The 417,652-nt window shown below is 68.6% G+C and carries 359 protein-coding genes, 2 tRNA genes, 1 other RNA gene, 1 pseudogene and 1 riboswitch; of the genes and pseudogenes, 196 read left to right on the forward strand and 167 right to left on the reverse strand.

The features are described from left to right. Window positions 1–109: 109 nt before the first annotated feature. Window positions 110–895: an exodeoxyribonuclease III gene (locus AC07PR_RS24180; RefSeq protein WP_483108201.1), complete on the reverse strand. Its 786-nt coding sequence runs from the start codon at window positions 893–895 to the stop codon at window positions 110–112. A gap of 351 nt (window positions 896–1,246) precedes the next feature. On the opposite strand from AC07PR_RS24180, the gene AC07PR_RS24185 reads away from it, so the two are divergent. The 3 genes from AC07PR_RS24185 (at window position 1,247) to AC07PR_RS24195 (ending at window position 5,181) form a co-directional block, all read left to right on the forward strand. Continuing rightward, window positions 1,247–3,508 carry a TonB-dependent receptor gene (locus tag AC07PR_RS24185; protein WP_377159142.1) on the forward strand — a complete coding sequence of 754 codons (2,262 nt, stop codon included), beginning with the start codon at window positions 1,247–1,249 and terminating at the stop codon, window positions 3,506–3,508. A gap of 210 nt (window positions 3,509–3,718) precedes the next feature. Continuing rightward, window positions 3,719–4,420, forward strand: a complete 702-nt coding sequence (gene pyrE / locus AC07PR_RS24190; protein ID WP_483108200.1) for an orotate phosphoribosyltransferase — start codon at window positions 3,719–3,721, stop codon at window positions 4,418–4,420. Continuing rightward, window positions 4,420–5,181 (forward strand): hypothetical protein, encoded by a 762-nt coding sequence (locus AC07PR_RS24195; protein ID WP_495136830.1) that lies wholly within the window; start codon window positions 4,420–4,422, stop codon window positions 5,179–5,181. The genes pyrE and AC07PR_RS24195 overlap by 1 nt, the downstream gene beginning before the upstream one ends. A gap of 51 nt (window positions 5,182–5,232) precedes the next feature. On the opposite strand, the gene gatB is transcribed toward AC07PR_RS24195, so the two are convergent. The 3 genes from gatB to gatC are packed head-to-tail and all read right to left on the reverse strand — an operon-like array spanning window position 5,233 to window position 8,479. Next, entirely contained in the window at window positions 5,233–6,687 is a 1,455-nt protein-coding gene (gatB, locus tag AC07PR_RS24200; protein WP_495136831.1) for an Asp-tRNA(Asn)/Glu-tRNA(Gln) amidotransferase subunit GatB, read from the reverse strand. Between the two features lie 5 nt (window positions 6,688–6,692). Continuing rightward, window positions 6,693–8,183, reverse strand: coding sequence for an Asp-tRNA(Asn)/Glu-tRNA(Gln) amidotransferase subunit GatA (gene gatA, locus AC07PR_RS24205; RefSeq protein WP_495136832.1), 1,491 nt, complete (start codon window positions 8,181–8,183; stop codon window positions 6,693–6,695). Next, window positions 8,180–8,479 (reverse strand): Asp-tRNA(Asn)/Glu-tRNA(Gln) amidotransferase subunit GatC, encoded by a 300-nt coding sequence (gatC, locus tag AC07PR_RS24210; RefSeq protein WP_377159145.1) that lies wholly within the window; start codon window positions 8,477–8,479, stop codon window positions 8,180–8,182. The genes gatA and gatC overlap by 4 nt, the downstream gene beginning before the upstream one ends. A 308-nt stretch (window positions 8,480–8,787) precedes the next feature. Here gatC and AC07PR_RS24215 point away from each other — a divergent pair, with 308 nt between their 5' ends. Genes AC07PR_RS24215 through rodA form a run of 5 tightly spaced genes read left to right on the forward strand, consistent with a single transcriptional unit; the run spans window position 8,788 to window position 14,646 of the window. After that, window positions 8,788–9,831, forward strand: a complete 1,044-nt coding sequence (locus tag AC07PR_RS24215; RefSeq protein ID WP_067280645.1) for a rod shape-determining protein — start codon at window positions 8,788–8,790, stop codon at window positions 9,829–9,831. A 55-nt stretch (window positions 9,832–9,886) separates the two neighbouring features. Further along, window positions 9,887–10,867, forward strand: coding sequence for a rod shape-determining protein MreC (gene mreC / locus AC07PR_RS24220; protein WP_431100728.1), 981 nt, complete (start codon window positions 9,887–9,889; stop codon window positions 10,865–10,867). Further along, window positions 10,864–11,385 (forward strand): rod shape-determining protein MreD, encoded by a 522-nt coding sequence (gene mreD / locus AC07PR_RS24225; protein ID WP_377159147.1) that lies wholly within the window; start codon window positions 10,864–10,866, stop codon window positions 11,383–11,385. The genes mreC and mreD overlap by 4 nt, the downstream gene beginning before the upstream one ends. 22 nt (window positions 11,386–11,407) lie before the next feature. Then, a complete protein-coding gene (mrdA, locus tag AC07PR_RS24230; protein WP_483108198.1) occupies window positions 11,408–13,495 on the forward strand; it encodes a penicillin-binding protein 2 in 2,088 nt (695 codons plus the stop codon). Then, the gene (gene rodA, locus AC07PR_RS24235; RefSeq protein ID WP_377159149.1) at window positions 13,492–14,646 is read left to right on the forward strand and encodes a rod shape-determining protein RodA; all 1,155 of its coding nucleotides are present in this window, start codon (window positions 13,492–13,494) and stop codon (window positions 14,644–14,646) included. The genes mrdA and rodA overlap by 4 nt, the downstream gene beginning before the upstream one ends. A gap of 30 nt (window positions 14,647–14,676) precedes the next feature. Here the strand turns inward: rodA and AC07PR_RS24240 are convergent, their stop codons facing one another. Beyond that, window positions 14,677–16,182, reverse strand: coding sequence for a sensor histidine kinase (locus AC07PR_RS24240; protein WP_483108197.1), 1,506 nt, complete (start codon window positions 16,180–16,182; stop codon window positions 14,677–14,679). A 71-nt stretch (window positions 16,183–16,253) separates the two neighbouring features. Further along, window positions 16,254–16,925, reverse strand: coding sequence for a response regulator (locus AC07PR_RS24245; protein ID WP_091730277.1), 672 nt, complete (start codon window positions 16,923–16,925; stop codon window positions 16,254–16,256). 318 nt (window positions 16,926–17,243) lie between these two features. On the opposite strand from AC07PR_RS24245, the gene recA reads away from it, so the two are divergent. The 12 genes from recA (at window position 17,244) to AC07PR_RS24305 (ending at window position 29,380) form a co-directional block, all read left to right on the forward strand. Then, window positions 17,244–18,290 (forward strand): recombinase RecA, encoded by a 1,047-nt coding sequence (gene recA / locus AC07PR_RS24250; RefSeq protein ID WP_431100723.1) that lies wholly within the window; start codon window positions 17,244–17,246, stop codon window positions 18,288–18,290. 15 nt (window positions 18,291–18,305) lie between these two features. After that, a complete protein-coding gene (locus AC07PR_RS24255; protein WP_495136833.1) occupies window positions 18,306–18,869 on the forward strand; it encodes a regulatory protein RecX in 564 nt (187 codons plus the stop codon). A 438-nt stretch (window positions 18,870–19,307) separates the two neighbouring features. Next, a complete protein-coding gene (gene sucC / locus AC07PR_RS24260; protein ID WP_483108195.1) occupies window positions 19,308–20,468 on the forward strand; it encodes an ADP-forming succinate--CoA ligase subunit beta in 1,161 nt (386 codons plus the stop codon). 27 nt (window positions 20,469–20,495) lie between these two features. Then, the gene (sucD, locus tag AC07PR_RS24265; protein ID WP_297524421.1) at window positions 20,496–21,389 is read left to right on the forward strand and encodes a succinate--CoA ligase subunit alpha; all 894 of its coding nucleotides are present in this window, start codon (window positions 20,496–20,498) and stop codon (window positions 21,387–21,389) included. Between the two features lie 192 nt (window positions 21,390–21,581). After that, complete coding sequence (locus AC07PR_RS24270) at window positions 21,582–22,313, forward strand: TerC family protein (protein WP_483109314.1); 732 nt, start codon at window positions 21,582–21,584, stop codon at window positions 22,311–22,313. 84 nt (window positions 22,314–22,397) lie between these two features. Continuing rightward, the gene (locus tag AC07PR_RS24275; protein WP_483108194.1) at window positions 22,398–23,402 is read left to right on the forward strand and encodes a serine/threonine-protein kinase; all 1,005 of its coding nucleotides are present in this window, start codon (window positions 22,398–22,400) and stop codon (window positions 23,400–23,402) included. Continuing rightward, window positions 23,399–24,193 carry a Stp1/IreP family PP2C-type Ser/Thr phosphatase gene (locus AC07PR_RS24280; RefSeq protein ID WP_377159154.1) on the forward strand — a complete coding sequence of 265 codons (795 nt, stop codon included), beginning with the start codon at window positions 23,399–23,401 and terminating at the stop codon, window positions 24,191–24,193. The genes AC07PR_RS24275 and AC07PR_RS24280 overlap by 4 nt, the downstream gene beginning before the upstream one ends. Window positions 24,194–24,233: 40 nt before the next feature. Further along, on the forward strand, window positions 24,234–24,890 hold the full coding sequence (locus AC07PR_RS24285; protein WP_377159155.1) for an FHA domain-containing protein: 657 nt from the start codon (window positions 24,234–24,236) through the stop codon (window positions 24,888–24,890). 240 nt (window positions 24,891–25,130) lie between these two features. After that, window positions 25,131–25,913, forward strand: coding sequence for an MBL fold metallo-hydrolase (locus tag AC07PR_RS24290; protein ID WP_495136834.1), 783 nt, complete (start codon window positions 25,131–25,133; stop codon window positions 25,911–25,913). Window positions 25,914–26,200: 287 nt separating this feature from the next. Then, complete coding sequence (locus AC07PR_RS24295) at window positions 26,201–26,620, forward strand: pilin (protein ID WP_495136835.1); 420 nt, start codon at window positions 26,201–26,203, stop codon at window positions 26,618–26,620. A gap of 124 nt (window positions 26,621–26,744) precedes the next feature. Continuing rightward, window positions 26,745–27,509, forward strand: a complete 765-nt coding sequence (gene tfpZ / locus AC07PR_RS24300; protein WP_495136836.1) for a TfpX/TfpZ family type IV pilin accessory protein — start codon at window positions 26,745–26,747, stop codon at window positions 27,507–27,509. Between the two features lie 80 nt (window positions 27,510–27,589). Continuing rightward, on the forward strand, window positions 27,590–29,380 hold the full coding sequence (locus AC07PR_RS24305) for a PglL family O-oligosaccharyltransferase (protein WP_495136837.1): 1,791 nt from the start codon (window positions 27,590–27,592) through the stop codon (window positions 29,378–29,380). A 41-nt stretch (window positions 29,381–29,421) separates the two neighbouring features. Here the strand turns inward: AC07PR_RS24305 and moaC are convergent, their stop codons facing one another. After that, on the reverse strand, window positions 29,422–29,904 hold the full coding sequence (gene moaC, locus AC07PR_RS24310) for a cyclic pyranopterin monophosphate synthase MoaC (RefSeq protein WP_495136838.1): 483 nt from the start codon (window positions 29,902–29,904) through the stop codon (window positions 29,422–29,424). Window positions 29,905–29,965: 61 nt separating this feature from the next. Between moaC and AC07PR_RS24315 the strand changes: the two genes are divergently transcribed. Further along, window positions 29,966–31,537, forward strand: a complete 1,572-nt coding sequence (locus AC07PR_RS24315; protein ID WP_495136839.1) for a M48 family metalloprotease — start codon at window positions 29,966–29,968, stop codon at window positions 31,535–31,537. Between the two features lie 7 nt (window positions 31,538–31,544). Here the strand turns inward: AC07PR_RS24315 and AC07PR_RS24320 are convergent, their stop codons facing one another. Beyond that, window positions 31,545–31,901, reverse strand: coding sequence for a phage holin family protein (locus tag AC07PR_RS24320; RefSeq protein WP_495136840.1), 357 nt, complete (start codon window positions 31,899–31,901; stop codon window positions 31,545–31,547). Window positions 31,902–32,204: 303 nt separating this feature from the next. Between AC07PR_RS24320 and AC07PR_RS24325 the strand changes: the two genes are divergently transcribed. From AC07PR_RS24325 to AC07PR_RS24365, 9 genes are all read left to right on the forward strand, one after another. Continuing rightward, on the forward strand, window positions 32,205–33,194 hold the full coding sequence (locus AC07PR_RS24325) for a TerC family protein (RefSeq protein ID WP_495136841.1): 990 nt from the start codon (window positions 32,205–32,207) through the stop codon (window positions 33,192–33,194). Window positions 33,195–33,547: 353 nt separating this feature from the next. Further along, window positions 33,548–35,806, forward strand: coding sequence for a catecholate siderophore receptor Fiu (locus AC07PR_RS24330; protein ID WP_377159165.1), 2,259 nt, complete (start codon window positions 33,548–33,550; stop codon window positions 35,804–35,806). 102 nt (window positions 35,807–35,908) lie between these two features. Then, window positions 35,909–36,589 carry a Fe2+-dependent dioxygenase gene (locus AC07PR_RS24335; RefSeq protein ID WP_431100711.1) on the forward strand — a complete coding sequence of 227 codons (681 nt, stop codon included), beginning with the start codon at window positions 35,909–35,911 and terminating at the stop codon, window positions 36,587–36,589. Beyond that, a complete protein-coding gene (locus AC07PR_RS24340) occupies window positions 36,586–37,236 on the forward strand; it encodes a PepSY-associated TM helix domain-containing protein (RefSeq protein ID WP_483108185.1) in 651 nt (216 codons plus the stop codon). Before AC07PR_RS24335 ends, AC07PR_RS24340 begins: the two co-directional genes overlap by 4 nt. A 127-nt stretch (window positions 37,237–37,363) precedes the next feature. Continuing rightward, window positions 37,364–37,909 (forward strand): DUF2271 domain-containing protein, encoded by a 546-nt coding sequence (locus AC07PR_RS24345; RefSeq protein WP_431100710.1) that lies wholly within the window; start codon window positions 37,364–37,366, stop codon window positions 37,907–37,909. A gap of 44 nt (window positions 37,910–37,953) precedes the next feature. Beyond that, window positions 37,954–38,814, forward strand: a complete 861-nt coding sequence (locus tag AC07PR_RS24350) for a DUF4198 domain-containing protein (RefSeq protein ID WP_495136842.1) — start codon at window positions 37,954–37,956, stop codon at window positions 38,812–38,814. Then, on the forward strand, window positions 38,811–39,896 hold the full coding sequence (locus AC07PR_RS24355) for an FAD:protein FMN transferase (protein ID WP_495136843.1): 1,086 nt from the start codon (window positions 38,811–38,813) through the stop codon (window positions 39,894–39,896). Before AC07PR_RS24350 ends, AC07PR_RS24355 begins: the two co-directional genes overlap by 4 nt. Further along, complete coding sequence (locus AC07PR_RS24360) at window positions 39,896–41,350, forward strand: sulfite reductase subunit alpha (RefSeq protein ID WP_495136844.1); 1,455 nt, start codon at window positions 39,896–39,898, stop codon at window positions 41,348–41,350. The genes AC07PR_RS24355 and AC07PR_RS24360 overlap by 1 nt, the downstream gene beginning before the upstream one ends. 284 nt (window positions 41,351–41,634) lie before the next feature. After that, window positions 41,635–42,057 carry an SWIB/MDM2 domain-containing protein gene (locus AC07PR_RS24365; RefSeq protein WP_377159173.1) on the forward strand — a complete coding sequence of 141 codons (423 nt, stop codon included), beginning with the start codon at window positions 41,635–41,637 and terminating at the stop codon, window positions 42,055–42,057. Between the two features lie 92 nt (window positions 42,058–42,149). Here AC07PR_RS24365 and AC07PR_RS24370 read toward each other — a convergent pair whose 3' ends face one another. Beyond that, window positions 42,150–42,527, reverse strand: a complete 378-nt coding sequence (locus tag AC07PR_RS24370) for a response regulator (protein WP_495136845.1) — start codon at window positions 42,525–42,527, stop codon at window positions 42,150–42,152. A 308-nt stretch (window positions 42,528–42,835) separates the two neighbouring features. Here AC07PR_RS24370 and AC07PR_RS24375 point away from each other — a divergent pair, with 308 nt between their 5' ends. Continuing rightward, complete coding sequence (locus AC07PR_RS24375; protein WP_495136846.1) at window positions 42,836–43,627, forward strand: MHFG family PEP-CTERM protein; 792 nt, start codon at window positions 42,836–42,838, stop codon at window positions 43,625–43,627. Between the two features lie 166 nt (window positions 43,628–43,793). On the opposite strand, the gene uvrA is transcribed toward AC07PR_RS24375, so the two are convergent. Beyond that, window positions 43,794–46,802, reverse strand: a complete 3,009-nt coding sequence (gene uvrA / locus AC07PR_RS24380) for an excinuclease ABC subunit UvrA (RefSeq protein ID WP_495136847.1) — start codon at window positions 46,800–46,802, stop codon at window positions 43,794–43,796. Window positions 46,803–46,992: 190 nt separating this feature from the next. On the opposite strand from uvrA, the gene AC07PR_RS24385 reads away from it, so the two are divergent. From AC07PR_RS24385 to AC07PR_RS24395, 3 genes are all read left to right on the forward strand, one after another. Further along, window positions 46,993–49,002, forward strand: a complete 2,010-nt coding sequence (locus AC07PR_RS24385; protein ID WP_495136848.1) for a putative bifunctional diguanylate cyclase/phosphodiesterase — start codon at window positions 46,993–46,995, stop codon at window positions 49,000–49,002. A 155-nt stretch (window positions 49,003–49,157) separates the two neighbouring features. Then, window positions 49,158–49,340, forward strand: coding sequence for a hypothetical protein (locus AC07PR_RS24390; protein ID WP_377159177.1), 183 nt, complete (start codon window positions 49,158–49,160; stop codon window positions 49,338–49,340). A 317-nt stretch (window positions 49,341–49,657) separates the two neighbouring features. Beyond that, window positions 49,658–49,960: a hypothetical protein gene (locus AC07PR_RS24395; protein WP_483108179.1), complete on the forward strand. Its 303-nt coding sequence runs from the start codon at window positions 49,658–49,660 to the stop codon at window positions 49,958–49,960. 166 nt (window positions 49,961–50,126) lie between these two features. Here AC07PR_RS24395 and recQ read toward each other — a convergent pair whose 3' ends face one another. Continuing rightward, a complete protein-coding gene (gene recQ, locus AC07PR_RS24400) occupies window positions 50,127–51,995 on the reverse strand; it encodes a DNA helicase RecQ (RefSeq protein ID WP_495136849.1) in 1,869 nt (622 codons plus the stop codon). Between the two features lie 126 nt (window positions 51,996–52,121). Between recQ and AC07PR_RS24405 the strand changes: the two genes are divergently transcribed. The 7 genes from AC07PR_RS24405 to AC07PR_RS24435 all read left to right on the forward strand — a co-directional run bounded on the left by AC07PR_RS24405 (window position 52,122) and on the right by AC07PR_RS24435 (window position 61,586). Next, window positions 52,122–53,090 carry a GGDEF domain-containing protein gene (locus AC07PR_RS24405; RefSeq protein ID WP_495136850.1) on the forward strand — a complete coding sequence of 323 codons (969 nt, stop codon included), beginning with the start codon at window positions 52,122–52,124 and terminating at the stop codon, window positions 53,088–53,090. Window positions 53,091–53,327: 237 nt separating this feature from the next. Beyond that, complete coding sequence (locus AC07PR_RS24410) at window positions 53,328–53,885, forward strand: single-stranded DNA-binding protein (protein WP_088408626.1); 558 nt, start codon at window positions 53,328–53,330, stop codon at window positions 53,883–53,885. A 142-nt stretch (window positions 53,886–54,027) separates the two neighbouring features. Continuing rightward, on the forward strand, window positions 54,028–54,909 hold the full coding sequence (locus tag AC07PR_RS24415) for an SMI1/KNR4 family protein (protein WP_495136851.1): 882 nt from the start codon (window positions 54,028–54,030) through the stop codon (window positions 54,907–54,909). A 726-nt stretch (window positions 54,910–55,635) separates the two neighbouring features. Next, window positions 55,636–57,651 carry a hypothetical protein gene (locus AC07PR_RS24420; protein ID WP_495136852.1) on the forward strand — a complete coding sequence of 672 codons (2,016 nt, stop codon included), beginning with the start codon at window positions 55,636–55,638 and terminating at the stop codon, window positions 57,649–57,651. Window positions 57,652–57,676: 25 nt separating this feature from the next. Further along, window positions 57,677–60,046: an Ig-like domain repeat protein gene (locus AC07PR_RS24425; protein WP_495136853.1), complete on the forward strand. Its 2,370-nt coding sequence runs from the start codon at window positions 57,677–57,679 to the stop codon at window positions 60,044–60,046. Window positions 60,047–60,060: 14 nt separating this feature from the next. After that, window positions 60,061–61,092 carry an RHS repeat domain-containing protein gene (locus AC07PR_RS24430; protein WP_495136854.1) on the forward strand — a complete coding sequence of 344 codons (1,032 nt, stop codon included), beginning with the start codon at window positions 60,061–60,063 and terminating at the stop codon, window positions 61,090–61,092. Further along, a complete protein-coding gene (locus AC07PR_RS24435; RefSeq protein WP_495136855.1) occupies window positions 61,089–61,586 on the forward strand; it encodes an ankyrin repeat domain-containing protein in 498 nt (165 codons plus the stop codon). Before AC07PR_RS24430 ends, AC07PR_RS24435 begins: the two co-directional genes overlap by 4 nt. 24 nt (window positions 61,587–61,610) lie before the next feature. On the opposite strand, the gene AC07PR_RS24440 is transcribed toward AC07PR_RS24435, so the two are convergent. The 8 genes from AC07PR_RS24440 to AC07PR_RS24475 form a co-directional block, all read right to left on the reverse strand. Beyond that, window positions 61,611–62,078 (reverse strand): RidA family protein, encoded by a 468-nt coding sequence (locus tag AC07PR_RS24440; protein WP_495136856.1) that lies wholly within the window; start codon window positions 62,076–62,078, stop codon window positions 61,611–61,613. 39 nt (window positions 62,079–62,117) lie between these two features. Next, the gene (locus AC07PR_RS24445) at window positions 62,118–62,804 is read right to left on the reverse strand and encodes a YoaK family protein (protein WP_431100698.1); all 687 of its coding nucleotides are present in this window, start codon (window positions 62,802–62,804) and stop codon (window positions 62,118–62,120) included. After that, entirely contained in the window at window positions 62,801–63,253 is a 453-nt protein-coding gene (locus tag AC07PR_RS24450) for a DoxX family protein (protein WP_495136857.1), read from the reverse strand. The genes AC07PR_RS24445 and AC07PR_RS24450 overlap by 4 nt, the downstream gene beginning before the upstream one ends. Before the next feature lie 93 nt (window positions 63,254–63,346). After that, the gene (locus tag AC07PR_RS24455; RefSeq protein ID WP_495136858.1) at window positions 63,347–65,284 is read right to left on the reverse strand and encodes an amidohydrolase; all 1,938 of its coding nucleotides are present in this window, start codon (window positions 65,282–65,284) and stop codon (window positions 63,347–63,349) included. Next, a complete protein-coding gene (locus AC07PR_RS24460; RefSeq protein ID WP_377159185.1) occupies window positions 65,277–65,567 on the reverse strand; it encodes a XapX domain-containing protein in 291 nt (96 codons plus the stop codon). The genes AC07PR_RS24455 and AC07PR_RS24460 overlap by 8 nt, the downstream gene beginning before the upstream one ends. Before the next feature lie 31 nt (window positions 65,568–65,598). Beyond that, window positions 65,599–66,252: a hydrolase gene (locus AC07PR_RS24465; protein ID WP_377159186.1), complete on the reverse strand. Its 654-nt coding sequence runs from the start codon at window positions 66,250–66,252 to the stop codon at window positions 65,599–65,601. 80 nt (window positions 66,253–66,332) lie between these two features. Then, the gene (locus AC07PR_RS24470) at window positions 66,333–67,325 is read right to left on the reverse strand and encodes an alpha/beta fold hydrolase (protein ID WP_483108173.1); all 993 of its coding nucleotides are present in this window, start codon (window positions 67,323–67,325) and stop codon (window positions 66,333–66,335) included. Between the two features lie 132 nt (window positions 67,326–67,457). Beyond that, a complete protein-coding gene (locus AC07PR_RS24475) occupies window positions 67,458–68,090 on the reverse strand; it encodes a response regulator (protein WP_377159188.1) in 633 nt (210 codons plus the stop codon). Between the two features lie 217 nt (window positions 68,091–68,307). Here AC07PR_RS24475 and AC07PR_RS24480 point away from each other — a divergent pair, with 217 nt between their 5' ends. The 4 genes from AC07PR_RS24480 to AC07PR_RS24495 all read left to right on the forward strand — a co-directional run bounded on the left by AC07PR_RS24480 (window position 68,308) and on the right by AC07PR_RS24495 (window position 73,172). Then, window positions 68,308–69,120, forward strand: a complete 813-nt coding sequence (locus AC07PR_RS24480; RefSeq protein WP_483108172.1) for a helix-turn-helix transcriptional regulator — start codon at window positions 68,308–68,310, stop codon at window positions 69,118–69,120. Between the two features lie 82 nt (window positions 69,121–69,202). Then, entirely contained in the window at window positions 69,203–72,499 is a 3,297-nt protein-coding gene (locus tag AC07PR_RS24485) for a sensor histidine kinase (RefSeq protein WP_495136859.1), read from the forward strand. An 80-nt stretch (window positions 72,500–72,579) separates the two neighbouring features. Continuing rightward, window positions 72,580–73,041, forward strand: coding sequence for a hypothetical protein (locus tag AC07PR_RS24490; protein WP_377159191.1), 462 nt, complete (start codon window positions 72,580–72,582; stop codon window positions 73,039–73,041). A gap of 56 nt (window positions 73,042–73,097) precedes the next feature. After that, window positions 73,098–73,172, forward strand: a non-coding RNA gene (locus tag AC07PR_RS24495) — sX9 sRNA. Between the two features lie 10 nt (window positions 73,173–73,182). On the opposite strand, the gene AC07PR_RS24500 is transcribed toward AC07PR_RS24495, so the two are convergent. The 3 genes from AC07PR_RS24500 to mnmA all read right to left on the reverse strand — a co-directional run bounded on the left by AC07PR_RS24500 (window position 73,183) and on the right by mnmA (window position 76,470). Beyond that, window positions 73,183–73,830: a response regulator gene (locus AC07PR_RS24500; RefSeq protein ID WP_067280760.1), complete on the reverse strand. Its 648-nt coding sequence runs from the start codon at window positions 73,828–73,830 to the stop codon at window positions 73,183–73,185. 33 nt (window positions 73,831–73,863) lie between these two features. Further along, a complete protein-coding gene (locus AC07PR_RS24505; RefSeq protein WP_377159192.1) occupies window positions 73,864–75,192 on the reverse strand; it encodes a sensor histidine kinase in 1,329 nt (442 codons plus the stop codon). Between the two features lie 153 nt (window positions 75,193–75,345). Further along, window positions 75,346–76,470, reverse strand: coding sequence for a tRNA 2-thiouridine(34) synthase MnmA (gene mnmA / locus AC07PR_RS24510; RefSeq protein ID WP_483108170.1), 1,125 nt, complete (start codon window positions 76,468–76,470; stop codon window positions 75,346–75,348). A 236-nt stretch (window positions 76,471–76,706) separates the two neighbouring features. On the opposite strand from mnmA, the gene AC07PR_RS24515 reads away from it, so the two are divergent. After that, window positions 76,707–77,585, forward strand: a complete 879-nt coding sequence (locus AC07PR_RS24515) for a response regulator (protein ID WP_377159196.1) — start codon at window positions 76,707–76,709, stop codon at window positions 77,583–77,585. Window positions 77,586–77,655: 70 nt separating this feature from the next. On the opposite strand, the gene AC07PR_RS24520 is transcribed toward AC07PR_RS24515, so the two are convergent. Together AC07PR_RS24520 and AC07PR_RS24525 are read right to left on the reverse strand one after the other, a co-directional pair. After that, the gene (locus tag AC07PR_RS24520; protein ID WP_377159198.1) at window positions 77,656–78,150 is read right to left on the reverse strand and encodes an NUDIX hydrolase; all 495 of its coding nucleotides are present in this window, start codon (window positions 78,148–78,150) and stop codon (window positions 77,656–77,658) included. Window positions 78,151–78,285: 135 nt separating this feature from the next. Continuing rightward, the gene (locus AC07PR_RS24525) at window positions 78,286–78,807 is read right to left on the reverse strand and encodes a hypothetical protein (RefSeq protein WP_377159200.1); all 522 of its coding nucleotides are present in this window, start codon (window positions 78,805–78,807) and stop codon (window positions 78,286–78,288) included. A 208-nt stretch (window positions 78,808–79,015) separates the two neighbouring features. On the opposite strand from AC07PR_RS24525, the gene AC07PR_RS24530 reads away from it, so the two are divergent. From AC07PR_RS24530 to AC07PR_RS24570, 9 genes are all read left to right on the forward strand, one after another. After that, a complete protein-coding gene (locus AC07PR_RS24530; protein WP_377159202.1) occupies window positions 79,016–80,134 on the forward strand; it encodes a Re/Si-specific NAD(P)(+) transhydrogenase subunit alpha in 1,119 nt (372 codons plus the stop codon). 65 nt (window positions 80,135–80,199) lie between these two features. After that, the gene (locus AC07PR_RS24535; RefSeq protein WP_377159204.1) at window positions 80,200–80,496 is read left to right on the forward strand and encodes an NAD(P) transhydrogenase subunit alpha part 2; all 297 of its coding nucleotides are present in this window, start codon (window positions 80,200–80,202) and stop codon (window positions 80,494–80,496) included. Between the two features lie 106 nt (window positions 80,497–80,602). After that, a complete protein-coding gene (locus AC07PR_RS24540; protein WP_495136860.1) occupies window positions 80,603–82,024 on the forward strand; it encodes an NAD(P)(+) transhydrogenase (Re/Si-specific) subunit beta in 1,422 nt (473 codons plus the stop codon). Window positions 82,025–82,191: 167 nt separating this feature from the next. After that, on the forward strand, window positions 82,192–84,816 hold the full coding sequence (locus AC07PR_RS24545; RefSeq protein ID WP_495136861.1) for a hypothetical protein: 2,625 nt from the start codon (window positions 82,192–82,194) through the stop codon (window positions 84,814–84,816). Window positions 84,817–84,952: 136 nt separating this feature from the next. After that, window positions 84,953–87,043 carry a sensor histidine kinase gene (locus AC07PR_RS24550; RefSeq protein ID WP_483108166.1) on the forward strand — a complete coding sequence of 697 codons (2,091 nt, stop codon included), beginning with the start codon at window positions 84,953–84,955 and terminating at the stop codon, window positions 87,041–87,043. A 168-nt stretch (window positions 87,044–87,211) separates the two neighbouring features. Further along, window positions 87,212–88,885 carry a long-chain-fatty-acid--CoA ligase gene (locus AC07PR_RS24555; protein ID WP_377159211.1) on the forward strand — a complete coding sequence of 558 codons (1,674 nt, stop codon included), beginning with the start codon at window positions 87,212–87,214 and terminating at the stop codon, window positions 88,883–88,885. Between the two features lie 87 nt (window positions 88,886–88,972). Beyond that, a complete protein-coding gene (locus AC07PR_RS24560) occupies window positions 88,973–89,521 on the forward strand; it encodes a hypothetical protein (RefSeq protein ID WP_483108164.1) in 549 nt (182 codons plus the stop codon). Window positions 89,522–89,574: 53 nt separating this feature from the next. Further along, window positions 89,575–90,132, forward strand: coding sequence for an NADPH-dependent FMN reductase (locus AC07PR_RS24565; protein ID WP_377159215.1), 558 nt, complete (start codon window positions 89,575–89,577; stop codon window positions 90,130–90,132). 15 nt (window positions 90,133–90,147) lie between these two features. After that, window positions 90,148–90,879 (forward strand): 16S rRNA (uracil(1498)-N(3))-methyltransferase, encoded by a 732-nt coding sequence (locus tag AC07PR_RS24570; protein WP_495136862.1) that lies wholly within the window; start codon window positions 90,148–90,150, stop codon window positions 90,877–90,879. A 261-nt stretch (window positions 90,880–91,140) separates the two neighbouring features. On the opposite strand, the gene AC07PR_RS24575 is transcribed toward AC07PR_RS24570, so the two are convergent. The 9 genes from AC07PR_RS24575 to AC07PR_RS24615 all read right to left on the reverse strand — a co-directional run bounded on the left by AC07PR_RS24575 (window position 91,141) and on the right by AC07PR_RS24615 (window position 100,153). Continuing rightward, a complete protein-coding gene (locus tag AC07PR_RS24575; RefSeq protein ID WP_495136863.1) occupies window positions 91,141–91,446 on the reverse strand; it encodes a type II toxin-antitoxin system RelE/ParE family toxin in 306 nt (101 codons plus the stop codon). A 5-nt stretch (window positions 91,447–91,451) separates the two neighbouring features. Next, a complete protein-coding gene (locus AC07PR_RS24580; RefSeq protein ID WP_495136864.1) occupies window positions 91,452–91,706 on the reverse strand; it encodes a ribbon-helix-helix domain-containing protein in 255 nt (84 codons plus the stop codon). A 68-nt stretch (window positions 91,707–91,774) separates the two neighbouring features. Then, window positions 91,775–93,061, reverse strand: a complete 1,287-nt coding sequence (locus tag AC07PR_RS24585) for a THUMP domain-containing class I SAM-dependent RNA methyltransferase (RefSeq protein WP_495136865.1) — start codon at window positions 93,059–93,061, stop codon at window positions 91,775–91,777. A gap of 144 nt (window positions 93,062–93,205) precedes the next feature. After that, window positions 93,206–94,729, reverse strand: a complete 1,524-nt coding sequence (locus tag AC07PR_RS24590) for an RNA polymerase factor sigma-54 (RefSeq protein WP_377159227.1) — start codon at window positions 94,727–94,729, stop codon at window positions 93,206–93,208. A 15-nt stretch (window positions 94,730–94,744) separates the two neighbouring features. Then, a complete protein-coding gene (lptB, locus tag AC07PR_RS24595) occupies window positions 94,745–95,512 on the reverse strand; it encodes an LPS export ABC transporter ATP-binding protein (protein WP_377159229.1) in 768 nt (255 codons plus the stop codon). Continuing rightward, a complete protein-coding gene (gene lptA / locus AC07PR_RS24600; protein ID WP_377159231.1) occupies window positions 95,509–96,132 on the reverse strand; it encodes a lipopolysaccharide transport periplasmic protein LptA in 624 nt (207 codons plus the stop codon). The genes lptB and lptA overlap by 4 nt, the downstream gene beginning before the upstream one ends. 334 nt (window positions 96,133–96,466) lie before the next feature. Continuing rightward, window positions 96,467–98,161: an ABC transporter ATP-binding protein gene (locus AC07PR_RS24605; RefSeq protein ID WP_483108160.1), complete on the reverse strand. Its 1,695-nt coding sequence runs from the start codon at window positions 98,159–98,161 to the stop codon at window positions 96,467–96,469. 4 nt (window positions 98,162–98,165) lie between these two features. Then, entirely contained in the window at window positions 98,166–99,218 is a 1,053-nt protein-coding gene (locus tag AC07PR_RS24610) for an ABC transporter permease (RefSeq protein WP_377159235.1), read from the reverse strand. Then, window positions 99,215–100,153 (reverse strand): ABC transporter permease, encoded by a 939-nt coding sequence (locus AC07PR_RS24615; RefSeq protein ID WP_377159237.1) that lies wholly within the window; start codon window positions 100,151–100,153, stop codon window positions 99,215–99,217. Before AC07PR_RS24615 ends, AC07PR_RS24610 begins: the two co-directional genes overlap by 4 nt. Before the next feature lie 452 nt (window positions 100,154–100,605). On the opposite strand from AC07PR_RS24615, the gene AC07PR_RS24620 reads away from it, so the two are divergent. From AC07PR_RS24620 to AC07PR_RS24635, 4 genes are all read left to right on the forward strand, one after another. Beyond that, on the forward strand, window positions 100,606–102,372 hold the full coding sequence (locus tag AC07PR_RS24620; protein ID WP_483108159.1) for an ABC transporter substrate-binding protein: 1,767 nt from the start codon (window positions 100,606–100,608) through the stop codon (window positions 102,370–102,372). Between the two features lie 16 nt (window positions 102,373–102,388). Then, window positions 102,389–104,269, forward strand: a complete 1,881-nt coding sequence (locus tag AC07PR_RS24625) for an ABC transporter substrate-binding protein (RefSeq protein WP_495136866.1) — start codon at window positions 102,389–102,391, stop codon at window positions 104,267–104,269. Window positions 104,270–104,302: 33 nt separating this feature from the next. Further along, the gene (locus AC07PR_RS24630) at window positions 104,303–106,225 is read left to right on the forward strand and encodes an ABC transporter substrate-binding protein (RefSeq protein WP_495136867.1); all 1,923 of its coding nucleotides are present in this window, start codon (window positions 104,303–104,305) and stop codon (window positions 106,223–106,225) included. Window positions 106,226–106,303: 78 nt separating this feature from the next. After that, window positions 106,304–108,400: an acetoacetate--CoA ligase gene (locus AC07PR_RS24635; protein ID WP_495136868.1), complete on the forward strand. Its 2,097-nt coding sequence runs from the start codon at window positions 106,304–106,306 to the stop codon at window positions 108,398–108,400. Between the two features lie 130 nt (window positions 108,401–108,530). Here the strand turns inward: AC07PR_RS24635 and AC07PR_RS24640 are convergent, their stop codons facing one another. Then, window positions 108,531–109,019, reverse strand: coding sequence for a hypothetical protein (locus AC07PR_RS24640; RefSeq protein ID WP_495136869.1), 489 nt, complete (start codon window positions 109,017–109,019; stop codon window positions 108,531–108,533). Window positions 109,020–109,409: 390 nt separating this feature from the next. On the opposite strand from AC07PR_RS24640, the gene AC07PR_RS24645 reads away from it, so the two are divergent. The 3 genes from AC07PR_RS24645 (at window position 109,410) to AC07PR_RS24655 (ending at window position 113,378) form a co-directional block, all read left to right on the forward strand. Beyond that, window positions 109,410–110,060 (forward strand): PEP-CTERM sorting domain-containing protein, encoded by a 651-nt coding sequence (locus AC07PR_RS24645; protein WP_495136870.1) that lies wholly within the window; start codon window positions 109,410–109,412, stop codon window positions 110,058–110,060. Window positions 110,061–110,070: 10 nt separating this feature from the next. Next, the gene (locus AC07PR_RS24650) at window positions 110,071–112,263 is read left to right on the forward strand and encodes a phosphocholine-specific phospholipase C (protein WP_495136871.1); all 2,193 of its coding nucleotides are present in this window, start codon (window positions 110,071–110,073) and stop codon (window positions 112,261–112,263) included. Between the two features lie 212 nt (window positions 112,264–112,475). Further along, on the forward strand, window positions 112,476–113,378 hold the full coding sequence (locus AC07PR_RS24655) for a DUF1444 domain-containing protein (RefSeq protein ID WP_495136872.1): 903 nt from the start codon (window positions 112,476–112,478) through the stop codon (window positions 113,376–113,378). A gap of 27 nt (window positions 113,379–113,405) precedes the next feature. Here the strand turns inward: AC07PR_RS24655 and AC07PR_RS24660 are convergent, their stop codons facing one another. From AC07PR_RS24660 to AC07PR_RS24675, 4 genes are all read right to left on the reverse strand, one after another. After that, the gene (locus tag AC07PR_RS24660) at window positions 113,406–115,229 is read right to left on the reverse strand and encodes a hypothetical protein (RefSeq protein WP_495136873.1); all 1,824 of its coding nucleotides are present in this window, start codon (window positions 115,227–115,229) and stop codon (window positions 113,406–113,408) included. Window positions 115,230–115,243: 14 nt separating this feature from the next. Then, window positions 115,244–116,947 carry an Hsp70 family protein gene (locus AC07PR_RS24665; RefSeq protein WP_495136874.1) on the reverse strand — a complete coding sequence of 568 codons (1,704 nt, stop codon included), beginning with the start codon at window positions 116,945–116,947 and terminating at the stop codon, window positions 115,244–115,246. Between the two features lie 156 nt (window positions 116,948–117,103). Then, on the reverse strand, window positions 117,104–118,033 hold the full coding sequence (locus tag AC07PR_RS24670) for an SDR family NAD(P)-dependent oxidoreductase (protein WP_495136875.1): 930 nt from the start codon (window positions 118,031–118,033) through the stop codon (window positions 117,104–117,106). Between the two features lie 17 nt (window positions 118,034–118,050). Next, the gene (locus AC07PR_RS24675) at window positions 118,051–118,821 is read right to left on the reverse strand and encodes an SDR family oxidoreductase (RefSeq protein ID WP_495136876.1); all 771 of its coding nucleotides are present in this window, start codon (window positions 118,819–118,821) and stop codon (window positions 118,051–118,053) included. A 168-nt stretch (window positions 118,822–118,989) separates the two neighbouring features. Between AC07PR_RS24675 and AC07PR_RS24680 the strand changes: the two genes are divergently transcribed. Then, window positions 118,990–119,907, forward strand: a complete 918-nt coding sequence (locus tag AC07PR_RS24680; RefSeq protein WP_495136877.1) for a LysR family transcriptional regulator — start codon at window positions 118,990–118,992, stop codon at window positions 119,905–119,907. A gap of 86 nt (window positions 119,908–119,993) precedes the next feature. Here AC07PR_RS24680 and AC07PR_RS24685 read toward each other — a convergent pair whose 3' ends face one another. Next, window positions 119,994–120,893 (reverse strand): MBL fold metallo-hydrolase, encoded by a 900-nt coding sequence (locus tag AC07PR_RS24685; protein ID WP_377159263.1) that lies wholly within the window; start codon window positions 120,891–120,893, stop codon window positions 119,994–119,996. 99 nt (window positions 120,894–120,992) lie between these two features. On the opposite strand from AC07PR_RS24685, the gene AC07PR_RS24690 reads away from it, so the two are divergent. Next, window positions 120,993–121,949, forward strand: coding sequence for a LysR family transcriptional regulator (locus AC07PR_RS24690; RefSeq protein ID WP_495136878.1), 957 nt, complete (start codon window positions 120,993–120,995; stop codon window positions 121,947–121,949). Here the strand turns inward: AC07PR_RS24690 and AC07PR_RS24695 are convergent. Next, window positions 121,930–122,754, reverse strand: a complete 825-nt coding sequence (locus AC07PR_RS24695; RefSeq protein ID WP_495136879.1) for a molybdate ABC transporter substrate-binding protein — start codon at window positions 122,752–122,754, stop codon at window positions 121,930–121,932. The two genes, AC07PR_RS24690 and AC07PR_RS24695, sit on opposite strands and share 20 nt — an antisense overlap. Window positions 122,755–122,860: 106 nt before the next feature. After that, window positions 122,861–123,814: a LysR family transcriptional regulator gene (locus AC07PR_RS24700; protein ID WP_495136880.1), complete on the reverse strand. Its 954-nt coding sequence runs from the start codon at window positions 123,812–123,814 to the stop codon at window positions 122,861–122,863. Between the two features lie 125 nt (window positions 123,815–123,939). Between AC07PR_RS24700 and AC07PR_RS24705 the strand changes: the two genes are divergently transcribed. The 4 genes from AC07PR_RS24705 to AC07PR_RS24720 all read left to right on the forward strand — a co-directional run bounded on the left by AC07PR_RS24705 (window position 123,940) and on the right by AC07PR_RS24720 (window position 128,217). After that, window positions 123,940–125,214: an MFS transporter gene (locus AC07PR_RS24705; RefSeq protein ID WP_495137008.1), complete on the forward strand. Its 1,275-nt coding sequence runs from the start codon at window positions 123,940–123,942 to the stop codon at window positions 125,212–125,214. A 152-nt stretch (window positions 125,215–125,366) separates the two neighbouring features. Then, complete coding sequence (locus tag AC07PR_RS24710) at window positions 125,367–125,768, forward strand: GntR family transcriptional regulator (protein ID WP_377159271.1); 402 nt, start codon at window positions 125,367–125,369, stop codon at window positions 125,766–125,768. After that, a complete protein-coding gene (locus AC07PR_RS24715; protein ID WP_495136881.1) occupies window positions 125,765–126,727 on the forward strand; it encodes an ABC transporter ATP-binding protein in 963 nt (320 codons plus the stop codon). Before AC07PR_RS24710 ends, AC07PR_RS24715 begins: the two co-directional genes overlap by 4 nt. Further along, window positions 126,724–128,217, forward strand: coding sequence for a hypothetical protein (locus tag AC07PR_RS24720; RefSeq protein ID WP_495136882.1), 1,494 nt, complete (start codon window positions 126,724–126,726; stop codon window positions 128,215–128,217). The genes AC07PR_RS24715 and AC07PR_RS24720 overlap by 4 nt, the downstream gene beginning before the upstream one ends. Window positions 128,218–128,260: 43 nt before the next feature. Here the strand turns inward: AC07PR_RS24720 and AC07PR_RS24725 are convergent, their stop codons facing one another. Next, on the reverse strand, window positions 128,261–128,788 hold the full coding sequence (locus tag AC07PR_RS24725) for a flavin reductase family protein (protein ID WP_495136883.1): 528 nt from the start codon (window positions 128,786–128,788) through the stop codon (window positions 128,261–128,263). 35 nt (window positions 128,789–128,823) lie between these two features. Here AC07PR_RS24725 and AC07PR_RS24730 point away from each other — a divergent pair, with 35 nt between their 5' ends. Beyond that, complete coding sequence (locus AC07PR_RS24730; RefSeq protein WP_483108139.1) at window positions 128,824–129,786, forward strand: M48 family metallopeptidase; 963 nt, start codon at window positions 128,824–128,826, stop codon at window positions 129,784–129,786. Window positions 129,787–129,958: 172 nt separating this feature from the next. Continuing rightward, window positions 129,959–131,563 (forward strand): hybrid sensor histidine kinase/response regulator, encoded by a 1,605-nt coding sequence (locus AC07PR_RS24735; protein WP_483108138.1) that lies wholly within the window; start codon window positions 129,959–129,961, stop codon window positions 131,561–131,563. 46 nt (window positions 131,564–131,609) lie between these two features. On the opposite strand, the gene AC07PR_RS24740 is transcribed toward AC07PR_RS24735, so the two are convergent. The 4 genes from AC07PR_RS24740 to AC07PR_RS24755 form a co-directional block, all read right to left on the reverse strand. Beyond that, entirely contained in the window at window positions 131,610–132,257 is a 648-nt protein-coding gene (locus tag AC07PR_RS24740; RefSeq protein ID WP_377159280.1) for an MBL fold metallo-hydrolase, read from the reverse strand. 103 nt (window positions 132,258–132,360) lie between these two features. Then, the gene (locus AC07PR_RS24745; protein ID WP_495136884.1) at window positions 132,361–132,900 is read right to left on the reverse strand and encodes a hypothetical protein; all 540 of its coding nucleotides are present in this window, start codon (window positions 132,898–132,900) and stop codon (window positions 132,361–132,363) included. A 101-nt stretch (window positions 132,901–133,001) separates the two neighbouring features. After that, entirely contained in the window at window positions 133,002–133,655 is a 654-nt protein-coding gene (locus AC07PR_RS24750; RefSeq protein ID WP_495136885.1) for a glutathione S-transferase family protein, read from the reverse strand. A gap of 95 nt (window positions 133,656–133,750) precedes the next feature. Continuing rightward, window positions 133,751–134,059 (reverse strand): hypothetical protein, encoded by a 309-nt coding sequence (locus tag AC07PR_RS24755; RefSeq protein WP_495136886.1) that lies wholly within the window; start codon window positions 134,057–134,059, stop codon window positions 133,751–133,753. Window positions 134,060–134,242: 183 nt separating this feature from the next. Here AC07PR_RS24755 and AC07PR_RS24760 point away from each other — a divergent pair, with 183 nt between their 5' ends. Then, complete coding sequence (locus AC07PR_RS24760; protein WP_483108133.1) at window positions 134,243–134,710, forward strand: VOC family protein; 468 nt, start codon at window positions 134,243–134,245, stop codon at window positions 134,708–134,710. 128 nt (window positions 134,711–134,838) lie between these two features. Here AC07PR_RS24760 and AC07PR_RS24765 read toward each other — a convergent pair whose 3' ends face one another. The 3 genes from AC07PR_RS24765 to AC07PR_RS24775 all read right to left on the reverse strand — a co-directional run bounded on the left by AC07PR_RS24765 (window position 134,839) and on the right by AC07PR_RS24775 (window position 139,330). Continuing rightward, window positions 134,839–137,847: a di-heme oxidoredictase family protein gene (locus AC07PR_RS24765; RefSeq protein ID WP_495136887.1), complete on the reverse strand. Its 3,009-nt coding sequence runs from the start codon at window positions 137,845–137,847 to the stop codon at window positions 134,839–134,841. A gap of 245 nt (window positions 137,848–138,092) precedes the next feature. Next, window positions 138,093–138,578 (reverse strand): DUF4148 domain-containing protein, encoded by a 486-nt coding sequence (locus tag AC07PR_RS24770; protein WP_483108131.1) that lies wholly within the window; start codon window positions 138,576–138,578, stop codon window positions 138,093–138,095. Window positions 138,579–138,736: 158 nt separating this feature from the next. Then, the gene (locus AC07PR_RS24775) at window positions 138,737–139,330 is read right to left on the reverse strand and encodes a LuxR C-terminal-related transcriptional regulator (RefSeq protein WP_495136888.1); all 594 of its coding nucleotides are present in this window, start codon (window positions 139,328–139,330) and stop codon (window positions 138,737–138,739) included. A 281-nt stretch (window positions 139,331–139,611) separates the two neighbouring features. Here AC07PR_RS24775 and AC07PR_RS24780 point away from each other — a divergent pair, with 281 nt between their 5' ends. Next, entirely contained in the window at window positions 139,612–140,505 is an 894-nt protein-coding gene (locus AC07PR_RS24780; RefSeq protein ID WP_495136889.1) for a LysR family transcriptional regulator, read from the forward strand. 114 nt (window positions 140,506–140,619) lie between these two features. Beyond that, the gene (locus AC07PR_RS24785; protein ID WP_495136890.1) at window positions 140,620–141,924 is read left to right on the forward strand and encodes an epoxide hydrolase family protein; all 1,305 of its coding nucleotides are present in this window, start codon (window positions 140,620–140,622) and stop codon (window positions 141,922–141,924) included. Between the two features lie 58 nt (window positions 141,925–141,982). Here AC07PR_RS24785 and AC07PR_RS24790 read toward each other — a convergent pair whose 3' ends face one another. Continuing rightward, window positions 141,983–142,717, reverse strand: coding sequence for a response regulator (locus AC07PR_RS24790; RefSeq protein WP_377159300.1), 735 nt, complete (start codon window positions 142,715–142,717; stop codon window positions 141,983–141,985). 234 nt (window positions 142,718–142,951) lie between these two features. Between AC07PR_RS24790 and AC07PR_RS24795 the strand changes: the two genes are divergently transcribed. Together AC07PR_RS24795 and AC07PR_RS24800 are read left to right on the forward strand one after the other, a co-directional pair. After that, window positions 142,952–143,395, forward strand: a complete 444-nt coding sequence (locus AC07PR_RS24795; protein WP_495136891.1) for a hypothetical protein — start codon at window positions 142,952–142,954, stop codon at window positions 143,393–143,395. 70 nt (window positions 143,396–143,465) lie between these two features. Then, window positions 143,466–144,224 carry a sulfite exporter TauE/SafE family protein gene (locus AC07PR_RS24800; protein WP_431100622.1) on the forward strand — a complete coding sequence of 253 codons (759 nt, stop codon included), beginning with the start codon at window positions 143,466–143,468 and terminating at the stop codon, window positions 144,222–144,224. Between the two features lie 21 nt (window positions 144,225–144,245). Here the strand turns inward: AC07PR_RS24800 and AC07PR_RS24805 are convergent, their stop codons facing one another. Together AC07PR_RS24805 and AC07PR_RS24810 are read right to left on the reverse strand one after the other, a co-directional pair. Further along, complete coding sequence (locus tag AC07PR_RS24805) at window positions 144,246–144,680, reverse strand: DoxX family protein (protein ID WP_483108129.1); 435 nt, start codon at window positions 144,678–144,680, stop codon at window positions 144,246–144,248. A gap of 59 nt (window positions 144,681–144,739) precedes the next feature. After that, window positions 144,740–145,639, reverse strand: a complete 900-nt coding sequence (locus tag AC07PR_RS24810) for a pirin family protein (RefSeq protein ID WP_483108128.1) — start codon at window positions 145,637–145,639, stop codon at window positions 144,740–144,742. Window positions 145,640–145,740: 101 nt separating this feature from the next. Here AC07PR_RS24810 and AC07PR_RS24815 point away from each other — a divergent pair, with 101 nt between their 5' ends. After that, window positions 145,741–146,649: a LysR family transcriptional regulator gene (locus tag AC07PR_RS24815; RefSeq protein ID WP_483108127.1), complete on the forward strand. Its 909-nt coding sequence runs from the start codon at window positions 145,741–145,743 to the stop codon at window positions 146,647–146,649. A 104-nt stretch (window positions 146,650–146,753) separates the two neighbouring features. Then, a complete protein-coding gene (locus AC07PR_RS24820) occupies window positions 146,754–147,761 on the forward strand; it encodes a quinone oxidoreductase family protein (RefSeq protein WP_495136892.1) in 1,008 nt (335 codons plus the stop codon). A 98-nt stretch (window positions 147,762–147,859) separates the two neighbouring features. Here the strand turns inward: AC07PR_RS24820 and trhA are convergent, their stop codons facing one another. From trhA to AC07PR_RS24845, 5 genes are all read right to left on the reverse strand, one after another. Then, a complete protein-coding gene (gene trhA / locus AC07PR_RS24825; protein WP_483108125.1) occupies window positions 147,860–148,492 on the reverse strand; it encodes a PAQR family membrane homeostasis protein TrhA in 633 nt (210 codons plus the stop codon). Window positions 148,493–148,546: 54 nt separating this feature from the next. After that, a complete protein-coding gene (locus AC07PR_RS24830; protein ID WP_377159308.1) occupies window positions 148,547–148,978 on the reverse strand; it encodes a hypothetical protein in 432 nt (143 codons plus the stop codon). Between the two features lie 101 nt (window positions 148,979–149,079). Beyond that, window positions 149,080–150,552 (reverse strand): S8 family peptidase, encoded by a 1,473-nt coding sequence (locus AC07PR_RS24835; protein ID WP_495136893.1) that lies wholly within the window; start codon window positions 150,550–150,552, stop codon window positions 149,080–149,082. Window positions 150,553–150,555: 3 nt separating this feature from the next. Beyond that, window positions 150,556–151,317 (reverse strand): zf-HC2 domain-containing protein, encoded by a 762-nt coding sequence (locus AC07PR_RS24840; RefSeq protein WP_495136894.1) that lies wholly within the window; start codon window positions 151,315–151,317, stop codon window positions 150,556–150,558. Continuing rightward, window positions 151,314–151,937: an RNA polymerase sigma factor gene (locus AC07PR_RS24845; RefSeq protein WP_377159314.1), complete on the reverse strand. Its 624-nt coding sequence runs from the start codon at window positions 151,935–151,937 to the stop codon at window positions 151,314–151,316. The genes AC07PR_RS24840 and AC07PR_RS24845 overlap by 4 nt, the downstream gene beginning before the upstream one ends. Window positions 151,938–151,998: 61 nt before the next feature. On the opposite strand from AC07PR_RS24845, the gene AC07PR_RS24850 reads away from it, so the two are divergent. After that, on the forward strand, window positions 151,999–152,715 hold the full coding sequence (locus AC07PR_RS24850) for a hypothetical protein (protein WP_483108123.1): 717 nt from the start codon (window positions 151,999–152,001) through the stop codon (window positions 152,713–152,715). Window positions 152,716–152,719: 4 nt separating this feature from the next. Here the strand turns inward: AC07PR_RS24850 and trxB are convergent, their stop codons facing one another. The 11 genes from trxB to ribA all read right to left on the reverse strand — a co-directional run bounded on the left by trxB (window position 152,720) and on the right by ribA (window position 164,610). Further along, window positions 152,720–153,679, reverse strand: a complete 960-nt coding sequence (gene trxB / locus AC07PR_RS24855; RefSeq protein ID WP_495136895.1) for a thioredoxin-disulfide reductase — start codon at window positions 153,677–153,679, stop codon at window positions 152,720–152,722. Window positions 153,680–153,762: 83 nt separating this feature from the next. Continuing rightward, window positions 153,763–155,733, reverse strand: coding sequence for a protein-disulfide reductase DsbD (gene dsbD / locus AC07PR_RS24860; protein ID WP_495136896.1), 1,971 nt, complete (start codon window positions 155,731–155,733; stop codon window positions 153,763–153,765). Then, window positions 155,730–156,656 (reverse strand): FAD:protein FMN transferase, encoded by a 927-nt coding sequence (locus AC07PR_RS24865; RefSeq protein ID WP_495136897.1) that lies wholly within the window; start codon window positions 156,654–156,656, stop codon window positions 155,730–155,732. Before AC07PR_RS24865 ends, dsbD begins: the two co-directional genes overlap by 4 nt. 74 nt (window positions 156,657–156,730) lie before the next feature. Continuing rightward, window positions 156,731–157,930 carry a DUF3570 domain-containing protein gene (locus tag AC07PR_RS24870; protein WP_495136898.1) on the reverse strand — a complete coding sequence of 400 codons (1,200 nt, stop codon included), beginning with the start codon at window positions 157,928–157,930 and terminating at the stop codon, window positions 156,731–156,733. Further along, window positions 157,917–158,159 (reverse strand): DUF4266 domain-containing protein, encoded by a 243-nt coding sequence (locus AC07PR_RS24875; protein ID WP_377159325.1) that lies wholly within the window; start codon window positions 158,157–158,159, stop codon window positions 157,917–157,919. Before AC07PR_RS24875 ends, AC07PR_RS24870 begins: the two co-directional genes overlap by 14 nt. 47 nt (window positions 158,160–158,206) lie before the next feature. Next, on the reverse strand, window positions 158,207–160,915 hold the full coding sequence (locus AC07PR_RS24880; RefSeq protein ID WP_495136899.1) for a choice-of-anchor D domain-containing protein: 2,709 nt from the start codon (window positions 160,913–160,915) through the stop codon (window positions 158,207–158,209). Window positions 160,916–160,928: 13 nt separating this feature from the next. Further along, a complete protein-coding gene (locus AC07PR_RS24885) occupies window positions 160,929–161,417 on the reverse strand; it encodes a CPBP family glutamic-type intramembrane protease (protein WP_495136900.1) in 489 nt (162 codons plus the stop codon). Between the two features lie 136 nt (window positions 161,418–161,553). Continuing rightward, window positions 161,554–162,078: a PIN domain-containing protein gene (locus AC07PR_RS24890; RefSeq protein WP_495136901.1), complete on the reverse strand. Its 525-nt coding sequence runs from the start codon at window positions 162,076–162,078 to the stop codon at window positions 161,554–161,556. A 7-nt stretch (window positions 162,079–162,085) separates the two neighbouring features. Further along, the gene (locus AC07PR_RS24895) at window positions 162,086–163,276 is read right to left on the reverse strand and encodes a helix-turn-helix domain-containing protein (RefSeq protein ID WP_495136902.1); all 1,191 of its coding nucleotides are present in this window, start codon (window positions 163,274–163,276) and stop codon (window positions 162,086–162,088) included. 139 nt (window positions 163,277–163,415) lie between these two features. Next, on the reverse strand, window positions 163,416–163,937 hold the full coding sequence (locus tag AC07PR_RS24900) for a hemerythrin domain-containing protein (protein WP_483108114.1): 522 nt from the start codon (window positions 163,935–163,937) through the stop codon (window positions 163,416–163,418). A 49-nt stretch (window positions 163,938–163,986) separates the two neighbouring features. Next, the gene (ribA, locus tag AC07PR_RS24905; protein ID WP_377159335.1) at window positions 163,987–164,610 is read right to left on the reverse strand and encodes a GTP cyclohydrolase II; all 624 of its coding nucleotides are present in this window, start codon (window positions 164,608–164,610) and stop codon (window positions 163,987–163,989) included. 217 nt (window positions 164,611–164,827) lie between these two features. On the opposite strand from ribA, the gene AC07PR_RS24910 reads away from it, so the two are divergent. Beyond that, on the forward strand, window positions 164,828–166,564 hold the full coding sequence (locus AC07PR_RS24910; protein WP_495136903.1) for a M14 family metallopeptidase: 1,737 nt from the start codon (window positions 164,828–164,830) through the stop codon (window positions 166,562–166,564). 18 nt (window positions 166,565–166,582) lie between these two features. Here AC07PR_RS24910 and ypfH read toward each other — a convergent pair whose 3' ends face one another. Genes ypfH through AC07PR_RS24930 form a run of 4 tightly spaced genes read right to left on the reverse strand, consistent with a single transcriptional unit; the run spans window position 166,583 to window position 170,707 of the window. Further along, window positions 166,583–167,284 (reverse strand): esterase, encoded by a 702-nt coding sequence (ypfH, locus tag AC07PR_RS24915; RefSeq protein WP_431100607.1) that lies wholly within the window; start codon window positions 167,282–167,284, stop codon window positions 166,583–166,585. Window positions 167,285–167,299: 15 nt separating this feature from the next. Further along, window positions 167,300–167,638 carry a thioredoxin family protein gene (locus AC07PR_RS24920; RefSeq protein WP_377159341.1) on the reverse strand — a complete coding sequence of 113 codons (339 nt, stop codon included), beginning with the start codon at window positions 167,636–167,638 and terminating at the stop codon, window positions 167,300–167,302. 32 nt (window positions 167,639–167,670) lie between these two features. Continuing rightward, window positions 167,671–169,977 carry an ATP-binding protein gene (locus AC07PR_RS24925; protein ID WP_495136904.1) on the reverse strand — a complete coding sequence of 769 codons (2,307 nt, stop codon included), beginning with the start codon at window positions 169,975–169,977 and terminating at the stop codon, window positions 167,671–167,673. 19 nt (window positions 169,978–169,996) lie between these two features. Next, entirely contained in the window at window positions 169,997–170,707 is a 711-nt protein-coding gene (locus tag AC07PR_RS24930; protein WP_483108111.1) for a response regulator, read from the reverse strand. A gap of 166 nt (window positions 170,708–170,873) precedes the next feature. Between AC07PR_RS24930 and AC07PR_RS24935 the strand changes: the two genes are divergently transcribed. Together AC07PR_RS24935 and AC07PR_RS24940 are read left to right on the forward strand one after the other, a co-directional pair. Then, complete coding sequence (locus AC07PR_RS24935; RefSeq protein WP_377159347.1) at window positions 170,874–172,223, forward strand: SPFH domain-containing protein; 1,350 nt, start codon at window positions 170,874–170,876, stop codon at window positions 172,221–172,223. Window positions 172,224–172,285: 62 nt separating this feature from the next. Beyond that, window positions 172,286–173,968: an SH3 domain-containing protein gene (locus AC07PR_RS24940; protein WP_495136905.1), complete on the forward strand. Its 1,683-nt coding sequence runs from the start codon at window positions 172,286–172,288 to the stop codon at window positions 173,966–173,968. On the opposite strand, the gene AC07PR_RS24945 is transcribed toward AC07PR_RS24940, so the two are convergent. Both AC07PR_RS24945 and pyrF read right to left on the reverse strand, forming a co-directional pair. Further along, the gene (locus AC07PR_RS24945) at window positions 173,955–177,239 is read right to left on the reverse strand and encodes a PAS domain-containing hybrid sensor histidine kinase/response regulator (protein ID WP_495136906.1); all 3,285 of its coding nucleotides are present in this window, start codon (window positions 177,237–177,239) and stop codon (window positions 173,955–173,957) included. The two genes, AC07PR_RS24940 and AC07PR_RS24945, sit on opposite strands and share 14 nt — an antisense overlap. A gap of 195 nt (window positions 177,240–177,434) precedes the next feature. After that, complete coding sequence (gene pyrF / locus AC07PR_RS24950; protein ID WP_495136907.1) at window positions 177,435–178,265, reverse strand: orotidine-5'-phosphate decarboxylase; 831 nt, start codon at window positions 178,263–178,265, stop codon at window positions 177,435–177,437. A 117-nt stretch (window positions 178,266–178,382) separates the two neighbouring features. Between pyrF and AC07PR_RS24955 the strand changes: the two genes are divergently transcribed. The 6 genes from AC07PR_RS24955 (at window position 178,383) to AC07PR_RS24980 (ending at window position 183,249) form a co-directional block, all read left to right on the forward strand. Further along, window positions 178,383–179,150, forward strand: coding sequence for a GNAT family N-acetyltransferase (locus AC07PR_RS24955; RefSeq protein WP_483108107.1), 768 nt, complete (start codon window positions 178,383–178,385; stop codon window positions 179,148–179,150). Between the two features lie 132 nt (window positions 179,151–179,282). Next, on the forward strand, window positions 179,283–179,990 hold the full coding sequence (locus AC07PR_RS24960) for a winged helix-turn-helix domain-containing protein (RefSeq protein ID WP_377159357.1): 708 nt from the start codon (window positions 179,283–179,285) through the stop codon (window positions 179,988–179,990). Beyond that, window positions 179,990–181,306, forward strand: a complete 1,317-nt coding sequence (locus tag AC07PR_RS24965) for an ATP-binding protein (protein WP_377159359.1) — start codon at window positions 179,990–179,992, stop codon at window positions 181,304–181,306. Before AC07PR_RS24960 ends, AC07PR_RS24965 begins: the two co-directional genes overlap by 1 nt. A 350-nt stretch (window positions 181,307–181,656) precedes the next feature. After that, window positions 181,657–182,229, forward strand: coding sequence for an outer membrane beta-barrel protein (locus AC07PR_RS24970; protein ID WP_377159361.1), 573 nt, complete (start codon window positions 181,657–181,659; stop codon window positions 182,227–182,229). A 307-nt stretch (window positions 182,230–182,536) separates the two neighbouring features. Next, on the forward strand, window positions 182,537–182,818 hold the full coding sequence (locus AC07PR_RS24975; protein ID WP_495136908.1) for a hypothetical protein: 282 nt from the start codon (window positions 182,537–182,539) through the stop codon (window positions 182,816–182,818). Then, window positions 182,800–183,249 carry a hypothetical protein gene (locus tag AC07PR_RS24980; RefSeq protein ID WP_495136909.1) on the forward strand — a complete coding sequence of 150 codons (450 nt, stop codon included), beginning with the start codon at window positions 182,800–182,802 and terminating at the stop codon, window positions 183,247–183,249. Before AC07PR_RS24975 ends, AC07PR_RS24980 begins: the two co-directional genes overlap by 19 nt. 105 nt (window positions 183,250–183,354) lie before the next feature. Here the strand turns inward: AC07PR_RS24980 and purB are convergent, their stop codons facing one another. Continuing rightward, on the reverse strand, window positions 183,355–184,722 hold the full coding sequence (purB, locus tag AC07PR_RS24985) for an adenylosuccinate lyase (protein ID WP_377159367.1): 1,368 nt from the start codon (window positions 184,720–184,722) through the stop codon (window positions 183,355–183,357). Between the two features lie 158 nt (window positions 184,723–184,880). Between purB and AC07PR_RS24990 the strand changes: the two genes are divergently transcribed. Both AC07PR_RS24990 and AC07PR_RS24995 read left to right on the forward strand, forming a co-directional pair. Then, complete coding sequence (locus AC07PR_RS24990) at window positions 184,881–187,787, forward strand: polysaccharide deacetylase family protein (protein WP_495136910.1); 2,907 nt, start codon at window positions 184,881–184,883, stop codon at window positions 187,785–187,787. 218 nt (window positions 187,788–188,005) lie between these two features. Further along, window positions 188,006–188,515, forward strand: coding sequence for a GNAT family N-acetyltransferase (locus AC07PR_RS24995; protein ID WP_495136911.1), 510 nt, complete (start codon window positions 188,006–188,008; stop codon window positions 188,513–188,515). A gap of 164 nt (window positions 188,516–188,679) precedes the next feature. Here the strand turns inward: AC07PR_RS24995 and AC07PR_RS25000 are convergent, their stop codons facing one another. The 3 genes from AC07PR_RS25000 to AC07PR_RS25010 all read right to left on the reverse strand — a co-directional run bounded on the left by AC07PR_RS25000 (window position 188,680) and on the right by AC07PR_RS25010 (window position 191,803). Next, window positions 188,680–189,372, reverse strand: coding sequence for a glutathione S-transferase family protein (locus tag AC07PR_RS25000; protein WP_495136912.1), 693 nt, complete (start codon window positions 189,370–189,372; stop codon window positions 188,680–188,682). 65 nt (window positions 189,373–189,437) lie between these two features. Beyond that, entirely contained in the window at window positions 189,438–190,610 is a 1,173-nt protein-coding gene (locus tag AC07PR_RS25005; protein ID WP_495136913.1) for a M48 family metallopeptidase, read from the reverse strand. Then, on the reverse strand, window positions 190,610–191,803 hold the full coding sequence (locus AC07PR_RS25010; protein WP_377159377.1) for a YjgN family protein: 1,194 nt from the start codon (window positions 191,801–191,803) through the stop codon (window positions 190,610–190,612). Before AC07PR_RS25010 ends, AC07PR_RS25005 begins: the two co-directional genes overlap by 1 nt. 241 nt (window positions 191,804–192,044) lie before the next feature. On the opposite strand from AC07PR_RS25010, the gene AC07PR_RS25015 reads away from it, so the two are divergent. From AC07PR_RS25015 to metW, 4 genes are all read left to right on the forward strand, one after another. Beyond that, window positions 192,045–192,677 carry a glutathione S-transferase family protein gene (locus AC07PR_RS25015; RefSeq protein WP_483108099.1) on the forward strand — a complete coding sequence of 211 codons (633 nt, stop codon included), beginning with the start codon at window positions 192,045–192,047 and terminating at the stop codon, window positions 192,675–192,677. Between the two features lie 108 nt (window positions 192,678–192,785). Beyond that, window positions 192,786–194,657: a signal peptide peptidase SppA gene (gene sppA, locus AC07PR_RS25020; protein ID WP_495136914.1), complete on the forward strand. Its 1,872-nt coding sequence runs from the start codon at window positions 192,786–192,788 to the stop codon at window positions 194,655–194,657. Window positions 194,658–194,673: 16 nt separating this feature from the next. After that, window positions 194,674–194,723, forward strand: a riboswitch (SAM riboswitch). Between the two features lie 76 nt (window positions 194,724–194,799). Beyond that, the gene (metX, locus tag AC07PR_RS25025) at window positions 194,800–195,990 is read left to right on the forward strand and encodes a homoserine O-succinyltransferase MetX (protein ID WP_495136915.1); all 1,191 of its coding nucleotides are present in this window, start codon (window positions 194,800–194,802) and stop codon (window positions 195,988–195,990) included. Window positions 195,991–196,071: 81 nt separating this feature from the next. Further along, entirely contained in the window at window positions 196,072–196,656 is a 585-nt protein-coding gene (gene metW / locus AC07PR_RS25030) for a methionine biosynthesis protein MetW (RefSeq protein WP_377159383.1), read from the forward strand. A gap of 24 nt (window positions 196,657–196,680) precedes the next feature. On the opposite strand, the gene AC07PR_RS25035 is transcribed toward metW, so the two are convergent. Beyond that, window positions 196,681–197,706: a M14 family metallopeptidase gene (locus AC07PR_RS25035; protein ID WP_495136916.1), complete on the reverse strand. Its 1,026-nt coding sequence runs from the start codon at window positions 197,704–197,706 to the stop codon at window positions 196,681–196,683. 26 nt (window positions 197,707–197,732) lie between these two features. Here AC07PR_RS25035 and AC07PR_RS25040 point away from each other — a divergent pair, with 26 nt between their 5' ends. From AC07PR_RS25040 to AC07PR_RS25050, 3 genes are all read left to right on the forward strand, one after another. Beyond that, a complete protein-coding gene (locus tag AC07PR_RS25040; protein WP_377159387.1) occupies window positions 197,733–198,581 on the forward strand; it encodes an alpha/beta hydrolase in 849 nt (282 codons plus the stop codon). Between the two features lie 119 nt (window positions 198,582–198,700). Continuing rightward, window positions 198,701–200,176, forward strand: coding sequence for a M20 family metallopeptidase (locus tag AC07PR_RS25045; protein ID WP_377159389.1), 1,476 nt, complete (start codon window positions 198,701–198,703; stop codon window positions 200,174–200,176). Window positions 200,177–200,290: 114 nt separating this feature from the next. Next, window positions 200,291–201,307 (forward strand): LysR family transcriptional regulator, encoded by a 1,017-nt coding sequence (locus AC07PR_RS25050; protein WP_377159391.1) that lies wholly within the window; start codon window positions 200,291–200,293, stop codon window positions 201,305–201,307. 36 nt (window positions 201,308–201,343) lie between these two features. On the opposite strand, the gene AC07PR_RS25055 is transcribed toward AC07PR_RS25050, so the two are convergent. Beyond that, window positions 201,344–202,507 (reverse strand): aminoglycoside phosphotransferase family protein, encoded by a 1,164-nt coding sequence (locus tag AC07PR_RS25055; RefSeq protein WP_495136917.1) that lies wholly within the window; start codon window positions 202,505–202,507, stop codon window positions 201,344–201,346. 170 nt (window positions 202,508–202,677) lie between these two features. Between AC07PR_RS25055 and AC07PR_RS25060 the strand changes: the two genes are divergently transcribed. Genes AC07PR_RS25060 through rsmA form a run of 3 tightly spaced genes read left to right on the forward strand, consistent with a single transcriptional unit; the run spans window position 202,678 to window position 207,295 of the window. Further along, the gene (locus AC07PR_RS25060) at window positions 202,678–205,089 is read left to right on the forward strand and encodes an LPS-assembly protein LptD (protein WP_495136918.1); all 2,412 of its coding nucleotides are present in this window, start codon (window positions 202,678–202,680) and stop codon (window positions 205,087–205,089) included. A gap of 10 nt (window positions 205,090–205,099) precedes the next feature. Beyond that, window positions 205,100–206,503: a peptidylprolyl isomerase gene (locus tag AC07PR_RS25065; protein ID WP_377159394.1), complete on the forward strand. Its 1,404-nt coding sequence runs from the start codon at window positions 205,100–205,102 to the stop codon at window positions 206,501–206,503. Window positions 206,504–206,521: 18 nt separating this feature from the next. Continuing rightward, window positions 206,522–207,295, forward strand: a complete 774-nt coding sequence (gene rsmA, locus AC07PR_RS25070; RefSeq protein WP_495136919.1) for a 16S rRNA (adenine(1518)-N(6)/adenine(1519)-N(6))-dimethyltransferase RsmA — start codon at window positions 206,522–206,524, stop codon at window positions 207,293–207,295. A gap of 121 nt (window positions 207,296–207,416) precedes the next feature. Here rsmA and AC07PR_RS25075 read toward each other — a convergent pair whose 3' ends face one another. From AC07PR_RS25075 to AC07PR_RS25085, 3 genes are all read right to left on the reverse strand, one after another. After that, the gene (locus tag AC07PR_RS25075) at window positions 207,417–207,539 is read right to left on the reverse strand and encodes a hypothetical protein (protein WP_377159398.1); all 123 of its coding nucleotides are present in this window, start codon (window positions 207,537–207,539) and stop codon (window positions 207,417–207,419) included. 41 nt (window positions 207,540–207,580) lie between these two features. Further along, window positions 207,581–207,976, reverse strand: a complete 396-nt coding sequence (locus AC07PR_RS25080) for a barstar family protein (RefSeq protein WP_377159400.1) — start codon at window positions 207,974–207,976, stop codon at window positions 207,581–207,583. A 452-nt stretch (window positions 207,977–208,428) separates the two neighbouring features. Next, complete coding sequence (locus tag AC07PR_RS25085) at window positions 208,429–210,726, reverse strand: NADP-dependent malic enzyme (protein ID WP_483108090.1); 2,298 nt, start codon at window positions 210,724–210,726, stop codon at window positions 208,429–208,431. 299 nt (window positions 210,727–211,025) lie between these two features. On the opposite strand from AC07PR_RS25085, the gene AC07PR_RS25090 reads away from it, so the two are divergent. Genes AC07PR_RS25090 through AC07PR_RS25110 form a run of 5 tightly spaced genes read left to right on the forward strand, consistent with a single transcriptional unit; the run spans window position 211,026 to window position 215,849 of the window. Then, entirely contained in the window at window positions 211,026–213,146 is a 2,121-nt protein-coding gene (locus tag AC07PR_RS25090; RefSeq protein ID WP_483108089.1) for a two-component system sensor histidine kinase NtrB, read from the forward strand. Next, window positions 213,143–213,799 carry a response regulator transcription factor gene (locus tag AC07PR_RS25095; protein WP_377159404.1) on the forward strand — a complete coding sequence of 219 codons (657 nt, stop codon included), beginning with the start codon at window positions 213,143–213,145 and terminating at the stop codon, window positions 213,797–213,799. Before AC07PR_RS25090 ends, AC07PR_RS25095 begins: the two co-directional genes overlap by 4 nt. A gap of 46 nt (window positions 213,800–213,845) precedes the next feature. Then, window positions 213,846–214,820: a thiamine-phosphate kinase gene (gene thiL / locus AC07PR_RS25100; protein ID WP_495137009.1), complete on the forward strand. Its 975-nt coding sequence runs from the start codon at window positions 213,846–213,848 to the stop codon at window positions 214,818–214,820. Continuing rightward, window positions 214,817–215,338, forward strand: coding sequence for a phosphatidylglycerophosphatase A family protein (locus tag AC07PR_RS25105; protein ID WP_377159406.1), 522 nt, complete (start codon window positions 214,817–214,819; stop codon window positions 215,336–215,338). Before thiL ends, AC07PR_RS25105 begins: the two co-directional genes overlap by 4 nt. Before the next feature lie 10 nt (window positions 215,339–215,348). Further along, window positions 215,349–215,849, forward strand: coding sequence for a CinA family protein (locus AC07PR_RS25110; RefSeq protein WP_067281115.1), 501 nt, complete (start codon window positions 215,349–215,351; stop codon window positions 215,847–215,849). Window positions 215,850–215,865: 16 nt separating this feature from the next. Here the strand turns inward: AC07PR_RS25110 and AC07PR_RS25115 are convergent, their stop codons facing one another. From AC07PR_RS25115 to AC07PR_RS25165, 11 genes are all read right to left on the reverse strand, one after another. After that, window positions 215,866–216,165: a type II toxin-antitoxin system RelE/ParE family toxin gene (locus AC07PR_RS25115; RefSeq protein ID WP_495136920.1), complete on the reverse strand. Its 300-nt coding sequence runs from the start codon at window positions 216,163–216,165 to the stop codon at window positions 215,866–215,868. After that, entirely contained in the window at window positions 216,162–216,467 is a 306-nt protein-coding gene (locus AC07PR_RS25120) for a ribbon-helix-helix domain-containing protein (protein WP_495136921.1), read from the reverse strand. Before AC07PR_RS25120 ends, AC07PR_RS25115 begins: the two co-directional genes overlap by 4 nt. A 93-nt stretch (window positions 216,468–216,560) precedes the next feature. Next, window positions 216,561–218,975 (reverse strand): putative bifunctional diguanylate cyclase/phosphodiesterase, encoded by a 2,415-nt coding sequence (locus AC07PR_RS25125; protein ID WP_483108086.1) that lies wholly within the window; start codon window positions 218,973–218,975, stop codon window positions 216,561–216,563. Between the two features lie 7 nt (window positions 218,976–218,982). After that, window positions 218,983–219,597, reverse strand: a complete 615-nt coding sequence (locus AC07PR_RS25130; RefSeq protein ID WP_495136922.1) for a methylamine utilization protein — start codon at window positions 219,595–219,597, stop codon at window positions 218,983–218,985. Window positions 219,598–219,623: 26 nt separating this feature from the next. Next, on the reverse strand, window positions 219,624–220,691 hold the full coding sequence (holA, locus tag AC07PR_RS25135) for a DNA polymerase III subunit delta (RefSeq protein WP_495136923.1): 1,068 nt from the start codon (window positions 220,689–220,691) through the stop codon (window positions 219,624–219,626). Between the two features lie 19 nt (window positions 220,692–220,710). Then, a complete protein-coding gene (locus tag AC07PR_RS25140; RefSeq protein ID WP_377159415.1) occupies window positions 220,711–221,211 on the reverse strand; it encodes an LPS-assembly lipoprotein LptE in 501 nt (166 codons plus the stop codon). Between the two features lie 2 nt (window positions 221,212–221,213). Further along, the gene (leuS, locus tag AC07PR_RS25145) at window positions 221,214–223,847 is read right to left on the reverse strand and encodes a leucine--tRNA ligase (RefSeq protein WP_483108083.1); all 2,634 of its coding nucleotides are present in this window, start codon (window positions 223,845–223,847) and stop codon (window positions 221,214–221,216) included. Window positions 223,848–223,936: 89 nt separating this feature from the next. Further along, window positions 223,937–224,407 (reverse strand): ExbD/TolR family protein, encoded by a 471-nt coding sequence (locus AC07PR_RS25150; RefSeq protein ID WP_495136924.1) that lies wholly within the window; start codon window positions 224,405–224,407, stop codon window positions 223,937–223,939. A gap of 25 nt (window positions 224,408–224,432) precedes the next feature. After that, window positions 224,433–225,077 carry a MotA/TolQ/ExbB proton channel family protein gene (locus tag AC07PR_RS25155; RefSeq protein ID WP_483108081.1) on the reverse strand — a complete coding sequence of 215 codons (645 nt, stop codon included), beginning with the start codon at window positions 225,075–225,077 and terminating at the stop codon, window positions 224,433–224,435. A gap of 40 nt (window positions 225,078–225,117) precedes the next feature. Then, entirely contained in the window at window positions 225,118–225,924 is an 807-nt protein-coding gene (dapB, locus tag AC07PR_RS25160) for a 4-hydroxy-tetrahydrodipicolinate reductase (protein WP_377159421.1), read from the reverse strand. Further along, window positions 225,921–226,514: an outer membrane protein assembly factor BamE gene (locus AC07PR_RS25165; RefSeq protein WP_495136925.1), complete on the reverse strand. Its 594-nt coding sequence runs from the start codon at window positions 226,512–226,514 to the stop codon at window positions 225,921–225,923. The genes dapB and AC07PR_RS25165 overlap by 4 nt, the downstream gene beginning before the upstream one ends. 83 nt (window positions 226,515–226,597) lie before the next feature. Between AC07PR_RS25165 and fur the strand changes: the two genes are divergently transcribed. Next, window positions 226,598–227,029, forward strand: a complete 432-nt coding sequence (gene fur, locus AC07PR_RS25170; RefSeq protein WP_377159425.1) for a ferric iron uptake transcriptional regulator — start codon at window positions 226,598–226,600, stop codon at window positions 227,027–227,029. A gap of 109 nt (window positions 227,030–227,138) precedes the next feature. On the opposite strand, the gene hprK is transcribed toward fur, so the two are convergent. The 3 genes from hprK to hpf form a co-directional block, all read right to left on the reverse strand. Then, window positions 227,139–228,101 (reverse strand): HPr(Ser) kinase/phosphatase, encoded by a 963-nt coding sequence (gene hprK, locus AC07PR_RS25175; RefSeq protein ID WP_377159427.1) that lies wholly within the window; start codon window positions 228,099–228,101, stop codon window positions 227,139–227,141. Window positions 228,102–228,150: 49 nt separating this feature from the next. Next, a complete protein-coding gene (gene ptsN / locus AC07PR_RS25180; protein WP_067281138.1) occupies window positions 228,151–228,621 on the reverse strand; it encodes a PTS IIA-like nitrogen regulatory protein PtsN in 471 nt (156 codons plus the stop codon). A gap of 288 nt (window positions 228,622–228,909) precedes the next feature. Beyond that, on the reverse strand, window positions 228,910–229,251 hold the full coding sequence (hpf, locus tag AC07PR_RS25185) for a ribosome hibernation-promoting factor, HPF/YfiA family (RefSeq protein WP_067281141.1): 342 nt from the start codon (window positions 229,249–229,251) through the stop codon (window positions 228,910–228,912). A gap of 741 nt (window positions 229,252–229,992) precedes the next feature. Here hpf and corA point away from each other — a divergent pair. Beyond that, window positions 229,993–230,982 carry a magnesium/cobalt transporter CorA gene (gene corA / locus AC07PR_RS25190; protein ID WP_067281145.1) on the forward strand — a complete coding sequence of 330 codons (990 nt, stop codon included), beginning with the start codon at window positions 229,993–229,995 and terminating at the stop codon, window positions 230,980–230,982. A gap of 578 nt (window positions 230,983–231,560) precedes the next feature. On the opposite strand, the gene AC07PR_RS25195 is transcribed toward corA, so the two are convergent. After that, the gene (locus tag AC07PR_RS25195) at window positions 231,561–232,175 is read right to left on the reverse strand and encodes a glutathione peroxidase (protein WP_495136926.1); all 615 of its coding nucleotides are present in this window, start codon (window positions 232,173–232,175) and stop codon (window positions 231,561–231,563) included. A 183-nt stretch (window positions 232,176–232,358) separates the two neighbouring features. Between AC07PR_RS25195 and AC07PR_RS25200 the strand changes: the two genes are divergently transcribed. The 4 genes from AC07PR_RS25200 (at window position 232,359) to AC07PR_RS25215 (ending at window position 235,204) form a co-directional block, all read left to right on the forward strand. Continuing rightward, window positions 232,359–233,240, forward strand: a complete 882-nt coding sequence (locus AC07PR_RS25200; RefSeq protein ID WP_377159433.1) for a ferritin family protein — start codon at window positions 232,359–232,361, stop codon at window positions 233,238–233,240. A 171-nt stretch (window positions 233,241–233,411) separates the two neighbouring features. Further along, window positions 233,412–233,831, forward strand: a complete 420-nt coding sequence (locus AC07PR_RS25205; RefSeq protein WP_483108078.1) for a VOC family protein — start codon at window positions 233,412–233,414, stop codon at window positions 233,829–233,831. Then, window positions 233,831–234,715, forward strand: a complete 885-nt coding sequence (locus tag AC07PR_RS25210; RefSeq protein WP_495136927.1) for a DUF3034 family protein — start codon at window positions 233,831–233,833, stop codon at window positions 234,713–234,715. The genes AC07PR_RS25205 and AC07PR_RS25210 overlap by 1 nt, the downstream gene beginning before the upstream one ends. A 54-nt stretch (window positions 234,716–234,769) precedes the next feature. After that, window positions 234,770–235,204, forward strand: a complete 435-nt coding sequence (locus tag AC07PR_RS25215) for a group I truncated hemoglobin (protein WP_483108076.1) — start codon at window positions 234,770–234,772, stop codon at window positions 235,202–235,204. An 88-nt stretch (window positions 235,205–235,292) separates the two neighbouring features. Here AC07PR_RS25215 and AC07PR_RS25220 read toward each other — a convergent pair. The 5 genes from AC07PR_RS25220 to rsmB all read right to left on the reverse strand — a co-directional run bounded on the left by AC07PR_RS25220 (window position 235,293) and on the right by rsmB (window position 240,557). Further along, window positions 235,293–235,368, reverse strand: a tRNA-Phe gene (locus AC07PR_RS25220). Window positions 235,369–235,443: 75 nt separating this feature from the next. Beyond that, window positions 235,444–236,172, reverse strand: coding sequence for a response regulator (locus AC07PR_RS25225; RefSeq protein WP_377159443.1), 729 nt, complete (start codon window positions 236,170–236,172; stop codon window positions 235,444–235,446). A 6-nt stretch (window positions 236,173–236,178) separates the two neighbouring features. Then, entirely contained in the window at window positions 236,179–238,431 is a 2,253-nt protein-coding gene (locus tag AC07PR_RS25230) for a sensor histidine kinase (RefSeq protein ID WP_483108075.1), read from the reverse strand. A gap of 71 nt (window positions 238,432–238,502) precedes the next feature. Further along, window positions 238,503–239,117 carry a DUF4390 domain-containing protein gene (locus tag AC07PR_RS25235; protein WP_495136928.1) on the reverse strand — a complete coding sequence of 205 codons (615 nt, stop codon included), beginning with the start codon at window positions 239,115–239,117 and terminating at the stop codon, window positions 238,503–238,505. 30 nt (window positions 239,118–239,147) lie between these two features. Beyond that, entirely contained in the window at window positions 239,148–240,557 is a 1,410-nt protein-coding gene (gene rsmB / locus AC07PR_RS25240; RefSeq protein ID WP_495136929.1) for a 16S rRNA (cytosine(967)-C(5))-methyltransferase RsmB, read from the reverse strand. A gap of 270 nt (window positions 240,558–240,827) precedes the next feature. Here rsmB and folE point away from each other — a divergent pair, with 270 nt between their 5' ends. After that, window positions 240,828–241,547 (forward strand): GTP cyclohydrolase I, encoded by a 720-nt coding sequence (folE, locus tag AC07PR_RS25245; RefSeq protein ID WP_377159449.1) that lies wholly within the window; start codon window positions 240,828–240,830, stop codon window positions 241,545–241,547. A gap of 54 nt (window positions 241,548–241,601) precedes the next feature. Here the strand turns inward: folE and AC07PR_RS25250 are convergent, their stop codons facing one another. Both AC07PR_RS25250 and queC read right to left on the reverse strand, forming a co-directional pair. Then, window positions 241,602–242,189 carry a LemA family protein gene (locus AC07PR_RS25250; RefSeq protein ID WP_431100549.1) on the reverse strand — a complete coding sequence of 196 codons (588 nt, stop codon included), beginning with the start codon at window positions 242,187–242,189 and terminating at the stop codon, window positions 241,602–241,604. Next, on the reverse strand, window positions 242,186–242,953 hold the full coding sequence (gene queC / locus AC07PR_RS25255; RefSeq protein ID WP_495136930.1) for a 7-cyano-7-deazaguanine synthase QueC: 768 nt from the start codon (window positions 242,951–242,953) through the stop codon (window positions 242,186–242,188). The genes AC07PR_RS25250 and queC overlap by 4 nt, the downstream gene beginning before the upstream one ends. Window positions 242,954–243,054: 101 nt before the next feature. On the opposite strand from queC, the gene AC07PR_RS25260 reads away from it, so the two are divergent. Next, entirely contained in the window at window positions 243,055–244,662 is a 1,608-nt protein-coding gene (locus AC07PR_RS25260) for a DUF4139 domain-containing protein (RefSeq protein WP_495136931.1), read from the forward strand. Window positions 244,663–244,794: 132 nt separating this feature from the next. Here the strand turns inward: AC07PR_RS25260 and AC07PR_RS25265 are convergent, their stop codons facing one another. Beyond that, complete coding sequence (locus AC07PR_RS25265; protein WP_483108071.1) at window positions 244,795–246,069, reverse strand: glutamate-5-semialdehyde dehydrogenase; 1,275 nt, start codon at window positions 246,067–246,069, stop codon at window positions 244,795–244,797. A 218-nt stretch (window positions 246,070–246,287) separates the two neighbouring features. Between AC07PR_RS25265 and AC07PR_RS25270 the strand changes: the two genes are divergently transcribed. The 3 genes from AC07PR_RS25270 to AC07PR_RS25280 are packed head-to-tail and all read left to right on the forward strand — an operon-like array spanning window position 246,288 to window position 249,692. Beyond that, window positions 246,288–246,698 carry a BlaI/MecI/CopY family transcriptional regulator gene (locus AC07PR_RS25270; RefSeq protein ID WP_377159459.1) on the forward strand — a complete coding sequence of 137 codons (411 nt, stop codon included), beginning with the start codon at window positions 246,288–246,290 and terminating at the stop codon, window positions 246,696–246,698. Further along, window positions 246,691–249,057, forward strand: coding sequence for a M56 family metallopeptidase (locus AC07PR_RS25275; RefSeq protein WP_495136932.1), 2,367 nt, complete (start codon window positions 246,691–246,693; stop codon window positions 249,055–249,057). The genes AC07PR_RS25270 and AC07PR_RS25275 overlap by 8 nt, the downstream gene beginning before the upstream one ends. 17 nt (window positions 249,058–249,074) lie before the next feature. Further along, on the forward strand, window positions 249,075–249,692 hold the full coding sequence (locus AC07PR_RS25280) for a LysE family translocator (RefSeq protein WP_495136933.1): 618 nt from the start codon (window positions 249,075–249,077) through the stop codon (window positions 249,690–249,692). Between the two features lie 191 nt (window positions 249,693–249,883). On the opposite strand, the gene AC07PR_RS25285 is transcribed toward AC07PR_RS25280, so the two are convergent. From AC07PR_RS25285 to AC07PR_RS25320, 8 genes are all read right to left on the reverse strand, one after another. After that, window positions 249,884–252,772, reverse strand: a complete 2,889-nt coding sequence (locus AC07PR_RS25285) for a M16 family metallopeptidase (RefSeq protein WP_495136934.1) — start codon at window positions 252,770–252,772, stop codon at window positions 249,884–249,886. 167 nt (window positions 252,773–252,939) lie between these two features. Continuing rightward, complete coding sequence (locus tag AC07PR_RS25290; protein WP_495136935.1) at window positions 252,940–253,806, reverse strand: GNAT family N-acetyltransferase; 867 nt, start codon at window positions 253,804–253,806, stop codon at window positions 252,940–252,942. Beyond that, window positions 253,803–254,513 carry an MAE_28990/MAE_18760 family HEPN-like nuclease gene (locus AC07PR_RS25295; RefSeq protein ID WP_495136936.1) on the reverse strand — a complete coding sequence of 237 codons (711 nt, stop codon included), beginning with the start codon at window positions 254,511–254,513 and terminating at the stop codon, window positions 253,803–253,805. The genes AC07PR_RS25290 and AC07PR_RS25295 overlap by 4 nt, the downstream gene beginning before the upstream one ends. A 52-nt stretch (window positions 254,514–254,565) precedes the next feature. Continuing rightward, window positions 254,566–255,195, reverse strand: coding sequence for a DUF262 domain-containing protein (locus AC07PR_RS25300; RefSeq protein WP_495136937.1), 630 nt, complete (start codon window positions 255,193–255,195; stop codon window positions 254,566–254,568). A 120-nt stretch (window positions 255,196–255,315) separates the two neighbouring features. Beyond that, on the reverse strand, window positions 255,316–256,296 hold the full coding sequence (locus tag AC07PR_RS25305; protein WP_495136938.1) for an AEC family transporter: 981 nt from the start codon (window positions 256,294–256,296) through the stop codon (window positions 255,316–255,318). Between the two features lie 180 nt (window positions 256,297–256,476). Continuing rightward, complete coding sequence (locus tag AC07PR_RS25310; RefSeq protein ID WP_377159471.1) at window positions 256,477–258,306, reverse strand: ATP-binding protein; 1,830 nt, start codon at window positions 258,304–258,306, stop codon at window positions 256,477–256,479. 257 nt (window positions 258,307–258,563) lie between these two features. Beyond that, a complete protein-coding gene (locus AC07PR_RS25315) occupies window positions 258,564–259,508 on the reverse strand; it encodes a flavin-nucleotide-binding protein (RefSeq protein ID WP_495136939.1) in 945 nt (314 codons plus the stop codon). Window positions 259,509–259,516: 8 nt separating this feature from the next. Then, a complete protein-coding gene (locus AC07PR_RS25320) occupies window positions 259,517–260,146 on the reverse strand; it encodes a glutathione S-transferase family protein (protein WP_483108064.1) in 630 nt (209 codons plus the stop codon). Between the two features lie 138 nt (window positions 260,147–260,284). Between AC07PR_RS25320 and AC07PR_RS25325 the strand changes: the two genes are divergently transcribed. Next, a complete protein-coding gene (locus AC07PR_RS25325) occupies window positions 260,285–261,199 on the forward strand; it encodes a LysR substrate-binding domain-containing protein (protein ID WP_495136940.1) in 915 nt (304 codons plus the stop codon). Window positions 261,200–261,219: 20 nt separating this feature from the next. On the opposite strand, the gene AC07PR_RS25330 is transcribed toward AC07PR_RS25325, so the two are convergent. Next, window positions 261,220–263,892, reverse strand: coding sequence for a DNA topoisomerase III (locus tag AC07PR_RS25330; RefSeq protein ID WP_495136941.1), 2,673 nt, complete (start codon window positions 263,890–263,892; stop codon window positions 261,220–261,222). A 132-nt stretch (window positions 263,893–264,024) separates the two neighbouring features. Between AC07PR_RS25330 and AC07PR_RS25335 the strand changes: the two genes are divergently transcribed. The 3 genes from AC07PR_RS25335 to AC07PR_RS25345 all read left to right on the forward strand — a co-directional run bounded on the left by AC07PR_RS25335 (window position 264,025) and on the right by AC07PR_RS25345 (window position 266,288). Further along, window positions 264,025–264,552 carry an SET domain-containing protein gene (locus tag AC07PR_RS25335; RefSeq protein ID WP_483108061.1) on the forward strand — a complete coding sequence of 176 codons (528 nt, stop codon included), beginning with the start codon at window positions 264,025–264,027 and terminating at the stop codon, window positions 264,550–264,552. Window positions 264,553–264,737: 185 nt separating this feature from the next. Then, the gene (locus AC07PR_RS25340; RefSeq protein ID WP_483108060.1) at window positions 264,738–265,589 is read left to right on the forward strand and encodes a biotin--[acetyl-CoA-carboxylase] ligase; all 852 of its coding nucleotides are present in this window, start codon (window positions 264,738–264,740) and stop codon (window positions 265,587–265,589) included. Window positions 265,590–265,595: 6 nt separating this feature from the next. Then, on the forward strand, window positions 265,596–266,288 hold the full coding sequence (locus AC07PR_RS25345; RefSeq protein ID WP_377159483.1) for a hypothetical protein: 693 nt from the start codon (window positions 265,596–265,598) through the stop codon (window positions 266,286–266,288). A 387-nt stretch (window positions 266,289–266,675) separates the two neighbouring features. On the opposite strand, the gene AC07PR_RS25350 is transcribed toward AC07PR_RS25345, so the two are convergent. From AC07PR_RS25350 to tkt, 3 genes are all read right to left on the reverse strand, one after another. Next, entirely contained in the window at window positions 266,676–268,454 is a 1,779-nt protein-coding gene (locus AC07PR_RS25350; protein WP_495136942.1) for a S8 family peptidase, read from the reverse strand. A 300-nt stretch (window positions 268,455–268,754) separates the two neighbouring features. Further along, window positions 268,755–269,753 carry a type I glyceraldehyde-3-phosphate dehydrogenase gene (gene gap / locus AC07PR_RS25355; RefSeq protein WP_067281231.1) on the reverse strand — a complete coding sequence of 333 codons (999 nt, stop codon included), beginning with the start codon at window positions 269,751–269,753 and terminating at the stop codon, window positions 268,755–268,757. Between the two features lie 310 nt (window positions 269,754–270,063). After that, the gene (gene tkt / locus AC07PR_RS25360; RefSeq protein ID WP_495136943.1) at window positions 270,064–272,160 is read right to left on the reverse strand and encodes a transketolase; all 2,097 of its coding nucleotides are present in this window, start codon (window positions 272,158–272,160) and stop codon (window positions 270,064–270,066) included. A 180-nt stretch (window positions 272,161–272,340) separates the two neighbouring features. Between tkt and murU the strand changes: the two genes are divergently transcribed. Further along, window positions 272,341–273,033, forward strand: a complete 693-nt coding sequence (murU, locus tag AC07PR_RS25365; RefSeq protein WP_495136944.1) for an N-acetylmuramate alpha-1-phosphate uridylyltransferase MurU — start codon at window positions 272,341–272,343, stop codon at window positions 273,031–273,033. Window positions 273,034–273,084: 51 nt separating this feature from the next. On the opposite strand, the gene AC07PR_RS25370 is transcribed toward murU, so the two are convergent. Then, complete coding sequence (locus tag AC07PR_RS25370) at window positions 273,085–273,405, reverse strand: hypothetical protein (protein WP_377159491.1); 321 nt, start codon at window positions 273,403–273,405, stop codon at window positions 273,085–273,087. A gap of 821 nt (window positions 273,406–274,226) precedes the next feature. On the opposite strand from AC07PR_RS25370, the gene AC07PR_RS25375 reads away from it, so the two are divergent. Next, entirely contained in the window at window positions 274,227–274,421 is a 195-nt protein-coding gene (locus AC07PR_RS25375) for a hypothetical protein (protein WP_495136945.1), read from the forward strand. A 374-nt stretch (window positions 274,422–274,795) separates the two neighbouring features. Beyond that, window positions 274,796–275,401, forward strand: coding sequence for a hypothetical protein (locus tag AC07PR_RS25380; protein ID WP_495136946.1), 606 nt, complete (start codon window positions 274,796–274,798; stop codon window positions 275,399–275,401). 290 nt (window positions 275,402–275,691) lie between these two features. On the opposite strand, the gene AC07PR_RS25385 is transcribed toward AC07PR_RS25380, so the two are convergent. From AC07PR_RS25385 to AC07PR_RS25400, 4 genes are all read right to left on the reverse strand, one after another. After that, a complete protein-coding gene (locus AC07PR_RS25385; protein WP_377159497.1) occupies window positions 275,692–276,828 on the reverse strand; it encodes a YbdK family carboxylate-amine ligase in 1,137 nt (378 codons plus the stop codon). Between the two features lie 73 nt (window positions 276,829–276,901). Next, on the reverse strand, window positions 276,902–278,146 hold the full coding sequence (locus AC07PR_RS25390; RefSeq protein ID WP_377159499.1) for a cation:proton antiporter: 1,245 nt from the start codon (window positions 278,144–278,146) through the stop codon (window positions 276,902–276,904). 318 nt (window positions 278,147–278,464) lie between these two features. Beyond that, window positions 278,465–281,788 carry a ligand-binding sensor domain-containing diguanylate cyclase gene (locus AC07PR_RS25395; protein WP_495136947.1) on the reverse strand — a complete coding sequence of 1,108 codons (3,324 nt, stop codon included), beginning with the start codon at window positions 281,786–281,788 and terminating at the stop codon, window positions 278,465–278,467. Between the two features lie 255 nt (window positions 281,789–282,043). After that, window positions 282,044–283,024 (reverse strand): potassium channel beta subunit family protein, encoded by a 981-nt coding sequence (locus tag AC07PR_RS25400; protein WP_495136948.1) that lies wholly within the window; start codon window positions 283,022–283,024, stop codon window positions 282,044–282,046. 257 nt (window positions 283,025–283,281) lie between these two features. Between AC07PR_RS25400 and AC07PR_RS25405 the strand changes: the two genes are divergently transcribed. The 3 genes from AC07PR_RS25405 (at window position 283,282) to AC07PR_RS25415 (ending at window position 287,736) form a co-directional block, all read left to right on the forward strand. Further along, on the forward strand, window positions 283,282–285,057 hold the full coding sequence (locus AC07PR_RS25405; protein WP_495136949.1) for an alkaline phosphatase D family protein: 1,776 nt from the start codon (window positions 283,282–283,284) through the stop codon (window positions 285,055–285,057). Window positions 285,058–285,137: 80 nt separating this feature from the next. Next, entirely contained in the window at window positions 285,138–286,421 is a 1,284-nt protein-coding gene (locus tag AC07PR_RS25410) for an FAD-dependent monooxygenase (protein ID WP_495136950.1), read from the forward strand. A 76-nt stretch (window positions 286,422–286,497) separates the two neighbouring features. Then, entirely contained in the window at window positions 286,498–287,736 is a 1,239-nt protein-coding gene (locus AC07PR_RS25415) for an MFS transporter (RefSeq protein WP_495136951.1), read from the forward strand. Between the two features lie 8 nt (window positions 287,737–287,744). On the opposite strand, the gene AC07PR_RS25420 is transcribed toward AC07PR_RS25415, so the two are convergent. Next, entirely contained in the window at window positions 287,745–287,954 is a 210-nt protein-coding gene (locus AC07PR_RS25420) for a hypothetical protein (RefSeq protein ID WP_483108048.1), read from the reverse strand. A 374-nt stretch (window positions 287,955–288,328) separates the two neighbouring features. On the opposite strand from AC07PR_RS25420, the gene AC07PR_RS25425 reads away from it, so the two are divergent. The 6 genes from AC07PR_RS25425 (at window position 288,329) to AC07PR_RS25450 (ending at window position 295,450) form a co-directional block, all read left to right on the forward strand. Further along, on the forward strand, window positions 288,329–289,561 hold the full coding sequence (locus AC07PR_RS25425; protein WP_377159514.1) for an ABC transporter substrate-binding protein: 1,233 nt from the start codon (window positions 288,329–288,331) through the stop codon (window positions 289,559–289,561). Between the two features lie 89 nt (window positions 289,562–289,650). After that, window positions 289,651–290,526, forward strand: a complete 876-nt coding sequence (locus AC07PR_RS25430) for a branched-chain amino acid ABC transporter permease (protein ID WP_377159516.1) — start codon at window positions 289,651–289,653, stop codon at window positions 290,524–290,526. Window positions 290,527–290,531: 5 nt separating this feature from the next. Then, on the forward strand, window positions 290,532–292,478 hold the full coding sequence (locus tag AC07PR_RS25435; RefSeq protein WP_377159518.1) for a branched-chain amino acid ABC transporter ATP-binding protein/permease: 1,947 nt from the start codon (window positions 290,532–290,534) through the stop codon (window positions 292,476–292,478). 16 nt (window positions 292,479–292,494) lie between these two features. After that, window positions 292,495–293,217 (forward strand): ABC transporter ATP-binding protein, encoded by a 723-nt coding sequence (locus tag AC07PR_RS25440; protein WP_297523854.1) that lies wholly within the window; start codon window positions 292,495–292,497, stop codon window positions 293,215–293,217. A gap of 156 nt (window positions 293,218–293,373) precedes the next feature. Next, window positions 293,374–294,249 carry a DUF707 domain-containing protein gene (locus AC07PR_RS25445; RefSeq protein ID WP_495136952.1) on the forward strand — a complete coding sequence of 292 codons (876 nt, stop codon included), beginning with the start codon at window positions 293,374–293,376 and terminating at the stop codon, window positions 294,247–294,249. Between the two features lie 88 nt (window positions 294,250–294,337). After that, the gene (locus AC07PR_RS25450; RefSeq protein WP_377159523.1) at window positions 294,338–295,450 is read left to right on the forward strand and encodes a histidine kinase; all 1,113 of its coding nucleotides are present in this window, start codon (window positions 294,338–294,340) and stop codon (window positions 295,448–295,450) included. 44 nt (window positions 295,451–295,494) lie between these two features. On the opposite strand, the gene AC07PR_RS25455 is transcribed toward AC07PR_RS25450, so the two are convergent. Then, the gene (locus tag AC07PR_RS25455; protein WP_377159525.1) at window positions 295,495–296,265 is read right to left on the reverse strand and encodes an SDR family NAD(P)-dependent oxidoreductase; all 771 of its coding nucleotides are present in this window, start codon (window positions 296,263–296,265) and stop codon (window positions 295,495–295,497) included. Between the two features lie 107 nt (window positions 296,266–296,372). Here AC07PR_RS25455 and AC07PR_RS25460 point away from each other — a divergent pair, with 107 nt between their 5' ends. The 4 genes from AC07PR_RS25460 to AC07PR_RS25475 all read left to right on the forward strand — a co-directional run bounded on the left by AC07PR_RS25460 (window position 296,373) and on the right by AC07PR_RS25475 (window position 299,968). Continuing rightward, window positions 296,373–297,419: a LysR family transcriptional regulator gene (locus AC07PR_RS25460; RefSeq protein ID WP_495136953.1), complete on the forward strand. Its 1,047-nt coding sequence runs from the start codon at window positions 296,373–296,375 to the stop codon at window positions 297,417–297,419. 31 nt (window positions 297,420–297,450) lie between these two features. Beyond that, window positions 297,451–299,064, forward strand: coding sequence for a diguanylate cyclase (locus AC07PR_RS25465; protein WP_495136954.1), 1,614 nt, complete (start codon window positions 297,451–297,453; stop codon window positions 299,062–299,064). 147 nt (window positions 299,065–299,211) lie between these two features. After that, window positions 299,212–299,565 (forward strand): hypothetical protein, encoded by a 354-nt coding sequence (locus AC07PR_RS25470; protein ID WP_495136955.1) that lies wholly within the window; start codon window positions 299,212–299,214, stop codon window positions 299,563–299,565. A 25-nt stretch (window positions 299,566–299,590) separates the two neighbouring features. Beyond that, a complete protein-coding gene (locus tag AC07PR_RS25475; RefSeq protein ID WP_495136956.1) occupies window positions 299,591–299,968 on the forward strand; it encodes a type II toxin-antitoxin system VapC family toxin in 378 nt (125 codons plus the stop codon). A gap of 12 nt (window positions 299,969–299,980) precedes the next feature. Here the strand turns inward: AC07PR_RS25475 and AC07PR_RS25480 are convergent, their stop codons facing one another. From AC07PR_RS25480 to AC07PR_RS25490, 3 genes are all read right to left on the reverse strand, one after another. Further along, entirely contained in the window at window positions 299,981–301,273 is a 1,293-nt protein-coding gene (locus AC07PR_RS25480) for an RNA polymerase sigma factor (protein ID WP_495136957.1), read from the reverse strand. Window positions 301,274–301,303: 30 nt separating this feature from the next. Continuing rightward, a complete protein-coding gene (locus AC07PR_RS25485) occupies window positions 301,304–301,714 on the reverse strand; it encodes a VOC family protein (RefSeq protein ID WP_377159538.1) in 411 nt (136 codons plus the stop codon). A 190-nt stretch (window positions 301,715–301,904) separates the two neighbouring features. Beyond that, a complete protein-coding gene (locus tag AC07PR_RS25490; protein WP_377159540.1) occupies window positions 301,905–302,270 on the reverse strand; it encodes a YciI family protein in 366 nt (121 codons plus the stop codon). Between the two features lie 242 nt (window positions 302,271–302,512). Here AC07PR_RS25490 and AC07PR_RS25495 point away from each other — a divergent pair, with 242 nt between their 5' ends. The 3 genes from AC07PR_RS25495 to AC07PR_RS25505 all read left to right on the forward strand — a co-directional run bounded on the left by AC07PR_RS25495 (window position 302,513) and on the right by AC07PR_RS25505 (window position 305,768). After that, complete coding sequence (locus AC07PR_RS25495; protein WP_377159542.1) at window positions 302,513–303,652, forward strand: sensor histidine kinase; 1,140 nt, start codon at window positions 302,513–302,515, stop codon at window positions 303,650–303,652. 65 nt (window positions 303,653–303,717) lie between these two features. Continuing rightward, complete coding sequence (locus AC07PR_RS25500; RefSeq protein ID WP_495136958.1) at window positions 303,718–304,536, forward strand: LytR/AlgR family response regulator transcription factor; 819 nt, start codon at window positions 303,718–303,720, stop codon at window positions 304,534–304,536. A 98-nt stretch (window positions 304,537–304,634) separates the two neighbouring features. After that, window positions 304,635–305,768 (forward strand): GGDEF domain-containing protein, encoded by a 1,134-nt coding sequence (locus tag AC07PR_RS25505; protein ID WP_483108039.1) that lies wholly within the window; start codon window positions 304,635–304,637, stop codon window positions 305,766–305,768. 13 nt (window positions 305,769–305,781) lie between these two features. Here AC07PR_RS25505 and AC07PR_RS25510 read toward each other — a convergent pair whose 3' ends face one another. Further along, on the reverse strand, window positions 305,782–307,029 hold the full coding sequence (locus AC07PR_RS25510) for a nucleoside recognition domain-containing protein (protein ID WP_495136959.1): 1,248 nt from the start codon (window positions 307,027–307,029) through the stop codon (window positions 305,782–305,784). Window positions 307,030–307,406: 377 nt separating this feature from the next. Between AC07PR_RS25510 and AC07PR_RS25515 the strand changes: the two genes are divergently transcribed. Both AC07PR_RS25515 and AC07PR_RS25520 read left to right on the forward strand, forming a co-directional pair. Further along, the gene (locus AC07PR_RS25515; RefSeq protein ID WP_495136960.1) at window positions 307,407–308,702 is read left to right on the forward strand and encodes a hypothetical protein; all 1,296 of its coding nucleotides are present in this window, start codon (window positions 307,407–307,409) and stop codon (window positions 308,700–308,702) included. Between the two features lie 130 nt (window positions 308,703–308,832). After that, window positions 308,833–310,215 carry a hypothetical protein gene (locus tag AC07PR_RS25520; RefSeq protein ID WP_495136961.1) on the forward strand — a complete coding sequence of 461 codons (1,383 nt, stop codon included), beginning with the start codon at window positions 308,833–308,835 and terminating at the stop codon, window positions 310,213–310,215. Window positions 310,216–310,286: 71 nt separating this feature from the next. On the opposite strand, the gene AC07PR_RS25525 is transcribed toward AC07PR_RS25520, so the two are convergent. The 8 genes from AC07PR_RS25525 to AC07PR_RS25560 form a co-directional block, all read right to left on the reverse strand. Beyond that, window positions 310,287–311,276, reverse strand: a complete 990-nt coding sequence (locus AC07PR_RS25525; RefSeq protein WP_377159554.1) for an HD domain-containing phosphohydrolase — start codon at window positions 311,274–311,276, stop codon at window positions 310,287–310,289. Between the two features lie 4 nt (window positions 311,277–311,280). Further along, the gene (locus AC07PR_RS25530; RefSeq protein ID WP_495136962.1) at window positions 311,281–314,364 is read right to left on the reverse strand and encodes an MHYT domain-containing protein; all 3,084 of its coding nucleotides are present in this window, start codon (window positions 314,362–314,364) and stop codon (window positions 311,281–311,283) included. Window positions 314,365–314,528: 164 nt separating this feature from the next. Continuing rightward, window positions 314,529–315,311: a MetQ/NlpA family ABC transporter substrate-binding protein gene (locus AC07PR_RS25535; RefSeq protein ID WP_495136963.1), complete on the reverse strand. Its 783-nt coding sequence runs from the start codon at window positions 315,309–315,311 to the stop codon at window positions 314,529–314,531. An 88-nt stretch (window positions 315,312–315,399) separates the two neighbouring features. After that, window positions 315,400–316,089, reverse strand: coding sequence for a methionine ABC transporter permease (locus AC07PR_RS25540; RefSeq protein WP_495136964.1), 690 nt, complete (start codon window positions 316,087–316,089; stop codon window positions 315,400–315,402). Further along, on the reverse strand, window positions 316,086–317,093 hold the full coding sequence (locus tag AC07PR_RS25545) for a methionine ABC transporter ATP-binding protein (RefSeq protein ID WP_377159560.1): 1,008 nt from the start codon (window positions 317,091–317,093) through the stop codon (window positions 316,086–316,088). The genes AC07PR_RS25540 and AC07PR_RS25545 overlap by 4 nt, the downstream gene beginning before the upstream one ends. Window positions 317,094–317,427: 334 nt before the next feature. Then, window positions 317,428–318,015 carry a hypothetical protein gene (locus AC07PR_RS25550; protein ID WP_495136965.1) on the reverse strand — a complete coding sequence of 196 codons (588 nt, stop codon included), beginning with the start codon at window positions 318,013–318,015 and terminating at the stop codon, window positions 317,428–317,430. 89 nt (window positions 318,016–318,104) lie between these two features. Beyond that, window positions 318,105–319,001 (reverse strand): carbon-nitrogen hydrolase family protein, encoded by an 897-nt coding sequence (locus AC07PR_RS25555; RefSeq protein ID WP_495136966.1) that lies wholly within the window; start codon window positions 318,999–319,001, stop codon window positions 318,105–318,107. After that, on the reverse strand, window positions 318,998–323,266 hold the full coding sequence (locus AC07PR_RS25560; protein ID WP_495136967.1) for a YhdP family protein: 4,269 nt from the start codon (window positions 323,264–323,266) through the stop codon (window positions 318,998–319,000). The genes AC07PR_RS25555 and AC07PR_RS25560 overlap by 4 nt, the downstream gene beginning before the upstream one ends. Window positions 323,267–323,291: 25 nt before the next feature. Here AC07PR_RS25560 and glnE point away from each other — a divergent pair, with 25 nt between their 5' ends. Genes glnE through AC07PR_RS25575 form a run of 3 tightly spaced genes read left to right on the forward strand, consistent with a single transcriptional unit; the run spans window position 323,292 to window position 327,584 of the window. Then, window positions 323,292–326,060 carry a bifunctional [glutamate--ammonia ligase]-adenylyl-L-tyrosine phosphorylase/[glutamate--ammonia-ligase] adenylyltransferase gene (gene glnE, locus AC07PR_RS25565; protein ID WP_483108030.1) on the forward strand — a complete coding sequence of 923 codons (2,769 nt, stop codon included), beginning with the start codon at window positions 323,292–323,294 and terminating at the stop codon, window positions 326,058–326,060. Between the two features lie 18 nt (window positions 326,061–326,078). Further along, on the forward strand, window positions 326,079–326,690 hold the full coding sequence (gene rrtA / locus AC07PR_RS25570; protein WP_495136968.1) for a rhombosortase: 612 nt from the start codon (window positions 326,079–326,081) through the stop codon (window positions 326,688–326,690). A gap of 9 nt (window positions 326,691–326,699) precedes the next feature. Then, on the forward strand, window positions 326,700–327,584 hold the full coding sequence (locus AC07PR_RS25575) for a DMT family transporter (protein ID WP_377159570.1): 885 nt from the start codon (window positions 326,700–326,702) through the stop codon (window positions 327,582–327,584). A 6-nt stretch (window positions 327,585–327,590) separates the two neighbouring features. Here the strand turns inward: AC07PR_RS25575 and AC07PR_RS25580 are convergent, their stop codons facing one another. The 3 genes from AC07PR_RS25580 to AC07PR_RS25590 all read right to left on the reverse strand — a co-directional run bounded on the left by AC07PR_RS25580 (window position 327,591) and on the right by AC07PR_RS25590 (window position 330,185). After that, entirely contained in the window at window positions 327,591–327,836 is a 246-nt protein-coding gene (locus AC07PR_RS25580; RefSeq protein ID WP_377159572.1) for a hypothetical protein, read from the reverse strand. A gap of 10 nt (window positions 327,837–327,846) precedes the next feature. Next, a complete protein-coding gene (locus tag AC07PR_RS25585) occupies window positions 327,847–329,232 on the reverse strand; it encodes a hypothetical protein (RefSeq protein ID WP_495136969.1) in 1,386 nt (461 codons plus the stop codon). Between the two features lie 311 nt (window positions 329,233–329,543). Further along, entirely contained in the window at window positions 329,544–330,185 is a 642-nt protein-coding gene (locus AC07PR_RS25590; RefSeq protein WP_431100497.1) for a response regulator, read from the reverse strand. A gap of 228 nt (window positions 330,186–330,413) precedes the next feature. On the opposite strand from AC07PR_RS25590, the gene AC07PR_RS25595 reads away from it, so the two are divergent. The 5 genes from AC07PR_RS25595 (at window position 330,414) to AC07PR_RS25615 (ending at window position 335,807) form a co-directional block, all read left to right on the forward strand. Beyond that, window positions 330,414–333,473, forward strand: coding sequence for a sensor histidine kinase (locus AC07PR_RS25595; protein ID WP_495136970.1), 3,060 nt, complete (start codon window positions 330,414–330,416; stop codon window positions 333,471–333,473). Window positions 333,474–333,499: 26 nt separating this feature from the next. Then, window positions 333,500–333,787 carry a hypothetical protein gene (locus AC07PR_RS25600; protein WP_495136971.1) on the forward strand — a complete coding sequence of 96 codons (288 nt, stop codon included), beginning with the start codon at window positions 333,500–333,502 and terminating at the stop codon, window positions 333,785–333,787. 75 nt (window positions 333,788–333,862) lie between these two features. Further along, complete coding sequence (locus AC07PR_RS25605; RefSeq protein WP_495136972.1) at window positions 333,863–334,195, forward strand: hypothetical protein; 333 nt, start codon at window positions 333,863–333,865, stop codon at window positions 334,193–334,195. Between the two features lie 205 nt (window positions 334,196–334,400). Beyond that, a complete protein-coding gene (locus tag AC07PR_RS25610) occupies window positions 334,401–334,682 on the forward strand; it encodes a hypothetical protein (RefSeq protein ID WP_495136973.1) in 282 nt (93 codons plus the stop codon). A gap of 351 nt (window positions 334,683–335,033) precedes the next feature. Beyond that, a complete protein-coding gene (locus AC07PR_RS25615) occupies window positions 335,034–335,807 on the forward strand; it encodes a class I SAM-dependent methyltransferase (RefSeq protein WP_495136974.1) in 774 nt (257 codons plus the stop codon). Window positions 335,808–335,809: 2 nt separating this feature from the next. On the opposite strand, the gene AC07PR_RS25620 is transcribed toward AC07PR_RS25615, so the two are convergent. Together AC07PR_RS25620 and AC07PR_RS25625 are read right to left on the reverse strand one after the other, a co-directional pair. Beyond that, window positions 335,810–336,769 carry a quinone oxidoreductase family protein gene (locus AC07PR_RS25620; RefSeq protein ID WP_495136975.1) on the reverse strand — a complete coding sequence of 320 codons (960 nt, stop codon included), beginning with the start codon at window positions 336,767–336,769 and terminating at the stop codon, window positions 335,810–335,812. A 9-nt stretch (window positions 336,770–336,778) separates the two neighbouring features. After that, complete coding sequence (locus AC07PR_RS25625; RefSeq protein ID WP_495136976.1) at window positions 336,779–337,495, reverse strand: SDR family oxidoreductase; 717 nt, start codon at window positions 337,493–337,495, stop codon at window positions 336,779–336,781. Between the two features lie 129 nt (window positions 337,496–337,624). Here AC07PR_RS25625 and AC07PR_RS25630 point away from each other — a divergent pair, with 129 nt between their 5' ends. The 12 genes from AC07PR_RS25630 to AC07PR_RS25685 all read left to right on the forward strand — a co-directional run bounded on the left by AC07PR_RS25630 (window position 337,625) and on the right by AC07PR_RS25685 (window position 347,814). Continuing rightward, a complete protein-coding gene (locus AC07PR_RS25630; RefSeq protein ID WP_495136977.1) occupies window positions 337,625–338,542 on the forward strand; it encodes a LysR substrate-binding domain-containing protein in 918 nt (305 codons plus the stop codon). Between the two features lie 209 nt (window positions 338,543–338,751). After that, complete coding sequence (locus AC07PR_RS25635; RefSeq protein ID WP_495136978.1) at window positions 338,752–339,543, forward strand: hypothetical protein; 792 nt, start codon at window positions 338,752–338,754, stop codon at window positions 339,541–339,543. Between the two features lie 11 nt (window positions 339,544–339,554). Then, complete coding sequence (locus AC07PR_RS25640; RefSeq protein WP_495136979.1) at window positions 339,555–340,232, forward strand: zinc metalloprotease; 678 nt, start codon at window positions 339,555–339,557, stop codon at window positions 340,230–340,232. Further along, window positions 340,229–340,672, forward strand: coding sequence for a hypothetical protein (locus AC07PR_RS25645; protein ID WP_495136980.1), 444 nt, complete (start codon window positions 340,229–340,231; stop codon window positions 340,670–340,672). The genes AC07PR_RS25640 and AC07PR_RS25645 overlap by 4 nt, the downstream gene beginning before the upstream one ends. 18 nt (window positions 340,673–340,690) lie before the next feature. Next, window positions 340,691–341,653 (forward strand): hypothetical protein, encoded by a 963-nt coding sequence (locus AC07PR_RS25650; RefSeq protein WP_495136981.1) that lies wholly within the window; start codon window positions 340,691–340,693, stop codon window positions 341,651–341,653. Window positions 341,654–341,756: 103 nt separating this feature from the next. Then, window positions 341,757–342,803 (forward strand): hypothetical protein, encoded by a 1,047-nt coding sequence (locus AC07PR_RS25655; protein WP_495136982.1) that lies wholly within the window; start codon window positions 341,757–341,759, stop codon window positions 342,801–342,803. Further along, window positions 342,800–343,618: a nucleotidyltransferase domain-containing protein gene (locus AC07PR_RS25660; protein ID WP_495136983.1), complete on the forward strand. Its 819-nt coding sequence runs from the start codon at window positions 342,800–342,802 to the stop codon at window positions 343,616–343,618. Before AC07PR_RS25655 ends, AC07PR_RS25660 begins: the two co-directional genes overlap by 4 nt. Then, window positions 343,605–344,618, forward strand: a complete 1,014-nt coding sequence (locus AC07PR_RS25665) for a hypothetical protein (RefSeq protein WP_495136984.1) — start codon at window positions 343,605–343,607, stop codon at window positions 344,616–344,618. Before AC07PR_RS25660 ends, AC07PR_RS25665 begins: the two co-directional genes overlap by 14 nt. Then, entirely contained in the window at window positions 344,618–345,406 is a 789-nt protein-coding gene (locus AC07PR_RS25670) for a hypothetical protein (RefSeq protein ID WP_495136985.1), read from the forward strand. Before AC07PR_RS25665 ends, AC07PR_RS25670 begins: the two co-directional genes overlap by 1 nt. A 263-nt stretch (window positions 345,407–345,669) precedes the next feature. After that, entirely contained in the window at window positions 345,670–346,020 is a 351-nt protein-coding gene (locus tag AC07PR_RS25675) for a GntR family transcriptional regulator (RefSeq protein ID WP_377159628.1), read from the forward strand. Continuing rightward, complete coding sequence (locus tag AC07PR_RS25680; protein WP_377159630.1) at window positions 346,017–346,889, forward strand: ABC transporter ATP-binding protein; 873 nt, start codon at window positions 346,017–346,019, stop codon at window positions 346,887–346,889. The genes AC07PR_RS25675 and AC07PR_RS25680 overlap by 4 nt, the downstream gene beginning before the upstream one ends. Before the next feature lie 25 nt (window positions 346,890–346,914). Further along, window positions 346,915–347,814, forward strand: coding sequence for a hypothetical protein (locus AC07PR_RS25685; protein ID WP_377159632.1), 900 nt, complete (start codon window positions 346,915–346,917; stop codon window positions 347,812–347,814). Between the two features lie 33 nt (window positions 347,815–347,847). Here AC07PR_RS25685 and AC07PR_RS25690 read toward each other — a convergent pair whose 3' ends face one another. The 4 genes from AC07PR_RS25690 to AC07PR_RS25705 form a co-directional block, all read right to left on the reverse strand. Next, complete coding sequence (locus AC07PR_RS25690) at window positions 347,848–348,426, reverse strand: NnrU family protein (RefSeq protein ID WP_483108018.1); 579 nt, start codon at window positions 348,424–348,426, stop codon at window positions 347,848–347,850. A gap of 67 nt (window positions 348,427–348,493) precedes the next feature. Next, window positions 348,494–348,748, reverse strand: a complete 255-nt coding sequence (locus AC07PR_RS25695; RefSeq protein WP_495136986.1) for a hypothetical protein — start codon at window positions 348,746–348,748, stop codon at window positions 348,494–348,496. 37 nt (window positions 348,749–348,785) lie between these two features. Continuing rightward, on the reverse strand, window positions 348,786–348,920 hold the full coding sequence (locus AC07PR_RS25700) for a hypothetical protein (protein ID WP_483108016.1): 135 nt from the start codon (window positions 348,918–348,920) through the stop codon (window positions 348,786–348,788). A gap of 169 nt (window positions 348,921–349,089) precedes the next feature. Next, window positions 349,090–349,587, reverse strand: a complete 498-nt coding sequence (locus AC07PR_RS25705; protein ID WP_495136987.1) for an Lrp/AsnC family transcriptional regulator — start codon at window positions 349,585–349,587, stop codon at window positions 349,090–349,092. Window positions 349,588–349,784: 197 nt separating this feature from the next. On the opposite strand from AC07PR_RS25705, the gene AC07PR_RS25710 reads away from it, so the two are divergent. The 6 genes from AC07PR_RS25710 to AC07PR_RS25735 all read left to right on the forward strand — a co-directional run bounded on the left by AC07PR_RS25710 (window position 349,785) and on the right by AC07PR_RS25735 (window position 356,417). After that, window positions 349,785–350,879: a saccharopine dehydrogenase family protein gene (locus AC07PR_RS25710; RefSeq protein ID WP_495136988.1), complete on the forward strand. Its 1,095-nt coding sequence runs from the start codon at window positions 349,785–349,787 to the stop codon at window positions 350,877–350,879. A 60-nt stretch (window positions 350,880–350,939) separates the two neighbouring features. Continuing rightward, window positions 350,940–352,445: an L-piperidine-6-carboxylate dehydrogenase gene (gene amaB, locus AC07PR_RS25715; protein ID WP_495136989.1), complete on the forward strand. Its 1,506-nt coding sequence runs from the start codon at window positions 350,940–350,942 to the stop codon at window positions 352,443–352,445. Next, window positions 352,438–353,523: a 2-oxoadipate dioxygenase/decarboxylase family protein gene (locus tag AC07PR_RS25720; protein ID WP_377159644.1), complete on the forward strand. Its 1,086-nt coding sequence runs from the start codon at window positions 352,438–352,440 to the stop codon at window positions 353,521–353,523. The genes amaB and AC07PR_RS25720 overlap by 8 nt, the downstream gene beginning before the upstream one ends. Beyond that, window positions 353,517–354,938 (forward strand): FAD-binding oxidoreductase, encoded by a 1,422-nt coding sequence (locus AC07PR_RS25725; RefSeq protein WP_495136990.1) that lies wholly within the window; start codon window positions 353,517–353,519, stop codon window positions 354,936–354,938. The genes AC07PR_RS25720 and AC07PR_RS25725 overlap by 7 nt, the downstream gene beginning before the upstream one ends. An 81-nt stretch (window positions 354,939–355,019) precedes the next feature. Further along, a tRNA-Leu gene (locus AC07PR_RS25730) sits at window positions 355,020–355,104 on the forward strand. Between the two features lie 236 nt (window positions 355,105–355,340). Further along, the gene (locus AC07PR_RS25735; RefSeq protein WP_377159648.1) at window positions 355,341–356,417 is read left to right on the forward strand and encodes a LacI family DNA-binding transcriptional regulator; all 1,077 of its coding nucleotides are present in this window, start codon (window positions 355,341–355,343) and stop codon (window positions 356,415–356,417) included. 39 nt (window positions 356,418–356,456) lie between these two features. On the opposite strand, the gene AC07PR_RS25740 is transcribed toward AC07PR_RS25735, so the two are convergent. Further along, the gene (locus tag AC07PR_RS25740; protein WP_495136991.1) at window positions 356,457–358,010 is read right to left on the reverse strand and encodes a tryptophan halogenase family protein; all 1,554 of its coding nucleotides are present in this window, start codon (window positions 358,008–358,010) and stop codon (window positions 356,457–356,459) included. Window positions 358,011–358,190: 180 nt separating this feature from the next. Here AC07PR_RS25740 and AC07PR_RS25745 point away from each other — a divergent pair, with 180 nt between their 5' ends. The 6 genes from AC07PR_RS25745 to glk all read left to right on the forward strand — a co-directional run bounded on the left by AC07PR_RS25745 (window position 358,191) and on the right by glk (window position 366,427). Then, complete coding sequence (locus AC07PR_RS25745; RefSeq protein ID WP_495136992.1) at window positions 358,191–360,635, forward strand: TonB-dependent receptor; 2,445 nt, start codon at window positions 358,191–358,193, stop codon at window positions 360,633–360,635. Window positions 360,636–360,697: 62 nt separating this feature from the next. Then, complete coding sequence (locus AC07PR_RS25750) at window positions 360,698–361,942, forward strand: ABC transporter substrate-binding protein (protein ID WP_495136993.1); 1,245 nt, start codon at window positions 360,698–360,700, stop codon at window positions 361,940–361,942. Window positions 361,943–361,952: 10 nt separating this feature from the next. Continuing rightward, window positions 361,953–362,960 carry a carbohydrate ABC transporter permease gene (locus AC07PR_RS25755; protein WP_377159654.1) on the forward strand — a complete coding sequence of 336 codons (1,008 nt, stop codon included), beginning with the start codon at window positions 361,953–361,955 and terminating at the stop codon, window positions 362,958–362,960. After that, a complete protein-coding gene (locus AC07PR_RS25760) occupies window positions 362,947–363,771 on the forward strand; it encodes a carbohydrate ABC transporter permease (RefSeq protein ID WP_377159657.1) in 825 nt (274 codons plus the stop codon). The genes AC07PR_RS25755 and AC07PR_RS25760 overlap by 14 nt, the downstream gene beginning before the upstream one ends. Window positions 363,772–363,878: 107 nt before the next feature. Continuing rightward, window positions 363,879–365,255: a GH1 family beta-glucosidase gene (locus AC07PR_RS25765; protein WP_495136994.1), complete on the forward strand. Its 1,377-nt coding sequence runs from the start codon at window positions 363,879–363,881 to the stop codon at window positions 365,253–365,255. Between the two features lie 176 nt (window positions 365,256–365,431). Continuing rightward, window positions 365,432–366,427, forward strand: coding sequence for a glucokinase (gene glk, locus AC07PR_RS25770; RefSeq protein WP_377159661.1), 996 nt, complete (start codon window positions 365,432–365,434; stop codon window positions 366,425–366,427). Between the two features lie 208 nt (window positions 366,428–366,635). On the opposite strand, the gene AC07PR_RS25775 is transcribed toward glk, so the two are convergent. Beyond that, entirely contained in the window at window positions 366,636–368,657 is a 2,022-nt protein-coding gene (locus AC07PR_RS25775; RefSeq protein ID WP_377159663.1) for a M13 family metallopeptidase, read from the reverse strand. 135 nt (window positions 368,658–368,792) lie between these two features. Further along, window positions 368,793–369,815 (reverse strand): DMT family transporter, encoded by a 1,023-nt coding sequence (locus AC07PR_RS25780; RefSeq protein WP_495136995.1) that lies wholly within the window; start codon window positions 369,813–369,815, stop codon window positions 368,793–368,795. 138 nt (window positions 369,816–369,953) lie between these two features. Here AC07PR_RS25780 and AC07PR_RS25785 point away from each other — a divergent pair, with 138 nt between their 5' ends. The 3 genes from AC07PR_RS25785 to AC07PR_RS25795 all read left to right on the forward strand — a co-directional run bounded on the left by AC07PR_RS25785 (window position 369,954) and on the right by AC07PR_RS25795 (window position 373,323). Beyond that, complete coding sequence (locus AC07PR_RS25785; protein ID WP_495136996.1) at window positions 369,954–370,832, forward strand: LysR family transcriptional regulator; 879 nt, start codon at window positions 369,954–369,956, stop codon at window positions 370,830–370,832. 74 nt (window positions 370,833–370,906) lie between these two features. Beyond that, window positions 370,907–371,716: an enoyl-CoA hydratase-related protein gene (locus AC07PR_RS25790; protein ID WP_483108006.1), complete on the forward strand. Its 810-nt coding sequence runs from the start codon at window positions 370,907–370,909 to the stop codon at window positions 371,714–371,716. A gap of 83 nt (window positions 371,717–371,799) precedes the next feature. After that, window positions 371,800–373,323: a 3-hydroxyacyl-CoA dehydrogenase gene (locus AC07PR_RS25795; RefSeq protein ID WP_495136997.1), complete on the forward strand. Its 1,524-nt coding sequence runs from the start codon at window positions 371,800–371,802 to the stop codon at window positions 373,321–373,323. Between the two features lie 97 nt (window positions 373,324–373,420). Here the strand turns inward: AC07PR_RS25795 and AC07PR_RS25800 are convergent, their stop codons facing one another. After that, window positions 373,421–374,257 (reverse strand): IclR family transcriptional regulator domain-containing protein, encoded by an 837-nt coding sequence (locus AC07PR_RS25800; protein WP_377159673.1) that lies wholly within the window; start codon window positions 374,255–374,257, stop codon window positions 373,421–373,423. Window positions 374,258–374,826: 569 nt separating this feature from the next. Further along, entirely contained in the window at window positions 374,827–376,026 is a 1,200-nt protein-coding gene (pcaF, locus tag AC07PR_RS25805; RefSeq protein ID WP_377159675.1) for a 3-oxoadipyl-CoA thiolase, read from the reverse strand. Between the two features lie 200 nt (window positions 376,027–376,226). On the opposite strand from pcaF, the gene AC07PR_RS25810 reads away from it, so the two are divergent. The 6 genes from AC07PR_RS25810 to AC07PR_RS25835 all read left to right on the forward strand — a co-directional run bounded on the left by AC07PR_RS25810 (window position 376,227) and on the right by AC07PR_RS25835 (window position 383,061). Continuing rightward, entirely contained in the window at window positions 376,227–377,525 is a 1,299-nt protein-coding gene (locus AC07PR_RS25810; protein ID WP_377159677.1) for an HD-GYP domain-containing protein, read from the forward strand. Further along, the gene (locus AC07PR_RS25815) at window positions 377,522–379,684 is read left to right on the forward strand and encodes a putative bifunctional diguanylate cyclase/phosphodiesterase (protein ID WP_483108003.1); all 2,163 of its coding nucleotides are present in this window, start codon (window positions 377,522–377,524) and stop codon (window positions 379,682–379,684) included. Before AC07PR_RS25810 ends, AC07PR_RS25815 begins: the two co-directional genes overlap by 4 nt. A 105-nt stretch (window positions 379,685–379,789) precedes the next feature. Beyond that, entirely contained in the window at window positions 379,790–380,143 is a 354-nt protein-coding gene (locus AC07PR_RS25820; RefSeq protein WP_483108002.1) for a DUF1840 domain-containing protein, read from the forward strand. Continuing rightward, a complete protein-coding gene (locus tag AC07PR_RS25825) occupies window positions 380,144–380,821 on the forward strand; it encodes a histidine phosphatase family protein (RefSeq protein WP_377159685.1) in 678 nt (225 codons plus the stop codon). 83 nt (window positions 380,822–380,904) lie between these two features. Next, complete coding sequence (locus AC07PR_RS25830; RefSeq protein ID WP_495136998.1) at window positions 380,905–381,981, forward strand: sterol desaturase family protein; 1,077 nt, start codon at window positions 380,905–380,907, stop codon at window positions 381,979–381,981. Between the two features lie 126 nt (window positions 381,982–382,107). Further along, window positions 382,108–383,061 (forward strand): porin, encoded by a 954-nt coding sequence (locus AC07PR_RS25835; protein ID WP_483108000.1) that lies wholly within the window; start codon window positions 382,108–382,110, stop codon window positions 383,059–383,061. Window positions 383,062–383,152: 91 nt separating this feature from the next. Here the strand turns inward: AC07PR_RS25835 and ruvB are convergent, their stop codons facing one another. The 4 genes from ruvB to AC07PR_RS25855 all read right to left on the reverse strand — a co-directional run bounded on the left by ruvB (window position 383,153) and on the right by AC07PR_RS25855 (window position 387,207). Next, window positions 383,153–384,217, reverse strand: a complete 1,065-nt coding sequence (ruvB, locus tag AC07PR_RS25840; RefSeq protein ID WP_377159691.1) for a Holliday junction branch migration DNA helicase RuvB — start codon at window positions 384,215–384,217, stop codon at window positions 383,153–383,155. 28 nt (window positions 384,218–384,245) lie between these two features. Next, window positions 384,246–384,815, reverse strand: coding sequence for a Holliday junction branch migration protein RuvA (gene ruvA, locus AC07PR_RS25845; protein ID WP_377159693.1), 570 nt, complete (start codon window positions 384,813–384,815; stop codon window positions 384,246–384,248). A 121-nt stretch (window positions 384,816–384,936) separates the two neighbouring features. Further along, window positions 384,937–385,590, reverse strand: a complete 654-nt coding sequence (locus AC07PR_RS25850; protein WP_067069232.1) for a response regulator — start codon at window positions 385,588–385,590, stop codon at window positions 384,937–384,939. 141 nt (window positions 385,591–385,731) lie between these two features. Beyond that, complete coding sequence (locus AC07PR_RS25855; protein ID WP_495136999.1) at window positions 385,732–387,207, reverse strand: sensor histidine kinase; 1,476 nt, start codon at window positions 387,205–387,207, stop codon at window positions 385,732–385,734. Window positions 387,208–387,299: 92 nt separating this feature from the next. On the opposite strand from AC07PR_RS25855, the pseudogene AC07PR_RS25860 reads away from it, so the two are divergent. Together AC07PR_RS25860 and ybeY are read left to right on the forward strand one after the other, a co-directional pair. After that, window positions 387,300–388,253: pseudogene (locus AC07PR_RS25860) on the forward strand (PhoH family protein); the annotation flags it as partial. A gap of 356 nt (window positions 388,254–388,609) precedes the next feature. Next, on the forward strand, window positions 388,610–389,056 hold the full coding sequence (ybeY, locus tag AC07PR_RS25865) for an rRNA maturation RNase YbeY (RefSeq protein WP_377159698.1): 447 nt from the start codon (window positions 388,610–388,612) through the stop codon (window positions 389,054–389,056). Between the two features lie 3 nt (window positions 389,057–389,059). Here the strand turns inward: ybeY and AC07PR_RS25870 are convergent, their stop codons facing one another. Further along, window positions 389,060–390,154: a magnesium transporter CorA family protein gene (locus tag AC07PR_RS25870; RefSeq protein WP_377159700.1), complete on the reverse strand. Its 1,095-nt coding sequence runs from the start codon at window positions 390,152–390,154 to the stop codon at window positions 389,060–389,062. A gap of 41 nt (window positions 390,155–390,195) precedes the next feature. After that, a complete protein-coding gene (gene hemB / locus AC07PR_RS25875) occupies window positions 390,196–391,203 on the reverse strand; it encodes a porphobilinogen synthase (protein WP_377159702.1) in 1,008 nt (335 codons plus the stop codon). 220 nt (window positions 391,204–391,423) lie between these two features. On the opposite strand from hemB, the gene AC07PR_RS25880 reads away from it, so the two are divergent. The 7 genes from AC07PR_RS25880 to AC07PR_RS25910 all read left to right on the forward strand — a co-directional run bounded on the left by AC07PR_RS25880 (window position 391,424) and on the right by AC07PR_RS25910 (window position 396,577). Beyond that, window positions 391,424–391,852, forward strand: coding sequence for a CopD family protein (locus AC07PR_RS25880; protein WP_377159704.1), 429 nt, complete (start codon window positions 391,424–391,426; stop codon window positions 391,850–391,852). A 7-nt stretch (window positions 391,853–391,859) separates the two neighbouring features. After that, window positions 391,860–393,056, forward strand: a complete 1,197-nt coding sequence (locus AC07PR_RS25885) for a VanZ family protein (RefSeq protein WP_377159706.1) — start codon at window positions 391,860–391,862, stop codon at window positions 393,054–393,056. Continuing rightward, window positions 393,053–393,385: a (2Fe-2S) ferredoxin domain-containing protein gene (locus AC07PR_RS25890; protein WP_377159708.1), complete on the forward strand. Its 333-nt coding sequence runs from the start codon at window positions 393,053–393,055 to the stop codon at window positions 393,383–393,385. The genes AC07PR_RS25885 and AC07PR_RS25890 overlap by 4 nt, the downstream gene beginning before the upstream one ends. A 16-nt stretch (window positions 393,386–393,401) precedes the next feature. Beyond that, complete coding sequence (locus AC07PR_RS25895) at window positions 393,402–394,037, forward strand: alpha/beta hydrolase (protein WP_483107999.1); 636 nt, start codon at window positions 393,402–393,404, stop codon at window positions 394,035–394,037. 13 nt (window positions 394,038–394,050) lie between these two features. After that, complete coding sequence (locus AC07PR_RS25900; protein ID WP_377159713.1) at window positions 394,051–395,220, forward strand: D-alanyl-D-alanine carboxypeptidase family protein; 1,170 nt, start codon at window positions 394,051–394,053, stop codon at window positions 395,218–395,220. A 160-nt stretch (window positions 395,221–395,380) separates the two neighbouring features. After that, window positions 395,381–396,262, forward strand: a complete 882-nt coding sequence (locus AC07PR_RS25905; protein ID WP_377159715.1) for a D-amino acid aminotransferase — start codon at window positions 395,381–395,383, stop codon at window positions 396,260–396,262. Window positions 396,263–396,286: 24 nt separating this feature from the next. After that, window positions 396,287–396,577: a DUF493 family protein gene (locus AC07PR_RS25910; protein ID WP_377159717.1), complete on the forward strand. Its 291-nt coding sequence runs from the start codon at window positions 396,287–396,289 to the stop codon at window positions 396,575–396,577. A 3-nt stretch (window positions 396,578–396,580) separates the two neighbouring features. Here AC07PR_RS25910 and AC07PR_RS25915 read toward each other — a convergent pair whose 3' ends face one another. Next, window positions 396,581–397,249 carry a tetratricopeptide repeat protein gene (locus tag AC07PR_RS25915; protein WP_495137000.1) on the reverse strand — a complete coding sequence of 223 codons (669 nt, stop codon included), beginning with the start codon at window positions 397,247–397,249 and terminating at the stop codon, window positions 396,581–396,583. A gap of 62 nt (window positions 397,250–397,311) precedes the next feature. Between AC07PR_RS25915 and lipB the strand changes: the two genes are divergently transcribed. Together lipB and lipA are read left to right on the forward strand one after the other, a co-directional pair. Continuing rightward, window positions 397,312–397,980, forward strand: a complete 669-nt coding sequence (gene lipB, locus AC07PR_RS25920) for a lipoyl(octanoyl) transferase LipB (protein ID WP_495137001.1) — start codon at window positions 397,312–397,314, stop codon at window positions 397,978–397,980. Window positions 397,981–398,012: 32 nt separating this feature from the next. Continuing rightward, a complete protein-coding gene (lipA, locus tag AC07PR_RS25925) occupies window positions 398,013–399,023 on the forward strand; it encodes a lipoyl synthase (protein ID WP_421036719.1) in 1,011 nt (336 codons plus the stop codon). A gap of 102 nt (window positions 399,024–399,125) precedes the next feature. Here the strand turns inward: lipA and AC07PR_RS25930 are convergent, their stop codons facing one another. From AC07PR_RS25930 to AC07PR_RS25965, 8 genes are all read right to left on the reverse strand, one after another. Continuing rightward, window positions 399,126–400,592 (reverse strand): efflux transporter outer membrane subunit, encoded by a 1,467-nt coding sequence (locus tag AC07PR_RS25930; RefSeq protein WP_495137002.1) that lies wholly within the window; start codon window positions 400,590–400,592, stop codon window positions 399,126–399,128. Window positions 400,593–400,595: 3 nt separating this feature from the next. Beyond that, a complete protein-coding gene (locus AC07PR_RS25935; protein ID WP_495137003.1) occupies window positions 400,596–403,772 on the reverse strand; it encodes a multidrug efflux RND transporter permease subunit in 3,177 nt (1,058 codons plus the stop codon). Then, window positions 403,769–407,026 (reverse strand): MdtB/MuxB family multidrug efflux RND transporter permease subunit, encoded by a 3,258-nt coding sequence (locus AC07PR_RS25940; protein ID WP_495137010.1) that lies wholly within the window; start codon window positions 407,024–407,026, stop codon window positions 403,769–403,771. Before AC07PR_RS25940 ends, AC07PR_RS25935 begins: the two co-directional genes overlap by 4 nt. 19 nt (window positions 407,027–407,045) lie before the next feature. Next, window positions 407,046–408,671 (reverse strand): MdtA/MuxA family multidrug efflux RND transporter periplasmic adaptor subunit, encoded by a 1,626-nt coding sequence (locus tag AC07PR_RS25945; protein ID WP_495137004.1) that lies wholly within the window; start codon window positions 408,669–408,671, stop codon window positions 407,046–407,048. 238 nt (window positions 408,672–408,909) lie between these two features. Further along, complete coding sequence (locus AC07PR_RS25950; protein WP_483107994.1) at window positions 408,910–409,419, reverse strand: TlpA disulfide reductase family protein; 510 nt, start codon at window positions 409,417–409,419, stop codon at window positions 408,910–408,912. A gap of 124 nt (window positions 409,420–409,543) precedes the next feature. Beyond that, on the reverse strand, window positions 409,544–410,713 hold the full coding sequence (locus AC07PR_RS25955) for an ATP-binding protein (RefSeq protein WP_495137005.1): 1,170 nt from the start codon (window positions 410,711–410,713) through the stop codon (window positions 409,544–409,546). A gap of 294 nt (window positions 410,714–411,007) precedes the next feature. Then, the gene (locus AC07PR_RS25960) at window positions 411,008–411,778 is read right to left on the reverse strand and encodes an alpha/beta fold hydrolase (RefSeq protein ID WP_377159731.1); all 771 of its coding nucleotides are present in this window, start codon (window positions 411,776–411,778) and stop codon (window positions 411,008–411,010) included. Then, window positions 411,775–413,040, reverse strand: coding sequence for a CaiB/BaiF CoA transferase family protein (locus AC07PR_RS25965; RefSeq protein WP_495137006.1), 1,266 nt, complete (start codon window positions 413,038–413,040; stop codon window positions 411,775–411,777). The genes AC07PR_RS25960 and AC07PR_RS25965 overlap by 4 nt, the downstream gene beginning before the upstream one ends. Window positions 413,041–413,117: 77 nt before the next feature. On the opposite strand from AC07PR_RS25965, the gene AC07PR_RS25970 reads away from it, so the two are divergent. From AC07PR_RS25970 to AC07PR_RS25980, 3 genes are all read left to right on the forward strand, one after another. After that, on the forward strand, window positions 413,118–413,636 hold the full coding sequence (locus AC07PR_RS25970) for a hypothetical protein (protein WP_495137007.1): 519 nt from the start codon (window positions 413,118–413,120) through the stop codon (window positions 413,634–413,636). An 84-nt stretch (window positions 413,637–413,720) separates the two neighbouring features. Next, entirely contained in the window at window positions 413,721–414,146 is a 426-nt protein-coding gene (locus AC07PR_RS25975; RefSeq protein ID WP_377159735.1) for a PTS sugar transporter subunit IIA, read from the forward strand. Further along, window positions 414,143–414,412 (forward strand): HPr family phosphocarrier protein, encoded by a 270-nt coding sequence (locus tag AC07PR_RS25980; protein WP_067281479.1) that lies wholly within the window; start codon window positions 414,143–414,145, stop codon window positions 414,410–414,412. The genes AC07PR_RS25975 and AC07PR_RS25980 overlap by 4 nt, the downstream gene beginning before the upstream one ends. A gap of 156 nt (window positions 414,413–414,568) precedes the next feature. Here AC07PR_RS25980 and AC07PR_RS25985 read toward each other — a convergent pair whose 3' ends face one another. Next, on the reverse strand, window positions 414,569–415,414 hold the full coding sequence (locus tag AC07PR_RS25985; RefSeq protein ID WP_483107989.1) for a GNAT family N-acetyltransferase: 846 nt from the start codon (window positions 415,412–415,414) through the stop codon (window positions 414,569–414,571). Window positions 415,415–415,613: 199 nt separating this feature from the next. Here AC07PR_RS25985 and ptsP point away from each other — a divergent pair, with 199 nt between their 5' ends. Then, the gene (ptsP, locus tag AC07PR_RS25990; protein ID WP_377159737.1) at window positions 415,614–417,392 is read left to right on the forward strand and encodes a phosphoenolpyruvate--protein phosphotransferase; all 1,779 of its coding nucleotides are present in this window, start codon (window positions 415,614–415,616) and stop codon (window positions 417,390–417,392) included. Window positions 417,393–417,652: the final 260 nt, after the last annotated feature.

The raw sequence follows: 417,652 nt of genomic DNA on the forward strand, positions 1-417,652 counted from the left end.
CCCCCCCCCCCCCCCCCCCCCCCCCCCCCCCCCCCCCCCCCCCCCCCCCCCCCCCCCCCCCCCCCCCCCCCCCCCCGGCTGGCGCAGTCAGAGAACGTCTTCAAAAGACTCAGAACTTGAAGTCGTAATCGATCGTCAACGGCGCATGGTCGCTGAAGCGCTGGTCGAGGTAGATCGCTTCGCGCGTGGCCAGGTGGGCCATGCCGGGGGTTGCCAAGTGGTAGTCCAGGCGCCAGCCCACGTTCTTCGCCCAGGCCTGGCCGCGGTTGCTCCACCAGGTGTATTGATCGGGCTTGTCGTTGAGGAGACGGAAGACGTCCACCAGACCGACGTCCTTCTCGAGCAGGCGCGTCATCCAGTCGCGTTCCTCGGGCAGGAAGCCGCTGTTCTTCTGGTTGCTCTTCCAGTTCCGGAGGTCGATCTCCTTGTGGGCGATGTTGACGTCGGCCACGAGGATGAACTCGCGCTCCGCGCGCAGGGCCATCAGGTAGGGGTACATCTCCGCCAGGAAGCGGAACTTCGCGGCCTGGCGCTCCTCGCCGCTGGAGCCGCTGGGGAAGTAGCAGCTGATGAGGCTGAGCTTGCGTCCCGGCTTGTCGAAGCGCTTCTCGATCCACCGGCCTTCGTTGTCGAACTCGCTGCTGCCGAAGCCGACGATCACGTCGCTGGGTGTCTCCTTCGTGTAGAGGCCGACGCCGGAGTAGCCCTTCTTCTGCGCGTAGTGGAAGTGGCCGCTCAGGGTGTCGTAACCCGCGAACTGCGATTCGACGACGTCGGCTTGCGCCTTGAGTTCCTGGACGCCGACCACGTCGGCCTGCTGCGGCGGCAGCCAGTCGAAGACGCCCTTGGTGGCGGCCGAGCGGATGCCGTTGAGGTTGAGGGTGATGAAGCGCATGGGCGGTGGACGGGTGACCCTGGAAGAGGGCGGCAGTATCGCAAAGCCTCGTTCCGAAGTTGGCAGCAGCGGGGGGAATGCGGCCCGCCGTCGAGGGATCACGCTGCACCACGTAGCGCCCGCTTCATGCGCCGTCCACGCTCATTCGGGCGACACGCGATCAGGTGCAGTGTTTGGGCAACAGAAAGCGCACCGCCGTGGTGCGGAGGGTGACGTCTTTATGACGAACTTGCTAGATTCGCGTCCACCGCGCCAACCGGCGCCCACATTTTTGCCGTCTGTGAACCCGGTTTACCCGTCGGTGTCCCGGTCGGCCTCCCCGGTTTTCCATCCTTCCCCCGGAGTCCATCCATGAATCGATTCGCCACCCAGCGCGCCGCCGTCCCGGCGCTGCGCGAGGCCGCCGCGGCCGTGTCGCTGGCCCTGCTCGCCTGGCCCGCACTGGCGCAGGACGCCCAGACCGATGCCGCAACCAAGGAGAAGGGTCAGCTCGAGACGGTGACCATCACCGCGGAGCGTCGGGTCGAGAACATCAAGGAAGTGCCGAACGCGGTCACGAAGATCTCCGGCGAAAAGCTGGACGTGCTGAATTCCGCCGGCCAGGACGTGCGCTTCCTGTCGGGCCGCGTGCCCAGCCTGAACATCGAATCGTCGTTCGGCCGCGCCTTCCCGCGCTTCTACATCCGCGGCTACGGCAACACCGACTTCCGCCTGAACGCGTCGCAGCCGGTCTCTCTGGTGTATGACGACGTGGTCCAGGAGAACCCGATCCTGAAGGGCTTCCCGGCCTTCGACCTGGCCGCCGTCGAAGTGGTCGCCGGCCCGCAGGGCACGCTCTACGGTCGCAACACGCCGGCCGGCGTCGTGAAGTTCGATTCGGTCAAGCCGTCGCAGCGCCAGGAGGGCTACCTGAACGTCTCCTACGGCACCTACGGCACGATGAACCTGGAAGGCGCCGCCAACGTGCCGCTGACCGGCGACTGGGCCGCCCGCATCTCCGCGCAGATCCAGCACCGTGACGACTGGGTCAAGAACCAGGTGCCCACCGGCAAGACCGGCGAGCTCGAGGGTTACGACGACCGCGCCCTGCGTCTGCAGGCGCTGTACCAGCCGCACAAGGATTTCAGCGCGCTGTTCAACTTCCACGGCCGCGACCTGAAGGGCAGCGCGCGCGTGTTCCGTTCCTCGATCATCAAGACCGGCACCAACGATCTGGTCGACGGCTTCGATCCCGAGAAGTCCTACACCGACGGCGTCAACGAGCAGACCCTGCACGCCACCGGCGGCAGCGCCCGTCTGCGCTGGGGCCTGGGCGCGATCAACCTGTACTCGATCACCGGCTACGAGTCGGTGCGCCCCTTCAGCCGCGGCGACGTGGATGGCGGCTTCGTGTACTTCGGCCCCAAGCCGTACACGCAGGAAGGTCAGGCGACCTTCCCGGCCGAGTCGTCGAGCTCGATGAGCGGCCATCGCCAGATCACGCAGGAGTTCCGCGTCGAGTCCGCCGCGGCCGGCCCGCTGCGTTGGCAAGGCGGTCTGTACTTCTTCGACGAGCGCTACACCGCGCGCAGCACCGACTACACGACCGCGACCGGCCTGGCCGCCGGTTATGTCGACACGTACCAGAAGAACACCGCGTGGGCGGCCTTCGGCTCGGTGAACTACGCGGTCACGCAGGACTTCCAGCTGCGCGGCGGCCTGCGCTTCACGCACGACAAGAAGGACGTCAAGGTCAGCAGCGACTACACCGACCTGAACACCTCCACCGGTGTCACCGCCAACACCGGCGACTCCAAGTGGAACTGGGACGTGTCGGGCACCTACAAGGTCACGAAGGACACCAACCTGTATGCGCGCGTGGCCACCGGCTTCCGCGCCTCGTCCGTCCAGGGCGCGTCGCGCTTCGCCGGCCAGTCGCAGGCGACGCCGGAGAACGTCACCTCCTATGAAGTGGGCGTCAAGTCGGACTTCTGGGATCGCCGCGCGCGACTGTCGGCCAGCGCCTTCACCTACACCGTGAAGGACCTGCAGCTGACCGCCGTCGGCGGCCAGAACAACGCCAACCGTCTGCTGAACGCCAAGAAGGCCGAAGGCAACGGCGTCGAACTGAACCTGGAAGTGCTGCCGGTCGATCAACTGCTGATCACCCTGGGCGGCAGCCTGAACAACACCAAGATCCGCGACAACACGCTGTCGCTGCCGGCTTGCGGCGGCGGTTGCACGATGACGGATCCGCTGGTGGCGGGCTCGACGACCAACTACAGCATCGACGGCAATCCGCTGCCGAACGCGCCGAAGTGGGTCGCCAACCTGACCGCGCGTTACTCGATCCCGACCGCGGCCGGCAACGAGTTCTACATCTACACCGACTGGGCCTACCGCTCGAAGGTCAACTTCTTCCTGTACGAGGCCAAGGAGTTCACCGGCAAGTCGCTGACCGAAGGCGGCCTGCGCGTGGGCTACATCTGGAGCAACGGCAAGTACGAAGTCGCTGGCTTCGTCCGCAACATCACGGACCAGATCCGCGTCACCGGCGCGATCGACTTCAACAACAACACCGGCTTCATCAACGACCCGCGCACCTACGGCGTCCAGTTCAAGGCGATCTTCTGATCGGCTGAACCACACCGCGTCGCGCAGCACAGTGGCCCGCGGGCCACCCTGCAAAAAGTGGGCCTGCTTCCGGCGACGGAGCAGGCCTTCTTCTTGCTTCAACTGCTGAATTCAGGCGACATGACGCGCTGCGTCACCCGTGGGGTGGCCAAGACCGCCGCCCTACAATTCCGGCCCAATTTCAATCTCACGTCTCGACGTCCCGCTGCCATGACCACCGCCGCCAATCGCCAGGCCCAGAGCCCGGATTCCCAGGACGCCCTGGCCCAGGAATTCGTCGCCTTCGCCGTCGACACCGGCGTGCTGCGCTTCGGCGAGTTCAAGACCAAGGCGGGTCGTCTCAGCCCGTACTTCTTCAATGCCGGCCTGTTCGACGACGGCCTCAAGATCGGCCGGCTGGCGCAGTTCTACGCGCAGCGGCTGCTGGCCTCGGGCGTCGAGTTCGACATGATCTTCGGCCCCGCCTACAAGGGCATCACGCTGGCCGCGGCGGTCGCGATCGAACTGGCGCGGCTGGGCCACAACAAGCCGTTCGCCTACAACCGCAAGGAAGCCAAGGATCACGGCGAAGGCGGCACGCTGGTCGGCGCCAAGGTCCAGGGGCGCGTGCTGATCATCGACGACGTCATCTCCGCCGGCACATCCGTGCGCGAATCGATCGCGATGATCCAGGCCGCCGGCGCCACACCCTGCGGCGTGGCCATCGCGCTGGATCGCCAGGAGAAGGCCGCCGAGAACGGTCAGGATCTCCCCTGGTCGGCGGTACAGTACGTGCGCGACCAGTTGAAGCTGCCGGTTGTCGCCATTGCGGGCTTGTCGGACCTGCTCCAGTATCTGCAGACCACCAGCAGCACCGCCGTGTCCGCCCATGCGACGGCGGTCCATGCCTACAGAGATCGCTACGGAGTCTGATGCGCGCTTCCCTCTCACGCCGTCTGCTGTCCCGCCTGATCATGAGGTCGACGCTGTCCGGTCTGCTGCTGACCGGCGCGCTCGCGGGCGCCGCCTGGGCGCAGACGAAGGCGCCGCCGCCGTCCAACATCTATACGTGCACGACGCCCGATGGGCGCCGGCTCACGTCGGATCGCCCGATCCCGGAATGCCAGTCGCGTGAGCAGCGGGTGCTGAACTCCGACGGCTCGGTCCGCAGGATGCAGCCGCCGGCGATGTCGCCCGAGGAGCAGGCGGCCTTCGATCAGCGCAAGCGCATGGAGGAAGTCCAGCGCGCTGCCCAGCAGGATGCGATCCGACGCGACCGCAACCTGTTGCAGCGTTATGCCGATCAGGCCGCGCATCAGCGCGCACGTGAGGCGGCGCTCGACGACATCCGTGAAGCGATGCAGCAGTCCGAGAAACGCCTGCAGGTGCTCGCGGCCGAGCGCAAACCGATGCTCGACGACGCGGAGTTCTACAAGGGCAAGCGGATGCCGATGAAGCTGCAGCACCAGCTCGACATGAACGACGCTTCGGCCGCCGCGCAGCGCGAGTCGATCGACAACCAGAAGGCCGAGATCGTGCGCGTCAACAAGCTCTATGACGATGAGCTGGCGCGTCTCAAGCGGCTGTGGGCCGGCGCGGCGCCGGGCTCGCTGGAGAAGTCCGCGACGTCCTCCCCGTCGCAGCCCGCGCCGGCGAAGCCGCCGGTGCAGGCCTCCCCGGCCAGCGGGCGCTGACGCGCACCGCGGAGGCCGGTGGGTCGGCCTTCGCCGCCAGCCAGCCGGTCGTCAGGCGCCGAGCTTCTTCTTCAGCAGCTCGTTGACGGTGGCCGGATTGGCCTTGCCCTTGGCCGCCTTCATCGCCTGGCCGACCAGCGCGTTGAACGCCTTCTCCTTGCCGGCGCGGAATTCCTCGACCGACTTGGCGTTGGCGGCGAGCACCTCGTCCAGGATGCGCTCGATCTCGCCGGTGTCGTTGGACTGCTTCAGGTCCTTGGCGTCGATGATCGCGTCGACATCGGCGCCTTCGCCCGTCCACAACGCCTCGAACACCTGCTTGGCGGAGTTGTTGTTGATCGTGCCGTCATGGATGCGCTTGATCAGCGCGCCCAGTTGCGCGGGCGTCACCGGCGCGCTGTCGATGCTGCGTTCCTCGCTGTTGAGCCGGCGCGAGACCTCGCCCATCACCCAGTTCGCGACCAGCTTCGGCGCGCCGCAGAGGTCGCGCGCGGCCTCATAGAAACGCGCCGTCGCCAGGCTCTGCGTCATCATCGTCGCGTCGTAGGCGGGCAGGCCGTCGGCCTCCTGGAAACGCGCGGCCATCACGGTCGGCAGCTCGGGCATCTCGCCGCGCACGCGATCGACCCACTCGGCCGAGATCATCAGCGGCGGCAGGTCCGGGTCAGGGAAGTAGCGGTAGTCGGCCGCGTCTTCCTTCGTGCGCATCGAGCGGGTCTCGCCGGTGTCCGGGTTGTAGAGCACCGTCGCCTGCTGGATCTCCAGGCCGTCCTCGATCTGGTCGATCTGCCAGTTGACCTCGTAGTTCACCGCGTCGACCAAGTAGCGGAAACTGTTGAGGTTCTTGATCTCGCGACGCGTGCCGAAGGGCGCGCCGGGCTTGCGCACCGAGACGTTGACGTCGCAGCGGAACGAGCCCTCCTGCATGTTGCCGTCGCAGATGCCCAGCCACATCACCAGCGCGTGCAGCGTCTTCGCGTATTCGACGGCCTCGGCGCCGGAGCGCATCTCGGGCTCCGAGACGATCTCCAGCAGCGGCGTGCCGGCTCGGTTCAGGTCGATGCCCGACTGGCCGTGATAGTCCTCGTGCAGGCTCTTGCCGGCGTCCTCTTCCAGGTGGGCGCGAGTGAGCTTCACGACCTTCTTCTCGTCGCCGACGAAGAACTCGATGTGGCCACCCTGCACGACGGGAATCTCGTACTGGCTGATCTGGTAGCCCTTGGGCAGGTCCGGATAGAAGTAGTTCTTCCGCGCGAAGATCGACAGCGGCGCCACTTTCGCGCCGACGGACAGGCCGAAGCGGATGGCACGCTCGACGGCGCCGCGGTTCAGCACCGGCAGCGTGCCGGGCAAGGCCAGGTCGACGGCGCTGGCCTGCGTGTTGGGGGCCGCGCCGAACGCGGTCGACGAGCCGCTGAAGATCTTCGATTCGGTCGAGAGTTGGACGTGGTTCTCCAGGCCGATGACGACCTCGTAGCCCCGCACCAGTTGACTGTTCTTGCTCATGACGTTCACGCCCCCGCCGGATGCTGGCGATGCCAGTCGGTGGCCTGCTGCAGCGCGTGCGCGGCGTGGAGCAGGGTGCCTTCCTTGAAGTAGTTGCCCAGCAGCTGCAGGCCCACGGGCATGCCGCCCTCGCCGCTGCCCACCGGCACGCTCATGCCGGGCAGGCCGGCCAGCGAGCCGGGCAGCGTGAAGATGTCGGCGAGGTAGGCCTTCACCGGATCGTCCGCGCCCTCGCCCTGCTTCCATGCGACCGTCGGCGCCACCGGGCCGGCGATCAGGTCACAGTGCTGGAAGGCCTGCTGGAAGTCGTCCGCGATCATGCGGCGCAGCTTCTGCGCCTGCAGGTAGTAGGCGTCGTAGTAGCCGTGCGAGAGCACGTAGCTGCCGATCATGATCCGGCGCTTGACCTCGGCGCCGAAGCCTTCGGCGCGGGTCTTCTCGTACATGTCGATCAGGTTGCCGTAGTCCTTGGCGCGGTGCCCGAACTTCACGCCGTCGAAGCGCGACAGGTTCGAGCTCGCCTCGGCCGGGGCGATGATGTAGTAGACCGGGATCGCGAGCTCGGTGCGCGGCAGCGACACGTCCACCAGCGTCGCGCCCAGCTTCTCCAGCTCCGCCAGACCGGCGCGCACGGCACCGTCCACGTCGGCGGACAGCGCCGCCGGGAAGAACTCCTTGGGCAGGCCGATGCGCAGGCCCTTGAGCGGCTGCGTGGCGGTCGCGCCTTCACGCGGCGTCAGCATCTGCGCGCTGAAGTCCTGCGGCGGCTGCTGGACGCTGGTGGCGTCGCGTTCGTCGAAGCCGCTCATCGTCGACAGCAGCAGCGCGCAGTCCTCGGCCGAGCGCGCGAACACGCCGGCCTGGTCCAGGCTGGACGCGAACGCGATCATCCCGTAGCGCGAGCACACGCCGTAGGTCGGCTTGATGCCCGTGATGCCCGAGAAGCTGGCCGGCTGGCGGATCGAGCCGCCGGTGTCGGTGCCTGTCGTCGCGGGAACGAGGCAGGCGGCCACGGCGACGGCCGAGCCGCCCGACGAGCCGCCCGGCACGCGCGTGCGGTCCCAGGGGTTCAGCGCCTTGAAGTAGGCGCTGTTCTCGTTGGCCGAGCCCATCGCGAACTCGTCGCAGTTCAGCTTGCCCAGCGAGACCGTGCCAGCGGCGTTCAAGCGCTCGACGACGGTGGCGTCGAAGGGGCTGAGGTAGCCCTCGAGCATCTTCGAGCCGGCCGTGGTCGGCATGTCGCGGGTGACGAAGATGTCCTTGTGCGCGAGCGGCACGCCGATCAGCGCGCCCGCTTCACCGCTGGCCAGCCGCGCGTCCGCGTCCTTGGCCCGGGCGAGCGCGTAGTCCGCGTTCACGTGCAGGAAGGCGCCGAGATCCTTCGCCGCGGCAACACGCGCAAGCAGATGTTGCGTCAGTTCGGTGCTGGAGACCGTCTTGGCGCGCAAGGCGCGGCCGAGCTCGGCCACGCCGAGGTGGTGGAGAGGCGTGGTCATTCGATGACTTTCGGGACCAGGAACAGGCCATCCTCGACGGCGGGGGCGCTGCGTTGGTTGAGTTCGCGCTGGTCGGTTTCGGTGACGCGGTCCTCGCGCAGCCGCAGGGCCACTTCCTGGACCGCCGACAGCGGCGTGTAGAGGGGGTCGACACCGCTGGTGTCGACCGCGCTCATCTGCTCGACGATCGAGAAGAAGCCATTGAGCTGCGGCAGCAGCGCGGCCTGCTCGTCGCCGGAAAGTTCCAGCCGGGCCAGTTTGGCGATCCGGCTGACGTCGTCGTGGGTGAGTGCCATGGAGATTGAAACGCTTACGGATGGCTTGCAGACGGGCCAAACCAGGGGGTGATCAGTTATTATCCCCGCTTATCTCCATGAGCCGAGGCTGCCAGTGCAGCCTCGTTCCTTATGGCAAGGAATCTCGCTCGCGCGGACGCCGCCGGTCCGCGCGGTTACCCGACCCGAACCGCCCCGAATCGCAGCCGCCCGGACAGAACGCAGACGAACGCCGCTTGATGCCGTCGAATGCCGCCGATTGCGTGTAGTTCGACGTTGACCAGCGGCTCCAGGTGCCGAAGCGTCTTGTCCAGGTCTTGCCTACACACATGTTCGCCTCCCTGCGCCGCTATTTCTCCACCGACCTCGCCATCGACCTGGGCACCGCCAACACGCTGATCTACGTCCGCGGAAAAGGCGTGGTGCTGGACGAACCGTCCGTCGTCGCCATCCGCCACGAAGGTGGCCCGAACGGCAAGAAAACCATCCAGGCCGTCGGCCACGAAGCCAAGGCCATGCTGGGCAAGGTGCCCGGCAACATCGAGGCGATCCGCCCGATGAAGGACGGCGTGATCGCCGACTTCGTGGTGACGGAGCAGATGATCAAGCAGTTCATCAAGATGGTGCACGACACCAAGCTGCTGCGTCCGTCGCCCCGCATCATCATCTGCGTTCCCTGCGGCTCCACGCAGGTCGAGAAGCGCGCGATCCGCGACGCCGCGCTGGGCGCGGGCGCCTCGGAGGTCTACCTGATCGAGGAGCCGATGGCGGCCGCGATCGGCGCGGGCCTGCCGGTATCGGAAGCATCGGGCTCGATGGTCATCGACATCGGCGGGGGAACGACCGAGGTCGGCGTGATCTCGCTGGGCGGCATGGTCTACAAGGGCTCGGTCCGCGTCGGCGGCGACAAGTTCGACGAGGCCATCATCAACTACATCCGCCGCAACTACGGCATGCTGATCGGCGAGCCGACCGCGGAGTCCATCAAGAAGAACATCGGCTCGGCCTTCCCCGGCTCCGAGGTCAAGGAGATGGAAGTCAAGGGCCGCAACCTCAGCGAAGGCGTGCCGCGCAGCTTCACGATCTCGTCCAACGAGATCCTGGAAGCGCTGACCGACCCGCTGAACCAGATCGTCTCGGCCGTGAAGAACGCGCTGGAGCAGACCCCGCCGGAGCTGGGCGCCGACATCGCCGAGCGCGGCATGATGCTGACGGGCGGCGGCGCGCTGCTGCGCGACCTGGACCGGTTGCTGGCCGAGGAAACCGGCCTGCCGGTGCTCGTGGCCGAAGACCCGCTGACCTGCGTCGTGCGGGGTTGCGGCATGGCCCTGGAGCGCATGGAACGCCTGGGTTCGATCTTCACGAACGAATAAGTGGATGCGGCCTCAGATGGCCGCTTTGCGTTGAATCTCCTTCGCTGAGATCTTCATGCCTCTCGGCACCCTCGACCGCAATCCACCGCCGCTGTTCCGCGAAGGCCCGTCAGCACTGACGAAGCTGGCCTTCTGCGCGGCATTGGCGGTCTTCCTGATGGTGGCGGACTCCCGCTTCCAGGTCACGGCGCCCGCACGCGCGGGGCTGGCGCTCGCGCTGCATCCGCTGCAGCGCGCGCTGCTGGCGCCCGTCGATGCCTGGGAGCAGGCCGGCGACTACGCCCGCGGCATGGAGAAGGCCACGGAGGCCGAGAACCAGGCCCGGCAGCAGCTCGCCTCGCAGGCGGTGATCCTGAGCCGCGCGGCGCAGCTGCAGGCCGAGAACACGCGCCTGCGCGCGCTGCTCGAGCTGCGCGAGGCACTGCCGGTGAAGGGCCTCGCCGCCGAGGTGCTCTACGAGGCGCCGGATCCCTTCTCGCGTCGCATCATCATCGACCGCGGCGGCCATGGCGGCGTGCGGCTCGGCGCGCCGGTGGTCAACGATGCCGGCGTGCTCGGCCAGGTGACGCGGGTCTATCCGCTGTCCGCCGAGGTGACCCTGCTGACCGACCGCGACGCCACCATCCCCGTGCTCAATACGCGTACCCAGCAGCGCGGCGTCGCCTATGGCGGCGAGCGCGGCGTGATGGAACTGCGCTTCATCGCCGCCAACGCCGACATCAAGCCCGGCGACGCGCTCGCGACGTCGGGCCTGGACGGGCTCTATCCGCCGGGCCTGCCGGTGGCGAAGGTCGCCGAGGTCGAACGCCGCGGCGACACCAGCTTCGCTCGCGTCGGATTGGCGCCGATCGCGCAGCCCGACAGTGCGCGCCACGTGCTGGTGCTGGAGCCGCTGGAAGGTCAGGAGTCCGCCCGCACCGAAGCCGCGCAGGAAGCGGCCAGCGCCGCGATTGCCGCCGCCGCTGAAGCCGCCAGCAGACCGGCGCGCGGCCGCGCGGCATCGGCCGCGTCCGCGCCGAAAGGAGGCACACGATGATCATGCCCCGTGGCGCAAGCCAGCTGCTGTTGCCCGCCAACCCCCTGTTCATCGCGTTCAGCCTCATCGTCGGGCTGCTGATCGACATGGTCCCCGTCGGCCGGCAACCCTGGATGCCGGACGTGCTGGCGCTGGTGCTGGTGTTCTGGAACGTCCATCAGCCGCGCCGCGTCGGCGTCGGCTGGGCCTTCGTCTTCGGCCTGATGATCGACGTCCACCACGGCGCGCTGCTCGGCCAGCATGCGCTGGCCTACAGCCTGCTCGCCTTCGGTGCCGTCGCGCTGCACCGCCGGCTGTTGTGGTTCACGCTGGGCGCGCAGGCACTGCACGTGCTGCCGCTGTTCGTGCTTGCGACAGCGATCGCCGTCATCGTCCGGCTGATCGTCGGTGGCATGTGGCCGGGTTGGAGCCTCTTGCTGGCGCCGCTGCTGCAGGCGGCCTTGTGGCCGATCGCCGCGGCGCTCCTGCTCGCGCCTCAGCGCCGCGCGCCGGATCCCGACGCGCACCGCCCGCTCTGAGGGTGCCGGGAACAAGCCCGCGATGACGGTCATCAAGAACCTCCAGGCGGAGCTGAGCCGCTTCCGGCTGCGGCTGTTCGCGGCGGCGGCGTTCGTGCTGTTCTGCTTCGGCCTGCTCGTCGCACGCCTCGTCTACCTGCAGATCACGCAGCACGATACGCTGCTCGAGCGCGCCGAGACCAACCGCGTTTCTGTCGTCCCCATCGTGCCCAACCGCGGCCTGATCGTCGACCGCAACGGCGTGGTGCTGGCGAGCAACTACTCGGCCTATACGCTGGAGATCACGCCGTCGAAGGTGCCGGACCTTGAACGCACGATCGACGCGTTGTCCGCCGTCATCGACATCCAGCAGCGCGACCGCCGGCGGTTCAAGCGGCTGATGGAGGAAAGCAAGAACTTCGAGTCGCTGCCCATCCGCACCAAGCTGACCGACACCGAGGTGGCCCGTTTCGCCGCGCAGCGCTTCCGCTTCCCCGGCGTGGACATCAAGGCCCGGCTGTTCCGCAGCTATCCGATGGGCGACATCGGCGCGCACCTGCTGGGCTACATCGGCCGCATCAACCAGGCCGAGAAGAAGGCGATGGACGACTGGTCGGAAGAGGACGTCGCCAACTACCGTGGCACCGAGTACATCGGCAAGCTCGGGTTGGAGCAGGCCTATGAGCGCGAACTGCACGGCCAGACCGGGTTCGAGGAGATGGAGACCAGCGCGGGCGGCCGCGCGGTGCGCCGCCTGCGCAACCGCCCGCCGACGCCTGGCAACACGCTGCACCTGTCGGTCGACATCAAGCTGCAGGCACTGGTGGAGCGGCTCTTCGGCGACCGACGCGGCGCGCTCGTCGCGATGGATCCGCGCAACGGCGAGGTGCTGGCCTTCGTCTCCAAGCCGACCTTCGATCCCAACCTGTTCGTCGACGGCATCGACGCGGACAGCTGGCGCGAGCTCAACGAGGACATCGACAAGCCGCTGCTGAACCGTGCGTTGCGCGGCACCTATCCGCCGGGCTCGACCTTCAAGCCGTACATGGCGATGGCGGCTTTGAACACGGGCAAGCGGGCCGCCAACGTGGTGATCCAGGACAACCTGAACTTCAGCTTCGGCGGCCGTGTCTTCGGCAGCGCCACCGGCGACCGCGCGGGGCCGAAGGACATGCGGCTGGCGATCGTGACGTCGTCGAACGTCTACTTCTATTCGCTGGCCAACGAGATGGGTGTGGACATGATCCATGACCAGCTCGAACCTTTCGGCTTCGGCCGCAAGACCGAGATCGACCTCCAGGGCGAGGTCACCGGCCTGCTGCCCAGCACCGAATGGAAGCGCCGGGCATTCAAGCGGCCCGACCAGCAGAAGTGGTACGCCGGCGAGACGATCTCGCTGGGCATCGGCCAGGGCCAGAACAACTTCACGATGCTGCAGCTGGCGACTGCGATGTCGACGCTGTCCAGCGGCGGCGAGCGTTACCGGCCCAGGCTGGTGCGGGAGATCGAGGACGTCGTCAAGCACGCGCAACGGCGCGTGGCGAGCGATGCCTTGGCGCCGCTGGCGCTGCGCAAGGCGGACGTCGACGTGATCCGCAACGCGATGCACGACGTGACGCTGGAAGGCACGTCGCGCGCGGTGTTCGCGGGCGCGCAGTACCAGAGCGCCGGCAAGACCGGGACGGCGCAGGCGGTGGGCCTGCGTGCCGGCCAGACCTACAGCAGCATCAAGGCGGACGAGCGCAAGCGCGATCACTCGTTGTACATCTCGTTCGCGCCTTACCAGGCGCCGACCATTGCGCTGGCCTTGATCGTCGAGAACGCGGGCTTCGGCTCCGAGTCGGCCGCGCCGATCGCACGCCGCGTGTTCGACTACGTGCTCACCGGGACTTACCCGAGCGAAGAGGACATCGCCAAGGTGCGGGTCGGCCAGGTCGGCGCGCCGATCGGCACGCCGCGCCGCGTCGAAGACATTCCGCTGCCCAACGCCGCCGCCAGCGCGCCGGAGGCGGCGGCCTCGGCGGTCGCCTCGCCTGCCTCTGCCCCTTCGCGGGCCTCCGCGCCTTCGGCGCCGGCCGCGCCCGTCGCGCGGGCCGCCGCGTCGCGTCCCACCCAGGGAGCCTCACGATGAGCGCCGTCTTCAGCAAACCCAGCCTGCTGCAACGGGTGAAGCCGCTGTTCCAGGGCTTCGACATCCCGCTGCTGCTTGCGATGGCCTGGCTCATGGGGCTGGGCCTGATGTGCATGTACTCGGCGGGCTACGACCACGGCACCCGCTTCGTCGATCACGCCCGCAACATGGTGCTGGCCATGGGCGTGCTGTTCGTCACTGCGCAGGTGCCGCCTCAACGGCTGATGCAACTCGCGTTGCCGCTCTACGCCGTCGGCGTGACCCTGCTGGTGGCGGTGGCGCTGTTCGGCATCACGAAGAAGGGCGCGACCCGCTGGCTGTACGTCGGCACGCAGATCCAGCCGTCGGAACTGCTGAAGATCGCGGTGCCGCTGATGCTGGCCTGGTGGTTCCAGAAGCGCGAAGGCCAGTTGCGGCTGCCCGACTTCGTCGCCGCCTTCATCCTGCTGGTGGTGCCGGTCGGGCTGATCGCGAAGCAGCCGGATCTGGGCACGTCGCTGCTGGTGCTGGGCGCGGGCCTGTACGTGATCTTCTTCGCCGGGCTGTCGTGGAAGCTGATCATCCCGGCCCTGGTGCTGGCCGGCGCGGGCATCACGGCGCTGGTCTTCAGCGAGGACCAGATCTGCCAGCCCGACGTGAAATGGGTCGTGCTGAAGGACTACCAGAAGGACCGTGTCTGCACCTTGCTGGACCCGACGAAGGACCCGCTGGGCAAGGGCTTCCACATCATCCAGGGCGAGATCGCGATCGGCTCCGGCGGCGTGACCGGCAAGGGCTTCATGAAGGGCACGCAGACGCACCTGGAGTTCATTCCGGAACGGACGACCGACTTCATCTTCGCGGCCTACGGCGAGGAGTTCGGACTGATCGGAGCGGCGGGACTGCTGATCGGCTTCACCGCGCTGATCCTGCGCGGACTGGCGATCGCGCACGAGGCGCCGACCTTGTTCTCGAGACTGCTCGCGGGGGCGATCACGTTGAGCTTCTTCACCTACGTGTTCGTGAACATGGGCATGGTCACCGGCATCCTCCCTGTGGTGGGTGTGCCACTGCCGTTCATCTCCTATGGGGGAACGGCGATGGTGACGCTGGGCTTGTCGCTCGGGATGCTGATGTCGATCGCCAAGAGCCGGGGCGGGACGCAGCGCTGAGCGGGCGGCGGCTTCCGGTGGCGGAAGCGGTCAGGAGCCGGCGTTCTGCAGCGGGTGCGCGGCGAACCGGACCGTGAATCGCGCGCCCGGCCCTGCGCCTTCCGATTCCGCCTGTCGACGCGCTCGCGTGTCATCGACCGCAATCTCCGCTTCATGCTGCTGGACGATCTCGCGCACGATCGCCAGCCCCAGTCCGGAGCCGTCGACGTTGGTGCCCAGCGCCCGGTAGAACGGCTGGAAGATCTGCTCGCGTTCCGACTCGGCGATGCCCGGTCCGGAGTCTTCCACCTGCAGCACGCAGACCTGTCCGAACGGGTCCTCGACCACGCGCACCGTGACCGTTCCGTCACTCGGCGTGTAGAGCAGCGCGTTGTCGACAAGGTTGCGGATCAGCTCGCGGATCAGCAGCGGATGCCCGCTGATGCGCAGCCCGGCCTGGCTCGCTTCCGGTCCCTCGTAGCCAAGGTCCAGCCGCTTCTCCATGGCCCGCGGCACGAAGTCGCGCACGGTCTCGATCGCCAGCACGGCGAGGTTCACTTCGCTGCGCCGGGCGGCGTGCTCCTGGTCCTCGGCGCGGGCCATCGCCAGCAGCTGGTTGACCATGTGTGCGGCGCGCTGGCTCGACACCGCGATCTGCTTCAGCGATCGGCGCAGCTCCGCGGGCGAGCTGCGTCCCTCGTCGATCTCGCGCTGCGCCAGCTCGGCTTGCGTGCGCAGCCCCGCGAGCGGCGTCTTCAGCTGATGCGCGGCGTCGGCCAGGAAATGCTTCTGCGACCGGATGGACTGGTCGAGCCGCTCCAGCAGATCGTTGATCGCCTGCACCAGCGGCGCGACTTCGTCGGGGATGCGCTGTTCATCGATGGGGCTCAGGTCCGAGCTGTCGCGGGAGCGGATGCGCCGCTGCAGGTCGTTCAACGGCGCGATCCCGCGCGCCAGTGCCAGCCACACCAGCAGCACCGCCAGCGGCAGGATCACGAACTGCGGCAGGATGACGCCCTTGATGATCTCGTTGGTCAGCCGCGAGCGCTTGCCCAGCGTCTCCGCGACCTGCACCAGCATCATCCGGTCGCTGCCCGCCATCCCCTCTGGCACCACCCACAGGTAGGACACGCGCACCGCCTCGTTGTTGATCTCGTCGAACCGGCGATTCACCTCCCAGGGAACGATCGGCGGCTCGACCTCGGGCACCGGCAGCAGCGCATCGCCGCTCAGCAGCTCGCCGCGCAGGCCCAGTACCTGGTAGTAGACGGTGTCGGATTCGTCCGCGCGCAGCAGGGCGGCGGCCTCGGGCGCGAGCGCGTAGCGCGACCGGCCGCGCCGCGCCGCCGCATCGCCGGGCCCGGGCTCGGTCACGACCTGCAGGCCGAGCGTGCGCGCCATCTCGTCGAGCTCACGGTCATAGGGCTTGTTGGCGATGCCCTGGGCCACCAGCCAGGTCAGGGCGACGCTGATCGGCCAGATGACCAGCAGCGGCGCGAGCATCCAGTCGAGGATCTCGCCGAACAGCGAGCGATGGCCGGTGGAATCAGTCGCCATGACGCGCACCGTGGGTCAGGCGTCCGCGCGGAGCTGTCCCGCGCCTCGCGCGGCCAGGCCCACGCGACCGCTCAGCCGGGAATCTTCTCAAGGCAGTAGCCCAGTCCGCGCACCGTCGCGATGCGGATCGGGCCCTGCTCGATCTTCTTGCGCAACCGATGGATGTAGACCTCGATCGCGTTGTTGCTGACCTCTTCGCCCCACTCGCACAGGCGCTCGACCAACTGGTCCTTGCTGACGAGGCGGCCGGCGCGCTGCAGCAGCACTTCCAGCAGCGACAGCTCGCGCGCCGAGAGTTCCACCATCTGGTCGTTGATGTAGGCGACGCGTCCCGTCGCGTCGAAGGTCAGCGGACCGTGGCGGATGACGCTCGAGGCGGTGCCCAGGCCGCGGCGCGTGAGTGCGCGCACGCGGGCTTCGAGCTCCTGCAGCGAGAACGGCTTGGCCATGTAGTCGTCGGCGCCCAGGTCCAGGCCCTTGACGCGTTCCTCGATGCTGTCGGCCGCGGTCAGGATCAGCACCGGCACGGAGGATCCTCGTGCGCGCAGCCGCCTCAGCACCTCCAGGCCGTGCAGCTTGGGCAGGCCCAGATCGAGGATCAGGAGATCGAATTCATGCGAGGCCAGCGCGGCATCCGCCTCGCTGCCGCTGCCGACCTGATCGACGGCGCAGCCCGACGCCCGCAACGAGCGCAGCAGGCCGTCGGCCAGGACCTGGTCGTCTTCGGCGATCAAGATGCGCATGTGTCGTCCCCTCTGGTTATGGAGACATTCTAGGGAGCGGCCTGCTGGTGTTCCCTAGGCGTTTCCGAGGCGTTCGCTCGACATGCGTCGGGCGTGGCGACTCACACCGACGACAGCGCGGCGTGGGGATGACTCCCACCGAAGGCGGAAAAAGGTGGGAACTGCGACGGCTGGCTCATCCAGTGAGCCATCTGGTGCTTAGGATGCCTACATCGACCCGTTGCCGGCACCGCAAAGCGCATCCGGCCGCTTCGACAAAGTACTGTACAGATATACAGATTGCGCCATAATCCGCCGCAGCCAACAGGAGAAGATTGCATGGACGCCCCCGTGAAGAACGCCAACACCGAAAAAGCCAAGGCCCTGCAGGCCGCCCTCGCCCAGATCGAAAAGCAGTTCGGCAAGGGCTCCATCATGCGGCTGGCCGAAGGCGAGAAGATCGAGGACATCCAGGTCGTCTCCACCGGCTCCCTGGGTCTGGACATCGCGCTGGGCGTCGGCGGTCTGCCGCGCGGCCGCGTGGTCGAGATCTACGGTCCTGAATCCTCGGGCAAGACCACGCTGACGCTGCAGGTCATCGCCCAGATGCAGAAGCTGGACGGCGTGTGCGCCTTCATCGACGCCGAGCACGCGCTGGACGTCCAGTACGCGCAGAAGCTGGGCGTCAACCTGCAGGAACTGCTGATCAGCCAGCCCGACACCGGCGAACAGGCCCTGGAGATCGTGGATTCGCTGGTGCGCTCGGGGTCGGTGGACCTGATCGTCATCGACTCGGTCGCCGCGCTGACGCCGAAGGCGGAACTCGAAGGCGAGATGGGCGACTCGCTGCCCGGCCTGCAGGCCCGACTGATGAGCCAGGCGCTGCGCAAGCTGACCGCCACCATCAAGAAGACCAACTGCACCGTCGTCTTCATCAACCAGATCCGGATGAAGATCGGTGTGATGTTCGGCAGCCCGGAAACGACCACCGGCGGCAACGCGCTGAAGTTCTACGCTTCGGTGCGCCTGGACATCCGCCGCATCGGCTCGATCAAGAAGGGCGAGGAAGTCATCGGTTCCGAGACCAAGGTCAAGGTCGTCAAGAACAAGGTGGCACCTCCGTTCAAGACGGCGGAGTTCGACATCCTCTACGGCGAAGGCATCAGCCGCGAGGGCGAGATCATCGACATGGGCGTGGCCGCCAAGATCGTCGAGAAGGCCGGCTCCTGGTACGCCTACAGCGGCGAGAAGATCGGCCAGGGCAAGGACAACGCGCGTGAGTTCCTGCGCGAGAACGCGGACCTGGCGGTCGAGATCGAGAACAAGATCCGCGAATCCCTGGGCATCCCCTTGTTGGGTGCAACGCCCGGCGGCGACGCCGAGTAAGCGCGGGGCTTTCACATGACCCCGCCCGACGGTCGGCGGGGCCGGGCCTCGCAGCCGCTGTCGCTGAAGGCTCGTGCGATTGCGCTGCTCGCGCAGCGCGAGCACAGCGCGATGGAGCTGCGACGCAAGCTGCTGCGCATCGCGCGTGATCGGCAAGCCGAAGCCAGGGAGGCTTCGGAATCGAGGGGCGATGAATTCGCGGATGAAGCCGGATCGAAGGACCTGGACGACGAAGTCGACGCGGTACTCGATTGGCTCAAGGCCAACGCATATCTCGACGAGTCGCGGTTTGTCGAATCCCGCATCCACGTACGCTCTCAGCGCTTCGGTCAGCGGCGTATCGAGCAGGAGCTCGCCCAGCATGGGCTCGCTTTGGACGCGGAACAGCGCTCGACACTTGTGGCCGGCGAATTGGATCGCGCCTGCGAATTGCTTCGGCGCAAGTTCGGTGATGGCCCCGCCCTCGATGCAGCGGCGCTAGCCAAACGCCTGCGTTTCCTCATCGGACGGGGATTCGGTTCGGATCTCGCGCGCCGGGCAGTCCGACGCGTCGCCGAGGGCAGCGATGCCGATGCGTGAAGCGCGTGTCGAACCGGTCACCGGTCTTGCCGCCTGAATGAGCGACAGGGGCTGAAACTCGCCGAAACTTCGTGCGTCATGAGCACCTTGCGGCGCGCTGACAAGCCCACGCCAGTGCGCGTCTCAACCGCGCCAAGGGCTTGATGCAACGCAGCATGCTACATTTTCGGCTTCGCAAAACAGCCCGCCGGCGTTCGTCCGCGGGCGTGTTTTCGCGTGTTTGCATCGGTTTTATGTCTTCCTCCGCCTCCCCCGAGCGCCATCCACCGCATCATCGTCGCGCCGTCGACGTGCGGTCCTATGGTCGCGACGACGGGTTCCTTGTCGCGGAGACCCGGTTGAATCCGGCGTTGCAAACCTCCTCTCCACGCCGGCACCGCGGAGCGCCCGCGGCACTGGCAGCCTCTTCCTGATTCATCCATCAAGCGAGACCTCCCTATGAAGATTCACGAGTACCAGGGCAAGGAAATCCTGCGCCAGTTCGGCGTGCCGGTGCCGCGCGGCATTCCCGCGTTCACGGTGCAAGAGGCGGTCGAAGCCGCGCAGAAGCTGGGCGGCCCGGTCTGGGTGGTCAAGGCGCAGATCCACGCCGGCGGCCGCGGCAAGGGCGGCGGCGTCAAGCTGGGCAAGAGCCTGGACGACGTGAAGGCGCTCTCCGAGCAGATCCTGGGCATGCAGCTGGTCACGCACCAGACCGGCCCGGTCGGCCAGAAGGTCCGCCGCCTGTACATCGAAGAAGGCGCGGACATCAAGAACGAGCTGTACATCTCGCTGGTGACCGACCGCGGCACGCAAAAGGTCGCCTTCATCGCGTCGAGCGAAGGCGGCATGGACATCGAGGAAGTCGCCCACTCGACTCCCGAGAAGATCATCACCGAGTACATCGATCCGCTGACCGGCATCACGGCCGAGCAATCGAAGAAGATCGCCGCGGCCATCGGCCTGAGCGGCGCTTCGGTGGATCAGGCTGTCGACCTGTTCGCGAAGCTGTACAAGTGCTACATGGACACGGATGCGTCGCTGGTTGAAATCAACCCGCTGAACTGCGATTCGAAGGGCAACCTGATCGCGCTGGACGCGAAGTTCAACTTCGACGCCAACGCCCTGTTCCGTCACCCGGAAATCGTCGCCTACCGTGACCTGGACGAAGAAGACGCGGCTGAAATCGAAGCCTCGAAGTTCGACCTGGCCTACATCTCGCTGGACGGCAACATCGGCTGCCTGGTGAACGGCGCCGGTCTGGCGATGGCCACCATGGACACCATCAAGCTGTTCGGCGGCGAGCCGGCCAACTTCCTGGACGTGGGCGGCGGCGCCACCGCCGAGAAGGTCACCGAAGCCTTCAAGATCATGCTGAAGAACCCCGAGGTGAAGGGCATCCTCGTGAACATCTTCGGCGGCATCATGAAGTGCGACACCATCGCCGAAGGCGTGATCACGGCCTGCAAGGCCGTCAACCTGAACGTCCCGCTGGTCGTCCGCATGAAGGGCACCAACGAGGAGCTGGGCAAGAAGATGCTGGCCGAGTCCGGCCTGCCCATCATCGCCGCCGACACCATGGCCGAAGCCGCGACCAAGATCGTCGCCGCCGTCAAGTAAGCCGAAGACCCAGCCAAGGAATACGACATGAGCATCTACATCAACAAGGACACCAAGGTCATCACCCAGGGCATCACGGGCAAGACCGGTCAGTTCCACACCCTGGGCTGCCAAGCCTACGCCAACGGCAAGAACGCGTTCGTCGCGGGCGTGAACCCGAAGAAGGCGGGCGAGAAGTTCTCGGACATCCCCATCTACGGCACCGTGAAGGAAGCCGCTGCCCAGACCGGCGCCACCGTGTCGGTGATCTATGTGCCGCCGGCCGGCGCCGCCGCCGCGATCTGGGAAGCCGTCGAGGCCGATCTGGACCTGGCGATCTGCATCACGGAAGGCATCCCCGTCCGTGACATGCTGGAAGTGCGCAACAAGATGAAGGCCAAGGAACTGGCTGGCGGCAAGAAGACGCTGCTGCTGGGCCCGAACTGCCCCGGCCTGATCACGCCCGACGAGATCAAGATCGGCATCATGCCCGGCCACATCCATCGCAAGGGTCGCATCGGCGTGGTCTCGCGCTCGGGCACGCTGACCTATGAAGCGGTGGCGCAGCTGACTGAAATCGGCTTGGGCCAATCCTCGGCAGTCGGTATCGGCGGCGACCCGATCAACGGTCTGAAGCACATCGACGTGATGCAGGCCTTCAACGACGATCCGGACACCGACGCCGTCATCATGATCGGTGAGATCGGTGGCCCGGACGAGGCGGAAGCCGCCCGTTGGTGCAAGGCCAACATGAAGAAGCCGGTAGTCGGTTTCATCGCGGGTGTGACCGCGCCTCCCGGAAAGCGCATGGGCCACGCTGGCGCGCTGATCTCCGGCGGTGCCGACACGGCCGATGCCAAGCTCGCCATCATGGAAGAGTGCGGTTTCACCGTGACGCGCAACCCGTCGGAAATGGGCAAGCTGCTGAAAGGCCTGCTGTAAGTAGCAGGAAAAACCTGATGCCAGGAGCTGTTGCTGCGTAATTTCACGCACTGCGGTTCCTGGGGGCGGGCGCGGACAATCCAGCCGTACCCCCCAAACGAATGAAGGGGCCCATGGGGCCCCTTCATTCGTTTGCCCTCCAACGCTTTAGACTGGGCTCTCGTTGCGCGAGGCCCGGCGCGGGTTCCCTACATGGACATGCTCACCAGCCCCGAGTTCTGGCTCGCCGTCGGCCAGATCATCCTGATCGACATCTTGCTGGGTGGCGACAATGCCGTCGTCATCGCGCTTGCCTGCCGCAAGCTGCCACCGAATCTGCGCACCAAAGGCATCCTTTGGGGCACCGCAGGTGCCATCGTGCTGCGCGTTGTGCTGATCTTCTTCGCGCTGACCCTCCTCAAGCTCCCGTTCCTCAAGCTGGTCGGCGGCGTGTTGCTGCTGTGGATCGGCATCAAGCTCCTGATCCCGGAAGGCGAGGACGACCACTCGAAGATGGAAGCGAGCGACAAGCTCTGGGGCGCGGTGAAGACCGTCATCATCGCGGACTTCGTGATGAGCCTGGACAACGTCATCGCGATCGCCGGAGCTGCCGAAGGCGCGGGCGGTCAACATCAGATGCCGCTGGTGATCTTCGGCCTGTTGGTGTCGATCCCCATCATCGTCTGGGGTAGCCAACTGGTGATCAAGCTGATGGACAAGTTCCCGATCGTGATCACGCTGGGCGCGATGCTGCTGGGTTGGATTGCCGGCACGATGGTGGTGACCGATCCCGCGCTCAATGCCTGGGTGCCGATGCAAGCGGGCAGCAAGCCCGGTACGACGGAAGTGCTGCCGCAGGTGTATTACGCCCTGGGTGTCGGCGGCGCGCTGTTCGTCCTGCTCGTCGGCAAGCTGCTGGCCGCGCGCCGTCCGGCTCAAGCCTGACGAAAGGCCTGTCATGTCATGAGCGCCTCCGGCTTCCTGAAGAGACTTCTGGGCCGAGGCGCATCTGACGATGGGAGTCTGGGTGTGTCCGACACCTTGCCGACGACGCAGCCGATGCCGCGATCGGCGGCTGTGGCGCTGGACGACTACGACATCGGCGAGGAAGTTGGCCGGGGTGCGATGGCCGTCGTTCATCGGGCTGTCGACCGCCGTAGCGGCCGAACCGTCGCCATCAAGCGCCTGGCGCTGCAACGTGAGTTTGCGGCGGAGGACCTGATCGACGTTCGCGACCGCTTCATGCGTGAAGCGAGCGCGGCCCGGCATCTGGATCATCCCGACATCCTGCGCGTGCTTGACGCTGGCGAATGCGCTGGCGAGACCTGGATCGCGATGGAATACGTCGTGGGGCAGGATCTCAGCCACCACACGCGGCCTGGCCAACTGCTGCCCTTGCGCGAGGTACTGCTGCTCGCCGCGCGCCTGGCGCGGGCGCTCCAGTACGCCCATGGTCACGGGGTCGTACATCGCGATATCAAGCCCGCCAACGTCATGCTGGAACGGGAATCCGGCAGCGTGAAGATCATGGACTTCGGCATTGCTCGTGTCGCCGATGGCAGTCGGACGCGGACGGGATTGGTCCTGGGTACGCCGTCCTACATGTCGCCGGAACAACTGGCCGGCCTGCAAGTGGATGGTCGCAGCGACCTCTACTCGTTGGGCGCGATGCTGTTCCAGCTGTTGACCGGCCACCTTCCGCATCAGACGGAGTCGATGGCGACGCTGATGCACCAGATCATGAATCAGCCGGCAGCGGATGTCCGTCGTCTTCGGCCTGAGTTGCCCGAGTCGCTGGCCATGGTCGTGGCGTTGGCGCTGGAAAAGCGTCCCGAATTGCGCTACCAGCGCGGCGACACGCTGGCCCAGGATCTGGAGGCGGTGCTGGCTCAGATTCCAGTGGAACTGGCCAATAGCACGGGTGCCACACCCCCCCCACCGGCGGGACAGGCATTCGAGCAAACTTTGCGGCTACAGTCCCAGGGCGCAGTGCACAATCCCCTTCCCCCAGCCGATCCCGCCAGCAAGACATGACCCTGGAGTTCTTCAGCGCCACCGATACCGGTCGTGTGCGCGACAACAATGAAGACTCGGTCGCCCTGGAACCGGGCGTCGGGCTCGCGGTGCTTGCCGACGGTATGGGGGGGTATAACGCGGGGGAGGTCGCCAGCCAGATGCTGACGACGTTCATCAAATCGGAGTTGGGTCGATGGCTGGCCGAGTCTGGCCAGCATGCGACAGACATCGATGTGCGACGGGCGATGGACATTTGCGTGGACAACGCCAACCGCGCGATCTTCAACGCCGCCAACACCAATCCGCGCTATGCGGGGATGGGGACGACGCTGGTGCTGGCGGTCTTCCGGGAACAGAGCCTGTTGCTCGGGCATGTGGGCGATTCGCGGGCCTATCGCTATCGGGAAGGCCAACTTGTCCAGCTGACGCGTGACCATTCGTTGCTGCAGGAACAGATCGATGCAGGTCTACTGACGCCAGAGGAAGCCGTCTTCAGCAGCAACAAGAATCTGGTCACGCGAGCCGTTGGCGTCGAGGATACGGTGATGCTGGAGGTGCATCAGCACGAGCTGCTGCCCGGGGACCAGATCCTGCTGTGCAGCGATGGCCTGTCCGACATGGTCGATGACGCCAGCGTGGCACAGGTGCTGCAAAGCCACAATGATCTGCCTGAAGCAGCGCAGGCGCTGGTGGACACGGCCAATGATCTCGGTGGCAAGGATAATATTGCGATCGTTCTGGTTCGCGCGGAAAGTCGCACCAAGCCATGGGCGTGGTGGCCATTCAGTCGCAACAATGGGCGCCGTTGAGGCGGCCCTCTACAAATAAAGACAGGACTCGAGGTCAAGCATGGGCAAGCTGGTGGTGTCGCTCGACGGCGTGGTGATCAAGGAAGTGCAGATCACCAAGGACAAGACCACGCTCGGCCGGCGGCCGTACAACGACATCGTCATCGACAACCTAGCGGTGAGCGGCGAACACGCCGTGCTGCAGATGGTCGGGGCGGATGTGTTCATCGAGGACTTGAACTCGACGAACGGCACGTACATCAACGGCAAGGCGATCAAGAAGCAATTGCTGTCGCACAGCGACGTGATTGAGGTCGGCAAGTACAAGATCAAGTTCCTGCTCGAGGACAACGGCGACTACGAGAAGACGATGATCCTGCGGCCCGGCACTGCGCCGAGCAGCGGTTTCGGTCTGCCTTCCTCGTTCGGTGGGCTGGGCCCGGCGCCGGTGTCGACCGCGCCAGCGGCGATCAAGGTGCTGAACGGACCCGCGGCGGGCCGCGAGGTGTCGCTCACCAAGGTCGTGACGACGGTAGGCAAGCCGGGCGTGCAGGTAGCGTCGATCACCAAGAGACCGAGCGGCTATGTGTTCGCGCACGTCGAGGGTGGCGCCCGGCCAGTGGTGAATGGCGCGCCGTTGACGGCCGAATCGGTCCCCCTGAAGAACGGTGATGTGATCGAACTGGCTGGTACGCAGATGCAGTTCGTGCAGGCCTGATCGGTCCGTCTCGATACGAAGGGGGCCCGCAGGGCCCCTTTTTGCTGCCGGTCGGTGATCCAGCGGCGTGGTTTAGGCGCACCATCCTGTATCGAGATGATTCGGTGCTGTCGGGCGAACACCTACACGCGTGCAGGTTTTCACGGCATGGCGGCGGGGTCGCGTAAGCGACGGCAATAAACCTTCGAATCGAGGATTCGGCGCTTAGCGCCACACGAGGGTGCCTCTACAGTCTTCCGCATGAAGATTCGCGTGCTTGGTTGCGCTGGCGCCCTGGCGGCCGGCTACAGGACCACTTCCTTTCTGCTCGACGACGATGTGCTCATCGACGCCGGCAGCGGCGTGGCCGAGCTCACCGTGGACGCGATGGCCAAGGTGGACCACATCCTGGTGACGCATTCGCATCTCGATCATGTTCTGGCGATCGGCCTGCTGGCAGATACGGTCCAGCGTCGACGCGCCCAGGCTGGTCGTCCCCCGGTCAAGGTACACGCGCTGCCCGAGACTCTGCAGGCACTGCGTGCACATGTCTTCAACGGCGTGATCTGGCCCGACTTCACGCGCCTCCCGTCGCTGGAGCGGCCGGCTCTGACCTTCCATGAATTCGCTGTTGGTGATCATCTCGATCTGGGCGGTGGCCGTCGAATCGAGGTCATCAGCGCCGCGCACACCGTGCCAGCTGTGGGATTTGCAGTCGATGGCGGCGCACCGGGTCACTGGGTCTTCACTGGCGACACCGGCCCGAACCCGGCGCTCTGGCAGCGACTGTCTGAAATCAAAGTGGCGCATCTGATCATCGAGTGCGCTTTCGGCGACGACGAGTGCGGTCTGGCTGGCATCAGCAAGCACCTGTGCCCGACGACGCTTCGGGATGAACTCGCAAAACTTGGCGGCGCAATCGACGTGCACATCACGCACATCAAGCCTGGAGAACGCGCAGCGGTGATGGACGCGGTCATGGGCCTGCGTACGACGCACAGGATTTCGGCGTTGGAGAACTTCCAGGAGTTCACGTTGGCTTGATACCTTCTTGCCGCGTTCTCGCCACTTGCAGCCCGTGCCGGACCTCCGCCGCGGGCTGCGTCGTTTCTGGATCGCCGGATCTTTGCGTCATCGTGATCTGACAAACCTTGTCAGCGTCTGGAGAGGTGACAAATCTGGGCAGGCCGTCTGACAAAAAACGTCACTTGAAGCGATGCCTGATGCTGCCAGTCCGTGATGTCGTGCACTAATCAAGGAAAGAAGCGGCTGGCACGAGCCCTGCGTACATACGCTTCGTCTCTACCCCACTTCCTCTCTTTGGAGTTTTTATGAAGCGCGTTCAACAAGGTTTCACCCTGATCGAACTGATGATCGTCGTGGCGATCATCGGTATTCTGGCTGCCGTGGCTCTGCCGGCGTACTCGGATTACATCAAGAAGACGAAGGTCGCGGAAGTGATGGCTGCCGCTACCCAGCCGAAGGCCCAGATTCAGGAGTACTACACCGTCAAGGGTGCGATTCCTCCGGACGACCAGATCACCGTTGACAAGATCAAGAGCAAGTACGTCAGCGGCGTGACCTACACCGGCGGCGCCGTTAAGGCCACTGCTTCCACCGAATTCAACGACGCCACGATCCAAGGCAAGGGCATCACCGTGACGGCGACGGTCAACGGCACCAACGAGTCGCTGGACTGGGTTTGCACCTCCGACATCGACAAGAAGTTCGTTGCTTCCAGCTGCAAGTAATCGATCCTTCACTGAATGATCGACGGGGCTTCGGCCCCGTTTGCTATTTCTGGACGCAAATGCATCGGCTGACTGCGCGCATCCGCCAAAATGGCGCAAGTTCCGGGTCCGATCTCCTTTCCATATGACGCCAAGCCTTCGCGGACGCCTGCGTGCGTCCGGCCTGCACTTCATTTCGACTCTCATCGTCGCGACGACAGTGGCGGCGATGGTGTTCTTCCTCTGGTATCCCTGGCCGTACAGCGAAGTGTCCGGAGGACTCGGCTTGTTCGGGATAGTCGTAGGTGTGGACGTGGTACTCGGCCCAATGATCACGTTGGTCGTCTTCGACAATCGCAAACCACGCACCGAGTTATGGCGAGACATGACAGTCGTAGTTGCGCTGCAACTTGCTGGTTTGGCCTATGGCGTGCATACCGTCTTCGAGGCGCGTCCGGTGGTCTTGGCTTTGGAAGGGGATCGCTTTCGCGTGGCCATCGCGGCCAGCGTGGTCGAGGACGAGCTGCCGATGGCACCGGAATCGCTTCGGCGTCTGTCGATAACTGGCCCGCTACTCGTGAATACGCGCCCGGCTGAAGGCGGAAGCGAAAAATTCGACGCGATCATGTCCGCGCTTGCTGGTGCGGACCTTGGCGCGCGGCCGCAATTCTGGAAGGTCTGGGATGCGCAGGCCCGAGTTGCGGCTTTCAAAGTCGGAAAGCCTGTGGCCGAGCTGCTTGCCCGTCGGCCGAAACAGGCTGATGCCCTCAAAGCCGCCATTGTCAAGACCGGCAAGCCCATCGAGCAACTGATCTACATCCCGATGCTCGCACGCCGCACCGACTGGTCTGTGCTGCTCGACAAGACGACCGGTGATCCGGTCGGCTTCGCTCCGGTCGACGGCTTCTGAGCCCAACGTTGCAATGCGTTCCAGGTGGAAGGTCCAGCGAGCGTTAGAGTTCCGCCCTGTCCCCACGACCCGGACCGTTCATGACGCTCGCCGCGACAGAGCCCGCCGCCGATCTCCCTGCCTCGTCCACCGCGCCGCAATTCCAGGTCTTGACGCTGATCGGCTTGCTGCTGGGCGTAACGCTGGCGCCCCTGGTCGCCTATAACCAAACCCCCTCGGCCACGCTCTACAACCAGTTGGCGGCATTCGCAGGGCTGGGCCTGCTGGTCGCTGGCTTGGCGTGGGGACGATCGTTGCTGGCCGGCTGGCGCATCGATGGCGTTTCCCTTGGGCTGCTGCTGATGACGGTGGTGGCTGTCGCCGCACCTTTCACCCACGAACTGCCTTGGTCGATGGCGCTGACCAGCACCGCCATGCTGCTCGGCGTTCTGCTGGCGGTACAGATCGGTCGAGCAGTGACACCCGGCCAGCGTGACGACGTGCTCACGCTCTTCTGCGTCGCGCTCGTGCTTGCAGGGCTGCTGAGCGTGATGGTCAGCTTCGTCCAGATGTTCTTCCCGTCGCTGGCCGACGGCACCGTCATCGCGCGCTCGGGCTTGGCGGGTCGTGCCGTCGGCAACATGCGCCAACCGAATCACCTCGCCAGCCTGCTGATGTGGGCCTGCGTAGCGTCTGTCTGGCTGGCACAGAGCGGCTGGCTCGCGCGGCGGCTCCGCGGCGCGCTGCGAGGCACGATCGCGCTGTACCTGCTGCTGTTCCTGTTCGTGTTCTGCGTCCTGCTGAGCGCGTCCCGCACCGGGATGATCGGCATCGGCATGCTGGCGATCTGGGGCGCGATCGATGGTCGTCTCTCGCGCCGCGTGCGCATTGCCTTGGGGTCGACGCTGATCATGTTCGCGATCGGCTGGGGCCTGCTCGAGTGGTACACCGCCGTCAGCCATCACGCCTTCGGCGCGCAGTCGCGCGTATCGGAAGAAGGCGCCGGCTCCCCGTCCCGCATTGCGATCGTGAAGAACGCCATCGGCCTGCTGCAGCGTTACCCGCTCACCGGCTCGGGGTGGGGTGATTTCAATTTCGCCTGGACGATGACGCCGTTCCCGGATCGCCCGGTGGCCTTCTTCGATCACACCCACAACCTCGAGCTGCAACTCCTCGTCGAGATGGGTCTGCCGCTGGGTCTGCTCACGTTGGGTTTGCTGGCCTGGGGGTTCTGGACCGGTCTGAAGCGGTCGATCGCAGGCAGTGCCGCTACTCGCTGTGCAGGGATGCTGGTCGCGATGATCGGTCTGCACAGCCAGTTCGAATACCCGCTCTGGTATGCCTATTTCCTGCTGCCTGCGGGGCTGGCATACGGCCTGTGCATGGTCGAGGACACGAAGGCCTCGGGCTCGAAGACCGAACCGGGACAGCGCCGTACTGCGCTGGCTGCGCTTGGTCTCTTGACGGCGGCACTGGTGCCGCTCGTCGTGGCGGACTACCTGCGCATCGTTCATATTTACGCGCCGCCGGCGGGCGCCGCGTCGCTCGACGATCGCATCGCTGCGGGCCAGCGTTCCCCACTGTTCGCGCTGCAGGCCGACTACGCCGAAGCGACGGTTCAGCCGCCCGGCGCGGTGGCGCTCGAGGCCTCGCGGCTGACCGGTCATCACCTCATCGACACGCGGCTGCTGATGTCCTGGGCGAAGTCGCTCAACGCGGTGGGAGAGACCGACAAGGCCCGCTACCTGGTGCAGCGGCTACGCGAATTCCGCAACGCAGCGAGCGAGGAATGGCTGGCCGAATGCGATGAAGTGGCGGCGCTCGGCGCGGCGGCGAAGCCGTTCCAATGCGAGGCTCCGCAGCGCGAGTACAGCTTCCGCGAGCTGCGCTGAGGGCGTCGATGAAGGCGAGATCGGTCGGGTGACCGACGCGCTCAGACCTCAGCGTGCCAGTCGCCCGACTTTCCGCCCTGCTTCTCCAGCACGCGGATCTGCTCCATCACCATGCCTCTGTCGGCGGCCTTGCACATGTCGTAAACGGTGAGCAGACCGACCTGAACGGCTGTCAGCGCCTCCATCTCCACGCCGGTGCGTCCGAGCGTCTCCACCTGCGCCGTGCAGATCACCGCGCTCGATGGCTCATCCAGCTCGAACTCGACCGTGACTCGTGTAATCGGCAGCGGATGGCAGAGCGGGATCAGATCCGAAGTTCGCTTGGCGGCCTGGATGGCCGCGATGCGTGCGACACCGATCACATCGCCCTTCCTGGCATTTCCATTGCGGATCAGCGCCAGTGTCTCAGCCTTCATCCGGATGCGACCGGCGGCCCGGGCCACACGGTGCGTGACATCCTTGCCGGAGACGTCCACCATGTGGGCTTGTCCGTTGGCGTCAAAATGGGTCAGAGGCGAGCTCATGAGCGCGGCAACAATCGCGAAACCGAAGAGGCGTCATCATAGTTCCCGCCCTGGAGATCCCTTGAAGCGAACGAACCCCATTCCCTTCACCCGGCGTTGCCTGGCGGCGCTGCTCAGCGCGTCGCTGCTTGGCCAGGGCGCCATCGCGCAGGTGAACCTGCCGGCCTTGGGCGACTCGGTGTCGGCCGACGTCAGCATCAGCGCAGAGAAGAAGCTCGGCGATCAGGTCATGCGGCAGATCCGTCCGGACCCGGACTACCTCGACGATCCGCTGCTGCTCGAGTACGCGCAGAACACCTGGCAGCCGCTGGTGGATGCCGCGCGTCGGCTCGGCAACATCAGCGATGACACCAGCGATCGCTTCGCCTGGGAGCTCTTCCTGGTCCGCGACCGGTCGGTGAACGCGTTCGCGCTGCCGGGCGGCTACGTGGGGATCCACCTGGGCCTGATCGCGATGACCGGGGCGCGCGACGAGATGGCGTCGGTGATGGGCCATGAGTTGTCGCACATCACTCAACGCCACATCGCGCGCAGCATCGTCGGAGACTCCCGCACCAGCGCGCTCGCCACGGTGGGTCTGCTTCTCGGCATCCTGGCTGCGGCGAAGGCTCGCAGCATGGACGGCGCTCAGGCGGTGATCGTCGGCAGCCAGGCGGCCGCTGCACAGGCGCAATTGAACTTCTCGCGCGACATGGAGCGCGAGGCTGACCGCGTCGGCTTCCAGGTCATGACGCAGGCCGGCTACCAGCCGGCCGGCATGGCTAGCATGTTCGAGCGCATGGAGCAGGCTTATCACCTGATGGATTCGGGGCAGTACCCCTACCTGCGCAGCCACCCGTTGACCAGCGAACGCATTGGCGAAGCGAAGGCCCGACTCGGCACGAGCACTCAAGCCAAGCTGGTCGGAACTCCGGAGCACGCCTTGATGGCGGCACGTGCGAAGGTGTTGATGGACCAGCGGACCGACCCTTGGCGGGTGCTCCAGGGCCTGGACGCCGGATCGAGAGCCGGAGAGAAGAACATCGACCAGTTGGCCGCCCGATACACGAGCGCGCTCGCGTCGATCAAGCTGCGTGACTTCTCGCGCGCCGAAGCCACCTTGAAGACGGCCGATGCCTTGGCTGGTCTGCTCGGCGCAGACCCGGGCGCGAAGCGCCTGCTCGTGTACGCGCATGCCGAGCTGGAAGTGGCACGAGGCAAGCCCGAAGCCGGCTTCGCGGCACTGGAGCCATTGAAGAACGAACGCTCGCGTCCGATGCTGATGATCCGTGCAGACCTCGCGCAGGCGGATCCGCGGCCGGAGGTGAAGCGCGAAGCCGCCGAGGCCCTCCAGACCCACCTCGCCCTGCATGCCCAGGACGCTCTGGCCTGGCAGGAAAGCGGGACCTTGTGGCAGCAACTCGGCCAACCGCTGCGCTCGTTGCGGGCGCAGGGGGAGACGCGGGCGGCGCTTGGGGACATCACTGGCGCGATCGACCGGCTCGCCTCCGCGGAACGGCAAGGTCGGGCGAGATCGGCCGACCAGTTCGAAGCCTCGGTGATCGACTCGCGCCTGCGGGACCTGCGCTACGAACGTCGCCAGATGCTCATGGAGATGTATCCGCGCGGCGTTCCGCCAGGCGCTGAGCCCTGATCGGGCGTTACTCGCTGTCCGGGAACAGGCGTTCGATCAGCACGTCGATGGCCATCCCGCACAGCGAGTAGATCAGCGAGCCGATCAAGGCTGCGCGGAAGCCCGCGACGGTGAAGCCGTCCAGCACGCTGGCCGTTGCCCAGAACAGCAGCGCGTTGATGACGAACAGGAACAACCCCAGCGTCAACAGCGTGACCGGGAGCGTGAGCAGCACCAGCACCGGCCGCAGGACGGTGTTGAACAGGCCCAGCACGAAGGCCGCGATCAGCGCGGTGACGAAGCCCTTCACCTGGACGCCAGGATAAAGGTGCGCCACCAGCAGCAGTGCGGCGGCCAGCAGCAACCAGCGGGTCAGCGTTTTCATATGCTCAGCATACCGGTATCGATCATCAGGAAAATACGAAGTTGAAGTTTTAAAAGTGAAGGATAATCCGAACCTTCCGAAGGGGGAGTAGCCGCGCGGCGCAGGCCGCGGCAGACGCCCGTCAAGACGTTGCCGTGAAGGCAGCCGGGCCCTGCACCTGATGCTGGATTCGAGAGGTCGTCAGACCCCGAGCCGCATCAGCCTTGCAAGACCCTTCGGCCTCAACGTGCCCCCCCTGGCGGCATGTTGTCGTTGAAACCGGGACGGCGCTTGCCCGCCGTCCGCTTCTTGCAAGGAGCTCTCATGAGCACGATCGTCCCCATGTGGCTGTGGGTGGTATTCGTCGGCATCGTCGTGGTGTCCCTGATCCTGGACTTCGTCGTCCTGCGCAAGCAGGGCGCGCACGACGTGGGCGTCAAGGAGGCGATCAACTGGTCGCTGGTGTGGGTGGCGCTGAGCGTCGCCTTCATGGGCCTGCTCTGGTGGGCCGTACGCGACGGCACCGGCAGCACGGAACTCGCCAACACGAAGGCGCTGGAGTTCATCACCGGCTACCTCATCGAGAAGTCGCTGGCGGTCGACAACATCTTCGTCTTCCTGATGATCTTCACCTACTTCGCGGTGCCCTCGGCCTACCAGAAGCGGGTGCTCATGATGGGCATCATCGGCGCCATCGTGCTGCGCACGGTGATGATCCTCGTGGGTGGCTGGCTGATCGCGCAGTTCCACTGGATCCTCTATCTCTTCGGCGCCTTCCTGCTGATCACCGGCATCAAGATGTGGTGGGCGGCCGGCAAGGAGCCCGACCTCGAGGACAACCCCGCGCTGAAGCTGCTGCGACGTGTGCTGCCGGTCAGCAAGAACTTCGACGGGGAACGCTTCTTCACGCTCGAGAACGGCAAACGGATCGCCACGCCGATGCTGCTGGTGATCGCGCTGGTGGGCATGACTGACGTGATCTTCGCGGTGGACTCGATCCCGGCGATCTTCGCGATCACCGACGATCCGTTCATTGTGCTGAGCTCCAACATCTTCGCGATCCTGGGTCTGCGCGCGATGTACTTCCTGCTGGCGGCGATGGCGTCCAAGTTCCACCTGCTCAGCTATGGCCTGGCGGTGGTGCTGGTGTTCATCGGCGCGAAGATGATGCTGATCGACGTGATCAAGATCCCCGTGCTGCTGTCACTGGGCGTGGTGGTGGCGATCCTGGCCATCACCATGGTCTGGAGCCTGCGCACCGCGCCCAAGCTGCCGGCACGCCATTCGGACGAGCCCCAGAAGGCGGCCGACTGACGCCGGGCTGACCGGATCCGGGCGAATGCCGGGTCCAGCGTTCATTGCCCCTTGAAACCCGCGCGACGCGCCAGCGTCCCGCGGGTTTTTGCTTTACAGAACAGAAACAGGGGCGTCGCGCGTTCGCCACGCGGAATGACCGCGGAACAGCAATTCTTTGACACAGTCAAATGAGAATGCTTAGCATTTGCGGCTTTTGAGCCCAACCGCTCTCAATCACTCGCCACCGCCAGCCAGACGCGATCAGGGAGGAGGCCCGCCACGTGCGCCGTGAAGCGCCGGGACGACGCCGCCAGCACGCGCAGCCAGCCGAGCCGATTCCTACAAGAACTTTTCCCTCGGAGCTCGATTCCATGTCCCGCTACATCAAGAGCCGCAAGCACGCGGTGGCCCCGCTGGCCGCGCTGGCAGCCTCCCTGACCCTCCCGCTGGCCCACGCTGCTGACACCCCGGCTCCCGCCGACGCCTCGACCGCCTCCGCCGCTGCCGCGCCCTACCTGCCGCAGGTGAAGGTCGAGGGCACCGCGCAGTCCGACTACAAGGCCGACAAGAGCGCGTCCTCGAAGCTGACCCAGCCGCTGCTGGAAACGCCCAAGACCATCTCGGTGATCAAGAAGGAAGTGCTGCGCGAACAAGGCGCCGTCTCCCTGATCGAGGCGCTGCAGAACACCCCGGGCATCACGATGCAGCTGGGTGAGAACGGCAACACCTCCGCCGGCGACACCTTCCAGATGCGCGGCTTCTCGGCCAGCACCTCGACCTTCGTCGACGGCATCCGCGACCTCGGCGCGGTGACCCGCGACGTGTTCAACATCGAACAGATCGAAGTCGTGAAGGGCCCGGCGGGCGCCGACACCGGCCGTGCCGCGAGCGCCGGCTACATCAACCTGATCAGCAAGCTGCCGCAAGTCGAGAACTCGATCGACGGGTCGGTGACCATCGGCGACGCGAGCCGCAAGCGCGCCTCGGTCGACGTCAACCAGAAGATCTTCGACAACAGCGCCGTGCGCCTGAACGCGGTGTGGCAGGACTACGGCGTCCCGGGTCGCGACGAGGTCAAGCGCAAGAACTACGGCATCGCCCCCTCGATCGCCTTCGGCCTGAACACGCCGACCCGCTTCTTCCTGTACTCGCAGCATCTGCGTCAGAACAATCGCCCGGACGGCGGCATCCCCACGATCGGCTGGCCCGGTTATACGGCGGTGTCCTCCGCGACGGTGACCCCCGCCCAGGCGGCCGCGTTGATGGCGGCCCCGAAGATCGACAGCAAGAATTTCTACGGCAGCGTCCACGACTATGAGGACGTCAAGGCGGACATGGTCACCGCCAAGCTGGAGATGGACATCGGCAACCAGATGACGGTGCGCAACATCTCGCGCTACGGCCGCACGTACATGGACCGCATGGTCACCGGCATCAACACGATCGTCGCGGTGAACCCGGCCGACCGCAGCACGTGGACGCTGAGCCGTTCACGTCAGCGCGTCAACCAGACGAACGAGATCCTCGCCAACCAGACCAGCATCAACACGACGCTGTCGACCGGGGGCATCAAGCATGACCTGTCGACCGGCATCGAGCTGATGTACGAGAGCCAGGACAACCGCGCCTTCACCGCCGCCGCCGCGACGCCCGCCAACCTGTACAACCCGAACCCGAACGTCGACCTCGGCGGCTCCACCCGCAACGTGGCCGGCGACACCTCGGGCAGCACGACCACCACCGCGATCTACGCGCTGGACACGATCTCGGTGACCGACGCGCTGAAGCTGACCGCGGGCCTGCGCACCGAGCACTACAAGGTGAAGTACGCCAGCGTCGCCACCGGCGCCCTGGACACCGGCAAGTGGGTCACCAGCTGGAACGTTGCCGCGCTGTACAAGCTGGCCGAGAACGGCACGGTCTATGCCGCCGCCGCCAATTCGCTGACCCCTCCGGGCGGTGCCAACTCGACGCTCGCCGCCTCGGGTCAGAACTCGACGGCCGCCGATGCGCAGGAAGCGAAGAACTACGAGATCGGCACGAAGTGGGACCTGCTGAACAAGCGTCTGAACCTGACTGCCGCGCTGTACCGCAGCGAGAACGACGGCCAGGTCAGCGTGGACTCGGTGACCAACGTCGCGACGCAGGGGGGCAAGACCCGCGTGCAGGGGATCGAGCTGGCCGCGGTCGGCCAGATCACCAACTTCTGGCAGATCACCGCCGGCGTCCAGACCATGGATGCCAAGGCGCTGAATCAGCGCAGCGTCAACGCGACCACCGGCGTGCAGACCGTCACCGACGGCGTGCGTTGGACGCCGAAGTGGTCCGCCACGCTGTGGAACTCGTACCAGTGGAACGACTTCACCATCGGCGGCGGTGTGCGCCACACGGCGGACCAGAAGCGTGTCGTGACCGTGGCCGCGACGCCGTCGAACGGCCTGTCGACGCTGCCGGCCTACACCGTGGTGGACGTGATGGGCGCCTACCGCGTCAACAAGAACCTCAGCCTGCAGCTGAACGTCACCAACCTGTTCGACAAGGAATACATGTCCTCGCTGAACAACGGCGGCAGCCGCCTGGTGCTGGGCGCTCCGCGTGCCGTGACGCTGATGGCCAACATCGGCTTCTGAGCCGGGCCTGACCGTTTGAGGTAGCGTACGACCGGCCCGTCCCTGTCCTGGCAGGGGCGGGCCGCCGTCCGTCCCGGCCTCCTGAATTGATTCGATCCGGACATGCTTCTTCACATCCCCGAAGTGCTCAGCAAGCAGGACGTGCGCGAGATGCGCAAGCTCCTGGACGCCGCGGACTGGACCGACGGCCGCGCCACCGTCGGCGAGCAGGGCGCGAAGGTCAAGCAGAACCGGCAGTTGCCGGTCGAGCATCCGGCCGCGCGCGAGATCGGCGCGCACATCCGGGAGGTGCTGGCGCGGCATCCGCTGTTCATCTCGGCGGCGCTGCCGCTGCGCACGCTGTCGCCGCTGTTCAACCGCTACGAGGGCGGCGAGCATTACGGCTTCCACGTCGACGGCGCGATCATGCGCCAGCAGGGCACCGACCAGCCGCTGCGCAGCGACGTGTCCTCGACCCTCTTCCTGAGCGAGCCCGACGAGTACGACGGCGGCGAGCTCGAGGTCGTCGACACCTACGGCACGCACGAGGTGAAGCTGCCCGCGGGCGACCTCATCGTCTACGCGAGCACCAGCCTGCATCGCGTGACGCCGGTGACGCGCGGCGCGCGCATCTGCTCGTTCTTCTGGACGCAGAGCCTGATCCGCCAGGACTGGCAGCGCGCGATGCTGTTCGAACTCGACCAGACCATCCAGAAGCTGCGCGGCCGACTCGGCGACGATGCCGAGACCACCGCGCTCACCGGCCACTATCACAACCTGCTGCGCCTCTGGGCCGAGACATGAACGGACCCAAGAGTGCGAATCCCGGCAGCCACGCGAAGCGGTCCGGCTGGCTGAAGCAGCTGCACCAGTGGCACTGGATCAGCTCCGCGATCTGCCTGATCGGCATGATCCTGTTCGCCGTCACCGGCATCACGCTGAACCACGCCGCCGACATCGAGTCCAAGCCGGCCATCGTCAGCAAGACCGCGCAATTGCCGGTCGAGCTGGCCGCGCCACTGAAACCGAAGTCCGCCGACGAAGCCGACAGCAAGGCCCCGGTGCCCGCCTCGGTGCGCACGTGGCTGGCCAAGGAACTGGGCCGCGCGATCGACGGCCGCGAGGCCGAGTGGAACCGCGATGAGATCTACCTCGCGATGCCGCGCCCCGGGGGCGATGCCTGGGTCCGCATCGCGCGCGACAGCGGCGAGGTCGAGTTCGAGGACACCGACCGCGGCTGGATCTCCTACCTCAACGACCTGCACAAGGGCCGCCACACCGGTGTGGCCTGGAGCTGGTTCATCGACATCTTTGCCGTCGCCTGCCTGCTGTTCTCGATCACCGGGCTGCTGATCCTGAAGTTCCACGCGGTCAGCCGACCCAGCACCTGGCCCCTCGTCGGCCTGGGGCTCGTGATTCCCGCGCTGCTGGCGCTGTTGCTGATCCATTGACCGTCCGACGACCGACACGCGCCGCTCCGACGGCGCGGTGGTCGTCTTCCAGTTTTCTCGCCGCTTCCTCTTCTTCTCCGCTCCGAGCCGCCGCCAGGACCTCCCCACCTTCAACCGAGACTCGACCATGAATCGCTCCGCAAGTCGTACCCTCCTCCAGATCGGTGCCCTCGGCACGCTGGGCACCCTGGCCGTCGGCTCGTCCGCCTGGGCCGCCACCGTCCAGCTCAAGCTGGAAGTGCCGCGCCTGAACGTCGCCGAATACCACCGCCCCTACATCGCCGTGTGGGTCGAGAAGGCCGGCGAGTCCGGCCCGGCGGTCGCGCAGCTGGCGGTCTGGTACGACACCAAGAAGCAGAACAACGCCGGCACCAAGTGGCTCAAGGACATGCGCCAGTGGTGGCGCCAGGGCGGCCGCAATCTCACGGTGCCTGCCGACGGCGTCACCGCCGCCACGCGCGCGCCGGGCGAGCACGCGATCTCGCTGGACACGAGTGCCGCGCTCGCCGCGCTGCCTCCGGGCAAGTACGAAGTCGTCGTCGAATCGAGCCGCGAAGCCGGTGGTCGTGAAGTGCAGCGCCTGCCGCTGACCTGGCCGGTCAAGGCCGCCGCGACGGCCAAGGCGCAGGGCGAGCACGAGCTCGGCGCGCTGGAACTGACGGTCAAGCCCTGATCACGCCGCGACAGGCTCCACGACAAGACACGGAGGAACTCACCATGATGAAGACTTCGATCGCTTCGCTGATCGGTACCCGCATGGCGACACGCGTCGCTCCCGTCGCGCTGGCCATCGCCGCGCTGCTCCCGCTGACCGCGCACGCGCACATGACCTGGCTGCTGCCCAACAAGGCGGCCTTCGACGGCAAGGAGCCGGTGGCATCGTTCGACGCCGCCGTCTCGGAAGACCTCTTCAACTTCGAGCGCGCGCTCAAGCTGGAGACCGTGCGCGTCACCGCGCCCGATGGCAAGACCGTCGAGGCCGAGAACCGCAGCGCCGCCCGCCATCGCGAGAGCTTCGACGTGAAGCTGACGCAGGACGGCACCTGGCGCATCAGCAACGTCAGCCAGTCGCTGATGGGCGCGTACAAGCAGGGCGGCGAGACCAGGCGCTTCCGGGGCACCAAGGAAAGCTTCGCCAAGGACGTGCCGGCCGATGCCGAGGTCACCGCGCTGACGGTGATGAGCAATCGCCAGCAGACCTTCGTCAGCAAGGAAGAGGCCGGCAAGGTCGACTTCAAGCCCGAGGGCGACGGCCTGGAGCTGCTGCCGCTGGGCCCGGTCACCGACCTGAGCCACGGCGACAAGACGAAGTTCCGTCTGGTGCTGGACGGCAAGCCGGCCGCCGACGTGCAGCTCAAGCTGATCCGCGAAGGCAACCGCTATCGCTACAAGTTCGGCGAGGTCGAACTCAAGTCCGATGCGAAGGGCGAGTTCACCGTTGAATGGACGGAGCCGGGCCGCTACTTCATCGGCGCCAGCACTGGTCCGGCGCGCGGCCCGAACGCGCCCACCGGCACGCGCGAAGCGCCGGTGCAGCGCGCCAGCGTGAGCGCCACCTTCGAGGTGTTGCCGAAGTGAGCGCGACCAGCGGGACGATGGCGACGCGCGGCGCGGGCATCGCGCCCGAGCCCCGCGTTCTCGTCCCGCTGCGCATCGATGGCGAGCCGCCGGCGCTCGGCCAGGCCGTGCATGCGCTCGCCGGCGAGACGATGGGGACGACCTGGTCCGTGCGATTCATCGGTCCGTCGGGACTTCGCCTCGCCGCGATCGAGGCGGCGGTCGTCCACGCCTGCGACGAGGTCATCGCGCAGATGAGCAGTTGGGACGCGAGCTCGGACCTCAGCCGTTTCAATGGCGCCGCAGCGGGCACCGCGTTCCCCTTGCCCGAAGGTTTCGCCACCGTCGTCGACGCGGCGCTGCGCATCGCGGCCGAGAGCGACGGCGCCTATGACCCGACCGCCGGCGCGCTCGTCGCGCTGTGGGGCTTCGGCCCCTCGGGCGAGACCGCGCGCGCGCCGCGCCACGATGCGCCCGACTTCCATGCGCCGACGCCCGAGGCCTGCGAACGCGTCCATTGCGGCTGGCAATCGCTGCCATGGGACGGCACGCGGCACGTGCTCATCCAACCGGGCGAGGCGACGCTGGACCTGTCGGCGATCGCCAAGGGCTTCGCGGTCGACCGCGTGTCCGCAGTCCTGACGGCACTCGGCATGCCGGACCACCTCGTCGAGATCGGCGGTGAACTCCGCGGGGCCGGGCTCAAGCCCGAGGGGCAGCCCTGGTGGGTCGACCTGGAGCCGCCGTCCGCCGATTGCGGCCTGGCGCCGGTGCGCATCGCGCTGCACGGACTGTCGGTCGCGACGTCCGGCGACTACCGGAAGTTCTTCGAGGAGGCCGGCGGACCGCGACGTTCCCACACCATCGATCCGCGCACCCGGCGGCCGATCGAGCACGGCCTGGCATCGGTCACGGTCCTGCACGACAGCGCGATGTGGGCCGACGGCTGGTCGACGGCGCTGATGGTGCTCGGGCCGGATGACGGCCTCGCCTTGGCGGAGCGACTCGGACTGGCTGCGCTGCTGGTGCGGCGTCGCGCGTCGGCTGAAGGCGGCGGCTTCGAGGAGCGCTTCTCCACCGCGATGCGCGCGCTGATGCTCTGATGGCTCCGATCCTGTCCCGACCCGCGGTGGCGCTGCTGCTGATCGCGCTCTATCTGCCGATGTGCGCCGCGGTCTGGTGGCGTCATCGCCGCCGACTGCGCCAGGCCGCCGACGCCGCCGCCGCGCTGCTGCCCGCCGCCGACGCGGGACCGCCGGTGCTGGTGCTGCACGCGAGCCAGACCGGTCAGGCCGAGGAGATCGCCTGGCAGACCGCCAAGGCGCTGCACCTGGCTGGCATGCCGGTGCGCGTGGCAGCGCTCGGCGAGATCGATCAGGAGGCCTTGCGCGGCGCGCGACATGCGCTGTTCATCGCCAGCACCTACGGCGAAGGCGACGCGCCGGACAGCGCGGCGCCATTCGCGCGCGACCTGATGGCGGCGGAGGGGAGCGGCCTGGATCTGTCCTCGCTGGAAGTCGGCGTGCTGGCGTTGGGCGACTCGACCTACGCGCATTTCTGCGGCTTCGGCCGCGCGCTCGATGCCTGGTTGCACGAGCGCGGCGCGCGTCCGATGTTCGATCGCATCGAGGCCGACCGCGCCAACGAACACGCGCTCGCCTCTTGGCGCCAACGGCTCAGTCACTTCGCCGGCACCGCCGATCTCGCCGAATGGGAGATGCCGGTCTTCACGCCGTGGCGTCTGCGCGCGCGGCGACATCTGAATCCGGGCAGCCTGGGCGGCCCGGTGTTCCATCTGGAACTGACACCGGCGGACGGCTCGCCGCTGCCGGGCTGGGAGGCGGGCGATCTCGTGCAGGTGAGCGTCGTGGCCGATGGCACCGACGACGCCGACCACGACGCGCAGCGGCCGCGCGAGTACACGATCTCCTCGCTCCCCTCGGACGGGCGCGTCGAGCTGATGGTCCGACGCACCGCGCGCGAGGACGGCACGCCCGGACTCGCGTCGGGGTGGCTGACCGGAGGGCTGCCGCTCGAAGGCACCGTGGCGATGCGCCTGCGCTCGCACGCGAGCTTCCGCATCGGTGCGAACGCCGATCGCAAGTTGATCCTCGTCGGCAACGGCACCGGACTGGCGGGACTGCGCGCGCACCTGAAGGCGCGCGCGGCGACCCGCATGGACACGACGAACCCCGCCGGCCGGCCCGTCGATCACGACAAGGCGCACGCACCGGTCTGGCTGCTCTTCGGTGAACGCCAGTCGGCGCACGACGCGCACTACCGCGATGAGATCGAGGCCTGGCAGCGCGACCGCCTGATCGCGCAGGCGGACTGGGCCTTCTCGCGCGACCAGACCGAGCGCGTGCATGTGCAGCATCTGCTCGCGCGGCACGCGCAGCAGCTGCGCGAATGGGTCGCCGACGGCGCCGCGTTCTACGTCTGCGGCAGCCTGCAAGGCATGGCCGGCGCGGTCGACGCGGTGTTGCGCGAGACGCTCGGCGAGGCCGATGTCGACGCCCTCATCCGCGATGGCCGCTACCGTCGCGACGTCTACTGAGCGCGCCGACCTGGATGCGGACGCCGATGCGCGCGGCGCGATGACCACGGGGAACCCCGTAGGTGAAGACGTGCGGCGCGCGTAGGACACGCGGAGATTGATGCGCGGCTGCGACAAACACAGGCCGCGACGTTGACTTCGAGGCCGTTTCCCCCCCCGGTAAAGCCTTCTCAATGACAGAGGTGCGCAGTACCATTGCCCGCGCAGGGTGCCATCGAGTACCGAAGGCGTCAGACCTTCACCAGGGCCCGGCACATCAACAACCCTTGATGGAGAGAATCGAAATGGCAACTGCGAAGAAGGCTGCGCCCGCCAAGAAGGCGGCACCGGCCAAGAAGGCGGCTCCGGCGAAGAAGGCCGCCGCTCCCGCGAAGAAGGCGGCTCCGGCGAAGAAGGCCGCGCCCGCGACGAAGGCGGCAGCCCCTGCGAAGAAGGCTGCTGCTCCCGCGAAGAAGCGCACCCCCAACGCCGCCTTCATGAAGGCCCTGACCCCCAGCCCCGCGCTGGCCGCGATCGTCGGCGACAAGCCGCTGCCGCGAACCGACGTGGTGAAGAAGGTCTGGGAATACATCAAGAAGCACAACCTGCAGGACGCTGCGCAGAAGCGCGTCATCAACGCCGATGCCAAGCTGAAGGAAATCTTCGGCAAGGCCAAGGCCGACATGTTCGAGATGACCCGACTGATCAACAGCCACCTGAAGGATTGAGCGGAGGGGTCGCGAGACCCCGCCGCATTCCGGACAAGGCCCGCCTCGCGCGGGCTTTTTTACGTCCGCCGGTCGGCCGCGCTCAGCGCGGCTCAGAGCCGTTCAAGGGCCGCGCGCAACTGGCGCACGTCGATCGGCTTGAGCCAGTAATCCTGGAAGCCCGCGGCACGCGCGCGCTGGCGTTGGTCGTCCATCACGTCGGCGGAGAGCGCGATGCAGCGCAGCTGAGCAAGTTGCGGCTGGGCCCGGACCAGGGCCATCAACTCCAGGCCGTTCATGTCGGGCAGGTTCATGTCCATCAGCACCAGCGAGGGCGTGACGCGCGACAGCGCGTCCATCGCCTGCGCGCCGGTCTCGGCGATGTCCAGGGTCCAGCCGGGCATCAGACGGAACACCTCTTCCATCAGCACGATGTTGATGCGGTCGTCCTCGACGTAGAGGACGTGACGGGCGGCGGTGGGGGACGACATGGCGGTGGCTGGCAGGGGACACGGCACGATAACAGCGAATCTCCGAGAGGGCAGCGTTGTCCATGCCGCCGGTGCTTTTACCCTGGGTGTGCGAACTGCGAGAGCAGTGTGACAAAAACCACGCGCGACCACACCCCCGGCTGAGGGGGACGGCCCGTAGCGACGGGGTTTCGCTCCCTACACTCCCGACCAATTCCTGTCACATCCCGTGATTCAAGCGCACGGATGGATACAGGAAAGACTGCCGGCAAGGCCTGACCCCGACGAGGTGTTCTCACGGAGGCGGCCGCCGAATAAAGAGATCAGTCATGTCGTTGGTGGCCGCATTCGCGTTGGCCGCGTCCACGGTGACGCTGCCGAACTGTTCCTGGGATCGACCCGGCGTGAACCCGTTCATGGGGGATCTCGTCGCGGCCGTGGACCGGTACAAGGACATCCCGGCGGCCACGCGCGCCAAGCTGAAGACCCGCATGGCGGCGCGTCAGTACGACGAGATCGTCGACATCCATCGCGACAGCATCGTCGGCCGCTACGACTACGGTGCGGAGATCCGCGACATGCACTTCGGCGCCGGATCGGTCTGCAAGACCGTCACGCGCGGCAAGTGGACCGAGCAGACGCTGGAACGCGGCCTCGTGTATTGCGAGGACGGTCAGTGCATCCTGGTGCCGACGGTCTGCCGCAATGTGAGCCGCATCTCGCGCGGCCAGCTCAAGCCCGCCGCGGGCGGCGCGCAGACGGCGAAGAACGAGGAAGGGCCGCTGATGTTCGAACCGCCGGCGGCCGGTGCCGCCGAAGGCGCGGGCGATCCGGGCAGCTTCTCGCGGACGGCAGCGCTGCCGCCAACAGCGACGTCCGATACCAGCCTGCTCGCGCCCACCACGCCGGGCAGCAGCAGCGGCGGACTGAGCGGCGGCGCAGCGCCCCCTGCGGGTGGCAGCCCCGGCATCATCACGTTGCCGCAGATCCCGCAGAACAGCGGTGGCAATGGCGGCACGCTGCCCGTGGTGCCCGGTGTGCCGGAGCCGCAGACGTGGCTGCTCTTCGCGTTGGGACTGGGCGCGCTGGCATTCGCGGTGAAGCGCAAGACCGTCGCTTGACTGCACCGGTCGGCGCGCGATCAAGCCGACCTCAGCCCCTCTTCTCCATCTCCCTCCTTCACTTGCCTACCGGCAAGTGAATTCCCTCCTTAAGTTCCGAAGAGGGGCTGAGGTCGTCTCGATCCGAACGATCGAGTGGGGCGAGGAGCGAGGTGCGGGGGGTTGATCAGCCGCGGGCGAGGAGCGGCTTCAGATAACGACCCGTGTGGCTGGCCTCGCAGGCGGCAACGTCCTCGGGCGTTCCTGCGACGAGCAGGCGGCCGCCGCCCGATCCTCCTTCGGGACCCATGTCGATCAGCCAGTCGGCCGTCTTGATGACGTCGAGGTTGTGCTCAATGATCACGATGGTGTTGCCCGCGTCGCGCAGTTGGTGCACGACCTTCAGCAGCAGCGCAATGTCCGCGAAGTGCAGGCCGGTCGTCGGCTCGTCCAGGATGTAGAGCGTGCGGCCGGTGTCGCGCTTGGACAGCTCCAGCGCCAGCTTGACCCGCTGCGCCTCGCCACCCGACAGCGTCGTCGCACTCTGCCCCAGCTTCACGTAACCCAGACCGACATCCATCAGCGTCTGCAGCTTGCGCGCCAGCGTCGGCACCGCGCTGAAGAAGGGCAGCGCGTCCTCCACCGTCAGGCCCAGCACCTCGGAGATGTTCCGGCCCTTGTAGAGGACCTCCAGCGTCTCGCGGTTGTAGCGCTTGCCGAAGCAGGTGTCGCACGGGACGTAGACGTCAGGCAGGAAGTGCATCTCCACCTTCAGCACGCCGTCGCCCTGGCAGGCCTCGCAGCGGCCGCCGGCCACGTTGAAGCTGAAGCGGCCCGCGCCGTAGCCGCGCTCGCGCGCGGTGGGCATCTCGGCGAACAGCTCGCGGATCGGCGTGAAGAGGCCGGTGTAGGTCGCCGGGTTCGAACGCGGCGTGCGGCCGATCGGGGACTGGTCGACGTTGATGACCTTGTCGAAGGCCTCCATGCCCTCGATCTCGTCGTGCTCGGCCGGCTCGGCGTGGCTCTGGTAGAGCTTGCGCGAGACCGCCGCGTACAGCGTGTCGTTGACCAGCGTGCTCTTGCCCGAACCGGACACCCCCGTCACGCAGGTCAGCAGCCCGACCGGGAACTCCGCGGTCACGCCCTTGAGGTTGTTGCCGCGTGCGTTGACGATCTTCAGCGTGCGCGGGTCGGGGCTGTCCGCCAGCGCATGGCGCTTCTTCGGAACCTCGATGCGGTCGAGACCGCTCAGGTAGCGACCCGTGGAGGACTCATGATTCGCCGCGACTTCCTCGGGCGTGCCCTGCGCCATGATCCGGCCGCCGTGGACGCCCGCGCCCGGACCGAGGTCCAGCACGTGGTCCGCCGCGCGGATCGCGTCCTCGTCGTGCTCGACGACGAGCACCGAGTTGCCCAGGTCGCGCAGTCGCCGCAGCGTGGCGATCAGGCGGTCGTTGTCGCGCTGGTGCAGGCCGATGCTGGGCTCGTCCAGCACGTACATCACGCCCGTCAGGCCCGAGCCGATCTGCGACGCGAGCCGGATCCGCTGCGCCTCGCCGCCCGACAGCGTGTCGGCGCTGCGGTCCAGGCTCAGGTAGTTGAGGCCGACGTCGTTGAGGAAGTGCAGCCGCGAGGCGATCTCGCGGATCACCTTGTCGGCGATCTCGGCCTTGGCGCCCTTGAGCTTCAGCCCCTCGAAGTAATGCAGCGCCTCGCGCAGCGTCGCGTGCTCGACCTCATAGATCGGCTTGCCGCGTTCGCCCTCGGCGGCTTCGGCCGGTTGCAGCAGCACGTTGCGGGCTTCGCGGCGCAGCCGCGAGCCCTCGCACTGCGGGCAGGGCTTGGCGCTCTGGTAGCGCGCGAGCTCCTCGCGCACCGCGGCCGAGTCGGTCTCGCGATAACGCCGCGTGAGGTTGGGCAGGATGCCTTCGAACGGGTGGGCGCGCTTGACGCTGCGCTTTTTCCCGTTCGCACCCTCGGCCTCGTAGGTGAAGCTGATCTCGTCCTCGCCGGAGCCCTGCAGCAAGACCTGGCGCGCCTGCTCGGGCAGGTCCTCGAACGGCAGCTCGATGTCGAAGCCGTAGTGCTTGGCGACCGTCTCCAGCATCGAGAAGGTGTAGGCGTTGCGCCGGTCCCAGCCCTTCACCGCGCCGCTGGCCAGACTCAGGGTGGGGAAGGCGACGACGCGCTCCGGATCGAAGACGGTGACCTGGCCGAGGCCCTCGCAGGACGGGCACGCGCCCACCGGGGAGTTGAACGAGAACAGCCGCGGCTCGAGTTCCGGCAGCGAGTAGCTGCAGATCGGGCACGCGAACTTGCTGGAGTAGATCGCCTCCGTGCCGCTGTCCATGTTCAACACCAGCGCGCGGCCGTCGGCCAGGCGCAGCGCGGCCTCGAAGCTCTCGGCCAGGCGCTGGCGCAGCGTGTCGGCGCTGTCGTGGCGCAGCTTGATGCGGTCGACGACGACGTCGATGTCGTGCTTCTCGGCCTTCTTCAGCGCGGGCAGCTCGGTCACCTCGACGGTCTGGCCGTCGACGCGGAAGCGGACGTAGCCCTGCGCCTGCAGGTCCTGGAACAGCTCGACGAACTCGCCCTTGCGATCGCGCACGACCGGCGCCAGCACCATCAGGCGCGACTCGTCCGGCATCGCCAGCACCGCGTCGACCATCTGGCCGACGCTCGACGCCTCCAGCGGCAGGTGATGGTCGGGGCAGAACGGCGTGCCGGCGCGCGCATAGAGCAGGCGCAGGTAGTCGTGGATCTCGGTGACCGTGCCCACGGTCGAGCGCGGGTTGTGGCTGGTGGCCTTCTGCTCGATCGAGATGGCCGGCGACAGGCCCTCGATGACGTCGACATCGGGCTTGTCCATCAGCTGCAGGAACTGCCGCGCGTAGGCCGACAGGCTCTCGACGTAGCGGCGCTGTCCCTCGGCGTACAGCGTGTCGAAGGCCAGCGAGGACTTGCCCGAGCCGGACAGGCCGGTGATGACGACCAGCTGGTTGCGCGGCAGGTCGACGTCGATGTTCTTGAGGTTGTGGGTGCGGGCGCCCCGGACGCGGATCATCGGCGTCTCGCCGACCGGTCGCAGCGCCTGTCCCAGGTATCGGCCGGCGCCCGACTGCAGCTCTGCGCCCGCCTTCGGCTCGGCGCTCGGCTCGGACGGGGCGGGGACGGCGGGCGGGACTTTCGTGGACATGGGGGCCGGGAGACAGCTGGAGTCGAACTCGCCATGATAGGGCCAGGGCTGGTTCCGCGCCGGGCCCTGCTGACACCGCGTGGCAGCGGGAGGAATGCCTAAATCCTTCCCGGTGACCCCGTCTTTGCGGGGGGGCTCCCACATTTCGGACGTGCAGAATCAGCCATCCCCCTCTGCCCCACCCTCCTTGATGAAGCTCAAAGCGCCGTCGCTGTCGCTGCGCAGCGTGATCCTGCTTGCGGTGGTGATCGGAATCGCCGTGCCGGCGCTGGCGCTGGTGGCGTTCAGCGATGCCTTCATCCGGCGCAGCCTGGAGCCGGTGCTGGAAGGCCAGCGCGCGGCCGTGCTGACGCTCGCCGCGAACGGTCTGGCCGAGCCGCTGTGGACGGTGGACAGTCCGGCGGTGCAGCGGGCGCTGGATCAGCTGCTGTCGGACGTGAACGTCTGCGCGGTCGAGCTCAGCGAGGAACGCGCCGACACCCGCGATGTCGTCCGCACCAAGTGCAGCCCTGGCTGGCCGACGGTCACGCTGGCGGCGACCATCCAGCGCGACGCGCAGGTGCTGGGCAGCCTGCGTGTGCAGTTCGACGACGCCGCGCAGGAGCGCATGCTGGAAGAAGGCCGTCAGCAGACGGCGCTGATCGTGGCGTTCCAGGTGGCGGCGGGTGTCGTCATCGTGCTGCTGGTCTTCTATCTGCGTCTGGTGCGACCGATCGACCGCCTGAAGCAGCTGGCCAGCGCGATCGCCGAACGCCAGCCGGTCCCGCGCCTGCGCTGGAACCGCAAGGACGAGCTGGGCCAGCTGGGCGTCCACCTGGACCAGATGGGCCAGCAGATCGCCGGCCTGCTGGCGGACATGGAAAGCAAGAACGCGCAGCTGCATCAGCTGGCGATGTACGACCACCTGACCGGACTGCCCAACCGGACGCTGTTCCGCGAGGTGTTCCTGCACGAGGCCGCCGTGGCGCGCCGCGAGCAGACGCATCTGGCGCTGCTGTTCGTCGACCTGGACCGCTTCAAGGCGATCAACGACTCGCTCGGCCACGCGGCCGGCGATCGCATGCTGCTGCAGGCCAGCGAGCGCCTGCGCCAGGCGGTGCGTGAATCTGACCTGGCCTGCCGCGTCAGCGGCGACGAGTTCCTGCTGCTGATGCGCGATTCGAGCGAGCACGTCGGGCATGCGGCGCAGCGGCTGATCGAGGCGCTGAACGCGCCGCTGCAGCTCGAAGGCGGCGTGGCGAGCGTGTCGGCCAGCGTCGGCATCGCGCTGTTCCCGCGCGACGGCGAGGACTTCGACACGCTGGTCCGGCACGCCGACCTGGCCATGTACCGCGCCAAGCAGATGGGCCGGTCGCGCTACAGCTTCTTCCAGCAGGACATGGACGCGGCGGCGGTGGAGCGGATGGAACTCGAGCGCGAGCTGAAGCTGGCGCTCGAACGCGACGAGCTGCTGCTCCATTACCAGGCCGTCGTGGACGCCCGCACCGGCGAGTGGTCGGGGCTGGAGGCGCTGATGCGCTGGCAGCATCCGCAGCGGGGTCTGGTCATGCCGGGCCAGTTCATCGAGCTGGCGGAAGAGACGGGGCAGATCCTGGCGCTCGGCTGGAGCACGATCGAGCAGGCCTGCGCTCAGCTGGCGCGCTGGAAGACGGCGGGGCGGCACCCGGGGCCGATCTCGATCAACCTGTCGGCGCTGCAGTTCCGGGAACCCCGGCTGGCCGAGCGCATCGCCGAGTCGATGCGCCGCCACGCCGTCGCTCCCGGCGAACTGGCGATCGAGCTGACCGAGAGCTCGCTGCTGACCGACACCGACACCGTCCTGCAGACGCTGGCGCGTCTGTCGGAACTGGGCCTGAGCCTGTCGGTGGACGACTTCGGGACGGGGTATTCCTCGCTCGCCTATCTGAAGCTGCTGCGCCCGGCGCGCCTGAAGATCGACCGCGCCTTCGTCCGCGACCTGCCCACCAGCGCCGACGACCGGGCGCTGGTCCGCGCCATGATGGGCATGGCCGAGGCGCTCAGCATCGACGTCGTCGCCGAGGGCGTCGAGACCGAGGCGCAGCGCGACGCGCTGCTGGCGCTCGGCTGCTGGCAGCAGCAGGGCTATCTCTACTGCCGGCCGCAGCCCGCCGTGGCGCTGGCGGACCGGCTGGCCGCCTGGCCGCCCCAGGCTGGGGCATCGCTCGCCGCGAGCGTCTGAGACCACCCCCCTAACTTCCGTTCAGCCGGCTGGCCGGCATTTCGGCGCGCGATTGCGGCAATTCGTCGCGTCCGGATGGCCTTGTCATGGACGGCGGCGCACAGTCCAACCTCGTTGAACCTTCCAGGACAGGAAAGACACCGCAGGGGACCACCATGAACGACGCCGCAAAGACCTTCCTCACCGCCCTGGCCGCCGTGGCCAGTGCCGCCGTCATCGCCTTGTGGCTGGCGGACACGAACGAGGCCGCGCGTCCGTCCAACACCCTGCCCCTGCACTGGGCCGAGCAGACCATGCCGGGACCTCAGGCCGATGAGGCCAGCAAGCCGCGCGGATGACCGTGCGGCCTGCGCTCCGATAGACGCCACGCTTCCCCCCGGCATTTCGAAGCCCGCCTGACCAGCGGGCTTCTTTTTTTTGACCGCTCCGGGTGTCCTCAGTGTCCGATGTGTCCGCGGACACAGGAAGCCAGATCGCTCAGAACACCGATGGAATGGGCGATCCCGGCGATCGAGGTCTTCCACTCATCCATTCGTCGCGATTCCGCGCAGTTCACTCCGCTGCCGCGCGCATTCGTCGCTTGTGGCTCGCGAAGCAGGGTCGCAATGACGACACTGACTTCACTGACACACGCAACCCCTTCAAGGAGATCGACATGAGCACCACCACTTCCAAGACCCGTTCCACCCGCAGCCCGCGCATCGGCATGACCGGCGCCGCGAGCTTCAAGGCCTTCGCCTTCGGCATCGGCGCCACGCTGGCGATCGCATTCAGCCTGCTCCACGTGCAGGAACAGCGCGAGCAACGCGCCGCCGTCATCACGCTGGATCCGGTGGTCATCACCGCCAAGCGCACGCAGCTGCCCACGGTCTACATCACCGGCCGCCGCGACACGTCGGCCGACGGCCGGCAACTGGCTTCGGCCGCGCAGGTCGGTTGCACCACCCAGCTCTGCTGAGCTCCCGCGGTTGCGCTGTCAGAGCGGCGACCGCGGCAGATCAGCTGTAGCGCTCGCCAACGAAAACGCCCGGCATTGCCGGGCGTTTTCCTTTTCATCAGGGCGATCGCATGACGACCGCATGGCGATCGCATGACGCGACGAAGGGCCCGACGGGGCCTGGGGGTCAGTCCTCGCTCAGCACGCGCAGCAGCGCGTCGCCGTAGGCCTCGAGCTTCTTCGCGCCGATGCCGCTGATGCCGGACATCTCGTCGAGGGACTTCGGCTGCACGCGCGCGAGCTCCGCGAGCGTGACGTTCTGGAAGATCACGTAGGCCGGCAACCCGTGTTCGCGCGCCACCTCGGCGCGCCAGGTCTTGAGCGCGTCGAAGCGCCCCTGCGCCGCCGCGTCCAGATCGGCTTCCGCTTCCGAGCGCCGGGCCGACGACGCGCCCGTGCGGCTGGACTTGCTCCGCTTGGTCGGCGTGGCGGGCTGACGCAGCAGCATCCGCACTTCGCCGCGCAGCACGGCCTTGGCCTCGCCGCCGAGGGAGAGCGTGTTGTATTCGCCCTCCGTCACCGCGTAGCCCAGCGCGATCAGCTGGCGGATCACCGCGCGCCACTGCTGCTCGCTGAGCGATGCGCCGACGCTCCAGGTGCTCAGCTCGTGGTGCCGGTACTGCTTGACCTTGTCGGTCTCCTTGCCGCGCAGCACGTCGATCAGGTGACCGGAGCCGAAGCTGAATCCCGTCACCTGATGGAAGCGGTAGATGCACGACAGCGCCATCCGCGCCGCCTCGGTCGCATCCCAGGTCGCGGGCGGGTTCAGGCAGTTGTCGCAGTTGCCGCAGGGCTGGCTGTCTTCGCCGAAGTAGGCCAGCAGCCGCACTCGCCGGCAGTCGATGGCCTCGGCCAGCGCGAGCAGCGCGTCGAGCTTGCCGCGCTGCACCTGCTTGAATTCGTCGGTGGACGGGCTCTCGTCGATCATGCGCCGCTGCTGGACGACGTCTGCAAGCCCATAGGCCATCCACGCCTCGGCCGGCGCGCCGTCGCGACCGGCGCGGCCGGTCTCCTGGTAATAGCCCTCGATGTTCTTGGGCAGGTCCAGGTGGGCGACGAAGCGCACGTCGGGCTTGTCGATGCCCATGCCGAAGGCGATGGTCGCGACCATGACGATGCCGTCCTCGCGCAGGAAGCGGTCCTGGTGGCGCTTGCGCTGGTCCTGCTCCATGCCCGCGTGGTACGGCAGCGCGTTGATGCCCTTGGACCGCAGCCAGTCGGCGGTCTCGTCGACCTTCTTGCGGCTCTGGCAGTAGACGACGCCGGCCGCGTCCTCGTGCTCGTCCTGGATGAAGCGCAGCAGCTGCTCGCGCGGGCTGTCCTTCTCGACGATCAGGTAGCGGATGTTGGGCCGGTCGAAGGACGCGACGAAGACCCGCGCCTCTTCGAGCTGCAGCCGCTCGATGATGTCGGCGCGGGTGATGTCGTCGGCGGTGGCCGTCAGCGCGATGCGCGGGATGTCGGGGAAGCGCTCGTGGAGCAGGCTCAGCGACAGGTACTCGCTGCGGAAGTCGTGGCCCCACTGGCTGACGCAATGCGCCTCGTCGATCGCGAACAGGCTGAGCAGGCCGCGCTCGTACAGCGACTGCATCTGCGCGATGAAGCGCGGCGTGTTGACGCGTTCCGGCGCGGCGTACAGCAGCGTGATGCGGCCGGCGAGCATCTCGCGCTCGATGCGCTGCGTTTCCTCGGACGTCTGCGTGGAGTTGAGGAACGCGGCCTCGACGCCGGCCTCCTCGAGCGCGCCGACCTGGTCGTGCATCAGGGCGATCAGCGGACTGACGACCACGGTGACGCCATGGCCGGCGCGCTGACGCGCGATCGCGGGGATCTGGTAGCAGAGCGACTTGCCGCCGCCGGTGGGCATGAGGACCAGCGCGTCGCTGCCGGCGGTCACGTGATCGACGATCGAGGCCTGCTGGCCGCGAAAGGCGCTGTAACCGAACACCTCTTGCAGGATGTCGAGCGGGACGGGATGATGGCTGGACGAACTCATGGAGCTCTCGATTGTCCCGCACATCGACGGGTCCGCCGTTGACCCGATCCCGATCGGGCCGAGATCCGGGCCGCGGTCGGCGCAGAGCGGCATCGAACCTCCACAGCACAGGCAGACACGTCGACCATGATCGCTGCGCCGTTGCCCGATGACGAGAACGCCCGCCTGTCCACGCTGCGCGTGCTGCAGGTGCTGGACACGGATCCCGAGGAACGCTTCGACCGCCTGACGCGGATGGCCAGACGGCTGTTCCAGGTGCCGATCGCGCTGGTCAGCCTGATCGACGCGGACCGGCAATGGTTCAAGTCCGCGCAGGGCCTCGACGTGCGCGAAACACCGCGCGACCTCAGCTTCTGCGGCCACGCCATCCTGTCGGAAGACATCCTGCTGATCCCCGACGCGCATGCGGATCCGCGCTTCGCCGACAACCCGCTGGTGACCGGCCCGCCGCACATCCGCTTCTACGCGGGCTGCCCGGTGCGTGCGCCGAGCGGTCACCGGCTCGGCACGCTGTGCCTGATCGACCGCGTGCCGCGCGGCTTCGACGCGGACGACCAGGCGACGCTGCGCGATCTGGCCTTCATGGTCGAACAGCAGTTCGCGGCGATGTACATGGCGATGGTCGACGAACTCACGGGTCTCGCGAACCGGCGTGGCTTCGAATCGCAGGCGGGCCACGTGCTGGCGCTCTGCCGGCGCCAGCAGTGGCCGGCGACGATGCTGTACTTCGATCTGGATCACTTCAAGCACGTCAACGATCGCTACGGCCACGCGGAGGGCGACTGGGCGCTGAAGTCCTTCGCGGACATCCTGCGCTTCTGCCTGCGGGCGTCGGACGTGGTGGCCCGCACCGGCGGGGACGAGTTCGTGGCGCTGCTCAGCGGCACGGCCACCGAGCAGATGGCCCCGGCGCTGGAGCGGGTGCGGACGCAGGTCGGCGCGCTCAATCTGCGCGCGCAGCGAGGCTACCAACTGGCCTTCAGCGTGGGTGACGCGGCGATGTCCGCAGAGCAGCCGCTGGCCCTGGACGAACTGATGCAGCAGGCGGACGCGGCGATGTACGCGCACAAGCAGTCGAGGCGGCGGCTGGACTGAGCCGCGGGCTCCCGATCCAGGTCGTTCAGCGACTTGGAGATGCCATCGGATTGGTGTTTGCTTGGAAGTGTCCTGGGAAAGGGCAGGCGGCATAATCCGACGCCTGCGCCGCGTTTCGGGAAGCCGAACCGGTCCGAAACAGCTCAATGCAACCCGAAACGCCTGTTCCGGGCGATTGGCGGCGCAAAAGCATCCTTTTCAGAACACCCCAACCATACGCAAGCGAAGGCAACCACCATGGCCTCGGTCAACAAAGTCATCATCCTCGGCAACCTGGGCCGTGATCCCGAACTGCGCTACACGCCGAGCGGCAGCGCGGTGTGCAACGTGAGCATCGCGACGACGCGCAACTGGAAGAGCCGCGAAGGCGGCGAGCGCCAGGAAGAGACCGAATGGCACCGTGTGGTGTTCTACGACCGCCTGGCCGAGATCGCCGGCGAGTACCTGAAGAAGGGCCGCCCGGTCTACGTCGAAGGCCGCCTGAAGACCCGCAAGTGGCAGGACAAGGAAGGCAAGGACAACTACACCACCGAGATCATTGCCGAGCAGATGCAACTGCTGGGCGGCCGTGACGGCGGCGATGAGATGGGCGGTGGCGGTGGTGGCGGCTACAGCCGCGAGCAGCGCGGCGGCGGTCAAGGCGGTGGCCAGGGTGGCGGCGGCAGCGGTCGCGACAGCGGCGACTTCGACGCGCCGCGCGCGCCGGCTCCCCGCGCGGCAGCCCCTCGCGCCCCGGCCCCCGCGCCGAAGGCCGCGACCGGCTTCGACGACATGGATGACGATATTCCGTTCTGATCGACCTGGTTCCCGACGAACCGATGTCTGAACGAACGAGGCCCGCCGGCATCACTGCCGCGGGCCTTTTTCATCGCCGATGACCACTGAATCCCGTCCATCGCCCGAGGTGCGCCTCGCGCAGTCCTTCGAAGTCTTCGACGTGTCGCCGATCAAGTGGGGATCGTCGTCGATGGTGGTCAGCGTCCGCGTCGACGGGCGCGCCCACTACGCACTGCCACTCGTCGGCAAACCTCAGGCGTTGAGAGGCGTACCAGCGGTCGTCGCATTCGACAGTCCGAAGGAAAGGCGCGTCCTGGGATGGTGTCTGCCGACCACGGGCGAAGTCCAGATCGTCCAGGGATGGAATCCGTGGCTGGGCCTGGTGCCCGCGGGTCTCGTCACGGCCTGCTCGATCTTCCTCGCCACCAGGATCATGCCGTCATGGGCCGCCGTGATGATCGGCTTGACGATGCTCCGACTGTCCGTATGGAGGATCCAGGACGTCGTTCGAAAACGGCAAGGCTTGAAGGACGCGCTCGCTCACCTTGCTGCCGCGAATGCCGTGCCGCCACCCGATGGCGCGCAAGGGTCAGGCATGAACGAGCGCTTCTCCGCCACTTTGAAGCCCCTGTTGAAGCACTGGGGCCGGCAGTCGACCATGCGGCTGGCCCCCGGCCTGTCCGATGCGGAGATCACCGACTTCGAACGCCGCCATGCCATCCGTCTGCCGGAGGACTTCGCGGCCTACCTGCGCCTCGCGAACGGTTTCAAGGCGGAAGGCACCTGGGATGACTGCGACGACCAGACGTTCGAGTTCTTCCCCCTGCGAGAGGAGTACCTCGTGCAGCCCGGATATCTCAAGTTCTGCGAATGGGTCGTCGGCATGAACGACTACGGCATTTGCGTCGACCCCGACGGACCATTGGGAACGGTCGTGGCCCTCTACGGAGAAGGCCGGGTCAGGGTGATCGCCCCGAGCTTCTCCGCCTTCGCTACGCTGTACATCGCGGATGACAGCGCGCTCTATGGTGGCGCCTCGTGAGGCGTTGGAACCGCGCTTGCCCGATCGCTACTGAGCCCATGCTTCCTGCCCGTCGCCAACGAAGATGACGGGTGTCAGGTCGTCGAGGCGGCTGTAACGGGCGTGCACTTTCCATCCGTTCGTGCACGGGACAAACCTACGTCGGCGCGGCGTCTCCCGCAAATGCCGATCAGCAACACGATGACGTGACGGGTGGGAGGCACCTTCCCTCTTCTCGTTCGGTTTGCAGCGCAAGTCTGGATGCGTGCGCTACTCGCCCACGACTTAACGAACAAATAACGAGTTCGTGGCACCCGAGAAACATCCTTGATTCAATTGCTTGAGGCCAACGCGAACGGAGGTCAGCGTTGGGCTTCCTTTGATACTCTGCGCCGGTCCCGCACGGGGCTCGCCCACGCCGCGATACAGCGGCGGAGCCAGAAGATTCAAGAGGGAGCTTCCATGATCGAACCATCGATCCGCGTCTTGCTGCGCGATCCGACGCCTGTCGCAAGACCCCCGACGGACCTGCCGCCCGGCAGTTGATCGCGTGTGCGATCCCTTCGCGATCGCACCGTCCTCTCGACCCGCCCGACCACACAGTTGCGCCTTTGCGCGCACGGCCGTGGTTCGACGTCCTCGATTTCCTCTACCTAGCCAACTCGCCACATGCACTCCAGCTTGCCGAGCCGTCCTCTTGCATCTTCTTCGGACAGGACGCCCTCCCTGCCTGCGCGAAGCCGCGCGATGTTCCTTGCTGTGGCGATGGCGGCCATCGGATGCTTCGGCATGCGTTCGGCCTCCGCCGAGGACATCTCCAAGAACAACGTGAATGCGGACGCCCGTCCCGTCACGAAATCGCGCGTGGATCCTTATACGGGACAGCTCACGCTGTCCTACACGGATGTTGTGATTCCCGGAAAGTTGCCGATTGAGATCAGTCGGGTGTTCCGGACCGATACCGCGACCACCGACGGCCATTCATCTTCCAGCACTCAGATGTTCCCGACTGTGGACATCTACACCGGTGTCATCGTGTCGCAGACGTCCCCATTCTTTTGGCAATTCGCTGGCGGCGGCGGCGTCGCCTCTCAGGAGTGGGTTGGATTGGGCTATGGCTGGCGCCACTTCATCGGGCCACGCATTACGTTCTCGATCCCGATGGACGCGTCGATCGAGGACTACTACTGCCCGACCAGAACAAATACCCCTTACGTTGCGAACCTCTATCTCATGCCCCGTCTCGAGCTCGGCGATGGGACCGTCATGTCACTGGAATGGTCGTCGGAATACCCGAACGCGGACACCATGCGTACGGCCTCGGGGTGGAAGGTCAAGTGCACCCAGCCGGCGACGGGAAGCTCTCTTGTGGCGACCGATCCGTCAGGGGTGCGCTACGAAATGGGAATGCGCGAGTGGGGTGTCCAGATGGCAAACACCTTGGTGCGTGCAACCAGGATCACGGACCTTGACGGCAATCGGATCGACATCAAGTACGAGCCCCGTGGCCGAGCCGACGGCAAGTTCGCTTTCGGGACCACGCACGACGCTCCGATCGGAAACGCACGCTACCTGAACGTCCCTGTTCAGATCAGCCGCAACGATGGCGTGGTGGTCGACCTTTCCTATGACGACGGTCTGCCTGCGCTCGCCAGCACCCAGGATGGTCGCCAACCGCAAATCCAGGTGATCTCCATGGCAGGCAAGCGGCTCGCGGAATTCGCCTTCGACGAGACCACGGTCTTCTATTCCTTCCTGAAACGCGTGACCTACGCGGACGGGCGCAGCTATGAATACTCGCACTATCCACTCAATGGCGGAGACAACTCGAAGTCCTATTCGCTGAAGTCGATCCGGCATCCTTCAGGCCTGACGGAGGAGATCGACTACGTGAGCAATACGCCTCAACCGGCGATGACCTGGAATGAATGCTGGAGGATGTTGTCTCGGCCTCAGGATAAGGATCCCTTTCTCAACGATGCGCCATCTGATCCGACAGGCATTCGCACTCAAGACGATGGATTCGCGGCGCCGCTCTTCGTGATGCAACCGCGCCGACTCCAGCGAGTTCGCTCGATCGAACGCAGCAATGGCGGATTCGAGCGATACACATATACGCGCGGACAAAAGCAGGACGAATATGACGTCGTGACGCTGGACGAGCCGGCCGCCAGGACTGTGTTCTATTTTGCCGGTGGCGGATCCTTCGCGCCGAAGGACAACGCGCCCACCAAGCTCTACACCAAAAAGGCCTGGGGTCCGGATAAAGGCTTCAAGGACGAGGATCGGGGAGAACGCTACTGCCTGAATACCGTCGCTGAGTCGGCGTGGAAGAACGGCGCCCTGATGAAGAAGACCATCGGCAATTCCTATGAGGAATCCTACGAGTACATGGGGTATCCGACGGTCTCCGGATTGCGGAGCACCGTCGACGGAGAAGGTTTCGTCCGAAGCGAATTTGCCGTCTTGCGCAACCCCGGTGGTCTTCCTCACCGCCGCGTGATGACCTCCCGGACGATCAAGAGCGACGGCGTTCAATACAAGGAGAACTACGGGGTGTTCGATTGGTTCGGTCGTCCTTCGGTGAAGACCGAGGAGGGGCCAGGAGGCACCACGCGCGCGACGCAGACCGTCTTCCACAACGACATGGACCTGAACATCCTCGACCAGATCGAGAAGGTCACTGTCGGTCCGGACATTCCCAAGGACGTGCCGCCCACGAAGCCGCCGAAGTGCGAAACCAATCCGGCGCTCTGCTCCTAACGGTCGTCGACAGCAAGAGAATCGAATGAGCAAGTTCAATCAACGACGAGTCGCCGGCGTTGCCGGCGCGATCGCCTTGTCGTCGGTCTGTGCCATTGCGCAGGCTCAGACCTATTCGACGACCACTGTGACCTTTGTGCCCGGCAAGCGGCAGATCGCTACCGAAACGCGCGACGGCGTCACGACAAGCTATACCTACTTGTCCAGTGGCGAGGTAGAGACCGTGACCGACGCCCGCGGCTATGTGACGCGCTTCGGCAGCTACAAGAGAGGTGTGCCTCAAACCGAGGTCCACGCGGAGGGGATGCCCGAGCAGTTCACGATCAGCCGCAGCGTCGATAATTTCGGCTGCGTCGTATCGGAGACCGACGGCGAGGGAAAGACGACGCAGTACACACGCGATGTCTATTGCCGTCCGACGTCGATCACGTATGCAAAGTCGGATGTCAATGCAGCGACGATCACCTATGCGCCGTTCAGCGATTCCGCCCCGGAGACGCACACGTTGATTCGTGGGCCCCTGACGGATATCAAGAAGTTCGACTCGGGAGGGCGTCTGGTCGAACGCATCACCGGAGGCGTGAAGCAGGTCTGGACCTACGACACCATGGGACGACTCACGTTCAAGTCCTATCCCGTGGAAGCCTCCGCCTCTGCAACGGCGGGTACCAGCTACGCGTATGACGCACTGGGACGCAAGACCCGCGTCACGCATGTGGATGGCACGTTCGCGACGTACGACTATCTAGCCAGCCCCGGCGGTCAGCCACAGATCAAGCTGACCGACGAACGTGGCTACGTCGTCACCCATACCTACCGGGCCTTCGGCAGCCCGGACATGTCGGACCTGATCGCGATGAACACGTCGACGCCGACTTCCGACCTGTCCCTGAAGCGCAACATCATGGGACAGGTCACCGAGGTCACCCAGGGCGGTTTCACTCGCAGCTACGTCTACGACAGTCGCTTCTTCCTCGTGTCGGCCAAGAATCCGGAGACCGGAACGACCGTCTACGGCCGTGACCCGTTCGACAACATTTCGTCCATCCAGATCGGCGGCGGCGGAATGACCTATTTCGACCGGGACGGTCACGGCCGCCTGACCGCGATCCGATATCCCGACGCGTCCAGAAACGTTACCCAGACCTGGTTCAAGAACGGCCTGCCAAAGACCGCGACCAACGGCGCGGGCACCCGGAGCTGGAGCTACGACGACGACAAAAACCTGATCGAGGGAAAGCTGGACGTCGGCGCGCACAGCTTCGCGACGAGCTACGGTTACGACGTGAACGATCGGTTGAAGAGCATCGGCTATCCCAAGAAGGGGGTCGTTCTGGACCTCGCGCCCGACGCCTTGGGTCGGGCGACGAGGATCGGTTCCTATGCGACCCAGGTCGACTACTACCCGTCCGGCGGCGTCAAGTCGGTCACTTACGGCAACGGCGTGGTCGCGCAGCTCGGGTTGGATGACCGTCGACGGCCGTCGACGGTGTCCGTCGGCAAAGGCGGCCGTACCTTCGTCGGCATCACAGCGGATTACGACGCCTCAGACAACGTCAAGTCGATCGTGGACACGGCCAACGCCGCCAACGACCGCGGCTTCGGTTACGACGGCATCAGTCGCATGACCGAGGTCAGGCTGGGTTCCGCGTCTTTCCCGATCACCTACGACGGCGCCGGCAACATCACGCAGCAGACCTTCGGCGGTCAACTCGACTACGTCTACGACCCGGCCTCCAACCTGTTGAAGTCGACGTCGGGTACCAAGGTCGGTCAGTACACGCACGATCCCCGCGGCAATGTCACTTCCAATGGCGCCATCTCGTTCGAGTACGACGACAACTCGCGACTGACCTGCGCGCGGTGCGGGACGGCCGATCGTGTCGACTATGCCTACGATGCGCTCGGCATGCGCCAGAGCCGGACCAAGGGTGGGCAGACCACCTACCAGGTGTACGCTGGCAACGGCGACCTGCTGATGGAGTTCAGTCCCGAAGCCAATCAGCGGCAGGAGCACGTCTACCTGGGTGGTCAGAAGATCGCCACGACGACGCAGCCCGCGTACTTCTCGACCGCATTGATGCTGACGAGTTCGGCGGCCGCGATCCAGCCGGGACAGGCGGTCACGCTGCGTGCTGCCGTCACGGGAGGACGCACGCCGGATGGTGTCGTGAACTTCTATGACAACGGCACCTTCATCGGCTCGGGATCGCTCAGCGGTGGCGTCGCCACCTTGACGACGGCGGCACTGCCCTTCGGCTTCCACAACTTCACTGCGGCGTACGCGGGTGATGGCACGAACGCCCAGAGCAGCACGCTGTTGGCCACGAGCGTCGATTCTGGAGGCGCCGGAGCGGCGCTGTCGGCCATCCTCTCGATCCTGCTGGACGATTGAAGCGAGACAAGCACATGAGACTCCACACATCCTTCATCACGGCAGGCATGGATGCCGCCCGACGGCGTGTCGGCCATTGGACGGCGACGCTTGCGCAGCTGGCCCTTGTCGTCGGACTTTCCGCGTCCGGCGGCGCGCAGGCGCAGACCGTCTATTACCACCAGGACACGTCCGGATCGACCGTCGCGGCGACGGACGATTCCGGCAACCTGCTGTGGCAGGAGAGCTATCGCCCTTATGGCGATCGCATGCTGAAGCCGGCCTCGACGAACAAGCAGTGGTTCCACGGCAAGCCCCTGGACCCGGACACGGGGATGGAGGACTTCGGCGCGCGCAACTACGACCCGGTCCTCGGACGTTTCCTGTCCGTCGACCCGGTCGACTTCAGCGTCACCAACATCCACTCGTTCAATCGGTTCGCATACGGGAACAACAACCCGCTGAAGTTCGTCGATCCGGACGGACGAGACCCGGAGATGAAACGCTGGGCCGATCCCGTCGGCATGTCTCATGCCCAGGCACGGGAGGGATCGCGTCGCGCCGGCGCCATCGCGATCTCGATGATCCCCGGCACCAGTTCCATCGAAAGCATCGGCGAAGGAAAGTACGGCCTGGCGATCGCCATGCTCGTCGTGGACTTCACGCCGATGAAATTCGCCAAGGTCGCAGAGGCTGGCGTCGACGTGATGAAGGCCGCCGAGCACTCGGCCGGAGCGGAGGCGGTACAGCTATTTCGCGGCGGTTCGAGCCTGGAGGCGAGACTGGGCATCGACGTCAATGCTGCAGCCGATGGCCTGATTCATACAATTGGCGGCGGAAAGACGCCCAAGCCTCAGGGCCTGTCCATTAATGTGGATCCGCTGGATAAATTCGTTCAGAAGCACGGCGGCGCTTTCCCTCTGAATGGCGTGCCTGAAGGGCTTTTGATCATGCAGTCCGGGAAACCTGGGCACTTTGTTATCGCCCCTGGCACACCAATGACGCTTGAGGCCTATCAGCAACTGTTGAATCGTGTTCAGCTGGGCAACTTCAACCTATTGCCATGAGCGATGAAACAAGCATAGAGCAGGTGATCCGAAACATCTCTGCCGGGGCTCCAGTTGCTCAATTGGAGATTGAACTCAGTCATGTCGATCTGAATCAGGCCGGCGTGCATGGTCGTACACCGCTCATGGTCGCTGCTGCGCAGGGATTACTTCCGATTGCCGATTTGCTGGTACGGCGCGGCGCATCGGTGCAGACCAGTGGCATTCGCCAAATGACGCCACTCCACGAAGCGGCCGCGAACGGACAGGCCGCAATGGCGGAATATTTGCTGCACAGGGGTGCACAAATCGATGCCTTGACGACAGATGGCGTCACCCCGCTCATGTGTGCCGCAGCGTGGGGAAGCATCGACGTCCTGCAGCTCCTCTTGGAGAGTGGCGCAGACAGGACGAAGACTGATCGGACCGGATCGACCGCGAGCGAGATTGCGCGTGAGAAAGGGGAGGACCAGTCCGCTGAATTGATCGACTCTTACGGAGTTGGCCGCCCTTGACGATTGCGAGCGGGAGACTCGAACCTAAGCCGACACGGTCAGGTCCAACTCCACGCTCGCATTCTTCGGCAGCGCGTAAACGCCAACCGACGTCCGCACGTGGGTGCCTGCCAGGCCGAGCACCTGCACCAGCAGCTCCGACGCGCCGTCAGCCACTTCGCTGAGCTGAGTGAAGTTCTCGGCGCACTGCGTGAAGACGTTCAAGCGCAGGATCTGCTTCACCGCGTCCAGCGAGCCGAGCGAGCGCTGCAGCAGCACGAGCGCGCGCATCGCGCAGATCTTGGCGGCGTGCTGCGCGCGGGCCAGGTCCACCTCGGCACCGACGCGGCCGGTGACCACGACGGTGTCCTTCACGCGCGGCACCTGTCCGCTCACGTAGACGGTATTGCCGTCGCGCATCAGCGGCTGGTAGTTGCCGCCGGCCTTGATCTCGCCGTCGAAGTCGTAGCCCAGTTGCTGGGCGGCCTGGGTGAGGGCCTGGTCTCTGCTCATGGTGTTCTCGTCGAAAGGGAGTGACCCATTCTGACGCGATCACCCCTTGTGATCCGTCCTCACATCCATCACGACCAGACCGACGAGCATCACCAGCGGTAATAGCAGGGACCAGAACTTCCACCCTGCATACGCAAACGCCCCCGACAGCGCACCGACCGCGAACGCCAGCACGGGCCAGATGAACCGCTTCAACCGGTCCCGCACCTCGGGGCCAGCCGCGCCGCGCAGCAGGTCGACGCTGTCGATCACCACCTGCGTGACGTTGCCGGTCATCACCGTCGTCGGCGTCAGCGCCGGCCACGCCAGCCGTCCCGCCGCGTTCTGCACGCCCATCGCGGCCGTCATGAACAGCCCCGTCGCCATCGCCCACGGCGCATCCGGCGCGAGCACCGCGCCCGCCGGCACGCTGCAGACCAGCGCCACCAGCAGCAGCACCGTCTGCATCACCAGCAGCGGCCGGCTCGCCACCGTCTTCGTCCGCTCGCAGCGCAGCGCCACCAAGCGCGCAAGCGCCACCGCCGCGATGAAGGTCGGGAATACCAGCAGCTTCAGCAGCACGCTGTTGGCGCTCGCGCGGCTCAGCTCCGCGCCGATCAGCACGAAGTTGCCCGTCACATGCGCCGTGAACAGGCCGAACAACGCCACGAAACCCACCGTGTCCACGTACCCGCCGATGAAGCCCAGCGCGAGGCTTGCCAGCAGCAGCTTCTTCGCGCCGGTCATGCCGCCCCCTTGCGCTCGAGCACGGCGATCCTCGCCGCCATCGCCAGCGCACAGATCAGGCCGAGGTGCTCAAGGAACGCGTTCTTCGCCATGAAGCGCGCCTGACCGCTCAGGTCCCAGAAGTTGTTGGCGACGAGCATCGCCACCAGCGTCAACACGCCCAGCGCGCCGGCCGCCAGCCACACCTGGCGGTTGACGATCAGCAGGACCGCGCCGATCAGCTCCACCGCGATCGCCAGCACCGCCCACAGCGCCGCCGGCTGCAGGCCGAAGTGCGCCTGCTCCGCGACCGCGCCGGGGAAGTCCATCGCCTTGTCGATCCCGCCGATGAGGTAGGCCGAGGCCAACCCCACCCGAAGCAGGAACCCGAAGGTGGGCCATTGCAGGATCCTCTCGACCCACCGCGGCGCCGCGGGGGGTAAGGTCTTCAAGGTTCGGAACTCGCTCATCACACTGCTTTCATCACGCGTCGCCCATCACAGCGCCCATCACACAGGGCCCATCACAGCGCCCATTACACGGCGCTCCTTGCACGTCGCTCTTCACACGGCCCAGCAGGCGCAGCCCAGCGCGCCCCAGAAGCCGCGCAGATCCGAGGCCGGAATCTCCGACGCCCAAGCGTTCGCGTGCGCATGCCCGTGGACACCGCACGCGGTGTCGCAGCACGCGACGCGCTGCATCGCCGCCTGCAGCGGCTTGCCCTCACTGCCGTGGGCGCCCCACGCGCCATAGCCGCCGAAGCGCCGCACCGGCGACCAGTCCGGCATCGCCGGCGGCGGTGCCGAGTCGTCGAGCTCCGCGAACTCGCCCGCGCCCCACACGACCTTGCCGCCGACCATCGTCAGCAGCGCGCTCGTGTCCGCGATGTCCGATTCCGGGCAGCCGAAGAAGTCGCGGTCCGGCACGACCAGGTCGGCGAGCTGGCCCGCCGCGATCTGGCCCTTGTTGCCCTGCTCGTTCGAGAACCAGGTGACGTTCTCCGTCCACATGCGCAGCGCCGCCTCGCGGTCCAGGCAGTTGCGCTGCGGCGTGATCTGCAGCCCGCCCACGGTGCGTCCCGTCACCATCCACGACAGCGACACCCACGGGTTGTACGAGGCCACCCGCGTCGCGTCCGTCCCCGCCGAGACCTTCATGCCCCGGCGCAGCATCTCGGCCACCGGCGGCGTCGCCTCGGCGGCTCGCGCGCCGTAGCGCTCGACGAAGTACTCGCCCTGGTAGGCCATGCGGTGCTGCACCGCGACGCCGCCGCCCATCGCGGCGATCCGGTCCATCGACCGCGTCGAGATCGTCTCCGCATGGTCGAAGAACCAGTTCAGCCCGTTGATCGGCGTGTCGCGATGGACCTTCTCGAAGACATCGAGCGCGCGCGAGATCGTCTCGTCGTAGGTCGCATGCATGCGCCACGGCCAGCGGTTCTGGACCAGGATGCGCACCACCTCCTCGAGCTCGCCTTCCATCTGGTCGGGCATGTCCGGCCGCGGCTGGCGGAAGTCCTCGAAGTCGGCGGCGGAGAAGACCAGCATCTCGCCCGCGCCGTTGTGGCGGAAGTAGTCGTCCCCCTGCTTGTAGGTGACCGACTGCGCCCAATGGAGGAAGTCCTCCTTCTCCTGTCCCGCCTTCTGGGTGAAGAGGTTGTAGGCCAGCCGGATCGTCAGCTGTCCGGCGTCGGACAGCTTCTGGATGATCTGGTAATCCTCGGGATAGTTCTGGAAACCGCCGCCGGCATCGATCGCGCCGGTGACGCCGAGCCGGTTGAGCTCGCGCATGAAGTGGCGCGTGCTGTTGAGCTGGTACTCGGGCGGCAGCTTGGGGCCCTTGGCCAGCGTCGCGTAGAGGATCGATGCGTTCGGCTTGGCCAGCAGCAAGCCAGTGGGATTCCCGGCGGCGTCGCGCAGGATCTGGCCGCCCGGAGGCTCGGGCGTCTCGCGCGTGTAGCCGACGGCCCGCAGCGCGGCGCCGTTCAGCAACGCGCGGTCGTAGAGGTGCAGCAGGAAGACCGGCGTGTCCGGCGCGACGGCGTTCAGCTCGTCGATCGTCGGCAGCCGCTTCTCGGCGAACTGGTGCTCGGTGAAGCCGCCCACCACGCGCACCCACTGCGGCGCGGGCGTGATGTCGACCTGCGCCTTGAGCATCGCCATCGCGTCGGCCAGGCTGCGCACGCCGTCCCAGCGCAGCTCCATGTTGAAGTTGAGCCCGCCGCGGATGATGTGCAGGTGGTTGTCGATCAGGCCCGGCAGCACGCCGCGGCCCTTCAGGTCGATGCGGCGCGTCGCGGGGCCGGCGAGCGCCAGGATCTCCTGGTTGGCGCCGACGCTCTGGAAGCGGCCGTCCTTGATCGCGACCGCCTCGGCGCGCGGCCGCGCGCGGTCCAGCGTCGTGAAGCGGCCGTTGAACAGCACCAGGTCGGGCCAGGCCGCCGCAGCGGAAGAAGCCGCCGAAGCGGCCGTCGATGAGGAGGTGGATCCTGTCTCAGACATCATGGGTCTCCGCCTTGGCCGGGGTCCCGGCCTGTGCCTTCGCCTGATCGCACCCGGGCATCTGCCCGAACATGTGCGGGCGCACCTTCTGCTCGATCCAGCTGGCCTGGTGCGTATCGCGCTGCAGCCATTGCCGCACCAGCGGCGGGATCTGCTCGCCGGCGAGGATGCCCAGCAGGCCCACCAGCGCGATCACCGGCGGCGCCGGCGATCGCACGTTGAGCACGCCATAGATCACCCCGACGAGCAGCCCCACGGCGGCCGACAAAACATATGCATTCATGAGGGCCGCCTTTCCGCGGGAACGAGGGCCATCAGCCCTCGTGGGCGTTGAACATCGTCTTGGCGTAGTTGATGCCGATGCCGTACGAGCCGCCGACCTTGCGCGCGATGCCGGTCGTCAGGTCGTAGGTCTCGCCGCGCGCCCAGTCGCGCTGCAGCTCCAGCAGGTACTGCAGCGAGGTCATCGGCTGCGCGCCGGCCTGCACCATGCGTTCGACCGCGCGCTCATGCGCCTCGGCCGAGACGTCGCCGCAGGCGTCGGTGATCACGTAGACCTCGAAGCCCTGGTCGATCGCCGACAGCGCCGGACCCACGATGCACACGCTGGTCCACAGGCCGGCCAGCACGATGCGCGGCTTGCCGATGCGGTTGATCTCCTCGATCACCGCCGCGTCCTCCCAGGTGTTCATCGAGGTGCGGTCCAGCAGCTTCTGGCCGGGGAAGGGCGCGGTGATCTCCTCGAACATCGGGCCGGAGAAGCTCTTCTCGGCGACCGTGGTCAGGATCGTCGACACGCCGAAACCGGCCGCCGCCTGCGCCACCAGCGACGCGTTGGTGCGCAGCTCGTTGGCGGAGATCGAATGCGTGGCGAAGGCCATCTGCGATTGGAAGTCGATCAGGACCAGCGTGTGGTCCTTCGGGTTCAGCAACTTGGCGCCGGGGGCGGCCTTGGCGGTCGGGGTCATGGGAATCTCCTTCGGGGAATGAGGGGCCGATCGATGCCCGTCGGCGCGGGGGCCGGCGGCGGGCGATCGACCCGGGACGATCAGGACTTGGCGAAGGCCAGCAGGTCGGCGTTGAGCTGGTCCTTGGCGGTGACCGCCAGGCCGTGGGCGCCGCCCTTGTAGACCTTCAGCGTGGCCTTGGGCGCGAGCTTCACCGACAGCTCGCCGGCATTGCCGATCGGCACGATCTGGTCGTCGTCGCCGTGGATGATCAGCGTGGGCACGGTGATCTTCTTGAGGTCTTCGGTGAAGTCGGTTTCCGAGAACTGCTTGATGCAGTCGTACTGCGACTTCAGCGAGCCCTGCATGCCCTGCAGCCAGAAGCTGTCGCGCGCGCCTTGCGACACGACGGCGCCGGGGCGGTTGGCGCCGAAGAACGGCGTGGTCAGGTCCTTGTAGAACTGCGAGCGGTCCTTCTGGACGCCGGCGCGGATGCCGTCGAAGACCTCCTTGGGCAGGCCGTTCGGATACGCGGCGGACTTCATCATCGTCGGCGGCACGGCGCCGACCAGCACGACCTTGGCCACGCGCTTCGTGCCGTGGCGGCCCACGTAGCGGGTGACTTCGCCGCCGCCGGTCGAGTGGCCGACCAGCACCGCGTTCTTGACGTCCAGCTTGTCGAGCACCGCGGCCAGGTCGTCGGCGTAGGTGTCCATGTCGTTGCCGTTCCAGCTCTGGCTGGAGCGGCCGTGGCCGCGGCGGTCGTGCGCGATGACGCGGAAGCCGTTCTGGCCGAGGAACAGCATCTGGTCTTCCCAGGCGTCGCTGCTCAGCGGCCAGCCGTGCGAGAAGACGACCGGTTGGCCGCTGCCCCAGTCCTTGTAGAAGATCTGGGTACCGTCCTTGGTGGTGACGTAGCTCATGGGGGCTCCTGGCAGGGTGTGATCGGATGAAGAAGAGGAAGAGGCCGCCGGGGTCGCGGCCGCGGCGCCGTCGGCCAGCGCGAGCGGCAGTGCCGCGGCGAGCGCGAACTGGCCGCCCAGCGCGAGCACGTCGCGGCGGGTGGGATCCGTGGGGATCGAGGGAGTGGTCATCGAGGGTCTCCGGGGAATGCCACCATCGTAGGAACGGCTCCCCGGTGGAACCAGCCGCCGATGGCGCACCCGATGCTCTCCCGTCGGAGGCAGGCCGGCGTGACGCCCCGTTGCAGTCGGGGCCCGGACGGATTACAGACGCAACAGACCGCGCTTGAGCGCGAGCACGACGGCATGCGTGCGGTCGCGCGCGTCGAGCTTGGACAGGATGGTCTTGACCCGCGCCTTGATGGTGTCCTCGGACAGCGAGAGCAGGCCGCCGATCTCCCGGTTGCTCCGGCCCTGCGCGATGTGCTCCAGCACGTCGATCTCGCGGCCGGAGAGCTGCTCCTGGCCGGCGTGGGCGGCGATCTCCTGCGCCACCTCGTTGGGGATCCAGCGGTTGCCGCGGTGCACGGCGCGGATCGCGTCCAGCAGCTCGGTGCGCAGCTGCGTCTTGAGCAGGTAGCCGCTGGCGCCCAGCTTCAGCGCCTGCCAGGCCTGGCCGTCCGACTTGAAGGTCGTCAGCACGATGACGCGCGCCGCCGGGCTCAGCGCCCGCAGCCGCGCCAGCGCCTCCAGCCCGTCCATGCCCGGCATCTGGATGTCCATCAGCGTGACGTCGGGACGCAGCCGCTCGAAGGCCTGCAGGCCCTGCCAGCCGTTGTCCGCCTCGCCCACCGGCGTCATGTCCGGCTGCTCGCCCAGCACCGCGGCGATGCCCTCCCGCATCAGCGGGTGGTCGTCGACCGTCAGGACGCGGATGGGATCGGACGCGGGCACCATGGCGGCGATCATAGGGGTGCCCCCTCGCCACCGTCCCCGTTCCAGGGGGCCGATACCCTTTCGGGTAGGCGTTGTCGACTCGACCGGGGCTATCGCAGTGCAGCATCGCTTCCGATGATCGGCGCAGTCCTTCGAGAGAGCGCTTTCAGCGTCTCCCAGCGGCCCTCCTCCGGTCCGCCTTCGCCATCACCGCCCTTCAACGCCCTGGGAGCCGTCCATGTCCCTGATCGAGCGCCTTCATGCCGTCCCGGATGCCGTCCTCGACGCGATCGTCCTCCACCGCAATCCGCTGCTGCGCGCCGGCATCGCCGCCGCGTTGTCGCCGTTCTTCCGCGCCCATGACGCGGGGGATGACGCCGGCCTGATCGCCGAGTCCGGCGTGCTGCCGACACTCGCCGCCGGACCGTCCGGCCGCGCCGAGCCGATCCGGCTCGTCGTCGCCGACCACGACGGCGCGCTGCAGGCGCTGGCCGGCGAGCCACGCCGGGCCCCGGTCGGCGGCGCCGGCGCACTCGGGCGTCATGCCGGCGCCGGACTGCCCGGGCCGCATTGGCTCGTTGTCAGTCCCGTGGTGCACGGCGGCCGGGTCCGCCAGGCCATGGCCGCGGGGGTGCTCGGCTACGTGCATGCCGCCTGCGCGCTGGAGGAATTGCGCGACGCCGCGCGCGCGGTCGCGGCCGGCCGTCGCCACCTCTGCCGCACGGCGGCCGCCGCGGTCGCCGAAGGCTGGCTCGGCGACGACCTCACCCCGCGTGAGCGCGACGTGCTGCGCATGCTGTGCCTCGGCCTGGACAACAAGTCCATCGGCCTGCGGCTGGGCGTCGCGGCCGGCACGGTCAAGACGCATGTGAAGACGCTGCTGCAGAAGCTTGGCGCGCGCAGCCGCACGCAGGCCGCCACCGAGGCGCTGCGCCGCGGGCTGCTCGACGACGAGCCGCTGATCGACGACCCCTTCCCGCATCCGGTGCGCGTCGCCGTGCGCGGGGCGGCTCACGGCCTGTACGGGCTCCGTCCGCTGCCGGCCGCATGAACGGTCCAGCGCGCGCTTGACCCCGGGCGGCGCACAGGGTCACAGTCGGTGCCGGACCGGCATCGGAACAGGGAGGACGCGTGTGGCGAGGTGGTGGGCGGGACTGATCCTGGCGGCGGCGAGTCTCGTCGGCGCGGACCATGCGCCGGTGCGCGCGGCCGAGGGCGGCCTGGCCGATTTCTCCCACCGCTCGTGGAGCGTCCGCGAAGGCGCGCCGCCGGACGTCTGGACGATGGGCGGCGGGCGCGAGGGCGAGCTCTGGCTCGGCACCGGCATGGGCCTGTACCGCTTCGACGGCCTGCGTTTCGAGCGCTACCGGCCCGGCGATCCGTCGTTGCCGGCGGTCAACATCAACGCGCTGCTGGTCGACGACGACGGCACGCTGTGGCTGGGCCTCTTCGAAGGCGGCGTGCTGCAACTGCGTGAAGGGTCCGGCGCGCGCGAGGGTCAGGTCGTGCGTCACGGCGCGGCCCAGGGACTGCCGGGCGGCCGCGTGCTGCGCCTGGTGCGGGCGTCGGGCGCGCTGTGGGCCGCGACGGGCAAGGGGCTCGCGCGTTTCGACGGCCGGCGCTGGTCCCGCATCGGCGAGCAGGAGGGCTATCCGGAGCCCGCCGCCGAATACCTGTTCCGCGATCGGCAAGGCACGCTCTGGGTCAGCTCCGGCGAGCGGCTCTACCGCCTGGCCGTCGGCGCCGAGCGTTTCGAGTTCACCGGCGTGCGGACGGGGCGCTCCGCCGTGATGACGCAGGACGTCCAGGACCGGCTCTGGCTGGCGGACGGGCGCGGCGGCGTGCGGCCGCTCGGACTGCCGGGCTCGTGGCGTGCGTGGACGGCGCTGCCGGGCACGGCGCCGGCGCCGGGACCGCTGCGGGCCGACGATCTCGCCGCGGCGCCCTTTTCCCCCAGCGTGGTGTCCTCACGCGACGGCCAGCCGGTCACGCTGGTCAAGCAGATGCTGTTCGCCAGCGACGGCGGGCTGTGGGTCACGGTGAATGGCCGTGGCGTGTTCCGGACCGATGCCGCGGCCACGGCGCGGCTGCTGGCGGGCGAGCAGCTCGACTGGACGCGCGGACGCTGGTTCACCGTGGCGGACGGGCTGGGATCGTCGATCACCGTGCCCTTGCTGGAGAGCGATGACGGCGAGATCTGGGTCGGCACCAACGTCGGCGTGAGCAGCCTGCGCCAGCACCGCATCCAGCGCGTCACGCGCCTGGAGGACGCGGCCGCCACCGGCTTCAGCGTGCAGCCGGACGGCAGCGGCGTGCTGCTGTCGAGTTCCTCCGCCAGCTGGCGTGTCGACCCGCCCGGCGGCCCGGTGCGCGACAACGGCGTCGATCCCCGACCCTTGTCGCGGCGGCCGGCCACGCAGGCGATCCGCGCCACCGACGGCGCCCTCTGGCTGTGGGACAACGAGACCCTCTGGCGCTCGTTGCCCGGCGGGCGCTGGGACCGCTGGGACCTGTCGCTGCCCGCCGGCGCGATGGCGGCCGCGAATGCCATGGCGGCCGATCCCACCGGCGGGCTGTGGCTGTCGCTGCAGGACGTCGGCGTGTTCCACGCGACCCGCGCCGGCGTCGAACGGGTGAAGGACGCGGAACTGGACGGCGCTCCGCCGGCGGCCTTGGCGGTCGATGCGGACGGTGCGGTCTGGTTCGGACACGACGGCGTGCTCACCGGCATCGACGACCGCGGCCGACGCCTGCGCTTCGGTCCGGAGCAAGGGCTGCGGACCGGCCGCATCCACACGATGATCAACACCCGCCACGGGCTGGTCGTCGCCGGCGAGAACGGCGTGGCCCTGGGCAGGAACGGCGGCTTCGCCACGATCACGCTCGCCCGCGATCCCGCCTTCGCGCGGGTGTCCGGCGTCGTCGAGTCCCTGGACGGCGACCTCTGGCTCAACGGCGCGCGCGGGCTGGTGCGGCTGGCCGCGGCGGAGGTGCCGTCGCTGTTCGACGAGTCCGCCCATCCGCTGAGCTACCAGCTGCTCGACGCCGCCGACGGGCTGCCGGGCATCGCGCGGCAGGCCTCGGCGACGCCCACCGCCGTGCGCGACGCTCGCGGCCGGTTGTGGTTCGTGACCAACCTCGGCGTGGTCTGGCTCGATCCGGCGCGGACGCCGCGCAGCTCGCGCGAGGTCCGTGTCGACGTGCAGGCGCTGATGGCTGGCGGGCAGAACTATCCGGCCGCGCAGGGCCAGCAGCTGCCCAGGGGAACCAACGCGCTGACCTTGCGCTACGCCGCGCGCGTGCTGAGCAAGGCCGAGCAGGTCCGCTACCGCTTCCGGCTGGTCGGCGTCGACGCCGACTGGCGCGACGCCGGCACGCAGCGCGAGGCGACCTACGCCAACCTCGGTCCCGGCGACTACCGCTTCGAGGTGCTCGCCTCGAATCCGGACGGCCTCTGGAGCCGCCAGCCGACGGTGCTGGCCTTCCGCATCGCGCCGATGCTCCATCAGCAGCCGGCCTTCCGCTGGGCGGTGGCGCTGGCGCTGATCGTGGCCGTCTGGGGCGGCTACCGGCTGCGCGTCCGGTCGCTGCAGGCCCGGCTGCGTCTGCGCCTGGCCGACCGCCACCGCGAGCGGGAACGTATCGCCCGTGACCTGCACGACACCCTGTTGCAGGGTTTCCAGGGCTTGTTGCTGGGCCTGGATGCGAGCGTGCGGCGCGTTGCCGACGCGGCGTTGCGCCACAAGATGGAACGCGATCTGACCCGCGCGGAGGCGCTGCTCGCGGAGGGCCGCGATCGCGTCGGACAACTGCGGCAGCGCATCGACGACGAGGATGCCGCCGAGCGGCAGGAGCGGCGAGGTCGTGACCGCGATGACCGCGATGACCGCGATGACGGTGGGAGCGATGACGGCGCCGATCGCCACGGCGGCGGCGGTCATGGGGGCGGCGATGGCGACGGCGATGGCAGGCGTGATGGCCGTGCCTTGGCCGACGGTCTGGCGCGCGCCGGGCAGGATCTGATCCGCCCGCCAGGCCAGTTCCGGATCCGGGTGAGCGGAACGCCGCGCGCACTGCCGGCGCCGGTGGAGGACGAGCTGCTGCTGATCGCGCGCGAAGGCCTGACCAATGCCGATCGCCACGCCCGGGCGACCGAGGTGACGCTGGCGCTCGACTACCGGGCCGACGTGGTGCTGCTGACCGTGCGCGACAACGGCATCGGCCTGGCGCCGGACTGGGAATCGCGCCAGGCGCGAGGCGTGCGTTACGGCATGTGCGGGATGCGCGAGCGGGCGCGGCTCATGGATGCGAGCTTTACCGTGCACAGCGTGCCCGGTGCGGGCACTGAGCTGGTCCTGCGCGTGGCCGATCCGCGACACGCGGGCTGGCTCGAGCGCTGGCGGCAGGTGCGCGCGCCTGTCTCCCCGTGAAGTCCCGAAGGGTCAGGGCAAAACCCGCTCCCTAGAATCGGCCGCGCAGTCGAAGTCCGACGCATGACGAGGGAAGAGAGATGAAGAAGTTCGCCGCGCTGTCCGCGCTATGCCTGTCCTTGACCGCCGCGCTGCCGGCCTTCGCCGATCCGGCGCCGGTGCCCGACACCGCGCAGGCCCAGTCGCTGCGCGACGCCGTCCGTGCCGACCGCAAGGGCGTCGTGCTGAAGGCGCTGGCCCTGGACGAGGCCCAGACCAAGAAGTTCGTGCCGGTCTATGAGGCTTACGAGCGCGAACTCGCCGCGCTGAACCGCCAGTTCACCCGCATGTCGGTGGAGTACGTGCAGATCGGCGACAAGCCGACCAATGCGCAGTCGAAGTACTTCTCGCGCGGCTACCTCGGTTACGTCGACGCCGAGCAGAAGCTCTACAAGAAGTACCACCCGCGCGTCGTCAAGGCGATCGGCGAAGTGGGCGCCGCCCGCTTCCTCTCGGTCGAGCGCCGCATCCGCGCCCTCCAGGATTACGACCTCTGGATCTGAGAGCGGGGGCTGCTGCGCGAACGTCATGCGTCGTTGGTCGGATGCTCGGAATCCTCACGTACAGGAAGTACGTTCCGGTTCCTCCGCTCCGCCCGCCTAGCCTGACGTCCGCTCGCGACGCCCCGAGAGACCGAGCCGGATTCAAATCCAACCGAGGTCGATGGCTCTGAGGACCGCCTGGGTGCGGTCTCTCACACCCATCTTCGCGAACACTGCCGAGCAGTGGTTCTTGATCACGCCCTCGCTGTTGCCCAGCAACGCGGCGATCTCGGTGTTGCTGCGGCCGCTGGCCACCAGACGCAGCACCTGAAGCTCCTTGGGGCTGAGCGTCTCGGGCTCGGGCGTCGCGGCGAAGGCGCGCTCGACCGGCGCGCGCTCCATGCGCTCGGTCAGCAGCGGCCGCAGCGCGGTCGATCCGCCGACCACGTCGCGCAGCGCCTGCACCAGCGTATCCGGGCTGATCGCCTTCAGCAGGAAGCCGCGCGCCCCCGCCCGCACCGCCTCGTCGAAGGCGGCCGTGTCGTCGAAGGTCGTCAGCAGCACCACCGGGATCTTCAGCGCCCGCGCCGCCAGCGCGCGGATCAACCCGATCCCGTCCAGCCGCGGCATGCGCATGTCCGACAGGATCACGTCCGGCTGCTCGCGCGCCAGCAGCTCCAGCGCCTCCGCCCCGTCGGACGCCTCGCCGATCAGGCGGATGTCGTCGTGCAGCGCCAGCAGGCCCTTCAGGCCCTCGCGCACCAGTTGCTGGTCTTCCACCAGCAGCAGCTTGATCGTGTTCTCGCTCATGTCGTCTCCTTCCCTGGATGGCGCCGGCCCGCTTCAGGCGCGCCGCGGGCAGTTCAGTTCGATCAGGAATCCGGGGTGATGCCGCAGCACCTGCATCGTCCCGCCCAGTTCGGCCATGCGCTCCTGCATGCCCTTCAGACCGTTGCCCTCGCGCAGCTTGCGCGTGCCCCGGCCATTGTCGTCAACCCGCACGCGCACCTGTGATCCCGCGGACAGCAAGGCGGCCGGGCCAGGATGACCGCCGACGAAGGCCGTCTCGCCGGCCCTGACCGGCGCGACCGGCGCGGCCGACTCCACCGCTTCCAGCGTCACCCGCACATGCGTCGCGCCGGCATGGCGCACCGCGTTGGTCACCGCCTCCTGCACGCAGCGCAGCAGCGCGTGCGCGCAGCGCGGGGTCAGGTCCTGCGCGACCGGATCCAGCGCCAGCTCGATCTGCGTGCTGGCGATGCCGTCCGCCAGCGTGCGCAGCGCCGCCTCGAGGTTGATGCGCTGGCTTTCGCGCTCGCGCGACACGGCGGCGCGGACTTCCGCCAGCAAGCCCGCCGCGCCGAGCCTGGCCTTCTCCACCGCCTGCGCCGCGCCCGGCTCGTCGTGGCGCTTGAGCAGCGCCTCGCTGAGCTGCAGGTGCAGGTTGAGCGCGGTCAGGTGGTGGCCCATCACGTCGTGCAGCTCGCGCGCCATGTGCAGGCGCTCGGCATAGCGCAGCTGCTCGATCTGCAGGCGCTCGCCGGATTCCTTCTCGGCCAGCATCGCCTGGAACCAGCGCCGGCGTTCGCCTTCAGCCGCGGCCAGCCGCCCCAGCCCGAAGGCCATGCCGTGCAGCGCCACCATTGACATCGACAAGCCCACGCTGTTCAGCCACCAGGGCATGTCGGGCTGGATCTGTTCCAGCCGCTGCGCCTCGCTGGGCAGCAGCCAGTACAGCGCGACGTTGATGACGACCTGCGCCAGCGCGAAATTGAAGGCGCGCCGCACGTTGAGCAGCAGCGCCGCCAGCACCGTGACCAGGAAGGGGAGCCCCGGCGTCACCAGCAGCGCCAGCAGGTTGAGCAGCACCACGCGGGAGAGCGCGTTGCGCGGCGGCAGGTCCAGGTGTTGCTGGCGCGCCAGGCGCCAGAAGTGCCACGCGAACACCATGACCAGCGCCAGGCAGGTGAGGACGAAGGGCGCGTCGTGCGTGGTGCCGCCGGTGCGGCGGTAGAGGCTGGCCAGGACGCCGTCGTACGGCTCCGTCTGGTTGCCCATCAGGCCCCAGATCGCCGAGCCCAGCTCCAGCAGGCAGATCGCCAGGGCGGCGATGCGCAGCACGAAGGCGGGCTGGGCGATGCGGGCGAGGAGACGATCGAGGGGGCGATCCACAGGGCGATCCAGACGAAGCAGACACGGAGCGACAAGCCGCCAGCGTGCCACAGGCGACGTCCGGCAGGGAAGGTGCGCATTGTCATGGGACACCCGCGGGGCGGTTCCGCCCATGCGACGAGTGCCCCGAATCGCTGGATGAGTTGCGGAGGCCTACGCGATCGCTTCCGCGATCACGCCGCCGCCCAGGCAGACGTCGCCGTCATAGAGCACGGCGCTCTGGCCCGGCGTGACCGCCCATTGCGCCTGCGGGAAGTCGAGCCGGATGCTGCCTTCAGCCGGACCACCCGGTTCACCCGGCGTCATCGCGCAGGCGGCGTCGGCCTGCCGGTAGCGGGTCTTGGCGCCGAAGCCGCCGAAGGCCGGCGCTTCGTCGGTCCAGCTCAGGTCCTGCGCGACCAGACCGCGGCTCTGCAGCAGCGGGTGATCGTGGCCCTGGACGACGACCAGCGTGTTGGTCTCCAGATCCTTGCGGGCGACGAACCAGGGCGCGTGCTCGCCGCCGCCGCGCGGGGCGCCCTTCTCCTTGATGCCGCCGATGCCCAGTCCCTGACGCTGGCCCAGCGTGTAGAACGACAGGCCGACGTGCTCACCCACCTTGCGGCCGCGGTCGTCCTTGATCGGACCGGGCTTCTGGGAGAGATAGCGGTTGAGGAACTCGCGGAACGGGCGCTCGCCGATGAAGCAGATGCCGGTCGAATCCTTCTTCTTCGCGTTCGGCAGGCCGATCTCCTCGGCGATGCGGCGCACCTCGGTCTTGGGCAGGTCGCCGACCGGGAACATCGTCTTGCGCAGCTGCGCCTGGTTGAGCCGGTGCAGGAAATAGCTCTGGTCCTTCAACGGATCGAGCCCCTTGAGCAGTTGCACGCGGCCGTCGACCTCGCGCACCCGGGCGTAGTGGCCGGTGGCGATCTTCTCCGCGCCCAGGCGCATCGCGTGGTCGAGGAAGGCCTTGAACTTGATCTCGGCGTTGCACAGCACGTCCGGGTTGGGCGTGCGGCCGGCCTGGTACTCGCGCAGGAACTCGGCGAAGACGCGGTCCTTGTATTCGGCGGCGAAGTTGACGTGCTCGATCTCGATACCGATGACGTCCGCGACGGCGGCCGCGTCGACGAAGTCGATGTTGGAGGAGCAGTACTCGCTGTCGTCGTCGTCTTCCCAGTTCTTCATGAAGATGCCGACGACCTCGTGGCCCGCCTGCTTCAGCAGCCAGGCCGTCACGGCGGAATCAACGCCGCCGGACAGCCCGACGACGACGCGTTGCTTCTTGGGATTCATGGGGCGGCATTGTCCCAAAGGTGGACATCACCCGTCCCCCGCGGGGTTGACCCGGGGCCGAGGCGCGGTGGTCTCCGATCCGTGACGCAGTCCTCGCCACGAGGGGCGACCCCCGATTCGCGTGTCAGGGATGGCTGACAAGCGATTGCGCCAACGCTGACAGGGGCTCGCGGCAACGCCGGCTCCACCGCCACGCGGGGCGGGAAGAAACTGGATGAAACAGGGAGCACAAGGTCATGAACATCGTCATCGTCGATGGATCCATCACGGCACGGGCGCAATGGCAGGCGCTGCTGGCACGGGAGCGCCAGATCCACGTGGTGGGAGAGGCCGGGTGCGAGCGCTCCGCCATCGAGGTGATCGCCCGGGCGCAGCCGGACGTGGTGCTGATGGACCTGGCCTTGCAGCCGGGCAGCGGGCTGCGGGTGCTGCGGGCGATCCGGCAACTGGGCGTCGGCGCGCGGGTGATCGTGATGACCCACAGTTACTACGAGGAGATGCGGCGGGCCTGCGCGGAGCACGGCATCTCGGGCTTCTTCGACAAGGGCCGCCAGACCGACGAGGCGCTGGCGATGCTGCGAGGCTGGCGCGCGCCGCTGCCGGTCGACGAGGACGAACGCCAGGCCGCCGTGGACGGGCTGGACCTGCAGTCGCGGGTGCACGTCGCCTTCGACGAACTGGCCGATCTGGCCTGCGACATCAGCGGCGGCGCCATGGCGGCCGTGGGCCTGGTCGACGGCGACCAGTTGCGGCTGATCGGCACCTCGGGCCTTCACCTGCGGCTGATGCCGCGGGCCCGGGGCCTGTGCACGCACGTGATGCACCACGGCAGCCTGCAGGAAGTGCCGGACACCTGGCATGACCAGCGATTCCTCGATCACCCGCTGGTCCAGGGCGCGCCCTACGTGCGCTTCTATGCGTCGGTGCCGCTGTCGCTGTCGACCGGCGAGGTGGTCGGCAGCCTGTGCGTGATGGACCGGCTGCCGCGCCGCCTGCGGGACCGGCAGCGCGAGTCGCTGACGACGCTGGCGCGCTGCGCGGTCAACGAGCTGGAAGCCTGCCGGCGCGAACCCCGCCACAGCCAGCAGGCCATCAGCGCCGCGATGACGCTCTGAAGCCGGCGCCGATCGCTCCGACCGCGCGTGACGACAGGCCCTCCGGGGCCTGTCGGCGTTCCGGGGCCGCTCAGTGCGGCCAGGCCCGGGGCGCGTAGAGCGACGGGTGGCCGCTCACCGCCTCGATCGGCAGGCGGCGACCGGCGGCGTGATCCTCGATGCACTGCAGGATCAGCGGGCTGCGGTGGCGGTCCTGGCTGGCGCGGATCTCGTCCAGCGTCAGCCACAGCGTGCGCTGGATGGGCTCGTCGAACGGGCGGCCCGGGATCTGTTCCCCGACCCGGCCGGTGAAGGCGAGCCGGACATAGGTGACATCGTCGTTGCGGTCGGGCCGCAGGAAGCGCGACATGTAGACGCCGAGGAAGGCGTCCGGCGTGAACGGCCGGGCGGTTTCCTCGAGGACTTCGCGCACGACGGCGTCGATCGCCGATTCCGCCTGCTCCAGGTGGCCGGCGGGGTTGTTCAGCAGCAGTCCGTCGCGGGTGAGTTCCTCGACCAGCAGGTAACGGCCCTCCTGTTCGATCACGGCGGCGACGGTGACGCTGGGCTTGAATCGTTCGGTCATTGGTCCTTCCTGAAAGGGCGGCTCGAGCCGCGGCGCCAATGCCGGGAACGGCCACCTCGATGGGTGCGGGCCGCATTGTGAACGCCGAAAATGAAAAACCCCGGCAAGCCGGGGCCTTGTCATCGGGACAGGGGATCAGCGACGGCCGCGGTCGTGGTCATCGCGGTCGCGATCGGGACCGCGTCCGTGATCCCGGTCGGGGCCCCGGCCATTGTCCCGGTCCGGGCCGCGGTCATGGTCGCGGTCATGGCCACGGCCATGACCGTGGTCGTCGCGCCAGTCGCGGCGGCCGTCCGGGCGCCAGCGGTACTCGGTGTGTTCGCGACGATATTGCGGCGCGTAGACGTCGCGATACCAGGTGTCGCGGACGAAGTACACCGGGCGGCCGCAGGCGTTGTAGCGCGCGCAATGACGCGCCCAGTTCTTCTGGTGGCCCGGGGGCACCAGCAGGTAGACGGCGGGCTGCGGCGCCGGGACGCGCTCGACCAGCACCGGCCGCTCGTACACCACCTGCGGGCGGACGTTGCCGATGTCGATCTGGCCATAGAAGCCCGGCTCGCCGATGCTGACCGACACGCCGACATCGGCCGCCCGGGAAGTCATCGGCACCAGGGCCGCGATTGCCAACGCACTGCTGAAAACCATCTTCTTGATCATGGGTGACTCCTTTCGGGGGTCATTGGACGCCCCAATTTAACGCTGCTTTCACCCCTGCGGACGACAGCGGTTCACCTTTCGAAACAGCATTGCCCCCACGTTGCGGGGTGGCGTCTCCCTGGTGAAAACCCCTGTCGCGGGCGAGGCTCGCCCAGGGCGGTCGCCCGTTAAGCTCGCCTCGACCCGGATTCGGACGGAGGGACTCCAGATGCTGATCGGTGTGCCGCAGGAAACCGCGGCGGGAGAGACGCGCGTCGCCGCGACGCCGGAAACCGTCAAGAAGCTCGTCGCGCAGGGCCATGTGCTGCGCGTGGAGCAAGGCGCGGGCCTGAACGCCAGCGCCACCGACGAGGCCTATGCCGCCGCCGGGGCGGAGATCGTCGCCCGGGAGGCCGCCTTCGGCGCCGACCTGGTGCTCAAGGTGCGGTCTCCGGACCCCGGCGAACTGCCGCTGTTCAAGCCCGGCGCGGTGCTGGTCGGCATGCTGAACCCGTTCGACCGGGACGGCCTGGAGCGTCTGGCCGGGGCCCGCCTCACCGCCTTCGCGCTGGAGGCCGCCCCGCGGACGTCCCGCGCGCAGAGCATGGACGTGCTGTCCAGCCAGGCCAACATCGCCGGCTACAAGGCCGTGATGCTGGGCGCCTTCCACTACCAGCGCCTGTTCCCGATGCTGATGACCGCCGCCGGCACGATCAAGGCCGCGCGGGTGGTGGTGCTCGGCGTGGGCGTCGCCGGTCTGCAGGCGATCGCGACGGCCAAGCGGCTGGGCGCGGTGATCGAGGCCTCGGACGTCCGGCCCGCCGTCAAGGAGCAGGTCGAATCGCTGGGCGCCAAGTTCATCGAGGTGCCCTACGAGACCGACGAGGAACGCGAGGCGGCCGTCGGCGTCGGCGGCTACGCCCGCCCGATGCCGCCGGGCTGGCTGCAGCGCCAGCAGGTGGAGGTCGCCAAGCGCGTCGCGCAGGCCGACGTCGTCATCACGACCGCGCTGATTCCCGGCCGCCCGGCGCCGGTGCTGGTCACCGAGGAGATGGTCCGCGCGATGAAGCCCGGCTCCGTGATCGTCGACATCGCCGCGCCCGCCGGCGGCAACTGTCCGCTGACCGAGCCCGGCCAGACCGTCCGCAAGCACGGCGTCACGCTGGTCGGCGAGACCAACCTGCCCGCGCTGGTCGCGGCGGACTCGTCCTCGCTGTACGCGCGCAACCTGCTGGACTTCCTGAAGCTGGTGCTGACGAAGGAGGGCGGCTTCGCGCTGCCCGCCGACGACGACATCGTGACCGCCTGCCTCGTCGCGCATGAAGGCCAGGTGCTGCGCAAGGCCTGACCCCGGATCCGCGCCCCGTTCCCGCCGTTCCCGCCGTTCCCGTTTCCCCGGAAGGAGCTCTCCGCATGGACGCCGTCTCCCCCACCCTGATCAACCTGACGATCTTCGTGCTGGCCATCTACGTCGGCTACCACGTCGTCTGGACCGTCACGCCCGCGCTGCACACGCCGCTGATGGCCGTGACCAACGCGATCTCCGCGATCGTCATCGTCGGCGCGATGCTTGCCGCCGCGCTCACCGAGACCACGCTCGGCAAGGGCCTGGGCACCTTCGCCGTCGCGCTGGCGGCGGTCAACGTCTTTGGCGGCTTCCTCGTCACGCGACGGATGCTGGAGATGTTCAAGAAGAAGGAGCGCAAGTGACCCACCGCCGCATCGACGTGGACCGGGCCGAGCGCCGGGCCGCTCCCAAGCCGGCCCGAATCCCCTCGTGGGATCGGGCGACGTACCCATCGACCGGGGGGGCCACATGACGATGAATCTCGTCACCCTGCTGTATCTGATCGCCAGCGTCTGCTTCATCCAGGCGCTGAAGGGCCTGTCGCATCCGACGACCTCGATCCGCGGCAACCTCTTCGGCATGGTCGGCATGACCATCGCCGTGCTGACGACCGGCGCGCTGATCCTCAAGCTCGCCGGCGGACAGACGCTCGGCCTGGGCTACGTGCTGGGCGGCCTGGTGATTGGCGGCGGCATCGGCACGGTCATGGCGCAGCGCGTCGAGATGACCAAGATGCCGGAGCTGGTCGCCTTCATGCACAGCATGATCGGCCTGGCCGCCGTGTGCATCGCCGGCGCCGCGGTCGTGGAGCCGCATGCCTTCGCCATCGCGCCGCGCGGCGAGCCCATCCCCGGCGGCAACCGCATCGAGCTCGCGCTCGGCTGCTTCATCGGCGCGGTGACCTTCTCCGGTTCGGTGATCGCCTTCGGCAAGCTCAGCGGCAAGTACAAGTTCCGGCTGTTCCAGGGCGCGCCCGTCACCTTCCCCGGCCAGCACTGGCTGAACGCGCTCCTCGGCCTGGCCGCCGCGTTCTTCATCTTCGGCTTCTGGCATTCGCAGAGCTCGATGGATTTCATCCTCGTGGCGCTGCTGGGCTTCGCGCTCGGCGTGCTGCTGATCATCCCGATCGGCGGCGCCGACATGCCGGTGGTCGTGTCCATGCTCAACAGCTACTCCGGCTGGGCGGCGGCGGGCATCGGCTTCTCGCTCAACAACAGCATGCTGATCATCGCGGGATCGCTGGTGGGCAGCTCGGGCGCGATCCTGAGCTACATCATGTGCAAGGCGATGAACCGCTCGTTCTTCAACGTGATCCTGGGCGGCTTCGGCGCCGAGGCCGGCGCGGCGGCCGCCACGACGCAGCAGCGCAACGTCAAGAGCGGCAGCGCCGACGATGCCGCCTTCATCCTCGGCAATGCCGAGAGCGTCATCATCGTCCCCGGCTACGGCCTGGCGGTGGCGCGCGCGCAGCACGCGGTGAAGGAGCTCGCGCAGAAGCTGATCGACAAGGGCGTGACGGTCCGCTACGCGATCCATCCGGTCGCCGGCCGCATGCCCGGCCACATGAACGTGCTGCTCGCCGAAGCCGAGGTCCCCTACGACCAAGTGCACGAGATGGAGGACATCAACGCCGAGTTCGGCCAGACCGACGTCGCGATCATCCTCGGCGCGAACGACGTGGTGAACCCCGCCGCGCTGCAGAAGGGCAGCCCGATCTTCGGCATGCCCATCCTCGAGGCCTACAAGGCGCGAACCATCATCGTCAACAAGCGCTCGATGGCCGCGGGCTACGCCGGCCTGGACAACGAGCTGTTCTACATGGACAAGACCATGATGGTCTTCGGTGACGCGAAGAAGGTTGTCGAGGACATGCTCAAGGCCATCGAGTAGCACATCTGCGGGGCGGAGCTCGCGCGGCTCCGGTCATCTTCCAGCCTTATTGGTAGCTGGCCTACTGACTTGGGTGGGAGCTGTCGCCATTTGCTGCAAATCGAGGCTGGTGCGGGCGGGCGCTGACCTGAAGAGACTGCAGGGTCCTTTCTTCTGCTGTGTCCATGATGTCCGCCAACCTAGATCTGTTGCCCGGCGCGCCTGCGCCATTGACCTCGAAGGGCAATCCTGCGCCACGCGCGCACGACCGCCGTGTCCGACCTGACGAGGACGAACGTCTGGACGAGGCAGCCACCGAGTCCGGCAGCGCCCCGCCGGACTCGCCCGCCGCCAGCACGCTGGAAACCGCGGCCACTCCGGACGCCCCTGCGGTGCCGGGCGTCCCTGCGTTGCCGGACGCCGCCGCGATGCCGGATGGCGACGCCGGTGCTACCGAAGCACTCCCCGCCGCCGCTGCCTCGGCCAGCGGCGAACGCCATGACGACCGCTCCTCGGCGCTGCTGGCCGCGGGCCTCGGCCTGCTGGGCATCGGCGGCGCGGCGGGCCTCGCGGGCTCGTCGTCCGCAGGGGACTCGAAGCCGATCGGCGCCATCGATCCTCCGAAGTCCGATCCTCCGAAATCCGATCAACCGAAGTCGGATCCGCCCGTGTCGGAACAGAAGCCGGACCCCGGAACGTCGACGCCGGGCACGGATCAACCTTCAGCGGACCATCCGCCGGCAGATCAGTCCCACGCGGGTCAGTCTCAACAGCCGGACCCTGGCAAGTCGGATCCCGACCCCTCGCCGCCGGCCGATCCCGCTCAACAGCCACCCGCGCCCGTGCCGGTCGCACCGACGCTGTCGCTCGCGGTCGACACCGGTCGCAGCGGGCAGGATCACATCACGTCCTCGGGCGCGGTGAACGTGTCGGGGCTGGCGCCGGGGGCCACGCTCTCGGTCAGCCTGGACGAGGGCAAGACCTGGACCTCGCACAGCGGCGACGAGCAGTTGCCGGAAGCGCTGTTCGGCGCGGACGGGATGAAGCATCTGGAGGTCAGGCAGATCGACGCGAAGGGCAACGCGGGCGAGGTGGCTGAACTGTCCTTCACGCTCGACCGGACGGCGCCGGACGCGTTGCATTGGTCGATGCCGACCGACAAGACCGCGCTGGGCCTCGCTGACACGATCGCCGTCCAGGGCGTCGAAACGGACGCGATCGTCCAGTACCGCCCCGACGCGCAGACGCCGTGGCTCGCCGCCGCGGGCGGCCTGATCCCGGTCTCGATGTTCCAGCACGACGGCGCCGGGCAGGTCGAAGTGCGCCAGATCGATGTGGCCGGCAACGAGAGCGCAAGCACCACGCTGGTCGCCCGTGTCGATGTGACCGCGCCTGCGACTCCGACGCTGTCGCTCGCGGTCGACACCGGTCTCGATCGTCACGATCGCGTCACTGCTGCCGGCCCGGTGAACATCGAAGGACTGGAGCCGAACGCCACCCTCGCCATCAGTCTCGACGGCGGCCAGACCTGGACCCCGCGCAGCGGCGACGCGCAGCTGCCGGAGGCGCTGTTCGGTGCCGACGGATTGAAGCAACTGCTCGTCAAGCAGATCGACGCGAGCGGCAACGAGAGCGACGCCGCCCAGCTGTCCTTCCAACTCGACCGGACGGCGCCGGGCGAGTTGCAATGGACGATGCCGGCCGGCAAGCCCGCACTGGGGATTGACGATGCCATCCAGGTCCACGGCGCCGAAACCAATGCGCTGGTGGAATACCGGCTTGATCCGGCGGCACAGTGGTTCCCCGCCAACAACGGCCGCATGCCGGTCTCGGAGTTCCACCAGGACGGGACGCAGCAACTCCAGGTGCGCCAGTCCGATCTGGCGGGCAACGACGGCCCGGTGACGACGTTCAACGTCCCTGTCGACGTCACCCCACCCACCATGCCCACGCTGAAGCTGCTCAACGACACGGGTGTCAGCAGCACCGACGGGATCACGTCGTCGGGCAAGGTTCATGTCGACGGTCTGGAAGGCGGCGCGACGCTGCTGGTCAGCACGAATGGGGGCGACTGGCAGGCGTTTGCCGAGGGCACGACCGTGGTGGATTCGGATTGGCTCTTCCCCTTCGGCGGCGGCAAACCGAGCTTGCTGGTCAAGCAGGTGGACGCCGCTGGCAACGCCAGTGACGCGGCCAGCTTGAGCTTCACACTGGACAACCAGGCGCTGAATCCCAGCTGGATGTCCTCCGGCAAGGACCACGGCGGGGGAGAAGGGCCGGCGCAGGTCACCCTCGGTGCGCAGGACTTCTTCCAGGTCAATCGCTACAGCGGCTGGGACGCCCGCCAGGACGTCGTGTCCTACCGCGTCGATGGCAGCACCTGGAAAGAGGTGCCCGCCGACGGTCGTCTGCCATTGAGCGCCTTCGGCGCCGACGGCAAGCACCAGCTGGAGATGCGCGAGACGGATCTGGCAGGCAATGTCGCCATCAGGCCGGTCGAGATCACCCTCGACACGTCGCCGCCGAGTGCACCGAAGCTCTCGCTGGAGCACGACGACGGCGCGAGTTCGACGGACTTGATCACTTCCAATCCGATCGTCCTCGTCGGCGGCCTGCAACTGGGTGACACCTTCCGGTCTCGAACGAACGGAGGCGAATGGGGGCCCAGCGAGCCATGGGTCCCGGGTGTCGGAACGGGTGGATGGGTCATCGGTTCCAACACGGTCGAGGTCTACGCGATCGATGCCGCCGGCAACGCGGGTCCGAGCAGCCAACTGACCTACCAGTACCAGTTCGCCGGCGCCGTGATCTGACCTGAGACGCCCCCTAGGTCCGAGGTGTCGCCCAGACCCGTGATGACCTAGCATCTCCCGCGGCCGGTTCCTCGCGGAGCCGGCCGTTCCCTTTCATGTGCGGCGTGGGGGTGATTTGGCGGTATTCACGCGATCGATGGAGGTCCGTCCGGCAGCGGCGATGGTGTCGATCCGGCGGCTGGCGCTGCTGGTGGCGCTGCCGTTGCTGATGCTCGGCGTCGTCCATCTGTTCTCCCAGCAGTACGGCACGGCGACGCCGCCGCAGGTGCTGCGACTGACCGAAGCCCGCCTGCTGCCAGGCGATGCGCTCGATCCCGCGCAGATTCCCGGAGCATTGCCCGATGCGCGGTCGGGCGCGCGACTGCGGACCGGGCCGGCCTCCGCGGACTCGGCCGCGTCGTCCGTCGTGTCCCGGCCGTTGAGTCCGACGGCCACCCCGACGCCGATGCCCTCGACGATGCCGACCACGCCCGCCGTGCCCCTCGCACCGGGCCACGTGGTCGCGCTGCCGGTCCAGATCCACGACACCGACGCGCCGGGCCCGCTCTGGCTCGCGCTCGATTTCCACCTGGACCGGTCCGCCGAGGCGCCGTACTGGCTCGTGATCCAGCACCGGCCCGCGGCGACGGTCTATCTGGACGGGCAGTTGATCGCGACTTCGAGCCCGGGCAGCGGTTATGCGTCCGAGGACGAGGACGATCTCGCGCAACGCGGCCTGCTGCTCGCAGGTCGCCGGCTGCAGGTCAGCATCCCGCCCGCGATGCTGCCGGCCGGCGAGCATCGGCTCAGCCTGCGGCTCGCACGTCCGGGCTTCGAAGGCGCGGGGCTGTCAGCGCCGCTGCTGGGCCCGTCCGCGCAGATCCGCGCCTTGCAGGAGGGGCGCCGCTTCTGGCAGGTGATCCGCGTCACCACGGCGTTGGCCGGCATCGTCATCGGTGCGTTCATGCTGATGGTGTGGCTCGCGCTCCGCCAGGAATGGCTGTATGGCGTCACCGGCCTGTTCTGCCTGTGCACCGCGCTGCTGCTGTCGCCCTACCTGCTCAACGGCGCGCTGTTCCCCGCGCCGTGGTGGCGCGTGACGCTGGACCTGGCCGACGTGCTCTCGAAGGCGGGCCTGCTCTTCCTGGTCGCGCGGCTCTCGGGCATCGGGGCGCGCTGGCCCGAGAAGATGGCCATGGCCTACCTGGTGCTCGGCACCGTGATCGACGGCGCCGCCGCCTTCCTGGGCTGGAGCTGGACCGACTTCCATCACCCCTGGCCATGGTGGGCGCTCGGCAGTCGTGCCGTCGTGCTGGGCGCCGCGGCGGTCCTGGCGGCCCGGGCCGCGCTCGCGACGCCGCGTTACGCCCACCTGGTCGGCGCCTGCGCCGTGGCGCTGTCGGCCTGGGTCTGGCTCTATGTGAGCTGGTTCGCGCTGGTGTTGTCGAAGCAGATGAGCGTCGTCGACATCAACGTCGTCGGTCACGCCGTGCTGATCGCGATCGCTGGTGTGGCGCTACAGCGGCGCTTCGTCGGGTCGCTGCGCGACGAGGCGATGGCGCGCATCCGGCTCGAGCAGGCGCTCGATGCGCGCACCCGCGAACTGCAGGATCGCTGGGAAGACCTGCAGGACAGCGAGCGTCAGCGCACGGCCGCGCAGGAACGCGAGCGCCTGCTGCAGGAGATGCATGACGGTCTGGGCTCGCAGCTCGTGACCGCGCGGCTGTGCGCCGAGCGCGGCGTGACTTCGCAGTCGCTGGTCGGGCTGCTCGACGAGTGCATCCGCGAGATGCGCCTGACCGTCGACGCGCTCGCCGTCACGGACGGGGATCTCACGCTGCTGCTCGCCAACCTGCGGCACCGGATGGCGCCGCGGCTGCAGGACGCGGGACTCGAGCTCGACTGGCAACTGACCGACATCCCGCTGCTGCCGACCTTGCGCGGCACCGGCGGCCGCGAGTTGATCCGCATCGTGCAGGAGGCGCTCAGCAACGTCATCCACCATGCCGGCGCGACGCGGGTCCGCTTCTCGACGCGCGTGGACGAGGCGCGGGGACAGGTCTTGCTGTCCATCGTCGACAACGGACGCGGCATGGCGGCCGACCTGCGCCAGGGCAACGGCCTGCGCGGCATGCGCCGCCGCGCCGAGCGGATCTCCGCCGACATCGACTGGCGCGCGCCGGAAGAGGCGCCGGTCGAGGGCGGCACCGAACTGCTGCTGTGGCTGCCGCTGCACGTCGACCCGTGAGCGCAACGCGCGTGCGCGGGCACGCCGCGGGCCCGCAATCGCGTGGCATTCAAGCCGTTCCCGATGCGTTCTGGAGTCATCTCTCCACTTTGTGCGGTCTATCGAATCCCCTGATGGGGCCCCGATGGCGATCGGCGAGAATCCGCGCCGTACCTTGGAGACAGAACAATGGAGAAGAACTGGCTGAAGCACTATCCGGCGGGAGTGCCTGCCGAGATCGATGCGGACGTCTATCCCTCGCTCGTCGAGCTGATGGAAGCGGCGTTCAAGCAGTTCCCGGAGCGCGCCGCCTACAAGATGCTGGGGCGCTCGATCAGCTTCGAGCAGATCGACGAGGCCTCGCGCGCGTTCGCCGCGTACCTGCAGGGCCTGGGCCTGGAGAAGGGCGATCGCGTCGCGATCATGATGCCCAACGTGCCGCAGTACCCGGTCGCCGTCGCGGCGGTGCTGCGCGCCGGTTTCGTCGTGGTCAACGTCAACCCGCTGTACACGCCGCGCGAGCTGGAACACCAGCTCAAGGACGCCGGCGCGAAGGCGATCGTCATCATCGAGAACTTCGCCGCCACGCTGCAGCAGGTGCTCGCGAACGTGCCGACGAAGCACATCGTCCTGGCCGCGATGGGCGACATGCTGGGCTTCGCCAAGGGCATGGTCGTCAACTACGTCGTGCGCAAGGTCAAGAAGCTGGTGCCGGCGTTCGAGCTGCCTTCGGCCGTGCGCTTCAACGACGCGGTCTCGAAGGGCCGCGGTCAGACCTACAAGCGTCCGACGGTCGGCCCCAACGACATCGCGGTGCTGCAGTACACCGGCGGCACGACCGGTGTCTCCAAGGGCGCGGTGCTGCTGCATCGCAACCTGGTCGCCAACACGCTGCAGTGCGAGGCCTGGTACCAGCCCGCGCTGAAGAAGAAGCCCGCCGATGAACAGCTGATGAGCGTCTGCGCGCTGCCGCTGTATCACATCTTCGGATTCACCACCAACCTGATGCTGTCGATGCGCGTCGGCGGCTGCAACGTGCTGATCCCCAATCCGCGGGACCTGCCCGCGGTGTTCAAGGAACTCAGCCACCACAAGATCCACAGCCTGCCCGCGGTCAACACGCTCTTCATGGCGATGGCCAACCACGCGCAGTTCAACACGGTGGACTGGAGCGGGCTGGTGATCTCCGTCGGCGGCGGCATGGCCGTGCAGCAGGCGACGGCGCGGCTGTGGCTGGAGAAGACCGGCTGCCCGATCGTCGAAGGCTACGGCCTGTCGGAAACGTCCCCGGTCGCGTGCTGCAACCCGACGGACAGCACGGCCTATACCGGCTCGATCGGTCTGCCGCTGTCCGGCACCGAGGTGACGCTGCTCGACGACGACGGCAACGAAGTGCCGACCGGCAGCAGCGGCGAGATCGCGATCCGCGGTCCGCAGGTAATGGCGGGCTACTGGCAGCGGCCCGACGAGACCGCCAAGGTCATGACGGCCGACGGCTACTTCCGCACCGGCGACATCGGCACGGTGGACGAGCGCGGCTTCTTCCGCATCGTCGACCGCAAGAAGGACATGATCCTGGTGAGCGGCTTCAACGTCTATCCGAACGAGATCGAGGACGTGCTGACGCAGATGCCGGGCGTGGCCGAGTGCGCCGCCGTGGGCGTGCCCGACGAGAAGGCCGGCGAGGCGGTGAAGGTCGTGATCGTGCGCCGCAATCCGGCGCTGACCGAGGCCGACGTCAAGGCCTTCTGCGAAGCGAACCTGACCGGCTACAAGCGCCCCCGGGTCATCGAGTTCCGGACCGAACTGCCAAAAACTCCGGTCGGCAAGGTGTTGCGCCGTGAATTGCGCGACAAGAAGTAGCAGTCGGTAGCAGTTTTAGGGATTGCACTTGGGCGAAACCCGCCCTTGACACCCTAAAGTTCGCCCTCCTGAGGAGGAGGCAAGGCCGTGCTCGAAGAACGTTACGAAAAGACCGAGGCCGGGCGTGCGGAAATCAAGTCGCGCGCGCTGGTGCAAGCGCGCGTGGCGCGCAACCTGCTGCTGGTGATCGACGCCAGCAAGACCGGAGGCGACTGGGTGGGGGTGGTGCAAGGCGCCACGTCCGCCGATCTCGAACTGCTGGTGCAGCATCAGCTCGTGAAGGTGACCGCCGGTGCGCCGCTGTCGCGGCCCATGGGCCCGGCATCGATCGCGACCCCGCTGGGATCGGGCGGGCCGTCGTCGCGCATGAGTGGCGCCTCGGCGTCGCGACCCGTGCCGTCGCGGCTGGCGGGCGCGCCCACCTCGTCGCTGCCCTACCAGGAGCTGTACACGGCGCTGAGCACTTTCGCCAAGCAGCAGGGGCTGCTGAAGGGCTACAAGATCGCGCTGGAGGTCGAGCAGTGCGCCGACATGAGCCAGCTGCAGACCCTGGCGCTGGACATCATCGACCGCGTGCGCGCCGCCAAGGGCGACGCCGCGGCGCACGAACTGCGTGCGACACTGGGGTTCAACTGAACCGGACCGCCTGACATCCTGGAGGCGGTCCTTCCATTGTTGGGAGCCCCTCCATGTCCACGTCCTACCGCGTCGCGGTACTGGTCGGCAGCCTGCGCAAGGCGTCGTTCAACCGCAAGCTGGCCCTCGCGCTGGCAAACCTGGCCCCCGCTGAGCTGAAGCTCGAGATCGTCGAGATCGGCGCGCTGCCTTTCTACAACGAAGACGAGGCGGCCGAGCCGCCGGCGGCGTGGGTCGACTTCCGCAAGGCGGTGAAGTCCGCGGACGCGCTGCTGTTCGTGAGCCCCGAATACAACCGCTCGATCCCCGGCGTGCTGAAGAACGCGCTGGACGTGGGATCGCGGCCCTACGGTCAGAGTGCCTTCGACGGCAAGCCGGCCGCGGTGATCACGCTGTCGCCGGGCGCGCTGGGCGGCTTCGGTGCGAACCACCATTTGCGCCAGGTGCTGGCCTGCCTGAACACGCCGCTGTTGCCGTCGCCGGAGGTCTACCTCGGCGGCGCGGCCGACATGTTCAAGGATGACGGCAGCATCGCGAAGCCGGAGACGGAAGCCTTCCTGCGCAAGGTCCTGACGGCTTTCGCCGCCTGGGTGGGCAAGAACAAGGGGTGAGCGTTGGCGGCGAGGTTGTTTGTCGAGCAGCCGCTGGGTGCGGTGGGGCTCGACGCTGAACTGGCGCTGCCCCCCGGGGCGGCGCGTCATGTGCAGGTGCTGCGGCTGCAGCCGGGGGACGAGGTCACGCTGTTCGATGGCAGCGGCGACGAGTGGACCGCGGCGGTCACGGCGATGGGGCGCAGCGAAGTCCGCGTCGCGCTGAAGGCGCGTCAGGCGGTCGATCGTGAGCTCAAGCGCGCGGTCACGCTGGCTGTCGTGATGCCGGCCAACGACCGGATGGACGGCATCGTCGAGAAGGCCTGCGAGCTCGGCGCGGTAGCGATCCAGCCGCTGATGAGCGAGCGTTCCGTGCTTCGCCTCAACGGCGATCGCGCGGACAAGAAGCGCGCGCACTGGCAGGGCGTCGCGATTGCGGCCGCCGAGCAGTGTGGTCGCTCGAAGCCCTTGCAGGTCGCGCCGGTGAAGACGCTGGTAGCGTGGCTCGCCGAGCTTCCCGCCGATGCCGACGAGCAACGCTGGCTGCTGAGCCCTGTGGCCGCGCAGCCGCTGTCGGCGCTGACGTCGTCATCGAGCGATGCGCAGCGCATCACGGTCCTCAGCGGCCCCGAAGGTGGTCTCAGCGAAGCTGAGGAGCAGTCCGCCCGATCACGCGGGTTCAGCGCTGCGAAGCTCGGTCCCAGGATCCTGCGGGCCGACACTGCGCCGCTCGCCGTACTCGGCTGGATAGCCCTGCAAGAAGCTTGAGCTTTTCTTCTTCGAGCACCTGGCCGGAGGCGAGCAGAGGTTCAAAGACTTCATCGACCGTGTAGCCTTCATCTGCATCCGTGCTGGTCTTGCGCACGGTTGGAAACTCTAGACGGAGCACGCGCAGACGGGCGAGGGTCCATGCTCGCCAAGCCTTCTTCTCTCGGACCTTGTGGCGATGCGAAGGGTACGGGCGTCTGGTGACCAGAGCCAGCTTCAGTTCTGTCAACGCTGAATCGAGAGTGGTCGTCAGATCGGAATTCATTCGAAGTGAGCCAGCAGGGGAGCGAAGTCGCGAGAGGAGTGCAATATCCGAGCGACGTGAACAATGCCGTGGACGACGTCGGCGATATAGAAGATCTGATACGAGCGATGCACGCGCCGCCGCAGCCCACTGGCTGCGTATCGCGGGATCACGCGGAATGACTCCGCCATCGAGGCAAGACCGAAGATCTTCCGCTGCAGCTCGTGGGTGAAGCTGCGCGCACGCCTTCGGTCATGCCGCCCGATGTACTCAGCGATGCTGTCTAGATCTGCCAACGCCTCCGTCAAGAGGCGTACTCGCATGTTTGCTAGCGCAGATGTGGGTACTTCTGGAACAGGCGCTCGAACGCGTCTTGGGCTGAGATTCCTCCGCCAGACTTGATCTCGGCAAGTCCACGTTCGATGGATGCGTCGAATGCGCGCAGCTGCGCTTCCCGCCAGCCCTTCAGGTCCTCACTCTCGCGCAGCACCTGCGTGCGCGACGAATACTTTCCGCTCTCGATCAGATTCAGCACGATGGCCTCCAGTTCGGGTCCCAGATCTGCGTGAATCATCTCGGTCATTCCCTCGAAAAGAAATCGCATCGTCGGGGGAGGCGCATCCCCACCAAGGGGGCCTACCTTGGGCGGAGTTACTCGTCGGAGTCAGTGTTGGCGGCGTTCTGCTTGCGGGCCGATCCTGCGACAAGATCGAACTTGAAGAGCCGGCATTCGATCGGTCCGTTCCACATCGGGATGCGGCGCGACTCCTTGAGTCGCATCTTGCTGGGCAACTTCATTTCCGGGCACAGCAGCCACGCGGTCCATCCCGCCGGATGCTGCGTGTACGCGCGCTTCCAATGCGCGGAGAGACGCGGGAAGAAGTCGTCGCCCGCATCACGCTCCTCCGACAGCGCGCCGCCGTCCATGCGCTGCGTGCCGGCCTTGCCGCGCACCTCGATCCGTTCGCCGTAGGGCGGGTTCAGCATCAGCGTGCCGGGCATGTCGTCCGGCAGCGCCGGCGCCGGACGTTCGAGCGCGTCTCCGCCGTTGAACTGGATGTACTGCGCGACGCCGGCGCGCTCCGCGTTGCGACGCGCGAAGTCGACCATCCGGAACGACACGTCGCTCGCGAAGATCGGCACTGCGGACGGACGCTCTGCCGCACGTGCCTGTTCCTTGATCGCGCGCCAGGTCGGCAGCAGCGTCTGGAACGGCTTCAGCTTCTCGAACGCGAAACGACGCTGGATGCCCGGCGCGATGTTGCAGGCGATGGTCGCGGCCTCGACCGGGATCGTGCCCGAGCCGCAGCACGGGTCGTGCAGCGCGCCGCCGGCCTCCCGCGTGCCCTTCCAGCCCGCCGCGGCCAGCATCGCGGCCGCCAGCGTCTCCTTCAGCGGCGCGTCGCCCTTGTCCTCACGCCAGCCGCGCTTGAACAGCGATTCGCCCGAGCTGTCGACATAGACCGTCGCCAGGTCCTCGGTCAGATGCAGCTGCAGCGGCAGGTCCGGCCAGCGCGTGTCGACGCTGGGCCGCTCGCCGGTCGCGTCGCGCAGGATGTCGCAGACGGCATCCTTCACCCGCAGCGTCGCGAAGTTCAAGCTGTGCAGCGGCGAGCGCTGCGCCGTCGTGTCCACACGCAACGTCTGCTGCGGCGTGATCCAGCGCGTCCAGTCGACGGTGCGCGCGATCGCGTAGATGTCGTCCTCGTGGCGGTACTCCTCGCGCGCGACCTCGATCAGCACGCGCTGCGTGAGCCGGCTGTGCAGGTTGAGCCGCATCACCGCCGCGAGCGTGCCGTACAGGCCGACGCCGCCGCGGAAGGCCTTCGGGCCCTGCAGACACTCGTCCGGACCGAGGATGTCGCGCACCTCCGCCTCCAGCCAGTCTTCGACGCCGGCGGCGCAGGGCAGGAACAGGTGATAGGCGGAATCGGACATCGTGCGTGCAGCGTGAATCGGGCGCCGCGGCGCCCGGGAGGATCAAGCAACCGATTGTCCCACCGACGTCGACCGTGGCTTGACTCCCTCTCCCGCTCGGGGGAGAGGGCAGGGGTGAGGGCCAGCGGCGGTGGCAGTGCGACGTCAGCGCGACTTGCGCAGATTGGCCGGCGCGAGCTTGAGCGCCTCGCGGTACTTCGCGACGGTGCGTCGCGCCACGGTGATGCCCTGCTCGCCGAGCATCGTCGACAGCTGGCTGTCGGACAGCGGGCTGGTGGTGTCCTCGGCCGCGATGAACTGCTTGATCAGCGCGCGCACCGCCGTGCTGGACGCATTGCCGCCGGCCTCGGTCGACAGGCTCGACCCGAAGAAGTACTTCAGCTCGAAGGTGCCCCACGGCGTCGCCATGTACTTGGCGGTCGTGACGCGAGAGATCGTCGATTCATGCAAGCCCAGCTCGTCCGCGATCTCGCGCAGCACCAGCGGCTTCATCGCCAGCTCGCCGTGCGTGAAGAAACCGCGCTGGCGCTCGACGATCGCCTCGCTGACACGCTGGATCGTGTCGAAGCGCTGCTGGATGTTCTTGATGAACCAGCGCGCCTCCTGCAGCTGCCCGCCCAGCGGCGAGTTGCTCACGCCGCCGCGCGTCGCGCGCAGCGCCTGCGCGTAGAGATCGTTGATGCGCAGCTTGGGCAGCACGTCCGGGTTGATGGAGACGCGGAAATTGCGCCCCGCCTTCTGCACGATCACGTCGGGGATGACGGGCCGGTTCTCGCTGCGCGCGTAGCGACGGCCCGGCTTGGGCTCCAGGCCGGCGATCAGCGATTGCCCGTCGCGCAGCAGCTCCTCGTCGGCGCCGGTCAGCGACATCAGCCGGCGCCAGTCGCGCTTGGCGAGCAGGTCCAGGTGCCGGCGGCAGATCACGATCGCCAGCGCCTGCTCGGGCGAGCGCGGCAGCGTGCGCAGCTGCAGCTCCAGGCACTCGCCGAGGTCGCGCGCGCCGACACCGGCGGGCTCCATCGACTGCAGCCACTTGAGCGCGACCTTGAAGCGGTCCAGCAGCTCCTCGCGCTGCTCCAGATCGGCGTCCTCGCCGAGGATCGCGGCGACCAGCTCCTCGAGCGGGTCCTCGAGATAACCGTCCTCGTTGAGCGATTCGATCAGCGCCAGCAGCGCCGCGCGATCCACCGCGCTCAGGTTCATGCCGGGGATCTGTCCGCGCAGCACGTCCTGCAGCGATTCGTCGGGCGCTTCGGTCTCGGGCCGCTCGTCGTCGTCCCCGGACGAGGAGGACGCGCTGCCCGGCGTTTCGCGGATGCCGTCGAAGTCGTCACGCTCGGTGCCGTTCTCCCAGTCGTCGCGTTCGGTGGTGCCGAACTCCTCGGCACGCATCTCGTCGCCGGCGGGCGTGTCCCCGGCGGGCGCGTCCGATTCCGTCTGCGCGACGCGCTCCTCGCGTTCCTCGCGCTCGGTCAGACGCTCCTGCGTGGCGGTCGGCAGCGGGGCGTCGAATTCCTCGTCGGTCTCCAGCAGCGGGTTGCTCGCGAGCATCTGCTCCACCTCCTGATGGAGCTCCAGCGTCGACAACTGCAACAGACGGATGGACTGCTGCAGCTGAGGCGTCAGCGCAAGATGCTGGGACAGGCGAACCTGTAGCGTCGGCCTCATGTCGACTCCCGGCCCTTACATCTTGAAGTGTTCGCCGAGGTAGACCCTGCGCACGTCCTGATGCTCGACGATGTGCTGGGGCGTGCCTTCGGCGAGCACCGCCCCTTCGCTGATGATGTAGGCGCGGTCGCAGATGCCCAGCGTCTCGCGCACGTTGTGGTCGGTGATCAGCACGCCGATGCCACGCTGCTTCAGGAAGCGGATGATCCGCTGGATCTCCAGCACCGCGATCGGGTCGACGCCGGCGAAGGGCTCGTCCAGCAGGATGAAGCGCGGCTGCGTGGCCAGCGCGCGGGCGATCTCGACGCGGCGGCGCTCGCCGCCGGACAGCGCCGGCGCGGGCGTGTCGCGCAGCTTTTCGATCGACAGTTCGTTGAGCAGCTTGTCCAGCTCCGCGTCGATGCGCGACGAGGGCCAGGCCTTGCCCTTCTCGTCGAGCTGCAGCTCCAGCACGGCGCGGATGTTCTCCTCGACGTTGAGCTTGCGGAAAATCGACGCCTCCTGCGGCAGGTAGCTCAGCCCCATGCGCGCGCGCTGGTGGATGGGCATCGTCTGCACCGGCTGGCCGTCGATCTGGATCTCGCCGGCATCGGCGCGGACCAGGCCCACGATCATGTAGAAACTGGTCGTCTTGCCGGCGCCGTTCGGGCCGAGCAGGCCGATCACCTCGCCGCTGTGCAGGTCGATGTGGACGTCCTTGACCACCTTCCTGACGCCGTAAGACTTCTGCAGCCCCCAGGCCTGGAGGCGGCTCCGGGGAGCGTTCGTGCGGGCTTCCGTCATTGCTGGGGGGACTGGCGAGGCGTCAGGTTGATGCTGGGGCGCAACGGCAGCGGGGCGCTGCTGGCGGGCGGCGGTTCGCTCGCGGCGTTGCGCGGCATCAGCACGACACGGCCGCGGCCGCTCGGATGCGGCGAACCGGCGCCGGTCTCGACGATCAGGCGTTCGGTGCGGTTGTCGTAATTCAGCGTGGCGCCGGAGAGCGCCTGCTTCAGCTGGTCGCCCTGCATCACCCGCGCTTCGGCGTTGCCGACCAGGCGGATGGTCTCGGTGCGGGTGTCGTATTCGATCTGGTCGGCGCGGCCTTCGATGCGCTCGCCGGGGGTGTCACGGTCCTGGCGAAAATGCACCTGCTTGGCGGAGGTGCCGTTGGCGTAGGCCTGGTAGTAGCCGTCGCTGGTCTCCTGGACATCCATCCGGTCGGCGCGCAGCTCCATCGAGCCCTTGGTCATGATCACGTTGCCGTTGAACTCGGACCGCTGCTTGACCTTGTCGATCGCGCCTTCACGATCGAAGACCAGGTTCAGGGGCTTGGCGCGGTCGTCCTTCGCGGCCTGCGACAAAGGCGCGGCCAAGGCCAGCGCGAGCGCGGTCGACAACAGCAAAGGGCGGCGAAGCGACATGGGGGGATCCTGACGGCACAAAACTTGCTGGCCATTCTAGCCATCGCTGGAGGAGCGAGCAGGGGTCGTCCCGCGTGAGCGAGGGGCTAGTCTTCGCGCTTGTGGAAAGTTCGGTTTTGGTGCATTCGGGGGCGGGCGGGGGCAAGGGGTTGAGGGACCGAGCGGGAGCCGACCGAACAGGGGCCCCTTTTCTCCATGCCTGGGGCCAGAGGCCCCAGGCCTTCGCTAGGCACAAACAGTCCTCAGGACTGTTTGTGTCCGAGCGAAGTCCCTCCGCCGGCGGAGCCGGCAATTCCCTCCTTGACCTCCGAAAAGGGGCCCCTGTCCGGTCGGCTCAGGCGACGCTCGCTGTGGGCTCCGTGCCTTGATAGCCGCGTGGGACGGCACCCAACAGACGCTTGGTGTACTCCTGCTTGGGTGCTGCCAGCAGCGCGCGCGCATCGGCCTGCTCGACGACGTCGCCGTGCTGCATGACCAGAACCTCGTCGGAGATGAACTTCACCACCGCCAGGTCATGGCTGATGAAGATGTAGCTCAGGCCGAATTCGTCCTGCAGATCCTTCAGCAGGTTCAGCACCTGGGCCTGGACCGAGACGTCCAGCGCCGAGACGGCCTCGTCCAGCACCAGCACTTCCGGCTGCAGCGTCAGGCAGCGCGCGATGGCGATGCGCTGGCGCTGGCCGCCGGAGAACTCGTGCGGATACTTGTGCAGCGCCGACTCGTCCAGCCCGACCTTCTTCAGCAACGCGCTGGCCGTGGCCACGCGCTCGTCGTGGCTCTTGCCGATGCCGTGGATCTCCATCGGCTCCAGCAGCGTCTGCGCGATCGTGAAGCGCGGGTTCAGCGAGGCATACGGGTTCTGGAAGACGACCTGGATCCGGCGACGCATCTTCTGCCAGTCCGGCCCGTTCATCTTCAGCAGGTCCTTGCCCTCGAAGAGCACCTCGCCGCCGGTGGGCTCGTGCAGCCGCAGCAGCGTCAGGCCCATCGTGGTCTTGCCCGAGCCGGACTCGCCCACCACGCCCAGCGTGTGACCCTTGCGCAGCTGGAAGTCGACACCCTTGACCGCCTTGAACTCGGTCTTGCTGAACAGGCCCGACTTGAAGAAGAAGCTCTTCCTCAGACCCTTGACCTCGAGGATCACCGGCGCATTCGGATCCTTCGCCTTGCCCGTGCCCTCGGACACCAGGCGGCCGGCGATGTGGTCGTCGATGACCATCAGCCGCGCCGGGTTCTCCGTCAGCGACGGCCGGCAGGCCAGCAGCGCCTTCGTGTAGGCGTCCTGCGGGTGGTGGAAGATGTCCGCCACCGGCGCCTGCTCTCGGACCTCGCCATGACGCATGACGACGACGTGGTCGGCGATCTCGCCCACCACGCCCAGGTCGTGCGAGATGAACAGCATGCTCATCCGGTGCGATTCCTTCAGGCGCGCGAGCAGCTCCATCACCTGGCGCTGGATGGTCACGTCCAGCGCGGTGGTCGGCTCGTCGGCGATCAGCAGCTTGGGGCTGCAGGCCAGCGCCACTGCGATCATCACGCGCTGCTGCTGGCCGCCGGACATCTCGTGCGGATAGCTCTTCAGGCGCCGCTTGGGGTCGGGGATGCCGACCTCGTTGAGCAGCTCCTCGGCGCGCACCAGCGCCTGGCGCCGGCTCATGCCCAGGTGCTTGATCAGCGGCTCCATGATCTGGTCCGCGACCGGGAACACCGGGTTCAAGGAACTCATCGGATCCTGGAACACGCAGGCGATCTCGCGCCCGCGCACCGACTGCAGTTCGCGCAGCGAGGTCTTCAGCAGGTCGCGGCCCTGGAACAGGATCGCGCCGGTGCGCTCGGCGTTGTCGGGCAGCAGGTTGAGGATGGACATCGCCGTGACGCTCTTGCCCGAGCCCGACTCGCCCACCAGCGCCACCGTGCGGTTCTCCGGGATGTCGAAGCTGACGCCCTTGACGGCCAGCTGGCGCTGCATGGCGCCGTCGACCTTGCCCATGCGGAAGGCGACCTTCAGGTCTTGAATGCTCAACAGCATGGCGTTACTCCAGACCGCGCAGTTTGGGATCGAGCGCGTCGCGCAGCGCATCCGTGAAGAGGGCGAACGCCGTGACGAACACCGCCATGAAGCCGGTCACCGCGGCCAGCTGCCACCAGTAGCCCAGGATCAGCTCGCTCTGCGCCTCGGCCAGCATCGTGCCCCAGGACACCTGGTCCACGCTGACGCCCAGGCCCAGGTAGGACAGGATGACCTCGCTCTTGATGAAGCCCACCACGTGCAGCGAGAGCTGCACCAGCGCGACGTGCGAGACGTTGGGCAGGATGTGCTTGAACATGCGCGAGCTCTTGCTCGCGCCGATGGCCTCGGCGCTGCGGACGTATTCGCGCACCGAGTGCTTCATGAACTCGGCGCGCACCAGTCGGTAGATGCCGGTCCAGCCCGCCAGGCCCAGGATCATCACCACCGGCAGCACGCCGCGGCCGAAGACCACCGCGAAGGCGAAGATCAGCAGGATGTTGGGCATCGCCGTGAAGACGTTGTAGACCCACTCCAGGAAGTCGCCGACCTTGCCGCCGTAGAAGCCCGACAGCGCGCCCAGCACGGTGCCGATGAGCGTGGCCACCAGCGCGGCCAGGACGCCGACCATGATGGAGATCTCGGCGCCCTTGATGGCCTTGGCCAGCACGTCGCGGCCCAGGCGGTCGCCGCCGAAGGGCAGCGTCTCGGCGCGCGGCGCCTCGTCGGTCTTGTACTGCTTGGCCTTCTCGGTCCACTCGGCGTACTTGGGCGCGAGCGGGTCGATGTCGCTCAGGTCGACGTTCGGGCCCTTGGGCTGCGCGATCGCGCCGGCGCTCTCGGCCGGCGCGGGACCGACGAAGGTCGGCGGCGCGTTGGGCACGCCGGTTTCCTTCTGCCAGTCGCGGGCCACCAGGCCCAGGCCGGCGGCCAGCACCAGCAGCAGCGACAACGCGACGACGACCATCGCGAACATGCCGAGCTTGTCGGACTTCAGACGCCGCCACGAGGCGTACCACACGCCGCGCGAGCGCTGGGGCTTCACGCCCACGGGTTGGTTGGACAGCACTGCGCTCATTTGAGGACCACCCGCGGGTCAACCAGCTTGTAGAGAAGGTCGGTGATCAGGTTGACCACCATCGTCAGCGCCGCGATGTAGATCGCGAAGGCCTGGATCACCGGATAGTCGTTGCGGTTGACCGCCAGCAGGATCTCGCGGCCCAGGCCGGGGATCGAGAAGAACACTTCCAGCAGGAAGGAGCCGACGAACACCCCCGGCAGCGCCACCGAGATGTTGGTCATGATCGGGATCATCGCGTTGCGCAGCACGTGCTTGAGCAGGATGGTCTTCTCGGTCATGCCCTTGGCGCGCGCGGTGCGGACGTACTCGTGGCCGATCTCGTCAAGGAAGAAGGTGCGGTACAGCCGCGTGTACGGCGACAGCGCGACGGCCACCGCGACCAGCACCGGCAGCGGCGCGTAGGTCGTCAGATTGGTCCACAGCGAATCGCTCCAGCCCTGCACCGGGAACCAGCCCAGGCGGAAGGCGAAGAAGTACTGCGCGACGATCACGTAGACCAGCAGCGAGATGGACACCGCGACCGTCGTGAGGATCATCACCGCGCGGTCCGTGAGGCTGCCGCGCATGTAGGCGACGGCCAGCGCAAACGGGATCGCCAGGATCACCTCGAGCACCAGGATCGGCAGCATCACCGTCAGCGTGGCCGGCATGCGCGTGGCGAAGAGGTTGGCCACGGACTCGTTGGTCGCCCAGCTCTTGCCCCAGTCGAAGGTGACGATCTGCTGCAGGAAGATCCACAGCTGTTCCCACACCGGCTTGTTCAGCCCGAGCTGATCGCGGATGGCCTCGATCTGGTCCTGGCTGGCGTTCAGGCCGCCCAGCACTTCGGCGGGATCACCGCCAAACCATTTGAAGAGGAAGAACACCAGCAGCACGACACCCAGCAAGGTGGGGATCATTTGCCACAGGCGCCTGATGAGATAGGCCGCCATACGCGCGGAACTCCAAGCAAGCGCCGCCGAGCCCGTCTTCGAACGCGGCGACCGATAAAGACAAACCCCGGACGCTTGTGACGGCCGGGGCCTGAGGGTCGAAAACCACGCGCGAGTCTACGTGAGCGCCTGCAAGCCCCGCACCGGCATTTGCCCTGAATCCATCGAAGAAAACTGATGATGGACCCTCGTGGAAACAGGTGTGTTCATCCGCAATGCGCCCCCGCTCGCCCTTGCGTTCAAGCTCTCGGGGTTGTTGGCATGGCGGGCGCGGACATCGCCCACTAGACTGGCGCGCTTTCGAATTCAAGGACGGCATCCAGATGCGACGCGGCACGGCCGGGACACAATCCCAGGCGCTCTTACTTTCGGCATCCCTCGCGTCATCCCTGGCGATCCTGGCGACCCTGACGGCGATCCCGTCGAGTGCGCAGGCCGCCGGCGATGCGCCCGTGAACACGGCCGCGACGGCCCCCGCGCCCAAGGTGCTGCGCTACGCGATCCGCGTCGCGGAGACCGGCTTCGATCCGGTGCAGGTCACGGACCTGTACTCGCGCAACATCACGGCGGCGATCTTCGACGCGCCGCTGCGCTACAGCTACCTGGGTCGCCCGTATCGCCTCGAGCCCAACATCACCGACGGCATGCCCGAGGTCTCCGACGACTTCAAGCGCTTTGTCTTCAAGATCAAGCCCGGCATCTACTTCAACGACGATCCGGCGTTCAAGGGCCAGAAGCGCGAGCTGGTCGCCGACGACCTGGTGTACACGGTCAAGCGCCACTACGACCCGCGCAACAAGAGCGGTCACCTGTATCGCCTCGAAGGCGCGAAGATCCTCGGCCTGTCCGAGGTGCGCGCCGAGGCGCTGAAGAACAAGACGCCGTTCGACTACGCGCGGCCGGTCGACGGCGTGCGCGCGCTGGACCGCTACACGGTCGAGATCCGCGTCGCCAACAGCGATCCGCGCTTCCTCATGCACTTCGCGGATCCGATGGTGGGCCTGATGGCGCGCGAGGTCGTCGAGTTCTACGGCGACCGCATCATGGAACACCCGGTCGGCACCGGCGCGTGGCGCCTCGCCGAGTGGCGCCGTTCGTCGCGCATGGTGCTGGAGAAGAATCCCAACTTCCGCGATGTGCGTTATCACGAGGAAGTCGGCGCGGACCGTCCGCCCGCGCTGGTCGAGGCGGTCAAGCGCCTGCAGGGCCGCAAGCTGCCGATGGTCGACCGCGTCGAGATCTCGGTGATCGAGGAAAGCCAGCCGCGCTGGCTCGCGTTCCTGCGCAAGGAATTCGACTTCATGGACGAGCTGCCGGAGGACTTCGCGCCGGTGGCGATTCCGCAGAACAAGCTCGCGCCCAACCTGGTCAAGGACGGCATGCGGGCGGTCCGCTACGAGCGCGCCGACATCTCGGCCTCCTACTTCAACATGGAGGATCCGGTCGTCGGCGGCTACACGCCGGAGAAGATCGCGCTGCGCCGCGCAATCGCACTGGGCGTCGACGTCGAACGCCAGGTGCGCCTGCCCCGCAAGGGCCAGGCGATCCCCGCGCAGGGGATCATCTCGCCGGGCGTCACCGGCTACGACAAGGCCTTCAAGACCGAGATGAGCCAGTACGACCCGGCGCGCGCGAAGGCGCTGCTGGACCTCTACGGCTATGTCGACAAGGACGGCGACGGCTGGCGCGACCTGCCCGACGGCAGCCCGCTGGTGCTCGAGTACGCGACGCAGCCGGACGGCCGCAACCGGCAACTGGTCGAGCTCTGGCAGAAGGACATGGACGCGCTGAAGGTCCGCATCAAGTTCAAGATCGCCAAGTGGCCGGAGAACCTGAAGGCCGCCAACGCCGGCAAGCTCCAGATGTGGGGCATGGGCTGGAGCGCCGACATCCCCGACGGCGAGAACTTCCTCGGCCTGGCCTACGGCGGCAGCAAGGGCCAGTCGAACAAGGCCCGCTTCGACCTGCCCGAATTCAACGCGCTGTTCCGCAAGCAGCACTCGATGGCCGACGGCCCCGAACGCGTCGCGGTCATGCAGGACGCGCAGCGGCTGCTGACGGCCTACATGCCCTACAAGGTCGAAGTGCATCGCATCTACACCGACATCACCCAGCCCTGGGTGATCGGCTACGACAAGAACCTCTACCAGCGCGACTTCTATACGTTCGTCGACATCGACCCGGATGCGTTGGCCAAGGCTCACGCGAAGAAGCACTGACGCCACGCCGCCACCCATGACGATGCTCCGCGCCCGACGCTTCCCTTCGATCCTGCGCGGGGCACTCCTCGCGTCAGCGCTGGCGATGGCCGGCGCGAATGCCGGTCATGCGGCGGACGGCGCCAGCGCGCCGGCAGGCGCGGCCGCTTCGGCCTCCGCGCCCAAGGTCCTGCGCTACGCCTTCCGCGTCGCGGAGACGGGCTTCGATCCCGCGAAGATCTCCGACATCTACTCGCGGACGATCACGCCCCACATCTTCGAGGGGCTCTACACCTACGACCAGCTCGCGCGCCCCGCACGCATGAAGCCGCTGACCGCGGCGGCGATGCCGGAGACCTCTGACGACTACAAGGTCTGGACGGTGAAGCTGCGCCCGGGCATCCGTTTCGCGGACGACCCGGCCTTCAAGGGCAAGTCGCGCGAACTGACTGCCGAGGACTATGTGTATTCGATCAAGCGCTTCGCCGACCCGGCGGTGGCGTCGCCGGCCTGGAGCGAAGTCGAGGAACTCCTGCTCGTCGGCCTCAACGAGTACCACGAGCAGGTCCGCAAGTCCGGCAAGCCCTTCGACTACGACAAGCCCATCGAGGGCCTGCGCGCGCTGGACCGCTACACGCTGCAGTTCAAGTCGAAGGAGACGCGGCCGCGCCTGATGGAGGTCTTCGCGCAGGGCGACCTGTACGGCGCCGTCGCGCGAGAGGTGATCGAGGCCTATCCGGGCGATTCGATGGCGCATCCGGTGGGCACGGGGCCGTTCGTGCTCAAGCAGTGGCGGCGCAGTTCGCTGATGGTGCTGGAACGCAACCCCGTCTACCGCGAGCGTTTCTACGACCAGGAAGTGGATCCCGCGCCCGACGACGCGGAGGGCCAGACGTTGAAGGCGCGCTTCAAGGGCCGGCGCCTGCCCATGGTCGATCGCGTCGAGATCGGCGTCATCGAGGAGAACCAGCCGCGCTGGTTGTCCTTCCTGAACGGCGAGTACGACTTCATCGAGCGCACGCCCGAGGACTTCATCACCCAGGCGATGCCCAACGGCAGGATCGCGCCCAACCTCGAGAAGCAGGGCAAGCACGCGTACCGGACCGTCGCGTCGGACGTGCTGTTCACCGTGTTCAACATGGAGGACCCGGTCATCGGCGGCTACACGCCGGAGAAGATCGCGCTGCGCCGTGCGATCGGGCTGGCGATCGACGTCTCGCGCGAACTGCGCCTGGTGCGTCGCGGACAGGCCATGCTGGCGCAGTCGTTGTACATGCCGGGCACGACCGGCTACGACCCGGACTTCCGCAGCGACATGAGCAGCTTCGACCCGGCGCGCGCGAAGGCGCTGCTCGACCTCTACGGCTACGTCGACAAGGACGGCGACGGTTGGCGCGAGAGGCCCGACGGCAGCCCGCTGCTGCTGGAGAGCCTGACCACGCCCGAGCAGTTCCAGCGCCAGATCGACGAGATCGTCCAGAAGAACCTGAACGCGATCGGCCTGCGCATCGCATTCAAGCCGGCGAAGTGGCCGGAGAACCTCAAGTCGCTGCGCGCCGGCAAGTACCAGATCTGGTCGCTGGCGACGTCCGCGTCCAAGCCCGACGGGCAGGACTCGCTGGCGCGCATGTACAGCGGTCAGATCGGGGCGCAGAACTACGCGCGATTCCGGCTGCCGGCGGTCGACAAGCTCTACGACGAAGCCTCTCATCTGCCCGACGGGCCGCAACGCATGAAGATCTTCGAGGAGACCAAGCGCTATGCGGTCGCCTACATGCCGTACAAGTACCGCGGCCACCGCTTCATCACCGACATCGCCCAGCCGCAGATGAACGGCTACCGTCGTCCGCAGTTCTGGCTGAACTGGTGGGAGTACGTGGACATCGATCCCGACGCCGCCGCGAAGTTCAAGCACTAGGCCCGACGTTCAAGTTCCGAGGTTCCGACTCCCATGCGCGCACGCTGCCCCGTTCCGTTCCATCGCGCGGTCGCCGCGCTCGCCGCGCTCGCCGCGTTGACACGGAGCGCCGCGGCGCTCGCCGTCGCGGTCGTCGCGGCGTCCGCCACCGTGGCGACGATGGCCCTCGCCGCGCCGCCTCCGGTGGCGAAAGCCTCCGAGGCGCCGCCGCCGGCGAAGCAGGAGGGGCAGGAGAAGGTGCTGCGCTACGCCTTCCTCGTCGCCGAGACCGGCTTCGATCCCGCGCAGTTGAGCGACCTGTACTCGCGCATCGTCACGGCCCACATCTTCGAGTCGCTCTACAACTACGACTACCTCGCGCGGCCGTTCAAGCTCAAGCCCAACACGGCGGCGGAGATGCCGGAGGTCTCGGAGGACTTCCGCACCTGGACGATCAGGATCCGTCCCGGGATCTACTTCGCCGACGATCCGGCCTTCAAGGGCAAGCGGCGCGAGCTGACGGCCGAGGACTACGTCTACAGCCTCAAGCGCTTCTACGACCCGGCGACGAAGGGGCCGCTGTACTCGAGCTTCAAGCAGGAGGGCATCCTCGGCCTGGAGGAACTGCGCGTGGCGACGCTGAAGACGAAGAAGCCCTTCGACTACGACAAGCCCGTCGAGGGCGTGCGCGCGCTGGACCGCTACACGCTGCAGTTCAAGCTGGCGGAGCCGCGGCCGCGTTTCATCTACAACCTGGCGGGCGGCGACACCTACGGCGCGGTGGCGCGCGAGGTCATCGAGGCCTACGCCGGCAAGACGATGGAGCATCCGGTCGGTACCGGGCCGTTCATGCTGGAGCGCTGGCGGCGCGGTTCGCTGATCCGGCTGGTGAAGAACCCCGGCTACCGCGACGTCTTCTACGACGCGCAACCCAATCCCGGCGACACCGAGGGCGAGCAGATGCTCGCGCGCTTCAAGGGCCGCAAGCTGCCGATGGTGGACGCCGTCGAGGTCAGCATCATCGAAGCCGGTCAGCCGCGTTGGCTGTCCTTCCTGAACCGCGAGTTCGACCTGCTCTACCTGCTGCCCGAGGAATACGCGGACATCGCGATCCCGCACGGCAAACTCGCGCCCAACCTCGACAAGCAGGGGGTGAAGCTGTACCGCGTGCTGGCCAGCGACCGCACGATGTACTACTTCAACATGGAGGATCCGACGGTCGGCGGCTACACGCCGGACAAGGTCGCGCTGCGCCGCGCGATCGGCCTGGCCACCGACGTGCCGACCGAGATCGCCACCACGCGCCGCCACCAGGCGGTGCCCGCGCAATCGGTCATCGCGCCGGCGACCTGGGGCTACCGGGACGACTACAAGAGCGAGAACAGCGACTTCGACCTGGCGCGCGCCAAGGCGCTGCTCGACACCTACGGCTACGTCGACAAGGATGGCGACGGCTGGCGCGACAAGCCGGACGGGAGCCCGCTCGTGCTGGAGGTGGCGTCGACGCCGGACTCGCGCTCCAAGCCCTATGACGAGCTGTGGAAACGCGACATGGACAAGCTCGGTGTCCAGATCAAGATCCGCATGGCGCAGTGGCCGGAGAACCTGAAGTCGGCGCGCGCCGGGCAGCTGATGATCTGGCAGTTGGGCTTCAACAGCTCGACGCCGGATGCGCAGCTCGGTCTCGAGCTGCTGTATGGGCCGGCGTCCGGCGGGCAGAACCTGGGCCGTTTCAAGCTCGATCGATACGACGAGATCTACCGCCGCATGATGGTGCTGCCCGACGGCCCGGAACGCGCCGAGCTGCTGCGCGAGGCGCAGAAGCTGCTCACCGCCTACATGCCGCAGAAGTTCCGCGTGCACCGCATCGTCACGGACCTCGCGCAGCCGTGGCTGGTCGGCTACCGGCGTCCATTCTTCAACCAGATCTTCTGGCCCTACGTCGACATCGAGACGGACAAGCTGCCGAAGCGCTGAGCGTTTCGCGTCGGTCACGCGCGTGACGGCAAGCCGAAGGGATCTCGGCTACCGTCAGGACTCGACAAGGAGTCCCGCATGCCCCCGACGCCGCAGATCGATCACTACCGCCGTTTCCTGCACGAGCAGCGAGGCCTGGTCTTCGACGACTACGCGTCGCTCTGGGGCTGGTCGGTGACGGAGCTGGACGCGTTCTGGCGCAGCATCTGGGACCACTTCGACCTGCGCTCGGAGACGCCGTTCGAGGCGGCGCTCTGCGAGGAGCGCATGCCCGGCGCGGTCTGGTTCCGCGGCGCGACCCTGAACGTCGCGGCGCAGGCGCTGCGGCATGTCGACGCGGCGGAAGCCGCCGGCCATCCGGCGATCGTGCATGCCAACGAGGCGATGCTCGCGCGCGGCGAGCTCGGCGAGATGCGCTGGTCGGAATTGCGTCGTCAGGTCGGCGCGCTCGCGGCCTCGATGCATGAACTCGGCGTGCGGCGCGGCGACCGCGTCGCTGCCTACCTGCCCAACGTGCCGGCGACGGCGGTCGCTTTCCTTGCCGTCGCGAGCCTCGGCGCGGTGTGGTCGGTGTGCTCGCCCGACATGGGGCCGGTGGCGGTGCTGGACCGCTTCCGCCAGATCGAACCCAAGCTGCTCATCGCCGCCGACGGCGTGCGCTACGCCGGGCAGGACATCGATCGGATGGCGATGCTCGGTCAGCTGCTCGACGAGTTGCCGACGGTGACGGACGTGGTGCTGCTCGGCAACCTCGATCCCGAGGCGGACCCGGCGCCGTTGGCCACATCCTCGGGCGCTGCGGGCGCTGCGGGCGCTGCGGGCGCTGCGGGTGCAACGGGTGCAGCGGGTGTGACGAAGACGGCACGCGGCGCGCATCGATGGGACACGCTGATCGCCAACACGCGATCGCACGCGCCGGAGGCGGTGCCCTTCGACCATCCGCTGTGGATCGTCTATTCGAGCGGCACGACCGGTCTGCCCAAGCCGATCGTGCACGGTCACGGCGGCGTGCTGCTGGAGATGCTCAAGGGCTCGATCCACAACAACGTCGGCGCGACGGTGGAGACGGGCGATCGCTTCCACTGGTACAGCTCGACCGGCTGGATCATGTGGAACTGCCAGGTCGGTGCGCTGATGGGCGGCACGACGATCTGCCTGTTCGACGGCAGCCCGGCCGGACCGAAGGACGCGCTGGACTGGAGCACCTTGTGGCGCTTCGTGGCGCTGTCGGGCGCGACATTCTTCGGCGCCGGCGCGGCGTTCTACGCGAGCTGCCTGAAGGCCGGCGTCGAGCCGCTGAAACACGGCGACCTGAGCCGCCTGCGCGCGATCGGCAGCACGGGCAGTCCGCTGGCGGACGAAAGCTACGACTGGATCTGGGCGAACTGTCCGAAGCCCGACGGCCAGCCGATCTGGATCTGCATCATCAGTGGCGGGACGGACTTCGCCGGCGCGTTCCTGACGGGGCTGATCACGGAGCCGCTGGTGCGCGGCCAGATGCAGGTGCGCAGCCTGGGCGCGGCGGTGCATGCGTTCTCGGAGGTGGATGCGGACGGTGAGGGCAAGCCGCTGATCGATGAAGTCGGCGAGCTCGTCTGCACGCGGCCGATGCCGTCGATGCCGCTGTACTTCTGGGGCGACAAGGACCACGAGCGCTACCTGTCGAGCTACTTCGACATGTACCGCGGCCCCAACGGCGAGGGCATCTGGCGCCACGGCGACTGGCTGCGCGTCACGCCCTCGGGCGGCGGGGTCATCTACGGACGTTCGGACGCGACGATCAATCGCCACGGCATCCGGATGGGCACGTCGGAGCTGTACCGCGCGGTGGAGACGCATCCGGAGGTGCTGGACAGCCTGGTCGTGGACCTGGAGTACCTGGGCCGGCCGAGTTGCCTGCTGCTGTTCGTCCAGCTCCGGGACGGCCTTCCGCTGGACGAGGCGCTGCAGCTGCGCTTGAAGACATCGATCAAGAAGGCGCTGTCGGCGCGCCACGTGCCGGACGAGATCCATCAGGTCGAGGCGATCCCGCGCACGCTGTCAGGCAAGAAGATGGAGCTGCCGATCAAGAAGCTGCTGCTCGGCGCGGCGGCGGAGCAGGTGATGAAGCGCGATGCGATGGCGAACGCCGATGCGGTGGCCTGGTATCAGCGGTTTGCCAAGGACCGCGCGTAGTCCGCGCCCCGACGCCACCTTTCAACGTGTGAGACGTTGGGGGGTCAGAGATGGAGTTCACGTGCGAGCCTGTGCCAAGCGCTGGGTTTGTTGGACATGACGAGCTCCAGGAATCTGCGTGGACAAGCTATCAGCAGGGGCCACCATCGGTCAGACGAAGGTAGAACGAATCGCGATCCAGGCGGCGACTTCGGAGGACGTCGTCGAGTCGTTTGTCCCAGGTGTTCGCATCCTCGTAGTCCAGCGAGGTATGCACGTCATATCGCGCCCAAGATCCTTCCTCGGTTTGGAAGGTGCAGAGCCAGGGCTCGCCGTCGAGGCGAATCCGATGGCGCCTCAGGAACTCTCCGGTCAGGTGCAGCATGGCCAATGCATCCGAAGCTGAAATCCTGTGGTGCTTCAGGACTTCCTTCAATGCCTGCGCGGAGGCGTCCCAGTCTTCCATTGCACATCGGGCGATGAGGTCGGCGTCGGCTGCAGCGCCAAAGGCGACATGGGGGTGTCGCAACGCGTGAATCAGCGCGTCGAAATCTGCCTCGCTCGAATGGGTTCGTTGAACAAGCAGTGACGTCGTCGCGATCTCGGCATCAGTACGATCGTTCTTGAATTTCACGCTCATTGTTCGCTCACTTTCGTCGGTGGGTTCTGTGATCCGATACCTGCAGTTTCGGCAAGTGGGGACCTCGCGTCTTTCCTCCAAATTGCGGTCTCGACGGGGGAACTGGTCCGGGTAGGTCATTCCCCCTCCCGATACTGATCAAAGCCATTGCGCCTCAGCGTTACATGACGCCTTCGCGTCGCTCCCGCGACGCGCCCCTGCTTCCAGGGACGACCGCCCCGCGGGCAAGTTCCGGGCCCGTCGCTGACACCGACCGGTCACCGCTCTGTCACCCCGCCCTCTGAACATCCGCCCCGTCCAACCGCGACCGCAGCGTCAAGACCTGACCCCAAGGGCAGATCGACGCGCGGGCGCGGCGCTTCCCGTCCGCCCGACCTCCCTGGAGTTCCCATGCGCAAGCCCTTCGCCCGCTTCCTCTCCCATGCGTTCACGCACGCCATCCCCCGCGCCTGCCTGCCGCTGGTGCTGGCCATCGCCGCGCCGTTCGCGTCCGCCACCGTCGTCACCTTCGACGACCTGACCGACGACGGCCTCGTCCCCGCCAACTACGCCGGGCTCGACTGGTCCGCCAGCTCCTGGTTCCAGTACGGCGGCGAGCAGGCGCCGTACACGCCGCATTCCGGCGACCGCCGCGCCACGCTCGGCTTCGATGGCGGCAGCGCCACCAGCGCCATCGGCTTCCTCACGCCCAGCACCTTCCAGGGCGCCTGGTTCGCCGGCTTCGACGGCGTCAACGTCGCGATCGACCTGTACTTCGGCGGCTCGCTCGTCGCGTCGACCTCGCTGCTCGACCTGAGCGACAGCCCCACGTTCCTCGGCAGCGGCTACGCCGGGCTCGTCGACCGCCTCGTGTTCCGCAGCAACGATCCGGCCTTCTTCGTCATGGACGACCTGACCTTCGCGGCCGTGCCGGAACCCGCCTCGGGCGCGCTCGCGCTGGGCGGCCTGGCCGTTGCGGCGCTGGTGATCCGCCGCCGCAAGACCTCGGGACACGCCGACGTCAATGCCAACGTCAACGCCACCGCCACCGCCACCGCCTGAGGAGCCCGCCATGACGCAACAGCAACCGCCCCGCCGCCAGTTCCTCCGCGCCGTCGCGGGCGCCGCCGGCGCCACCGCCGCGATGACCAGCTTCCCGCCGGCCATCGCCCGCGCGCTGTCCATCAAGGCGGCCGTGCGCACCGGCACGATCCAGGACGTCGAGCACATCGTCATCCTGACCCAGGAGAACCGCTCCTTCGACCACTACTTCGGCACTCTGAACGGCGTTCGCGGCTTCGGCGATCCGTTCCCGGCGCCGGTGGCCGACTCGGCCAACGTGAAGGGCCGCTCGGTCTGGATCCAGCCCACCGTCAACAACGCCGCCCCCGGCGCGATCGCGCCCTTCCACCTGAACACCGCGCAGAACTTCGCCTTCATGCGCGTCAGCGGCACGCCGCACTCGTGGACCGACGCGCAGGCCGCATGGGACCACGGCCGCATGAACAACTGGCCCAAGGCCAAGCAGAACCATTCGATGGGCCACTTCAAGGAGCAGGAGCTGCCCTTCCAGTTCGCCCTGGCCAACGCGTTCACGCTGTGCGACGCGTACCACTGCGCGACGCAGACCGGCACCAACACCAACCGCCTGTTCATCTGGACCGGCACCAACGATCCGCTGCGCCTGGGCAACGGCCCGTCCACCGACAACAGCCACGACTGGTTCAACCCGAATCCGCTCGACGACTACACCTGGACGACCTACCCCGAGCGGCTGCAGTCGGCCGGCATCAGCTGGCAGGTCTACCAGAACATGGCGGACAACTTCACCGACAACTCGCTGGCCGGCTTCAAGGTCTTCCGCGACGGCTGGTACAACCGGCCGGGCTTCTCGCAGGTGCTCAAGGACCGCGGCATCTCCACGCGCGACCTCGACCTGCTGCGCGACGACGTGATCAACAACCGCCTGCCGCAGGTGTCGTGGGTCGTCGCGACCGCGGAAGGTTCCGAGCATCCCGGTCCCTCCAGCCCCGCGCAGGGCGCGGACTACACCGCCAAGGTGCTGGACGCGTTGACCTCGAATCCCGACGTGTGGGCCAAGACCGTCCTGTTCATCAACTTCGACGAGAACGACGGCTTCTTCGACCACGTGCCGCCGCCGGCCGCGCCGTCGTACGTGACCTGGAACGCGAACCCGGCGCAGGCCGTGATCGCCGGCGCGTCGACCGTCGACACGACGGGCGAGTACTGCGAGATCCTCAACGGCGCGTCGGCCACCTACCTGCACCGTCCCTACGGCATGGGCCCGCGCGTGCCGCTGTACATCGTGTCGCCGTGGAGCAAGGGAGGCTGGGTCAACTCGCAGGTGTCGGACCACACGTCGGTGCTGCGCTTCATCGAGGCGCGCTTCGGCGTGAAGGAGACCAACATCGGCCCGTGGCGCCGCGCGGTCGCGGGGGACCTGACCTCGTGCTTCAACTTCGCGGATCCGGAGGACAGCGAGTTCTTCTCGAAGCTGCCCGACACGGTCGCGCTGGCCAACAAGGCGCGCGCGCTACCCGGCACGACGACGCCGGCGATTCCCGGCGCGTTGCAGCTGCCGTCGCAGAACGCCGGCGTGCGTCCGGCACGTGCGCTCCCGTATGACCTGCAAGCCACCAGCGCGCTGACGCCGGGCGCGGGCCCGAATGCGACGTCGATCGCGGTCACGTTCCAGAACACCGGCAGCGCCGCCGCCGTGTTCCATGTCTACGACCGCACGCGGCTGGGCGAGATCCCACGACGCTACACGGTCGAAGCCGGCAAGCAGCTCACCGGCAGCTTCGCGCCGCAGGCTGCGGGCGCCTACGACCTGTGGATCCTCGGCCCCAACGGCTTCCACCGCCATCTCGCCGGCAATGCACGGCGCGCGGCCGCGGCGGGGCAGCCCAATCCGGATGTCATCGCGAAGTCCGCGCCGGCCACCGGCGAGCTGGTGCTGACGCTGGTGAACACGGGGCCTGTTGCCGCGACCTTTACCGTCGCGCACAACAAGTACCAGGGCACGGCGCCGCGCACGGTGAACGTGCCGGCGCGCAGCAGCAGCGAGTTGCGGATCGGTGTCGCCGTCGCGGCGCATTGGTACGACGTGTCGGTGCGCGTGAACGGCCAGGCCGATTTCCTGCGCCGCTTCGCCGGCCACATCGAGACCGGCGCGCCGTCGGTCAGCGATCCCGCGATGGAAGGCCTGGCGAAGGCGGATCAGTACCGCGTGCAGGGCGCGTGAAGGCGCGTTTGAGCGCTTCCGTACTTCCACCGTCGCTGGCCCTCACCCCTACCCTCTCCCGCAAGCGGGAGAGGGAGTAATAAGGGCGCGGTGTGGCTCCCTCTCCCGCTTGCGGGAGAGGGCAGGGGTGAGGGCCAGCAGCCGTCGCAGTGCAGCCGGCGGGAGCGATGCTTGCCCAACCCGGGCCTCCCCATGAAAACACGGAGGTCCTCATGTCCGTCATGCGTCTTCGTCTCCAACGACAACCGCGTTCCGTTCTCCGATCCACCCTGACCGCGGTCGCGGCCACGGCTGCGTTCTGCGGTGCAGCAGCCGGCGCGTTTGCGCAGTCCGCAGGCGTCCCTCAGGACGCGATCGGCTTCACCGAGTACGTCGCCTCGCAACTGCGTCAGCAACTGGGCGATGGCACCGTCGTCGTCCGCGAGCCGCTGACGCTCGGCGTCGCGGACCAGCGCACGCGGCTCGACAAGCTCTATGCGGGCTGCCAGACGAATCGCGGCAACTGCGCCGACGACGTGAACGTGTTCGTGAAGACGACGACGCAGCAGTTCCGCGCGTCGACCATCCCCGCGACGCGCGAGTCGCTGCGGCTGGCGGTGCGCACGGCCGCGTCGGTGCAGCAGGCGCAGCGCGAGGCCGGCGGCGACGCGACGACCTTCCGGCCGCGGCCCTTCATCGGTCCGCTGGTGACAGTGCCGGTCTTCGACACGATGCGCGCCTCGCGGCTGGTCAGCGAGAAGGACTACAAGACGCTGAACCTGTCGGTCGACCAGGTGCGCGAGACCGCGCGCAAGAACACCTATGACGCGATGCCGCAGGTGCTGCAGCAGGCCAAGCCGGTGCCCGCGGGCGAGGTGGGCAAGCTCGACGGCGCGGTGCCGCAGCCGAGCCGGCTGGTCTTCATCGACGACTGGAAGCCGCTGGCCGATGCGCAGAAGGGCAAGCTGATCGTCGCCGCGCCGGCCAACGACACGGTGCTCTACGTCAGCGACGACGATGCGTCGACGCTCGATGCGCTGCGGGCGCAGGTGCGCGAGCTGATGGGCAAGTCGCCCAATCCGTTGACGGATGTGCTGCTGCGGTGGTCGCCGTCCGGGTGGGTGCCGGTGCAGTGAGCGCGTCGGCGGTGTCCATGGCGGCGCTCAGGCCCGGCTCATGTGCGGACGGACCAGCCGCCAGCCCAGCGCCCAGCCGACGCGCTGCAGCGCGAGCAGCCATCCGCCGCTGAGCCACAAGGCGCCGAGGGCCGCCAGCGCGAGCACCGTCGGCGGACTGCCCGCGGGCAGCAGCGGCGGCAGCACGCTGGCGAGCAGCAGGGCGCCCAGCGTCATGCGCAGCCCCGCGATGCCGGACAGCCAACTCGTGAGCACCGGCAGGCCGACCGTCATCAACACGGGGATGGCCGGCCAGCCGCCGTGCGGCCGCGCGGGCTGCAGGCGCCAGACCGGATTCGGCGTATACAGCCCGGCGCGCAGCACCATCGGACCCGCCAGGACCCACGCGGCGAGCAGACCCGCCGGCAGCGGCGCGACGGCGCCCGGCAGCGTCAGCAGATAGAGGTAGAGCCCCGTCTGCGTCATGCCGGTGGCGAGGTCGTCCGGCATGGACAGCATCACGCCGAGCAGGGCGGCGAGGATGGCCAGCGGCACCAGCCACGCGTGGATGGTGTCCCTGATGGGGACCAGGCTGTCGAGGTAGCCGGCCACGCCGCTCGCCGCCAGCAATCCCACGCCGATCCAGGACCACAGGTGCGGCAGACCTCGAACGCGCAGGCGTCCGAACGGCGACTCGGCGACCCGCTTCCGGCCCTCGCGCAGCGAGCCCATCAGCGTGTCGAAGACGACGATGCCCAGCGGCACCGAAATGCCCAGGACCACCGCGTGGCTCACCGCGCGCGGCCAGTCGTGGCCGATCGCGAGGTGCAGGCCGAAGAGCAGGATCAGCAGGAGCAGGAAGTGCCAGCCTTGCACGCGCTTGATCAGCGTGAGCGCCGCCTGCTGGTCGCCACGATCGGCGCCGAGCCGGCGCAGCAGGAAGCCGCCGGCCTGATGCAGGTGCAGGTGGAAGGCGTAGCCCATCATCGCCGCGGCCAGCGAGGCGATCGAGCGGTCCCGGTCGCGCACCGATCCGGCCAGCCGCGCGACGGCGGCCGTCGGGCCGAACTCGCGCAGTACCGCCGGATCGGTCACCGGGCGCGGGAACTCGCGCAGCAGTTCCATCAATCCCGCCATGCGCTCGGGGCCGAGGCGGCGCTCGGTGCGGAAGTCCTGCTCCCACGCGAAGTGGTCGCGCAGCAGGTCGATCATCGCCACGGGCAGTTCGGCGTGGGTCTCGAGGATCAGGTGCGCGAAGCAGATCGACGCGTGGTCGCGCGCCTCCAGCGGCATCGCGAGCAGTTCGTCGCGCAGCGCCGGGACGGCAGCGGCCAGGCGCGGCTGGCCTTGGCGGCGCAGCTGCATCAGTTCCTCGCAGATCACCTCGGGCGGCCGCCATGCCGGCAGCGTCGGGGTGTCGGCTGCCGGATCCGCGTGGTGGAGAGGTCTGTCGCGCTGCAGCACGTCGTCGTCGCGCGGCAGCGGCAGCGGCGGCAACTTCGCCAGAGCCGCCTCGCGCGTTGCCGCGTCCTGGTCGGACGACGTCGGAGGCTTCGCGACCGGCTCGTCGGTCGCGATGGCGGTCGTCAGGGCGTCGGCCGCGTCGGCCGCGTCGGCCACGTCGACCACGGCGGGGGGCGGGGCCGCCGCTTCAGCTTCGGCGCGCTCCACGGACTGCTGATGCCACCGCGCATGCCCGACGACCCGGTCATACGCCTCGCGCAGCGCCTGGTAGGCCTGCGCGTCATCGTCGGGTCGCGTCTTGCGCAGCGTCTTCGCGTAGGCGCGCTTGATCTCGCCGAGGTCGGTGCTCGGCGCTGCAAGCCCCACCGTCTCGCAGTCCTGACGCCAGGCCGCCTGCCAGTCTTCCATCGCGACGCTCTCCGTCAGAAGCGGAAACCGCCGTCGATGCTGTCCAGCGCCTCGCGCATCTGCTGGCGGGCGTGGCGGATGGCGCGCGGATCCTGCGTGTCGAGCGCCTGCTCGAACTCGCCCAGCCACGACTGGATCGCGCTGCGCTGCTCGCCGAGCCGGTCCTCGTAGAGCCGCTTCGCGCGCTCGACCAGATAGCGGTTCTCTTCCTCGTCGCGCGGATGCCGCTTGAGCGCGCGCAGCTGCTTGAGCGCCTCGGTCATCTGCGCCTCGCTCATCTCGGTCGCGGTGTTGCGGATCAGCGTGCTGGCGGTGTGGCCGCCCAGCACGTCGCGCACGTCCGCCTCCAGCAACCCGTTGGCGTCGTAGGTGAAGCGCACTTCGATCGAGGCCTCGCCGGCCGGCGCCGGCGTCAGCGCGATCTCCAGCTTGCCCAGGTGCAGGTTCTCGCTGCCGATCGGGGACTCGCCCTGGCGGATGTCCAGCTCCACGGACTTCTGCTGGTCGCTCACGCTGAAGTAGCGCTGCATCCGCGACACTGGCACCGGCGTGTTGCGCTCGATGATGGGACTGAAGCGGTCGTCCACCCGCTGCTGGCCGACGCGCTGCGACGTGATCACGCCCAGCGAGAACGGCATCACGTCCGTCAGCACGACCTCGTCCAGCGCCGCGTCGCGGGCCTTCAGGCCGGCCTGCACGGCCGCGCCCTGCGCGATCGCCTGATCGGGATCGATGGTCCGCAGCGGCAGGCGCTGGAACAGCCGCGTGATCATCTGGCGGATCATCGGCATGCGCGTCGCGCCGCCGACCAGCACCACCTCGTTCAAGGCGCCCGGCGACAGCTGCGCGTCCTGCAGCGCGCGCTCGATCGGACGGCGCAGGCGTTGCAGCAGCTCGGCGGTGGCGGACTCGAAGTCGGCGCGGGTGATCTCCAGTTCGGCGCGGCGCCCGTCCAGCATCAGGCCCATGACGGCGCTCTCGCGCTCGCTGAGGTCGCGCTTGGCCTGCTCGGCGGCGCGCCACCACAGCGCGGGATCCTTCTGCAGCCGCTCGCGCTCGGCCAGCGACAGCGCGCCGCAGCGTTCGATGAACAGCTTGCCCATGGCATGCGCGAAGTCCTCGCCGCCCAGGCGTGTGTCGCCGGCGCTGGCGCGTACCTCGACGACGCCGTCGAAGTACTCCAGCACCGACACGTCGAACGTGCCGCCGCCCAGGTCGAAGACCAGGAAGGTGCTGTTGTCGGGCCGGTCCTGCAGGCCGTAGGCCAGGCCGGCGGCGGTCGGCTCGTTGAGCAGCCGCTCGACCTTGAGTCCGGCGAGCTCGCCCGCGGCGCGCGTGGCGCGGCGCTGGGCCTCGTTGAAGTAGGCGGGGACGGTGATGACGGCCTCGGTGACCGGCTCGCCGAGGAAGGCCTCGGCATCGGCCTTCAGCGACTGCAGCACCAGCGCGGACAGCTCTTCCGCGCGCAGGTTCCGGTCGCCGAGCCGCACCGTGCGGTCGGTGCCCATCAGCCGCTTGAAGGCCTGCGCGGTGCGGGCCGGATCGGTGGCGGCGCGCTCGCGGGCGGCCAGGCCCGTGATCAGCTTGCCCGCGTCGTCGATCGCGACCGCCGAGGGGGTCGCGAAGTCGCTCAGGGCGTTGGGGATCAGCTGGGGACGGCCGTCGCGGAAGACCGCGATGAGGCTGTTGGTCGTGCCGAGGTCGATGCCGACGATCATGGAATTCGGAGGGGTCGGGTGTTGCGCGGCGGAGGGCCGCAGGCGCGCCTGAGCGCGAGGCGGCGGCAGGATATCAGCGCCCCGCCGCCGCGGGCCCCTCGTCCACCCGGAGGCCCCCCCACGGGGGAGGCCTTCCGTGGCGAATCCGGCGACCTGTCACACCGCGGTGGCGCCGGCGTTGCGCACCGTCAACAGGTCGCCGAGCTGGACACGGCGCAGGAACTCCGACCGGATGCGGTCGGCGACCGCGCTGACGACGTTGCTGCCGTCCTCCGACGGGTCGATGTGGACGCGGAACGGCCGCTTGCCGAAGGGCGTGCCGACGACGTCCACGACGGCGCGGGCCACCTCGGTCGGATCCGCGTCCGCCGGCTCGGCGGCGGCGAGCTTGGTCATGATCTCCTGGGCCAGGCCTTGCGTTGGTCCCTGGTCGTAGGCGGCGACACGCTCGACGTCATCCGGCGAGCCCGAATGCACGAAGTGGTTGGTGCCCTTGGTGAAGGCGCCCGGAACGACGATCGCGGTCTCGATGCCCCAGCGCGCCAGTTCGCCCGCATAGCTGACGGCGACCGCGTCCATCGCCGCCTTGGCCGCGAAGTAGGGCGCGAGGTACGGTGGCGTCCCGCCGCGCGTGCTGCTGCTGCCGATCCACAGCAGCAGGCCGCGACCCTGGCGGCGCAGCTGCGGCAGCGCCGCGCGGTTGACGCGCTGCGCGCCGATCACGTTGACGTCGTAGAGCTGCGCGTACTGCTCCGGCAGGAAGGCCTCCGCCGGGCCGAAGGCCATGTGGCCGGCGTTGTGCATGACGACGTCGAGCCGGCCCTGCTCGGCCACGATGCGCGCGATGGCGGCGTCTGCGGACTCCTGCGACTGGACGTCGAGCTCCAGCGCATGGAGCTTCACGCCGTGCTCGCGGGCATAGGCGTCGACGGCCGCGACCTGCGGCGCGTTGCGGCCCTGCGTGGCGCGCATGCTGGCGTAGACGATGTGGCCGGCATCGGCCAGCGCGCGGGCGCTCATGGCGCCGAAGCCGCTCGAGGCGCCGGTGACGAGGATGACCTGGGAAGAAGAGGTTGAAGTGCTCATGACAGTGCTCCCATTTCTCAGGCGAAGCCGCCGTTGGCGCGCAGGACCTGGCTGTTGATCCATCCGCCGTCCGGGCCGACGAGGAAGGACACGGCGTTGGCGATGTCCTCGGGCGTGCCGAGGCGTTCCAGCGGAGCGACCTTGGCGACGCTGTCGATCTGCTCCTGCGACTTGCCCTTGAAGAACAGCTCGGTGCCGACCGGCCCCGGAGCGACCGCGTTGACGGTGATCGAGCGGCCGCGCAGCTCGTTGGCCAGCACGTGCACCAGGCCTTCGACGCCGGCCTTGGACGCGATGTACGGGCCGTAGTTGGGGAAGGACTTGGCGATCACGCTGGTCGACAGCGCCACGATGCGGCCGCCGGCGGCGACCTTCTCCGCGGCGTGCGCCAGCACCAGGAAGGCGCCGCGCAGGTTGGTGTCGATGACCTGGTCGAAGGTCTCCAGGCTGGACGGCTTGATCGCGGCCATCGGCATCACGCCGGCGCTGTGCACGACGGCGTCGAGGCGGCCGTAGCGACGCAGCGTCTCCTCGAACAGCGCGGCCACCTGGCCGGCGTCGGACACATCAGCCTGCACGGCGGTGGCACGACCACCGGCGGCCTCGATGGCGGCAACGGTCTCCTGGGCTGCTGCGGCGTTGCCGGCGTAGTTGACGACGACCGAGTAGCCGTCGGCGGCCAGCCGCCTGGCGATGGCCTGGCCGATGCCGCGTGAGGCGCCGGTGACGAGGGCGGTGCGCAGTCCGTGGTCGGTGGAGATCGAGGTCGGGATGGAAGTGGCGGTCATGGTTCGCTCCAAGGGTTGAGGGAAGCGCCTGAGAGGGGGAGGCGGGAGGGGGAAGGGCTTCCGGGTTGCGATGGAACGAATTCTGGTTGTTGATCTGATCCGGAAAAAGGCGTGACAATTGACTTGTCAGTTCAACCTGACTCAACAAACGCCTGCGAGGATGCTGGCATGGACCGATTCGAGACCCTTCAGCTGTTCACCCGGATCGTGGAGCTGCGCAGCTTCACGCAGGCCGCTGCCCACCTGGACATCCCCCGGGCGACGGCCACGCACGCCATCAAGGCGCTGGAGGCCCGTTTGGGCACGCGACTGCTGGACCGCACCACGCGGGACGTGCGGCCGACGCTCGACGGCCAGGCGTATTACGAGCGCTGCGTGCTCGTGCTCAACGAGCTCGACGACGCGGAAGCCTCGTTGAAGCAGGTGGCGGCGAACCCGCGCGGCGTGCTGCGCGCGGACATGCACGGGGTGCATGCGTCGCACATCGTGTTGCCGCGCATCGACGAGTTCCGCGCGCGCTTCCCGCAGATCGAGCTGGTGGTCAGCGGCGGTGACCGGCTGGTGGACCTCGTGCGCGAGGGCGTCGACTGCGTGTTGCGCGCGGGCACGCCGCGCGACTCGACGCTGATCGCGCGCAAGCTGGCCGCGATGCCGCAGGTCGTGTGCGCGAGTCCCGAGTACCTCGCCCGCGTCGGCACGCCGCGGCATCCCGACGATCTGCCGTGGCACCAGACGGTGCGCTTCTTCGCCAGCGGCGGCGGCGCGGACTATCCGCTCGAACTCACGGTGGATGGACAGTTGCGGCGTTATCCGCTGCCGGGATGGATCTCGGTCAACGACGCGCAGAACTACGTCGCCTCCGCGCTGCGCGGCTGCGGGCTGATCCAGGTACCGCGCTTCCACATCGAGCAGGAGCTGGCCGACGGGCGACTCGTCGAAGTGCTGTCGGACTGGGAGAGTCCGGCGATGACGTTGTCAGCGCTCTATCCGCAGCATCGGCAGCTGTCGCCTCGCGTGCGGGTGTTCGTCGACTGGCTGGCGCAGCTCTACGCGGAGAAGTTCCCGGCGCCGCCGGCTGCGGCCTGACCGAGCGCCCACGGCGTCCTCTGCCGCCGTGATCGCAAGGGCCAGGCAACCCAGGCCGATGCGCGACGTCCCGGAGCGCCGCGGCCTCACCCCCACTTCATCTCGCCCTTGGCGACCTTGGCGCCAATCTGCAGCGCCACGCCCATGCCCGCATTCGGATAGCGCCGGGTCATGGCGGCGATCAGTGCGGCGCTGTCGGCGGCCTTGGCCAGCTCTTCCTCGAACGCCACGAGATAGTCGCGCGTGTATCGGATCGCCGAGATGTCTGTCGCCGCGCCGGGTGCCAGGTGGCCGGGGACCACCACGGCCGGCTTGCGCGCGGCCATGGCATCGAGCGTCCTGATCCACGCCGCACGCGCCTGCGCACCCTGCGTGTCGGCCGTCCAGACGTGAACGCCGGAGAACACCAGCACCCCGCCGACAACGGCGTTGAGCGAGGGCACCCAGAGGTAGCGACGGTTCTCGAGACCCTCGGCATCCACGATCTCCAGCGGCTGGCCCTCCACCGTGAGGGTCCGGCCGTCGAAGGGCTCGGGCATGACGACGTCCGCCAGGACCTGCGGACCGTTTTCCTTGAGCTGCGGCCCCCAGGTCGCCAGCTTCTTGGCCACATTGCCCTGGATGGCCGCGATCGTCGCCGGCGCGGCGATCACCTTGGCGGCGGGAAACGCCGCCTGGATGGGCGCGAGGCTGAAGTAGTAGTCGGGGTCGCTCTGGCTGATGTAGACGGTCGTGAGCGTCTTGCCGCTGGCCTTGATGGCCTCGGCCAGCGCCCTGCCGTCGGGGAGCGTGAAGCCGCCGTCGATCAGGATGGCGTCGTTGGCGCCGGAGATCAGCACGGGAGCACGGAAGAAGCCGTTCTCGCCGGCAGGGAAGTGCTTCCAGGTCAGTCGTGTCGTTGCAGCCAAGGCGTTCTTCACGCCCAGCATGGCCGTCGCGACACCGGCGGCGCCTGCCGTCTTGATCACATCTCTGCGCGTCGTCATGGGGGTCGTGCCTTCTTCAAAAAGTGGAGGGGGAGGGTCTGGACCCCATCGTAGGCACCGAGAATTGATCATCAAATACACACGTGATAAACACAATGTATGTTCAAGGCAAACAATCTGGCTGAGAACCGCACGGGAAGCCACGGCAACCTGAGGCGGCTGACCTACTTCGTGGCCGTGGTGGAAACCGGCTCGTTCACGGCGGCGGCAGAGCGCCTGGGCATCACCAAGGCCGTGGTCAGCCAGCAGGTGGCGCGGTTGGAAAGCGAGTTCCGGACCTCACTGCTGGTGCGGACCACGCGCCGGGTGCAGCCGACCGAAACCGGGCGCGCCTTCTACCTGCGTTGCGCCATGATCCTGCGCGAAGCCGAGGAGGCCTTCGACGAACTGGCCGAGGGATCGACCGAGCCGTCGGGCGTCCTGCGCTTGACGGCGCCGTTCGACTACGGCGTCGGGATCGTCGTACCGGTCATCGCCGCCTTCATGCAGCGGTACCCCGCCTGCAAGGTCGACGCCATCCTGAGCGACCAGACGCTCAACATCATGGACGGCAACATTGAACTGGCGATCCGTGTCGGCTGGCTGGCGGAAACCGGGCTGCAGGCGCGCAAGATCGGCTCGTTCAGACAAGTGCTTGTCGCTGCTCCCGCGATGGCGCCGCAGCTCGCGCCGCTCACCGGACCGGAAGACATCGCCCGGCTTCCTTTCGTCGCCAACACCGCGTTGCGCGATCACCTCCACTGGGACTTCTCCCTCGGCGAGACCGAACGCCGGGACGTGACCGTGCAAGCGTCCGTCCGTCTCGATGCGACGCTGGCCGTGCGCGAGGCCGTGCGCCATGGCATGGGACTCTCCGTCCTCCCGGATTTCGCCGTCGAAGAAGACCTGGCCGCAGGACGTCTCATCGAGGTCCTGCCGCAATGGCGCCTGCCTTCCGGCGGCATTCACGCGGTGTTTCCGTCGGCGCGCTTCCGCCCCGTGAAGGTGAGAGCCTTCGTTGATCTGTTGGCGGACAGCGAGCAGCGGCGACGGGCCCTCAACGGGTCACAGACATAGGCGCGATGGTCGATGCCGGATGCAGCCCACTGCGCTTCAGGGCGTCCGCATTCGCTGTCGCGGCCAGATAGCGGATGAATGCCTGTGCTGGCCCGTGATTCCGACTGGAGCTCACCACGCCGGCCGCATAGGGCGTGACCTTCTGAATCTCCTCCGGCAGCTCGCCGACGATGCGGATGCCCTTCACGGCCTGGAGTTCGCTGCGCTGCTGGCATCCGAAGGCTGCCTGGCGTGAGGCCACGATCTCGCCCACAGGCGTCGCCGGGATCTGGCGGCCCTTCGCCTTCACCTCTTCCTCGATGCCGAGCCGCTTCAGCAGCACGTTCTGGATGTACTCACCGCTCGCGCTGTCCGACCAGGCGATGGAGGCGGCGCCCAGGAACGCTGCCTTGACCTTCTCGACCGTGTCCAGCTCAGGCGCCGGCTCCCCGGCCGGCACGGCGCAGGCGATGTACGAATCGGCGAGGACGACCTTCGTCGCCCCGTCGACCAATCCTTGTGCGATCAGCTTGTCCAAGGCCGGGCCCACCATGATCACGACGTCCAGCGGTTCGCCGCGGGCGAGCCGCGCCGGAATCGCCTGCTTCGTCTCTCCCATGGAAGGTCCGAACTGCCGATCGACGATCGCGCCGGGCACGTCCTTCTCATAGCGGACGGCCAGCTCCTTGAACGCCTCGGCGAAGCCGCCCGAGGACACCGCGACGATGCGGTCCGCGGCTTGCGCCAGCGGCGCGGCGGAGAGTGCCGCCATCAGGACGGCAGGGAGAACGAGACGGCGGCGGCTGGACGAGGTCGGGCGTTGCATGGGGAGGTCCGGAATCAAGATGCCTGGAATCTTGAGGACCCCCTGCCGATGCGTCCAGTGCAACGTTCAGCACATTCATTGCGTGGCATGCATCACGCCCACCGCGTCAAGCCGCTGAAGCGCCCTTTCGGCTGTCCTTCGGCGTCGCGTCCGGCGCCACGCCCGCCTTCTTCAGCGCCTGCACGAGCAGCTTCGCCAGCACTTCGGCCTGGGTCGAGAGCCGATGCCCCTTGCGCGTGATCAGGCCCAGCGTCCGGCTCACCAGCGGCCGCGTCAGCGGCACGCCCACCAGGTCCTTCGACGAGGTCCCGGTCAGCGCGAGCCGGGGAATCGCGCTGACGCCCAGCCCCGCCCGCACGAGCGCCAGCGCCCCTTCCACGTGATTCACCTCGACATGCGTCGTCGGCCGAGCCTTGGCCTGCGCCACCGCGTTGTCCAGCAGCATCCGGTTGCCGCTGTCCGCCGCCAGCGAGATGAAGCGCTCGCCGACGAACTCCTCCCACCCGACCGACCGCAGCGTCGCCAGCCTGTGCCGCGCTGGCACCGCCAGCACGTAGCGCTCCTTCACGATGGCGGCGAAGTCGATCGACGGCTCCTGCGCGCCGAGGAAGTTGACGCCGAAGTCGGCCTGCTTCTCCACCACGGCCTTGAGCACCTGCGGCGCGCTGTGGTCCAGCATCTTGATCCGCGTGTCTGGCTGCAGCTTCGCGAATTGCGCCAGCACCTCCGGCAGCAGGTGATTCGCCACCGACGGGATGCAGGCCACGGTCACCAGCCCCGCCCGGCGCTCCGCCCGGTCGCCCACGTCGGAGATCGCGTTCTGCAGCGCGGCCAGCGCCTCGCCCGCATGGGTCAGGAACTGCTCCCCGTCCTCGGTCAGGCTCACCCGCCGCGTCGTGCGGTCGAAGAGCCGCACGCCCAGCGCCTCCTCGATGCGGTCGATGCGCCGACTCAGCGCCGACGGCGAGATGAACAGCGCCTCCGACGCTGCCCGGAAGTTCATCCGCTCCGCCACCGCGACGAAGGCCGCGAGCTCACCCAGGTCGAAATTGATTCTCATGGCGCATCAATCGTTCCGTTCTTTGCACTTCCCGCAACTTTGAAGGAAAAGCATGATGTCCCACAAGAGAAAAACCGATTCCGGAGACTGCCATGACCTCTCTGACCGCGTCGGCGACGACCGCGATGCCGCCCAGGATGCCCCGTCGCGCTGCCCTCGGCGCGGTGCTCCGCGTGACCAGCGGCAACTTCCTGGAGATGTTCGACTTCTTCCTGTACGGCTTCTACGCGACCTACATCGCGCAGACCTTCTTCCCCAGCGACAGCGAATACCTCTCGCTGATGCTCACCTTCGTGACCTTCGGCGCGGGCTTCCTGATGCGGCCGCTGGGCGCGATCATCCTCGGCGCCTACATCGACAAGATCGGCCGCCGCAAAGGCCTGATCCTGACGCTGGCCATCATGGCCTGCGGCACGGTGTTGATCGCCTTCACGCCGGCCTACGCGACCATCGGCGTGCTGGCGCCGGTCCTCGTGCTGACCGGCCGCCTGCTGCAGGGTTTCTCCGCCGGGGTGGAACTGGGCGGCGTGTCGGTCTATCTCGCGGAGATGGCCACGCCGGGCCGCAAGGGCTTCTACGTCAGCTGGCAGTCCGCCAGCCAGCAGGCCGCCATCATGGTCGCCGCCGCGCTGGGCTACGGCATCAGCCAGTGGTTCTCCACCGCCCAGATCAGCGAGTGGGCCTGGCGCATCCCCTTCCTGATCGGCTCGCTGATCCTGCCCTTCGTGTTCCAGATCCGCCGATCGCTCGCGGAGACGGAAGCCTTCCTCGCCCGCAAACACCACCCGTCGATCGGGGAGATCGTCGCCTCCATGCTGCGCAACTGGGCCCTGGTGGGCGCGGGGATGATGCTGGTCGTCATGACGACGGTGTCCTTCTACCTGATCACCGTGTACACGCCGACCTTCGGCAAGTCCGTCCTGCACCTGTCCGCCACCAGCGCCTTGCTGGTGACTTTCTGCGTCGGCCTGTCCAACTTCGTGTGGCTGCCGGTGATGGGCGCGGTGTCCGATCGCATCGGCCGCTGGCCGCTGCTCGTCGTCTTCAGCCTGCTCACGCTGCTGACCGCCTACCCGGCGATGTCCTGGCTGGTCCAGGCGCCCAGCTTCGAGCGCATGCTCGCGGTCGAGCTCTGGCTGTCCTTCCTCTACGCCAGCTACAACGCCGCCACCATCGTCGCGCTCACGGAGATCATGCCGGTGGAAGTGCGGACGACGGGGTTCTCGCTGGCCTACAGCCTGGCCACCGCCATCTTCGGCGGCTTCACGCCGCTGGTCTCCACCTGGCTGATCCAGACCACCGGCAACAAGGCCTCGCCCGGTCTCTGGATGAGCGGCGCCGCGGCCGTCGGCCTGGCCGCCACCGCGCTGCTCTATCGCGGGATCGTCAAGGCGCGATGAACGCACGGCCATCCACTTGACGTCTCCCGGAAGAAGTCCGGTCCCCGAGTGAAGTCCTCCGCCGCCTGCGGGATTGACGCATCGTCCTGTTGTGTATTACTGTACTGATACACGCTGACGATGCCGTCGGCGCCGCCAATCGCCACTTGCCGATGGACGCCGACCTCCTCTTCAGCATCAACCCGGGCTCCCCCGAGCCGATCTACCGCCAGCTGGTGGAGCAGCTGCGCCGCCGCGTGGCCAGCGGGCAGCTGGTGGCGGGGCAGGAGATCCCGTCCGTGCGCGAGCTGGCGCAGGCGCTGGCGGTGAATCCGATGACGGTCTCCAAGGCCTTCGGGCTGATGGAGGCCGAGGGGCTGGTGGAGCGTCGCCGCGGCTTGCCGATGGTGGTGGCGGCGCAGCATCAGAAGGCGATGAAGACGCGCGGCCGCGTGGAGCTGCTGCGCCCCACGCTGGAGAAGGCCGCCGCGGAGGCGCGCCAGCTGGAGCTGCCGGCGGATCAGGTGCTGGCGCTGTTCAAGGCGCTGCTCGAGGACCAGGGAGAGACGCGATGACTCACACGCTGAAGCAGACACTGCACGAGACGCTCGATCACTCGATGACGATCAGCCCGGCGCAGAGCCGGGCGCTGGCCGATGACGCCCTCGCCGCACCGCCGGTGAGCGCGAGCGGCCTGCGGGTCGACTTCAAGGGCCAGCCGGGCGTGCTGGCGGGCCTCGACTGGACGCTGGCGCCGGGGCAGGTGGTCGGGCTGCTGGGCCGCAACGGCGCCGGCAAGACCACGCTGCTGGAGACGCTGCTGGGCCTGCGCGAGCCGCAGGCCGGCGAGGTGCGTCTCTTCGGCCAGCCGGCGCTGACCCCGGACGACGCGCTGCGCGCACGGCTGGGCTACGTGCCGCAGCAGGCGGCGCTGTTCGAGGACTTCTCGGCCGGCGACCTGTTGCGCTACTTCCGCAGCTTCTACACGCGCTGGAACGACGCGAAGGTCGACGGCCTGATGTCGCGCTGGGAGATCCCGCGAGATCGCCGTGTCGGTCAGTTGTCGCAGGGGCAGCAGCAGCGGCTGTCGATCATCCGCGCGCTGGCGCACGAGCCCGACCTGCTGGTGCTCGATGAACCGGTCGCCAGCCTCGACGCCGCCGGACGGCGCGACTTCCTGCGTGAGCTCGTCGATCAGGTGCTGGACCGCGGCACGACGGTACTGTTCTCGACGCACATCCTGTCGGACCTGGAGCGCGTGGCCTTCAACGTCGCGTTCCTCAGCCGCGGTCGCATCGCGCTGCAGGCGCCGCAGGACGCGCTGGCGGATGAGGTGCGCTTGCTGGCCGGACCGCTGGGGCGGCTGCAGGCGGCGGTCGACGCGCACGGGGGGCAGGTGTTGAGCCGACGCGACCTCGGCGAACAGCCGCGCTGGCTGGTGCGTTTCCCCGAGGGGAAGCTACCGCAAGGCGATGCCGCGCTGCGCTGCGAGGCGCTCAGCCTTGAGGACCTCTTCCTGGAGCTGACGCAATGAACGCGGCGATGAACGCGGCGCTCCCGCTGCCCGGCGTCGGCGGGCACGTCGCGGTGCTGCGCGCGACGACGCGGCCCTTGCGCCGGCTGTGGTGGCTGCTGCTGCCGGTGGCCGGGATCACGGGCCTGACTTCGATGAAGTCCGCGTCCGCAGCGGGCGTCGCGTTCTGCATCATGGTCGCGATCGGACTGCAGTTCGTGTGGTGGCTGTGCGCAGGTGCCTTGAGCATGCAGAACCACCCGATCACCGCGCGTCTCGTCCCCGGCCACCTGCGTCTGTTGCGCGAGGTCGGGGTCGCGCTGTTCCTGTTGATCGCCACGGCGACCGGGTTGCTGCTGCATGCCGTGTTCGGCCACTTCCTGCTGTTCACGATGCTGGCGGGGGCTGTGCTCGTCAGCTTCTCGGTCGCGCTGCGCTGGCCGATCGCCTGGTTCGTGATCTGGGTCTTTCCGTGGATCCCGAGCGCGCTGCTCAAGGACACCGTCGTCTGGCGCGAGACCGCGGCGGTGCTGCGCGGCTGGCATGAGCAGCAGCCCGTGACGCAGGCCGCGCTGGCGATGATCGCGCTGAGCGTGATCCTCTGGCGCCTGTTCCAGGACGGCGGCCCCGGGCACTTGCGCTCCTGGCAATCGGCCAAGATGTTCAGCGACCTGATGTCGATGAAGGCGACCTGCGCGACGCGCGCCGCGCGGCCGCCTGCCCACCCGGTCCTGCGCCTCCTCGGCAAGCCATTCACCTGGGGCCTGCCGACCTGGACCCGCCACCTGATCCGTACCGCCACGCCGACGGCCGACAGCGTGGCGGCGCGTGCCGAGATCGCCGCCATGCGGAACCTGCACTGGTCGGCGACCGTGGGCGTGGCCGCCGTCATCTTCCTGGCGCTGCTGCTTGCGGAACTCGCGGTGCTGTACTGGCTGCCCGCACCGCGCGCGGCGACGGTGCTGCACAACGCGCTGCCGGGCGCCTCGTTCGGCGTGATGTGCGCGCTGTTCGGGCCGACGCTCAGCCTCTCCGCGATGCTGCGACGGACCCGGATGGAGCAGTCCTTGCTGACCCTCGTGCCGGGCATGCCGCGCGGCGAGGCGATGAACCGCGTGTTCGCGCGCCGCATGCTGACCCAGTTCCTGCTGGTGCTGGGCTTCGGGGCGGCGGTGTTGATGCTGATGGTGGCGCTCGTGCCCGGCGACTGGCCGCGCGACCAGCCGCTGATGGGCCTGCATTTCGCCGCCATCGCGCTGCCCGCGGGGCTGCTGTTGTGGCAGGACTGGTCGCGCAAGCGTCAACCGGGAGCGACGCAGGCCGTGCTGCTCATGCTCGGAGGGATGCTGGTGGCCGGACTGAGCATCGGCGCGAACCGGTTCTTCGAGATCATGCCCTGGCATGTCGTGGCGATCACGGCACCACTGACCGTCGTGCTGGCCGCGTGGCGGTGGCGCGCGGTGCGGCGCATGGCGCCGTTCTGGCCGGTCGGGCGGCACGCAGGCGATTGAGCGGTCGAAACCGCCGCTCAGGTCGTCCGTTCAGGTTGTCTGCTCAGATCGGCAGCTCGGTGCAGTACCGCCCGCCGTGGAAGATCAGCGGCTGTGCCTGTTCGGCGCGGGTGCAGGCCTCCACCTCGCCGACGAAGATGACGTGGTCGCCTTCCTCGTACTGGCTGCGGTTGGCGCATTCGAAGACGGCGGCGCAGCCCTCCAGCACCGGCGCGCCGCCGCAGCCTTCCCGGAATCTCACGCCCGCGAAGCGGTCGATGTCGCGCGTGGCGAAGCGCTGCGCGAGTTCCTTCTGATCCGCCGCCAGGATGTTGATCGCGTAGTGCGAGCCGCGGCTGAACACCGGCATCGATCCGGCCCGGCGCGCCAGGCTCCACAGCACCAGCGGCGGGGACAGCGAGACGGAGTTGAACGAGTTGGCCGTCAGGCCGACCAGGGTGCCGTCCTCGGCGCGCGCGGTCACGATGGTGACGCCGGTGGCGAACATCCCGAGCGCCGCGCGGAACTCCTGCGGGTCGAGCGGCGAGGTGGCGCAGGTCGGAGACGGCGTGATCAGGGGCGACTGGGACATGATGACCGGGATTGTCGCCTGCCTAGAATCTCGCCATGGTTGATGCTGACTTCTCTCCCGATGCCGAGGTTCACCTGCCGTCGGCCCCCGCCTACGGCTTCGGTCGTTGCGATTGCCGCCGCTGCGGCGCCGACGGCGCGCCGCGCCAGCCCGCGCGGCGCCTGTTCACCGGCCTGATCGCGGCCGGCGGCGCCATGGCGCTGTCGCCCGCCTGGGCCCAGGACGGGGTCGATGTCGGCAAGCAGAGCCGCTTCACGAAACTGATCTCGGCCGAACAGGTCGAGGCCGCCGCCCAGCAGCAGTACGTGCAGATGATGCGGCAGGCGCAATCGCAGAAGGCGCTGGCGCCGCCCAACAACGCGCAGCTGATCCGCCTGCGGGCCATCGCGCAGCGGATCATCCCGTTCGCGGCGGCGTGGAACCCGCGCGCGCAGCAGTGGCGCTGGGAGGTGAACCTGATCGGCAGCAAGGAACTCAACGCGTTCTGCATGCCGGGCGGGAAGATCGCGTTCTACTACGGCATCCTGCAGCAGCTGCAACTGAGCGACGACGAGGTCGCGATGATCATGGGCCACGAGATGGCCCACGCGCTGCGGGAACACGCCCGCGAGCGCATGGGCAAGAACATGGCCACCAGCGGCGCGATCCAGCTGGGCGCGGCGATCTTCGGCCTGGGCGACTTCGGCCGCGGCGTGGCCAACATCGGCGGGCAGTTGCTGTCGCTGACCTTCAGCCGCGAGGACGAGAGCGAGGCCGACCTGGTCGGCATGGAGCTCGCGGCGCGCGCCGGTTACAACCCGCACGCGGGCATCACGCTGTGGGAAAAGATGGGACAGGCGAGCAAGGGCGCGCCGCCGCAGTTCCTGTCCACGCACCCGTCGGGGCCGACGCGGATCCGCGACATGGAGCGCACCCTGCCTCGGGTGCAGGGCCTCTACGCCCGCGCCGCCAAGCCCGAGCAGCGCTACCAGCCGCCCGCGCCGGCGGCCAGGTCCTGACGGAGGTCGGCGGGGGACCTCGGGCAAGCACGGGGAGACACGCCCGGCCTTTCGGGGCCTGATGGCTCGAAAGGCCGATGCCATCGGGCTTCCCTACGGTTAGGTGCTGGCACAGCGATTGCCCACGCGGCCCACGGGGTCCACACTGGCACCTCGTCCAGAAGGGGTCCACATGCCGGGTCAGGAGCCGTCGTCGCACGGGTCGGGTGCATCCACCGCACCCGAGGAAGGCGCCGCGCACGTCGGGGCCGCGCTCGACTACGTCACCGACGCCGTCATCCTGCTGGAACACGACTGGACCATCGAGTTCGTCAATGTCGCCTTCGAACGCGCGAGCGGCCGGCAGCGCGAGGCGCTGATCGGCAGGAATTACTGGACCTGTCTGGCCGGCGCGATGGGCGACCGATTCGACGTCGAGGCCCGGTCCGCGATGCAGACGCGCGCCGCGCACATCTACGAGGAATTCAACGCCCGCCTCAGCAAGTGGTTCGAGTGCCGGGCCTTCCCGTGCGAACACGGCCTGGTGGTGCTGTTCATCGACGTCACGATGCGCAAGGCCGATGAGCTGACGCGCGTGGACTTCGAGGAGAAGCTGATGCGCATCCAGCGGATGGAATCGCTGGGCACGCTCGCGGGCGGCGTGGCGCACGACTTCAACAACATCCTGGCGGCGATCCTCGGACACGCGGGGATGATGCTCGACGAGCTGCCGGCGGCGTCGCCGCTGCGCGCGCACATGCAGCAGATCAAGCGGGCCGGCGACCGGGCACGCGACATCGTGCAGCGCATCCTGGCCTACGCGCGCGGCGGCGGACATGAGTTGTCCAAGCACCGCCTGCGTCCGCTGGTCGAGGACAGCATCGGTCTGCTGCGCTCGACGCTGCCGGCGTCGGTGCGGCTGACGGTGGACCTGCACGGGGACGACTGCGTGGCGACGGTCGATCCGGCGGAGGTCCAGCAGGTGGTGCTGAACCTCTGCACGAACGCCTGGCAGGCGATGCCGGGCGGCCATGGGCGGCTGCATGTCGGGCTGCGCGCGGTGCAGTTCGACGTGCCGCACGCGTTCGCGATCGGCCGCGTGGCGCCGACGCACTACGCGGAGCTCAGCGTGCGCGACGACGGGCACGGCATGGAGGAGGACGTGGCGAAGCGGCTGTTCGAGCCCTTCTTCACGACCAAGCCGCGGGGTCAGGGCACGGGGCTGGGGCTGCACATCGTGCACGGCATCGTGCATGCGCACGGCGGCGCGATCGACGTGCAGTCGCGGCCGGGGAAGGGGACCGTGTTCTCGGTCTATCTGCCGGTGGTGGGCAGCGAGGCGGCGCCGCTGGACACGGCGGCGCTGGCGCGGGTCGCTGACCCCGGCACGGGCGAGCATGTGCTCTATGTCGACGACGATCCGATCGTGCTGATGATGGTCGAGGCGCTGCTGAAGAAGGCGGGCTACGACGTCCGCACCTACGCCGAGCCGGCCGACTGCCTGGCGGACATCGAGCAGGGCCGCGTGCCGGTGCAGCTGCTGATCACCGACTTCAACATGCCGGGCATGAACGGCCTGGAACTGGCGGTGGCGGTGCGCGCGACCCTGCCGGCGGTGCCGGTGATCATCACGACGGGCTACATCGGGGACGAGCTCACCGACTCGGCCGACCGCATGGGCGGCGTGGCGGTGCTGCAGAAGGAGCGCAGCTTCGAGGAGCTCGTGGAGCTCGCCGCGTTGGCGCTGCGGGGCTTCCCGGAGTCGCGGTTCCTCGATACGGGGTTGTCGCCGCTCTGAGCGCGCCCCCGGGCCGCTGCAAACGCTGTCGGGAGACGGCGAGGCCTCAGCCCCAGCGCCCGCCGACGAAGGGGTTGGTGCGGCGTTCCTCGCCGAAGCTGCTTTCCGGCCCGTGGCCGGGCACGAAGACGGTGTCCTCGCCCATCGGCCAGAGGCGCTCGTTGATGGAGCGGATCAGCGTGTCGTGGTCGCCGCCGGGGAAGTCGGTGCGGCCGATGCTGCCGGCGAAGAGCACGTCGCCGACGAAGCAGCGCTTCGCGCTCGCGGAGTGGAAGACGACGTGGCCGGGCGTGTGCCCGGGGCAGTGGCGCACGGTCAGGGTCTCGTGGCCGATCTGGACGGTGTCGCCGTCCTCGAGCCAGCGCGTGGGCGTGAACATCTCGGCCGGCGGGAAGCCGAACATCGCGGACTGCTGAGGCAGTCCGTCGATCCAGAACTGGTCGCCCTGATGCGGTCCGATGATGGGCAGGCCGCGCAGGCGCGCGAGCTCGCCGGTGCCGCCGGCGTGGTCGATGTGGGCGTGGGTCAGCCAGATCGCCTTCAGCGTCAGGCCCAGGCGCTCGACTTCGGCAAGCAGGCGCGGGATCTCGCCGCCCGGATCGACGATCGCGGCTTCCTGCGTGACGTCGCACCAGACGATCGAGCAGTTCTGGCGGAAGGGGGTGACGGGGACGGTCTGGTCGCGGAGGGGCATGGGGGGCGGAGGTTCTGCTGGGATGCAGACTGAAGGATGCCATGACCCTCCAAGCAGGACGCGGCGCCGACGAGGGGTCGATGACATCCTGGCGGTAAAGGAGTCAAGTCCGCAGCCGCGCCACCGCCCAGCCCAATGCCGGCCACGCGACCCGACGGACGAGGAACGAGCTCAGCGCCAGCACCGAGCCAACGAGGATCGGCAGGATCGGACCGAAGGTCCACGCCATGCCGAGCACGAAGCCGAGCAGGTACTCCGCGCGATACGTTGGCAACGCGACGCCGCTGAGCAGGATCGCGAGGAGCACGACCGCCGCGTGATCGGACGTTCCGAGGCTGAAGGCCAGCGACAGTCCGATGCCCGCGCAGGCGGCGCCCAGCGCGGCGATCAGGATGGCGCGTGTCGCCGGGCCGGAGGTCGCTCGGCGCAGGAAGCGGCCGGAGAGGATCCACGCCAATGCCGGCAGGGCCACGATGCCCCAGCCGTTGGACACGGACGGCAGGTCGGGATTCGCGAGCAGGTGATGGCTGACGATGCCGCCGTGCGTCCACTGCCACGCGAGATGCGCGAGCTCGAGCACCGCGACCAGGATCGTGATCAGCGCGCGGGTGCGGCGCGTGCCCGTGGCGGTGGTGAGGGACATCGCTCGCTCCTTGAATGGAAGAAGCGGCGATGGTCCGTGAGGGGGCCAGGCGTTGCGCGGCGAAAGCGATGAGACGTCGAATGCGTCGGATGGGACGGCGATCAGCGCGGCTGCGGTGCTCGCGTGTTCACCGCCAACTGGTCGGCGAACGCCCGTTGGTAAGCCGGCCGCGACTCGCCGCGCGCGACATAGGCGGCCAGTCGCGGGACCTCGTCGAGGAGACCGGTCGATCGCAATCGCAGCAGCACGTGCACCATCATCAGGTCCGCGGCGCTGAAGGCGCCGTCGAGCCAGTCGGCATCGCCCAGCCGCGCCGACAGCTGTTGCAATCGCGTGCGCACACGCGCTTCCAGCGTGGGGAGTCGGGCGGCGTACCAAGGCTGGTCGCGCTCGAACAACCGGGCCATCGTCAGCTCGAGGATCGGCGGCTCCAGGGTGTTCACCGCGGCGAAGACCCAGGCGACGGCGCGCGCTCGCGCATCGGCGTCGTCAGGCAAGAGGCCGGGATGCTGGTGACCGATGTGCAGGACGATCGCACCCGTCTCGAAGAGCGCCAGCCCGCCTTCCTCGTAGGTTGGAATCTGGCCGAAGGGGTTGAGCGCCAGGTGCGCCGGCTCCTTCATGGCCTGGAAGGGGACGAGGCGGACGTCGTAGTCCAGCCCCGCCTCCTCCAGCGCCCAGCGGACGCGCGTGTCGCGTGCCAGCCCTTTGCCCCCGTCGGGTGAGCGTTCGAAAGCGGTGATGGTGATGGTCATGGCGTCGATCCTTGCACGAGGCGTGTAGAGGAACGACGAATGACCCTCGCCGCGATCGACAGTTCAGCGCGAGAAAGCGTGCGCTGGGAGTGTCCTTACCGACCGGCGCGGAAGCCCCGAGCTGCCAGTCGCGCGAGGATGGCAACGACCACGAGCGCAACGCCGTCAAGGACGAACAGCTCGACGCCCGGACCTGCCCGCTTGGCCATGTCGGTCGATTGACCGAAGTGGCTCGCGCCGATGCCATAGGCTTCGACGAAGCTCATGGCGGTGATCCACGCCGCCGTCGCGGCAATCGCGATGGCGGCTACGGTGGCCACGTTGGCCTTCAGGTAACTCGTCTTCTTCCGGGTGGTGGCCGGCGCATAGTCGGCGCTCGTCGCCACGTCGAGATCTGCCTGCATGTTCATTCCTCCGTCTGTCCGAGGAGGCGTTGTATGAGGAGAGCCCTTTTGAATGGCCCGGCGTGTCGTGAACTGCGGAATGGGGCGTTGAATGGGGCCGAGCCGAGGCCAGACGGAGGCGCACCTGGGGCGCGTGAGCGACGATGGTTGCGGGGCGAAACGCTCGCATGCTTCAATCACCGCATGCCCCAAGACGCCGCCTTCCTGTCCGGCACCGAGAACCTCTCGATGTCCTCGGCCACGGTCATTCCGGTGCTGCACTACCCCGACGTGGCGGCCGCGGCGGCGTGGTTGGTCCGTGTCTTCGGTTTCACCGAGCGCCTGCGCATCGGTGGCCATCGCGTACAGCTCGATATCGGCGCCGGCGCGATGGTGGTGGCGCAAGGCGATGCGCCAGCGGAGCCCGTCTTCTCCATCATGGTCCGTGTCGCGAGCGCGGACCGGCACGCCGCGCGAGCTGCGGCCGAGGGCGCCAAGGTCCTGTCCCAGCCGCACTCGTTCCCGTACGGAGAGCGCCAGTACACCGTGTCGGACCTGGCGGGCTACGTGTGGACGTTCTCGCAGTCCGAGCGCGATGTGCATCCGGGCGATTGGGGCGGGGAGCTCGTCGCCGCGTGTTCGGATGTGACGCGGCCTGCCGGCGGCGGCTGAAGCGCTCAAGAGCACAAAAAAATCGGCCTGGTGCGCCCCCGAGCTCGAAGACGCCATGAGCGTCTCCCCGCTGCGAGTTGCGCACCAGGCCGTCGCCTGGGCGGGGGAGTCGCCTCCCCGTCCGAACCTTAGAGCGAGTTGAGGAACGCCAGCAGCGCCTCCCGGTCCGCCGTGCTCAGCTTGACGAAGCGCTGGCGGCTGGCGTCGCCTTCGCCGCCGTGCCACAGCACCGCCTCGGTCAGCGTGCGGGCGCGGCCGTCGTGCAGATAACCGACCTTCACGCCGGTGCCCGCCACGCGCTCGGTGTACCCGATGCCCCACAGGGCCGACGTGCGCCACTGGCTGCCGCTCGCCTGCGATTCGGCGAAGTTGTCGGCCAGCTCGCTGCCCATGTCATGCAGCAGCAGGTCGGTGTAGGGCTTGATGGTCTGGTTGCGCATCTCGGCCAGCTCGGTGCCCGCGCCCGTCTTCATCTCCGCGATGTGGCAGGCCGTGCAACGGATGGTGGAGAACACCTTCGATCCCGCCGCGACCTTCACCGGATCCACGTCCAGATAGGACAGCGGCGTCACGCCCTTCGGGAAGCCGCTGACCACGCTGCGCTGCGCCGGCACACCCAGCTGGGCCACGTAGCGCGAGAGCAGCTGCAGCTCGGCCTCGGACACGCCCTTTTCCACCTTCTTGTTGTTGCACTGGGCCGGGCCGGCCAGGCAGTCGCGGTTCGGGTAGACCGGGGACGTGACCGACATGTCCAGCAGCAGCGCATTGGCCGTCTGGTGACGCAGGCTCACCTTGGCCGCCTTCCAGCCGTAGCGACCCACGCGCACGGCGCCGGTCTCCGGGTCGTAGACCAGGTTGGCCTGACCCTTCACACCGTCCTCGTCCGGCGTGCTGCGCACCCGCGACAGGATGTCCGCGTCGGTGATCGCCTCCAGCAGACCCATGCCGATCACGGGCTGCGCGCTGCGCAGCGAGTACACCGTCGGCGTCGGGCCGTCGAAGCTGACCTTGGGCTTGCTCAAGGTCACGACGGTGCCGTCGGCCAGCGTGACGTTCTTCGTGTCGAAGCCGGCGACGCGCACGCCGTTGCCCCAGTCCTGCGCCGCACCGGTGCTGAGCGAGCGGGCGTTCATCTGCACGGCCTCGCCGTAGACCGGGTGGGGCAGCTGCTTGCCGTTGCCGTCCAGCGCGGCCACGCGCACGGCCATGGTGTCCAGGCGCTGGTTGAGCACCTGCGGCGCCAGGCTGCGGCCGTTGTTGATGTGGCAGCCGAAGCAGTTGGTCTGGTTGAAGCGCGGACCCTGCAGCTTCACCGCGTCGGTGTTGCGATCGTTGCCCTGCTCGTTGTGATCGCCGGTCCACATGTTGGTGTGGAACCAGCGCCGACCTTCGACGAAGGTCTGCATGTTCTTCATGCCGATCTGCGTATTCGGCTGCTGGAACATGAAGGTCGAGTTGTCCGCGTAGTCGTAGGAGATCGACCCCGTGCCGCCCGACAGCGTCTCGACCGGCAGCGGTGCGTTGTTCAGCCGCGGCTGGATGCCGTACTGCGGACGCAGGCCGCTGCCCACCACATAGGTCACCTCGTTGGTGTAGTAGCGGAAGTTGCCGTTGTCCTGGATCGCGTCCATCGCCGCGCGGCTGGAGAAGAACGAGCCGGTGAACTCGATCGCGTCGCCCACCTTGAGGTTGCGCGACGGGATGTTGACGCCGTTGGGCACCATCACGCCGTTGGCATTGGGCGCCAGGTCCGAGTGGCCGGGCACGTTGTCCAGCACCACGGAGCAGCCGTCGTTCGCGCCGACGATGCCGCCGTAGCCCGTGGTGGGCCGGGCCAGTGCGCCTTCGGGCGGCTTGGGCACCACCGGGCAGGAGGTCTTGTCGACGAATCCGTCCGTGTAGGTGGTGTTGTCCAGCAGCCGGCCTGGCGACATCCAGCCGTAGCCGGTGACGTTGGGATCATCGATGCGGCGGAAGAAGGAATGACCGCCGCCGCGCTGCGCCTGCTGGTAGTACTGGTTGACGATGATGCTCGGCTTGGTGACGCCGGCCACGCGGCTGTTGTCGATGAACTCGACGCCCCAGGTGCGGTTCTTGAAGTAGTTGGCGATGAAGTTGAGGTACGCGCCCGGGCCCTTGTCCTGCGGCTTGCCGTTGGCATCCACGGTGTCGTTGGGGCCGAAGCCGATCTCGTTCCAGTCCTCGCCGCGCTCGCGTCCATGGCGCGAGCGGCCCACGAAGCCGAAGCGCGTCACCAGCGTGCCGTCGGGCAGCGTGAACTGCACCTGCTCCAGCGTGGGCGGCGTCGCCGGCGTGACCACGGTGCTGTTCGCGGGCGGCGTCGGCACGGCCGAGGCGGTGAGCATCGGCAGCGTGTTGTCGCTGCCGGGCGAACTGAAGCTGACCTCGAGCAGCGAGTAGCCGTACTGCGTGCCGCGGGCCACGCCCTGCAGGCGCACGTAGCGCGCGTTGGCGTTCAGGTTGAAGAACTCTTCCGTCCCGCCCTTGCCGCCGGCCACGTAGCGCAGCTGGTACCAGGTCTGGCCGTCATCGGAGACCTGGATCGCGTACTCCTTGCCATACGCGTTCTGCCACACCAGCTTCATGTAGCCGACCGGCGTCTTGGTGCCGAAGTCGAACTGGATCCAGGCCTTGTCGTCGAAGGCGCTGGCCCAGCGCGTGTTCAGGTCGCCGTCGAGTGTCTTCTGGGCGGTGTCGCCGTTGTTCTCCAGCGCGCTGGACGTCGCCGTGATGCCGGTGATGGCCTTGCCGGGCTTGCTGATGTCCAGGCCGGTGGGCGATTGCAGCGACGGGGGCAGCGCGGGCGTCGTGGGGCTGCCGCTGTCGCCGCCGGTGGGCAGGCTTGGCGGCGCGGGCGCGGGCGGGGGCAGCTCGGGCTCGTCGCCGACGGGCGCGGACGCCGGAGGCGCGGGGGCCGGACCGGGCGCCGGCGCGGGTGCCGGCGCGCCGGACACCGGCGGGCTGCCGCCTGCGTCCGAGCCGCCGCCACCACCACCACACCCTGCCAGCGTGCCGACGGCGCTCAGGGCGACGACGGCGCTGAAGACGATTCCCCAGGGGTTTCGCGGGGAAGGGCATGCCGACGTCGGGTCAGCCTCTGAAATGTTGTGGCGCATGGCGCTCCTGCAGGTCCGTAGAACGAGACACCCGGGGAGCGCGCACGAACGCCTGACCCGGGTGGACTTTCACCCCGTTCAAGCAGAGAGCGTGCCGGTTGCGGTTGGTCACAGAGTGCGGTCAGCGTCGCAAAACGCGAGCGCGCGACGCCTGACCCTAATCCCAAAGAGGTATTTGCGCGATGTGCGGATCGAGGGGCAGGGTCAGGTTTTGTCACGTCTGACATCAGACGCGACAAATAGTGTCACTTCGACAGGCTGGCGCTGGCCGTGGTCACGAGGAGCGCGCGTTGGCCGGCCGCCTCGACGCGGGCGAGCTGCTCGGGTGTCGCGATCACGAGGCCGTCATTCCCCTGGGTGTCCAGCAGACCCAGGCGACGCGCTTCGGACGTCTCCGCCCGGACCTGCTGCCGGGTCTTGGGCGTGCCGGTCAGCGCGGGTTCGTAGTTGTCGCGCTGCGAGCGCTGGAGCTCGCCGCTCGCTTGCGCGGCGGCCAGTTCGGCCAGCACCTCGGCGCGCGTGCGCGGCGTGCCCACGTCGCTGGTCCGCGAGAACGGCGCGTCCTCTTTCCAGTCGCCGTTGTCGCCGGCCGCGTGGGCGCGGATCAGGTCGGCCTGGACTTGCACGCGGGGGAGCGCGGCGGTCTGCGCGGCGGCGGGTTGCGCGATGGCGGCGAGCGTCGCGGCGATGAGGGTGGCGGCGAACAAGGTGCGGGACGTGGCGGTGGTCATGTCGGACTCCAGTGAAGGGTTGGGGTTGGCGTGGGATGGATTTCATCCGTCGCAGGTATCTGGGGTTTGTCCCCGCCCCGTGCTTTCAGCAAGAGCCTGTATGCGCGCCGACGCGCGATACATGGCGGTACAAGCGCGATCCGCCGATGCCCGCCGCGCTACGCGATGGGCGCGAAATCGTTCGCCAGGCCGCGTGCCAGCGCGATGGCCGCCGCATGGGTGCGCGAGTTGGCGCCGAGCTTGCTCATGATGGCGCCCACGTGCGACTTGACCGTGCCGAGCTCGATGTCCAGGGAGCGCGCGATCGTCTTGTTCGACTCGCCGGCGACCACGAGACGCAGCACCTCCGTTTCGCGCGAGGTCAGCGCCGTGCGCGTCAGGCTGTCGGCCATGCGCTGCGCCACGGTCAGTCCCAGATAACGCTGACCGCGCGCCGCCGCGGTCACGCCTTCGACCAGCTCGCTGAGCGGGCCGCCGAGCAGCAGGTAGCCATGCACGCCCGCCTCGATCGCACCGCGGATGTCGGCCTCGCGCCCGTGGCTGGTCAGGGCGACGACCCGTGCGCCGTCCAGGCGCTGCAGGGCGCGCTGTCCCGGCGCCGCGAGCCGCAGGGCGTCCTGCAGGTCCGAGACCACGACGTCGATGGGCGGATCCTGCCGCCGCTCGTCGACGCCGTCCTTGAACACGTCGATGCCGCCGTGCTCCCCGAGCGCGGCGGTGATGCCCACGCAGAGCAGGGGATCCGGATGCATGACCAGGACGCGGATCCGGGGCGTCGTGGAACGGGGCGTCGTGACATGGGGCGGTTGGGACGGGAACATCATGGACTTGCCTGGCGAAGTGGTCGGAATGCTTGGCGCCGCCGGCATCGGCCGACGGGGTGTCATGGCGCCGACTCTAGAAGTGGAGCCCCCCGCGCAGCAAGACGCTGACCGCCAAAGTGCTTTTGTGATCTCGACAAAGATCGCCGCGGCGATCTAATCGAGTTCGCGCACATGAGAGTCCGGAGGTCCCCATGGATCGGATCGCTGCAATGAACGCCTTCGTCCGTGTCGTCGAGGCCGGCAACTTCACCAAGGCCGCGGAGTCGCTCTCCCTGCCCAACGCGAGCGTGACGCGCCAGATCCAGAGCCTGGAGCAGGACCTGAAGGTGCTCCTGCTGCACCGGACGACCCGCGCCGTCACCGTGACGGCCGAGGGCGCGACCTACTACGAACGTGTCGTGCGGCTGTTGTCGGATCTGGCCGACATCGAGTCCTCGACCCGCCAGTCGAGCGCGAAACCGGTCGGCACCGTGCGTGTCGACGTGCCCGCGGCGATCGCGACGATGGTGCTCGTGCCGGCGCTCGGCGATTTCCGGCGTGCCTATCCGGACGTGAAGATCGAGCTGGGGGTGGGCAACCGCCACACGGACCTGGTCGCGGAAGGTGTCGACTGCGTGATCCGCGCGGGGGAGGTCAGCGATCAGTTCCTCGTCGCGAGGCGCATCGGCGGCTTCCGCTTCGCCACCTGCGCGACGCCGGCCTTCCTCGACGAGCACGGCACGCCGACGTCTCCGGAAGAGGTCCCCTTCTATCCCACCGTCGGGCTGGCGGGCGGATCGGGCGGGCGCGTGCAGCCATTCCGCTTCACGCGGGGCGAGGTCCAGCACCGCTTCACGCTCGAGCACACGCTCGTCGTCAACGACACGAATGCCTACCTGGCGGCGGGGCTCGCCGGATTGGGACTGATCCAGGCGCCGTGCTACACGATCGATGCGGCGGTCCTGGACGGACGGCTGGTGTCGCTGCTCGACGAGTGGCATCCCGACGAGAGCCCTGTCCACGTGCTCTACGCGCCGAACCGCTATCTCAGCGCCAAGGTGCGGGTCTTCATCGACTGGACCGTGGACCTGTTCGAGCGCCACGAGCACCTGCGGCGCGGCTGAGGGTTCAGTTCCGCCTACGACTTCAGTCGCAGCGGCGGACGGCGTCAGGTCGGATGTGGTCTCCCTCGGGATCCGCGAGCCTAGCGGCTCCGAACTCCCGAGGACCCACCGAGCATGAACACATACCCGAGCCGACGTCGCCTGCTTGCGGCGGCCGCCGTCGTCGGCGCTTCCAACATGGCCTTGCCCTGGCTGCCCGCCAGCGCCCATGCGGCTGCGCTGAAGGACGCCGCCATCGGCGACAGCACGGCGATCCGCCCGTTCCGCGCCAGCTTTGCGCGCGCGGATCTGGCCGACCTGCGCCGGCGCATCGCATCGATGCGCTGGCCCACGCCGGAGACCGTCACCGACGCGTCTCAGGGTGTCCGGCTGAGGACCATGCAGCAGTTGGCCCGCTACTGGACGCACGGCTACGACTGGCGGCGTCTCGAAGCGCGCCTCAACCGTCATCCCCAGTTCGTCACGACCATCGACGGCGTGGAGATCCACTTCATCCATGTGCGCTCGAAACATGCGAACGCGCTGCCGGTGATCGTGACGCACGGCTGGCCGGGCTCGGTCGTCGAGCAGCTCAAGCTCATCGAGCCGCTGACCGATCCGACGGCGCATGGCGGCCGCGCGGAAGACGCGTTCGACGTGGTGATCCCGTCCCTGCCGGGCCACGGCTTCTCAGGCAAACCGCGGACGACCGGCTGGGATCCCGTGCGCATCGCCCGCGCCTGGGTCGAGCTGATGCGCCGCCTCGGCTACACCCGCTACGTGGCCCAGGGCGGCGACTGGGGCGACGCGGTCACGGAGCAGATGGCCTTGCTCACGCCGCCCGGGCTGATCGGCATCCACGTCAACATGCCGGCGACGCTGCCGCCCGACGTGGCCCGCGCGCTGAAGCTCGGCGAGCCCGCGCCGGCGGGACTGTCGACCGACGAGCAGCAGGCCTTCGACCAGCTCGACGACTTCTTCAAGCACGGCCTGGGTTACGCGCTCGAGATGTCCAACCGGCCTCAGACGCTCTATGCGCTGGAGGACTCGCCGATCGGCCTGGCAGCCTGGATGCTCGACCACGATGCCCGCAGCCAGGCGCTGATCGCCCGCGTGTTCGACGGCCAGGCCGAGGGACTCACGCGCGACGACATCCTCGACAACGTGATGCTGTACTGGCTCACGAAGACGGCGGTGTCCTCGGCCCGGCTCTACTGGGAGAACAAGCTGGAGTTCTTCGCGATCAAGCAGGTCGCGATCCCCGTCGCGGTCAGCGTGTTCCCCGACGAGATCTACGCCGCGCCGCGCAGCTGGGCGGAGCGCGCCTACAAGCAGCTCATCCACTTCAACCGCCTGGACAAGGGCGGGCACTTCGCGGCGTGGGAGCAGACCGAGGTCTTCGTCCGCGAGCTGCGCACGGGCTTCGCCAGCCTGCGCTGAGCGCTGTCTGAGCGCCCGACAAGGCGTCGCCCTCGTGCGGCGCCTTGTCATTGCGCGTTCAGGCGCAGGGCGCCACCGCCATCGAGAGCACGTACCCCGCGCTGCGCACCGTCTTGATGTAGCGGGGTTCGCGCGCGTCGTCCCGCAGGCGCAGGCGCAGGCGGCTGACCAGCAGGTCGATCGAGCGCTCGAAGGGCTCCGTCGGGCGACCCTGCGTGAGGCCGAGCAACTGGTCGCGGCTGAGCACGCGCTGTGGATGGTCGAGGAACACGCGCAGCAGCCGGTACTCGGCGCCGCTCAGATCCACCATCGACTCCTGGTCGTCGAGCAGGTGGCGCTCGACGGTGTCGAGCTTCCAGGTGCCGAACGCCAGGCGCGGGACCGTGTCGGTCGACCGCATGTTGGGCGGCAGCATGCGGGTGCGTCGCAGGACGGCGCGGACGCGCGCCAGCAGCTCGCGTTGCGCGACCGGCTTGACCAGGTAGTCGTCGGCGCCCATCTCCAGCCCGAGGATCCGGTCCACTTCGTCGCCGCGCGCGGAGAGCATGAGGATGGGCATCGTCCGGTGCTTGCCGCCGCGCAGCTCGCGGCAGAGGTTCAGCCCGTCGTCGCCGGGCAGTTCGAGGTCGAGCACGATCAGGTCGAACGGGCCCGACTGCTCGAGCGCCGCGCGCAGATGACGTCCGGTCGCGACCGCCGTCACGTGCATCCCGTGTTGCTCGAAGTAGGCCTTCAGCTGCTCGCGCTGCGCGCGATCGCCGTGGACGAGGAGGAGGTGGTCGCTGGTGTTCATCGTCATGCTCGTCGGAACTCGACGCCCATTCTTCGCAAGGAACGGGCGCGCGCCATCCGACCTTCGTCGAAGTGCCGGCTGCATCGAACGGTCGGCCGGCGGCAGGCCGGGACCGTCTGCGACTTTGGAACGAGGCGTCGATGCCGAACCAGTCGGATGGCAGGCGGCGGCGGCCTCCGTAGTCTTCGATGCATGGACGTTATCAGGACGTTCTCGCGACAAGGAGCGCCGACGATGGCAACACTGAAATTCCAATTCGACACCACGCTGACGCCGGAGCAGTTCATCGCCGGGCTCACGGATTTCGGTCCGGGTCGGTCGAAGATCTTCCGCTTCAGCACCGACGACTTCCTGCGGGTGCATCGTCAGGGGCGCACGCAGGCGGTCGTCACCGAGGGCTCGCCCGCCATCTGGGAGCGGCTGCACTACGACTGGTCCGTCCCCCACCGCGTGGTGTTGACGACGATGGATTCGAACGTCTGGGGCGGCCGGTCGGGACATAGCTACACCTTCCATCCGTTGGCGGGCGGCAGGACACGGCTGGAGGCGGTCGTCGTCCGCGAAGGCCGCAACCTCAAGGGCCGGCTGCTGGGTCTTCTGCTTGGCAGCGTGGGCCGTGGCACCTTGAGGAACGCCTTGGCCGCGGCGATCGCGGCCATGGAGGCGCGGTACGCCTGATGTCGCCGCGCCCCCGACGCACCCATGACAATTTCTTCAATGCAATGAACGAGCGATCCAGGACGACCCCATGGAACTGACCGCCACCACCATCCTGGTCGCCTTCGCCGGCGTCTTCCTGATCTGCTTCATGAAGGGCGCCTTCGGCGGCGGCTTCGCCATCGTCGGCATCCCGCTGCTGTCGATCGTGATGGACCCGGTGACCGCGGGCGGCCTGCTCGCGCCGCTGTTCATCGCGATGGACCTCTTCAGCCTGCGCTACTGGAAGCCGTCGACCTGGTCCAGGCCGGACCTTCAGCTGCTCGTTCCCGGTCTGGTGGTGGGCATCGGGGCGGGTTATCTGCTGTTCCGCGTGCTGGACCATCGCGCGATCGCCATCCTGATGGCGGTGATCACGCTGGTGTTCGTCGGCCTGTGGTTCGTGCGAGGCGGCGAGGTGGTGGTGCAGCCGCGGTCGCCGCGCAAGGCCGTCGCCGCGGGGCTGACCTCGGGGATCACCACCATGGTCGCGCACTCGGGCGGACCGCCCCTGGCGATCTATCTGCTGCCGCTCGGCTTGAGCAAGCAGGTCTATGCGGGCACGACCAGCCTGTTCTTCACGGTCGGCAACCTGCTCAAGGCGGCCCCGTGGCTGATGCTGGCCAAGCCGGCGGGCGCCGTCTGGAGCCTGATGGCGATCTGCCTGCTGGCCATCCCCTCGGGCGTCTGGCTGGGGTGGCGCCTGCATGCCAGGCTGGATCAGCGCCAGATGTACAGGGCCTGCTACGCCTTGCTGGTGGTCACCGCCATCAAGTTGCTGTGGGATGGCGTCTCGGGTTACCTGCGCTGAGCAGCGCGGCGGCCGATCGTTTCAGCGTGCCGCGTTCAACGCCGTCCGCGCTTGCCGGCGGCGGCCATCCAGGCTCCACGAGCCCGCACCGAACGCGACGATCTGCAGCAGGCCGCCGGCCATCGCGATGTTCTTCAGGAAATGGAACATCTGGTTCTGGTCGCCCAGCGCGCTGTGGAAGAACACGGCGGAGACGACCGAGAACGCGGCCAGCGCCGCGGCCACGAGACGGGTGCGATAGCCCAGCACGAGCAGCAGGCCGCCGCCCAGTTCGGCGACCAGCGCCGCGCCGTAGGCGAGCGTCGGCGCAGGCAGCCCCACGGAGGCGATGTAGCCGATGGTGCCGGCCGGGGCGGCGAGCTTGCCGAAGGCGCTGATGAGGAAGATGGCGGCCATCATCACGCGGCCGGCAAACGGCAGCGCGGAGGTCGAAGCGGAGGAGTTCTGGAAGGTCATGATGGATTCCTTTGACGATGAAGTGGAGGGCGGAAACGGAAGACTCGGTCCTGGCGCCGTCAGCGCACTCGGCCGCGGGCGCGGAGTTGCTCGCCGAGCAGAGCAATTTCCTGTTCACCGCGCCTCAGCGCGGCCTGGCTGGTGTGGACGGAGTAGCGACCCAGCACGAGATCGTGACGATGCGGAACAGCCGTGCCGACGATGAATTCGGTGTCGCCTTCGGCGATCACATCGATGGGGGCGTCGCTGCTGTTCAGGATGGCCAGCTCGTTCTCGAGGCGGTGGCCGTCGAAGCGCAGGGCGCCTTGCGACACATGGAACCAGCCCACGCGGTGACCTGTCGGCGGGGTCAGTTGCCAGCGCTCGCCGTCGCGCAGCTGGACGTGCACCAGCTGCAGTCCGGCCGGGGCATCGACCTGGCTCGCGCCGCCGCCGTGACGCCCGAGGATCACGCGCGCCGGGCCGTGCCGCGGCACGGCTTCCGGGCCGAGGTACTGGCTGCGGGCCTCCGCGCCTTCCAGCGCTTCCGGCAACGCCACCCAGAGCTGGTAGCCCCGGAACCGGGTCGAATCGACCGGCACGCCGTCGTGCCAGATGCCGCGCCCGGCCCGCATCCATTCGACGCTGCCGCCTTGCAGCTCGCCGTGCGCGCCGGTGGTGTCCTCGTAGCGCATGCGGCCCGAGAGCAGGACGGTGGTGGTAGCGATGCCCGAGTGCGGATGCATCGGGAACAGGGGGCCGCCCGTCGGGATGAAGTCGAAGTGGTCCAGGAACACGAACGGCTTGATGAGCTCGCCGATGTCGCCTGGGCTGAACACGCGCGTGACGGGGCCGTGGCGTCGACCGGCGGCGCGGAACTCGAGCGTTCGCGAGAAGAGGGACTCGCGGCCGCCCTCAGGCATTGGCGCTTCCGTCGACGACGTGTCGGCGCGACGCGCACTCTGGAGATCAACTGACATCGGGGTGGCCTTCGTTCGATGGGATGGATCGAAGCTTAGGAACTGGACAGCCAGCTGGGTAGCCTATATGTTTGGATGGATACCATCTGCTGGAGCGATAGATGCTGGACGGCGTATCCATGGACCAGCTGCGGACCTTCATCGCGGCGGTCGAGGAAGGCAGCTTTTCCGCGGCGGGGCGCAAGCTGCGGCGTGCTCAATCCGTGGTCAGCCAGACCATGGCGAATCTCGAAGCGCAATTGCGCGTGAGCCTGTTCGATCGCAGCGGCCGTTATCCGGTGCTGACCGATCAGGGTCAGGCCTTGCTCGGTGAGGCCAAGACGGTCGTGAACGGGATGGACGCGTTCAAGGCGCGCGCCCGCACGCTGTCGGAGGGCCTGGAGCCGGAGCTGTCCGTCGCCATCGACGTGATGTACCCGATGGCCTCCTTGACCGAGACGGTCGGCGCTTTCCGCCTGGCCTTTCCCTCGACACCGCTGCGCATGTACGTCGAGGCGCTGGGGGCCGTCGTGCAACCCGTCCTGGACGGCGCCTGCCGCATCGGCGTCATCGGCTCCCTGCCCGTGGTGCCGGACGGGCTGCAGGCCGAGCCGCTGGCCGAAGTGCCGATGGTCACCGTGGTTGCGCCGGGTCATCCGCTGGCGCAGCAGCGGGGATTGCTGCGCTCCGCCGAGCTGGAGCGGCACGTGCAATTGATCCTCACGGACCGGACGACGCTCAGCACGGGACGCAACTACGGCGTGATGTCGCCGCAGGTCTGGCGCCTGGCCGACCTGGGCGCCAAGCACGCCTTCCTCAAAGCCGGATTCGGCTGGGGGCACATGCCGCTGGCGATGGTGCAAGCCGATCTTGACGCGGGGCAACTGGTGCGACTCCGGCTGGAGGCGCATCAACCGGCGACGCCCGGCATCGTGATGTACGCGGCCTATCGGAACGACGCCCCGCCGGGGCCTGCGGGGCGATGGTTCATCGACAGATTGCGCCAGCCGACCGTCGATCAATCTGTTTGAAAGATGGATGCCATCGAAACAAATAGGCTACCGCGATAGAGGGACGGTTCCTACTCTTCGAGGCATGCAACTCGCCGAGTTGCTCCCACTCGAAGGAGTAGACGATGTCTCAGAAGAAGTTCAGCGACGCCGCCGCGTCCGTCATCGCGGCCAAGGCGCACAACACCACCATCCGCTTCCATCACTACGGCAGTCCCGCGGTCCTGCAGGTCGAGGAGGACGTCATCCCCGCGCCCGGTGCCGGCCAGGTGCGGCTGCGCCACGAAGCCATCGGCGTGAACTTCATCGACACGCTGTTCCGCCAGGGCGCCTTCCCCGTGCCGCTGCCGTCGGTGCCCGGCGTCGAGGGCGTGGGCATCGTCGAGGCGCTGGGCGCCGGGGTCGCCGGCATCGCGGTGGGCCAGCGCATGGCCTACTACCTGGCGCCCGGCAGCTACGCGCAGGAACGCCTGATCAACGCGGACCAGCTGGTGCCGGTGCCCGACGACCTCTCCGCGGAACAGGTCGCCGCCATGTTGACCAAGGGCCTGACGGCCTGGGCCGGTCTGAACGGCTATCACCAGCTTCGTGCCGGCGAGACGATCCTGGTCCAGGGCGCTTCCAGCGGCGTGGGTAGCCTGCTCGCCCGCTGGGCCAAGGCCCGAGGCGCCATCGTGATCGGCACGGCTGGCTCGGCGGAGAAGCGCGCGGCGCTGGCTTCCGTGATCGACCATGTCCTGCCGTCGGACGCGGCCGACCTCGCGCAGCAGATCCGGCGCGTGGCGCCGCAGGGCGTCGACGTGGTCTACGAGTTCGTCGGCAAGGCCACGTTCGCGACCACGCAGGCGGTGGTGCGCGACGGCGGTGTCATCGTGTCGATCGGCGCCGCATCGGGCGCTCCCGAGGTCGACAAGGTCGAACTGGCGCGACGCAACGTGTTGATGGTGGGCGGGCCGATGGCGAGTCATCTGCAAGGGCGCGTCGACGAAGCCGCGGCCGCCGTGTTCGACGCCTATCGGCGAGGCCTCTTCGGCGCCGTTCCCGTCACGCGCTACGTGCTCACGGACGCTGCCCAAGCGCACGTCGACATCGCGGAGCGTCGCAAGTCCGGATCGCTGGTGCTGATTCCGTAAGCGCCTTGGTCAGTGTCGCCTCATGGTTGTGCCGGCATCGCCGTGACGCCGGCCTGGACGGGGGTCCCGCCTTGATCCGCGCCGCGCCACTGACGCCGCTAGACGAGCACGCAGTGCGCCACCGCGCCGAAGTGACAGCCGCTGCCCACCACGACGAACAGGTGCCAGATGCCGTGGGCGTGACGACTGCAGCCCGGGTTGGCGAAGAAGTAGGTGCCGGCGGTGTAGGCGCCGGCACCGGCGACGAACAGCGTGACGCAGGCCACCGGCAGTTCCTGCAGGGCGGGGATGCACACCATCGTGGCCAGCCAGCCCATCGCCAGGTAGACCTTGAGCATCGGCCGTTCGACATCGCCCCACACCGTGCGCCGGATGCCCCACAGCGACACGATCCAGACGCTCGCCAGGGCCACCCACCGCCACCAGCCGTCGCCGGTCAGGACCGCGAACGGCGTCATCGTCCCGGCGATCAGCAGGAAGATCGCGCAATGGTCCAGACGGACCCACAGGCGTTGCCGCCGACCCCGGGTGCTGTGGCAGAGCGTGGAGGCCGCGAACAGCGCGATCAGGGCCGCACCGAAGATGCAGGCGACGGCGAAGCGCCGGCCGCTGCCCGTGCCCAGCGCCTGATGCGCCAGCCACGCGACGGCGGGAAGGGCCGCCAGCAGCCCCAGGAGATGGGTGCCGGCGTTCAAGCGCTCGCCTGGGTACATCGCCGCCTTCACGGTCATGGGATCCCCCAGCGTAGCCCGATCATGTGACGCCACGTCGGGCGTCCGTCCGGTTCAGTCCCGCAGCGCGTGCGCCAGTGTCTTCCGGACGCGTTCGAAGCGATCGGGATCGGTGGCCCGCAAGGTCTTCAGATCCTGCGCGACCCGTTCCAGCCGGTCCTCCGCCCCGTCGGCCTTGAGCGCCTCGATGTCCTCGCGCAATTGCTCGAAGCGCGCGAGGGGCCCGTTCGGGCCATCGGGCGCGCCCTCCGGATACAGCACGTCCATCAAGGCCTGCACCGCGTCGGACAGCCGGCCGAGCTGCCGCCCGTAGCTGTGCTGCGAGACGATGCGGGCCTCGGTCTGCGGCGCGCTCGAATTGAACGCGTTGATGTTGTAGGTGATGGGCAGGATGGGCTGGGTCAGCTGGCTCGGCGCCAGCGTCAACGCCCGGAAGGGCCAGCCGATCAGCTGCGAGACATCGAAGGACGGCGACGACGTGGTCATGCGGGGCTCCCTGGGTGCGTGTGGCACGCCGAAGCCTACGGAGATCGCCGCGCAAGCGAATCCCTCATCGAGGGGACGCACGCTCAGGCCGGGATCACGGATCAGGGCAGGCTGCGCGCCGGTGCGTCGCAACGCAGGCCCGCCACGCCGAGCGCCCGCGCCGCCGCGCAGGCATTGATCGAGCCGGACACGCCCATCGAGCCCAGCAATGCGCGTTTCAGCCGCTCCGCGTCCGCGCCCGGCGCCGCCGCGCGCAGCAGCGCGATCACGCCGGTCGCGTGCGCCGCGGCCAGCGAGCTGCCGGCATCGATGTCGTAGCCGCCGCCCGGCACCGTCGTCAGGACCGATCGGCCGGGCGCGGCGAGCCAGCCTTCGGAGCCCGCGGCCTCGCCCGTGCTGGCCACGACCAGCGCGCCGGGCACCTCGCTCGGAAAGCCCTTGCCGAGCCGCCCCGGCGGCGCTGCCGCCACCAGCACCGCGCCGCGCGACAACGCGTGCTGCGCGAGCTTCGTCAGCAGCGGATCGCTCGGACCGCCCAGGCTGAGGTTGATCACCTCGGCGCCGTCCGCGATCGCCGCGCCGAGCGCCTGCGCCAGCGTGAAGGAGTTGCAGCGCGCCGGCGCCGGGCCCGCTGCCGGGCCGGCGCCCGCCCGCGCGGCGTCCGTCCAGCACGCGCGATAGCTCGTCACCACGGCGCCCGGCGCGACGCCGACGATGCCCTGGTGGTTGTTCACCTTCGCCACGATGAGGCCCATCACTTCGGTGCCGTGGCGCTCCGGCACGGCATCGACCAGCGCGCCGCCGCCGGCGACGTAGTCCCGCTGACCCGACACCTGGCCGAGCAGATCCGGATGCCGCGCGTCGACGCCGGTGTCGATCACCGCGACCTTCACCCGCGCGCCGACGCTCACCTGCTGCAGCGCCGCCGCGGACATCTGCTGGAAGCCCTTCTGCAGGCCGAAGTAGGGATCGTTGTAGAGCGAGATCGGCGCGGATGCTCCCAACGCAGAGGCAGGCGGGGACGCCGGTGCGGACGGCGAAGTCGGCGACGACAGTGAAGACGGCGAGGGCACCGGCGCTTCCGGCGCGGGGTCGTTCAGCGTCTCGAATTCGTTGAGCGGCTGCGCCAGCTTGACGCGGGCGTCCTGGCGCAGCCGCGCCAGCACCGCGTCAGCGTCATCGCCCGCGCCGAGCGCATAAAGCATGCAGCGCAGGTTCAGCGGCGCGATGGTCCATGCGGACTGCTCGCGCAGTCCGTACTCGCGCGCGAGCGCCTCCGACATCGCCAGGGCCCGCGCGCTGCCGGCGTAGCCCGCCATCCGGCGATAGTCGCCGCGGGCCGACCCGCCGGCGCCGGGCAGCGGCTCGCCGCGGTCCTCGACGGCCAGGATGATCAGACGGGCGTCAGAGGGCGCCTTCGCCAGCGAAGGTGCCGCAGCGGTGATGGCAGCGGCGGACGCGTCGCCGCCGCCCTCGGCCGCACGAGTCGGACCCGCGGACGCCAGCGCGGCGACCAGGATGGCCAGCGCGATGGGGCCGACGGTCCGCAGGCGGCGCGCGATCGCCGATGGCATCGCTCAGCGTCCCGGCGCCGCGGCGCCGACCGGCTCCGCGAGCAGCACGCCCGGCTCCGCGCGCAGGCGTTCCACCATCGCGGGCACGGCCGCCACCGGCGCCGGCTGCAGCGGCGCCAGCAGCAGGCTGCTCGCGTCCTCGTCCGCGCCGACGATCCTCAGGCCGTGGTGCGTCAGCACCTGCCGCAGCCGGCCCATGTCCACACGCTCCTCCGGCACCAGCCTCACGACCGCGCCGGCGGGCAGCGCGGCCGGCTGGCTCAGCGTCACATAGTCGGCCGGCGGATGGCCGTCGCTCCACAGGCGCAGTCCGAGCACGCACATCGCCACCGCCTGCACCGCCACCGCCGCCGTCAGCCAGCGCGTCGTGCGCGATCCGCCGTCGTTGGCCGAGGCGCCGCGTCGTCCTTCCACCGGCGTCGCCGGACCCGCGTCGCGGTCGCGCGCCCAGAGGCGGTCGAGGCCGGCCTGGATCGAGGCCTCCTCGGCCTCGCTGGCCGCCGCGCCCACTTCACCCGCGGCGTTCGCCGAACGCGCGTCCTGCATGCCGCGATGGATGTTGCGCTGGAGTTCCAGCTCATCGCGGCAATGCGCGCAGTGCGGCAGATGCGCCTGCACCAGGCGGCGCTGCTCGGGCGTCGCCGTGCCGGCCACGACCCACGCGATCGCGTCCCACACCTGACGGTGCTCGTTCGGCTGACCCATCGCCGGATCGCCGGCAGGCAGTCCCGTGGGGTCGGAGGGGGCGTCGTCGTGGGAAGTCATCGGGTCGGTCCTTCGGTGCCGCTGGCCGGGCGGTCTTCGCCGCCCAGCTCGGGCAGCACGTTGCGCAGCCGGACGCGCGCATGGAACATGCGGGCCTTCACGGTGCCGGTGGCGCAATTCATGATGCGGGCGATGTCCTCGCAGGTCTCGCCCAGGTAGTACGCCAGTTCCAGCGTCACCCGCTGTTCCACCGGCAAGGCGGCCAGCCCCCGCATCACCCAGTCGCGCAACTCGCGGTCGGCGGACTCGTTGACCGAGGGCTCGGCCATCGCCAGCTCCGCCTCGCTCACCGAGGAGGCGTTGATCTCCTGCGCCGTCACGCCGTCGCGCAGCGCCTTCAGCATGCAGCGGTAGGCGATGCCGTGGATCCAGGTCGAGACCCGCGACTCGCCGCGGAAATTGCCCGCGGTCCGCCACACGATCCACAAGGTGTCGTTGACGACCTCCTCGGCCAGGTCCGGCCGCCCGCAACTGCGCAGCACGAAACGCGACAGCCGCGGTTGGCAGTGCCGGTACAGCTGCTCGAAAGCCGACCGGTCGCCGGCCGAGGCGGCCTGCAACCAGGCACGCAGACGCGACTCGGCGGCCGTGTCCGCTTCATTCGGAACAGGTTGAAACATGGGCGACTGATTTCTGCAGAAGTGTCCCTCATGGGTGCCAGAATCGCCGCCGATGGTTGCCATGCCCCGAAAAAATCCTGCTCGAGCCCTCGCCCTCCTGGCGGCGGGCCTCATCGCGTCGGGGGCAGCCGCCGCACAGAACTGGGGCGGCACGCTGTCGGCCGTGACGGAACGCGTCTCGCGCGGCAACAGCCTCAGCGGCGACCATCCGGGCGCCACCGCCGACCTCTACTACCGCGACGACCGCAACTGGAGCCTCGGCCTCGGTCTCGGCACGATGCACATGTCCAACGGGGCGAAGGCGGAAGCCGTCGTCTCCGCGACCCGCTGGTGGCAGATCGACGACCGCCGCGTCGTCACGCTGTCCGGCGCCCACTACGCCTACGCCGGCGGCGTCAACGCGAACCGGCTGCGCTACAGCGAGCTGTCGCTCGGCGGGCTCTGGGACACCCCCGCGTGGGGGCAATGGGGGGCGACGGTGTCGGTGTCGCCGGACCTGGCCGCGTACTCGTCGTGGGGCTACCTGGGCCATCGCGGCGCGACCATCGCCGAGCTGACCTGGCACCGCCGGCTCGTCGATGCGCTGGCCGCGGACGTGGGCTGGGGCATGGTCTCCAATTGGGGGCATGGCAGCGGCTCGTACCGCTTCGCCAATGCCGGGCTGGCCTACACCGTCGGGGACTGGCGCTTCAGCGCCGCGCGGCTCTACAGCTCGCTGCCGCAACGCGGCGACCCGTCGCTGCAGCGCTGGGTCGCCGGCGTGGCGTGGTCGTTCTGAAGGCTCAGCCCGACTGCTGCTCCAGGAAGCGCTGCGCGTCGAGCGCCGCCATGCAGCCGGTGCCCGCGCTGGTGATGGCCTGGCGATAGACGTGGTCCTGCACGTCGCCGGCGGCGAACACGCCCGGCACGCTCGTCATCGTGAAGAAGCCCTCCGAGCCGCTGCGCGTCAGCACGTAGCCGTCGCGCAGCTCGACCTGTCCGCGAAAGATCTCGGTGTTGGGCTTGTGGCCGATGGCGATGAAACAACCCTGCAGCTTCACGTCCGTCGTCGTGTCGTCCTGCGTGCTCCTGATGCGCACGCCGGTCACGCCGCTCGCGTCGCCCAGCACCTCGTCCAGCGTGTGGAACACGTGCAGTTCGATCTTGCCGGCCCTGACCTTGTCCATCAGCTTGTCGACCAGGATCGGCTCGGCGCGGAACTTGTCGCGACGATGGATCAGATGGACCTTGCTGGCGATGTTGGACAGGTACAGCGCTTCCTCGACCGCGGTATTGCCGCCGCCGACGACGCAGACTTCCTGCTCGCGATAGAAGAAGCCGTCGCAGGTCGCGCAGGCGCTGACGCCGCGGCCCATGAACGATGCTTCCGACGGCAGTCCCAGGTATTGCGCGGAGGCGCCGGTGGCCAGGATCACCGCGTCGGCCGTGTAGACCGCGCTGTCGCCGGTGAGCGTGAACGGACGCTTGGAGAAGTCGACGCTGTTGATGTGGTCGAAGACGATCTCGGTCTGGAAGCGTTCCGCGTGCTGCTGGAATCGCTGCATCAGCTCGGGACCTTGCACGCCCATCACGTCGGCGGGCCAGTTGTCCACTTCGGTCGTGGTCATCAACTGACCCCCTTGGGCCATGCCGGTGACGAGCAGCGGCTTCAGGTTCGCGCGGGCGGCGTAGAGCGCCGCGGTGTAGCCCGCGGGGCCGGAGCCGAGGATCAGCAGGGCGGTGTGTCGTTGTACGAGGCTCATGTCGGTTCTGCTCGGTGCTGGGTGGTACCGGTCGGTGCAGGTCGGTGCTGCCGGTTTCGTCCCTGGGGTCAGGTCTGCGAGGGTCACAGCCTGGCGTGATCCAGGCGCTGGGCGAATTCGTCGGCGGGCAGGAAGCCGATCGTGCGGGCGGCGGCCAGCTCCTTCCCCTGCGCGTCGAAGAACAGGATCCCCGGCGGGCCGAACAGCTGGAAGCGCTTGAGCAACGCCTTCGCCTCGGCGCTGTTCGCGGTCACGTCGGCCTGCAGCAGGCGCGCATTGCGCAGCCGCGTGGCGATCGCGGGGTCGGAGAAGGTGAGGTGTTCCATCTCCTTGCAGGCGACGCACCAGTCCGCGTAGAAGTCCAGCATCACGGGACGGTCCGTCGACGCGAGGGCCGCGTCGAGTTGCGCCACCGTCGTGATGCGCTCGAAGGCCGGCGCCGGCGTGCCGCGCGACGCGGCTTCGGCGCTGGCGAGCGGCAGGGCACCCGCGGAGCTCCGCGCCAGATGGCGCAGCGGCATCAGCACGCTGTCGCCGCCGGAGAGCGCGCCGCCGATCATCGCGGCGGACCACAGCGCCACCAGCGCGCCGCCCGCCTTGAGGGCGCGCGGCCGGCCGGACTCGAACGCGCCCAGGCAGATCGCCGCGACCAGTGCGACCGCGCCGATCAGGAACATCAGCGCGCCCGTCGGCAGCACCGGCGACACCAGCCACAGCGCGACCGCGATCAGCAGCAGGCCGAAGAAGGTCTTCACGTGTTCCATCCAGCGGCCCGCGCGCGGCAGCAGCGTGCCGGCGGACAGCCCCAGCAGCAGCAGCGGCACGCTCATGCCGCAGGCCAGCGCGAACAGCGCGGAGCCGCCCAGCACCACGTCGCGGGTCTGGCTGATGTAGACCAGCGCGCCGGCGAGCGGCGCCGCGACGCAGGGGCCCACCAGCAGCGCCGACAGCCCGCCCATCAGGAACACGCCGACGTGGCGACCGCCCTTGATGCGGTTGGAGGCGTTGTTGACGCGGTCCTGGATGAAGCCTGGCATCTGGAATTCCCAGACCCCGAACATCGACAGCGCCAGCACCGAGAGCAGCAGCGCGAAGCTGCCCAGCACCCAGGGGTTCTGCAGCGCGGCGGCGAAGCCCGAGCCGAGCAGGCCGGCGACGACGCCGGCGCTCGTGTAGACCATCGCCATGCCCAGCGAGTACGCGACGGCCAGCGAGAAGCCGCGCGCCCGCGAGACCGGCGCGCCCTGGCCGACGATGATCGACGACAGGATCGGGAGCATCGGCAGCACGCAGGGCGTGAAGGACAGCAGCAGGCCGCCGAGCAGGAACATGCCGACCACGCGCAGCAGGCTGCCCGACTGGAGCGCGGCGGCGCTGCTGTCGACGGGCGCCCGGTCGGCGGCGGCGGAGGTCGACGCCGTCGAGGCCGAGGCCGAGGCCGAGGCCGATGTCGCGGTGGCCGTCGAGGACGTCGAAACAGCCGGCGTGGCCGAGCTTCCGGTCCCCGTCGAGGCGGTGTCCTCGAGGGGCGCGGACAACGCGTCCGGCTGCGCCTCCCAGCGCGCCTTCAGCACGCCGTCGCCGCCTCGCTCCAGATGCACCAGCGCCTGCTGCGGCGGGTAGCAGAGCCCGCGATCCGCGCAGCCTTGATAGCGCACCGTCAGCGCCTTCGGCGCGACGCCCTGCGGCAACGGCTGCACGACGCGGATGGCATCGGCCCACAGCGTCATCGTCTTGTTGAAGTTGGGATCGAAGACCGCCTTGCCGGCCGGCAGGCCCGGCGCGGGCAGCGTCGCGCCTTCCGCCTCGATGGCGAAGCGCTCGCGGTACAGGTGATAGCCGGCGGCGACGTTGAATTCGACGATCACCGCGGCCGCGCCTTGGCCTGCGGCCCCGCCGTCCGGGGGCAGCTCGACGCGGGCCCGGCCCGGGAAGGCCTGGGCCGGCTCGAGGAACGCGGGCTCTTCGGCCGCCGCATGCGCGGAAGGGGGAACGGTGACGGCCAGCGCGAACGCGGCCGCCGCACCGGCGAGGAAGGTGGCGAGGAGTCTCATGGCGAAGTCAGAGGTTGAAGCAGTTGTTCGGGGTCGTGCGTGCGAACGTGACCGTCGGCGTCGACGAGCAGGAATCCGACGCCCGGCGTGCTCAGCCGCGAGGGCGCCTGGGTGCCGATCAGCATGGCCATCGTGGCCAGCGCGCCGGCCGCGACGCACAACGGCGCGATGACGCTGACGGCCTGCCAGTGGCGCACCGGCTGGCCGCTGCGCGGATCGAGGATGTGGCAGCAGCGCCGGCCGTCGGGGGTGATGAAGAAGCGCTCGTAGTCGCCGCTGGTGGCGAGCGCGCCGTCGCTGAGCGGGATGCGGGCGCAGACCTCGTCCTCGCGGCGGGGATGCCGGATCGCGAAGACCCAGGGCTGGTCGTCGGGGCGCGGACCGATGACCCGGATGTCGCCGCCGAGGTTGACGAAGCCGTGCCGCAGCCCGAGTCCGCGCAAGGCGGCGACCGCGCGGTCGGCGGCGTACTCCTTGCCGATGCCGCCGAAGTCGATCTCCATGCCCGGCTGCGGCAGCGCGATCGCACGGCCGTCCCACTGCACGCGGTGCCAGCCGATGCGTTGAAGCTGCAGCGCCAGGGCATCGGGCGTGGGCTCGCGCGCGGCCTTGAAGTCCCAGGCACGGCGCAGGCAGCCGCTGGTGATGTCGAAGAGACCGTCGCTCTGCCGATGCAGCTCGGCGGCGAAGTTCAGCAGCTGCGCCGTCTCCTCGTCGACGGCGACCGCGTTGCGGCCGGCGCGCGCATTGATCGCGGAGATCACGCTGTCCTCGCGGTAGCGCGAGTACTTGCGCTCGATGCGGCGCACCTCGGCCTCGGCGGCCTCGCAGGCGTCGGCGGCCCGGTCCGCCGCCACGCCGCCGAGCACGATCTCGTTGGGCGAGGCCATCGCGGTGAAGGCATGGCGGTGCAGGGACCACATGGCGCGTTCGTCACTTCCGTTCGTTGTTGCGGGGTCGTCGTTGCGGGTTCGTCGTTCCGGGGCGTCGATGCCGGTCAGAACTTGTGCGAGAGACCGACCTGCAGCCAGTCGGCCTGGAAGCGCGCCAGTCCCGGCGAGCCGCTGCCGCCCAGGCGCCAGGCGGCGCGCTGTTCGTAGTGCTCGAGGCTCAGGTCGGCGGTCCAGCTGGGCGCGATCTCGTAGGCGACCTTCATCCCGACGGTGATCGCGCCGAAGGCGGACAGGCGCTGGTCCGGGGACAGGTATTGCGGCGAGGTCGCGGTGTAGCCGGGCGGCAGCGGCGCGCCGAGCGCGGTGTCGTAGACCGGGTCGTAATAGAACTTCGCGGCGCGCTGCGTCGTGTAGCGCAGCGTCGGCGTGACCGTCCAGCCGCCGGACAAGGGCTGCACCCAGGCCGTCTCCAGCGTGTTGGCGCGCACGCCGAAGCTGTCGGCGTAATAGCGCCAGCTGCTGCGCAGCGTGGCCTTCCAATCGCTGAAATGATGGTTCCAGCGCGTCATCAGCGTGTACTGCTCGCGCCGGTCTGGGCGGCGGTCCGGGAACTTGTACGGGTCCGAGTACATGCCGTGGCCCCAGCTCGCGCCGAGGCTGACCTGCACCAGGTCCACCGCCGTCCAGGCCTGCGTCACGCCCGCGGTCAGCTGCGTCGTGTTGCGGCCGCGGCTGAGGGTCGGATCGTCGGAGGAACCGATCCAGTCGTCGCTGTACGCGGCGCCGATGTTCCAGGTGGTGTTGTTGTCCTCGCTGGAACGGCGATAGCCCGCGGAGACGGTGCGGGAGCGGTAGTCGTGTTCGGTCGAATACGCCGCGCCGAGGGACCACGCGTCGCGGTCGTTGTAGCGCGTCACCTGGATGTCGCCGGCCTTGCGGGTCTCGTCGAGCCGCGAAGCGCCGGAGACCGCGCTGTGATAGCGCGGCGAGGCGCCGGAGACGCTGTCGTTCACCAGCGATCCCTCGACGGACCAGCGGCCGGCAACCGGCACCATCAGGTAGACCGACGGAGCGGTGACCTTGATGCGGTCGAAGCCCGGCTGGCGGTCGCGGTAGTGCAGCAGCTTGACGGACATCTCGGCCTGTTCGGGCGGGGTCTCGGCCAGGGCGGGGGCCTGCAGCCCCGGGAGGAGCAGTGCGGCGGCGAGCACGCCGCCCCACGCGTTGCGCCCGCCGGCGCCCGCGTCGACGGCATCGGCGGGCATCGCGGTACCGGCGCGAAGGTCGTGCTCAGTTGCAGCCACAGCCACCCCCTCCCACGCCGTTGCCGCCGGATGCGTTTTCCTTGCTCGTGTAGATGTGCTGCGCGAAGCGGTCGCCAAGGACGTCGCCGCCCATCGTCATCTCGGGACGGGCGAGCGCGCCCTTCTCCCAGGGCTGGGGCGGCTGCAGGGCGCAGCCGGTGGCGGCAAGCGCGATCAACGCGAGGATCGCGGCGCGCGCGAGGCGCCGTGGCATTGGACGTGGGGACATGGGGAACTCCTCGAAAGAAAAGTCGGGTCGAAGAAGAGCGCAGCGACTCACGACGCCTTCAGCGCGGCGACGATGCGCGCCTCGAGCTCGGCCTCGTCCTCGGCACGGAAACCGCTGTGCTGCATCAGCACGCGACCATCCGGACCCAGCAGCACGGAGCTCGGCATCGTCCGCACCCCGACGCGACGGGCAGAGTCACCCTTGGGGTCGAAGCCGAGCGAGACGCTGGCGGGCACTTCCTTGAGGAAAGCCTGCGCATCGGCGCGGCTCGCGTCGAGATTCACCGCGACGATGCGCAGACCCTGCGCGCCGTACTTCGCCTGCATGCGGTTCATCCACGGGAAGGACTGGCGGCAGGGGCCGCACCACGACGCCCAGAAATCGACGTAGGTCAGCTTCGCCTTGCCGTCGTGCAGCGGAACCGGCGCGCCGTCGGCGCCCGGGACGCTCGCGATCGGGAGAGGCTGGCCGATGTCGGCTGCTTGCGCGTCTTTGGGGGCCGAGGAGAAGGCCGTCGTCAGCGCGATCGCCGTTATCGCGAGGGGGGCTGCCTTTCGGAAGACCGCCTGGACTGCTCGGCGCCAAGCGCGGGCTCTCCACGGTGCAGGGGGCATCCCTCCGGGAACCCCCAGCACCATTCCGGCCCCAGCATCACTCGCTGCCTTCGCGTTAGTCGCGATGCTCGCGTTGGTCGCGTTGGTCGCGGTCCTCGTCGCACGGCGGCGCCACAGGATCAGCGCGGAGAGGCCGGCCATCAGCAGCAGCAGCGGGTCGGCAGCGCCGGTGCCCGAGCCGATCGTGCATCCACCACCACCGCTGTTCGAGGGCTCGGTGTTGCCCGGCGTGCCGCGCAGCGCGACCGTCGTCGTGGCCGGCGTCATGTCGCCCTGCAGGGTGAGCGTGCCGGTGTCCGTGCCGGCCGGTGCCGAGGCCGCGCCGGCACCCAGCCAGCGCAGCGTGACCTGGCAGTTCGCGCCGGGCTGGACGGTGAAGGGCGCGGCTCCGCAGGTGTTGGTGCCCGTGATGTCGATCGAGAAGCGGGCGCTGTCGACGCTGATCGCGCTGATGTGCAGGACGCCGGCGCCGCTGTTGCTCAGCGTCAGCGGGCGACCCGTCGTGTCTGCGGGACCGAAGTCGAGCGAGGTCGCCGACAGCTGCAGCGCCGGCTGCGGCGGGGCAACACCGACACCGGTGAGGGTCAGCGGCGCGGGCAGCGAGGCGTTGTCCGCGACGACCGCGGCCGTGGCCGCGCGTGCGCCGACGCCGCGCGGGCTGAAGCCGATCGCGAGGTCGCAGTTGGCACCGACCGCCAGCGCGGCACCGGCGGTGCAGGTGGAGCTCGTGTCGACACGGTAGTCGGCGGCGGCATCGCCGGCGAAGGCGAAGCTGCCCAAGGTGGCGGCGACGTCGCCGGTGTTGCTCAGCGTGAAGTGCTTGAGGCCGCCGTCGGCACCCATCGTGACGGAGCCGAAATCGGCGCCCGTGGCGGCGGTCCAGACCAGGATCGGCGTGTTGGCAAGGACGCCGTTGCCGCTGAGCGCGACTGACTGCGGCGAGGCGGCCGCGTTGCTGGTGAGGCTCAGCGTGCCGGTGGCGGCGCCGGCGCCGGCGGGTGCGAAGCTGACGTTGACGGCGCAGCTGCCGCCGGCGGGAACGCCGCCGCTGCAGTTGTCCGTCGTCGTGAACGGTCCGGTGGCGGCGATGGCGCTGAAGCTCAGCGCGGCGTTGCCGGTGTTGGAGACGGTGACCGTCTGCGCGGCGCTGGTCCGTCCGACGGTCAGCGCGCCGAAGCTGAGTTGCGTGGTCGACAGCGAGGAGACCGGCGTGGGCTGCGCCTGGCCGGTGCCGCTCATCGCGATGTTGACGTTGGCGGTGGCGTTGTTGGCCGTGGGCGCGGTCGCCGCGACCGCCAGCGTGGCGGCGCGCGCGCCGGTCGCAGCGGGGGTGAAGGTGGCGGTGACGGTGCAGGTCGCGCCGACGGCGAGCGGTGTGCCGACGGCGCAGCTGCCGCCGCGGGTGAAGTCGCCGGCGTTGGCGCCGGTGACGCCGATGCTGCTGAAGTCCAGGGACGCGGTGCCGGTGTTGCTCAGCGTGACGGTGCGCGCGGCGGAGGCGGTGGCCAGCGGCTGGTTGCCGAAGGCCAGCGTGGTGGCGTCCGCGGAGAGCACGGCCGTGAGCGCGACGTTGGCGGTGCCACTCAACGTGATCGGGATGGGCGTGGAGATGCCGTTGTGGCTGATCGTCAGCGCGCCGCTGCGCGCGCCGGCGGCGGTGGGGCGGAAGACGACGCCGACGGTGCAGCTGGTGCCCGCGGGCACGGTGGTGCCGCAGGAGCCGCCCTGCACGGCGAAGTCGCCGCCGGCAACCGCGGAGAGGCTGCCGAGCGCGGCGAGCCGGCTGGCGCTGATGGTGATCGTGGAGACCGCGCTGGACTGGCCGACGGCGGTCTGCGCGAAGCTGATCGACGAGGGCGAGTTGCCGAGGTAGGCCGCGATGTCGGCGAGGTCGGTGGCGGAGACCGCGCCACCCACGCCGCTCATCTGCGGGATCGTGTTGATGGCGTTCTGGATCATCGCGGGGTTGTTGCGGCCGCGGTCGACGACGGCCGTCGAGGCCACCGTGTGGCAGGCGGCGCAGACCTGCGAGAAGCGGGCCTGGCCGGCGACCGGGTCGGCGGCGAAGGCAGGACCCGCGAGGACCGCGGCCGTGATCGCGACGATTGCGCCGGGGAGGGCGGCGCGCAAGGGAAGGGTCATGTCGGGAGCCTCGTCAGGATGAGGAGAGGGAAGTGGGGAAGGCCGATGAAATCGAGGTGTGGCGCGGGGCATCGAGCGGAGCGTCGAGCGGGGACGCGAGCACCGAAGCGAGTACCGAAGCGAGTACCGGCAGCAGCGTGGGGGCGACGAGCAGCCAGCAGGCGTTGAAGCCTGCGTGCCAGGCGATGCAGCGGGGCAGGGAGCGATGTCGTCGGTAGCTGCGGCCGATCCACCAGGCGGGCACGGCGGTGGCGAGCGCGAGCAGCAGCGCTGGGCTGGCGGGCGTCAAGCCGGGCGTGACGATGGCGAGCACGAGAGCATGCGTCGCGCCGAAGGCGATCGCGGTGAGCGCGACGGCATGACGCCGCGCGGCGGCGGCGCGCGCGGTCGACAGCCGCTCCTGGAGGCCAAGCCGGAAGAGGATCTCTTCGAAGCAGGGCGCGAGCAGGAGCTGCCGGAGAACGACGTCCCAGGGGATCGGGACGGAGAAGAAGGGCAGCATGGGCGCGGCGGAAATTCACGCAGGGGTTCTGCGTAGGTGCCGGCGCGCGGGAGAAAGGTTGCGAAGGGGCGGGGGCGTTACGAGTTGGTCACAAACGGATTCGCGAGGGATTGCTCCCCCGGGGTGCAGCCCCGAGTCAGGCTGGCTCCATGTCGGCGAACGAAGAGAAGTCCATGACGTAGCGCAGTGCCGCCAGGCGCGCCTTGAATGCGTCTGCCTCGGGAATGGTGATCAGTCCTTCCTCGACGCATCGCCAGATCACATCCTCCGTGCGAAGCAAACGCCTCTCACCAAGCATCTCGATGGCAATTCGCTTGGCGTGCTTCTTCTCATCGGTCGCCACCAGGTGCCCGCGCATGAACGCAATCGCGATGCAAGCTGCTTCGCCGATCTCAATCCGTGTGCAGAGGTCCGCGAACAGATCCCTCGTTGCGGAATCGTCGGTGTCGCAGCGATCGATGTGGCGGCATTCGAAGGATGCAGCCAGGGCCAGGGCTTGCGACTCCCGTGTGATTTCGTCGACCACTTGATTCGGAACGGCGCATCGGTAGGAGCACATGCTTCCGAGCAGTGGCAATTGCGCCAGATGAAGGAAGTTGATCAGAACGTTGGTGTCCGTGACCACGACCTCGGGCGCCGGGTGATTCGTCGCAAATGTCATCGGTTGATCACTCCATGCCAAGCGCTTCGACCATCCGCGTGATGGCACCCCGTTCGAAGCCGGCCAGCTGGCCGATCTCATTCAGTTTTCCCCGCGATATCTTCTCCAGTCGATAGGCCTCGCATGCCAGCCCCAGGAGACGGCCGCGACTCTCCCTTCGGCTGTCTGCCTCTGGTGGATTGAACAGACCGAGCAGCGTCGAATACGGTTGGCCGACGCCCCGCGCTTCCTCGGACCTCAGCGCCTCGAACTCCTCCATCGAGACGAGCTGAAGATTGCGAAGGCGCCGGAGGGCCGATCGGCGGCTGACGCCGAACGCTTGCGCTACAGCCGCCACGTGCAGCATGCCCACGGTCGAAGGCTGCAAGATCTCGCGATCGACGGCCATCGCAGGCTGCCGGGCGTGCGACCGCCTGGCGGCGATGCGTCGGACGCCGTCGGCTGGCATGAGGAATGCCGCAGCGAAGGCGTCGGCCCGACGTTCAATCAGATCATCGCGAGCATCGATCCTGCTGAGACAGCCGAGTCGATGCCGATCCATCAGGACATGGCCGTACTCATGAGCAATCGAGAAGCGGCGGCGGGTGAGAGGCTGGGCCGAGTTGAAGAGGACGAAGGCCCCGATGCGGGCTTCAAAAAGCATCACGCCAGAAACGCTGTCCGGCAAGGGCGCTGCCATGCTTCCGACACCCTGCATTTCCAGCAAGTGCTGGATGCGATCGATGGACTGCTCACCCAATCGGAGTCGTAGGCGCTCCGTTGCCGCGATGTGCTCACCTTGCTGAACCGCCTCGTCGCAGTTGCCGGGATCCGCAAGGCCGGCGGCGGTGGGCAGCAACGCTTCCCGGCGGATGCCGAGCATGGCCTCCAGCGAAGTGAACTGCAGAGCATGGGCCATGCCTTCCTGTAGCGCCCTCGTCAGACGGTGTCGATCCCGGATCTCGACATCGGCGCGAAACAGGGCGGACAGGGCGCCGCTGTCCGCAAAGCTGTCCTCGAAGAACTCTCGGAGATTGCGCCCCAAGGCGTAGGCAATGCGCATCAGCGCCCCGGTGCCGAAGTCCTGGGTACCTCGCTCCAGGGCGTCGATATCGGCCGTCGACAGGCCGACGAACTCCCCCAGCTCCTGCTGAGTCAAATGGAATCGTTCCCGGGCGACGCGGATGCGCTCGCCAAACTGCTCGTCCGTCACCGTCATCGCGGCTCCCCGATCGAAGTGGAAAGCAGCAGATAGTGAATCGCGGCGCACTCATTGACGATGACTCAGTCTCATCGTCTTTCGTGCAGCTCCCACTTGTTTGAGGAGTCCCCATCGCGGCGATGAGTGGGCGACGGATTCAGGCGCGTCGCCGCCCGGCCATTTCCTCGCCCATCACACGCAGCACGGTGCCAGGCGTTGCCGCACTCGCCGACGGATACGCGTCGTGGTCTTCGGCATCGATATGACGCCGGTACAGCGTGGCGAAGGTCTGCCAGCGTTCCCGCGCGGCGTTGAGCGTCTCGGTCGGCATCGATCCGTCACGGATCGCCTCGAGGTCCGGCACGATCTCGGCCCAGCGCGCTTCCATCTCCCGATGGTCGGCCAGCAATCGATCGGCGAGCTCGTCGTTGCCCAACTCGCGCAGTCGAGGCAGGACGTGCAGCTCCTCGTCCTCGTGATGCAGCGGCGCAGCGATCGTGAAGTAGCGCAGCACGTCCTTCGCCGCGTCCCGCGCCTGCTCGTCGCAGCCGTGCGTCGCCACATGCGCGCCGATGCGTTCGAGCAGGGTCAGGGTCCGCGCCATCCGCTCGTGGCACGCGGCCATCAGCGCGAAGGGCTCGTCGAAGCCCGCGGCCGGCGCGGTGTGCAGGAGGCTCATGGATGGCTCGCCGGCGTCAGTCCGGGATGACTCCGGGCTCGTGCCCGGATCACTCCAGGTAGTGCCCCATCCGCTTGCGCTTGGTCTCGAGGTAGCGCTCGTTGTGCGGGTTCGCCGCGATGCGCAGCGGCACCAGCGCCTCGACCTCGACACCGCCCGCCACCAGCGCGTCGCGCTTCTGCGGGTTGTTGGTGATCAGCCGGACGCTCTTCACGCCCAGCAGGCACAGGATGTCGATGGCGTCGGCGTAGTCGCGCTCGTCCTCGGCGTGGCCCAGGCGCAGGTTGGCGTCGATGGTGTCCACGCCGGCTTCCTGCAGCGCGTAGGCGCGCAGCTTCTCGACCAGGCCGATGCCGCGCCCTTCATGACCGCGCATGTAGATGACGATGCCGCCCTCGTCCTTGAGCAGGTCCAGCGCGCTCTGCAGCTGCGGACCGCAGTCGCAGCGCAGCGACTGGAAGACGTCGCCCGTCAGGCACTCGCTGTGCACGCGCAGCAGGCCGCCGCGCGCCTGCAGCGGACCGACCGACAGCACCAGGTGCTCCGATCCCGTCGCGGGGCTGCGGAAGGCCCGCGCCTGGAAATCGCCCAGCGTCGACGGCAGGTGCACCACTTCCCACTCGGTCGCCCCTTGCGTCCCCAACGGGATCTTCTCGCAGTGATTCACAGCCATCTCTCCAGCTTCGCCTCGGCGCCCTCGCGGACGTCCCGGTCATGTCGTTCGTTCATGTCGTGCGATGCGCGCCCGTCTGAGCGGCGGCGCGCACGTGCAAGTCCAGCAATTTAACCCGTCTCAGGGAAAACGCGCTGTCGCGAGGTGGAGAGCCCTCTCGGTCGCCGGGGCCTGGGCATGCAAAATCGGCCGCACCGACACCGCCCCTGGGACGCCCATGACCGCTCTCCCGCCCGCCGCCGCGCCCGCGTCGACGCCATCGCTGCCGACGCCGCGCTTCGACGAATTCCCCCGCTACGACGCGCTGACGCAGCTGCTGTTCAGCTACGCCGAGGCCTGTCCCAACCTGGTGTCGGTGCGGTCCATCGGCAAGAGCTTCGAGGGCCGCGAGATCTGGGTCGTCATCCTGACCAACACCGCGACCGGCAGCGATGTCGAGAAGCCCGCCTTCTGGCTGGACGGCAACATCCACGCCGCCGAGCTCACCGCCTGCACGACCTGCCTTTACTACCTGCACGATCTGTTGAGCAAGTACGGCACCGACCCGCAGGCCACCCACCTGCTGGACACGCGCACGATCTACATGGTGCCGCGCCTGAACCCGGACGGTGCCGAGCTCGCGCTGGCGGACCGGCCGCGCCACATCCGCTCGTCGACGCGCCCGTATCCGTTCGACGAGGAGCCGGTCGAAGGCCTCAGCGTCGAGGACATCGACGGCGACGGCCGCATCCTGACGATGCGCATCGGCGATCCGCACGGCGGCTACAAGAAGCACCCGGACGATCCGCGCCTGATGGTCGCGCGCCAGCCCGGCGAATTCGGCGGGGAGTACTACCGCCTGATGCCCGAGGGCCTGGTCATCAACCACGACGGCTTCAGCATCAAGGTCAACCGCGACAGCGAAGGCCTGGACCTGAACCGCAACTTCCCCGCGGGCTGGCGGCAGGAGTTCGAGCAGGTCGGCGCCGGTCCCTACCCGACCAGCGAGCCCGAAGTGCGCGCGATGGTGGACTTCATGGTGAGCCATCCCAACATCGGCGCGGCGATCAGCTTCCACACGCACAGCGGCGTGATCCTGCGTCCCTGCGGCACGCGCGGCGACGACGACATGGCGCCCGAGGACCTCTGGGCCTTCCAGCGTTTCTCCAAGCTCGGCGAGCAGCACACCGGCTACCCGGCCGTGAGCATCTGGCACGAGTTCAAATACCACCCCAAGGAAGTCATCACCGGCACGCAGGACTGGGTCTACGAGCACCTGGGCGCGCTGTTCTGGGTGGTGGAGCTGTGGTCGCCCAACAAGGAGGCCGGCATCACCGGCTACAAGTGGATCGACTGGTTCCGCGACCATCCGGTCGAGGACGACCTCAAGCTGCTGAAGTGGAGCGACGAGCACTGCGGCGGCAAGGCGCATGTCGAGTGGACCTCGTTCATGCATCCGCAGCTGGGGCCGGTGGAGATCGGCGGCTGGGACAAGATGAACTTCTGGCGCAACCCGCCGCCGCACTTGCGCGAGCGGGAGGCGGCGCGCTTCCCCGCGTGGATGAACCAGATCGCGCTCAGCCTGCCGAAGTTGGAGCTGCTGCGCACGGAGGTCCGCGCGCTGGGCCCGGACACCTGGCGCGTGCGCATGGCCGTGGGCAACAGCGGCTGGCTGCCGGCCTACGTGACCAAGCAGGCGCTGGCGCGCAAGCAGACGCGCGGCGTGATGTTCGAGATCTTCCTCCCGGTCGATCCCGAGGTCGGGCTGGTCAGCGGCAAGCCGCGCATGGAAGGCCCGCAGCTCGAAGGCCACGCGCCGAAGCAGACGCAGCTCGCGTTCCTGCCGGAGCGGGAAATCACCGGCGATCGCGCCTACGGCGAATGGACGGTGAGAGCGCCGAAGGGCACGCGGCTGAGCCTGGTGGCGTGGGCTGATCGCGCGGGCACCGTGAGGACCGAAGTGACGCTGGATTGAGACCCGAACGGGCCGCGCTCAATGGCGCGGCTCGTTCTTGTCCTGCTCCGCAGCCGTGAGAACGGCTTCGCGCCAGAGGCGCGCAGGAATGAACGTCCGCAGCTGCTCCATCGCGCGCTCGATGAGCGCCGGATGCAGTTCATGGCCCACATGCGGGAGCACATCCGCCGTGATGTCCGCGCCGAGCGACATCAGCTCGCGCGCGGCGTTCAGCAGCGCCGGGTAGGGCAGCTCGCCGTCGTCCTTGCCATGCAGCAGATGGATGGACACATCCTTCGGCGCATGCTGCGGCCAGTAGGCAAACGCACCGCCGAAGGCGAGCACGCGACCGGCCAACTGCTCTTCCTGCTGCAGCGCCTCGAGCGCCAGGATCGCGCCCTGCGAGAACCCCGCCAGCGCGACGCGCCCCCACTCCAGATCGAGCTTCTCCGCCCAGCCGCGCACCAGCGCGACCAGCGTCGGCACCGCCGCGCTCAGGCGCAGCGCCCGGAGCGTGTCGTCTCCGTCCTCGGAGTACCACTGGAAGCCCGCGCCGCCGCCCGGGATCGCATCGAAGGGCTCGAAGCCGTCGAGCAGCACCAGCGCGGCGCGCGGGTACTGGCGGTGCAGCGCCTCGGCGAGCGGGCGCATCTGTTCGGCATCGGCGCCGGCGCCGTGCAGCAGCACGAACAGCAGTTCAGGAGCTCCGTCCTTGGGGAGCAGCACATGGGCTTGGGTCATGGCCCCGATTCTCCGTCACGTGCCGTCGATGCGCTCCAGCGCGGCCCGGATATCCGCGGCGTTCGTGGGCCTGACCAGGCGCTCCACCTCCTGCCCGTCGCGCATGAAGATCAGCGTCGGCCAGAGCTTGACCTTGAACGAGCGCCCCAGCGGCTGGCCCTTGCCGTCCTCGACCTTGATGTGCTGGACCATCGCGTGCCGGCCTTCGAAAGCCTGTTCCAGCAGCGGCTGCGCCGCCTCGCAGATGGGGCACCACGAGGCGCCGAACTCGACCAGCAGCGGATGTTCCTTCGACAGCGTGTCGACGGCGTCGCGGATCGGCTCGGTCAGCGCGTAATGGGGATTCATCGGCATGAAGACCTCCTTGTCGATTGAGGCGGCGCGGCTCAGGCCGCGGCGCGGCGCAGGCTCATCTCGAACACCACGCCTTCCGGCACATTGAATGCCCGGATGCTGCCATCCATCTTCGCCAGGTAGGTCTTCGCGACGAAGAGTCCCTGGCCGCGGCGTTCCCCGTTGACCTGCGGGGCGGTGTCGGAGACGCCGTATTCGAAGATCTGGTCGAGCATCGCCGCGTCGATGTGCGGCCCCTGGTTGCGGATGCGCAGCAGGACGAAACCGGGCTCGCCCGCCTCCAGGGTGATGGCAATGGGCGTGCCTTCGGGCCGGTAGCGGTCGGCATTGCGCAGCACGTGGGTGACGGCGTCCTCCAGCGCGTAGGCCTCCGCGTGCACGGGCTGCGGCTCGGGCAGCTCGGTGGCGAAGGTCACGTCGTCGATGCCGGCGTAGTGCGCGTTCGCGGCCACCTCGCGGCAGAAGGCGGCCAGGTCCAGCGCCTCCGTGTGCAGGTCGGCGGACGCCAGCGCCTCGCTCGGCGGCGCGCTGCCGTAGAGCACCTTCACGGCCTGCTGCATCCGCTGCACGTAGCGATGGCTGGGATCGTCGCCCGCGCCGTGCAACACCATCAGCGACTGCAGCGGCGACATGATCTCGTGTCCGACCGCATGCCACATCTCGCGCTCGCGTTCGGCGCGCAGCTGCTCGCGGCGCAGGCCGTCCTTCACGCGGGTCAGCGCGTCGGCCAGGCTGCCGGCCAGGATGCCCAGCTCGTCGCGGCCGCGCAGGTCGGCCACGTCGAGCTCGCCGATGCGCTGGTCCGCGCGCGCGTCCTGCATGTTGTAGGAGACGGCGGCCGCGCGCTTCGTCAGCACCGCGATGCCGCGGATCAGCCCCAGCTCCACCATCAGCCACGCGAGCGCGACGGCCGCCAGCATCGCCGCCGCCAGCCAGGCCAGCGGGCGTGCCTCCAGCGCCAACTGGCGGTCGAGGCTGCGCAGGTCGCCGCGCAGGTCGAGCCGGTAACGGCCGCTCGGCGTCGCCACGTCGTCGGACGCCGTCAGCCAGCGGATCTCGGTGGCATCGGTGTCGGCGCCGACGCCCAGGACCTCGCCCTGCACCGGCAGGCGGCGCATCACGTGGATCAGCCACGGCAGCGCGCGTTCCGACAGCTCCGGGCCGCGGCGCTCGGCGATCGTCGTCGCCTGCTTGCCCAGTCGCTCGATGCGCAGCGTCTCGCCCGGCTGCAGCGATGCGCCGATCCGGTCCAGCGACAGCGCGAGCGACGCGCCCGGCTTGGCGCTGTCGAAGAGGATTGGAGCCGAAGCCGAAGCCGAAGCCGAAGCCGAAGCCGAAGCCGAAGCCGAAGCCGAAGCCGGAGCCGGAGCCGGAGCCGGCGTGGGAGCCTGTGTCGGCGGGGCGATCACGCTGGCGTGCATCGACTCAGAGGCCGCAGCAGGCAGCTCGGTGGGCGCTATGGGTTCGGAAGGCCCGAGCAGCTCCACCCGCACCCGCATCTGGTCGAGGTCCGCCGGCGGCCATACCGGCCGGGCGCGATGGCCCGCGTCGTCGAAGAGCGCGTCCTGGAACGCTTCCACCGGGAGCCGGATCGAATAGAAGGTGCGCCTGGCGCAGTCCGGACCGCTGCTGCCTTCGGCGCAAGGCCCCTCGCGCCAGAGCCAGCCGCGGAACTCGCGCACCGGGCGCGCCTTGCCGGGCAGTTGCGGTCCCGCGCCCAGGAAGCCGGTCAGCCGGCCGCGCTGCGTGCCGTCGGCCGCGGCGGTGCCTTCGAACGGCGCGATCCAGGTCTGCGTGCCGCCGCGCAGCTTCAGCGTCACGCGCGCGCGGTGCACGCCGCTCAGGTCCAGCGCGCCGTGCTCGCGGCCGGCGAGCGGGCCGCTCTCCAGGCTGCCGACCAGGTAGAGAAATCCGCCCGCGTAGGCGTTCGCGCCGACGGCGGCGCACAGGCTCGCGCCGTCGGGCCAGCGCAGGCCGCAGCCGGCCATCTCGACGGCGCGCTGCGCCTTGTTCTGGTCGTCGAAGTCGATCGCCGAGAACGGCAGCAGCACCGGTGCCTGGCCGTCGCGGTCGCCCACGCCCATCGTCGGATTCAGCAGCGCCAGCTGGCCGCTCGGATGGCGCAGCTGCAGCACGATCTCGGCCAGCGACTGCCGGAAGCCCTGCGCATACCGCTGGTAGGCGCGCTGCTTCTGATCGATCAGCACGGTCAGCACCAGGCCGACCGTCGCCAGCGCCAGCAGCAGGAAGGCCAGGTGAACGACCGCGCGGCGGCGGAACGCCGCCAGGCCCAGTCGCGGCACGGCCAGCGCGGGCAACTCGACCGGTCCCAGCTTCATGCGACGTCCATGCCGACGGTCATCGCGGGCCCGACCACCGGAACCCCCGCATCGGCACGTTCTCGATCGCGTCGAACGACGGATCGACTTCCTTCAGCGCCTCGCGCAGCGTCGACACGTGCTTGCGCACGTTGTCGCGCGTGCGGCCGCTCTTGACGACGTCGTAGAGCTCCTCGTACGACACCACCTGCGGCGCGCGCTGGTACAGCGTGGCGAGGATGCGCTGCGCCGTCAGCGGCAGGTTGATGCGCTGGCCCTTCCACAGCGGGCTGCGCTGCCAGAGCGGGTCCAGCTGCAGCGCCTCCGGCGCGGCCGGCACCGGCTCGGTGGCTTCGCGGGCGCGGGCGGCGCGCAGGATGTCGAGGAAGGTGTCGATGAATTCGGCCTCGTCGAAGCTGGTCTTCTGCAGGTAGTCCCAGGCGTCGAGCGCCTTCATGATCCCGCGGTAGATGGCGGCCGGCATCGCCGACACGACCAGCACCGGCGTGCCGGCGTTCAGCTTGTTGATCTCGTTGATCAGCGCGATGCCGGCGTTGCGCTCGCGGCCGAGCTCGATGTCGAGCACGACCATCTCGTAGCGCTCGCGCGCCAGCGCGGCCTCGGCGGCGTCGCGGTCGAACCATTGATCCACCTGCAGCTCGGGCCGCGCGGCGCGGATCCAGCCGGTGAGCTGCTCGCTGGTGGGGCGGTCGTCCTCGATGACGGCGACCTTGTTCCTGGGGATGGCCATGGCGCCGGATTATCGACATCGCCGCGCCCGGCGGCGCGACCCGCCCGTGAAGGTTTCTTCCGGACCGTGAAGGGACCCGCCGACGCCCGCATTGAGGCTTCCGGGGCGTCTGCGGACCATGAGCGTCATCCCAACACCCGAATCAACGGGAACCCCGGAGGACCTCATGAACGACCGCCTGCAATCGATCCGCAACGCCGCCGCGCGGCTCAAGGCTCGGCTGCCCGGTTTCTCCCGCCGCCACCGCGGTGACGAGCTCGGCGACGAGTTCGGCGGCGAAGGCGCCGGCGCTGGTGCCGGTGCCGGCGGCCTTGGCCTGCCGCTGAAGCGCGCCGGCGCCGGCCTGGTCCGCTGCCTGCCCTGGCTGGCCGGCCTGACCGCCGTGGCCGGCGCGGTGGCCCTGCTGGTGATGCATCCGCCGGTGCACGAGGTGCCGCGCGGCGCCGTCAGCCTGCGCACGAACATGCTGACCGGCGGCGTGACGGAGGCCCGCTCGGGCTCCATGCTCCAGCTGCCCGGGCTGCATGACGTCCGCGACCTGCCGGTGCGTGATCGCAGCTACCACCCGCAGCGTTTCGCCCGCGCCGACGGCGAGGCGCCGCTCCAGTCGCTCGAAGGGCTGTCGCTGGGCCTGGACCTGACGGTGCGCTGGACCGTCGACACGACGCGGCTGGCGCAGCTGGCGACCTCGCTGCCCGACGACATCGAAGGCGACGTGATCGCGCCGGCGCTGCAGGGCATCGTCTACCGCCAGATCGCGACGCACACGGTGCGCGAGATCTTCTCGACGCAGCGCGGTCCCATCCAGGCCGCGCTGGAGTCCGAGCTGCGCCGCAAGCTGGCGGTGGACGGCATCGTGCTGCGCGGCCTGGAGATCGGCAACGTCGACCTGCCGCAGGAGTACCGCGCCGGCCTGGAGAACCTGCTGTCGGAAGGACTGGCCAGCGAGAAGATGCGCTACACGCTGGAGCTCAAGGAGAAGCAGGTCAAGCAGACCGAGCTGGAGGCGGCCGCCGAGAAGGTCCGCCGCGAGACCGCCGCCGAAGCCTCGGCGCGCGAGCAGATCATCGCCGCCAAGGGCCAGGAGGAGGCGATGAAGCACGTGCTGCCGTTCAAGCAGCGCCAGGTCGAGCAGCGCCAGCTGGAAGCCGAGGCCGAGCGCGTCGCGCGGGTCCGCATGGCCGAAGGCAACGCGCAGGCGCGCGGCATCGAGGCCGAGGGCGAGGCCAAGGCGCGCGAGAAGCTGGCCGACGCCGAGGCTTATCGCCAGACGCGCATCGGCAAGGTCGCCGTCGACCAGATGGCCGCCGAGGGCGCACTGCTGAGCCGCCATCCGTTGCTGATCCAGAAGGCGATGGCCGACAAGCTGTCCGACAAGGTGCAGGTGATCATCGCGCCGCCGCCGTCGGACGGTGGATTCATCGGCAAGACGCTGCTCGGGACGAAGCAGGACGGGCGTCCGGAAGGACGCCATGAAGGTCGCTCGGAAGGCGAAGGCGAGGGGACCTCGCAATGAACCGTCACCGTTCCTCCGCGTTTTTGGTCCCGTCCCTGATCCTGAGTCGAAAGGGTTCCGACATGTGCCGCCTGAAGCTCGTGATGGCCGCCGCGATTGCCGCCGTCGCCGTTCAACTGCTGTGCGTCCACTCGGCCGATGCCGCCACGCTGACCGCGACTGTCGACGACGCCGCGCCGAAGCCGCCGATCAAGCGCGTCTCGCCGGATGACGCCGCGCCGCGCACCGCGCTGGTGGTGCAGGACAACGTCGCGATGCGCGCGGCGGCGAAGGATTCGTCGCCGGCGCAGGCGCAGCTCTGGCGCGGCGAGGCGCTGGAGATCCGCGGCGAGCGCCCCGACCACTTCCAGGTCTACGACTACCGCCGCGAGCGCGGCGGCTTCGTCCGCAAGACCGCGCTGCTGCCGCTGAACGGCCCGGCCGCGCAGCCGGACGCGCTGCTGGCCGCGCTGCGCGTCGTGCGCCAGCAGCCGGGCGCGGAATCGCTCGGTCTGGGCCTGGCCGCCGCCTACGTGCAGGCGGCGAGCGCGGCGCAGATGAACGGCGTCGACGGCGCGGAGGTGCTCGATGCGATGGGCACGCTGGCCGAACGGCTGGCCGATCGCGCCTCGCGCACGCAAGCGCGAACGGACGGCGTGGCGACGGTTGCCCCGTCCGCTGCGGAGACTCAGGTCGCCGCGCAGCTCGACGTCGCCGCGCGCTACGGCCTGCGCTTCCGCACGCTGGAGCGCGAGGCCGGCGCGATGCAGCTCTGCTACGACGGCGAGGCGTTCCGCCGCGTGCTGGCGATGCCGGCGTCGATGCCGGAGCAGAAGGCGCGCGCCGCGCTGGCGCTGACGCGCGCCGACTGCCTGGACCCGGTCGCGACGCCGCCGCAGCGCGAGCAGATGGACCAGTGGCGCGCGGACGTGCTCGACAAGGTCGATCTGCGGGATCCGGCGCTGGCGACGCATTGGCGCAACCGCGTGCTGATGCGGCAGTCGGGCGTGTGGAGCAGCCTGGCCTTCATCCGTGCGCGCCGGGCCAGCGCCGCGGGCGCCGTGGGCACTGCTGCGGGCACCGCCGCGGCGGTGGCCTCGACCACAACCTTGCAGGTGGATGCCTCGTCGGCCGCATCGCGCCGGGCGCTCGAAGCCTTCGCCCGCGTCGTTCCCGCGGAGCTCTCCGACGACGACCAACCCACCTACAACGACGCAGCCATGCGCGGCAACGCGATGCGCTGGGCCGCGCTGCCGGCGGGTGCGCCGGAACAGACGCTCGGCCCCGTGAAGCTGAGCGCGGCCGCCGGCCAGCCGGGCGAGACCTGCCTGACGCTGACGATGAACGGCGCGAAGGAAGGCAGCGCGCCGCTGCTGCGCCACTGCGCCTGGGGGCTGGTGATGACGGCATCGGCGCGCATCAACCGCGAGGGCACGGCGATCGCGATCGCCTCGGTGCCGGCGGACGGCTGGCGCGAGCTCTGGCTGCTGCGCCGCACGGCGCAGGGCTGGAAGGTGTCGGTGCTGCCGCCGGTGGCGGCGCAGCCGGGCCTGGGCTATGCGGAGTTCGCCGGCTGGGTGCCCGGCGGCAAGGAACTGCTGGTCGCGCGTGAGTCCCGCGCGGAAGGCCGCTACAAGCGTAGCTACGAGCTGGTCGACCTCGACACGCTGGAGACGAAACGCCAGGCCGGCGACGTGACGATGCTGGGTGCGTTCCAGCGCTGGCAGGCGGCGGACTGGAAGGGCGCGACGCTCAGTCTGCGGTGAGCTTCACCAGCACCTGCCGCAGCCGCTGCGCGTCGATCGGCTTGGTGAGGAACTCGTTCATCCCGGCGGCCAGCGCCTCGTCGCGCTCCTGGACCAAGGCGGCGGCCGTCAGCGCAATGATCGGCAGCTGCGTCCCGTCGTAACGCTGGCGCAGCTGTCGCGTGGCCTCGTGGCCGCTCATGACCGGCATCTGCACGTCCATCAGCACCGCGTCGAAGGGCTTGCCCATGCTGGCCGCGGCCGTCACCGCCTCCACCGCCTGGCTGCCGTCGCTCGCCTGCGAGACCTCCGCGCCCCACTGCTCGAGCATGGCCACGGCGATCATCATGTTCACCGGGTTGTCCTCGACCATCAGGATGCGGCGTCCCGCGAGTTCTGCGTCATCGGCCGGCGCGCGGCGCTGCGCGCTCACCGGCGCCGGCGCCGCGGGCAGCGGCAGCTCGGCCCAGAAGGTCGCGCCAGCGCCCGGCTGGCTGTCCACGCCCACGTCGCCGCCCATCAAGGTGGCCAGCTCGCGGCAGATCGACAGGCCCAGGCCCGTGCCGCCGTAGCGGCGCGTGGTCGATTCGTCGGCCTGCGTGAAGGGCTGGAACAGCCGCTCGTGCATGGCCTCGGCGATGCCGGGGCCGGTGTCGCTGACCTCGACGCGCAGGCGGCGCTCGTCCATCCGACGCACCCGCACTGCCACGCGGCCCTGCTCGGTGAACTTCAGCGCGTTGCTCAGGTAGTTGCTCAGGATCTGCCGCGTGCGCACCGGGTCGCCGATCACCCAGGCGGGCACCGCGTCGTCGACGTCGATGCTGAACCCCAGCCCGCGCGCCTGCGCCAGCGTCAGGTAGCCCATGCGCATCGTCGCCAGCATGTCGCGCAGCGCGAAGGGCACGGTCTCCAGCGTCAGCCGGCCGGCCTCGATCTTGGACAGGTCCAGGATGTCCGACATCAGGCCCGACAGGCTCTCCGCGCTGTCCACCATCTGGTCCAGGTAGTGGCTGCGCGTGTCGCCGTTCAGGTCCGGCTGCTGCAACAGCCGCGCCAGGCCGACGAGGCCGTTCAGCGGCGTGCGGATCTCGTGGCTGATGTTGGCCAGGAACGCGCTCTTGGCGCGGTTGGCCGCCTGCGCCTCGTCCTTGGCCTGCGCCAGCGCGGCTTCGACGCGCCGGCGCTCGGTCACGTCTTCCATGATCCAGATCGTGCCGCCGCGGCTGGGGTGGTTCGGGTCCACGGCCCGCGCCAGGATCCGGCACAGGAAGCGGCCGCCGTCGCGGCGCCGCATCAGGCGTTCGACCTCGACCTGTTCGCCCGCCGCCAGGCGCGGACCGAGCTCGTGGCCGACGGCCTCGTAGTCCTCCGGGCTGGGCCACACCACGTTGCCGGCCTGGCCGATCAACTCGCCCGCGGGCCAGCCGAACATCTCCTCCACCAGCCGGTTGGCCTGCACGAAACGCTGGTCGCGCGTCAGCGCGATGCCGATCGACGCGTTCTCCAGGATCGCGGCATGGACCAGCCGCGTGCGCTCGGTGTCGCTGACGTCGCGCGAATTGACGACCAGGTAGGACATCCCGTCCATCACGAACGGCGCCGCCGACAGCAGCATGGGGATCGGCTGCCCGCGCCGGTTGACGAAGCTCGCCGGCAGGTCGCTGACGCGGCCGTGCTGGCGCAGCGCTTCGACCAGCCGATCGCGGTCGGCGATGTCCTGCCAGATGCCGAGCTCTTCCGAGCTGCGGCCCAGCACTTCGTCGGCCGTGTAGCCGCTGACCAGCTCGAAGGTCTTGTTGACCATCACGTAGCGGCCGCTGACGGTCTCGGTCAGCGTGACGACGTCGGGGCTGGTCGCGAACAGGTGCGACAGCAGCGCCTCCGAGCGGCGCAGCGCGTCCTGCGCGCGCGAGGTCTCGGTCTGGTCGATGAAGAAGGACAGCGTCGCGGGACCGGTGGCCGCGTCGACGCGCACGCTGGTGGCCTGCACCAGGCGCCGGCGGCGCGACAGGGTCCGCAGCCGGAACTCCGTCATCGGCAGCATCGCCCCGACGGGCAGCGACTCGATCTTGGCGGCGCGCTGGCGGGCGCGTTCCTCGTCGCCGGGCTCGTAATGCGAGAACAGGTCCTGGCCGATCATCGACGAGCGCTGCGTGTACCCGAACATCGCCATCGCCGCCGGGTTGGCGTCCATCACGCGGCCCCAGCGGTGCAGCACCAGCGGCGACGGCGAGCGGCGGAACAGCTCGCGGTAGCGCGTCTCCGTGGCCACCATGGCCTGCTCGGTCTGGACCTCGTCGGTGACGTCGCGGCCCACGCCCCAATAGCCGCGGAAATTGCCCTTGGCATCGAAGCGCGGTTCGCCGCTGATCGACACGTAATGCAGCGATCCGTCCTCGGTCGTGCGGCGCATCACCAGGCCGCGGAACGGGCGGTGCGATTCGAGGTCGGCGCGGTGCGCGTCGAGTTCCTCGTCGGAGAGTCCCAGGTGCTCGATCTCCCACGGCGCGCGGCCGAGCCGCTCCGCCATCGACAGGCCCGAGGCGCCGGGGTTGTGTTCGGTCAGATGCGTGAAGCGGAACTGGCGATCCATCTCCCAGTACCAGTCCGCCGCCATGTTGAGCAGGTGACGGAAGCGCGCATGGCGGTCGTTGACCTCCTGCATCGCGCGCCGGATCAGCTTGGCCGTGCCGAGGCCGACGACCAGCCCCGAGGTGAGCAGCAGCAGTTGCGTCAGCAGCCGGGCGGTGAGTCCGATCGGCGCGCCCTCGACCGGGATCCAGCCGCCGAGTTCCGCCGAGGCCAATCCGCCCAGCGCGGCCAGTCCGAGCCCGAACAGCGACAGGCCCGCGCCCAGTCCGATCATGCCGGTGCCCAGCGCGACCATCAGGCCCATGATCCCGAGGCTCGCGGCGTTGAGCCCGAGCTGGCGCGACACCGCCAGCGACAGCGCCGTCGCCATCGCCAGGCACATCAGCGTGACCGTCGCCGCGGGGCCGTGATGGGAAGGCAGCCGCCACAGCATGGCCAGACCCGCGAAGGTGGTCACGAGGGCGAGCGCCGGCGGCAGGAGGCCGCCAAAGGGTTCCGACGCGCCGGCGCTGGCCAGCAGCAGCAGGCCGGCCATGCCGGACAGCAGCACGCACGCGGCCATGAACAGCCGCGCGGCGCGCCATTGCAGCTTCGCGGGCAGGCTGTCGCCGCGCGACAGTTCGTGCCCCACCAGACTGCTCAGATCGTCCTGGGAATCCTTGCTCACTCGTCCCCGCCCCAACTCGTTGTAGGTGGACATGCCCTTTCCCTCCTTGGAAAGGTTCCGGGGCGAGCGGCATGCCGGATTGGCGCGTCGACCCGGAATTGCAACGTCCGGTAACGGAGTCTCGGCGAGCGGGGGGTGTTCTGAAGAGGCGAGAAATCCCGAAAGCCGCCCAGTCCGGTGCGCGTTCGGGGTTTCTGCCAATTAATTGGCGGGCGTTGCCGCCGGGAGTCAGGCGGCGGCGGTGGGACGCAGGGCATCGCGTGTCGCCAGTGCGACACGGCGGGCGGCGGCGGCGAAGTCCTCGCCGGCGGAGGCGTACAACACCGCGCGGGAGGAATTCACGATCACCGTGCCCGCATCCTTGCGCCAGCCGGCCGCGACCGTGGCCGCGGCATCGCCGCCCTGGGCGCCGACGCCCGGGATCAGCAGCGGCAGCGTCGGGGCGAGCTCGCGCACGCGCTCGATCTCCTTCGGGTAGGTCGCGCCGACCACCAGGCCCAGCTGGCCGTTGACGTTCCAGTCGCCCTGGGCCAGCGCGGCCAGGTGCTCGAACAGGCGCGGCTGGCCGGGGACGTCGGCCAGGCGCTGCATCTGCCAGTCGTCGCCGCCCGGGTTGGACGTGCGGCACAGCAGGAAGGCGCCCTTGTCGGCGTAGCGCAGGTAGGGCTCGACGCTGTCGCGACCCATGAACGGCGACAGCGTCACCGCGTCGGCCTGGTAGCGCTCGAAGGCCTCGCGGGCGTACTGCTCGGCGGTGGCGCCGATGTCGCCGCGCTTGGCGTCCAGGATCACCGGCACGTGCGGCGCGTGGCGCTTGATGTGGGCCATCAGCTGCTCGAGCTGGTCCTCGGCGCGGTGCGCGGCGAAGTAGGCGATCTGCGGCTTGTACGAGCTCACCACGTCCTTGGTGGCGTCGACGACGGCGGCGCAGAAGTCGTAGATCCGGCCGGCGTCGCCTTTCCAATGGGTCGGGAACTTCGCGGGATCGGGATCCAGCCCGACGCACAGCAGGGAGTCGTTCAGGCGCTCGGCGGCCTGGAGCTTCGACATGAATTTCATGTGCGGTATTGTCCCGCTTTTGTGGGGGACGGCGTCCACGGGGACGTCGGCAATGACGCTGATGATGGCGTCGATGAGGATCCTGACGATGACGCTCACGGGCGCTGGGAGGCGTGGATGGACGTGTTGAGAACGGCGCGCTTGCGCCTGCGGTGGTTTCGGCAATCGGATGCGGCCTTCGTCCGCGGGCTGCTCAACGAGCCGGCCTGGATCGAGCACATCTACGACGCGCAGGTCCGCACCGACGAGCAGGCCGCGGCCTGGATCCGGGAGCGGCTGGAGGCGCGCTACTGGCTGCTGGGCTTCGGCTTCTGGGCCGTCGAGCGGCTGGAGGACGGCGAGCTGCTCGGCCTGGCCGGCGTGATCCAGCGCGAGGGGCTGCCGCATCCGGACATCGGCTACGGTTTTCCGGCGCGCTTCTGGGGCCAGGGCTACGCGCGGGAGGCGGCGGCGGCCACCTTCGACTACTGCCGCCAGGTGCTGGGGATGCGGCACCTGCTGGGCACGACGGCGCCGGAGAACGAGCCGTCCGGGCGCGTGCTGCTCGCGATCGGCATGACCGACGAGGGCCTGCAGCAGACCGAGGCGCACGAAGGCCTGTCGCGGGTCTATGCCTGGCACGATCCCGAGGGGCGGGACGACGCCGGGGAGATCGCGGCGTTGCGCGCCCGCTGGCACGCCGCGCTGCGCGGCCCGGCGCGGGCGGCGCTGATGGCGTGCGTGACGCCGGAGACCGTCGATCGCGTGATGGCCAGCCGCACCGACCTGTCGCCGCAGGCGATGGACCACCTCGCGCAGCGCTGGGCGCCGATGGCGGACGACCCGACGCTGCGGGCCGTGCGCACCCCCGCGGGCTGGCGGCTGGACATTCCGGCCGACCGCTGACGCCCCCCTGTCGGGCCCGGTGGGCGCCGGCCAGCACGGCGCCGTCGGGCGTTGGCGGAAACACGCGCGTGCGCATGCGCGCTTAAGCGTGGCTGAAGTCGGCGGGGGAGGGCCTCGCCTATGCTCGGTGCCATGGACATTTCTGCTCAGAGCGCCGCGCGCATCCTGCTCATCGAGGACGACGAGCGTCTGGCCCAGCTGGTCGCCGACGCGCTCAGCAAGGCCAACTACGCGGTGACCGTCTGCGGCGACGGCCTGGCCGGCGAGGCGCTGATGCGGCAGGAGCCCTTCGATCTGGTGCTGCTGGACGGTCACCTGCCCGGCAAGGACGGTTTCGACGTACTGCGCGACACGCGCCGTGACTTCGGCGGCCGCATCGTGATGCTGACCGCGCGGGACGACGACATCGACCAGGTGCTCGGTCTGGAGGGCGGCGCGGACGACTACATCGCCAAGCCGGTGGCGCCGCGTGTGCTGCTGGCGCGGCTGAAGGCGCTGCTGCGTCGCGACGCGCTGCCGGCGGCGCACCCGGTCGGCGAGGCGCTGCATTTCGGCCCGCTGACGCTGCTGCCGCAATCGCGCGAGCTGCGCCTGAACGGCGAGCCCGTCATCCTCACGACCGCCGAATACGAGCTGCTGAACTTCCTCGCGCACCGCGCGGGTCAGGTCGTGAGCCGTGACGACATCATGCAGGGCCTGCGCGGGCTGGAGTTCGACGGGCTGGACCGCGCGATCGACGCGCGCATCTCGCGGCTGCGCAAGAAGATCGGCGACGACGCGCAGGCGCCGGTGCGGATCAAGACGGTGCGCGGTCAGGGCTACCTCTTCGCGATCGACTGATGGCCGCGATCACGCTGCGCGCCTCGCTGTTGCGGATGGCGCTGGGACTCGGGCTGGCGGTGCTGGCGCTGATCCTGCTCGTCGAGGGGCTGGTGCTGATCGGCGCCTCCGAGGTCACCAACGACTACGTCCGCAACTTCATGCGCGGCACGGTGGACCTGCTGGTGCGGGACCTCGCGCCGCTGGACCCGCCGGCGCGGCGCGAGCGGGTGCGCGAGCTCGACGCGCAGTTCGACTATCCCGTGCGCCTGATCCGCACCGACCTCGCACAGCTCAGCGCGGACCAGCGCCGCCGGCTCGAACGCGGCGAGGTGCTGGTCACCGGCTTCAACCGCCGCATCTACGCGGCGCTGCCGGGCGAGCCCGACCAGTTGCTGCTGCTCGGCCCGCTCGATTCCAAGCGGGCCGGGGAGCTGCCGAAGGAACTCGCGGCGCAACTGGGCGTGGCGGTCGTGATCGCGCTGGCGGTCGCGCTGATCGCGTGGTGGCAGTTGAGGCCGTTGTGGCGGGATCTGCGCGGATTGCAGCGTGCGGCCGAGCGATTGAGCGCGGGCCGGCTCGACACGGAATTGCCGCCGTTGAAGAGCCGCCTCTTCGCGCCGGTCGCCGCGGCGACGCGCGCGATGCTGGAGCGGCTGGCCGCCGCGATGGCGACGCAGCGCGAGCTGACGGGCGCGGTCTCGCATGAACTGCGCACGCCGCTCGCGCGCTTGCGCTTCGCGGTCGATGCGCTGGTCGACGAGGACGACCGCGACCGCCGCGAGCAGGCGGTGATGGCCTGCGAGCGCGACATCGCCGAGCTCGACGAACTCATCGACGCGAGCCTGACGCTGGCGCGGCTCGACATGGGCGCGCTGCAGCCGCATGTGATGCAGGGCAACCTGGGTGACATGCTCGCGAAGGAAGCGGCGTCGCTGGCGCCGCTGCTCGACGGCAAGGCGCTGGACACGGACCTGCGGCTGCCCGATGAATTGCCATTCGACGAACGCCTGCTGCCTTATGCGATCCGCAACGGGCTGCGCAACGCGGCGCGGTACGCGAAGGGGCGCATCCTGATGACGGCGTGGGTCGAGGCGGGTCAGCTCTGGCTCGCGATCGACGACGACGGCGAGGGCGTGCCGCCGTCGCTGCGCGAGGCGGCCTTCGAGCCCTTCAAGCGGCTGGAGCGCAAGGGGCGCGGGACGCGCGGTTTCGGCCTGGGCCTGGCGGTCGTGCGGCATGTCGCGCATGCGCACGGCGGGCATGCGCGGCTGGGCGAGGCGCCGCGGCTCGGCGGCGCGCGGTTGCTGCTGTACTGGCCCGCCGAGGCGGCCTGAAGACCCAAGTACTACCGCCGCCGCTGGCCCTCACCCCCGCCCTCTCCCGCAAGCGGGAGATGGAGTCCGACCGGCTCCACTCACAGCGTCGCCTCCTCTTCCCCCTCTCCCGCTTGCGGGAGAGGGAAGGGGTGAGGGCCAGTGGCCGTCGCGGTGCACAGACCGCCCCGCGTGAAGCTTCGTCAAGCGCTGCGTGCGCGGCTGTCATCGACCGTCACACAAGCGCTCAACTCGCGCCACAGACGCGGCGAGGCCGAATTCCCAGAATGAGCTCCATGTCGAACGAGCCTGGCGGATGTCCAAGGCAACCCCGGACGACAGATCGGTCAACAGCTCTGAAGGAGTTCCAAATGAACAGCAACAACAACACCCGCACCTCGATCAACGGCAAGAAGGCCGGTCTGCTGGCTGCCGCGGCAGTCGCGCTGACCTTGGGCGTGGGCGTCGCGCACGCCGATCCGGTGACCCCGTACTACATCGGCGGCGACGTCGGCAAGGCGTCGCAACGTGTGGACGGCAACGCGCAGAAGCGTTCGTCGGACAGCTACAGCATCTTCGGCGGCTACAAGTTCAACGAGAACTTCGCGGCTGAAGTGGGCTACACCGACCTGGGCAAGGTCGACTTCGGCGGCGTGACGGCGAAGAACAAGGTGTACTCGCTGGACGGCATCGCCCGCGCGCCGCTGGGCGCCGGCTTCGGCGTCTACGGCAAGGTCGGCGTGGCGTATGCCGAGCGCGACTTCAGCAACGGCCTGGGCGACAAGGACAAGACCGGCCTGAAGCTGGGTGTCGGCGTCGACTACGCGCTGACCAAGAACGTCTCGCTGCGCGCCGAAGCGACCCGCTTCAACAACATGCCGCAAGCCAACGGCTTCGACAAGAAGGACGATCGTCTGAGCATGGGCCTGGCCTATCAGTTCTAAGACGACCGGTCACGGTTGACCGGTGCCGATTCCCCCCGGCACCGGCGCCTGACGGGGCTGCTCCGAGCGACACCCGACCCCCGATTCCCCGGCAGGTGCAAGGGCAGTGCAGAAATGCACTGCCCTTTTTTCATTGCCATCGGACATGCGCGTGTTGTGCTCGCGGTCCGCGCCCGATGTCGTCGACGCACAGGCGGGTCATGGGCGCCGCTCTCCGTTCTCGATGGAATGCATCCGCGCCGTCACCCGACGGTGTGATTCATCGAATCCGACTTCGTGGATCCGACTTCCTTTCGAGAACATCGACATGAACGCACTGAAATTCTCTTGTGAATCGCGCGACCTGGAGTTCCGCGAGCTGACCGACGCGGAGATCGACACCGTGCACGGCGGCGATTCGTGGGCCGGCACGCCCGAAGGGCGCGCCACGGCCGACGCCACGGCCTGCGCCAACACCATCCTCGCGTGGAGCAGCATCGGCTCCACCGTGGGCGGCATCGGCGGCAGCTTCATCACCGTGCTGGGTGGCTGGGCCATCGGCGGCGGCCTGGCCGCGGAGTACTCCAAGGCATGCAACATCACGCGGTGAACACGGACGCCCCCGTCCGGCCGCGGCCGGGGTGCCTGCCCCGCGCCGTGGCGCGCGTGATCGCCGCGGGCGCGGGCGCCCGGCTCGTGCTCGCGCTGCCGGGATGCTGTGCGGCCTGGTCGTACGCCGGGATCTTCCTGGCGATCCTGGCGGCGTTCCTGTGGGGCGTCGTCGTCTTCCGGGCGACGCTGGTGTTCCTGGCGGCAGCCGTCGGCGGCACGCGCCCCCGGATCTCGCGGGCAGGTGTCGCCGCGCTGGGGGTCGTGGTCGCGGCGATCGGCGCGGAGGCCTTCCTCGCGATGGCGGGCGTCGCGACTGAACCCGTGGTGGCCGTGGTGCTCGAGGTCATCGCCGCGAGCTGGGTCATCGGCTGCGTGGTGCTCGTCGGACGTCGCTGGCGTCAGCTGCCGACGGCCGATCGGGAGGCCTGATAGCAAAAAGGGGCAGTGCCTGTTTGCACTGCCCCATTCTTGCGATCCTGCCGAACGCTCAACGCGGATCGAACGCCGATCGACCGGGTCGATCGGTCGGATCGATCAGATCCGCTTCGCCAGCGCTTCCGCCGTGCCGGTGTAGTTCCCCGGCGTCATCGCCAGCAGGCGCTGCTTCTCGGCCTCGGGCAGTTCCAGGCCTTGGATGAAAGCCTGGATCGATTCACGCGTGATCGCTTTGCCGCGCGTCAGTTCCTTCAGGCGCTCGTACGGGTTGGGCAGCGCGTAGCGGCGCATCACCGTCTGGATCGGTTCGGCCAGCACTTCCCACGAGCTGTCCAGGTCTGCGTCCAGCGCGGCCTGGTTGAGTTCCAGCTTGTCGAGGCCCTTGGTGAGCGAGTCGTAGCCCAGCAGCGCGTAGCCCAGCGCCACGCCCATGTTGCGCAGCACCGTCGAGTCCGTCAGGTCGCGCTGCCAGCGGGAGATCGGCAGCTTCTGGCTCAGGTGCGTCAGCACGGCGCTGGCCAGGCCGAAGTTGCCTTCGGCGTTCTCGAAGTCGATCGGGTTGACCTTGTGCGGCATCGTCGACGAGCCGATCTCGCCGGCCTTGGTCTTCTGCTTGAAGTAGCCCAGCGACACGTAGCCCCACACGTCGCGCGACCAGTCCACCAGGATGGTGTTGGCGCGCGTCACGGCGTCGAACAGCTCGGCCATGTAGTCGTGCGGCTCGATCTGGATCGTGTACGGGTTGAAGGTCAGGCCCAGCTGCTTTTCGATCACCGACTGGCTGAACGCCTCCCAGTCCTTCTCCGGATAGGCCGACAGATGCGCGTTGTAGTTGCCCACGGCGCCGTTCATCTTGGCCAGCAGCTTCACCTCGGCGATGACGGTGCGGGCGCGGCGCAGGCGGGCCACGACGTTCGCGATCTCCTTGCCGACGGTCGTCGGGCTGGCGGTCTGGCCGTGCGTGCGGCTCAGCATCGGCGCGGCGGCGTGGGTCTGGGCCATGGCGGTCATCTTCTCGATGACGCGGTCCAGCGCCGGCAGGATGACCTGGTCGCGCGCGGCCTTCAGCATCAGGCCGTGGCTGGTGTTGTTGATGTCCTCGCTGGTGCAGGCGAAGTGCACGAACTCGCCCGCGCCTTCCAGTTCCGCCTTGCCGGCGAACTGCTGCTTGATCCAGTACTCGACCGCCTTGACGTCGTGGTTGGTCGTCTTCTCGATGTCCTTGATCGCCTGCGCATCGGCTTCGGAGAAGTTCGCCACCAGCGCCCGCAGGAACTCGCGCGACGCCGTCGACAGCGGCTTCAGTTCCGCCAGGCCGGCGTCCGACAGGGCGATGAACCACTCGATCTCTACCTGCACGCGGCGGTGCATCAGGCCGAATTCGGACAGCAGCGGACGCAGCGCGGCCATGCGCGATGCATAGCGGCCATCCAGGGGCGACAGGGCGGTGAGGGCGGAGAGATTCATGGCGCGCGCGGGCCGGAACCGGCCATTCAGGGGGTGGGACAAACCCGGGGATTCTACAGAGCGGGTCACAATGGCCCCCGCTCCGCGCAGCCACCGGCCGAGGGACGGTGTCCGGCAGGTCCGGCGCGGGGATATTGAGGGAAGGTTCGAGGGAAGGCATGCAAGAGAGAAGTCAACGCAAGGGCGCCGTCTGGATGACCGCCCAAGCGGCCGTCATGGCCGCGGCATCCGCCGTCACGATGACCCTGATGAGCGGCTGCAAGCCCGGCGGCGATGCGCCCCGGCCGCTGGCGCCGGTGGAGGCCGCCTCGGCCAATCCGGCGATCAGCGCCACGCTGCTCAAGCAGAGCGACGAGGTGCTGGCGCGCTACCGCCAGATGATCGTGCTGATGGACGGCGAGTCCGCGCTCAAGCCCGCCGAGCGCGACGCGGTGCGCGCCGTCGGCATGCTGCTCTTCCACGACATGCAGGACAGCATGCGTGCTCTCGGCGAGACCGCCTCGAAGAGCACCGACCCCGCCGGCCTGGCGGCGCTCTCGGACTTGCTCGATCGCATCGAGCAGGAACCGTCGTGGTTCGACGCCGACCGGCTCGCGTTCAAGGAATTCCTGACGCAGCTCTCGCAGCAGTTCTCGACCTCGCAAAGCATCGCCGGCCTCAAGCTGGCCAAGCGCGCGGGCGAGGACCTGAGCGTGCTGGCCGAGATCGAGAACGCCTACGAGCAGGAGCTGCGCGACACCTTCGGCCGTTTCGCGCAGCGCGGCATCGTGCCCAAGCGCGAGAAGTGGACCGACTACGTCGCCAAGCTCAAGGGCCTGTACGCGCGCGACCGCATCCTGAAGGACTACGCGACCATCCTGCCGGACCTGCAGGCACGTCCGAGCATCACGGAAGGGGCCGACGAGGCCGTGGCCTCGACGACCGCGGTACCGACCGCCCAGACGGCGCAGACATCGCCGGCAGCGGCTGCCACCCGCGGTCCCAGCAAGCAGGAACGCGAGTTCTTCGGCCGCCAGCTGCCGCCCAAGACGGTGCTGCTGACCTTCGACGACGGCCCGCACCCGCGCTACACCGACGAGATCCTGGAGATCCTCAAGCGCTACCAGGCGCCGGCCGTGTTCTTCGAGCTGGGCCGCAACCTGGGCAGCGTCGACGCCAACGGCAAGGTCAAGCCTGGCCCCGGCAGCGAGGTCGCCAAGCGCGTGCTCGCCGCCGGCCATCCGATCGCCAACCACAGCTTCAGCCACGGCGTGATGTCGAAGTTCGAGCTCGACAAGGTCCGCCAGGAGGCCAGCTCGACCGAGGCCCTGCTCGACGCCGCCGGCCGCGACGGCCAGGCGCTGTTCCGCTTTCCCTACGGCGCGCGCAACGACGCGGCGCTCGGCGCGATCGAGGCGCTCAAGCTGCGCTCGATGATGTGGAACGTCGACTCGCTGGACTGGTCCGATCCGATTCCCAAGTCCATCGCCGCGCGCGTGCTGGGCGAGCTCGGCAAGCAGCAGCGCGGCATCGTGCTGTTCCATGACATCCATGCGCGCACCGTCGAGGCGCTGCCGCTGGTGCTCGACCAGCTCAAGGCCGAGGGCTACAAGTTCGCGGCCTGGAAGGACGGCAAGATCGTCGCGACCGACACGCCCGCCGCGGATGCGGCGGCGCCGGACCTTGCGGGCGCGAACCTCTATCGCGACAGCGTCGCGCTCGTGATCGGCATCGACCAGTACAAGGCCTGGCCGCGACTGCAGCACGCGGTGCGCGACGCCCGCGCGATCCAGGAAACGCTGCAGACGCAATTCGGTTTCCGGCCCGAGAACGTCACCACCTTGACCGACGGCGACGCGACGCGCGCCAACATCCTGCGCGCGCTCAACGGCATGGCGCGCAAGGGCGGCGACGGCAAGCTCAAGCGCGACGACCGCGTCTTCGTCTTCTTCGCCGGCCACGGCAGCACGCGCAAGCTGCCGAGCGGACGCGACGTCGGCTACATCATCCCGGTCGACGCCGGCACCGACGACCTGCAGACCGACGCCATCGCCATGCCGCAGCTGCAGGAGCTCAGCGAGGCGCTGCCCGCCAAGCACGCGTTCTTCGTCATCGATGCCTGCTACTCGGGCCTGGGCCTGACGCGCGGCGGCGCGCCGGGCGGCAGCGCCAACTTCGTGCGCGACAACGCGCGGCGGATGGGCCGCCAGATGATGACCGCCGGCGGTGCCGACCAGCAGGTCGCCGACGACGGCCCGGGCGGACATTCGGTCTTCACCTGGACGCTGCTGCAGGCACTGTCCGGCAAGGCCGACCTCAACGGCGACGGCCTCATCACCGCGACCGAACTGGCGGCCTACGTGGCGCCGGCGGTGTCCGCCATCGCGCACCAGACGCCGGCCTTCGGCAGCCTGCCGGGCAGCGAGGGCGGCGAGTTCATCTTCGAACTCGCGTCCGCGCAGGAGCAGGCGCTCAGCGGCGACAGCAACCAGCTCGACGTCAAAACGAGCGCGCTCGCCAAGCAGGCCGACGACGCCCGCAACGCGCAGTTGCAGCCGGTGGCGCAGGCCTCCGCGCCGACCGGTGCCGTGCCCGGATCGCCGGCGGCCAGCGCGACCTCGGTGCAGGTCACGCTGAAGGGCCTGGACGGCAGCGACACCGCGATCGCCACCAGCGCCGCGCCCGCGCCGACCAGCGCGCGCATCGCGGCGCAGCGCGCCAACGACCGCGGCCTGCAGCTCTACAAGGAGCGCCGCTACGACGAAGCCGAAGCCGCGTTCACCGAGGCGCTCAAGCTGCAGCCGAAGTTCGCGCTCGCGGCCAACAACCTCGGCTTCATCTACTACAAGCGCGACAAGCCGGCCGAGGCGGCGCGCTGGTACCGCAAGGCGATCGAGATGGACGGCAGCCGCGCGCTGGCGCATCTGAACCTCGGCGACGCCTTGCTGCGCGCGGGCGACGACGCGGGCGCGCAGGCCGCGTACCGGGCCTTCATCGAGCTCTCGCCCAAGCACGCGCGGGCCGCGGAACTCAAGGCCTGGATCGAGCATCCGGACAGCGCGAAGAAGCCGGAACCGCCGCGCTGAAACGACGCCCTTGCCGCTGCCGCGTGATCGGCCGGGAGGGGCCTCGAACGGCGACCGATCAGCGATCGGGCCGCGATCGTTCAGCGACTGGAACTGACGGCGACCGGGCGTTGGAAAGGACCGACGGCGGGCGGGTTGTCCCTGATGCGAGGGGCATTCCGCCTGCTGCTTAATCCGTCCTTTCCCGCTCGGTTGACGACTGGTTACCGCTTCGTTCGATGCTTTCCCTGGCCTCCGATGGCGCCGCACCGCGCCTGATCCGTGTGCATCAGATTGATCCCCTTGCCTGGGCGCCGCTGCTGGCGGCCAGCGAGAGCGAGGGGCGGCAGATGCTGCGCCGCCTGATGGACGAATGGCGCAGCGGCGCCAACCGTTACGAGCAGCCCGGCGAATCGCTGTGGGCCTGGCTCGACACGAACGGGCAGGTCATCGCGGTGGGCGGGCTCAACGTCGAGCCGCCACCCGGACGTCCTGGCACCGGCCGCATGCGTCGCTTCTACGTGCATCCCGACTGGCGCGGCCACGGCCTTGCGAAGCGTCTCGTGAACGCGGTGCTTGCCAGCGCGCAGGGGCATTTCAGCCGCTTGCATGTCAACTGCGAAGAAGCCGCGTCCGCGACCTTCTGGACCCGTTGTGGTTTCGCGCCGATCGACGCGACCCTCGATCCCATCGAGCGTCCTGCGCGCTACACCCACGTGCGGCTGTTGCCGCAGTTTCACGCCGCCTGACGACAAGACCTGTCCCTCACCCTTTCCCTCCCCCGAAGTCCTCGGTAGCAAAACCGTGGCAGTGAGACAGTGATGGGGGACGGGAGGGCGTGGGGTTTTGGCGCTTGACGCCAAGGCCCCATGCCCTCGCGGCCAACGCCCGTGCCGACGAAGGAAAGAGCGCCTCAGGAAGTCTTGGGCGGCCAGTGCTTTGCGCAGACCTCGGCGACGTGGGGCAGCGCTTCGATGCGCTGGAGCAGCGCGAAGAATTCGGGCCGACTCGCCTCCAGGTGTTTCCTCGACCCTGACCACTTCGACACGATCACTGCCATCGCATCGAGCGCACCGGGTTTGGCGCCGCTGAGCCACGGCTGGCCGGGGAACATGTCCGCGAAGATCTCCCAGTGCTTGTGCAGCCGCGCTTTCGTGCCGGCGATGATGGCCTCGCGGTCGTCCTTGTCGGTGCGGGTCGAGTAGCGTTCCGGGTAGTCGATGACGCTGATGCAGCTGTAGCAGTTGGCGGCGATGTAGACGAGGCCGCGCAGGATCTGGTCGCGTTGGCGATCGCTGTTGCCGAGCAGTGTCGCGTCCGGGAATCGCAGGCCGAGGTGCATCAGGATGGCGCCGCTTTCTGTGAGCACGTCGCCGTCGGGCGTGTGCAGCGTCGGGATCTGCATCAGCGGATTGAGCGCGCGCAGCGCGTCCTGCTCCGACGCGTTTTCCCATGAGGATGCGTGCACCGTGCGGTACGCCTGGCTGCACCAGCGCAGGCCGATCTCGACGATCGAGGAGCCGGAGCCCTGCGTGCCGTAGAGGACGTAGCCGACGTCGGACGCTGAGTGGGAAGTCGAGGTGGAAGCCGAGGGGGAGGCGGTCATCACGATCTCCGCGAAAGTGGAGCGCAGAGTGTAGAAGCGCCGTCCGTCGCTCGGTCGGCCCTCGATCAGCGCTCGAAGAACCGCATCCGCTCGTCGTCCGCCGGATGCGTGTTGAACGCGATGCGCAGCAGTTCGCCCGCGCCCGCCTTGGCCCGTTCGCCGACGTCGCGGCCGAGGCCCTGGGGCTCGGAGGCACGCTCGGCACGGGCCTGAGCGGACCGCTTTGATCGCCACTCGCCAAGGCGCTCGAACAGCACCAGCATCGCCCGCGGCGACCGGCCGCTGTCGATCAGCAGCCGCTTCGCCTGCGCGTCGGCCGCGCGTTCGAAGTCGCGCGAGTAGCTCGCCTGCATCAGCACCGCCGGCGCGCCCGCGAGCAGGCTCGAGAAGTCTCCCACCGCGAAGCCCAGCAACCCGCCCATCAGACTCGCGCGCATCGTCAGCCGCAGGCCGTGCTGCTCGCGCACATGGCCGAGCTCATGCGCCAGCACGCCGAGCACCGCATCGGGCTCGTCGCCGAGCAACCGCAGCAGTTCGTCGGTGACGACGATGTGCCCGCCCGGCAGCGCGAACGCATTCGGGCCGAAGGTCTGGCCGGCGTCGCGGAAGTGCAGTTCGTACGCCGTCGATTCGCCGGGCTGGCTGGCGACCATCGCGGCGAAGCGTTCGCGCCATTGCTGCTGATCGCGTACCGGCGTCTTGCTCGGCTTGAGCAGCAGACTGTCGATCTGTTCCATCGAGCCGTCGCCGATCGACTGCTCGATCGACGCGGGCAGGTGACGCGCGATCACGTCCGCAGCGGCGGGCACGCCCCAGTGCCAGGTCGCGCCGCCGACGGCCACGACCACGACCAGCGCCACGATCGAATGCTTCCAGCTGGAGAACCATCGCACCGCGAGTCCGCCCCCCAGCCCGCGCCCCTGCGTCGAGTCGTCGGCCCAGGCGTCCCAGTCGGCGGCGTCCTTGGCCATCAGCACGCCGCCGTCGGGCAGCTGCGCCTGCCGCTGTCCGTGGCGCGTGCGCTCGGGCCATTGCACCGCGCGGATCGGGTAACGGCGTTCGATGCCCTCCAGCGCCTGGTCGTGGACGACCAGTTGCTCGCGCTCCAGCCACAGCCGGACCGGCCGCGCACGGGCGCTGCGGCCGTCGAACCAGTCGGCGTGGAGCGTCGCCGCCTGCGCGCCTTCCGAGCCTTTCGCGTCGTTCGATGCGTTCGATCCGCCCGCTGCCCCCGGCATCACAGGCCCATGTCGATGCCGAAGAAGTCGCCCGCGAGCTCGCCCGCGGCGTCCTGCGAGGCGCTCTCCTGGCCGGCCACCCAGGTCTCGGGATCGCCATCCATCGTCAGGCTCACGGCCTCGAGGCGCATGCGCGCGGTGTGCACCGCGGCGAACGGCCGGTACAGGCCGAGGGTCACCGCCGTCAGCAGCCAGTTCTTCAACGTGAGCCCGGCCAGCGCGCCGAAGCGCAACTGGCTGGTGAAGGACAGGTCGTCGGTCGTCGTGCGGTTCCAGAGCAGGTTCTGGAACCGCGCCGTGAAGAAGGGTCCGACCAGCGCGAAGAGCAGCAGGTAGGTCAGCCCGAACGACACGAAGGTCGAGATCATGAGCACCACCTTCGATCCGCTCAAGGCGCTGGCGCCCACGACCGCCATGGCCGCCAGCATGCCTGCGATCACCACGGCCAGCCCGATGCCGGCACCCTTGAGGCACAGCCAGTACACGCTGCCGGCGCCCAGGCGCAGTTCGCCTTGCTGTGCCGCGATGCGGTAGCCGTTGTGCTGGTAGCGCTTGGCCGCCGCGACGATCCATGGCATCACCAGCGTGATGCCGAGCACGGCCAGCAGCACCAGTTGCTCGACGATCCCGAAGCGCGGCTTGCCGTTGACCAGCAGCCCGGCCGGGCCGCCGACCGCCTGTGCCACCAGCACCACGCCCGAGAGGATCCAGACCGGCAGCGCCGGGGCATAGGCGCCCTTGAGCGTCCCCGTGAAGCCGAAGCGCAGGCCGCGCCAGCCGGTGTTGCCCAGCCGGAACTGCATGCCCGCGCGCCACAGCGCCGGCCAGATCGCGGCCATCACGACGAAGGCCACCAGTCCCGCCATCGGCGAGAAATGCCCGGCCGCCGAATACGTGCCCATCAGCACCAGCAGCAGCACGTGGCCGCGGAACATCTTCCACGGATCGCCGTGGAAGGTCAGCGCATGGCCGTCGACCAGCGTGTTGGCGTAGAAGTAGCGGATGCGCCGCGCCTTCGCGAACGGCCAGTACAGGCTGGCCGTGACGATCGTCAACAGCAGGTTGACGATCCAGATCCGGAAGTATTCGCTGCCCGATCCGGTGAACTGGATCTCGAGCTTGCGCTTGCGGTACTCCGACAGCGGCCATCCGGTCAGACCGCCGGTCGCCGCTCCCTCCTCGTGCTCTCGCATGATTCCCTCTCTCTGTCGTTGTGGTGGCCGGTCTCCCGGGGAGCCGGTCCGTGTCCATGGGCGCACCGCTTGCCTGATGCGCCGTCGTCGGCCCCCTCGGCCGCGACCCCGCATCCAGGCGGGGCGGGCGGGAGTGTGCGTCACCGGCGCAGGGGACGGCAATACACCCAAATGAGGGCTGCGCCACTGTCGCGTGCGGGAGTCAGTCCCCGGAGGCGACTCGTTAGAATCCCGCGACACCATGAAGCTCATCGGATCCCTCACCAGCCCCTACGTCCGCAAGGTCCGCGTCGTCATGGCGGAAAAGAAGCTCGACTACCAGTTCGAGCTGGAAGACGTCTGGGGCAGCGACAACATCCTCAAGATCAATCCGCTCGGCAAGGTGCCGTGCCTGGTCATGGAGGGGCAGGACTCGATCACCGGCGCGGTGTTCGATTCGCGCGTCATCGTCGAGTACGTCGACACGCTGTCGCCGGTCGGCCGCCTGATCCCGGAGCGCGGCCGCGAACGCTGCGAAGTGCGCACCTGGGAGGCGCTGGCCGACGGCCTCATCGACGCCTGCGTCGCCGCGCGTCTGGAGCACACCTGGTCCGGCCGCGCGCCGGGCGAGCGCAGCGAGGCCTGGGTGAAGCGTCAGATGAACAAGGTCCTGGCCTCGCTGCAGGCGATGGCCAACGGCCTGGGCGAGAAGAACTGGTGCTCCGGCAACCACTTCACGCTGGCCGACATCGCGCTCGGCTGCGCGCTGGGCTACCTGGACTTCCGCTTCGCCCAGATCGACTGGCGCGCGGCGCACCCCAACCTCGCGAAGCACTTCGACAAGCTCATGACGCGTCAGAGCTTCCAGGACACGCTGCCCCCCGCGAACGGCTGACGCGCCACTGACTTCCCGCCCGGGTGTTCAAACGGGCTCACAATCGCCCGATCCGGCTCGACATCCGAGCCGTTCTGACATTCCTTTGACGGATCCCGGGAGGATTGGATGGGTGTGAAGCGAGCGTTGGCGCCGATCGGGCGCTTTTTCGGTGGCGTGTGGTGGTTCCTGAACGGCACGCGGCGCGTGGTGTTCACGCTGCTGTTCTGGGTGATCCTGATCGCCCTGATCTGGGCCGCGGTGCACGGCGGCAAGCCGCTGCAGGACAAGACGACGCTCGTGCTGGACATCCGCGGCGAGGTCGTGGAGCAGTTCTCCGGCTCGCCGCGCGACCAGGCGATCGCGCAGATCAAGGGCGAGGCGCGCGCCCAGACGCGGCTGCGCGACATCCTGCGCGCGCTGGACGCGGCGGCCAAGGACGATCACATCGTGCAGGTCGCGCTGAACCTGGACCAGTTCGGCGGCGCCACGCCGGCCGCGCTGCATGAGATCGAAGCCGCGCTGACCCGCTTCAAGGCGAGCAAGAAGCCGGTGATCGCCGCCGGGCTGGCCTTCGACCAGCGGTCGTACTACCTGGCCGCGCAGGCCACCGAGGTCTACATCCACCCGATGGGCGGCGTGCTGATCGAGGGCTACGGCCGCTATCGCAACTACTACAAGGACGCGCTGGACCGCGTGGGCATCACGCCCAACGTGCTGCGTGTCGGCACCTACAAGAACGCGGTCGAACCCTACTTCGCCAACGGTCCGTCGCCCGCGACGCTCGAGGCCGAGGGCTATCTGTACGACGAACTCTGGGCGCGGTACCAGACCGCGATCGAGACCGCGCGCAAGCTGCCGAAGGGCTCGGTGCAGCGCGCCATCGACGAGTTGCCGCAACGGCTGAAGGCGGCCGGCGGCGATCCCGCCAAGCTGACGCTGGCCGAGAAGCTGGTCGACGGCCTGAAGACCGAGGACGAGGTCGAGGCGCTGCTCGAGAAGCGCGGCGCCAAGGACGAGAAGCGCCTGCGCCAGATCAACCTGGGTGCCTACGTCGCGCAACTGCCGCCCAAGCTGCCCAAGCCCGAGGGGCAGGTCGGCGTGATCGTGGCCGAAGGCGAGATCGTCGACGGCAGTGCCGGCCCGGGCAAGATCGGCGGCGAGTCGATGTCCCGGCTGATCCGGCAGGCGCGCGAGGACGACAAGGTCAAGGCCGTCGTGCTGCGCGTGAACTCGCCGGGCGGCAGTGCGTTCGCCTCGGAGCTGGTGCGTCGCGAGCTGGAACTGACGCGCGCCGTCGGCAAGCCCGTCGTCGTGTCGATGGGCGGCGTGGCGGCGTCGGGCGGGTACTGGATCTCGATGTCGGCGGACGAGGTGATCGCCGACGCATCGACGATCACCGGCTCGATCGGCGTGTTCGGCATGCTGCCCACCGGCGAGAAGCTGCTGGACAAGCTGTCGATCCACACCGGCGGCTACACGACGACCTGGCTGGCCAACGGCTATGACCCGCGGCGCCCGCTGGATCCGCGGATGGCGCAGGTGGTGCAGTCGTCCATCGAGCACATCTACGCCGACTTCACTGGCAAGGCGGCGCAGGCGCGCAAGAAGTCCTCGCAGCAGATCGACGCCGTCGGCCAGGGCCGCGTGTGGACCGGCTCGCAGGCGCTGGAGCGCGGGCTGGTCGACAGAAACGGCCTGCTGTCCGATGCGATCGCCAGCGCCGCCAAGCGCGCCAAGCTCGGTGACGACCCGTCGGTGCGTTACGTCGAGCCTGACCGCAGCGCCTTCGATCGTCTGCTGACGAGCATGGGCGACGCCGCGGCGCCGTCGCTGCGCGGCATGGTCATGCATGCCCTGGGCGGCATTCCGGCGGTGCCGGCACCGCTGCGCGAGGCGCAGGTCGACATCACCTGGCTGGCCGAGCAGGCCGAGGCCGGCCCCGCGGGGTCGAAGCCGCCGGTGCGCGCGATCGTGCACTGCCTCTGCACCGCGCCGTAGCTATACTTCCGCCGATGGCGCCGATTTGTCCGGCTTGCGGGCGCCTTAGAAATGCAGCTAAAGAGGGACACCCGATCCACGGATCGAGACCCGGTGTTCCGCTTCAAGCAGCGGCGCCGGGTTTTGTTTTTTGGGGTGTTCCATGGGATCTGTCGGTGACGTCACACCGCAGCGGCTGTTGTTCGACGAGCCGCTGATCTTGCGCAGCGGCGCGCGCATCGCCGGTTATGAGTTGATGGTCGAGACCTACGGCCGGCTGAACGAGGACAAGTCCAACGCGGTCCTTGTGTGTCACGCGCTGAACGCGAGCCACCACGTGGCCGGCACGCACGCCGACATCGACAAGAGCGAAGGCTGGTGGGACAACCTCGTCGGTCCCGGCAAGCCGCTGGACACGGACCGCTTCTTCGTCATCGGCATCAACAACCTGGGCTCGTGTTTCGGTTCGACCGGCCCGATGCACCTGAACCCGGAGACTGGCCGCGTCTACGGCAAGGACTTCCCCGTCGTCACGGTGCAGGACTGGGTCGACGCGCAGGCGCGCGTGCTGGACCGTTTCGGCATCCAGAAGCTGGCGGCGGTGCTGGGCGGATCGCTGGGCGGCATGCAGGCGCTGGACTGGTCGCTGCGGTATCCGGAGCGCCTGCGCCACTGCATCGCGGTGGCGACGGCCCCCAACCTGTCGGCGCAGAACATCGCGTTCAACGAGGTCGCCCGGCGGGCGATCATCACCGACCCCGAATTCCACGACGGCTTCTTCTACGAGCACGGCGTGGTGCCGCGCCGCGGGCTTCGCGTGGCGCGGATGATCGGCCACATCACCTACCTGAGCGACGACGTGATGGAGGAGAAGTTCGGGCGCCAGATGCGCTCGGCGGAGCTGGGGTACTCGACCTCGGACATCGAGTTCCAGATCGAGAGCTACCTGCGCTACCAGGGCGACAAGTTCAGCGAGTACTTCGACGCCAACACCTACCTGCTGATCACCCGCGCGCTGGACTATTTCGACCCGGCGCGCGAGCACGGGGGCGACCTGAGCCGCACCTTCGCCACGGCGCTGTGCAAGTACCTGGTGGTGAGCTTCACGACCGACTGGCGCTTCTCGCCGGCGCGCTCGCGCGAGATCGTCAAGGCGCTGCTCGACAACCGGCGCGACGTGTCCTACGCGGAGATCGACGCGCCGCACGGCCACGACGCGTTCCTGCTCGAGGATCCGCGTTACCACGGCGTGCTGCGCGCCTACTTCGACCGCATCGCGAAGGAGCATGAAAAATCCTTGCCCGGTGGTGCGTCCGCGCCGGTCTCCCACCGTCTGCAGGGAGTGGCGGTATGAGCGCAGCGCAGGGCCGTCCCAAGCAAGCTCACGTCCCGTCGGGGACCGGACGCGGCGCGCCGCGGACGAGGGGTGCCAATCATGAGTGACCGTGCGGTGATGGACATGATCGCGGAGCTGGTCCCGACGGGCTCGCGCGTGCTCGACCTGGGCTGCGGCACCGGCGAGCTGCTGGCGCATCTGCAGGCCACGAAGGGCTGCACCGGCTACGGCGTCGAGCTGGACGATGCGAACGTGCTCGCCTGCGCGCAGCGCGGCGTGAACGTGATCCAGCTCAACCTGGAAGAGGGCCTGGCGATCTTCGAGGACCAGAGCTTCGACGTCGTGCTGCAGCTGGAGACGCTGCAGAACCTGCGCAACACCGAGGCGATGCTGCGCGAGACCGCGCGCGTCGGCCGGATGGGGGTGGTGAGCTTCCCCAACTTCGCGCATTGGCCGAACCGTCTGCAGATCCTCGCGGGCCGCATGCCGGTGACGCGCGTGCTGCCGTACCAGTGGTACGACACGCCCAACATCCGCGTCGGCACCTACGCGGACTTCCAGATCCTGGCGCGCAAGTGCGGGCTGCGGGTGCTGGACAGCTTCGGCGTGCAGGAGGGGCGCCAGGTCCGCGTGCTGCCGAACCTGATGGCCAGCATGGCGGTGTTCAAGTTCGATCGGGACTGAGCCTGGGCGACCCCGGCGGGGCGCTCACGCCTCGTAGCGCCCCAGCCGCACCATCGTCTGTCCGCTTTGACCGGCGCGGCGCGACGGCATGATCAGCACGCAGTCGTCGTGCGGCGTGACCCACAGGCGATCGCCGTCCTCGGCCAGCGGCGTGCCGGCCTTCGGGATCACCTTCAGGTGGTGCGTCGGCACCAGGAACCGGAACTCCGGCGTCACCGCCGTCACGCCCTCGCCGACGCGCACCAGCCGTTGCCGTTCCGGGGACGGTACGCGCAGTCGAGCGTCCGCCCAGGGCGCGTCGACCATCTCCAGGTGCCGCAGGAAGCGCAGCGTGACGTCGAGAGCCATGTCGGCGCTCGCCGGCTCCCAGTGCGAGCCGCATTCGACCAGCACCGCCTGCCGGGCGCTGCGCGGATCGGCGAAGCCGCCGCGATCGATCAGCCGCAGGCCCGCCGCATGGCCGGTGTCCACCAGCAGCGTCTCCGGCTGACCCAGCGCCCGCGCCAGCGGAACGCTCTTGTCTGTCATGCCGCAGATCGTCAGCGCCGGCGCGCCCGCCTCCTGCATCGAATGCAGATCCAGCAGCACGTCCGCCGCATCGATGAAGGGGGCGAGCTCGCGCGCCCGCCGCAACTCGGCCGAGTCGCGCGGACCGCGCAGCACGGCGTCGTCCCAGACCCGGTTCATGTCCTCGTCGACGCAGCGCGACGAGAACGGCTCCATCGCATCGAATCGCCCGAAGGCCTCGACGTTGGCGAAGGCCAGCACCAGTCGCCCGCGCAAGGGCGTGACCTGCTGGCTCAGCAGCGTGTCCAGCGCGATCGCGCCGCACAGCTCGTTGCCGTGCGTCAGCGCGACGACCATCGCCGTCGGTCCCGGCCGGCCGGAGTCCAGCACATGGACGAACTCGACGTCGGTTCCCGGGCCGTGCCGCCAGCGCTCGATCGTCGGCGGCTGGAGCCGGACTTCCGGGTTGAAGGGCGGGAAGGACTCGAGCAGGGCGGGCGTCATCGTCTTCGAAACGTGGGGGTCGTCCACGGCGGGGGACATGCCAGGCGATCCTACACTCCGGCCCCATGAAGACTCTCACCGGCCATGACGGCCTCCCGCTGCACTGGCGGGAATGGGGCGCCGACCTGTCGCTGCCCACCCGCGGCACCGTGCTGATCGTCCACGGCCTGGGCGAGCACATCGGCCGCTACGAGGCCGTCGCCCAGCGCCTGAACGACTGGGGCTGGCATGTCGCCGGCTTCGACCAGCGCGGTCACGGCGCCTCCGGTGGGCCGCGCGGAGACATTCCCCGGCATGACAGCCTGCTGCTCGACCTCGCCGCCACGATCGACTGCCTGCGCGCCGACGAGCGCAAGGGGCGGGGGCCTTTGATCCTGCTCGGGCACTCGATGGGCGGCGCGGTCGCCGCCCGCTTCGTCGCCGGCGCCTTGGAGCAGGCCCCGTGGTCGCGGCCGGTCGACGGGCTCGTCCTCAGTTCCCCGGCGCTGGACGCGGGCCTGTCCGCCTTCCAGCGCGGGCTGCTCGGCGCCACGTTGCCGCTGCTGCCGCACCTGGCCGTCGGCAACGGGTTGAACCCGTCCTGGGTCTCGCGCAGCGCGGACGTGGTCCAGGCCTACAAGGACGATCCGCTGGTCCACAACCGCATCACCCCGACGCTGGCGAAGATGATCGCCAGCTTCGGCCCCGAGACGCTGCCGCTGGTGCCGCGCTGGACCACGCCGACGCTGCTGATGTGGGCGGGCGCGGACCGTTGCGTCGCCCCCGCCGGCAGTGCCGCCTTCGCCGCCGCCGCTGCCGCGGGCGGCGCCGTGCAGGCCGTGCCCTTCCCGGGCCTGGCGCATGAGATCTTCAACGAGCCTGAGCGCGAACAGGTCTTCGCCCGCCTGCGCGCCTGGCTGGGCTCACGCTCCTAGAATCGGCCGGTCCAGCCCCCATTCCCCATTCCCCATCCCGTCACTTTCCGCCCGGACCGGCCGCCCCGCGCGACCCCGGACCCAGCCAAGGCGGCCCACCGGCCGCGCAGGAGACCCGCATGAACGCACGTGATCCGTCGTTGCCGCTGCAGACCGATGAAATCAGCGCCCTGGGCGCCTTCGCCGAGAAGGTCTGGGACCAGGAGATCGTCCCCGCGCTGACCGACTACATCGCCATCCCCGCCAAGAGCCCGATGTTCGACGCCGACTGGCAGGCCAACGGCTACATCGAGCGCGTCGTCCGCGACGCGGCCCAATGGGTCGAGAGCAAGAAGATCCCCGGCCTGAAGCTGGAGGTCATCCGCCAGGAAGGCCGCACGCCGGTCATCTTCTTCGAGCTGCCGTCGACCAAGGCCGAGAGCACCGACACCGTCGTCCTCTACGGCCACCTGGACAAGCAGCCGGAGTTCAACGGCTGGCGCGCCGACCTCGGCCCGTGGACGCCGAAGTACGAGGACGGCAAGCTCTACGGCCGCGGCGGCGCCGATGACGGCTACGCGATCTACGCCTCGATCACGGCGCTGCTGGCGCTGGACCAGCAGGGCATCCCGCGCCCGCGCTGCGTCGGCCTGATCGAGGCCTGCGAGGAATCGGGCTCCTACGACCTGCCGGCCTACATCGACCTGCTCCGGCCGCGCCTGGGCAACGTGTCGCTGGTGGTCTGCCTGGACTCCGGCGCCGGCGACTACGACCGCCTCTGGATGACGACCTCGCTGCGCGGCATGGTCTCCGGCGTGCTCAAGGTCGAAGTGCTGACCGAAGGCATCCACTCCGGCGACGCGTCGGGCGTGGTGCCGTCCTCGTTCCGCATCCTGCGCCAGGTGCTGGACCGGCTGGAGGACTCCAAGACCGGCCGGCTGCTGCCCGAATCCTTCCATTGCGACATCCCCGGCGTGCGCTTCGAGCAGGCGCAGGCGACCGCGGCGATCCTGAAGGAAGAGGTCTACAAGCGACTGCCCTGGGCCTGCGGCGCGGACGGCGGCCCCGTGCTGCCGGTGACCTCCGATCCGGTCGAGGTGTTGCTCAACCGCACCTGGCGGCCGACGCTGTCGGTGACCGGCGTGGACGGCTTCCCCGAACTGAAGAGCGCCGGCAACGTGCTGCGCCCGTACACGGCGTTCAAGCTGTCGCTGCGCCTGCCGCCGCTGATCGACGGCAACGAGGCGGCGCTGAAGCTCAAGGCGCTGCTCGAGGACAACGCGCCGTACAACGCCAAGGTCAGCTTCGTGCCGGACGGCCGCGCCGGCGCCTACGGCGCCACCGGCTGGAACACGCCGGAGCTGTCGCCGTGGCTGAGCCAGGTGCTGGACGACGCCAGCCAGGCCCACTTCGGCCAGCCGGTCGGCTACATCGGCCAGGGCGGCACGATCCCGCTGATGAGCATGCTGCAGAAGGGCTTCCCGGCCGCGCAGATGATGGTCTGCGGCGTGCTGGGTCCCAAGAGCAACGCCCACGGCCCCAACGAGTTCCTGCACGTGCCCTACGGCAAGCGCCTGACCGCCGCGGTGGCGCAGGTGATCGCCGCGCACCCCTGACCGCCGCGGACTCCCTGTAGGCGGCCCCGCGGACCGCGGGTCGCCATGGTCCGCTGATCGACACGCACAGAGAGGCGGCCCGCGGCGACGCGGCGTCCGCCCGAAGGAGACGGGATGGATCAGGTCAAGGCGATGCGGGTGTTCACCCGCGTGATCGACGAGGGCAGCCTCGCCGGCGCCGCGCGGGCCATGGACCTGGCGCCCGCCGTGGTCACGCGGCTGGTGGCGGACCTCGAGGAACACCTCGGGGCGCGGCTGCTGAACCGCACGACGCGGCGGCTGTCGCTGACCGACGTCGGCGAGGGCTACCTCGAACGCTGCCGCCGCATCCTCAGCGACATCGAGGAGGCCGAGGCGCTCGCCTCCGCCGCGACCAACGAGCCGCGTGGCACGCTGCGCGTCCTGATCCCGCCGGCCATCGCGATCCATCAGCTGGCGCGGCACATGGCGCGCTTCCATGCGCTGTACCCGCTGGTCAGCGTCGAGCTGGTCGCGCCGGGGCCCGTCGACACGCTCGACGAGAGCTTCGACATCACCGTCATCTCCACGCGCAGCCCGCTGCAGGGTGACTTCATCGCCCGCAAGCTGGCGCGCACCGAGGTGATCCTGTGCGCGTCGCCCGAGTACCTGGGCCGGCGCGGCAAGCCGCAGCATCCGTCCGACCTCAAGCAGCACGACGTCATGCTGCCGCCGATCCATGAGCTGACCCGCGGCGTGACCTTCGAGCGCTGCGGCGCGGACGGCCTCACCACGGAGAGCTTCTTCGCGATCCCCAGCCGGCCGGTGATGACGACCTCCTCGGTCGACACCAAGTACGCCTGCGCGCTGCACGGGCTGGGCGTGGCGGGGCTGCCGTCCTTCGTCGTCGGCGACGCGCTGATGGAAGGGGCGCTCGAGCGCGTGCTGCCGCAGTGGCGCATCTACAGCTACCAGCTGTGGGCCGCGATGCCGACCCGCAAGTTCGTCCCGGCGCGCACCCGCGCGTTCATGGATTTCCTGGTCGAGATCTTCGGCGGGAAGGACGAGGATCCGTGGCTCACCGCCGCGGGATGCCCGTCGTATCGGGCGGCGCAGGAGTTCCTGGCCGCGCAGGCCGCCAAGGCCGCCGCCACGCCCGCCGAGGGCGACTGAGGCAGCGCGGGCGCCCGGCCGCGCTGCTTAGACGCCTCAGCGCAAGCTGAAACCGACCTGCGTGTACTGCGGCTGCAGATCTTCGATCAGGCGCAGCAGCGGCGACAGCTCGATGTAGCGCGTCGCCGTCTTCACCACGTAGGCGTAGAAGCGCGGCAGGTCTTCCGCGTAATGCGGCTTGCCGTCGCGGTGCTTGAGCCGGCAGAAGATGCCCATGATCTTCAGCTGCCGCTGCAGCACGGTCCATTCGAGGCGGCGCCAGAACAGGCCGAAGTCCAGCGCCATCTCGTGCGGGTCCTCGCCGTTCGGGTCCAGGCCGAAGAGGCCGGCGCGCTTCGCGCCTTCCCAGTAGCGCACCGCCCAGTCGAGCTCCTCGGCCTCCTCCCACGAGATGAACGCGTCGCGCATCAGCGAGGCGATGTCGTAGGTGACCGGGCCCATCACCGCGTCCTGGAAATCGAGGATGCCGGGCGTGGCGAAGGACGCGGTGCCGGCGGCACTGGCAGTGTCGGAGGCGGTTCCCGCCGGGCAGACCATCAGGTTGCGCGGCATGTAGTCGCGGTGCATCGGCACGCGCGGCTGCGCCAGCACGTTGGCCGACAGCAGCGCCACGGTGCGGTCCCAGTAGCCGCGCTGCTTGTCGTTCCAGGTCTTGCCGTGGTGGGCCTGGACGCACCAGTCGACGAAGATCTGCAGCTCGCGGCGCACGAAGGCATCGTCGAACAGCGGGAGCGCGCCGTCGGCGCGGGCCGCGTCGCTGGTCTGCCAGCGCAGCAGCGCGGCGGTGGCGTCGCGCATCAGCACGCGGGGCGTTTCCGAGTCGCCGGCGCGCTGCGCGGCGAGCAGCGCGTCCAGGTAGGACGCGGTGCCGAGGTCTTCCATCAGCGCGAAGCCGAGCCCGGCATCGTGCGCGAGCATCTCCGGCACATGCAGGCCGCGTCCGGCCATCAGGGCGCCGACCTTGACGAAACTCGCCACCTGATTCGGCGAGGCCGGATCGTCCATGACGATCCGCGTGCCGCCGTCCGTCGTGGCGATGCGCAGGTAGCGGCGGAAGCCCGCGTCGCTGCTGGCCGCGGCGAGCGTCTCCTCGCGCAGCCCGTGCGTCGCCACGAGGGGCGCCAGCCAGCGATGGAATCGGGCGGCACGGTCGGCATCGGGCCAGAGCGGGGACGATGCGTGCGGGGCGGAAGGGGTCATCGGCGGGAGAAGCAGAAGGGCCGCTGCGCGAGCGGCCCCGGGGTCGGTGACAAGGCGCTCCGGCGGTCCTGCCGGCTCGCGAGCCTCGTGGATAATGATTCTACAAACCCCGGGCAGCGCGGCGCGACCGACGCGCGGCCGCCTGACCTCTGCAAGACGCTGCCCGCCTGATGCGCCCACCGGTTTCCCGTCCCCGTCCGATCTCGCTGGCCGCCGCCCTGGCGGTCGCGTTGCCCGCGTTCTCCGCGGCTTCCGCGCAAGCGCAGGAGTCCGCCGGCCAGCCGCTGATCCTCAAGTCGGTCAAGCAGTTGCACCAGACCAAGCGCAAGGACGCCCGTCCCGCGATGGCCCTGAGCGCCGACCGCATCACCAGCGACATGGACCAGACCTCCACCGCCGAGGGCGACGTCCAGCTGCGCTACGGCGGCATGCTGCTCAGGTCGAAGACGCTTCGCTACGACTACCCGCAGGACCTGGCCACGGCCGAGGGCGATGTCGAGCTCAGCCAGAACGGCGCCGTGCTGCGCGGACCGAAACTGGAACTCTTCGTCGACAAGTTCGAAGGCCAGCTCGAAAGCCCGACCTACTTCTTCGCCGCGACCGGCGGCAGCGGCAGCGCGCGGGCGATCCACTTCCTCGGCGACCAGCGCATGCGGGCCGACGAGGCGACCTACTCGACCTGCCCGGTGTCGGAGAAGGGGGAGAAGGACGCCGCCGATGCCGCCAGCGGAAAGGGCAAGCGCGACTGGGAACTGGTCACCAGCAGCCTGAACCTGGACTTCGATGCCGGCGAGGGCGTCGCCAAGGACGCCGTGGTGCGTTTCCTCGGCGTGCCCATCCTGGCCGCGCCGTCGCTGAGCTTCCCGCTCGGCGACCAGCCCAAGTCCGGCCTGCTGCCGCCCAACGTCAACATCGACAACCGCAGCGGCGTCGAGTACAGCCAGCCCTTCTACTGGAGCATCGCCCCCAACCGCGACGCGACGATCACGCCCTTCGTGATGACGCGCCGCGGTCCCGGTGTCGACACCCAGTTCCGCTACCTGGAGCCGGGCCACCGCGGCCAGATCGACTACGCGCTGCTGCCGCACGACCGGGTCACCGGCATCTCGCGCTGGGACCTGCGCCTGAACGCCGACGGCGACGTGATGCCGAACTGGACCTACAACGTCCATACCGAGCGCGTCTCCGACGACAACTACTGGAAGGACCTGCGCAGCCGCATGCTGTCGCAGACGCCGCGCCTGCTGTCGACGGACCTGCGCACGCAGCGCGACTTCAGCTTCAACTGGGGCGAGATGCAGACCTACGCGCGGGTCCAGAAGTGGCAGCCCCTGCAGGTCGCGCAGGTCGAGGACCAGTTCGCCTCGCCATACCAGCGTTCGCCGCAGATCGGCGTGCGGCTGCAGACCGGTGCGGACGAATCCGTGCTGGCCGGTTACCTGCCCACCGGCCGCCGCGCGCGGCTCGAGGGCGGCCTGGAGCTCGAGTACAACCGCTTCGACCTGCCCGGCGGCGCGCTGGGCTCGCAGACGCAGACCGGCGAACGGGTGCACCTGCTCGGCCACGTCAGCCTGCCCTTCAGCGGCGCGGCGTGGTGGCTGATCCCGAAGATGTCGATCAACGCGGCGAGCTACAACCTCGACCAGGCGATCGACGTGACCGGCCGGCGCTCGATCGGCCGCACCATCCCGACCTTCAGCGTCGACCATGGCTGGATCCTGGAGCGGAACACCTCGCTGTTCGGCCAGGCGATGCGCCAGACGCTGGAGCCGCGCCTGCTGTACGTCAACACGCCGTACCGCGACCAGAGCGCGATGCCCAACTTCGACGCGGCGCCGCGGGACTACAACTTCGATTCGGTCTTCGCGGAGAACCAGTTCTCCGGCGTCGACCGCGTCAACGACGCCAACATGCTGGCCTTCGGCGCGACCACCCGCTGGATCGAGGACGAGCGCGGCGAGGAGCAGCTGCGCCTGGGCATGGTCCAGCGCTACCTGTTCCGCAACCAGCAGATCACGCCAGACGGCAGCCCGCAGACGCACCGCCTGTCCGACGTGGTGCTGCTGGCCTCGGCGCACTTGAACCAGGCTTGGTGGACCGACAGCACGCTGCAGCTGAACTCCGCCGACGGCAAGGTCGAGCGGACCGTGCTGCGGCTGCGTTATTCGCCGGGCCCGTTCCGGACCGTCAGCGCGTCCTATCGCCTGGCCCGCGGGCAGAGCGAGCAGGTCGAGCTGGCCTGGCAATGGCCGCTGTTCGGACCCGACCGCAAGTCGGTCGCCGGCGGACCCGGCTGCGCCGGCGCGTGGTACGGCGCGGGCCGCCTTCAGTACAGCATGCGCGACAAGCGCTTCACCGATTCCGTGATCGGCGCCGAGTACGACTCCGGCTGCTGGATCCTGCGCGTCGGCGCGGAACGCCAGGCCACCGGCCGCGCGGAGACCAACACCCGACTGATCCTCCAATTGGAGCTGGTCGGCCTGTCGCCGCTCGGTTCCAATGCCCTGAAAGTGTTGAGAGACAATATTCCGGGTTACCGTTCGCTGAGCTCCGAGCGCTCGGCTTTTGGCACATATGACTGAACTGCGTTCGATGCGACATCTCAAGCCGGTGGCGGCCACCCTCCTGTCCCTGATCGCCGCCCTGGCCGGCTCGGCATCCTCGGCGCAGACGACGCGCGCTCCAAGCCCTGCGACCGCGGCTTCCGCGCCTGCCGCGGCGGCGTCCGCGCCGGCGGTCAACCGCCCCGTGGTCGAACAACGGCAACTCAAGCCGGGCGACTACATCGCGGTGATCGTCAACACGGACATCGTGGCGGCGTCGGAAGTGATCCAGCGCACCGAGCGCGCCCGTGAGGAAGCCCGCCAGCGCGGCCAGACCGTCACCAACGAGCTGCTGCACAAGCAGGCGGTGGACAGCCTGGTCGATGAACGCGTGGTCGTGACCTACGCCCGCGAGAACGGCCCGCGTGTGGACGAGCCGGAACTCGACCGCGTCGTCGCCAACGTCGCCACCCAGAACAAGCTGACCTTGCCCGAGCTGCGCCAGCGCCTGGCCGCCGAAGGCATCGACTTCAAGCGTTTCCGCGAGAACCTGCGCGACCAGATGCTGAGCGAACGTGTCCGCGAACGCGAGGTGCAAGGTCGCATCCGCATCACGGACGGCGACATCGACAAGTACCTGGAAGAGCGCCAGGCCGCGTTGCAGGGCCGCGCGCAGCTGAACATCGCGCAGATCCTGGTGCCGGTGCCGGAAGGCCTGGGCGTGGCGGGCGTGGCCGAGCGCAAGGCGCGTGCCGATGCGGCGCTGGCGCGCATCCAGGCCGGCGAAGACTTCGCCAAGGTCGCCCGCGAGGTGTCGGAAGACGCCAACAAGAACCGCGGCGGCGAGATCGGCCTTCGCGCCGCGGACAAGCTGCCCGACGTCTTCGTCGACGCGGTCAAGGACCTGAAGGATGGCGAAGTGCGGTCGCAGCCGCTGCGCTCCGAGGCCGGCTTCCACGTGCTGAAGCTGATCGAGCGCCAGACCGGCAAGGCCTCGATCAACGTGGTCGTGCAGACCCGCGCGCGCCACATCCTGCTGCGTCCGTCCGAGCAACTGAGCCCCGAGCAGGCCACCCGCCGGCTGGTCGAGTTCAAGCGTGCGATCGAGTCCGGCCGTGCCACCTTCGAGCAACTGGCCCGCGCCAACTCGGAAGACGGCAGCGCGCAGGAAGGCGGCGACCTGGGCTGGGTCTCGCCGGGCGGCTTCGTGCCCGAGTTCGAGCAGGCCATGGACGCGTTGCCGCTCAAGGGCATCTCGGACCCGGTGCCGTCGCGTTTCGGCATCCACCTGATCCAGGTGATGGAGCGCCGCGACGTGGTGCTCGACACGAAGCAGCTGCGCGAGCAGGCCCGCAATGCGCTGCGCGAGCGCAAGTACGACGACGCCTACAACGACTGGATGAAGGAAATGCGCGCCCGCGCCTTCATCGAGACGCGCGAGTGGCTGGACTGAGCGGCCGGGACTGAGTTCATGGGACATGTCGCGCGCAAGCGCTTCGGCCAGCACTTCCTGACCGACAAGGCCATCATCGATGGCATCGTCGATGCGATCGCGCCCGGCGAGGACCAGGCCATGGTCGAGATCGGCCCGGGCCTGGGCGCGATGACGCTGCCGTTGCTGCAGCGCCTGCCGGCGTCCAGCCGGCCGTTGACCGTCATCGAGCTCGACCGCGATCTCGCCGCCCGCATGCGCAAGCGCGGCGACGTGACGGTCATCGAGTCCGACGTGCTGAAGGTCGACTTCGCCGCGCTGGCCGCCGAGCGCGGCCGCAAGCTGAAGGTCGTCGGCAACCTGCCGTACAACATCTCTTCGCCGATCCTGTTCCACCTGCTGGGTTTCGTGGACCACGTGGTCGACCAGACCTTCATGCTGCAGAAGGAAGTCGTCGACCGCATGGCCGCCAGCCCGGGCGGCAAGGACTATGGCCGACTGAGCGTCATGCTGCAGTGGCGTTACGACGTCGAGGCGCTGTTCGACGTGCCGCCGGAAGCCTTCGATCCGCCACCGCGGGTCGACTCCGCGATCGTGCGCATGGTGCCGCTGTCGACGCCAGCCCAGATGGACGAGGCGCTGCTGAGTGAGCTGGTCGCGTCGGCCTTCTCGCAGCGCCGCAAGCTGCTGCGGCATTCGCTCGGCAAGTGGCTGGAAGCCCGCGGCTTCCAGGGCGAGTTCAACCTGCAGCGCCGCGCCGAGGAAGTGCCGGTGGCGGAGTTCGTCGCGCTGGCGCTGGCTGTCCAGGGCTGAGCCCGTCGCGACTCCACGCGATTCCACGCGGTTCGTGCGATTCGATGGCTCAAACAAAAAGGCCTTCCGTCGCCGGAAGGCCTTCTGCATCGGACCCGAGGGTCAGTCGTTCTTCAATCCATCACGCGGCGCTGAGCCACATGGACGTATCGAAGGCACTGCACATCATCGGCATGTTCATGCCGAAGTTCGGATTCGGATTCGCCTTGGTGCTCTTGAGCACCGGCTTCGCTTCGGGGGCCACCTCAGTCGCCCGCTCCCATGACCCTTGTTCTTGGGAGCGGGCTACTGAAAAGAATAGAAACACCGGAATGAGACTTTCCGCTCGGCCCAGAAATCGGCCGCCTCGCGGAAGACGTCGAGCAACTGCTCGCGCGCCTCACGGTCGAACTTCGCATGGTCCGGCAACTGGTCCAGCACCACGACGAAACCCGGTTGCGTGCCCGACTTGTGGACCAGATTGGTCATGCAGTCGTACAGCGCTTCCATGTTCTTCCCGAAGTGAGCCGGGAACAGGAAATTGCTGGCAATCAATTCCAGCACGTCCTGTTTGGTCTCCGCTGGAGCCAGGTCGGCGTACAGGAAGTGTTGGCCGGCGTCCTGCGCGGCCTGCATCAAGTCCTCGACCCGGTAGGCTCTGATCGCCTGCACGATGTTGGGACGGACTGTCTGCAAAAGCATTGTCGCGTTCCTCCTAGATGGGGTTCCGAGTTCATGTCCAACCCTCGCCGTGGCCCCGGACAGAACCCGCTGGGGAGCCTGCGATCGTCGGTGGCATGGGTGGGGTCAGAGAGGGTTAACCCTGAACTCTGAAACCGAGATGGTACAGAAACGGACCCGAATGCTCAAGCCGGGGGCTCCCTGAATGCCCTAAAAAGCGGCACTGTGAGCGTGCGCACACATTCGGTCTTTACTCAGCCAGCGTTGGTAGTCATCCGCCAGAAATTGACTGGTGAGCCGCTACAAACTTTTTATATAGGCCGGGTCGCAGGTCGGGTTTAAAGGCCCTCCGCGGGCCCCGTCCAGGGGCGCGAGGGTCCCGGCGACCGAATATTCTTCGGTCGCCGGGCGCTCGTTTGGGCAGGGACGCGAGACCGCGCGGGACTGGATTTCCGAAGGAATCCGTCCGGATCTCAGCGGGCCGCGTTCGCGTCCGCGACGGTCAGGGCCGTCATGTTCACGATGCGGCGGACGGTGGCGGACGGCGTCAGCACATGGACCGGCTTGGCCGCGCCCAGCAGCACCGGCCCGATGGCGATGCCGCCGCCGGCGGCCGTCTTCAGCAGGTTGTAGCTGATGTTCGCGGCGTCGATGTTGGGCATGACCAGCAGGTTGGCTTCGCCCGTCAGCGTGCTCTTGGAGACCAGCTGGTCGCGGTAGTGCGGGTCGAGCGCGGCGTCGCCGTGCATCTCGCCGTCGGCCTCCAGCCAGGGCGCCTGCTCCTTGATCAGCGCCAGCGCGTCGCGCATCTTGACCGCGGACGGGCAGTTGCTCGAGCCGAAATTGCTGTGCGACAGCAGCGCCGCCTTCGGACGCAGGCCGAAGCGCATCATTTCCTCGGCCGCCATCTGCGTGATCTCGGCGATCTGCTCGGCGGTCGGGTCGTAGTTGACGTGCGTGTCGACCAGCATGACCTGACGGCCCGGCAGGATCAACCCGTTCATGCAGGCGAAGGTCTTGACGCCGGGGCGCTTGCCGATGACCTGGTCGATGTACTGCAGGTGCATCGCGGTATTGCTCCAGGTGCCGCAGAGCATCCCGTCGACTTCCCCCTTGTGCAGCATCATGGCGCCGATCAGCGTCAGGCGGCGGCGCATCTCGATCTTGGCGAGCTGCTGGGTCACGCCCTTGCGCTCGGTCATCTCGAGGTAGGTCTGCCAGTAGTCGCGGTAGCGGTGGTCGAACTCGGTGTTCACCACGTCGTAGTCGCGACCTTCTTGCAGGCGCAGGCCGAAGCGCTCGCAGCGTTGCGCGATGACCTGCGGACGGCCGATCAGCGTCGGGCGGGCGATGCCCTCGTCGATGACGATCTGCACGGCGCGCAGCACGCGTTCCTCTTCGCCTTCGGCGTAAGCCACGCGCTTGTGCTTGGCCTTCTTCGCGATCTGGAAGATCGGCTTCATCGTCGTGCCGGAGGCGTAGACGAAGCTCTGCAACTTCTCCAGGTAGGCCGGCATGTCGGCGATCGGACGCAGCGCGACACCCGAGGCTTCCGCCGCCAGCGCGACCGCCGGAGCGATCTTCATCATCAGGCGCGGGTCGAAGGGCTTCGGGATCAGGTACTCGGGGCCGAAGCTCAGGTTCGCGCCCGCATACGCGGCGGCGACGACTTCGCTCTGCTCCGCCTGTGCGAGCTCGGCGATCGCATGGACGGCGGCGATCTCCATCTCATCGTTGATCGTCGTCGCGCCGCAGTCCAGGGCGCCACGGAAGATGTAGGGGAAGCACAGGACGTTGTTGACCTGGTTCGGATAGTCCGTCCGGCCCGTGGCCATCAGCGCGTCGTTGCGGATCGCGTGGACGTCCTCCGGCTGGATCTCGGGATTCGGGTTGGCCAGGGCGAAGATGATCGGCGTGGCCGCCATCGACGCGACCATGTCCTGCTTGAGCACGCCGCCCGCCGACAGGCCCAGGAAGATGTCCGCGCCGGCGATCACGTCGCGCAGGCTGCGCTGCTCGGTGGGCTGGGCGTAGATGGCCTTGTCCGGATCCATCAGCTCGGTGCGGCCTTCATAGACGACGCCGGCCAGGTCGGTCACCCAGATGTTCTCGCGCGGCAGGCCCAGCTTGACCAGCAGGTTCAGGCAGGCGAGGGCGGCGGCACCGGCGCCCGAGGTCACCAGCTTCACCGACTTGATGTCCTTGCCCGCGACCTTCAGGCCGTTGAGCAGGCCGGCGGCGACCACGATGGCGGTGCCGTGCTGGTCGTCGTGGAAGACGGGGATCTTCATCCGCTTGCGCAGCTCGCGCTCGACGTAGAAGCAGTCCGGCGCCTTGATGTCCTCGAGGTTGATGCCGCCGAAGGTGGGCTCCAGCGCGGCGATCACGTCGACCAGCTTGTCGAGGTTGTGCTTCTCGTCGATCTCGAGGTCGAAGACGTCGATGCCGGCGAACTTCTTGAACAGGACGCCCTTGCCTTCCATGACCGGCTTGGAGGCCAGCGGTCCGATGTCGCCCAGGCCCAGCACGGCGGTGCCGTTGGAGATCACCGCGACCAGATTGCCGCGCGAGGTGTAGCGGAACGCGTTGGCGGGGTCGGCGACGATCTCCTCGCACGCGGCGGCCACGCCCGGCGAGTACGCCAGAGCCAGGTCACGCTGGTTGATCAGCTGCTTGGTGGCCGCGATGGCGATCTTCCCGGGGGTCGGGAACTCGTGATATTCGAGAGCGGCCTGGCGCAACTGCGCACGTTTTTCTTCGGACGTGGACATGGGGGACTCTTCTGGTTGAAACCGGTCCGCCGTCGTGGGCCGGGTCGGCGATTGTAGGAGTCCGCCCCGACGGCGGCAGTGCGGACTATGCGTATGCTGCATGTCGGGAGGGCCGCAGGCACATACGCGAAACTGCGCATCGCCAGGGGCCTCCGGCGCGCCATACTGCCTGCCCCGCACGCGCGCGAGACACTTGCCAGGCGCTTGGCGCAGTGCGCCCGGGCGATCCTTTCAATCGCCTTTCACGCTGCGTTCACGCGTCACGTGCCGACTTCCCTTTCGACGTCCCTTCGATCCGCTTGCCTGCTCCGACCATCATGCGGCCCGCCGCTCCCTTCACCCCGTCGGCACCGGGCGCCCGGCCGCGGCGCTGGCGTCGCGCCTTGCTGTGGGGGACGCTGGTCGCGCTGCTGCTGATCGCGCAGTCGCTGCTGCTGTCGCTGACCTTGAGCCATGAAGCGGCGCGCGCCCAGGAGGCGTCGGACCTGGCGGCGGCCGAGGTGACCGCGCGCGCCAAGCAGCTGATCGGTCGCGACCTGCAAGGGCTGCAGGGCCTCATGTGGGCCGAGGACGACGACTGGCGCGGCAACGCCGCCGCGCAGCTGCGCCAGACGCGCGTGCTGCTGCGCATCGAGCTGCGCGACTCCGAGCGCCAGGTCCGTCGCGCGGTCGACTCGCCTTACGCGCCGCCGCTGTTCTCCATCCTGGCACGCGAGCAGCTGCAGATCGAGACCGAACTCGCCTGCATCGCCGCGCTTCGGCAGGGCACGCCGCTGTTCTCGCGCTCGTACTTCGTGCCGGGTCCGGGCGGCGACGGCATGGAAGTCGCCGATCTCTGCCTGCCGCGCGTGCGCGCCGGGGAGCCGCGCTCCTACGTCGTCGCGACGATGGGCCTGCGGCCGCTGCTGGAGGAGTCGATCTCGCAGGACCAGGCGCGCCGCTTCGAGATGTCCTTCGTCGAGGGCGACGGCACGCGCCTGGCGCGCACCGGCCTGACGCGCGGCAGCGGCTTCTACCTGTCGGAGCGTCTGCTCGACCTGCCCGGCCTGAGCCTCCAACTGCGCGTCGACAACGCGACCGGGCGGCCGCAGCTGATCCCGAACCTGGCGACGGCGCTGGTGCTCGGCCTGTCCATGGCGCTGTTCGCGCTGGTCATCATCCTGGCGCGCGACACCCGCAAGCGCGCGCAGGCGGAACATGCGCTGGCGGAGTCGCTGGCCTTCCGGCAGGCGATGGAGAACTCGCTGATCACCGGCTTGCGTGCGCGCGACCTGGACGGCAACATCAGCTACGTGAATCCGGCGTTCTGCGCGATGGTCGGCTACCCGGCGGAGGAGGTGGTCAACACCGGCCGTCCGCCGCACGCGCCGCCGTACTGGCCGCCGGAGTTCACCGATGAATACTGGCGCCGGCACCACGACCGCGAGGCGCGCTGGGAAGCCGGGCTGCCGCCGCGCGAGGGCTTCGAGACGGTCTTCGCCCGCAGCACGGGCGAGCGTTTCCCGGTGATGATCTACGAGGCGCCGCTGCTGAACGCCGAAGGCCAGCAGACCGGCTGGATGAGCGCGGTGCTGGACCTGAGCGCGCAGCGCAAGGTCGAGGAGCTGTCGCGTCAGCAGTCGGACCGGCTGCAGGCGACGGCGCGGCTGGCGACGGTGGGCGAGATGGCCTCGCTGCTGAGCCACGAGCTGAACCAGCCGCTGGCGGCGATCGCGAGCTACGCGACGGCCTCGATCAACCTGATGGTGCGCGAGGCCGACGATCCCCAGACGCCGGCGATGGTGCGCCAGGCCGTGACGCGCATCGCCGAGCAGGCCGAGCGCGCCGGCCGAGTCATCAAGAGCGTGCACGACTTCGTCCGTCGCCGCGAGGCGGCCCGGGAATGGGTGAACGTGGAGCAGCTGCTGGACGCGGTGCTGCCGCTGATCCGGCTGCAGGCGCGCAAGAGCGGCGCGCGCATCGAGATGGACCTGGCCAAGGGCCTGCCGCGCGTGCGCTGCGACCGGACGATGGTCGAGCAGGTGCTGCTGAACCTCACCCGCAATGCGATCCAGGCGATGGACGGTCCGACGCCGCTGGCCGACCGGACGTTGATCATCCAGGTGAAACGGCTGCAGCCGCGCTGGCTGAGCTTCGCGGTGATCGACCGCGGGCCCGGCATTCCGCCGGAAGTGGCGCGCCAGCTGTTCACGCCGTTCTTCACCACCCGGACCGAGGGCATGGGCCTGGGCCTGAGCCTGTGCCGCACGGTCGTGGAGCAGCACGGCGGCGCCATGGATTTCGAAAGCCGCGTCGCGCCCGCGTCGCCGACCGGGACCGAGTTCCGTTTCAGCCTGCCGTGCGAGGATGCGCCTGGTTCGGCCCTGAAGTCCGGGACCGAGCGCTTCCCCGTCACTGGATCTGGAGAGTCGTCCGCATGAAGCCGCAGTCCCTGCCGATGGTCTACCTCGTCGACGACGAGGAAGTGGTGCGCGACGCGCTCGCCTGGCTGCTGCGCTCGCGGCGGCTGTTGTCCGAAGGCTTCGGCAGCGCCGAGGCCTTCGAGTCGATGCTGGACGGCCTGCCGCGCAGCGGGCGCGACTGGCCGTCGGCGCCGAGCTGCCTGCTGCTGGACGTGCGGATGCCCGGGATGAGCGGCCTGGCGCTGTTCGAGCGGCTCATCGAACGCGGCCTGCTGGAGACGCTGCCGGTGATCTTCCTGACCGGCCATGGCGACGTGCCGACGGCGGTCGCGGCGGTGAAGCAGGGCGCCTACGACTTCGTCGAGAAGCCCTTCTCGGACAACGCGCTGGTGGACCGCGTCGAGCATGCGCTCGCGCAGAGCGCGGAGGCGATCTCCGCGCGCGACGCGAAGCTGGCCCTGGGCCATCGCGTCGGCGACCTGACCGAGCGCGAACGCGAGGTGATGCAGCTGGTCGTCCAAGGCCTGCCCAACAAGCTGATCGCGGACCAGCTCAACATCAGCGTGCGCACGGTGGAAGTCCATCGCGCGCGGGTCTTCGAGAAGATGGATGTGAAGTCCGCGGTCGAACTGTCCAACCTGCTGCGCGGCGACAATGCCGCCCATGGGTGATTCTTCTGACGCATCGGGTGCGGGCGGGCGCCGGGACGGCCGGCCGCTGGGCGAGTTCGACCTGATCGACCGCTTCTTCGGCCGCGCGGGGCGCGCCGGCCGGACCGAGGGGGGCGCGGTGACGTTGGGCATCGGCGACGACTGCGCGGTGCTGACGCCGTCGGCGGGCCATCACTGGCTGGTGACGGCGGACATGCTGGTCGAGGGCCGGCACTTCCTGTCGACGGTGTCGCCGCGGCGGCTCGGCCACAAGGCGCTGGCGGTGAACCTCAGCGACCTCGCCGCCTGCGGTGCGACGCCGAAGGCCTTCTTCCTGTCGCTGGCGCTGCCGCGCGTCGACGAGACCTTCCTGGCGGGCTTCGCGCAGGGGCTGTTCGAGCTCGCGGACGCGCATCACATCGTGCTCGCCGGCGGCGACACGACGGCGGGGCCGCTCAACATCAACATCACCGCGATGGGCGAAGTGCCGGCTGGCCAGGCGCTGCTGCGCTCAAGCGCGCAGGTGGGCGACGACGTCTGGGTCAGCGGCACGCTCGGCGATGCGCGGCTGGCGCTGGAGGTGTTTCGCGGCACGCTGTCGCTGAGCGCGGCGCAGTTCGATGAAGCCCGCCTGCGGATGGAAATGCCCGAGCCGCGTGTCGCGCTCGGCCGCGCGCTGCGCGGGATCGCGACGAGCGCCGTGGACGTCTCGGACGGACTGGCCGGCGACATCGGCCATGTGCTGAAGCGCTCCAACGTCGGCGCGACGCTGCGGCTCGCGGACCTGCCGCGCTCGGCGGTGCTGGGCGCGATGCCGGAGGACATCCAGCAGCTGTGCCTGCTGAGCGGCGGCGATGATTACGAACTTGTCTTCACCGCGCCTGCGGATGGGCGCGAGCGCGTGCTCGATGCGGGGCGCGCGTCCGGCACGCCGGTGTACCGCATCGGTCGCATCGACGAAGAACCCGGCCTGCGCGTCGTCGATGGCGCGGGCCGGCCGCTGCAGGGCTTGCTGCAGAGTTTCGACCACTTCAAATCATGAGCGCGGTGCGTCCGACTTTCGGCTTCATGGCGAGGCACCCCGCGCACTGGATCGCAATGGGTTTCGGCAGCGGCCTGGCGCCGAAGGCGCCGGGCACCGTGGGCACGCTGTGGGGCTGGGCCGCGTTCGCGATCCTGAACCTGTGGCTGACGCCGCTGCTGTGGGGCGTGGTGATTGCCGCGAGCATCCCGATCGGCTGGTGGGCTTCGACGGTCACCGCGCGGAACCTGCGAACCTGCGATCCGGGCTCGGTCGTATGGGACGAGATCGTCGCGATCTGGCTCGTGCTGTGGCTGATCATGCCGGCGGGCTTCTGGTGGCAGCTGGCGGCGTTCGGTGTGTTCCGCTTCTTCGACGCGGCGAAGCCGGGGCCGGTGCGCTGGGCCGACGCGCTGTTCAAGATCGAACCCGGACAGCCGGTGACGGTGTGGCAAGGCTTCGGCATCCTGTTCGACGATCTCGTGGCGGCCGGATGTACGCTTGTGGTGTTGGCCGGCGCGAGGGCGTTGCTGCAATGAGGAGATCCCCATGCTGTTTCCCGACGAATCCGAACTGATCGAACGCATCGCCCTGGCGCTGATCCAGCGCAAGGAGCGCATGGGCACCGCGGAGTCCTGCACCGGCGGGCTGATCGCGGCGGCATGCACGAGTCTGGCGGGATCGAGCCAGTGGTTCGAGCGCGGCGTGGTGAGCTACACCAACCAGGCGAAGACGGAACTGCTCGGCGTGCCGGCGGCGCTGATCACCCTGCACGGCGCGGTGAGCGGAGAAGTGGCCGAGCAGATGGCGCGCGGGCTGGTGGCGCACGCGCCGATCGACTGGGCGATCGCGGTGACCGGCGTGGCCGGACCGGGCGGCGGCACCGAGAACAAGCCGGTCGGGACGGTGTGGCTGGCGCTGATGCACGGCCGCCAGCGCGTGCGCGTGTGGAAGGAGCACTTCACCGGCGACCGGCATGCGGTGCGCGCGCAGACCGTGCGCGCGGGGCTTGAGGCGCTGTGTGATGCCCTTGAGGACAGAGATTCCTGACAGGCGTCGATCAGGCTCATGCACGGAAGATCCCGAGGACGTCTCGGGACAGATGCAGGATTCTTTGCACGTGGACGAGCTTCGCAATTGCGTCAACGGTATAGAAGATGCCGTAACTGCGATAGGTCCGACGTCGGAGGTCAGGATGCTCGGGAATCCTCGCATAGGGAAATGCTTCGGCCATGGCCTGCAAGCCATGCACTTTCAGGCGAAGTTCAGCGACGAACGAAACAGCTCGTCGAGGATCGTCGCGGGCGATGTAGTCGCCGATGGACTCCAGATCATCTTCCGCCTCCGGCAGGAGGCGGACGATCATTTTCGAGCGGCCTCGGACATGGCCTTGTACTTCGCACTCAGGCGGTCGAAGACCTCATCGGCAGGCTTGCCGCCGCCTGCAGCGGCGATCGCCTTGCCCCGCGTGATGGAGTCCGAAAACTCCTTTAGCTTGGCCTCACGCCACCCCCGCAGCGCCACGCTGTCGCGCAGCACCTGCGTGCGCGACGAGTACTTTCCGCTCTCGATCAGATCCAGCACGATGGCCTCCAGTTCGGGTCCCAAATCTGCGTGAATCATCTCGTTGAGTGAGGAAAGAAATCGCTTCAGAGGGGGAGATCGCATCCCCAATCGGCGGGAGCAAAGTGGAGGAATTGACTCGCAAGAGTGAGTGGGTCACCGATGGCCGACGGTCATCCAAGGCAAGACCTGTCCCCCTCACAACCCCGCCAGAATGGTGTTCGCTCTCGCGTCTCCCAGGTCCGGCGGCTGCCAGCCGCGGAGCCAATCGGCGAACTTCTCCGCCGGCATCGGCCGCGACAGGTAGTAGCCCTGCCCCTGGTCGCAGCCCAGCGTCTGCAGCAGCGTCCATTGCTTGGCCGTCTCCAGGCCTTCGGCCACCACCGTCAGCCCCAGGTTGTGCGCCAGCTCGATCGTCGAGCGCACGATCTTCGCGTCGTCGATGTCGCGCTCCATGTTCATCACGAAGCTGCGGTCGATCTTCAGCTCGTCCACCGACAGCTGCTTCAGATACGCCAGCGACGAGTACCCCGTCCCGAAGTCGTCGATCGACAGCTTGAACCCGAGCGCGTGCAATTGTTCGAGGGTCTGCAGCGCGCGCTGCGGATCGTCCATGATCGCGGACTCGGTGATCTCCAGGCACAGCGCCGGCGGCGGCACGCCCGCCACCAGGTCCGCCACCTTGATCGGCAGGTCCTGGTCCATCAGGTCGCGTGTCGACAGGTTCACGCTGATCGGCAACGCGAGGCCATCCCGTTGCAAGGCCATCCACGCCTGCGCCGAGGCATGCAGCACCCACGCGGTGATCTGGCGGATGAAGCCCGTCTGCTCGGCGAACGGGATGAATTCCATCGGCGGCACCAGGCCGCGCGTCGGATGCTGCCACCGCACCAGCGCCTCCGCGCCCGAGATCTTCTGGCCGTGCAGATCCACCTTCGGCTGCAGGAACAAGCGCAGTTCACCGGCGTCGATCGCATGCCGCAACTCGCTCAGCAGCGACAGCGATTCCTGGCTGGCCGCATCCATGCTCGGTGCATAGACCTCGCAGCCGCTCTGGCCGCGCTTGGCCGCGTGCATCGCCAGCTCCGCGCGCGCCAGCAGCAGCATCGGGTCGCGCCCGTGCTGCGGGTACAGCGCCACGCCCATCCCCGCCGACAGATCCACCGTCTGATCGTCGATGCTCAGGGCCCGTTCGAAGTCGCGCTGGATGCGCTTGCAGATCGCCTCGGCCCGGGTCGCGCCGGCGCCCTCGATCAGCAGCAGGAACTCGTCGCCGCCCACCCGCGCGATCAGGCTCACCTCATCTTTCAACAGGTGCTGCAGCCGATCCGCCACCGCGCGCAGCAGCCGGTCGCCGAAGGGACGCCCCAGCACGTCGTTGACATGCTTGAAGCGATCCAGGTTCAGCATCAGCAGCGAGAAGCGCACGTCGCTGTCCGCCATCCGTCTCGCGAGGGCCTGCTGGAACTGCTCCCGATTGGGCAGGTCGGTCAGCGGGTCCCAGAAGGCGAGGCGGTTCACCTCTTCCTCGCGCGCCCGGATGCCCTGGCGCATCGCTTCGAAAGCTTCGGCCAGATCGCCGATCTCGTCGCGCGAGGGGCGCTCCACGGGTTGCGCGTAGTCCCCCTGGCCGAGCCGGTGCGCCGCGCTCGCCAGTGCCTTCACCGGGCCGCTGATGCGTCGTGCGGTCAGCACCGCGCCGATCGCGAACAGCACCACCCCGGCCAGGCTGACGCCCAGCAGCATCCATTGCAGACGGCGGTAGGGCGCCACCGCCTCGTCGACCGAGCGCAGCAGCAGCACCGCGACGGTCTTCTCCATGTCGCCGCCGTGTGCCAGAGGCTGCAGGCGTGCCTGGAACTGTTCGCCGTCGAGTTCCAGATGGAAGGTGTGCGTGGCGCGCTCCGCCGTCGCGATCGCCGGCATCGCCTGCACCGCGCGCGCCGTCGCCGCGGGATCCAGCACGCTCGACAGCACCTGCCACTGCCCCGGCGCGGCCTGCGTGAGCAGCACGCCCTGGATGTGAACGATCCGCTTGAGCTCCTCCAGCTGCTCGTTCTTCATCTCGAAGCCGGTGAAGATCCAGCCACCCAGCCCCGCCGCCCGCATGCGCGCGACGACCACCTGATAGGCCTTGCCGTCGAGCAGCAGCAGCTGGCTTTGGGTGCGCCCCTGCTGCTGCCGCGTCACCCCGCGCAGCAGCGGCGCGATCCGGCGTGCGATCGGGTCGGTGGCCGTCACCAGCTCGAAGGCGTCGCTGGCATAACCGATGAAGGCGGCGTCGCCGCGCTCGCTCAGGTTGGTGAACACGTCCTGCAGCGTGGCGCGCAGTTCCTCGCCCTGCAGGCCCTGCGCGACCGCCTCGCGCAGGCCGTGGTCGGACTGCAGCAGGTCGGCCACCAGGCCGCGCTGCTCGTTGTCCTCGTCGATCAACTGGATCAGGATGCGCTCGCTGGCCTCGAGCTCCTCGGCCACCGAGGCCCGCGCGTTGCGACCGATGCCTTCGTTGATGAGCGTGAGGTTCAGCACCTGGACCACCAGCAGCAAGGCCAGGAACAACGCGACGATGCGCCCTTCCAGCCGCCGCAGGTTGAGGAAGTCCGGCCAGCGCATCTCGACGTCAGTCCTTCAGCTCGACCTTCAGCACGCCCGCCGCCCCCGCGCCCACCGTCAAGGGTTGCGCGGTCGGCGCGGCGTTGCCCAGGCGCGTCGCCCACAGGCGCAGGCGGTGATCGCCCGCCGGCAGGTTCAGCCTGACCTCGCCCCTGGCATCCGTGATGCCGAACACCGGCGTGTCGACGACCACGATGTGCGCGCTCATCCGGTCATGGATGTTGCAGCCCAGCTGCGCCACGCCGGCCTTGTCGAAGACCACCGGCTCCGACGGCGTGCCCGAGTACAGCTTGAGCTCGAACTTCTTCGTCGGCGAGAACGAATAGACGTGGTGCCGGACGGTGTCGAAGTTGGGGAAGTTCACCGCCGTGCCGGTCTGCACCACCAGCAGCTGGGGCTGGAACTGGCGGTCCCGCTGGGACATCTCGGCCGTCACACCGGTCGCGGGCCTGGCCGGCTGGCCCTTCAGTTCGACGGCGACGGCCGCGTTCGGCACCGGTGCGCCACCGGCGTCACGGACCTGGATCGCCCAGTCCGCCGCGTGGGCGGCCGTGGCGCTCATCAGTGCGCCCGCCAGTGCCGCGGCTGCAATCGACGAGAGGGCGGAACGGGAGGGGCTCATCAGCAACGCGAGAGGGAAGACAAGCGTCAACCATAGCGGGTTTTCTGTGCCGGTGGGCGCAGGGCTTGCTCCAGCATCAGGGCCAATCGCCCCAGCGCTTCCCACGGATCGGTGGGCCATTCCGGGTGGCGCAGCCCCTTGACGATGCCGTCGCAGATCTGCGCCGCCGCGACCAGCCGCGTCAGCGCCGCGCCGTGCAACTGCGGCACGATGCGTTCGAAGAGGCGCTCCTTCGGCCCCCAGATGCGGGACTCCCGCAAGGCCATCGGCAGCGGCTTGCCCGCGGCCACCGCGTCGTGGACGCGCTTCAGGCCGCGGATGTCCTCGGCCATGGTCCAGTGCACCAGCACCGCGGCCTCGCCCTCGGCCTTCAGGCCGTCGAGCATGCGCAACACCCGACCCACCTTGCCGCTCAGCAAGGCTTCGCTGAGCTTGAAGACATCGAAACGGGCCACGTCGAGGACCGCCGCCTCGATCTGCTGCAGGCTGAGCTCGCCCGCCGGGTGCAGCAGCGCGAGTTTCTGAAGCTCCTGATGCGCGGCGAGCAGGTTGCCCTCGACGCGATCGGCGAAGAATTCCAGCGCGCGCTGGCCGTCCGGGCCGGCCGCCACCGGCTGCCCCTGCTGCTGCAGCCGCCGGGCGATCCAGGCGGGCAGCTCGCGCCGCTCGACCGGGTCGACTTTCACCGACACGCCGGCGCTGTCCAGCGCCGTGAACCAGGCGCTGCTCATCTGGGTCTTGTCCAGGCGCGGCAGCGTCACCAGCGTCAGCACGTCCGGCGGCAAGCCGTCGACATACCGCTGCAACGCGTCCGAGCCGTCCTTGCCCGGCTTGCCGCCGGGGATGCGGATCTCGATGAGCTGCTTGTCGGCGAACAGGCTCATCGCCTGCGACGCCGCGATCACCGAGGCCCAGTCGAAGTGCGCGCCGCTGACGATGAAGACCTGACGCTCGCTGTAGCCCTGCTTGCGCGCCTCGGCGCGCAGGATGTCGGCGGCCTCCTGCGCGAGCAGGGGCTCGTCGCCGTGCACGACGTACACCGGCTTGAGCCCCTTCGCCAGGTGGCCGGCGAGCGCTTCGCCCTTGATCTGCATGCGCGCGGTCCGTCCGGGTTCAGTTGGGCAGGTGCACCGCTGCCAGGCGACGCAGCAGCAGGCCCACGGCCTCCACCTGCATCGCCTTCTGCAGCGACGCCTCTTCCTGCTCCTTGGCCAGCGCCGCGCTTTCGCTGTAGTTCATGTCGCGCGTGAGCCGCAGCTCGGTGCGCGGCAGCAGGATGTCCCCGCCCGCCGTGCGCAGCGAGTAGTCCAGCGACAGCCGCAGCTGCCATTCCGTGATCTGCCCGGCCGCGGTCGTCGCCACCGAGGTCTTGTCGCGGATCTCGCGCTCGGCGTCGATGATCACGTCCGCGCGGTTCGGGTCCTCGACCAGGCGCACCGTGCTGCGCTGCACCTGCCGACGCAGTTCCTGCGCCAGCGGCGAATGCGGGATGAAGCCGGTCAGCGCCAGCGTCTTGAAGTGATAGACCGGTTCCTTGCGCAGCTCGAAGCCGCAGCCCGAGAGCAGGGCTGCGGCGGCCAAGGAACCGAACGACAGCAGATCGCGGCGCTTCATGCTCAGACCACCACGTTGACGAGACGGCCGGGCACGATGACGACCTTCTTGGGCGCCTTGCCTTCCGCGAATTTCTCGAAGTCCGGGCTGGCCAGCGCGATCGCCTCGATTGCGGCCTTGTCGGCCGAGGCCGCCACCTTGATCGCGCCGCGCAGCTTGCCGTTGACCTGCAGCATCAGCTCGATCTGGTCCTGCACCAGGGCCGACTCGTCGACCTGCGGCCAGGCGGCGTCCAGCAGCTCACCCAGCTCGGCAGCGAAGCCGAGCTCGGTCCACAGCGCGTGCGCGATGTGCGGGCAGGCCGGGTAGATCACGCGCAGCAGCACCGAGAAGCCTTCGCGCACCGCGGCCGACTGGCCCTCGGCCTTGAAGCCTTCCAGCGCGTTCAGCAGCTTCATCGCGCCCGAGACCACGGTGTTGTACTGCATGCGCTCGTAGTCGTACGAGACCTGCTTCAGCACCAGGTGGACTTCGCGGCGCAGCGCCTTGCCGTCGTCGCTCAGCGCGGCGAAGTCGACGCCGCCGGTCTTGATCGCGTCGGCGTGCTTCGTGCCGAAGCCCCACACGCGTTTCAGGAAGCGGTGCGCGCCCTCGACGCCGGCATCATTCCACTCGAGCGTCTGCTCCGGCGGCGACGCGAACATCACGAACAGGCGGGCCGTGTCGGCGCCGTACTCGTCGATCAGGGCCTGCGGGTCGACGCCGTTGTTCTTCGACTTCGACATCGTCGTCATCTCGTACTCGAGCGGCTTGCCGTCGGCCTTCAGCGTGCCGCCGGTCGGCACGCCGTGCTCGTTGCGGGTGACGTCGACCTCGTGTTCCCAGTAGTAGTGCTTGCCGGCGTCTTCCGGCTTGCGGAAGAACGCGCCCTTCAACACCATGCCCTGCGTCAGCAGGTTGGTGAAGGGTTCGCTGAACTTGATCAGCTTCAGGTCACGCATGACCTTGGTCCAGAAGCGCGCGTACAGCAGGTGCAGGATCGCGTGCTCGATGCCGCCGATGTACTGGTCCATCGGCATCCAGTAGTCGGTGCCGTCGGCGACCATCTTCTCCGGGTTGGTCGCGTCGCAATAGCGCATGAAGTACCACGAGCTGTCCACGAAGGTGTCCATCGTGTCCGTCTCGCGCTTGGCCGCGGCGCCGCACTTGGGGCAGCTGCAGTCCAGGAAGTCGGCGCGCTTGTTCAGCGGGTTGCCGCTGCCGTCGGGGATGCAGTCCTCGGGCAGCACGACGGGCAGGTCCTTTTCGGGGACGGGTACCGCGCCGCAGCTGTCGCAATGGATGATCGGGATCGGCGTGCCCCAGTAGCGCTGGCGGCTCACGCCCCAGTCGCGCAGGCGCCAGGTCGTCTTCTTCTCGCCCAGGCCCTTGCTGCCGACCAGCTCGGCCACCTTGTCCACCGCCTGCTTGTGCGTCAGGCCGTCCAGCGCGCCGGAGTTGATGCACACGCCGCGCTGCTTGTCGCCGTACCACTCGGCCCAGGCGTCGGTCGAGTAGGCCTCGTCGCCCACCGCCACGACCTGCTTGATCGCGATGCCGTACTTCTTCGCGAAGGCGAAGTCGCGCTCGTCATGCGCCGGCACGCCCATCACGGCGCCGTCGCCGTAGCTCATCAGCACGTAGTTGCCGACCCAGACCTCGACTTGCTCCCCGGTCAGCGGGTGCGTCACGAAGAGGCCGGTCGCCAGGCCCTTCTTGTCCTGCGTGGCGAGTTCGGCCTCGGTCGTGCCGCCCTGCTGGCATTCCTCGATGAAGGCGGCCAGCGCGGGATTCGTCTTCGCCGCGTGCGCGGCCAGCGGATGCTCCGGCGCGACGGCGCAGAAGGTCACGCCCATGATCGTGTCGGCGCGCGTCGTGAAGACGTAGAGCAGGCCGCCCTGGATGGGCTGGCCATCGTCGCCGGCGATCGCATGCGGGAAGGCGAAGCGCACGCCCTCGCTCTTGCCGATCCAGTTCTCCTGCATCAGGCGCACGCGCTCGGGCCAGCCCGACAGGTAGTTCTTGTCCGACGGATCGGCGACCGCGGCCAGCAGTTCCTCGGCGTAGTCGGTGATCTTCAGGTAGTAGCCGGGGATCTCGCGCTTCTCGATCGTCGCGCCCGAGCGCCAGCCCTTGCCGTCGATGACCTGCTCGTTGGCCAGCACGGTCTGGTCGATCGGGTCCCAGTTCACGACCTGCGTGCGGCGCTCGGCAATGCCGGCTTCCAGCATCTTCAGGAACAGCCACTGGTTCCAGCGGTAGTAGTCGGGCTTGCAAGTGGCGATCTCGCGCGACCAGTCGATCGCCAGGCCCATGGCCTGCATCTGCGACTTCATGTACGCGATGTTGTCGTAGGTCCACGCGGCCGGCGGCACCTTGTTCTTCATCGCCGCGTTCTCCGCGGGCAGGCCGAAGGCGTCCCAGCCCATCGGCATCAGAACGTTGTAGCCCTTCATGCGCAGCTGACGCGTCAACATGTCGTTGATCGTGTAGTTGCGGACGTGGCCCATGTGCAGCTTGCCGCTGGGGTAGGGCAGCATGGAGCAGGCGTAGAACTTCGGCTTGGACGCGTCCTCGACGACGCGGTAGGCGTCGCGGGCGTTCCAGTGATCGCGGGCGGCCTGTTCGACCTCGGAGGGGGCGTATTTCTCGTTCATGGTGGCTCGGGCAACGTAGCCGTCGATTGTAGGAGGCCGCGCACGGTCGCCCCATCCACCGTGGGAGGGCCACCGCACGGGGGGAACGATCAGCGCTTCGGGGGAGTCGCGGCGGCGCCTTTTGCAGGCTCGACGCCGTCGGCCGGTTCGCCGTTCTCGGCGACGAACGCGATCCGGTTCAGGCCCGCCTTCTGTGCCCAGCCGATCAGTTGCGCGACCTTGCCGTAGGGCACGGACTGGTCGGCGCTCAGGCGCAGCTCGGCATCGGGCTGGCGCTGGGCCAGTTGCGCCAGGCGCTCGCGCATGGCCTTGGCATCGAGCTTGTCCTCGCCGAGCACGTACTCGCCTTCCGGCGTGATCGCCAGCGCGATGAAGCTCGCACCCGGCGCGGGCGAGGCCGCGTCGCTCTTGGGCAGGTCCAGCTTGAGCGCGCTGCCCATCAGCGGCGCGGCGATGATGAAGATCACCAGCAGCACCAGCATGACGTCGATCAGCGGCGTCATGTTGATCTCGCCCATCGGCTTGGGCGCTTCGCGGCGTTCGAGGCGGCCGAACTTCATCGCGCGGTCCGGACGGGAAGGGCGCTCACGCGCCGCCGACCAGCTCGCGCAGGTCGTGCGCGAAACCTTCGAGCTCGGCCTCGCAGGCGGCGACCCACTTGCCGAAGAGGTTGTAGGCCAGCACCGCCGGGATCGCCACGGCCAGACCGGCGGCGGTCATGATCAGCGCTTCACCGACCGGGCTGGCAACCTTGTCGAGGCTGAAGTTGCCCGTGGACGAGATGCTCATCAGCGCGTGGTAGATGCCCCAGACGGTGCCGAACAGGCCGACGAAGGGCGCGGTGGCGCCGATGGTCGCCAGCACGATCTGGCCCCGGCTCAGGCCGTTCAGCACGGCGTGCAGCGCATCGCGCAGGCGGCGCGTCAGCTGCGAGGTCTTCTGCGCGGAGGCCGCCAGCGTGCCCGGCGCACTGTCCTGCATCGCGGCGTCGATCAGCGGCAGCATCAGCGCGCCGCGATCGAGCGTCTTGAGCTGGTCACGGCCCTGGCCGACGTCAGGCGCTGCCCAGAACACCGGCAGGCCGCGGCCGAGGTCGGTCCGCGCCCGGGCCAGCGTCCAGCTGCGCCAGAAGATCAGGACCCAGCTGCACACCGACATCGTCAGCAGCAGCAGGGAAACGAAACGGGCGACACCGTCGCCCGCTTGCCAGAGATGGATCAGTTCGGTCATCGCGTCGCGGGTCGGGCGCCGATCGTGGCAGCGTGCGGGGTCAGGCGATGCCGAGCACGTCGTTCATGTCGAACAGCCCGGTCTTGCGTTCGCCCAGGAAGCGCGCGGCGCGCAGGCTGCCCTGCGCGAACGTGGCGCGGCTCGACGCCTTGTGGCTGATCTCGATGCGCTCGCCGATGCCCAGGTACATCACGGTGTGGTCGCCGATCACGTCGCCACCGCGCACGGTCGCGAAGCCGATCGTCGACGGATCGCGCTCGCCGGTGACGCCTTCGCGGCCATAGACCGCGCAGGTCTTCAGGTCGCGGCCGAGCGCCTCGGCCACGACCTCGCCCATCTTCAGCGCGGTGCCGCTGGGCGCGTCGACCTTGTGGCGGTGGTGCGCCTCGACGATCTCGATGTCGTAACCCTGCGCGAGCGCCTTCGACGCCTGCTGCAGCAGCTTGAGCACCACGTTCACGCCCACGCTCATGTTGGGCGCCATCATGACGGCGGCGCGCTGCGCGAACTCGCCGATCTTCGCCTTCTCGTCCGGGCTGAAGCCGGTGGTGCCGATGACGGTCCGCACGCCCAGCTCGGCGCACAGCGCGAGGTGAGCCATCGTGCCTTCAGGACGGGTGAAGTCGATCAGCACATCGGCCTTGGCCAGGCCGGCCCTGACGTCGCTGGAGATCGCGACGCCCGTGGTCTGACCCAGGAAGGCGCCGGCGTCCTGGCCCAGCGCGGGGCTGCCGTCGCGATCGAGCGCGGCGGCCAGTTCGAGGTCGTCCGCCGCCAGCACCGCTTCGACCAGCATCCGGCCCATGCGGCCGGACGCGCCGGTGATCGCGATCCGCAGACGGCTCATCGGCGGGGCTCCAGCGGCGGGTACTCGCGCGTCGGGCCGATCGGCTCCGGCGTCGCGGTCGCTGCGGTGCGCACCGGCGGGGGCAGCGCCTTGCGCTCCTCTTCCGTCAGTTCGAGCTTGGGCTCCTTGCCGGAGACCTTCAGCGTGTTGATCGACGCGATGAATTCCTTCTCGGTCGGCAGGTCGTCCGGCGCGTCGATCTTCGACAGCTGATCGCCGTTGAAGGTCAGCAGGATGTGGCGGTTCTGCGGTGCGGCACCCTGGCGCCGGATCGTGAAGACGTAGTCCCAGCGGGATTCATGGAAGACGTCGGCCAGCAGCGGCGAGCCCAGGACGTCGCGCACCTGGGCGCGGGTCATGCCGGGCTTGACCGCGGCAATCTGCTCCTTCGTGACGACGTTGCCCTGGACGATCTCGACGCGATACGGCGTGACCAGGCCGAGCACCTTCTCGCCGCTCACGGAGAGCGCGTCGAACTTGGGCATCTGCGAGCAGCCGCCCAGCGTCAGGAGACCAACAACCAGGCCGGCCACGGCGGTGCCGGAGGCGTTCCGGCGTGCAATGCGGGGGATACGGAAATTCAATGACATGGCACGTCTCGGCCGAGGCGCTAGGGCTATGATCGACGGATTCTAGCGGCACGCACCCACGCTATTCCGCAGGCGCAAACCCCATGAACCGGTCAGACGAAATCAAGAACAGCGGGCTCAAGGCCACCTTGCCCCGCATCAAGATCCTCGAGATCTTCCAGACGACCCAACAGCGGCACATGACCGCCGAGGACGTTTACAAAGCTTTGCTCGATGAACGCGCGGACATCGGTCTTGCGACGGTCTATCGCGTGCTCACCCAGTTCGAGCAGGCGGGCTTGCTGTCACGCAATCACTTCGAGTCCGGCAAGGCGGTGTTCGAGCTCAACGAGGGCCATCACCACGACCACCTCGTGTGCCTGACCTGCGGCTTCGTCGAGGAGTTCTACGATCCGCAGATCGAGGAACGCCAGCACGCCATCGCGATGGATCGCGGCTTCCAGTTGCAGGAGCACTCCCTCGCGCTGTACGCGAACTGCGTGAAGAAGGACTGTCCGAACAAGACGGCCCGTTGAGCGGTCCGACGTCGGCGATCAAGACGCCGACAACGACAACGACAACGACAACGACAAGGGGCTCCGATGGAGCCCCTTTCTCTTTTCCTGATCCGCTGGGGATCGAGGCTCAGTTCGTGTCGTTGAGGCCCTGTTCGATCGCACGCTGGTGGCGCTCGACGAACTCGCGGTAGGTGTCGATGCCGCGCAGCTGCAGGATGGTGTTGCGTACCGCAGCCTCGACCAGCACGGCCAGGTTGCGACCGGCATCCACCGCGATCACGACCTTGCGCACCGGCATGCCCAGCACGTCCTCGTACAGCGGCTCGTAGGGCAGGCGTTCGAAGTCCCGCTCCATCGTTTCCTTGCGGACCAGGTGGACGATCAGCTTGAGGCGCATCTTCCGGCGCACCGCCGTCTCGCCGAAGATCGCCTTGATGTCCAGCAGGCCGATGCCGCGGACTTCGAGCAGGTTCATCAGCAGCTCGGGGCAGCGGCCCTCGATCGCCGTCTGCGCGATGCGGAAGAAGTCCACCGCGTCGTCCGCCACCAGGCCGTGGCCGCGGCTGATCAGCTCCAGGCCCAGTTCGCTCTTGCCCAGGCCGGACTCGCCGGTCAGCAGCACGCCCAGGCCGAGGATGTCCATGAACACGCCGTGCCGCGTCGTGCGGTTGGCGCAGACATGCGCGAGGTAGGCGCGGACCAGGTCGATGACGTGGCCGGCGCTCTCGGCGGTGGTGAACAGCGGGATCTCGGCGCGGTCGCACATCGCGACCAGCCGGTCCGGCGGCGCCTGATCGTCGGCGACGATGATCACCGGCGGTTCCAGCGTGACGATGCGCGCGATGCGACGGTCCAGCACGTCGCCCGAGGCCTGGCTCAGGTAGCCGACCTCGCGTCGGCCCACGATCTGCACGCGGTACGGATGGATGTAGTTCAGGTAGCCGACCAGATCGGCGGCCGACTGCGCGTCGCGCAACGCGGCTTCGTCGAAGCGGCGCTCAGGATGCGCGTGTCCCGCGATCCACTCCCAACGCAGGGCCTCGCGGTGCTCCTCGAACAACCGGTCCGCGCTGATGGAGGTGGCTTTCAAGTTCGGCGGCCGTGGTCGTGGCGGTGAGGGGTCGGAGGGCTGTCGGCGCTCAGGCGACCGACTTCAGCGGTTCCCAGTCGGCGATCAGGCGATGCACCGTCGCGGCTTCGGGCTCGGTCTTGAGGCGCTCCCGCAGTTCGCGATCGGACAGCATCTCGGCGATCTCGGACAGGATCTCGAGGTGTCTCTGCGTCGCCGCTTCGGGCACCAGCAGGAAGATCAGCAGCGTGACCGGTTCGTCGTCCGGCGCGTCGAAGCCGATCGGCTGCTGCACGCGCAGCACGGCGGCCAGCGGATTCTTCAGGCCCTTGATACGGCCATGCGGGATCGCGACGCCGTGACCCAGGCCGGTCGAGCCCAGACGTTCGCGAGCGAACAGGTTGTCCGTGACCGCGGCGCGGGAGATGGAATGGTTGTTCTCGAAGAGCAGCCCCGCGTGTTCGAAGACCCGCTTTTTGCTGGAAGCGTCCACATCGACCAGCACGTTGCTGGCAGGAAGGATGGCGGCGAGACGGTTCATCGGGCATTTGCCGGTCACGACGACCGGCGGGCTGGGAGAGCAGCGCTGCGCACCAGCGGGGCGCAGATTCGAGGGTTGAGGGACAGGATTATAGGAATCCCGCTACCGACAGGGGGTGTGACGGATGCGACGCTCCTGTGAAAAGGTCGTCCCTGGTGTTGCATTGCAACAATTCTCGGCAAAAAGGCGGCCCGACGGGCCGCCTTGCGGGCGGAACCCCGGGAAATCCCCGGGGTCCGGAGCGGGTTCACCGCCCGGCGTGGGCCGTGGCGGGAACCCGGGAGCCGGTCATCCGGCGCTCAGGTCCATGCGCTTGGCCGATTCATGATGATGGTTCTGCACACGGTCCTTGTGGCGGCAGACCTGCCGATCCAGCTTGTCCATCAGCTCGTCGATGGCCGCGTAGAGGTCCTCGTGCGAGTGCTCGCAGAAGATCTCCCGTCCCTTCACATGCAATGTGACTTCCGCGCGTTGGCGTCGATCCTTCTCCTTCTGCTTCTCCACGGTCAGCAGGACGTTGATGTCCACGACCTGGTCAAAGTGCCGGATCACCCGGCTCAACTTGTTCAGCACGTACTCACGCAGAGCCTGTGTCACTTCGAGATGGTGGCCGCTGATGGTCAGGTTCATAAAGCCTCCTTTCACAAGGGCTTGGTCGGAAACGGTGTCGGAGTCGGCGGCGGATGCCGCGGGAAAAGAGCGGTTCAGGGTCTTGGGGGTCTTTGTGCCTTGAGGCGGTGGGGAAATCGATGTGGGTGGAAGGCCACGCCGCCGACAGGGAGTCGGAAGCGTGCGGGAAGCGGATGGGGGATCAGAGGATGGCGTCGGAATGAACGGTCCGCGAGGGACCCGGAAGGCCGCGAGGGCCGATGGCATGCGGGTTCTGAGGCGACATCGATGAAGAAGACGAGGCCAGTCTGCTCCCGATCCGGGGCTCGGGCAAGTGATCAAAAGCAAGGTTTGGGGGCGAATATTCCCGCCTTGCGGCATGGCGAGGTCCGTGCTCGAATGCTGGGTGTTGTGCGGCGGACGCTCCGAGGCGCTCTTCCTTGCCGCTCCCGAGAGCGCGATGTGATAATTCCGCGTCCCGATTACTGGAGTTCCCCTTGGACAGCGACCACCCTCGGTGGCCATCCACTCCAGCGTCAATCCGCCGCAGCCCCTGAGCGTTCAGCGTCACCGCGCCAACGCCGCCGCGACGCTTGTCCGGAGTGAGACGGGCCACCTTCGACCTGCATTCCGCGCGCGCCGCTGTCCCGGCGCCGCCCGCTCCCCGACAACTTCCTGCGCCGCGACGATCCCGAGGATCCGTCAACGCGCACTCCGGCTTGCGCGTTCGCCAGAGCGCGTCACCGCCGACGAAGGACCTGCATGCTCAATGTTTTCACGCTGGACAACGGCCGCCTCAAGGGAGGCATGGTCCAGGAGGAGATCGCGACCGCCGCCGAACTGCTCGCGCGCACGGACGACGGTCGTGACCCGGTCTGGGTCGACCTGGAGTCGCCCACGCCGGAGGAGAAGGACTGGATCCGCGAACGCTTCGGCCTGGTGATCCCCGAGGACATCGTCGACGAGGATCTGGAGGAGTCCGCCCGCTTCTACGAGGAGGACAACGGCGAGCTGCACATCCGCTCCGACTTCCTGATCGACGACATGGAGGCGCCGCGCAATGTGCGCGTGGCCTTCATCCTGTTCAACAACGTACTGTTCTCGGTCCACAACGAGGATCTGCCGGTGTTCCGCCTGCTGCGCCTGCGCGCGCGTCGCATCCCCGCCCTGATCGAGGACGCCAAGGACGTGCTGCTCAAGCTCTACGACGCGGATGCGGAGTACTCCGCCGACGTGCTCGAGGGCATCTACGACAACCTCGAGAAGGTCAGCGCGCGCGTGCTGAAGAAGGACGTCAACGACACCGAGGCCGGCGCGGTGCTCGCCGCCATCGCGCGCGAGGAAGACCTGAACGGTCGCATCCGGCGCAACGTGATGGACACGCGCCGCGCGGTCAGCTTCATGATGCGCAGCCGCATGCTCAACGCCGAGCAGTTCGAGGAATCCCGGCAGATCCTGCGCGACATCGACTCGCTCGATTCGCACACGGCCTTCCTCTTCGACAAGATCAACTTCCTGATGGACGCCACGGTCGGCTTCATCAACATCAACCAGAACAAGATCATCAAGATCTTCTCGGTCGCGAGCGTGGCACTGCTGCCTCCGACGCTGATCGCCAGCGTCTACGGCATGAACTTCGACGGCATGCCGGAGCTCCACTGGAAGTACGGCTACGTCTTCGCGCTCGGACTGATGGTCGCGTCGGTCACCGCCCCCTTCATCTACTTCCGCCGCAAGGGCTGGCTCGCCTGATCCCGTCCTAGTCCGCCCAGGCTCTTGCGAGCCAGGGAGGCGTCTGCAAGGCTGAAATACAAAGGGCCTCCGCGATGCGGAAGCCCTGGGTATAAAAGTAGCCTCAAGACGCCCCTGGCCAACGAGGGAGGGAGGGAGGAGGAGGAGAAAGGCCTCGGGATTGCAGCTTCACGAGGAAGCAGGTCTTGCGGCTGAAAGTGGATGCGTTGACTTTACTCCCATCGCTGCCGGGATCGGTGGAAACCCGGAATGCCCTCCTGAACCGCTGCGCCTTCCGGCCCGTTTAAGCGTCCCCAAAGGGACCGCTGCTACCGGCTGTTGGCGCTGGCGTTTGTCGTCAGCGATGTGTTGAACGAGCCGTCATGGTGCAGCGCATCGCCGTCGATGTCATCCCATCGATGAACGAATAAGTGAGCAACTGTCACTGTTGTCCCGCCTAGCCGGGACAGTTTTCAGGGTGATGACGAGCCTTCGCTACAGGCGCACCGATTGCCCAACCCCGCGCCCTGAGATCAGTTTTTTCGAGAGAAAATGAGGCGCAGGAGCAGGTTTTCCGATTCAGTGGCTCAGCGCACTCATCACTGCGGTTGCGCGACCAGCTTTTCCACGGCCTGGGTGAACTGGGTGCTGTCGGGGCTCACGCCGGACGCGAAGCTCATGACCTGCTTGCCGTCGCGCGAGATCAGGTACTTGTGGAAATTCCACTTCGGCGCCTGACCCGTGCGCTTGGCCAGGTCGGCGAACAGCGGATTCAGATCGGCTTTTCCGGCGGCCACGTTGCTCTTGCTGAACATCGGGAATTTCACGTTGAAGGTGTTCTCGCAGAACTCGGCGATCTCCTTGTTGCTGCCGTACTCCTGGTTGCCGAAGTCACCGGAGGGAAAACCGAGCACCACCAGTCCCTTTTCCGCATAGCGCGCGGACAGCGCTTCCAGCGCCTTGTACTGCGGCGTGTAGCCGCAGAAGCTGGCCGTGTTGACCACCAGCACGACCTTGCCGGCGTACTGGCACAGCGCCTGCGGCTTCTCGTCCTGCAGGCGGGGCATCTGCCGGTTGAGCAGTTCGGGGCACGAGGCGCTCGATGCAGTCGTCTCGGCCGCGGGCGCGGCGTGGGCGGACGTCGCGGCGAACGGCGACACCAGCGCCAGCAGGAGCGCGGCTCGCCTGAAGAAGGAACCGAAGGACTGGGTCATGTCGTTATCTCCTGGGATCGGTAAATCCGGATGGTCCGAAGGCTGCGGCGCTGCGTAAGAAGCGAACGTGGCTTCAGGTCCGTTGGAAGCGCGATTAGGCCAGATCGCCCCACGGGCGGATGGCGTAAGGGAATGTCATGGTGCGACCGGTAGAATCCGCCGCGCTCAACAGGACGCAGACAGATGCTTTATCCCGAACTCTTCAAGCAACTCGAGGCCGTGCGCTGGAACATGGACACGGATATCCCGTGGGACAAGTTCGACGCGTCCAAGCTGACCGACGACCAGGCGCGCACGATCAAGATGAACGCGATCACCGAGTGGTCCGCGCTGCCTGCCACGGAGATGTTCCTGCGCGACAACAAGGACGACAGCGACTTCTCGGCCTTCATGAGCGTCTGGTTCTTCGAGGAGCAGAAGCACTCGCTGGTGCTCATGGAGTACCTGCGCCGCTTCCGTCCGGACATGGTGCCGACCGAAGCGGAGTTGCACGAGGTGCGCTTCGAGTTCGACCCGGCCCCCGCGCTGGAAACGCTGATGCTGCACTTCTGCGGCGAGATCCGCCTGAACCACTGGTACCGCCGTGCCGCCGAATGGCACACCGAGCCGGTCATCAAGGCGATCTACGAGACCCTGTCGCGCGACGAGGCCCGCCATGGCGGCGCCTACCTGCGCTACATGAAGCGCGCGATGACCAAGTTCGGCGACGAGGCCAAGGCCGCGTTCGCGAAGGTCGGCGTGCTGATGGCCAGCGCGCGCCGGACGGCCCAGGCGCTGCATCCGACCAACCTGCACGTGAACGCCAAGCTGTTCCCGCGCGACACCATCCAGAGCCGCCTGCCCGATCCGGAATGGCTGGAGCGCTGGCTGGACAAGCAGATCCAGTTCGACACCGTGTGGGAGAACAAGGTGGTCGAACGCATCCTGCACAACATGAGCCTGCTGATGGAGCGCAGCTTCGCCAGCGTCCAAGAGTTGAACCGCTTCCGCAAGGAACTGACGCAGCGCCTGGCCCAGGCGGCGCAGCAGGCGCAGGGTGGCGACGCGGCGCCGAAGGCGACCTGACCCTCCGAGCCCGCCGCTCGCACGAAGGCCCGCTGACGCGGGCCTTTTCTTTTGTCGTGGCCGCACCGAGGCGGTCCTCGCACATGGCCCTGGCGCATGCGCACCAGGCCCGCCGCGGCCACAATGCATCATTCCCTTCCCCTTCCTTCCAACGCCATCCGCCGACCGCTCATGAAGTATCTGCACACCATGGTCCGAGTGACCGACATCGAAGCGTCCATGAAGTTCTACCGCGACGCGCTCGGCCTGCAGGAAGTGCGCCGCAGCGAGCACGAGGCCGGCCGCTTCACGCTGGTCTATCTCGCCGCGCCCGGTGACGAGGATGCCCAGATCGAACTCACCTACAACTGGGATCCCGAGGTCTACACCGGCGGTCGCAACTTCGGCCACGTGGCCTACGCGGTGCCGGACATCTATGCCGCCTGCCAACGGCTGATGGACGCCGGCGTGACGATCAACCGTCCGCCGCGCGACGGCCGCATGGCCTTCGTGCGCTCGCCCGACAACATCTCGGTCGAACTGCTGCAGGACGGCCCCGCGCTGCCGCCGGCCGAGCCGTGGATCTCCCTGCCCAACATCGGCGCCTGGTGATGCTTCGATCGCTGGTCCCCTTGCTGCTGGCCGTGCCGCTGGCCTGTGCCGCGCAGGCACAGGGCAAGCTGCTGCTGACCGGCGGGGTGAGCAGCATCGACGGCGCTGCCGGTGGCGGCCTGACCCCCTGGGCGCTGACCGGCAGCTATGCCACCAACGGCCAGATCGGCGCCACGGCCTACTTCACGCGCCTGCCGGTGCAGGACTACAGCCTGTCCGGCTACGGCGCGTCCGTGGCCTTCGGCGAGCGCGCCGAGCTGTCGATCGCGAAGCAGGATTTCAGCGCTGGCGGCACAGGCGCTGCGCTGGGTCTCCCGGGGCTCCAGCTGAAGCAGACGATCTTCGGTGCGAAGGTCCGGCTGGGCGGAGACGCCGTGCTGGACGCCGACACCTGGATGCCGCAGATCGCGCTCGGTGTCGAATACAAGCATCTGGATGCCGGCGGCCTTGCGCCAACGCTGAGCGCGCTCGGCGCGAAGCGCAACGGCGTTGACGTCTATCTGAGCGCCACCAAGCTGTTCCTGGCGCAGAGCACGCTGGTGAACGTGACCTTGCGCGCGACGCGGGCCAACCAGAACGGTCTGCTGGGCTTCGGCGGCACGGCGAGCAGCCGGTACTCGCTGATGCCCGAGGTGTCGGTCGCGTACCTGATCAACAAGCAGTGGGCGATCGGCGCCGAGTACCGCATGAAGCCCGACAAGCTCTACCCGTCGATCCTTGGCGACGGGCTCCGCGAGGATGACTGGAAGGACGTGTTCGTCGCCTGGGCGCCGAACAAGCACGTCTCGCTGACGGCGGCCTACGTGGACCTCGGCCGTGTGGTGCCCGGCATCCAGCCGCGGAGACAGCGCGGTGTCTACGGGTCGATCCAGTTCGCGTACTGATCCCGGCGCGACGCCAAGTCGCCATCACGACGAATCGACGAGGAGGCCTGGACGATGCGATCTGCTCGAAGACTGTGGACGGCAAGCGCGCTGGCGCTGCTGATCGGCGTGGGCGTGCATGCGCACGCGGCGGACGATGCGTTGTACCGTTCGCTCGGTGGCGATGAAGGCATCGCCCGGATCGTCGACGGCATGGTCGATCGCGCCTATGCGGATCCGCGCATCCAGAAGAAGTTCGATGGCGTCAATCCGAAGGCGCTGAAGGAGTCGCTGCGCAACCAGTTCTGCGTGCTCAGCGGAGGCGCGTGCAAGTACGAGGGCGAGACGATGAAGAACTCGCACGCCCACCTGGCGCTGACCAAGGCCGACTTCAACGCGTTGGTCGAGGACCTGCAGTTCGCGATGGACGATCAGCAGGTGCCATTCGCGGTGCAGAACCGGTTGCTGGCGCTGCTCGCGCCGATGCATCGGGACATCATCACGCGCTGAGGCGCGGCGGGAGCCGTGCCCTCGATGGCCTGACTGGCGCGTCGAGGCAGAAAGCAGAAAGCCCGGCAGAGCCGGGCTTTCTTGAATCTGGTGGCCAAGGGCGGAATCGAACCACCGACACGCGGATTTTCAATCCGCTGCTCTACCAACTGAGCTACTTGGCCGTGAGACTGTGTCTCTCGCTCCGTTGTTCCAGGTCTTGCGGCCTGTGCCGAACAACGAAGACAGCGACTATAGCACTAAATTCCGCTGCCTCGCTTGTTTCTCGACAAATCGACGCCCAGTTGCTTGAGCTTGCGATACAGGTGGGTGCGTTCCAGGCCGGTCTTCTCGGCCACGCGGGTCATCGAGCCGTTCTCCTTGGCCAGGTGGAATTCGAAGTAGCTCTTCTCGAACGCATCGCGCGCCTCGCGCAGCGGGCGGTCCAGTTCGAAGACCTGTTCGGAAGCCAGGCCCTGATGCGGCAGCGGCGTCACCGGGGCCAGGCCGGCCGTCTGGACCGGCAGCGTGCCGGCCGCGATGGGCGGCAGCGTCTCCGGACGCGGATAGCTGTTGCCGATCGCCGTCCCGATCACCGGCGCCGCCGGCGGCGCCGGGCGGGGCGCGGTCTTCACCAGGGCCTGCTCGACCGCGCGCAGCAGCTTCTGCAGCGTGATCGGCTTTTCCAGGAAGGCCATCGCGCCGAACTTGGTCGCCTCGACCGCCGTGTCGATCGTGCCGTGGCCGCTCATCATGATGACCGGCATCGTCAACTGCCCGGTGCTGCCCCACTCCTTGAGCAGCGTGATGCCGTCGACGTCCGGCATCCAGATGTCCAGCAGCACAAGGTCGGGACGCGAGCGCTCGCGGCTCGCCCTCGCCTGCTGGGCGTTCTGCGCGAGTTCGATGGTGTGCCCCTCGTCGGAGAGGATTTCGGACAAGAGGGCGCGGATGCCCAGTTCGTCGTCAACAACAAGAATGGTTGCCATGTATGCCTACTGTTCACGCGGCCGAGGCGCGTCCTGCGCAGGGCTCGGTGCAGTCGCGAGTTTTGAAAATGATAACGAAACTTGTGCGCCGCTCGGCGGCTGATCGGCGCCGCTGGCTGCTGGGAGATTCACCAAGCGGATGCGAGCGCCGTGCTCGTCCGCGATTTTCTTCACCACGGCAAGCCCGAGCCCCGTGCCCTTGGTCTTGGTCGTGACGTAAGGCTCGAAGGCGCGCTTCAGCACGTTCTCGGCGAAACCGGGCCCGTTGTCGACGATCACCAGCCGCAGCGCCCGCAGCTCGCCGGCTTCGGTCAACGACTTCTGGGTCCGCACCGTCACGTGGCCGTCCGGGCGATGGCTGACCGCATCCAGCGCGTTCTGCACGAGGTTGTGGATCACCTGCCGCAGCTGCGGCGCGTCGCCCATCATCAGCGGCGGATCGGTCGCCAGGTCCGCCTTCAGCTGCCCCGCCTCCTGGGCTTCGGCGTACAGCGTCAGCACCTCGGCGACCAGCGCGTTCAGGTCCAGCGGCGAGAGCTTGGCCGCGGGCAGCCGCGCATAGTCGCGGAACTCGTTGACCAGCTGCTTCATCGCCTGGACCTGGTTGACGATGGTGCCCACCGAGCGCACCAGCATCGCCTGATCGGTGCCTTCGAGCTTGGACTCGAGCTTGAACTGCAAGCGCTCCGCCGACAGCTGGATCGGCGTCAGCGGGTTCTTGATCTCGTGCGCGAGCCGCCGCGCCACCTCGCTCCAGGCGGCGGAGCGCTGCGCCGACACGACCTCGCTGATGTCGTCGAACACCAGCAGTCGCGCGCCCTGCGGCAGCAGCGCGCCGCGCACCAGCAGCGTCAGCGCGGTCTTCTCGTCGAGCTGCAGTTCGAACGAATCCTGCCAGTGCTCGCGCTCGCTGGCCTCGGGGCTGCTCTGCAGTTCGAAGCGCTGCCAGATGTCCTTGCCGAATACCGCCAGCACCGGCAGGTCCTCCAGCGGCCGACCCACGTAGGCCGACAGCGGCAGCTTCAGGATGCGCGTCGCGCCGGGGTTGACGGTTTCGATGCGGCGATCGGCGTCGAACACGATCACGCCCGCCGTCAGGTTGTCGAGGATGGTCTGCACGTGCGTGCGCGCGCTCTCGAGCTGGGTCACGCTGTGCTCGACCAGCGCGCGCGCGTCGGCCAGCTGCTGCGTCATGTCCGCGAACGAGCGCGTCAGCCCGCCGAGCTCGTCGCGCGAGCGGAACACCGGCTTGGCCTTCAGGTCGCCGGTCGCGACCTCGCGCATGCCTTCGGCCAGCAGCAGCAGCGGCTGGACCAGCTGGTTGGACAGCGCCACCGCCAGCAGCAGCGCCGCGAACACCGCGAGGATCAGCACCAGCGTCAGCGTGCCCAGGTACATGCGCCGCAGGCCGTCGCGCAGCAGCGAGCGCTGCAGGTATTCCTGGTTCGCCGCCGACACGTTCAGCGCGTTGCTGATCACCTTGCCGGAGATCTGCTTGACGACCATCAGATAGCGGTCGCTGTTGGTCAGCTGCAGCGCGCTGCTCGGCAACAGGGCCAGCGAGCGGATGCGCGCCTCGCCCTGCATCGCCAGTTGCTCGTCCTCCAGACCTTCCAGCCGCGAGGCGATGCCGTTGCTGCGCGCCTGCGAGATCAGCGTGGAATTGGGCCGCGCGGGGATCTCGCTCGACTCACCGCCGGCGGACAGCATGATCTGGCCGTTGCCCGCGACCAGGGCGACGCTGCGCGCGCCCAGCTGATCGCGCAGCCGCTCCAGCGCCAGTGGCGCCAGCGCGCCGTCTTCCCAGCGTTCGGCCGCGGCGCGGGTGCGGACGGTCTGCTCGGTGCGCAAGTTCTCCAGCGTGTCCTGGCCCAGCGCCAGGCCCGCCTCCAGCGCGCTGGCGAGGCGTTGGTCGAACAGGCTCTCGATGCTCCGGTTCACGAACTGGTAGGAGACCGTGTAGATCAGCAAGCCTGGCACCACGCCGACGATCGCGAAGATGCCCGCGAGCTTGAGCAGCAGGCGGCTGCCGAAGCGGCCGCGCTTCACCCGCAGCGCGAGCCGCGTGCCGGCGACGCCGATGACGACGATCAGCGCGGTGGCGACCGCGACGTTGACCCAGAACAGCCAGACGTAATGGCGCTCCAGGAAGCCGCGCTGCGCGGTCGTGCTGATGGACAGCAGGAAGGCCAGCATGCCGCTGGCACCCGCGATCGCGGTCACGGAGATCAACCACGCCAGGCGCGCCGACTTGGTCACGGGTCAGGGTCCTTGCTGAAACAGGGGGATCGGAAAAACGACGGAGGAAGACGACGGCAAGGTCTGCCTGTTCAAGGCTGCGGCCGGTTGGGGGGCGGCGTGGACGGCGCCTCCAGCGTCAGCGTGAGATTGCGGTCGACGCTCAAGGCCCAGCCCTGGCTGCCGCCCAGCCCGATCTGCATCGGCCGCGGGAGCTGCGCGGTGTCCAGCTTGTAGCTGAACTCCAGGTAATAGCGGCCATCGTCCTCGATGTCCTTGGTCTCGGCCACGCGCCAGCCGGACACGCCACGCAGCGACGAGATCGCCTCGCCGAGCGTGTCGAAGCTCTGGTGCAGGCCGCCGGTGCTGACGCGGTATTGCCGGGTCAGCGGCTGCCAGGTCAGTCGCCAGGTCCGGCTGGCCTGGGCGACACGCGCATCGCGCCAGTACCAGCGGTTGCGCAAGACCTGGATCTCGGCGACGAAGTAGATCGCCACGCCCTTGAGCAGCGCCTCCTCGGCCTGCCGGGGCAACTCGAAGCGGGTGCTGAAACTGACGGCCAGGCCGTCCTCGACGCGTTCCGCGTTCAGCGCCTGCAAGGCCACGCCCTGGGCCAGCGCCCAGCCGTGCAAGGCCAGCAGCGCGCCGACCAGGGTCAGGCGCTGCCACCAGGAACGCAGCGGAACGGGACGGGACGGCGGGGACACGCGGACGGATGCAGGGGGGAAGTTCTCGGGTCAGGTCTTCTGCAGCAGCGCGTAATAGAAGCCGTCGGTGACGGCCGCCGCGCCAGATGCGGAGTCCTGCGGACCATTGTCTGCGAGCGGCAGCAGATGCCCGGCCCCCTGGTCGAACTGACGCGACCGCGCATCGCCATGGCGTTGCAAAAACGCGTCGATCTGGTCCTGGCCTTCGGCCTTGAAGACCGAGCAGGTCGCGTAAACCAGCCGCCCGCCTGGCTTGAGCAGCGGCCACAGCGCCTCGAGCAATTCGGACTGGATGCGTGCGAGCGACGGAATGTCGTCCGGCCGGCGCAGCCATCGCACATCCGGATGCCGGCGCACGATGCCCGACGCGCTGCAGGGCGCGTCCAGCAGGATGGCGTCGAACGGGCGGCCGTCCCACCAGGCGGCGGTGTCGCGGGCGTCGGCGGCCTTCACGGCGCCGTCGAGCTTCAGGCGCTGCAGGTTCTGACTCACCCGTTCCAGCCGCTTGGCATCGGCGTCCAAAGCCAGCAGATCGAGGCGGTTGCCGGCGAGTTCCTGCAGGTGGGCCGTCTTTCCGCCCGGCGCGGCACAGGCGTCCAGCACCCGCGCGCCTTCGCCGAGCTCGGGCCACGCCTCGTCCGGGGACAGGTCTTGCGGGCGCCGGCGGCCCAGCACCAGCGGTGCGGCCAACTGCGCGGACGCGTCCTGGACCGAGGCATGTCCGCCATCGAAGCCGGGCAGGGCCTGGACCGGCCGCGGCTCGTCGAGCACGACGGCCTGCGGGAACAGCGGGCCTGCCGGGTGCGCGGCGATGCCGGCCTCGCGCAGGCGGGCGAGGTAGCCGTCCAGGTCGTCGTGCGCCGGATTGACCCGCAGGGTCATCGGCGGCTTCTGCTGGTTGGCCTGCAGCAGGCCTTGCCACTGGGCGGGCCAGTCGTTGCGAAGGCGGTCCTGCCACCAGCGCGGATGGTTGAAGCGGGCGACGGGATCCGCTTCGGCGGCGGCGACCAGCGCCTCCCGCTCGCGCAGGAAGCGCCGCAGCACCGCATTGACGAAGCCCGCGCTGTTGGGCGCGCGCTGCCGCACCGCATGCACGGCCTGATCCACCAGCGTGTGATCGGCGTACGCGGTTTCGCCGGGCCAGAGCAGCGCCAGCGCGGTCACCAGCAGCGCGTCCACGCGCGGCGGCGGGTTCTTCGGAGCGAGCGCCGCGCGCACCGCCTGCGCCGCACCCAGGCGGCGCAACACGGTGAAGCTCAGCGCCTGCACGCCGGGGCGGATATCGGCGGGAGAACGGGCGATCCACTCGGTCAGCGAGTGGCCGTCGCGCACGGACTGGACCGCATCGGCCGCACCGGCCAGCAGCCGGTGGAGTGGCGGGGCGCCGCCGGACACGGCGTTCTTGGACGAGGAAGGAGAAGGAGAAGAGGGGGCAGACACCGGTGGAGTTTAGTGGCGAAGGCAGCGTGCGCTTGTGGGGCCGGAATGACTCTGGGGGTTCCCGGAGGGATGCCCCCTGAGTCGTGGAGAGCCCGCGCCAGGCCTCCCGCCAGCAAGTGCCTCGCCAGGAACCCTGCACCTCGCCAGGAACCCTGCACCTCGCCAGGAACCCTGCACCTCGCCAGGAACCCTGCACCTCGCCAGGGACCCCGCTACCCCCAAGAGCCTTGCTTTCGCAATGGCATGAAGATGCCGCGACAATCCCGCCCCATGACGAGCACCCTCATCCTGAGCCCCGAAGAGTTGGCAGCGCTGCCGGCTTCCGACCGCATCCGTTACCGGCTGGTCCAGGCGGGCCGGCGCCATCATGCCAACGACAACATCGCCGAGTTCATCGAGGCCGGCGAGCTCGACCAACTGCAGGCCGAGGTGCAGGCGCGGATGCAGGACGTGCTGCAGTCGCTGGTGATCGACACCGACAGCGACCACAACACGCAGGAGACGGCCAAGCGGGTGGCGAAGATGTTCGTGAAGGAGGTCTTCGCCGGGCGCTACGCGCCGCCGCCGCCGGTGACCGAGTTTCCCAACGCCGAGCGTCTGAACGAACTGATGATCGTCGGCCCGATCACCGTGCGCAGCGCCTGCTCGCACCACCTGTGCCCGATCATCGGCAAGGTCTGGATCGGCCTGCTGCCGAGCGAGCACTCGAACCTGATCGGCCTGTCCAAGTATGTGCGGCTGACCGAGTGGATCATGAGCCGCCCGCAGATCCAGGAAGAGGCGGTCGTGATGCTGGCCAACGAGCTGCAGGACCGCGTCAAGCCGGACGGTCTGGCGATCGTGATGGATGCGGACCACTTCTGCATGCACTGGCGCGGCGTCAAGGACATGGACTCGACGATGACGAACAGCGTCATGCGCGGCTCGTTCCTGAAGGATGCGACGCTGCGCGCGGAGTTCCTCGCGCTGATGAAGAACAAGAAGGCCTGATCGCTCCCGCGATCGGTGACGAGGGCCCGCCTGGCGGGCCCTTCGCGTTTCGGCTCAGAGGCTGCGGGCCTCGCTGAAGCCGACGAAGCTCATCAGCACGCGGGTCGGGAACTGCCGGATCGCCGCGTTGTAGGCGTCGACCGCCTGATTGAAGACCTGCCGCGAGAACGCCCGCTGGCGGTCGATCATCTTCAGCTCGTCGACGGCGCCGCCGAGGTCCGGATCGGCGCTCAACTCCGCGTGGTGCTCGACCAGCGACACCATCCGCGTCAGCGCCGCGCCGTGCACGGCGGCGGCCACCGCCAGCAGCGCCACCGGATCCGCCGCATAGGGCTTGGCGCGCACCGCCTGCGCGGCGGCCCGGGCCTCGGCCTGCGTCGAGGCCAGCGCGTCCAGGCTGGCCTGCTCGCTGGGCAGACGCTCGCGCAGCCGTTCCAGCAGCAGATCGCCGTGGGCGAAACGGCGCGTCAGCGCGTCATCCAGCTGCGCGTAGGCCTTCCCGATCTCATTGCGGAGCAGCATCACGCGGTTGTAGGCGCCGATGCTCCAGAAGGCCAGCACCGCGGCCAGGCCCCACAGCCACCAGTTCCAGTGAATCGCCTGCACGGTGCTGGCTGCGCTGACGGCGCTGACGGGGATCACGGAGCGACGGCCGGACCGGCCGACGACTTGGCGACCTGGAACTCGTTCCAGCCCTTGGCGCGCAGCTCGCAGGCCGGGCAGTGACCGCAGCCCCAGCCCCAGGCGTGCCGGGTCTTGCGCTCGCCGAGGTAGCAGGTGTGGGTGTGTTCGATGATCAGCTCGTTGAAGGCCTCGCCGCCGAGCGACTCCGTCAACGCCCAGGTCTGCGCCTTGGTCAGGAACATCAGCGGCGTGTCCAGCGTCATCGGCGTGTCCAGGCCCAGGCTCAGCGCGACCTGCAAGGCCTTGAGCGTGTTGTCGCGGCAGTCGGGGTAGCCGGAGAAGTCGGTCTCGCACATGCCGCCGACCAGCACCGACGCGCCGCGGCGGTAGGCCAGCGTCGCGGCGAAGGTCAGGAACAGCAGGTTGCGCCCCGGCACGAAGGTATTCGGCAGGCCGTTGGCCTGCAGCTCGATCGCGCGCTCCTGCGTCAGCGCGGTGTCGGAGATCTGGCCCAGCAGGCTCAGGTCGAGCAGGTGATCCTCGCCGAGCTTGGCGGCCCACCGCGGGAACTGCGCGGTGATCTGCGCGCGCACGGTCCGGCGGCAGTCGAGCTCGACGCGGTGGCGCTGGCCGTAGTCGAAGCCCAGGGTCTCGACCTCGGCGAAGCGGTCCAGCGCCCAGGCCAGGCAGGCGGTGGAATCCTGGCCGCCGGAGAACAGCACCAACGCCTTGCGGCGCGAGGCATGGACAGCGGGAATCGGGGCGGTGGCGGCGTCGGACATGGGGAAATGGTAGCCAGGGGACCAGCGGTTGACAGGGAATGCGGCAGGCCGGAAGTGTGCCAGCACCGTGATAGCGTCGTCCGCCTCCAGGAGGAAAAGCAATGCAACGAGTGTTCATGATGTCGGTCATCGCCGCTGCCGGCGTCGCCGCGTTCAGTGCTCCGGCAACCGCGGCGACGGGCCCGTCCGCAGGCGCGACGCCGCAGGGCGCGTCCGCGATCGCCCAGGTGCTGCTCTATCCCGGCGGCGCCCAGGTGGAGCGCGCCACGCGCGTGCCGGCCGGCGCAACGCAGGCGCGCTTCGCGTGCCTGCCGGCGGGTCTGGAGCGCGATGCGATCCAGGTGCAGGCCGCCCCGGGCATCAACCTCGGCGAACTCAAGATCGATCGCGTGCCGCGCGACTCCCTGCCGGAATGTCGCCAGCGCGATCCGCGCGTCCGCGAGGTCGAGCAGCAGCGCGACGCCGTCGAAGCCGAGATCGCCGGCGTCGACTTGGCGCTCGGTTATCTGAAGGGTCTGTCGGATCGCGAGGCCAAGCCCGGCGCGGCGCTGGCCACGAGCCTCGAAGCCCTGCGGCGCAACGCCCAGGAATTGACGCTGAAACGCCAGGCGCTGAAGGAGCGGCTGACCGACATCGGCAACGACCTCACGGCGGCGAAGGCCGCGGCGCCGACGGCCTCCAGCCAGGTGTCCGTGGTGACGCTGCGCCTCTCGACAGGCGAGGGCGGCGACATCGGCCTGTCGTACCGGCTGAGCGGCGCCGGCTGGCAGCCGCAGTACCGTGCGCGGCTGGACACAGCGACCGGTGGTCTCGCCATCGAGCGTCTCGCGCAGATCGCGCAGAACAGCGGCGAGGACTGGACCGACGTGAAGCTGAAGTTGTCGACCGTGCGACCCCGTCAGAGCGTGGCGGTCGATCCGCTGCAGCCGTGGACGCTGGAGCTCGACCGCCCGAAACCAAGCGCGCGCGGTCTTTTCCGGGAGTCTCCGGCGCCGGCCATGGCCATGGCGCCCGCGATGGCGGACATGAAGGTCGAGGTCACCGGCGCCCGGGTGGTGCCGTTGAGCTTCGATCCGAGCGTCTTCGAGGGCGAGTTCGGCGCCGAATACGACCTGCCGCAGCGCGTCACGCTGCGTGCCGATGGCGCGGTATCGACGGTCAGCCTCGGTCGGACGACCGCGGAGGCGCGCCTGCTCGCCCGCGTGCAGCCCAAGACCGAGCCGGCGGCCTACCTCGTCGCCGAGCTGCCGCGTCCGCAGGGCTCGTGGCCGACGGGGCCGGTGCAGCTGTTCCGCGACAACGCGCTCATCGGGCAGGTGCCGCTGCAGTTCGGCACCGAGAAGACCTGGACCTTGCCCTTCGGTCTCGACGACCGGCTGCGCGTGCGGGTCGAACCCGACAAGCGCGAGGGCGCCAACGGCGGCTTCATCGGCTCGCGTCGCGAGGTCGTGCTGACGCGTCAGTGGCAGGTCGAGAACCTGCGCAGCCGCCCGGTCACCTTGCAGGTCCTGGAGGCCGCGCCAGTGCCGGACCATGAGGACGTCCGCGTGCAGACGCAATTCACGCCGCCGGTGACGACGGCCGGCTGGCGCGATCGTCCCGGGATCCAGATGTGGGAATTGCCGCTGTCACCCGGCCAGACGCAGCGCTTCCAGGCGGTCTACCGGATCAGCGCGCCGAAGGATGAGTACGTGTCGAACATGCCCTGAATGCCCTGACCCTCGGGTCCGGCATCGGCATCGGCATCGGCATCGGGCCAGGGACAGGGACAGGGACCCGGCCTGGCCTGGCCCGGCCTGGCCTGTCCCGGCCTGCCCACGGATGTCGAGGCCCGGGCCGGATCAGCCCCTGATCTCGCCCTGACCCAGCACCACCCATTTCATCGACGTCAGTCCCTCCAGGCCCACCGGGCCGCGGGCGTGGAACTTGTCGGTGGAGATGCCGATCTCCGCGCCCAGGCCGTACTCGAAGCCGTCGGCGAAGCGCGTGCTGGCGTTGACCATCACGCTGGCCGAATCGACCTCGCGCAGGAAGCGCATCGCGCTGACGTGGTTGGTCGTCAGGATCGCGTCGGTGTGGTGCGAGCCATGCCGGTTGACGTGCGCGATGGCCTCGTCGAGCGAGTCCACGACCTTGATGCTGATGATGGGCGCGAGGTACTCGGTGTCCCAGTCCTCGGGCGTCGCGGGCTTGAGCAGGTCGCGCGGCACCGCTTCCAGCAGCGCCAGCGTGCGCTCGCAGCCGCGCATCTCCACGCCCTTGGCCGCGAACACCATGCCGATGCGGGGCAGGAAATCCGCCGCCTGCTTCGCGTGGACCAGCAGCGACTCGGTCGCGTTGCAGGGGCTGTACTTCTGCGTCTTCGCGTTGTCGACGACGGTCACCGCCAGGTCCAGGTCGACCTCGGCGTCGACGTAGCTGTGGCAGTTGCCGTCCAGGTGCTTGATCACCGGCACGCGCGCCTCGCGGCTGATGCGCTCGATCAGGCCCTTGCCGCCGCGCGGGATGATGACGTCGACGAAGGCGGGCATCGCGATCAGCAGACCCACCGCGGCGCGGTCGGTCGTGTTGATCAGCTGCACCGCGTCGCGCGGCAGGCCGGCTTCCTCGAGGCTGTCCGCCACCAGCGCCGCGAGCGCCAGGTTGCTGTGAAGCGCCTCGGAGCCGCCGCGCAGGATGCAGGCGTTGCCGCTCTTGATCGCCAGCGACGCGGCCTCGATGGTCACGTTGGGGCGGCTCTCGTAGATCATGCCGAACACGCCCAGCGGCACCCGCATCTGGCCGACGCTGATCCCGGTCGGGCGGCGCTTCATGCCGGTGATCTCGCCGATGGGGTCAGGCATTGCGGCGATCTGCTCGCAGCCTTCGGCGACGGTGGCCAGCACCTTCGCGGTCAGGCGCAGGCGGTCGACCATCGGCGCTTCCAAGCCGGACGCCGTCGCCGCGGCGAGGTCGCGTTCGTTCGCGGTCGCGAGCGCCGGGCCCGCTTCGCGCAGGCGGCGCGCGAGCGCCTGGAGGGCGAGGTTCCTGGCGGCGGTCGGAGCGGCGGCCATCAGCGTCGCGGCCGCGCGGGCCGCCTCGCCGACGCCGGTCATGTAGGCGTTGAGGTCGGACATAGGTCTTGGATTCTGACCGATGCCCCGCAGCCGCTGCGACGTCGGGGCCATCGAAAGCCGATAGCCAAGCCTTCGCGGTGTCCCCCATGTCCTCGGTCCATGCGGCTCATGGGAGAGGGGAGGGCTACGGGTATGTCCCAGGAGCCCGGACCTTGCGGCAGGTCGGCTCGATCTTCTACAGTTGTAGTACGACAGTTGTAGAAATACGGGATCCGGCGATGGACGAGTCGATCAACGACGACGGCAAGGGCGACGTGTCGCTCAGCGAGCTGCAGCTGGCGCTGATGCGCGTGCTGTGGACGCGAGGGCAGGCCAGCAACGCCGAGGTGGCGGAGGCGCTGCGCGAGCAGCAACGCCCGCTGGCGCACACGACGGTGGCGACGCTGCTGTCGCGGCTGGAGAAGCGCGGACTGATCGCCAGCGAGCGCGACGGTCGCGCGCTGGTCTACCGCGCCGCGGTCAGCGAGCCGGAGGTGCAGCGTTCGATGGTGTCGGGGCTGTTGAGCACGCTCTTCGGCGGCAAGCCCGAGGCGCTGTTGAGCCATCTGGTCTCCGAAGGCGAACTCGGCGACGATGACCTCGCCAGGATGCGCGCGCTGCTGAAGAGCAAGGGAGGCCGCCATGATTGAAGCCCTGTCCGGCTGGCTGTTGAACTACCTGCTGCACAGCACGGTGCTGCTGGGCGGCGTCTGGGCGCTGGAACGCGCGGGCTGGCTGAAGCATCCCGCGTGGCGCGAGGCGTTCTGGCGCGCGGCCTTCTTCGGCGCGGTGCTGACGGCGAGCGTGCAGCCGCTGACGCAGGTCACGCGCGTCGCATTGCCGGAGGTCTGGGCGCCGGCGCATGAACAGGGCGAGCGAGCCGCTCCCGTCCTGGATGCCGCGCTGTCCACGAGCGGCGGGAACGAGTCGACGTCCGCTCCGTCGCCCGCGCCAGGGCCTCTCCCAACACCGGTCGAGCGTTCGACCGAGTCCCTGTCGGTCGTCGCCGACCGCGCCGTCGCAGATCACGTCGTCGACATCGGCGATGACGCGATGGCCCGTCGCCGAGAGCTCCTGCGCGAGGGTCTCGCTGCCCTGCTGCTGGCCTGGCCGCTGGTCGCGCTGCTCGGTCTCGGGCTGACGCTGATCCGCTGGTTGGGACTGCGCCGGCAGGTCCGCGCGCTGCCGGTCTGTGACGACCCGGAACTACAGCAGGCCGCCGCGGAACTCGCCGGCATTGCCGGCGTGCGCGCGCCGACGCTGCGCGTGAGCCCGCACTGGGCCAGTCCGCTGGTCGCGCCGGGCGGGCAGATCTGCCTGCCCGCACGCCTGATGCGCACGCTCGATGGCCAGCAGCGTGTCGCGGTCCTCGCGCACGAGATCGCGCACCTGCGCCGCCGCGATCTGGCCTGGCGCCTGGCGGCCCGGCTGGTGTCGCAGCTCGGCTGGCTGCAGCCGATGAACCGGCTGGCGATGCGTCGGCTGGACCTGCTCGCCGAGCTGGCCTGCGATGCCTGGGCCGCGGCCGAAGCCGGCGCGATGCCGTTGGCCGAGGGCCTCTATGTCTGCGCCCGGGACCTGGCCGCCGCGACCGCTGCGACCGACGGACGACGCGGCGCCCGGCCGATGCCGGTGCTGGCCAGCGCGATGGCCGCCGCCCGGTCCCCGTTGATGACGCGCATGGACGCGCTGCTGGAGGGCACGCCGCTGGCCGGCACCACGCCCACCCGCCGCCGTCTCGTCCGCGTGCTGATCGCCGGCGGCCTGTGCGCCGTGGCGCTGGCCGTGCCGATGCTGGTCATCGGCAAGGCGCCGCGGCTCAACGTCGACCTGAGCGGGGTCAGCGGCGCGTTCTCGTCGGCGTTCAGCGGCATGAAGGTCACGCGGCAGGTCGTGATCGCCGATGGCGTCGAACGTCGCGTGAACTACTCGGGCGAACTGGAATTCAACGGCGACGAGACCGACGTCGTCTCGCTCGACGACAAGCTCTCGATCATGGAGCGCGCCGACGGCGTGACGCGCCGCGTCGAGATCGCCGCCGACGGCAAGGGCGGACAGGTGCGGCGCTTCTGGATCAATGGCGACACGAAGCCGATCGATGCACCGGCGCAAGCCTGGATCGCCGGGCAGATCGGCCTGATCGCGGAAAGCGTCCAGGGCAGCGGACCGCGCGTGGAGCGCCTGCTGCGCCAGGGCGGGACCGAGGCGGCGCTCGCCGACATCGGCAAGGCGCAGGACGCGATGGCGCGCCGCACCCGCATCGAGGCGCTGCTCGAGAGCGGGCCGCAGAGCGACGAGACCCTGTCGCAACTGATCGCGCTGGCCGGCCGGATGAAGGACGACTTCCAGCGCCGCACCGCGTTCATCGCTCTGATCCAGCATCGGGCGCTGGCGCCGGGTCTGCAGCGCGAGCTGCTGGAACTGGTCCCGACGCTCAAGGGCGACTTCGACCGCCGCGAGGTGCTGGTGGCGATGTCCCCGCAGCTCGTCAACGACGGTGCCGTGATGACCGCCTGGCAGCAGGCGGTGCGCGGCTTCGGCGGCGACTTCGACAAGCGCGCGGCCATCGTCGCGCTGATCGACGAGGACCACGAGGCCACGCCGGATCGCCTGCGCACGGCGATCGCCGCGAGCGGCATGATCGGCGGCGACTTCGACCGGCGCACCGTGCTGGAGGCGGCGGCCCATCAGATGCGCGGGAATGCGGCGCCGTACGCCGCGGCCTATGTCGACGCGGTGCGGGGCTTTTCGGGCGACTTCGACCGCCGCTCGGCGCTGACCGCGCTGATGGACGAGGCCCAGGTCGATCGCGAGATCGCGCTGCAGGTGTTGCGGGCCACGGGCAGCATGAGCGCCGGTTTCGACCGCGCCGAGCTGTTGATCGCGCTGGCGGAACACCTGCCGGCGGATCCGGACGTGCTGACGCAGTACCGGCAGGCGGCGCGCGGACTGAGCACGCACGACCGCGGCCGCGTGGAGGCGGCGATCGACCACCTGGCGCCGTCCTGAGGCGCACAATCGCCGGCATGGCACTGCACACCTGGACCCTCTACTTCCTGGCCGTGATCGGCCTGTCGCTGACACCCGGCCCCAACAGCCTGCTCGTGCTCGCGCATGGCGCGGCGCACGGCAGCCGTCGCACGCTGTGGACGATCGCGGGCGGCGCGACCGGCTTCGCCGCGCTGATCGGCTTGTCGATGCTGGGCATCGGCGCGCTGCTGCAGACCACCGCCAGCGCGCTGCTGGTGCTGAAGATCGTCGGCGGCGCCTACCTGATCTGGCTGGGCATCCAGCTGTGGCGCTCGCCGGCCATCCAGCTGCGTCCGGCCGAGGGCGCTTCCGCGGCGCAGGGACGCGGTCGCGTGCTGTTCCGGCAAGGTCTGCTGTCGGCGGTCTCGAATCCCAAGGTGCTACTGTTCTACGGCGCCTTCCTGCCGCAGTTCATCGATCCTCAGCGCGATCTGCTGGTGCAGTTCGTGTGGCTGGCGGCGACCTTCGTCATCACCGAGGCGATCGTCGAATTCCTGATCGCCAGCCTCGCGCACCGCGTGCGCCCTTGGCTGGAGCGCTCCGGCCGCGGCTTCAACCGCGTCTGCGGCACGCTGTTCGCGATGATGGGCGCCGCGCTGCCGCTGACCCGATGACCCGATGACCCGATGACCCGCTGACCCGCTGACCCGCCGAAGCGATGAAGCGATGAAGCGATGAAGCGATGAAGCGATGACCCGCAGGACGGCGGGCCGCTGAGCGACTGAGCGACACAACGGAAAACGGGCGCCGAGGCGCCCGTTGTCGTTGGTGTCCGCGCGATGTCAGCGCGGGAGGGAGCCTGTCATCACGGCTTCGCGGCCGAGGCCGGCGCCGACGGCGCGGTCACATCCACCGGCGCGCCCTGCAGGTCGCGGATCTCCAGCGGCTTGCGCCCCAGGGCCTCCAGCTGCGGCAGCACCTTCGCCTTGTCGCCGACGGCCACGACGATCAGCGCGGCCGGATCGACGTAGGTCTTCGTCGCCTTGTAGGCGCTGCTGGCGTTCACGGCGCCGTACTTGCGCGGCAGCGACGTGATGCTGTCCGCCGGCGCGCCGACGGCCCATTCGCTGGCGTAGCTCGACGCCACGACGCGGTTGGTGTCGAACAGCCCCGGCAGGGCCAGCAGCTGCGCGTTGCGCACGCGGTTCAGCTCGTCGGCGCCCATGGGCTTGGCGCGCATGCCGTCGATCTCCTTGAACATGTCGGTCAATGCCGGACCAGTGACGTCGGTGCGCACGCTGCCGCGGATGCCGAACAGGCCGCTGTCGCGGTTCATCGTGTAGGCCGAGTAGATGCCGTAGGTGTAGCCCTTGACCTCGCGCAGCTGCGTGTTGATGCGCGACGTGAAGAGACCGCCCATCGCGGCGTTCATGACCTTGATGTCCTCAGCGTCGGGCGTGCCGGCCTTCGGTCCGGGCGCGACGACGCTCAGCGCGGTCTGCGGCGCATTCGGCTTGTCGACCAGGATCACGCGGGCGGCGACCGGCTGCGGCGCGGCGGCGTTGACGGCCGCGGCGGCCGTCGACGGACGCGCCCAGCCGCCGAACAGGCGCTCGGCCAGCGACTTCAGCTCGTCGGCCGAGATGTCGCCGGCGACCACCAGGGCGGCCTGGTCGGGCCGGTAGTGTGTCGCCCAGAACTGACGCAGCGCGGCGGCGTCGGTGGCCTTGATCGAGGCCTCGTCGCCGATCGCGGCCTTGGCCAGCGGGTGGCCTTCGCCGTAGATCACGCGGTTGGAGACGACCGACGCCACGGCCGGCGCCTGCTCGCGCTGCTGCTGCAGCGCGGCCAGGCGCTGGTTCTGCATGCGCGCGATCTCGGCGGCGTCGAAGGCCGGGTGCAGGGTGACGTCCGCCATCAGCGCCAGCGTCTGCGCGAAGTTGCGCTTCAGGCTGCTGGCTTCGATGCGGGCCTCATCGCGACCCGCGCCGCTGCTGATCGCCGCGCCCAGCGCGGCGGCCTCGTCGGCGATCTGCTGTGCGGTGCGCGTCTGCGTGCCTTGCTGCAGGATGCCGGCGGTGAAGCTCGACAGGCCCGGGCGATCCGTCGGGTTGGCGGTCTGCCCGGCGCGCACGACCAGCGTCGCGCTCACCAGCGGCAGGCCCGGGTTCGGCACGTGGATCAGCGTCAGCCCGTTGGCCAGCGTCAGGCGCTTGCCTTCCGGCAGCACCGAGGCCTTGGCCTTGCCGCCCTTGGGCTGGGTCTTGCGCCAGGCGACGTCGGCGTTCATCGACTCGCGCTCGCCCTTGGCGGCCTTCTCGGGCACCGGCGGGGTGGGGACTTCAGCGGCCAGCTTCTGCTCGCCCGGCGTCGCCAGCACGACGACGCGCGCGTTCTTCTTCAGCTGCTGTGCGACGACGTCGCGGATCTTCTCCGGCGTGATCGCCTGGTAACGCGCCAGGTCCTTGCCGATGTAGTTCGGGTCGCCGGCCTGCTGGTTGTAGTAGTTGATCTGGTCCGCCAGGGCCTGCACCTTCTCCAGGCGCGCCAGCGTGCTGGTCTCGATGGCGGCGCGGGCGCGGACCATCTCTTCGGGCGTCGGCGGGTTGACGGACAGCTCGGCGACCGCGTCGTCGACGATCTTCTGGATCTCGTCCAGCGACTTGCCGGGACGCGCGATCACCTCGACCGAGAACACCGAGCCCAGCGACAGCGAGTACTGCTGCACCTGCACCGACTGCGCCAGCTGCTTGTCGTAGACCAGCGTCTTGTAGAGGCGGCTGGACTTGCCGCCGCCCAGCACGTGGGAGGCGAGGTCCAGCTCCGCGTCTCCGGGCTGGAACACGGCCGGCGTGTGCCAGGCGATGTCCAGGCGGGGGAGCTCGATACGGTCGGTCACCTCGACGCGCTTCTCCTCGGTCAGCTTCGGCTGCGGGACGTTGACCGGCGGCACCGGATCGCCGGCCTTCAGCGGACCGAAGTATTTCTGCACCAGCTGCCTGGCCTGCGCGGGATCGAAGTCGCCGGCCAGCACCAGGGTCGCGTTGTTCGGGCGGTAGTAGCTGCGGGCGAAGGCCTTGACGTCGTTCAGCTTGATCGACTGGATGTCGGCATGCGAGCCGATCACCGTCGCGCGGTACGGATGGCCCTCCGGGAACAGCGCCTGGTACAGCGCTTCCTCGACGATGCCGTAGGGGCGGTTCTCGACGGACTGGCGGCGCTCGTTGCGCACGACGTCCTGCTGGTTGGCCAGCGACACCGAATCGACCTCGTCGATCATGTAGCCCAGCATGTCCGACTTCAGCCACAGGCCGAGTTCGAGCTGGTTCGAGGGCAGCGTGAAGAAGTAGTTCGTGCGATCGAAGTCGGTGGAGCCGTTGGAATCGGTGCCCCCGGCGGCGTCGATGATCTTGTCGGCCGTGCCGCGCGGGATGTGGCGGGTGCCGGCGAACATCAGGTGTTCGAACAGATGCGCGAAGCCGGTCTGGCCCGGGGCCTCGTTGCGCGGGCCGGCGTGCACCCAGAGGTTGAAGGCCACCAGCGGCAGGCGGTGGTCCTCGACCAGGATCACCTCGAAGCCGTTGGCCAGCTTCACCTTCTCCAGCTTCACGTTGAGCGTGCCGCCGACGGTGGTGACGGCGCTGGTGCCGGCCGCGGCCGGAGCCGCCAGGGCCGCCGACGTGGCGGTGGCGCCGCCGAGGGCGGTCAGGACGGCCAGGGTGATGGCGGCGGGTGCCGCGGGCATGAATCGCATGGTGGGACGCTTCCCTTCAATGTTGGTGCGGGGCACGCTAACCAAAGCGGGCCTCCCTCACAAGTGCCGGAACTCTGAAAGATCAAGGTTTGGCGAGTTGGAACCGATCGTGCGGTCGGTGCCACGTCAAGGCCTCGTCAACACGAGGCCTTGTCCAACGAGCGTCGTCACAGCGGGCGCAGCATCAGTTGTTGATGCAGCGGCTGCGGCACGGCGCCCAAGGCGCGCAGTGTGGCACCGCCAAGGTCCTCGCGCTGCAGTTGCGGCACGCGCAGGCGGCGTTCCGGATACACCGCGGCGATGGCCTGGATCAGCGCGCGGGCTTCGTCCGGTCGCGGCGCGATGAAGCTGTGGACCATCACGGTCTCGTCGGGCAGGCTGAAGACGATCTGGCTGTCGGCGGTCTGCCAGCCGTGATAGTCGATGCCGTGCCGGATCGTGGCGGCGGTCACCTGCAGCGGCAGGTCGGGAATGCGGTGCTCGGCGGCTTCCAGCCAGCCCAGCAGATGGGGCATGTCGATCGCATGAGGCGCGCCGGTGGTCGAGGGCGCGGGCGCGATCGTGCCGGGCTCGGCCACGAAGCCGAACAGGTCATGTTGCCTGCGGAAGCCGCGTCCCTCATACAGGCGTCGCGCTCGCTCGTTCTGCGCGAAGACCTCGAGCTCCACGGCCCGCAGCCCTGCAGAGGCTGCGCGGGCGATGAAGTCATCGAGCAGCGCGGGCGCGGCGCCGGTGCCGCGCGCGGCGGGCAGCGCGCCCATGGTCGCGAGGCGCCAGCGATTCGACACCGGCCGCTGCGCGACGAACGCGAAGGCCAGCGGCGCGCCGGCCGCGTCGAGCGCGACGCGCGACAGCGGCAGGTCGACGCCCTGACGCGCGAGGAACATCGGCCACTGCGCGAACGGGATCTGGAACGGACCGATCAGGTAATCGGCGAACGCGCCGGTGAACGCGGCGTGGAGGATCTCCGGCGCGACTTCGTCGCCGCGGACGAAGGAGAAGTCGTGGGCGTGCGTGTCAGTGGGTTGTCTCATGTATGGCTTGGAGGCTCCCGTCCGCTGGCCGTGGGCGCGGCGATTGTTGATGGTGCGACGCCAGATGGTACGGCGGTCAGGAAGGCCTTCTGAGCCACGGCGTTTTCGATATCGGTCTTGAACCAATGAAGCATCTCGACGACTTCCTCGACGAGTGTCTGAAAGCGAACGACATCGATGAAAAGATGTTCGCCATGCGCGATCGCATTTCGATTGGCCAGCAACACTCCGTCCAGTGTCGAGAATCGAGTCGAGTAAGGCAGATGATTGATGTCCAACCATTCGGCGATGTTCTTGAACACCTCTGAGTTCAAATTCGAGCTCGTACCGATGGTGGCGTTCGAAAGACGCACCGCCTGATCCTGCTGACGCCGGATGAAGGACACCGCCGCGATGGAGGAGGCCGCCTTGCTACTTGTTCCCAATGGCGCCAGCAAGGCCCTCATGCCGAGTGCGACGAAGCAATCCTTCAGGTCGCGATTTCGATCGCCACGATGGGCAAGGTGAGCAACGTAGGCATTCGCCGCACCCTTCACGAAGCCTTCCCAGTGGGCGTACAGCATTGCCACGCCAGCCCTGACGTGGACATCAACGCGTTTGCTTCGGGCCGAGACGACGCAGGCCTCCAACTCCCGAATCTCCGCGAGACGCCACGCCAGGTCGGATCGCAGATGAGTCATCAGTTCTGCAGAGGTCCGGATCTTCATGATCGTGGCGCCACCAGCAATGGTTGAGTTTGTCCGAAATGGGACGGACGTGTCAGTCGAGATCGGGGGGGCTTGCTTCGCGTAACGACATCATGGCCAGGCGAAGCTCTTCCGGCGAAAACGTCGCTCCATTCGAGTTGAAGCGCTCGAACAGCGCCAGCGCCACATCCTTTCCGCATTGATGCCGAAGGATTTCCACGTGGACTCGCGCACGCCTGACGTCCAGTCGCAGCTGGATATTGAAGGCCACCCCATCGTCGTCGGGGTCGTCCTCCTCGTCCTCCTCGGCGACAGCACCGTGCCAGGACATGCCCGACAGTGCAGGCAACAGCTTAGTGCGACCAAGGACAAAGGGAGCAACCTGTCGACCCTTCTCGTCCAGTAGGTCGCCGGTCAATTGCAGGACTGTCATGACGGGGTGCAGACCGTCCAGCAGCTCCCAGGTCCCGTCCTTGCGCTGAAAGACGAATATCGGCGGAACGGCGAGGCCGAGCAAAACGGACTCCACGAAACGAGTCTTCTGCGATTCGTCCCATCGGAACAGGCGTTGGTAGATCGGATCAATCACCAGCTCCTTCGAGCGATAGAGGGTGGCGATCTCTCCCAGCGACATGCCGTATCCGTCGGTGGAGATCTGACGGCGCGCTTGATGGAGCTGACTCTGGAGTTCCCGGGCGGTCATTGCTGAAGGTCTCGTGTGATGTGAGACCAACGATTCTGAGTCCGGTCCGGGAGTCCGAATTCATACGCATCCCAGTCATTTCCGAGACGCGGAGATCGTGCTATCGACGATTCGAAGCGCCTACTTCGTCGTGGCGAGCCACGCCGGAATCGCCAGCCAGATCGGCGCGGTCGCCGCGAACAGCAGCGTGCCCAGCACGATGGCGCCGGAGGCTTCGGCCTCCAGCGTCCGGTAGCGTTGCGCGAACATCATCGCGTTCGAGCCCGGCGGCAGTGCGGCCATCATGACGATGACCGCGAGCGGCATGCCCGACAGCCCGAAGCCCCAGTGCGCGATGCCCAGCACCAGCGCCGGCAGCACCAGCAGCTTGAGCGCGGCCAGGCCGAGCAGCGTGCGCATCGCGCCGCGCGGCAGGCCGTAGTAGGACAGCGACATCCCGATCAGCACCAGGCACAGCGGCACGACCGCGCTGCCCAGCATCTGCAGCACCTCGTCGAGCACGGCGGGCAGCGGGATGCCGGTGGCGTGCCAGGCGAAGCCGCAGAGCACCGGCAGCACGACCGGGTGGATGACGGTGTTGCGCATCGTCGTGAGGATGGTCCGCTTCAGGCTCGCGCCGTGGGGCGTGTGGCGGGCGAGGTCCATCTCGACGAGGACGGTGGCGATGGTCAGCAGCGTCAGCGCGTGCAAGCTGACCACGGTGATGTGGACCGCGAGGCCGCTTTCGCCGAACACGCCGGCGACCAGCGGCACGCCGACCTGCAGCGTGTTGCCGAAGCTCGCGGTGATGCTGCGCACGGCGGGGGCGGCGGGGCTGTCTGGGTGGCGCTTGCGCTCGTACAGGTAGACGGCGACCAGCATCAGCACCACCGGCGCGAAGAATGCGGCCACGGTGAGCCAGGGCAATTCGGAGATCTCCACGCGCGCGGTGGTGCGGAACATCAGCGCGGGGACGAAGAGATAGAACGCGATGTTCGAGAGGATGCGGGCCGGGTCGTTCTCGCCGCCGGCCTTGCCCAGCCAGCGCATGTGCCCGACGAACCACCCCATGCCCGCGGCGATGAAGATCGCCAGCAGTTTGTAGAACAGGACGGCAGTCATGGCGGAGGAGTATGCCGCCGCGCACCTCCCGACCGCGCGCCGCCCGCACACCGCGGTCCTCCAACGACGCCGAAGTCAGCGATCGCCACTGGGGCCGGAATGGTGCTGGGGGTTCCCGGAGGGATGCCCCCTGCACCGTGGAGTGCCCGCGCCTGGCGAAGCGAAGTCCGAAGGGCCGCGTCAGGAAGCCAGCGGCAGCTCCAGCGCGAAGCTGAACTTGCTGCCCTCATCCGGCGAGGTTTCGACGGTGATCTCCCCGCCCATGAGCCGCACGAGCTGCTGGCTGATCGCCAGCCCGAGTCCCGTGCCGCCGGTGCGGCGCGACTGGTCCGCCACCTGCTCGAAGGGCTGGAACAGCCGCTCCATCTGCTCCGGCGCCATGCCGATGCCGGTGTCCGAGACGGTGAAGCGCAGCATCAGGCTGCTGGGTCCCTGCGCGACCACGTCGACGGTGAGGCCGATGCGCCCGTGGTCGGTGAACTTCACCGCGTTGGACAGCAGGTTCAGCAGCACCTGCCGCAAGCGCTGCCCGTCCGCCCGCACGCGCGAGGGCAGTTGCGGGTCCAGCTGCACGGCGAAGGCCAGGCCCTTCTCGGCCGCGCGCGGTCGTATCGATTCGCTGCAGATCTCCAGCAGGGCCCGCAGGTCGAGCGGGCTCATCTGCAGCGTCAGCTTGCCGGCCTCGATGCTGGCGACGTCCAGCAGGTCGGTGATCAGCACCAGCAGGTGTTCGCCCGATTCGCGCATCAGTCGGATGCGATGCTGCTGGGCCGGGCTGAGCGAACTGTCCATCTGCAGCAGCTGCGCGAAGCCCAGGATCGCATTCAGCGGCGTGCGGAACTCGTGGCTCATCGTCGCGAGGAACCGGCTCTTCGCCTGGTTCGCGGCTTCCGCGCGCTGCTTGGACTGGGACAGCTCGACCGTGCGCTCGGTGACGAGCTCCTCGAGGTGGTCGCGATGCTGCGTCAGTTCCTGTTCCGCCAGCCGGCGCAGCGTGATGTCGCTGACCAGGCCCTCGATGCGCGGTGCGCCGTCCAGCACCAGATGCAGGCTGAGTTCGACCCACAGGTCGCGGCCGTCGCGCGTCGTGACCAGCAGCGGCACCTGCTGCAGCAGCCGGTGGCGCTCCAGCGCGCGGGCCAGCCGGCGGTACTCGTGATGTTCGATGCGCACCATGCGCCGCAGGGTCACGCCTTGCGCGTCCTCGGGACGCCCCAGCCCCAGCATCTGCGCCAGCGCCTTGTTCACGCGCAGCAGCCGTCCGTGGCCGTCGGCCTGGAAGATGCCTTCGGCCGCGTTCTCGAACAGGCTGCGGTAGCGCTGCTCGCTGCTGCGCAGCCCTTCGGCGAAGTCGAGCAGCTTGGCGCTCATCGCGTTGAGCTGCTCGGTCAGGTCACCGATCTCGTCGGCATGCTCGGGCTCGATGTGGGCGCCGAGCTCGCCGCTCGCCACACGTTGCGCCAGTCCGCGCAGGCGGGAGACCGGGCGCTCCACCAGCCGTCGCACCAGCACGTAGCTGGTCAGTCCGATCGCCAGCAGCACCGTCGCCAGCAGGCTGGCCACCAGTCGACGCGTCTCGCCCAGGGTCTGGTCGATGTAGCTACGCGTGTAGACCAGCGTCGCGCGGCCCAGCGCGCCCGCCGGGCCTTGCGCGCCGGCGCGGTGGCTCAACTCGAATTCGAGCGAGAGCGGCCGTACCGCCGGCGTCTGGCGCGAGCGCTGCAGTGTCTCCAGCCCCGGCGCCGCCAGCGTGATCGACTGGACCTCCGGATCCGCCATCACGGCGTCCAGCAGCTCCGACAGCGCGGCACTGTCCAGGTTCCAGACCGGCTCCGCGAAGCCCCGCGCCACCAGCTGCGCCATGCGCTGCTGGCGCTCGATCAGCGCCTCGTTGAGTTCGTGCTCGTGGCGGTCGACCCAGTACAGGCCGATCAAGCCCACCAGCACCGTCGCGCTGAGGCTCAGCGCGGCGACCAGCCGCGTCTGGATGCTCAGCGTCGATCGACCCATGACCGCATGCCCTCTCCTGATCCGCAAAATTGTTTGCGGTCGAGTGTCGCGCAAATGCGAGGGGCGTCCGGAGATTGAGGCACGAACCGACCCCCCAGGATTTCACGGGTTGCGAATTGGGGGAGCGCGAAAGGGCCGCCCGCGTGGCAGGCGATCGAAGCCGGGCGCGACCGGTGCCCCTCTTCGCTCAATCGCCTGCGCATGCTCGGCATTCGCTTCGAGGGGCACCGGTCGCGCCCGGCTTCTCCAACTGGGGACTAACGTGGGTCCGGTCCTGGCTCGGCGGTGAATTGGGGCGCGAGACGCGCTTCGTTCCAGCGCCAGGGCAGGGCGCCGGGGCGGCGCAGCCCGGCCGTGACGCGCAGGGTCAGTCCGTGCTTGTCGTCGGTCCAGGTGACGTCGGACTCGGCGGTCAGGTGCAACAGCTCGCCGCGCGCGTAGTCGGGCACGAGCAAGCCCGCGCGCGGATGGCGCAGCAGGTTGCCCAGCGTCATGAAGAAGCGGTTGCCGGGAAACTCCGGGATCCACAGCGTGATGCCGCCGTCCAGTCGACGTTCTGCCCGGATGAAGCCGGGCGGGCCGCCGCGGTGCGAGACGTCGACACCGTCCGCGCGCCCGTCGCCGGGCACCGGCGCCGACGCGCTCGCGATGAACAGGGTGTCCGCGGCCTCGATCAGCGCCAGCGCGCCGTCATCGAGCGCCGCGCCCAGCGGCTGCGCCAACGCGGGCGGCGCATCGTCCCAGGCCAGCGGATCACGCGCCTGGATGTACTTCGGGCAATTGCCGAAGCTTTGCACGACGCCGACCGACAGGCGTTCGCCGGACAGCGCGAGCAGCCGCCCGTTCATGCGGTTGCGCCGGCGTGTGTGCGGCTCGAGCCCGAGCAGCCCCACCGGCGCACCCGGTCCGTGCGCCCGCAGCGCGGCGAGCGCGGGATCCTGGCCGTCCAGCGCCGCAGCCACCGTCATCGTCCGCGCGTCCGGTGTCGCGACGAAGCCGGGTGGGCCCGCCAGCATCGTCGCCCACGGCTGGCCCGCGGCATCGATCGCGCCGAGCAACAGCGTGGGCAGCTTGTTGAACAGCTCGCGGTGCTGGTCGGGCATGTGGTCCCGGACCACCTGGGGGCCGATCTCGGCCATGCGCGCGCGGACGCCCATCCGTTCCTGCAGCGTCTGCTCGCCGGGGTGCCAGGTCGTGTCCATGGCGTGCCTCAGAACTTGTCCGGCAGCGGCTTGAAGCGCGGCAGCGCCTCGATGCGCGCCAGCCAGCCGCGCAGGCGGGGGTAGTCGGCCAGCGACAGGCCGCCCAGCGGCGCCTGCGCCGTGTAGCCGTAGAAGGCCACGTCGGCCAGCGTCGGCCGGTCGGCGATCAGGAAGTCGGTGCGGGAGAGCTGCTCCTCGATGAGCGCGAACAGCCGGTGTCCCAACGCCAACGAGGCGGGATCGACCGGCAACCCGGTCAGCGTGCGGAAACGCGGCGTCGCCGCGCCCGGCCCGAGCAGGCTCACCGACAGGCTGAACCAGCGCTGCTGCCAGGCGGCCTCGATGGCATCGCGCGGCAGCCAGCCGGCATCGGGCGCGTAGCGCGTCGCCAGGTAGACCAGGATCGCGTTGCTCTCCGGCAGGACCAGATCGCCGTCCTCCAGCACCGGCACCTGGCTGAGCGGGTTCATCGCCACGAACGCCGGTTGCCGTTGATCGCCGCCGGCCAGGTTGATGTCGACCACCGTATACGGCAGGTCGAGCAGGGACAGCAGCAGCTCGACGCGGTGGCAATGGCCGGAGGCGGCCACGCGATGCAGACGGAACGGCGCGGATGGGCGGAGGACGGAGGCGTTCATCGGGGAGGGCTCCAGCGGAGGTCTTCAGAGGCCCGTACCGTAGCTCTTGCAGTTGCTGGCTGGAATGCCGATGGCGGATCATTCAGAATTGCAGCTGCCGAAATAATGTGACGCTGCGGGCTTGCGGCGTTCCTGGACATGGATCACCTCGACCGCCTGCGCTGCTTCGTCGCCGTGGCTGACACGCAGAGCTTTGCCGCTGCCGCGCGACGGATGGGTTGCTCAGCGCCGGCCGCTACGCGCGCCATCGCGGCCTTGGAGCAGCGGCTCGGCGTGCAGCTGTTCCAGCGCAGCACGCGCTCGGTGCGGTTGACCGAGGCCGGCGAGCGCTTCGTCGTCGACTGCCGCCGCATCCTTGGCGACCTCGACGAATCGGAGGCCGCGGCGGCCGGGGCGCAGGCCGAGCCGGCGGGTCTGCTGTCGCTGACCGCGCCGTCGATGTTCGGACGGCAACACGTGGCCCCGCTCGCCGCGGAGTTCCTCCAGCAGCACGCGCGGATCCGGCTGAAGCTGCTGCTGGTCGACCGGGTCGTGTCGCTGCTGGACGAGGGGCTGGACCTGGCGGTGCGGATCGCCCACCTGCCGGATTCAGGATTGACCGCGGTGCCGGTGGGCGCGATGCGACGGGTGATCGTGGCCTCGCCCGACTATCTGCGCCGTGCCGGTGAACCGCACACGCCGCGGGACCTCGTCGACCACCGGATCATCGCCAGCTACTTCGACGGCCAGAGCATGACGCCCTGGCGCTTCCGCGACGGCCCGCAAGCGCTGTCGCCCACGCTGATGGTGAACGACAACGCCGCGGGCATCGCGGCCGCGGTGGCCGGTGTGGGTCTGGCGCGGTGCCAGGTCTATCAGGCGGCGGACGCGGTGCGGAGCGGCCTGCTGCGCATCGTGCTCGCCGACCATGAACTGCCGGCGGCACCGGTGCATCTCGTCCATGCCGCCGGGCGGCGCGTGCCCGCGTCGCTGCGGCTGCTGGTGGACTTCATGGCCGCGCGGCTGCGCGCCGAGCCGGTGCTGGGCGGCGACGCGTTCCTGCGCGCGCCCTAGCGCCGTGCATGGCGAGGGAATCAGCCCTTCGCCGTCGCCTTCTTCGCGGCGACCTTCTTGGCTGCGGGTGTCTTGGCCGCGGGCGTCTTGGCTGCGGGCCTGGCGCCGGTCTTGGCGCCCGGCTTCGCGGCGCGCGGCTCGAACTCGAAGATCACCTTGCCTTCCTTCTTGTCGTAGGTCAGGAAGGCCTTGAACTTGCGACGCGTCTTGTTGGAGACGAAGTTCTCCAGCAGGTCCGTCTTGCCGGTCGCGAGCAGCTTGCTCATCTGCTCGGGCTCGATCGGCTGCTGCAGGATGATCTTGCCGCTCTTGAAGTCGCAGCTGACCTTGTCGCCGACCGCGTGCTCGCAGACGTAGTTGCTGCCGAAGTCGAAGACGCGGCCGTTGCACTTCGGGCAGGGGCCCAGCGGCGTGTGAGCGCTGAAGTCCACCGGCTCGCCGTTCTCCTCGGCCTTCTTCGCGTCCTCGCCGAAGTCGAACTCCAGCTTCCAGTTGTCGATCTCGGCGTCGAACACCAGCGCCAGCTCGGCGGTGAACGGCCAGCCGGCCTTGGACCGGAAGCCCTCCAGCGGGCCGACCTTCTTGTCGCGCAGGAAGGTCTCGACCTCGGCCAGCTCGAAGCTGCGGCCGCCCGGGATCTTGGGGATGGAGAAGCCGCACTCGTCGCCGTTGCCGACCTTGCCGGTGCAGGTGAAGCGGCGGTAGTTCTCCTTGACCACGCCGCCGCACTTCGGACACGGCGTCTTGAGCGTCGCGTAGTCGCCGGGGATGGTGTCGCGGTCGTATTCCTTGGCCTTGCGCACGACCTTCTCGGTCATCGCGGCGATCTCGGCCATGAAGGCCTCGCGCTTGAGGCGGCCCTTCTCCATCTCGGACAGCTGGAACTCCCAGTTGCCGGTCAGCTCGGGCTTGGTCAGCTCCTCCACGCCCAGGCCGCGCAGCAGCGTCATCAGCTGGAAGGCCTTGGCGGTCGGGATCATCTCGCGGCCTTCGCGCAGCATGTACTTCTCGGCCAGCAGCCCTTCGATGATCGCGGCGCGCGTGGCCGGCGTGCCCAGGCCCTTCTCGGCCATGGCCTCGCGCAGCTCGTCGTCGTCGACCAGCTTGCCCGCGCCTTCCATCGCCGACAGCAGCGTCGCTTCCGTGTAGCGCGCCGGCGGCTTGGTCACCAGCGCCTTCACCTCGGTGCCCTCGGTGCGCACCACCTCGCCGGCCTTCACCGGCACCAGCATCGCGCCGCTGGTGCCCGGCTCGGCGTTCTCGTCGGTCGCTTCCTTGCCGTAGACGGCCTGCCAGCCCGGCTTCACCAGCACCTTGCCGTTGGTCTGGAACGCATAGGCCTTCTCCGGCGTCTTCACCGTCGAGATCCGCGTCGTGACCTGGAACTCGGCCGGCGGGAAGAACACGGCCAGGAAGCGCTTGACGACCATGTCGTAGAGCTTGGCCTCGGCCTCGGTCAGGCTGCGCGGCGGCTGCAGCGTCGGGATGATCGCGAAGTGGTCCGACACCTTGGTGTTGTCGAAGACCTTCTTCGTCGGCTTGATGTAGCCCTTGTCCAGCGCCGTCTTCGCGTGCTGCGCCAGCGCCTGCAGCGGGCCGGGCATGTCCTCGCTGGCGATCATGCGCGCGGTGTCCTGCGCGACGATCAGGTAGTCCTCGGGCAGGTAGCGCGAGTCGGTCCGCGGGTAGGTCAGCACCTTGTGCTTTTCGTACAGCGCCTGCGCCAGGCCCAGCGTCGTCTTGGCCGAGAAGCCGAAGCGCGAGTTGGCCTCGCGCTGCAGCGTGGTCAGGTCGTACAGGCCGGGGCTGGCCGTCGTGCTGGGCTTGGATTCCTCGGTCACCGTCGCGGGCTGGCCCAGCGCCGCGGCGGCGATGGCATCGGCCTCCGCCTGCGTCCAGACGCGGTCCGCGCGCTGCTCGGGATCGTCGGCGTTCTTCTTGAACGCGGGGTCGAACCACTTGCCCTCGTACTGGCCGGCCTCGGCGTCGAAGCTGCCGCGGATTTCCCAGTAGTCGCGGTAGACGTGCTTGCGGATCTTCTCCTCGCGCTCGACGACGATGGACAGCGTCGGCGTCTGCACCCGGCCCACGGTGGTCAGGAAGAAGCCGCCGTCGCGCGAGTTGAACGCGGTCATCGCCCGCGTGCCGTTGATGCCCACCAGCCAGTCGGCTTCCGAGCGGCAACGCGCCGCGTCGGCCAGCGGCAGCATCTGCTGATCGGTGCGCAGGCGCTCGAAGCCGTCGCGGATCGCCTGCGGCGTCATCGACTGCAGCCACAGCCGGCTCACCGGCTTGGCGACCTGCGCCTTGGCGGTGCCGGCGTACTGGACGATCAGGCGGAAGATCAGTTCCCCTTCGCGCCCCGCGTCACACGCGTTGATCAGCGAGGTCACGTCCTTGCGCTTGATCAGCTTGACCAGCGCGTTCAGCCGGCCCTTGCTCTTGTCGATCGGGTTCAGATCGAAGTGGGGCGGGATCACCGGCAGGTGGGCAAAACTCCACTTGCCGCGTTTGACGTCGAACTCCTCCGGCGCCTTGATCTCCACCAGATGGCCGACGGCCGAGCTGACGACGTACGCGTCGTTCTCGAAATACTCGTCGTGCTTCTCGAACTTGCCCGACAGCGCGGTCAGCGCCTTGACGATGTCTTGCGCCACCGACGGCTTCTCCGCGATCACCAATGCCTTGCTCATGCGCTTGCTTCTTTCCTCTTCGTTCAGGCGTCCAAGATCTTCATGAACGTCTGCCTACAATCCGGCCTCGCGCGCCTACGTACGTGTGTACACGCGCGCGCACCCATGAATTCAATGTACCGGACTCGCTCCATGCCGCAACCGCGCCCCGCTCCGAGTGTTCCCGCCCCCGCCGACGATGCCGTCGTTCCTCCCGTGACCCGGAGAAGCGCCCGGATCCAGGTCCGGGCCTCCGGCGTGCATGGCCGCGGCGTGTACGCGCTGGTGCCGCTGCAGGCCGGCGAGAAGCTCATCGAATACAAGGGCGAGCACATCGACTGGGACGAAGCGCTGCGTCGCCATCCGCACGATCCGTCGCAACCGGACCATACCTTCTACTTTCACCTTGAGACCGGCGGGGTCATCGACGCGGCGGTCGACGGCAACAACGCGCGCTGGATCAACCACGCCTGCAGCCCCAACTGCGAGGCACGCGAGCTCGACGGCCGGGTGTTCATCCATGCGTTGACGGACATTTCCCCTGGCGAGGAGCTGTTCTACGACTATGGTCTGGTGATCGACGAACGCTATACGCCCAAGCTGAAGAAGCGGTTCGAGTGCCGCTGCGGCACGCCGGGTTGCCGCGGCACGATGCTGGCGCCCAAGGACAGGAAGCGCTGAGCGGCGTCCGGAGCGGGCAGGGGGCGTCGGAGGTCGCCGAGGCACCCTGTCAGGTCCTACAGCCACCGATTCGCGGTGCGGGCCCCCGGACGATGACCATCTCCCTCTAGACTCGGACCATTCACGACCACCGGGCCGCTCGGCCCGGGAAGACCAAGACGGATCGCAAGATCACATTCGCGGCGATGCAAGAACATCAGAACTGGGGCGCTGAGGCCCTGTGGCAAGACCTGGAGCCGTTGCTGCCGGGGCTCAGCATCGAGGTGCTGGCGCGGGTCGAATCGACCAACGCCACGCTGATCGAGCGCGTGCGCCGCGACGAGGGCACCGTGGCCACGGGCCGCGCCGGCGATCGTCCGTACGGACGGCGCCAGCATGACCTGCACCCCTGCCTGCTCATCGCCGAACACCAGACCCACGGCCGCGGCCGGCAGGGCCGCGCCTGGCACAGCACGCCCGGCGCGTCGCTGACCTTCTCGCTGTCGATGCCGGTGGAGGTCGCGGACTGGTCCGGACTGTCGCTGGTCGTCGGCGCGGCGATCGCCGAGGCGCTCGACCCCGACGGCAGCCGCCTCGGCCTGAAATGGCCCAACGACCTGTGGCTCGATGAGCGCAAGCTCGGCGGCATCCTGATCGAGACCGTGCCGGCGGGCAACTCGCGCATGGCGGTGGTCGGCGTGGGCCTGAACGTGTCGGACCGCGCGAAGGTCGCGGAGTCGCAGCTGAACACCGGCTTCGCCTGCCTGCAGGAACTGATTCCCGACGTCACCCCGCCGCAGGCGCTGGCGCGGTTGGCGCCGGTGCTGGTGAAGGCGCTGGCGGCATTCCCGCAGAGCGGCTTCGGCGCCTGGCGCGAGCGCTTCGCGCGCCGCGACCTGCTGCAGGGCAAGGCGATCACCGCCGGCGCGCTGGAAGGCACCGGCGCGGGCGTCAACGATCGCGGTGAACTGCTGATCGACACCCCGCAGGGTCGCCAGACGGTCAGCGGCGGCGAGGTCAGCGTGCGGCTCGGCGGCGCGTCCGCCGGACAGGGGTAAGCCACGATGCTGCGCGCCGCGGTCGTCCTGCTGTTCGTCGTCAACGTGCTGGTGTTCGCGTGGAACAAGGGGTGGATCGCCGGTGTGGCACCCGCCACGCCACGGCTGGACCAGCAGATCAATCCGGAGCGGCTGTCGCTGCTCAACCAGAAGGCCGTCACGCAGCTCGCGGCTCGGTCTTGCCTGGAGCTGGGGCCGCTGATCGGCGATGAGCTGCTCAAGCGCGCCAATGCGGCGCTGACGGGAGCCGGGATTCCGGCGTCGTCGATTGAGGCCAATGCCGTCAACACGGGCGGCGTGTGGGCGCTGGCGACGATCAAGATGCCGAGCAAGGACTTCCGCGAACGCAAGGAAGAGACCTATCGCAGCGCCAAGATCGCGTTCGAGCCGCTGCAGGGCTTCCCCGACGAGCAGCCGACGCTGGTGCTCAGCAAGCACGACAGTGAAGCGGCGGCGCAGGCGGCCCTCGACGGCATGACCAAGCGGAACTACAAGGGCCTGCGCGTGATGCGTCTGCAAGAGCCGCTGCAGCAGACCACGCTGCGGCTGGCACGGCTGGACGGGACGCAGTCCGGGAAGTTGAATGCGCTGGCCAATCCGCCTTGGGGCGAGAAGCGCAAGGATTGCTCCGTGGAGGCGCCGGCCGCTTCATCCGCGGCAAGCGCGGCGAACGGCTCAGGGTCGGGCGCGAGCCGCTGACGGCAAGACCTGACCCTCGCTGACTGCTGAGTCTGCTGGCCCTCACCCCCACCCTCTCCCGCAAGCGGGAGAGGGAGTGAGAGTGCACCGAGCTGACTGGATGATTCCCTTTCCCACTTGCGGGCGGTCACGGCGGACCGAGGGAATGACTCCCTCTCCCGCTTGCGGGAGAGGGCAGGGGTGAGGGCCAGCGGCGGTGGAAGTACTGCAGCCCTCTTGCTGCTTCCCCCCGCTTGCGGGACACCGCCTACCTGACGAGTTCCGGGCGTTGGCCGCCTATGCGTGGGGCCCCCGCGGCAAGCGCGGAAACCCCACGCATAGCCGTCCCCAACCAGTTCCGTACTGCCCCGGTTTTGCTACCGAGGACTTCGTGGATCTCGGGCTCGATTACTTCGAGCGGATCTTGGCAAGACGCGGCTTCGGCCAACGCAGTGCCACGATCGCCAGCACCAGGCCTGCCAGCCACAGGCCGCTCATGGCACCACCGCCACCACCGCCACCCGAGGACGTGTCGGTGGGTGTCGTCGGCGTCGTCGGTGTGGTGGGCGTCGTCGGCGTAACGGCAAGGACCGCCGCATTCGCATCGAGCATCCCGGCGCCGCAGGTGCTGGTCGTGCAGTTGCACTCGAGCTGCGGCTGCGTGCTGTTGCCGGCCACGCACTGCGCAACGCCCGCCGCGGCAGCCGGGAAGGCCCGGGCCGACGACTGCAGCGCAGCCTTGATCTGCGTCGGCGTCAGGCTCGAATTCACCGACAGCATCAGCGCGATCGTGCCGCTGACCAACGGCGTGGAGAAGCTCGTGCCGGTGCCGGTGTAGTTGAAGGCGTTGCTGGCCGCGACCGGCGTGGTCGTGCCGCTGTTGCTGGTGGACAGGATCGGGTACAGGCAGGCGCCGGTCGTGTTGACGCAGTTGCCGCCCGGCGCGCTGATGGTCACCTGCGGACCGAGGTTGGAGAAGCCGACCTTGGTCCCCGCATGGCGCAGGCCCGCCACCGCGATGACGTTGCTGCAGTTGGCCGGCGTGCCGACGGCGACGCCGCCTTCCTTGGTCGGGTCGTCGTTCTCGACGCCGTTGCCGGCGGCCGCGACGACCGTCGCGCCCACGCCGACCGCCGCGTTGATCGCGTCCTGGTAGGTGGAGGAGCAGGCGCCGTCGCCGCCCAGGCTCATGTTGATGACCTTGGCCGGGTTGCTGTTGGTGGGCAGGCCCGGCACGGTGACGCCCGCCGCCCAGCGCATGCCGGCGGCGATGTCCGAGGCCCAGCCGCCGCACTTGCCCAGCACGCGCACCGGCAGGATCTTGGCGTTGTAGGCCAGGCCGGCCATGCCCTGGCCGTTGTTGGCGATGGCGGCGATCAGACCCGACACGCGCGTGCCGTGCCAGGAGCTGGAGCCGATGTCGTCGGCCGTGCAACTGCTGCCCAGCCGGCCGCTGTCGATGTCGGACTGGTCGACCCAGTCGCCGGGATCGCTCGGGTCGCTGTCGGCGCCGTCGCCGTCATTGGCGGTCGCGATCACGCTGGTGCCGCTGTTGCCGAAGCCGATCATGTCGTAGCCCTGGACGAACTGGCCGGCCAGGTCCGGGTGGTCCATGCGCGCGCCGGTGTCCAGCACCGCGACGACGACGCCCGTGCCGGTCGACTTGTCCCACGCCGCCGGCGCATTGATCGAGGACAGCACCGTGGCGTCCGGCGCCTTCAGGTACCACTGGCCCGCGGTGACGCCGGCCGACGCGGCGGTCGCGTACAGCGGATCGTTGGGCACGGAGAAATGCTTCTGCCAGCGGTCGACCTCGACCGACTCGACATCGCCGTCGGTGGCCAGCCGCTTGGCGAGCTCGGCCGAGCTCATGCCGCTGGCCGTGTAGACGTGGGTGCGGCTGTCCAGGCTGCGGCGCGCGTGCAGCGTGGCCGCGTGTCTCATGCCCAGCGTGGTGCCGCGCACCTGCGCGATGTCCTTCGCTTCGGAGGCCGTCGCCCGCACGGCGAGCGGCCGTGCCTTGACCGCATCCGCCTGCGCCTTGAAGCGCACGATCACGCGCGCGAAATCGGGCTGTTGATCCGGCTGCAGAGCGGTGCCGGTGACCGCGCCGGCAGTGCCGGCTCCGAACAAACCGAGTACAGCCACGGCAGCAGCCAGACGCTTCGGCAAAGACAGCACGGACATGCGGAAACTCCACAAAACTGAGCTAACCAGTTTATGTGTGAGGCCGCCAAGAAATTGCTAATGCGATGACACATTTGCTGCGAGGCATCACCTCCAAAGGGGGATTCCTCACGCAAATTTGAGTCATCTATCGTCGAAGTGGTGACCGTTCGTATCGGCGGCGGTTTTGGCATGCCGGGAGGCCTTGAGAGACGCCTTGAAGGACGCCTTGAAGGACGCTCGCGACCTGGACGTCACGGAAACGAAAAAGCCCCGCCGGGGCGGGGCTTCGGAAGGCGGGAAAGAGGCCGCCGGGGTCGCTTACTTGGCGACGACCTTGACCATCTCCAGCACCTTGTTCGAGTAGCCCCACTCGTTGTCGTACCAGGACACCAGCTTGACGAAGGTGCCGTCCAGGGCGATGCCGGCGTCGGCGTCGAAGATGGAGGTACGCGGGTCGCCGCGGAAGTCGGTGGCGACGACCTTGTCCTCGGTGTAGCCCAGCACGCCCTTCAGGGCGCCTTCGCTCTGGGCCTTCATTTCGGCGCAGATCTCGGCGTAGGTGGCGTTGTTGTTGAGCTCGACGGTCAGGTCGACGACGGAGACGTCGGAGGTCGGCACGCGGAAGGACATGCCGGTCAGCTTCTTGTTCAGCTCGGGGATCACCACGCCCACGGCCTTGGCGGCGCCGGTGGAGGACGGGATGATGTTCTCGAGGATGCCGCGGCCGCCGCGCCAGTCCTTGTTGGACGGGCCGTCGACGGTCTTCTGCGTGGCGGTGGTGGCGTGCACGGTGGTCATCAGGCCGCGCTTGATGCCCCACTTGTCGTTCAGCACCTTGGCCAGCGGGGCCAGGCAGTTGGTGGTGCAGCTGGCGTTGGAGATGATGGCCTGGCCGGCGTAGGTCTTGTCGTTGACGCCGTAGACGAACATCGGGGTGTCGTCCTTGGACGGGGCCGACATGATGACCTTCTTGGCGCCGGCGGTCAGATGCTTCTCGCCGGTTTCCTTGGTCAGGAACAGGCCGGTGGCTTCGACGACGATGTCGGCGCCGACCTCGTTCCACTTCAGCTCGGCGGGATCCTTGACCTGGGTCAGGCGGATGCGCTGGCCGTTGACGATCAGCGTGTTGCCGTCGACCGCCACATCGCCGTCGAAGCGGCCGTGGACGCTGTCGTACTTGAGCATGTAGGCCAGGTAATCGGGCTCGAGCAGGTCGTTGATGGCGACGATCTGGATGTCCTTGAAGTTCGCCACGGCAGCGCGGAACACCATGCGGCCGATGCGACCGAACCCGTTGATACCGATCTTGATGGTCATGAGGAAAGTCTCCTGCGAGTGAAATGAATCGATGACGTCATGGGCGCGTCGCCCAGCCAGTGGACGTCGTGCCGCGGAGGTGTTCGGTCCGGCGCGCCGAGCGGGGCTGCGAGGCAGCGGGCCGGGGCGCCGGGAACCCTCGATTTGAACAGATAGTCGCGGACCGGCGTTTCGAGCGGGTTACCGGGTTACGAGGAATTTCAAAGCGTGGGTACATCGCCGGTGCGGGACGCTTCGTTCGAAGCTGCACGCCCAGCAAAAAGGGGTGCCGAAGCACCCCTTTGCTGTCGATCGCCGAAGCGGTCGTGGCTTACTTCAGGCGCGCCTTGCCCAGCACCACCTTGACGGTATCGGCGACGTTCTCCGGCGTGAAGCCGAAGTGCTTGAACAGCACGTTGGCCGGGGCCGACTCGCCGTAGGTGTCCAGGCCGACGACGGCGGACACGCCGTACTTCCACCACAGGTCGGTCACGCCGGCCTCGATGGCGACGCGCGGCAGGCCGTCCGGCAGCACGCCCTTCTTGTACTTGGCGTCCTGGCGGTCGAACAGGCTCGTGCAGGGCATCGAGACCACGCGCACCGGGATGCCGGCCACGGCCAGCTGCTGCTGCGCCGCGATGGCCAGCTGCACTTCCGAGCCGGTGGCGATCAGCACGGCTTGCGCCTTCTTCTTCAGGCCGACGTCGGCCGGCTCGCTCAGCACATAGCCGCCGGTGGTGATGGCGTCGACGGCCTCGCCCGACTTCCTCAGGTAGGGCAGGTTCTGGCGGCTCAGCGCGAGCACGCTGGGGCGCTGGCTGTTGGCCAGGGCCAGCGTCCAGGCCACCGCGGTCTCAGCGGTGTCGGCGGGACGCCAGACGTCCAGGCCGGGGATCAGTCTCAGGCTGGAGACGTGCTCGACGGACTGGTGGGTCGGGCCGTCTTCGCCCAGGCCGATGGAGTCGTGCGTGAACACGTGGATCACGCGCTGCTTCATCAGCGCGGCCATGCGGATCGCGTTGCGGCTGTAGTCGCTGAAGGTCAGGAAGGTGCCGCCGTAGGGGATGAAACCGCCGTGCAGCGCGACGCCGTTCATGATCGCGGCCATGCCGAACTCGCGCACGCCGTAGTTGATGTGGCGGCCGCCGTTGGAGCTGCCGTCCTCTTCCAGGCGGAAGGCGGGCGTGCTCTTGGTGTTGGTCAGGTTGGAGCCGGTCAGGTCGGCGGAGCCGCCCAGCAGTTCGGGCATCGCGGCGGTGAAGGCTTCCAGCGCGATCTGGCTGGCCTTGCGGGAGGCGACGGTCTCGGCCTTCTCATGCGCGCCGATGACGGCCTGCGCGGCGACGTCGGCGAAGTTGGGCGGCAGCACGCCGGCGATGCGGCGCGAGAACTCCGCGGCCAGTTCCGGGAACTGCGTGGCGTAAGCGTCGAACTTCTCGTCCCAGGCCTTTTCGAAGCCGGTGCCGGCGTCCTTGGCGTCCCAGTCGGCGTAGACCTCGGCGGGCAGCACGAAGGGCTCGTGCGACCAGCCCAGCGCTTCGCGGGTCAGCTTGATTTCCTCGGCGCCGAGCGGCTCGCCGTGGGCCTTCGACGTGTTGGCGCGGTTCGGGCTGCCCTTGCCGATGTGGGTCTTCGCGATGATCAGCGAGGGCTTGTCCTTGCTGGTCTTGGCCAGCGCGATGGCGGCGTCGACGGCGTCGACGTCATGGCCGTCGACCGGGCCGACGACGTTCCAGCCGTAGGCGGCGAAGCGCTTGGCGGTGTCGTCGCCGAACCAGGGACCGACCTGGCCGTCGATGGAGATGCCGTTGTCGTCGTAGATCGCGATCAGCTTGTTCAGCTTCCACGAGCCGGCCAGCGAGCAGGCTTCATGGCTGATGCCTTCCATCAGGCAGCCGTCGCCGAGGAAGGCGTAGGTGTGATGGTCGACGATGGTGTGGCCGTCGCGGTTGAATTCCTTGGCGAGCTGCTTCTCAGCCAGCGCGAAGCCGACGGCGTTGGTGATGCCCTGGCCGAGCGGGCCGGTGGTGGTCTCGACGCCGGGGGTGATGCCGACTTCCGGGTGGCCCGGGGTCTTGGAGTGCATCTGGCGGAAGGCCTTGAGCTCGGAGACGGGCAGGTCATAGCCGGTCAGGTGCAGCAGGGCGTAGATCAGCATCGAGCCGTGGCCGTTGGACAGCACGAAGCGGTCGCGGTCGGCCCACTGCGGGTTGGCCGGGTTGTGGCGCAGGTGGCGCTTCCACAGCGCGACGGCGATCTCGGCCATGCCCATCGGGGCGCCCGGGTGGCCGGAGTTGGCCTGCTGGACGGCGTCCATCGCCAGGGCACGGATGGCGTTGGCCATCTGGGTGGTGTTCGGGGTGACGACGGCAGCGCTGGTCTCGGCCATGGTGTTGGTCTCGGGCAGGAGTTGGGGCAAACCCGGCATTCTAGTGACCCGCCGCAAACTCGCTTTGGGCGCCCCGCTTCGTTGCGAATCCTCGCCATAGCTGGGCTATGGCTCCGGTTCACGCCTAGCGGTGCATCCCAAAGCGAGTCCGCGGCGGGTCACTAGATCGAGCGGTGTGGTCGAACACTACACTCGCGCTCGATATTTTCTGGATTGACGATGCGAGCCATGATCCTCGCGGCCGGGCGCGGCGAGCGCATGCGGCCGCTGACCGACCACACGCCCAAGCCCTTGCTGAAGGTGCGCGGCAAGCCGCTGATCGAGTGGCACATCGAGGCGTTCGCGCGGGCCGGGATCCGGGACATCGTGATCAACACGGCGTGGCTGCACGAGCAGTTCGAGGCGACGCTGGGCGACGGCGCGCGATTCGGCGTGACGCTGCATTACAGCCACGAAGGCGAGAGCTACGGTCGCGCGCTGGAGACCGGCGGCGGCATCGCGACAGCCCTGGACCTGCTGTGCGCGGATGGCGACGATGCGTTCTGGGCGGTGTCGGCGGACATCTTCATTCCGGAGTTCGAGTTCGATTCGTCAAAGGCCGCGGCCTTCGCGGCGAGCCCGTTGCTGGCGCACCTGTGGTTCGTGCCGAAGCAGCCGCGGCATCCGACGGGGGACTTCGGCATCGATGCAGATGGCGTCGCGACGATCGATGGCGACCTCGAGGTCTACAGCAACATCGGCCTGTACAAGCGCGCGTTCTTCGACGGCGTACTGCCGGGGCAGCACCAGCGCATCCGCGCGAGCCTCGACCGCGCGATCGGCGCGCGAGCGGTGACGGCGGAGCTCTACCCCGGGCCGTGGGCGAATGTGGGGTCGCCGGAGCAGTTGGAAGAGCTCAACGGCAAGGGCTGACAACGAGCAGCCTGTTTTTTTGAGATCGCAATTTGCGATCTCAAAGAACCGTCACTCCATGAGCTTTCTGAGGCCGGTCTGGAAGGCGACGGTGAGCACGCCAATGATGAAAGCGCCGAGGAAGCTGGTATCCAGGATGAACTTGAAGGCGACCAGCATCAGCAGAGGCGCGACCAGCAAACCGCGCAAAGGTCCGAGCAGCAGCAAGCCGGCGATCACGACCAACCCCGACACGACGCTGGCGACCGCGCAGCGACCGAAGCTCACTTCATGCGCGCCAACGATCTTTGCGGCGAACCAGATGCAGCCAATGCTGGCGATGGTCGAGACGACCATGGAGAGCAGGCTGAAAGTGGCGAAGAGGGTGCTCATGGCGTGCGCGTTCTGACAGTCCGGAATCGAAGCGCGCGAGTCTAGATCCCGCGCGTGTGCTCGCGAGACCCTCTGAAGAGGGGGGCAACTGCGGAAATTCGAGCGGAGCACTGCGGCGTTTTGAGATCGCAATTTGCGATCTCAAACGATGAGACCCAGAAACGAGAAACCCGCCTTTTGCACGTCTGCTTGCGCAGAACCCTGGCCGAAAACCAGGACGTGTGGCGGGTGTGTTGGGATGAAGTCTAAGCGGCAACTTCGGGATGAAGCAAGGGCCGTGTGGCGTCGTTGACGACGACCTGACAAGACCTGGCCCTTCGGTGGGAAGCGCATCCCCCACACGACCCCACGATGGCGGAATCGCCGGAGCTCTTTGATCTTTATCAGAGAGTGAGACCGCGACCGGTTGCACGATGGACTCCGGTGTTTCAAACCCACCTTGCTGATCCCGCTCTCGCGTTCAATGCGAGTGCGCCGTCCCTGTCATTTCGATCATGGGCGAGATGGACCATTCCGTGAGGGTGGTCACACGGCGAAAGCAAGGTGGTTTGAACATCTCGCCCACCCCTTCGATTCGATCGTCCGCATGCCGCGGCTCGGCAGTCGAAGCCGGTGGTTTCCAAAGTTCTTCGGAGTCTTACGAACATGGGAACCCTGCATCAAACGCGTATCAACGAAGCGCGCGGTCCGATCCGCGACCGCCGTCCGCTGGCGGGCTGCGACGTCGGCTCGCTCATCAGCCTTCAAAACGAATGGGGCATGAGCGACGCGCAGCTCTTTGGCCTGCGCCTTGGCGCCGACGCGGTTTGCCTGCGCACGACGTGTCCGTCGCCTCGGCGATCGCCAACCTGCGTCACACCCTCGTGTCCGCAGCGGCGACGCTGTCGATGGTCGAGGACAACTGCGTCGAGGGCGATCCGTCTCGCCACGTGGTCGAGAGCGTGCGCCAGTCGCTGCGCGAAGGCCTCGGCATGCTGGGCATCGTCGGCCGCGCTGTGGACGAAGTGCCCGTTTGAGATCGCAGATTGCGATCTCAAAAGCTGGGATGTCGACCTTGAACTGGCAATGCCTCGATGGGCGCAACTTCGACTGCGCCCTCTGCCGACTCGGAGGAGGAAGTCGGCGCAGAAAAGGCGAAGGCCCGATCAACAGACCGGGCCTTCTGGTCGCTTACCGGAAAACGCATTCGCCGGGGCTAACACACGACAGAGCGTTGAAAGCGCACTCGCAACGTCATGAGTGCCATCGTAGATCAAGACAGAACTCGCAGCAATCACTTATGCCGTTGGATCTTGCAGACGTCGTCTCCGCTGTTTCTCCGAATCGACTCGCGCCCTACCGAACAAGGCTAGCCCGTCGGAGTACGTTGGACGCGGTGAGGGCAAAGTATTTGCTGAACGACATCAGTCAGCATTTCTACGTCCCCCTTCGCATGGTCGAAGTAGCACTTCGCAATCGGATCAACGCCGCGATCTGCGAGAGCTTCCCGGCCACGTGGTACGACACCCTTCCGTACTCTCAAGGCGGCCGGGAGTCCGTCGCGGCCGCCAAGGCCGGTGCTGCCAGGGACGTGGTGAATCGAGCCCTCGTTCCTGATGACGTCGTGTGTCGGCTCACGTTCGGCTTCTGGGTGAACATGCTCGATCCCCACTACCGCAATGCCGCCACGAAGTCTCGATTCATCTGGAATCAACATCGATTCAGGACAGCGTTCCCTGGATCTGGCCCAGGCCTTACGGCAGCGAGGGTCATGGACCGACTTCGGCAGCTCAAAGATCTGCGCAATCGGCTCTTCCACCACGAACCCATCTGGAAGAGCAAGCACGTGAATTCACTGCCAGACGCCGTCCGAGTGTTGAGGGCCAAGTACGAAGAGGTGTGCGAGGTGCTGGGATGGTTGTCGCCTGAGCAGCACGCACTCATCAACGCTTGGGGCTTTCCGGGCCGATTCCAATTGGCCTGCAACCTTGAACGATTCGACCGGCACCTTTGGTAGCACGGCGAGGCATCCATCCCTGCGTGTCGCGGCGCATCGAACGAGAAGTGATGTCCGGCGCGGTCCTCAACCCATCATCAAAATCTTTGGATGAACACATTCAAGCAAGGCAATCTCTTTGACTCTGACGCTGAAGGCCTCGTCAACGCCGTCAACACGGACGTCCACGTTGAAGTCTTTGAGCCCATCGTTTGAGATCGCAGATTGCGATCTCAAACCCCCGTCGCGAGGAAAGTGGACTGATGTTTTGAGATCGCAAATTGCGATCTCAAACGCTCAGAGGGTCCGGTTCAGCGCGCCGTCCCCACCGGCCTTCCCGCCCAGCGCTCGCACTGCTGCCGCACCAGCTCGTTCAGCAGCTGTTCTTTCTCCACGACCCCGCGCGCCCACGTCGCGTCGTTGCCCTGCCAGCGCATCTCCTCGCGGACATACCGCAGCGCCGGTTCCGCCTTCAGCGCGACCGCGTGCGGCTCCAGCGCATGCAGCGTCACATTCAGGTCCTCGCGCAGGCTGCGGTGCTCGCCGCTCTTCGGATCGACGAAGGTCCCGTCCAGTCCGAACCGGCACGCCTGGAACCGGTTGAATGTGTAGGGCAGGTAGTCGTCCTCGTGCAGCTCGAACGGCTTGTCGTGCGAGATCCACCGTGCCAGGCACTGGATCAGCGCCGCCAGCGCCGACGCCTTCTCGATCGTCAGCGGCGTGTCGAGCACCCGCACTTCGATCGTTCCGTACTCGGGCTTGGGTCGGATGTCCCAGTAGAAGTCCTTCATGCTCTTCACGACGCCCGTGTGGGTCATCTTCTCGAAGAATACGAGGAAGTCGTCCCAGGTCAGCACGAAGGGCGCGCGCCCCGACAGCGGGAACGCGAACACCGAGTTCAGCCGCGCCGAGTGGAAGCCGGTGTCATTCCCCTGCACATACGGCGACGACGCCGACAGCGCGATCAGATGCGGGATGAAGCGCGACAACCCGTGCAGCAGCCGCAGCGCCTGGTCCGGGCCCTCGCAGCCGATGTGCACGTGCTGCCCGAACACCGTGAACTGCTTGCTCAGGTAGCCGTACAGCGACGAGATCTCCTGGAAGCGCGGCTTGTCGAAGATCCGTTGCTTGCTCCAGTGCTGGTACGGGTGTGTGCCGCCGCCGGACAGGCCGAGGTTGAGCCGGTCGGCGCTGCGCACCAGCGCGTCGCGCGTGACGGTCAGCTGCTCCAGCACCTGCTCGTAGTTCGTGCACACGTTGGTGCAGAGCTCGATCATGCTGTCCGTGATCTCGGGCGTCACGTCACCCGGCACGGTCTCACCCTTCATCACCCGCAGCAGATCCTTCGAACCCGGCATCAGGTCGTAGTCGTGGCGATTGACGATCTGGAGTTCGAGCTCGACCCCCATTGTCAGGGGCTTCGAGATTGCAAATGGTTCGAGGCTCATGTTTGCTCCCTCGGCTTCGCCGGTCCCTCCAAGAGGGACGCAGCACCGCCTTCGGGCGGCCGTGCGGCTGTGCTCATCGCTTCGCAGCCTCCTTGACTACAGGCGTTTCAGGGTGATGCTCGCCGGCGAGGCGCAAGCCCCATTGCACGGCGATCGGGCCGACCAGCTCCATCAAGGCGATCGTCGACAGGATGACGGGTGCGAGCAGGGTCGCAATCTGTGGATGGTGCAACTGCACCTCGCTGAACAGCACCAGCATCGTGCCCGACACCGGACTCAGGCACACCGCCAGCGCGATGCCCTGGCGGGCGTCGATGCCGCTGAGGCGCGCCATGCTGGTCAGGGCCAGCGCCTTGGCCACCAGGCGAAGCAGCAGCAGCGCCAGCGCCAGCACCGCGCCCATCGCCAGCGCCTGCAGCGTCCACGCGGAACCCACCGCGACGAACAGCATCAGCACCAGCACCCCGCCCGCCGTGCCGAAGTGGCGCGGCCAGACCCACGGCCGTTCGGTCGTGTTGCGCAGGATCATGCCGGCCAGCAGCGGCACCAGCAGCGTCGACAGGTTCAGCACCCGCGCCACGCTCAGCGCCACCAGCACCAGGCCGAGCAGCATCAGCACCGAGTTCTCGTTGCGCAGGTCGAGCCGGCGCATCAGGTTGGCGGTGAGACGCGCCAGCAGCGCGGCGACGATGATCGAACCGACGAACGCATACAGCGGCTGCGCGACGGCTTCCAGCCAGTCGCCCTTCTGGTCCAGCGCGAGCCAGCCCAGCAGCAGCTTGTGCGCCAGCACGCCGTAGATCGTGTTCAGCGAAGTCAACGCGAGCATGCGCTCGCTCACCTGACCGGCGGCGCGCAGCTCCGCGCCGACTCTGCCGACCACCGCGGCACTGGACGCCATCGTCAGGACCGCGCAGCTGAACGACACCAGCGGACTCACACCCAGCAGCGTCAGCCCGAAGCCGACGACGACGAAGGACGCGAGCGCCTCTGCCGCGCTGGCGCCCAGCAGTGCTTTGTTGTTGCGCAGCCAGCGCAGGTTCACGCGCGAGCCCATCTCGAACAGCAGCAGCGCCAGCGCCAGATCGACGACGAGCCGCAGCCGCGCGTCCAGCGCGCCGTTGGCGAAGATGCCGTGGCCGAGCGCCGCCAGCACCATGCCGACGACGCTGTAGCCGACGACGCGGGGCAGGCCCAGGCGGCGGTTCACGAATTCGCCGAGCACGCCGGCGGCCACCATGGTCAGCGAGGCCCAGAACAGCCAGTCGGGCCGAGGCGGCCAGCTGCTGAACTGCAGGAAGTTCGCAAAGTCGTTCATCAAAACGAAGGTTCTCCTCGATTCGTGGACGGCGGCCAGCTCCGGATGTCCGGAGGGCCGGGGGACAGCCCCCGATCATCGGGCCAATCCGGTCGCCATGGCGGCGATCCAGGACAGGCGCTGGCAGCCTTTACTTGTCGGCTTTACCGATTGCCGGTCATCGGCCATCGGGTGGGAGCGTCAATTGCCGTCTCCGCGCCGGTCTCGTCGCACGTGGGGCAATCGGCGGACCGGGAGGTGATCCGGACGGGCCGTGCCGCAGGGGTCAGGACTTGCCGGCGTCGATCCCCCGCGAGAGTGCGGATCGGGGATCGGGAATCAAAGGGCCGGCGGCGAAGAGCGCACGACCGTCAGGTCGCCGCTCGTCAGCCAGTCTGCCATCGATTCGCGCGAGTGCTGGCGCAATGCGCCCTCGAGGTCGGGGACATCGTCCCGCGGCGGGACGCCGATGACGCCCTCCCACCCGTTGCGCCCGCGGCGCTTGACCGCGTACAGGGCCTCGTCGGCGAGCGCGATCGTCGCGGCCCAGTCCAGCGCGCGCGGGAACGCCGGCGCGAGCGGGAAGGCCGCGAAACCCACCGAGCAGGTCACGTCCACGGTCCGGCCTTCGTCGAGATCGAACGGCGCGCCGCTGACCTGCAGGCGCGCTCTTTCGGCGAGTTCGGCCGCATGCGCCCGCGACGTGTCGCGCGCGACGATGAGGAACTCCTCGCCGCCCCAGCGAACCAGATAGTCCGCCTCGCGGAACACCGCGGTGAGCCGCTCGCGCATCTGCTGCAGCACCGCGTCGCCGGCCGCGTGGCCGAGGCGATCGTTCAGCGCCTTGAAGTGGTCGAGGTCGAGCAGGAAGAAGATCAGGTCGCCGTCGTCCGGCGGCGTCACGCCGTCGCCGTGCGCCTGCTCATGACGGCGCACCGCGAGCGCCACGTCCGCGTCGATGTGCTGCGTCAGGAAGCGGCGGTTGCGCAGGCCGGTGAGCGGGTCGGACAGGCTGGATTCCTCCAGCGCCACCGTCTTCGCCTGCAGATCGAGCGAGAGCCGTTCAAGCTCCGCCGTCCGTGCCCTCACCTTGATCTCCAGCGCCATCTGCGAACGCCGCAGGTACGAGGTCCGCAGCGCCACCAGCAGGTAGACCAGCGCGATCAGGGTCGCGCCGCCGAGCGTGCGCGCCCACCATGTCTGCCACCAGTCCGGCAGCACGCGCACGGGGATGTCGAGCTCCAGCGGGCTCCACACGCCGTTGCGGTTGGTGCCGCGCACACGCAGGCGGTACTTGCCCGGATCGAGGTTGGTGTAGACCGCCACGCGCAGGTCGGCGCCGGTGCTGATCCACTCCGGATCGAAACCCTCCAGCTGGTAGGCGTAGCGGTTGCGTTCGGGCTCGCTGAAGTCCAGCGCGGCGAACTCGACGCTGAAGCTGCGGTTGTCGGCGCCGATGGTCAGGCCGTTCTCCGGCAGCTTGCCGGCGGCCAGGCGCTGGCCGTCCACGCGCAACTCGGTCGTGACCAGCGCGGGCTGATAGGCCCAGGCCTCGAAGCGTTCGGGCGTCACCACCAGCACGCCCTTGCTGCCGCCGAACAGCAGACGTCCGTCGCGCGTCTTCATGTAGGCGCGGAACCAGCCGGTGCCGATGTCGACGCCGTCGGCGTTGGTCAGCTCGTAGTAGTTGTCCTTGGCCGGGTCGTAGACGAAGTTCTGCGACCAGATGCGGCCCTCGCCGTCTTCGAGCAGGTTGGCGCCGAAGGCGCGGCCGAGCACGCCGTGCTTCTCGCTGATGCGGTCGAACTCGGCATCGCGGCCGTCCCAGCGGGTGAGCAGGTGCAGCCCCGCCGCGGTGTCCACCCACAGGCGCTGCTTCGAATCGACCAGCAGGCCGACGATGGAGTGGTGGCTCAGGTCGCGGCCCGGCCGGGCGCGCGCGACGACCAGTTCCGTGCCGCCCGGAGCGATCCGGTACAGGCCCTTCTCGGTGCCGACCCACAGGCCGCCGTCCTCGGTCTCGGACAACGCGTTCACGTCGCCGGTCAGCGGCTGGCCGCCTTCCTGCCGGAGCCGGATCGGTGTCGTCAGTCCGGCCTGAGCGCCGTGTGCCGACGAACCCGGTGGCAAGCGGAAGAGCCCGTCCTGCGTGCCGATCCACAGCGTGCCGTCGCGGCCGGCGAGCAGCCGTCGCGCGCGGCCCGTGCCGGCCTGGATGACGCGCAGCAGCTGCCGGTCACGCGTGTACTGGTGGAGGCCGCCGTCGCTGCCGAGCCAGATCGTCCCGTCCTTCATCTGGACGAGGCTGGAGATGCGTCCGCCCGACAAGCCGCCGCGCTGACCCGGCGCGGGGCGCAGCGTCGCGATCGAGCGCAGTTGCTCGTCGAGCACGGTCACGCCGCTCTCGTTGCTGCCGAGCCAGATCTCGCCGCTGTCGAGCTGCACCATCGCGCGCGTGCTCGGGTCGATCAACTGGGCCTGCTTGCCCGGATCGCGGCCGCGCACCCAGGTGCTGGTGTTCGACGGGTTGTGACGTTGAAGGCCACCCCCGTATCCGCCGGTCCAGATCCAGCCGGCGCGGTCGCGCATCAGCGCGCGGACCTCGTTGCCGCCGAGGCTGCCGCGGTTGAGCGGATCGTGCTTCATGGTCCGCAGCAGCTCGCCGCTGGCGACGGCGCGCAGCTCCAGCCCGCCGTTGCGGCCCAGCCAGAGGTGGCGATCGTCCAGCGCGACGAAGGTGTTGACCGAGCCGTTCACCGCTTCCTCGGCGCGCTCGAGCAGCGTGCCCTCACCGGTCTTCGGATCGACGAGGGCGAGGTCGCCCTGCTGCGTGCCGGCCCAGACGCGGCCGTCGGGCGCGAGGAACAGGCTCAGCACGATCTTGTTGGCGAGGCCCGGCTTGCCCGGCGTCGAGAACACCGGCTCGAAGCGATCGGAGCCGGCGCGCTTGCGCGCCAGGCCCTTCCAGGTGCCGACCCACAACGAGCCTTCGCCATCGACGGCCAGCGACTGGACGCGGTCGTCGGGCAGGCCGCCTTGCGCGCGGTCGGCCTGGCGGAAATGCTGGAAGCGGCCCTCGACCGGGTCGTAGCGGTCGAGCCCGTGACCGATCGTGCCGATCCAGAGCTGGCCATCGCGATCCTCGGCCAGCGCGCGGATCGTGCCGGCGGAGACCGCGCTGCGCGGCAGCTGCGGATTGGCGTCGGAACGGAACAGCGACAGCTTCTCGCTCTGCGGGTCGTAGGCGGCCAGGCCGTCGGCCTCGGTGCCGATCCACAGGCGGCCGTCGCGCGCGACCAGCAAGGCGCGGATGAAACCCAGGCTGCGCGCCGAGCGCACGCCGTTCTCGATCGGAGCACCGGGCTGGCGGAAGTTGTAGCCGTCGAAGCGCACCAGGCCGGCGCCGGTGCCGATCCACAGGAAGCCGGTGCGGTCCTGCGCGATCGCCGAGATGATGTTCAGCGGCACCGGGGCGTCGATGCCGACGGTCTCGAAACGCGGCTCGGCGAGCAGCGACACCTCCGGCGGCGCGGGACGGTCCGCGCGCGCCTCGTCCGGGAATGCGGCGGCACCGCCCGGCGTGAGCGCCATGGCCGAAGCCAGGACCAGCACGACGGCGGCGCACAGACTCGGCAGCAGGGGAAGGGCACGTCGTCGCAACATCGCGCGGGATGCTAGCTGGCCGCCCTGCAGGATTGCGGCACCGGCGCGACAACCCCGCCCCGTCAATGAGGGGCTTGGCGGGCGGTCTGCGGACAAACCCCGAGGCCGGGGCGAAGGATGGTGCAGGCGGCGACAGCCTGCGTGAGGCCAGGCGCGGGCACTCCACGACGCGGGGGGCATCGCCTCCGCGAACCCCCCGCATCATTCCGGCCCCACGGGCACTCGCTGCCCGCGGGGCAGAGGCCTGCTCTGCGACTACTTGGCGAGGGGCAGGGTGATCGCGTCGATGCGCGCCAGGATCTCGGGCGTCAGCTTCGGCGTGACGGCCAGCGCGCCCAGGTTGTCCTGCAGCTGCGAGAGCTTGCTCGCACCGAGGATCACCGTCGACACGCGCGGGTTGCGATTGATCCAGGCGATGGCCAGTTGTGCCAGCGTGCAGCCCAGTTCGTCGGCGATCTTGCCCAGCTCGGCCACCGCGGCGTTGCGCTCCGGTTCCTGCAACTGCTCGCGCAGCCAGGACATGCTCTCCAGCGCGCCGCGGCTGCCCTCGGGGATGCCGTTGCGGTACTTGCCGGTCAGCAGGCCGGAGGCCAGCGGGCTCCACGTCGTCAGGCCCAGGCCGATGTCCTCGTAGAGGCGGGCGTACTCCTTCTCCACGCGCTGGCGGTGGAACAGGTGGTACTGCGGCTGCTCCATCACCGGCTTGTGCAGGTGATGGCGCTCGGCGATCTCCCAGGCGGCGCGGATCTCGTCGGCGCTCCACTCGCTGGTGCCCCAGTACAGCGCCTTGCCCTGCGTGATCATGTCGCTCATCGCGCGCACCGTCTCCTCGATCGGCGTGTGCGGGTCGGGACGGTGGCAGTACACGAGGTCGATCTCGTCCAGCCCGAAGCGCTTGAGCGAGCCGTCGATGGCTTGCATCAGGTACTTGCGGTTCAGCGTGTCCTTGTAGTTGATCGTGGTGCCCGACTTGTCGATGCCCCAGTAGAACTTGGTCGAGACGACGTAGGTGTGGCGGCCCCAGCCCAGCTGCCTGAAGACCTGGCCCATGATCTCCTCGCTCTTGCCGAGCGCGTAGGCCTCGGCGTTGTCGAAGAAGTTGATGCCGGCGTCGCGGGCCGCGGCCATCAGCTCGACGGCCGAGCCGGTATCGACCTGGTTGTGATACGTCACCCAGGAGCCCAGGGACAGTTCGGATACCTGCAGGCCGCTGCGGCCGAGTCGACGGTATTGCATGCGTCTTTTCTCCTCTTAGAGGCGCGCAAGGTTAGCGGAGCCCGGCGCGGCTGTCAGAGGGCATGTCGAATGCCCCGTTCCCGTGGGGACGTCCCTGTCATCGCCCCGCTGTCGCCCCGCTGTCGCCCCGCTGTCGCCCCGCTGTCGCCCTGCCGTCGGGTTGTCGTCGTCATGTCACCGTGAACACGAACACTGCGCCGCGCACATGCGACTGCACGTGCTTCATCCTCATCACGCCAGCCTCCGCTCGCCCGACCATGACCAAGAAGCCCCTGCTGAACCTGCTCAAGAACGACGAGCCTGTCTCGTCCTCCGAGACCATCGATCACACCCGGCGCCATCTGGTGCGTGGCGCGCTGGCGGCCGGCGCATTGGCCGGCCTGCCGCTGGCCGGCTGCGGCGGCGACGACGGCGATGCGCCGCAGGTCGCGGTGGTCTTCAGCCACGGCGTGGCCAGCGGCGATCCGCTGAGCGACCGCGTGATCCTCTGGACCCGCGTGCTGGCGCAGGACAGCGCCGACGCGCGCGACGTCCCCGTGAGCTGGGAAGTCGCGAGCGATGCCGCCTTCGCGTCCATCGTGGCCAAGGGCGACGCGACCGCGCGCGCCTCGAACGATTTCTGCGTGAAGGTCGACGCCACCGGGCTGCAGGCCGGCGTGCGCTACTGGTATCGCTTCAAGGCCTACGCGGCCACCTCGACCGTCGGTCGCGCGAAGACCTTGCCGACCGCCAACGTGGCGCAGGTGCGGCTGGCGGTGTTCTCGTGCTCGAACTACCCGACCGGCTACTTCAACGTCTACGCCGAGGCGGCCAAGCGCGCCGAGACCGACAGCTACGACGTCGCCGTCCACCTGGGCGACTACATCTACGAGTACGGGCCCGGCGGATACGGGAGCGGCGGCGCCCAGGCGCTGGGCCGCGTGGTCGAGCCGCAGAAGGAGATCGTCGCGCTGGCCGACTACCGCCGCCGCTACGCGCAGTACCGCGCCGACGCCGATCTTCAGAAGCTGCATGCCGCGCTGCCGATGATCGCCGTCTGGGACGACCACGAGGTCGCGAACGATGCCTGGAAGAACGGCGCCGAGAACCACCAGCCGGCCACCGAGGGCGACTTCGCCGCGCGCCGCGCCGCCGCCGTGCAGGCCTGGCACGAATGGCTGCCGGTGCGCGACGGCAGCGATCCGCTGACCACGTACCGCAGCTTCAACTTCGGCGCGCTGATGTCGCTGCACATGCTGGACACGCGGGTGCTCGCGCGCGACAAACAGCTCGACTACGCCGACTACATCACCGCGTCCGGCCTGGACAGCGCGAAGTTCCAGATCGACATGGCCCGCACCGACCGCACGCTGATGGGCGCGACGCAGAGCCAGTGGCTGCAGGCGCAGATGCAGGCCTCGACGGCGACCTGGCAGGTGCTCGGCCAGCAGGTGCTGATGGGGCGGATGAACATCCCCGCGCCGATCCTGTTCGAGGCCAACGCGCCGGGCACCGGCGTGTCGGTGTCGCAGTACGCGGCGATCGTCGCCAAGGCGCAGAGCAATCCGGCCGGCCTGACGTCGCAGGAGCAGGCGGTCCTCGCCGCGCCGAGCATTCCCTACAACCTCGACGCGTGGGACGGCTATCCGGTGGCGCGCGAAAGCTTGCTCGGCACCGTGCGCCAACTGGACAAGAACCTCGTCGTGCTGGCGGGCGACACGCACAACGCCTGGGCGAACGATCTGCTCGACGGCGCGAACCGCCAGATCGGCGTCGAGTTCGCGACCTCGTCGGTCACCTCGCCGGGCTTCGAGGAATACCTGTCCAAGGAGAACCCGCAGCAGCTCGCCGGTGCGCTCACGCAGCTGATCGGGCCGCTGGTCTACGCGGACACCTCGCGCCGCGGCTACATGACCGTGACCGCGACGGCGACCGAGTGCCGCTGCGACTGGATCTTCGTCAGCACGATCCTGAGCCGCGACTACACGGCGACGGTGGCCCAATCGCTGCGCACGCTGCCCGGCGCGAGTGGGCGCAAGCTGGTCGCGGTCTGAGGCGTGCGGGGGAGGGCGGCGATATAGTGATCCGCAACCGGTCGCCTGACGTGACCGGAGCAGTTTCACGGGTCGATGCCATGCCCCAGCCTTCAGACTCCGCCGCTCAGGACGGCGCCGCCTCCGCGGCCGCCGATGCCTTCGATGCCTCCTTCGACGGCAACGCGCCGCCGCTGCGCCTTGCGGTGATCGGCGCGGGCCCGGCGGGCCTGGCGCTGGCGCTGCTCGCCGCGCGTTACCTGCCGCAGGCGCAGGTCAGCCTCTTCGACGCCCGGCCGCTGGAGCGCGACGTCTCCGGCGATCCGCGCACGATCGCGCTGTCGCTGGGCAGCGTGCAGCTGCTGCAGCGCCTGCGCGTGTGGCCCGCGGCGCAGGCACAGGCGATCCGCGAGGTCCACGTGAGCCAGGCGCCGCCGACGCTCTCCAGTCCCTGGTTCGGACCGTCGGGCGAGCCGGAGGTGCACATCTCCGCCGCCGAACAGTCGGTGCCGCAGCTCGGCGCGGTGCTGGCCTATGGGCAACTGGTGGCACCGCTGCAGGCCGCCTGGCAGCAGGCGAGCGCGCTGGAGCCCAAGCGCCTGATCAGCCGTTTCGGTCAGGCGGTGGACGGCATCAAGCAGGACCGCCCCGACGAGGTCGAGATCGACGCCGGCATCGCCGAGCGCTTCGACCTGGCGGTGGTCGCCGAGGGCGGCGTGTTCTCCGACCAGGCCCGCAAGGCGCTGGCGCACGACTACCAGCAGAACGCCTGGGTGGGCACGGTGACGCTGTCGCCGGACAGTCCGGCGGGCGTCGCCTACGAGCGATTCACGCGACGCGGCCCGCTGGCGCTGCTGCCGCTGCCGGACCGCGAGGGCCAACGTCGCGCCGCGCTGATCTGGTGCCAGCCGCAGGACGAGGACGAGGTTGCCGGCCTGACCGACGCGCAGCGGCTGACGGTGATCCAGCAGCAGCTGCCGGACCGCGTGGGCCGTCTGCAGGGCATCGGTCCGCTGAAGTGTTTCCCGCTGGGCCTGAACGCCGAACGCACCCTGGTCGAGGGCCGCCGCATCCGCATCGGCAACGCGGCGCAGACGCTGCACCCGGTGGCGGGCCAGGGCCTGAACCTGGGCCTGCGCGACGCCTTCGCGCTGGTCGAGGCGCTGCGGCGCGATCCGCGCATCGACACGGCGCTGCGGCGCGTCGAATGGCAGCGCGCGCCGGACCGCTGGGCGACGATCCTCACGACCGACTTCCTGGCCCGGACCTTTGCCTGGCGCTGGCCGGGCCTGCCGGCGGCGCGCGGCCTGGGCCTCGCCGCGCTGCAGGCCCTGCCGCCGCTCAAGCGCGCGCTGGCCGGGCAGATGATGTTCGGCCGCCGCTGAGCCTGCGCATCGAGCCGTTCCGCCGAGCCATCCCGACGATCCTTCCATCGAGCCGCCGCCGACCGCGCCCCTTCCCATGAGCAGTCCCCCGGGCGCGGCGAGTGCCGCCGCCTCCCTCCACGACTACGCCGAACCCGGCACCACCGCCTACCGCTGCATCGCGTTCGCGCTCTTCCTGGCGGGCTTCACGACCTTCTCGCTGCTCTACAGCGTGCAGCCGCTGCTGCCGCTGTTCGCCGCGGAGTTCCACGTCGGCGCGGCGGCGAGCGCCTTGTCGCTGTCGCTGGCCACGGGTGCGCTGGCCTTCGCGATCCTGTGCGCCGGCGCGCTGTCCGAGAGCATGGACCGCAAGCGGCTGATGTTCGCGTCGATGGCGATGGCCGCGGTGCTGAACCTGATCGCCTCGGTGGTGCCGAGCTGGCACGCGATGCTGGTCGCGCGGGCGATCGAGGGCCTGGTGCTCGGCGGCGTGCCGGCGGTGGCGATGGCCTACCTGGCCGAAGAGATCCACCCCAAGGGCCTGGGCCGCGCGATGGGCCAGTACGTCGGCGGGACGGCCTTCGGCGGCATGATGGGCCGGGTCGGCGTGAGCGTGCTGAGCGACGCCTTCGGCTGGCGGCCGGCGCTTTTCGTCGTCAGCGTGCTCGGGCTGGCGGCGGCGATCGGATTCTGGTTCCTGCTGCCGCCGTCGAAGCACTTCGTGCGACGCACCGGCGTGAAGCTGTCGGAGCACGTGGCCGCGTGGCGCGGCCACCTGACGCATCCGATGCTGCCGCTGCTGTTCGCGATGGGCTTCCTGATGATGGGCATGTTCGTCGCGGTCTACAACTACGCCGGCTTCCGGCTGATGCGCGCACCGTTCTCGCTCAGCCAGAGCGCGATCGGATTGATCTTCTGCGCCTACCTGTTCGGCATTGCCGCGTCGGCGACGGCGGGCGGCCTGTCCGACCGCTTCGGGCGCGCCCCGGCGCTGCTGTCGGGCATCGCGCTGGCGACGACCGGCGTGCTGCTGACGCTGACGACCTGGCTGCCGGCGGTGATCGTGGGCATCGTGCTGCTGACGATCGGTTTCTTCGTCGCGCACTCGGTGAGCAGCGCCTGGGTCGGCGCGCTCGGCGGACGCAGCAAGGGGCATGCGGCGTCGCTGTACCTGCTGGCGTACTACATCGGCTCCAGCACGCTCGGCGCGATGGGCGGATGGTTCTGGGACCACAGCGGATGGGGCGCGCTGGTGGGGTACGCGCTGGCGGTGCTGGCCGTCGCCGCGCTCGCCGCCAGCAGCTTGCGTCGCCGGGCGAAGCAAGCTGCCGTCTGACGCGTGGATCAGCCGAAGGTGCCTGCGCCCGAGCCGGCGCCGGTCTGGAATTCAGCCGCCGCGCCGGACTCGTTGTGGTCCCGGATCGCGTCCCAGGCCAGGTCCAGCAGTTTCCCGCCGCCCCAGCCCCGGAGGAAACCGATGACGCAGACCTGGCCGAGGAGTCCGCCGCTGACCTGATCCATCAGGCCCAGGTCCAGTTCTTGGATGTCATTCATGTCGTCGCTCACTTCCTTCAATGGAGTCAAGAACGGTCCGCGGATCGAGTCCCGCGGACCGGATGGCGTGAGTAGCGACCGTGCCATGGGGCTGCATGACACCTCCGAGCGAGTGGCCAGGCCCCATGCGAAGTCGGTCGTGCACGCGAGCCGCGTGCACCTGCCTGGTGTTTGCTGTCGACACGTCCAGCTACCTGACACGACGCTGAACACCCCGATCGGGGTTTTCGATTACGTAGTCGCCTGCGTGCATTTGGACACGCTTGATGCACCATGCGCCGAGAAGGCTGACGCCGGGCGTCCGGCTGCTGTTTCGCCGCGCTCCAGGGTTGGCATTCCGACCCCTCATGGACCAAGACCATTCGGAGACAAACATGAAGTTCAGCGCGCGTTGGATCACCGCTACCGCACTGGCCGCCGCCAGTTTCGCCGCCCTCGCGGCCGACCCGATCAAGATCGGCGTCTCGGGTCCCTTCACCGGCGGCTCGTCGTCGATGGGCGTCAGCATGCGCGACGGTGTGCGATTGGCAGCCCAGGAAATCAACAAGAACGGCGGGGTCTTGGGTCGCCAGATCCAGCTCATCGAACGTGATGACGAAGCCAAGAACGAACGCGGCGTCCAGATCGCCCAGGAGCTGATCAACCGCGAGAAGGTCGCCGCCACCGTCGGCTTCATCAACACCGGCGTGGCCCTGGCCGCGCAGCGCTTCTACCAGGACGCCAAGATCCCGGTGATGAACAACGTGGCCACCGGCTCCGTGATCACGCAGCAGTTCAAGGACGCGCCGGACAACTACGTCTTCCGCAACGCCGCCCACGACAGCATCCAGGCGCCGATGATCGTGGAGGAAGCCGTCACCCGCCGCGGCTTCAAGAAGGTCGCCATCCTGGCCGACTCGACCAACTACGGCCAGCTCGGCCGCGCCGACCTGGAGAAGGCGCTGGAGCTCAAGGGCATCAAGCCGGTCGCCGTCGAGAAGTTCAACATCAAGGACGTCGACATGACGGCCCAGCTGCTCAAGGCCAAGGAAGCCGGCGCCGAGGCCATCCTGACCTACGGCATCGGCCCCGAGCTGGCGCAGATCGCCAACGGCATGACCAAGCTCGGCTGGAAGGTGCCGATGGTCGGCAGCTGGACGCTGTCGATGGCCAACTACATCGACAACGCCGGCCCCGGCGGCGAAGGCGCGCGCATGCCGCAGACCTTCATCCAGGAACCGACGACGCCCAAGCGCCAGGCCTTCATCGTCAACTACCTGAAGACGTTCAACCCGAAGAACAGCCGCATCGACTCGCCGGTGTCGGCCGCGCAGGGCTATGACTCGATCTACCTGCTGGCCGCGGCGATCAAGCAGGCCGGCGGCACCGACGGTCCCAAGGTCAAGGCCGCGCTGGAAGACCTGAAGGCGCCGGTGGAAGGCGTCGTGACGACCTACAACAAGCCGTTCACGAAAACCGACCACGAGGCCATCACCGCCAACATCCCGGTGTTCGGCGAAGTGAAGGGCCAGCGCGTCGTCTACGCCTACGAGGCCGACTTCAAGGCCGCCTCCGAGATCAAGGTCAAGGACGTGAACGCCAAGGGCGCGCTGACCCAGAAGAAGTGACCCACTGGAACGGCCGCCTCGCGCGGCCGTTTTTCCGGGCGCCGTCCTCGCGGCGGCGCCTCCGACTTCCCAGCAGTTCCGGACTCCGTATGCAGATCCTGACCCAACTGGTGTTCAGCGGCATCGCGCTCGGCATGATCTACGCGGTCATCGCCTTCGGCTACCAGCTGACCTTCTCGACTTCCGACACCCTCAACTTCGGCCAGGGCGACGCGCTGATGCTCGGCGCGCTGGTCGGGCTGACGCTCGTCGGCCACGGCGTCAATTACTGGCTCATGATCCCCATCGTGTGCCTGTTCGGCGCGCTGCAGGGCGCCTTCGTCGAGCGCATCGGCGTGCGGCCCGCCATCAAGATCAAGTCGGAGTTCGGCTGGATCATGTCCACCATCGCGCTGGGCATCATCTTCAAGAACGTGGCCGAGAACGTCTGGGGCCGCGACGACCTGAAGTTCCCCTCGCCGCTGCCGGAGGCGCCGATCAAGTTCCTCGGCGCCAACGTGCTGCCGATGGAGATCCTGGTCGTGGGCGGCGCGCTGGCGCTGATGCTGGCCGTCGAGCTCTTCAACCGGCGCTCGATCTACGGCCGCGCCGTCGTCGCGACCTTCAACGACCGCGACGCCGCCAAGCTGATGGGCATCAACACGGGGCTGGTGATCACCTTCTCCTACGCGCTGTCGTCGCTGACCGCCGCCTTCGCCGGCGTGCTGATCGCGCCGCTGACGCTGACCGGCGCCACGATGGGCGCGGTGCTCGGCCTGAAGGCCTTCGCCGTGGCGATCATCGGCGGGCTGACCTCGGGCATGGGCATCATCGTCGGCGGGATCATCCTGGGCATCGCCGAGACGACGACGGGCTTCTACCTCTCCACCGGCTACAAGGACGTGCCGGGCCTCGTGCTGCTGCTGATCGTGCTGGCGTTCAAGCCGGCCGGCCTGTTCGGCAAGACCGCGATCAAGAAGGTCTGAGCCTCATGAGTGCCACTGCCAAGATCAATCCGAAGAAGTTCATCGCGGGCGCGATCGCGCTTGTCGCGCTGCTCGCGTTCCCGCTGGTGTCCGGCAACCCGTACTACATCCACCTGGTCGAGACGATCCTGATCTACGCGATCGTGCTGTTCGGGCTCGACATCGTCGTGGGCTACACCGGGCAGGTGTCGCTGGGCCACGCGGGGCTGTTCGGCGTCGGCGCCTACACGGCCGGCGTGCTGGTCATGAAGTTCGGGCTGCCGATCTATCTGACGCTGCCGGCGGCGATCGCGGTGACGGCGGGCTTCGGCGCGCTGCTGGCGCTGCCCGCGCTGCGCGTGACCGGTCCCTACCTGGCGATGGTGACGCTGGCCTTCGGCACCATCATCCAGATCCTCATCAACGAGATGGACTTCCTGACGAACGGGCCGATGGGCATCACGCTCACCAAGCCCAAGCTGATGGACCACACGATGACGGAGGACGAGTACTACTGGCTCGTCGTGGTGATGCTGATCGCGTCGCTGGTGTTCGTGCATCGCGTGCTGCGCTCGCACCTCGGGCGCGCGTTCGAGGCGCTGCGCGGCAGCCCGGTGGCGTCGGACTGCATGGGCGTCTCGGTCTACCGCTACAAGGTCTACGCGTTCGTGATCAGCGCCGGTCTCGCCGGCCTGGCGGGCGCGCTGTACGCCTATTCCGAGCAGTACATCTCGCCCAACACCTACAACTTCGAGCTGACGGTCTTCTTCCTGCTGGCCATCATCATGGGCGGCCGCAAGACCCGCACCGGCGCGCTGCTGGGCGCGGCGATCATCGTGGTGCTGCCCAAGCTGCTCGACGACCTGGAGCTGTTCCGCTACGTGTCGGTGATCTTCGCGATCGTCGTGGCGGCGGTGACGGCCGTGGCGTGGCGCCGCGGCAAGGTCAGCGGCGTGCAGGCGGCGATCCCGGTGGTGGGCAGCATCGCGCTGGCGGCGTTGTCCTTCGTGCTGCAGACGATGACCGACTGGCGGCTGTCGATCTTCGGGCTGATCACGCTGTTCGTCGTGTACTACCTGCAGGACGGCATCGTGGGCTTCGTGCGCAACGCGCTGCACCTCAAGGCCAAGCCGGTGGGCGAGGGCGGTCCGGTGGCGGAGAAGCCGTCCGATGCGATCTCCCAGGCCACGGGCGCCGGCGCGGGCGACGAGGTCCTGATCGACGCGCGCGGCGTGCTGATGCAGTTCGGCGGCCTGAAGGCGCTGAACAACGTCGACCTGCAGGTGCGGCGCGGCACGATCCATGGCCTGATCGGGCCGAACGGGTCGGGCAAGAGCACGATGATGAACGTGCTGACCGGCATCTACGTGCCGACGGCGGGCGAGCTGAAGTTCGTCGACCGCTCGCTGGTGGGGCGGACCTCGGCGGACATCGCGCTGTCGGGCATCGCGCGGACCTTCCAGAACGTGCAGCTCTTCGGCGAGATGAGCGCGCTGCACAACGTGATGGTGGCGCTGCATCACAGCTTCGGCAGCAACCTGGTGCAGGTGGCGCTGCATTCGCCGCGCTACAACGCCGAGGACGCGAAGGCCCGCGCGCGGGCGCTGAGCCTGCTGGACTTCGTCGGCCTGGCCGACCTGGCGCTCGAGGAAGCGCGCAACCTGCCCTACGGCAAGCAGCGGCTGCTGGAGATCGCGCGGGCGCTGGCGCTGGACCCGCGCCTGCTGCTGCTGGACGAGCCGGCGGCGGGGCTGACCGCGCCCGACATCAAGGAGCTGATGCGCATCATCGGCAAGATCCGCGACCACGGCATCACGGTGATCCTGATCGAGCACCACATGGACGTGGTGATGGGCATCTGCGACGTGGTCTCGGTGCTGGACTTCGGCCAGAAGATCGCCGAGGGCAAGCCGGCGCAGGTGCAGGCCGATCCGAAGGTGATCGAGGCTTACCTCGGCGGCCAGGCGGCTTGAGCGGAACGGAACTGACATGCTGAAGATCGATCAACTGCATGCCGGCTACGGCAAGGTCGAGGTGCTGCACGGCATCTCGGTGGAAGTGCCCAAGGGCAAGGTGGTGACGCTGATCGGCTCGAACGGGGCCGGCAAGACGACGACGATGCGCGCGGTGTCGGGAATGATCGCGCCGAGCGCCGGCCAGATCACGCTCAACGGCAAGCGCATCGACGGGCTGGAGTCGTATCACATCGCCCGGCTGGGGCTGGCGCATTCGCCGGAAGGGCGCCGCGTCTTCGCGACGATGAGCGTCACCGACAACCTGCGGCTGGGCGCGTTCCCGCGCTACACCGGCGCGCGGCCCAAGGGCGACGTGGAGGCCGACCTCGAGAAGGCGATGGAGCTCTTCCCGCGCCTGAAGGAGCGGCGCCAGCAGCTCGCGGGCACGCTGTCCGGCGGCGAGCAGCAGATGCTCGCGATGGCGCGGGCGACGATGCTGAATCCGGAGGTCGTGCTGCTGGACGAGCCGTCGATGGGCCTGGCGCCCATCCTGGTGGACGAGGTGTTCCGCATCATCGCGCGGCTGAAGTCGGAAGGCGTGACGATGCTGCTGGTGGAGCAGTTCGCGGCGGCGGCGCTGGCGGTGGCGGACTACGGCTACGTGCTGGAGAACGGTCGCATCTCGCTGCACGGGCCCGCGGAGAAGCTGCGCACCGATCCGGCGGTGAAGGCGGCGTATCTGGGCGGCGGGCACTGACGGGCGGACCACCGTTCGTATCAGCGTCGACACGAACGGTCTCGAACGTGTCGGCGGCTCGGCGAGCCGGCCAAACCGGCGATACGTCGCACCGCTTCAATGGGGGGCACCGCGCGGCCGTCGCCGCGACGGTCCCCGCCCTTGTTGGAGCGACCGATGCCGACCCTCTCCCTGCCTGACCGCCCGCGCCGCAATCTCGTGATCGTGCGCGCGGGTGATTGCTCGCTGCATCCGCAGTGGGTGGCCGCACCGCGGCGCAACTTCGATCTGCTGGTGTCGTACTACGGCGCGATCGACGGCCTGCATGCCGACACCTGCGACCTGTACGAGCGCCGCCGCGGACCGAAGTGGCCGTGCCTGGGCGAGCTGCTGGACCAGCAGCCGCAGCTGGCCGAACACTACGACGCGGTCTGGCTCCCCGACGACGACCTGGCGGTGGACACGGCGACGATCTCCCGCATGTTCGATCTCTTCCATGCGCACGGGCTGGCGCTGGCGCAGCCGGCGCTGACGCGCGACTCGTACTTCACCTTCGACACGCTGCTGCGGCAGGACGGCTTCCTGCTGCGCCACATGGGCTTCATCGAGGTGATGGCGCCGATCTTCTCTCGCGACTCGCTGCTGCGCTGCCAGCCCTCCTTCCACCGCAGCCGGATCGGCTGGGGGCTGGACTTCGTCTGGCCGGGCCTGATCGACAACGCGGACCGACGCCGCATCGCGGTGCTGGACGCGACGCCGGTGTGGCACACACGACCGGTGCGGGGCGGCGATCTCTACAAGAACCATCCGGACGCGGATCCGAAGGAGGACGAACGCCGTGTGCTGGCGACCTACGGTCGGGAGGCGTCGCGCTTCTTCGCGAAGTACCAGTTCTTCGGCGGCGTGCGCGAGGTGCGACCGCCGCTGGGACAGCGCCTTGCGCTGGCGCTGCGCGGGCTGAACGCGAAGCGGCGCTGGGCGCGCCGGCGCCGGCAGTTGCTCGAGCGCGGCATCGTGACGACGGAAGGCGGGGAGACGACGGGGACGGTGTGAATCCGGCAGCGCCCTACTTGAAGCAGTAGGAATCGCGCGCACGTCGACCGCGAATGCGCAGGTGTCGTCGGCGCCTCGACTGCATAGAGTGACTGCATCGCCCAACCGGGCTTCCAGCAGTCGAGGTGCATGCATGACGACAGAATCCCATCGCGAGCCGGACCGCCCGCCCGTGGAAGCGTGGCAGGCGCAAGGCCTCTATCCGTTCCCGCGCGAGCCGGAGACGGCGGTCGAGGTGCTGGAGCGCCAACTGTTCGATCAGGCGGCATGGCACCTGTCCCGCTTCCATCCGGTATTTCGTACGCTGGCGCCGGAGGCGATTGCCTTCCAGTTCAGGCTGCTGAGGCAAGCCGTCGAGTGCGGGCCGGAGGAACTTCAGACGTTGTTGACCGAAGTGCTGGACCTTCCCGCCGACGATCGTCGGAGGATGGCGGAGCTGCTCAAGGATGTCTCGTTGTCGTCGGTGATTCGCGAAGCGCACGTGGTCACCGAACGCTTGCTGCTGCTCGACGGCCTGGAAGCGATCGTGTTCGAGCAGGATCTGCAACCGCACGTGAAGGAGCGCGGCGAACTGCACCGGATCGTCGCGCGCAATCCGTGGCTCTTCGGGGAACGCTTCGCGCTGTCCGTGGACAACCGGTCGCTCACGGAGGTGCTGCGCAAGCACCGCGCGATGTTGGGCCACGACGTGCTGATCGATGAGCCGGTCGGCGCACCGGGGCAGAAGCGCGCCATCATCGATCTGATGTTCTCCCGAGCCACGCGGCGCCACCAGCCGTCGACGCTGGAACATCTCGTCGTGGAGCTGAAGGCGCCGCGCGTCAAGGTCGGCCAGGATGAGATCAGCCAGATCTGCGACTATGCGTCGCGTGTGGCGCGAGACGAGCGCTTCCGTTCCGTCGATGCGAGGTGGTCGTTCTGGCTGGTGGCACGGGACATCGAGGAGGGGGTACTCGATGCGACTGAACGTCGGAACCAGATCGCACTGCCCTTTGCGTTCAATCATGCGGTACGCGTCGTGACCTGGGCGCAAGTCATCGACGAGAACCGCGCGCGACTGCAGTTCCTGCAGGAGAGTCTGGACTACCAAGCCAGCCGGCAGGCGGGACTGAAGCACCTGCAGCGGCGTTATCCCGACTGCCTGGGCGAAGTGGTCCAGCGCGCGCAGGAGCCTCAGGCAACTTATGCACGAGCCGGATGATCCGAGGCGAAGGGGCAGCATCGCTGCCGCCTTCGCTCACGCCATCAGACAAACATGCCGCCCGACGCCTCCACGCGCTGCGCGGTGATCCAGCCGTTGTCGTCCGACAGCAGCGAAGCCACGACCGGGCCGATGTCGTCCGGCAGGCCGGCGCGGCCGAGCGCCGTGACCGAGGCGATGAAGCCGTTCACCTCCTTGTTGTCGCGCACCGCGCCGCCGCCGAAGTCGGTCTCGATCGCGCCGGGCGCCAGCGTGTTCACGCGGATGCCGCGGGCACCGAACTCCTTGGCCATGTAGCGGGTCATCACCTCGACGCCGCCCTTCATCGTCGCGTACGCGCCGTAGCCGGGAATCGTGAATCGCGCCAGGCCGCTGGACACGTTCAGCACGCTGCCGCCGTCGTTGATCAGCGGCAGCAGCGCCTGCGTCAGGAAGAACGGGCCCTTCAGGTGCACGCGCATCAGTTCGTCGAACTGGTCTTCGGTCGTGTCCGCCATCGGCGTGTGGACGCCCATGCCGGCGTTGTTGACCAGGTGGTCGAAACGATCGCGCTGCCAGTGCTGCTTCAGGGTCTGCTTCAGCGCCTCGGCGAAGGCCGGGAAGGCGCCGCTGTCGCCGACGTCCAGCTGCAGCGCCGCCGCGCGTCCGCCGAGCGCGCGGATCTCGTCGACCACGGCCTGCGCTTCGCCCTGCTGGCTGCGGTAGGTCACGATGCTGTCGATGCCGCGGCGGGCCAGATGGACGGCCGCATTGCGGCCCAGGCCGCGGCTGCCGCCGGTGATCAGCGCGATCTTGGTGTTGGAGGAAGTGGTCATGGTGAGCTCCTGTTCGGACGGGTTGATCGGATGCAGGAACTTTATTGATCGACGAATGGCGTATAAATCACCTCAGTCTGATTTGACCGTTCGTCCAAGGTGAACAAATGAGCGACGCCAACGTCCTTTCCTCACCGACCTCTGCGGCGCCTGCAGCGACTGCGCCCGCTCCTCCCACGGCGCTGGGCGCCGCGCCAGGCGCAGCGCTGGCCTCGTCGCCGCCGTCCCTGGACACGCTCCAGGTCTTCGTCCGCGTGGCGGAGCTGGCCAGCTTCACGCAGGCGGCGCAGAGCCTCGGCCTGCCGAAGGCGAGCGCCTCGACGGCGGTCCAGCGGCTGGAAGCCAGCCTGGGTACGCGGCTGTTCCACCGCACGACGCGGCGCGTGCAGCTGACGCAGGACGGCCAGGCCTGCTACGAGCGCTGTAAAGACCTGCTGGCCGATCTCGACGACATGCAGACGATGTTCCAGCCGGCGGCCAGCGGGCTGCGCGGCCGGCTGCGGGTCGACATGCCGATGCGGGTGGCGCATGACATCGTCGTGCCGCGCCTGCCGGAGTTCCTCGCGGCGCATCCCGGGTTGGAGCTGGAGCTCAGCAGCACGGACCGGCGCGTGGACCTCGTGCGCGAGGGCTTCGACTGCGTGCTGCGGGTGGGACCGCTGAGCGACTCGAGCCTCGTCGCGCGACCGCTTGGCGGGATGGAGATGGCCAACCTGGCCAGCGCCGGGTACCTGGCCGCCTTCGGCGTTCCGCAGTCGTTGGAGGATCTCGCGCACCATCGGCTCGTCCAGTACGCCACGACGCTCGGTCAACGCTGCCCGGGCTTCGAGTGGTGCGACGCGTCCGGCGCGACGCGCTTCGAGCCCATGGCAGGGGCGCTCACGGTGAGCGATTCCGGCTCGTACACGGCGGCCTGTCTCGCGGGTCTCGGCATCACGCAGGTGCCGCGCCATGGCTTCGAAACGGAGGTGCTGGATGGCCGGCTGGTCGAGGTGCTTCCGCAGTTCCGGCCCGCGCCGATGCCGGTCCACCTGATCTATGCGCACCGCCGGCAGCTGCCTCGGCGCGTCCAGGCCTTCATGCAATGGCTGGCCGACCTGATGGGCCCGCGCCTGTTGCCGCTATCCTCTGCGTCTCCGGCCCCGACGGCCTGAACCGCTGATCACCTTGCGTTCCGATCCCCTCTTGGACCCGCACACCGCCCCTTCCCAGCAAGCCCGCGCCGCGCTGCAGGCCGGTGACGCCGTTGCCGCGCAGGCGCCCGGCGAGGAGTGGCTGCTGCTGGCGCTGGAGGAGGGGGACGACGCGCAGCGTGCGCAGGCGCTGCTGCACCTGGCGCGTTGCGACCGCGTTCTGCACCGGCCCGGTGACGCACGGGAGCGGAGCGAGCTGGCGGCACGTCTGTTCCGGCAGCAGGGCGACGCGATCGGCGAGGCCGGCGCGCTGTCGGTGCTCGCGCACAGCGCGTCGACGGCCGGGCATCACGAGGAAGCGATCGAGGCGGCGCTGCTCGGCCTGCGGCTGGCGCAATCGCGCGGTGACGGCGCGGCGCTGGTGGTGGCGCTGCAGGACCTCGGCGCCTGCCACGTGTGGGCGCGCAATTTCGACAAGGCGGCCGAAGTGCTGCGACAGGCCGCCGACGCGGCCAACGCGTGCAAGCCCCGGCTCAGTCCGCTGATTGCCTGCCTGTGGCTCGCGCTGGGGTCACTCCTTGCCTACGCCGGCGAGCGCGAGCAGCGCGGCCAGTTGCCGCCGCTGGGGCCGCTCGAGGGCCACCTGATCAACGCGCGGCATCTGCTGTCCGAAGGCGATGCCGAGACGCACTGCTGGTGGACGCTGATGCAGACGATGGCGCAGATCTGGAAGGGCGCCACGGCCTACGCGCAGCCGGAGCTGCAGCAGACATTGGCGCAACTGCCGGAGCAGGAGCGCCACTGGCTCGTCGCCTTGGCGGGCTGGGTGCAGGCGGAGCTCGCGTGGGCGCGACGGCTGTGGCCGCAGGCGCGGCGCGCGGCGGCGCAGACGGTGACGGCGGCGGACGCCGTGCAGCATGAGCCGCTGGCGCAGCTCGGCGAGCTGATCGCCAGCCAGATCGAGGAACAGCAAGGGCAGCCGCAACGCGCGCTGCAGCGGATGCGCGCGCTGCGCGAGCGCGAGGCCCGCGTGCGGATCGCGAGCCTCGCGAGCCGCGAGGCGACGGTGCAATGGCAGCTCGACGCGCGCCGCAGCGAGCGCGACCGCGCGCAACTCGCCGACGAGGCGTTGCGGCTGGAGAAGCTGTCGATGGAGGATCCGCTGACGGAGCTGGCGAATCGCCGCAGCTTCGAGGATCACGCGCGGGCGCAGCTCGCGGGCGGCGGCGTGGTGAGCCTGGCGCTGATCGACGTCGACCATTTCAAGCAGGTCAACGACCGGCACTCGCACCTGGTGGGCGATCAGGTGCTGAGCCAGATCGCGCGGCTGATGCGGCAGCATGTGCGGGAGCACGACGTCGCCGCGCGCCTGGCCGGCGACGAGTTCGTGCTGCTGCTGCGCGGCGCGACCGAGGAGATCGCGCAGCAGGCCTGCCGGCGGCTCGACGAGGCGGTGCGCAAGCACGACTGGAGCACGGTGTCCGAGGGCCTGCAGGTCAGCATCAGCATCGGCGCCGCGCAGCGCCAGGAAGGCGACACGCTGGAGACGCTGATGGCGCGCAGCGACGCCGCGATGTACGCCGCCAAGCGCGAGCGCAAGAGCGCCGCGATGGCGGGGACGTGGCTCACCGATGAGAGCGAAGGCGAGGGCGATTCGCCGGATTGATCGTGCGCGCCAACGGCGCGTGTTTCGATCAGATACGCAAGAACCTGCGTGGCGATTTCGCCGAAAAAGAGCTGTGGGTGAAAGTCGACCTGTCCGACTCGTGCAAAGAATGAACGTCTCTTTCGCACCTGCCTGTTAGGAGGCTCCATGCACTCATTCGTCGACGATCCGAAGATCGACGTTCCACATCTGGCTGCGCTCACACCCGTCGCCAACGCTTCGTCAATCAGTCCGCCGCGACCTCTGTCCGAAAGCGCGCAGAGCCACCTCGAATTTCTTCGAGACCTGATCCGCAAGCGGGATGAAGGCAAGATGGCTCCGTGGCCCGAGGATGCGATGGATCCTGAGAAATGGCGTGGGTCGGGGCGACCTGCGCCGGACATGCCAGAGCGCTTGCTTGCTCATTACGCAAAGTATCCAGAGCTGCTTGAGCCCATGCCGGGCGGTTCGGACGTGGTGGCTTGGATTCGGGAGGCGCGCGGTGGTTACTGTGGTGGTTGATGCATGCGTGGCCTTGACTTGGGCAATGCCAGAAGGCGAGAAGGACGTCGATCGCGCCTATTGCGAAAAGGTGGCCGCGATGGCGATTGCAGGTGAGGCGCGCTTGATCGCACCTTATGTGCTGACGGCCGAGTGCGCTTATCAAATCCTGAAACGAGGGCGGGCTGGGAAATGGCGCAGGCCTCGATTCGTCAAGCAAGCGGAGACGATCGAGCTCTACAACATTCGAATCCTTCCCGGACGGGCCCCTTTGACGGAGCATGTGGAACTCGGGCTCGGACTTCACGCGCAGGGTTTCGACGCGCTCTATCTGGATCTGGCCCGCAAGACCGGCGCCTCGCTGGCTACCGTCGACAAAGGCATGAAGTCGGCGGCCAGGCAAGCGGGCGTCCTGTTGCTCTGACCCGCAGGGGCCTCAGTGCCCCTGCTCCCTTGCCCGTTTGAGCAGCAGCTCCCGCTCGCGCTCATTGCCGGTCATCGCGGCGGCGCGTTCGAATTCCTCTTTGGCCTCGGCATTGCGGCCGAGCTTGGACAGCAGGTCCGCGCGCACGCTGGGCAGCCAGTGGTACTGCTTCAGCGCGGGCTCTTCCATCAGGCGGTCGACGATCTCCAGACCGACCGCGGACCCGAAGGCCATCGACAACGCTACGGCGCGATTGAGTTCCACGACCGGTGACGGCTGCCGCACCGCGAGCGCCTCGTAGAGCGCCGCGATGCGCGGCCATTCGGTGTCCTCGGCGCGACGTGCCCGCGCGTGGCAGGCCGCGATCGCCGCCTGCAGCGCGTAGGGTCCCAGGCCTTGCCCATCGTCCAGCTCGGCGGCCAGGCGGTCGGCCGCTTCCAGCGCCGTCAGGCCGCGTTCGATAGCCGCCGCATCCCATGTCGACCGGTCCTGCTCCAGCAGCAGCACCGGCTGCCCCTGCGCATCGACACGCGCCGCGGCGCGTGAGGATTGCAGCTCCATCAGCGCGAGCAGGCCGTGCACCTCGCTCTCCCTCGGTGCGAGCTTCACCAGCATGCGCGCCAGCCGCAGCGCCTCGTCGCACAGGTCCTGGCGGATCCAGCGCTCGCCGCTGGTGGCCGCGTAGCCCTCGTTGAAGATCAGGTAGAGCACCTCCAGCACGGCGGCCAGCCGCTCGGTCAGCGCCTCGCCGCGCGGCAGCTCGAACGGCACGTTCGCCTCACCCAGCGTGCGCTTCGCGCGGACCAGCCGCTGCGCCACCGTCGGCTCCGACTGCAGATACGCGCGGGCGATCTCGCCCGTCGTCAGGCCGGCCACCATCTTCAGCGTCAACGCGACGCGCGCTTCCAGGCTCAGCACCGGATGGCAGGCGCAGAACATCAGTCGCAGCACGTCGTCGCCGATCTCGCGTGCCGCGCGGTCGTCGTCCAGGCGCTCGACGAAGTCCGGCACGATCATCGCCTCGCGCGCGTCGAGCTCATGGCCGAGCTGCTCCAGCTTGTCGCCGCTCAGCTTCACGTGGCGCAGCCGGTCCAGCGCGCGGTGCTTGGCCGTCGTCATCAACCACGCGGCGGGCTTGTCCGGCAGGCCCTGCCTCGGCCAGGTCTCCAGCGCGGCGACCAGCGCGTCCTGCGCCAGCTCCTCCGCCAGCGGGACGTCGCGCGTCAGCCGCGACAGGGCACCGATGATCTTGGCGGACTCCTGCCGCCAGACGGTCGTGATCGCGCGATGGGTCTCGTCGGTCATGCGCGCGATGGTACGCGCGCGCGCTCAGCCTCAGGCGCCGGGGAACTGCGTGATGTCCATGTACATCAGCTCCCAGATGTGCCCGTCCGGGTCCGCATACGCCTGCGAGTACATGAAGCCCATGTCCTGCGGCTCGCGCGGCACGGTGCCGCCGGCGGCCAGGGCCTTGGCGATCAGCTCGTCGACCTGCGCCTTGCTCTCGCAGGACAGGCAGGTCAGCACCTCGGTCGTCGCATGCGCGTCCGAGATCCTGCGCGGCGTGAAGGTCTGGAAGAACTCCTCCACCAGCAGCATCGCGTAGATGTCGTCCGAGATGATCATCGACAAGGCCTGCTCGTTGGAGAACTGCGGATTGAACTCGTAGCCCATCGCGCCGTAGAAGCGCTTGCTGCGCTCGACGTCCTTGACGGGCAGGTTCACGAAGATTTGCTTGTGTCGCATGGGGGAACTCCTCGAGGGGTGTGAAGTCGTCGGGCCCGTGCGGGTGGATCGGTGGTCGCATCGTGCCCTCCTGATGGCGGCGCTCCGCTTCCGGAGCGTCCACACTGGCACGACGACGCAGCCCCGCCGGTTTCGACAGGACGCGACGCGATCCTGGCAAAAAACTTCGGGGAGTCCTCGGGAGGCGGCCTCAGGCCTTCGACTCCGCGTAGCAGGGGACCAGCGAGCGGACCTCCACCGTGCACCATTCCGCCGCCGGGCATTCGCGGGCGATCGCGAGCGCCTCCTCGCGGGTCGTCACGTTCAGCCAGAAGAAGCCGCCGACCATTTCCTTGGCCTCGGCGAACGGGCCGTCGATCGTCGTCATGCGACCGTCGCGCTTGGCCACGCGGGTCGATCCGTTGACCGACTGCAGCGATTGCGCCGCATGGAGCAGCCCCTTCGCCTGGAGCTGCCCGGCGTAGGCGGTCATGCGGTCGTAGGCCTCGCGGCCTTCCTCCGGCGTGCGCGCCTCGCGCTGGCCGACAGGTTCGTTGATCAGCAGGATGTAGCTCATGCGGGTCTCCGTGGAATGCGGGCGGAATGCCGGGGAAGGCGGACTTGGCGGGAGTCGACCGGATCTGCGGGCAAGTTCTGCGGGCTATTGGACACCACGTGCCCCCGGCACTGTCAAAGGTCAGGGCATGAGGGGCCGGCGATGGGCCCGTCCACGCCGCCCGCCGTCGATCCGCCCGGCGCGCTGTCGATCCGTCGTTTCCCCGGGCCGGGCGGCCACGGCGGCTCCCTACACTGCGCCGCATGACTCCCGCTCCCTCCCGGCCCCTCTGGCGTGACGCCCGCCGACTGCGCGCCTCCTGGCATGCCTGGCTGAGCAACGACGTCCAGCCCAGCGGCCCCGAATGGCTGCAGTGGGTCTGGACGCTCCTGTTCTCCTGCGCGCTGGCGGTCGGCTTCACGGTGCTGGGCTTCCTCCTGAACGCGCGCTCCGCCCGCTGGACCGATCCCGCGATGTGGGCCTGGTGGTACTGGAAGAACGTCGTTGTCTGCGTGACCATCGGCCTGGTGATCCAGACGCTGTTCACGATCCTCGTGCCGCTCTTCGGCGGCCGCGCCCGCATCCGCGCCTGGGCGGACTGGAAGCGCACGGTGTTCTTCTCCGCCGTGCCCTTGCTGGGCGTGCTGATCGGCTGGGTACCGGGCATGTGGATGGCGGGCCTGGCGAACTGGGTGCGGATGGACTGGTCGCAGGGCGGGAAGATCATCGGCATCACCTCCGCGCTCTCGCTGTGCATCACCTTCGCGTTGCACCACTGGTTCGCGTCGAGGCACCGGCAGCTCACCGCCGAGCGCCGCGCCACCGAAGCGCAGCTGCGGCTGCTGCAGGGACAGATCGAGCCGCACTTCCTGTTCAACACGCTGGCCAACGTCCACTCGCTGATCGACTACGACGCGCCCAAGGCCAAGGAGATGCTGGGCGCCTTCACGGCCTACCTGCGGGCGTCGCTCGGCGGCCTGCGTCGCGAGACCGGCCCGCTCGACGACGAGCTGTCCCTCGCCACCGCCTACCTGACGGTGCTGCAGACGCGGATGGAAGACCGCCTGCGCTTCGAGATCCACGCCACGCCCGAGGCCCGCGTCGTGCCGCTGCCGCCGATGCTGCTGCAGCCGCTGGTCGAGAACGCGGTCCATCACGGGCTCGAGCCCAAGATCGAGGGCGGCACCGTGCGCGTCGATGCCGCGCTGAGCGGCGGCTTCCTGGTGATCGAGGTGCGCGACGACGGCGTCGGCCCCGGCGCCTCCCGCCGCACCGGCAACGGCATCGCGCTGGCCAACCTGCGCGAGCGCCTGATGACGCACTACGGCGACCGCGCGTCGCTGACCCTCGTTCCCGCCGAGCCCGGCTGCCGCGTCACGCTGCGCGTGCCGCTGGACACCTGAACGCTTGAACGCTTGAACGCTTGAACGCCCGACGGCCTGACTCACTTCTTCTTCCCATGCCGACCATGACCGCACCCACCGCGCTGATCGCTGACGACGAACCCCACCTGGCCCGCGCGCTCGCCGCGCAACTGACCGCCGTCTGGCCGGAGCTCGACATCGTCCACATCGCCCGCAACGGCCAGGAGGCGGCCGAGCAGATCGCGGCGTTGCAGCCGGACCTGGCCTTCCTCGACATCCAGATGCCGGGCCTGACCGGACTCGAGGTCGCCGAGGGCATCGAGGGCGCGACGCGTGTCGTCTTCGTCACGGCCTATGACCAGTACGCGGTGCAGGCCTTCGAGCAGGAAGCGATCGACTACGTGCTCAAGCCGGTGGAGGCGGAGCGGCTCGGTCGCACGGTCGAGCGGATCCGCCGCGCGCTGGCGAAGCGGGACGCGGGCGCGGCCGGCGCGGCCGGCGCGGCCGGCGATCACGGCGAGGACGGCGTGGACGCGCGCCTGCTCGCCGCGCTGCAGCGCCTGCACGCGCCGGGCAGCGCGCTGGCGAGGGCGGCGGGGCCGCTGCGCTGGGTGCGCGCGACGCAGGGTGACCTGATGCATCAGGTCCCCGTCGACGAGGTGCTGTTCTTCCGCGCCGACGACAAGTACACCTGCGTGCAGACCGCGACGACCGAGTACCTGATCCGCACGCCGATCCACGAGCTCGCCGCGCAACTCGATGGCGAACGCTTCTGGCAGGTGCACCGCTCGACGATCGTGAACCTGGACCATGTGAGCGGCACGCGCCGCGACGATCTGAGCCGGCTGTTTGTGCGCGTGCGCGGCCACGCGAGCGAGCTGCCGGTCAGCCGCGCGTACGTGCATCTGTTCAAGTCGATGTAGGCCACCGGGCGGTTGGCGGCCTGCTGGCGGGCGGTGGCGGGCCGCGGCGGCGAGGCGGCCGAGGTCCCGTCACGGGCGCCCCCTACACTGGCGGGCACATGCAGCTCGATCCCCGCTCGATCACCGTCATGACCGCGCTGATGGCGGCGATCATGGGCGGCGTGCTGCTCGGCGTGCGGCGCAACTATCCGCCGACGATCCGCGGATTGCTGCCCTGGGCGCTGGCGCCGATGACCTGCGCGCTCGCCGCCGGCGTCTACGCGCTGCAGGGACTGCTGCCGGAATTCCTGGTGGCGCAGACCGGCAACGTGCTGCTGCTCACGGGGTGCGGCCTGTTCTATTTCGGCTCGCAACGCTTCTTCGGACAGCGCGTGACCTGGCGCCTGTGGGGCGCGATCGCGCTGCTCAGCCTGGCCGTGCTGACCTGGTTCCTGGTCTGGCCGGACTACCGCGTGCGCATGGTCGTGTTCACCGGGACGATGACGGCCTGCGTGCTGGCGCATGCGCGGCTGGTCCTGCGGGACGGCCGCGGTTTCGCGGCGCGCCTGATCGGCGCGACGCTGCTGCTGCAGGCGGCCGTGCTGGTGCTGCGCGGTCTGGCGACGTTCTGGGTCGATGGCGCGCAGTCCTCGCGTTTCGCGATGACGGCGGTGCAGACGAGCTACATCGCGAGCTATTGCTTCAGCGTGCTGCTGTTGAGCGTGGGCGTGCTGCTGATGGCCAGCGAGCGCGTGCGCGAGGAATTCGAGCTGCTCGCCACCCGCGACGCGCTGACCGGCGCGCTGACGCGTCGCGCGCTGCTGCAGGCCGGCGGCGAGGAATTCGATCGCTGGCGCCGCTACGGGCAGCCGCTGTCGCTGCTGCTGCTCGACATCGACCACTTCAAGCTGGTCAACGACCGGCACGGTCACCAGGCCGGCGACCGGGTGCTGGCCGGCGCGGTGGCGGTGATGCGTGAGCAACTGCGCGTGACGGACCGGCTCGGTCGTTATGGCGGCGAGGAGTTCGTGATCCTGCTGCCGTCCACCGATGCCGAGGCCGCGCATGCCTCGGCCGAGCGCGTGCGGGCCGCGCTCGCGACGCACGCGCCGGAACCCGGCATCCCGCCGTGCACGGCGAGCCTGGGCGTGGCCTGGGCGCTGCCGGGGGATGTCAGCCTGGACGCGCTGCTCGCGCGTGCCGACGCGGCGCTCTATCGCGCCAAGGCGAACGGGCGCGATCGCGTCGAGTGATGCGGGCGCCGCCTCACTTGAAGAAACAGTACCCCACCACGATCGCGCCCACGAGGCCGACGAAATCCGCGAACAGGCCGCAGGTCAGCGCGTAGCGGGTCTTCTTGATGTTGACGCTGCCGAAGTAGACGGCCAGCACGTAGAAGGTGGTCTCGGTCGAGCCCTGGATGATCGCGGCGAGCTTGCCCTCGAAGCTGTCGACGCCGTAGGTCTTGAGCACGTCCACCATCAGGCCGCGCGCGCCGCTGCCCGACAGCGTCTTCATCAGCCCGACCGGCAGCGCCGGGACGAAGTCGGTCGGCAGGCCCAGCGCGCCCACGCCGGCGGCGATGCCGCGCACGACGAACTCCATGCAGCCCGTCGTGCGGAACACCGAGATCGCCACCAGGATCGCGATCAGGTAGGGAATGATCTGGATCGCGACGCCGAAGCCCTCCTTGGCGCCTTCGACGAAGGACTCGTAGACGTTGATGCGGCGCCACGCGCCGACGGCGACGAACATCACGATGATGCTCAGGATCACGCCGCTGCCCAGCACGCCGATGTACTGCGACATCACCTCCGGCGGGTAGCTGTGCAGCCAGCCGAAGACGCCGGCCATGATCGCGATGAAGCCGCCGACGAACACCAGCACCGGCACGCTGAACAGGTTGATGCGCTGCACCCACGCCACCGCGATCAGCCCCGACATGAACGAGATGAAGGTGGCGATCAGCGTGGGCAGGAAGATGTCGGCCGCGTTGAACCCGACCAGGCCCTGGTCCACCGCCATCGCCTGCCGGATCGCGATCACCGTGGTCGGGATCAGCGTGATGCCGGCGGTGTTCAGCACCAGGAACATGACCATCGCGTTGCTGGCGGTGTCCTTCCGCGGGTTGAGCTCCTGCAGCTCCTTCATCGCCTTCAGGCCCAGCGGCGTGGCGGCGTTGTCCAGGCCGAGCATGTTGGCCGAGAAGTTCATGACCATCGAGCCGCCCGCCGGATGGCCGCGCGGCACCTCCGGGAAGATGCGGCCGAAGAACGGGCCCATCGCCCGCGCGAACAGCTGGATCACGCCGGCGTTCTCGCCGACCTTCATCAGGCCCAGCCACAGGCTCATCACGCCGACCAGGCCGAGCGAGATGTCGAAGCCGGTCTTGGCCGTGTCGAAGATGCCGGTCAGCACCTGCGTGAAGATGGTCAGGTCGCCCTGGACCAGCCGCGCCAGCGCGACCGCGAAGCCGATCAGGAAGAACCCGATCCAGATGAAGTTGAGCACCATGGGCGCGCATTATTCCGGCCCCGCGCGCGCCGGGCCGAGGCGACTGGGGATTGCGAGCATCACCTTGTGAGGGCGGGTCATAACCGCCGCGGGAAAGGACGGGGAATCACGTCGGGCGGACGGCGGACCGCCGCATCCGTCGCGCGCACGACATCGGCACACCTGGGGCCGGCGAGCCCGATGCCGGGCAGTCGAGGGCCGAGGTGACCCTGCTCGCGGTCATTGAGCCGCGAGGGCGGTCTTCGAAGAATGGCCTGGCCCTTCCTGTCGTCGAAGGGCTGGAGACCGTCATGTCGATCCTTTCCTGCTGTCGAGGGCCCGCCGGCCCGATCTCCCACGCCAGGCGCCCCGGCCTCCGCCGCGGACGCGGACCTTGGATGCTCGGCGCCCTGCTGGGCACGATCCTCGCCGCCGAGGCGGCCGCGGACGCACCGCGGCGTCCCGCGCCGTCCGCGACGCTCTACCAGGTGCCCTTGTGGGTGCTGGGGCGGGACCATTGCTCCGCGACGCAGATCTCGCCGCGCGTGGCGTTGACGACCTACGCCTGCGCCGTCGGCGCGTTGTCCCCCGCGGGCGATGGACGCGTGCAGCTCACGCAGCGCGTCAATCGGCGGCCGTTGAGCGGGCGCCTCATCGAGGATCGCCTGCTGAGCCACGCGCCTCCGGCAGGACTGCAACTGATCCTGCTGGACGAACCCCAGTCCTGGGAGCCGTTGGGCACCACCGGCGCGCCGATCCCGAGCTATCGGCGCGAGCGGGAACTGCTGCGCGATCCGGCCGCGCCCAGCCCCGCCCGGTGGGAGGGCACGCGCCTCTATGCCTACGGACCCACGCCGACGCGGGCCGATCGCACCGACACGCCCATGTTCATCCGGAGCTATCACGGCGTGATGGGCTCGGGCTTTCGATTCGGCGATGAGGTGAACGTGCCGCTGACCTACCGCTCGCTGGCCTTCCACAGGAAGACTGAACCGGCGCGTTTTGACGCTGCTCCCGGGACGGCTGTCAGCGGCGTGGACACCTTGGGCCCGGACGTGACGGCGGCCTTGCACGGCCGCGATGACGTGTTGCGCGCCGACCGCTGGCTGATCCCGCTGGTCGGAACGGCGGCGGACGGCATCACCCGCACCGGCCGCCCGATGCCCTTGCCCGGTCAACCGGCCGTGCTCGACGCGCCCTTCATCGGCGCCAACCAGGGCGCCGGCCTGATGGCGACGCGCGCCTCGCCCGTGGACGAGTACTACCTGCCGGGGGCGCTCGTGGGTCTTGTGGCCGCGCCGGGCACCTTGCATCCCCGTCTGGCGCTGCATTGGCCGGAGGTGCACCGGGTGATGCTGGCTCAGGGACTGCGGGCCGATGCCGCGCATCTGGCGCGGCAGGTCCTGGATGCCAGGCTGCCGTGGAACGGCAATGCCGAAAGCGGAGCACCGGGCGAAATCTTCGAGAGCGAGGATTCCCGGACCGGCGCGACGAGCTTCTATCGACTGAAGGCGCGGATCCCGGAAGGGTCCTACTGGTGGTTGCCGAGGATCGGGAACGACAGCGATCCGTGGTGGGAGCCGCTCGGCACCGCGCTGCCGACGCGTTGGCGCGTCCTGGGCTGGCGCGCGCCGCAGTCGGGCCGCGCGCCGGAAGTCGACGACATCCCTGCCGAGGATGCCACCGTGCCATGACCTCGACCGGGAGGAGACCTGACCCCGGTCGGTCGACGCGGGTCGCGGTCCGGCTCAAGCTCATTGGGCCGGCGCGACCGACTTCGAAGAATGGCCAGACCCTTCCGGTGTGGAAGGGGTGGAGTGCCTCATGAATGATCGTCTGTCCCGGCCCCGTCGTGGCCTTGCCCGCTGGCTGCTCGCGATGCTGCCGCTGACCGGCGCGGGCGGCGTCGGCGCCAGCGTCACCACCGGCGTCAACAGCGGCGCCCACATCGAGATGCCGCCCGCCTGGCTGCTCAGCAACATGCATTGCTCGGCGACGCTCATCACGCCGCGCGTCGCACTGACGGCGCAACGCTGCGTCGAGGGCTGGCCTCACCACAGCTTCCGTCACCGCGGGACGGATCAATGGCAGACGGGCGTGGCGGTGACGCATCCCCGTCAGCTCGGGCCGCTGGGCGATGTGGCGCTCGTCCTGTTCGACGCGCCGTTCGGCGGCGGCATGCCGACCACGGTCCCCATCCCCAGCTATCGCCTCGAGCAGCGGCTGCTCTCGGATCCGGTGCCGATGACCGGCGAACGCATCAGGACGACCCTGGCGGTCTACGGCCAGGATCACGATCCCGGAGGCGTCTGGACCTCCGCGCGCCGCAGGACGAGGTATGTGGCCGACACCGAGATGCCCCTCATCCATCGATCCTTTGCCGGGATTCGCGCCTGGAGGACCTCGGATGACCTCTACCGGCACTTCTTCTTCCCCTACAGCTACTTCTGGCAGTCGGCGGCCAGCGGCCTCCATGCGTCGCTCTATGAGACGCCCGCCACTCAGGGCGGGCTGGCGTTCAGCGACAGCGACACCGACGACCTGATCGTGGGCCTCACCGGGCACACGGCCGGCTGGGGCCGGTTCGCGGTGTCGCCCATCGATGCCGGCGACCGGGGCGGCGCCATCCTCGCGACCCGGCAGGTCGGCGAATGGCTGGTGAGCACCGTCTCGGGCACGGTCGTGCATCCGCGGCTGAGCGCCTATTGGCCCTGGGTCTACAGGACGCTGATGGCCCGGGGGATGCGCGACGACGCGGTGCAGCTGGCGAGGCAGGTGCTGGGCACCGGCCGCTGGGGCGACAACGATCACCGCGGCACCCTCGGCGACATCCATGTCTACGAGAACCCGTACAACGGCGATGTCGAGTTCTTCCGGCTGGCGGCGTTCAACTGCGAGGGCCGCTACTGGTACTTCTCCCCCGGCAAGACGGACAACCTCCACTGGGAATACCTCGGGACGGATCTGCCGGACAAGCTGCAGGCGACGACGCCGGTTCATGCCTGGGGCGAGAACGATTTCCGGGGCACCGTCGGCGATGTCTTCATCCATGCCAACCCGTACTCGAATCGCGTCGAGTATTTCCGCTTGAAGGCACTGGACAGCGATCAGCGCTACTGGCTGTTGCCGAGGGACGCCGGCGACACGTTCTGGTGGACCTATCTCGGCACTGATCTGCCGACGCGGACGCTCAGGTTCGTCGAGTGACCGTGACGTCGCCCGGAGATTCCGCGCGCGCCGACCCAGGCTCAGGCTCAGGCTCAGGCTCAGGCGTGGGGTCAACTCTCGAGGAAGCGCTCCCGCACTTCCAGCACCTGCGGCAGCACGCCGATGAAGAGCTCCACCAGCGCCGGATCGAAGTGCCGGCCGGCTTGCGCGCGCAGGTGCTCGACCGCCCGCTCGATCGGCCACGCCGGCTTGTAGGGCCGGATGCTGGTCAGCGCGTCGAAGACGTCGGCGATGGCGACGATGCGGGCCTCCTGCGGGATCGCCTCGCCGGCCAGTCCTTCCGGATAACCGCTGCCGTCCCACTTCTCGTGGTGCGTCAGCGCGATGCGGCGCGCCAGGCCCAGCAGTCCGGTCGTCTGGTCGCCGAGGATCTCGGCGCCGATGGCCGGGTGCCGGCGCATCACCGTCCACTCGGCCTCGGTCAACGGACCCTGCTTCTGCAGGATCGCGTCCGGAATGCCGAGCTTGCCGACGTCGTGCATCGGCGCGGCATGCAGCAGATCGTCGGCCTCCCGGTCGGTCCAGCCCGCGGCCAGCGCCAGCAGGTGGGCGAAATGGCTCATGCGGACGACGTGCCAGCCGGTCTCGTTGTCCTTGTATTCCGCCGCGCGGCCCAGCCGCTGCACGATCTGCAGCCGCGTCTCGCGCAGCTCGTCGGCGCGCACCAGCGACAGGTGCGTGCGCACCCGCGCGCGCACGACCGGGGGGCTCACCGGCTTGGCGATGTAGTCCACCGCGCCGGCCTCGAAGCCCTCGGTCTCGTCGCTCGAATCGGCCAGCGCGGTGACGAAGATCACCGGCGTGCGCTTCGTCGCCGGCTGCGACTTCAGCACCCGGCAGACGTCCAGGCCGGACATGCCCGGCATCATGATGTCCAGGAGGATGAGCTGCGGGGACTCGCTCTTCGCGAGCTCCAGCGCCTTCTGCCCGTCGCGCGCGAACAGCAGCCGGTAGTCGTCCTGCAGCACGTGGCGCAGCACCTGCAGGTTGGCCGGCTCGTCGTCGACGAGCAGCAGCTTGGGGCGGTGGTCGGCGATCACGTCGTCATCCTCGCGCGCCCGAGGCCGCCGACGAGGCGGCGCTCAGTTGCCTGCGCAGCGACTGCAGCAGCAGCACCGCCGCGTCGAAGTCGAAGTCGTCCAGCGCCTGCGCCAGCGGCGCGATGCGCTCGGCGCCGAAGGCGGTGCGCAGCGCGGCCAGCGATTCGTCGTCGAGCTCGCTGCGCTTGAGGGCCGCCGCCAGCCGATCGATCAGCGTCTTCTTCTCGCGGATCTCCTGCGCCACGGCGACCGCCGCGGCCGACGGCTCCGCCATCGGCATCGGCGCGCTCGCGGCAAAGCCCGACGGCGTGCCGTCCAGCTCCACGATCGCGTCCAGCGTGTGCTGCAGCGCCATCGCCAGCGTGTCGACGAGCGCCATCAGATCTTCCTGCCGGCCCAGCCGCAGCGCCGATTCGACCGGCTGCGCCGCGGCGAGCAGTGCCGGCATCGCCAGGCTGCCGGCCACGCCGCGCCAGCGATGCACCAGCCCGCGCATCTCGATCCATTGCCGGCTGTGCGTCAGCTGATGCAGCCGCGCGACGCCGTCGCGCTGTTCCTCGGCGAAGCGGCGCAGTCCGCGCTGCCACGCGGTCACGCTGCCCCACAACCGCAGGCCCTGCTGCCAGTCCAGCGGGCCGGCCATCGCGCCCGCGACGCGGGCATCGATCGCATGGCGCGTCGTCGGCACCGGACCGGCGAGGGCCGGCGAGCGGCCCGGCGTCAGGCCCAGCACGCGGGCGATCTCGGCGAACAGCCGCGCCGGGTCCAGCGGCTTGACCGCGAAGCCGTCCATGCCGGCGGCCAGCGCCGCCTGGCGGTCTTCTTCCAGCACACTCGCGGTCAGCGCGACGACCGGCGTGTGGCCGCGACCCTGCGCATGCTCGAAGTTGCGGATCCGGCGCGTCGCGCCCAGCCCGTCCAGCCCCGGCATGTGGACGTCCATCAGTACCGCGTCGAAGCGTTCGTCGGAGAAGGCCTTCAGCGCCTGCAGCCCGTCCGAGGCCAGCGTGACCTGATGGCCCTCGCGGCCCAGGATGATCTGCAGCAGCTCGCCGTTCTGCGCCACGTCGTCCGCCACCAGCAGGCGCAGGGGCGGCAGCGTCACGGCCACCTCGGTCGCGTCGGACTCGGCGCGCGCGGCGTCGCCCGCCGGCAGCGGCAGCCAGACGTGGAAGGTGCTGCCCTGGTCGACCTCGCTCTCGACGGTGATGCGGCCGCCCATGCGCTCGACCAGCTGGCGCGAGATCGTCGTGCCCAGCCCGGTCCCGCCGAAGCGGCGCGTCGTCGAGGCGTCGGCCTGCGCGAAGGCGTCGAAGATCCGGTCCAGCCGGTCCGCGGCGATGCCGATGCCGGTGTCGATGACGGCCAGGTGGATCTGTCCGCCCTCCTGGCGCATGCGCAGCGTCACCACGCCCCGCTCGGTGAACTTGATGGCGTTGCCGACCAGGTTCAGCAGCACCTGCTGCACGCGCAGCGGGTCGCCCTTGAAGAAGCGCGGCTCGGCGCCCGGATAGTCGAGGTGCAGCGCCAGGTTCTTGCGTTGCGCCAGCAGCCGCAGCGAGTCCAGCGCCTGCTCGCAGACGGTGCGCAGCGAGAAGTCCACGACCTCCAGTTCCATCGCGCCCTTGTCGAGCTTGGCGGTGTCCAGGATGTCGTTGAGCAGCGACAGCAGCGAACGCGCGGAGCCCCGCACCGTCGTCAGATGGCGGCGCTGCGAGTCCGTCAGGGTGGTGTCCAGCAGCAGCTCGGTGAAGCCGAGGATGGCGTTCATCGGCGTGCGGATCTCATGGCTCATGTTGGCCAGGAAGGCGCTCTTGGCCGCGGCGGCGGATTCGGCGCGTTCCTTGGCTTCCTCGAGCTGGCGCTGCAGGCGCTTGGGTTCGGTGATGTCGAGGATCACCCCGTCGATCCACTGCGCCGCGCCGCGGGTGTCGCGTACCGCGCGACCGCGCTCGGACACCCAGCGTTCGCCGGCTTCGCGGGTGTGGACGCGATACTCGATCGAATACGGCGCATCGGCGGCCACGGCGGTCTCGACCGATGCGTTCACGCGCTCCTGGTCGTGGCGGTGGATCAAGGCGGCGAAATGCTGCCGGCCCTCCAGGAAGTCCTGCGCGGGCCAGCCGGTCAGTTCCTCGACGGCGTCGTTGATCAGCAGCATCGACCAGTTCTCGTCCATGCGGCAGCGGAAGGTCACGCCGGGGCTGTTGGCGATGACGGTGCGGTACTTGGTCTCGCTGTCGCGCAACGCCTGCTCCATCGTGAGCATGCGGCGGCGCTCGTCCATCAGGTCGGTGTTGAGACGGCGCAGCGCCAGCAGGCCGTTGGCGCCGGCGGTGATCGCGCTGATGGCCAGCGCCATCACGGTCACGGCCAGGGCGAGCCAGCCCGCGTTCTCGACGCTGGTGTTGCAGGGGCCGTCGCCCAGCCCGACGAAGCGCGCCGCGCCCATCGCCGTGTAATGCATGCCGGCGATCGCGCAGCCCATCACCAGGCCGCCCAGCGCGATCGCCCAGTGGCGGTGGATCCGGCCGGCCAGGCCGAAACGGATCCACAGCGCCAGCATCGCCAGCAGCACCGCCACGACGATGGAGGCGGCGAACCAGACGGGGTCGTAGCGCAGCGCGAGGGACATCTCCATCGCCGCCATGCCGGTGTAATGCATCGTGCCGATGCCGGCGCCCACCAGCACGCCGCCGACGACCAGCCGCCAGCCGTTGAGCTGGTGACGGGCCAGCAAGGCCAGCGCGACCCAGGACGCGATCACCGCCGGCACCATCGAGATCGCGGTGATGTGGGCGTCGAAGGCGACCTGCGCGCACAGTTCGAACGCCAGCATGCCGATGAAGTGCATCGACCAGATGCCGCCGCCCAGGGCCAGCGCGCCGGTGGCCAGGATCGCCTGGCGGCGCCAGCCCTTGGCCGGCTTGGCCACGCCCGCGACCTGCAGCGCCAGCGCCGAGGTCAGCGAGGCGACGGCCAGCGACAGCAGCACCAGTGGCCAGTCGTAGCGGCCGGTGAGCAGCAGCGTCGGGGCGCCGTCGCGGAACAGGAAGAACTGCGGCAGGACCGCGAGGAGGTCGGACACGGAGGGGGCAGGTCGTGCGCTCGCGCGAGCGCACGACCCGGGCATGGGAGGAGGGCGCCATGGTGCCAAGAAGCGGCGTTCGTCATACGGCACAAATGCGCGACTACTCGCCCGCAAATGCAAACGCCCCGCGAATGCGGGGCGTTTAGCGGAGCGTCCGGAAATCAGAAGGCGGGGACGACCGCGCCCTTGTACTGCGTCTGGATGAAGCGCTTGATCGCCTCGGTCTGCAGCGCGGCGGCCAGCTTCTTCACGGCCGGGGCGTTCTGGTTGTCGTCACGCGTGACCAGCCAGTTGGCGTAGGGCGACTCGCCGCCCTCGATCGCCAGCGCGTCCTTGGACGGATTCAGCTTCGCCTCCAGCGCGTAGTTCGTGTTGATCAGCGCCAGGTCGACCTGCGGCAGGATGCGCGGCAGCGTGGCGGCCTCGATCTCGCGGAACTTCAGCTTCTTCGGGTTGTCGGCGATGTCCTTGGTCGTGGACAGGATGTTGGCCTTGTCCTTGAGCTTGATCACGCCGGCCTTGTCCAGCAGCAGCAGCGCGCGGCCGCCGTTGGTCGGGTCGTTGGGGATGGCGACGGTGCCGCCCTCGGGCAGCGCGGCCAGGGTCTTGTGCTTGGTCGAGTAGGCGCCGAAGGGCTCCACGTGCACGGCGGCGACGGCGACCAGGTGCGTACCCTTGCCCTTGTTGAACTCGTTCAGATAGGGCTTGTGCTGGAAGAAGTTGGCGTCCAGGCGCTTCTCGGCGACCTGCACGTTGGGCTGGACGTAGTCGGTGAAGACCTTGACCTCGAGTTCCACGCCTTGCCTGGCCAGCTCGGGCTTGACGAGGTTCAGGATCTCGGCGTGCGGCACCGCGGTGGCGGCGACGGTCAGCTTCTCGGCGGCGGCGGTGCCGGCGGCCGCCAGGGACAGGGCCGCGACGGCGGCGGTGAACAGCTTCTTCATGGGTAGAACTCCTCTGAGGGAACGGTGCCGCGCGCCTGCTTGGGGCGCCCGGCGATGGAAGGGGGAGGCGGGGTGCGGGTCGACGTGACTAGCGATGGGAGACGCGGGTCACCAGCCAGTCGCCGAACATCTGCAGCAGTTGCACGAGCACCAGCAGCAGCACGACGGTCACGACCATGACCTCGGTCTGGAAGCGCTGATAGCCGAAGCGGATGGCCAGATCGCCCAGGCCGCCGCCGCCGATGACGCCGGACATCGCCGTGTAGCCGACCAGCGTGATGGCGGTGACGGTGAGCGCGGAGACGAGACCGGGCAGCGCCTCGGGCAGCAGGCCCTGCCACACGATCTGGCGTGTGCTGGCGCCCATCGCGAGACCGGCCTCGACGATGCCGCGGTCGACGCCGCGCAGCGCGGTCTCGACCAGGCGTGCCAGAAAGGGCGTCGCACCGACGACCAGCGGCGGGATGGCGCCGGCCACGCCGAGCGAGGTGCCGGTGACCAGCAGCGTGAACGGGATCAGCACGATCAGCAGGATCACGAAGGGCAGCGAACGCAGCACGTTCACGACGAAGGACAGCAGCGTGTACACCTTCGGGGAGGACACCAGCCGGTCGCGGTCGAACAGGTAGAGCGCGATGCCCAGCGGCAGGCCGAGCAGCGCGGTGAACAGCAGCGAGCCGCCGAGCATCAGCAGCGTGTCGCCGCCGGCGGTGGCGATCTCGGGCCAGTCGATGGCCTTCAGCGTGTCGAGCAGGGAAGGGGGGGTGGCGAGGCTCATGCGCGCAGCTCCTCGACCTGCACGCCGCGCTCGGCCAGCAGCTGCCGCGCCGCGGCGTGATCGCCGCCGCTGACGGCGATGGTCAACTGTCCATAGGGCTGCTTCTTGATCCGGTCGATGCGGCCGGCCAGGATGCCGAAGTCCAGATTCGCGTGACGGGCGACTTCGCCCAGCAGGGGCTCGTAGGTGCGTTCGCCGAAGAAGGTCAGCCGCCAGAGACTGCCCGCGACATGCGCGTAGTCGTCGCGCTGCTCGCCTTCGTCGACGTGTTCTGCGGCGAGGACGAAGCGCTTCGCGGTGCCCGAGCGCGGATGCAGGAAGACCTGCGCGACGGGACCCTGTTCGACGATGCGGCCACCCTCTAGCACCGCGACCCGGTCGCAGACGCGGCGGACCACGTCCATCTCATGCGTGATCAGGACGATGCTGAGCTTCAGCTCTTCATTGAGCTCGGCCAGCAGGTCCAGGATGGAGCGCGTGGTTTCGGGGTCGAGCGCGCTGGTGGCCTCGTCGCACAACAGCACCTGCGGGTCCAGCGCCAGCGCGCGGGCGATGCCGACGCGCTGCTTCTGTCCGCCGGACAACTGCGCGGGGTACTTGTCGGCCTGGTCGGCCAGACCCACCCGGGCCAGCAAGGCCTGCACCCGCGGGGCGATCCGGGCCGCCTCCCAGCCGGCGATGCGCAGCGGCCAGGCGACGTTCTGCGCGACGGTGCGCGAGCTCAGCAGGTTGAAGTGCTGGAAGATCATCGCGATCTTCTGCCGGGCGGCACGCAGGCCGGCGGCGTCCAGCGCCTGCAGGTCCTGGCCGGCCACCACCACGCGGCCGCTGTCCGGCCGCTCCAGCAGGTTGATCACCCGCAGCAGCGTGCTCTTGCCAGCGCCCGACGCGCCGATGATCCCGAACACCTCGCCCGATTCGATCTTCAGATCCACGCCCTGGAGCGCCAGAACGCGGCGACCCTCGACGTCATACGATTTGTGCAGGCTTTGAAGTTCGATCACGGAAAAATGAAGGACGCTAGCGGCAGGTGACACCCGTTGCCGTCGTGCGCCTCTCTTTGGGGCGGAAACCGTGATGCTTAGGGATTACCCGGCGTTTGGCAAGCAATCAATGCTTATATGCATATGCCGGGGTGGGGAATCTGCTGAATTCGTATAACGGGAAGGGAGCTTTCAGCGTCCATGCCCGGGGGCCGCTTCGGTGTTGGGCGAATATCCTTCGGCGGTTCGGGCGTTGGCCGCCGAGGCATGGGGCCCCGGACGCAAGGTCCGAAACCCCACGCCTCACCGTCCCCAACCACTTCCGTACTGCCCCGGTTTTGCTACCGAGGACTGTCTACGCTGGAAGAGCGAGGGAGGCGAGCTCGCGGATCAGGTCCGCAATGTTGTTGCGCAGCGCGGACTCCGTGGCGATGCGCAGTTGCTCGCTCGGGTTCAGGCTGTCGTCGAGGCCGGCCTTCTGCGTCGTGCGCAGCGTCCGCTGATAGAGCACCTTGCCGCCGCCGGCGGCACGTTCCGTCAGGGTGTAGCGGACGGAGAGGGCGACCTCGGGCAGCACCGGCACGTTCGGCTGCGCCAGCGCCAGGACCTCGACCTGCAACTGGTAGCGGCCGGTGTCGGGAACGTCCGGCATCAGCCCCAGGCGCCGCAGCGACTCCTGGTAGGTCTGGTTCAAGGTCATCGCGTTGATGCGGCTGCCCCACCACATCGAGGTCTCCTGGCCCCCGGTGACCGGCAGCAGATCGATGTTGCGCCGCAGTTGCGGACTGATCCACGAACGCAGCTGCAACGACTCCATGTCGGTCAGCGAGGACTCCAGCGGCCGTGCCGGCGTGCCGCATCCCGCCAGCAGCGCGCAGGCGCACGCCGCGGCAGCCAGCAGGGCCAGCGCGGAACGGAGAGGAGCGGGGCGACGGTCGATCATGCCGGGCATCTTGCCTCCGCAAAGCGGGCGTCGATCGCCCGAAGTGGACCGCTTTCGGGGCTCAGTGTCCGAGGCTCCGGGGACGAGGCTCAGAGCCGCCGATGCTGCAGCGCCGGCAGTTGCTCGCGCACCTGCGCGATGCGCGCCGGATCGATCCTGGCCACCGCCAGGCCTTCGCCCTCGGGCACGCAGGCGAGCACCTCGCCCCACGGGTCGACGATCATGCTGTGGCCCCAGGTGCGGCGGCCGTTCTCATGCGTGCCGCCCTGCGCGGCGGCGATGACATAGGCCTGGTTCTCGACCGCGCGGGCGCGCAGGAGCAGCTCCCAATGCGCCTGTCCGGTCGTGAAGGTGAAAGCGGCCGGTACGCTGATGAGGTCGAGCGGCCGCTCGCCGCCGAAGCTCATGGCGCGGTACAGCTCCGGGAAGCGCAGGTCGTAGCAGATGGACAGGCCCAAGCGCAGCGTCGGTCCGTCGGGGATCGCCGCGTCGACCGTCACGGGCGCCTCGCCGGCTTCCAGCACGCGGGCTTCGTCGTAGCGCTCGCGGCCGTTTTCGTAGCAGAACAGGTGGAGCTTGTCGTAGCGCGCCGTCAGCGAGCCGTCCGGCGCGAAGACGCAGGTGGTGTTGCGCACCCGCTCCGCCGGCACCGGCGCGCCGTCGATGGCCATCGGCAGCGTGCCGCCGAGGATCCACACGCCGTGCTCGCGCGCCGCGCGGCTGAGCACGCCCTGGATGGGCGCAGCGACGTCGCCGGGCCGCTCGGCGAAAGGCAGCTTGTCGGTGTCCTTGTGGCCCATCAGGCAGAAGTACTCGGGCAGCGATACCAGCGCGGCGCCTTGCCGGGCGGCCTCGCCGATCCAGTGGCGGGCGCGCTCGAGGTTCTCCTCCAGCCGGGTGCCGGCCACCATCTGGATCGCGGCGACGGTGACCGGGGCGGCGGCGCGCGGCCCGGCGCTGGGGGAGGCGGTGGATGGCGTGCTCATGGGGCGGTCTCTCCTTGCGGGGCGGCCGTGCTGTTGTAGCTGCCCTGCGGCTGGGCGCGGCGCGGCAATTGCTCGATGCGGGGATCGGACCAGGTGCCGGTGACGCGGAATTCCTCGCTGCTGGCCGCGGCCAGCGGCTTGCGCAGCAGCCACTGCGCCAGGAAGGCGCCCAGCCCGATCGCGGGGTTCACCGCCGCATAGGCGAGCGCGGCGCCGCCGGCGTTGATCTCGGGCAGCACCAGCACGTGCAGGTCCTGGGTCTCGGCGGCAAGGTCCGCGCTGCCTTCCATCAGCACCGCGGCCTGCAGGCCCTTCATGCGCAGGTTGTCGCTGCGGGCCACGCCCTTGCCGATGCGGATGTCGCCGGTGACATTGTCGAAGGCGAAGCCCTCGGAGAACACGTCGCGGAAGTCCAGCATCAGCCGCCGCGGGATGGACTGGAGGCTCAGCACGCCCAGCAGCCGCCCGACGCCGGGCTCCGCCTTGAGGAACTGGCCCTTCTCCATCGCGACGCTCAACTGACCGCTCATGCTCGCGTAGTCCGGCGAGAGCGGCGAGCCCTGCCAGGCCACCTGGCCGGTCAGTTCGCCCTTGCCGCCGCGCAACACCTGGCCCTGGCCGAGGCGCTCCATCAGCTTGCCGGCGTCCGCGACGTCCAGCTTCCAGTCGAGCTCGGTGCGGCGCAGCGCCTGGCCGGGTTCCGGCGCCCACTTGCCGGACGCGCTCAGCGTCGCGTCCGGGCTCTTGAGCACGAGCCGCCCGAGACGCCAGTCCCGCGCGTCGCTCTGCTGCTGGGCGTCGATCTCCAGCCGGCCCAGCCGCTTGCCGCGCAGCTCGAAGTCCTCGACGACGATGTCCAGCGTCGGCACCGACTTGGGCTGCTTGTCGAGCAACTGCTCGACGCCGTCGACGTCGCTGCGGGGCACGGACAGCCGGGACAGCCGGGCATAGACGCGGCCCGGCTGGTTGGGCTTCGCGGCCCGCACCTCGATCAGGCCGCTGAGCTGCTGAGCGTCCATCGAGACCCGCCAGCCCGCGCCACTGTCGTGCGAGATGCCGGCGGTGACGGCGTTCAGCGTGCGGCCCGCCACCTGCAGCGTCTGCGCCTTCAGCGTCAGCTGCGACGGCGCGTACCCGCCGTCGGCCATGCCGTCGGTCGCGCTGTCGAGCGCCGTGCCTTCCTTCCCGCCGGTCAGCCCCGGCAACGCGGTCTGCCAGGCGTCGGCGTTGAACTGGTCGAAGGTGGCGCGGGCGACGACGCCCTGCGCCGGCAGCTCGGGCAGCTTCTCGCGCACGGCCACAGCGCCGCGCAGGACCTTCGCCTCGTGCGTCGTCACGTCGCGCTGGTAGAGCGCCTGCACCGGGCCGGCCTCGACGCGCAATTCCTCGCGCTGCGTGCCGGCCTGCGCCGCGATCGCCCGCGTCGCGATGCGCAGGGGCCAGGTCTCGTCGGCGGACTTGTGCATCGGCGCCGGCAGGTTGACCGCGATGCCCTGCATCGGACTGGTGACGGTGACCTCCGTCTGCCCGCCCTTGAGCACGCCCAGCTCGAAGCGCAGCGAGGTCTGTCCGGTCATCACCGACGCGACCTGCTGCAGCCCCAGTTCGGGCGCGTTGCGCAGCGCCTCGGCCGTGACCGTGCCCAGCGCCGCGAAGCGCATCGAGCCGTCGGGCTGGCTGCCGCCGTCGAAGGTGGCGTCGCCGCCCAGCACGCGCGCCTGCCCGCCGCGGATCTGCAGTCCCTTCTGGTCGAAGCTCACCAGCGCCTTCGCCTGGCCGAGCAAGGGGGTGTCGGGCCGGATGCGCACGTCGTTGCCGGTCAGCGTGACCAGGCCCTTCACCGTCGTGTCGTCGATGTGCATCAACGGCAGCCGCAGGTTGAGCTTCAGCGCCATCGGACCGGTGGCGGTCGTGTTGTCCAACACGTGGCTGGTCAGCGCCGCGACCGGCGAGTTCTTCACGTAGCGCAGCCCGTCGACCAGCGCGCCGCGCGCCTGGCCGTCGATTTCCAGAACGGGCGCATGGTGGTACAGGTCGGGGATCGATCCCTGGACGTTGAACAGCTCCACGCCCATCAGCTTCGTCTTGGCGTTGCGGATGCTCATGGCGGCGCGGTCGAAGATCAGCTCGGCGTCCAGCTGCTCCATCGCCGGCCACGGGGACTGGAAGGCCGGATGCTCGTCGTCGGCCGGGTGGCTGGGCACATAGGCCAGCGTCAGGTTGCGGACCTGCCCGGACACGCGGAACTGGCCCTTGCTGCGCGGCGCGTCGAAGGGGAAGTCGAGCAGGTCGCCCTGCAGCCGCACCTGGATCTTGTGGACGGTGCCGTCGCGGATTGCGTCGCGGACATACCGTCGCGCCTCGTGGCCCATCGACGCGGGCAGGTAGCGCAGCACGCGCGGCGCGCTGATCTCGTCGATGCGGCCGGTCAGGTCGAGCTTGCCCGCGTCGTGCGGACGCTTGCCGTCACCGCTCTGCCAGGCGCCGTCGATCTCCGCGCGCAGGTCGTCGTTGGCGATCCGGACGCCGTTGAACTGCACCGACCAGCGCGTGCGGGGCTCGTCGGGGGCCGACGCCGCGGTCGCGATCGAGGCCGCCGCGAGCGGGCTGACCGCCGGCTTCACCGTAGACGGCAGCGTCGTCGGCAGCACTGTGGCTGGAGCCGGCGCGCGCTTGCCGCCGAGGGGCGCCGGACGCTGCGCCTGCCAGCGCAGGGTGGCCTGCGCCTGCTTCAGCGGCAGGGACGGCTCTTCGAAGACGCCGGGCAAGGTCACTTCGCCGTTGTTGATCGCCAGCGTGGCGGTGCCGCCCTGCTCGTTGGCGTCGAACTGGAGGTCGGCGCCGCTGACGCCGGGCCGGCCGGTCGGCGGCGAGGAGCCCGGATCCGCAGGCGCTTCCGGCGCCGCGGCCGTCAGGTGCAGGCCCTGCAGCTGTCCCTTGGCGCGGTAGCTGCGCGGCGCGTCGAGCGTGCCCTCCCAGTGGAGCTGCAGCGCGTTGAGCAGACCACCGGGTTTCATGTCGGCGATCAGCTGGCGTTGCGACTCGGCCAGCGGCAGCCGGGCCAGGATCTGCGCCCCGAGGGTCAGGTCCAGCTGCTGCGCCTGGAAGTCGCCTCCGGTCAGCGCTCCGGTCTTGGGGTCGCGTTTCACGTCCAGCAGCCAGTCCGAGCGCGGCCAGTCGAGGCCGTCGCCCGCCTGGAAGCCGAGCCCCTTGGCCTCCAGCGACAGCGATTGCGGCGTCTGCTTGAGCACCAGCCGGCCGCCGATCTTGGCCAGCGCCAGCTCCGGCAGTCCCGGCGCGACGCGCAGCTTCACCGCGCGCAGGCCCATGTCCAGGGTCAGGCTGCGCGGCTCGCCGCGATCCACTTCCAGCCAGGCGCGCAGCGCGCCGTCGCCTTCGTTGAGCTCGAAGGGCAGGTCCACGTAGCGGCGCAGCTCGCTGACGTCGGTGCGCGGCAGGTGGCCGAAGAGCTGCCCGCTCCAGCGCTGCACGTCGCCGGGGCGGTCCAGCAGCGATTGCGTGAATTCGCCGCGCAGCGTGAAGCGCTCGCCCCAGCCGGCCGGCGGCGTCGCGTCCAGCCGCAGCCGGTGGCGCCGCAGGCCGTTGCGCAGCACCAGGTTCAGGTCGAAGAGCTCCAGCGGCGGCGCCGCGCGCAGCTCGTCGACCCAGCGGATGCGGCCATGCAGGATGACGAATTCATGCTGCTCGAAGAACCAGTCGGCGGCGTCGTCGGAGGCCTGCGTGTCGGACGGACCGTCGACGCTGAGGCCGGCGACGAAGACGCGGCCCTTGGCATCGCGACGCAGCAGCAGCTCGGGGCTGTCCAGCAGCAGCTGGGAGAAACGCAGTTCAAGGGCCAGCAGCGAGCGCGGCGACAGCGCCGCGCTGACGCGCGGCAGGTGCAGGGCTTCGTGGCCGGCGGCGTCGGTGATCCGGACGTCGCGCAGGTCCAGCGTGGGGATCCAGCCCGAGGATTTGGCGCTGATGGCGCCGATCTTCACGGGTACCCCCAATGCCTGGGTGGCTTGCTTTTCGAGCTCGGGTCGCCAGTCGTCGATGTGGGGCAGAATCGCCCAGTGCAATGCCAGCCAGGCCGCGATCAGCAGGGAGAAAACCCCTGCCGAAGCCAGACCGAGCCAGAGGGCGCAACGTGCCCACCAGCGTCGTTTCGCGACCGCGGAACCGGAGTCAGGACTGGTGGCGGCGGACGAAGACATGTAAGGGTGGACGGCGGTCGCCGAATCTAGCACAGCCATTCCGGCCATGAGCCAGCGAGAGCATTCTTTACCGATGGATTCAGTTGCCTCGGCAACCTCGAACCCGGCAGGCGCCACGACGCCCGCCGCGTCCGCGGACCACAGCCGTTTCGTTCAGCGCATCCGCCGCCGTTACGCGGCTGAATTGCCGTTGCTGCCGCCCGGGCTGCCGGACGACGTCACGATGCGTGCCGTCGTGGACCGGCTCCGGCAAGCCGGGCGCCCGCTGCCCGCCGCGCTGCGCGTGATGCGCCAGTTGGTGATGGAACGGCTGGCCGTGCTCGACGTCGAGCAGGGCGCCCCGATGACCGACGTGACGCAGGCGATGACGCACCTGGCGGAGGTGACGCTGGACATCGGCGTCGTGGCCTGCCGCGCCGAACTCGACGCCCAGTACGGCGCGCCACGCGACGCCGTCGGCCAGGACATCGACTTCTGGGTCGTCGGCATGGGCAAGCTCGGCGGGCGCGAACTCAACGTGTCCTCCGACATCGACCTGATCTATGTCTACGAGGAAGACGGCCAGACGGAAGGCAACGGCGCCGGCGGCCAGAAGATCTCCGCGCACGAATACTTCGCCCAGCTGTCGCGGCGGCTGTCGACGCTGATCGGCGACGTGACCGAGGATGGTCAGGTCTTCCGCGTCGACCTCGCGCTGCGGCCGAACGGCAACTCCGGACCGCCCGCCGTCAGCATGGCGATGCTGGAGGAGTACTTCCTCGTCCAGGGCCGCGAATGGGAGCGCTTCGCGTGGCTGAAGAGCCGCATCGTCGCGCCGCGCGAGAGCGTCAAGAGCGGCCGCGCGATGCAGCTGCGCAGCCTGGTGACGCCCTTCGTCTACCGGCGTTATCTGGATTACGGCGTCTTCGAAGGCCTGCGGCAGCTGCACCGCAAGATCCGCGACGAGGCCCAGCGCCGCGCCGCCGGGCGGCCCGAGCGGGCCAACGACGTCAAGCTGTCGCGCGGCGGCATCCGCGAGATCGAGTTCATCGTCCAGCTGCTGCAGGTGGTGCGCGGCGGGCAGTTCCCGGAGATCCGCACCCGCTCGACGTTGAAGGCGCTGACGCGGCTGGCCGCGCGCGGCCTGATGAAGCCCGAGACCGCCACGGCGCTGGCCCAGGGCTACGACTTCCTGCGGCGCGTCGAGCACCGCATCCAGTACCTGGACGACCAGCAGACCCACTGCCTGCCCGCGGCGGACGAGGACATCGGCTGGATCGCGCGCAGCCTGAACCTGACCTGCAACAGCCACGCCTGCCCGCTGCTGGACAAGCTGATGGAAGTGCGGGAGCTGGTGGCGACCGAGTTCGACGCGTTGCTGCACGACGGCGTCGCGCCGGGCGGCAAGGGCAATTGCAGGAACGGCATGTGCGGCGGGCCGCCGCTGCCGATCGACAGCGAGGAATTCCTCGACAAGCTGCCTGCCGAACTGGCGGGCAATGTGCGCCGCTGGGCCCAGCAGCCGCGCGTGCAGAGCCTGCGCGAGGAATCGCGGCTGCGGCTGGCCAAGCTGGTCGGGCGCGCGGCGCAGGCGGTGCGCCAGGGCGAGTGCACGATGGACGCGGCACAGCGCTTCGTCGACTGGATCGAGCCGCTGCTGCGTCGCGAGAGTTACCTGGCGCTGCTGGTCGAACGCCCCCCCGTGCAAGGCCGGCTGCTGCGCCTGCTGGGACTGGCGCGCTGGCCGATGCGCTACCTGATGCAGCATCCCGGCGTGATCGATGAGCTGGCCGATGCGCGGCTGCTGAACGAGCGCTTCGACGGGCCGGCCTTCATCCAGGACCTGCAGGCGCGTCACGACGCCTGGGCCGAACACGGCGAGGCGAGCGAGGATGCGCTGCTCGACAGCGTGCGCCGCGCGCATCACGCCGAGGTCTTCCGCACCCTGGTGCGGGACGTGGAAGGGCAGATCAGCGTCGAGCAGGTCGCCGACGAACTGTCGCTGCTGGCCGATGCCACGCTGCAATGCGTGCTCGACTGGGCCTGGGACCGCCTCAAGCAGAAACACCGCCCGGCACCGCGCCTGGCGGTCATCGCCTACGGCAAGCTGGGCGGCAAGGAACTGGGCTACGGCAGCGACCTGGACCTGGTCTTCCTCTTCGACGACGAGGACGACAACGCGGCCGAGATCTACGGCGCCTTCATCCGCAAGCTGATCACCTGGTTGACGATCCGGACCGCGGCCGGCGAGCTCTTCGACATCGACACGGCGCTGCGGCCCAACGGGAACTCGGGGCTGCTGGTGACCTCGCTGTCCTCGTTCGAGAACTACCAGGGCGGGCGCGGCAGCAACACGGCGTGGACCTGGGAACACCAGGCGATCACGCGGGCGCGTTTCTGCGCCGGCGACGCGTCGCTGGCCGAGCGTTTCGAGGCCACGCGCCGTGCGGTGCTGACCGCGCCGCGCGATCCCGCGGCGCTGCGCGAGGAGGTCGTCGCGATGCGCGAGAAGCTGCGCGCCGCGCGGACCGTGCGCGCCGGCTTCTTCGACGTCAAGCACAGCCCGGGCGGCATGGTCGACGCCGAATTCGCGTTGCAGTACCTGATCCTGGCGCACTCCGCGCAGCACCCGGAACTGCTGGCCAACGCCGGCAACATCGCCTTGCTGCAGCGCGCCGAGTCGTTCGGACTGCTGCCCGCCGACGTGGGCCGCGCAGCCGCTGACGCGTACCGCGAGCTGCGCCGCGTGCAACACCGGGCGCGGCTGAACGAGCAGTCGACCTCGCTCGACGGCGAGGCCGCCGAGGCGCTTGCGCCGCAGCGCGACGCGGTGCTGGCGCTCTGGCGGGCCGTCTTCGGCTGAGTCGCGGAGCGGGACCGGATGCCGGGACGCGCTTGGCTCCTCGTCGCGATGGCGTTGGCCATCGGCTCGATGGTCGCCTGGATCCAGCCGCCGCAAGTGCAGGCCGCGATGGCGTGGCGACCCGAACTTGCGGCGACCCAACCCTGGCGTGCCGTCAGCGCGGCGTGGCTGCACTGGAGCCCGCAACACCTGATCGCCAACCTCGCCGGCTGCGCCGTGATCGGGCTGCTCGGCATCGCCGCGCGGCTGACCGCGCGTGACGCGGCGGCGTGGCTGCTGGCGTGGCCGCTGACGCAGTTCGGCCTGCTGATCGAGCCGTCGCTTGAGCGTTTCGGCGGCGCGTCCGGCGTGCTGCACGCGGGGGTCGCGGTGGCCGCGATCGGGATGATGCGGATGCGGGCGTCTCACGGGCGGGAGCGCGTGATCGGGCTGCTCATCGGCGTCGGACTGGCCGTGAAGGTCGCGGCGGAGCGGCCCTTGTCGGCACCGGCCTTGCGGCACTGGGACGGCTGGAACATCGCGATCGCGCCGCTGGCGCACCTGACGGGGCTGATCGCCGGCGTGGCGACGGCGCTGCTGTGTGCGTTGGCCGCGCGGGCCTGGGCAGGTCGCACTGGCCGCCGGGCATGATCCGGCGCCATGGAACGCAAGCAGCATCTCGACAGCACGGCGGTGGTCATCCTCCTGGGATGCTGCGTGCTGTGGGGCCTGAACCAGGTCGCGGCCAAGGCCGCGCTGACCGAGATCGGTCCGCTGTGGCAGGCGGCCTTGCGCTCCGGCCTGGCCGGCGCGCTGGTGTGGGGCTTCGCCGCGGCGCGCGGCATCGCGCTGTTCCGGCGTGACGGCAGCCTGCCGGGCGGGCTGCTCGCGGGCCTGCTGTTCGCGGCCGAATTCGCCTGCATCTTCATCGGCCTGCAGTACACGACGGCGTCGCGGATGGTGGTCTTCCTCTACCTGTCGCCGTTCGTCGTTGCGCTGGGCATGCCCTTGATCTCGCCGGCCGAGCGGCTGACGAAGCGGCAAGCCGCGGGGCTGCTGGTCGCCTTCGGCGCGGTGGCCTTCGCGTTCGGCGAGGGACTGCATGGGACCGGGCAGACGATGCAGTGGCTGGGCGATGCACTGGGGGTGCTGGCCGCGCTGCTGTGGGGCGGAACGACGCTGGCGATCCGCGCGACGAAGCTGTCGTCCGCCAGCGCGGAGAAGACGCTGCTGTACCAGCTGGCGATCTCGGCGATGGCGCTCGCGGCGGGCGCGATGGCGGCCGGCGAGTCGCTCCCGCTCGACTGGTCCTGGCGCCTGCTGGGGCTGTTCGGTTTCCAGGCGGTGATCGTGTCGTTCGCGAGCTACCTGCTGTGGTTCTGGCTGATCCGCCACTACCCGGCGACCAAGCTGTCCAGCTTCACGCTGAGCACGCCGTTGTTCGGCCTCATCGCAGGCGCGCTGCTGCTGGGCGAGCCGATCACCCCGCGATTGATGCTCGCGCTTGCGGGCCTGGCGGCGGGGATCGTGATGGTGAATCGCTGAGGCTGCTCAAGGCGAATTGAGGAAGTCGAGCACGGGGTTGCGAGGCGGCGGCGGCGGATCCCTGTCGAAGTTCCGTTTGGCCCATTGGGCCAAGGGAGAGTTTTCGGGAAGGGCTTTTCGGATTCGTTCTTCCTCCAGATATTGTTGAAGCACCTCGCCGAAAGTGATTTCATGCGGCGCCTTTCGACGCGGATGCTGGACAAGGGGGCTGGGCATGACGTCAATCGTCGCTGCATGGTCTATCGCGTTCATGTGATGGCCTTCAAGCAAGTGAGTGATGGAGTCGCGCCGAGTAGCGCGTGTTCCGGCTGAGGTCGAAGAAGTGCTTCCGGTGGATCCATACCAATCCTTCTTCTTTGGTAATGACCGCCACGTCGATGGGTCCGCCAACGGTCTCGGTTGACGATGTCACCCGTTCTTTCAGGGACTGGAGTTCGAGAAGAGATGTCGCCAAATGGGCCATCTCCTCGATGCCCAGGCTTTGAAGAATCCCAAGCAGCGGAGCCCGGTTGCTCTGCCAGTTCAGCCGTTTCCAGTCCGCCATGAAATCGCGCTGGCAGGTGTCGGAAATCTGTTCGATGCACTGGTCTGTAACGTCAATGCCAGCCTCATGAAGTCGCTGGAAGACCTTCGCGAAAGCAATCTGGCTTTGTTCATTGACGATGCCCTCGAGGGCTCGATCGAAGCCGTCCGTGAAGACATTGATCATCGAACTCATGGCGAACGGCTGGATCAAGGCGTCTCCGTCTCGCGTCATTTCATATGAGTTCTGAAGTCGATAGAACAGCTCGTCGCCCAGATGACCGAATATCTCCAGCTGGACATAGGAGGGGAAGATCTGATCCTCGCCATACCCCGCGATGACGAGGCCGGAACGCGGCAGAAGGACCTCGGGCATGACATACCGCAGTCGATGCCCCAGGTCGGCAAGGTCCTCGCAGTCCATCGCCTGCAACGAGTCAGATCCTGCGATTTGGATCTGCGCGCGCCGCACCCAGGGATCCAGGTCTTCGAGAGCGCGATGCATGGCCTCTTCCGTCAAAGGGGCGGCGACGCCCCTCGCATTCAGAATCGCACGGATGCGGTTCACCTGCCTGTCCCAAGCCGACCGACGCAGATCGAGTGGCAGTGCTGTGTCGAGGATCGATTCGTCGCCGTTGCACGCGAGGCGGGCGACCTCCTTGATCGCTGCGTCGAACTGCCCGGTCGTCTCTTGTTCCCTGAACGTCGTTGGAAACAGCCGGTCGTTGGCGGTCAAGAACGAGATGATCGCCGCAGCGTATTCGAGCGTCCGATTGAAGGTCCTCGGCCCAAGATGTGAGCGAAACAGTTTGATCGCCAATTCCCAGGGGACAGCGTCGATGCTGGCGTTGCCGAAGACGGCTGCGGCCATCGCGCCGTTCTTCGTCAACTCGAAGATCTTGTTGGCCGACTTCGAGTAACGCGGATGGTCGGAGCCGGACGAGGTCGTCGCGGCGCTGTCGGCGCCGATGACGATTGCGCGCTTGTTGAGAAGAAGTACTTCGCTGGTCATCCGATGTCCCGGTTCAGGAGAACTGACGTTTCGAGCGCCGTCTGCTGATGCGGAAGCGACCGAAGGAAGCTTGAAATTGTTGGCGACGGTCGGCGTCACTGGCAATTCGCTCATTTCGGTGAGATCGATGCAATTGCATGCAGGCGCTCCCTCCAAATGGGAGCGCATGGGCTGTGGATGTCACCCCTTCGACCCTCGAATGGGGGAAGCACCTACCGCTCGCATCGCCGTCCGTCTATACGCCTGCTAGAGCGCCTGGAGGGCCTCGCCATTCGACTGTGACCCCCTCGCTGCCGGATTCGCCGGCTTCGAGCAGCCACGCCTCGTCGCCATCGCGCCCCCGACCGACATCGAGATGGGCCGGGTGGGCGACGGGACTTGAGGGCGCGGGGCAGGCCGCTTCCGGCCCGGCTGCGGTCAGGCGTTCAGAGTTCGATGATCCCGCGCTTCAACGCGATCGTGACCGCGTGGGTGCGGTCCTTCGCCGACAGCTTGCCCAGGATGGTCCGCATGTGGACCTTCACCGTCTCCTCGGTCAGCGAGAGGTGCTCCGCCACCTCCTTGTTCGCGTGACCGAGCGCCACCAGGCGCAGCACCTGCGTCTCCCGCAGCGACAGCGCACGGCTGCCGGCATGCTGCGCGATGGCGGCCTCGATGGCCGGCGGCACCATCATCCGGCCGGCATGCACGCCGCGGATGGTGTCCAGCAGCTCGGTGCGCATCAGGCCCTTGAGCAGGTAGCCCACCGCGCCGGCCTTGATCGCGCGCGCGGCCTGGAAATCGCCGGGAAAGGTCGTGAGGATGACGATCCGCGCCTGCGGGAACTCGCGACGGATGGCCGTCATCGCCTCGATGCCGTCCATGTCCCGCATGCGCAGGTCCATCAGCGTCACGTCGGGCTGGTGCTGGCGGAAGCGCGACAGCGCCTCCAGGCCGGTCGTGGCCTCGGCCACCATGCGCATGTCGGGCTCTGCGTCGATGACCGTCGTGATGCCGCTGCGCATCAGCGCATGGTCGTCGACGGCCATCACCGTGATGGGGGAGGAGATCGGGGCGGAGTCGTTCACGCGCGGTCAGCGGTCAGGTCGGGAGCGCCGGCTCATGGGCGCAAGGGCCGAAGCGTAGCCGCAGCCGACGGTCCGGATCGCCCCTGGGGCTACTCCCGCTCCCTCGAAAGAGTTAGCCCGGAGGTGTCGCGCCGGCGCCTCGCGCCACCCCCGCGGCTCGCCCGATCCGCCCGCCGCTTCTGCTAGTGTTCCGGCCCCATGACGTTGTCGCTCGTGATGTCCGCTCCCATGCGCCGTACGCCCCGGGCTTCGCCGGCGGCGACGACGGCGTTGCGCGCGATGGCGACGCTCATGTCGATCGCGAGCGGGGCCTGGAAGGCGGCCGGGATGGCGGTGCTGGCCGCGACGCTGCTGTTGGCCGCCGTGCCGGTCCGCGCGCTGGACCACGGGCTCGCCATGAACCAGTTCCATCACCGTGCCTGGACCGCCGAGGACGGCGTGCCGATGGAAACCTGGACCATGGCCCAGACGCCGGACGGACTGCTCTGGATGGGCGGCCCGAACGGCTTGACGCGCTTCGACGGCGTGCGCTTCGAGCGCTTCCGCCCGCCGCCGCCGCAGGAGTTCCCGTCCGGCACCGTGGCGAAGGTGCTGGCGACGTCCGGTGGCGATCTGTGGGCCGCCTTCTTCCCGCGCGGGCTGGTCCGGATCCGCGGCGACCAGGTCTGGCGCGTGCCGGTGACGGAGGCGGTGGCGACCGCCCGCATCCGGTCCATCGCCGAGGATGCGGACGGCGCGATCTGGGCGGGCGGTGCGACCGAGCTCTTCCGCTTCCAGAACGACCGCTGGGAGCGCATCGACGCGTCGTGGGGCGTGGAGGGCCGCGCCATCGACGGCGCGGTCGTCGACGGGCGCGGCACCGTCTGGATCTGCGACAACGAGCGCCTGCTCGGACTGCCGCAGGGCGAGACGCGTTTCCGCGCCGTCGGCGACTGCAAGGAGGCGACCAGCCTCCAGGTGCTGCGCGGCGAGACCTGGCTGGTCTTTGCCAACGAGATGCGCAAGGCGCCGGCGCTGTCGCGGATGGCCATCGCGCGGGACCCGCGGCTGTCGACGCGGCGGGGGTCGTCGACCGTGGTGGACCGCGACGGCAACCTGTGGACCGTGTTCTGCCCGGCGGGCCTGTGCCGCCGCCGGCTGCCCTGGCCGCTGGAGGGCGACCGCGTGCCGCTGACCGGCGAGTACGAACGCTTCGCCGCGCCGGAGGGCCTGTCGGGCGACTTCGGGATGATGATCCTCGAGGACGTCGAAGGCAGTCTGTGGGTCGCGACCAAGACCGGCCTGGACCGCTTCCGGCGGGCCGCGCTCGTGCCCGCGCCGATGCCGCGCGCCACCAGCAATTTCGCGCTCGCGGCGGATCCGGGCGGCGGGGTGACGGTGGCGGCGTACTCGCCGGTGGCGTCCACCGTGTGGCGGCTGTCGGGCTCTGCGGGCGAGGCCGAGAAGCTGCCGGCGCCGGGCGCGCAGATCACCGCGGCGGGCCGCGACGGCCAGGGGCGGCTCTGGCTGGTCGGACCCGCGGGACTCTGGCGCCGCGAGGGCGCGCGGTGGGAGGGGATTCCCAGACCGCCGGGCGTCGGGGAGCGCTGGATCAGCGGCATCGTCCCCTACGGCGACGGCCTGATGGTCGCCTTCCAGCGCGGAGGCGTGCAGACCTGGGAGGACGGCCGCTGGCAGCCGCTGTCGTTGCCGGGACAGCCGTCGCCGCTGGAGGCCGCGGTGGCGTGGGCCGGCGACGGCACCTACTGGTTCGGACTCAAGGACAACCAGGTGCTGCGCTGGGCCGACGGCAAGGTGCGCAGTTTCGGGCCGGCGCAGGGCGTGGATGTCGGCGACGTGCTGCTGGTCCATGCCGGCCGATCGCGACTGCTGATCGCGGGCGAACGCGGCGTGGCGATCCTGTGGGACCACCGCTTCGTGCCATTGGCGACCGAGGTGCCGGAGACGCTGGCCGGCGTGTCCGGCATCGCCGAGACCGCGGACGGCGACCTGTGGCTCAACGGGCGCAAGGGGGCGGTCCATGTCCGGCGCGAGGACCTGCTCCGCTTCCTGGGCGATCCCGGCCAGCCGCTGAAGGTGGAGGTGCTGGACACGCTGGACGGCCACCCGGGCGGCGCCACCGCCTTCTGGCCGCAGCCGAGCGTGGTGGAGGCCGCGGACGGCCGGTTGTGGTTCGCGGGCACGACCGGCGTGGCGTGGCTGGATCCGCGGCGGTCACGGCGCAACGCGGTGCCGCCCGTGGTGCGGATCACCGGGCTGCGCGCCCATGGCGTCGAGTACGCGCCGGGCGCGACGGTGACGCTCCCGAAGCACGCCGAGATGATGGAGCTGCGCTTCTCCGCCGCGAGCCTCGCGGTGCCGGAGCGGGTGAGCTTCCGCTACCGGCTGGACGGGGTCGATACGCGCTGGCGCGACGCGGGGCCGCGGCGGGAGACGGCCTACAACAGCCTGGGTCCGGGCAGCTACCGGTTCCACGTGCTGGCCATCAACAGCGACGGCGTCGCGGCGCCGCAGGAAGCGATCCAGGACATCGTCATCCCGGCCGCCTGGTACCAGACGGCGCTGTTCCGCGTGTTGTGCGTGGCGGCGGTGATCGCGCTGATCTGGGCCTTGCACCGGCTGCGCCTGAGGCAGGCCGCGCGGCGGGCGCGCGAGAAGATGCGCACCCGCATGGCCGAGCGCGACCGCATCGCCCGCGAGCTGCACGACACGCTGCTGCAGGGCGTGCAGGGGCTGATCCTGCGTTTCGAGGCGCACTCCGCGCAGCTGCCGGCGGCGCATCCGGTGCGCGCGGCGATCGATGCGGACCTGCTGATGGCCGACGACGTGCTGGATGAGAGCCGCCGCCGCGTGATGGCGTTGCGCGGCTCCCAGCCAGGTAGCGCGAGCCTGCCGAGGGCGCTGGAGGACATCGCGTCGCAGCTGGCGCGGGACTACGACGGCGAGTTCCGGCTGGAGATCGTCGGCCGCGAGCGGCCGCTGCGGGCGGAGGTCCGCGATGAGCTGCGCCTGATCTTCGGCGAAGCGCTGTTGAATGCGTTCAGGCACGCGCGGGCGAATCGCATCACGATGACCTGGCGCTTCGGATGGTGGCGACTGCGCGTGGAGCTGCGCGACGATGGCGAAGGCATGCCGCCGTCGCTGGCCGCGAGCGGCCGACCAGGGCACATGGGACTGGCGTCGATGCGGGAGCGCGCGCGCGCGGTGGGCGCGCGCTTGACGATCACCAGCGCGCCGGGGCAAGGCACGAGCGTGACCTTGACGATGCGTGCATCGCGCGCGAGCTGAACGCTGGCAAACCCTTCTGGAAAAGCATGCACATCGAAATCCGTTTGACAGCGTTCTTCTCGCATGGCGATGAGCGACGGTTCTTTGAAGGGCTGCGAGAGCTCGACTGCATCAAGGATTTCAAAGGTGTCGGCCGGGGCCTGGTGCTGAATGTCGAACTCAATCGACTCAGCAAGGAGCGTGTCTTCGAGTTGATGGCCTTGTTGTGGCGGTATGAGATCGATCTGAGCCCCATGCGGGAACTCTCGAAGAAGGAGAAGTTCTCATGGATCTTGCGACCGGATTTCTATTGGCATGAGCGTCTGTGTCGATGAGGCGAGCTCGGAGATGCAAGGCCTTGAAACGATCTTCAGTGGGGCTCGCGTCGCGCAGGAACGGGTGAGACAACCATGATCATGAAGACAAGATTTCGTGAGGGTGCTTGGTTTGCCGCCGCCATCGCAGCGGCGTTGGTGTTCATCCCTCCGCTTTTTGCCCACAAGCTCGATGGATGGAATGCCGCCAAGGAGCTCCTGCCTGCCGAGCAGGCGCTGGTCGCCGCATGCGGCAAGGAGATGCGAGTGGACCTCAGCAGATGGTTCTATACGTACCAGTTCTCCGGCGACAACGCCGAGGCGAAGTTTCGAGGGCGGGTGACCAGCCCGAGTTGCGATCGAGGCTTCACGGTCGAGCTGCGGAGCAGGTCCGATGCATGGAAAGTCACCAAACTCTCCATGACTTGAAGACGCTGCGCCCGATGGGCGCTGATCTCTTCCAGATCATCGACCTGCAGAGGGATTCCCTATGAGTTCAAGACTGATTGTCCTGGCGACCGCCGCCGCGCTGATCAGTTGTCGGCGCAAGGATGGTTTTCATTCCGCCGCTCTTTGCGGATAGGCTTGACGCTTGGGATGCTGCTTGTGTCAGCTTCATGGAGAAGGCACGCCAATGGATCGTCAGACGGGATTGAAATGGCTGCGTCGCGCGGCGAAGGGCGGTCATCGGGACGCGGCTCGCATGCTGACTGCGGCGACAGAACGCTCTGCGCCGGGCGAGCCGACACCGGCCGGCAAGCACTTGCTGAAAATCATCTGCCCGATCAAATGCCAGGCCAGTGAAATGCCAACAATGGTGCTCTTCATCGTCTATCGCGGTGAGGACGACAAGCAGGTCCACCTGAAGGTGCTGTTCGAAGCCAAGTCGGGGACGGTTCGAGGGGCGGTGCAATGAAGAGGTATCTGCGCCTTCTCCTTGCCTTTGCCGCCGGTGTTGCACTACAGGTGTCGACCATGGTTTCGATCCATTTCCTTCAGATCTGGCTGCCTGCGAACGGCGTCATGGTGTCGGAGCAAGTCTTCCTGGGCGTTTCATGCGGGGCCATGGTTCTTGCATTCGCAGTAGGCGCGAAGTTGTGCTTGCGTGAGGCAAGGAGGCTCGGCCCGGCACGTCCCGGGCCAATGGACAGGATGAGATGAAGACCTCACGCGTTTCTCCTTTCTGCCGGGTCAGCCATGACTTGAAGACGCCTTGCGGGATGAGCGCTACGCTCCTCCAGATCATCGACCTGCAGAAGGAGCCCTCATGAGTTCGAGACTGTTCGCGCTGGCCACCGTGACCGCCGCCGCGCTGATGTCGTCGCTGGCCATGGCGCAGACGCCCGTCGTCGACGCCGCCGTCTCCGCGGCGGTGGCGGATGCGACACGACCTGCCAAGGACGTCCAGCAGGACGCCTCGCGGCGACCGGCGGACCTGGTCGCCTTCTCCAAGGTGAAGCCCGGCGACAAGGTCATCGACGCGGTGCCCGGCGGCGGGTACTGGACGCGGATCTTCTCGACGCTGGTGGGGCCCAAGGGCAAGGTCTACGCCTACGTGCCGAGTGAGTTCGCCGTCTTCAAGTCGAACCCGGCCGCCACCGCGAGGGCCATCACCGCGGAGCCCGGCCATGGGAACGTCGAACAGACCTCGAGCCCGCTCGCCGAGCAGCCGCCGGCGTCCATCCACAACACGCTCGACGTCTTTTGGACCTTCGAGAACTATCACGACTTCCACGACAGCTTCATGAAGGGCGCTGACGTGAACGCCTACAACAAGGCGGTCTTCAGCCTGCTGAAGCCGGGCGGGTACTACATCGTGGCCGACCATTCGGCCGTGGCGGGGTCAGGTCTGAAGCACACCGAAGACCTGCATCGGATCGACCGTGAGACGGTCAAGGCCGAAGTGGAGAAGGCCGGATTCGTGCTCGACGCGGAAACCGATGCGCTGGCCAATTCCGCCGACGACCGCACGCTGAAGGTGTTCGATCCGGCGATCCGGGGCAAGACCGATCGCTTCGTGCTGCGGTTCAGGAAACCGTGATCTCAAGGCAGCAGGACGATCTTGCCGATGGTCTGACGAGTCTCCAGGGCGCGGTGCGCCTGCGCGCCGTCGCGCAAGGCGAGGGTCTGCGAGAGACGCAACGTCACGACGCCTGATCGGATCCAGCTGAACAATTCCGTTGCGCCAGTCCGGCGCTCTTCGGCAGTGGTGAGCACGTTCCACAGATCACCACCGACGAGGGCCAGCGAGCGATCCATGAGCCGCCGGGGATCCACCGGCGCCGGGTCGCCCGCCGCCATGCCGTAGAACACGATCGTGCCGCCGGTGCGCGCGGCATCCAGGCTCTCGCGCAGCGTGGTGCCGACCGAGTCGTACACGACGTCCGCGCCGCGCCCGTCGGTGAGCGCCTTCACGGCCTGCAGCCACCCTTCGGTCGGGATCACCACGTCGGCGCCGGCCTCGCGCACGGCTTGTCGCTTGGCGTCGGTCGAGGCGATGCCGATGACGCGCGCGCCCAGGTGCTTCAGGATCTGCACGAGCAGCAGCCCGACACCGCCCGCCGCCGCATGCACGACGGCCCAGTCGCCAGCGCGCACCGCGTAGCTGTCGCGGCACAGGTACTGCGCCGTCAGGCCCCGCAGCAGGCAACTGGCGGCCGTCTCGAAGGACGTCTCGTCCGGCAGCGGAATGAGCCGGTCCACATCGACCGCGCAGAGTTCCGCGTTGGCGAACGGGCTGTCGGCGAAGCCGACGCGCTGACCGGGCCGCAGGCCGCTGCCCTCGGGCGCCGCGACGACCTCGCCCGCGCCTTCGTAGCCCAGGATCCACGGCGGTGATCCCGCCAGGTGATAGTTGCCCTTGCGACGATAGACGTCCGCAAAGTTCAGGCCGATGGCGCGCATGCGAACGAGCGCCTGATCGGGGCCAGGAACGGGATCGGGCACCGCTTCGTAGCGGAGGACGTCGGCATCGCCGAATTGGTGAAAGACCAGTGCTTGCATGGCGCCCCCTTACAGTGATCGCGTCAGGCCGCCGTCGACGCGCAGGTTCTGGCCCGTGATGTAGCCGGCCCCTTCGGACGCCAGGAAGGCGATCGTCGCGGCGATCTCGTCGCTGCGTCCGTAGCGCTGCATCGGCACGCTGTCGCGGCGCTCATCGGTCGCGGGGAGGCTGTCGATCCAGCCCGGCAGGACGTTGTTCATGCGGATGTTGTCCGCCGCGTACGTGTCCGCGAAGATCTTCGTGAAGGCGGACAGGCCCGCCCGGAACACGCCCGAGGTCGGGAACTGGCCGGACGGTTCCACGGCCCACGCCGTCGAGATGTTGATGATCGTGCCGGACTTCTGCTGCTGCATCGTCGGCACCACGGCCCGGGACGCGCGCACGATGTTGAGGAGGTAGGTGTCCATGCCCCGATGCCAGTCGTCGTCGGAGAGCTCGAGCAGCGGACCGCGCGGGCCATGCCCCGCGCTGTTGACCAGCACGTCGATGCGGCCCCAGCGCGCCAGCACTTGATCGACGAGACCGCTCAGATCCGACGCGGATTGATTGGAACCGGTGACGCCGATGCCGCCCAGTTCGCGTCCGAGGGCTTCGCCCTTGCCCGACGAGGAGAGCACGGCGACGCGGAAGCCGTCCTGGGCGAGGCGGCGCGCCGCGGCGGCGCCCATGCCGCTGCCGCCCGCGGTGATGATGGCGACCCTTTCTACTGTCGTATCGGCTGTCATGGTGCTCTTCCTGTGTCGTGCCGCCGCCGGATGGCGCCTGCCCACGTGGGTCGATACGCTATCAGCGCCGTCTCGATCCGGCGAGTCCGTGCACCTACATCCATCCAGTAGAAAAGCTACAGTCCATCCATGAACACACCGCTGGTGGGGCTCCCGTCGCTGAAGGCGCTCCGGATCTTCGAGGTCGTGGCGCGGCACCTGAACTTCCGGCTCGCGGCCGAGGAGCTCGACGTGACGCAAGGCGCCGTGGCGCAGCAGATCCGTGCCCTCGAGGGCGACCTGAACATCAAGCTCTTTGAGCGGCATCCGCGCGGCCTGGCGCCGACCGGAGCCGGCGCCGCGTACGCGCGCCGCGTGCGCCTTGCCCTGGAAGAGATCGCCGACGCCACGCGCCTGCTGCGTCCTGGCGACCGACACGTCACGATCAGCGTGGCCCCGACGATCGCCACCAAGTGGCTGCTGCCGCGATTGCCCCGCTTCACCGCGCGTCATCCTGATATCGACTTGCGTGTCCTCGCGACGGAACGCGTGTCCAGCTTCCACGCGGAAGGTGTCGACCTGTCGATCCGCTGTGGTCGTCCGCCGTTCGGCCCGGGTGTCGAGGCGCGGCTGCTGCTCGAGAACAACCTGATCGCCGTGGGCAGTCCGTCGCTGCTCGCCGGCGCGGCGGCCCTGACGCCGGAGCGGCTGGCGAGCTGTCCGCTGATCCACGACGGGCATGACGCCTGGCCGGCATTTCTCGCGCAGGCGGGCGTGGCGGCTTTGCCGTCGAAGGGCACCCGATTCAACCAGACGGGCCTGGCCATCGACGCGGCGATCGCCGGGCAAGGCCTGGCCCTCACGGGCAGGTTCTTCATCGAGTCCGACCTGGCGGCCGGCCGCCTGGTGCAGGTGACGCCGCAGGTGCTGCACCTGGGCCTCGATTACTACCTCGTGTCGCCACGACGCGCTCGCGGAGACGCGCCGTTAGGGGATGTCGCCGCGTGGCTGATCGAGGAGGCGGCGAGTGCGGGTGCCAGCGGATCGGAGCGGGAACGCAAGACATGAGCGACGGAACACCAGGACTGATGAGAAGTGGCAACTGGATTACCGGCAACGATCGGGGTCTCGCGTGAGGTCGCCAAGAGAGAGCTTCGCGGCTTTTGCCCGGAGCTCTTCTTGTTTTTCGTAACGCGATATTGATGCCATCCTGATGGAATATTGAATGAAGCCGCTACCGAACCGAACGAGATTTTCATGTTTGTAAGAAAACATGGGTGTTCAGGGTTTTTTCCGATTTGATCCCCACATCGGCTGAATACATTGGCGACTCGGATTCCGGCCAGCCGGTTGAGAAATCCGCTCAGGGGGAAGCTATGAAAAGAATTCTGGCGCTGTTATGCGCCGTGGTTATGCCGTGCGCGTTCGCAGTCCCGGCATGGGACAAGACCTCGCTGGAAGCGGCCGAGAAATTCCTGCGCGTGAATCCTGATGGCGCGGCATCGGATATTCACCAGGCGGACCAGTTTCCAGATGGCGCGCGTGGTTTCTACGTCGAGACTCTGCCGCCCCTGCGTGCGTACACGCCGGAAGCGGGCAAGTCCGCCAAGGACCAGATGCTGGCGCAGTCGTTCTGCGGCGCTCACCTGATCGTCCTGGCCAAGGCCGGGGATTCGGTGTCCGCGCTGACCAGCCGCAACGCGTCCATCCTCACGCGCACCGAGTTCGAGATCGTCGACGTCGTGAGGTCCCGCTCGGGACTGCAGGCTGGTCAGCGCGTGAGCGTGGTGCGCTTGGGCGGTGAGGTCGTCGACCAGGGCGTCAAGCTGCGGGTGGTCGACGAGCGCGGCGATCCATATATCCAAGGCCAGACCTATTTCCTCGCGCTTGCGCGGCCCAAGGATTCGGCCGTGCAGGATTTCTTCATGCGCGGCGATCCGGTGCCTGTGCGTGCCGGACGCATCGACCCCGGGAGCGGTCGCTGGGAGAAATTCCTCTCCGGCGAGAAATACACGTCGATGAAGCAGGAAATCCTGCGCGTGTCTCGCAATAAGCAATGCGCTGAATAACGAGGGATTCCATGAAAAGGTTTTTCCTTGCCGCGGGCGTCGGTGGCCTGCTGGTTTCGCTCGTCCCTGCCGTACTCGCTGCCGGGGTTTGTGCGGTCAAGCCGACGGGTTGCCCGGAGTATGAGGTGCTGAATAAGTCCTTTCCCCCCGGGCAGGTCACCATCGTCACGCGCAACATGAGCACGCAGCAACAGCAGTGGGTGCAGAACGCGATCAACGCCCTCAATGGCAGTGGCCCCGCGGCATCCGCTGGCGTGACCTTCGGGCTGTCATCGTCGCGGGTGGCGGGCGATGTCGGGTACGTGTCGATCTCCTTTCCGGGCACCACCGACACGGGCTCGGCCGGCGGCACGCGGCAATACCGCTCACCGAGTTCACCCAACGTGACCCAGTACGCCGACATCAACATCTACCTGAACACGTCGTGCAACACGGGCAGCTGCTTTGATCCCTCGCAGGCCGCCGCGTTCCAGGCGGCGGTGCAAGGCGTCATCGAGCACGAGCTGATCCACACGCTGGGCCTGGGCGACACGGTCGACCCCACGGTCCAGGACATCATGGCGCCGTTCCGTGGCATGAACAACAGCGCCGGCACCCGTTCCCTCTCGCCCTGCAACAGCAGCGGCGTGTCCAAGGCCAAGCAGTCCCGCTCGACGGGTAACGGCGGCCAATGCGTGAGGAAGCCATGACCGCGATGCGCATGCACCCCTTCCTGTCCCACCCGATCGCGCCCTCGCTGCCGCCGGATCTGCTGGCCACGCTGCTGGCCGGTTTGTCCGACGAGTCGTCGCACGCCCTGCCGGAGGAGTGCCGGCTCGGCATGGATCCCGACGCGGGCGGCCCGCGCCTCGAGGCGGGCGTCTATTACGGACCCGACGACGGCGATGGTGACGGCGATGACGGCGGCGACTGGGGCGATCCAGGCGGCGACGGCGATGGCGGTGATGGCGATGGCGACGGTGATGGCGACGACGGCGATGACTGGGACGACGACGATGACGACGATCCGGACGACGACGATGACGACGACGACGAGGACGATGACGACTGCACCGCGCAGGATGATGGAGGCGATCCGGACCCCAACGCGGACGACGACTTCGACGATTCGACCGATGACGGTTGCTGAGCGCCTGCAGGAGACGCCATGAACGATTCGATGGATTCCCGACGTGGCGGCCGGCTCTCGCGCCGCCACCTGCTGATCATGCTGGGCGGCCTGGCCGCGGCGGCATCGACCGCCTCAGCGGGCGCGGCCTTGGCCGCGCGCCGCAACCGCCGGCGCGGCCAGGCGATCGTGCCGCCGGCCGGCCTGCGGCTGACGACGTCTGCCGATGTCGGCTTCAAGGCGGCGATCGACACCTGGTTCCCGGGACTGTCGGCCAACCGGCGCTTCGCGCGGCACGCGCCCTACCTGGCGCTGGTGCGCAATGTCAGCAACGACCAGACGCTGGGCTACGCGCTGACCTGGACCTCGACGAACCAGGGCAAGGTCCAGGAGCATTACCGGCGCCGCGTGCTGTCGGCGCGCCAGACGTCGGTGGCCGCGCGCAAGTCCCGCGCGAACTCGGCCCCCGCGACGCTGGCGCCGGGCGGCGTGGCGTTGGTCAGCCCGATGTTCACGTGGACCCCGGAGACTTACCGCCAGGCCTTTCCCGCCGGGGCAACGGGGCGCAACCCGCTCGGACCCAAGCGCATGCAGCGCACCCAGGCCAAGCGCCCGAGGGCCTTCGGCTTCATGAAGCGGTCTCGGCACCACACGATCTCGGTGCGGCTCACCGGCGCGCTGATGCTGGGCAATGGCGCGCAAGGGTCGCGCGGCCGGCACCTCGCGCGGGTGCAGCGCAACCGCCGCAACGCCAGCCACGACGAGGCCATCGCCTTGCTGGCGCAGGCGCGCGTCAATGGCCGGGTCGACACGCAGCGTCTGCTGCGCGGCATCGACCGCTCGCTGCAGATCGCCAAGTTCAAGCACAAGTCCCGGCATCCCAACTACGTGACGGCACGCGAGAAGTTCGCGCTCAAGCTCAAATGGGCGATCGGGCGCGGGCAATCCGACCGGGCGCTGCGGCTGCTGCAGCAGGCGAGCGGGCGTTCGCGCGCGATCTGAACGAAGGCCACGCGTGCTCGACGCTGCGCGCCGATGGGCCCGGGAGGGCGCAAGCCGCCTGGCGACGTTCCAACACGCGGATCTGCGTGGCCTGAGCGCCTGCATGGTCGCGCTGGCCGATCCGGCCACGGGCGGCGCGATCGGCGCCGACGGGACGTCCGATCCCTCACCGACGGCGCATGTATCAGCGACCGCCAGCGCGCGCCGCCTGCTGGACGTCGTCCATCGACGCTTGCGCGACGACGGCCGCCGGCCAGTGCCGCTGGCGCTGGCCGCCCGGGCCGTTCGAGCCGGACGCTGGCTGGGCCAGGATCGGCCCGATGCCGATGCCGATGCCGATGCCGATGCCGATGCCGATGCCGATGCCGATGCCGATGCCTATGCCTATGCCTATGCCGATGCCGATGCCGATGCCGATGCCGATGCCGATGCCGATGCCGATGCGGGCGCGCGGGCCGAGGGGCTCGCCGTGGCCCGGGCACGGATCCGCCAAGCGTTGGAGGGGCGGCTGTCGCTGAGCGTCGCGCCCGTCGTGGACACGGTGCCAGCGCACGAGGCTCGGCTCACGCCGGCTGCGCTGGCTGAGGTCCTGCAGGCCTGCCGCGAGGGCGCGGGATCTGGTGAGACGGGCCAGTGCGCCGACGGGCTTTGCCGACGCTGGTTCGCGCTGGCGCGCCAGACGGTGTCCAGCCGGCCGAGTCTGGACACCGCGGCTGCACACGTGCCGCTCTGGGTGGCAGCAGGTGAGCGGCTGGGCGATGCGGCGATGGTGGACTTCGCGTTGATCCTGGCCGAGTGGGTCGGCCGCCACCAGCGCCTGTCCGATCCTGGCACGGCCAATTGGGGCGGGATCGCGCGCACCGGGCAGGCGCCCGGCGGCACGAGCGCGGGACGTGCCGTGGCCCTGGTCGTGGGCCTGCGCGCCGCGCGATTGAATGGCGATCGCGTGGCCGAGCAACGGCTGCGGCGCATGGCGCTCGCGGCCTTGGGCTTCGTCGACGGCTGGTGGAGGTCGACGCGTCAGGAAGCGTTCGGCCGTGCCGGCGATGCCGGCGCGGCCGCGTTGGCGTTGGCGGGGCTGTTGACGCTGGCCGGCGCGGTGGCCGACGACTCGGCCGCGGAGCTTTTCGCCCGCGAGGCCATGCGATGACGGACGCTTCTGTCTCTTCTTGCCCTTCCAGCCCCTGCGGCCCTTCCGGCTCGTCTGGTCCCCCAGGTCCCTCTTGCGGCACGACCTGCGCGGCCGAGGAGGATGCGCTGGTGCGGCGTTTCCTGGCCCAGCGTGCTGATGCGGTCCCGGTGGAAGCGGTCGTGCTCTTCGGTTCTCGCGCGCGGGGCGACGCCACGCCGGCCAGCGATGTCGACCTACTGCTGGTCACCGACGGGCCGCCGTCGCAGTGCAGCGAAGCCTACGCGGGCCAGGCCTTCGACGTGATCCACGAATCCTTCGAATCGCTGCACGAAGGCGCGCATCAGCGGGCCGTCGGCAACAACAACATCCGGTTGGAGATCCTCGCCACCGGGCGCCTGCTCGTCGACACCGAGGGACGGGTCGCGCCGCTGATGGCGGCGGCGCGGCGGCGCTTCCTGGCGCCCGCGCCCGCGACCCCGCCGGATTGGGCCCAGGCGGAGCGCGAGCGCATCGAGGCGATGGGGCGCAGCGCGGGCCGCCTGGCGGTCACCGCCGCGGGATCGGGCGCCGAGCGCGCCTTGCCCGCCTTGGCGTCGATGCGTCAGGACGACGCCTTGCGTCGCTGCGTCCAGGCGGTCTACCGGATGGAGCGGCGCTGGTCCAGCGCGTTCCCGGTGCTGGTGATGCGCGGCGGTCTGGCGCCCTGGCCGATGCTTCAGGAGGGCTGGAACCGGCTGCTGGCGGCGGGTGGCGACGTCGCGGCCCGGCAGGCCGTGATCGACGAGGTCGTCGCCTGGACGACGCGACATTTGGAGGCGCATGGATCGCGCTGACTTCCTCTCGGTGTGCGGCCTGGCGCACGGTCGCCTCGCGCCGGATCCGGGCGGGATGGATGGAACGGACCGAGCGGACGGGGGCGCCTACCTGCCGGGCGCGTTCATCTGCGAGGCCGAGGCCTGGCTGTTCGGTCAGCTCGCCGCACGCGGGTCCGGCCGCGGGCGGATCGTCGACGCGGGCAGCTTCCTGGGCGCCTCTACCCGGGCCTTGCTCGCCGGGCTGCCGGCGTCGGCGCGGGCGCGCGATCCGGACGGTTCCTGCAAACCCATCGTGGCCCTGGACCGGTTCGTCGTCGCGGACGCGTACGTGCAGAAGGCGCTCGCGCGGGTGGGGCAGCCGAGGGCCCGCGGGGAGAGTTTTCTTGATCTCTTCCTGGACAAGGTCGGCGCGGATCTGCGCCACGTCGAGGTGCGTGCGGGCGATGTGACGCGGGTCGGCCGCATCGACGCGCCGATCGAGCTCTGCGTGATCGATCTCGCCAAGAGTCAGGCCTTGCATGCCCACCTGCTGTCGTCCTGGTTCGCGAAGCTGATCCCCGGCGTGTCCGTGGTCGTGCAGCAGGACTTCTTCAGCCCCTTCCACCCATGGATCGCCGCCTCCATGGCGTCCTTGCTGCCGTACTTCGACTTGGCGCCGTGGCGCATCGGCGAATCCGCGGTGTTCAGGTTGGCCAGGCCGCTGCCGTCCGAGCGGATCGCCGCGGCCACGCAGCGCGATCCCGCGTACGCGTCGGCGGGGGAGGAGGCGGTGCAGTGGTCCGGGGCATTCGGCGCCGACGACTTGAAGCTCCTGCGTCTGGGACGGTGCGTGGCCCTGTCGGCCGAGCCCGGCGCTCGGCCCCGAGCGGTCCGCGAATGGGAGCGCCTGAGCGCGGAGCCGCCGCCAGCGGCCTGTCCGAAGTGGTCGCGCCTGCTGCGGCTCGCGGGCCGGGCGCTCGGTATCGAGTCCGAGCCGATGGCGGTGCCGGTGCCCGCGTCGCTCGACGGCATCGCGTGATGAGCATCGCCGACGTGCTCGCGTGCCTGGCCCCCGTTCTGGCGACGCGGCGCTGGGCGATCGTGGGGTCGGTGGCGGATCGCCTGCACCGGCCGCACACGCCGGTCCGACCGCTGCCCGCCCTGGCGGATCTCGACCTTGCCGTGTGGGCACGGGATCTCCCGGACCTGCTCGAACTGCGCGACGCGTTGGCGCGGGCGCTGCGTGCCGAGGTGGACACCCGGCTCCCGTTTCGCTTGCTGAGCGCCCAGGGATTGCCGGTGGATCTGGTGCCGTGCGGACCCATCGGCCGAGCAGGACGGGTCGACTGGGGCAGGCCCGGGCTGCGGCCCATGTCGGTCAGCGGCTTCGAGGAGGCCGTCGAGCGGGCCTTGCCTCGATCGACGGTCGCGGGGTGCTGGCCGGTGGCGACAGTGCCATGGCTGATCGTGCTGCGGCTGCTTGCCTGGCAGGCCTCCAACGGGCGCCGGCTTCAGGACCTCGTGTCGGTCGAGCGGCTGGTCGCGGCGCACGCGCCACGACCCTGCAGACCTGACGGGAAGGGCCGGACGGGGGATGCGCCCTGCGCGGAGCGCCTCCGGGACTGGGCCCGCGCGGTGCGGGCCGAAGGCTCGGCGCAGACCTTGCAGTCGCTCGCGAACCTCGGGCGATCAGGGGCCTGCTGGGCGGCCAGCGTCAGATCGCCGCGACGCGGTACCGGACGTCGACTGCGTCTGGCGGGGCGATTGCTCGAGGCCTTCGCTGGCGAGTGTGACCCCGCTCGCTCGACGCCCGCATCGTGCATGTGAACGACGATCGAATGGCCCTGACGGGCATCGAGCGGGACGAACTCCACCGCGTCGATGTGGCGCAGGCTTGGCGCCTTCTTAGGGCGCAATGCTCCTGCAGGGGCAGGCTCCCATGGCGCTCGATGACAGCGACAAGCTGGCCGGGCAGCCTCCCGCTTCATCCCCCCCTTTCTGCAGTCTGTCGCCCCCCGCTAGGGGAGAACGGGGGCGCTTGATATGGTGTGCTACATCAGCAACACACCGGCGCTTCCGCGCCTCGCGTCATGCACAGCTGGAACGATCAAGCGCCGATCTATCAGCAGCTCGCCGACCGACTGGCGTCGCAGCTGCTCGACGGCGATCCCCCCGAAGGCGAAGCGCTGCCATCCGTGCGCACGCTCGCCAGTCAGTACCTCATCAACCCGCTGACCGTCAGCCGCGCGCTGCAGGCCCTCGTCGACGAGGGCCTCGTCGAGAGCCGCCGCGGCCTGGGCATGTACGTCCGCGACGGCGCCCGCATCCGCTTGCTGCATACCGAGCGCGAGCAGTTCCTCCAGGAGGAATGGCCCCGGTTGCGGGAGAAACTTCGCCGCCTGGGCCTCCGGCCCCAGGACCTGAATTGGGAGGACGCATGAAGACGCTCATCGAGGCCAGCCACCTGAGCCTGAACTACGGTCGCAAGGCCGCGCTGCAGGACCTGACCTTCACCATCCCCGCCGGCCGCGTCGTCGGACTGCTCGGCCACAACGGCGCCGGCAAGACCACGCTGATGAAGACCCTCGTCGGCCTGAAGCGCGCCGAAGGCGAGCTCCGCGTGCTCGGCCTGGATCCGCATGCGGACCGCGCCCAGCTCCTGACCTCGCTCTGCTACATCCCCGACGTGGCCGTGCTGCCGCGCTGGGCCAAGGTCTCCGAGCTGATCCGGCTGATGGCCGGCCTGCAGCCCGCGTTCTCCGCCGACCGCGCCCGGCAACTGCTCAAGCGCACCTCGGTCACCGAGAACGACAAGGTCAAGCAGCTCTCCAAGGGCATGGTCACGCAGCTGCACCTGGCGCTGATCGCGGCCATCGACGCGAAGCTGATGATCCTCGACGAGCCGACGCTCGGCCTGGACGTGATGTCGCGCAAGAGCTTCTACGAGATGCTCATCGACGAGTGGTGCGACGGCGAGCGCTCGGTGCTCATCTCCACCCACCAGGTCGAGGAGGTCGAGACCCTGCTGTCCGACGTGCTGATGCTCGACGAGGGCAAGCTGGTGCTGAACATCTCGCTGGCGGAGATGGACGAGCGCTTCGTCGCGCTGTCCCATGACCCCGACGCCGCCGAGCTGGTCGCCGCCAACCATCCGCTGCTGCGCTACCGCGTCCAGGGCCGGCCCGCCGCGCTCTTCGACGGCGTGCCGCCCGATGCCGTCGCGCATCTGGGCCAGCGCGTGCGCCCCAGCCTGGTCGACCTGTTCATGGCGCTGACCCGCAAGCCCGAGCGCCAGGCCACCGAAGCCTGATAGCCCCTCTACCAAGGACCCTCCCATGACGCTCTTCAACACGCTGCTGCTGCGCGAGTGGCTGCAATACAAGCGGGCCTGGATCGGCCTGGTGCTGGCGCCCGTGCTGGTGCTGCTGGCGCTGGTGCCGTTCAGCCAGGTGGATGGCATCGACGTGCCGAGCCCCGAGCCGGTGGCGCTGATCGCCGGCCTGCTGACCGTCGGCCTGGTGCTGGCGCTGGCCCTGGCCGTGTCCGTCTACCAGCTGATGGGCCTGGCCCGCCGCGACCAGCAGGACCGCTCGATCGAGTTCTGGTCCTCGCTGCCCGGCAGCCATGCGGCCAGCATCGGCGCGCCGATCGTTGCCCACGGCATCCTGGTGCCCGTCGTCGCCACGCTGCTGGCCCTGGTCGGCGGCGCGATCGTCGGGTCGGCGATGGCGTTCAAGGAATTCGGCCTGGCCGCGCTGCAGCAGACGCAGTGGTCGGCGCTCTTTGCGGCCACCTTGTGGCTCGGGCTGCGGCTGGCCGTCGGGCTGGTACTCGCCGCGCTCTGGCTCTCGCCGATCGTGCTCGCGCTGATGGCGGCCTCGGCCTGGCTCAAGCGCTGGGGCGCGCCGCTGCTCGTCATCGCGGTCGCGGCCTTCCTCAACATCTACAAGAACGAAACCGCCGCCGAGGTGCTGCGCAACGCGCTGATCACGCAGGTCGCCGGGGTCGGCGCATCGCTGGTCCAGACCGGGACCAGGCTGGTGATCGACTCGGACCGCGAGGGGCATCTCAACATGCAGGACTTCTTCGACATGCTCTACCGCTTCCCGGACTACGCCCGGGAGGGGCTGCCGCAGGTGCTGCAAGCCGCTTGGCATCCGCAGTTCGTCGGCGGTCTGGTGATCGCGGGCCTGTGCTTCTGGCTGCTGGTCCTGCAGCGCAAGCGCAGCCTCTGAGCAGACAGGAAGCGCCCGCCCAGGGCGCTTCCTTCATCCCATCGTCGGGAAGGGACTGACGCCGATGATCAGCCGGTGCAGCCCCATGACGAGCGCGATCCAGGCGACCACGCCGATCGCGACCGAGATCGCCGTCCCCGTGGCGGTCCCCGCGGGCGGCGGCGGAGCGCCACGGCGCCGGGCCGATCGGAAGTCCAGGATCGCCCAGGCCAGGAAGGCGCCGAACAGCACGAGGTCCGCGACGGTGTTGTTGGCCAGCAGGTGACCGAAGGCCCACAGCTTCACGGACAGCAGCATCGGGTGATGCAGCTTCGCCTTGATGTGGTTGCGGGGCACCTGCGAGGCCGCCAGCAGGATCAGCGAGGGCAGCATCAGCAGCCCGGCCAGATGGTTCATGCCGCGAGGCGTCGCCCACAGCGGGTGCGGATCGAGCCGCGCCTGCCCGTAGCCCCAGATGATCAGCAGCAGGCCGATCACGGAGAGGGCGGTGTAGCTGAGCTTCCAGCGTTTCTCGCCCCAGGCGGCGAGGCGGGCGTCGCGCCAGGCCGGCGCGACGATGCGGACCGAATGCGGCCCGAGGAAGAGGATCAGTCCGAGGATGAGTGCCCACATGGTGAAGTCGCTCCTTTGCGGCGCGGACTATGCGCCTGCCGGGAGGACATCACCAGTGCCTGGCGGATCAAGAGACCCTTGTCGCGGACAGCTGGAATGCGGGAGAAGCCGGCGTCGTGGCGGCCGGCTCTCCGGTCGGGGCCTGGACCTGGCGCAGATCGCCTTCGGCATGGTCGAGCCACGCCATGGCCGCCAGCAGGGCCAGCACCGCGACGGCGATGCCGATCGCGGGCAGCAGCAGGCGCCGCCAGCGGTGGGCGGCAATGGGCGGCTGCGCGGGCACCGGCGGTGCGGCGCCGTGGAGACGGGCAGGGGCTTTCATGGCGGAACTCCGGTGGACGTGGAGGTCGCCGCGGCGCTCAGGGGAGCACGGCGCCGAGACCCCACAGCAGCGACGGATAGACCGCGCCCCAGGCCACCGCGAGGATCGCGAGGGCCTTCATGCCGACGAAGATCGGCGGGACGTACTTGGCGGTGACGGTGGGCTTCGACATGGTGCGCTCCTTGAGCTGGCGACTCATGAATTGCAAACGGCGTGCCAGCTCGGCGCGTTGACGGGCGCGGGCGTCGAAAACATGACGTTACTCACGCATCACGAGACCGACATGGTCCGCGCGGCCGGGCTCACGCGCGCTTCACGCCGCGAGCTTCCCGCGGCGAGCGTCACGCGCTCCGGTCCACCCGGAGCGCCAGCAGCACCGAGGTGTGCGTCTTGATCACGCCCTCGATGTCGCCGATCTCGTCGAGCAGCGCATCCAGTCGCGCCGTGCTGTCGGCGCGCAGCGTGGCCATGTAGTCGAACTCGCCGCTGACCGACGCGAGCTGGCGCAACTCGGGCAGTCGCGAGAGTCGCTTCACCACCTCGCGCCCGGCGCGGGGCTGCACCGTGATGCCGACGAAGGCCTGTACGCCGCGCTCGACCGCCTCGCCGCCCAGACGCACCGTGTAGCCGGCGATCAACCCCTCGGCCTCCAGGCGCGCCAGCCGCGCCACCACGGTGGTGCGGGCCACGCCCAACTTGCGTGCAAGGTCGGCGGTGCTTTCCCGCGCATTCGCCTGCAGCAGCGCGATCAGGTCGCGGTCGGTCCGGTCGCGCAGGGTCGCGGGCGACGAGGGGAGCGATTCGGACGCCGGCTCGGGCGCGGTCTTCCTGGCATTCATGGGCGGGGCCTTCGACAGGCTGTGACGGAGTGCTCGGGATAAACCCTCGTTTTCGCCGGAATGAATGATTCGGCTGACGAATCGTCAGTATCGACCTGTTTTCCGTCGAACTCGTGCTTTCTTTCGTCAGCGGAGGTTCCGACACTGCCCGCATCGCATCTGAAACCTCATCCGCACAGGATCACAAGGAGTACGACATGAAAGTGGCACTGCTGGGCGCCGGACACATCGGCCAGACCATCGCGCGACTGCTGCAGGGCAGCGGTGACTATCAGGTCACCGTGATGGACAAGAACGCCGGCGCGCTGAAGCTGCTGGCCGGCCAGGGCCTCGCGACGAAGACCGTCGACACGGAGGACAAGGCCCAGCTCGCCGCCGCGCTGCGCGGCAACGACGTGGTCGTGAACGCGCTGCCGTACCATCTGGCCATCACCGCCGCGCACATGGCGCTGGAAGCCGGCTGCCACTACTTCGACCTGACCGAGGACGTGGCCGCGACCAAGGAGATCAAGCGCATCGCCGAAGGCGCGAAGACCGCCTTCATGCCGCAATGCGGCCTGGCGCCGGGCTTCATCGGCATCGTCGCGCACCACCTGGCCAAGCGCTTCGACTCGCTGAGCGACGTCAAGATGCGCGTCGGCGCGCTGCCCGCGTTCCCGACCAATGCGCTGAAGTACAACCTGACCTGGTCGGTCGACGGCCTGATCAACGAGTACTGCCATCCCTGCGAGGCGATCCACGACGGCGCCCTGATCGCCGCGCTGCCGCTGGAAGGCCTGGAGCACTTCTCGCTGGACGGCACGGAGTACGAGGCCTTCAACACCTCCGGCGGCCTGGGCACGCTGTGCGAGACCTGGGAGAACAAGGTCCGCAACCTGGACTACAAGACCGTCCGTTATCCGGGGCATCGCGACCTGATGATGTTCCTGCTGGACGACCTGGCGCTGAAGAACGACCAGGAGAAGCTCAAGGACATCATGCGCAAGAGCATGCCCGCGACGATGCAGGACGTGGTGCTTGTGTTCGTGACCGTGTCGGGCATGAAGAACGGCGTGCTGATGCAGGAAGTCTTCGCCCGCAAGATCTTCGCGGAGCGCGACGGCGTGCAGCCGCTGTCGGCGATCCAGATCACCACCGCCGCCGGCATCTGCGCCGCGGTCGACCTGTTCCGCGAAGGCAAGCTGCCGCAGTCGGGCTTCGTCCGTCAGGAAGAAGTGGCGCTGCCCGATTTCCTCGCGAATCGCTTCGGCAAGGCGTATCAGCAGTCGCGTCAGGTTGAATCGATTGGTTGATCGATCGATTCGATCGGCTCATCGCACGACCCGCCTGAACGGCTGAAGGAGAATTCCCCGATGACTTCCACCACCACCGACTTGCTGGCCGCCCTGGGCGTGCCGGCCGCCGCCGTCACCGGCGGCTCCATGACCGTCCGCAGCCCGATCGACGGCGCCGTGATCGGCGCGGTCCACGAGGCCAAGGCCGCCGACATGACCGCCGCGATCGCGAACGCGCAGCAGGCCTTCCTGGCCTGGCGCACCGTGCCGGCGCCCAAGCGCGGCGAACTCGTGCGCCTGTTCGGCGAGGAGCTGCGCGCCAACAAGGCGGCACTGGCCCGCCTGGTCTCGCTGGAAGCCGGCAAGGTGACCAGCGAAGGCGAAGGCGAAGTGCAGGAGATGATCGACATCTGCGACTTCGCCGTCGGCCTGTCGCGTCAGCTGCACGGCCTGACGATCGCCAGCGAACGTCCCGGCCACCGCATGATGGAGCAGTACCTGCCGCTGGGCGTGGTGGGCATCATCTCGGCGTTCAACTTCCCCGTCGCGGTGTGGGCCTGGAACTCGGCGCTCGCGCTGGTCTGCGGCGACACCTGCGTCTGGAAGCCCAGCGAGAAGACCCCGCTGACGGCGCTCGCCACGCAGGCGCTGTTCGAGAAGGCCGTCGCCCGTTATGAAGGCGCGCCGAAGTTCCTGTCGCAGGTCCTGATCGGCGGCGCCGGTGTCGGCGAAGCGATGGTCGACGATGCGCGCGTGGCGCTGGTCTCCGCGACCGGCTCGACGCGCATGGGCCGCGCGGTCGGCCCGCGCGTCGCGGCGCGTTTCGGCCGCTGCCTGCTGGAGCTGGGCGGCAACAACGCCATCGTCGTCACGCCGAGCGCGGACCTGGACCTCGCCGTGCGCGGCATCCTGTTCGGCGCCTACGGCACGGCCGGCCAGCGTTGCACGACGACCCGCCGCGTGATCGCGCATGAAGCGATCCATGACGAGCTCGTCGCCCGCCTGGACCGCGCCCGCGCGCAGCTCAAGATCGGCAGCCCGGTCGAGCCCGGCAACCTCATTGGCCCGCTGATCGACAAGGCCGCCTTCGACGCGATGCAATCGGCCCTGGCCGCCGCGCGTGAACAAGGCGGCGAGGTCAGCGGCGGCGAACGCGCGTTGGCGTCCCAGTATCCGGAGGCGTTCTACGCGGTGCCGGCGCTGGTCCGCATGCCGGCGCAGTCGGCCATCGTGAAGCACGAGACCTTCGCCCCCATCCTGTACACGCTGAAGTACCAGACGCTGGACGAGGCGATCGCGCTGCAGAACGACGTGCCGCAGGGCCTGTCCTCGGCGATCTTCACCAACGACATCCGGGAAGCCGAAACCTTCGTCAGCGCCAGCGGGTCCGATTGCGGCATCGCCAACGTGAACATCGGCACCTCGGGCGCGGAGATCGGTGGCGCCTTCGGCGGCGAGAAGGAGACCGGCGGCGGCCGCGAATCCGGCTCGGACGCGTGGAAGGCCTACATGCGCCGCACGACCAACACGGTCAACTATTCGCGCGAGCTGCCGCTGGCGCAGGGTGTGAAGTTCGATGTCTGATCTGACGGCGGAATTGAAGGCCCGCGTGGCCGAAGCCGCCGGCAGCGGCGTCTTCCAGGTGTTGAGAGCCGCGCTCGGCGAAGAGGCGGCCTCCGCCGCCTTCGCCCGCGTGCAGGTGGTGCCGGGCCTGCGGCGTCCCGCGGGCGAGCGCGTGTCGCGCGCCGAGCTGGCGCAGGCGCTGAACATGGCGCTCTTCCTCGACGTCACCGATCGCGTGCCGATGGCCGCGGCCTACGTGGCCGACCTGCAGCGTGACGGGCAACAGCTGGTCTTCGACCACGGCGCGCTGCGCACGGTGGCGTGGCCGTCCGGCGCGCTGCCGCCGGGCGAGGCCGCGATCACGCGCGTGCTGCGTCCGCTGGGCTTCACGATGGCGGCGACGTATCCGCTGCCGCGCCTGAAGATGACCGGCCGCGCCTGGCGCCACGCCGACTTCCCCGAGGACATCGCGCAGTTCTTCGTCTCGGAGCTGCATCCGGAGCGCTTCTCCGGCAGTTTCCAGGGCGCGGTGACGCGGGTGCTGGCGACGTCGCAGGATCCGCTGACACCGGGCGATCTGGCGCTGCTGGAACAGCTCGCGCGCGACGGCGATCTGCCGACGGCGTCCGCGGTGGCGCTCCTTCCCCAGCTGGTCGGCTGCTTCGCGCGGCAGCATGCGCTGTTCGAGGCGGACGACTACCAGGTGCTGCTCGCCGAGTCGGCCGAGATGGCCTGGATTGCGACCGAAGGCAACGCCTTCAACCACGCGACCGATCGCGTGGCCGACATCGAGTCGGTGGTTGCGGCGCAGCGCGCGCTCGACCGGCCGGTGAAGGACGCGATCGAGACCTCCGCGACCGGGCGCGTGCGCCAGACCGCGTTCAAGGCGGCGCGCGTGATGCGCGAGTTCCTCGATCGCGGCCAGCGCGTGATGCTCGAAGTGCCGGGCAGTTTCCACGAATTCATCCAGCGCGCGCCGCTCGATGAGTCCGGTGCGCTGGACCTGGCCTTCGACGCGGGCAACGCGACCGGCATCTTCAAGATGACGGCGGGCGCGGCCAAGGACGCCGACACGACGGGCGAGGCCGCGGCGTGCTGAGCTTCCAGGCCGGCGGCTTCCTGGCGGAGGCCATCGCCGTCTGCGGCGAAGCATTCGTCCAGGTGGGCGCGGACATCGAGCCGCGCTTCCTGCAACCGGCGCGTTATGCCGCGGGGCGGGCCGCCGCGCTCGTGCGTCCGGGCAGTCGCGACGAGGCGGCGCGCGTGCTGGCGCTCGCGGCCGCTTGCGGGCTTCGTGTGGTGGTGCAGGGCGCGCACACCGGGCTGGTCCGCGCGGGCACGCCGGATGATGCGCACGGCGAGGTGCTGCTCAGCACCGAGCGGCTGCGCGAGGTCTTCGAACTCGACCTGCTCGATCGCACGCTGCGCGTGTCGTCGGGCTTCCGGCTGTCGGAGATCAACGAGCGTCTTGAGCCGCACGGCCTGTGGTTCCCCGTCGACCTCAGCGCCGATCCGTCAATCGGCGGCATGGTCGCTCACAACACCGGCGGCACGCGGATGCTGCGCTACGGTGACGTGCGCGCCAACACGCTGGCACTGGAGGTCGTGCTGGCGGAGCCGGCGGGTCAGGTCTTGCGTCTGGGGCAGGGGCTGCAGAAGGACAACTCGGCGCTGGCGTTGGGCCAGCTCTTCATCGGCTCGTCCGGCAGCCTGGGGCTGGTCAGCGAGGTGACGATCAAGCTCGCGCCCTTGCCGCGCCAGCGGGCCGTGGCGCTGGTGGCGCCGGCATCGCTGGCCGAGGTGTTCCCGCTGTACGCCGACGTGATGCAGCGTTGGGGCGGGCTGGTCTCGGCCTTCGAAGGCATCAGCCGCGCGGCGCTCGAGGCCGGGTTGCATGGCCAGGATGGCGCGCGCTGGTTCGAAGGGCAACTGCCGGACTACGCCATGCTGATCGAACTCAGCAGCGAGCTGCCGGCGGATCAACTTGCGCTCGACGGACTGCTGCAGGGCTGGCTCGAGGGCGAGTTCGAATCCGGACGGGTGCGCGATGCCGTGCTCGATGCCGACGAGGCGATCTGGGGACTGCGCCATCGCATCAGCGAAGGACTGCGGGTGCAGGGCAAGGTGATCGGGCTCGATCTCTCGCTGCCGCGCAAGCACTTCATGGCGTTCCGCGAGCGCGGGGCGGCGTGGCTGGCCGAGCGCTTCCCGCAGGTCCGGCTGGCCGACTTCGGCCACCTGGGCGATGGCGGGATGCACTTCAACATGGTGTGGCCGGCGACGGCCGGCGCGCTCACGCCGGAGCAAGAAATGACCCTGCGCGAGGGCCTGTACGCGCTGATCGCGGAGCTGGGTGGATCGATCAGTGCGGAGCATGGGGTCGGGCCTCAACTGCAGGCGGCGTATCGGGCGCATTGGGAGCGGGTGGAGCCGGGGATGCTGGATTGGGCGAGGAGAGTACAGGTGTTGTGGGATCCGCACGCCCGTCTTGGAAAAGTGAGTTGGGGTGGTTGAATCGCTTGTCAGTGTTCAAAACCATGCTAAAGTCCGATTCCTCGCTGCAACGGAAGTTGTGACGGGGAAGAAATCCTGAAAGCCCAGGTGGCGGAATTGGTAGACGCACTAGTTTCAGGTACTAGCGGGTAACTCCGTGGAGGTTCGAGTCCTCTCCTGGGCACCAAATCTGAAAAGCCGGCTTCTAGCCGGCTTTTCTCATTCTGAGGCCCAGGAAGTGATGTCCGGGGGACATCACGGGAGGACTCGAATGGTTTGGACCGTGAGGTCCAAACCGGGGTCGCGCTTGCGTGGCCGAGTCCTCTCCTGCGGGGTCGGCGAGCGGTGCTGAGGTGCTCCGGGGCTCCCCTCCCACGCTGACCGTTTCCCTATGGCAAAGTCGGGCGAGCCTTCCGGACCCATATGCCGCCACGTAAACCCGCCACCATCATCGACGTTGCCCGAGAAGCGGGGGTCTCCATCAAGACGGTATCCCGGGTCCTGAATCAGGAGCCCGGCGTCCACACGGAAACCCGCGAGGCGGTCCTGAAGGTCGTCGCCGACCTCAAATATCGCCCGAAGCAATCCGCCCGCAGCCTCGCCGGCGGCCGCTCCTTCCTGATCGGCCTGCTGTACTACGACCCGTCCGCGGCCTTCGTCGGCGGTGTCCAGCAAGGCGCGACGCTGCGCTGCCGCGAGGCCGGCTACCACCTGGTCGTCGAGTCCCTCCACAACGACGCGCCCGACCTCGCGATGCAGGTCGACCGCATGGTCTCCGCGCTGCGCCCCGACGGCATGATCCTCACGCCCCCGCTGTGCGACCACCCCCAGGTCCTGGCCGCCTTGCGCGAGAGCCAGACCCCTTGCGTGCTGATCTCCCCCGCCGCCGACCAGCCCGACCACCCGAGCGTCCGCATGGACGACGTCCACGCCGCCGAGGAGATCACCAACCTGCTGATCAGCCTGGGTCACACCCGCATCGCGATCATCAAGGGGGCGAAGGAGCAGGTCGCTTCCAAGCGCCGGTACCAGGGCTACCTGTCCGCGTTGAAGGCGCACAAGCTGCCGCTGGACAAGGACCTGGTGGTGCAGGGCGACTTCACCTTCGACGCCGGTGTCGAGGCCGCCTATCAGCTGCTGAGCCGTCGCCAGCGTCCGACCGCGGTTTTTGCGAGCAACGACGACATGGCGCTGGGCGTGCTCGCCGCGGCGCAGCGCCTCGGCTTGGCGGTGCCGGGCGATCTCTCGATCGCCGGCTTCGACGACACACCCGCCGCCGCGCGCGTGTGGCCGCCCTTGACGACGGTGCGCCAGCCGATGGACGACATGGCGCGCGTCGCCGTGGACCTGCTGATCGGCGCGCCGCGCGATGCCGAGCCGGATGCGGAAGCCGACGAGGCCGCCAAGCCCCGGCACCGCGTCCTGCCGCATGAACTGGTCGTGCGCGACTCCACCGCGGTGCTCGGCACAACCACCGCGCCGCGCCTCAAGAAGCCCTGAGCGCTTCGAGCGCCCGAGCCCTGTCGTCGCGACGAGGCGTCAGGCGGCCCGCCGCCCCGTCCGCGCGAGGAGCTGCTCGATCAACACCCGATGCGGCGGCAGATCCCGCAGCGCATGCGCGCCGAGTTGCGCGATCGTCGCGAACTCCCGCCGGGCCTCCTCGCTGCGCATCAGCGCGGCGGCGCCGGTCCCGAGCTGGGTCTCGAATTCCATCCCGTAGAGCACGTACTGCCAGCTCGCCGGCAGGTACATCTCGACGTCGGTGATGAAGTCCAGCCGCTGCGGCGGCCGGCAGCGCCACATCGCGAGCTTCTCCTTCAGCGAATCCGTGAACGACGCCGGATCCGCGTTGTCGCGCCAGAACGCGGTGTCCGTGCGCCGCGTCAGTCCGTAATGCAGCTTGATGAAGTCGACGATCCGCGCGTAGCGTTCCTTCATGAACGCGTTGAAGTGCTTCGCCACCGGCGCCGTGTCGCCGTTGAACGGGAACAGCTGCCCGATCAGATAGGCCGCCGTCTCGATGAGCCCGATGCCCGACGACTCCAACGGCTCCAGGAAGCCACCCGACAGGCCGACCGCCACGCAGTTCTTCACCCACTGCGTCTCGCGGTAGCCGATGTTGAGCGCGAGCTTGCGCGGCGTCAGCGCGTCCGACGCCGGGCCGATGTAGCGCCGCAGCGCGCGTTCCGCCTCGTCGTCGTCGCAGTACCGGCTGCTGTAGACGTGACCGATCCCGCGGCGTTCCTGCAGCCCGATGTCCCAGATCCAGCCGTGGTCCTGCGCGCTGGCGATCGTGTACGACGCGATCGGCGCATCGGGCTTCGCATACGGCACCTGCATCGCGAGCGCGCTGTCGACGAACAGCACGTCGCTCATCGACTTGAACGGTGAACCCAGCGCCTCGCCGATCAACCGCGCGCGGAAGCCGCTGCAATCGACATAGAGCCCGGCCGTCAGCGTGCCGGCCTCCTTCGTGTGCACCGCGGCGATCGCGCCCTGTTCATCAAGGTCCACGCGATCCACCGTCGCGATCACGCGCTTCACGCCGAGCGCCTGCCCGTGCTCCGCCAGCAGCGCGGCGAAGCGCCCCGCGTCGAAGTGATACGCATAGTTCAGCGGCCCGAGGAAGTCCCCGTCGCTCGCGCGTTTCGGTCCATGCCGGGCATCGGCCACCGCCTTCTGCAAGGTCACCGCCTCCGCGAACGCGCGCCCCTCGCCGGCCTCGCCCATCAGCCAGTACGGCAGCAGTTCCGGCGCGCCGGGGCGCTGGCTCGGCTGGCTGAACGGATGGAAGTAGTGATCGGCGCCGGGCGTCCCCGGCGGCCGCACCCAATGCTCGAAACGGATGCCCTGCTTGTACGTCGCCGAACAGGCCTCGAGGAATTCCGCCTCGGCGATGCCGATCGCCGACAGCGTGCCGCGGATCGACGGGAAGGTCCCTTCGCCCACGCCGATGATGCCGATGTCGCTGGACTCCACCAGCGTGATGCGGACGCCGCCGTGCGTGGTGCCGAGCTGTCGCGCGAGGAACGCGGCGGTCAGCCAGCCGGCCGTGCCGCCGCCGACGATGAGGATGTCCTGGATGGGCTGCATGCGCTTGTCTCCTGATGTTGTGGGGCGCGGTCCGATCTACGGGTAAATGATAGTGAGCAAAATGACAACGATGTCAATCGACCCGTTGACAGCGTTGTCATGCGTTGCCTACGATGCACTCAAATTACAAGAACAAGACCCGGAACAGAGCTTCGTATCGAAAGCCCACCAGGAGACAACATGACTGACCGCCTCATCCGCCGGCCGCGCCTCGGCCTGTCCACGCCTGTCCAGATCGCGGTCCTCGCGCTGATGGCCGGCGCCGCCCACGCCCAATCGACCGAAGCTCCCGCGCCTGCGCCGCAGGCCGAAAGCAGCAGCTCCGCGTCCTCGACCGACGCCAAGGAGAACAAGGCGCTGCCGCAGGTCGTCGTCACGGCGACCAAGCGCAGCACCTCGCTGCAGAAGACCCCGATCGCGGTGACCGCGATCAGCGCGTCGACCATCGACGACGCCCACGTCAAGAGCATGCTTGACGTGTTCAACCTCGTGCCCAGCATGCAGGGCACCGGGCAGGGCGACCACGGCATCGTGAGCATCACGCTGCGCGGCATCGGCAACGACTCCGCCAAGACCGAGTACGCCGACCCCGAGGTCGCGCTGTTCGTCGACGGCGTCTTCGCGCCGCGGCCCGAGGGCGCCGCGACCATGCTGTTCGACCTCGACGGCATCGAAGTGCTGCGCGGCCCGCAGGGCACGCTGTGGGGACGCAACTCCACCGTCGGCACGATCAACATGAAGACGGCCAAGCCGGTGTTGAAGGACAACACCGGCTACGTCGAGCTCGGCACCGGCAGCTACAACCGCCTGGGCGCGAAGGGCGCGATCAACATCCCGCTGGGCGACACGCTCGCCGCGCGCGTGGCCTTCATCCACGAGCAGCACGACGGCTACGTCGACTACCAGAAGCCCACGCAGTACACGCTGGCGCAGCAGCAGGCGGCGTACAACGCGGGCAACACGGGCGGCACCTTCCCGCCGTTCCAGCCGATCAACTACAACCTGTTCACCACCGGCGGACCGAAGTACAACGCGCAGGACCAGACCGCCGCGCGCCTGAGCTTCCTTTGGCAGCCGATCAAGGCCTTCCGCTGGGACGTGTCGGTCGAGCAGTTCGCCGACCGTGGCACGCCGGCGATGAGCCTGATGCAGACGCCGCGCGAAGGCCAGAAGTTCTGGTCCGCGCTGATCGACACGGCGCCGTCGCTCAAGCGCGACTCCACGTCGATCCGCAGCCGCGCCGAGTACGACATGGGCGGCATGTCGCTGGCCTACGTCGCGGGCTACACGCACTTCAAGGGCTCGGGCACCTACGACCAGGACCTCGGCGTGCAGATGCCGACCAGCTTCACGACCGGCGCCAACCACCAGGAAGACAACACCGTCTGGACCAGCTACCGCAGCCAGAGCCATGAGCTGACGCTGCAGAGCACGCAGAAGCAGACCATCGACTGGGTGCTGGGCCTGTACTACGCGGCCGAGGACAACGGCATCCGCTTCGACATCCCGATCATGAACGGGACGCAGCAGGGCACGGTGAGCTGGCAGGGCTCGTTCATCCAGCCCAAGGAGACGGTCGATTCGAAGGCCGCCTTCGGCCAGGCGACCTGGAACTTGACCGACGCGTTCCACCTGACCGGCGGCCTGCGCTACACGCACGACGACCGCAAGAACATCGGCGGCCGCGGCTGGACCTGGGCATACAACGCGGCGGCGCCGCAGATCCCGCTCAATCCGACGATCGATCCCACCGATCCGGCCAACGGCTACCAGGCCGGCAACATCAACGACGCGCACTACAAGGGCAGCAAGACCACCTGGCTGGCGCGCGCGACCTACGACATCGACAAGAACTCGATGGCCTACGGCAGCGTGTCCACCGGCTACAAGTCCGGCGGCACCGGCGACGGCGGCCTGCCCTACGGTCCGGAGACGCTCACCAACTACGAGGTCGGCTACAAGACTTCGCTGCTGGACGGCCGCATGACCTTCAACGTCAGCGCGTACCACATGAAGTTCAAGGACTTCCAGTTCAGCGCGCCGGTGATCGTCAACGGCAACCGCCAGTTCGCGTACTCCAACGCGGAGGGCGCGAAGGTGTCCGGTCTCGAGCTCGAGACCGCCTGGATGATCACCAACGACGACAAGCTGATGCTGTCGGCCTCGTACACGAAGACCAAGCTCGGCGCGCTGGTGGCCGCGTCCAACGACTACCAGTTGCCGACCTGCTTCGACCCGACGCTGGGCGGCACCTGCCTGAACGTCACCGGCAACGAGCTGCCGCACGCGCCGAAGGTGGCGATCCAGCTGATGTACGAACACGTCTTCCCGCTCGCCAACGGCGATCAGGTCGCGCCGCGCATCAGCTACCACTACCAGTCGGCCAACTGGCTGTCGGTGTTCAACCTGGGCGAGGGCGATCGGCAGAAAGCCTATTCGACGGCGGACATCAGCGTCCGCTACACGTCGAAGAAGAACTGGTACGTCGACGGCTTCGTGCGCAACGTCTCGGACGAGAAGATCAAGACCAGCGCCGGCAGCGCGGTCAGCTTCGCCAATCCGGTCTGGACCGCGCAGTACGCGGCGCCTCGCACCTTCGGCGTGAACGCGGGCTACAACTTCTGAGCGCTGTGCCGACTGTCCACCTGAACCGGCGATCGGCAGCGTGCGCGCTGCTGGCTGCCGGGGTGGCCGCCGCCGTTCCTGCCTCGCTCGCTGCGGCGGCCCAGGTGCTCCCGACGCGCACGCCGACCTTGGTGCTGCGCGTCGCCACATTCCCCGATCTCGATCGCGCCGCGATCGCTGCCGCGCCGCGCTGGCGCGCGCTGCATCCGGACGTCGAGCTCAAGTTGCTGTCGATGCAGTACGCCGATCACCACCTGTCGATGACGACCGCGCTGGCGACCGGCTCCGGCCTGCCCGACGTGATGGCCATCGACCTGCGCTACATCGGCAAGTTCGCCGGCTCGGGCGGATTCGTCGACCTGAACCAGGCGCCGTTCAACGCGGCCGCGCATGCGGACGAGTACGTCCGCTTCGCAATGGCGCAGGGCGTGGGGCCGACCGGCGCGCAGGTCGCGATCCCCGCCGACATCGGCCCCGGCACGCTGATCTATCGCAAGGACCTGCTCGACCGGGCCGGTGTCAGCGAGGCGGAGATCACCCGCGACTGGTCCTCGTACCTCGCCGCCGGCGAGCGCATCCGCAAGGCCACCGGCGCGTACCTGATGGCCGATGCGGCCGACCTGCGCGACATCGCGCTGCGCCAGGGGATCCAGGACGGCGAGGGGCTCTACTTCGATGCGGAGGGCCGCGTGCTCGTCGAATCGGCCCGCTTCCGCCACGCGTTCGAGCTCGGCCGCGCCGCGCGCCGCGCGGGCCTGGACGCGCGCGCGATCGCGTGGACCAACGACTGGGCGGCCGGCTTCAAGCAGGGCCGCATCGCGACGCAGATGATGGGCGCGTGGCTGGTCGGCCAACTGCGCAACTGGATCGCGCCGCAGACGGCGGGGCTGTGGCGTTCGGCGCCGCTGCCCGGCGGCGTGCAGGCGGCCTACGGCGGATCGTTCTATGCGATCCCGAAGAAGGCCGCCAACAAGACGGCCGCCTGGGACTTCATCCGCTTGATGACGGCCGACGCGCAGGTGCAGCTCGAGTCGCTGAAGGTGCTCGACAGCTTCCCCGCGATGCGCGCGGTGCTGCGCGATCCGGTGATGGACGAACCGATCGCCTTCCTTGGCGGCCAGCGCGCGCGCCAGCTGTGGCGCGAGACCGCGTCGCAGATCCCCGCGATCCCGGTGAACCGCTTCGACGCGCTGGCCACGACGGTGATCCGCGACGAGTTCGAGCGCGTCATCGCCAAGGGCAAGGCCATCGCGGAGGCCCTGGCCGACGCGCGCCATCTCATCGAACGCCGCGCGCGCCGCCGCTGAGGTCACACGCATGTCTGCGCGTCGATTCCCCTCGCTGTCCGCCCTGCGCTGGCCATCGTTCCGCCTGCCGGCGCTGCGCTCGCGGCGTCTCGCGCCTTACCTGTTCATCGCGCCGTTCTTCGCGCTGTTCCTGGTGTTCAGCCTGTTCCCGCTGGTGTTCTCGATCTACCTGTCGCTGCAGCAGTGGAATCCGGCCGAGGGCCTGCACACGATGCACTGGGTCGGGCTGGAGAACTACGGCTACGCGCTCACCGACCCGTGGTTCTGGGACGCGCTCTACAACACCGCCTGGTTCGCGCTGGTGGCCGGCGTCCCGCAGCACCTGGTGGCACTGCCTCTGGCGTTCTTCATCCATCGCCGCTTCAAGCGCGGCCGGGATCTGATCGTCGGCGCGTATTTCGTCCCGTACATCACGTCGAGCGTCGCGATCGCGCTGATCTTCACCACGCTGTATTCCAAGGACTACGGCCTGATCAACGCCGCGTTGGCCGAGCTGACGCGCATCCCTTTCATCGGCAGTCCGCTGGCCTCGCTGACGGCGCTGAAGGACGGCGGCATCGACTGGCTGGGAGACGCCGACGTCACGCGACCCGCCGTGGCCTTCGTCGTGTTCTGGCGCTACCTGGGCTGGAACCTCGTGCTCTATCTGTCGGGCCTGCAGGTCATCGACAAGGACCTCTACGAGGCGGCGACGCTGGACGGCGCGACCGAGTGGCAGCAGTTCTGGCACGTGACGCTGCCGCTGCTCAAGCCGATGATGTTCTTCGCGGTGACGCTGACGATCATCGGCAACCTGCAGCTGTTCGAGGAGCCGTTCATCCTCGTCGACGGCGAGAAGGGCGTCGCGTCGTCGGTGATGACGACGGCGATCTTCATGTACCGGACGGCGTTCTCGGACGGCGACTTCGGCACCGCGTCGGCGATGTCGTGGTTGATGTTCGTGCTGATCGCCGTGCTGACCTGGGTCAACGCGCGGCTCTTCGGCCGCGATCCGCGGAGTCGCCATGACACGCGGTAAGAAGAACTGGCTGGCGGGGCTGATCGTCGCCGGGGGCGCGCTGCTGCTGGTGGCGCCGCTGTACTTCACCTTCGTCTTCGCGACGCATGGCCGCACGGACATCTTCAATACGCCGCCGCCGCTGTGGTTCGGCGACGCCGCACCTTCGAACCTGCGGCTGCTCGAGGAGCGCCTGCCGTTCTGGCGCAACCTCGGGATGAGCCTCTACGTCGCGTCGATGACGACGGCGCTGAACCTGCTGTTGTGCTCGCTGGCCGGTTACGCCTTCGCGATCTACGAGTTCCGCTTCAAGCGCACGCTCTTCGCGATCGTGCTCGGCTCGATGATGCTGCCGGCCTTCCTGCACATGATCCCGAGCTTCATGGTGATGGACGCGCTGGGCTGGATCGACGAGCCCCGCGCGCTGTATGTGCCGGCGGCCGCGAGCGCGCTGGGCATCTTCCTGATGCGGCAGTACATCGGCTCCGCGATCCCGCCCGACCTGATCGACGCCGCACGCATCGACGGCTGCGGCGAGCTGCGCATCTTCTGGAGCATCGTGCTGCCGCTGCTGACGCCCGCGCTGGGCACGCTGGGGCTGATCACCTTCATCGCGAGCTGGAACAACTTCGTCGCGCCGCTGGTCGTCATGCGCTCGGCCGAGAACTACACGCTGCCGCTGGCGCTGCGCTCGATGCAGGCTCCCAACAACACCGAATGGGGCGCGCTGATGATCGGCAGCGCCATCGCGATGCTGCCGCTGCTGGTGGCGTACTTCTTCAGCGCCCGGCGGCTGGTCGCCGGGCTGACCTCGGGAGCCGTGCGCGGCTGAGGCCGGCACGCTCCCCGCAACCGACCGCCGGAAACGCCATGTCCTCTCCCGCGATTCCTTCGACCTCTTCGATTCCCTCGATCTCTTCGACCACGACTGCCACCACCATGCACGCGAACGACGCCAACCCCGCCGCAGACACCGCCACCTTCCAATCGCTGATCCAGTCGTTGCCCGCGGACTTCCAATGGGGCTCCGCCACCAGCGCCGCGCAGATCGAGGGCGCGGCCCGCGAGGACGGCAAGGGCGAGTCGATCTGGGACCGCTTCTGCGCCCAGCCGGGCCGCATCAAGGACGCGTCCAACATCGACGTGGCCTGCGACCACTACCGCCGTTATCCCGAGGACGTGAAGCTGATGAAGTGGCTGGGGCTGGACGCCTACCGCTTCTCGTTCTCCTGGCCGCGCGTGCAGCCGCTGGGACGCGGCGCGTGGAACGAGGCCGGCTTCGCGTTCTACGACCGGCTGATCGACGAACTGCTCGCCGCAGGCATCAAGCCCAACGCGACGCTCTACCACTGGGACCTGCCGCAGGCGCTGGACGATTCGATCGGCGGGCTGCTGTCGCGCGACGTGGTCCCGCTGTTCGCCGAGTACGCCGCCGAGATCGCGCGGCGCTTCGGCGACCGGTTGTCGACGATCGCCACGCTGAACGAGCCGTGGTGCTCGGCCACGCTGGGCTACGAGACGGCGCAGTTCGCGCCCGGCCATACCAATCGGGCCGAGGCCTACCAGGTCTCGCACCACCTGCTGATGATGCACGGCGCCGCGATGCAGGCGATGCGCGCGGTCGGTTCCAAGGCCCAGCTCGGCATCGTGCTGAACCACACGCCGTCCTTCCCGGCCGACCCGCTGAGCGAGGACGACCGCCGCGCCGCGCGCATCGACGACGGCACCAACGTGCGCTGGTACATGGACCCGGTGTTCCGCGGCCAGTACCCGGCGGACATCGTCGAACACCTGGGCGCCGACGCGCCGAAGATCCAGGACGGCGACCTCGCGCTGATCCAGCAGCCGCTGGACTTCCTGGGCATCAACTTCTACACCCGCAGCGTGCTCAACGGGCAGCAGCAGTTCGTGACGCCGCCGGGGGAGCTCGGCTTCACCGACATGGGCTGGGAGATCTACCCGCAGGCGCTGACCCAGCACCTGCTGCGCATCACGCGCGAGTACACGCCGCCGCCGATCGTCATCACCGAGAACGGCATGGCCAACGCGGACAGCGTCGTCGACGGCCGCGTGCCTGACGCGGCGCGCATCGCCTACCTGCGCGGCCACCTGGAAGCGCTGGCGCAGGCGGTGGCGCTGGGCGCGGACGTGCGTGGCTATTTCTACTGGAGCCTGCTGGACAACTTCGAGTGGAACTCGGGCTATCTCAAGCGCTTCGGGTTGTTCCACGTCGACTATGCGTCGCAGCAGCGGCTGGCCAAGGACAGCGCGCACTGGTATCGCGACGCGATCGCGGCATTCAAGGCCGGTCGCTGACGGGCGCGTTGAAAGGCGCGTTGATGGGGACGTTGAGCGCGACGCGCTAAACACCGGCCGCAACGGCGTCCGTCACCGGGATCCGGCGACGGACTGTGGCAGCATCCATGACTTTTCGGGGCAGGCGACCCACTTGCCCCGCAAACGCATGGAGCATCGGTGAAGGAGCACAAGGCATGACACAGGGCGCAACGGCGCCAGCGCGGTTGCTGGCGGATGTGGGCGCGACGCACGTGCGTTTCGCCAGCCAGGGCGGTGCGGCCGAGCCGCTGGAACACGTGGCGCGGTATGTCTGCCAGGACTTCGACACGCTCGCGGACGCCATCTTCTATCACCTGCATCGCGAGGGCCTGCCGACGCCGCGCAGCTGCGCGATCGGCATCGCGACAGCGGTCACCGGCGACCATGTCCGGATGACCAATCACCACTGGAGCTTCTCCACGCGGGCGCTGCAGTCGGCGCTCGGGGCGGAGCGGCTGCTGGTGATCAACGACTTCACGGCGCTGGCGCTGGCGTTGCCGACGATCGGGCCGCAGTCGACGCGCAAGGTCGGTGGCGGCGAAGCCGTCGTCGGTGCGGCGCGTGGGTTGGTCGGACCAGGGACAGGATTGGGCGTCTCGGGACTGCTGCCGTCCGAGGATGGGACCTCGATGGTCGCCGTCGGCGGTGAGGGCGGGCATGCGACGCTCTCGTCGTACGAGCCCGAGGAGCGTGCCGTGCTCGACCTGCTGCATCGTCGCTTCGGTCATGTGTCGGCGGAGCGCGCGGTGTCCGGGCCTGGACTTGAAAATCTCTACACGGCGCTCGCCGAACTGCGCGGACTCAAGCTCGCACCCGGCGAAGGTCGGACCGCGCCGGCCATCACCGCCGCCGCGCTCGCCGGCGAACCCTTCAGCAGCGACGTCGTCAGCATGTTCTGCGCGCTGCTCGGCGACATCGCCGGCCACGTCGCGCTCACGCTGGGCGCGCGCGGCGGGCTCTACATCGGCGGTGGCATCGTGCCTCGCCTCGGCGAGTGGTTCGATCGCAGCCCGTTCCGGACGCGTTTCGAGACCTGTGGACGATTGACGTCATATCTGCGAGCAATCCCCACGTTCGTCGTCCACGAGGCGGATCAGGCGCCGTTGCTCGGTGCAAGCCGCGCGCTTGACCGGGATGTGCTGACGCACTGAGGGCGGTTGTCCTTCTTCGCTCGGGGCGTTGGCCGCCGATGCATGGGGCCTTGGCGTCAAGCGCCAAAACCCCACGCATCGCCGTCCCCCATCACTGTCATCCTTCCACGGGTTTGCGACCGAGGACTGCGAAGGTGGCGACCGAGGGCTGCGATGAAAAACGGCCGGGGACTTGGTAGTCGCCGGCCGTCCGTTGCGGGGTCAGGTGTTACCAGATCCGGATGCGGTCCTCGCTGGGCTTGAACATCTTGTCGCCCGGCTTGGTCTTGAAGGCCTCGTGGAAACCGTCGTGGTTGACGGCGGCACCGTTGGCACGGAACTCCGGCGGCGAGTGCGGATCGATCGTCAGCAGTTGCAGCTTGCGCTCGTCACGCGCCTTCTCGCGCCAGGCCTGCGACCAGCCCATGAAGAAGCGCTGCTCACCCGTGTAGCCGTCGATCACCGGGGCCGGCTTGCCGCCCAGCGAGCGCAGGTAGGCCTTGTAGGCGATCTGCAGGCCGGACAGGTCGGCGATGTTCTCGCCCAGCGTCAGCTTGCCGTTCAGGTGCTTGCCGGCGATGGGCTCGTACCCCTCGTACTGCGCGACCAGCTTTGCACCGATCGCGTCGAAGGCCTTGCGGTCGTCGTCGGTCCACCAGTTGCGCAGCTTGCCGTCACCGTCGAACTGGCTGCCCTGGTCGTCGAAGCCGTGGCTGATTTCATGCCCGATCACCGCGCCGATGGCACCGTAGTTCACCGCATCGTCCGCCTTGGTGTTGTAGAAGGGCGGTTGCAGGATGGCGGCCGGGAAGACGATCTCGTTGAGCGTCGGGTTGTAGTACGCGTTGACCGTCTGCGGCGTCATCAGCCATTCGCGCCGATCGACCGGCTTGCTGGCCTTGGCGGCCTGGCGTTTCCATTCGAAGGTCGATGCGCGCAGGTTGTTGCCCACCGCGTCGCCCGCCTTGACTTCCAGCGCGGCATAGTCGCGCCAGACGTCGGGGTAGCCGATCTTCACCATGTACTTCGACAGCTTGTCCTGCGCCTGCGCCTTGGTCGACGGCGTCATCCAGCTCAGCTTGTCGATCGACTCCTTGTACGAGGCCAGCAGGTTGTTCACCAGCTCCACCATCCGCGCCTTGTCCGCGGCGGGGAAGTAGCGCGTGACGTAGACCTCGCCGACGGCCTCGCCCAGCGCGCCGTTGACGTTGCCCACCGCCTGCTGCCAGCGCGGCAGCGGGCTCTTCGCGCCGGTCAGCGCCGCGCCGTGGAAGGCGAAGTGCGCGTCGCGGTAGACCTTGGGCAGCGTCGAGGCGTTGGCGTCGATCGTGCGGAAGGTCAGGTAGAGCTTGAGGTCGTCCAGCGGCGCTTCGCCCAGGATCTTCGCGGCGCCCGTCAGGTAGCTCGGCTGCGAAGCGGAGAGCTTGTCCAGGCCCGGCAGCGAGGCGGCGGTGAAGAAGGCGTTCCAGTCGAAGCCCGGCGCCTTCTGCGCCAGCTCGGCCGGCGTCATCGGGTTGTAGGTCTTCTGCGGATCGCGCAGCTCGACCTTGTCCCATTGCACCTGGGCCAGACGCTCCTCGAGTGCCAGCACGCGCTGCGCGCTGCCCGCCGGATCCGCGATGCCCGCGGCCTTCGCCAGCTTCTGCAGGTAGTCGACGTAGGCGCCGCGCGCCTTGGACAGGCGCTCGTCGTCCTTCTTCAGGTAGTAGTCGCGGTCCGGCAGGCCCAGGCCGCCTTGCCAGGTCTGCAGGCGGTTGATGGTCGGGTCCTGGTAGTCGGCCTCGATGCCCAGCGGCACCGGCAAGTCGACGACGCCGGTCTGCGCACCCAGCCAGGTGGCCAGCTGCTCGCGTGTCTGGATCGCCGCGATGCTGTCCAGCAGCGGCTTCACCGGCGCGAGGCCGGCCTTGTCGATCGCCGCGGTGTTCATGTAGGCGGCGTAGTAGTCGCCGATCTTCTGCTCGACGGTGCCGGCCTTGGCCTTCTTCTTCGAGAGGTCCTCGATGATCGAGCGGGCCCGCTTGTCGGAGAGATCCGCCAGCAGGTGGAAGGCGCCGTAGGAGGACTTGTCGGCGGGGATCTCGGTGGTCGAGAGCCAGTGGCCGTTGGCGGCGCGGAAGAGGTCGTCCTGCGGGCGGACCGACTTGTCGTAACCCTTGAGATCCAGACCCGATTGCGGCTGTGCCGCCATCGCGAAGCCGCCCAGCTGCATCAGCAGGGCGAGGGTGGTGAGGCGGAGGACATTCTTCATCGCAAGCAGCTCTTGAGCGCGGGCCGGGCCCGACGAGGCCGCCAGCCTATGCCAGAAGACAGCCCCATGACAAAAGGCATGAGGCCGTCTGTGGCGCCCGTCGCACCGGGGCTTTCCAGCTTGCCGGGAGGCGCCTCAAGTGGCTGCGCACCGCCCGCCGGTACTCGCCATCGCCCCGACCTTTACCTCCGCTTTACCGGAGGCACGGTCCGCTGTTCCGGTGAGGCCGTTGAGGCCGTTGAGGCCGATGGCCGGCGCTGCCGATGCCGGCGACCGCGTGCTCAGCGTGAGGGCCGCGATGACGAGCGCCGCGCCGATCCATTCCTGCATGGCCGGATGCTGGCCCAGCGCGACGCTCATCAGCAGTGCCGACACCGGCACGCCGTTCAGGAACAGTGTCCCGCGCGAAGCGCCCAGTTGCCGCACGCCGAAGTTGAACGCGACCACCGCCGCCACCGTGGGCACTGCCGCGATGTAGATCAGATGCGGCGCGACGGTCGTCACGTCCTGCCAGGCAGGCGCGTCGATCCAGCCGCCGGCGGTGGCGACGAGCGCGAAGGCCACCTGCCAGGGCAGCGCCGCGATGGCGGTCAGGCCGGTGTATTCCAGCGGACTGAGGTCCGGCACCTTCGCCGCGCCCCGCGTGTAGAGCACCCAGCCGACCGTGCCCAGCAACGTCAGCGCGTCGCCGAGCAGCATGTGCGGCGGACCGTCGGTGCGCCCCAGCACGCCGGAGACGAGGATGACGCCGCTGAGCGCCAGCATCGCCGCGCCGGCCACCGCGATACCCGGCCGCTGACCGTCGAGCAGCCAGCGCAGGAGGATCGTCGTCATCGGCAACGTCGCCATCAGCACCGCGCCGTGCGAGGGCAGCGACAGCTTCAGCCCCTCCAGCACCAGGATGCCGAAGAAGCCGTAGCCCAGCACGCCGTAGCGCGTCAGCGTGCCCCAGTGGGCGCGGAGCTTGGCCCAGGGCCGTTCGCCGAAGAAGACGACCAGCAGCGTCATGCCGACACCCGCGAGCAGGTAGCGCACCGCCGTGAACCAGATGGGATCGAGCCGGCTCAGCACCGGCTTGCCGACGAGGAACAGGCTGCCCCACGAGATCGCCGCGAACAGCATCGCGACGGTGGCGGCATAGGGGTTGGAGAGGCTCATGGCGCCCTTCGCTTTCGCAAGACTTCGATGGGAGGGAAGTCTGGGCGCCGCCTCGCGCGGGTTCCATGCGCATCTTTGGAACACGCGTTCCGAGAATGTGAACAACGGTCCCGCGGCGGCTTGTCAGAATGCGGACCCATGGAGCTGTACCAGCTGAAGAGTTTTCTGGCCGTCGTGGCCGAACGCAACCTGACCCGCGCCGCGGAGAAGGTGTTCACGTCCGTGCCCGCCGTCAGCGCGCAGATCAAGGCGCTGGAGGAGGAGCTCGGCGTCCAGCTGTTCGAACGCAGCTCGCGCGGCATGACACTGACGATCGCCGGCGAGAAGCTGGCCGAGGAAGCTCGACGGACGCTGGACGCCGCGCAGCGCCTGCGCCAGGCGGCGGCGCAGATCCGCGGCGACGTCCAGGGCGTGCTGCGCATGGGCACGGTCAGCGACCCGATCTCGCTGCGCTTGGGCGAGGTGCTGGTCAAGCTGGCGGAACGGCATCCCGGAATCGGTCTGCAGTTGATGCAGCGTCTGTCGCTGCACAGCGTGCAGGCGCTGCGCCGGGGCGAGGTCGATTGTGCGTACGTGCTCCATGACGGCGAGACCGCCGATGGGCTGATCGTCAATCGCCTGCGACGGATGGAACTCGCGGTCGCGGTGCCGCGCCGCTTCGCGGACCGCGATTGGCCGGTGTCGCGCGACGCGCTGCTGTCGCTGCCGTGGATCGGCACGCCGGTGGACTGCGGTCTGCGCGCCGCGGCCGAACGCCTCTTCCAGAGCGCTGGTCGCGAGCCGCCGCACAGCCTGATGGCCGAGACCGAAGCCGCCGTGCGCGGCATGGTCGCCAGCGGCCTCGGCGCCGCGGTGCTCCGGCTGGATCAGGCGCAGGCCGCCGTCGACGCCGGCGAGTTGCGCATCTGGCCGCACTGGCAGGACGAGACCTGGCTGTGCTGGCTCCAGAAGGATGGCCCCGAAGAGCATGCGCTGACCGCGCTGCGCGAGCTGGTCGAGGAAGTCTGGCGGGAATGAACGAACGTTCGGGTTGATTTTTCGACCGACCGGTCGGGCTGCGATACTCCGTCGATCACAACGGAGACTGCATCGTGGAGACCCTGCAGATATCGACCGACACGCGTGGCGTGACCCGCGTGACGATGAACCGGCCCGAGGTGTTCAACGCCTTCGATGAAGCGATGATCGCGGATCTCGATGCCGCTTTCGTGCGACTTGGCCAGGATCCTGCCGTCCGGATCGTGGTGCTGGAGGGCGCCGGCAAGGCCTTCAGCGCCGGTGCCGATCTCCAATGGATGAAGCGTGCGTCGGAAGCGACGCAGGCGTGGAACGTCGAGGACGCGCGCCGATTCTCCGGCATGCTGGACCGCATCGCCCGCTGCCCGAAACCGACGATCGCGAAAGTCCACGGCGTGGCGCTGGGTGGGGGCGTCGGATTGACGCTGGCCTGTGACATCGCCGTCGCCACGGCGGGCGCGCAGTTCGCCGTCAGCGAGGCCCGCTTCGGGATCCTTCCGTCGGTGATCGGCCCCTACGTGATCAACGCCGTCGGCCCGCGTGAGGCGCGTCGGCTGGCGTTGACCGCCAGTCGCATTCCCGCCGCCGAGGCACTGAGAATCGGCCTGTTGCATGAGGTCGTCGAGAGCGACGCGGCCGGCGGACTTGACGGCGCCGTTGAGCGCTGGATCGCGGAGCTGCTGATGAACGGCCCTCAGGCGCAGGCGGAGATCAAGACGCTGTTCGCGCAGCTCGAGGTCGGACCGGTGAGCGGCGAGGTCCGCGAACTGACGGCCCAGACCATCGCCCGCGTGCGCATGGGCGCCGAGGCGAAGGAGGGCTTCGCCGCATTCCTCGCCAAACGACCGCCCGACTGGGTGCCGAAGCCCGACGGTGCAGCGTAGCGGTGACAGGACGCGGGTCGGCGCGCGATGCGCCGCTTCGCAGGATCGATAGCGAGACACGAAGAGAAGATCAGGAGACAGCAATGGCGAAATCGACGGGATCCTGGCGCATTGCGACGGCCGAAGCCGCGCAGGCGCCGGTGGCGGTGATCGGCGCGGGCGTGATGGGCGCGGGCATCGCGCAGGTGGCGGCGCAGGCCGGTCACCCGGTCCAGCTGATGGATCTGCGTGAGGGCGCCGCCGCTGCGGCGATCGCGCAGATCGGCAAGGCGCTCGACGGACTCGTGTCCAAGGGACGCCTGGAGGCGGCCGAGCGCGACGCGGTGATGGGTCGGCTCTCGCCGGCCGCCGCGACGGTTGAGTTGAAAGACGCAGCGCTTGTGATCGAGGTGATCGTCGAGAAGCTCGAGCCCAAGCAGGCGCTGTTGCGTGAACTCGACGCCCTGCTGCCGTCCGATGCGCTGATCGCGTCCAACACCTCTTCCATCAGCATCACCGCGCTCGCCAACGGCATGGCGACGCCGCGCCGCCTGGTCGGCATGCACTTCTTCAATCCAGTGCCGCAGATGAAGCTCGTCGAGGTTGTCGGGGGCGCGGAGACCGCCTCCACCGCCGCGTCGGCGATCGAACAGTTGTCGCGCCGCTGGGGCAAGACGCCGGTGCACGCGAAGTCGACGCCGGGGTTCATCGTGAACCGCATCGCGCGGCCGTACTACGCCGAAACGCTCGCATTGCTGCAGGAACAGGCCGGGTCACCGGCGCAGCTGGACCGCGCGCTGCGCGGCGCCGGCTTTCGCATGGGGCCTTGCGAGTTGATGGATCTGATCGGACACGACACCAACTACCTGGTGACGCAGTCGGTATTCGAGGCCAACTTCGGCGACAAGCGATATCAGCCGTCGCTGGTGCAAAAGGCGCTGGTCGACGGCGGCCGGCTGGGACGCAAGTCCGGCAAGGGCTTTTACAACGGCGTGCCCGCCGTCGCGCCACCGGCCGCTCCCGCCGAGGAGGACGTCGGTCCGGTCACGCTGGCGGGACAGGGCGTGTTGATCGACCGGCTCGGCGACTGGATGATGACGCGCGGCGTCACGTTCGAGCGCGATCTGACGGCGGACTGGCAGGGCGTGGCCATCGAGGGTCTGCAGTTGCACTTCACTCGAGGGCGTTGCGCCGCACAGCTGGCGCATGAGCGCAGCCAGCCCGGTCTGGCCGTGATCGACTGGCCACTGGTCCCGGACCGCATCGACGGCCTGGCCATCGCCTTTGCGCCGCGCATCGAGGCGGCGCTGCGGACGCGCGCCGAAATGCTGCTGCGCAGCCTCGGCTGGGAGCCGCTGGTCCTGCGCGACGTGCCTGGTCTCGCCGTCGCGCGGACGATCGCGATGCTCGTCAACGAAGGCGCCGACGCGGTCTGGCAGGGGGTCTGCGACGAGGCCGGCGCCGACACGGCGATGAAACTCGGCGTCAACTATCCGGCAGGCCCCTTCGAATGGCTCGCGCTGCTCGGCGCGCCGGTCGTCGTCGACATGCTCGACGGGCTCTTCGACGCGTATCGCAGCGAGCGCTATCGCGTCAGCCCGCTGCTGCGGCAGCGCCTGTGGGCCTGAACGGCAGGCTCGCACCGACCGGACCTGGATCCGGACATGAAAAAAGCGACCCGCGGGTCGCTTTTTCATTGGCGCTTTCGAGCGCAGTCCGGACGCCTCAGAGCAGCATGCGCAGGTGCGCTTGCGCCTGCAGCAGCGGCGGCAGGCAGTGCTCGACCATCTGCTCCATGCTCATGCGCGTCGCGTGGACGCTGATGGCCATCGCGGCCACGGTGTCGCCCTTGTAGTTCTTCAGCGGCACGGCCACCGAGCGCAAGCCTTGCTCCAGCTCCTGGTCGATCAGCGCGTAGCCCTGGGCGCGGGCGCGGGCGATCTCGATGCGCAGGCGTTCCGGATGCGTGATCGTGTGCGGGGTCAGCGCGGTCAGTTCCTGGCGGGCGATGAAGGCGTCGACTTCCGCTTGCGGTTGAGCCGCCAGCAGCACGCGGCCGTTGCCGGTGCAGTAGGCCGGCACGCGAGTGCCCGGCTGCAGCGTCGGGGAGACCACGCGGCCCGCGCTCGTCGCCGAGATGCAGATCACGTCGTTGCCGTCCAGCACGCCGGCCGACGAAGCTTCCTTCATCGCATACGCCAGCTTGTGCAGCTCGGGTTCGATGATGCGCGGCAGGCGGGCGGAGTGCATGTAGCTCTGGCCCAGGCGAAGCACCTTCGGGGTCAGCGCGAACATCTTGCGGTCCTGCGAGACAAAGCCCAGATGGGTCAGCGTCAGCAGGTAGCGGCGGGCGGCCGCGCGGGTCAGGCCGGTGCGGCCGGCGACCTCGCTGATGGTCAGTCTGGGGCGTTCCTGATCAAAGGCTTCGATCACGGCCAGGCCTTTTTCCAGGCCGGCGACCAGATCACGCTTCAGCGGACCGGTACGGACTTCAGCGTCAGGGGAGGGGACGACCGCTTGGATTGCGGTCAGTTCATCATCGTGGGCTCGTGCAGCGGACATGGCGGGAGGGAGGACGTGCGTTTGACGCCCAAATCTGCTGGGCGTAAGCAGGTGATGTCCACGACTATAGGGACAACCCTGTGAAGAATGTTTGCCAGGGCAAATGTTTTATCCGCAAATCGCACGCTCATGCATCAAATTGGTGCGTTTTCTGCGCAGAACGCCCCACCGCCTTGGTCAGGTGGTGTACGTGGGCGTTCAGCGGGAAAAAGGTGCGCGAAACCGCGGTCGGTGGTCGCTAAGCAGGCGGTCAATAGTCAGACATCATGCTTGTCACCGCATACCCTACATATATGAGCGGTATGCGCCATCAAACGAAGTCAGTATCACACGCGGTGTGCGATTGGCGCCTACGTGGTCCTACGTGCGCCCATGACTATTTCTTTGCCGCCCCCAACCTTTGGCTATGGGTCCGTGCGCAGTGGTTGGCTCGATCAGCGCTCTCGCCCTGCACCAAAATGAGGTCAGACAACCTGGGCGACTGCTGGAATTCTCAAACGCTTCTCGGAATGCCGCGTTCAGCCATGAACGAGGGACAGGAAGCCGGTCACCATCGGCGCCTGAGCAGGTCAGACGCGCTCGACGACGACCGCGATGCCCTGGCCCACGCCGATGCACATCGTGCACAGTGCGTAGCGGCCCTGGATGCGGTGGAGCTGGTTGATCGCCGTCGTGACCAGCCGGGCGCCGCTGGCGCCGAGCGGGTGGCCCAGCGCAATCGCGCCGCCGTTGGGGTTCACGCGAGCGTCGTCGTCCTGCAGTCCGAGGTCTCGCAGCACCGCCAAGCCCTGGGCGGCGAAGGCTTCGTTCAGCTCGATGACGTCCATCTGGTCCAGGGTCAGGCCCACCTGGGCCAGGACCTTCCGCGTCGCCGGCGCAGGGCCGATGCCCATGATGCGCGGCGCAACGCCGGCCGTCGCCATGCCGAGCACGCGTGCCCGCGGGGTCAGGCCGTGCCGGGCGATCGCGGCTTCGCTGGACATCAGCAGCGCGCAACTGCCGTCATTGACACCGGACGCGTTACCGGCAGTCACGCTACCGTCCGGTCGGACGACACCCTTGAGCTTGGCCAGCGCCTCCAGGCTGGTCTCGCGCGGGTGCTCGTCCTGGCGCACGATGACGGCGTCGCCCTTCTTCTGGGGAATCGTGACCGGGCAGATCTCGGCGTCAAAGAATCCGTTGCGCTGCGCGGCCAGCGCCTTGGTTTGGCTGGAAAGCGCCATGCGGTCCTGCGCGTCGCGCGCGATGGCGAAATCGACGGCAACGTTCTCGGCCGTTTCCGGCATCGCGTCGACGCCGTACTGCGCTTTCATCCTCGGATTGATGAAGCGCCAGCCGATGGTCGTGTCGTAGATGGCATTGGCGCGGGAGAATGCGGTCTCCGCCTTGGGCATGACGAAGGGCGCGCGGCTCATGCTTTCGACGCCGCCGGCGATCATCAGATGGGCTTCACCGGCCCGGATTGCTCGGGCGGCGCTGCCGACGGCGTCCATGCCGGAGCCGCACAGCCGGTTCAGCGTCACGCCGGGCGCGCCGATGGGCAGGCCAGCCAGCAGGGCGGACATGCGCGCCACGTTGCGATTGTCTTCGCCCGCCTGATTCGCGCAGCCGTAGAACACGTCGTCCAGCGCTTCCCAGTCCAACGACGGGTGACGCGCCATCAGGGCCTGGATCGGTACCGCACCCAGATCGTCCGCGCGAATCGACGACAGGGCGCCGCCGTAACGCCCGAAAGGGGTGCGCTGCGCATCGCAGATGAAGGCGTGCATGAAAAGTCTCCTGTATCTTTATGAGAATGCAAGGTTCGGAGGATCATAGGGGGGTGCAGGAAAAACCTGTGACAAGTTGCACGATCCCCCCGCGATCATGCGCAACGCCGTACGGTTGACGCGCTTTTGATTTAAGTTGCGCCCCTCCGCAGCCGAAGCTGCTGACGAGGGCGTCCGAACCGGGACGCGGAACTACAAGAATGAAGGACAGATCGGCAGACCCGCTCATCGATGTGAACCAGCTGAAAGTCGGGATGTTCATCCATCTCGACCTCGGCTGGATGTCGCATCCGTTTCCGCTCAGCAGCTTCAAGCTGAGTTCGGAAGAGCAATTGCTGATTCTTCGCCGTCTTGGCCTCAAGCAGGTGCGCTGGAGTCCGGGCAAGAGCGACCTGCCGTTGGAGGCGACGCCGATGCCCGCGCCGATGCCTGCGGCCGCCGTCGTCGAGGAAAACCGCAGCGCCGAAGACGAGGTCCGCGAACGCCATCGCCGCTTGTTGGCCGAGCAGCGCGAGGCGCTGCTGCTGTGCGAGCGCCAGTACGCCGAGGCCGCGAGTGCCCTGCGCGACCTGATGGACCTCGTGCCGCGCGAGCCGACGGACGCGCGAGACCGGTCGTCCGCGTTGTCCCGGGCGCTGCTGGACAAGATGCTGGTCGAGGGCGACATCAACATCCGCCTGCTCAACGAAGGCGCCGGCGACCGCGGCACCGCGCATGCGCTCAACGTCGCCGTGATCGCGATGCTGCTGGGCCGCGCCTTCGGCCTCGGCCGCGACGAGATGCTGGACCTCGGGCAAGGCGCGCTGCTCCACGACATCGGCAAGATGGAGCTGACCGCCCGATTCCGTCACCGTGACGACAGCTTCACCGCGGCTGAGGTCGCCGCCTACCAGCAGCACGTCGCCAAGGGAGTGGTGCTGGGGCAGAAGATGGGCGTGGGGGCCGGGCCGCTGCTGATCATTGCGCAGCATCATGAACACGCCGACGGCAGCGGCTTCCCGCAGCGCCTGAACGCCGACCGCATGAGTATCGGCGCCCGCATCGTGGCGCTCGTCAACCGTTTCGACGGCCTGTGCAATCCGCTGCTCAGCTCCAAGGCGATGACCCCCCACGAAGCGCTATCCCTGATGTTCGCGCAGGGACGCAGCCGTTTCGACGCCACCATGCTCAACGCCTTCATCCGGATGATGGGCGTGTATCCGCCGGGCTCCGCCGTGCAACTGACCGACGACCGCTATGCGCTGGTCGTGGCCGTGAACTCGTCACGCCCGCTCAAGCCCAAGGTCATGGTCCACGACCCCAAGGTGCCGCGCGACGAGGCGCTGGTGCTGAACCTGGAAGAGCTGCCCGACCTCGGCATCCGCCGCAGCGTCAAGCCGCAGCAGTTGCCGCGCGCCTCGCTGGACTACCTCAGCCCGCGCAGCCGCATCGCCTACTTCTTCGAGTCCGCCGGTGTGACCTCCCTCCCGCCGCCACCCCCCGGGGAGATGGCTGCGTGAATCTGCCGACCCGAGCCACCGCCGCATCGCCCGCGGTGTTCAACACCGCGTTCCTGCCGCTGATCGACGGCCTGCAGGAAGCGGTGTGGCTCGTGGACGCGCGCACTCACAGCGTCGTGGCAGTCAACCACGCGTCGCAGCAGTTGCTCGGACTGCAGGCCAGGGACCTGGTCGGAAGCAGCGTCGAATCGCTGGCTTCCACGCCGGAGGACGCGCTGTTCTGGATGGACGCCGCGATCGGCCGTCGCGAGAGCCTGCACACCGACACGATGATGCGTCACGCCGACGGCCGCATGCTGTGGGTCTCCCGCCGCATCAGCTACGTCGCGCAAGCGCAGGGCGACGGCCTGTGGCTGATCGCGATGCGCGACCAGACCCAGCAGCGGCAGCATGACGAAGAGCGAGAGACGCTGCTCGCCGAACTGCGCGCCACGCTCGAATCCACTGCGGATGGCATCCTGGTCACGGACCTGGCCGGCCGGATCCGCAGCTTCAACCAGCGGCTGGCATCGCTATGGGGCATTCCCGAAGACCTGCTCAACGATCGCAATGACGACGCCGTCCAGGCCTGGATGCGGCGCAGCGTCGTCGACGGTGCCGCCTACGCCATGCGGCTCGGCGCGATCCAGGAATCACCGCTGCTGCACACCAGCGACAACCTCAAGCTGATCGACGGCCGCGTGCTCGAGCGCGTATCGCTGCCGCAATGGAGCCGGGGCCGGCCGATCGGCCGCGTCTACTCGTTCCGGGACCTCAGCGAGAAGCTCGCCGCGCACCAGCGCATTGAAGAGCTGTCGCACAACGACATGCTCACCGGGCTGCCGAACCGTCGGGCGCTGATGGAACGCGTCGACTACGCGCAGGCCATGGCGCGCCGCGAGACGACCCCGTTCGCGCTGCTCAACGTCGACCTCGACCGCTTCAAGCAGATCAACGACACGCTAGGCCACTCCTACGGGGACCGCGTCCTGAAGGAAGTCGCGCTGCGCCTGAAAGAGTCGCTGCGCGAGGTCGACACCGTCGCGCGGCTTGATGGCGATGAGTTCGCGCTCTTGATCCATCAGGCAGACGCCCGCGGCGCCGAGCACGCGGCGCGCCGCGTCCAGGAGGCGATGTCGCGGCCATTCTGCTTCGACACGCTGAGCTTCACGGTCACCTGCAGCACTGGCATCGCGCTGTTCCCCGGCGACGGCGCCAGCGCCGAGGAACTGCTGGCCAGTGCCGAGCGCGCCATGCACTGGGTCAAGGAAAGCGGCCGCAGTGCCTTCCGCTTCCACCAGCCGCGCAAGGACGTGGACCTGCTGTCGCGCATGCGGCTGGACCACGCGATGCGACAGGCGCTCCAGGAACACGAGTTCCGCCTGCACTTCCAGCCGCAGGTCTCGCTGGAGACCGGCGAGCTCATCGGTGCGGAGGCGCTGATCCGCTGGCGCGATCCGCTGCGCGGCGACGTGCCGCCGTCCGAGTTCATCCCCGTGGCCGAGGAGAGCGGCTTCATCGTCGCGATCGGTCAGTGGGTGCTGCAGCAGGCGGTGGCGCAGGCCGCGGCGTGGCTCCAGAAGGGGCTGCGCGTACCGGTGGCGGTCAACGTGTCGGCGCTGCAGTTTCAGCAGACGCAGTTCGTCGAGCAGGTGGCGCAGGCGCTGCGCGCCTACGACCTGCCGCCGTCGCTGCTGGAACTGGAGCTGACCGAATCCGTCCTGCTGCGCGATGCCGAGGAAGCCTTGCATCGGATGGAGGCGCTGTCGGAACTCGGCGTGCTGATGGCCATCGACGATTTCGGTACGGGCTACTCCAGCCTGGGCTATCTGAAGCGCTTTCCGATCCAGCGCCTCAAGATCGACCGCAGCTTCGTCAAGGGGCTACCGGGGGATGCGAGCGATGCCGGCATCGTCAACGCGATCGTCCAGATGGGTCGTGCGCTCAACCTGAAGGTCATCGCCGAGGGTGTCGAGACCGATGCGCAGCGCGACTTCCTGGCCCGCTGCGGCTGCCACGAGTACCAGGGCTTCCTGTGCGCGCCGGCGCTGGAGACGCGAGCCTTCGAGGAGCGTCAAACCCAGATCGCGGCGCAGGCTGAGGCCGGAAGGCTGGCCCGCGGACAGGCGGTGGCGCCGCGTGCCGCGCGCGCGTCCGTGCATCTGCTGCGCGGCGGGTGAGCCGCACTGCGTCCGAAGGTGCATCGGGATCGACCCGGAGAACGGGCGAACCGGGGTCGGGAGGTCTCTCCACTGCCTGCCGTGCGAGGGCGGCACAATGCGTCGATGGCCGCCGTCGACGGCCGGGAGACACGCGTGCTGTACAAGTTCAAGTCGAAGGCCGGGGCTGATGTCATCATGCTCGCCGCCCATGGCGATCAAGCGCTGCAGGCCCTGGGCCGCAGTCCGGCGCCCCAGGGGATTCTCCAGGCGTCTGACCTGCCCGCGCTGATCGCGCAGGGAGAGTCCGCGATTGCCGAGGAGCAGCGAGCGCTGGATCGTGCCGCCGAGGAGGCCGTGGCCGACGGCCGCAAACCGCCGCCCAAGCCCGAGGTCACGTTGCGCCAGCGCCTGTGGCCGCTGCTGGAACTGATGCGTACCGCGCAGGCCGCCAGCACCGATGTGGTCTGGGGCGTCTGAGTGGACTCGACCCTGATCCTGGCCATCCGGCATGGCGAGACCGCGTGGAACCGCGAAGGCCGTTTGCAGGGACACTTGAACCTCCCGCTGAACGCTCTGGGCGAGCGTCAGGCCGAGCGGCTCGGTGCCGCGCTGGCCGAGCATCCGATCGACGCGATCTATGCGAGCGACCTGGATCGAGCCGCGGTGACGGCCCGGCATCTGGCGGCGCCGCACGGTATCGATGTCCAGCTCGATGAGCGACTGCGGGAACGCGCTTTCGGCATCCACGAGGGCAAGCTCTGGACCGAGATCGAATCCGGTTTTCCTGAGGACGCCCTCCGCTGGCGCCGGCGTGAGCCGGACTTCGAGCCGCCCGGCGGCGAGAGCCTGATCACGCTGTACGCGCGTTGCGTCGCCGTCGTGTCCGAACTGGCCGCGGCGCATGCGGGGCAGACGATCGCGATCGTCGCGCACGGCGGAGTGATGGACTGCCTGTACCGGGCCGCGACCCGCATCGACCTGCAGGCGCCGAGAAGCTGGGTCCTCGGCAACACGAGCATCAACCGACTGCTGTACTCGCCGCAAGGATTCAGTCTGGTCGGATGGAACGATGATCACCATCTGCAAGGCCTGACGCTGGATGATCCTGGCGTGCCGGGCTTCATGCCGGCCACGACGGTGACAGCCAAGGCCTGAGCGCCGGATCGCCGGCTCCCTCGAGGGACGGCGGCCGCGGAGATCGACAGAAGCGCCGCATCGAGCGCTCATCGAGGAGACACATGACCGACGCACAGATCATCGTGCTGGCCACGCCGGTGTTCTTCGCCCTGATCGGGCTTGAATACTGGGTCGGCCTGCGCCGCGGCCGCAATACCTACCGCCTGAACGATGCAGTGAGCAGCATCGCGCTGGGCATGCTCAGCCAGGTGGTGGGCGTGCTGACCAAACTTTTCACGCTGGGGATCTACACCTGGGTCTTCGAGCGGGCGGCCTTGACCCAACTGGACGCAGGTGCCTGGTGGGTCTGGCTGCTGGGGCTGCTGCTGTACGACTTCCTCTACTACTGGCACCACCGGCTCGGTCACACGACCGCGCTGCTCTGGGCCGCGCATGCCGTCCACCACCAGAGCGAGGACTACAACCTCTCCACCGCGCTCCGCCAGACCGGGAGCGGTTGGCTGGTGGGCTGGATCTTCTACATGCCGATGGCCATCCTCGGCTTCCCGCCGCTGGTGTACGCAGTCGTCGCGCTGATCGACCTGCTGTACCAGTTCTGGGTGCACACGCAACAGATCGGCAAGCTCGGCTGGTTCGACCGCTGGTTCTGCTCGCCGTCCAATCACCGCGTGCATCATGCCGTCAACGATCCCTATCTTGATCGCAACTACGGCGGAATCCTCATCATCTGGGACCGGATGTTCGGCAGCTTCCAGGAGGAACTGGATCGCGAGCCCTGCGTCTACGGCACCCGGGATGCGCTGAAGAGTTGGAGCCCCTGGACCGCCAATGTCCAGGTCTATGCCAAGTTGCTGACCAAGACGCGACGCACGACGCGCTGGCGGGACAAGTTGCGCCTCTGGTGGGAGCCCGCGCACTGGGAGCCCGGTGTTGGCGCCCGCATAGCGCCCGGATATGACCCGCACACCAGGCCGCTGTTCGACCCGAAGGTCGCGTCCTCGCACGCCTGGGCAGCGGGAGCGATGTTCCTGCTGCTGCTCGTCGCCGTCGCGCTGTTCCTCTGGAACGCCCATCGACTCGGTCCGATCGAGCAGATCGCCGTCCTCGCCGGACTTCTGGCGGGACAGGTGCTGACCGCGCGTCTGCTATCACCCACCGACCCCCTCGTTCACCCCTAACGGGGAACTGTTGCAATTTTGCGTCGGGCGTTATGGGTGCGTGCAACGCACTTCTATACTCCGCACACCTTGCAGTAAAGCCATTGAGCCAGACCGGCTGAAACCTCCAACTGGATGAAGGTGGGTATGAAAAAGATTGCATTCGCTGCGGCCATCGCGGCTCTTTCCGCTCCCGTGTTCGCGCAGAGCTCCGTCACGCTCTGGGGTCGTATCAACACCTCGGTGGAAAGCATCAAGACCGGCAACAACGACCGCGTCGCCTCGGTGATCAACAACAACTCCCGCCTGGGCTTCAAGGGCACGGAAGATCTGGGCAGCGGCCTGAAGGCCAGCTTCGCGCTGGAACACGGTCTGAACTCGGACGACGGTCGCCAGACCAGCTCGGCGTTCTGGAACCGTGAAGCCAGCGTGCAACTGGCCGGCGATTTCGGCGCGATCCGTCTGGGCCGCTGGACGCCGGGTTCGTACTACGCCACCGCGGATTACGTGTCGATGCACAACCACGACACCGGCACGTCGGAAGACAAGCTGTACTCGGGTGCCGGCTTCACGCAGACCAACAAGGTCGGCTACTTCACGCCGAACATCAGCGGCTTCAACGGCGAGTTCACGCTGCACGCCGGTGAAGGCGTCGACCCGCGTGGTTACGACGTCGCCCTGAACTACGACCAAGGCCCGGTGCACCTGGGTGCTGGTTACAGCAAGCAAGGCAGCGCCAAGCAGTACGCGATCCGCGGCCTGTATGAACTGGGCGCCTTCACCTTCGGCGGCTACGCGCAGCGCGAAGAGTCGGGCACCGCGCTGGTTGCCGGTGGCAAGGACAGCCGTTGGATCGGCCGCGCCGCCGTGATGTACACGCTGGGCCAATCGGAATTCCACCTGAACGTCGGTGGTACCAAGGCGGGCGCGTACTCGTTCAACAGCGGTCGCAACGGTGGCAAGCAATACACGCTGGCCTACAACTACAACCTGAGCAAGCGCACCAAGGTCTACGCGTTCTACACCGCCGTGGACGCCACCACTGCGAACAAGCGCGACGATCTGAACTCGTTCGCCCTGGGTGTTCGTCACAACTTCTGATCTCCGGATCACGAAGCAGAAAGGCGCTCCTCGGAGCGCCTTTTTCATTGCAGCGTCGGTGCACCTGTTGTCTTGCAGGCTCACCCGGCGCTCATTCAAGCTCGAACAACTGCCCCGCCTGTTTCGGCGGAGCGACTCCGAGGTGGCGATACGCCGCCAGCGTTGCGATCCGCCCGCGGGGGGTGCGCTGCAGAAAGCCCTGCTGGATCAGATAAGGCTCGATGACGTCCTCGATGGTGCCGGGCTCTTCGCCGATCGCCGCAGCGACGTTGTCCAGCCCCACCGGCCCGCCGTCGAAGCGGTGCACCACCGCCTCAAGCAACTTGCGGTCCATCAGATCGAAGCCCAGCGGATCGACGTCCAGCATCGCCAACGCCTTTTCCGCGATCGTGCGGGTGATGGTGCCATCGGCCTTGACGTCGGCGTAATCGCGGACGCGACGCAGCAACCGGTTGGCGATCCGCGGCGTGCCGCGCGAACGCCGCGCAACCTCAAGCGCGCCTGCCGGCTCGATCGGTGCGCCGAGCAGCGACGCGGACCGCGTCACGATGCGCTGCAGTTCATCGGCCGTGTAGAACTCCAGCCGAGCGACGATGCCGAAGCGATCGCGAAGTGGGTTGGTCAGCATGCCGGCGCGCGTGGTCGCGCCGATCAGCGTGAACGGCTGCAGGTCAAGCTTGATCGAACGCGCTGCCGGCCCTTCGCCGATCATGATGTCGATCTGGTAGTCCTCGAGCGCCGGATAGAGGATTTCCTCGACGACCGGCGAAAGCCGGTGGATCTCGTCGATGAACAGCACGTCGTTGCGCTCGAGGTTGGTCAGGATGGCGGCGAGGTCCTTGGGCTTTTCGAGGACCGGCCCGCTGGTCTGGCGCAGGTTGACGCCCAGTTCCGCAGCCACGATGTGGCTCAGCGTCGTCTTGCCCAATCCCGGCGGTCCGAAAAGCAGCACGTGATCGAGCGCCTCGCGTCGCTTTTTCGCGGCGCCGATAAAGATCTCCAGCTGCTCCCGCGCCTTGGCTTGGCCGACGTACTCGTCGAGCAGCTTGGGGCGCAGTGCGCGTTCGATCGCGTCCTCGTTCGGCGACGCCGGTTGTGCGCTGATCAGGCGGGCCTGCTGCGGCGCGGGCGTGAAGTCGTCGGTCTGGATGCTCATGGTGGGAGGGTACGCCGCGCGCGCGGATTCATGACAGGTGCTTCATCGCCAGCTTGATGCCTTCGCTGACGCCAATGTCCCCCGGCAGCGTCTTCAGCGCCGTACCGGCTTCCTTCTCGCTGTAACCCAGCGCGACCAGCGCCTGGAGGATGTCGGCCTGCGCGTCGTTGGCCACGGACACCGGCAGCGACAGGTCGGGGCTCAGCTTGCCCTTGAGCTCCAGCAGCAGCCGTTCGGCCGTCTTCTTCCCGATGCCCGGGACCTTCACGAGACGGCCAGCCTCCTGCCTGGATACGGCCTGCGCCAGGTCGCCGACCGACATGCCGGACAGCAGCGACAAGGCCATCTTGGGGCCGACGCCGCTGATCTTGATCAGCAGACGGAAGGTGCTGCGCTCCTCGGCGGTGAGGAAGCCGAAGAGGACGTGGGCATCCTCGCGGATGCTCAGGTGCGTCAGCAGTGTGGCGCGCTCGCCCAGGCCCGGCAGATTGAAGAAGGTGCTCATCGGCACATCGACTTCGTAGCCGACGCCTTGCACGTCGATGAGGACCTGCGGGGGCGATTTTTCCGCGATGACGCCGGTGAGCTTGCCGATCATGGGCGCGGATTATCCGCGTTCAGCGGCGATTCGACGGCGATTCGACGGCGATTTGCTGGATGTTTGTCCAGTATTTTCCCGAGGCGTGCGGCCGCGCCTCGAGATCCGGCGCGCGAAGCGCTCAGTTGCGCCCGAAAAGCCCCAGGCGTTGTGCTTCCAGCGCCGCTTCGGCGCGCGAGCTCACATTGAGCTTGCGGTAGATCTGCTTCACATAGTCGGCGATCGTGTGGCGCGACAGCCCCAACTGCACGCCGATCTCCGGCAGCGTGAAGCCCTTGGCGACGCGAAGCAGCACTTCCGTCTCGCGGTCCGTCAGCGAGACCTCGTGCAGCACCTGCGCGGCCTGCGGCCGGCGTTGCGACGTGAAGTAGGCGATGACCTTGCGCGCGATCGACGGGGACAGCGGCGGCTCTCCCTGGCTGATGCGCTGGAGCTGCTCGACCAGCAGCTCGCGCGATTGCTCCTTGAGCAGGTAGCCGAAGGCACCGGCCTGCAGGGCAGGGAAGAGATGCTCGTCGTCGTCGTGGATGGTGACGATCACCGACTGGACTTCAGGCTGTTTCTCTCGCAGCGCGGAGATCACGTCGACTCCGGAACCGTCCGGCAGGCCCAGGTCCAGCAGGGCCAGCGTGAAGCGCTGCGAGTTGACCTGCTGCAATGCGTCCTGCACCCGCGAGCACTCGGTGACGACCGCGTTGGCGAAGACCTGTTTGACCAGGACCTTGAGCCAGGCGCGGATTTCGGGAATGTCTTCGAGGAGCAGGATGTGGTTCATGGCGCGGATTCTTGCTCAGGATTGTCGTGCGGGCGGAGTGCTCGCTGACTTCCTGCAACGGTACGGCTTTCTGGAGGGACTGACCATCCTGATCAACGCCGGACTGTGGCGCCGGCGGCAATGGATCACGCTGGCATGCGATCAGAGCGGGATCGTCAGCCGGATGACGGTGCCCCAACCGGGGCCGGATTCGACCAGGCACTGACCATGCATCTGCTTGGCGCGCGCCTTCATGCTGGCCATGCCGTGTCCCTTGTCCAGGCGACCTTCGAGCTCCAGCGGGATGCCCTGGCCGTTGTCCTGGATCACCACCGAGAAGTAGCCGTCCTGCGCCGAACAGCTGATCACGCAATGCGTGGCGCCGCTGTGCTTGATGATGTTGCTCACCGATTCGCGCAGGATGCGCGTCGTCTGCACGTAGGCGCGTGCGGGGAAGGTGTGCTCGATGTCCTCGGCGGGCGATTTCCACTCGGCCAGGATGTTGGCCTGTGCCAGTCGCGAGACCACCTCCGCGCGCCAGTCCCCCAGCGCGTCCAGCAGTTGCACGGGCTTGCCGGTCAGGCCACGCACCGACAGCCGCATCTCCTCGAGCGCCTCGCGCGCGAGCGTGGAGATCCGGTCCGACTCGCTGGTGTGGACGATGGTCAGCAGCTTGGCACCCAGGTCGTCGTGCAGGTCGGCGGCGATGCGCTTGCGCTCGCGTTCGGTGACCTGCTCCAGCTTGGTTTCCGCGACCTGATCGAAATGGCGCTCCAGCTCGGCGATGCGCTCCTGCAGACGCAACTCGCCTTGCAGGACGGCGAGCTCGGACTGCGTGAGCGCGCGGGCGAACTCGCGCACGCGATGCAGGCCGAGTCCCAGCAGGCACAGTGGCCCGAGGATGCCCGCCAGACCGCTGCCCGGCAGCGTCCATGCGGCCAGCACCGCGAGCGCGCCGAAGCCGATCAGCACGCAGCTGAGGATGAAGTCGGACTGCGGGTACCGCTCCTCCAGCGTCGGGAGGAACATGTCCTGCCACAGATGCCAGAGATGCCAGCCCATCGCGACCAGCAGCTGGGCGCCCAACCACCAGAGCGCGAAGGAGGCGATCCGTGTTGCCGGCACCGGCAGCAGCAACGCGGCAGGAAAGAGCAGCGCCTGGGCCAGCAGCGCGCGATGCATGCGGCGATCGCGTCGTCGCATCCGCCGCATCAGGTAATGGACGGCGCACCACAGCAGCCACGGCGCCAGGATCACCGCGATCCCCGTGCGCCATGACGACAGGGGCGCGAGGCCGACCGTGACGACCCATCCCGGCATCAGCACGAGCAGCCAGCTGATGTGACGTTGGGCGCGGCGTTGCCAGATCAGCAATCCCAGCACGAAGGCCATCAACACCAGCGCGGACTGCAGACCATAGGCGAGCTGCGGCGCCAGACGCGTCCATAGCGTCGCGAAGGAATCGGTGGCGACGCCGTCGGCGCCAGCGACCGCCGCGCCCGCGACCTGAGCGAGACAGACCGGCACGGCCAATGTCAGCGCGGCCGCGGCGCCGAACGCCGCAGGTCTGGATCCTCCCTGTGCCGGCACGGCATCGCAGTGGCCGGCGTCTCCTTGTTGTTCCGTGATCCGGTGCATGGGGGGCGATTGTGCAGGCGCAGCAAGCGCGCGGCGCACTGGCGCGCGACAATACCGCCCTCAACCCCCCTGAATACGGAGCCTCCTCCGCCTTGAACCTGCGCCACGCTTTCACCCCCGCCGACAACCGGCGTCTGTCGCACCTGTGCGGCCCGCTGGACGAGCATCTCCGCCAGATCGAGGCGGCGCTGACCGTGCGCATCACCCATCGCGCCGAGCACTTCAACATCGAGGGCGACCGTGCTCCGGCGCAGCGCACGCTCGCCTTGCTGGAGTCGCTGTACGCGCGGGCCGATCGGGCCATTCCCGGCGAGAGCCTGCGTCTGGCGATCGTCGAGGCCGCCAATGACGTGGCCGCGCCGACGAAGCTCGCCAACGGCGAGGACGCGGACGGCGACAACATCGTGCTGCGCACGCGCCGCGCCGACCTGGCCGGCCGCACGGGCAATCAGCATCTCTACCTGCGCAGCATCCTGTCGCACGACATCAGCTTCGGTATCGGCCCCGCAGGCACGGGCAAGACCTTCCTCGCGGTGGCCTGCGCGGTGGACGCGCTGGAGCGCTCGACCGTGCAGCGCATCATCCTGACGCGCCCGGCCGTCGAGGCGGGCGAGCGCCTCGGCTTCCTGCCCGGCGATCTGACGCAGAAGGTCGATCCCTACCTGCGCCCGCTCTACGACGCGCTCTACGACCTGATGGGCTTCGATCGCGTGACCAAGGCGTTCGAGAAGGGCCAGCTGGAAATCGCCCCGCTCGCCTTCATGCGGGGGCGCACGCTGAATCATGCGTTCGTCATCCTCGACGAGGCGCAGAACACGACGCCCGAGCAGATGAAGATGTTCCTGACGCGCATCGGCTTCGGCAGCAAGTGCGTGGTGACCGGCGACACGAGCCAGATCGACCTGCCGCGCGGCATGCACAGCGGGCTGGTCGACGCGGAGCAGGTGCTGGACGGTGTCGAGGGCATTGCGATCACGCGCTTCACGCGCGCGGACGTCGTGCGTCATCCGCTGGTCGCGCGCATCGTGCAGGCTTACGAGGACCAGGCGGAAGTGCTGGCGCGCGAGGAAGCGCGCGCCCAGGAAGAGCATCGTGCGCAGTTCGCGGAAGAGCGTGAAGAGCGTCGTCTGAGGGCATTGCGCATGCGCGAGGCGGCGATTCGATTCGATGAGGTGCCATCGGCACCGCCGCCGCCGCCGCCGCCGCCGCCCGCACCGGTGAAGAAGGCGCCCACCAGGAAGCCCGCGTCCAGGCCGGCGGCGAAGAGCTCGGCGACGAAGCCCGTCGCGACGAAGACTGTCGCGAAGAAGGTGGCCGCGAAAAAGGTGGCCGTCAAGAAGTCCGCTGCGAAGCAGGCGGCGGCCAAGTCTGCCGGCAAGTCCGCGCGAAAGGGAGCCGCGCGATGAGCCGCCCAGAATTGAGCCTGTCGCTGCAGTTCGCGGACCCGCGCCACAAGGCGCTGCTGCCGCGGCACAAGGTGATCCGCTGGATGCGCGCCGCGCTGGAACTGCCGGGCGAGATCACTGTCCGCATCGTCGACGCGGAGGAAGGGCAATCGCTCAACCGCGAGTACCGCTCGAAGGACTACGCGACCAACGTGCTGACCTTCGACTACACGCACGAGCCTGTCGTCGCCGCGGACCTCGTGATCTGCGCCGAGGTGGTCGAGCGCGAGGCGAAAGAGATGGGGCTGGACCTCGCGGCGCACTACGCGCACATGCTGGTCCACGGCACGCTGCACGCGCAAGGCTACGACCACGAAGAAGACGACGAGGCCGAGTTCATGGAAGCACGCGAGACCGAGGTGATGCTCGGCCTCGGCTTCGCCGATCCCTACGCCAGACGCTGAGCACTACTGCTGCGTGCCCAGGTAGCGCTTGCGCCAGAAGAAGGCGCCGAGCGCGAGGGCGGTGACGACCATGACGCCGACGGCGATCCAGAAGCCGGTGGCCCGGTGGATCAGCGGCAGGGTGTCGAAGTTCATGCCGAAGACGCCGGTGATCAGGTTCAGCGGCAGGAAGATGGCCGTCAGCACGGTCAGCGTCCGCATGATGTTGTTGGTGCGCTCGCCGGTGAGGGAGAAGTGCATCTGCACCGAGGTCTCGGCTGAAGTCTCCAGCCGCCGCACATGGGTCAGGACCCGCTCGACGTGTTCGAGCACGTCGCGCGACCGCACGCGCAGCAGCTCGCGCTCGCGCTCCGCGCGCGCATCGCCGACGGGCCATTCGCCGAGCGCGTCGATCCATTCCTGCACGGCGCTGCGCTGGTCCTCGCAGAGGTCTTCCAGCCGCGACAGCGTGTCACGGGCGTGCAGCACCACCGGCCAGTCGCGGAAGTGGCCGCGCCGATCGAGCAGCAGGTTCTGCAACGTGGTCAGCTGACGCGTGAGCAACCGGCGCAGATCCAGGTAGCTGTCCACCATGTGGTTGACCATGCGCAGCATCAGCTCGGCCGGGCTGTGGGGCAGGCGGGTGCTGCCACGCAGGTCGCGACCCTCTTGCTGCGCGCCGAGCTTGCCGGCGAAGTGATCCCGCAGCGAGCACTCGCCCGGATGCACCGTGATCAGCACGCGGTCGAAGACGGCGAAGCCGACCGGACTCGTGTCGATGGCCTTCAGGGCCTCGTTGACCGCCGCGGCGTGGCGGGGCTCATCGTCGGACAGGTACTGCTCGCTGCCGGGCATCGTCGCGAGCCGGCGGAAGACCATCAGGTCGTACGAGCTCGTGTAATCGAAATGCGACGGCAGCTGCGGATTCATCAGATCCGATACATGCAGGTCGAGCAGTTGCGCGCCGGCCCAGCGCATCAGCCGCTGCTGCAGCGTGCCGAGCTGGAGCTCGAATTCACGCCGCGGCAGCCCGATCCACAGGAAGCCCTCGGGCGGGAGTTCGTCGGGCAGCTCGGCGAGTTCCTCGTAGAGCGCGTCGCTGAGATGGAAGATGCGCATGCGTCGGTCGGGCAGCCGGCGTTCCCTGGAGCCGTCGAAGCTCAGGCGCCGGCGCGGATCAGGCGCGCCGCGTCCATCGCGAAGTAGGTCAGGATGCCGTCGGCGCCGGCGCGCTTGAAGGCGAGCAGCGCTTCGAGCATCACGGCGTCGTGGTCCAGCCAGCCGTTGGCCGCGGCGGCCTTGATCATGGCGTACTCGCCGCTGACCTGATAGGCGAAGGTCGGGACCTTGAACTCGTCCTTCACCCGGCGGACGATGTCCAGATACGGCAGGCCGGGCTTGACCATCACCATGTCGGCGCCTTCGGCCAGGTCCAGGCCGACTTCGCGCAGCGCTTCGTCGCTGTTGCCCGGGTCCATCTGGTAGGTCTTCTTGTCCGCCTTGCCGAGGTTGCTGCGCGAGCCGACCGCGTCGCGGAACGGGCCGTAGAAGGCACTGGCGTACTTGGCGCTGTAGGCCATGATCCGCGTGTGGATGTGGCTGTCGGCCTCGAGCGCGGCGCGGATCGCGCCGATGCGGCCGTCCATCATGTCGCTGGGCGCGACGATGTCCACGCCCGCCCGGGCCTGGACCAGCGCCTGTTGCTTGAGCAGCTCGACGGTGCGGTCGTTCAGGATGTAGCCCTGCTCGTCGAGCACGCCGTCCTGGCCGTGGCTGGTGTACGGGTCGAGCGCCACGTCCGTCAGCACGCCCAGGCCGGGCACCTTCTCCTTGAGCGCCCGCACGACGCGGGGAATCAGACCGTCCGGGTTGGTCGCCTCGATGCCGTCGGGCGTCTTCAGCGCCGTGTCGATCGCGGGGAAGAGCGCGATCACCGGGATGCCGAGTTCGACGCATTCCTCCGCGACGGGGATCAGCCTGTCCAGGCTCAACCGGGACACGCCCGGCATCGACGCGATCGGTTCGACGCGGTTCTCACCCTCATGGACGAACACCGGGAAGATGAAATCGCTGGCGTGCAGGCGGTGTTCGCGGACCAGCGCCCGGGTGAAGGCGTCGCGACGCAGGCGACGGGGGCGGCTGGCGGGATAAGGGGCAGGAAGTTGCATGATTTCCGAGAAGTACCACCAGCATGAGGGGTCACTAGGTGGAAAGACGTAGATTCCGAAATTCGGCAGATCTGTTAAAGTCGTTCTTGAATGATAGCCGCTGGCTGTCGTTCCCTGCTTTTCCTCCCTGAGCAGGAGCCTTAACGTGATGACAGCGATAAGGCTTTCCGACCCCGGCTGTGAAGCCGGGGTTTTTTTTCGCGCCCTCCATAATGCCGCGATGCTCTGGATCAAAGCGCTACACATCATTTTCGTCGCCGCGTGGTTCGCCGGCCTCTTCTATCTGCCGCGGATCTTCGTGAACCTGGCCATGGTGCCCGCCGACAGCCACGCCGAGCGCGAACGGCTGTTGATCATGGCCCTGAAGCTCTACCGCTTCAGCTCGGGATTGATGCTGCTCGCCCTGGCCTTCGGGCTGACGCTGTGGCTCTACTACGGCATCGGGCGCGGCCCGGGCAACGGCTGGATGCATGCCAAGCTCGCGCTGGTCGTCGCCGTCATCGGCTATCACCACGTGTGCCGCGCGTTCCTGCGCAAGTTCGAGATGCTCGCCAACCGTCGCAGCCACAAGTGGTTCCGCGTGTTCAATGAGGTCTCGGTGCTCATGTTCGCGGCGATCGTGATCCTGGTCGTCGTCAAACCCTTCTGATCCGGTGATGCATCGGCGCAGTTCCGCCACCTGGCTGGCCCTGTGTTACGCCGTGCTGGTGGTCTACGCCAGCCTGTATCCCTTCTGGCCCTGGCGGATGCCGCCGAGCCTGCCCTGGCCCGGCTTCGTGGGGCTGCCCTGGCCGCGCTACTGGGGCAAGTTCGACATCTGGGTCAACGTCGTCGGCTACTGGCCGCTCGGATTGCTCTGCTTCGCCGCGGTGAGCCGCGGCAGCGGCAGTCTCATGCGTGCACTGCTGCTGACGGTGGTCGGGCTGCCGCTGCTGTCGTTCTCGATGGAGACACTGCAGTACTTCCTCCCGGGCCGCGTGCCGTCGCTGGCCGACTTCCTGTTGAACAGCGCCGGCGCCTGGCTGGGCGGGCTGTGCGCGTGGGCGGTGCTGGGGCTGGGTGGGCTCCGGCGCTGGAACGGCTGGCGCGAGCGCTGGTTCGTGCCGCATAGCGCGGGCGCGCTGGCCTTGCTGGCACTGTGGCCGGTGGGGCTGCTGTATCCGGCGCCGCTGCCCCTGGGGCTCGGCCAATTGTTCCCGCGTCTGCGCGAGTGGGCCGAGCTGCTGCTGGAGAACACGCCCTGGGAGCTGGTTCCCAAGGAGCTGACCGACGAGCTGCCGCTGCCGCCGGGACTGGAGGCGATCGCGATCGCCATGGGCGTCCTGGCGCCGTGCCTGCTGGCGCTGTCGGTCGCGCGACCGGGCAGGCGTCGCGCGTTGCTGGTGCTGGGCGCGATCGCGCTGGGCGTGACGACGACGGCCTGGTCGACGGTGCTGAACTTCGGCCCCGATCACGCCTGGGCCTGGCTGACCGCGACGACCGCGCCGGGCCTGATCATCGGCGGCGTGCTCGCCATGCTGGCGGCGTTCATGTCGCGGCGCGCGAACGCGGCGTGGGGGCTGGTCGTGCTGACCGTGCTGATCGCGCTGATGGCCGAGGCGCCGTCCGACCCGTACCTGCTCGAGAGCCTGCAGTTCTGGGAGCAGGGCCGCTTCGTCAACCTTTACGGGCTGGCGCAATGGGTGGGGTGGTTGTGGCCGTTCGCGGCGCTGGCGTGGCTGCTCTACGGCGTCACGCAGAGCGATCGATCAGGCCCGCCGCCTGCCGATGGGCGGTCTGAAGGACAGGCCGATCGTGACGGACCGCACGAACGGCCGCTCGGTGGAAACCCTGAAACTACAATCGACCGATGAGCTCTGCCAGCTACTACCAACGCCACATCTTCTTCTGCCTGAACCAGCGCGAGAACGAGAACGCCTGCCTTCAGCACAATGCGCAGGAGGCCTTCGACCATTGCAAGAAGCGCGTGAAGGCCGAGAAGCTGGCCGGCAAGGGCGGCGTGCGCGTGAACAAGGCGGGCTGCCTGGACCGCTGCGCCGGCGGGCCGGTGGCGGTGGTGTATCCGGACGCGGTCTGGTACTCGTTCGTGGACAACAGCGACATCGACGAGATCGTCGAGCGCCACCTCAAGCATGGCGAGGTCGTCGAGCGATTGGTGCTCGACGATTCGGTCGGCCGCTGATCGGGAGCCCGCTCGCATGAATGCACAGACCCAGCGCCGGCAGATCGCCGGCCCGGCCGGCGAGATCGAATGCGCCATCGATGAACCCGCGGTCGACGCGGGCCCGCTGCGCGGCGTGGTGGTGATCTGCCACCCGAATCCGACGCAGGGCGGCACGATGGACAACAAGGTGGTGCAGACGATCGCGCGTGCGTTCGTGCACCTGGGCTATCGCGCGGTGCGCTTCAACTTCCGCGGCATCGGCAAGTCGGCCGGCGCCTGGGACGAAGGCCGCGGCGAGGTCGACGACGCGCTGGCCGTGATCGCCGCGTTCCGCGATCCGGCGCAGCCGCTGGCACTGGCCGGCTTCTCCTTCGGGGGCTTCGTCGCGTCGCAGGCGGCGCTGAAGCTCGAGCAGCCCGCGGAGCGTCTGCTGCTGGTCGGTCCGGCCGCGAGCCGCTTCGGCGTCGCGACGGTGCCGGCCGATACCGTCGTGATCCACGGCGAACAGGACGATGTGGTGCCGCTGAGCGCGGTCTTCGACTGGGCGCGCCCGCAGGCGCTGCCGGTCATCGTGGTGCCCGGTGTCGGGCATTTCTTCCATGGGCAGTTGCCGCTGCTCAAGAACTTGGTGCTGCGCGGCTGGCATGCCGTCGGCGACGCGCGCACCTGAGGATTTCTCCCGAATGAAACGCTTCCTTGCCTCCCTGGCCCTCGGCCTGGGCCTGTCCAGCTTCGTGATGACGACCGGCGCCTCGGCGCAGGCGCTGACGCCGCCCGAGATCGCGGCGCGCAACTTCGTCCTGCTGGACCTGACGACGCACCAGACGCTCGCCGAGCGCGACGCCGACACGCCGCAGGATCCCGCCTCGCTGACCAAGCTGATGACGGCCTACGTCGTCTTCGACGCGCTCAAGGCCAAGCGCCTGACGCTGGACCAGACGCTGACCGTCTCCAAGCGCGCCTGGGACGAGCGCAAAGGCGACCCGTCGCTGATGTTCATCGACACGACCATGACGCCCAAGGTCGACGAGCTGCTGCGCGGCATGATCATCCAGTCGGGCAACGACGCGTCGGTCGCGCTGGCCGAAGGCGTGGGCGGCACCGTCGAGCAGTTCGTCGCGATGATGAACAAGCAGGCGCAGGCCTGGGGCCTGAAGAACACCGCGTTCAAGAACGTCACCGGCATCACCGAGCCCGGCCACAAGACGAGCGCGCGCGACATCGCGGTGATCTTCTCGCACGTGATCCAGGACTTCCCGCAGTACTACGCCGACTACTACTCCAAGCGCGAGTACACCTTCAACAAGATCCGCCAGTCCAACCGCAACATGCTGCTGGGCCGTGATCCGTCGGTGGACGGCGGCAAGACCGGCTACACCGATGCGGCCGGCTACTGCCTGGCTGCCAGCGCGCAGCGCGACGTGCCCAACGGCAAGCGCCGCCTGCTGAGCGTGGTCATGGGCACGGCCTCGAAGGAGGCGCGCGCGACCGAGAGCCAGAAGCTGCTGAACTGGGGTTACTCGGCCTTCGACGCGGTGCGCCTGTTCGAGAAGAACCAGCCGATCACGACCGTCAAGGTCTGGAAGGGCGCCGTGCCGGAAGCCAAGCTGGGCGCGGCCGACGCGGTCTTCGTCGCGGTGCCGCGCGGCGAGGGCGGCAAGCTCAAGACCGACATCCAGCGCACCGACCCGCTGGTCGCGCCGCTGGCGCTGAACCAGCGCGTGGGCACGCTGAAGGTGACGACCGCGGGTGGCGCGCCGGTGGCCGAGGTGCCGCTGGTCGTGCAGCAGGAGGTGCCGCTGGCCGGCATCTTCGGCCGCGCCTGGGACGCGATCCGGCTCTGGATCAAGTAAGACCCGAAGACCCGCGGGTCGGCGAGGTGCTGGCGCCATGGCCCGGTCGGGCCGTGGCGACGGGCCTGTCGGCCAAGGCCCCTCGCTTGCCGGGGTTGGCGAGCCGGGCCGGCGGCGTACAGTCGGTGGCTTCGGCGTGACCACACAGCGGGAGCCACTGATGACCATGCCCTGGGTTGACCTGCCCTGCTACCTGAACGGCCACCTGGGCCGGCTCGGCGATGCCCGGGTGCCGGTGATGGACCGGGGATTCCTCTTCGGCGACGGCGTCTACGAGTCGATCCCCGTCTACGCGCGCCGGCTGTTTCGCGTCGACGATCACCTCGACCGGCTCGGTCGCAGCCTGAAGGCGTTGCGCATCGAGGACCCCTACGAGCGTGAAGCCTGGCTGGACCTGTTCCGCAGCCTGGTCGCGCACCTGCCGGAGGTCGAGGACCAGATGATCTACCTGCAGGTCACCCGCGGCGTCGCGGCGCGCGGCCATGCGATGCCCAAGGACCTGGAGCCGACGGTGCTCGCGTACACACAGCCGCTGCACGCGCTGACGCCGGAGCAGCGCCACCAGGGCCTGAGCTGCGTGACGGCGCGCGATTTCCGCTGGCAGCGCGGCGACATCAAGAGCATCTCGCTGCTGGGCAACGTGCTGGCGCGGCAGGCGGCCGCCGATCAGGATGCCGACGAGACCGTGCTGATCCGCGACGGCTACGTGACCGAAGGCTCCAGCAGCAACGTCTGGATCGTGCGTGACGGTGCGCTGCTGACGCCGCCGCCGGGCGAGACGCTGCTCGAAGGCATCCGCGTGCGTCTGCTCAAGGAGCTCTGCGAGGAACTCGGCATCGCCTGCAACCTGCGCCCGATCGCGGAGACCGAGCTGAGCACCGCGGACGAGATCCTGCTGACCTCCGCCAGCAAGGAAGTCGCACCGGTCACGCGGCTCGACCACGACCAGGTCGGCCATGGCGCGCTGCGCGGCAAGCCGGGCCCGGTCTACGCGAAGCTCCACGAGGCCTATCAGCGGGCCAAGGTCTTGCAAAGCCGCTGACCGACTCCACTTGAATTCCCCATCATGACCAGCTTCAACAACGCCCCGATCCCGCCCGAGCAGTCGCTCATCGAGTACCCGTCGCAGTTCCCCATCAAGGTGATGGGCGCGCATGTGGAGGGCTTCGTCGAGGCGATCGTCAGCGTCGCGCAGCAGTTCGATCCGGCCTTCGACGTGTCGAGGGTGGAGAAGCGCCCGAGTTCGGGCGGCAAGTACCTGGGCGTGACGATCACCGTCACCGCCACCAGCCGCGAGCAGCTCGACGAGCTCTATCGCACGCTCACCACGCACCCGATGGTGAAGGTGGTTCTCTAACGCTCAGACCGAGCCGGCGTCGGCGGCCAGCGCGTCGTCGACCGCCTTGAGCTTGTACGGTGCGGCCTCGTCGCCGTTGCGTGCCGCGATGTCGTACCAGTAGCGCGCCAGTCGCAGATCGCGCTCGACACCCAGGCCCGACTCGTACATCGACGCGATCAGGTACTGCGCGCCGACGTCGCCGCCCTTGGCCGCTTCGCGGTACCACTGCGCGGCCTGCGGGAAGTCTTTCCCGGCACCGCGACCGAGATAGAACGCGGTGGCCACGGCCACCTGCGCGTCGACGCTGCCGTGCTCGGCCGCCTTCAGGTACCAGGACTGGGCCTGGACCAGGTCCTGCTTGCCGTCGGCGCCTTGTTCGTGGAACTGGCCCAGCGCCAGCTCCGCGCGGACGAGGCCACGGTCGGCGGCGCGCACGAGCAGCTGGCGCGCCAGCTTGGGGTCGGGCTTCGGCACTTCCGCGCGCAGATGCATCATCGCGAGGTTGTAGTCGCCCAGTGCCAGGCCTTGCTGCGACAGCGCGCGGAACTGCTTTTCAGCGGCGCGGAGGTCTCCGCGCTCATAGGTCGCGAGGGCCTGTTCGAGCGTGACGCTGGCGGCCGACGCGGTGCCGCCCTGCAGCGCGAGGCAGCAGACCGCGAGCGCGGCAAGGGCCGTGATGTGACGCGGCATGGCGCGGCTCCTGAATGTCCCGATGCCGGCGATGCTAGAGCCATCGCGGCTAGCATGCCGGGATGCTGATCAAGACCCTGGGCCGCGTCGACTATGCGGCCACGCTGGAGGCGATGCGCGCTTTTACCGAGACGCGCGGTCCGGACACGCCGGACGAGCTCTGGCTCTGCGAATTCGACCCCGTCTACACCCAGGGCCTGGCCGGCCAGGCCGACAACGTCCTGGATCCTCAAGGCATTCCGGTGGTGCAGACCAACCGCGGCGGACAGGTGACGTACCACGGCCCCGGTCAGGTGGTCGCCTACCCGCTGGTGGACCTGAAGCGGCTGGGCATCTTCGTCAAGGAATACGTGTTCCGACTCGAGACCGCCGTGATCCAGACGCTGGACGGCTTCGGCGTGACGGGTCACCGCGTGGCCGGGGCGCCTGGCATCTATGTGCGGCTGGACGACCCGGGGGCGCATGCCGCCCTGACCGGGCCGGCCAACCCGGCGGACCCGTTCCGCGGACTGGGCAAGGTCGCGGCGCTGGGGATCAAGATCAGCCGGCACTGCACGTATCACGGCGTCGCGCTGAATGTCGCGATGGACCTGAAGCCCTTCCTGGGCATCCATCCGTGCGGATACGCAGGGCTTCAAACGGTGGACCTCGGTACACTCGGGGTTTTCACGGACTGGGCCACGGTGGCCCAGCGGTTCGGAGATCGGCTCGCCGCCCAGCTCCAACCCTGAGGCCCGGAACAAGGCAACCGAGAGAACGCCTGATGGCAACCGAGAACGTCACCCACGAAGCCAAGAGCGCGTCCGACTACGACGCGACCGCCAAGCAGAAGGCGCAAGCCAAGACGGCGCGGATCCCGATCAAGATCATTCCGGCGGAACAGCTGAAGAAGCCGGACTGGATCCGGGTGAAGGCCGGTTCGCCGTCGACGCGCTTCTACGAGATCAAGCAGATCCTGCGCGAGCACAAGCTGCACACGGTCTGCGAGGAAGCGTCCTGCCCCAACATCGGCGAGTGCTTCGGCAAGGGCACGGCGACCTTCATGATCATGGGGGACAAGTGCACGCGGCGCTGCCCGTTCTGCGACGTCGGCCACGGCCGGCCGGATCCGCTGGACGTGGACGAGCCGCTCAACTTGGCCAAGACGATCGCGGCGCTGAAGCTGAACTACGTGGTGATCACCAGCGTGGACCGCGACGACCTGCGCGACGGCGGCGCCGGCCATTTCGCCGAGTGCATCCGCAAGGTGCGCGAGCTGAGTCCCCGCACGCAGATCGAGGTGCTGGTGCCCGACTTCCGCGGCCGCATGGACCGCGCGCTGGACATCCTGAAGGCCGCGCCGCCGGACGTGATGAACCACAACCTGGAGACCGCGCCGCGCCTGTACAAGGAAGCGCGTCCGGGCTCGGACTACCAGTTCAGCCTGAACCTGCTGAAGCGTTTCAAGGAAGCGGTGCCGGGCGTGCCGACCAAGAGCGGCATCATGGTCGGCCTGGGCGAGACGGACGAGGAGATCCTCCAGGTCATGCGCGACATGCGCGCCCACGACATCGACATGCTGACGATCGGGCAATACCTGGCCCCGTCGGGTCACCATCTGCCGGTGCGTCGCTACGTGCACCCGGACACCTTCAAGATGTTCGAGGAAGAGGCCTACAAGATGGGCTTCACGCACGCGGCGGTCGGTGCGATGGTGCGCTCCAGCTACCACGCGGACCAGCAGGCGCATGCCGCGCTGGAGAAGGTGGAAGCGGAGAAGGCTTCCGCGGCCTGACCCATCGAACGCCATGCAAAACGGCTCCCTGGCGGGAGCCGTTTTGCTTTGATGCGCTGCCGCAGTCCTGCTTCGGCTGGGGAGAACGCCCTTGAGCGCCCGTCAGGCCGGCGTCCAGCGCCCCGCCACGTTCTTCAGCAGCAGGTTGATCGCCGCCAGCTGACGGTTGCGGACCGACAGCAGCGAAGCCTCCGCGTTGAAGGCGCTGTTCTGCGCGGTCGTGACGTCCAGGAAGGACACCGTGCCCGCACGGTACTGGTCCGTCACCAGTTCGAGGTTGCGCTGCGCGGCGTCGAGCGCCTCCTGCTGCAGCCGCGCTTCCTCGCGCAGATGGTTGGTGAGGATGAGGTTGTCCTCGACCTCCTGCAGCGCCGTCAGCACCGTCTGGCGATAGGTCGACGTCGCGACCTCCGCGCTCGTGCGCGCCTGCGCGCTCGCCAGCTTGCGCTGGCCGCCGTCGAAGATCGCCTGCGCCAGCGACGGGCCCAGCGACCAGAACAGGTTGGGCGCGGACAGCAGGTCCGTCAGCGTGCTGTTGCGATAGCCGGCGCTGCCCGACAGCGTCAGCGACGGGAAGTACGCCGCGTCCGCGACGCCGATCTGCAAGTACGCCGCCGCCACGCGCCGCTGCGCGGCCGCGATGTCGGGCCGGCGCTCCAGCAACTGCGAAGGCAGCATCTCCGGCACCGCCGGCGGCTTGGGCAGCGCCGCGTTCTTCGCCAGGTCCAGCGCCGACGGCGGCAGCCCCAGCAGCACCGCGATCGCGTGCTCCAGCTGGCCGCGCGTCGAGCACGTCTCCAGCAGCTGCGCCTCCGCCGAGCGCAGTTGCGTCTGCGCCTGCAGCACGTCGCTGCGGGCGGCGACGCCGCTCTGGTAACGCGCCTGCGTGAGGTCGAGGAAACGCTGATACGCCTTCACGCTGCGGTCGTAGAGCGCTTCCTGTGCTTCGGCGGTCCGCAGCGAGAAGTAGGTCTGCGCCAGCGTGGCCTGCGCGCTGAGCCGCGCCGCGGCGAGGTCGTCGGCGCTCGCCTGCAGCGAGGCGCTCGCGCCCTCGCTCGCCAGGCGCAGCCGTCCCCAGAGGTCGGGCTCCCAGCTCGCGTTCAGCGAGGCCTGCACGCTGTTGGTCGGTCCGCGGTTGATCGAGCCGTTGGTGACGTTGCCGTCCGGGCTCGCGCTGCGCGTGCCGGAGACGCCGACGGACAGCGTGGGGAACAGCGCCGAGCGGCTCGCCTCCAGCGCGGCGCGGGCGCCGGCCACCTGCGCGATGGCCGCCTTCAGATTCTCGTTGCCGATCACCAGCCGGTGCTGCAGGTCGTTGAGCACGGGGTCATCGAACAGCGTCCACCACTGCTCGGGCACCGGCTCCGCGGCGGCGGGGCGCGCCTGCTTCCAGAGCGCGTCTTCCTTGAACTGCGCCGGCGCCGCGACCGGCGCGGGCGGATCGACGCGCGTCACCGCGCAGCCGCTCATCAAGGCGATCAGCGCCGCGGTCGCCGCCGCTGCCGCGATCGTGGTGAGGGCCGCGCGCGGGCGGGCGGAGGGGGCATTCATCATCATCGGGGTCTGCATGTCTCAGCCCTGCAGGGTCGGAGCCGGGGGCGGCTCGGGATTCATCGGGGGCGCGGCGTTCGAGGCCTTGGCGACCTTCGCGGCGCGCCTGGCCGCGCGGCGCTTCATCACGCGCTGGCGCAGCCGCTCCATCGTCACGAAGACGACCGGCGTCGTGTAGAGCGTCAGCACCTGGCTCAGGATCAGGCCGCCGACGATCGCGATGCCCAGCGGCTTGCGCAGCTCGGCGCCGTCGCCGCTGTCCAGCGCCAGCGGCACCGCGCCGAAAATCGCGGCGAAGGTCGTCATCAGGATCGGCCGCAGCCGCAGCTTCGCGGCGCGGAAGATCGCCGCGCCCGCCGTCAGGTGCGCCGTCGTGCGCTGCCGCGCGATGGCGAAGTCGATCATCATGATCGCGTTCTTCTTGACGATGCCGATCAGCAGGATCACGCCGATCAACGCGATGATCGAGAACTCCGTGTTGAACATCATCAGCGCCAGCAGCGCGCCCACGCCCGCCGACGGCAGGGTCGACAGGATGGTCACCGGATGCACCAGGCTCTCGTAGAGCATGCCCAGCACCAGGTAGATCGCGATGATGGCCGCGCCGATGAGGATCGGCTGCGACTTCAGCGCGTCCTGGAATGCGTTGGCGGTGCCCGCGAAGGTGCCGCGCACCGAGACCGGCACGCCCAGCTCCGACATCGCGTTGCCGATCGCGTCCGTGGCCTGCGACAGCGACACGCCCTCGGGCAGGTTGAAGCTGATCGTGGACGCCGGCGAGCCGCTCTGGTGGTTCACCGACAGCGGCGTGTTGGTCGTCTCGAAGCGGCTGAACGCCGACAGCGGCACCTGCGCGCCCGTGCTGCTCGTGACGTAGAGCTTGCGCAGCGTCTCCGGCCCCTGCAGGTACTGCGGGGCCAGCTCCATCACCACGCGGTACTGGTTCAGCGGGTTGTAGATGACGCCGACCTGGCGTTGGCCGAAGGCGTTGTTCAGCGTCGTGTCGATGGTGCTCACCGTCACGCCGAGCCGCGCGGCCGCGTCCCGATCGATGACCAGCGAGGTCTGCACGCCCTTGTCCTGCTGGTCGGTGTTGACGTCGGTCAGGTCCGGCAGTTGCGACAGCGCGTTGCGCACGCGCGGCTCCCATTCGCGCAGGACCTCCAGGTCGTCCGCCTGCAGCGTGAACTGGTACTGCGCGTTGGCCTGCCGGCCGCCGATGCGGATGTCCTGCACCGGCACGAGGAACAGGTTGGCGCCGGGCTCGTGCGCCATCTTGTCGCGCAGCCGGTTCACGACCTGGTCCGCCGAGACCTTGCGTTCCTTCAGCGGCTTGAGCGTGATGTAGAAATTCGCGCCGTTGCGCTGCCCGCCGCCGGTGTTGCCGTTGACGTTCTCCACCGCCGGATCGGACAGGATGATCTCCATGAAGCGGTCGACCCGCTTGCGCATCATCTCGAAGGAGCTGCCCTGGTCCGCCTGCACGCCGCCGATCAGCACGCCGGTGTCCTGCTGGGGGAAGAAAGTCTTGGGGATCGCGCCGTAGAGATGCACGTTCAGGGCGACCACCGCCACCAGCGACAGCAGCGCCACCGGCTGGTGCCGCAGCGTCCACATCAGCGAGCGCCGGTAGCCGCGCGCCAGCACGCGGTTGAACCGTCCCGCGGCGCGCGCGAACCAGCCCTTGCGTTTCGTCGCGGCGCCCGGCTCGGGTTCCTTGCGCGGCTTCAGCACGCGCGAGGCCATCATCGGCGTCGTCGTCAGCGACACGATCATCGACACCAGGATGGAGGCCGACAGCACGACGGCGAATTCGCGGAACAGGCGCCCGACGACGCCGCCCATCAGCAGGATGGGGATGAACACCGCCACCAGCGACAGGCTGATGGAGATCACCGTGAAGCCGATCTCGCGCGCGCCGCGCAGCGCGGCCTCGACGGGCTGCAGGCCCTGCTCGATGTAGCGGGTGATGTTCTCGAGCACCACGATCGCGTCGTCCACGACGAAGCCGGTGGCCACCGTCAGCGCCATCGCCGACAGGTTGTCCAGGCTGTAGCCGCACAGGTACATGACGCCGAAGGTGCCGGCCAGCGACACCGGCACGGCGACCGCGGGCAGCAGCGTCGCGCGCCAGCTGCGCAGGAACAGCAGCACCACCAGGATGACGAGGCCGACCGCGATCGCCATCGCGCGCTGCACCTCGTCCAGCGAGGCGCGGATGGTGGGCGTGCGGTCGCTGATGACCTTGAGGTCGATCGCGGGCGGGATGGAGGCCTGCAGCCGCGGCAGCAGCTCGCGCACGTGCTGCACCGTCTCGATGATGTTGGCGCCCGGCTCCTTCTGGATGAACAGCAGGATCGCCGGCTGGCCGTTGGAGGCGCCGTAGTTGCGCACGTCCTGGACCGAGTCGCTGACGTCCGCCACATCGCGCAGCCGCAGCGCGGCGCCGTCGCGGTAGGAGAGCACCACCGGCGCGTATTCGGAGGCGGTGCGCGCCTGGTCGTTCGCGCCGACCTGCCAGTAGCGGCCCGACTCCTCGACGGCACCCTTGGGCCGGTTCGCGTTGGTGTTGGTGATGGCCTGGCGCACCTGGTCCAGCGAGATGCCGTTCGCGGCCAGCTTGTCCGGGTTGAGCTCGACCCGCACCGCCGGCAGCGCGCCGCCGCCGACGTTGACCTGCCCGACGCCGCCGACCTGCGCCAGCCGCTGCGCCAGCACGGTGGACGCGGTGTCGTACATCTGGCCGCGCGTCAGCGTCTGCGAGGTCAGCGCCAGGATCATGATCGGCGCGTCGGCCGGGTTCACCTTGCGGTAGGTCGGGTTGCTCGGCATGCCGGTCGGCAGCAGCGTGCGCGCCGCGTTGATCGCGGCCTGCACGTCGCGCGCGGCACCATCGATGTCGCGGCTCAGGTCGAACTGCAGCGTGACGTTGCTCGATCCCAGCGCGGAACGCGACGTGATCTCGGTGACGCCGGCGATGCTGCCGAGCGCGCGTTCGAGCGGCGTCGCCACGGTCGCGGCCATCGTGTCCGGACTCGCGCCCGGCAGCGAGGCGGACACCGAGATCGTCGGGAAGTCCACCTGCGGCAGCGGCGCGATCGGCAGGAAGTGATACCCGAGCATCCCCGCCAGCGCGATGCCGATCGTGATCAGCGTCGTCGCGACCGGCCTGGCGATGAACGGCGCTGAAATATTCATCGCAGGTCTCCGCCAGGACCCGCCGGTCCGACGGGGCCGGCCGGAGCGATCGGGCCGACCGCACCGATGGGCCCGGCCGGATCGGCGATCTGGGGCGCGTCCGGACCACGGCGTTCCTCGGCGGCGCGCGTCTCGCGCTTCACGCCGCGGCGCTCGCGCCAGCGCTGCGCCATCCGCGCGAAGCCCAGGTAGATCACCGGCGTCGTGAACAGCGTCAACAGCTGGCTCACGATCAGGCCGCCGACCATGGTCACGCCCAGCGGGTGCCGCAGTTCATGGCCGACGCCGGTGCCCAGCATCAGCGGCAACGCGCCCAGCAGCGCGGCCATCGTCGTCATCAGGATGGGGCGGAAGCGCAGCAGCGAGGCCTGGTGGATCGCGGCGCGCGGCTCGAGTCCCTGCTCGCGCTCGGCCTCGAGCGCGAAGTCGATCATCATGATCGCGTTCTTCTTGACGATGCCGATCAGCAGCACGATGCCGATGATCGCGATGATCCCCAGGTCCAGCCCGCCGAGCAGCAGCGCCAGCAACGCGCCGACGCCGGCCGACGGCAGCGTCGACAGGATGGTGACCGGGTGGATGTAGCTCTCGTAGAGCACGCCCAGCACGATGTACATCGTGACCACCGCCGCCAGGATCAGGAACAGCGTGCTCGACAGCGAGTTGCTGAAGGCCTCCGCCGCGCCCTGGAAGCTGGTCTCGACGCTGATGGGCAGGTCGAGCTGGGCCTGCTCCGCCTTGATCGCGTTCACCGCATCGCCGAGCGCGACGCCCGGCGGCAGGTTGAACGAGATCGTCGCGGCCGGGAACTGCGCGACGTGGTTGATCGCCAGCGCGGCGGGGCGCTCGACGATCTGCGCGACCGAGCTCAGCGGCACCTGAACCGAGGTGGTCGACGCCATGCCGGTGGCGCCGGTCGTCGTCGTGCTGCCGGGCACGTACAGGCCTTCGAGCGCGCGCGGTCCGCTGCGGAACTCCGGCGCCGCTTCGAGCACGACCCGGTACTGGCTGGACTGCGTGTAGATCGTCGAGATCAGCCGCTGGCCGAAGGCGTTGTAGAGCGCGGTGTCGATCGCCGCGATCGTCACGCCGAGCCGGCCGGCCGCCTCGCGGTCGATCTGCACCCAGGCCTGCAGGCCCTGGTTCTGCAGGTCGCTGGCGACGTCGGCCAGCTGCGGCAATTGCTTGAGCCGCTCCAGCAACTGGTCGTTGGCCTTCTGCAGGTCGCCCGAGTCCGGCGAACTCAGCAGGAACTGGTACTGCGTCTTGGAGATGCGGTCCTCGATCGTCAGGTCCTGCACCGGCTGCATGTAGGCGGTGATGCCCGGCACCTGCCGGTTCGCGTCGCCCAGCCGCGCGATGATCTCCGTCGCGGACGCATGACGCGTCGAGAACGGCTTCAGCGTGATCTGCATGCGGCCGGTGTTCAGCGACGCATTGGCGCCGTCGACGCCGATGAAGGACGCGATGTGGTCGACGTCGGGATCCTTCAGGAAGACCTCGGCGAGCTTCTGCTGGCGCTCGCTCATCGCGTCGAAGGAGGTGCTCTGCGTCGCCTCGGTGATGACCTGCAGCAGGCCGGTGTCCTGCACCGGGAAGAAGCCCTTGGGCACGACGACGTACAGCAACGCCGTCAGCGCCAGCGTCCCGAAGAAGCCCAGCAGCGTCAGCACCGGACGGTCCAGCACCCAGTCCAGGCCGCGGCCGTAGGCCCGGATCATGGCGTCGAACTTCTCGCCGAACCAGGTGCCCAGGCGGGAGTGCTTCTGCTCGACCTCGGGCTTCAGCAGCCGGGCGCTCATCATCGGCGTCAGCGTCAGCGAGACGAAGGCCGAGATCAGGATGGACACCGCCAGCGTGATCGCAAACTCATGGAACAGGCGGCCGACGACGTCGCCCATGAAGAGCAGCGGGATCAGCACCGCGATCAGCGAGACCGTCAGCGAGATGATGGTGAAGCCGATCTGCTTCGAGCCCTTGATGGCCGCCTCCATCGGCGAGTCGCCCTCCTCGACGTAGCGGGCGATGTTCTCGATCATGACGATCGCGTCGTCGACGACGAAGCCGGTCGAGATGGTCAGCGCCATCAGCGTCAGGTTGTTGATCGAGAAGCCGGCGAGGTACATCACGCCGAAGGTGCCGATCAGCGACAGCGGCACCGCGACGCTCGGGATCAGCGTGGCGCTGCCGCTGCGCAGGAACAGGAAGATCACCGCCACCACCAGCACGATCGCGAGCAGCAGCTCGATCTCGGTGTCGTCGACCGAGGCGCGGATCGTCGTCGTCCGGTCGGACAGGATCTGCACGTCCACGGACGCGGGCAGCGTGCCCTGCAGCTTGGGCAACAGCGCCTTCACGCGGTCGACGGTCTGGATCACGTTGGCGCCGGGCTGACGCTGCACGTTCAGGATCACGCCGGGCGTCGTGTCGGCCCAGGCCGCCAGGCGCAGGTTCTCGGCGTCGTCGACGATCTCCGCGACGTCGTTCAGGCGCAGCGGGTTGCCGTTCTTCCAGGCGATGATCAGGTTCTGGTATTCGGCGGCGGAGCGCAACTGGTCGTTGGCATCGATCGTCGACGCGCGCTGCGCGCCGTCGAAGCTGCCCTTGGCCTGGTTGACGTTGGCCGAGGCGATGGCGCTGCGCACATCGTCCAGCGACAGTCCCAGTGCCGCCAGCGCTCGCGGATTCGCCTGGATGCGCACGGCGGGCCGTCGGCCGCCGGCAATGCTGACCAGGCCCACGCCGTCCACCTGCGACAGCTTGGGCGCGAGCCGGTTCTCCACCAGGTCGTGGACCTTGATCACCGGCAGCGATGGCGAGGTCACGGCGATCGTCATCACCGGCGCGTCGGCCGGGTTGACCTTGCTGTAGACCGGTGGCATCGGCAGATCGCTGGGCAGCAGGTTGCTGCCGGCGTTGATCGCGGCCTGCACTTCCTGCTCGGCGACGTCCAGCGACAGGCCCAGCGAGAAGCGCAGCGTGATCACCGAGGCGCCGCCCGAACTCGACGAGGTCATCTGGCTCAGACCCGGCATCTGGCCGAACTGGCGCTCCAGCGGCGCGGTGACGGTGGTCGAGATGACGTCGGGGCTCGCGCCCGGATAGAGCGTCGTGACCTGGATGGTCGGGTAGTCGACCTCCGGCAGCGCGGACAGCGGCAGCAGCCGGTAGGCGAGCAGGCCGGCCAGCAGGATGGCCAGCATCAGCAGCGAGGTCGCGACCGGCCGCTCGATGAAGGGACGGGACGGGTTCATGGCCATGGCCGGGCCTCGATCAGTTGCCGCCGCCCGAGGCCGCCTGCCGCTTCGCGCGTTCGGCGCGTCGCTCGGCGATCCAGGCTTCCCGCTCGGCGGGACTCATCTTCATGACCTTCTCTTGGACATCGGGCGGCAGGCGGTCCAGCCAGGCGGGACGTTCGCCGCCGGACTGCGCCGCGTCATTGCGAGCTTCCGCCGTCGGCGCGCGCACCGCGGCGTCGGCCGGATTGCCGGAGCCCTGGGGCGACGACGCGCCCGAAGCCCTGCGGCCTTCGCCCCAAGCGCCGGAAGCGGCGCCGCCCGGTGCGCTCGCGCCACGGCCGCGACGCGGTGCCGCGTTCGCGCCGGCGCGCTGCTTCGGATCGGCGGCGATGACCTCGACCTTCGCGCCTTCGCGCAGCCGGTCGACGCCATCGATGACGACGCGATCACCCGGTTCGACCTTGCCGTCCACGGCCATCCAGTCGCCGTCGACCGCGCCGGTCTGCACGACCCGCGTGGTGACGGCGTTGTCCGCGCCCACGACGTAGACGTAGAAGCCCTGCGCGCCGCGCAGCACCGCGGCAGCCGGCACGGCCAGGCGGTTCTGCTCGGTCGCGAGCTGCAGCTTCACGCTGACCGACTGGTTGGGAAACAGCGCATCGTCGTCGTTCGGGAACAGCGCCTTGAGCTTGATCGTGTCGGTGGTGATGTCGATCGCGTTGTCGGCGGTCGCGAGCTTGCCGGTGGCCAGGCGCGTCTTGCCGTCGCGGCTCCAGGCCTCGACCGTCATCGCGGTCTTGCCCTTCAATCCGGCACTGACCTGCGGCAGCAGCGCCGAGGGGACGGCGAAGGTCAGCGCGATCGGGCGCGTCTGCGTGATGCTGACGATGCCGTTGGTGTCGCCGGTCTGCACGACGTTGCCGATGTCCGCCTGCTTCAGGCCGACGCGGCCCGAGATCGGCGCCTGCACCCGGCTGTAGGTGACCTGCAGCCGCGCGCTGTCGACGGCGGCCTGATCGGCCTTGACCGTGCCGACAAGCTGGTTGACCGTGGCCTGCTGCGTGTCGACCTGCTGGCGCGCGATCGCGTCCTTGGCGAGCAGGTCCTGGTAGCGCGTGAGGTCGATGCGGGCGTTGTCCAGCGTGGCCTTGTCGCGGGCGAGCTGGCCTTCGGCCTGGCCGAGCGCGGCCTGGAACGCGCGCGGGTCGATCTGTGCGAGCGTCTGGCCGGCCTTGACCTGCTGGCCTTCGGTGAAATGGATCTGCTGCAGCACGCCGCTGACCTGCGCGCGCACGACGGCGGTGTTGGACGCGCTGATCGTGCCGATCGCGGCGGCGGTGTGGCGGATGTCCTGCAGCCGCGCGGGCATCACCGACACGGGCTGCACGCGGTTGGCGGCGAAGCGGCCGCCGCGACCGGGACCACCCCCACCGGGGCCGCCGGCACCGCCCGGTCCGCTGGCGGCCGAGGCGGGTCCGCCCGCCGCGCCGTCGGCGCCGCGGCCCTTCCACCACCACCAGCCGCCGGCCGCGACGGCCAGCACGAGAAGGCCGAGGACCCAGGGCGTCGCCCGACCTCGCTGTCGCCGGTGCGTGAACGCGTGGGAAAGCGGGGAGATGACAGTCCCCGGCGTGCCGGGCAGGTTCTTGTTCGTGTTCATTCGGGCGGGCGATGCTTGCTATGTCGCTACCCTAGTATCTGGCGACAGCACCCTGGTGTACCCGAGGAAAAGAATCGCAAAGCGTCGGGGCTAACCCGCGCATTCGAGGGGATCACGAGGGGAGCATCGACGCCGTCCTGGCCTCGCGTCGACCGGCGATCCGCGCCTGGTCGACGGGGCGGTCCGACCATGAAAAATGCCGCTCGAAAGCGGCATGGATCGGTGGGGCGGCGCGGGCTCAGCTGTCGGCGAGCAGCTTCTCGATCGTGCCGTGCAGCGCGGCGAAGTCGGGTTCGCCGACGAAGCGCTTGACGATCTCGCCGCGCTTGTTGATCAGGAAGGTGGTCGGTGTGAGCTGCACCTTGCCGAAGCTGCGGGCGATCTCGCCGGTGCTGTCCATCGCGACGCCGAAGGGCAGGTTGCGCGTCTCGGCGTAGTTGGCGACGTAGGCCGGCGGGTCGTAGCTCATGGCCACGGCCAGCGTGTCGAAACCCTTGTCCTTGTACTTCTGGTGCGTCGCGATCACCTGCGGCATTTCCTTGACGCAGGTCGTGCAGGAGGTCGCCCAGAAATTGACCAGCATCACCTTGCCGGGCCACGCCTGCGCGGAGGCGTGCTTCGAGCCGTCGAGCAGCACGTAGTTCACCTGCGGGGCAGGTTCGGGCTTCAAGCCCTCATAGGCGAGGCCGGCGCCGACACCGACGGCGGCAACCAGCAGCAGGAGTCCGGACCAGCGAGGCAGCTTCATGGTGCGCGAGTGTATGCGCGAGGGTGTCGGCCCGCCACTTTGGAGGGGCTTAAGCCGGGTGCCCGCCCAAGGCGGCGGCGAGGGGCGGCGCCGAGGGGCGGCTCCGGGTCGGCTTGCCTGGGCGTCAGAGCGCCTTGGACAACTCGAACAGCAGCACCGACGGCAGGGCGTCCTGCAGGTTCTGGCGCGAGATCCGCGCCATGTGGTCCGCCGTGGCCGTGGACAGCTGCGTCTGCTGATCGCCGTCCAGCACTTCGATGAAGCTGAAGCTGGGCACCTCGCCGGTGATGTCGGCGCGCAGGCGGTCGAAGTCGGCGTCGCGCATCGACTGCTCGAAAGCGATGCCGTGTGGCAGCCCCTCCTCGCAGAACTGCAGCGCCTCGTCCATCGAGCCGACGGCGTCGATGATCAATCCCATGTGGTGCACGGCGTTCTGGATCTCCTGACGCACCTCGCGGCGCGGCGAGACGATCAACAGATGGCAGCCTGCCAGCGGCTTGGAGTTGTGCGACGGCGTCGGATCGTCGAGCTCGGGCCGTTCCGGCCGGGCCGGCGGCGCCAGTTCGTGCGGCGCGGCGGGCTCGTCGACGGCGACATGCGGAAACTCCAGCGTCAGCATCGTGATGCCGGCTTCGTCGTCGCGCAGCGGCAGCGCGCCGAGGGTCAGCGCGGTCTGCTCGATCAGGCGCCAGTGCAGCGAGTTCAGCGACTCCGGCGGCGCGTTGATCACCGCCGACGGGGCACTGCCCAGGTCCAGCGAGCGGTGGGCGAAGCGACACATCAGTCGCGCCTTGGCGGGCCACGGCGTCACGTCCAGCCGCATCTCCAGCGAGGAATGCGTGTTGGCGAGCGCCCAGTCCATCACCGCGTTCAGCAGCGAAAACAGCAGCGACGCGTCGGTGACCACCTCGATCGGCTGCAGCAGCTGCCGGATCTGGATGCCGCGGGCCTGCGTCTCGCGGCTGCGCTGCGTCAGCACGCCGCGCAGCACCTGCGTCAGCGGCACGCGCTCGCGGGACAGCCTCAACCGTCCCGATGCCAGCCGCGCCAGCTGCTGACTCACCATGCCCGCCTCGCGTGCCTGCGCCACCGAGTCGCGCAGCGCCCGCAAGCCCTGGCGATCGATCTGGCCCGTGCTGATCAGCGTGTGGATCCGCTCCAGCGCCGCGCTCAACGGGCCGGCGATCTCGGCGCCGAGCTGCTGGACGATGTCGCCCCATTGCGAATCGCTCGGGGGCTGCGCCATGTCATTGGCAGCCAACGGCGCGGCAATGGAGGGGGGCGGGCGGGACATGCTCTCTCGTTCTTGTGAGCCTCCGGCGGCATGCCGGGGCAGGGAGGCGCCATGGTTCCGCGCGGTCCCGGGGGAGGCCATCCCGTGACTCGGGGGCAATCGCCCCCCTGGGTGGATGGCGTGAAATGGCTCACGATTGCTCGGGTGTCGGGGGCGGATGGCGGACGTTCATGGACTGCTTGCGCCGAGCGTTGGCCGCCAGGTCATGAGGCCCCCGCGGCAAGCGCGGAAACCTCACGACCTGCCGTCCCCATCCATTGCCGTCCTTCGACGGTGTTGCTACCGAGGACGCCGTCAGGGCTCCTGGGCCTGGCGGTCAGCGAGCATCAGGAGACGTTCAGTGAGTTCCTTTGGAGCGGAAACCATGACCTGATGACCGGTGGGGATCTCGAAGAGCTCCCAGCCGGGCTGGCTGCGCGCGCGTTCACGCGCGGCGGCGATGGTGAGGAGGGCCGGACGGTTGCAGTCGATGAAGGTGCGTGGGCGCTTCAGCCACGCCGCCTGGTCGAAGTCGAGCGGGCTGTCATAGACGCCGCCGGGCTGCGGGCGCTGGCAGCGCATCATCCAGTCGAAGTCGTCCGGCTTCAGGCCCATGCCGTTGGGCTCGGTCACCGGCAGGTGGCCGAACTTCGAGATCAACTCGCGGCGCTGTATCTGGGTTTCCGGCGTGTGGCGGCTGGACCAGGACTCGCCCGGTTCCGGCACCACGGCGTCCAGGTAGACCAGTCGCGAGATGCGGTCCGGCATCTGATCGGCGACGCCGGTGATCACCATGCCGCTGTAGCTGTGGCCGACGAGCAGGACATCGGCCAGTTCCTCGCACTCGATGACCGCCTTCACATCGTCGATGTGCGTCTGCAGGCGGATGTCCGCATGCGGTTGATGGGCCCGTTCGCCGACGCCGCTCAACGTCACCGGGAACACGTGATGCCCGGCCGCGCGCAACGGTCCGAGCACCCGTTTCCATGCCCAGGCGCCCAGCCAGGCACCGTGCACCAGCACGATGTTCACGCCCTTGCCGGGAGATTCCTCATTCCGGACCTGCGCCGGATCCTTGCTGCTCATGCGATGACCCCTTCCTCGCGCCATGCGGCGATCGCGTCGGGGCCGTGTCCGAGCTCGGCGAGAACCTCGTCGGTGTGCTGCCCCATCAACGGCGGGGGCAATCGGTAGGCCACGGGTGTCTCCGACAGCTTCATCGGACTGGCGACCACCCGCAGCGCATCGCTCTGCGGATGCGCCATCGACACCACCATGCCTCGGTGCTGGACCTGTGGGTCGTCGAAGACTTCAGCCAGGTCGTTGATCGCCCCGCCCGGGACCTTCGCCGCTTCCATCGCATCGAGCCAATGCTGCCGAGGTCTTTCGGCGACGCGGGCGGCCAGCATCGGGACCAGGTCGTCCCGATGCCGGACCCGCTGCGAATTGGTCGAGTAGCGCGGATCACGGGGGAGGTCCGGCAGGCCGAGGAGCTCGCAGAACTTGACGAACTGACCGTCGTTGCCCACCGCGACGATCAGGTGCCCGTCGCTGGCCTGGAAGACCTGGTACGGCACGATGTTCTGGTGGGCGTTGCCCATGCGGCGCGGCGCCTTGCCGGTCGTCAGGTAGTTGGCGCCGAGGTTGGCCAGCATCGCGACCTGCGTGTCCAGCAGCGCCATGTCGACGACCTGACCCTGGCCTGTCGCGTCCCGGTGGCGGAGCGCGGCGAGGATCGCGACCGTCGCATACATGCCGGTGAAGAGATCGGCCACCGCCACGCCGACCTTCTGCGGCCCGCCGCCGGGCAGCGCGTCGGCCTCGCCGGTGACGCTCATCAGTCCGCCCAGGCCCTGGACCGCGTAGTCGTAACCGGCGCGATCACGGTATGGCCCGGTCTGGCCGAAGCCGGTCACCGAGCAGAACACGAGGCGCGGATTGATCTCGAGCAGCGCCGCGGCGTCGAGCCCGTAGCGGGTCAGGTCGCCGACCTTGTAGTTCTCGACCAGGACGTCGGCCCGTCGCGCCAGCTCCCGGATCAAGTCCTGACCCCGTGGGCTGGCGATGTCGATCGCGACCGAACGCTTGTTGCGGTTCGCGCCGAGGTAGTAGGCCGCCTCGGCGGTGTCCTGCCCGCCCCGGTCCTTCAGATAGGGAGGCCCCCATCCGCGGGTGTCATCCCCCCCTGGGTGGCCGCCCTTTGGCGGGCGCTCGACCTTGATCACGTCCGCGCCGAGATCGGCCAGCGTCTGCGTGCACCAGGGGCCCGCCAGCACGCGGGAGAGATCCAGCACGCGCACGCCCGTCAGGGCCATGGCGGAGGGCGTGGGAGAGTTCGCTTCGCTCATCGGGGCATTGTGGGGGATGCTGCGGTGGGCCGCACCGGGCGCGCGCGCGTCGTCGTCACGCCCTCGATAATCGTCCGATGCGTTCGTTGTCCCTGCTTGTTTCGATCGTCCCGCTGGTGCTGGCAGCCGGGTGCAGTCCGGCGTTGAACTGGCGCAAGGTGAGCCCGGAAGGGGCGCAGATGCAATTGATGTTTCCTTGCAAGCCAGACCGCGAGGAGCGTACGCAGCCCGGCCCGGCGGGTCAGGCGGTCGCCGTGCGGTCACTGAGCTGCAAGGCGCGGGGGGCCCAGTTCTCGTTGACCTGGACGGATCTCCGGGAGGCCGGGGCGACGTCCGCGGCGATGCGTCGCATGCATGAGGGCATCGCCCGGCAAATGGTCCCGCAGGCGTCCGCGCCCTTGGGCGTGCGCGGTATCGCGGCCGATCCGGAAGCGTTCCAGCAATCGTTCGAGGCTCGCGCCGGCCAGCCCCGCCAGCAGGTGCGGCAGGCGGTGTTCTCCCGCGGGGGACGGCTGTATCAGTTGCTGATGCAAGGCGAACGCCTCGACCCGGAAGCCTGGGACGTATTCCTCGGGTCGGTGGAACTGCCGCCCTGAGGGCGGGGGGCTGCATCCTCCCCACGATTGAGGGTTTGTGCGAGCCACGCCCGCACCATGCTGCGCCGCACGATAATGATCGCCATGTCCGGCCTGCTGTTGATCGCTCACGCCCCGCTGGCCACCGCGCTGAAGCAGGTGGCCGAGCACACGTTCCCGCATTGCTCGCTGCAGCTGAGGGTGCTGGACGTGACGCCTGAGATGAGCGCCGACGACGTCGAGTCGCAGGCGCGCGCGCTGATCATCGCTTCCGGACACCAGCAGACCCTCGTGCTGACCGACGTCTACGGCGCGACACCGACGAATGCGGCGCTGCGCCTGCAGGGCGAGCAGGTGAAGGTGTTGACCGGCGTCAACGTGCCGATGCTGTGGCGCTCGTTGTGCTACGCCGGCGAAGGCCTGGAGGCGCTGGTCCAGCGCGCCAGCCAGGGCGGCACCCAGGGCATCCTGTGCGACGCGACGGCGCCCTGCGCCTCCAACAATTCCTCGTCCCATCCTTCCTGCACATGATCAAGTCGACCCTCACCATCAGCAACAAGCTGGGCCTGCATGCCCGGGCCTCGGCGAAGTTGACGAAGTTGGCGGGAGGATTCAAGGCGGAGGTCTTCATGACCCGCAACGGCCGTCGCGTGAATGCCAAGAGCATCATGGGCGTCATGATGCTGGCGGCGGGCATCGGCGCGGAGGTCGAACTCGAGACCTCCGGCGAGGACGAACAGCCCGCGCATGACGCGATCACGGCGCTGGTCAACGACAAGTTCGGCGAAGGCCAGTAAGGCGAACGCCAGTCCCTTCAATCGCCCCCACGAACCGCGCGATCCGAAGAAGCCGGAGCGCCGGTACCCTGCGGAGCGAATGCCGAGCGTGAGGAGGCGATTGAGCGGAGCGGGGTACCGGCGCTCCGGCTTCGCAGCGCTGTGCTCAACGTGTGCTCAACGCCCCAGGAAGTGCTTCCGGTACCGCGCCGGCAGATCCGCGATGCGCATGATCATCGGCAGGTCGGCGGTATTGAAGTCCGGATCCCACGCCGGCCGGCCGAGGATGCGCGCGCCGACCCGCAGGTAGCCCTTGATCAGGGGCGGTGGCTCGACCACCAGGTCCTGACGTAGCTCGTCGACCGGCAGCGGCAGGCGCGGGCGCACTTGCCAGGCGATGTCCGCCATGTGACTGGCGTCCAGCTGGCGCCACAGGCTGGCGGCGTAGTGACCGCCGTCGCGCATGCTGATGCTGGCGCAGCCGATCATCGTGTCCAGGTCGTTGCGCACCATGAATTCGGTGAGGGCGCCCCACAGCGCCATGATGGCGCCGCCGTTGCGATGATCCGGGTGAACGCAGGAGCGGCCCAGTTCAACCATGCGCGGACGCAGCGAGCGCAGGCGGGTCAGGTCGAACTCGGTTTCGCTGTAGAGGCCGCCGGCGCGGCGGGCCGCCTCCGGCGTCAGCACCCGGTAGGTGCCGATCACCTCGCCGGGCTGTCCGTGCTTGTCGAGCGTGCGCACCAGCAGGTGCTCGCAGAAGGGGTCGAAGAGGTCGATGTCGTGCCCGGCGGGCGCGCCGGCCGGCACGCTCAGGCGCGCGCCCATCTCATCGACGAAGACCTGGTACCTCAGGCGCTGGGCCTGGCGGACTTCGTCCTCCGTGCGCGCCCAACCCACGTGGAAGCGAGTGCGCGCAGCATCGACAGCGACGTCTTGCGAACTGGCTGGAAGTGACCTCCGAGGCGCTTCGACAGGGCGCAGATCGGAGAAGGGCAGGGTAGGCAGCGGCAGATCCCTCATGGCAAAGCCTCGCTGAAGTGATGGCCGCGATGCTGAGCGGGCGGGGTGACGCGTCGGTGACCCTCAAGTGAACGAACCGTGACAGTCGCGGCCTCGTCACGTTCATGCATCGGGGTGATTGACGCCGGCTCCACAGAGGTTTTCGCGGAGTTCACCTTCGTCCACCGGGGGATTCGGAACCCGCTGCTAAAGTCGGCGCATGAGTTTCCAGGTCTTCGGCATTCCCGTTTCTCGCGGCGTGGCGATCGGCCGCGCGGTGCTGGTTGCCTCCAGCCGCGTCGACGTCGCGCATTACTTCATCGCCGCCGCCGATGCGGAGCAGGAGTACGCCCGTCTGGTGCGGGGCCGCGATGTGGTCACCCGTGAATTGCAGGGGCTGAAGGCCGAACTGCCGGAGGACGCGCCGCACGAACTCGACGCGCTGCTGGATGTCCACCTGCTGCTGCTGAACGACGAGGCGCTCGTCGACACGGCTCGCGATTGGATCGTCGATCGCCACTACAACGCCGAATGGGCGCTGTCGGCGCAGCTGGAAGTCCTGGCGCGTCAGTTCGACGAAATGGAAGACGACTACCTGCGCGAGCGCAAGGCGGATCTGGAACAGGTGGTCGAGCGCATCCTGGCCGCCCTCGCCGCGGAACTGGACGATGCGCCCGCCGGTGGACCGGCCGCCGTGGTGGCACGGGACTTCGCCGGAGAGGATCCGCTGCTGCTGGTGGCCGCCGACATCGCGCCCGCCGACATGATCCAGTTCAAGCGCAGCGTCTTTCAGGGCTTCATCACCGACATCGGGGGGAAGACCTCACATACCGCGATCGTGGCGCGCAGCATGGCCATCCCCGCCGTGGTGGGAACGCGAGAGGCCTCGCGGCTGATCCGCCAGGACGATTGGGTCATCATCGATGGCGACGCGGGGACGGTGATCGTCAACCCGTCCCCCATCGTGCTGGAGGAATACCGCTTCCGGCAGCGGCAGTCGGAACTGGAGAACGCACGTCTCGCTCGCCTGCGGCACACGCCGGCGATCACCATGGATGGGCAGCGAATCGAACTGCACGCCAATATCGAGTTGCCGGGCGACACGGTGGCGGCGCTGGCGTCCGGCGCAACTGGCGTGGGGCTGTTCCGCAGTGAGTTCCTCTTCATGAACCGCGACGGCGACCTGCCCAGCGAGGAAGAGCAATTCGCCGCCTATAAGAGTGCGGTCGAAGCGATGGCCGGTCTGCCGGTGACGATCCGCACGGTTGATATCGGCGCCGACAAGCCACTGGACCGGATGTCGGTCAACGAGCTCCGGCACGAACATGTGCTCAACCCGGCCATGGGCCTGCGGGCGATCCGATGGAGTCTGGCGGAGCCGAGCATGTTCCGCCAGCAACTGCGTGCGATCTATCGGGCGAGCGCGTTCGGCAAGGTGAAGCTGCTGATCCCGATGGTCGCCCATCTGGGTGAGATCCGTCAGGTCCAGGAGGCCGCCAAACGAGTGAAGGCGCAGCTCGACGAGGCGGGGCAGGCTTATGGCGAAGTCGAACTCGGCGTGATGGTGGAGGTGCCCGCGGCGGCGATCATGCTGCCGCAGCTGCTCAGGCATGTGGACTTCGTGTCGATCGGGACCAACGACCTCATTCAATACACGCTGGCCATCGACCGTGCCGATGAGGCGGTCGCCCATCTCTATGACCCGTGGCATCCCGCAGTCCTCCATCTACTGGCGCATTCGATCGCGCAGGCGCGAGCGGCCGGGAAGGAAGTCAGTGTCTGCGGCGAAATGGCGGGCGATGCCGCCTTCACCGATCTGCTCCTGAGCATGGGACTCACCAGTTTCTCGATGCACCCGTCGCAGATCCCTTCGGTCAAGCAACGGGTCCTGCGGGCGGACGTGCCACGGTTGGCTGCTGCGCTGCCTCGCATCCTGGAGAGCGATGAACCCGCGAAAGTGGCTCTGGAAGTACTTGCGCCGCAGTCCCGCCTGCATTGAGCCGCGCCTGCTCGGGCGGCTGCGGTCGAACATCGCACCTCCCCAAGCAAGTCGTACGGGGGAGTTGCGCCGGTGAAAAAACTCGTGCTAGACTAGCGGTCTTCGCTGTTCACGACATCGTTCTGAACAGCCGCCTCGGAGGGTATGCCGAGGTGGTCAGATGAATAACTAGCAAAAGCCAGTTTTCATTTGACGGCGAGATTCTCGCAGTCGCTGATGAAAATAATTTCTCTGACTGCTTGACGGGTTCGAAAGAAATC

It is taken from the genome of Roseateles sp. GW821-FHT09H11, from assembly GCF_059415845.1.

Excerpts from the sequence above, each read along its gene's own strand:
- AC07PR_RS24180 (WP_483108201.1), bottom strand. The coding sequence starts at position 895 with ATGCGCTTCATCACCCTCAACCTCAACGGCATCCGCTCGGCCGCCACC.
- AC07PR_RS24185 (WP_377159142.1), top strand. The coding sequence starts at position 1,247 with ATGAATCGATTCGCCACCCAGCGCGCCGCCGTCCCGGCGCTGCGCGAG.
- pyrE (WP_483108200.1), top strand. The coding sequence starts at position 3,719 with ATGACCACCGCCGCCAATCGCCAGGCCCAGAGCCCGGATTCCCAGGAC.
- AC07PR_RS24195 (WP_495136830.1), top strand. The coding sequence starts at position 4,420 with ATGCGCGCTTCCCTCTCACGCCGTCTGCTGTCCCGCCTGATCATGAGG.
- gatB (WP_495136831.1), bottom strand. The coding sequence starts at position 6,687 with ATGAGCAAGAACAGTCAACTGGTGCGGGGCTACGAGGTCGTCATCGGC.
- gatA (WP_495136832.1), bottom strand. The coding sequence starts at position 8,183 with ATGACCACGCCTCTCCACCACCTCGGCGTGGCCGAGCTCGGCCGCGCC.
- gatC (WP_377159145.1), bottom strand. The coding sequence starts at position 8,479 with ATGGCACTCACCCACGACGACGTCAGCCGGATCGCCAAACTGGCCCGG.
- AC07PR_RS24215 (WP_067280645.1), top strand. The coding sequence starts at position 8,788 with ATGTTCGCCTCCCTGCGCCGCTATTTCTCCACCGACCTCGCCATCGAC.
- mreC (WP_431100728.1), top strand. The coding sequence starts at position 9,887 with ATGCCTCTCGGCACCCTCGACCGCAATCCACCGCCGCTGTTCCGCGAA.
- mreD (WP_377159147.1), top strand. The coding sequence starts at position 10,864 with ATGATCATGCCCCGTGGCGCAAGCCAGCTGCTGTTGCCCGCCAACCCC.
- mrdA (WP_483108198.1), top strand. The coding sequence starts at position 11,408 with ATGACGGTCATCAAGAACCTCCAGGCGGAGCTGAGCCGCTTCCGGCTG.
- rodA (WP_377159149.1), top strand. The coding sequence starts at position 13,492 with ATGAGCGCCGTCTTCAGCAAACCCAGCCTGCTGCAACGGGTGAAGCCG.
- AC07PR_RS24240 (WP_483108197.1), bottom strand. The coding sequence starts at position 16,182 with ATGGCGACTGATTCCACCGGCCATCGCTCGCTGTTCGGCGAGATCCTC.
- AC07PR_RS24245 (WP_091730277.1), bottom strand. The coding sequence starts at position 16,925 with ATGCGCATCTTGATCGCCGAAGACGACCAGGTCCTGGCCGACGGCCTG.
- recA (WP_431100723.1), top strand. The coding sequence starts at position 17,244 with ATGGACGCCCCCGTGAAGAACGCCAACACCGAAAAAGCCAAGGCCCTG.
- AC07PR_RS24255 (WP_495136833.1), top strand. The coding sequence starts at position 18,306 with ATGACCCCGCCCGACGGTCGGCGGGGCCGGGCCTCGCAGCCGCTGTCG.
- sucC (WP_483108195.1), top strand. The coding sequence starts at position 19,308 with ATGAAGATTCACGAGTACCAGGGCAAGGAAATCCTGCGCCAGTTCGGC.
- sucD (WP_297524421.1), top strand. The coding sequence starts at position 20,496 with ATGAGCATCTACATCAACAAGGACACCAAGGTCATCACCCAGGGCATC.
- AC07PR_RS24270 (WP_483109314.1), top strand. The coding sequence starts at position 21,582 with ATGGACATGCTCACCAGCCCCGAGTTCTGGCTCGCCGTCGGCCAGATC.
- AC07PR_RS24280 (WP_377159154.1), top strand. The coding sequence starts at position 23,399 with ATGACCCTGGAGTTCTTCAGCGCCACCGATACCGGTCGTGTGCGCGAC.
- AC07PR_RS24285 (WP_377159155.1), top strand. The coding sequence starts at position 24,234 with ATGGGCAAGCTGGTGGTGTCGCTCGACGGCGTGGTGATCAAGGAAGTG.
- AC07PR_RS24290 (WP_495136834.1), top strand. The coding sequence starts at position 25,131 with ATGAAGATTCGCGTGCTTGGTTGCGCTGGCGCCCTGGCGGCCGGCTAC.
- AC07PR_RS24295 (WP_495136835.1), top strand. The coding sequence starts at position 26,201 with ATGAAGCGCGTTCAACAAGGTTTCACCCTGATCGAACTGATGATCGTC.
- tfpZ (WP_495136836.1), top strand. The coding sequence starts at position 26,745 with ATGACGCCAAGCCTTCGCGGACGCCTGCGTGCGTCCGGCCTGCACTTC.
- AC07PR_RS24305 (WP_495136837.1), top strand. The coding sequence starts at position 27,590 with ATGACGCTCGCCGCGACAGAGCCCGCCGCCGATCTCCCTGCCTCGTCC.
- moaC (WP_495136838.1), bottom strand. The coding sequence starts at position 29,904 with ATGAGCTCGCCTCTGACCCATTTTGACGCCAACGGACAAGCCCACATG.
- AC07PR_RS24320 (WP_495136840.1), bottom strand. The coding sequence starts at position 31,901 with ATGAAAACGCTGACCCGCTGGTTGCTGCTGGCCGCCGCACTGCTGCTG.
- AC07PR_RS24325 (WP_495136841.1), top strand. The coding sequence starts at position 32,205 with ATGAGCACGATCGTCCCCATGTGGCTGTGGGTGGTATTCGTCGGCATC.
- AC07PR_RS24330 (WP_377159165.1), top strand. The coding sequence starts at position 33,548 with ATGTCCCGCTACATCAAGAGCCGCAAGCACGCGGTGGCCCCGCTGGCC.
- AC07PR_RS24335 (WP_431100711.1), top strand. The coding sequence starts at position 35,909 with ATGCTTCTTCACATCCCCGAAGTGCTCAGCAAGCAGGACGTGCGCGAG.
- AC07PR_RS24340 (WP_483108185.1), top strand. The coding sequence starts at position 36,586 with ATGAACGGACCCAAGAGTGCGAATCCCGGCAGCCACGCGAAGCGGTCC.
- AC07PR_RS24345 (WP_431100710.1), top strand. The coding sequence starts at position 37,364 with ATGAATCGCTCCGCAAGTCGTACCCTCCTCCAGATCGGTGCCCTCGGC.
- AC07PR_RS24350 (WP_495136842.1), top strand. The coding sequence starts at position 37,954 with ATGATGAAGACTTCGATCGCTTCGCTGATCGGTACCCGCATGGCGACA.
- AC07PR_RS24360 (WP_495136844.1), top strand. The coding sequence starts at position 39,896 with ATGGCTCCGATCCTGTCCCGACCCGCGGTGGCGCTGCTGCTGATCGCG.
- AC07PR_RS24365 (WP_377159173.1), top strand. The coding sequence starts at position 41,635 with ATGGCAACTGCGAAGAAGGCTGCGCCCGCCAAGAAGGCGGCACCGGCC.
- AC07PR_RS24370 (WP_495136845.1), bottom strand. The coding sequence starts at position 42,527 with ATGTCGTCCCCCACCGCCGCCCGTCACGTCCTCTACGTCGAGGACGAC.
- AC07PR_RS24375 (WP_495136846.1), top strand. The coding sequence starts at position 42,836 with ATGTCGTTGGTGGCCGCATTCGCGTTGGCCGCGTCCACGGTGACGCTG.
- uvrA (WP_495136847.1), bottom strand. The coding sequence starts at position 46,802 with ATGTCCACGAAAGTCCCGCCCGCCGTCCCCGCCCCGTCCGAGCCGAGC.
- AC07PR_RS24385 (WP_495136848.1), top strand. The coding sequence starts at position 46,993 with ATGAAGCTCAAAGCGCCGTCGCTGTCGCTGCGCAGCGTGATCCTGCTT.
- AC07PR_RS24390 (WP_377159177.1), top strand. The coding sequence starts at position 49,158 with ATGAACGACGCCGCAAAGACCTTCCTCACCGCCCTGGCCGCCGTGGCC.
- AC07PR_RS24395 (WP_483108179.1), top strand. The coding sequence starts at position 49,658 with ATGAGCACCACCACTTCCAAGACCCGTTCCACCCGCAGCCCGCGCATC.
- recQ (WP_495136849.1), bottom strand. The coding sequence starts at position 51,995 with ATGAGTTCGTCCAGCCATCATCCCGTCCCGCTCGACATCCTGCAAGAG.
- AC07PR_RS24405 (WP_495136850.1), top strand. The coding sequence starts at position 52,122 with ATGATCGCTGCGCCGTTGCCCGATGACGAGAACGCCCGCCTGTCCACG.
- AC07PR_RS24410 (WP_088408626.1), top strand. The coding sequence starts at position 53,328 with ATGGCCTCGGTCAACAAAGTCATCATCCTCGGCAACCTGGGCCGTGAT.
- AC07PR_RS24420 (WP_495136852.1), top strand. The coding sequence starts at position 55,636 with ATGTTCCTTGCTGTGGCGATGGCGGCCATCGGATGCTTCGGCATGCGT.
- AC07PR_RS24425 (WP_495136853.1), top strand. The coding sequence starts at position 57,677 with ATGAGCAAGTTCAATCAACGACGAGTCGCCGGCGTTGCCGGCGCGATC.
- AC07PR_RS24430 (WP_495136854.1), top strand. The coding sequence starts at position 60,061 with ATGAGACTCCACACATCCTTCATCACGGCAGGCATGGATGCCGCCCGA.
- AC07PR_RS24435 (WP_495136855.1), top strand. The coding sequence starts at position 61,089 with ATGAGCGATGAAACAAGCATAGAGCAGGTGATCCGAAACATCTCTGCC.
- AC07PR_RS24440 (WP_495136856.1), bottom strand. The coding sequence starts at position 62,078 with ATGAGCAGAGACCAGGCCCTCACCCAGGCCGCCCAGCAACTGGGCTAC.
- AC07PR_RS24445 (WP_431100698.1), bottom strand. The coding sequence starts at position 62,804 with ATGACCGGCGCGAAGAAGCTGCTGCTGGCAAGCCTCGCGCTGGGCTTC.
- AC07PR_RS24450 (WP_495136857.1), bottom strand. The coding sequence starts at position 63,253 with ATGAGCGAGTTCCGAACCTTGAAGACCTTACCCCCCGCGGCGCCGCGG.
- AC07PR_RS24455 (WP_495136858.1), bottom strand. The coding sequence starts at position 65,284 with ATGTCTGAGACAGGATCCACCTCCTCATCGACGGCCGCTTCGGCGGCT.
- AC07PR_RS24460 (WP_377159185.1), bottom strand. The coding sequence starts at position 65,567 with ATGAATGCATATGTTTTGTCGGCCGCCGTGGGGCTGCTCGTCGGGGTG.
- AC07PR_RS24465 (WP_377159186.1), bottom strand. The coding sequence starts at position 66,252 with ATGACCCCGACCGCCAAGGCCGCCCCCGGCGCCAAGTTGCTGAACCCG.
- AC07PR_RS24470 (WP_483108173.1), bottom strand. The coding sequence starts at position 67,325 with ATGACCACTCCCTCGATCCCCACGGATCCCACCCGCCGCGACGTGCTC.
- AC07PR_RS24475 (WP_377159188.1), bottom strand. The coding sequence starts at position 68,090 with ATGGTGCCCGCGTCCGATCCCATCCGCGTCCTGACGGTCGACGACCAC.
- AC07PR_RS24480 (WP_483108172.1), top strand. The coding sequence starts at position 68,308 with ATGTCCCTGATCGAGCGCCTTCATGCCGTCCCGGATGCCGTCCTCGAC.
- AC07PR_RS24490 (WP_377159191.1), top strand. The coding sequence starts at position 72,580 with ATGAAGAAGTTCGCCGCGCTGTCCGCGCTATGCCTGTCCTTGACCGCC.
- AC07PR_RS24500 (WP_067280760.1), bottom strand. The coding sequence starts at position 73,830 with ATGAGCGAGAACACGATCAAGCTGCTGCTGGTGGAAGACCAGCAACTG.
- mnmA (WP_483108170.1), bottom strand. The coding sequence starts at position 76,470 with ATGAATCCCAAGAAGCAACGCGTCGTCGTCGGGCTGTCCGGCGGCGTT.
- AC07PR_RS24515 (WP_377159196.1), top strand. The coding sequence starts at position 76,707 with ATGAACATCGTCATCGTCGATGGATCCATCACGGCACGGGCGCAATGG.
- AC07PR_RS24520 (WP_377159198.1), bottom strand. The coding sequence starts at position 78,150 with ATGACCGAACGATTCAAGCCCAGCGTCACCGTCGCCGCCGTGATCGAA.
- AC07PR_RS24525 (WP_377159200.1), bottom strand. The coding sequence starts at position 78,807 with ATGATCAAGAAGATGGTTTTCAGCAGTGCGTTGGCAATCGCGGCCCTG.
- AC07PR_RS24530 (WP_377159202.1), top strand. The coding sequence starts at position 79,016 with ATGCTGATCGGTGTGCCGCAGGAAACCGCGGCGGGAGAGACGCGCGTC.
- AC07PR_RS24535 (WP_377159204.1), top strand. The coding sequence starts at position 80,200 with ATGGACGCCGTCTCCCCCACCCTGATCAACCTGACGATCTTCGTGCTG.
- AC07PR_RS24540 (WP_495136860.1), top strand. The coding sequence starts at position 80,603 with ATGACGATGAATCTCGTCACCCTGCTGTATCTGATCGCCAGCGTCTGC.
- AC07PR_RS24545 (WP_495136861.1), top strand. The coding sequence starts at position 82,192 with ATGTCCGCCAACCTAGATCTGTTGCCCGGCGCGCCTGCGCCATTGACC.
- AC07PR_RS24550 (WP_483108166.1), top strand. The coding sequence starts at position 84,953 with ATGGAGGTCCGTCCGGCAGCGGCGATGGTGTCGATCCGGCGGCTGGCG.
- AC07PR_RS24555 (WP_377159211.1), top strand. The coding sequence starts at position 87,212 with ATGGAGAAGAACTGGCTGAAGCACTATCCGGCGGGAGTGCCTGCCGAG.
- AC07PR_RS24565 (WP_377159215.1), top strand. The coding sequence starts at position 89,575 with ATGTCCACGTCCTACCGCGTCGCGGTACTGGTCGGCAGCCTGCGCAAG.
- AC07PR_RS24575 (WP_495136863.1), bottom strand. The coding sequence starts at position 91,446 with ATGCGAGTACGCCTCTTGACGGAGGCGTTGGCAGATCTAGACAGCATC.
- AC07PR_RS24580 (WP_495136864.1), bottom strand. The coding sequence starts at position 91,706 with ATGACCGAGATGATTCACGCAGATCTGGGACCCGAACTGGAGGCCATC.
- AC07PR_RS24585 (WP_495136865.1), bottom strand. The coding sequence starts at position 93,061 with ATGTCCGATTCCGCCTATCACCTGTTCCTGCCCTGCGCCGCCGGCGTC.
- AC07PR_RS24590 (WP_377159227.1), bottom strand. The coding sequence starts at position 94,729 with ATGAGGCCGACGCTACAGGTTCGCCTGTCCCAGCATCTTGCGCTGACG.
- lptB (WP_377159229.1), bottom strand. The coding sequence starts at position 95,512 with ATGACGGAAGCCCGCACGAACGCTCCCCGGAGCCGCCTCCAGGCCTGG.
- lptA (WP_377159231.1), bottom strand. The coding sequence starts at position 96,132 with ATGTCGCTTCGCCGCCCTTTGCTGTTGTCGACCGCGCTCGCGCTGGCC.
- AC07PR_RS24605 (WP_483108160.1), bottom strand. The coding sequence starts at position 98,161 with ATGCTGTTGAGCATTCAAGACCTGAAGGTCGCCTTCCGCATGGGCAAG.
- AC07PR_RS24610 (WP_377159235.1), bottom strand. The coding sequence starts at position 99,218 with ATGAGCGCAGTGCTGTCCAACCAACCCGTGGGCGTGAAGCCCCAGCGC.
- AC07PR_RS24615 (WP_377159237.1), bottom strand. The coding sequence starts at position 100,153 with ATGGCGGCCTATCTCATCAGGCGCCTGTGGCAAATGATCCCCACCTTG.
- AC07PR_RS24625 (WP_495136866.1), top strand. The coding sequence starts at position 102,389 with ATGACGATGCTCCGCGCCCGACGCTTCCCTTCGATCCTGCGCGGGGCA.
- AC07PR_RS24630 (WP_495136867.1), top strand. The coding sequence starts at position 104,303 with ATGCGCGCACGCTGCCCCGTTCCGTTCCATCGCGCGGTCGCCGCGCTC.
- AC07PR_RS24635 (WP_495136868.1), top strand. The coding sequence starts at position 106,304 with ATGCCCCCGACGCCGCAGATCGATCACTACCGCCGTTTCCTGCACGAG.
- AC07PR_RS24640 (WP_495136869.1), bottom strand. The coding sequence starts at position 109,019 with ATGAGCGTGAAATTCAAGAACGATCGTACTGATGCCGAGATCGCGACG.
- AC07PR_RS24645 (WP_495136870.1), top strand. The coding sequence starts at position 109,410 with ATGCGCAAGCCCTTCGCCCGCTTCCTCTCCCATGCGTTCACGCACGCC.
- AC07PR_RS24650 (WP_495136871.1), top strand. The coding sequence starts at position 110,071 with ATGACGCAACAGCAACCGCCCCGCCGCCAGTTCCTCCGCGCCGTCGCG.
- AC07PR_RS24655 (WP_495136872.1), top strand. The coding sequence starts at position 112,476 with ATGTCCGTCATGCGTCTTCGTCTCCAACGACAACCGCGTTCCGTTCTC.
- AC07PR_RS24660 (WP_495136873.1), bottom strand. The coding sequence starts at position 115,229 with ATGGAAGACTGGCAGGCGGCCTGGCGTCAGGACTGCGAGACGGTGGGG.
- AC07PR_RS24665 (WP_495136874.1), bottom strand. The coding sequence starts at position 116,947 with ATGATCGTCGGCATCGACCTCGGCACGACCAACAGCCTCATCGCGGTC.
- AC07PR_RS24670 (WP_495136875.1), bottom strand. The coding sequence starts at position 118,033 with ATGAGCACTTCAACCTCTTCTTCCCAGGTCATCCTCGTCACCGGCGCC.
- AC07PR_RS24675 (WP_495136876.1), bottom strand. The coding sequence starts at position 118,821 with ATGACCGCCACTTCCATCCCGACCTCGATCTCCACCGACCACGGACTG.
- AC07PR_RS24680 (WP_495136877.1), top strand. The coding sequence starts at position 118,990 with ATGGACCGATTCGAGACCCTTCAGCTGTTCACCCGGATCGTGGAGCTG.
- AC07PR_RS24685 (WP_377159263.1), bottom strand. The coding sequence starts at position 120,893 with ATGACGACGCGCAGAGATGTGATCAAGACGGCAGGCGCCGCCGGTGTC.
- AC07PR_RS24690 (WP_495136878.1), top strand. The coding sequence starts at position 120,993 with ATGTTCAAGGCAAACAATCTGGCTGAGAACCGCACGGGAAGCCACGGC.
- AC07PR_RS24695 (WP_495136879.1), bottom strand. The coding sequence starts at position 122,754 with ATGCAACGCCCGACCTCGTCCAGCCGCCGCCGTCTCGTTCTCCCTGCC.
- AC07PR_RS24700 (WP_495136880.1), bottom strand. The coding sequence starts at position 123,814 with ATGAGAATCAATTTCGACCTGGGTGAGCTCGCGGCCTTCGTCGCGGTG.
- AC07PR_RS24705 (WP_495137008.1), top strand. The coding sequence starts at position 123,940 with ATGCCGCCCAGGATGCCCCGTCGCGCTGCCCTCGGCGCGGTGCTCCGC.
- AC07PR_RS24710 (WP_377159271.1), top strand. The coding sequence starts at position 125,367 with ATGGACGCCGACCTCCTCTTCAGCATCAACCCGGGCTCCCCCGAGCCG.
- AC07PR_RS24715 (WP_495136881.1), top strand. The coding sequence starts at position 125,765 with ATGACTCACACGCTGAAGCAGACACTGCACGAGACGCTCGATCACTCG.
- AC07PR_RS24720 (WP_495136882.1), top strand. The coding sequence starts at position 126,724 with ATGAACGCGGCGATGAACGCGGCGCTCCCGCTGCCCGGCGTCGGCGGG.
- AC07PR_RS24725 (WP_495136883.1), bottom strand. The coding sequence starts at position 128,788 with ATGTCCCAGTCGCCCCTGATCACGCCGTCTCCGACCTGCGCCACCTCG.
- AC07PR_RS24730 (WP_483108139.1), top strand. The coding sequence starts at position 128,824 with ATGGTTGATGCTGACTTCTCTCCCGATGCCGAGGTTCACCTGCCGTCG.
- AC07PR_RS24735 (WP_483108138.1), top strand. The coding sequence starts at position 129,959 with ATGCCGGGTCAGGAGCCGTCGTCGCACGGGTCGGGTGCATCCACCGCA.
- AC07PR_RS24740 (WP_377159280.1), bottom strand. The coding sequence starts at position 132,257 with ATGCCCCTCCGCGACCAGACCGTCCCCGTCACCCCCTTCCGCCAGAAC.
- AC07PR_RS24745 (WP_495136884.1), bottom strand. The coding sequence starts at position 132,900 with ATGTCCCTCACCACCGCCACGGGCACGCGCCGCACCCGCGCGCTGATC.
- AC07PR_RS24750 (WP_495136885.1), bottom strand. The coding sequence starts at position 133,655 with ATGACCATCACCATCACCGCTTTCGAACGCTCACCCGACGGGGGCAAA.
- AC07PR_RS24755 (WP_495136886.1), bottom strand. The coding sequence starts at position 134,059 with ATGCAGGCAGATCTCGACGTGGCGACGAGCGCCGACTATGCGCCGGCC.
- AC07PR_RS24760 (WP_483108133.1), top strand. The coding sequence starts at position 134,243 with ATGCCCCAAGACGCCGCCTTCCTGTCCGGCACCGAGAACCTCTCGATG.
- AC07PR_RS24765 (WP_495136887.1), bottom strand. The coding sequence starts at position 137,847 with ATGCGCCACAACATTTCAGAGGCTGACCCGACGTCGGCATGCCCTTCC.
- AC07PR_RS24770 (WP_483108131.1), bottom strand. The coding sequence starts at position 138,578 with ATGACCACCGCCACGTCCCGCACCTTGTTCGCCGCCACCCTCATCGCC.
- AC07PR_RS24775 (WP_495136888.1), bottom strand. The coding sequence starts at position 139,330 with ATGCATCCGGATCCCCTGCTCTGCGTGGGCATCACCGCCGCGCTCGGG.
- AC07PR_RS24780 (WP_495136889.1), top strand. The coding sequence starts at position 139,612 with ATGAACGCCTTCGTCCGTGTCGTCGAGGCCGGCAACTTCACCAAGGCC.
- AC07PR_RS24785 (WP_495136890.1), top strand. The coding sequence starts at position 140,620 with ATGAACACATACCCGAGCCGACGTCGCCTGCTTGCGGCGGCCGCCGTC.
- AC07PR_RS24790 (WP_377159300.1), bottom strand. The coding sequence starts at position 142,717 with ATGAACACCAGCGACCACCTCCTCCTCGTCCACGGCGATCGCGCGCAG.
- AC07PR_RS24795 (WP_495136891.1), top strand. The coding sequence starts at position 142,952 with ATGGCAACACTGAAATTCCAATTCGACACCACGCTGACGCCGGAGCAG.
- AC07PR_RS24800 (WP_431100622.1), top strand. The coding sequence starts at position 143,466 with ATGGAACTGACCGCCACCACCATCCTGGTCGCCTTCGCCGGCGTCTTC.
- AC07PR_RS24805 (WP_483108129.1), bottom strand. The coding sequence starts at position 144,680 with ATGACCTTCCAGAACTCCTCCGCTTCGACCTCCGCGCTGCCGTTTGCC.
- AC07PR_RS24810 (WP_483108128.1), bottom strand. The coding sequence starts at position 145,639 with ATGTCAGTTGATCTCCAGAGTGCGCGTCGCGCCGACACGTCGTCGACG.
- AC07PR_RS24815 (WP_483108127.1), top strand. The coding sequence starts at position 145,741 with ATGCTGGACGGCGTATCCATGGACCAGCTGCGGACCTTCATCGCGGCG.
- AC07PR_RS24820 (WP_495136892.1), top strand. The coding sequence starts at position 146,754 with ATGTCTCAGAAGAAGTTCAGCGACGCCGCCGCGTCCGTCATCGCGGCC.
- trhA (WP_483108125.1), bottom strand. The coding sequence starts at position 148,492 with ATGACCGTGAAGGCGGCGATGTACCCAGGCGAGCGCTTGAACGCCGGC.
- AC07PR_RS24830 (WP_377159308.1), bottom strand. The coding sequence starts at position 148,978 with ATGACCACGTCGTCGCCGTCCTTCGATGTCTCGCAGCTGATCGGCTGG.
- AC07PR_RS24835 (WP_495136893.1), bottom strand. The coding sequence starts at position 150,552 with ATGCCATCGGCGATCGCGCGCCGCCTGCGGACCGTCGGCCCCATCGCG.
- AC07PR_RS24840 (WP_495136894.1), bottom strand. The coding sequence starts at position 151,317 with ATGACTTCCCACGACGACGCCCCCTCCGACCCCACGGGACTGCCTGCC.
- AC07PR_RS24845 (WP_377159314.1), bottom strand. The coding sequence starts at position 151,937 with ATGTTTCAACCTGTTCCGAATGAAGCGGACACGGCCGCCGAGTCGCGT.
- AC07PR_RS24850 (WP_483108123.1), top strand. The coding sequence starts at position 151,999 with ATGCCCCGAAAAAATCCTGCTCGAGCCCTCGCCCTCCTGGCGGCGGGC.
- trxB (WP_495136895.1), bottom strand. The coding sequence starts at position 153,679 with ATGAGCCTCGTACAACGACACACCGCCCTGCTGATCCTCGGCTCCGGC.
- dsbD (WP_495136896.1), bottom strand. The coding sequence starts at position 155,733 with ATGAGACTCCTCGCCACCTTCCTCGCCGGTGCGGCGGCCGCGTTCGCG.
- AC07PR_RS24865 (WP_495136897.1), bottom strand. The coding sequence starts at position 156,656 with ATGTGGTCCCTGCACCGCCATGCCTTCACCGCGATGGCCTCGCCCAAC.
- AC07PR_RS24875 (WP_377159325.1), bottom strand. The coding sequence starts at position 158,159 with ATGTCCCCACGTCCAATGCCACGGCGCCTCGCGCGCGCCGCGATCCTC.
- AC07PR_RS24880 (WP_495136899.1), bottom strand. The coding sequence starts at position 160,915 with ATGACCCTTCCCTTGCGCGCCGCCCTCCCCGGCGCAATCGTCGCGATC.
- AC07PR_RS24885 (WP_495136900.1), bottom strand. The coding sequence starts at position 161,417 with ATGCTGCCCTTCTTCTCCGTCCCGATCCCCTGGGACGTCGTTCTCCGG.
- AC07PR_RS24890 (WP_495136901.1), bottom strand. The coding sequence starts at position 162,078 with ATGACATTTGCGACGAATCACCCGGCGCCCGAGGTCGTGGTCACGGAC.
- AC07PR_RS24895 (WP_495136902.1), bottom strand. The coding sequence starts at position 163,276 with ATGACGGTGACGGACGAGCAGTTTGGCGAGCGCATCCGCGTCGCCCGG.
- AC07PR_RS24900 (WP_483108114.1), bottom strand. The coding sequence starts at position 163,937 with ATGAGCCTCCTGCACACCGCGCCGGCCGCGGGCTTCGACGAGCCCTTC.
- ribA (WP_377159335.1), bottom strand. The coding sequence starts at position 164,610 with ATGGCTGTGAATCACTGCGAGAAGATCCCGTTGGGGACGCAAGGGGCG.
- AC07PR_RS24910 (WP_495136903.1), top strand. The coding sequence starts at position 164,828 with ATGACCGCTCTCCCGCCCGCCGCCGCGCCCGCGTCGACGCCATCGCTG.
- ypfH (WP_431100607.1), bottom strand. The coding sequence starts at position 167,284 with ATGACCCAAGCCCATGTGCTGCTCCCCAAGGACGGAGCTCCTGAACTG.
- AC07PR_RS24920 (WP_377159341.1), bottom strand. The coding sequence starts at position 167,638 with ATGCCGATGAATCCCCATTACGCGCTGACCGAGCCGATCCGCGACGCC.
- AC07PR_RS24925 (WP_495136904.1), bottom strand. The coding sequence starts at position 169,977 with ATGAAGCTGGGACCGGTCGAGTTGCCCGCGCTGGCCGTGCCGCGACTG.
- AC07PR_RS24930 (WP_483108111.1), bottom strand. The coding sequence starts at position 170,707 with ATGGCCATCCCCAGGAACAAGGTCGCCGTCATCGAGGACGACCGCCCC.
- AC07PR_RS24935 (WP_377159347.1), top strand. The coding sequence starts at position 170,874 with ATGAACGACCGCCTGCAATCGATCCGCAACGCCGCCGCGCGGCTCAAG.
- AC07PR_RS24940 (WP_495136905.1), top strand. The coding sequence starts at position 172,286 with ATGTGCCGCCTGAAGCTCGTGATGGCCGCCGCGATTGCCGCCGTCGCC.
- AC07PR_RS24945 (WP_495136906.1), bottom strand. The coding sequence starts at position 177,239 with ATGTCCACCTACAACGAGTTGGGGCGGGGACGAGTGAGCAAGGATTCC.
- pyrF (WP_495136907.1), bottom strand. The coding sequence starts at position 178,265 with ATGAAATTCATGTCGAAGCTCCAGGCCGCCGAGCGCCTGAACGACTCC.
- AC07PR_RS24955 (WP_483108107.1), top strand. The coding sequence starts at position 178,383 with ATGGACGTGTTGAGAACGGCGCGCTTGCGCCTGCGGTGGTTTCGGCAA.
- AC07PR_RS24960 (WP_377159357.1), top strand. The coding sequence starts at position 179,283 with ATGGACATTTCTGCTCAGAGCGCCGCGCGCATCCTGCTCATCGAGGAC.
- AC07PR_RS24965 (WP_377159359.1), top strand. The coding sequence starts at position 179,990 with ATGGCCGCGATCACGCTGCGCGCCTCGCTGTTGCGGATGGCGCTGGGA.
- AC07PR_RS24970 (WP_377159361.1), top strand. The coding sequence starts at position 181,657 with ATGAACAGCAACAACAACACCCGCACCTCGATCAACGGCAAGAAGGCC.
- AC07PR_RS24975 (WP_495136908.1), top strand. The coding sequence starts at position 182,537 with ATGAACGCACTGAAATTCTCTTGTGAATCGCGCGACCTGGAGTTCCGC.
- AC07PR_RS24980 (WP_495136909.1), top strand. The coding sequence starts at position 182,800 with ATGCAACATCACGCGGTGAACACGGACGCCCCCGTCCGGCCGCGGCCG.
- purB (WP_377159367.1), bottom strand. The coding sequence starts at position 184,722 with ATGAATCTCTCCGCCCTCACCGCCCTGTCGCCCCTGGATGGCCGCTAT.
- AC07PR_RS24990 (WP_495136910.1), top strand. The coding sequence starts at position 184,881 with ATGCAAGAGAGAAGTCAACGCAAGGGCGCCGTCTGGATGACCGCCCAA.
- AC07PR_RS24995 (WP_495136911.1), top strand. The coding sequence starts at position 188,006 with ATGCTTTCCCTGGCCTCCGATGGCGCCGCACCGCGCCTGATCCGTGTG.
- AC07PR_RS25000 (WP_495136912.1), bottom strand. The coding sequence starts at position 189,372 with ATGACCGCCTCCCCCTCGGCTTCCACCTCGACTTCCCACTCAGCGTCC.
- AC07PR_RS25005 (WP_495136913.1), bottom strand. The coding sequence starts at position 190,610 with ATGCCGGGGGCAGCGGGCGGATCGAACGCATCGAACGACGCGAAAGGC.
- AC07PR_RS25010 (WP_377159377.1), bottom strand. The coding sequence starts at position 191,803 with ATGCGAGAGCACGAGGAGGGAGCGGCGACCGGCGGTCTGACCGGATGG.
- AC07PR_RS25015 (WP_483108099.1), top strand. The coding sequence starts at position 192,045 with ATGAAGCTCATCGGATCCCTCACCAGCCCCTACGTCCGCAAGGTCCGC.
- sppA (WP_495136914.1), top strand. The coding sequence starts at position 192,786 with ATGGGTGTGAAGCGAGCGTTGGCGCCGATCGGGCGCTTTTTCGGTGGC.
- metX (WP_495136915.1), top strand. The coding sequence starts at position 194,800 with ATGGGATCTGTCGGTGACGTCACACCGCAGCGGCTGTTGTTCGACGAG.
- metW (WP_377159383.1), top strand. The coding sequence starts at position 196,072 with ATGAGTGACCGTGCGGTGATGGACATGATCGCGGAGCTGGTCCCGACG.
- AC07PR_RS25035 (WP_495136916.1), bottom strand. The coding sequence starts at position 197,706 with ATGTCCCCCGCCGTGGACGACCCCCACGTTTCGAAGACGATGACGCCC.
- AC07PR_RS25040 (WP_377159387.1), top strand. The coding sequence starts at position 197,733 with ATGAAGACTCTCACCGGCCATGACGGCCTCCCGCTGCACTGGCGGGAA.
- AC07PR_RS25045 (WP_377159389.1), top strand. The coding sequence starts at position 198,701 with ATGAACGCACGTGATCCGTCGTTGCCGCTGCAGACCGATGAAATCAGC.
- AC07PR_RS25050 (WP_377159391.1), top strand. The coding sequence starts at position 200,291 with ATGGATCAGGTCAAGGCGATGCGGGTGTTCACCCGCGTGATCGACGAG.
- AC07PR_RS25055 (WP_495136917.1), bottom strand. The coding sequence starts at position 202,507 with ATGACCCCTTCCGCCCCGCACGCATCGTCCCCGCTCTGGCCCGATGCC.
- AC07PR_RS25060 (WP_495136918.1), top strand. The coding sequence starts at position 202,678 with ATGCGCCCACCGGTTTCCCGTCCCCGTCCGATCTCGCTGGCCGCCGCC.
- AC07PR_RS25065 (WP_377159394.1), top strand. The coding sequence starts at position 205,100 with ATGCGACATCTCAAGCCGGTGGCGGCCACCCTCCTGTCCCTGATCGCC.
- rsmA (WP_495136919.1), top strand. The coding sequence starts at position 206,522 with ATGGGACATGTCGCGCGCAAGCGCTTCGGCCAGCACTTCCTGACCGAC.
- AC07PR_RS25080 (WP_377159400.1), bottom strand. The coding sequence starts at position 207,976 with ATGCTTTTGCAGACAGTCCGTCCCAACATCGTGCAGGCGATCAGAGCC.
- AC07PR_RS25085 (WP_483108090.1), bottom strand. The coding sequence starts at position 210,726 with ATGTCCACGTCCGAAGAAAAACGTGCGCAGTTGCGCCAGGCCGCTCTC.
- AC07PR_RS25095 (WP_377159404.1), top strand. The coding sequence starts at position 213,143 with ATGAAGCCGCAGTCCCTGCCGATGGTCTACCTCGTCGACGACGAGGAA.
- AC07PR_RS25105 (WP_377159406.1), top strand. The coding sequence starts at position 214,817 with ATGAGCGCGGTGCGTCCGACTTTCGGCTTCATGGCGAGGCACCCCGCG.
- AC07PR_RS25110 (WP_067281115.1), top strand. The coding sequence starts at position 215,349 with ATGCTGTTTCCCGACGAATCCGAACTGATCGAACGCATCGCCCTGGCG.
- AC07PR_RS25115 (WP_495136920.1), bottom strand. The coding sequence starts at position 216,165 with ATGATCGTCCGCCTCCTGCCGGAGGCGGAAGATGATCTGGAGTCCATC.
- AC07PR_RS25120 (WP_495136921.1), bottom strand. The coding sequence starts at position 216,467 with ATGCGATCTCCCCCTCTGAAGCGATTTCTTTCCTCACTCAACGAGATG.
- AC07PR_RS25125 (WP_483108086.1), bottom strand. The coding sequence starts at position 218,975 with ATGCGCTGGCCGGACTTCCTCAACCTGCGGCGGCTGGAAGGGCGCATC.
- AC07PR_RS25130 (WP_495136922.1), bottom strand. The coding sequence starts at position 219,597 with ATGAGCCCCTCCCGTTCCGCCCTCTCGTCGATTGCAGCCGCGGCACTG.
- holA (WP_495136923.1), bottom strand. The coding sequence starts at position 220,691 with ATGCAGATCAAGGGCGAAGCGCTCGCCGGCCACCTGGCGAAGGGGCTC.
- AC07PR_RS25140 (WP_377159415.1), bottom strand. The coding sequence starts at position 221,211 with ATGAAGCGCCGCGATCTGCTGTCGTTCGGTTCCTTGGCCGCCGCAGCC.
- leuS (WP_483108083.1), bottom strand. The coding sequence starts at position 223,847 with ATGAACGAGAAATACGCCCCCTCCGAGGTCGAACAGGCCGCCCGCGAT.
- AC07PR_RS25150 (WP_495136924.1), bottom strand. The coding sequence starts at position 224,407 with ATGAAGTTCGGCCGCCTCGAACGCCGCGAAGCGCCCAAGCCGATGGGC.
- AC07PR_RS25155 (WP_483108081.1), bottom strand. The coding sequence starts at position 225,077 with ATGACCGAACTGATCCATCTCTGGCAAGCGGGCGACGGTGTCGCCCGT.
- dapB (WP_377159421.1), bottom strand. The coding sequence starts at position 225,924 with ATGAGCCGTCTGCGGATCGCGATCACCGGCGCGTCCGGCCGCATGGGC.
- AC07PR_RS25165 (WP_495136925.1), bottom strand. The coding sequence starts at position 226,514 with ATGTCATTGAATTTCCGTATCCCCCGCATTGCACGCCGGAACGCCTCC.
- fur (WP_377159425.1), top strand. The coding sequence starts at position 226,598 with ATGAACCGGTCAGACGAAATCAAGAACAGCGGGCTCAAGGCCACCTTG.
- ptsN (WP_067281138.1), bottom strand. The coding sequence starts at position 228,621 with ATGAACCGTCTCGCCGCCATCCTTCCTGCCAGCAACGTGCTGGTCGAT.
- hpf (WP_067281141.1), bottom strand. The coding sequence starts at position 229,251 with ATGAACCTGACCATCAGCGGCCACCATCTCGAAGTGACACAGGCTCTG.
- corA (WP_067281145.1), top strand. The coding sequence starts at position 229,993 with ATGCTCAATGTTTTCACGCTGGACAACGGCCGCCTCAAGGGAGGCATG.
- AC07PR_RS25195 (WP_495136926.1), bottom strand. The coding sequence starts at position 232,175 with ATGACCCAGTCCTTCGGTTCCTTCTTCAGGCGAGCCGCGCTCCTGCTG.
- AC07PR_RS25200 (WP_377159433.1), top strand. The coding sequence starts at position 232,359 with ATGCTTTATCCCGAACTCTTCAAGCAACTCGAGGCCGTGCGCTGGAAC.
- AC07PR_RS25205 (WP_483108078.1), top strand. The coding sequence starts at position 233,412 with ATGAAGTATCTGCACACCATGGTCCGAGTGACCGACATCGAAGCGTCC.
- AC07PR_RS25210 (WP_495136927.1), top strand. The coding sequence starts at position 233,831 with ATGCTTCGATCGCTGGTCCCCTTGCTGCTGGCCGTGCCGCTGGCCTGT.
- AC07PR_RS25215 (WP_483108076.1), top strand. The coding sequence starts at position 234,770 with ATGCGATCTGCTCGAAGACTGTGGACGGCAAGCGCGCTGGCGCTGCTG.
- AC07PR_RS25225 (WP_377159443.1), bottom strand. The coding sequence starts at position 236,172 with ATGGCAACCATTCTTGTTGTTGACGACGAACTGGGCATCCGCGCCCTC.
- folE (WP_377159449.1), top strand. The coding sequence starts at position 240,828 with ATGACGAGCACCCTCATCCTGAGCCCCGAAGAGTTGGCAGCGCTGCCG.
- queC (WP_495136930.1), bottom strand. The coding sequence starts at position 242,953 with ATGTCCGACGCCGCCACCGCCCCGATTCCCGCTGTCCATGCCTCGCGC.
- AC07PR_RS25260 (WP_495136931.1), top strand. The coding sequence starts at position 243,055 with ATGCAACGAGTGTTCATGATGTCGGTCATCGCCGCTGCCGGCGTCGCC.
- AC07PR_RS25265 (WP_483108071.1), bottom strand. The coding sequence starts at position 246,069 with ATGTCCGACCTCAACGCCTACATGACCGGCGTCGGCGAGGCGGCCCGC.
- AC07PR_RS25270 (WP_377159459.1), top strand. The coding sequence starts at position 246,288 with ATGGACGAGTCGATCAACGACGACGGCAAGGGCGACGTGTCGCTCAGC.
- AC07PR_RS25275 (WP_495136932.1), top strand. The coding sequence starts at position 246,691 with ATGATTGAAGCCCTGTCCGGCTGGCTGTTGAACTACCTGCTGCACAGC.
- AC07PR_RS25280 (WP_495136933.1), top strand. The coding sequence starts at position 249,075 with ATGGCACTGCACACCTGGACCCTCTACTTCCTGGCCGTGATCGGCCTG.
- AC07PR_RS25285 (WP_495136934.1), bottom strand. The coding sequence starts at position 252,772 with ATGCGATTCATGCCCGCGGCACCCGCCGCCATCACCCTGGCCGTCCTG.
- AC07PR_RS25290 (WP_495136935.1), bottom strand. The coding sequence starts at position 253,806 with ATGAGACAACCCACTGACACGCACGCCCACGACTTCTCCTTCGTCCGC.
- AC07PR_RS25295 (WP_495136936.1), bottom strand. The coding sequence starts at position 254,513 with ATGAAGATCCGGACCTCTGCAGAACTGATGACTCATCTGCGATCCGAC.
- AC07PR_RS25300 (WP_495136937.1), bottom strand. The coding sequence starts at position 255,195 with ATGACCGCCCGGGAACTCCAGAGTCAGCTCCATCAAGCGCGCCGTCAG.
- AC07PR_RS25305 (WP_495136938.1), bottom strand. The coding sequence starts at position 256,296 with ATGACTGCCGTCCTGTTCTACAAACTGCTGGCGATCTTCATCGCCGCG.
- AC07PR_RS25310 (WP_377159471.1), bottom strand. The coding sequence starts at position 258,306 with ATGGGTCGATCGACGCTGAGCATCCAGACGCGGCTGGTCGCCGCGCTG.
- AC07PR_RS25315 (WP_495136939.1), bottom strand. The coding sequence starts at position 259,508 with ATGGACACGACCTGGCACCCCGGCGAGCAGACGCTGCAGGAACGGATG.
- AC07PR_RS25320 (WP_483108064.1), bottom strand. The coding sequence starts at position 260,146 with ATGAACGCCTCCGTCCTCCGCCCATCCGCGCCGTTCCGTCTGCATCGC.
- AC07PR_RS25325 (WP_495136940.1), top strand. The coding sequence starts at position 260,285 with ATGGATCACCTCGACCGCCTGCGCTGCTTCGTCGCCGTGGCTGACACG.
- AC07PR_RS25330 (WP_495136941.1), bottom strand. The coding sequence starts at position 263,892 with ATGAGCAAGGCATTGGTGATCGCGGAGAAGCCGTCGGTGGCGCAAGAC.
- AC07PR_RS25335 (WP_483108061.1), top strand. The coding sequence starts at position 264,025 with ATGCCGCAACCGCGCCCCGCTCCGAGTGTTCCCGCCCCCGCCGACGAT.
- AC07PR_RS25340 (WP_483108060.1), top strand. The coding sequence starts at position 264,738 with ATGCAAGAACATCAGAACTGGGGCGCTGAGGCCCTGTGGCAAGACCTG.
- AC07PR_RS25345 (WP_377159483.1), top strand. The coding sequence starts at position 265,596 with ATGCTGCGCGCCGCGGTCGTCCTGCTGTTCGTCGTCAACGTGCTGGTG.
- AC07PR_RS25350 (WP_495136942.1), bottom strand. The coding sequence starts at position 268,454 with ATGTCCGTGCTGTCTTTGCCGAAGCGTCTGGCTGCTGCCGTGGCTGTA.
- gap (WP_067281231.1), bottom strand. The coding sequence starts at position 269,753 with ATGACCATCAAGATCGGTATCAACGGGTTCGGTCGCATCGGCCGCATG.
- tkt (WP_495136943.1), bottom strand. The coding sequence starts at position 272,160 with ATGCCGGGTTTGCCCCAACTCCTGCCCGAGACCAACACCATGGCCGAG.
- murU (WP_495136944.1), top strand. The coding sequence starts at position 272,341 with ATGCGAGCCATGATCCTCGCGGCCGGGCGCGGCGAGCGCATGCGGCCG.
- AC07PR_RS25370 (WP_377159491.1), bottom strand. The coding sequence starts at position 273,405 with ATGAGCACCCTCTTCGCCACTTTCAGCCTGCTCTCCATGGTCGTCTCG.
- AC07PR_RS25385 (WP_377159497.1), bottom strand. The coding sequence starts at position 276,828 with ATGAGCCTCGAACCATTTGCAATCTCGAAGCCCCTGACAATGGGGGTC.
- AC07PR_RS25390 (WP_377159499.1), bottom strand. The coding sequence starts at position 278,146 with ATGAACGACTTTGCGAACTTCCTGCAGTTCAGCAGCTGGCCGCCTCGG.
- AC07PR_RS25395 (WP_495136947.1), bottom strand. The coding sequence starts at position 281,788 with ATGTTGCGACGACGTGCCCTTCCCCTGCTGCCGAGTCTGTGCGCCGCC.
- AC07PR_RS25400 (WP_495136948.1), bottom strand. The coding sequence starts at position 283,024 with ATGCAATACCGTCGACTCGGCCGCAGCGGCCTGCAGGTATCCGAACTG.
- AC07PR_RS25405 (WP_495136949.1), top strand. The coding sequence starts at position 283,282 with ATGACCAAGAAGCCCCTGCTGAACCTGCTCAAGAACGACGAGCCTGTC.
- AC07PR_RS25410 (WP_495136950.1), top strand. The coding sequence starts at position 285,138 with ATGCCCCAGCCTTCAGACTCCGCCGCTCAGGACGGCGCCGCCTCCGCG.
- AC07PR_RS25415 (WP_495136951.1), top strand. The coding sequence starts at position 286,498 with ATGAGCAGTCCCCCGGGCGCGGCGAGTGCCGCCGCCTCCCTCCACGAC.
- AC07PR_RS25420 (WP_483108048.1), bottom strand. The coding sequence starts at position 287,954 with ATGAATGACATCCAAGAACTGGACCTGGGCCTGATGGATCAGGTCAGC.
- AC07PR_RS25425 (WP_377159514.1), top strand. The coding sequence starts at position 288,329 with ATGAAGTTCAGCGCGCGTTGGATCACCGCTACCGCACTGGCCGCCGCC.
- AC07PR_RS25430 (WP_377159516.1), top strand. The coding sequence starts at position 289,651 with ATGCAGATCCTGACCCAACTGGTGTTCAGCGGCATCGCGCTCGGCATG.
- AC07PR_RS25435 (WP_377159518.1), top strand. The coding sequence starts at position 290,532 with ATGAGTGCCACTGCCAAGATCAATCCGAAGAAGTTCATCGCGGGCGCG.
- AC07PR_RS25440 (WP_297523854.1), top strand. The coding sequence starts at position 292,495 with ATGCTGAAGATCGATCAACTGCATGCCGGCTACGGCAAGGTCGAGGTG.
- AC07PR_RS25445 (WP_495136952.1), top strand. The coding sequence starts at position 293,374 with ATGCCGACCCTCTCCCTGCCTGACCGCCCGCGCCGCAATCTCGTGATC.
- AC07PR_RS25455 (WP_377159525.1), bottom strand. The coding sequence starts at position 296,265 with ATGACCACTTCCTCCAACACCAAGATCGCGCTGATCACCGGCGGCAGC.
- AC07PR_RS25460 (WP_495136953.1), top strand. The coding sequence starts at position 296,373 with ATGAGCGACGCCAACGTCCTTTCCTCACCGACCTCTGCGGCGCCTGCA.
- AC07PR_RS25470 (WP_495136955.1), top strand. The coding sequence starts at position 299,212 with ATGCACTCATTCGTCGACGATCCGAAGATCGACGTTCCACATCTGGCT.
- AC07PR_RS25475 (WP_495136956.1), top strand. The coding sequence starts at position 299,591 with ATGCCAGAAGGCGAGAAGGACGTCGATCGCGCCTATTGCGAAAAGGTG.
- AC07PR_RS25480 (WP_495136957.1), bottom strand. The coding sequence starts at position 301,273 with ATGACCGACGAGACCCATCGCGCGATCACGACCGTCTGGCGGCAGGAG.
- AC07PR_RS25485 (WP_377159538.1), bottom strand. The coding sequence starts at position 301,714 with ATGCGACACAAGCAAATCTTCGTGAACCTGCCCGTCAAGGACGTCGAG.
- AC07PR_RS25490 (WP_377159540.1), bottom strand. The coding sequence starts at position 302,270 with ATGAGCTACATCCTGCTGATCAACGAACCTGTCGGCCAGCGCGAGGCG.
- AC07PR_RS25495 (WP_377159542.1), top strand. The coding sequence starts at position 302,513 with ATGACTCCCGCTCCCTCCCGGCCCCTCTGGCGTGACGCCCGCCGACTG.
- AC07PR_RS25500 (WP_495136958.1), top strand. The coding sequence starts at position 303,718 with ATGACCGCACCCACCGCGCTGATCGCTGACGACGAACCCCACCTGGCC.
- AC07PR_RS25505 (WP_483108039.1), top strand. The coding sequence starts at position 304,635 with ATGCAGCTCGATCCCCGCTCGATCACCGTCATGACCGCGCTGATGGCG.
- AC07PR_RS25510 (WP_495136959.1), bottom strand. The coding sequence starts at position 307,029 with ATGGTGCTCAACTTCATCTGGATCGGGTTCTTCCTGATCGGCTTCGCG.
- AC07PR_RS25515 (WP_495136960.1), top strand. The coding sequence starts at position 307,407 with ATGCTCGGCGCCCTGCTGGGCACGATCCTCGCCGCCGAGGCGGCCGCG.
- AC07PR_RS25520 (WP_495136961.1), top strand. The coding sequence starts at position 308,833 with ATGAATGATCGTCTGTCCCGGCCCCGTCGTGGCCTTGCCCGCTGGCTG.
- AC07PR_RS25535 (WP_495136963.1), bottom strand. The coding sequence starts at position 315,311 with ATGAAGAAGCTGTTCACCGCCGCCGTCGCGGCCCTGTCCCTGGCGGCC.
- AC07PR_RS25540 (WP_495136964.1), bottom strand. The coding sequence starts at position 316,089 with ATGAGCCTCGCCACCCCCCCTTCCCTGCTCGACACGCTGAAGGCCATC.
- AC07PR_RS25550 (WP_495136965.1), bottom strand. The coding sequence starts at position 318,015 with ATGATCGACCGTCGCCCCGCTCCTCTCCGTTCCGCGCTGGCCCTGCTG.
- AC07PR_RS25555 (WP_495136966.1), bottom strand. The coding sequence starts at position 319,001 with ATGAGCACGCCATCCACCGCCTCCCCCAGCGCCGGGCCGCGCGCCGCC.
- AC07PR_RS25560 (WP_495136967.1), bottom strand. The coding sequence starts at position 323,266 with ATGGCCGGAATGGCTGTGCTAGATTCGGCGACCGCCGTCCACCCTTAC.
- glnE (WP_483108030.1), top strand. The coding sequence starts at position 323,292 with ATGGATTCAGTTGCCTCGGCAACCTCGAACCCGGCAGGCGCCACGACG.
- rrtA (WP_495136968.1), top strand. The coding sequence starts at position 326,079 with ATGCCGGGACGCGCTTGGCTCCTCGTCGCGATGGCGTTGGCCATCGGC.
- AC07PR_RS25575 (WP_377159570.1), top strand. The coding sequence starts at position 326,700 with ATGGAACGCAAGCAGCATCTCGACAGCACGGCGGTGGTCATCCTCCTG.
- AC07PR_RS25580 (WP_377159572.1), bottom strand. The coding sequence starts at position 327,836 with ATGAACGCGATAGACCATGCAGCGACGATTGACGTCATGCCCAGCCCC.
- AC07PR_RS25585 (WP_495136969.1), bottom strand. The coding sequence starts at position 329,232 with ATGAGCGAATTGCCAGTGACGCCGACCGTCGCCAACAATTTCAAGCTT.
- AC07PR_RS25595 (WP_495136970.1), top strand. The coding sequence starts at position 330,414 with ATGCGCCGTACGCCCCGGGCTTCGCCGGCGGCGACGACGGCGTTGCGC.
- AC07PR_RS25600 (WP_495136971.1), top strand. The coding sequence starts at position 333,500 with ATGCACATCGAAATCCGTTTGACAGCGTTCTTCTCGCATGGCGATGAG.
- AC07PR_RS25605 (WP_495136972.1), top strand. The coding sequence starts at position 333,863 with ATGATCATGAAGACAAGATTTCGTGAGGGTGCTTGGTTTGCCGCCGCC.
- AC07PR_RS25610 (WP_495136973.1), top strand. The coding sequence starts at position 334,401 with ATGGATCGTCAGACGGGATTGAAATGGCTGCGTCGCGCGGCGAAGGGC.
- AC07PR_RS25615 (WP_495136974.1), top strand. The coding sequence starts at position 335,034 with ATGAGTTCGAGACTGTTCGCGCTGGCCACCGTGACCGCCGCCGCGCTG.
- AC07PR_RS25620 (WP_495136975.1), bottom strand. The coding sequence starts at position 336,769 with ATGCAAGCACTGGTCTTTCACCAATTCGGCGATGCCGACGTCCTCCGC.
- AC07PR_RS25625 (WP_495136976.1), bottom strand. The coding sequence starts at position 337,495 with ATGACAGCCGATACGACAGTAGAAAGGGTCGCCATCATCACCGCGGGC.
- AC07PR_RS25630 (WP_495136977.1), top strand. The coding sequence starts at position 337,625 with ATGAACACACCGCTGGTGGGGCTCCCGTCGCTGAAGGCGCTCCGGATC.
- AC07PR_RS25640 (WP_495136979.1), top strand. The coding sequence starts at position 339,555 with ATGAAAAGGTTTTTCCTTGCCGCGGGCGTCGGTGGCCTGCTGGTTTCG.
- AC07PR_RS25645 (WP_495136980.1), top strand. The coding sequence starts at position 340,229 with ATGACCGCGATGCGCATGCACCCCTTCCTGTCCCACCCGATCGCGCCC.
- AC07PR_RS25650 (WP_495136981.1), top strand. The coding sequence starts at position 340,691 with ATGAACGATTCGATGGATTCCCGACGTGGCGGCCGGCTCTCGCGCCGC.
- AC07PR_RS25655 (WP_495136982.1), top strand. The coding sequence starts at position 341,757 with ATGGTCGCGCTGGCCGATCCGGCCACGGGCGGCGCGATCGGCGCCGAC.
- AC07PR_RS25660 (WP_495136983.1), top strand. The coding sequence starts at position 342,800 with ATGACGGACGCTTCTGTCTCTTCTTGCCCTTCCAGCCCCTGCGGCCCT.
- AC07PR_RS25665 (WP_495136984.1), top strand. The coding sequence starts at position 343,605 with ATGGATCGCGCTGACTTCCTCTCGGTGTGCGGCCTGGCGCACGGTCGC.
- AC07PR_RS25670 (WP_495136985.1), top strand. The coding sequence starts at position 344,618 with ATGAGCATCGCCGACGTGCTCGCGTGCCTGGCCCCCGTTCTGGCGACG.
- AC07PR_RS25675 (WP_377159628.1), top strand. The coding sequence starts at position 345,670 with ATGCACAGCTGGAACGATCAAGCGCCGATCTATCAGCAGCTCGCCGAC.
- AC07PR_RS25680 (WP_377159630.1), top strand. The coding sequence starts at position 346,017 with ATGAAGACGCTCATCGAGGCCAGCCACCTGAGCCTGAACTACGGTCGC.
- AC07PR_RS25685 (WP_377159632.1), top strand. The coding sequence starts at position 346,915 with ATGACGCTCTTCAACACGCTGCTGCTGCGCGAGTGGCTGCAATACAAG.
- AC07PR_RS25690 (WP_483108018.1), bottom strand. The coding sequence starts at position 348,426 with ATGTGGGCACTCATCCTCGGACTGATCCTCTTCCTCGGGCCGCATTCG.
- AC07PR_RS25695 (WP_495136986.1), bottom strand. The coding sequence starts at position 348,748 with ATGAAAGCCCCTGCCCGTCTCCACGGCGCCGCACCGCCGGTGCCCGCG.
- AC07PR_RS25700 (WP_483108016.1), bottom strand. The coding sequence starts at position 348,920 with ATGTCGAAGCCCACCGTCACCGCCAAGTACGTCCCGCCGATCTTCGTC.
- AC07PR_RS25705 (WP_495136987.1), bottom strand. The coding sequence starts at position 349,587 with ATGAATGCCAGGAAGACCGCGCCCGAGCCGGCGTCCGAATCGCTCCCC.
- AC07PR_RS25710 (WP_495136988.1), top strand. The coding sequence starts at position 349,785 with ATGAAAGTGGCACTGCTGGGCGCCGGACACATCGGCCAGACCATCGCG.
- amaB (WP_495136989.1), top strand. The coding sequence starts at position 350,940 with ATGACTTCCACCACCACCGACTTGCTGGCCGCCCTGGGCGTGCCGGCC.
- AC07PR_RS25720 (WP_377159644.1), top strand. The coding sequence starts at position 352,438 with ATGTCTGATCTGACGGCGGAATTGAAGGCCCGCGTGGCCGAAGCCGCC.
- AC07PR_RS25735 (WP_377159648.1), top strand. The coding sequence starts at position 355,341 with ATGCCGCCACGTAAACCCGCCACCATCATCGACGTTGCCCGAGAAGCG.
- AC07PR_RS25740 (WP_495136991.1), bottom strand. The coding sequence starts at position 358,010 with ATGCAGCCCATCCAGGACATCCTCATCGTCGGCGGCGGCACGGCCGGC.
- AC07PR_RS25745 (WP_495136992.1), top strand. The coding sequence starts at position 358,191 with ATGACTGACCGCCTCATCCGCCGGCCGCGCCTCGGCCTGTCCACGCCT.
- AC07PR_RS25755 (WP_377159654.1), top strand. The coding sequence starts at position 361,953 with ATGTCTGCGCGTCGATTCCCCTCGCTGTCCGCCCTGCGCTGGCCATCG.
- AC07PR_RS25760 (WP_377159657.1), top strand. The coding sequence starts at position 362,947 with ATGACACGCGGTAAGAAGAACTGGCTGGCGGGGCTGATCGTCGCCGGG.
- AC07PR_RS25765 (WP_495136994.1), top strand. The coding sequence starts at position 363,879 with ATGCACGCGAACGACGCCAACCCCGCCGCAGACACCGCCACCTTCCAA.
- glk (WP_377159661.1), top strand. The coding sequence starts at position 365,432 with ATGACACAGGGCGCAACGGCGCCAGCGCGGTTGCTGGCGGATGTGGGC.
- AC07PR_RS25775 (WP_377159663.1), bottom strand. The coding sequence starts at position 368,657 with ATGAAGAATGTCCTCCGCCTCACCACCCTCGCCCTGCTGATGCAGCTG.
- AC07PR_RS25780 (WP_495136995.1), bottom strand. The coding sequence starts at position 369,815 with ATGAGCCTCTCCAACCCCTATGCCGCCACCGTCGCGATGCTGTTCGCG.
- AC07PR_RS25785 (WP_495136996.1), top strand. The coding sequence starts at position 369,954 with ATGGAGCTGTACCAGCTGAAGAGTTTTCTGGCCGTCGTGGCCGAACGC.
- AC07PR_RS25795 (WP_495136997.1), top strand. The coding sequence starts at position 371,800 with ATGGCGAAATCGACGGGATCCTGGCGCATTGCGACGGCCGAAGCCGCG.
- AC07PR_RS25800 (WP_377159673.1), bottom strand. The coding sequence starts at position 374,257 with ATGTCCGCTGCACGAGCCCACGATGATGAACTGACCGCAATCCAAGCG.
- pcaF (WP_377159675.1), bottom strand. The coding sequence starts at position 376,026 with ATGCACGCCTTCATCTGCGATGCGCAGCGCACCCCTTTCGGGCGTTAC.
- AC07PR_RS25810 (WP_377159677.1), top strand. The coding sequence starts at position 376,227 with ATGAAGGACAGATCGGCAGACCCGCTCATCGATGTGAACCAGCTGAAA.
- AC07PR_RS25820 (WP_483108002.1), top strand. The coding sequence starts at position 379,790 with ATGGCCGCCGTCGACGGCCGGGAGACACGCGTGCTGTACAAGTTCAAG.
- AC07PR_RS25830 (WP_495136998.1), top strand. The coding sequence starts at position 380,905 with ATGACCGACGCACAGATCATCGTGCTGGCCACGCCGGTGTTCTTCGCC.
- AC07PR_RS25835 (WP_483108000.1), top strand. The coding sequence starts at position 382,108 with ATGAAAAAGATTGCATTCGCTGCGGCCATCGCGGCTCTTTCCGCTCCC.
- ruvB (WP_377159691.1), bottom strand. The coding sequence starts at position 384,217 with ATGAGCATCCAGACCGACGACTTCACGCCCGCGCCGCAGCAGGCCCGC.
- ruvA (WP_377159693.1), bottom strand. The coding sequence starts at position 384,815 with ATGATCGGCAAGCTCACCGGCGTCATCGCGGAAAAATCGCCCCCGCAG.
- AC07PR_RS25850 (WP_067069232.1), bottom strand. The coding sequence starts at position 385,590 with ATGAACCACATCCTGCTCCTCGAAGACATTCCCGAAATCCGCGCCTGG.
- AC07PR_RS25855 (WP_495136999.1), bottom strand. The coding sequence starts at position 387,207 with ATGCACCGGATCACGGAACAACAAGGAGACGCCGGCCACTGCGATGCC.
- ybeY (WP_377159698.1), top strand. The coding sequence starts at position 388,610 with ATGAGCCGCCCAGAATTGAGCCTGTCGCTGCAGTTCGCGGACCCGCGC.
- AC07PR_RS25870 (WP_377159700.1), bottom strand. The coding sequence starts at position 390,154 with ATGCGCATCTTCCATCTCAGCGACGCGCTCTACGAGGAACTCGCCGAG.
- hemB (WP_377159702.1), bottom strand. The coding sequence starts at position 391,203 with ATGCAACTTCCTGCCCCTTATCCCGCCAGCCGCCCCCGTCGCCTGCGT.
- AC07PR_RS25880 (WP_377159704.1), top strand. The coding sequence starts at position 391,424 with ATGCTCTGGATCAAAGCGCTACACATCATTTTCGTCGCCGCGTGGTTC.
- AC07PR_RS25885 (WP_377159706.1), top strand. The coding sequence starts at position 391,860 with ATGCATCGGCGCAGTTCCGCCACCTGGCTGGCCCTGTGTTACGCCGTG.
- AC07PR_RS25890 (WP_377159708.1), top strand. The coding sequence starts at position 393,053 with ATGAGCTCTGCCAGCTACTACCAACGCCACATCTTCTTCTGCCTGAAC.
- AC07PR_RS25895 (WP_483107999.1), top strand. The coding sequence starts at position 393,402 with ATGAATGCACAGACCCAGCGCCGGCAGATCGCCGGCCCGGCCGGCGAG.
- AC07PR_RS25900 (WP_377159713.1), top strand. The coding sequence starts at position 394,051 with ATGAAACGCTTCCTTGCCTCCCTGGCCCTCGGCCTGGGCCTGTCCAGC.
- AC07PR_RS25905 (WP_377159715.1), top strand. The coding sequence starts at position 395,381 with ATGACCATGCCCTGGGTTGACCTGCCCTGCTACCTGAACGGCCACCTG.
- AC07PR_RS25910 (WP_377159717.1), top strand. The coding sequence starts at position 396,287 with ATGACCAGCTTCAACAACGCCCCGATCCCGCCCGAGCAGTCGCTCATC.
- AC07PR_RS25915 (WP_495137000.1), bottom strand. The coding sequence starts at position 397,249 with ATGCCGCGTCACATCACGGCCCTTGCCGCGCTCGCGGTCTGCTGCCTC.
- lipB (WP_495137001.1), top strand. The coding sequence starts at position 397,312 with ATGCTGATCAAGACCCTGGGCCGCGTCGACTATGCGGCCACGCTGGAG.
- lipA (WP_421036719.1), top strand. The coding sequence starts at position 398,013 with ATGGCAACCGAGAACGTCACCCACGAAGCCAAGAGCGCGTCCGACTAC.
- AC07PR_RS25930 (WP_495137002.1), bottom strand. The coding sequence starts at position 400,592 with ATGCAGACCCCGATGATGATGAATGCCCCCTCCGCCCGCCCGCGCGCG.
- AC07PR_RS25935 (WP_495137003.1), bottom strand. The coding sequence starts at position 403,772 with ATGAATATTTCAGCGCCGTTCATCGCCAGGCCGGTCGCGACGACGCTG.
- AC07PR_RS25940 (WP_495137010.1), bottom strand. The coding sequence starts at position 407,026 with ATGAACCCGTCCCGTCCCTTCATCGAGCGGCCGGTCGCGACCTCGCTG.
- AC07PR_RS25945 (WP_495137004.1), bottom strand. The coding sequence starts at position 408,671 with ATGAACACGAACAAGAACCTGCCCGGCACGCCGGGGACTGTCATCTCC.
- AC07PR_RS25950 (WP_483107994.1), bottom strand. The coding sequence starts at position 409,419 with ATGAAGCTGCCTCGCTGGTCCGGACTCCTGCTGCTGGTTGCCGCCGTC.
- AC07PR_RS25955 (WP_495137005.1), bottom strand. The coding sequence starts at position 410,713 with ATGTCCCGCCCGCCCCCCTCCATTGCCGCGCCGTTGGCTGCCAATGAC.
- AC07PR_RS25960 (WP_377159731.1), bottom strand. The coding sequence starts at position 411,778 with ATGAGCAGCAAGGATCCGGCGCAGGTCCGGAATGAGGAATCTCCCGGC.
- AC07PR_RS25965 (WP_495137006.1), bottom strand. The coding sequence starts at position 413,040 with ATGAGCGAAGCGAACTCTCCCACGCCCTCCGCCATGGCCCTGACGGGC.
- AC07PR_RS25970 (WP_495137007.1), top strand. The coding sequence starts at position 413,118 with ATGCGTTCGTTGTCCCTGCTTGTTTCGATCGTCCCGCTGGTGCTGGCA.
- AC07PR_RS25975 (WP_377159735.1), top strand. The coding sequence starts at position 413,721 with ATGTCCGGCCTGCTGTTGATCGCTCACGCCCCGCTGGCCACCGCGCTG.
- AC07PR_RS25980 (WP_067281479.1), top strand. The coding sequence starts at position 414,143 with ATGATCAAGTCGACCCTCACCATCAGCAACAAGCTGGGCCTGCATGCC.
- AC07PR_RS25985 (WP_483107989.1), bottom strand. The coding sequence starts at position 415,414 with ATGAGGGATCTGCCGCTGCCTACCCTGCCCTTCTCCGATCTGCGCCCT.
- ptsP (WP_377159737.1), top strand. The coding sequence starts at position 415,614 with ATGAGTTTCCAGGTCTTCGGCATTCCCGTTTCTCGCGGCGTGGCGATC.